General features: G+C 39.0%; 392 protein-coding genes, 26 tRNA genes, 6 rRNA genes, 1 other RNA gene, 2 riboswitches and 4 other annotated features (1 of these 431 running past the window's edge). Of the genes, 358 read left to right on the top strand and 67 right to left on the bottom strand.

Translation table 11 applies throughout. From position 1 onward, the window contains the following. The 11 genes from IGJ14_RS13900 to IGJ14_RS13850 form a co-directional block, all read left to right on the top strand. Positions 1-506, top strand: the final stretch of a protein-coding gene (locus tag IGJ14_RS13900) for a helix-turn-helix domain-containing protein (RefSeq protein WP_019723389.1). Its footprint begins 916 nt before the window's first position; only the last 506 of its 1,422 coding nucleotides appear in the window; its start codon lies off the left edge, out of view; the stop codon is at positions 504-506. 154 nt (positions 507-660) lie between these two features. Further along, positions 661-1,002 (top strand): hypothetical protein, encoded by a 342-nt coding sequence (locus IGJ14_RS13895; RefSeq protein WP_019723390.1) that lies wholly within the window; start codon positions 661-663, stop codon positions 1,000-1,002. Between the two features lie 33 nt (positions 1,003-1,035). After that, positions 1,036-3,852, top strand: a complete 2,817-nt coding sequence (locus IGJ14_RS13890; RefSeq protein ID WP_410300749.1) for a hypothetical protein — start codon at positions 1,036-1,038, stop codon at positions 3,850-3,852. Between the two features lie 53 nt (positions 3,853-3,905). Further along, positions 3,906-5,603: a VirD4-like conjugal transfer protein, CD1115 family gene (locus tag IGJ14_RS13885; protein ID WP_019722810.1), complete on the top strand. Its 1,698-nt coding sequence runs from the start codon at positions 3,906-3,908 to the stop codon at positions 5,601-5,603. A 414-nt stretch (positions 5,604-6,017) separates the two neighbouring features. Next, positions 6,018-6,245, top strand: a complete 228-nt coding sequence (locus IGJ14_RS13880; protein WP_019722809.1) for a hypothetical protein — start codon at positions 6,018-6,020, stop codon at positions 6,243-6,245. A 34-nt stretch (positions 6,246-6,279) separates the two neighbouring features. Then, positions 6,280-7,104, top strand: coding sequence for a hypothetical protein (locus tag IGJ14_RS13875; RefSeq protein WP_019722808.1), 825 nt, complete (start codon positions 6,280-6,282; stop codon positions 7,102-7,104). A gap of 9 nt (positions 7,105-7,113) precedes the next feature. Then, positions 7,114-7,464: a PrgI family protein gene (locus tag IGJ14_RS13870; RefSeq protein ID WP_019722807.1), complete on the top strand. Its 351-nt coding sequence runs from the start codon at positions 7,114-7,116 to the stop codon at positions 7,462-7,464. After that, positions 7,461-9,803 carry a VirB4-like conjugal transfer ATPase, CD1110 family gene (locus IGJ14_RS13865; RefSeq protein ID WP_019722806.1) on the top strand — a complete coding sequence of 781 codons (2,343 nt, stop codon included), beginning with the start codon at positions 7,461-7,463 and terminating at the stop codon, positions 9,801-9,803. Before IGJ14_RS13870 ends, IGJ14_RS13865 begins: the two co-directional genes overlap by 4 nt. A gap of 174 nt (positions 9,804-9,977) precedes the next feature. Continuing rightward, positions 9,978-12,920: a lysozyme family protein gene (locus IGJ14_RS13860; protein WP_229049033.1), complete on the top strand. Its 2,943-nt coding sequence runs from the start codon at positions 9,978-9,980 to the stop codon at positions 12,918-12,920. Between the two features lie 59 nt (positions 12,921-12,979). Continuing rightward, positions 12,980-13,915 (top strand): hypothetical protein, encoded by a 936-nt coding sequence (locus IGJ14_RS13855; RefSeq protein ID WP_019722804.1) that lies wholly within the window; start codon positions 12,980-12,982, stop codon positions 13,913-13,915. Then, positions 13,916-14,524 carry a hypothetical protein gene (locus IGJ14_RS13850; protein WP_019722803.1) on the top strand — a complete coding sequence of 203 codons (609 nt, stop codon included), beginning with the start codon at positions 13,916-13,918 and terminating at the stop codon, positions 14,522-14,524. Positions 14,525-14,710: 186 nt separating this feature from the next. On the opposite strand, the gene menA is transcribed toward IGJ14_RS13850, so the two are convergent. From menA to pplA, 3 genes are all read right to left on the bottom strand, one after another. Beyond that, positions 14,711-15,664, bottom strand: a complete 954-nt coding sequence (gene menA, locus IGJ14_RS13845) for a 1,4-dihydroxy-2-naphthoate polyprenyltransferase (RefSeq protein WP_019722802.1) — start codon at positions 15,662-15,664, stop codon at positions 14,711-14,713. A gap of 12 nt (positions 15,665-15,676) precedes the next feature. Continuing rightward, a complete protein-coding gene (locus IGJ14_RS13840; protein WP_019722801.1) occupies positions 15,677-16,774 on the bottom strand; it encodes an FAD:protein FMN transferase in 1,098 nt (365 codons plus the stop codon). A gap of 229 nt (positions 16,775-17,003) precedes the next feature. Beyond that, the gene (pplA, locus tag IGJ14_RS13835) at positions 17,004-17,942 is read right to left on the bottom strand and encodes an extracellular electron transfer flavoprotein PplA (RefSeq protein WP_010733915.1); all 939 of its coding nucleotides are present in this window, start codon (positions 17,940-17,942) and stop codon (positions 17,004-17,006) included. 305 nt (positions 17,943-18,247) lie between these two features. Here pplA and IGJ14_RS13830 point away from each other — a divergent pair, with 305 nt between their 5' ends. From IGJ14_RS13830 to IGJ14_RS13815, 4 genes are all read left to right on the top strand, one after another. After that, the gene (locus IGJ14_RS13830) at positions 18,248-20,179 is read left to right on the top strand and encodes an NAD(P)/FAD-dependent oxidoreductase (protein WP_019722800.1); all 1,932 of its coding nucleotides are present in this window, start codon (positions 18,248-18,250) and stop codon (positions 20,177-20,179) included. 242 nt (positions 20,180-20,421) lie between these two features. Beyond that, positions 20,422-20,832 (top strand): NusG domain II-containing protein, encoded by a 411-nt coding sequence (locus IGJ14_RS13825; protein WP_010733917.1) that lies wholly within the window; start codon positions 20,422-20,424, stop codon positions 20,830-20,832. A 12-nt stretch (positions 20,833-20,844) separates the two neighbouring features. Further along, positions 20,845-21,411, top strand: coding sequence for a Gx transporter family protein (locus IGJ14_RS13820; RefSeq protein WP_010733918.1), 567 nt, complete (start codon positions 20,845-20,847; stop codon positions 21,409-21,411). Between the two features lie 22 nt (positions 21,412-21,433). Further along, positions 21,434-22,423: a polyprenyl synthetase family protein gene (locus IGJ14_RS13815; protein WP_019722799.1), complete on the top strand. Its 990-nt coding sequence runs from the start codon at positions 21,434-21,436 to the stop codon at positions 22,421-22,423. A 627-nt stretch (positions 22,424-23,050) separates the two neighbouring features. On the opposite strand, the gene IGJ14_RS13810 is transcribed toward IGJ14_RS13815, so the two are convergent. The 3 genes from IGJ14_RS13810 to IGJ14_RS13800 form a co-directional block, all read right to left on the bottom strand. Further along, positions 23,051-23,818 (bottom strand): hypothetical protein, encoded by a 768-nt coding sequence (locus tag IGJ14_RS13810; protein WP_019722527.1) that lies wholly within the window; start codon positions 23,816-23,818, stop codon positions 23,051-23,053. Between the two features lie 235 nt (positions 23,819-24,053). Continuing rightward, a complete protein-coding gene (locus tag IGJ14_RS13805; protein WP_019722526.1) occupies positions 24,054-24,920 on the bottom strand; it encodes a hypothetical protein in 867 nt (288 codons plus the stop codon). Positions 24,921-25,206: 286 nt separating this feature from the next. Beyond that, complete coding sequence (locus IGJ14_RS13800) at positions 25,207-26,580, bottom strand: hypothetical protein (RefSeq protein WP_019722525.1); 1,374 nt, start codon at positions 26,578-26,580, stop codon at positions 25,207-25,209. A 302-nt stretch (positions 26,581-26,882) separates the two neighbouring features. Here IGJ14_RS13800 and IGJ14_RS13795 point away from each other — a divergent pair, with 302 nt between their 5' ends. After that, the gene (locus tag IGJ14_RS13795) at positions 26,883-27,116 is read left to right on the top strand and encodes a hypothetical protein (RefSeq protein ID WP_019722524.1); all 234 of its coding nucleotides are present in this window, start codon (positions 26,883-26,885) and stop codon (positions 27,114-27,116) included. Positions 27,117-27,873: 757 nt separating this feature from the next. On the opposite strand, the gene IGJ14_RS13790 is transcribed toward IGJ14_RS13795, so the two are convergent. Beyond that, positions 27,874-28,857, bottom strand: coding sequence for a biotin--[acetyl-CoA-carboxylase] ligase (locus IGJ14_RS13790; RefSeq protein ID WP_019722523.1), 984 nt, complete (start codon positions 28,855-28,857; stop codon positions 27,874-27,876). A gap of 478 nt (positions 28,858-29,335) precedes the next feature. Here IGJ14_RS13790 and rpoB point away from each other — a divergent pair, with 478 nt between their 5' ends. The 3 genes from rpoB (at position 29,336) to msrA (ending at position 37,498) form a co-directional block, all read left to right on the top strand. After that, the gene (rpoB, locus tag IGJ14_RS13785) at positions 29,336-32,953 is read left to right on the top strand and encodes a DNA-directed RNA polymerase subunit beta (protein ID WP_019722522.1); all 3,618 of its coding nucleotides are present in this window, start codon (positions 29,336-29,338) and stop codon (positions 32,951-32,953) included. An 80-nt stretch (positions 32,954-33,033) separates the two neighbouring features. Next, entirely contained in the window at positions 33,034-36,687 is a 3,654-nt protein-coding gene (gene rpoC, locus IGJ14_RS13780; RefSeq protein WP_019722521.1) for a DNA-directed RNA polymerase subunit beta', read from the top strand. 286 nt (positions 36,688-36,973) lie between these two features. Continuing rightward, positions 36,974-37,498, top strand: coding sequence for a peptide-methionine (S)-S-oxide reductase MsrA (msrA, locus tag IGJ14_RS13775; protein WP_010733927.1), 525 nt, complete (start codon positions 36,974-36,976; stop codon positions 37,496-37,498). Between the two features lie 89 nt (positions 37,499-37,587). Here the strand turns inward: msrA and IGJ14_RS13770 are convergent, their stop codons facing one another. After that, positions 37,588-38,262: a prepilin peptidase gene (locus IGJ14_RS13770; RefSeq protein WP_019722520.1), complete on the bottom strand. Its 675-nt coding sequence runs from the start codon at positions 38,260-38,262 to the stop codon at positions 37,588-37,590. Between the two features lie 56 nt (positions 38,263-38,318). Between IGJ14_RS13770 and IGJ14_RS13765 the strand changes: the two genes are divergently transcribed. The 3 genes from IGJ14_RS13765 (at position 38,319) to IGJ14_RS13755 (ending at position 40,959) form a co-directional block, all read left to right on the top strand. Continuing rightward, complete coding sequence (locus tag IGJ14_RS13765; protein ID WP_029593945.1) at positions 38,319-39,872, top strand: gluconokinase; 1,554 nt, start codon at positions 38,319-38,321, stop codon at positions 39,870-39,872. Positions 39,873-40,038: 166 nt separating this feature from the next. Continuing rightward, complete coding sequence (locus IGJ14_RS13760) at positions 40,039-40,506, top strand: Dps family protein (protein ID WP_019722518.1); 468 nt, start codon at positions 40,039-40,041, stop codon at positions 40,504-40,506. Positions 40,507-40,716: 210 nt separating this feature from the next. Beyond that, positions 40,717-40,959 carry a hypothetical protein gene (locus IGJ14_RS13755; RefSeq protein WP_019722517.1) on the top strand — a complete coding sequence of 81 codons (243 nt, stop codon included), beginning with the start codon at positions 40,717-40,719 and terminating at the stop codon, positions 40,957-40,959. Between the two features lie 29 nt (positions 40,960-40,988). Here the strand turns inward: IGJ14_RS13755 and IGJ14_RS13750 are convergent, their stop codons facing one another. From IGJ14_RS13750 to IGJ14_RS13740, 3 genes are all read right to left on the bottom strand, one after another. Further along, the gene (locus tag IGJ14_RS13750) at positions 40,989-41,972 is read right to left on the bottom strand and encodes a hypothetical protein (RefSeq protein WP_019722516.1); all 984 of its coding nucleotides are present in this window, start codon (positions 41,970-41,972) and stop codon (positions 40,989-40,991) included. Between the two features lie 156 nt (positions 41,973-42,128). Next, positions 42,129-43,514, bottom strand: coding sequence for an argininosuccinate lyase (argH, locus tag IGJ14_RS13745; protein ID WP_019722515.1), 1,386 nt, complete (start codon positions 43,512-43,514; stop codon positions 42,129-42,131). Between the two features lie 101 nt (positions 43,515-43,615). Next, entirely contained in the window at positions 43,616-44,827 is a 1,212-nt protein-coding gene (locus tag IGJ14_RS13740) for an argininosuccinate synthase (RefSeq protein ID WP_019722514.1), read from the bottom strand. A gap of 377 nt (positions 44,828-45,204) precedes the next feature. Here IGJ14_RS13740 and rplM point away from each other — a divergent pair, with 377 nt between their 5' ends. From rplM to IGJ14_RS13725, 3 genes are all read left to right on the top strand, one after another. Continuing rightward, on the top strand, positions 45,205-45,633 hold the full coding sequence (rplM, locus tag IGJ14_RS13735) for a 50S ribosomal protein L13 (RefSeq protein ID WP_153830627.1): 429 nt from the start codon (positions 45,205-45,207) through the stop codon (positions 45,631-45,633). A 15-nt stretch (positions 45,634-45,648) separates the two neighbouring features. After that, positions 45,649-46,041 carry a 30S ribosomal protein S9 gene (gene rpsI / locus IGJ14_RS13730; RefSeq protein ID WP_010733940.1) on the top strand — a complete coding sequence of 131 codons (393 nt, stop codon included), beginning with the start codon at positions 45,649-45,651 and terminating at the stop codon, positions 46,039-46,041. 253 nt (positions 46,042-46,294) lie between these two features. Next, positions 46,295-47,359: a Fic family protein gene (locus IGJ14_RS13725; RefSeq protein WP_019723639.1), complete on the top strand. Its 1,065-nt coding sequence runs from the start codon at positions 46,295-46,297 to the stop codon at positions 47,357-47,359. Positions 47,360-47,476: 117 nt separating this feature from the next. On the opposite strand, the gene IGJ14_RS13720 is transcribed toward IGJ14_RS13725, so the two are convergent. Continuing rightward, on the bottom strand, positions 47,477-47,944 hold the full coding sequence (locus IGJ14_RS13720) for a hypothetical protein (RefSeq protein WP_019723638.1): 468 nt from the start codon (positions 47,942-47,944) through the stop codon (positions 47,477-47,479). A 740-nt stretch (positions 47,945-48,684) separates the two neighbouring features. Here IGJ14_RS13720 and IGJ14_RS13715 point away from each other — a divergent pair. The 9 genes from IGJ14_RS13715 (at position 48,685) to IGJ14_RS13675 (ending at position 55,777) form a co-directional block, all read left to right on the top strand. Further along, complete coding sequence (locus IGJ14_RS13715) at positions 48,685-49,011, top strand: hypothetical protein (RefSeq protein ID WP_019723637.1); 327 nt, start codon at positions 48,685-48,687, stop codon at positions 49,009-49,011. 30 nt (positions 49,012-49,041) lie between these two features. Next, entirely contained in the window at positions 49,042-49,863 is an 822-nt protein-coding gene (locus IGJ14_RS13710) for a WxL domain-containing protein (protein WP_019722945.1), read from the top strand. Positions 49,864-49,898: 35 nt separating this feature from the next. Continuing rightward, the gene (locus IGJ14_RS13705; RefSeq protein WP_019722944.1) at positions 49,899-50,675 is read left to right on the top strand and encodes a WxL domain-containing protein; all 777 of its coding nucleotides are present in this window, start codon (positions 49,899-49,901) and stop codon (positions 50,673-50,675) included. A gap of 31 nt (positions 50,676-50,706) precedes the next feature. After that, the gene (locus tag IGJ14_RS13700; RefSeq protein ID WP_019722943.1) at positions 50,707-51,459 is read left to right on the top strand and encodes a WxL domain-containing protein; all 753 of its coding nucleotides are present in this window, start codon (positions 50,707-50,709) and stop codon (positions 51,457-51,459) included. A 230-nt stretch (positions 51,460-51,689) separates the two neighbouring features. After that, positions 51,690-52,835 (top strand): DUF916 and DUF3324 domain-containing protein, encoded by a 1,146-nt coding sequence (locus tag IGJ14_RS13695; RefSeq protein WP_019722942.1) that lies wholly within the window; start codon positions 51,690-51,692, stop codon positions 52,833-52,835. A gap of 148 nt (positions 52,836-52,983) precedes the next feature. Continuing rightward, positions 52,984-54,348: a helix-turn-helix domain-containing protein gene (locus IGJ14_RS13690; protein WP_157999839.1), complete on the top strand. Its 1,365-nt coding sequence runs from the start codon at positions 52,984-52,986 to the stop codon at positions 54,346-54,348. Next, entirely contained in the window at positions 54,317-54,802 is a 486-nt protein-coding gene (locus IGJ14_RS13685; protein ID WP_019722940.1) for a hypothetical protein, read from the top strand. Before IGJ14_RS13690 ends, IGJ14_RS13685 begins: the two co-directional genes overlap by 32 nt. Positions 54,803-54,837: 35 nt before the next feature. Next, positions 54,838-54,999, top strand: a complete 162-nt coding sequence (locus tag IGJ14_RS13680) for a hypothetical protein (protein WP_019722939.1) — start codon at positions 54,838-54,840, stop codon at positions 54,997-54,999. Further along, positions 54,992-55,777 (top strand): class A sortase, encoded by a 786-nt coding sequence (locus IGJ14_RS13675; protein WP_080570491.1) that lies wholly within the window; start codon positions 54,992-54,994, stop codon positions 55,775-55,777. The genes IGJ14_RS13680 and IGJ14_RS13675 overlap by 8 nt, the downstream gene beginning before the upstream one ends. A gap of 179 nt (positions 55,778-55,956) precedes the next feature. Here the strand turns inward: IGJ14_RS13675 and IGJ14_RS13670 are convergent, their stop codons facing one another. Further along, positions 55,957-57,453 carry a helix-turn-helix domain-containing protein gene (locus IGJ14_RS13670; RefSeq protein ID WP_019722937.1) on the bottom strand — a complete coding sequence of 499 codons (1,497 nt, stop codon included), beginning with the start codon at positions 57,451-57,453 and terminating at the stop codon, positions 55,957-55,959. Positions 57,454-57,807: 354 nt separating this feature from the next. Here IGJ14_RS13670 and IGJ14_RS13665 point away from each other — a divergent pair, with 354 nt between their 5' ends. The 10 genes from IGJ14_RS13665 to tkt all read left to right on the top strand — a co-directional run bounded on the left by IGJ14_RS13665 (position 57,808) and on the right by tkt (position 69,441). Further along, the gene (locus IGJ14_RS13665; RefSeq protein ID WP_019722936.1) at positions 57,808-60,129 is read left to right on the top strand and encodes a WxL domain-containing protein; all 2,322 of its coding nucleotides are present in this window, start codon (positions 57,808-57,810) and stop codon (positions 60,127-60,129) included. A 1,281-nt stretch (positions 60,130-61,410) separates the two neighbouring features. Next, positions 61,411-62,895, top strand: a complete 1,485-nt coding sequence (locus IGJ14_RS13660; protein WP_195339569.1) for a BglG family transcription antiterminator — start codon at positions 61,411-61,413, stop codon at positions 62,893-62,895. Beyond that, a complete protein-coding gene (locus tag IGJ14_RS13655) occupies positions 62,885-63,295 on the top strand; it encodes a PTS sugar transporter subunit IIA (RefSeq protein WP_019722934.1) in 411 nt (136 codons plus the stop codon). Before IGJ14_RS13660 ends, IGJ14_RS13655 begins: the two co-directional genes overlap by 11 nt. Before the next feature lie 30 nt (positions 63,296-63,325). Further along, the gene (locus IGJ14_RS13650; protein WP_019722933.1) at positions 63,326-63,637 is read left to right on the top strand and encodes a PTS fructose transporter subunit IIB; all 312 of its coding nucleotides are present in this window, start codon (positions 63,326-63,328) and stop codon (positions 63,635-63,637) included. 15 nt (positions 63,638-63,652) lie between these two features. Further along, positions 63,653-64,102 (top strand): fructose PTS transporter subunit IIA, encoded by a 450-nt coding sequence (locus IGJ14_RS13645; RefSeq protein WP_010734013.1) that lies wholly within the window; start codon positions 63,653-63,655, stop codon positions 64,100-64,102. Between the two features lie 20 nt (positions 64,103-64,122). Then, positions 64,123-64,437 (top strand): PTS fructose transporter subunit IIB, encoded by a 315-nt coding sequence (locus tag IGJ14_RS13640; RefSeq protein WP_010734014.1) that lies wholly within the window; start codon positions 64,123-64,125, stop codon positions 64,435-64,437. A gap of 25 nt (positions 64,438-64,462) precedes the next feature. Then, positions 64,463-65,563 (top strand): PTS fructose transporter subunit IIC, encoded by a 1,101-nt coding sequence (locus IGJ14_RS13635; RefSeq protein WP_010734015.1) that lies wholly within the window; start codon positions 64,463-64,465, stop codon positions 65,561-65,563. 31 nt (positions 65,564-65,594) lie between these two features. Continuing rightward, a complete protein-coding gene (fsa, locus tag IGJ14_RS13630; protein WP_019722932.1) occupies positions 65,595-66,248 on the top strand; it encodes a fructose-6-phosphate aldolase in 654 nt (217 codons plus the stop codon). After that, entirely contained in the window at positions 66,249-66,938 is a 690-nt protein-coding gene (gene alsE, locus IGJ14_RS13625) for a D-allulose 6-phosphate 3-epimerase (protein ID WP_019722931.1), read from the top strand. A gap of 508 nt (positions 66,939-67,446) precedes the next feature. After that, complete coding sequence (gene tkt / locus IGJ14_RS13620; protein WP_430608080.1) at positions 67,447-69,441, top strand: transketolase; 1,995 nt, start codon at positions 67,447-67,449, stop codon at positions 69,439-69,441. A gap of 126 nt (positions 69,442-69,567) precedes the next feature. On the opposite strand, the gene IGJ14_RS13615 is transcribed toward tkt, so the two are convergent. After that, complete coding sequence (locus tag IGJ14_RS13615; RefSeq protein WP_019722727.1) at positions 69,568-70,719, bottom strand: ROK family transcriptional regulator; 1,152 nt, start codon at positions 70,717-70,719, stop codon at positions 69,568-69,570. Between the two features lie 257 nt (positions 70,720-70,976). Between IGJ14_RS13615 and xylA the strand changes: the two genes are divergently transcribed. The 27 genes from xylA (at position 70,977) to IGJ14_RS13480 (ending at position 104,326) form a co-directional block, all read left to right on the top strand. Next, entirely contained in the window at positions 70,977-72,284 is a 1,308-nt protein-coding gene (gene xylA / locus IGJ14_RS13610; RefSeq protein ID WP_019722726.1) for a xylose isomerase, read from the top strand. A gap of 103 nt (positions 72,285-72,387) precedes the next feature. Beyond that, positions 72,388-74,004, top strand: coding sequence for a glycoside hydrolase family 43 protein (locus IGJ14_RS13605; RefSeq protein WP_019722725.1), 1,617 nt, complete (start codon positions 72,388-72,390; stop codon positions 74,002-74,004). 40 nt (positions 74,005-74,044) lie between these two features. Then, on the top strand, positions 74,045-75,556 hold the full coding sequence (locus IGJ14_RS13600) for a sugar ABC transporter ATP-binding protein (protein ID WP_019722724.1): 1,512 nt from the start codon (positions 74,045-74,047) through the stop codon (positions 75,554-75,556). Positions 75,557-75,597: 41 nt separating this feature from the next. Continuing rightward, positions 75,598-76,563 (top strand): ABC transporter permease, encoded by a 966-nt coding sequence (locus IGJ14_RS13595; protein WP_019722723.1) that lies wholly within the window; start codon positions 75,598-75,600, stop codon positions 76,561-76,563. Positions 76,564-76,588: 25 nt separating this feature from the next. Further along, on the top strand, positions 76,589-77,638 hold the full coding sequence (locus tag IGJ14_RS13590) for a sugar ABC transporter substrate-binding protein (protein WP_010734026.1): 1,050 nt from the start codon (positions 76,589-76,591) through the stop codon (positions 77,636-77,638). A gap of 92 nt (positions 77,639-77,730) precedes the next feature. Further along, positions 77,731-79,215, top strand: coding sequence for a xylulokinase (xylB, locus tag IGJ14_RS13585; RefSeq protein WP_430608490.1), 1,485 nt, complete (start codon positions 77,731-77,733; stop codon positions 79,213-79,215). Between the two features lie 44 nt (positions 79,216-79,259). Further along, positions 79,260-79,874 (top strand): ThuA domain-containing protein, encoded by a 615-nt coding sequence (locus IGJ14_RS13580; RefSeq protein ID WP_229048972.1) that lies wholly within the window; start codon positions 79,260-79,262, stop codon positions 79,872-79,874. Positions 79,875-79,967: 93 nt separating this feature from the next. Next, the gene (locus tag IGJ14_RS13575) at positions 79,968-81,617 is read left to right on the top strand and encodes a MutS-related protein (RefSeq protein ID WP_019722720.1); all 1,650 of its coding nucleotides are present in this window, start codon (positions 79,968-79,970) and stop codon (positions 81,615-81,617) included. A gap of 434 nt (positions 81,618-82,051) precedes the next feature. Continuing rightward, positions 82,052-82,993, top strand: coding sequence for an ABC transporter ATP-binding protein (locus IGJ14_RS13570; RefSeq protein ID WP_010734030.1), 942 nt, complete (start codon positions 82,052-82,054; stop codon positions 82,991-82,993). Then, the gene (locus tag IGJ14_RS13565; RefSeq protein WP_010734031.1) at positions 82,986-83,756 is read left to right on the top strand and encodes an ABC transporter permease; all 771 of its coding nucleotides are present in this window, start codon (positions 82,986-82,988) and stop codon (positions 83,754-83,756) included. Before IGJ14_RS13570 ends, IGJ14_RS13565 begins: the two co-directional genes overlap by 8 nt. A gap of 435 nt (positions 83,757-84,191) precedes the next feature. Beyond that, complete coding sequence (locus IGJ14_RS13560) at positions 84,192-85,157, top strand: tRNA dihydrouridine synthase (protein WP_019722719.1); 966 nt, start codon at positions 84,192-84,194, stop codon at positions 85,155-85,157. 341 nt (positions 85,158-85,498) lie between these two features. After that, a complete protein-coding gene (locus IGJ14_RS13555) occupies positions 85,499-86,989 on the top strand; it encodes a phytoene desaturase family protein (RefSeq protein ID WP_019722718.1) in 1,491 nt (496 codons plus the stop codon). After that, positions 86,976-87,872 carry a phytoene/squalene synthase family protein gene (locus IGJ14_RS13550; protein ID WP_195339450.1) on the top strand — a complete coding sequence of 299 codons (897 nt, stop codon included), beginning with the start codon at positions 86,976-86,978 and terminating at the stop codon, positions 87,870-87,872. Before IGJ14_RS13555 ends, IGJ14_RS13550 begins: the two co-directional genes overlap by 14 nt. Positions 87,873-88,236: 364 nt before the next feature. Further along, positions 88,237-89,127, top strand: coding sequence for an Rgg/GadR/MutR family transcriptional regulator (locus IGJ14_RS13545; protein WP_019722717.1), 891 nt, complete (start codon positions 88,237-88,239; stop codon positions 89,125-89,127). A 141-nt stretch (positions 89,128-89,268) separates the two neighbouring features. Continuing rightward, positions 89,269-89,562, top strand: coding sequence for a WXG100 family type VII secretion target (locus tag IGJ14_RS13540; protein WP_019722716.1), 294 nt, complete (start codon positions 89,269-89,271; stop codon positions 89,560-89,562). A gap of 252 nt (positions 89,563-89,814) precedes the next feature. Then, positions 89,815-93,201 (top strand): type VII secretion protein EsaA, encoded by a 3,387-nt coding sequence (gene esaA / locus IGJ14_RS13535; RefSeq protein WP_195339452.1) that lies wholly within the window; start codon positions 89,815-89,817, stop codon positions 93,199-93,201. A 13-nt stretch (positions 93,202-93,214) separates the two neighbouring features. Further along, positions 93,215-93,700, top strand: a complete 486-nt coding sequence (locus IGJ14_RS13530) for a hypothetical protein (RefSeq protein WP_019724357.1) — start codon at positions 93,215-93,217, stop codon at positions 93,698-93,700. A gap of 13 nt (positions 93,701-93,713) precedes the next feature. After that, a complete protein-coding gene (locus IGJ14_RS13525; RefSeq protein ID WP_010734040.1) occupies positions 93,714-93,989 on the top strand; it encodes a hypothetical protein in 276 nt (91 codons plus the stop codon). Then, positions 93,986-95,158, top strand: a complete 1,173-nt coding sequence (essB, locus tag IGJ14_RS13520; RefSeq protein WP_195339453.1) for a type VII secretion protein EssB — start codon at positions 93,986-93,988, stop codon at positions 95,156-95,158. The genes IGJ14_RS13525 and essB overlap by 4 nt, the downstream gene beginning before the upstream one ends. Next, complete coding sequence (gene essC / locus IGJ14_RS13515; RefSeq protein ID WP_195339454.1) at positions 95,145-99,557, top strand: type VII secretion protein EssC; 4,413 nt, start codon at positions 95,145-95,147, stop codon at positions 99,555-99,557. The genes essB and essC overlap by 14 nt, the downstream gene beginning before the upstream one ends. Continuing rightward, complete coding sequence (locus IGJ14_RS13510; RefSeq protein ID WP_019723818.1) at positions 99,554-99,955, top strand: DUF4176 domain-containing protein; 402 nt, start codon at positions 99,554-99,556, stop codon at positions 99,953-99,955. Before essC ends, IGJ14_RS13510 begins: the two co-directional genes overlap by 4 nt. Before the next feature lie 11 nt (positions 99,956-99,966). Continuing rightward, positions 99,967-100,221: a hypothetical protein gene (locus IGJ14_RS13505; RefSeq protein ID WP_010734044.1), complete on the top strand. Its 255-nt coding sequence runs from the start codon at positions 99,967-99,969 to the stop codon at positions 100,219-100,221. Positions 100,222-100,230: 9 nt separating this feature from the next. After that, positions 100,231-100,581 (top strand): hypothetical protein, encoded by a 351-nt coding sequence (locus IGJ14_RS13500; RefSeq protein ID WP_019723819.1) that lies wholly within the window; start codon positions 100,231-100,233, stop codon positions 100,579-100,581. After that, positions 100,572-102,164, top strand: a complete 1,593-nt coding sequence (locus tag IGJ14_RS13495) for a hypothetical protein (protein ID WP_019723820.1) — start codon at positions 100,572-100,574, stop codon at positions 102,162-102,164. The genes IGJ14_RS13500 and IGJ14_RS13495 overlap by 10 nt, the downstream gene beginning before the upstream one ends. A gap of 5 nt (positions 102,165-102,169) precedes the next feature. Further along, positions 102,170-103,081 (top strand): hypothetical protein, encoded by a 912-nt coding sequence (locus IGJ14_RS13490; protein WP_195339455.1) that lies wholly within the window; start codon positions 102,170-102,172, stop codon positions 103,079-103,081. Between the two features lie 35 nt (positions 103,082-103,116). Next, a complete protein-coding gene (locus IGJ14_RS13485; protein WP_039730073.1) occupies positions 103,117-104,001 on the top strand; it encodes a hypothetical protein in 885 nt (294 codons plus the stop codon). Beyond that, complete coding sequence (locus IGJ14_RS13480; RefSeq protein ID WP_019723025.1) at positions 103,994-104,326, top strand: DUF4176 domain-containing protein; 333 nt, start codon at positions 103,994-103,996, stop codon at positions 104,324-104,326. Before IGJ14_RS13485 ends, IGJ14_RS13480 begins: the two co-directional genes overlap by 8 nt. 171 nt (positions 104,327-104,497) lie before the next feature. Here the strand turns inward: IGJ14_RS13480 and IGJ14_RS13475 are convergent, their stop codons facing one another. Together IGJ14_RS13475 and IGJ14_RS13470 are read right to left on the bottom strand one after the other, a co-directional pair. Then, positions 104,498-106,105, bottom strand: coding sequence for an SWIM zinc finger family protein (locus IGJ14_RS13475; RefSeq protein WP_430608067.1), 1,608 nt, complete (start codon positions 106,103-106,105; stop codon positions 104,498-104,500). 171 nt (positions 106,106-106,276) lie between these two features. Continuing rightward, on the bottom strand, positions 106,277-106,744 hold the full coding sequence (locus IGJ14_RS13470) for an Rrf2 family transcriptional regulator (protein ID WP_019723027.1): 468 nt from the start codon (positions 106,742-106,744) through the stop codon (positions 106,277-106,279). A gap of 121 nt (positions 106,745-106,865) precedes the next feature. On the opposite strand from IGJ14_RS13470, the gene IGJ14_RS13465 reads away from it, so the two are divergent. From IGJ14_RS13465 to IGJ14_RS13450, 4 genes are all read left to right on the top strand, one after another. Beyond that, complete coding sequence (locus tag IGJ14_RS13465) at positions 106,866-107,711, top strand: SDR family oxidoreductase (protein WP_019723028.1); 846 nt, start codon at positions 106,866-106,868, stop codon at positions 107,709-107,711. 448 nt (positions 107,712-108,159) lie between these two features. Then, positions 108,160-109,344, top strand: a complete 1,185-nt coding sequence (locus IGJ14_RS13460; protein ID WP_019723029.1) for a glycoside hydrolase family 73 protein — start codon at positions 108,160-108,162, stop codon at positions 109,342-109,344. Positions 109,345-109,539: 195 nt separating this feature from the next. Further along, positions 109,540-109,980: a DUF2798 domain-containing protein gene (locus IGJ14_RS13455; RefSeq protein ID WP_019723030.1), complete on the top strand. Its 441-nt coding sequence runs from the start codon at positions 109,540-109,542 to the stop codon at positions 109,978-109,980. 84 nt (positions 109,981-110,064) lie between these two features. After that, a complete protein-coding gene (locus tag IGJ14_RS13450) occupies positions 110,065-110,373 on the top strand; it encodes a hypothetical protein (protein ID WP_029594010.1) in 309 nt (102 codons plus the stop codon). Positions 110,374-110,554: 181 nt separating this feature from the next. Here the strand turns inward: IGJ14_RS13450 and IGJ14_RS13445 are convergent, their stop codons facing one another. Beyond that, a complete protein-coding gene (locus tag IGJ14_RS13445; protein ID WP_019723032.1) occupies positions 110,555-111,802 on the bottom strand; it encodes a glutamate-5-semialdehyde dehydrogenase in 1,248 nt (415 codons plus the stop codon). After that, positions 111,802-112,605 carry a glutamate 5-kinase gene (proB, locus tag IGJ14_RS13440; RefSeq protein ID WP_019723033.1) on the bottom strand — a complete coding sequence of 268 codons (804 nt, stop codon included), beginning with the start codon at positions 112,603-112,605 and terminating at the stop codon, positions 111,802-111,804. The genes IGJ14_RS13445 and proB overlap by 1 nt, the downstream gene beginning before the upstream one ends. 214 nt (positions 112,606-112,819) lie before the next feature. Between proB and IGJ14_RS13435 the strand changes: the two genes are divergently transcribed. The 12 genes from IGJ14_RS13435 (at position 112,820) to IGJ14_RS13380 (ending at position 123,329) form a co-directional block, all read left to right on the top strand. Continuing rightward, positions 112,820-113,347 carry a dUTP diphosphatase gene (locus tag IGJ14_RS13435; protein WP_010734058.1) on the top strand — a complete coding sequence of 176 codons (528 nt, stop codon included), beginning with the start codon at positions 112,820-112,822 and terminating at the stop codon, positions 113,345-113,347. Positions 113,348-113,412: 65 nt separating this feature from the next. Continuing rightward, positions 113,413-114,783, top strand: a complete 1,371-nt coding sequence (gene radA / locus IGJ14_RS13430; protein ID WP_019723034.1) for a DNA repair protein RadA — start codon at positions 113,413-113,415, stop codon at positions 114,781-114,783. Between the two features lie 26 nt (positions 114,784-114,809). Continuing rightward, positions 114,810-115,958 (top strand): PIN/TRAM domain-containing protein, encoded by a 1,149-nt coding sequence (locus IGJ14_RS13425; RefSeq protein WP_019723035.1) that lies wholly within the window; start codon positions 114,810-114,812, stop codon positions 115,956-115,958. A 325-nt stretch (positions 115,959-116,283) separates the two neighbouring features. Beyond that, positions 116,284-117,744 (top strand): glutamate--tRNA ligase, encoded by a 1,461-nt coding sequence (gene gltX / locus IGJ14_RS13420; RefSeq protein ID WP_019723036.1) that lies wholly within the window; start codon positions 116,284-116,286, stop codon positions 117,742-117,744. Further along, positions 117,741-117,973, top strand: a binding site (T-box leader). It overlaps the preceding gene by 4 nt. Positions 117,974-118,056: 83 nt before the next feature. Then, positions 118,057-118,605 carry a serine O-acetyltransferase EpsC gene (gene epsC / locus IGJ14_RS13415; protein ID WP_010734062.1) on the top strand — a complete coding sequence of 183 codons (549 nt, stop codon included), beginning with the start codon at positions 118,057-118,059 and terminating at the stop codon, positions 118,603-118,605. Beyond that, positions 118,589-120,001 carry a cysteine--tRNA ligase gene (gene cysS, locus IGJ14_RS13410; protein ID WP_195339457.1) on the top strand — a complete coding sequence of 471 codons (1,413 nt, stop codon included), beginning with the start codon at positions 118,589-118,591 and terminating at the stop codon, positions 119,999-120,001. Before epsC ends, cysS begins: the two co-directional genes overlap by 17 nt. Then, a complete protein-coding gene (locus tag IGJ14_RS13405; RefSeq protein ID WP_010734064.1) occupies positions 119,998-120,402 on the top strand; it encodes a Mini-ribonuclease 3 in 405 nt (134 codons plus the stop codon). The genes cysS and IGJ14_RS13405 overlap by 4 nt, the downstream gene beginning before the upstream one ends. Further along, complete coding sequence (gene rlmB / locus IGJ14_RS13400; protein ID WP_066025867.1) at positions 120,386-121,249, top strand: 23S rRNA (guanosine(2251)-2'-O)-methyltransferase RlmB; 864 nt, start codon at positions 120,386-120,388, stop codon at positions 121,247-121,249. Before IGJ14_RS13405 ends, rlmB begins: the two co-directional genes overlap by 17 nt. Before the next feature lie 3 nt (positions 121,250-121,252). After that, positions 121,253-121,783: an NYN domain-containing protein gene (locus IGJ14_RS13395; RefSeq protein ID WP_019724412.1), complete on the top strand. Its 531-nt coding sequence runs from the start codon at positions 121,253-121,255 to the stop codon at positions 121,781-121,783. Positions 121,784-121,860: 77 nt separating this feature from the next. Further along, positions 121,861-122,436 (top strand): sigma-70 family RNA polymerase sigma factor, encoded by a 576-nt coding sequence (locus tag IGJ14_RS13390; protein ID WP_019724411.1) that lies wholly within the window; start codon positions 121,861-121,863, stop codon positions 122,434-122,436. A 116-nt stretch (positions 122,437-122,552) separates the two neighbouring features. Beyond that, the gene (locus IGJ14_RS13385; RefSeq protein WP_010734068.1) at positions 122,553-122,798 is read left to right on the top strand and encodes a Veg family protein; all 246 of its coding nucleotides are present in this window, start codon (positions 122,553-122,555) and stop codon (positions 122,796-122,798) included. A 93-nt stretch (positions 122,799-122,891) separates the two neighbouring features. Continuing rightward, entirely contained in the window at positions 122,892-123,329 is a 438-nt protein-coding gene (locus IGJ14_RS13380; protein WP_023520523.1) for a GNAT family N-acetyltransferase, read from the top strand. Between the two features lie 35 nt (positions 123,330-123,364). On the opposite strand, the gene mscL is transcribed toward IGJ14_RS13380, so the two are convergent. Further along, positions 123,365-123,829, bottom strand: a complete 465-nt coding sequence (gene mscL / locus IGJ14_RS13375; RefSeq protein WP_019723892.1) for a large conductance mechanosensitive channel protein MscL — start codon at positions 123,827-123,829, stop codon at positions 123,365-123,367. 222 nt (positions 123,830-124,051) lie between these two features. On the opposite strand from mscL, the gene yfmF reads away from it, so the two are divergent. The 9 genes from yfmF (at position 124,052) to IGJ14_RS13330 (ending at position 141,664) form a co-directional block, all read left to right on the top strand. After that, a complete protein-coding gene (gene yfmF, locus IGJ14_RS13370) occupies positions 124,052-125,320 on the top strand; it encodes an EF-P 5-aminopentanol modification-associated protein YfmF (protein ID WP_019723893.1) in 1,269 nt (422 codons plus the stop codon). Further along, positions 125,313-126,602, top strand: coding sequence for an EF-P 5-aminopentanol modification-associated protein YfmH (gene yfmH, locus IGJ14_RS13365; protein WP_019723894.1), 1,290 nt, complete (start codon positions 125,313-125,315; stop codon positions 126,600-126,602). The genes yfmF and yfmH overlap by 8 nt, the downstream gene beginning before the upstream one ends. Positions 126,603-126,897: 295 nt before the next feature. Then, complete coding sequence (locus IGJ14_RS13360; RefSeq protein WP_019723895.1) at positions 126,898-127,788, top strand: helix-turn-helix domain-containing protein; 891 nt, start codon at positions 126,898-126,900, stop codon at positions 127,786-127,788. Between the two features lie 171 nt (positions 127,789-127,959). Continuing rightward, on the top strand, positions 127,960-128,538 hold the full coding sequence (gene pgsA, locus IGJ14_RS13355) for a CDP-diacylglycerol--glycerol-3-phosphate 3-phosphatidyltransferase (RefSeq protein WP_019723896.1): 579 nt from the start codon (positions 127,960-127,962) through the stop codon (positions 128,536-128,538). A 224-nt stretch (positions 128,539-128,762) separates the two neighbouring features. Continuing rightward, positions 128,763-130,007, top strand: a complete 1,245-nt coding sequence (locus IGJ14_RS13350) for a competence/damage-inducible protein A (protein ID WP_019723897.1) — start codon at positions 128,763-128,765, stop codon at positions 130,005-130,007. 105 nt (positions 130,008-130,112) lie between these two features. Further along, a complete protein-coding gene (gene recA / locus IGJ14_RS13345) occupies positions 130,113-131,153 on the top strand; it encodes a recombinase RecA (protein ID WP_019723454.1) in 1,041 nt (346 codons plus the stop codon). A 288-nt stretch (positions 131,154-131,441) separates the two neighbouring features. After that, positions 131,442-132,998 carry a ribonuclease Y gene (rny, locus tag IGJ14_RS13340; protein WP_010734077.1) on the top strand — a complete coding sequence of 519 codons (1,557 nt, stop codon included), beginning with the start codon at positions 131,442-131,444 and terminating at the stop codon, positions 132,996-132,998. Between the two features lie 192 nt (positions 132,999-133,190). After that, the gene (locus IGJ14_RS13335; protein ID WP_029594071.1) at positions 133,191-133,394 is read left to right on the top strand and encodes a hypothetical protein; all 204 of its coding nucleotides are present in this window, start codon (positions 133,191-133,193) and stop codon (positions 133,392-133,394) included. Positions 133,395-133,759: 365 nt separating this feature from the next. Continuing rightward, a complete protein-coding gene (locus tag IGJ14_RS13330) occupies positions 133,760-141,664 on the top strand; it encodes a QWxxN domain (protein ID WP_195475980.1) in 7,905 nt (2,634 codons plus the stop codon). Between the two features lie 308 nt (positions 141,665-141,972). On the opposite strand, the gene proC is transcribed toward IGJ14_RS13330, so the two are convergent. Beyond that, a complete protein-coding gene (gene proC / locus IGJ14_RS13325) occupies positions 141,973-142,767 on the bottom strand; it encodes a pyrroline-5-carboxylate reductase (RefSeq protein WP_019722362.1) in 795 nt (264 codons plus the stop codon). Positions 142,768-143,116: 349 nt separating this feature from the next. Here proC and mprF point away from each other — a divergent pair, with 349 nt between their 5' ends. The 9 genes from mprF to thiT all read left to right on the top strand — a co-directional run bounded on the left by mprF (position 143,117) and on the right by thiT (position 153,990). Continuing rightward, positions 143,117-145,687: a bifunctional lysylphosphatidylglycerol flippase/synthetase MprF gene (gene mprF, locus IGJ14_RS13320; RefSeq protein ID WP_019722361.1), complete on the top strand. Its 2,571-nt coding sequence runs from the start codon at positions 143,117-143,119 to the stop codon at positions 145,685-145,687. Between the two features lie 112 nt (positions 145,688-145,799). Then, positions 145,800-146,648: a 4-(cytidine 5'-diphospho)-2-C-methyl-D-erythritol kinase gene (gene ispE, locus IGJ14_RS13315; protein ID WP_019722360.1), complete on the top strand. Its 849-nt coding sequence runs from the start codon at positions 145,800-145,802 to the stop codon at positions 146,646-146,648. Between the two features lie 534 nt (positions 146,649-147,182). Further along, positions 147,183-148,121 (top strand): metal ABC transporter substrate-binding protein, encoded by a 939-nt coding sequence (locus IGJ14_RS13310; RefSeq protein WP_019722359.1) that lies wholly within the window; start codon positions 147,183-147,185, stop codon positions 148,119-148,121. Positions 148,122-148,140: 19 nt separating this feature from the next. Then, positions 148,141-148,821: a metal ABC transporter ATP-binding protein gene (locus IGJ14_RS13305; RefSeq protein ID WP_010734086.1), complete on the top strand. Its 681-nt coding sequence runs from the start codon at positions 148,141-148,143 to the stop codon at positions 148,819-148,821. Then, the gene (locus IGJ14_RS13300) at positions 148,794-149,615 is read left to right on the top strand and encodes a metal ABC transporter permease (protein ID WP_019722358.1); all 822 of its coding nucleotides are present in this window, start codon (positions 148,794-148,796) and stop codon (positions 149,613-149,615) included. The genes IGJ14_RS13305 and IGJ14_RS13300 overlap by 28 nt, the downstream gene beginning before the upstream one ends. Positions 149,616-149,790: 175 nt before the next feature. Continuing rightward, on the top strand, positions 149,791-150,609 hold the full coding sequence (purR, locus tag IGJ14_RS13295) for a pur operon repressor (protein WP_010734088.1): 819 nt from the start codon (positions 149,791-149,793) through the stop codon (positions 150,607-150,609). Positions 150,610-150,764: 155 nt separating this feature from the next. After that, entirely contained in the window at positions 150,765-152,138 is a 1,374-nt protein-coding gene (gene glmU / locus IGJ14_RS13290; protein ID WP_019722357.1) for a bifunctional UDP-N-acetylglucosamine diphosphorylase/glucosamine-1-phosphate N-acetyltransferase GlmU, read from the top strand. Positions 152,139-152,227: 89 nt separating this feature from the next. Further along, positions 152,228-153,196: a ribose-phosphate diphosphokinase gene (locus IGJ14_RS13285; protein WP_019722356.1), complete on the top strand. Its 969-nt coding sequence runs from the start codon at positions 152,228-152,230 to the stop codon at positions 153,194-153,196. A 23-nt stretch (positions 153,197-153,219) separates the two neighbouring features. Next, positions 153,220-153,322, top strand: a riboswitch (TPP riboswitch). Between the two features lie 83 nt (positions 153,323-153,405). Further along, complete coding sequence (thiT, locus tag IGJ14_RS13280; protein WP_019722355.1) at positions 153,406-153,990, top strand: energy-coupled thiamine transporter ThiT; 585 nt, start codon at positions 153,406-153,408, stop codon at positions 153,988-153,990. 54 nt (positions 153,991-154,044) lie between these two features. Here the strand turns inward: thiT and IGJ14_RS13275 are convergent, their stop codons facing one another. Then, positions 154,045-154,821 (bottom strand): hypothetical protein, encoded by a 777-nt coding sequence (locus IGJ14_RS13275; protein WP_010734092.1) that lies wholly within the window; start codon positions 154,819-154,821, stop codon positions 154,045-154,047. Positions 154,822-155,053: 232 nt separating this feature from the next. Between IGJ14_RS13275 and IGJ14_RS13270 the strand changes: the two genes are divergently transcribed. From IGJ14_RS13270 to IGJ14_RS13190, 17 genes are all read left to right on the top strand, one after another. Then, positions 155,054-156,745, top strand: coding sequence for a patatin-like phospholipase family protein (locus tag IGJ14_RS13270; RefSeq protein ID WP_029593935.1), 1,692 nt, complete (start codon positions 155,054-155,056; stop codon positions 156,743-156,745). Further along, a complete protein-coding gene (locus IGJ14_RS13265) occupies positions 156,715-156,933 on the top strand; it encodes a YdbC family protein (protein ID WP_019722353.1) in 219 nt (72 codons plus the stop codon). The genes IGJ14_RS13270 and IGJ14_RS13265 overlap by 31 nt, the downstream gene beginning before the upstream one ends. 18 nt (positions 156,934-156,951) lie before the next feature. Then, positions 156,952-157,842 (top strand): YicC/YloC family endoribonuclease, encoded by an 891-nt coding sequence (locus IGJ14_RS13260; protein WP_019722352.1) that lies wholly within the window; start codon positions 156,952-156,954, stop codon positions 157,840-157,842. A 257-nt stretch (positions 157,843-158,099) separates the two neighbouring features. Further along, the gene (gmk, locus tag IGJ14_RS13255) at positions 158,100-158,714 is read left to right on the top strand and encodes a guanylate kinase (protein WP_010734096.1); all 615 of its coding nucleotides are present in this window, start codon (positions 158,100-158,102) and stop codon (positions 158,712-158,714) included. Positions 158,715-158,718: 4 nt separating this feature from the next. Next, the gene (rpoZ, locus tag IGJ14_RS13250) at positions 158,719-159,024 is read left to right on the top strand and encodes a DNA-directed RNA polymerase subunit omega (protein ID WP_010734097.1); all 306 of its coding nucleotides are present in this window, start codon (positions 158,719-158,721) and stop codon (positions 159,022-159,024) included. A 190-nt stretch (positions 159,025-159,214) separates the two neighbouring features. Further along, positions 159,215-161,623: a primosomal protein N' gene (gene priA / locus IGJ14_RS13245; RefSeq protein ID WP_019722351.1), complete on the top strand. Its 2,409-nt coding sequence runs from the start codon at positions 159,215-159,217 to the stop codon at positions 161,621-161,623. A 13-nt stretch (positions 161,624-161,636) separates the two neighbouring features. After that, complete coding sequence (gene def, locus IGJ14_RS13240) at positions 161,637-162,128, top strand: peptide deformylase (RefSeq protein ID WP_019722350.1); 492 nt, start codon at positions 161,637-161,639, stop codon at positions 162,126-162,128. Further along, positions 162,121-163,065: a methionyl-tRNA formyltransferase gene (gene fmt, locus IGJ14_RS13235; RefSeq protein ID WP_019722349.1), complete on the top strand. Its 945-nt coding sequence runs from the start codon at positions 162,121-162,123 to the stop codon at positions 163,063-163,065. Before def ends, fmt begins: the two co-directional genes overlap by 8 nt. Then, positions 163,065-164,423 carry a 16S rRNA (cytosine(967)-C(5))-methyltransferase RsmB gene (gene rsmB, locus IGJ14_RS13230; protein WP_019722348.1) on the top strand — a complete coding sequence of 453 codons (1,359 nt, stop codon included), beginning with the start codon at positions 163,065-163,067 and terminating at the stop codon, positions 164,421-164,423. The genes fmt and rsmB overlap by 1 nt, the downstream gene beginning before the upstream one ends. Before the next feature lie 12 nt (positions 164,424-164,435). Next, positions 164,436-165,176, top strand: coding sequence for a Stp1/IreP family PP2C-type Ser/Thr phosphatase (locus IGJ14_RS13225; protein WP_010734102.1), 741 nt, complete (start codon positions 164,436-164,438; stop codon positions 165,174-165,176). Continuing rightward, complete coding sequence (pknB, locus tag IGJ14_RS13220; protein ID WP_019722346.1) at positions 165,173-167,221, top strand: Stk1 family PASTA domain-containing Ser/Thr kinase; 2,049 nt, start codon at positions 165,173-165,175, stop codon at positions 167,219-167,221. The genes IGJ14_RS13225 and pknB overlap by 4 nt, the downstream gene beginning before the upstream one ends. A gap of 151 nt (positions 167,222-167,372) precedes the next feature. After that, positions 167,373-168,272 (top strand): ribosome small subunit-dependent GTPase A, encoded by a 900-nt coding sequence (rsgA, locus tag IGJ14_RS13215; RefSeq protein WP_029593934.1) that lies wholly within the window; start codon positions 167,373-167,375, stop codon positions 168,270-168,272. 12 nt (positions 168,273-168,284) lie between these two features. Further along, entirely contained in the window at positions 168,285-168,935 is a 651-nt protein-coding gene (gene rpe, locus IGJ14_RS13210; RefSeq protein ID WP_019722345.1) for a ribulose-phosphate 3-epimerase, read from the top strand. Then, on the top strand, positions 168,935-169,573 hold the full coding sequence (locus IGJ14_RS13205; RefSeq protein ID WP_019722344.1) for a thiamine diphosphokinase: 639 nt from the start codon (positions 168,935-168,937) through the stop codon (positions 169,571-169,573). The genes rpe and IGJ14_RS13205 overlap by 1 nt, the downstream gene beginning before the upstream one ends. Positions 169,574-169,732: 159 nt before the next feature. Next, entirely contained in the window at positions 169,733-170,587 is an 855-nt protein-coding gene (gene mreC, locus IGJ14_RS13200) for a rod shape-determining protein MreC (protein WP_010734107.1), read from the top strand. A 3-nt stretch (positions 170,588-170,590) separates the two neighbouring features. After that, on the top strand, positions 170,591-171,115 hold the full coding sequence (gene mreD, locus IGJ14_RS13195) for a rod shape-determining protein MreD (protein ID WP_019722343.1): 525 nt from the start codon (positions 170,591-170,593) through the stop codon (positions 171,113-171,115). Positions 171,116-171,477: 362 nt separating this feature from the next. Next, positions 171,478-172,971: a PcsB-like coiled-coil domain-containing protein gene (locus IGJ14_RS13190; protein WP_019722342.1), complete on the top strand. Its 1,494-nt coding sequence runs from the start codon at positions 171,478-171,480 to the stop codon at positions 172,969-172,971. 124 nt (positions 172,972-173,095) lie between these two features. On the opposite strand, the gene IGJ14_RS13185 is transcribed toward IGJ14_RS13190, so the two are convergent. Beyond that, entirely contained in the window at positions 173,096-174,895 is a 1,800-nt protein-coding gene (locus IGJ14_RS13185; RefSeq protein WP_019722341.1) for a M3 family oligoendopeptidase, read from the bottom strand. A 122-nt stretch (positions 174,896-175,017) separates the two neighbouring features. Here IGJ14_RS13185 and IGJ14_RS13180 point away from each other — a divergent pair, with 122 nt between their 5' ends. After that, positions 175,018-175,524, top strand: a complete 507-nt coding sequence (locus IGJ14_RS13180) for a VanZ family protein (RefSeq protein ID WP_019722340.1) — start codon at positions 175,018-175,020, stop codon at positions 175,522-175,524. 48 nt (positions 175,525-175,572) lie between these two features. Here the strand turns inward: IGJ14_RS13180 and IGJ14_RS13175 are convergent, their stop codons facing one another. Both IGJ14_RS13175 and IGJ14_RS13170 read right to left on the bottom strand, forming a co-directional pair. Then, positions 175,573-176,973, bottom strand: coding sequence for a L,D-transpeptidase family protein (locus tag IGJ14_RS13175; protein WP_019722339.1), 1,401 nt, complete (start codon positions 176,971-176,973; stop codon positions 175,573-175,575). A 297-nt stretch (positions 176,974-177,270) separates the two neighbouring features. Then, positions 177,271-178,245: an L-lactate dehydrogenase gene (locus IGJ14_RS13170; RefSeq protein WP_019722338.1), complete on the bottom strand. Its 975-nt coding sequence runs from the start codon at positions 178,243-178,245 to the stop codon at positions 177,271-177,273. 345 nt (positions 178,246-178,590) lie between these two features. Between IGJ14_RS13170 and pth the strand changes: the two genes are divergently transcribed. The 50 genes from pth (at position 178,591) to IGJ14_RS12920 (ending at position 220,415) form a co-directional block, all read left to right on the top strand. Beyond that, positions 178,591-179,151: an aminoacyl-tRNA hydrolase gene (gene pth / locus IGJ14_RS13165; protein ID WP_010734115.1), complete on the top strand. Its 561-nt coding sequence runs from the start codon at positions 178,591-178,593 to the stop codon at positions 179,149-179,151. A gap of 17 nt (positions 179,152-179,168) precedes the next feature. Next, the gene (gene mfd / locus IGJ14_RS13160; protein ID WP_019722337.1) at positions 179,169-182,690 is read left to right on the top strand and encodes a transcription-repair coupling factor; all 3,522 of its coding nucleotides are present in this window, start codon (positions 179,169-179,171) and stop codon (positions 182,688-182,690) included. A gap of 15 nt (positions 182,691-182,705) precedes the next feature. Further along, positions 182,706-184,304, top strand: coding sequence for a putative polysaccharide biosynthesis protein (locus IGJ14_RS13155; protein ID WP_430608042.1), 1,599 nt, complete (start codon positions 182,706-182,708; stop codon positions 184,302-184,304). A 9-nt stretch (positions 184,305-184,313) separates the two neighbouring features. Further along, positions 184,314-184,589 carry an RNA-binding S4 domain-containing protein gene (locus IGJ14_RS13150; RefSeq protein WP_019722335.1) on the top strand — a complete coding sequence of 92 codons (276 nt, stop codon included), beginning with the start codon at positions 184,314-184,316 and terminating at the stop codon, positions 184,587-184,589. A gap of 63 nt (positions 184,590-184,652) precedes the next feature. After that, positions 184,653-185,078 (top strand): FtsB family cell division protein, encoded by a 426-nt coding sequence (locus IGJ14_RS13145; RefSeq protein ID WP_010734119.1) that lies wholly within the window; start codon positions 184,653-184,655, stop codon positions 185,076-185,078. Positions 185,079-185,124: 46 nt separating this feature from the next. Then, positions 185,125-185,595 carry a S1 domain-containing RNA-binding protein gene (locus tag IGJ14_RS13140; protein WP_010734120.1) on the top strand — a complete coding sequence of 157 codons (471 nt, stop codon included), beginning with the start codon at positions 185,125-185,127 and terminating at the stop codon, positions 185,593-185,595. 78 nt (positions 185,596-185,673) lie between these two features. Beyond that, positions 185,674-187,104 carry a tRNA lysidine(34) synthetase TilS gene (tilS, locus tag IGJ14_RS13135; protein WP_019722334.1) on the top strand — a complete coding sequence of 477 codons (1,431 nt, stop codon included), beginning with the start codon at positions 185,674-185,676 and terminating at the stop codon, positions 187,102-187,104. Next, on the top strand, positions 187,104-187,649 hold the full coding sequence (gene hpt, locus IGJ14_RS13130) for a hypoxanthine phosphoribosyltransferase (protein ID WP_010734122.1): 546 nt from the start codon (positions 187,104-187,106) through the stop codon (positions 187,647-187,649). Before tilS ends, hpt begins: the two co-directional genes overlap by 1 nt. A gap of 90 nt (positions 187,650-187,739) precedes the next feature. Further along, on the top strand, positions 187,740-189,836 hold the full coding sequence (ftsH, locus tag IGJ14_RS13125) for an ATP-dependent zinc metalloprotease FtsH (protein WP_019722333.1): 2,097 nt from the start codon (positions 187,740-187,742) through the stop codon (positions 189,834-189,836). A 153-nt stretch (positions 189,837-189,989) separates the two neighbouring features. Continuing rightward, complete coding sequence (gene hslO, locus IGJ14_RS13120) at positions 189,990-190,877, top strand: Hsp33 family molecular chaperone HslO (protein WP_019722332.1); 888 nt, start codon at positions 189,990-189,992, stop codon at positions 190,875-190,877. After that, on the top strand, positions 190,878-191,876 hold the full coding sequence (gene dusB / locus IGJ14_RS13115) for a tRNA dihydrouridine synthase DusB (RefSeq protein WP_010734125.1): 999 nt from the start codon (positions 190,878-190,880) through the stop codon (positions 191,874-191,876). Between the two features lie 115 nt (positions 191,877-191,991). After that, complete coding sequence (lysS, locus tag IGJ14_RS13110) at positions 191,992-193,488, top strand: lysine--tRNA ligase (protein WP_010734126.1); 1,497 nt, start codon at positions 191,992-191,994, stop codon at positions 193,486-193,488. Positions 193,489-194,402: 914 nt separating this feature from the next. Then, positions 194,403-195,963: ribosomal RNA gene (locus IGJ14_RS13105) — 16S ribosomal RNA — on the top strand. A 344-nt stretch (positions 195,964-196,307) separates the two neighbouring features. Next, positions 196,308-199,222 (top strand): 23S ribosomal RNA (locus tag IGJ14_RS13100). 89 nt (positions 199,223-199,311) lie between these two features. After that, a 5S ribosomal RNA gene (gene rrf / locus IGJ14_RS13095) occupies positions 199,312-199,427 on the top strand. The 16S, 23S and 5S rRNA genes sit together here with 25 tRNA genes alongside, the layout of an rRNA operon. A gap of 12 nt (positions 199,428-199,439) precedes the next feature. After that, a tRNA-Val gene (locus tag IGJ14_RS13090) sits at positions 199,440-199,512 on the top strand. Positions 199,513-199,515: 3 nt separating this feature from the next. Further along, positions 199,516-199,588 (top strand) — tRNA-Lys (locus IGJ14_RS13085). 7 nt (positions 199,589-199,595) lie between these two features. Further along, positions 199,596-199,677 (top strand) — tRNA-Leu (locus IGJ14_RS13080). Between the two features lie 26 nt (positions 199,678-199,703). Next, positions 199,704-199,776 (top strand) — tRNA-Thr (locus IGJ14_RS13075). Between the two features lie 10 nt (positions 199,777-199,786). After that, positions 199,787-199,858, top strand: a tRNA-Gly gene (locus IGJ14_RS13070). A 17-nt stretch (positions 199,859-199,875) separates the two neighbouring features. Next, positions 199,876-199,961 (top strand) — tRNA-Leu (locus tag IGJ14_RS13065). Positions 199,962-199,971: 10 nt separating this feature from the next. Further along, positions 199,972-200,045: transfer RNA gene (locus tag IGJ14_RS13060), tRNA-Arg, on the top strand. Positions 200,046-200,054: 9 nt separating this feature from the next. After that, a tRNA-Pro gene (locus IGJ14_RS13055) sits at positions 200,055-200,128 on the top strand. A gap of 17 nt (positions 200,129-200,145) precedes the next feature. Beyond that, a tRNA-Ala gene (locus IGJ14_RS13050) sits at positions 200,146-200,218 on the top strand. 28 nt (positions 200,219-200,246) lie between these two features. Beyond that, positions 200,247-200,320: transfer RNA gene (locus IGJ14_RS13045), tRNA-Met, on the top strand. Between the two features lie 14 nt (positions 200,321-200,334). Next, positions 200,335-200,408, top strand: a tRNA-Ile gene (locus IGJ14_RS13040). Positions 200,409-200,430: 22 nt separating this feature from the next. Next, positions 200,431-200,520, top strand: a tRNA-Ser gene (locus tag IGJ14_RS13035). A gap of 11 nt (positions 200,521-200,531) precedes the next feature. Then, a tRNA-Met gene (locus IGJ14_RS13030) sits at positions 200,532-200,605 on the top strand. Between the two features lie 18 nt (positions 200,606-200,623). After that, positions 200,624-200,699 (top strand) — tRNA-Asp (locus tag IGJ14_RS13025). Between the two features lies 1 nt (position 200,700). Continuing rightward, positions 200,701-200,771 (top strand) — tRNA-Gly (locus IGJ14_RS13020). A 12-nt stretch (positions 200,772-200,783) separates the two neighbouring features. Next, positions 200,784-200,857, top strand: a tRNA-Ile gene (locus IGJ14_RS13015). Between the two features lie 24 nt (positions 200,858-200,881). Then, positions 200,882-200,969, top strand: a tRNA-Ser gene (locus IGJ14_RS13010). A gap of 14 nt (positions 200,970-200,983) precedes the next feature. Next, positions 200,984-201,055: transfer RNA gene (locus IGJ14_RS13005), tRNA-Glu, on the top strand. 13 nt (positions 201,056-201,068) lie between these two features. Further along, positions 201,069-201,158 (top strand) — tRNA-Ser (locus IGJ14_RS13000). Positions 201,159-201,169: 11 nt separating this feature from the next. Then, positions 201,170-201,243 (top strand) — tRNA-Met (locus IGJ14_RS12995). Between the two features lie 18 nt (positions 201,244-201,261). Next, positions 201,262-201,334, top strand: a tRNA-Asp gene (locus tag IGJ14_RS12990). Between the two features lie 3 nt (positions 201,335-201,337). Continuing rightward, positions 201,338-201,410 (top strand) — tRNA-Phe (locus IGJ14_RS12985). Between the two features lie 4 nt (positions 201,411-201,414). Continuing rightward, positions 201,415-201,485: transfer RNA gene (locus IGJ14_RS12980), tRNA-Gly, on the top strand. A gap of 11 nt (positions 201,486-201,496) precedes the next feature. Next, positions 201,497-201,570, top strand: a tRNA-Ile gene (locus IGJ14_RS12975). Positions 201,571-201,590: 20 nt separating this feature from the next. Then, positions 201,591-201,662: transfer RNA gene (locus tag IGJ14_RS12970), tRNA-Glu, on the top strand. Positions 201,663-202,430: 768 nt separating this feature from the next. Continuing rightward, complete coding sequence (locus IGJ14_RS12965) at positions 202,431-202,628, top strand: hypothetical protein (protein WP_019723238.1); 198 nt, start codon at positions 202,431-202,433, stop codon at positions 202,626-202,628. Positions 202,629-203,118: 490 nt separating this feature from the next. Then, on the top strand, positions 203,119-205,920 hold the full coding sequence (locus IGJ14_RS12960) for a hypothetical protein (RefSeq protein ID WP_019723237.1): 2,802 nt from the start codon (positions 203,119-203,121) through the stop codon (positions 205,918-205,920). 314 nt (positions 205,921-206,234) lie between these two features. Then, entirely contained in the window at positions 206,235-208,937 is a 2,703-nt protein-coding gene (locus IGJ14_RS12955; protein WP_207463666.1) for a hypothetical protein, read from the top strand. Positions 208,938-209,325: 388 nt separating this feature from the next. Then, a complete protein-coding gene (locus tag IGJ14_RS12950; protein ID WP_430608036.1) occupies positions 209,326-212,076 on the top strand; it encodes a hypothetical protein in 2,751 nt (916 codons plus the stop codon). Between the two features lie 172 nt (positions 212,077-212,248). After that, a riboswitch (SMK box riboswitch) is annotated at positions 212,249-212,329 on the top strand. Then, positions 212,327-213,520: a methionine adenosyltransferase gene (gene metK / locus IGJ14_RS12945; RefSeq protein ID WP_010734128.1), complete on the top strand. Its 1,194-nt coding sequence runs from the start codon at positions 212,327-212,329 to the stop codon at positions 213,518-213,520. (Overlaps the previous riboswitch by 3 nt.) A gap of 185 nt (positions 213,521-213,705) precedes the next feature. Next, positions 213,706-215,184: an MDR family MFS transporter gene (locus IGJ14_RS12940; RefSeq protein ID WP_195476091.1), complete on the top strand. Its 1,479-nt coding sequence runs from the start codon at positions 213,706-213,708 to the stop codon at positions 215,182-215,184. A 57-nt stretch (positions 215,185-215,241) separates the two neighbouring features. Then, positions 215,242-216,033, top strand: a complete 792-nt coding sequence (locus tag IGJ14_RS12935; RefSeq protein ID WP_019724019.1) for an alpha/beta hydrolase — start codon at positions 215,242-215,244, stop codon at positions 216,031-216,033. Between the two features lie 6 nt (positions 216,034-216,039). Then, positions 216,040-216,582 (top strand): acyl-CoA thioesterase, encoded by a 543-nt coding sequence (locus IGJ14_RS12930; RefSeq protein ID WP_019724018.1) that lies wholly within the window; start codon positions 216,040-216,042, stop codon positions 216,580-216,582. A 348-nt stretch (positions 216,583-216,930) separates the two neighbouring features. Further along, a complete protein-coding gene (locus tag IGJ14_RS12925) occupies positions 216,931-218,643 on the top strand; it encodes an ABC transporter ATP-binding protein (protein WP_019724017.1) in 1,713 nt (570 codons plus the stop codon). 2 nt (positions 218,644-218,645) lie between these two features. Further along, positions 218,646-220,415, top strand: a complete 1,770-nt coding sequence (locus tag IGJ14_RS12920; RefSeq protein ID WP_019724016.1) for an ABC transporter ATP-binding protein — start codon at positions 218,646-218,648, stop codon at positions 220,413-220,415. Between the two features lie 727 nt (positions 220,416-221,142). On the opposite strand, the gene IGJ14_RS12915 is transcribed toward IGJ14_RS12920, so the two are convergent. Genes IGJ14_RS12915 through IGJ14_RS12905 form a run of 3 tightly spaced genes read right to left on the bottom strand, consistent with a single transcriptional unit; the run spans position 221,143 to position 223,330 of the window. Continuing rightward, positions 221,143-221,718, bottom strand: a complete 576-nt coding sequence (locus IGJ14_RS12915; RefSeq protein WP_019722573.1) for a class I SAM-dependent methyltransferase — start codon at positions 221,716-221,718, stop codon at positions 221,143-221,145. After that, positions 221,712-222,674: a TIGR01212 family radical SAM protein gene (locus tag IGJ14_RS12910; RefSeq protein ID WP_019722572.1), complete on the bottom strand. Its 963-nt coding sequence runs from the start codon at positions 222,672-222,674 to the stop codon at positions 221,712-221,714. Before IGJ14_RS12910 ends, IGJ14_RS12915 begins: the two co-directional genes overlap by 7 nt. Further along, positions 222,674-223,330, bottom strand: a complete 657-nt coding sequence (locus IGJ14_RS12905; protein ID WP_071867920.1) for a phosphatase PAP2 family protein — start codon at positions 223,328-223,330, stop codon at positions 222,674-222,676. Before IGJ14_RS12905 ends, IGJ14_RS12910 begins: the two co-directional genes overlap by 1 nt. A 365-nt stretch (positions 223,331-223,695) precedes the next feature. Here IGJ14_RS12905 and IGJ14_RS12900 point away from each other — a divergent pair, with 365 nt between their 5' ends. From IGJ14_RS12900 to IGJ14_RS12830, 15 genes are all read left to right on the top strand, one after another. After that, positions 223,696-225,714 carry a LysM peptidoglycan-binding domain-containing protein gene (locus IGJ14_RS12900; RefSeq protein WP_019722571.1) on the top strand — a complete coding sequence of 673 codons (2,019 nt, stop codon included), beginning with the start codon at positions 223,696-223,698 and terminating at the stop codon, positions 225,712-225,714. A 70-nt stretch (positions 225,715-225,784) separates the two neighbouring features. After that, positions 225,785-225,997: a binding site (T-box leader), on the top strand. A gap of 90 nt (positions 225,998-226,087) precedes the next feature. Next, on the top strand, positions 226,088-228,502 hold the full coding sequence (leuS, locus tag IGJ14_RS12895) for a leucine--tRNA ligase (protein ID WP_430608028.1): 2,415 nt from the start codon (positions 226,088-226,090) through the stop codon (positions 228,500-228,502). 584 nt (positions 228,503-229,086) lie between these two features. Then, on the top strand, positions 229,087-233,127 hold the full coding sequence (locus tag IGJ14_RS12890; RefSeq protein WP_019722569.1) for a hypothetical protein: 4,041 nt from the start codon (positions 229,087-229,089) through the stop codon (positions 233,125-233,127). 670 nt (positions 233,128-233,797) lie between these two features. Then, positions 233,798-237,871, top strand: coding sequence for a hypothetical protein (locus IGJ14_RS12885; RefSeq protein ID WP_019722568.1), 4,074 nt, complete (start codon positions 233,798-233,800; stop codon positions 237,869-237,871). A 159-nt stretch (positions 237,872-238,030) separates the two neighbouring features. Then, on the top strand, positions 238,031-238,345 hold the full coding sequence (locus tag IGJ14_RS12880; RefSeq protein WP_010734143.1) for a PTS cellobiose transporter subunit IIB: 315 nt from the start codon (positions 238,031-238,033) through the stop codon (positions 238,343-238,345). Between the two features lie 20 nt (positions 238,346-238,365). Continuing rightward, positions 238,366-240,345, top strand: coding sequence for a BglG family transcription antiterminator (locus IGJ14_RS12875; RefSeq protein WP_019722567.1), 1,980 nt, complete (start codon positions 238,366-238,368; stop codon positions 240,343-240,345). 12 nt (positions 240,346-240,357) lie between these two features. Further along, positions 240,358-240,678 carry a PTS cellobiose transporter subunit IIA gene (locus IGJ14_RS12870; protein WP_019722566.1) on the top strand — a complete coding sequence of 107 codons (321 nt, stop codon included), beginning with the start codon at positions 240,358-240,360 and terminating at the stop codon, positions 240,676-240,678. A gap of 20 nt (positions 240,679-240,698) precedes the next feature. Beyond that, a complete protein-coding gene (locus IGJ14_RS12865) occupies positions 240,699-241,217 on the top strand; it encodes a hypothetical protein (protein ID WP_019722565.1) in 519 nt (172 codons plus the stop codon). Continuing rightward, positions 241,218-242,573 (top strand): PTS cellobiose transporter subunit IIC, encoded by a 1,356-nt coding sequence (gene celB / locus IGJ14_RS12860; protein WP_019722564.1) that lies wholly within the window; start codon positions 241,218-241,220, stop codon positions 242,571-242,573. Positions 242,574-243,059: 486 nt separating this feature from the next. Then, the gene (locus IGJ14_RS12855) at positions 243,060-243,839 is read left to right on the top strand and encodes a cyclase family protein (RefSeq protein WP_019722562.1); all 780 of its coding nucleotides are present in this window, start codon (positions 243,060-243,062) and stop codon (positions 243,837-243,839) included. 147 nt (positions 243,840-243,986) lie between these two features. Next, positions 243,987-244,880 (top strand): hypothetical protein, encoded by an 894-nt coding sequence (locus IGJ14_RS12850; RefSeq protein WP_066025661.1) that lies wholly within the window; start codon positions 243,987-243,989, stop codon positions 244,878-244,880. 106 nt (positions 244,881-244,986) lie between these two features. Further along, the gene (locus tag IGJ14_RS12845; protein WP_019722559.1) at positions 244,987-245,295 is read left to right on the top strand and encodes a hypothetical protein; all 309 of its coding nucleotides are present in this window, start codon (positions 244,987-244,989) and stop codon (positions 245,293-245,295) included. A gap of 4 nt (positions 245,296-245,299) precedes the next feature. After that, positions 245,300-245,629: a hypothetical protein gene (locus tag IGJ14_RS12840; RefSeq protein WP_019722558.1), complete on the top strand. Its 330-nt coding sequence runs from the start codon at positions 245,300-245,302 to the stop codon at positions 245,627-245,629. Positions 245,630-245,667: 38 nt separating this feature from the next. After that, entirely contained in the window at positions 245,668-246,210 is a 543-nt protein-coding gene (locus IGJ14_RS12835; protein ID WP_019722557.1) for a hypothetical protein, read from the top strand. 125 nt (positions 246,211-246,335) lie between these two features. Further along, positions 246,336-247,289 carry a hypothetical protein gene (locus IGJ14_RS12830; RefSeq protein WP_019722556.1) on the top strand — a complete coding sequence of 318 codons (954 nt, stop codon included), beginning with the start codon at positions 246,336-246,338 and terminating at the stop codon, positions 247,287-247,289. A 181-nt stretch (positions 247,290-247,470) separates the two neighbouring features. Here IGJ14_RS12830 and IGJ14_RS12825 read toward each other — a convergent pair whose 3' ends face one another. Then, positions 247,471-248,973, bottom strand: a complete 1,503-nt coding sequence (locus IGJ14_RS12825) for a UDP-N-acetylmuramoyl-L-alanyl-D-glutamate--L-lysine ligase (protein ID WP_019722555.1) — start codon at positions 248,971-248,973, stop codon at positions 247,471-247,473. A gap of 103 nt (positions 248,974-249,076) precedes the next feature. On the opposite strand from IGJ14_RS12825, the gene IGJ14_RS12820 reads away from it, so the two are divergent. From IGJ14_RS12820 to IGJ14_RS12750, 15 genes are all read left to right on the top strand, one after another. Further along, positions 249,077-250,237 (top strand): hypothetical protein, encoded by a 1,161-nt coding sequence (locus tag IGJ14_RS12820; protein ID WP_019722554.1) that lies wholly within the window; start codon positions 249,077-249,079, stop codon positions 250,235-250,237. Positions 250,238-250,302: 65 nt separating this feature from the next. Further along, the gene (locus IGJ14_RS12815) at positions 250,303-251,013 is read left to right on the top strand and encodes a hypothetical protein (RefSeq protein ID WP_207463664.1); all 711 of its coding nucleotides are present in this window, start codon (positions 250,303-250,305) and stop codon (positions 251,011-251,013) included. 121 nt (positions 251,014-251,134) lie between these two features. Then, complete coding sequence (locus IGJ14_RS12810; RefSeq protein WP_430608021.1) at positions 251,135-251,728, top strand: hypothetical protein; 594 nt, start codon at positions 251,135-251,137, stop codon at positions 251,726-251,728. A gap of 125 nt (positions 251,729-251,853) precedes the next feature. Then, complete coding sequence (locus tag IGJ14_RS12805; protein ID WP_195476086.1) at positions 251,854-252,522, top strand: hypothetical protein; 669 nt, start codon at positions 251,854-251,856, stop codon at positions 252,520-252,522. A gap of 151 nt (positions 252,523-252,673) precedes the next feature. Further along, positions 252,674-254,323 (top strand): putative polysaccharide biosynthesis protein, encoded by a 1,650-nt coding sequence (locus tag IGJ14_RS12800; RefSeq protein WP_019723331.1) that lies wholly within the window; start codon positions 252,674-252,676, stop codon positions 254,321-254,323. A gap of 31 nt (positions 254,324-254,354) precedes the next feature. Beyond that, complete coding sequence (locus tag IGJ14_RS12795; protein ID WP_019723330.1) at positions 254,355-255,074, top strand: pseudouridine synthase; 720 nt, start codon at positions 254,355-254,357, stop codon at positions 255,072-255,074. Positions 255,075-255,326: 252 nt separating this feature from the next. Next, positions 255,327-256,274, top strand: coding sequence for an ABC transporter permease (locus IGJ14_RS12790; protein ID WP_019723329.1), 948 nt, complete (start codon positions 255,327-255,329; stop codon positions 256,272-256,274). Between the two features lie 11 nt (positions 256,275-256,285). After that, positions 256,286-257,206: a carbohydrate ABC transporter permease gene (locus IGJ14_RS12785; RefSeq protein WP_019723328.1), complete on the top strand. Its 921-nt coding sequence runs from the start codon at positions 256,286-256,288 to the stop codon at positions 257,204-257,206. 25 nt (positions 257,207-257,231) lie between these two features. Then, positions 257,232-258,692 carry an ABC transporter substrate-binding protein gene (locus tag IGJ14_RS12780; RefSeq protein WP_019723327.1) on the top strand — a complete coding sequence of 487 codons (1,461 nt, stop codon included), beginning with the start codon at positions 257,232-257,234 and terminating at the stop codon, positions 258,690-258,692. A gap of 236 nt (positions 258,693-258,928) precedes the next feature. Continuing rightward, positions 258,929-259,543 (top strand): YesL family protein, encoded by a 615-nt coding sequence (locus IGJ14_RS12775; RefSeq protein WP_019723326.1) that lies wholly within the window; start codon positions 258,929-258,931, stop codon positions 259,541-259,543. Then, entirely contained in the window at positions 259,536-261,281 is a 1,746-nt protein-coding gene (locus IGJ14_RS12770; protein WP_019723325.1) for a sensor histidine kinase, read from the top strand. Before IGJ14_RS12775 ends, IGJ14_RS12770 begins: the two co-directional genes overlap by 8 nt. Continuing rightward, entirely contained in the window at positions 261,271-262,725 is a 1,455-nt protein-coding gene (locus IGJ14_RS12765; RefSeq protein WP_195476084.1) for a response regulator transcription factor, read from the top strand. The genes IGJ14_RS12770 and IGJ14_RS12765 overlap by 11 nt, the downstream gene beginning before the upstream one ends. Positions 262,726-262,932: 207 nt before the next feature. Next, positions 262,933-263,037: a putative holin-like toxin gene (locus IGJ14_RS12760; RefSeq protein ID WP_308726865.1), complete on the top strand. Its 105-nt coding sequence runs from the start codon at positions 262,933-262,935 to the stop codon at positions 263,035-263,037. A gap of 378 nt (positions 263,038-263,415) precedes the next feature. Next, on the top strand, positions 263,416-263,520 hold the full coding sequence (locus IGJ14_RS12755) for a putative holin-like toxin (protein WP_317742953.1): 105 nt from the start codon (positions 263,416-263,418) through the stop codon (positions 263,518-263,520). A gap of 379 nt (positions 263,521-263,899) precedes the next feature. Next, on the top strand, positions 263,900-264,004 hold the full coding sequence (locus IGJ14_RS12750; protein ID WP_308726865.1) for a putative holin-like toxin: 105 nt from the start codon (positions 263,900-263,902) through the stop codon (positions 264,002-264,004). 298 nt (positions 264,005-264,302) lie between these two features. Here IGJ14_RS12750 and IGJ14_RS12745 read toward each other — a convergent pair whose 3' ends face one another. Both IGJ14_RS12745 and IGJ14_RS12740 read right to left on the bottom strand, forming a co-directional pair. Next, the gene (locus IGJ14_RS12745; protein ID WP_195476082.1) at positions 264,303-266,456 is read right to left on the bottom strand and encodes a GH92 family glycosyl hydrolase; all 2,154 of its coding nucleotides are present in this window, start codon (positions 266,454-266,456) and stop codon (positions 264,303-264,305) included. Further along, complete coding sequence (locus IGJ14_RS12740) at positions 266,437-267,504, bottom strand: GntR family transcriptional regulator (RefSeq protein WP_019724457.1); 1,068 nt, start codon at positions 267,502-267,504, stop codon at positions 266,437-266,439. Before IGJ14_RS12740 ends, IGJ14_RS12745 begins: the two co-directional genes overlap by 20 nt. Before the next feature lie 150 nt (positions 267,505-267,654). Between IGJ14_RS12740 and IGJ14_RS12735 the strand changes: the two genes are divergently transcribed. The 5 genes from IGJ14_RS12735 to IGJ14_RS12715 all read left to right on the top strand — a co-directional run bounded on the left by IGJ14_RS12735 (position 267,655) and on the right by IGJ14_RS12715 (position 273,194). Beyond that, on the top strand, positions 267,655-268,944 hold the full coding sequence (locus IGJ14_RS12735; protein WP_066025650.1) for a glycoside hydrolase family 125 protein: 1,290 nt from the start codon (positions 267,655-267,657) through the stop codon (positions 268,942-268,944). 14 nt (positions 268,945-268,958) lie between these two features. Then, positions 268,959-271,640 (top strand): alpha-mannosidase, encoded by a 2,682-nt coding sequence (locus IGJ14_RS12730; RefSeq protein WP_019723045.1) that lies wholly within the window; start codon positions 268,959-268,961, stop codon positions 271,638-271,640. Between the two features lie 3 nt (positions 271,641-271,643). Then, on the top strand, positions 271,644-272,516 hold the full coding sequence (locus IGJ14_RS12725) for an ROK family protein (RefSeq protein ID WP_019723046.1): 873 nt from the start codon (positions 271,644-271,646) through the stop codon (positions 272,514-272,516). 185 nt (positions 272,517-272,701) lie between these two features. Further along, on the top strand, positions 272,702-272,935 hold the full coding sequence (relB, locus tag IGJ14_RS12720; protein WP_019723047.1) for a type II toxin-antitoxin system RelB family antitoxin: 234 nt from the start codon (positions 272,702-272,704) through the stop codon (positions 272,933-272,935). Beyond that, positions 272,925-273,194, top strand: a complete 270-nt coding sequence (locus tag IGJ14_RS12715) for a type II toxin-antitoxin system RelE family toxin (RefSeq protein WP_019723048.1) — start codon at positions 272,925-272,927, stop codon at positions 273,192-273,194. The genes relB (IGJ14_RS12720) and IGJ14_RS12715 overlap by 11 nt, the downstream gene beginning before the upstream one ends. Positions 273,195-273,236: 42 nt before the next feature. Here IGJ14_RS12715 and IGJ14_RS12710 read toward each other — a convergent pair whose 3' ends face one another. Both IGJ14_RS12710 and IGJ14_RS12705 read right to left on the bottom strand, forming a co-directional pair. Then, the gene (locus IGJ14_RS12710) at positions 273,237-273,698 is read right to left on the bottom strand and encodes a GyrI-like domain-containing protein (protein ID WP_019723049.1); all 462 of its coding nucleotides are present in this window, start codon (positions 273,696-273,698) and stop codon (positions 273,237-273,239) included. A 165-nt stretch (positions 273,699-273,863) separates the two neighbouring features. Continuing rightward, entirely contained in the window at positions 273,864-274,718 is an 855-nt protein-coding gene (locus IGJ14_RS12705; protein ID WP_019723050.1) for an RluA family pseudouridine synthase, read from the bottom strand. A 209-nt stretch (positions 274,719-274,927) separates the two neighbouring features. Here IGJ14_RS12705 and IGJ14_RS12700 point away from each other — a divergent pair, with 209 nt between their 5' ends. The 3 genes from IGJ14_RS12700 to IGJ14_RS12690 all read left to right on the top strand — a co-directional run bounded on the left by IGJ14_RS12700 (position 274,928) and on the right by IGJ14_RS12690 (position 278,213). Then, positions 274,928-277,102: a PBP1A family penicillin-binding protein gene (locus tag IGJ14_RS12700; protein WP_019723051.1), complete on the top strand. Its 2,175-nt coding sequence runs from the start codon at positions 274,928-274,930 to the stop codon at positions 277,100-277,102. 67 nt (positions 277,103-277,169) lie between these two features. Continuing rightward, a complete protein-coding gene (locus IGJ14_RS12695; RefSeq protein ID WP_019723052.1) occupies positions 277,170-277,511 on the top strand; it encodes a YlbF family regulator in 342 nt (113 codons plus the stop codon). 171 nt (positions 277,512-277,682) lie between these two features. Continuing rightward, positions 277,683-278,213, top strand: a complete 531-nt coding sequence (locus tag IGJ14_RS12690) for a hypothetical protein (protein ID WP_019723053.1) — start codon at positions 277,683-277,685, stop codon at positions 278,211-278,213. Positions 278,214-278,455: 242 nt separating this feature from the next. Here IGJ14_RS12690 and IGJ14_RS12685 read toward each other — a convergent pair whose 3' ends face one another. The 4 genes from IGJ14_RS12685 to IGJ14_RS12670 are packed head-to-tail and all read right to left on the bottom strand — an operon-like array spanning position 278,456 to position 283,517. Next, the gene (locus IGJ14_RS12685) at positions 278,456-279,142 is read right to left on the bottom strand and encodes a rhamnogalacturonan acetylesterase (RefSeq protein ID WP_029594013.1); all 687 of its coding nucleotides are present in this window, start codon (positions 279,140-279,142) and stop codon (positions 278,456-278,458) included. Between the two features lie 2 nt (positions 279,143-279,144). Beyond that, positions 279,145-280,548 (bottom strand): glucuronate isomerase, encoded by a 1,404-nt coding sequence (gene uxaC / locus IGJ14_RS12680; RefSeq protein ID WP_019723055.1) that lies wholly within the window; start codon positions 280,546-280,548, stop codon positions 279,145-279,147. Between the two features lie 45 nt (positions 280,549-280,593). After that, positions 280,594-282,099: a UxaA family hydrolase gene (locus IGJ14_RS12675; protein ID WP_019723056.1), complete on the bottom strand. Its 1,506-nt coding sequence runs from the start codon at positions 282,097-282,099 to the stop codon at positions 280,594-280,596. A gap of 5 nt (positions 282,100-282,104) precedes the next feature. After that, positions 282,105-283,517, bottom strand: coding sequence for a tagaturonate reductase (locus tag IGJ14_RS12670; protein WP_019723057.1), 1,413 nt, complete (start codon positions 283,515-283,517; stop codon positions 282,105-282,107). Between the two features lie 369 nt (positions 283,518-283,886). Here IGJ14_RS12670 and IGJ14_RS12665 point away from each other — a divergent pair, with 369 nt between their 5' ends. Continuing rightward, positions 283,887-286,076, top strand: a complete 2,190-nt coding sequence (locus IGJ14_RS12665) for a helix-turn-helix domain-containing protein (RefSeq protein WP_195476081.1) — start codon at positions 283,887-283,889, stop codon at positions 286,074-286,076. 165 nt (positions 286,077-286,241) lie between these two features. On the opposite strand, the gene IGJ14_RS12660 is transcribed toward IGJ14_RS12665, so the two are convergent. Beyond that, positions 286,242-287,114 (bottom strand): carbohydrate ABC transporter permease, encoded by an 873-nt coding sequence (locus tag IGJ14_RS12660; RefSeq protein ID WP_023520460.1) that lies wholly within the window; start codon positions 287,112-287,114, stop codon positions 286,242-286,244. 285 nt (positions 287,115-287,399) lie between these two features. Here IGJ14_RS12660 and IGJ14_RS12655 point away from each other — a divergent pair, with 285 nt between their 5' ends. The 24 genes from IGJ14_RS12655 (at position 287,400) to IGJ14_RS12540 (ending at position 316,784) form a co-directional block, all read left to right on the top strand. Beyond that, positions 287,400-288,371 (top strand): ABC transporter permease, encoded by a 972-nt coding sequence (locus IGJ14_RS12655; protein WP_019723544.1) that lies wholly within the window; start codon positions 287,400-287,402, stop codon positions 288,369-288,371. Positions 288,372-288,386: 15 nt separating this feature from the next. Then, a complete protein-coding gene (locus IGJ14_RS12650) occupies positions 288,387-289,028 on the top strand; it encodes a YesL family protein (RefSeq protein ID WP_019723545.1) in 642 nt (213 codons plus the stop codon). Next, positions 289,025-290,533 (top strand): extracellular solute-binding protein, encoded by a 1,509-nt coding sequence (locus IGJ14_RS12645; protein ID WP_066025642.1) that lies wholly within the window; start codon positions 289,025-289,027, stop codon positions 290,531-290,533. The genes IGJ14_RS12650 and IGJ14_RS12645 overlap by 4 nt, the downstream gene beginning before the upstream one ends. Before the next feature lie 78 nt (positions 290,534-290,611). After that, positions 290,612-291,715, top strand: coding sequence for a glycoside hydrolase family 88/105 protein (locus tag IGJ14_RS12640; protein ID WP_019723547.1), 1,104 nt, complete (start codon positions 290,612-290,614; stop codon positions 291,713-291,715). Further along, on the top strand, positions 291,712-293,031 hold the full coding sequence (locus IGJ14_RS12635; protein WP_019723548.1) for a glycoside hydrolase family 28 protein: 1,320 nt from the start codon (positions 291,712-291,714) through the stop codon (positions 293,029-293,031). The genes IGJ14_RS12640 and IGJ14_RS12635 overlap by 4 nt, the downstream gene beginning before the upstream one ends. A gap of 5 nt (positions 293,032-293,036) precedes the next feature. Beyond that, positions 293,037-293,918 carry an alpha/beta hydrolase family protein gene (locus tag IGJ14_RS12630; RefSeq protein WP_019723549.1) on the top strand — a complete coding sequence of 294 codons (882 nt, stop codon included), beginning with the start codon at positions 293,037-293,039 and terminating at the stop codon, positions 293,916-293,918. Continuing rightward, a complete protein-coding gene (locus tag IGJ14_RS12625; RefSeq protein WP_019723550.1) occupies positions 293,918-294,823 on the top strand; it encodes a pectinesterase family protein in 906 nt (301 codons plus the stop codon). Before IGJ14_RS12630 ends, IGJ14_RS12625 begins: the two co-directional genes overlap by 1 nt. Next, positions 294,824-295,249, top strand: a complete 426-nt coding sequence (locus IGJ14_RS12620; RefSeq protein WP_019723551.1) for a DUF4064 domain-containing protein — start codon at positions 294,824-294,826, stop codon at positions 295,247-295,249. It begins immediately after the preceding gene. Next, a complete protein-coding gene (locus tag IGJ14_RS12615) occupies positions 295,236-296,798 on the top strand; it encodes a glycoside hydrolase family 43 protein (protein WP_195476078.1) in 1,563 nt (520 codons plus the stop codon). The genes IGJ14_RS12620 and IGJ14_RS12615 overlap by 14 nt, the downstream gene beginning before the upstream one ends. A 541-nt stretch (positions 296,799-297,339) precedes the next feature. Beyond that, positions 297,340-298,900, top strand: a 16S ribosomal RNA gene (locus tag IGJ14_RS12610). 344 nt (positions 298,901-299,244) lie between these two features. Beyond that, a 23S ribosomal RNA gene (locus IGJ14_RS12605) occupies positions 299,245-302,159 on the top strand. A gap of 89 nt (positions 302,160-302,248) precedes the next feature. Continuing rightward, positions 302,249-302,364: ribosomal RNA gene (gene rrf, locus IGJ14_RS12600) — 5S ribosomal RNA — on the top strand. A 205-nt stretch (positions 302,365-302,569) separates the two neighbouring features. Further along, on the top strand, positions 302,570-303,784 hold the full coding sequence (locus IGJ14_RS12595) for a metallophosphoesterase family protein (protein ID WP_019722609.1): 1,215 nt from the start codon (positions 302,570-302,572) through the stop codon (positions 303,782-303,784). After that, on the top strand, positions 303,781-306,504 hold the full coding sequence (locus IGJ14_RS12590) for an ATP-binding protein (RefSeq protein ID WP_019722610.1): 2,724 nt from the start codon (positions 303,781-303,783) through the stop codon (positions 306,502-306,504). Before IGJ14_RS12595 ends, IGJ14_RS12590 begins: the two co-directional genes overlap by 4 nt. Beyond that, complete coding sequence (locus IGJ14_RS12585; RefSeq protein ID WP_010734187.1) at positions 306,488-307,432, top strand: 3'-5' exoribonuclease YhaM family protein; 945 nt, start codon at positions 306,488-306,490, stop codon at positions 307,430-307,432. Before IGJ14_RS12590 ends, IGJ14_RS12585 begins: the two co-directional genes overlap by 17 nt. 706 nt (positions 307,433-308,138) lie before the next feature. Beyond that, positions 308,139-308,465: an LPXTG cell wall anchor domain-containing protein gene (locus IGJ14_RS12580; protein ID WP_019722611.1), complete on the top strand. Its 327-nt coding sequence runs from the start codon at positions 308,139-308,141 to the stop codon at positions 308,463-308,465. Positions 308,466-308,469: 4 nt separating this feature from the next. After that, positions 308,470-309,195, top strand: coding sequence for a WxL domain-containing protein (locus tag IGJ14_RS12575; protein ID WP_066025814.1), 726 nt, complete (start codon positions 308,470-308,472; stop codon positions 309,193-309,195). A gap of 24 nt (positions 309,196-309,219) precedes the next feature. Continuing rightward, entirely contained in the window at positions 309,220-309,999 is a 780-nt protein-coding gene (locus IGJ14_RS12570; protein ID WP_019722613.1) for a WxL domain-containing protein, read from the top strand. 19 nt (positions 310,000-310,018) lie between these two features. Beyond that, the gene (locus IGJ14_RS12565) at positions 310,019-312,067 is read left to right on the top strand and encodes a lectin-like domain-containing protein (protein ID WP_019722614.1); all 2,049 of its coding nucleotides are present in this window, start codon (positions 310,019-310,021) and stop codon (positions 312,065-312,067) included. A gap of 34 nt (positions 312,068-312,101) precedes the next feature. Further along, positions 312,102-312,854 carry a WxL domain-containing protein gene (locus IGJ14_RS12560; RefSeq protein WP_019722615.1) on the top strand — a complete coding sequence of 251 codons (753 nt, stop codon included), beginning with the start codon at positions 312,102-312,104 and terminating at the stop codon, positions 312,852-312,854. A gap of 236 nt (positions 312,855-313,090) precedes the next feature. Next, on the top strand, positions 313,091-314,143 hold the full coding sequence (locus IGJ14_RS12555) for a DUF916 and DUF3324 domain-containing protein (protein WP_192807056.1): 1,053 nt from the start codon (positions 313,091-313,093) through the stop codon (positions 314,141-314,143). Next, the gene (locus IGJ14_RS12550; RefSeq protein WP_019722617.1) at positions 314,124-314,873 is read left to right on the top strand and encodes a class A sortase; all 750 of its coding nucleotides are present in this window, start codon (positions 314,124-314,126) and stop codon (positions 314,871-314,873) included. Before IGJ14_RS12555 ends, IGJ14_RS12550 begins: the two co-directional genes overlap by 20 nt. A gap of 6 nt (positions 314,874-314,879) precedes the next feature. Beyond that, positions 314,880-315,350 (top strand): hypothetical protein, encoded by a 471-nt coding sequence (locus IGJ14_RS12545; protein ID WP_141566827.1) that lies wholly within the window; start codon positions 314,880-314,882, stop codon positions 315,348-315,350. A gap of 6 nt (positions 315,351-315,356) precedes the next feature. Beyond that, complete coding sequence (locus IGJ14_RS12540) at positions 315,357-316,784, top strand: helix-turn-helix domain-containing protein (RefSeq protein ID WP_019722619.1); 1,428 nt, start codon at positions 315,357-315,359, stop codon at positions 316,782-316,784. 233 nt (positions 316,785-317,017) lie between these two features. Here the strand turns inward: IGJ14_RS12540 and IGJ14_RS12535 are convergent, their stop codons facing one another. The 3 genes from IGJ14_RS12535 to IGJ14_RS12525 all read right to left on the bottom strand — a co-directional run bounded on the left by IGJ14_RS12535 (position 317,018) and on the right by IGJ14_RS12525 (position 319,002). Next, positions 317,018-318,046, bottom strand: coding sequence for a peptidylprolyl isomerase (locus IGJ14_RS12535; protein WP_010734188.1), 1,029 nt, complete (start codon positions 318,044-318,046; stop codon positions 317,018-317,020). 181 nt (positions 318,047-318,227) lie between these two features. Next, positions 318,228-318,575, bottom strand: a complete 348-nt coding sequence (locus tag IGJ14_RS12530; RefSeq protein ID WP_019722620.1) for a YtxH domain-containing protein — start codon at positions 318,573-318,575, stop codon at positions 318,228-318,230. Then, complete coding sequence (locus tag IGJ14_RS12525; RefSeq protein ID WP_010734190.1) at positions 318,568-319,002, bottom strand: HIT family protein; 435 nt, start codon at positions 319,000-319,002, stop codon at positions 318,568-318,570. The genes IGJ14_RS12530 and IGJ14_RS12525 overlap by 8 nt, the downstream gene beginning before the upstream one ends. A gap of 135 nt (positions 319,003-319,137) precedes the next feature. Between IGJ14_RS12525 and IGJ14_RS12520 the strand changes: the two genes are divergently transcribed. The 4 genes from IGJ14_RS12520 to trmB all read left to right on the top strand — a co-directional run bounded on the left by IGJ14_RS12520 (position 319,138) and on the right by trmB (position 322,926). Next, positions 319,138-319,875: an ABC transporter ATP-binding protein gene (locus IGJ14_RS12520; RefSeq protein ID WP_019722621.1), complete on the top strand. Its 738-nt coding sequence runs from the start codon at positions 319,138-319,140 to the stop codon at positions 319,873-319,875. Then, positions 319,868-321,079 carry an ABC transporter permease gene (locus IGJ14_RS12515; RefSeq protein WP_019722622.1) on the top strand — a complete coding sequence of 404 codons (1,212 nt, stop codon included), beginning with the start codon at positions 319,868-319,870 and terminating at the stop codon, positions 321,077-321,079. Before IGJ14_RS12520 ends, IGJ14_RS12515 begins: the two co-directional genes overlap by 8 nt. A 301-nt stretch (positions 321,080-321,380) precedes the next feature. Beyond that, on the top strand, positions 321,381-322,160 hold the full coding sequence (locus tag IGJ14_RS12510) for a phosphotransferase family protein (protein ID WP_019722623.1): 780 nt from the start codon (positions 321,381-321,383) through the stop codon (positions 322,158-322,160). Between the two features lie 115 nt (positions 322,161-322,275). Next, a complete protein-coding gene (trmB, locus tag IGJ14_RS12505) occupies positions 322,276-322,926 on the top strand; it encodes a tRNA (guanosine(46)-N7)-methyltransferase TrmB (RefSeq protein WP_019722624.1) in 651 nt (216 codons plus the stop codon). 53 nt (positions 322,927-322,979) lie between these two features. Here trmB and ade read toward each other — a convergent pair whose 3' ends face one another. Beyond that, on the bottom strand, positions 322,980-324,719 hold the full coding sequence (ade, locus tag IGJ14_RS12500; RefSeq protein ID WP_019722625.1) for an adenine deaminase: 1,740 nt from the start codon (positions 324,717-324,719) through the stop codon (positions 322,980-322,982). A gap of 130 nt (positions 324,720-324,849) precedes the next feature. On the opposite strand from ade, the gene comGA reads away from it, so the two are divergent. From comGA to IGJ14_RS12455, 9 genes are all read left to right on the top strand, one after another. Further along, positions 324,850-325,776 carry a competence type IV pilus ATPase ComGA gene (comGA, locus tag IGJ14_RS12495; RefSeq protein ID WP_019722626.1) on the top strand — a complete coding sequence of 309 codons (927 nt, stop codon included), beginning with the start codon at positions 324,850-324,852 and terminating at the stop codon, positions 325,774-325,776. Then, positions 325,733-326,782: a competence type IV pilus assembly protein ComGB gene (comGB, locus tag IGJ14_RS12490; RefSeq protein WP_029593953.1), complete on the top strand. Its 1,050-nt coding sequence runs from the start codon at positions 325,733-325,735 to the stop codon at positions 326,780-326,782. The genes comGA and comGB overlap by 44 nt, the downstream gene beginning before the upstream one ends. Next, positions 326,779-327,060 carry a competence type IV pilus major pilin ComGC gene (gene comGC / locus IGJ14_RS12485; protein WP_010734198.1) on the top strand — a complete coding sequence of 94 codons (282 nt, stop codon included), beginning with the start codon at positions 326,779-326,781 and terminating at the stop codon, positions 327,058-327,060. The genes comGB and comGC overlap by 4 nt, the downstream gene beginning before the upstream one ends. After that, positions 327,041-327,508 carry a competence type IV pilus minor pilin ComGD gene (comGD, locus tag IGJ14_RS12480; RefSeq protein ID WP_108145980.1) on the top strand — a complete coding sequence of 156 codons (468 nt, stop codon included), beginning with the start codon at positions 327,041-327,043 and terminating at the stop codon, positions 327,506-327,508. The genes comGC and comGD overlap by 20 nt, the downstream gene beginning before the upstream one ends. A gap of 58 nt (positions 327,509-327,566) precedes the next feature. Beyond that, the gene (locus IGJ14_RS12475) at positions 327,567-327,800 is read left to right on the top strand and encodes a hypothetical protein (RefSeq protein WP_019722630.1); all 234 of its coding nucleotides are present in this window, start codon (positions 327,567-327,569) and stop codon (positions 327,798-327,800) included. Then, positions 327,784-328,209: a competence type IV pilus minor pilin ComGF gene (comGF, locus tag IGJ14_RS12470; RefSeq protein WP_019722631.1), complete on the top strand. Its 426-nt coding sequence runs from the start codon at positions 327,784-327,786 to the stop codon at positions 328,207-328,209. Before IGJ14_RS12475 ends, comGF begins: the two co-directional genes overlap by 17 nt. Continuing rightward, positions 328,181-328,534: a competence type IV pilus minor pilin ComGG gene (comGG, locus tag IGJ14_RS12465; RefSeq protein WP_019722632.1), complete on the top strand. Its 354-nt coding sequence runs from the start codon at positions 328,181-328,183 to the stop codon at positions 328,532-328,534. Before comGF ends, comGG begins: the two co-directional genes overlap by 29 nt. A gap of 171 nt (positions 328,535-328,705) precedes the next feature. Then, positions 328,706-329,713: a class I SAM-dependent methyltransferase gene (locus IGJ14_RS12460; protein ID WP_019724571.1), complete on the top strand. Its 1,008-nt coding sequence runs from the start codon at positions 328,706-328,708 to the stop codon at positions 329,711-329,713. Positions 329,714-329,737: 24 nt separating this feature from the next. Continuing rightward, complete coding sequence (locus tag IGJ14_RS12455; RefSeq protein WP_062806107.1) at positions 329,738-330,919, top strand: acetate/propionate family kinase; 1,182 nt, start codon at positions 329,738-329,740, stop codon at positions 330,917-330,919. A gap of 192 nt (positions 330,920-331,111) precedes the next feature. On the opposite strand, the gene IGJ14_RS12450 is transcribed toward IGJ14_RS12455, so the two are convergent. After that, entirely contained in the window at positions 331,112-332,095 is a 984-nt protein-coding gene (locus IGJ14_RS12450; protein WP_019724192.1) for a LacI family DNA-binding transcriptional regulator, read from the bottom strand. Between the two features lie 12 nt (positions 332,096-332,107). Beyond that, positions 332,108-333,586: a sucrose-6-phosphate hydrolase gene (locus IGJ14_RS12445; protein ID WP_019724193.1), complete on the bottom strand. Its 1,479-nt coding sequence runs from the start codon at positions 333,584-333,586 to the stop codon at positions 332,108-332,110. 230 nt (positions 333,587-333,816) lie between these two features. Between IGJ14_RS12445 and IGJ14_RS12440 the strand changes: the two genes are divergently transcribed. Continuing rightward, positions 333,817-335,769 carry a sucrose-specific PTS transporter subunit IIBC gene (locus IGJ14_RS12440; protein WP_104776317.1) on the top strand — a complete coding sequence of 651 codons (1,953 nt, stop codon included), beginning with the start codon at positions 333,817-333,819 and terminating at the stop codon, positions 335,767-335,769. 48 nt (positions 335,770-335,817) lie between these two features. Here IGJ14_RS12440 and IGJ14_RS12435 read toward each other — a convergent pair whose 3' ends face one another. The 4 genes from IGJ14_RS12435 to IGJ14_RS12420 all read right to left on the bottom strand — a co-directional run bounded on the left by IGJ14_RS12435 (position 335,818) and on the right by IGJ14_RS12420 (position 338,294). Beyond that, positions 335,818-336,291 (bottom strand): universal stress protein, encoded by a 474-nt coding sequence (locus IGJ14_RS12435; RefSeq protein WP_010734215.1) that lies wholly within the window; start codon positions 336,289-336,291, stop codon positions 335,818-335,820. A 71-nt stretch (positions 336,292-336,362) separates the two neighbouring features. Next, complete coding sequence (locus tag IGJ14_RS12430; RefSeq protein ID WP_019723445.1) at positions 336,363-336,650, bottom strand: hypothetical protein; 288 nt, start codon at positions 336,648-336,650, stop codon at positions 336,363-336,365. A 91-nt stretch (positions 336,651-336,741) separates the two neighbouring features. Then, positions 336,742-336,936, bottom strand: a non-coding RNA gene (gene ssrS / locus IGJ14_RS12425) — 6S RNA. Positions 336,937-337,013: 77 nt separating this feature from the next. Then, positions 337,014-338,294 carry a replication-associated recombination protein A gene (locus IGJ14_RS12420; protein WP_010734217.1) on the bottom strand — a complete coding sequence of 427 codons (1,281 nt, stop codon included), beginning with the start codon at positions 338,292-338,294 and terminating at the stop codon, positions 337,014-337,016. Positions 338,295-338,500: 206 nt separating this feature from the next. Between IGJ14_RS12420 and IGJ14_RS12415 the strand changes: the two genes are divergently transcribed. The 9 genes from IGJ14_RS12415 to relB (IGJ14_RS12375) all read left to right on the top strand — a co-directional run bounded on the left by IGJ14_RS12415 (position 338,501) and on the right by relB (IGJ14_RS12375) (position 346,985). Then, a complete protein-coding gene (locus IGJ14_RS12415) occupies positions 338,501-339,169 on the top strand; it encodes a DNA-3-methyladenine glycosylase (protein ID WP_019723446.1) in 669 nt (222 codons plus the stop codon). After that, entirely contained in the window at positions 339,138-339,626 is a 489-nt protein-coding gene (locus tag IGJ14_RS12410) for a DUF3013 family protein (protein WP_019723447.1), read from the top strand. Before IGJ14_RS12415 ends, IGJ14_RS12410 begins: the two co-directional genes overlap by 32 nt. Before the next feature lie 12 nt (positions 339,627-339,638). Then, positions 339,639-340,586, top strand: coding sequence for a 50S ribosomal protein L11 methyltransferase (gene prmA / locus IGJ14_RS12405; protein ID WP_019723448.1), 948 nt, complete (start codon positions 339,639-339,641; stop codon positions 340,584-340,586). Next, positions 340,587-341,348, top strand: coding sequence for a 16S rRNA (uracil(1498)-N(3))-methyltransferase (locus IGJ14_RS12400; RefSeq protein ID WP_019723449.1), 762 nt, complete (start codon positions 340,587-340,589; stop codon positions 341,346-341,348). Between the two features lie 231 nt (positions 341,349-341,579). Beyond that, positions 341,580-343,793, top strand: coding sequence for a RelA/SpoT family protein (locus IGJ14_RS12395; protein ID WP_010734222.1), 2,214 nt, complete (start codon positions 341,580-341,582; stop codon positions 343,791-343,793). Positions 343,794-343,804: 11 nt separating this feature from the next. After that, positions 343,805-344,251 (top strand): D-aminoacyl-tRNA deacylase, encoded by a 447-nt coding sequence (gene dtd, locus IGJ14_RS12390; RefSeq protein WP_019723450.1) that lies wholly within the window; start codon positions 343,805-343,807, stop codon positions 344,249-344,251. A gap of 153 nt (positions 344,252-344,404) precedes the next feature. Continuing rightward, positions 344,405-345,235, top strand: a complete 831-nt coding sequence (locus tag IGJ14_RS12385) for a hypothetical protein (protein WP_019723451.1) — start codon at positions 344,405-344,407, stop codon at positions 345,233-345,235. 139 nt (positions 345,236-345,374) lie between these two features. Beyond that, complete coding sequence (locus tag IGJ14_RS12380; protein ID WP_019723452.1) at positions 345,375-346,634, top strand: cytochrome P450; 1,260 nt, start codon at positions 345,375-345,377, stop codon at positions 346,632-346,634. Positions 346,635-346,760: 126 nt separating this feature from the next. Continuing rightward, complete coding sequence (gene relB / locus IGJ14_RS12375; protein WP_430607987.1) at positions 346,761-346,985, top strand: type II toxin-antitoxin system RelB family antitoxin; 225 nt, start codon at positions 346,761-346,763, stop codon at positions 346,983-346,985. A gap of 63 nt (positions 346,986-347,048) precedes the next feature. On the opposite strand, the gene IGJ14_RS12370 is transcribed toward relB (IGJ14_RS12375), so the two are convergent. Beyond that, positions 347,049-347,999 carry an aldo/keto reductase gene (locus tag IGJ14_RS12370; RefSeq protein WP_019723875.1) on the bottom strand — a complete coding sequence of 317 codons (951 nt, stop codon included), beginning with the start codon at positions 347,997-347,999 and terminating at the stop codon, positions 347,049-347,051. A 130-nt stretch (positions 348,000-348,129) separates the two neighbouring features. Next, positions 348,130-348,341, top strand: a binding site (T-box leader). 65 nt (positions 348,342-348,406) lie between these two features. On the opposite strand from IGJ14_RS12370, the gene hisS reads away from it, so the two are divergent. The 5 genes from hisS (at position 348,407) to IGJ14_RS12345 (ending at position 355,176) form a co-directional block, all read left to right on the top strand. After that, positions 348,407-349,714, top strand: a complete 1,308-nt coding sequence (hisS, locus tag IGJ14_RS12365; protein WP_019723874.1) for a histidine--tRNA ligase — start codon at positions 348,407-348,409, stop codon at positions 349,712-349,714. Further along, on the top strand, positions 349,714-351,480 hold the full coding sequence (aspS, locus tag IGJ14_RS12360) for an aspartate--tRNA ligase (RefSeq protein WP_019723873.1): 1,767 nt from the start codon (positions 349,714-349,716) through the stop codon (positions 351,478-351,480). Before hisS ends, aspS begins: the two co-directional genes overlap by 1 nt. Positions 351,481-351,687: 207 nt before the next feature. Further along, entirely contained in the window at positions 351,688-352,563 is an 876-nt protein-coding gene (locus tag IGJ14_RS12355) for a YitT family protein (protein ID WP_019723872.1), read from the top strand. Positions 352,564-352,747: 184 nt separating this feature from the next. Beyond that, complete coding sequence (locus IGJ14_RS12350) at positions 352,748-352,930, top strand: hypothetical protein (protein ID WP_019723871.1); 183 nt, start codon at positions 352,748-352,750, stop codon at positions 352,928-352,930. 314 nt (positions 352,931-353,244) lie between these two features. Next, the gene (locus IGJ14_RS12345; protein WP_195475558.1) at positions 353,245-355,176 is read left to right on the top strand and encodes an acyltransferase family protein; all 1,932 of its coding nucleotides are present in this window, start codon (positions 353,245-353,247) and stop codon (positions 355,174-355,176) included. A 121-nt stretch (positions 355,177-355,297) separates the two neighbouring features. On the opposite strand, the gene IGJ14_RS12340 is transcribed toward IGJ14_RS12345, so the two are convergent. After that, on the bottom strand, positions 355,298-355,585 hold the full coding sequence (locus tag IGJ14_RS12340; RefSeq protein WP_019723021.1) for a GIY-YIG nuclease family protein: 288 nt from the start codon (positions 355,583-355,585) through the stop codon (positions 355,298-355,300). Continuing rightward, a complete protein-coding gene (locus IGJ14_RS12335; RefSeq protein ID WP_019723020.1) occupies positions 355,575-356,309 on the bottom strand; it encodes a tRNA1(Val) (adenine(37)-N6)-methyltransferase in 735 nt (244 codons plus the stop codon). Before IGJ14_RS12335 ends, IGJ14_RS12340 begins: the two co-directional genes overlap by 11 nt. Positions 356,310-356,440: 131 nt before the next feature. Here IGJ14_RS12335 and IGJ14_RS12330 point away from each other — a divergent pair, with 131 nt between their 5' ends. From IGJ14_RS12330 to IGJ14_RS12315, 4 genes are all read left to right on the top strand, one after another. After that, positions 356,441-357,076, top strand: coding sequence for a lysophospholipid acyltransferase family protein (locus IGJ14_RS12330; protein WP_010734236.1), 636 nt, complete (start codon positions 356,441-356,443; stop codon positions 357,074-357,076). A gap of 163 nt (positions 357,077-357,239) precedes the next feature. Continuing rightward, positions 357,240-358,358, top strand: coding sequence for an exonuclease SbcCD subunit D (locus IGJ14_RS12325; protein WP_019723019.1), 1,119 nt, complete (start codon positions 357,240-357,242; stop codon positions 358,356-358,358). A gap of 6 nt (positions 358,359-358,364) precedes the next feature. Further along, positions 358,365-361,496, top strand: a complete 3,132-nt coding sequence (locus IGJ14_RS12320; protein ID WP_019723018.1) for an AAA family ATPase — start codon at positions 358,365-358,367, stop codon at positions 361,494-361,496. 18 nt (positions 361,497-361,514) lie between these two features. After that, positions 361,515-364,709: a DEAD/DEAH box helicase gene (locus IGJ14_RS12315; RefSeq protein ID WP_019723017.1), complete on the top strand. Its 3,195-nt coding sequence runs from the start codon at positions 361,515-361,517 to the stop codon at positions 364,707-364,709. A gap of 136 nt (positions 364,710-364,845) precedes the next feature. Here IGJ14_RS12315 and IGJ14_RS12310 read toward each other — a convergent pair whose 3' ends face one another. Next, positions 364,846-365,568: an HAD family hydrolase gene (locus IGJ14_RS12310; protein ID WP_010734240.1), complete on the bottom strand. Its 723-nt coding sequence runs from the start codon at positions 365,566-365,568 to the stop codon at positions 364,846-364,848. 753 nt (positions 365,569-366,321) lie between these two features. Between IGJ14_RS12310 and spxA the strand changes: the two genes are divergently transcribed. From spxA to IGJ14_RS12240, 14 genes are all read left to right on the top strand, one after another. Beyond that, positions 366,322-366,720, top strand: coding sequence for a transcriptional regulator SpxA (gene spxA / locus IGJ14_RS12305; protein ID WP_019723016.1), 399 nt, complete (start codon positions 366,322-366,324; stop codon positions 366,718-366,720). 162 nt (positions 366,721-366,882) lie between these two features. After that, positions 366,883-367,533 carry an adaptor protein MecA gene (locus IGJ14_RS12300; protein WP_010734242.1) on the top strand — a complete coding sequence of 217 codons (651 nt, stop codon included), beginning with the start codon at positions 366,883-366,885 and terminating at the stop codon, positions 367,531-367,533. A gap of 121 nt (positions 367,534-367,654) precedes the next feature. Next, a complete protein-coding gene (locus IGJ14_RS12295; RefSeq protein WP_019723015.1) occupies positions 367,655-368,650 on the top strand; it encodes a competence protein CoiA in 996 nt (331 codons plus the stop codon). A 130-nt stretch (positions 368,651-368,780) separates the two neighbouring features. Beyond that, positions 368,781-370,592, top strand: coding sequence for an oligoendopeptidase F (gene pepF / locus IGJ14_RS12290; protein WP_019723014.1), 1,812 nt, complete (start codon positions 368,781-368,783; stop codon positions 370,590-370,592). A gap of 1,039 nt (positions 370,593-371,631) precedes the next feature. Further along, positions 371,632-372,660, top strand: coding sequence for a zinc-binding dehydrogenase (locus IGJ14_RS12285; protein WP_195273341.1), 1,029 nt, complete (start codon positions 371,632-371,634; stop codon positions 372,658-372,660). Between the two features lie 375 nt (positions 372,661-373,035). Further along, complete coding sequence (abc-f, locus tag IGJ14_RS12280) at positions 373,036-374,508, top strand: ribosomal protection-like ABC-F family protein (RefSeq protein ID WP_195273340.1); 1,473 nt, start codon at positions 373,036-373,038, stop codon at positions 374,506-374,508. Positions 374,509-374,803: 295 nt separating this feature from the next. Continuing rightward, on the top strand, positions 374,804-376,843 hold the full coding sequence (locus IGJ14_RS12275; protein WP_104775741.1) for a BglG family transcription antiterminator: 2,040 nt from the start codon (positions 374,804-374,806) through the stop codon (positions 376,841-376,843). Beyond that, a complete protein-coding gene (locus IGJ14_RS12270) occupies positions 376,840-377,121 on the top strand; it encodes a PTS sugar transporter subunit IIB (protein ID WP_010734248.1) in 282 nt (93 codons plus the stop codon). The genes IGJ14_RS12275 and IGJ14_RS12270 overlap by 4 nt, the downstream gene beginning before the upstream one ends. Before the next feature lie 27 nt (positions 377,122-377,148). After that, positions 377,149-378,513 carry a PTS ascorbate transporter subunit IIC gene (locus IGJ14_RS12265; protein WP_104775740.1) on the top strand — a complete coding sequence of 455 codons (1,365 nt, stop codon included), beginning with the start codon at positions 377,149-377,151 and terminating at the stop codon, positions 378,511-378,513. A gap of 12 nt (positions 378,514-378,525) precedes the next feature. Then, entirely contained in the window at positions 378,526-379,383 is an 858-nt protein-coding gene (locus tag IGJ14_RS12260) for a transketolase (RefSeq protein ID WP_195273339.1), read from the top strand. A gap of 3 nt (positions 379,384-379,386) precedes the next feature. Continuing rightward, positions 379,387-380,334, top strand: a complete 948-nt coding sequence (locus IGJ14_RS12255; protein WP_195273338.1) for a transketolase family protein — start codon at positions 379,387-379,389, stop codon at positions 380,332-380,334. 368 nt (positions 380,335-380,702) lie between these two features. Next, on the top strand, positions 380,703-380,969 hold the full coding sequence (locus IGJ14_RS12250; RefSeq protein ID WP_195273337.1) for a hypothetical protein: 267 nt from the start codon (positions 380,703-380,705) through the stop codon (positions 380,967-380,969). A gap of 360 nt (positions 380,970-381,329) precedes the next feature. Further along, positions 381,330-381,923, top strand: coding sequence for an RICIN domain-containing protein (locus IGJ14_RS12245; RefSeq protein WP_065096655.1), 594 nt, complete (start codon positions 381,330-381,332; stop codon positions 381,921-381,923). Positions 381,924-381,997: 74 nt separating this feature from the next. After that, the gene (locus IGJ14_RS12240; RefSeq protein ID WP_195273336.1) at positions 381,998-382,597 is read left to right on the top strand and encodes an RICIN domain-containing protein; all 600 of its coding nucleotides are present in this window, start codon (positions 381,998-382,000) and stop codon (positions 382,595-382,597) included. A 100-nt stretch (positions 382,598-382,697) separates the two neighbouring features. On the opposite strand, the gene IGJ14_RS12235 is transcribed toward IGJ14_RS12240, so the two are convergent. Next, positions 382,698-383,366: a DsbA family protein gene (locus tag IGJ14_RS12235; RefSeq protein ID WP_023520411.1), complete on the bottom strand. Its 669-nt coding sequence runs from the start codon at positions 383,364-383,366 to the stop codon at positions 382,698-382,700. Positions 383,367-383,480: 114 nt separating this feature from the next. Further along, the gene (locus IGJ14_RS12230; RefSeq protein ID WP_065096658.1) at positions 383,481-384,056 is read right to left on the bottom strand and encodes a CYTH domain-containing protein; all 576 of its coding nucleotides are present in this window, start codon (positions 384,054-384,056) and stop codon (positions 383,481-383,483) included. Between the two features lie 130 nt (positions 384,057-384,186). Between IGJ14_RS12230 and IGJ14_RS12225 the strand changes: the two genes are divergently transcribed. The 4 genes from IGJ14_RS12225 to mgtE are packed head-to-tail and all read left to right on the top strand — an operon-like array spanning position 384,187 to position 387,947. Continuing rightward, positions 384,187-384,891 (top strand): GTP pyrophosphokinase, encoded by a 705-nt coding sequence (locus tag IGJ14_RS12225; RefSeq protein ID WP_019722324.1) that lies wholly within the window; start codon positions 384,187-384,189, stop codon positions 384,889-384,891. After that, positions 384,869-385,666 (top strand): NAD kinase, encoded by a 798-nt coding sequence (locus IGJ14_RS12220; RefSeq protein WP_010734258.1) that lies wholly within the window; start codon positions 384,869-384,871, stop codon positions 385,664-385,666. The genes IGJ14_RS12225 and IGJ14_RS12220 overlap by 23 nt, the downstream gene beginning before the upstream one ends. 2 nt (positions 385,667-385,668) lie before the next feature. Further along, entirely contained in the window at positions 385,669-386,568 is a 900-nt protein-coding gene (locus IGJ14_RS12215) for an RluA family pseudouridine synthase (RefSeq protein ID WP_065096659.1), read from the top strand. Positions 386,569-386,585: 17 nt separating this feature from the next. Then, entirely contained in the window at positions 386,586-387,947 is a 1,362-nt protein-coding gene (gene mgtE, locus IGJ14_RS12210; RefSeq protein ID WP_071866467.1) for a magnesium transporter, read from the top strand. Between the two features lie 63 nt (positions 387,948-388,010). On the opposite strand, the gene IGJ14_RS12205 is transcribed toward mgtE, so the two are convergent. Further along, entirely contained in the window at positions 388,011-388,652 is a 642-nt protein-coding gene (locus IGJ14_RS12205; RefSeq protein ID WP_023520410.1) for a copper homeostasis protein CutC, read from the bottom strand. A gap of 193 nt (positions 388,653-388,845) precedes the next feature. On the opposite strand from IGJ14_RS12205, the gene IGJ14_RS12200 reads away from it, so the two are divergent. The 4 genes from IGJ14_RS12200 to recD2 all read left to right on the top strand — a co-directional run bounded on the left by IGJ14_RS12200 (position 388,846) and on the right by recD2 (position 393,980). Further along, positions 388,846-389,703 (top strand): methyltransferase domain-containing protein, encoded by an 858-nt coding sequence (locus IGJ14_RS12200; protein WP_195273335.1) that lies wholly within the window; start codon positions 388,846-388,848, stop codon positions 389,701-389,703. 229 nt (positions 389,704-389,932) lie between these two features. Then, positions 389,933-390,436, top strand: coding sequence for a tRNA (cytidine(34)-2'-O)-methyltransferase (locus IGJ14_RS12195; protein ID WP_010734263.1), 504 nt, complete (start codon positions 389,933-389,935; stop codon positions 390,434-390,436). A 325-nt stretch (positions 390,437-390,761) separates the two neighbouring features. Continuing rightward, a complete protein-coding gene (locus IGJ14_RS12190; protein ID WP_195273334.1) occupies positions 390,762-391,415 on the top strand; it encodes a histidine phosphatase family protein in 654 nt (217 codons plus the stop codon). Between the two features lie 18 nt (positions 391,416-391,433). Continuing rightward, positions 391,434-393,980, top strand: coding sequence for an SF1B family DNA helicase RecD2 (gene recD2, locus IGJ14_RS12185; RefSeq protein WP_195273333.1), 2,547 nt, complete (start codon positions 391,434-391,436; stop codon positions 393,978-393,980). 118 nt (positions 393,981-394,098) lie between these two features. Here the strand turns inward: recD2 and IGJ14_RS12180 are convergent, their stop codons facing one another. Beyond that, positions 394,099-395,103, bottom strand: a complete 1,005-nt coding sequence (locus IGJ14_RS12180; protein WP_195273332.1) for a diacylglycerol/lipid kinase family protein — start codon at positions 395,101-395,103, stop codon at positions 394,099-394,101. Positions 395,104-395,802: 699 nt separating this feature from the next. Between IGJ14_RS12180 and IGJ14_RS12175 the strand changes: the two genes are divergently transcribed. Next, positions 395,803-396,306 (top strand): QueT transporter family protein, encoded by a 504-nt coding sequence (locus IGJ14_RS12175; protein ID WP_065096665.1) that lies wholly within the window; start codon positions 395,803-395,805, stop codon positions 396,304-396,306. 124 nt (positions 396,307-396,430) lie between these two features. Here IGJ14_RS12175 and cbpA read toward each other — a convergent pair whose 3' ends face one another. Next, entirely contained in the window at positions 396,431-397,075 is a 645-nt protein-coding gene (gene cbpA / locus IGJ14_RS12170) for a cyclic di-AMP binding protein CbpA (RefSeq protein ID WP_010734268.1), read from the bottom strand. 158 nt (positions 397,076-397,233) lie between these two features. Here cbpA and rpmG point away from each other — a divergent pair, with 158 nt between their 5' ends. From rpmG to IGJ14_RS12155, 3 genes are all read left to right on the top strand, one after another. Continuing rightward, the gene (gene rpmG / locus IGJ14_RS12165; RefSeq protein WP_005878997.1) at positions 397,234-397,386 is read left to right on the top strand and encodes a 50S ribosomal protein L33; all 153 of its coding nucleotides are present in this window, start codon (positions 397,234-397,236) and stop codon (positions 397,384-397,386) included. A gap of 17 nt (positions 397,387-397,403) precedes the next feature. Further along, entirely contained in the window at positions 397,404-397,574 is a 171-nt protein-coding gene (gene secE, locus IGJ14_RS12160; RefSeq protein ID WP_019722316.1) for a preprotein translocase subunit SecE, read from the top strand. 157 nt (positions 397,575-397,731) lie between these two features. Continuing rightward, a complete protein-coding gene (locus IGJ14_RS12155) occupies positions 397,732-398,625 on the top strand; it encodes a helix-turn-helix domain-containing protein (RefSeq protein WP_019722315.1) in 894 nt (297 codons plus the stop codon). Positions 398,626-398,722: 97 nt separating this feature from the next. Here IGJ14_RS12155 and IGJ14_RS12150 read toward each other — a convergent pair whose 3' ends face one another. Further along, positions 398,723-398,884 (bottom strand): hypothetical protein, encoded by a 162-nt coding sequence (locus IGJ14_RS12150; protein ID WP_019722314.1) that lies wholly within the window; start codon positions 398,882-398,884, stop codon positions 398,723-398,725. Between the two features lie 371 nt (positions 398,885-399,255). On the opposite strand from IGJ14_RS12150, the gene nusG reads away from it, so the two are divergent. Together nusG and IGJ14_RS12140 are read left to right on the top strand one after the other, a co-directional pair. Continuing rightward, the gene (gene nusG, locus IGJ14_RS12145) at positions 399,256-399,801 is read left to right on the top strand and encodes a transcription termination/antitermination protein NusG (protein ID WP_010734272.1); all 546 of its coding nucleotides are present in this window, start codon (positions 399,256-399,258) and stop codon (positions 399,799-399,801) included. Positions 399,802-399,926: 125 nt separating this feature from the next. Beyond that, complete coding sequence (locus IGJ14_RS12140; RefSeq protein WP_019722313.1) at positions 399,927-400,775, top strand: alpha/beta fold hydrolase; 849 nt, start codon at positions 399,927-399,929, stop codon at positions 400,773-400,775. 87 nt (positions 400,776-400,862) lie between these two features. Here IGJ14_RS12140 and IGJ14_RS12135 read toward each other — a convergent pair whose 3' ends face one another. Both IGJ14_RS12135 and IGJ14_RS12130 read right to left on the bottom strand, forming a co-directional pair. Further along, entirely contained in the window at positions 400,863-401,498 is a 636-nt protein-coding gene (locus tag IGJ14_RS12135) for an ATP-binding cassette domain-containing protein (protein ID WP_019722312.1), read from the bottom strand. Between the two features lie 1,334 nt (positions 401,499-402,832). Next, the gene (locus tag IGJ14_RS12130; protein WP_141566824.1) at positions 402,833-403,684 is read right to left on the bottom strand and encodes a hypothetical protein; all 852 of its coding nucleotides are present in this window, start codon (positions 403,682-403,684) and stop codon (positions 402,833-402,835) included. A 1,228-nt stretch (positions 403,685-404,912) separates the two neighbouring features. On the opposite strand from IGJ14_RS12130, the gene IGJ14_RS12125 reads away from it, so the two are divergent. From IGJ14_RS12125 to IGJ14_RS12100, 6 genes are all read left to right on the top strand, one after another. Beyond that, positions 404,913-405,749 (top strand): ABC transporter permease, encoded by an 837-nt coding sequence (locus IGJ14_RS12125; RefSeq protein WP_430607963.1) that lies wholly within the window; start codon positions 404,913-404,915, stop codon positions 405,747-405,749. Then, on the top strand, positions 405,742-406,521 hold the full coding sequence (locus IGJ14_RS12120) for an ABC transporter permease (RefSeq protein ID WP_010734275.1): 780 nt from the start codon (positions 405,742-405,744) through the stop codon (positions 406,519-406,521). The genes IGJ14_RS12125 and IGJ14_RS12120 overlap by 8 nt, the downstream gene beginning before the upstream one ends. Positions 406,522-406,582: 61 nt before the next feature. Next, on the top strand, positions 406,583-407,623 hold the full coding sequence (locus tag IGJ14_RS12115; protein WP_195273328.1) for an ABC transporter ATP-binding protein: 1,041 nt from the start codon (positions 406,583-406,585) through the stop codon (positions 407,621-407,623). Between the two features lie 22 nt (positions 407,624-407,645). After that, the gene (locus IGJ14_RS12110) at positions 407,646-408,707 is read left to right on the top strand and encodes an ABC transporter substrate-binding protein (RefSeq protein WP_023520403.1); all 1,062 of its coding nucleotides are present in this window, start codon (positions 407,646-407,648) and stop codon (positions 408,705-408,707) included. Positions 408,708-408,816: 109 nt separating this feature from the next. After that, positions 408,817-410,541 (top strand): adenine deaminase C-terminal domain-containing protein, encoded by a 1,725-nt coding sequence (locus IGJ14_RS12105; protein WP_430607956.1) that lies wholly within the window; start codon positions 408,817-408,819, stop codon positions 410,539-410,541. Continuing rightward, the gene (locus IGJ14_RS12100) at positions 410,538-411,848 is read left to right on the top strand and encodes an amidohydrolase (RefSeq protein WP_195273326.1); all 1,311 of its coding nucleotides are present in this window, start codon (positions 410,538-410,540) and stop codon (positions 411,846-411,848) included. Before IGJ14_RS12105 ends, IGJ14_RS12100 begins: the two co-directional genes overlap by 4 nt. A 114-nt stretch (positions 411,849-411,962) precedes the next feature. On the opposite strand, the gene sdaAA is transcribed toward IGJ14_RS12100, so the two are convergent. Further along, positions 411,963-412,835 (bottom strand): L-serine ammonia-lyase, iron-sulfur-dependent, subunit alpha, encoded by an 873-nt coding sequence (gene sdaAA / locus IGJ14_RS12095; protein ID WP_195273325.1) that lies wholly within the window; start codon positions 412,833-412,835, stop codon positions 411,963-411,965. Positions 412,836-412,850: 15 nt separating this feature from the next. Continuing rightward, positions 412,851-413,519, bottom strand: coding sequence for an L-serine ammonia-lyase, iron-sulfur-dependent subunit beta (gene sdaAB / locus IGJ14_RS12090; protein ID WP_010734281.1), 669 nt, complete (start codon positions 413,517-413,519; stop codon positions 412,851-412,853). A 320-nt stretch (positions 413,520-413,839) separates the two neighbouring features. Here sdaAB and rplK point away from each other — a divergent pair, with 320 nt between their 5' ends. The 4 genes from rplK to rplL all read left to right on the top strand — a co-directional run bounded on the left by rplK (position 413,840) and on the right by rplL (position 416,359). Further along, on the top strand, positions 413,840-414,262 hold the full coding sequence (gene rplK / locus IGJ14_RS12085) for a 50S ribosomal protein L11 (protein WP_010734282.1): 423 nt from the start codon (positions 413,840-413,842) through the stop codon (positions 414,260-414,262). 101 nt (positions 414,263-414,363) lie between these two features. After that, a complete protein-coding gene (gene rplA, locus IGJ14_RS12080; protein ID WP_010734283.1) occupies positions 414,364-415,053 on the top strand; it encodes a 50S ribosomal protein L1 in 690 nt (229 codons plus the stop codon). A 79-nt stretch (positions 415,054-415,132) separates the two neighbouring features. Next, positions 415,133-415,258 (top strand) — a sequence feature (ribosomal protein L10 leader region). Between the two features lie 170 nt (positions 415,259-415,428). After that, a complete protein-coding gene (gene rplJ / locus IGJ14_RS12075; protein ID WP_010734284.1) occupies positions 415,429-415,932 on the top strand; it encodes a 50S ribosomal protein L10 in 504 nt (167 codons plus the stop codon). A gap of 58 nt (positions 415,933-415,990) precedes the next feature. Continuing rightward, positions 415,991-416,359 (top strand): 50S ribosomal protein L7/L12, encoded by a 369-nt coding sequence (gene rplL / locus IGJ14_RS12070; protein ID WP_010734285.1) that lies wholly within the window; start codon positions 415,991-415,993, stop codon positions 416,357-416,359. Positions 416,360-416,438: 79 nt separating this feature from the next. Here rplL and IGJ14_RS12065 read toward each other — a convergent pair whose 3' ends face one another. The 3 genes from IGJ14_RS12065 to IGJ14_RS12055 are packed head-to-tail and all read right to left on the bottom strand — an operon-like array spanning position 416,439 to position 418,426. Then, positions 416,439-417,578, bottom strand: coding sequence for a tyrosine-type recombinase/integrase (locus tag IGJ14_RS12065; RefSeq protein ID WP_430607953.1), 1,140 nt, complete (start codon positions 417,576-417,578; stop codon positions 416,439-416,441). A 57-nt stretch (positions 417,579-417,635) separates the two neighbouring features. Continuing rightward, entirely contained in the window at positions 417,636-418,061 is a 426-nt protein-coding gene (locus IGJ14_RS12060; RefSeq protein ID WP_430607950.1) for an ImmA/IrrE family metallo-endopeptidase, read from the bottom strand. 14 nt (positions 418,062-418,075) lie between these two features. Next, complete coding sequence (locus IGJ14_RS12055; protein ID WP_430607947.1) at positions 418,076-418,426, bottom strand: helix-turn-helix domain-containing protein; 351 nt, start codon at positions 418,424-418,426, stop codon at positions 418,076-418,078. A gap of 301 nt (positions 418,427-418,727) precedes the next feature. Here IGJ14_RS12055 and IGJ14_RS12050 point away from each other — a divergent pair, with 301 nt between their 5' ends. Next, positions 418,728-418,934, top strand: a complete 207-nt coding sequence (locus IGJ14_RS12050) for a hypothetical protein (RefSeq protein WP_430607945.1) — start codon at positions 418,728-418,730, stop codon at positions 418,932-418,934. On the opposite strand, the gene IGJ14_RS12045 is transcribed toward IGJ14_RS12050, so the two are convergent. Further along, positions 418,931-419,134: a hypothetical protein gene (locus tag IGJ14_RS12045; protein ID WP_430607942.1), complete on the bottom strand. Its 204-nt coding sequence runs from the start codon at positions 419,132-419,134 to the stop codon at positions 418,931-418,933. The genes IGJ14_RS12050 and IGJ14_RS12045 overlap by 4 nt on opposite strands. Positions 419,135-419,237: 103 nt before the next feature. Here IGJ14_RS12045 and IGJ14_RS12040 point away from each other — a divergent pair, with 103 nt between their 5' ends. The 10 genes from IGJ14_RS12040 (at position 419,238) to IGJ14_RS11995 (ending at position 425,285) form a co-directional block, all read left to right on the top strand. Further along, positions 419,238-419,429, top strand: a complete 192-nt coding sequence (locus IGJ14_RS12040) for a helix-turn-helix transcriptional regulator (protein ID WP_271524997.1) — start codon at positions 419,238-419,240, stop codon at positions 419,427-419,429. After that, complete coding sequence (locus IGJ14_RS12035; protein ID WP_430607939.1) at positions 419,429-419,713, top strand: hypothetical protein; 285 nt, start codon at positions 419,429-419,431, stop codon at positions 419,711-419,713. Before IGJ14_RS12040 ends, IGJ14_RS12035 begins: the two co-directional genes overlap by 1 nt. A 105-nt stretch (positions 419,714-419,818) precedes the next feature. After that, entirely contained in the window at positions 419,819-419,986 is a 168-nt protein-coding gene (locus IGJ14_RS12030; RefSeq protein ID WP_430607937.1) for a hypothetical protein, read from the top strand. 18 nt (positions 419,987-420,004) lie between these two features. Further along, positions 420,005-420,811 carry a helix-turn-helix domain containing protein gene (locus IGJ14_RS12025; protein ID WP_430607935.1) on the top strand — a complete coding sequence of 269 codons (807 nt, stop codon included), beginning with the start codon at positions 420,005-420,007 and terminating at the stop codon, positions 420,809-420,811. A 30-nt stretch (positions 420,812-420,841) separates the two neighbouring features. Continuing rightward, positions 420,842-422,179: an AAA family ATPase gene (locus IGJ14_RS12020; RefSeq protein ID WP_430607932.1), complete on the top strand. Its 1,338-nt coding sequence runs from the start codon at positions 420,842-420,844 to the stop codon at positions 422,177-422,179. Further along, the gene (locus IGJ14_RS12015; RefSeq protein ID WP_430607930.1) at positions 422,179-423,255 is read left to right on the top strand and encodes an ATP-binding protein; all 1,077 of its coding nucleotides are present in this window, start codon (positions 422,179-422,181) and stop codon (positions 423,253-423,255) included. Before IGJ14_RS12020 ends, IGJ14_RS12015 begins: the two co-directional genes overlap by 1 nt. A 12-nt stretch (positions 423,256-423,267) precedes the next feature. Continuing rightward, positions 423,268-423,882, top strand: a complete 615-nt coding sequence (locus IGJ14_RS12010) for a hypothetical protein (RefSeq protein WP_430607928.1) — start codon at positions 423,268-423,270, stop codon at positions 423,880-423,882. 12 nt (positions 423,883-423,894) lie between these two features. Further along, positions 423,895-424,323 (top strand): replication terminator protein, encoded by a 429-nt coding sequence (locus IGJ14_RS12005; RefSeq protein WP_430607925.1) that lies wholly within the window; start codon positions 423,895-423,897, stop codon positions 424,321-424,323. A 4-nt stretch (positions 424,324-424,327) separates the two neighbouring features. Beyond that, positions 424,328-425,074, top strand: a complete 747-nt coding sequence (locus tag IGJ14_RS12000) for a hypothetical protein (RefSeq protein WP_430607923.1) — start codon at positions 424,328-424,330, stop codon at positions 425,072-425,074. Positions 425,075-425,084: 10 nt separating this feature from the next. After that, positions 425,085-425,285 (top strand): hypothetical protein, encoded by a 201-nt coding sequence (locus IGJ14_RS11995; RefSeq protein WP_430607922.1) that lies wholly within the window; start codon positions 425,085-425,087, stop codon positions 425,283-425,285. Here IGJ14_RS11995 and IGJ14_RS11990 read toward each other — a convergent pair. Continuing rightward, positions 425,248-426,045 carry a hypothetical protein gene (locus IGJ14_RS11990; protein WP_430607919.1) on the bottom strand — a complete coding sequence of 266 codons (798 nt, stop codon included), beginning with the start codon at positions 426,043-426,045 and terminating at the stop codon, positions 425,248-425,250. The two genes, IGJ14_RS11995 and IGJ14_RS11990, sit on opposite strands and share 38 nt — an antisense overlap. A 51-nt stretch (positions 426,046-426,096) precedes the next feature. Between IGJ14_RS11990 and IGJ14_RS11985 the strand changes: the two genes are divergently transcribed. From IGJ14_RS11985 to IGJ14_RS11795, 39 genes are all read left to right on the top strand, one after another. Then, positions 426,097-427,695, top strand: a complete 1,599-nt coding sequence (locus IGJ14_RS11985; protein ID WP_430607917.1) for a DEAD/DEAH box helicase — start codon at positions 426,097-426,099, stop codon at positions 427,693-427,695. A gap of 24 nt (positions 427,696-427,719) precedes the next feature. Beyond that, positions 427,720-427,965, top strand: coding sequence for a hypothetical protein (locus IGJ14_RS11980; protein WP_430607915.1), 246 nt, complete (start codon positions 427,720-427,722; stop codon positions 427,963-427,965). Next, positions 427,965-428,189: a hypothetical protein gene (locus IGJ14_RS11975; protein WP_430607912.1), complete on the top strand. Its 225-nt coding sequence runs from the start codon at positions 427,965-427,967 to the stop codon at positions 428,187-428,189. Before IGJ14_RS11980 ends, IGJ14_RS11975 begins: the two co-directional genes overlap by 1 nt. 22 nt (positions 428,190-428,211) lie before the next feature. Further along, positions 428,212-430,449: an AAA family ATPase gene (locus IGJ14_RS11970; RefSeq protein ID WP_430607909.1), complete on the top strand. Its 2,238-nt coding sequence runs from the start codon at positions 428,212-428,214 to the stop codon at positions 430,447-430,449. Between the two features lie 228 nt (positions 430,450-430,677). Beyond that, entirely contained in the window at positions 430,678-430,857 is a 180-nt protein-coding gene (locus IGJ14_RS11965; protein WP_430607907.1) for a DUF3797 domain-containing protein, read from the top strand. After that, positions 430,850-431,242 carry a RusA family crossover junction endodeoxyribonuclease gene (locus IGJ14_RS11960; protein ID WP_430607905.1) on the top strand — a complete coding sequence of 131 codons (393 nt, stop codon included), beginning with the start codon at positions 430,850-430,852 and terminating at the stop codon, positions 431,240-431,242. The genes IGJ14_RS11965 and IGJ14_RS11960 overlap by 8 nt, the downstream gene beginning before the upstream one ends. After that, positions 431,243-431,461, top strand: coding sequence for a hypothetical protein (locus IGJ14_RS11955; protein ID WP_430607902.1), 219 nt, complete (start codon positions 431,243-431,245; stop codon positions 431,459-431,461). 37 nt (positions 431,462-431,498) lie between these two features. After that, entirely contained in the window at positions 431,499-431,882 is a 384-nt protein-coding gene (locus IGJ14_RS11950; protein ID WP_430607901.1) for a sigma-70 family RNA polymerase sigma factor, read from the top strand. Between the two features lie 404 nt (positions 431,883-432,286). Continuing rightward, on the top strand, positions 432,287-432,997 hold the full coding sequence (terS, locus tag IGJ14_RS11945; protein ID WP_430607898.1) for a phage terminase small subunit: 711 nt from the start codon (positions 432,287-432,289) through the stop codon (positions 432,995-432,997). After that, entirely contained in the window at positions 432,994-434,301 is a 1,308-nt protein-coding gene (locus tag IGJ14_RS11940) for a PBSX family phage terminase large subunit (RefSeq protein WP_430607896.1), read from the top strand. Before terS ends, IGJ14_RS11940 begins: the two co-directional genes overlap by 4 nt. A gap of 68 nt (positions 434,302-434,369) precedes the next feature. Then, positions 434,370-435,914 (top strand): phage portal protein, encoded by a 1,545-nt coding sequence (locus tag IGJ14_RS11935; protein ID WP_430607893.1) that lies wholly within the window; start codon positions 434,370-434,372, stop codon positions 435,912-435,914. A 4-nt stretch (positions 435,915-435,918) separates the two neighbouring features. Beyond that, on the top strand, positions 435,919-437,067 hold the full coding sequence (locus tag IGJ14_RS11930; RefSeq protein WP_430607891.1) for a phage minor capsid protein: 1,149 nt from the start codon (positions 435,919-435,921) through the stop codon (positions 437,065-437,067). A 197-nt stretch (positions 437,068-437,264) separates the two neighbouring features. After that, positions 437,265-437,855, top strand: coding sequence for a phage scaffolding protein (locus tag IGJ14_RS11925; RefSeq protein WP_430607889.1), 591 nt, complete (start codon positions 437,265-437,267; stop codon positions 437,853-437,855). A gap of 13 nt (positions 437,856-437,868) precedes the next feature. Continuing rightward, positions 437,869-438,756, top strand: coding sequence for a capsid protein (locus tag IGJ14_RS11920; RefSeq protein ID WP_206855069.1), 888 nt, complete (start codon positions 437,869-437,871; stop codon positions 438,754-438,756). Continuing rightward, positions 438,753-438,917, top strand: coding sequence for a HeH/LEM domain-containing protein (locus IGJ14_RS11915; protein WP_430607886.1), 165 nt, complete (start codon positions 438,753-438,755; stop codon positions 438,915-438,917). Before IGJ14_RS11920 ends, IGJ14_RS11915 begins: the two co-directional genes overlap by 4 nt. Before the next feature lie 29 nt (positions 438,918-438,946). After that, complete coding sequence (locus IGJ14_RS11910; RefSeq protein WP_206855064.1) at positions 438,947-439,402, top strand: hypothetical protein; 456 nt, start codon at positions 438,947-438,949, stop codon at positions 439,400-439,402. Beyond that, complete coding sequence (locus IGJ14_RS11905; RefSeq protein ID WP_206855061.1) at positions 439,399-439,734, top strand: putative minor capsid protein; 336 nt, start codon at positions 439,399-439,401, stop codon at positions 439,732-439,734. Before IGJ14_RS11910 ends, IGJ14_RS11905 begins: the two co-directional genes overlap by 4 nt. Continuing rightward, the gene (locus IGJ14_RS11900; RefSeq protein WP_206855059.1) at positions 439,734-440,099 is read left to right on the top strand and encodes a minor capsid protein; all 366 of its coding nucleotides are present in this window, start codon (positions 439,734-439,736) and stop codon (positions 440,097-440,099) included. The genes IGJ14_RS11905 and IGJ14_RS11900 overlap by 1 nt, the downstream gene beginning before the upstream one ends. Further along, positions 440,099-440,497, top strand: a complete 399-nt coding sequence (locus tag IGJ14_RS11895) for a phage tail terminator protein (RefSeq protein ID WP_430607883.1) — start codon at positions 440,099-440,101, stop codon at positions 440,495-440,497. Before IGJ14_RS11900 ends, IGJ14_RS11895 begins: the two co-directional genes overlap by 1 nt. Then, positions 440,498-441,016 (top strand): phage tail tube protein, encoded by a 519-nt coding sequence (locus IGJ14_RS11890; RefSeq protein WP_023520360.1) that lies wholly within the window; start codon positions 440,498-440,500, stop codon positions 441,014-441,016. Between the two features lie 54 nt (positions 441,017-441,070). Further along, positions 441,071-441,451, top strand: coding sequence for a hypothetical protein (locus IGJ14_RS11885; protein WP_242543245.1), 381 nt, complete (start codon positions 441,071-441,073; stop codon positions 441,449-441,451). Between the two features lie 4 nt (positions 441,452-441,455). Next, entirely contained in the window at positions 441,456-442,037 is a 582-nt protein-coding gene (locus IGJ14_RS11880; protein ID WP_430607881.1) for a Gp15 family bacteriophage protein, read from the top strand. Next, a complete protein-coding gene (locus IGJ14_RS11875; protein WP_430607878.1) occupies positions 442,024-446,940 on the top strand; it encodes a tape measure protein in 4,917 nt (1,638 codons plus the stop codon). The genes IGJ14_RS11880 and IGJ14_RS11875 overlap by 14 nt, the downstream gene beginning before the upstream one ends. Further along, a complete protein-coding gene (locus IGJ14_RS11870) occupies positions 446,937-447,695 on the top strand; it encodes a phage tail protein (protein WP_430607876.1) in 759 nt (252 codons plus the stop codon). Before IGJ14_RS11875 ends, IGJ14_RS11870 begins: the two co-directional genes overlap by 4 nt. Further along, positions 447,692-450,877 carry a phage tail spike protein gene (locus tag IGJ14_RS11865; RefSeq protein ID WP_430607874.1) on the top strand — a complete coding sequence of 1,062 codons (3,186 nt, stop codon included), beginning with the start codon at positions 447,692-447,694 and terminating at the stop codon, positions 450,875-450,877. Before IGJ14_RS11870 ends, IGJ14_RS11865 begins: the two co-directional genes overlap by 4 nt. Further along, positions 450,874-451,314 (top strand): DUF1617 family protein, encoded by a 441-nt coding sequence (locus IGJ14_RS11860; RefSeq protein WP_325837553.1) that lies wholly within the window; start codon positions 450,874-450,876, stop codon positions 451,312-451,314. The genes IGJ14_RS11865 and IGJ14_RS11860 overlap by 4 nt, the downstream gene beginning before the upstream one ends. Beyond that, complete coding sequence (locus IGJ14_RS11855) at positions 451,301-451,522, top strand: hypothetical protein (protein WP_430607872.1); 222 nt, start codon at positions 451,301-451,303, stop codon at positions 451,520-451,522. Before IGJ14_RS11860 ends, IGJ14_RS11855 begins: the two co-directional genes overlap by 14 nt. A 13-nt stretch (positions 451,523-451,535) precedes the next feature. Beyond that, on the top strand, positions 451,536-452,957 hold the full coding sequence (locus tag IGJ14_RS11850) for a hypothetical protein (protein ID WP_430607869.1): 1,422 nt from the start codon (positions 451,536-451,538) through the stop codon (positions 452,955-452,957). A 5-nt stretch (positions 452,958-452,962) separates the two neighbouring features. Further along, entirely contained in the window at positions 452,963-453,277 is a 315-nt protein-coding gene (locus tag IGJ14_RS11845) for a hypothetical protein (RefSeq protein ID WP_430607867.1), read from the top strand. Next, on the top strand, positions 453,270-453,401 hold the full coding sequence (locus IGJ14_RS11840; RefSeq protein WP_430607864.1) for an XkdX family protein: 132 nt from the start codon (positions 453,270-453,272) through the stop codon (positions 453,399-453,401). Before IGJ14_RS11845 ends, IGJ14_RS11840 begins: the two co-directional genes overlap by 8 nt. Before the next feature lie 11 nt (positions 453,402-453,412). Further along, positions 453,413-453,646 (top strand): hypothetical protein, encoded by a 234-nt coding sequence (locus IGJ14_RS11835; RefSeq protein WP_301357385.1) that lies wholly within the window; start codon positions 453,413-453,415, stop codon positions 453,644-453,646. 1 nt (position 453,647) lies between these two features. Further along, positions 453,648-453,905 (top strand): holin, encoded by a 258-nt coding sequence (locus IGJ14_RS11830; protein ID WP_430607861.1) that lies wholly within the window; start codon positions 453,648-453,650, stop codon positions 453,903-453,905. Positions 453,906-453,970: 65 nt separating this feature from the next. Further along, the gene (locus IGJ14_RS11825) at positions 453,971-454,864 is read left to right on the top strand and encodes a peptidoglycan recognition protein family protein (protein ID WP_430607858.1); all 894 of its coding nucleotides are present in this window, start codon (positions 453,971-453,973) and stop codon (positions 454,862-454,864) included. Between the two features lie 149 nt (positions 454,865-455,013). After that, the gene (locus tag IGJ14_RS11820) at positions 455,014-455,448 is read left to right on the top strand and encodes a hypothetical protein (RefSeq protein ID WP_430607856.1); all 435 of its coding nucleotides are present in this window, start codon (positions 455,014-455,016) and stop codon (positions 455,446-455,448) included. Positions 455,449-455,451: 3 nt separating this feature from the next. Next, positions 455,452-456,000 carry a hypothetical protein gene (locus IGJ14_RS11815; protein WP_430607854.1) on the top strand — a complete coding sequence of 183 codons (549 nt, stop codon included), beginning with the start codon at positions 455,452-455,454 and terminating at the stop codon, positions 455,998-456,000. Further along, a complete protein-coding gene (locus tag IGJ14_RS11810) occupies positions 455,993-456,271 on the top strand; it encodes a hypothetical protein (RefSeq protein WP_430607852.1) in 279 nt (92 codons plus the stop codon). The genes IGJ14_RS11815 and IGJ14_RS11810 overlap by 8 nt, the downstream gene beginning before the upstream one ends. A gap of 1,004 nt (positions 456,272-457,275) precedes the next feature. Continuing rightward, positions 457,276-457,353 (top strand) — tRNA-OTHER (locus IGJ14_RS11805). Positions 457,354-457,379: 26 nt separating this feature from the next. Continuing rightward, positions 457,380-458,006, top strand: coding sequence for a L,D-transpeptidase (locus IGJ14_RS11800; protein WP_010734008.1), 627 nt, complete (start codon positions 457,380-457,382; stop codon positions 458,004-458,006). A gap of 416 nt (positions 458,007-458,422) precedes the next feature. After that, positions 458,423-458,746, top strand: a complete 324-nt coding sequence (locus IGJ14_RS11795) for a hypothetical protein (RefSeq protein WP_430607850.1) — start codon at positions 458,423-458,425, stop codon at positions 458,744-458,746. Between the two features lie 868 nt (positions 458,747-459,614). Here the strand turns inward: IGJ14_RS11795 and IGJ14_RS11790 are convergent. After that, positions 459,615-459,872 carry a hypothetical protein gene (locus tag IGJ14_RS11790; RefSeq protein ID WP_010734286.1) on the bottom strand — a complete coding sequence of 86 codons (258 nt, stop codon included), beginning with the start codon at positions 459,870-459,872 and terminating at the stop codon, positions 459,615-459,617. Between the two features lie 569 nt (positions 459,873-460,441). Here IGJ14_RS11790 and IGJ14_RS11785 point away from each other — a divergent pair. Continuing rightward, a complete protein-coding gene (locus tag IGJ14_RS11785) occupies positions 460,442-460,636 on the top strand; it encodes a hypothetical protein (RefSeq protein ID WP_065096026.1) in 195 nt (64 codons plus the stop codon). A gap of 34 nt (positions 460,637-460,670) precedes the next feature. Continuing rightward, positions 460,671-461,021: a hypothetical protein gene (locus IGJ14_RS11780; protein ID WP_065096027.1), complete on the top strand. Its 351-nt coding sequence runs from the start codon at positions 460,671-460,673 to the stop codon at positions 461,019-461,021. Positions 461,022-461,373 lie beyond the last annotated feature (352 nt).

Below are 461,373 nucleotides of genomic sequence, written 5' to 3'. Positions count from 1 at the left end.
TTGATTTTATCAATTTTTATAAAGAATTAGCCATCTTCAAAGTAAGCTATGCAGATATATTTTATAAAAAAATGATGGAGAACAATCCTAAGATCTGGCAAGCCTATCAAAAATCTTTGCAGATTGCGCAATTAAATTTTGTCGAACAAAGCGAATTATTACATAAAGAATTATTACTCGAATTAATCATTTCTTCCAATGATTTGTTACGAATGATTGAACCAAAAATACAAGAGAAGTCGATTTTATTATTAAGTTCTCAAGAAGTTGGCTTATCTCTTTTATATAAAAATTTGATTTTACATAAGCATCCATTTTTAAAAAATATTGATATCTATGAAAAGGACGTTTTTTCTATTGATTATCAATTAATCAATCAATACGATTTGATTTTGACTGATCTATCCTTAAATTTTGATCGGATCACGTCCGAAATTTTGAAAATCTCTAAAGTTCCTACTTCGATTTTTTGGAATAATTTTGAGCAGTGTCTCTATTCTTCTTAATAGAAATCGTTATGTTGGACGTTTTTTTCATCTTTTTATCAATTTTGAAAAAATAGATAGTAGAGGCAGTCGAAACTCAGGTACGCTTAAAGCACCCGCTAGTTGGTGTTAGATAGGATAGACATTTTATGAGAAAGTGAGCTGGAAAAATTAGTTGAATAAGTTAGCAATATTTTTACTGTTTGGGGTATATAGTATAGCATTCAAGGCGTTATCTTTGATATTTAAAATGCTTTGGGTAGTCACGAAAGCACTTGGGAAGTTCATTGGAAAAATGGTTAAAAAGGGATGGGAAAAAAGGGCGCAAAAAAAGGCGCTTGCACGCTCACGTGAAGTAGCTTCACAGCAAAAGGGAAATACCTTAGATCTTACGTCTATCCATTCAAGCATATTGCAAGAGAGTCGATTGAATACGCGAGTATCACAAGCCCAACAACAAAAGAATCGGCTGCACACCTATTCTGGCCAATCTCTAACGACAGGACACTCGAGATAATGCAAAGGAAAATGAGAGAGGAGTGAGTGATGGATGTCTATAGAAGATATATCTAAAGAAAAGATGCTTAGAGAAGACAAGCTTAAAGAAAGTAATAAAAGTAATATCAATGAATCATTTCTGTCTATATTTTCATATAAAAATGAAGCGATCATCAACAAGATCATCGGATCTCCAATTGATGAAAAAATCAGAAATGAAAGCAAAGATATAAATTTTGATACGACGCATAATGAGTTGATCCGTGATAAGAAAGAAAATATCGTTAAAGAGCTAAAAATTCTTGATTACCAACTAGAGATTATTCGTCTAAAACGGGACATAGCGACCATCAAGGGGATTGGAACCATCAGCTCTTCTGAGCAACAGGCTATCGATAATAAGTATGCAAAAAAACATGCGAAATTAAAAAAAGATCAAACGACCTTGGAAAGCCATCAAAAAGAATTAGACAAATATGGGAATGGTCAAAGTGTTTTAAAAGCAAATGCAAAAGACCAGCAAGTTGATTCAGCAATCGTTCTCGCATTGATCAAAAAAGACGAATTTAAAAAAGAATTGACCGCTCATAGGATAGGACTAGTAGCCAAAGAAGATGAGGTCAATAAGTTAAGGGCTGAGATTGGCAAAATCAAGAAAAGTAAAAAGACAGATCTTGAACAAAAGGTTCAATTAGCCGAAGAGAAGGTTAAAAAAATTGAGATCGTCCAAAAAGAATTAAAGGATAAGATCGATAAAGTTGAGGTAGATAAAGATCAACCAGAACCTAAGCAACGTTCCAATTCTTTTTCTGAATTTACGGCCAATAAAAATGATTCAGACGAAGTGTTAGTGTCAAAACTTCAAGCAATTAGTGCAATAAAAGAAGGATTTCAAAATGAAATTGCTGAAACAAAAGGGCTGCTTGATTATACCGAAAAGGTTGAAATAGAAGTCGTTCGTTCGGTAGAAGTGAAAGCGGAGCAAGCAAAGGAAGCAGTTGTCCTAAGTAAAGCTGATCGCGAGGCGACTGTTGTTACACCTACGATTGAACGCGAACCAACTCCAGTGATTGCGGAAGAACCAAAAAAAGATCAAGTCGATCGTGCGACTGTTGAAAAAAATCCACCGCCGATCGATGCCAATGTGATCGTGAATGAGGCACCAGAAAAAACGAAGCTACAGAAACCAATAGTGGAAGAACCTAAAAAAGAACCTGTTGTAAGCGAAAATCTTGAAAGTAAAAAAGCAGAGCTTATCAAAGCGTATGTCGAAAACCTCCAAGCAAAAGTAGAGTTGATCGAAGCTAAAAACAAGAATACTGATGTCTTATTGAAGCGGATCAAACAGAGCAATACGACCGAGGATGTGCAGTTTTTAAAGGAACTGAAGGCGGTTTTAGCTGATCCTGAAAAACTGCAAAAAATGACCAAAGATTTATCTGCTGAAAGCATCAAACAGATGGATAAAGATATCAAAGGTTTACAAGAAGAAACTCGTGGAATAAAAGAACAAACGAAGAAGTTGAGTGAATTAGATCATTCAAAATTAAAACAATCATTTTTCAGAAATTCCCGAAAAATCCGTGCAGCTAGATGGTTGCTGAATCTATGGCCGATTGCCATGATACCACTTGGTATGTCTTGGGTAGGTTCCATTTTACCATCTACAGCTATGGCTATTTTTGGGCAACAGTTTGTGAACGCTGCGATTGGTTTTGTCGCTGCCAGTTTTTTTGGTTCAAAAGCAATTATTTATGCGAAAAAGAAAATTCCTCAAGTGTTCAATAAGCTAGTACAGAAATTCCCAAGAGTATTTGGTCCAATTGCTCGTGGGTTGGCGAAAGCGCGGGAAAAAATGCCGTTTAGGAAACAAAAACAGCCAGCAGAACAAATGAAAGAAGCAACTCCAGTAAATGAAAAACTGACAGAAGGAATCGAGAAATCTGAAGTAACAAAAGAAGGGTTAACTTCTAAGGATCTCAAAGGCAAAGACAAAGTTGTAGCGATGGAAGCACCAACCAAAGAAGGTGCAAACACAGCTGAAATAGAAGAAAAACAATCAAGAGCCAAACGTGCGTGGGAAACAGTCCGTCATGCGCCGAAGCGGATGTTTGATTATGTGATGAAAAATAAATTATCCTTATTTATCATGTTGGCTGTACCATTGGCTCTAGGGATAGGTGGAATGTTTGCCCTATCTGCGCTAGTACCGATGCTTGCAACCTCTATGGCTGCGCCATTCTTGATGCAGTTAGGTGCCGTGGCTTTGATTGGTGTCAGTATTGGAATCGGTATCCAATTATTAGACAAATTTGTGTTCAAACGATTTGAAAGCCGTGTGGCCAAAAGAGAGGATCTGGCATTTGAAAACAAAGTAAAAGAAAAAGTTTTAGAAGGCCAAGAGCTAGGAAAGTGTCAATCTTTAGATTCAAAAGAATTTAGAGAGAAAGTATCTGCCATCGCAGGTCTTGATGAAAAAGCGAAAGCACCTGAGCAAGTCCTGACCAATGAGCAACAAAAAACGACAGAAAGATCTGAACGAACCTCTGAGACGGCGAAAGAATCGAAAGTCATTGAGATGAAACCAAGGGAAAGTACACAACCTCAGCCAAGTACATCGCAGACGAAGGTAGAACCAACACCCTCTGGCTCAAAAGAACCAGTCGCATTGACAAACAGAGGCAATCAGCCAATCGAACGTCGTGCAAGTTTTCCCGGTACGAGTCCAGATATCGGGCGACAAGCAAGCTTTGAGTCATTAAGAAGAAACTCATTGCAATTATCAAATGAGCGAAATAATCGAGCGCGTAGTCAGCAAACGCAGGCTCAAATTCAAAATAATAAGAAAAGTAAAACGACACAATTATAAAAATAACTTTGACTGAAAGGAAATAAAAAAATTTGAAAAATTCCCGGCAGCTTATGGTAGTGCATGTGTTAGTAATTGGTATTCTGCTTTATGTGGGTAATCGTATTGGTTATTTATTTTTAGCAGAGAATACTGGGAATTTATCATTTGCAGATAATTTACTAACAGCATTCAACCGAACATTTGAAGAACTCTCCAAATTTTCACCTCAATTTAGCTATGTAATGAGGTCATTAGGGATAGGAGCCGTGGCTGCGATTTCCTATGTACTTTTTGTCTTATATAAGACGTTTGACGAAAAGAATACACGTCCCAATGAAGAATATGGAAGTGCACGATGGGGGAAGTACAGCGACATCCGTGCATTTCTTGATAAGAAAAAAGACTTCAATATCTTGTTGACGAAGAGCGAAAGCTTATCATTATCAGGACGTATGAAGATTACACGAAACGATAATTTCAACCGAAATAAAAATGTCGTTGTGGTGGGAGGAGCCGGTAGTGGTAAGACGCGATTTTATGTAAAACCTAACTTGATGCAAATGCATTCCTCTTATGTCGTCAGTGATTCTAAAGGCTTATTATTAGCTGAAACAGGCAAAATGTTTGAAGAAGCGGGTTATCAAATCAAGATTTTTGACTTGATCAACCGAAGAGATACGCATCAGTACAACCCGTTTCAATATATCCAAACAGAGGATGATATCTTGAAAATCGTGAACAATCTTATCAAAAATACGACGAACCCAGATAAAAAAGGCGGAGACGATTTTTGGGAAAAAGCTGAAACAGCCCTATTGATGGCTATTTTTAGCTATTTGATCCAAGAAGTAACCGCAGAAGATCGGACGTTAGGAAACGTGATTGAATTAGTCCGTTTAGCAGATATTGAAGAAGATGTGCCTGGCTATGTCAGCCCACTAGATATTTTATTCAATGAGTTAGAACAAAAAGATCCGACAAACTTTGCGGTATCACAGTACAAGATTTTTAAACTTTCTGGTGATAAAACGACGAAAAGTATCCTAGTCAGTCTAGGCGTGCGGTTGTCACCATTTGATATCCCAAGTATCAAGGAACTCGTTTCACAAGATACACTTGAGCTGGATACAGTTGGTGATGTCAAAACGATCCTCTATATCTTATTGCCTGATACAGATACCAGTTTCAACTTTTTAGCGAGTATGATGTATCAGCAATTATTTGACATGTTAGTTTATAAAGCCGATAACGTTTATAAGGGACGATTACCTTGTCATGTCCGTTGTATCCTAGATGAGTTTGCCAATATTGGACAAATTCCTGATTTTGAAAAAGTGATTTCGGTTATTCGAAGCCGTGAAATCTCCACAAATGTCATTTTACAAAATATCAGTCAGCTAAAAACTTTGTATAAAGATACGTGGGAAACGATTATTGGGACCAGTGATGTCTTTTTATATTTAGGCGGAATGGAACAAAGTACGCACGAATATATCTCAAAATTGTTAGGGAAACAAACGATTGAACAAAGAAATACAAGCGTCACCAAAGGGAACAATGGTTCCTTTAGTGAGAACTTCCAGAAATTAGGAAGGAACTTGATGGACCCTGATGAAGTGGCAAGTCTCAAAGGACAAGAATGTATTTTGAAAATCCGCGGAGTCCATCCGTTTTTATCAAAGAAATATGATATTGTGAAACATAAAAACTATAAGAAGTTAGGCGACGTAACAGATTCCTATATGTATGAACGAAATCTATCTGCTTAGCTAGTTTGATCAATGAATCACTCATAATAAATAGAAAGCACCTTCATTCGAATGCTAGACTGAGAATGTGGTGCTTTTTATTAGCTACAAAAGGCTGGTTCACTGAAAAAAACAGTGAAATTTGGCCATTTCATTCATCGTAGGTGGAAGAAATATAGAAATAGCCAGTAAGAATAACATGTAGGCGGTTTATTATCGAAGGTTAATTGTAAAGGATGGTTCTAGTCCTTAAAACAAAATTCATTTGCTAATAGGCGGTTATCCAGTTTATCTACTAAAGGAACGGGCCGTATTCATTCTAAAATTTCTAATGGAAGAAATAACTGATACAAGTAAACAGAGAATTTCGCATATACTAAATTTATGAAATAAAATAAAAAAATATTTTTACAAAAAAAGGAGATTAGCAAAATTATGAATGCACAATTATTAGAACAAGTATTTGGATTAGTTTCACAGTTTACATTAATTGGTGGTGGATTATGGTTGATTTGGGGAACAATTATCCTTGCTGGTGCGTTAAAAGATAAAAATGGCCCTCAATTACAACAAGGGATTTGGCAGATTGTTGGTGGTGGATTGATTCTAGTCGCTGCAGGTTGGTTTGCTACTTCATTCAACATTGGATCGTTTTTACCATAATCGTTACGCAAAAAGAAGAGTAGGAGTATAGCATATGGAATCTGCAATTATGACTATCTTTGATCAAATCATGACATTTCTTAATGGGGACGATTTAAAAAATGTTTTAGGAATGGATTTACGAAGTTACATATATGATGCCTACAGTTTAGTGGAACGACTACAGCAACACGTAGTTGGGCCACTTGCTTTATCCATTCTAGCAATTTTTATCCTATTAGAGTTTCAAAAAATCTCAACGAAAGTTGAAGGTGCAGGTGGAGCTCCCATGTTAGGATTTGAGATGATTATCAAAGCATTGATCAAATTCGTCATTTGTTACATAGTTATTTTAAGAATTCAAGATATTTTAGATGGTATGGTTATCATTGCCGGCAATCTAACCACTAGGATTTTAACAATTGGAAATGCTTCAGCTGTAAGAGATACAGCAGATGCAGTGAGACAAGCGGTCTCTCAACTAAGTTGGTGGTCACAATTAGTCGTATTACTCGTGATGTGTATCCTGTTTTTAGCATCACTTGTTGTGCGCGTACTGGTTCAAGTCACCATTTATCTTCGTTTTTTGGAGATGTATATATTTTGTGCAATGGCACCAATTCCGATGAGTGCTTTACCAAGCCAAGAGTTTTCAGTGATGAGCAAGGGATTCTTCAAAAATTTCGCTGCACTCGGTCTACAGGGAACATTCATCGCGTTAGTATTGGTCATTTATCCGACGATTTTCCATCGTATCATGGAAGAAGTTGGTTCAGGAATTTTTGGGATTATTTTAGGTTTGACAGTTTACATGATTGCTTTATTGCTTTCTGTAAATAAAACTAAGGGATGGGCAAAAACATTGATGTCAGCATCGTAAGGAGGAACTATGGCAGTTGAGGTAAAGATACCAAAGGATATTAAAGAATATAAAGAAAAGGTAATTGCAGGAATGAATTTAAAGCAGCTGCTTTGTTTAGCTATTGCAGCTGGAGTAAATGTCTTAATCAGTTTGATTTTCATTGCAGGATTAAAGATTCCTATGGAAATCACAAGTTGGTTTATGATTCTTTCATCCATTCCAATCGTTTCATTTGGCTGGTTTAAAAGAAATGGCTTGACATTTGATATCTATCTTAAACAATTTTTCAAATACCACGTGGCACCAGGGACACGAAAAAAGAAGCCTAAGGAAGAAATGAATAAAGAAATTGAAGATGTAGGCGGGCAAGAAACATGATGAAGTTAAAAGCGCTCAAAGCGTTAAAACCAACTAAAAAACCAAAAGATGAGGAAAAAGAATTTATTAGTAAACCTAAATCGAAGAAGAAAGAGGATATTGATCCTTTTAGAGATACGTTTAGGTTTGAAGAGATTTATGAAAGTGGTATTTGTAAAATCGATGAATTTACCTATTCATTGACGCTTGAGTTACAAGATATCAATTATCAATTATCTTCTGACGATCATCAAATTGAAATTTTCTCTCAATACTGCGACTTTTTAAATTCATTGAGTAGTAAGACAAAGTTGCAACTCACTGTTTATAAAAAGAAACGACCGCTTGCTGATTTGCAATCGGTTCTTTATTACAAGGCAAAAAATGATTTCCTCGATTCATATCGTGAGGAAATGAATCAAGTCATTTCAAGGAAATTAGATGAAGAAAAAAATGGTTTCAAAAAAACGATCTTATTTACTTTTGTGCAGAAACATCCTACGTTGGAGATCGCGCAAAAAGAATTAGAGATGGTAGCAGATCGTTTTGAAATGTTTGCTAGTCGCTTAGGCAGTCAAGCAAAAAAGGTAGAAAAAACAAAATTATTACATATGATTTCCGAAATTTTATTAACGAATGACAAGACGGTTAAGACAGAAGTCGATGAGGTACTACCTGAAGTCATGGAATTTAAGGAAAACAAAAACCACGTAAAAATAGATGATCACTATGCAAAAACATTATATTTACAAGAATACCCTTCTGAATTATCAGATACGTTTCTTTTTGAAATGTTAGAAATCCCTCGTGAAATTGTTGTATCTTTACATATTGAACCAATGGATCAAGATGAAGCCTTTGATTTAGTGAAGACGAAATTGGCTTTTATGGAACAACAAAAAGTGGATGAGCAGAAGAAGGCGTTACAAAGTGGGTATGACTTTGAGATGCTCTCTTATGAACTTTCTTACTCACTAACAGAAGCCAAAGGTCTGGTGGATGATCTCCAAAACAGGGGACAAAAATTATATGCGATAACAGGATCTGTCTATTTCCATTCACCAACGAAAGAAAAATTGGCTGAAGTCCATGATGAAATAAACTCAGTGTCTCGTCGCTTTGGATTTAAACTTATTGAATTGGAATTCATGCAAGAAAATGGCTTGAATGCGACATTACCGTTGGGAATCAATGCAATCCCATTAGATCGAACACTTTCAACAGCCAGTACCGCCATTTTTATCCCATTCACGATTTCGGATTTGATTCAAGAAAATGGGAAGTATTATGGTGTCAATGCAATTTCAAAAAATATTCTTTCACTCGATCGAAAATTATTAAAAGCACCGAATGGATTTGTTCTAGGAACACCAGGTTCTGGTAAAAGTTTCTCAGTCAAGCGTGAAATCGTCAATGTACTACTACGCGATGCAGATGATGAAGTCATCATTATTGATCCTGAGCGAGAATATTCTGTCATTGGTCAAAATTTCAACGGTGAGATCATCAAAATCTCGAGTGATTCACCGACAACGATCAATCCCATGGATATCAATGAGAACTATGGAGATGATACTGATCCAGTCGTGCTAAAATCAGAGTTTTTGATTTCGTTATTTGACCTGATCATTGGTGGTGCCTTGGGGCTAAGTTCGGCACAAAAAACGTTGATTGACCGTGTTTGTCGTCGAACGTATGAAGTGTTGAATGATCGTACACCAACATTCATTGACTTTTATAATATTTTAAAAGAACAAGAAGAAGAAGAAGCCAAGCAATTAGTCATGGATCTAGAAATCTATATTGAAGGAAGTTTGTCAGTCTTTTCTGCAGAGACAAATGTCGACATTACCAAGCGTTTAGTGATTTATGATATCAAGGATCTAGGAAAGCAATTGAAAACGATGGGGATGCTGATTGTATTAGACCAAGTATGGAATCGAATCACGACCAACCGTGAACGTGGTGTTCGTACGTGGTTATATATTGATGAAATGCAGCTTTTGTTTACGAATGAATATTCTGAGAACTACTTCTTTGAACTATGGAGTCGTGCACGAAAGTGGGGAGCGATCCCGACTGGTATTACCCAGAACGTCGAAACTTTACTATTGTCCGATTTAGCTCGACGGATGTTGTCAAATAGCGATTTTATCATGATGTTGAATCAAGCAAAATCAGACCGCACACAGCTAGTTAGACTGTTTGATATTTCAGAAGAACAAGAAAAATACGTAGTGAACTCTCCAGAAGGGTATGGTCTTATGGTGTTTGGGGATACAACGTTACCCTTTTATGATCATTTCCCTAAAGATACACAGCTCTATAAGATGATGTCAACGAAACCTGGAGAAACTTGATAGGCATACGGGAAAGGAAACAGGAAAGTGGCTGATTCAAAAATTTTAGACAAGAACAGGGCAGGTAAGAATGCTACAACTACCAGTAAAAATAATAAAAAAATGGTAGTAAGAGGTAGCAAACTATCTTTTAAAAAAGATAATTCTATTAGTACTTCTCGAAGAAAAAAGCTGATGAAGTTATTGAAGGGGAACAATCCTCATATCAAAAGAAAATCACAGCAAACGATTTTTCAGAAGAACAAAAGTAAAAATGATAAAAACAATGTGAATCAGAAACCTTTAGATAGAACTGCTAAAGGCAAACGAGTCAACACCCAGAGCATCCATCGACGACAAAGAATTCGTGATAGTCGAAGGGATGAGCTAAAGCAACAGCAACATGATTCAATGATGCGCCCTAATAAAGTCGATACACCCATCGCTCCTGCTCCTGTTGCTAATAACAACACAGATCAAAAAAAAGAAAAAGCGAACACTCAAGCAATTTTTAATCAAAAGAACCGCCATCAACAGATTCGTGAACAACAAAAGAAAAATACTACCTACAAAGGATACACCAGTAAAGCAAAATTAGAAAAGCAACAAGGACAACAAGAAAAAATTAGTTCTAACACAACAAATATACGTCATAAAAATCAAAAAAGAGCCTTACATCTTTCTAAAAATGAACAGCTTGAAAAAAAGAAAAGAAACAATAAGCGAAAAGAAGGAAAAAAGAAGGTTGCAGCTAAAAGGAATATGCGGGCCAAATTAGATAATATGTTGAAAGATCAAATTTCGCCTAAAAATCCTTTTAAAAATAAAATCAAAGACTTGATTATTGATAAGGTTGGGCGAGATGAAGAGGGTAATTTGAATTTGGTTGGTATGCTTATCACCATACTTATTATTCTAAAGTTACCTATCTTATTGAAATTGATCGTAGTCATCTTGATTGTTGCAGTGATCATTGCGATCATTGCAATCTTCGTTTCTTTTTGGACAACGATTTTAAGTTTATTTGTCGTAAAAACAGAGTCGATGATGATTACCGAAGCATACAACTATGTCACGTGGTTAGATACTTATAAAAACAAAGAGGTATATGATACGTACAATCGACTAGTTGATGATCCGGAGCATGATGAGGTTTATTTTGAAGTAAACGGGATTGAATCTGATCCAGAGCAATTTATGTATGTATCCAATGGAGATAACTATATCTACTACTTAAATGCAAAATTTGAAGATTATGATATCGATAATATTGCCATTGCTACCTATCGAAAAAGAGTGGCTGAAAAAACAGGTGTCTGGATTCCATGGTCATGGAGGGATAACACATATGCTGTTTTTCAGGACGCACCACACCCATTATCACCTGAACCTATCAAAGTATTCACTGTAAAAGATGAAATCCATGCATTACATGACATGGTCTACAACTACACGACCGTCATTGAAAAAGACAAAGAAGTTGAAACCGTTGTGATCACGGTGGATAAAGAAACAGGTGAAGAGCATACTGAAGTAAAACGTGAGAAAAAAGATGTTGCGACCGTCAAAATCAATGTCCAAACAATTGGTGAAATGTTTGACTCGGATCCTGAAGTAGAAGTCTATGTGGCTAGGCGTTATTCAAGAGATGACGATTACTATGGACGAGTCATTGCTTTTGATGAAGATGAAGTAGATAAATATTACCCAATCATGGAGAAAGATCGCTTTGAAGATAAAATTTTCATGGCTAATCCATTTGGTAAGATGAACTACGCAAACGTGGTGGATAATTTTGGCTATCGTCGACGTGATCCCAATACGCAACATTACCAAATCGCTTTGGAAGCAGAACCTGGAACACCTGTTTATGCCACCACCTTTGAGACAGTGGAAAGTATCAACTATAGTTATCAGGCTGGTCATACAGATGGTTCAGCGCCTGTAACAACAGCAATAGAAACGGATACAGGTCTATATTATGCGTATTATGTCAATATTGATCCAGTAGTGAGGCCAGGAAGAACCTTAGAAGCAGGTGATTTGATTGGCTATACAAGAAATCAGTTTGATGGGAATTTATTAGTTGCGATGAAAGAATATCGCTTTTGGCATAAAGATCCTGATGTTTATCCAGCGATCTACATCAATAATTTAGTCTTTAGTACGGATACCAACTTAGCCTATATGCGTAATGGTGGTGGGTTACATGGGAATCTGATCAATCCCCCATTAGCAGTTACTAAATGGCAAAACAGAGTTGCGGAACAAACGAGCAAACATGGCATTGAAGCATTTACTAATGCCATTTTATCCATGATATGGGTAGAATCTGGTGGAAATGAAGCCATTCAGCCAGATATCATGAATGCGCAACTGGCACTATCATCTCCAGACCGAATCACTACGCCAGAGGAATCGATTGAAAAAGGCGTCGAATATTTTGCTTATCTGCTCAAAAAAGCACAAAGCAATAATCTGAATGGTCTGGCAGCGGTTCAAGCCTATAATTATGGCGAAGCGTATCTTGATGATCTGATCAAACGAAATGCGCCTTATTCCTTTGAAGATGCGCGCTTGTATGCGCAAATGAAAAGTAATAATCAAACCATTCCGTTCAATCATATCGTCGCGCAAGGATTGGGCTATAACTGGCGATACATCTTTGGCAATATGTTTTATACCGCCATGGTTACAAGAAATATCATGGCAGATACAGGCAGATTAGCTGAGCTTGCTAGAAGAGAACTTGGTAATCCGAATGGTGAGAAGTATTGGCGATGGGCTGGATTCAACAATCGAATGGAGTGGTCAGCTGTATTTGTTTCGTGGATAGCGAATGAAGCGGGATACTTGGAACAAGGACGAGTATTGAATACAGCAAATGTTCTTGATATGAAAGAATGGTTTGAGGCGAATGATAAGTTCAAAACACATGATGAAAACTATGTTCCTCAATCTGGTGATCTTGTATTTTTTGACTGGACTGGTGGAAGAACAGGAAAAGATCATGTAGGAATCGTTGAATATTCTGGCGGAAATATTATTCAGGTCATCGAGGGTAACTCTGACAATCTAGTAAGAAGAAGAACTTACGCCATTGGAAGTAATGTTATTTCAGGATATGGCCTGCCATAAGAAGATAACACTGAAACTAATTGACAGATGGTTTAGAGGATATCTTGAAAGGAGGAAATATGTTAAAAAATTTTTTAGAAACAGAGTCAGGTAAAAAAATAATTATCGGACTTGGATTGTTTGTTGCTGTGGTTGCTGGACTCGTAGGGTATTCATTAATGAATACTGCACAAGAAAATACAGGTAAATCAACAGACTCAACGACAGAAGAACAAGCAACAACAGAGTCAAGAGATCGTTTTAACGCAACGATCTACAGTGGCACCTGGTACTCTAATCTACCAGATGATACAGAAATCGTATTAGCAACTGATGGAACCTATAAAGTCTCCAGTGATTGGTTTGAATCAGGGACCTATTATTTAAATACAAGTGGTCAGGTAGTTTTAGAAAACGATAATAAGCAAACCAAAGAATTTGCCCTACAAACTAAGATGGGAAATACGATCTTATATCGAGAAGATGATGGGGAAGATGTGTATCTTTATCCTACAGAAGAAGTAAAAGCGCAGTTAGAAGCAGAAATTTCTGAGCAGATTGAAGCCGCGCAACGAGCAGTTTCACAAATGTGGATGGATATCTTGATGCAAGGAACATGGGAAAATACGAACAATAGTCGTTCCTTTACATTAGAGTTTGGAGAAGACACATTTACTCAGAAAAAAATTGAAGAAGGGAGATCAGATGAAGAAGTAACGTTTGAGTATCGAATTGTTTCATTTGATACCGATCATGAGGGTGCCAACTTTGTCGTCAATCGAACAGACAGTGGGAATCTACAAAAAACAATCACTTTTAGAATCACTGAAGAAGCGAATCAATACAGGCTGCTTGGAAATGAAGGAAGCTTCCAATGGAACACACTATTTGAAAAGCCGTATGAGTCTGTACAAATGACACAAGATGGGACGAGTCGTTCAGACTCCTCAAGAACACAAGAAACCACAGATGAAGAGGGCAATACAGTCACTATAACAGAAAGAGATGTGACCTAAATGCATAATAATACAGACAAAGATCCAGAAATCGATAAGCTCGAGAATATTTTTAAAAGAATGTTTCAAAAAGGGCCAATTTGGCTCTATAGATTCGTAAAAACAGCTTTCCGATTAGGAATGAAAGTATATCGAAAAGTCCAAGTATTTCGACAAAAACGTAAAGAAGCACGAGAAAATCCAAAAAGTAAAGAGCCAAAAGAAAAAGGCATTCTAGGCAGAGCTTGGCATTTCTTAAGGCAAAAATACAGAACGTATCAGCAAAATCGTGCAGATGGAAGAGAAAAGTTAATAGACAAAGAGTCAAAAGACAAGGGAACTTTGTCTAAAGCCTGGAACTCTATTAAGCGGAAACTTGTTATTAGTAGAGACCATCTGACCAGAGAACAGGGGACTGCCTCAATGTCCCATGGACGAAGTTCAGCTGAAAAGCCCTTACTGTCTAGAAGTAATTCAGCTGAAAAAGGCGGCACTCCAGATGGAAAGCCAAGACTATCCGCAATGACGAATAGAGCGAATAGACAAGCAAAACTACACAATGATGCATTAAGAACTCAGGGATTGACAAGAAATCCACTAGCAAAAGGTACACCATTACCAACGAGATAGTCTGTAGATCTAGAGAAAGAGGTCGGGAAAGAAGTGTTCAGCATCGAGAAATAAGGCGCCATCCACGAAAATTGTTTTTCAAATTTTTGTGGATGGCGCCTTATTTCCGATGAGGTTACTTCTGTTCCCGCCGTTTATTCGGTTTTAGGTGGTACAAGAGGACTAATGTCCCAGACACTTTTATGTCTATAGTTGATTGAGAAGAATCGTTGCGAATAAACCAAGTGCATAACTACTGTTGAACAAAATCATATTTTTGATTGAATAGCTAAAACTGATAGGCTGCGGCAGACTCTCTTTGAATAGCTGAAGATTAAGATATATTTTTGGTAAAGTCAAGAAAGCCAGAAGGATCGGCCATTGATAAATACCACTGATCAGACCTATTAAAAGAATCAGATAGCACGCATACATCAAAAGTTGAAATAGCATGATACCGATTGGACGACCAATGTAGAAAACTAACGTGTACCGATGATTTTCAATATCTCGCTCCAAATCGCGTAAATTATTCGCTAACATAATATTGGCTATCGTAAAAACAAGTGGGAGTGCTGCAAGAAAGATGGCGGCTACTGCCCAGATATTGCCAGATAAATTGAAGGTGCCAGTTGCTAAAGACAGGGTTAAATCAAATAGATCGCTACGATGAGTGTTGATATAGATGACCATCGTAAAGATCCCTAAACCCATGGTAAAACCGCTGAAAATCTCTCCTAATGGCATACGTGATAAAGGGATAGGACCAAAAGTATAAAAAATCCCAATAAAACAACAAATCATACCCATCAGCAACAATAACCAACCGGTCCGCAATGTCAGTAATATACCAATGACTAAGACAAAAGCAATCATCCCTAAAATCATGTTTCGTACGAGTTTTGGTGAAATACCAGTCCGTCCAATGACGTTCTCTTCATATTTATAAATTTCCGAATGTGCTTTTTCATAATCCATATAGTTATTGATTGCGGTAGTGGCTAAGTCAAAGACAAGCATACCAATAAAAAACAGTAAAGTGTTCAGCCACTGTATTTCGTGAAAAAAAGCGATAGAGAATAAAACCCCTATCGCAAAAGGAAATACACTAGCGACCTTCGTACGTAGTTCAACTACTTCTAAAAAGATTTTTAGTGTCATATCAGTTACTCCTTAGTTTAATTCAGAACGATCGCCCATAGTATATTTTGAATCTTCAGCGAGTTTGAAAGTGTCTTTGATTGGATCTGTCACATAGACCTTATCATCTTTTGTCACAAAAATCGCCTCAGTTCCATCATTCAGTTTATCCTCGATATAAGCCAAGCCATCTTTGACACCCATGGCGAAGACCGCAGTAGATAGTCCGTCTCCATCAATGGATTGATCGGTGATGATCGTGACACCAGCGATGTCGTTGTCAAAAGGATAGCCAGTTTTAGGGTCGAACAAGTGATGATATTTCATGCCATCAACTTCCAAGTAGCGCTCATAGATTCCAGATGTGACCAATGTTTTATTTCGTTCTTTGATCGAGCCGAGGATCGTTCCACGGGCAAGATTCGGATCTTGGATACCAACTGTCCAATCTTGATCTTCTCCTCTAGGACTGTGTCCAAGAACATAGACATTCCCACCTAGATCGACGATCGCCGTCGTTACATCATGTTCTTTCAAGACTTTGACGACTTCATCAGTGATGAATCCTTTCGCAATGGCACCTAGGTCAAGGATCATGCCTTTTTCTTGCAAGTAAACCGTCTTTTCTTCATCATTGAATTGGACTTTATGATAATCCACTAACTTCAATGCTTCATCGATTTCTGCTTGTGATGGTTTACGTGCATCGTCAAAGCCGATACGCCATAGTTGTGTGATTGGACCGATTGCCATATCAAAGCCTCCATGAGAGTCCTCGCTGTACTCATACGCACGTTTTAATAAACGGTACACATCGTCAGATACTTTGACTGGTTGGATTCCTGCTTGTTGATTGATTTCATCAACTTCGGAGCCGCTTTGATTGATCGTGATTTTATCGCCTAACTCTTTGACTCGGTCAAAAGCAGGTTTTAATACGTCTTCTTTCCCTTCATCGTAGATACGGATACGAACGTAAGTACCAAGCAAAAATTGTTCGTCTGTGTAAGGGTCAGAAAGCAGTGAAGTGTTGTTCTCTTGTTTTCCTTCAGTTGTTTGATCTGTGCTGCAACCCGCAATGGTCAGTAGGCACAAGAGCAAGACAAAAGGAAGTAATCGTTTCTTCAACATCTATTCCTCATTTCTTTTTATCTATTTCATGTTCCGCATAAAGAGAAATCTCTAAGCGAAATCAAAAGTAAGTTCATGCTTTGTATTCTAATATAATCTGGCAGGAATGAACATCTTTTTTTCGGGGGATGTGGCGTTTGTAGGGATAGCACAGAAAAAGAGATGTGACAGTTGCCACATCTCCAAAAGGATTATCGTAAAGGCAGATGAGCCTTCTGTTAGACAAAGTTTATTTTGTCACAATGTTATCGACTTCAATTGTTTGTGTATCGCCTTTTTCAGCAGCATTGACTAATTGTTGTGCATACATGATGAATGAATGTGCACTGTGAGTTGCGCCAGTTACTACTTCTACATCTGCTGGAGAACCATCTTCTTCGCCCATTGCTGAAACAAGTTCATCGTTTAATTCTGGGATGTAAGTTTGAGGGTCAGTACCAGATTTTTCTTTCATCTTTTCGTTGTACTCTGTATCATCTTGTTTTGATTTGCCATCTGCATCGATGTAATCAAAGTTTGATTCAGTGACTTTGCCATCTGCAACTGTCAATTCAAATTGCACACGATAGCCATTTGAATAGTTTTTCTCTTCTAACTTGTATGTGCCGTCTTTAAGTTCTGCACCATTATCGATTTCAATCGTTTCAGTGTTACCCGCTTGAGCCGCTTGGATCAATTGTTGTGCGTAGTTTTGGAAACTTTCTGATGAATGTGTCGCACCAGTCACAACTTCTACACCACTTGCGCTTTGTGCGCTTAGCAACTGTTCATTTAATTCAGGAATGAATGTTTCTGGATTTGTACCAGCTTTTGCTTTCATGTTTTCGTTGTATTCAGCATCATCCATTTTAGATTTGCCATCTTCGTTCACATTGTCATAATTAGACTCAGTGATCTTGCCGTCTTTTACGACCATTTCAAAGACTGAACGGTAACCATTAGAGTAGTTTTTTTCTTCTAACTTGTATGTACCGTCTTGTAATTCTCCACCAGCAACGATTTCTTTAGTTGATTCTGTTGTACTAGTTTCTGTCGTAGAAGATTGTGCAGTAGAAGTAGAAGAAGATGTACTACTTGAACTATCATTGTTATCTGATCCACAAGCTCCTAGCATCAATGTTGAGAATGCTAATACCGCAAACCCCGTAACAAACCGATTTTTCTTCATTTTTTAACCCCGCCATTTCATTTTTTGTCCACAAATTCCTTGTGATTCATTATACATTCTAATGGATATCATCAATAAGTCAACCGTTTTACAAAAATAACGACAGTGATTTAATTGAGCGTTTTCTTTCTGGAAATTTCGTGAAAAACAGGCGTTTTTATTGTAATAAAAAAAACATAAAAAGGTGTTAGACAAATATACAAAACATCTATATAATGTATAAAGATTGTGTAATCATTATCAAATTGAAAAAACGATCAACTATTAATAATTTATATAGATGAAAAATAAGGAGCGGATATTCAATGACAAAGCAAAATATTGTCGTTGTGGGTGCTGGTTATGCGGGTGTTTCAGCTACAAAACACTTAGCGAAGAAACTGAAAAAAGAAGACGTAACAATCACATTGATTGATCGTCATTCGTACCACACGATGATGACAGAACTTCACGAAGTTGCAGGCGGACGTGTGGAACCAGAGGCGATCCAGTACGATTTACAACGATTATTTGCAAGACAAAAAAATGTAGATTTAGTGACTGATACAGTAATTGGCATCGACAAAGAGAAAAAAATCGTCAAAACCAAATTAGGCGCTTATCCATTCGATCAATTGATTTTAGGTATGGGTGGTGAACCAAATGATTTTGGTACACCAGGTGTTAAAGAAAATGGCTTTACTCTTTGGTCATTTGAAGATTCCGTTAAGATCCGTAAGCACATTGAGAAAACAGTCGAAAAAGCAGCATTAGAACCAGACGAAAAATTGCGTAAGGCAATGTTAACGTTTGTTGTATGTGGTTCTGGGTTTACTGGGATTGAAATGATCGGTGAGTTAGTGGATTGGAAAGATCGTTTAGCCAAAGACTACAAACTAGATGCAAATGAGATTACACTAATGGTTGTTGAAGCAATGCCAACGATTTTGAATATGTTGGATCGTAATGATGCAGCCAAAGCAGAACGTTATTTAAATAAAAAGAATGTTGAGCTATTGTTGAATGCGCCAATCGTTGAAGTCGCTCCTGACCATATCAAATTAAAAGACGGTCGTGAAGTGCCTACGCATACCTTGATTTGGACAGCAGGTGTTAAAGGAACAACCGATGCGGCTGATTTCGGATTAGAGACTGCACGTGGCCAACGTTTAGTAGCAAACGAATATATGCAAGCAAAAGGCTATGAAGAACAAAATATCTACATCATTGGTGATTTAGTGTATTACGAAGAATTCCCTAATACACCAACACCACAGATCGTTCAAGCCGCAGAACAAACCGGTCATACAGCTGCAGCGAATATCGTGGCTTCGATCAAAGGTGGCGAGAAACATAAATTTAAAGGGAACTACCAAGGATTTATGGTTTCTGTCGGCGCCAAATGGGGTGTAGCGAACTTATTTGACAAGATCCATTTAAGTGGCTTTTTAGCAATTATCATGAAGCATATCGTCAACTTGAAATATTTCTTTGATATCCGTTCAGGTTATTATATGTTCCAATATATGATGCACGAATTCTTCCATATCAAAGATGATCGCAATGTGACTCGTGGACATTCTTCTCGTTACGGCAATGTTTTATGGAGCGTCCCATTACGAATCTTCTACGGTCTCGTTTGGTTAGTTGAAGCTTCTAAGAAAATGATTGGTAACGGTGAAGTATTAAAACCAAGTACTTGGTTTGGTGAAGGTTCATGGTTTACTGGTAACAGTGTGTTCCCTTGGACTTGGGAATACAATGTAGCAGATGTAGCAAGTGGTGCTTCAGCAGCAGGTGATGCAACAACAGCTGCGAGCGGTGCAGGTGCAACAACTGGAGAAGCAGCAACACAAGCGGCACATTTTGGCTTGAGCTACGCATATGGTGAAGAACCAATGGCAGTGATCGATAAATCACCAGACTGGTTCAACAGCATCATGCAAGTCATCATGCCAAATAACGATGTAGCGATGTTCTTCCAAAAATTCATGGTCTTCTTTGAAATTGCGTTAGCGTTAGCATTGATTGCCGGTTTATTCACTTGGTTATGTAGTGCAACAACGATTGTTTTAGTTATTACATTCTGTATTTCTGGTATGTTCTACTGGGTAAACATCTGGTTCATCTTTGTGGCGTTTGCCTTGATGAATGGTTCAGGTCGTGCGATCGGTTTGGATCGTTGGGTGATTCCTTGGTTACAGAAAACACTCGGTAATTGGTGGTACGGGAAACCAAAGGCACGTTACGGCGAATAGAGAAAGTTAACAATTCAAATAATCCAAATGATTTTAGCAACTAAAATCATGATATGAGAAGAAATAAGGAGGAGCTTGGGGTGTGCAAACATTCCAAGCTCGTCTTTTTCTTAAATAGGTTCGTATAAAGATGATGAATCGCTCAAATCCTTGAATTAGCTGTGTTGTGCCTCTCATTCACAACCTTCGTTATTCATGGTAAAATTGGAGCAATCAAACGAGGAGAAAAAGGGAGTGAGTACTTGAAAGAATTTATTCAAAAAAGTTTATTAAAACCTTGGGATATCATCATTATTCTTTTGTTAGTCATGCTCTCATTCTTGCCGGTTGTCATCTTTAGTTATCAACAAGTGGATGCAACACCAAATAAAGAAGCGGTGCTACGAGTCGATGGAACAGAAATCAAAACGTTTCCGTTGGTAACTGAAACCAAAGCTTATACCTATTTATACGAAGATGATCATGGCGACAAAAACGTGATCGAGATCGATGGGGAACGAATTCGGATCAAAGAAGCAGACTGCGACGACCAGATTTGTGTTCGCCGAGGATGGGCAACGAATAATGGTGAAACAATCGTTTGTTTGCCTCACAAATTAGTGATCGAAGTGCGATCAACAGACGGGAGTGGGGAAGACAGTCTGATTTATTAGACGGTTCACGTCATGAGTAAATTACAAAAAATGATCTATATATCTTTATTAGTTGCCCAAGGTGTGATCATCGGTTTATTGGAAAATATGATTCCTTATCCTTTCGCTTTTGCGCCAGGTGCAAAACTAGGATTGGCTAATTTGATTACGATTGTGGCAATTTTTACAATGAAAAAACGAGATAGCTTCTTATTACTTTGGTTGCGTTTATTTTTGACCACGTTATTAGGCGGCACGATTTCGACGTTTCTTTATAGTATGAGTGGTGCGTTGTTGAGTTATGTAGGGATGTTGATAGTCAAACAACTGGGTCCTAAAAGAGTTAGCATTATTGGCATCAGCGCGACAGGTGGATTTATGCATAATGTCGGTCAGTTATTGACCGCGTCATTTATCGCACAATCATGGACAGTCATGCTCTACTTACCGATTTTGTCATTCCTAGGTATTCTATCAGGATTGGCCATAGGGATAGCTGCTAATTATCTGCTGAAACATGTGAGAACACTTCAGCGTTTCCAAGCAGACTATGATCGACAGACCAATAGTCAATGGCAATCGGTATTTCTGAAAAAATAAGCGTTATACAAGGAGTTTTTTTATGAAGTTACATCAAATGTGGGTGGACTATCCAACGATCCAAGTGGAATTGAACCAAACACTAAAAAAAATGGAAAGTGTTGTTCGGCTGAAAAACAAACCAGTAGAAGAAGCGATAAAAGAAACGATTCATGCAGGTGGAAAGTTACTGCGTCCGGCGTATCAACTATTATTTGCTCAATTTGGCCCGGAGCAAGATCGCGATAAAGCCATTTCGTTGGCAGCATCTATTGAGATGCTACACATTGCGACGTTGATCCATGATGATATCGTTGATGAAGCTGACTTACGCAGAGGACAGCCAAACTTACGTAGCCGTTTTGGCAATAGTGTCGCTGTTTATGCCGGAGATTATTTATTTGTTTGTTGTTTCAAACTCTTGTCCGAATATACCTCCTCCTTAAAGAGTATGCAATTAAATGCACGAAGTATGGAAAAAGTATTGAATGGCGAGCTCGGGCAAATGGATGATAGATACAATACCCAGTTGACGGTTGAAGAATACTTACAGAATATTTCTGGTAAAACCGCTGAACTTTTTCAACTTAGTTGTTTTGTAGGTGCATACGAAAGTGGCACAAGCGAACGTTTTGCAAAAAAAGCCGGGGATATCGGGTTAGCGATCGGCATGGCGTTTCAAATCATTGATGACATTTTAGATTATACAAAACAGAGCGAAGACATCGGCAAGCCTGTATTGGAAGACATTCGTCAAGGGGTGTATTCGTTACCTTTGATCTATGCGTTACAAACAGACAAAAAAGCAGAATTACTTGAATATTTGTCCAAAGAAAAACAAATGACACAAGCAGAAGCTGAGAAGATTCAACAATTAGTTATTGAGGCACAAGGGGTCGAAAGCGCCCAGAAGTTGGCAGAATCCTATACGAAACAAGCACTAAAAGAAATCAAAAAATTACCAAATACCTCAGTACAAACAAAAGAAACATTAGAGACTTTGACGTCATTGATCCTAAGACGGGCAGACTAAGTTATATAAAAATGTGGTTGTGACAGAAGTGTTCAGCTCCGAGAAATAAGCGTGAAACCCTGAAAATTGTTCTTCAAATTTTTGGGGTTTCACGCTTATGTCTGAAGGAGTTGCTTCTGGAACACCGTTTATTCGGTTCTAGGAGATGCAAGGTGAATCATGTCCCAGGCTCATTTTTTTCTTTGCACAGAAAAAGTGGTTTTGCACCTTCTGAAAGAAAGAGGTATGCTAAATAATAGGTATCGCATGGTGACTGATTTCCATTTAGTAGTTCCATACGTATCAGTAGTTTGTTGCTCTTAAAAACATGAACCATCAATAGAATGGACATGGGTCGTTTATCGAACAGGGGCTTACATCGTTTTATTTATGGACGTAAGTACATAAAGTGACGGAGGAAGAATAAAGGAGGGAAATCAAAGCACATAAGAAATAATACATAATATTGAGTGAACCATGGACAAAACAAGTAGTTAAAACATTCATTTTTTTGTTTATTCTGACAATCAGTATCGTTAACATTTTGGGGGAAATGTCGCTGAATGACAAGAATAGATGAGTCAATAAAAACCAGTGAAAGCCTTATGCAGTCCTGACTGATAAGGAAATCACTGGTTTTTTTATTTTTTATCTTCCAAGGCTCGGGCTAGTTTGTGGTCGATTGTTTCGCGAGTGGCTATCTTGTGTTAGATGATTGTTTTCTGTTTGGCGATGTGCATGATTGATCCTATCTTTCAATGTAAATTTCTGAGTCGCAGGTGAAATCTTTTTTTGTAATGATTGGGTCTGCACCTTATGATTAGCCTTCCCAACTTCTTTGTCAGTGTGATCGCGTTTTTGGGAAGGCTCCTCTTTATCCATTCCATTTACCAATGTTTTTGCATCAAACTTTATTTTTGGCTGTCGATTTGCATAAGGTTCTTTAGAGATACTTTTATGTGTTTCGTTGAACTTACGATTCGCTTCTGCAACAGCATTTACCACTTCTTTTTTTGTTCGGTCACGTATTTCAGGGAGTGGCGCATCTTTTTCATTCCTTTTAGTATCACTAGGAATTGTTTCGTAGATCGGTTCAGCAGAGTCTGTGTATCGTTCGACAAGTTTATCTACTTGTTTTGGCGACAACTTGTCGATTTTATCAAGTAATTCTTGCGCTCTTTGTTCATTATTTTTGATGCCAGCTGTTAGTTCCCTATATTTTTTTGAAGATGTGGAACGATCACTAAGCTGTTCTCTTTTTTCCTTTAGCTCTTGGATTCTAGCTACTGTATTCATCAGGCTTTTTGTCAGTTGCTTGATTTCTGTAGCAGGACTTTTTGGTAGATGCTTACTCAATTCCCTTGAACGCTGTCTCATCTTTTCTACTGACATAATATTTTCTTTACGATTATCCATAATTAGTTCCTCATCTCTTGTCTTAGTTACATAAACAAAAATAGCATTTTAATCTTCGTGATTTATACCGATAATTTCTAAGTAGAGAAAATTAGTGTAAGCATTTCTTGCTCTTGAAACATAAGCGAGAAAACAAAGAGGAGGAAAGTATGCTTGATAGCAGAAAACAGGAGATCGACCATTATTTTTGATCAATCTCCTGAATTATTTTGTTTAGTATGAAGCTGTTTTATTTTTAAATTGTATGGCTAGTTTTTGGTCGATTGTTCAGTGTAGGATTTGCCTTTTCTTGGGCGTTCGCTTTGACCTTTTCCTGTGCGTTAGCTAACTTCTCAGTCAATGGCGGTTTCAGAATACCTTTTATAGGCTCTCCTTTTAAAGTTTTAATCTGATCAATCAATAATTTTTTTTGGTTCATTAATTCTTCTTTATTTTTTCTACCAAATAAATTCATGATTTTGCCAGTTAACGTCTTATTTCTTTGTTTAATAGTAGCTAGTTTTTTTTCCGTTTGCTCTAACTTTTTATTGGCTTTATCTAACGAAAGATTTTGACTCATATTATCCTTGATTGGTTTTTTTTTGATTTCGATCGTTTTCTCTCTTTTATCAATAGACTTTGAATCTATATCTTTATGGATTTCATTGAATTTATCATTAGCAGATTTAACAGCCGACTGAATTTCTTCTTTTGATCGAGCCCTTTTTAATGTGATTGGGACATCGATCTCTTCCTTCCTTTTTTTTCTATCTCCAGGAATGGTTTCATAGATAGGTTCATTCATGATTTTCTCATTGCTCTTCGTGACGCTTTTGTCTTGAGTGAAATGGTTATCTATGTATTTTTCCAATCTATCCGCATGTGCGGGTGAAATTTTTTCGATTTTTTCATATAACACATGAACTCTTTTTCTATGAGTTCTGATAGCGTCTGTTAATTCCTGATGTTTTTCTGAAGATTTAGATGTATCCCCAAGCTCCGCTAGCTTTCCTTTTAACTCTTCAATCTTATTCTCAGAGTTGATAATTTGATTCGATAGTTGAGTGATTGCTGTTTTCTCTCCCTGTGTGATTGGTTGCTTATCTTGCTCATTCTTAGCCATATCTATCTCCTTCTCTTATTCGTTATACATAAACAAACATAACATTTTTTTATTGGTAAACAGGACCGATAATTTCTATTAAAGAAAATTTTCGATATGAATCTTGTGATAATAAAACGTTGTAAAATTAACATTGAAAAGGCGTATTAATTGAATAATAGAATGTGTTCATTGGAATACCGTGTATCTTTTTGTAATGGAATAAATCATATAAAATAACTATTTATAAATATATGGATTACTTGAACAACTTTAGCTAGAAAATCTTTATCGGTGTGGGCGATGCTCATGATCTGCTAAAGCTAGGTGATTGTGTTCGATCTCCACGTGGTTTTTGATTTTTCATTTGTTGTTCTTGTTTATTATGAGCGTCAGTTACTTGTTCTTTAAATGTTGGTTTTAGGATACCTTTTTGTGGTTTTTTTTGCGGTTGCTCGAGTTTGTTTATCAAATCAGTTTTCTTTTCCTTTAAACCTTGGATTTTTTTTCTTTGAAAGGCATTCGCAATCAGACCGATGATACTTTTTTTCCGTTTTTGATACTTTTGCAATTTGCTCTCAATTTTCTGCAAATTACGTTTAGTTTCTTGGATAAACTTCTTCTGTTCGGCGGCTTTCTCTTTCTCTGAGAGGGTTTTTCCCGTGTCTATTCTTAGCTTTTTGTTCATTTTAGGTTCAGGAGATGAATTGCGGTAAGCTTGATTGAACTTTTCATTAGCCTTTTCTACTTTGATTGTAGAGATTTCTTTAGGTGTTAATGGACACGCGACTTTGCCATAAGGGGAATCAGCAAATTTTGTTTCTAACTTCGTTGCAGTCTTTGAATCAATCGTCTCCAGTTGACGGTAAAGATTGTCTGCTTGTTTTCGATGAAGTTGGATGCCTTCAGTATATATAGCGAATTCTTCTTTTACGTTAGGGTTGCTAACGAGACCATCTCTTTCTTTTGCAAGCGCCTGTATTGTTTTCTCTGTATTTATGATCTTTTCTGTTAGGTTATCGATTTTTTCTGTTCGTTTTTCCTGTTGCTGTGCGACTGATTGCCGAGGCGTAGAAAGCTTTTGTGCGACAGACTGACGAGGTTCAGATGTTACTTGAGAAACGGATTGTCGTCTCGGCGACTGACCGACAGATTCTCGGCGAACACTTTTCGTTTGCTGGCGTTCTTGTTCTTTTAGGACAAGCTTCATTGCGCGATGACTGTAGATGTTATTTCGATTATTACTTAGTTCTTTATTTGCGTTATTGAGTTTGGTTGTTGCCTTGTTATATTCATCCGGATTGGCTGTTCTGCTAGAAAGTTTTTTTACTTCACTTTTAATTTCCCTGATTTGTTCATTTAACTCTCTGTCTTTTTCGGTTAAACGCTCAATTTTCTGGTCAATTTGTTTAGCAGACAACTGGATATTTTCAGCTGTGATCGATGCTGTTTGTTGTGAGAATTTTTTTACAACGTCTAATTGTCTACTGATTCTCTGAAAGACGTTGTCAGAAAGATTCGGCGCTTTTAAATTTATAGTTAACGATTGTTCTTTGATCAATATGTGTAATCTCAAGCGAGACAAACTTTCTTGACCGATTGCTTGTGGATTTAAAACACCATCTCTGATGGCTGTATTTAAAAATCTTGTCACCTCTATATTTTTTTTAGTTTTATCCATTGTTTCTCCTTAATTATCTTTATTAATATATAAAAAAAATATCATTTTTCAACTCGTGGTATGTACCGATTATTTCTATAATATGTAAATTTTTAGTATTGATTTTTTCTAAAAGGTGTTATTTGGATTGATTGGCAGAGCAGAGGTGACTTTCGTTCATGTTATGGATTAAATCACTCAAATGGATTGTTTTGTTTATTTAAAACAATCTTTTTTTGTTTTTGGAAAAAAATTGTTCCCAGCAAGAAAAATTCCATGCTATATTCTGGATTAAAGAACGCTATGAATAAAGGAGAGCAGCTGTGAGAAAACAATATACATCAGAATTAACGCAATTAACGGTGATTGAGATCGTAACAAAACTAAGTGAGAAGAAAAGAAATTTTTCATTTCGTGATATTGAAGAAGAGTATCAGCAACCTTTGTCTGCGGCAGATAAATTTTTGATCCGCTGTTTGATTGTAAAAAAATTCAACTTGAAGATCGAATATTTTTCTTCTTCTAAAGCGAATCAATTACAATTTTGCAAAATTTGAGAATAGTCCATTGAGGCTGGGATGACCCAGTAAGAGATCGCTGAATCTAATGTGGAAATAAAAAATGTTGTAATTCAATACAAAAGAATTCATTCATTTTTTTATGCGTTATGATACAAACAGAACGACAGCAAAACAAAAAAGGGGGCGTTAAATGGAAGAGGGTTCTGTATAGGAAGAAGTGGAGAAAGCAATCGTTGGTCTTCAATAGATAAGCTTATAAATGACTTAGAAGTAGTAAATAGAGGAAACAACACACATAGAACACCACTTGATTGCCGAAAACTATTTCGGGGAAAAATAGTTGCTCGGTCTCACTTGCTTGACGACGTGCATCACAGATTGCGACAGCGCATCTAGATAAAATCGTAGGCAAATGTTATCAGGTGTCCATTAGTATTGACAGGCAGTAGTTTGATTGTTCTACTGCTACTGACAATAGCACATAGTACTATCCGATTTAAAAAGGATATCGAACATAGAACTAAAACATAGAACTAAAACATAGAACTAAAACATAGAACTAAAACATAGAGTTAAAACATAGAACAAACATAGAACAAACATAGAAATTAGATGTAGACTCAAAAGTAAAATAAAACACATAATGTAGTACCTCAAACATAGAATCAAGCACATAGTAGAAAAATATAGTACATCGTAAAGAAGCTTGCATGTTTTCTCGTGACATCAAGCTTATGAAAATAAAGCGAGCATGACAAACCCACCATTGATAAAAAAGAGGCTAGGAAACGAACTAGCCTCTTTTTGCTGATGGTAGCCCATCGATTTCTGTTAAGCTGACTTCACCAGAGAGTAGTTGGAAGCGCTGGTTTGGCGTATCTACGATCAGTTCTCCTTTTGGACCGATTGCCTGGGCAATTCCTTGATAAGATTTTCCTTGTCGGGTAAAGCTGACAGACTTACCTAGGACAAATGACCGTTCTGTGTAAAGATCAAAATAGGTGTGCGAAGGGTCGGCTAAATACCTAAAGAAATGTTTCCAAATCGCGCAGATCAATTGATTTCTAGTCATCGATGCTTCACCATCAGGAAACAAGGAAGTCGCTTTTTGCTGGATCTCATCAGGAAATTGCGTGTGAGGGATCGAAAAATTCAAGCCCACACCAATAATCACTGAACGAATTTCACCACTTTCCATATCGCTTACCGCTTCAGATAAAATTCCACAAACCTTTTTCCCTTCAAGGTAGATATCATTGACCCATTTGATCATGGCATGTTTTCCTGACGTTTCTTGAATCGCTTTGACACATGCACTGGCAGCAATCAACGTATATTGTGGCAATTCCTCAAAATGCTTTTGTGGATGCAATAATAGGCTCATGTAGATTCCTTGACCTGGTTGAGCGAAAAAGGAACGTCCAAAACGTCCATGGGCTTGTTCTTGTGTATCCGCGATAAATAAACTAGGTTTCGTAGTATCCATATTAGATGCCGATTTAGCATCTTTCATGGTGGATTCAGATTGTGATAATACCTTCACTTGAACATCAAAAGAGGATAATGCTTGGGAAATCTCTACAGGATCTAATACATCGGAGGGGAGATAACGATACCCTTTCGCTTGATGGTCAAAGCGAAAACCTTCTTTTTCTAATTCTTTGATGGCTTTCCAAATACTCGTTCGGGAGACATTCAGTTGTTGGGCGATTTTTTCACCGGATAGAAATGTCGGAGTATTTTTTAAAAGGTGTAGTACCTTGGCTTTTGTCGTCATCGATCAAGCTCCTTTCTACTATTTATATATTAGCAGATTTACGATCGAATGAGGACAGCGCGTCATACTTTTTGTTTGAGTCGCTATAAAGACGAAAAGATTTTGTGAGGAAGAGTCACTCAATTAGGAATGGACGAAATTGGAACAAAAAAGAAAGATTAAGAAACAATTACGAAAATTTACAGGAAACGCCAGGAAGTGTTGACTTTTACGTTTAAACAGTGTATTATATGAAGTTGCAAAAACTATCTGATGAAGCGAAGGCAGAAACGAAATATTGTCCGTTTCGGCTTTAATATAAGGAAACAAAAGTAGAAGCTCACGTAGGCAAGTACTCAAGAGAACGTTCTATTTTTGGTTTTTTTTTGCCTAAAAGCCGCAAAAAATGTCTGTTGTTACCTAAATATAATATTTTTAATATTATTGTAACAATTGATCGGGTAGTCTTTTTGAATGACATTTTAGAGGGGTGAAGAGCTTGGCTGGACACGTAGTAAAATACGGAAAACATCGCGAACGTAGAAGTTTCGCACGAATCAGTGAAGTGTTGGAATTACCAAATTTGATCGAAATTCAAACAGACTCGTACCAATGGTTCTTAGATGAAGGACTAAGAGAAATGTTTGAAGATATTTTGCCAATCGATGACTTCAATGGCAATCTTTCTTTGGAATTTGTAGATTATGAATTGAAAGAACCAAAGTACACAGTAGCAGAAGCACGCGCACATGACGCAAATTACTCTGCACCATTACATGTGACTTTACGTTTAACAAACCGTGAAACAGGCGAAATCAAAGCCCAAGAAGTATTCTTCGGTGATTTCCCATTGATGACAGAGCAAGGTACATTCATCATCAACGGTGCGGAACGTGTTATCGTTTCCCAATTAGTCCGTTCACCAGGTGTTTACTTCCATGGGAAAGTAGACAAAAACGGTAAAGAAGGATTCGGTTCCACTGTGATCCCTAACCGTGGTGCATGGTTAGAAATGGAAACTGATGCAAAAGACATCTCTTATGTACGTATCGACCGCACACGTAAGATTCCATTGACTGTGTTAGTTCGTGCATTAGGTTTCGGTTCAGATGACACGATTTTTGAAATCTTTGGGGATAGTGAAACATTACGTAACACGATCGAAAAAGATTTACACAAAAATGCAAGTGATTCTAGAACAGAAGAAGGATTAAAAGACATCTACGAGCGTCTTCGCCCAGGCGAACCAAAAACAGCAGATAGTTCACGTAACTTGCTGAATGCCCGCTTCTTTGATCCAAAACGTTACGACTTAGCAAATGTTGGTCGTTACAAAGTAAACAAAAAATTAGACTTGAAAACACGTCTATTGAACTTAACGTTAGCTGAAACGTTGGTTGATCCTGAAACAGGCGAGATCATTGTTGAAAAAGGAACAGCTTTGACCCATCAAGTGATGGAAACATTAGCACCGTTCATCGACAATGGTTTGAACTCAGTGACTTACTACCCAACAGAAGATGGCGTAGTCACTGATCCAATGACTGTCCAAGTGATCAAAGTCTTTTCACCAAAAGACCCAGAACGTGAAGTTAACGTGATCGGTAACGGCTACCCAGACACAACAGTGAAAACTGTTCGTCCAGCGGATATCGTTGCTTCAATGAGCTATTTCTTGAACTTGATGGAAGGCATCGGCAACGTGGACGATATCGACCACTTAGGAAATCGTCGTATCCGTTCTGTCGGAGAACTTTTACAAAATCAATTCCGTATTGGTTTAGCACGTATGGAACGTGTCGTACGTGAAAGAATGTCAATCCAAGATACAGAAACATTGACACCACAACAATTGATCAACATCCGTCCAGTTGTCGCAAGTATCAAAGAATTCTTTGGTTCTTCACAATTGTCTCAGTTCATGGACCAAACCAATCCATTGGGCGAATTGACACACAAACGTCGTCTTTCTGCCTTAGGACCTGGTGGTTTGACTCGTGACCGTGCCGGCTATGAAGTACGTGACGTTCACTACTCCCACTATGGCCGTATGTGTCCGATCGAAACGCCTGAGGGACCAAATATCGGGTTGATCAATAGTTTATCTAGTTACGCGAAAGTAAACAAATTTGGTTTTATCGAAACGCCGTATCGTCGTGTTGATCGTGAAACTGGCCGTGTGACAGAACAAATCGATTACTTGACAGCAGACATCGAGGACCATTATATCGTTGCCCAAGCAAACAGTAAGTTGAATGATGACGGTACATTTGCTGAAGAAATCGTCATGGCTCGTGCCCAAAGTGAAAACTTAGAAGTATCGATCGATAAAGTCGATTATATGGACGTTTCACCAAAACAAGTAGTTGCGGTAGCGACAGCATGTATTCCTTTCTTGGAAAACGATGACTCCAACCGTGCCTTGATGGGTGCCAACATGCAGCGTCAAGCAGTGCCATTGATCAATCCACAAGCACCTTGGGTTGGTACTGGTATGGAATATAAATCAGCTCATGACTCAGGAGCTGCGTTACTATGTAAACACGATGGTGTAGTTGAATTTGTTGATGCTGCTGAGATCCGCGTACGTCGCGACAATGGCGCATTAGACAAATACTCAGTAACAAAATTCCGTCGTTCAAACTCTGGAACAAGTTACAACCAACGCCCAATCGTTCATTTAGGTGAGAAAGTCGAAAAAGGGGATACCTTGGCAGACGGCCCATCAATGGAACAAGGTGAAATGGCTCTAGGACAAAACGTCTTAGTCGGTTTCATGACTTGGGAAGGATACAACTACGAAGATGCGATCATCATGAGTCGTCGTCTTGTCAAAGATGATGTGTACACATCGATTCATATTGAAGAATATGAATCAGAAGCTCGTGATACAAAATTAGGACCTGAAGAAATCACTCGCGAAATCCCGAACGTCGGTGAAGACGCATTGAAAGACTTAGACGAAATGGGGATCATTCGTATTGGGGCGGAAGTCCAAGACGGTGACCTATTAGTCGGTAAAGTAACACCAAAAGGGGTAACTGAACTTTCAGCAGAAGAACGCTTATTGCATGCGATCTTCGGTGAAAAAGCACGTGAAGTACGTGATACTTCTCTACGTGTACCGCATGGTGGAGGCGGGATCGTTCACGATGTGAAGATCTTTACTCGTGAAGCTGGCGATGAATTATCACCAGGTGTCAACATGTTAGTTCGTGTGTATATCGTTCAAAAACGTAAAATCCATGAAGGGGATAAAATGGCCGGACGTCACGGTAATAAAGGGGTTGTTTCCCGTATTATGCCGGAAGAAGATATGCCATTCTTACCTGATGGAACACCGATCGACATCATGTTGAACCCACTAGGGGTACCATCACGTATGAACATCGGACAAGTATTGGAATTGCATTTAGGGATGGCTGCCCGTCAATTAGGCATCCACGTAGCAACACCAGTATTTGATGGTGCAAGTGATGAAGACGTATGGGAAACAGTTCGTGAAGCTGGTATGGCTAGCGATGCGAAAACTGTTCTTTATGACGGACGTACAGGTGAACCATTTGACGGACGCGTGTCTGTCGGTGTGATGTACATGATCAAACTTGCTCACATGGTTGACGACAAGTTACATGCACGTTCAATTGGACCTTACTCACTAGTTACGCAACAACCATTAGGTGGTAAAGCGCAATTTGGTGGACAACGTTTTGGGGAAATGGAAGTTTGGGCACTGGAAGCATACGGTGCGGCTTATACCTTACAAGAAATCTTGACATACAAATCAGATGACGTAGTCGGACGTGTGAAAACATACGAAGCAATCGTCAAAGGTGAACCAATTCCAAAACCAGGTGTACCTGAATCCTTCCGCGTATTAGTCAAAGAATTACAATCACTAGGATTAGACATGCGTGTCCTAGACATCCAAGACAGCGAGATCGAACTTCGCGACATGGATGACGAAGACGATGATTTGATCACAGTGGATGCTTTGACAAAATTCGCTGAACAACAAACAGCAAAAGAACTAGAAAAACAAGCTGCTGAACAAGTCGAAGATGAAAGACAAGATATCATCCAAAACTTTGAAACCGCAGAAGATAATTTAGACTAATCCGGTCTGAGATACTGTGAGGCGGTCGAAGATCAGCCGCCTTACGGTTTTGCCATTAAACGAAATGGAGGGAACCCCTTTTGATCGATGTAAATAAATTCGAAAGTATGCAAATAGGTTTGGCTTCTCCCGAAAAAATCAGAAGCTGGTCTTACGGTGAAGTAAAAAAACCTGAGACGATTAACTATCGTACCTTAAAACCTGAGCGCGAAGGGTTGTTCTGTGAGCGGATTTTTGGTCCTACAAAAGACTGGGAATGTGCCTGCGGAAAATACAAACGTATCCGTTATAAAGGAATCGTTTGTGATCGCTGTGGTGTGGAAGTGACTCGTTCAAAAGTTCGTCGTGAACGTATGGGTCATATCGAATTAGCAGCACCTGTTTCACATATCTGGTATTTCAAAGGTATTCCTTCTCGTATGGGTCTTGTATTAGACATGAGCCCACGCGCATTAGAAGAAATCATTTACTTTGCCTCATATGTTGTTATTGAACCAGGAAACACAAGCTTAGAGAAAAAACAATTGTTGACTGAACGCGAATACCGCGAAAAACGTGAACAATATGGCCAAGAATTCCAAGCAGCAATGGGCGCGGAAGCAATCAAACAATTACTTGATAACGTTGATTTGGATGGCGAAGCGGCTGAATTGAAAGAAGAGTTGAAATCTGCACAAGGACAAAAACGTACACGCGCGATCCGTCGTTTGGACATTTTAGAAGCATTCCGTGCTTCTGGCAATGAACCAAGCTGGATGGTCATGGACGTTATCCCTGTCATCCCACCAGATCTACGACCAATGGTCCAATTAGAAGGTGGACGTTTTGCAACAAGTGATTTGAACGATCTATATCGTCGTGTGATCAACCGTAACAATCGTTTGAAACGTTTGTTAGACTTGAATGCACCAGGAATCATCGTTCAAAATGAAAAACGGATGTTACAAGAAGCGGTAGATGCGTTGATCGATAACGGTCGTCGTGGCCGTCCTGTTACAGGACCAGGTAACCGCCCATTGAAATCTCTTTCTCATATGTTGAAAGGGAAACAAGGTCGTTTCCGTCAAAACTTACTTGGTAAACGTGTCGACTACTCTGGTCGTTCAGTTATCGTCGTAGGTCCTTTCTTGAAAATGTACCAATGTGGATTACCAAAAGAAATGGCGATCGAATTGTTCAAACCATTCGTGATGCGCGAATTAGTTCAACGTGAACTTGCTTCAAACATCAAAAATGCGAAACGCAAAATCGAACGTCAAGAAGATGAAGTTTGGGATGTCTTAGAAGACGTCATCAAAGAACATCCAGTTCTATTGAACCGGGCACCTACGCTTCACAGATTAGGTATCCAAGCATTTGAACCAGTTCTTGTCCAAGGTCGTGCGATCCGTTTGCATCCATTGGTATGTGAAGCTTACAATGCCGATTTTGATGGAGACCAAATGGCCGTTCACGTACCGTTGAACGAAGAAGCACAAGCAGAAGCACGTATGCTGATGTTAGCTGCTCAAAACATCTTGAATCCAAAAGATGGTAAACCAGTTGTTACACCTTCTCAGGATATGGTTTTAGGAAACTACTACCTAACAATGGAAGAAGAAGGTCGTGAAGGCGAAGGAATGGTCTTTAGAGACCAAAACGAAGCAGTCATCGCATGGCGTAATGGCTACGTTCATTTACATTCACGTATTGGTGTGAACCCAACGACATTAGGGGACAAACCATTTACAGAATGGCAAAAAGAACGCACAATGATCACGACTGTTGGTAAGATCATCTTTAACGAGATCATGCCACCAGAATTCCCTTACTTGAATGAGCCAACTGACTTCAACTTGACTGTCCAAACACCGGACAAATACTTTGTTGAAGCTGGAACAGATATTCCTGCTCACATCAAAGAACAAGAACTAGTTTTACCATTCAAGAAGAAAAACTTAGGAAACATCATCGCCGAAGTCTTCAAACGTTTCAAAGTAACTGAAACATCTAAGATGCTTGACCGTATGAAAGACTTAGGATACAAACATTCAACACATGCAGGTATCACTGTAGGGATCGCCGACATCAGTGTCTTGAATGAAAAACAAGTGATCATTGACGAAGCACATAAACAAGTAGAGTCGATCACGAAGCAATTCCGTCGTGGATTGATCACTGACGACGAGCGTTATGAACGAGTAATCGCTGTTTGGAACTCTGCGAAAGACAGCATCCAACAAAAACTGATGGAAGGTTTGGAAGCGAAAAACCCAATCTTCATGATGTCAGATTCTGGTGCCCGTGGTAACATCTCCAACTTTACTCAGCTTGCTGGTATGCGTGGATTGATGGCCGCACCGAATGGACGTATCATGGAATTGCCGATCATTTCGAACTTCCGCGAAGGACTTTCTGTCTTGGAAATGTTTATCTCAACTCACGGGGCTCGTAAAGGAATGACCGATACAGCCTTGAAGACAGCCGATTCTGGTTACTTGACACGTCGTTTAGTTGACGTTGCCCAAGATGTCATCATTCGTGAAGAAGATTGTGGCACTGACCGCGGTCTTGAGATCCAAGCAATCCGTGAAGGAAATGAAATCATCGAATCTCTTGAAGATCGTTTGATTGGACGTTACACACGTAAAGAAGTTCGTCATCCTGAAACCAACGAAATGATCATTGCCGGAAATCAATTGATCTCTGAAGATGTTGCAAAACAAATCGTTGATGCAGGTGTTGAAACTGTAACGATCCGTTCTGTCTTCACATGTAATACAAAACATGGTGTCTGCAAACATTGTTACGGACGTAACTTGGCAACTGGTTCTGACGTTGAAGTCGGAGAAGCAGTTGGTACCATCGCCGCTCAATCAATCGGTGAACCAGGTACTCAGTTAACAATGCGTACGTTCCATACGGGTGGGGTTGCCGGAGATGATATCACTCAAGGTCTTCCTCGTGTCCAAGAAATCTTTGAAGCACGTAATCCGAAAGGGCAAGCAGTGATCACTGAAGTAACAGGGGATGTTATCGATATCTCTGAAGATCCTGCAACACGTACTAAAGAAGTAACGATCAAAGGGAAAACAGATACACGTACGTATACAGTGCCTTACACTGCACGTATGAAAGTCGCTGAAGGCGATATGATCCATCGTGGTGCACCATTGACAGAAGGATCAATCGATCCAAAACAATTGTTGCAAGTACGTGACGTTCTATCTGTTGAAAACTATCTATTACGTGAAGTACAACGTGTTTACCGTATGCAAGGGGTAGAAATCGGCGACAAACATATCGAAGTAATGGTTCGCCAAATGCTTCGTAAAGTGCGCGTCATGGACCCAGGCGATACAGAAATCTTGCCAGGGACACTGTTAGATATCGCAGACTTCAAAGACCAAAACTACAATACGTTAGTTGCTGGTGGCGTTCCTGCGACATCTCGTCCAGTCTTGCTAGGTATCACAAAAGCATCATTAGAAACAAACAGCTTCTTATCAGCTGCATCCTTCCAAGAAACAACTCGTGTCTTGACTGATGCTGCGATCCGAGGCAAAAAAGATCCACTTCTTGGTTTGAAAGAAAATGTTATCATCGGTAAGATCATTCCAGCTGGTACTGGTATGCCACGTTACCGCAACATGGAACCAAAAGAAGTTGGCGTTGCAAGTGAAAACGTGTATAGCATTTCTGACATCGAAGCACAAATGGCTGCCGAAGATGCAATGAATGAACAAACACGATAAACCATGATTCATAGAAAGAAGGTCAAGTTCCTGTTTGAGGGACTTGACCTTTTTTTTGTGGATAAACTAGAATCAAGGAAGTAAAAGGTAACTGTGGATAAAAGAAATGGCAATAGATATCCACAGGGGATAATTATTATGTGTACCAAAATTTATCCACAAGTTTTCAAATAATAAAAGAAAAACAATAAAAATAGGCTAAAAATACCGGTAGGGGGTAAAATAAGCATATTACTATTTATTTCAATGAAAACGAGTATGATAAAACCAAAGGAGCTGATAAGAAATGGCAGTGAAAAAAGCTGTATTTGCAGGTGGCTGTTTTTGGTGTATGGTCAAACCGTTTGAAACACAACCAGGTATCCTCTCCGTTACTTCCGGTTATACTGGAGGACATGTACCAAATCCAACCTACGAACAAGTGACGACTGGAACAACAGGTCATACGGAAGCGGTAGAAATCGAATATGATCCTGAAATCATCACCTATGCACAATTGGTCGAGATTTATTGGCAACAGACCGATCCGACAGATGCTTTAGGGCAGTTTGCTGATCGTGGGGACTCTTATCGTCCGGTCATTTATTATAGTGATGAAGCAGAACGTGAAGCCGCAGAGAACTCAAAACAACAGTTACAAGCAAGTGGCCGTTTCGATCAACCGATCGTCACAAAGATCGAACCTCGTACGACCTTTTATCCCGCAGAGGAGTATCATCAAGATTACTACAAGAAAAACAAGATCCATTATCAGTTGTATCGTGAAGGCTCTGGTCGGGCGGGATTCCTTAGAAAAAACTGGAAAGACTAGCAGTATAAGTTACTAGAAAATATGAATTTTAAGTAATAAGAAAAGAGGAAGGTCGGACATTTTGTTCTAGATGCTTCTTCTTTTTTGTGCTATCGGAAATAGAGGACCAACCATAAGGCAATACTCAGAAAAGGAACGAAAGGGAGATGCTTTCTTTTCTTATGGAATAAAGCAGTGATACAAAAATAACTTAAACCAAGACAACTTGCGATAAACATAAGCATGAGAAAATGTGTGGAGGCTAACCCACCACTCCAACTAAGTAAGAGTAACGTATCGCCTGCGCCTAAATAAGCTTGCCCATAACGCAGCAAACCGTAACTGATCAAGCCGAACGCTAAGCTGGTTTCTAAGTGAAACTGCTCAGTCAGCACCCAGTAGGCCCATAAGAAAGTCCATGAGAAATAGAGGATGCGAGTGTCGATCGCAAGGTAAAAAATATCCATCAACGAAAATAAAAAAGCAGTGAATAGCCAAATCAAATGAACTGTATCTGGCGAATAGCATCCTGCATACATAAATAGCGTACCGCTGATCAACTCTGCCAGTGGATACATGGGTGAAAGTTTGGTCTGACAAGAGCGGCAACGAAATCGTTGCATGACAATCGAAAGTAATGGAATCAACTCATACCAATGCAATGTTTGGTGACAGTTGACACAATGTGAACGAGGGGAAATAATAGAAAGGTCTTGAGGAACGCGTTGTGCGACTAAGCACAAAAAAGAACCAAAGCAACAACCAATGATAAAATAAAGAAACATCAGACCAACCTCCTTTTGATTAAGATACGCAAAAAAGGAGAAGAGAGGTGGAAAAAATAATGATTGCAGTCGGGGTCGATATCGGTACTACGCAAACGAAAGCAGTTGCATTCAATGAACAAGCAGGAGAAGTAGCTACAGCCTACTTTCATTACCCGCTGATCCAAGAAATTCAAGGCATGGCTGAACAAGATCAGGAATTGATTGTCCATGCAGTGTATACGGTCATCAATGAAGTGATCCAACAATTGCCAGCACAGACAATCCAATTCATTTCATTTTCAACAGCCATGCACAGCTTGATTTTATTAGATAAAAATAAAAAACCTTTAACTCGTATGTTTACTTGGGCAGACACTCGTGCCGTCAATGAAGCAGAAAAATTAAAAGCAACTGAAAAAGGTCGAGTGATCTATGAACGGACGGGTACGCCGATCCATCCAATGACACCATTGATCAAAATCAATTGGTTGAAAAACGAGTTTCCTGATTTATTTGAGCAAGCGGCTTATTTTGTAGGGATCAAAGACTATCTTTTTTATGAGCTGTTTGCTGAATTAGTCAGTGATTATAGTACTGCTTCTGGCACAGGGTACTTCGATATCCACCGTTTCCAATGGTCAGAGCCTATTCTTGAAGAGTTAGGGATACAAGAAGAGCAATTACCGAGAGTAGCACCTGCGACTACCCAGTTCACGAAATTAACAGAACAAGCCCGTACGAGGTTTCATTTTGATCAAGAGATTCCATTTATTTTAGGTGGAGCCGATGGGCCATTATCCAATTTAGGCTTAGGTGCATTTGGTGAGACGACGGCAGCGCTGACTGTCGGTACCAGTGGCGCATTACGATTTATTTCGAATCGCCCAAAGCTCCATCCAACAATGGAAACCTTCTGTTATGTTTTGGATCAAACACACTGGGTCATCGGAGGAGCAACTAGTAATGGCGCAGGGATCTTTGATTGGGCGGTCCATACATTGATGCAAGATGTCGTTCAACGAGCTAAGGAACAAGGAGAAGATCCGTATCAAGCAGTCCTTTCGGAAATCGCTTTTGTCCCGCCTGGCGCCAATGGGCTGATTTTTCAACCGTATTTATTGGGTGAACGAGCACCTTTGTGGGATGCGGAGGCATTTGGAAGTTTTATTGGTCTACAACGATGGCATACGGAAAAAGACATGATGCGAGCGGTCCTGGAAGGGGTTTGTTTTAATCTCAAACGAATTTTGCGAGGTATCTGTCCACCCGATCAAGTGATTGAGTTACGTGCAACTGGTGGCTTTGCTCAATCAGTGTTATTTCGGCAGATCATGGCAGATGTATTGGGACAACCTATCCGTTTTCCAAAAGTTAAAGAAGCCTCAGCGTTAGGGGCAGTCATATTAGGTTGGCAGAGCCAAGGCAGAATCGAAACATTAGGTGAAGCTTCCGCATATATTGAATTAGCACAACAAGTGGCTGTTCAGAAAAAGGCCAGCCGCATGTACAACAAAATATATCCTTTGTTTGTTTCAACACAACAAGAATTAAGCCGCTATTCTCAGTTATTTGCGGAACTACGAGAGGATCTCTCAATAGAGAGGATAGATGAAGAAGGCGAATCGTAAATGATGACATTAGTTATATTTTCTATTTAGTTGGCAGATTTTTTGCTATTTAAAAAAAGCATTACTCTGGGGATGAAAATCGTTCTCATCTAAAGGATTTTAGTGTACTTTTCCCTCAAAGTTTACTATGATTTTAATATAGGCAAATGCGAGGAGGCAGAATTACATGAAATTTCAACAAACCAAAGAAGTATTGAATCAATTAGTAGCAGATTTAAGCCAAATGTCGGTGATCGTCCACCAAACACATTGGTATATGAGAGGTCCTGGATTCTTGACATTGCATCCAATGATGGACAGCTTCATGGACGACTTGAATGAACAATTAGATGAAATCTCAGAGCGTTTGATCACATTAGATGGTTCACCTTATTCAACATTACGTGAATTTGCAGACAACACAAAAATCCCTGATGAGATTGGTCGTTGGGATCGCACGATGGAAGAACGTTTAGAAACATTAGTCGCAGGTTATCGCTATTTAGCAGATCTTTTCCAAAAAGGAATCGAAGCTGCTGGTGAAGAAGGCGACGATCCAACACAAGATATCTTCATTGATTTTAAAGCAGCAACAGAAAAACGCATCTGGATGATACAAGCACATCTAGGTAAAGCACCAGGAATTGACGCATAAACAAGCGAATCACAACTATAAAAGACACCCTGTTGACATACATCCATTGAGACGTGTGTCGACAGGGTGTTATTTTTTCTATTAATTAAGCAGAAATTTATTTTCTGCTAATGGAAAAAGACGTTCTTTAAAAATCACTACTTTTTATTAAGCGCTTACTTTTCTTGCGATATACTCTCGGTGTAAATAAAAAAGAAAAGGAGTGGAAAAATGAAAAAGAAATGGTTCTCGTTGTTGATGGTTGTAATGTTGTTGTCGTCAGTTTTCCAACCGACACTCTTAGCCTTTGCGAGTGATCGATCCTTCAAAGAAGCGATCTCGCGTCCGGCTGTTGAGATTGATTTAAGCGGCACTTCGCAAGCGAAAGATGAAAAAACATGGAACGAATGGGCAACACTCCGAGGATTTACGGATACCCTTACAAGAGTCTTTCTGTCATTTTTTTGTAATTGACTGAGCATTGAGTACACCCTTTTGAATATTCAGGAGTGGATTTGTCGTAGCCCGCGTTCTTTGGAATCAAGGGCTTCAGATTGGAATTTTTCAGTGGAATAATGATCACGCCAATAATATAGATTATCTAACTGATATTGATGAATAATAGCTAAAGTAGGGTTATTCAATCGCTCTCTTAAATCAAGATAATCAATATTCAACATCCATTTACTGTAAAAATCGCCATGTATACCAAAGCTTATGTTATAGGGAGAACAACCAAATAGAGGAATATCTTCATAGCAAATCTCATATTCTTCCTCCGATAGACCACGTCTATCGTCGTCTAGGTCGTCTTCCTCTGGATCATAAGGACACTCAGCAAGAAAATGTCCATCACTTGGACCAAAATCAATAAATGAATCATCATGGGTCACAGTTAGTCGAGAATCTAATTGATTTAACTGAGTTTCTAGAAATTCCGTATTCTTTTCTACAGCGGCCAAAGGTCGATGCTTAGGGTCAGTGAAGGTGATTAGTCGACTACTTTTTCTACCTTCACCGATCATCTGTGAAGTTCTTTGATAATGAGATGCGATTGTTTGTTGGAATTGTTCTTCTGGAAATAAATCCTTCCAGTAAGATAATTTTTTTGCTTGATAAGTGTGAATAACAGTTAATATCAAATCGTCAATTGCTTGTAGCGTTTTTCGATCCGAATGATTTACTTTTCCGTAATGTTCATCAATTTGTTCGCCATAAGGTGTAAAACAATAGAGCGTATAAAATTGATATTTCAATCGATACTCCGAATACACAAAATGTTCCATCGGATGATTTGGCACACGAGGATCCCAGTAAATCGACGAAAGTTGTGGAAAGACCTCTGGACCATAATCAATAAAGTTATCATTATGTATCAAAGTCAAATCTGGATCGATTGCATGAAATTTTTGTGTGAGTTCTTCTGTCATTTTTCGAATCTTGGCTTGTGGTCGACGGTTGGGATCGACAAAGGGGAAGAAATGCATAATAGTTTTTCCTTTCTGTATGAAAAAGTTTTTTAAACTAAAGTATGACATGTTTATTCTTGAAAGATTGAACTTTTTTTACATATTTTTGAAAAATGTAAACTAAAAAAGAACATCTTGAGACAACGTGTGGAAACATTGTCTCAAGATGTTCTTTTAGTTCTTGTCTATTTTCAACTGATGTAGTGCTTGTTCAATTTGCCTTTCTACTTGGTCAAAACCTGTACCACCTAATGAATTGCGACGTTTTACGGCAGTTTCCGGAAGTAAGGTGTCGTAAATATCGGCTTTGATCAGCGGGCTGATTGCTTGGAATTCTGTTAGTGGGATGTCTTGTAATGAACAACCTTGTTGTGTACATTGTAAGACGAGTTTACCGACGATCTCATGTGCTTGACGGAAAGGGAAGTCCTTCGCAGCTAAGTAATCGGCTAACTCAGTCGCATTGGAGAAATCTTTTTGCGTGGCCGCATACATTCGGGCTTTGTTCACTTCCATGGTTTTGACCATGCCTTCCATGATCGAGAGACTAGCTAAAATCGTTTCACTCGTATCGAACATGCCTTCTTTATCCTCTTGAAAATCTTTGTTATAAGCTAAAGGCAAACCTTTCATCAACGTGAGCAAACCAAATAAATTCCCATATACTCGACCAGTTTTTCCACGAATCAATTCTGCCATATCTGGGTTTTTCTTTTGGGGCATGATCGAACTGCCTGTTGAAAAAGTATCCGAAAGTTCAATATATTGGCATTCATAACTACACCAAAAAATGATTTCTTCGCAAAAACGAGACAAGTGCATCATCAATAATGAAGCATTGCTTAAAAATTCCAGAATAAAATCACGGTCACTAACGGCGTCTAAACTGTTTGCATAAACATCAGAAAAGCCTAATTCAGTCGCGGTGAATAAACGATCGATAGGGAATGTCGTGCCTGCTAATGCCGCACTGCCTAATGGGGAAATATCGATTCGTTTCAGGCTTTCTGTGAAGCGTTCATGGTCACGAGTAAACATCTGATAGTACGCTAAGAGATGATGGCCAAAGGAAATCGGTTGGGCGTGTTGCAGATGAGTATATCCTGGCATGATCGTAGCCGTATGCTCTGCTGCTTTTTCCACGAACGTTTGGCGCAACGAATGAAGCTTTTCAATCAGTTCAAGTACCGTTTCTTTTAGGTACAAGTGCATGTCTGTTGCGACTTGGTCATTGCGGCTACGAGCAGTATGTAGTTTCCCAGCAACAGGTCCGATTTCCTCATGCAGGCATTTTTCAATATTCAAGTGGATGTCTTCATTTTCCACCGAAAAATGCAAAGTGCCATTCGTTAAGCGTGTTTGCAGTTTTTCCAAACCAGCGATGATCTGTTGCGCTTCTTCCTCGGACAAAATCCCAGTATGGGCCAACATTTTCACATGGGCGAGACTACCTAAAATATCTTGTGCAGCTAATTTTTGATCAAAGGAGATCGAAGCGCCGAATGCATCGATCCATTGTTCACTTTTTCCTTGAAACCGTCCACCCCAAAGTTTATCCATGTGATTCCTCCTATGTTTTTAATGAAAGAAAAGAAGGTAAAAGGTCCTGTTTGAGTTCGCACTCAGCTTTTACCTTACTTTTCTTTTGATTGCTTTACTCGCTACTCTGATCCTATGGCTGTTTGTTGCTTTGTTTGAACTTCCGCATAGACTTTCGATGGTAGACCCCAAAGCTTGATAAAACCGACAGCAGCTTGTTGATCGAAGGTATCCGCTGAAGTATACGTTGCTAGTTCTTCGTTATACAGACTATTGGCTGATTTACGTCCTTCAACGATGACGTTTCCTTTGAATAGTTTGACACGGACAGTCCCATTGACCGCAGTCTGTGTTGCTTTCAAGAAAGAGATCAACGCATCGGTCAATGGATTGAACCAGAGACCATCATAAATCATTTGGCTCAACTGTTGCTCGATCATTGGTTTGAAATGTGCTAATTCACGAACGAAGGTCAAATCTTCCAGCTCTTTGTGTGCCTGCATCAAAGTGATCGCTCCAGGGCATTCATACACTTCCCGCGATTTGATCCCTACCAGACGATTCTCCACATGATCGATCCGTCCGATTCCATGCTTGCCAGCTAATTGATTCAAAGACAAGATCAATTCAGACAAAGATAAACTTTCTTGATTCAAAGCAACTGGAACGCCTTGTTCAAAACTGAGTTCAATGATATCCGGCTGATCAGGTGTATACTCCAAGGCTGTCGTAATATCATAAGCACCTGCTGGCGGAGTCGCCCAAGGGTCCTCTAATACACCACACTCACAAGCACGTCCCCACAAGTTTTGGTCGATAGAATATGGATTCTCCAAATTTGCTGGGATCGGCACATCATTTTCTTTTGCATAGGCGATTTCTTCTTCCCGAGACCATTGCCATTGACGAACCGGTGCAATGATTTTCATTTCAGGTGCCAAGGCATTGATTGCTACTTCAAAACGAACTTGGTCATTGCCTTTTCCTGTACAGCCGTGAGCAATCGTCGTTGCACCAGTTTTTCGAGCTAATTCCACTAATTTTTTTGCGATCAAGGGGCGAGAAAGCGCAGAAACCAGTGGGTAAGACTGCTCGTAAAACGTATGACCTTGTAGCGCGATCAATGCAAATTCTTGAGCAAATTCCTCTTTGGCATCGATGGCATAAGACGCAATTGCGCCAACTTGAAGTGCTTTTTCTTTAATAAAAGCGGTATCTTTGCCTTCACCGATATCTAGGCAACAAGCAATCACCTCATAATCTTTTGCCAACCATTTGATTGCCACAGAGGTATCTAAACCACCTGAGTAAGCCAATATAATTTTTTCTTTCATAAAATCGCCCCTTTATTTTTAAGTGTTTTCAAAATAGTTGTTTCAAATGATAACATCATAAAAATAAAAAAGCAATCAATAAATTAAATAATTATACACAAAAATAAATAAAATGAAAATAATATTCAAAAATAATGTAAATACACAACTTTTTATACAAAACGGATTTCTTAGTCTAAAAGAAACTAAAACGATGAAAAGATAAAAATGAAAAGGAAATTTAATTTTTCAAAAGTATAGAAAAACGTTGACATTATCGGTATTTGCAGGTAATATGTTAAATGGTATTGTTTGCCCCACAAAGAGCCCCGGAAACTCGAAGTGTATGTCAAACATCAGAACTTAAATTGGAGGAAACTAACGTGCGTACAACATATATGGCCAAACCAGGCGAAGTAGAACGTAAATGGTATGTAGTAGACGCAACTGATGTTCCATTGGGACGTCTTTCAACAGTTGTTGCATCTGTACTACGTGGAAAAAATAAACCAACTTTCACCCCTCATTTGGATACTGGCGATTTCGTCATTGTTATCAATGCAGATAAAGTGAAATTAACAGGTAAAAAAGCGACTGATAAAATTTATTACCGTCACAGCAACTACCCAGGAGGATTGAAATCAATCTCAGCTGGTGAATTGCGTGCTAAAAATTCTCGTCGTTTGATCGAAACTTCTGTAAAAGGCATGCTACCTAAAAATACTTTAGGCCGCAAACAATTTACAAAATTGAATGTATACGGTGGAGCAGAACATCCACATGCAGCACAACAACCAGAAGTTTTAGACATCACAAACTTAATCTAATAGGAGGGAATTTCATTGGCACAAGTTCAATATATCGGCACAGGCCGTCGTAAAAATGCAGTTGCTCGCGTACGCTTAGTACCAGGAACTGGTAAAATTACTATCAACAAAAAAGATGTTGAAGAATATATTCCACATGCTGACTTGCGTGAAGTTATCAATCAACCTTTCGGCGTTACTGAAACAAAAGGCGCATATGACGTATTTGTTAACGTAAACGGTGGAGGATACGCTGGACAATCAGGAGCTATCCGTCACGGGATCGCTCGTGCATTGCTAGAAGTTGATCCTGACTTCCGTTTAGCTCTTAAACGCGCTGGGTTACTTACACGTGACGCACGTATGGTTGAACGTAAAAAACCAGGTCTTAAGAAAGCTCGTAAAGCTTCTCAATTCTCAAAACGTTAATATATTTTATATATATCGACATTTCAGGCGTTTCGCAATTCAGTTTGCGAAGCGTCTTTTTTTGGTTTTTAAATAGGTAAAGTTGGTGAGTTCAAATTGAGAGAATTTCATCGAGAATCAATCGAAGCAGAAAGAAGCGACTGCAAAAAAAGATCTAGTCAATTTAAAGAAACTAAGATATATTTAGTCGTTTACTCCGCCATCAGTTGTTTTTCTCCGCCAAATGATATAAAATGGCGGAGAAAAGAGGTGGATGGCGGTGAAAGAATTTGATTATCGTGAGTTGCATAAGCTTACTCTCAGTCATGACTTGTTGAATATGCTGACCAAGATTCATGAATATAAAGGAAAACAAGAACTCTATATTGCAACAAAACCAGAGATTTTAAGTAAGCTGACGGACTTAGCATTGATTCAAAGTACAGAGGCTTCCAATAGAATTGAGGGGATCGCGACAACTGACGGTCGCTTAAAGCAAATTGTGGCGGAAAAAATTAAGCCTCGTAATCGAGATGAAGAAGAAATTGCCGGTTATCGAGATGTTTTGAAACTAATTCATGATAGTTATGAGCATATCCGAGTAGTGCCGAATGATATTTTGACGTTACACAAGAATCTTTATAATTACTCAGCTAAAAGTTATAAAGGAAAGTTCAAAAGTGGAGATAATGTTATTACGGAAAAAGATCAGGATGGTAACGAACGTGTTCGATTCGTACCGGCACCAGCTTATTTGACACCAGATTTAATTGAAGAGCTATGTTACCAATACAATCAAGCTATTCAGAAGGCTGAGATAGACCCGTTACTATTGATCCCTTGCTTTGTTTTAGACTTTCTCTCGATTCATCCATTTAGTGATGGAAATGGGCGGATGTCGCGCTTATTGACATTATTGTTGCTGTATAAGTCAGGGTATTTAGTTGGCAAGTACATCAGTATTGAGATGCTGATTGAGGAATCAAAACAAACTTACTATGAATCGTTACAGGCAAGTTCTGTTGGTTGGTCGGAAAATGAACAAGATTATACGCCGTTTGTTCGCTATCTTGTTGGCATCATTTTGCGAGCATATGAAAATTTCTCGGAACGCTTTGAGATCATTATCAATCGTGAGCTAACACCAGTAGAGCGGGTAATAGAAGAACTGGAAAAGTCTTTTGAACCTTTGAGAAGAACTGACCTAGAGAACTTATTGCCGGATATTAGCCAGCGGACGATTGAACGGGCTCTGGCTGAGCTACAAACAGAGAATAAGATTCAAAAAATCGGAAGAGGTCGTTCGACTAAGTATCAACTATCAAATGATGTTAAATAGTAAAATATGAATTACTACCTATTACTGGAAGAAGAACAAAAATCCACCGTACTTCTTCCATCACTCCCCAGAGCATACTCAGCTTGCTAGGTATGATCTGGTTTTTTATTCTTTAAATCATTCAAAGAGCGAGCGATTCTCAAAGTTTGAAACATAGTCTAAAAAATAAATATTTCTATTATCTAAGTGCTCTTGTTCGATTCCTTGTTGTATTCTAAAGTCGATAGCTAATAAATTGCAATTTGTTTCCATAATCCCGAGTGACTCTTCGAAGATAATATAAATTGTTTCTTTCTTTAATCCAGGGAGTGTGATTGGATTTTTTGCATAAGACTGATAATAGATATTGCTTTTTGAATTTTCTTCTACATAAAATAGCTGAAAGTCGATCGTTTTTTCTTTTCGATCATAGATCGAGTGAAGAACATTGATTTTTAACATTTCAAGATGTTCTTTATAAATAGTGGAAATAGGGGCCTCTTTTACATCCACTAGTTCTTTCAATGTGGTTAAAGGTTTGTGTCTCGTTTGCACGCAATGTATTTTTTCTTGATATTTTTCAAAAAGAAAATCTGAATCTAACAATATTTTGTTCCTCCTAAACATCATATTTGCACTTCTCCGTTTATCGGAAAGCGATTCCATTTATAGATTACAGAAATAAAATGAAATACTGATGTGCTAATACTATTTTTATAGTTAATATAACTAACGATATTATTAATGGGTTAAATAGTGGGATACATTATAATGAAAATAAAGTTTGAGGACGATTGAAGAGGAAATATTTGCTCTTGTTAGAGAATGACAATCAACAAATACCGTACCTATGTTTCTATTTTTCACGACTCATAAACAAAAATCACTCATTCACAAATCCCCGCCATTCCCCACAAAAAACATCATTTAATGGAAGAATTTTTTTCTATCAACAGTTATCTATACAGTTGATAAAAATTAATTTTTCCATTCTTTTTTTCATTACTTTAATTATTTTTTCTAATCTATACTCACTGCTTTTTTAATAATGTGAAATTGGACAATACCAATTAAGCTTTGTTTATAAGTGTTTTAAAATTATTTAATTTATAAAAAAACTATAGTTATTAACTTGATTATACAACTAAAATGGTTATTTTATATTTTTTTTCAAATTTTATATAAGAATGGATCGATAAAATGTTGTATATTTTTCCAAGGATTTTTACGTGTGCGTTTTGTTGTTTAATTTTTTTTCAGGAACTGAAATAAAAATAAGATGAAGTGAAAAATAGAGGAAGGTATGATAAACGCAGTTCTAAAAAAGGAGGTAGAAGAAGCTGTTTATGGGGAGACGAAAAAGAGTCGCTTCTTTGGTTTTGATTCTGCTATTACTGACTAGTAACGTAACCATTGGTCGAGCAGATAGTCAACATTATGGAAGTTATGGAGAGACAGGTTTTTATGGTAAGTATGAAAAGAAGACTTTCCCTGATTCGAATGATTTAACAGAAGATGAGAAACAAATTCTTTCGACATCTCCTGATGAACAAACGAAAATACCGGCTGCTGGTGATGCTTCTAACGAGGGGATGTATCTTTTATCTTTGATCACGATAGTAGCAAGCATCATTTTATACCTGAAATTGAGACTAAATAAAAATATTAATTAACCAAAAAAGAAAGGAATATAAAAATCAAAAATGAAAAATATTAAAAAATATTCTTTAGCAATTATTGTTGGCGTTGGGATCATTTCTACATATGGCACAACGCTGGTCGGTGCAGCTACTGCTGGACAGTATGATTCAAAATCTTCAGTCGAATTCAAACAAGGAACGACCGTTACACCTCCGGTTGATCCGGAAGATCCAGATACAAGCATTCCGGTAGTACCGATTGATCCAACTGATCCGACAAATCCTCCGGGACCTGGTACAGGTGGCCCATTATCAATTGACTTTGCTTCGTCTTTAGCTTTTGGTAAACAATCCATTTCATCAAAAGAAGAGACTTATTATGCACATCCTCAAGCATTTGCTAGTGGAAAGACTGCTGAGAACTATGTACAGGTGACTGATACACGTGGGAATTTTGCGGGATGGACATTGTCAGTTGCGACAGATTCACAGTTCCATTTAGATACTGTCGATCCAACGGTGACCGATGAAGGTAGCGCTGAAGTGGGGGATTACTTGACAGGAGCACAACTAGCCTTTAGTGGTGGTCATGTGAACACAGAAAAAGGAACGGATTCATCGATTTATCCTGAAGAAGTAAATACAGGTATGTACAATGTTTCTACTGCGGCTACAGTGATTGTATCTGCGGATAAAAATCAAGGGATGGGTACTTGGATCTATGGTCTAGGTAAACCAACTGATTATGATTCAACAGCGACAACTGGAGATGCTATAGCAACAAAATCACCAATTACGTTATGTGTACCAGGTGCAACAGTGAAAAAAGCGGGGACTTATACGACCAATCTTAATTGGACATTATCCGACACTCCAGCAAACTAAATACATTCAGATATTTCCTAAGGAAGGAGGATTAGATGAAGAAGTTTTTATTAGCAAGCGTACTTTCGACATTGTTTATTGCTCTCTCCTGTCAAATGGTTTATGCAGAGCAGCAAGATGATATAGGAGGGTATGATGCGGTAAAATTCCGATCATCAAAAGAACCGACACTTCCTGTAGATCCTACCAATCCAGAGATTCCAGTTGATCCGATGAATCCTGATGGCTCTAGACCTGAGCCTGGGACCGGAGGCGCGTTATCGATTGATTTTGCTAGTAGTTTGGATTTTGGGATAAATAAGATTTCCAATAAAGACGAGTATTATGCTGCGCAAGCGCAAAGGTACTTCAATGATCCTAGCTTGATCACGCCGAACTTTGTTCAAGTGACAGATAATCGTGGAACATTGGCTGGCTGGACGCTAAAGGTAAAAGAAACCCACCAGTTCCGTGCAGAAGAGGCTACACAATACAAAGAACTAACAGGGGCAACCTTGTTTTTCCTGAAACCCAAGCTGGTAAGTAACAGCAACTCCCCGCAACCTACTGCTTATGAAGTACTAGGAATGGTTCCGAATCAAGAAAGTATGATCACTAGCGCTGAGATTGATCAAGGCGCTGGAACATGGGTTACACGCTGGGGAGATATGACAGATTTATTCGAAAAAAAGGAAATAATTGAAGGAGAGGAAGTAAATACAACCTTTACTTCTGCCATTCAATTGTTTGTTCCTGGAGCGACACCTAAAGATCCAGTGAGCTATCAAACAAATTTGGTCTGGATTCTTTCAGATCTGCCAACAAACAAATAACAATATCGTCAACTTAAAGGAGAAAATTCACATGAAAAAAATCACATTATATACTACAGCTTTACTAGCAACAATGATCGCAACTGGCGTGGCTACAACAGTATCAGCAGACGAAGTAGCATCATATGGTGCATATGGTTCAATCAAATATACTCCATCAGCTAGTGTAACTGACCCAATTGATCCATTGAACCCAACTCAGCCAGTTATTCCTGAAAATCCTGATCCAACTATCCCAGTTGTTCCAGGTACGCCAGGACCATTATCGATTGACTTTGCTTCATCATTTGATTTTGGTACACAAGAGATCACATCTGTAGACAAAGTGTACAATGCAGCCGCTCAAAAATACAAAGATGCAGCTGGAAATGCCAAAACTGGACCAAACTACGTTCAAGTAACCGATAATCGTGGTTCATTAGCTGGATGGGGTTTAACAGTCAAAGTAAGTGATTTTGCTTCAACAGATGCGGCTACTGCTGGTAAAGCAGGTGAGATTTTAGAGGGCGCGAAAGTTTATTTGACTAATGCATCGATTGTTTCAGCATCTAAAACACCTGCTGATAAAGTAAAAGCAATTACAACGTTAGATCCAAATGTACAATCAGACGTAGTCATGGGAGCAACTGATGGAAATGGTGCTGGAACAAGCTTAGTAGACTTTGGTTCAGATACAACAAAAGATTCATCTGTAAAATTAGAAGTACCAGGTGCGTCAACAAAGTTAGCAAGTGACTATAAAGCAACAATGACTTGGTCATTAAGTGATACACCAGCTAACTAAGATATTTTAAAAAACACATGTAAACCCAGAAATGCTCAGATTTGGAACATGAATGAGGAATTCGAAAATCCCCCCACCTTTTTTCGTTAGCCTCTATCATTTTTGAATAAGATATTATTGGGAAAATTCAGCTTCAAAAAGAAGAGAATGTGTCAAAGGCTTATCCGAATGTTGGGCAAGCTTTTGACACAGCTTTTCTATTTATAGAAATTAAGGAGAGAACAGCAATAGTGAAAAGGGCAAAATTTTATTTAATGACGTTCGTAATGGTAATGACGATGGTGATAGGTAGTAAAGTCGTCAAGGCAAATGAGTTTCAATTCTCAATGACACCCGTCTTACCGGAAAACCAAGCAGAAGAGGTCTCTTATTTTGATTTATTGATGACACCTGGACAGAAACAGACAATCCATGTATTACTGGACAATTCAACAGATAAAGTAGTGACGGTCGAAGCAAATGTAGCAAGTGCAACGACCAATATCAATGGTGTAGTGGAATACAGTCCAAGTGAAAACAAAATAGATAAAACGTTAAAGTTTGATTTAGCGGATCATGTGAAGATGCCGAAGGAAGTAGTCTTACAGCCGAAATCTCAAACAGACGTAGCCATCGAGGTAACGATGCCATCTGAAACATTTGATGGTGTAATCGCGGGTGGCTTGACGTTCAAGCAAAAATCTTCTGAAACGGACTCTTCTTCAAAAGATAAAAAAGGGGTTTCTCTAAAAAACGAATTTAGTTACGTAGAAGCACTATTACTGCAACAAACAAAAACAAAAGTTGCGCCCTCATTAACTTTGAATCATGTGACTCCTTCTCAAGTCAATGCTCGGAATGTTATCAATACGAATCTTCAAAATTCAGAAATGGGTTATTTGAATCAAATGAAAGTGGACGCAACAGTAACCAACATCGATGATCCAAGTATGACGTTCACTTCAGTCAAAGAAATGATGCAAATGGCACCAAATACAAATTTTGATTATCCTATTGCAATCAGTAATCAAGGGATGTTGGATAGTGGTAATCCATCCAAACCGATGAAGGCGGGAACGTACCATTTAGCCATGGATGTGTATGGGCAAAAAGATCCTAGTGGAGAGTATGTCCAAACAGAAAAAAATCAAGAGGGCAAAGAAACGGACGTTCATTATCTCTACAAATGGCATTTTGAAAAAGATTTTACGATTACTGCTGAAAAAGCGAAAGAATTAAATGCAAAAGATGTGACGATCGAAAAAGATAATACTTGGATTTACTTCTTGATTGGGGGCATCCTTCTAGCATTGCTTGCCTTCATCTTATTCTTTATTTTATGGAAACGACGCAAAAAGAAGGAAGAAGACGAAGAAGATAAAATCTCATTGCCGTAAATCAATGCTGTCAATTAGAAAATGGTGATACAAAATGATGTTGGAATTTCTAGATAAAAAATCAATAGGCAGACTGAAATTACTCTTTTATTTAGATGCCAATGCTTCTATTCCTCTGTTACAAGCGACTGTGATGGAGGAACTGAAGATGAATAGATATGAGCTTGAAAGTTGTATAAAAGATGTCCAAGAGGATTTGAAAGAGTTTGATTTGACGGAGCAGTTCCTCATAGAAACCGGAGTAAAACCGAAGACTGTGAAATATACGCGAAAAACATTTGCGAATATCTCTTGTTTGATCAGTTGTTATGCGAGTCGAAGTACCTTGACTCCCTTGATAAAGGCTGTACTTATGGAACAAGTGGAAAATACCTTTGATTTAGAAGACGTATTATATGCTTCCAGAGCAACGGTTTATAAAATCATGTCAAAAGTAAATGAGCTGTTGAAGATTTTTGCAATAGAGATTTCTAGCGGTTGTCAGTTTATCGGTAAAGAAAGAGATATTCAATCGTTTTTATATGGCTATTATTACACGCTATACGGAGTAAATGCCTATCCTTTTACTGAAAGCATGAAAGAAGAATTAAATGAAATCATCAACCAGCTTCGCCAAATCACGCACTTTCTTGAAGAGGATCTTTCAAATTCACAACAGGTAAAGCTATTATATCGCTTATTTGTTTTGAAGGTGCGCAACTATTTTGGCCATCAAGGAGAAACAACTGTATCTACTGTGCAGAATGAAGGACTGGTACAAAAGATCATGACGGTTTTAAGTCCGTATTTTCAACATTTGCAAAAAGCAGAGATTTACGAACTTTTGTATTTTATCGGCAGTGAGAATTTGTCGTCGTCTTGTAGACTGATAGAAACAGAAGTGATTACCTCTCTCAATGAAAAAGTGATCAGCAGTGTCATTGCAGAATTTCAAGACGTTGTTTCATGGGGTGAAACGCGTGAGGTAATCGATGAGCTTTCGCTGATCCATAACAAGCTGATTTTTCAGAAGCGTACAAACTTTGAAAATTCAACGATTCAACATTTTTCGTTTATCAAAGAAAACTATCAGTTAGCTGAAGCGCTCGCTTATCGAATTGTGCAAGAATTATTGGAGTTGGAATGGTGTGCAGAGACAGTTCGAGCAAATTACCATGAGTTAGCAAAAGAATATATTTTTCTTTTTTTGGCAACTTTACCGATTGAACTTCTTTCACCAAAAGTGAGGATCGCCATTGATTTTTCTTTTGGCGAAAGTTACAGCCGCTACATTCAAGAACAAGTGGCTGCTTTTGGTAAGTTGAATATTGAATCTTTCGTAGGAGAAGCAGAGGAAACAGCGGATATTTGTATTTCAGACATGTTGAAGTTGCAAAGTAAACGACATCAAGTGATTTGGTTATCTCCTCCTACAGCTTCTGATTGGGAAAAATTAGGTGATTTGATCGTAAGTGTAAAAATACAGAAGTGTGGGAAGAATCATGAGAAAAATTCAGAAAATATCTCTTCGTAGATTTAGTAAAAGCTATCTTTATGCCAGTTTATTTTTTGCTCTTATTATTCATGGAGATCGTACGATTGCTGCAACGGAGGAAGAGATACTCAATCCAATCAATCCTGCAGAATCTGTCTCTCCTAAAAATCCGGAACGTGTGTCGTTTCAAGAAGAAACAACTCCTTCTTCTAAAGAAGAAAAACCAGAGAAAAAAGCGCCACGATCTCAAGGAGAATCTCCAAAGAAACGTGAGAGTAAGACAAAAGCAGTGAAAAAAGAGGATTTCTTTCATCCGACGGAACATTTGGTACTAAATAAGAGAAGCAAAGCGACTGCTGGGATGGGTGAAGACGCAAGAGTGGGAAAAACGAATACAGGGATAATGCTAGCAGCCTTGTCTGGAAAAATGCTCTTTGGTATGGGACGGTTAGACGGGGAAAGCTACGTCACTAAAGAGATCAGACACTACTAGTAAAAAATGAATCATAAAAATAGGGATGATGTTTGATGATAAAAGTTTGTTTTAAAGCAGGTGGATTTAAAGAAGTGGGCGCCCTACACTGGCTGATAAACGCTGATTTAGACGATCAATTACAAAGTGTACACGGGACACAGGAACGTTTTGAATGGGTCAAATATTCGATGGATCAAAGTAGCTATAATGGCTAACTGGAAGAAGAGGAGAGGTCGTTCAAATAGTCAACGAAGATTGAAAATACTGATCAGTATCTTGGTTCTACTTGCCGTGAGTCTGATGGCTGTTCCTTTCTCCAAGTATTTTCTGATAGCGACTCATTCACAATTGGCGCGTACAGCGATCCGCTACCAAGTGCCAAAAAATATTCCACCAACAGAAGATGTGAAAGCATTGAATATCCAAGATGTCATTGGGGTGACACAAAAAACAAACGATGATGCTATCGGTCAAGTCGTTATTCCTAAAGTAGAGATTTCGCAACCGATCTTTCTTGGTTTGACAACAGACCATCTGATTGATGGAGTGGTTAGTTTGTTCCCTCAACGTGAAACAGATTTGGGATCACTAACACTGATTGGTCATCACGCAGGCTCGTACCAACTACTTTTTGCTCGAATCGAAGAATTGAAAAAAGGGGATTCGATTTATATTCAGTATCTAAATGATTACTCTCAATATGAGGTGGAAAAAACATTGGTGATCAAAGAAACAGAAGTGGATCAATTGGCTGATAAAGGCGCAGAGTTTCTTTTTCTAGTTACTTGTAGACAAGAAGATAAAACCCCTTACCGTACATTCGTGGAAGCTAAAAAAGTGCATGAGGAAAAAGCACTGATCGAACCATTTAAACAAGAGGCAGAAATCGTCAAACAAGCAAAAGATAAACAATATCTTGTTGAATTTATCCTGCCGCTTTTGCTTATAATTCTTGTCGCTATGTTATTCTTGATTTTCGTCTGGCGTACGTAACTGAGTACTCTCCAAAAAATGATCAACGTTACTGCCCTTTCGTTTGATAAGCGGTTTACTAAGCGTCATTGAAAATCAAGATTTTAGCTAGAGTAGGAGGTTGTGACAGAAGTGCCCAGCTCTGAGGAATAAGTAGCAAAAGCCGAAAATAGCTTCTCATATTTTTTGCTTTTTACTGCTTATTCCTTCATTAAATGGCCAAATTGCTTTTTCGTACGGAAAGAATCAACGAAATTCACTATTTCAAGCCACTGGAGCGGAGTTGGTTTGACACCGATAAAATAAATTTCTGCTTTTGGATTGATTTCCTGTCCTTCTTTTAGCGGGAAATCACAAAAGATGATTTCGGGATATTCATCGTATTCCACCACTTCAATCGGTCTAGGATTCAGCTTTGTTAAGTAGCGGACAAGTTCGGTTTTATGGAGTTTTCCGTATTTAGTCAATATAGCTACTTTCACTGAGTCTAGCTGTTCTTCAAGGACCCACGATACTAGTTGAAACAACGAAAAACGAAAGGACTGACTATTGAAGATCCGTTGCCATTTTTCTTCTTTTAATGGAATTTGAGAAATGATTTTGTCTACGATTTTAAAATAATGATCCTTCGTTGGATCGCTATAATAAAAGTATTCCAAGTCAGAGTATGGCGGCACGTAGTTGTCACTTCCGTAACTGAGAAAATAGGTCACTCGATAAATCATGTTGAGAGAGAGAAAACTTTCCTGTGGGCCTGTCAATCGTCGTTTCGTTTGTTGAAACAGCTGATCAAAAATCGATCGTTCAAGCTCTTGATACTCTTCTGTATAAAAGTCGCGAAAAGATGGCAACTCGTTTTTTTCATGATAAGTATAGGTCGGCACGACAGTAAACACATAGTAAAGGTAATTGAGCTCTGTTTCATTCAAGGTTTTTTTAAAAAAACGACCGGTTATTTCTTTCGATTGTATTTGTTGTTTGAAAACGTCATAAGTGATTAAAGGACTTCTAACTTCTGTTATCGTGATAGGTAAGCTAGTGATCGTATGTCCATGATTCATTCGGTGTTGTGTGATTTTCATAAATAAGTAGAGTTTACGGATATCTTCGCGCGAATGCATCGGCAGATATTCGTGGATCATCGTCGCAAGTGCTTGGAAACTCTCAGGATATTCAGGGATGATTGGTTCCCTCTCATCATGTAAATGCCAGAAGAGTTCAAAGAAAAAATGACGGATACGGTATTCCTCACCACTGATTTTTTTCTTGAATAACAAATACTCAAGGGAGTGTTCCCCAAGCAGCACTCGTACAGGTTTCAGCTTAGGTAACACACTTTGTTGGTGCATATGGACAGACTCAGAAAAAGAGGATAAGTTTTGAAATTCTTCTTTATAAATAGAAAGGACGAATTTAAATCCAACAGTTTCTTTAAACAGCAGAATATAGACTTTAAGTAATAAAAATTCTTTTGAAAAACGGATAGATAAGCCATGTTTATCATAGTTGAAGTCAAAAGTTGGATATTGTGTTTTTATTTCTTCCACTCTGTGACCGATGGCTTTGTAACGATATTCTGAAATATTTAGTGCTTCTTGGATACTTTTTTTTGGATAATAGTCTTTTTTATTTATATAACAGTATTGGAAGAACTGGATAATTTCATTTTCTTTATAATTAAAAAAATACTCTCTCATGACTTCACCTCCACTGTGTTTGGATCAAATTAATGAAATGTTTCTTATTCAATATTATATCTATATATTACGAGAAAACCTACTAAATAAATTAAATGACAAAAAACGTAGACAGCTGTAAAACGTTCGTATGATTTTAATTAATTGTAAAATACTTATGAGAATAACCATGAATTTTTTGTTTTTTTTGCAAAACAATAATAACAATAGTTGTTGCTTTTTTTGTTACTATAAGTCGAGAAAAAATACTTATTACGTATAGACCCTAAAAATAGAAGAGCTGTCTTCGGCAAGATACTATGTACTTTTTTCTTATAAGTACGCAACCACCTCAAAAGAAAGAAGAGAAAATGAATGAATAAAAAGAAAACAATCCTGTCAAAAATTATTATCGGGTTCAGCATCATTGCTCTATCGCCCTTTTTGAGTAACTATTTTGGAGATCGAGTTGAAGCGGCTACAGCTATTTCCAGTACATTAGTACCTGGTAAAAATTCAGATACTGGAAATCATACTTTGGATAGCACCTTTCAACAAAATCCGAATAACTGGATGATGTTAGCAGGAGATAGTAAGTGGTGGAAATGGGATCCTTCGGGAAATAATTATTTATGGTTAGCGAACTCAGTTAAAAATTCATGGGTATATCAATCAACCAGAGCAACACTTGATTTTTCTAAACCATTAACAATCAAAACGCCCTATTGGTATGATAAAGCCGATGTCTGGAAAATGGGGGATGCATCGGGCTTCTTTTTGACTCCGGCAAATAACGACATGATCAAACAAAATGCACCCAATGCAACAGGACAGAAGCTAGGAATTGCCGGTTTAAAAGATAGTTTTTTTGTTGGTCGTGATATTTGGTACAACAGTGCATTTGATGGGCCAACTGCTACCAATAAAGGTCAGGATAAAATCGAGATTCGAAAAACAGATGCAAATGGCGTCATCGAACAATCAAGTTCCACTACGATCCCATGGGTAGAAGCGTCTGCACCGTTACAATTCCAAGGGTCTGGAACGACTCGTTGGAGTTCTGAAACGCAAACATTGACTTGGTCGGATATTGTAGATAATAAAAATGGCACTTACACTGGCAAGCTGTCGCTTACTTCTACGCCGGATATTGGCTATAACAATAATGGTGCATATGGAGCAAAAACTATTTCAAGAACAATCACCATTAGAAAAAACATTTCATTTGGTAGCCTGGCGATTACAGGAAACAATACTGGAGTGATCCAAGGCGGGAATGCTTCCAAAAACGCTTCATTTATGGCAACTCGCGGGACAGTCACATTCCCAGTGAATTTTATTGATGCGACGACGAATGCACCGATCAAAAAGGTAGAGGCAGCTACCATCACTGCGAATGTGGGTGACAAGATCGGTGTAACAAATGGTTCAGCAAATGCCTCGGACCATTTCACTTATCAGGCGCCAACCCTTACTGGATATAGTTTTTTGAGTGGGGGTTCAATCACGGTTGCTAATTATGACGAATATGTCAAAGCCAACCCGAATGGCATCAATGTTTATTATACGCCTATTGACGAGAAAGTTGATTTCAGAACCTATTATCTAAAAGATACACCAGGAACTGGGATCGTAACGGACCCGATCACAGGATTACTTGGTGGTCATCCTGCCTCCACCCTTTCGTTTACAGCAGGCTCTGCGGTAGAGTTACCTTTAGCTAGTCCGCCAACGTTTACCGATAAGTATGGTGCGACATTCCCAACGGTACCTAAATTGAGCGTACCAGCAGGGTATAAATTGGATCACGTTGTGGCTCCTGACGGTCAAGGCGGAAAAACATATCCAGATATTGCTTCAGCGGTTGCCGCAAATTCAACATTTGATGATATAGCCAACAATCCTTGGGCAAATTATTTTACTATCTATTTAGCTAGCGATGCCGCTTCAGCTAGTTTTTCCTATAAATATGTAGATGGTACGAGACCGAATGTTCCTGATCTACCTGTGATTCCGGCTGAAACAGGTGTAACCGGTGGAGTCATCAAAGATCCTAGCGAGCAGTTACCTGAACTTCCTGCAGGTGTCACAATCAAAGATGTGACAGCACCTGATGGAAACACGTATGGAAGTCTGAGTGAGGCTTTAGCCGTTGACGCAAATAAGTACTACCAAGCAGGCACGATAGCTTTTACTCTAAATGTCACAGCGCCGCCAGCTATGCCAACACTTGATGAAGTACCAACTGTTGAGTTTGGCACACAGACACTGAAATCGGGAACTCACTCATACGGTAGTGAGACACAGACGGGTTTAAAAGTCACTGATGAATCATATACAAATAAAGGTTGGCACGTTACAGCATCGATGTCGCAACAATTTACGAGTGATACAATGGCTGATTTGGAGACTGCACCGTTCGGTACATTCTTAAAAGGTGCAAGTATCAGTTTTCATGCAGGCACGCTAAACACAACGACAGGAAATACTGCAAAAGCACCTCAAGCGCTTGACTTTACATTACAAGAAGATGGTGCTGCGGTTTCTGTCATGAATGCCGCCACTGGAACTGGTCAAGGTGCTTGGGAGTTAAGTTATGAAGATGTCCAGTTGCAGGTCGATGGCAATAAAATAGCGGTAGGAAAACCTTACCAAGCGACCATCAATTGGTCATTAAGTGATGTACCAGCAAATTGATGATAAATACTGTTATTCATTACTGTTAAAAGCGGTGATTCTCCAAAAATCAATATTTAACAATCGAAAAATTGAGGTGGGACGGCAGTTGTTAATCTCAATAAATAAGGTGATATCCATAAAAATCATTGGAATTTTTATGGATGTCGCCTTATTTGCATGGAAGCTGTCTCCACAACAGTTTGTTTACCCGTTAGTAAAAACATTACGTGATTTGTGTGTCCACTTGATTAACTTATTTGTAAATCATGAGCTTGGTAAGAAAGTTATCTTATTTCATATAGATAGTTATTTTAAGGTTGCGCGGTGGTTCAAGTGATTTAAGTTGGAAACATGAGTAAAACAAGCCAACTGAGGAAATAAAATCTCTTATCAAAAATATTTCAAAAGGATATTTATGATGTTCGCTTTAAAATTGATGTCCAAAATGTTATGTTTTCATATAGTTATCTTTAGTTTCAAAAAATGTAACTATTTGGTTGTTAAAAAAGCTGACCTTCAACAGTAAGCTGAAAAATCAAAAAATATGTAAAGCTATTTTCTAATTTTCCACCTTACTGCTCAGGTCAAAACGCTTTTCTCACAACCTAGATAAACGGTGTTCAAGAATCAACACTTCAATAATAAGCCAAAAAAATCAAAAATGAAAAAGCCATTTTCGATTTTTCTGTCTTATTACTCAGTGCTGACCGCTTCTTTCACAACCTAGATAAACGGTGTTCGAAAGCTAACTCCTACGATATTAAGCCAAAAATTGAAAAAATATGAGAAGCTATTTTCTCAATTTCTGTCTTAATACTTGGAGTTGCCCAGCTTTCTCACAACCTATGATAAACGGTGTTCGAAAAACTGACCTTCAACATTAAGCTGAAAAATCAAAAAATATGGAAAGCTATTTTCGATTTTTCTGTCTTATTACTCAGTGCTGAACGCTTCTTTCACAACCTAGATAAACGGTGTTCAAGGAGCAACACTTCGGTCATAAGTCAGAAACATCAAAAATGAAAGAGCCATTTTCGATGTTCCTGACTTATGCCTTAGTGCTGACCGCTTCTTTCACAACCTAGATAAACGGTGTTCAAGGAGCAACACTTCGGTCATAAGTCAGAAACATCAAAAATGAAAGAGCCATTTTCGATGTTCCTGACTTATGCCTTAGTGCTGACCGCTTCTTTCACAACCTTGTGTAACCGAATACATTTTGTCCGCTGCAAGGGACATTATGTAGTGAAGCAGAATAAAAAAAATCGCTTATGATAAAGATACAGGGGGGATAGAGCTATGACTAGTCAAATGGATCGAGGGAATAAATTAACGCTTCTTTTATCAAAGCAAAGAGATTATGTTACTGCTGAAGTGTTGGCAGAGTTAATGAGTACCTCTACCAAGACGGTCTACCGCTTGGTTAAAAAAATGAATGACGAGTTTCCAAATGGGCCACTGATTTTGTCTGAAAAGGGTCGGGGGTACAAACTGGATTATGAAAAATATATTGCACAGACGAATCAAACAATTGTGTCTTCTGTGGAAGTCCTACCGTCAGAGCGGCAAAATAATGTGATGGAAGAATTATTATTATCCTCGCCTAAAGCACTAAAAGTCATTGATTTGTATCAAACCTATTATGTTGGTGATTCAGCGATCGCGAATGATGAAAAAATCATTGCGGAACGGATTTCAGCGTATGATCTGCAATTGGTCCGCAAAAATCGGACATTAGCCATCAAAGGCAAGGAAGAGAATATCCGTCGAGCGATCACTGAGTTGATTCAACGATTGAATATTTTCGATATTGATGAAATCGCTTTATCGGACGAATTTTCGTTTAATCGTTACGATGCGAATTTTGTCATCGAACAGATCAAGCTGATTGAAAAAAAACTCAATGGCACGATTCCTTACCCATACAATATCAATATTTTCTCCCATCTATACATTGCGGTACGTCGCGCAAGAAAAACGAATTATCAAGCCACTGGAGAAAAATTAACGATGGAACAATTACAAGTTTTAGATAATGAATCCTTGATTCGTGATATTGCCATCGAAGTGATCCGCCAAGTGGAAGTATATTTGAAAACGAAATTACCAGTAAGTGAGATCTACTATCTTTATCAATATTTACTTTCTTCTAGAACGGATAATAGTCAAATGAAGACCCAAACGTTCACAGAAGAAGTGATTGAGATTACTTCTTATTACTTGCATCAAGTTGGTGAGAAGCTAAATCTCAATGTAGCAAGCGAGATGATTTTTACAGATCTTGCTAATCATATCAAACCTTTGGTCAATCGGTTGCGCCATCAAATCAGAGTGAAAAATAGTTTGTTGGATCAAATCCAATTAACGTATGAAACGATTTTTAATACGGTTGCTGAAGTATCAAAACAGGTGAGTCAAACGTTTCAGCTTCCAACGATCACGCCTGATGAGATTGGGTTTATCACCTTGTATTTTGCACGAATCATTGAGACGCACCAATTTCCGATCCAAACACTGATCATGTGTACAACTGGCGTGGGAACTTCTGAATTATTGAAGGTGAAGTTAGCCAAAAAATTCCCAGAATTAGAAATCGTAGATATGATCAGTACTAAAAATTATCAATCAGTGTTAGAGAAGACACCAGGAATCGAGTTGATTTTAACAACAGTTGGCCTGAAAGAAGCATTTCCTGTTCAATCTTTGATCGTTAGCGCGATGTTGACCGCTGATGACCAGTCAAGAATCCAACAGAAAATCGAGGATATTTATCATGATAGATAATTTTGTGGAAATAGTTGATCAGATTGCATTAACGTCAAAGGCAGAAACTTATGAATGGATCAGTCAACAAGTCTTCCCTACCTCGAAAGAAAAGGCACAAGCGATCCAACAGGCATTGTTTGAGCGAGAAGAGGCAGGAGATATCCAAATTGAGGAAGGCGTGATTTTGCCTCATCTTGAACATCCAGCACTAGCCAAAACACAGGTCTGGGTGATTCGTCCCCAACAGCCAATTACTGAATGGTCGGAACGAATGGCAAAAGTGGAATTGCTCATCGTTGTCTTACTAGCAGAAAATGAAACACTGGCAGTCAAACGACAGCTTGCTGATTTTATGCGACAACTGGCTGATTCGGACTATCTAGATGAATTGAAAACTGGTAATTTCACAGAACGATAAAAATACTATCAAAAATTGGAGGAACCAATAATGAAAATCGTTGGAGTAGCAGCATGTACAGTGGGAATCGCCCATACGTATATTGCACAAGAAAAATTAGAGAATGCAGCGAAAAAAGCGGGTCATGAGATCCATGTCGAAACTCAAGGAACGATCGGGATTGAAAATGAATTGCCACAAGAGGCAATCGATCAAGCGGATATCGTGATTCTAGCAGTGGATGTCAAGATCAGTGGACGGGAACGTTTCGAAGGAAAGAAAATCATCCAAGTACCAACAGAGATCGCGGTAAAATCACCAAACAAATTAATCGAAAAAGCAATGGAAGTTGTCAGTAACTAATGAGGAGTGAGGAAAATGGAGATCAAAGAAATCATTGATCCAACAATCATCAAAACGAACTTAAACGGAAAAACGAAAGATGCGGTCTTATATGAATTAGCCAATCGCTTATATGAACAAGAATACATTACGGATGTCGAAGCATTTGTGAAAGATATTTATTTGCGAGAAGCGCAAGGTCAAACAGGGATCGGTAATTATATCGCTATTCCACATGGAAAAAGTGCGTATGTGAAGAAGGTCGGTGTGGCGATCGGGGTGACTGAAAATGAAATTCCTTGGGAGACATTAGACGGTAAGGGTGTGAAAGGTATCATCTTGTTTGCAGTCGGAGACGATACGGAAGGTGCGCAAAAACATTTGAAATTGTTGTCCTTATTTGCCCGTAAGTTAGGAAATGATGAAGTGGTGGAACGTTTGATTGCTGCAAGAGAAATCGATGAAGTAGTCGCTGCATTTGGCTAAAGAGTGAGGAGGAAGAAAAAATGAAAATCGTTGGAGTAGCAGCATGTACGGTGGGGATCGCTCATACGTACATTGCGCAAGAAAAGTTGGAGAATGCCGCAAAAAAGGCCGGGCATGAGATCCATGTGGAAACACAAGGAACGATCGGGATCGAAAATGAATTGACGGCAGAGCAAATCAGTCAAGCAGATGTCGTGATTTTAGCTGTAGATGTCAAAATCAGTGGTCGTGAACGTTTTGAAGGAAAACGAATCGTCCAAGTACCGACAGAAGTTGCTGTAAAATCACCGAGTAAGTTGATTGAAAAAGTAGAAGAAGTAGTCGTGCAACAATAATTACCAGAATGGGGGAGACAAAAAAATGGAGGCAATTAAAAAGTTAAATTTAAAAGGACATTTATTGACAGCGATTTCATATTTGATTCCAATCGTATGTGGTGCCGGATTTCTGATTGCAATCGGCATGGCCTTTGGCGGAACAAGTCAAGGAACACTTGTACAAGGTGAGTTTTCGATTTGGGATGCGTTAGCAACGATGGGTGGCGCTGGTTTAGGATTATTACCAGTTGTGATCGCTACTGGGATTTCTTATTCCATTGCAGCTAAACCAGGGATCGCACCAGGTTTCATTATTGGGTTAACAGCAAATGCAATTGGTGCTGGTTTTATCGGGGGGATTTTAGGTGGTTACTTAGCAGGGTATCTGGTTTTAGGTATTTTAAAACATGTCAAAGTACCAAAATGGGCAAAAGGATTGATGCCAACATTGATTATTCCATTTATTGCTTCAATTGTTGGTGGCTTAGTCATGGTGTATATCATTGGCGCGCCAATCGCAGCATTAACGCTATTATTAACGAATTTCTTAGATGGATTAGGCAATTCTTCCTTATTGATTTTTGGTGGTGTGATCGGCTTATTAAGTGGGATCGACTACGGTGGTCCAATCAACAAAACCGTATTTGCCTTTGTGTTGACGATGCAAGCGGAAGGGTTGAATGGCCCGATTACCGCACTGCAATTAGTCAATACAGCCACACCGATCGGCTTTGGTTTAGCTTATTTTATCGCCAAAATGTTCCGCAAGAATATCTATACAAAAGTGGAAGTAGAGACATTGAAATCAGCCGTACCAATGGGTGTCATCAATATTGTTGAAGGTGTGATTCCTTTAGTTATGAATGATATCGTACGTGGTGTAGTCGCAACAGCAATCGGAGGATTTGCTGGTGGTGCAACAACGATGATCTTAGGTGCGGATGCAACGGTTCCTTTCGGTGGTGTCTTGATGATTCCAACGATGTCTCGACCATGGGCAGGTGTGATCGCAATCTTAGTGAACGTTTTAGTTACAGCCGTCGTTTTAGCTGTGATCAAAAAGAACGTGCCGGAAGAAGAAATGGACTTAGTAGTAGAAAAAGAGGAAGAAGATATCAGTTTAGATGATATTCAGATTTTTTAAAATAAGTGCGTAAAAAAGAGGGGCAAAATCGATGAAATTTTTTCTAGATACAGCAGATGTAATAGCAATCAAAACAATCAATGCGCTAGGTTTAGTCGATGGGGTGACAACCAATCCGACGATCATTGCCAAAGAAGGACGCGTGTTTGAAGAAGTCATCAAAGAAATCTGTTCGATCGTTGACGGACCTGTCTCAGCAGAAGTGACTAGTTTGGAAGCAGACGGCATGGTCGCAGAAGCGAAAGAGATCGTCCAATGGGCGGAAAACATCGTGATCAAGATCCCTATGACAGAAGAAGGATTGAAAGCGACGAACGAATTATCTAAATTGGGGATCAAGACCAATGTCACATTGATTTTCTCTGTGGCGCAAGGGTTACTAGCAGCAAAAGCAGGTGCGACATTTATTTCACCATTTTTAGGTCGATTAGATGATACCGGAACGAGCGGGATCGAGCTTGTCGCAAAACTACGTGAAGTACTAGATACTTACGGGTTTTCTACAGAAATCATTGCAGCAAGTGTCCGTAATTCGGAACATGTGGAAAAAGCGAGTTTAGTTGGCGCACACATTGCCACTGTACCGCCATCATTGTACCAAACGTTGTGGAGCCATCCATTGACCGATAAAGGGATTGCTCAATTCATGGCGGACTGGGAAAGCTTTCAAGGAGGGAACAAATAAATGGGAAAAGTGGAATTTTCACCTTCATTGATGACGATGGACTTAGATAAGTTCAAAGAACAAATCGAATTTTTAAATGATCATGTCGATTCTTACCACATCGATATCATGGATGGTCATTATGTACCAAATATCACATTATCTCCATGGTTCATTGATGAGGTACGTAAAATCAGTAATCTACCGATGTCTGCGCACTTAATGGTTAAAGACCAAAGTTTTTGGGTGAATCAATTAATCGAGCAAAAGTGTGAATGGATCTGTATGCACGCCGAATTATTAGATGGTTTAGCTTTTCGCTTGATCGATCAAATCCATGATACAGGGTTAAAAGCTGGCGTCGTTTTAAACCCAGAAACACCGATCGAAGCCATCTTCCCATACATCGAATTGGTCGATAAAATCACGATCATGACGATCGATCCAGGATTTGCTGGACAACGGTTTATTGAAAGTACACTGGATAAGATCGTTGCTTTACGCGAACTACGCGAAGAAAAAGGGTATCACTATTTGATTGAAATGGACGGCTCTTCTAACCGTAAATCCTTCAAACGAATCGATGCAGCAGGACCAGATATTTACATTGTCGGTCGCAGTGGCTTGTTTGGTTTAGATGAAAAAATCGAAAAGTCATGGGAAATCATGAAAACCGATTATGAAGAAATGACTGGGAAAACGATCGGGTAAGAGAAGGCCGTGAGAAAGCCGGTCAGCTCCGAATAGTAAGGCGGAACGTGGGAAAATAGCTTCACATATTTTTTCACGTTTCGACTTACTATTGAAGGAGTTGGCTTTCGAACGCCGTTTGTCTAGGTTGTGAAAGGAGCGTTCAGCACTAAGGCATAAGTCAGGAACATCGAAAATGGCTTTTTCATTTTTGATGTTTCTGACTTATGACCGAAGTGTTGCTCCTTGAACACCGTTTATCATAGGTTGTGAGAAAAGCGTTTTGACCTGAGCAGTAAGATAGAAAATTGTAAAATAGCTTTCCATATTTTTTCACGTTTCGACTTACTATTGAAGGAGTTGGCTTTCGAACACCGTTTATCTAGGTCGTGAGAAAGTCGGTCACCATCGAGTAATAAGACAGGAAAATCGAGAATGCCTCATTCATTTTTGATTCTTCTGTCTTATTTTCAAAGTGAAAATTAAAGAATGGGCATTATTTTATAGGAACGAATAAGGAGGAATTATATTGTTTGATAAAGTAGATCAGCTTGGTGTGAATACGATCCGTACATTGAGTGTCGATGCAGTACAAAAAGCAAATTCAGGACATCCGGGGTTACCAATGGGTGCCGCGCCAATGGCTTATGCCCTTTGGACGAAACACTTGAAAGTGAATCCGAAAACTTCTAAAAACTGGGCAGACCGTGACCGTTTTGTCTTATCTGCGGGACATGGTTCAGCGATGTTGTACAGCTTGTTACACTTAGCAGGGTACCAAGTGACGATCGATGACTTGAAACAATTCCGTCAATGGGAGTCAAAAACACCAGGACACCCTGAGGTCAACCATACCGACGGCGTCGAAGCAACGACTGGTCCTTTAGGTCAAGGGATCGCGATGGCTGTGGGGATGGCAATGGCAGAAGCGCATCTAGCAGCGACCTACAACAAAGACCAATTCAACGTCGTTGATCATTATACCTATGCGTTATGTGGCGATGGCGACCTGATGGAAGGTGTGTCTCAAGAAGCAAGTTCGATGGCTGGTCATATGAAATTAGGGAAATTAATCGTTTTATACGATTCAAACGATATTTCTTTAGATGGACCAACCTCAAAAGCCTTCACTGAAAATGTTGGCGCACGCTATGAAGCTTACGGTTGGCAACATATCTTGGTCAAAGACGGCAATGATTTGGAAGCTATCTCAAAAGCAATTGAAGAAGCGAAAGCCGAAACCGACAAACCGACATTGATCGAAGTGAAAACGGTCATCGGATTTGGTGCACCAAACCAAGGAACTTCTGCGGTCCACGGCGCACCACTTGGCTTAGAAGGCATTCAAAAAGCCAAAGAGATCTATGGTTGGGAATACCCTGACTTTACCGTACCAGAAGAAGTGGCGGAACGTTTCCGTCAAACGATGGTTGAAGAAGGCGAAAAAGCTGAAAATGCTTGGCGTGAGCTGTTCGCAGCATACAAAGCAGCATATCCAGAATTAGCCCAACAATTCGAAGATGCCTTTGCTGGGAAATTAACAGAGAATTGGGATGCCGAACTTCCAACGTACGACGAAGGTGAAAGCCAAGCGAGTCGTGTCTCAAGTAAAGAAGTTATCCAAGCATTATCAAAAGCGATCCCAAGCTTCTGGGGTGGTTCTGCCGATCTATCTGGATCAAACAATACGATGGTGACAGCAGACAAAGATTTCACGCCTGAACACTATGAAGGCCGCAATATTTGGTTTGGTGTTCGTGAGTTTGCGATGGCATCAGCGATGAACGGGATCCAATTGCATGGCGGTACCCGGATCTATGGGGGAACATTCTTTGTCTTTGTCGATTACTTGCGACCAGCTGTGCGTTTAGCAGCGATCCAAAACACGCCAGTTATTTTCGTCTTGACCCATGACTCTGTAGCAGTTGGTGAAGATGGTCCGACACATGAGCCAGTGGAACAATTGGCTTCGGTTAGAAGTATGCCAGGTGTCCATGTCTTACGTCCGGCGGACGGGAACGAAACTCGTGCGGCGTGGAAAGTTGCGATGGAATCGACAGATACACCAACGATCTTAGTCTTGAGTCGTCAAAATCTACCAGTTCTTCCAACAACAAAAGAAGTGGCAGATGATATGGTTAAAAAAGGTGCCTATGTCTTGTCTCCAGCTAAAGGGGAACAACCAGAAGGAATCTTGATCGCGACAGGTTCAGAAGTGGATCTAGCGGTCAAAGCGCAAAAAGTATTGGCGGAACAAGGGAAAGATGTCTCAGTGGTTTCTATGCCAAGTTTTGATTTGTTTGAACAACAATCCGCGGAATATCAAGAAAGTGTCTTGCCAAAAGCAGTGACGAAACGTGTTTCTATCGAAATGGCTGCTTCATTTGGCTGGGAGCGCTATACGGGAACAGCAGGGGCAATCATTGCGATTGATCGTTTCGGCGCGAGCGCACCTGGGGAAACGATCATCCAAAATTATCAGTTTACAGTGGAACATGTTGTTGAAGTGTTTGATCAATTGTAGAAGGTATTTTTGTTCTTTTACTATTTAAAATTTCAAGTTAAAGATACACGTACTTTATTTAGATAAAATCTGCCAAACTGGAATTCAATGTTTTCCGGTTTGGCAGATTTTTTTATTGATTCATGATTATTTTAATTTCAGGTGTTTGATTTCTAAAAAGTTTTGGAGATTTAAGACCAATCCTCCTAGAAGTGTCGCTTTTTCGTTCAAGGAGCTGTTGCGGACGACTAATTGATTCGAAAAATGATTGTGCAGATTCCCTTTTAATTGTTCGATCATATCAGGTATTTCGCGATAAAGTGAGCTATTCAAAATAATGATCGATGGGTCATAATGGGCGATCAAGTTGTTGATACCGATCGTCAAGTAGTTGATATTTTCTTCTACGACTTGTCGCGCATCACGATCTTGGTTTTGGTAGTATTCTCTAAGGATGATGGCATTGACATAGTCTAGGTTTTTTTTCTGAGCAAACCGATCGTAGCAAACTTTGTTGGCAGCATACATCTCCAAACAACCTCGGTTGCCACAGCGACATTCCTTGCCGTCCATCACGATGATCTGATGACCGATTTCACCAGCAAAACCATGGGCACCAACCTCTAAATTCCCATTTTTGACGATTCCTGCACCAATGCCGCTGTGCATATTGATACTGACAAGATTTTCCGAATCTGAGGTAAAGCTATACTCACCTAAAGCTGCCAGATTTGCTTCATTTTCCAAATAGACAGGATAGTCTCTCAGTTTTTCAGCTATTTTGCGAAAAGGAATGTGATCGAAATTGTAATGTGGGCCAAAAATCGGCTCACCATGGTAGACAGGGCCATGAACGGCTATTGCTACACCAATAATGCCATACTCTGTCGTCGGAAGATGTTGTTCAAATAACGTGAAGATTTCTGAAAGATACAGATGGATGGCTTCCTCATCTAATGTGATTGGCTTTTTTTGGATATGTTGGATCTCTTCCCCATCTAGATAAGTAAGGAGAGCATGGATGTAATTATAGCCGATGTCAATAGAAATAGAGAGGCCAGCTTTTCCATTATATTGAAGAATGATTGGTTTACGTCCACCGACATTACTAGATTCTCCAATGCCAGTCTCGATGACCAGTTGATCATCGATCAATTTTTTCACAATGGAGGACACAGTTGCTTTGGTTAGTCCAGTTATGGCTGAAAGCTCTGCACGAGAAAGAGCGGGTTGATTCATAATCAATTCTAAACAGAGAGACTCATTTGGGCTCCGTCGAGTATACGTTGGATTTTTCAAAGTAAATCACTTCCTATTCATTATGTAATGAGGATACGTTCTAAAGTATACTGGTAATCTCATTATTTTTCTAGTTATTTATCTATAGCTATTTCGTTTTGTAAAGTAAATAAATTAACTTCATTCGAATATAAATGCTTTGATAATAATAAAAAATAACTTGACTATAATTATGAAAGCGTATACTATATGCTTGTTAAGTTAGTTTGTTAGATAAACTAACTAATATAGAATGAATAAATTAGGAGGAATATGTTATGAGCTATTTTCCACAAATAGAAAAAATCCAATATGAAGGTACAACGACAACCAATCCCTTTGCTTTTCGCCATTTTAATCCAGAAGAGGTAGTTGCCGGTCAAACGATGAAGGAGCATTTACGATTTGCTGTTGCTTACTGGCATACCATGACACAAGATGGCAGTGATCCATTCGGCTCACCAGTCAATCAAAGAACGTGGCTAGGTGCGACTGAAATGGAAACCGCAAAAAATCGAGTAGCGGCCTTTTTTGAGATTTTAGAAAAATTAGGTGTCGAATATTTTTGTTTCCATGATGTCGATATCGCGCCTGAAGGGGATAGTTTAGAAGAATTCTATGCAAATTTAGATGAAATCACCGATTTGATCAAGGAACAGATGGAGCGTACGGGAATCAAACTACTTTGGAATACTGCAAATATGTTCAGCCACCCACGCTACGTGAATGGTGCAGCTTCAACGAATCATGCGGATGTCTTTGCCTATGCTGCTGCTCAAGTCAAAAAAGGCTTAGACATCTCAAAAAAACTCAACGGTCAAAATTATGTCTTCTGGGGTGGTCGTGAAGGGTATGAAACGTTGTTGAATACGGATATGGCGTTTGAACAAGATAATATTGCACGTTTGTTCAAAATGGCGATCGCGTATAGTGAAAAAATCGATCATACGCCACAATTCTTGATTGAACCAAAACCAATGGAGCCAAGTAAACATCAATATGATTTTGATGCTGCAACGGCTTTACAATTTATTCAAAAATATAGTTTACAAGAGAAATTCAAGCTGAATCTAGAGGCTAATCATGCTACGTTAGCTGGGCATACGTTTGAACATGAGATCGAAGTAGCACGGATCAATAACGCGTTAGGTTCCCTAGATGCGAATCAAGGGGATGTGTTGCTTGGTTGGGATACTGATGAGTTCCCAACGAACGTCTATGATGTCACATTGGCCATGTATGGTGTCTTAGAAAATGGCGGTATCGCACCAGGAGGAATCAATTTTGATTCGAAAGTCCGTCGTTCCAGTTTTGCCATGGAAGATCTATTCTTAGCACATATCGCAGGGATGGATACCTTTGCTAGAGGGCTGAAGGCAGCTGCGAAATTAAAAGAGGATCGCTTCTTCGATACCTTAAAAGAGAAACGCTATGCTACGTTCCAAGAAGGCATTGGGGAATCCATTGTCAACGACAAGGAAGATTTGGAAAGTTTGACTGACTATGCATTGAAGTTGAAAGACATCGAACTGGAATCAAGCCATATCGAATATGTCAAATCTTGTTTGAATGATTATTTAGTTTAATCCAACTTATGGAGAGTTTCATTCAGTTAGCTAAGGATAGATGTCACTGACTCCTTTGGATGGTTGAAAGGGATTCTCCTAAAAAAATAGAGTGAGGTGTACGATGAAAATTAAAAATCCAGTATTAACAGGTTTTCATGCTGATCCGTCTATTGTGCGTGTGGGAGAAACCTATTACATTGCCAACTCAACGTTTGAATGGTTTCCAGGCGTTCAGATCTATGAGTCGCAGGACTTGATGAATTGGCGTTTAGTGGCACGTCCATTGGCTTCTGTCGAGATGTTGGATATGAAGGGCAATGAAGATTCAGGAGGGATTTGGGCGCCCGATCTCTCTTATGCGGATGGGAAATTTTGGTTAGTTTATACCGATGTCAAAGTGGTCAATGGTGCGTTCAAAGATTGTACAAATTATTTGACTACTGCAGAAGAGATCACTGGTCCATGGTGTCAACCGATCCGGTTGAACGGTGTCGGCTTCGATGCTTCTCTTTTCCATGATGACGATGGCCGCAAATACCTGGTTCAAATGGAATGGGATCATCGCGAATACCATCATCCATTTAACGGGATCAAATGCACCGAATATTCAGTAGAAGAGCAACGTCTACTTCCGGAAACAGGTAAGATCATTTGGAAAGGAACTGACGTGAAATTAGTGGAAGGCCCACATCTTTATAAGTTATTTGGTTATTATTATTTGTTTTGTGCAGAAGGTGGTACCGTCTATACGCACCAAGAAGTGGTGGCACGGGCTAAAACTTTAGAAGGAGCTTTTGAAAGCCAAGCAGAGACCTTTTTAACTGCCTATGACTCTCCAGAAAATCCGTTGCAAAAATGCGGGCATGGTGCATTAGTCGATACACCAGAAGGCGAATGGTATTTTGCCCATTTGACTGGTCGACCGTGGCATCACAAAAATGAATCCATCCATGATCCTCGTGGCTGGTGTACATTAGGCAGAGAAACAGCGATCCAAAAGGTGACATGGTCTAAAGAATTGTGGCCAGAAATCGTTGGTGGAAAGCAAGGGAGCATGGAGGTGGAAGCACCTAAAGGAGTGACACCTCACCCTTATGAAAAACTGCCAGAAAGGACTAACTTCGAACAAAGCGAACTGCCACCACAATTTCAAACAGTACGTGTCCCTTTTACGAAGGACATCGGCATCTTGAAAGAGGGAAAGCTGACATTACGAGGTGCCGGAAGTTTAGCCAATACACATGGAAACTCCCTAGTTGCTAGACGTTGGCAAGCATTTGAGTTTGAAGCAGAAACTGCATTGAGCTATTCGCCAACGACCTTCCAGCAAATGGCAGGGCTGACGAATTATTACAATTCGCAACATTGGTCGATGATCCAAGTGACTTGGCAGGAAGAAAAAGGGCGGGTCATTGAACTCACTGAGAATAATCAAGGCGTATTCAAAAGTTATTTGCAGGAACAGGTCATTCCAATTCCAGAGGATGTAACAGTTGTTTATTTCAAAACGATCGTCAGAAGAGAAACTTACACATATGCTTATTCGTTTGACGGAAAAACATGGATCGAATTAGCGATCCAGTTAGACGCAAAAGTACTATCCGATGAATATGTCAACCAAACCCATGGTGGATTTTTTACGGGTGCGTTTGTGGGAATGGTCAACATCGATTACTCAGGATATGATTTGCCAGCTGTTTTTGATTATTTTGATTATCGGGAAAAGCAAAGTGAATAGGACAGTGTGGTCGCTTCAGGAGTAAGAGGGGAGATCTTTCATGGAAAAAGAACGTTTATTTTCAATGTCTAATATTGAAAAAAGTTTTGGCCCTGTCCACGTCTTGAAAAAAGCAAGACTTGAGATAAATAAAGGCGAGATCCATGCTTTTATGGGAGAAAACGGAGCCGGTAAGTCTACTTTAATGAACATTCTTGCTGGATTGATCGATAAGGACGAAGGAGAAATCATATTTGAAGGGAAAGAAATCCCTAAAATGACTCCTGACTTCGCACAAGAATTAGGGATTGCCTTTGTTCATCAAGAGTTGAATCTAGCAGAAGATTTGTCTGTGGCAGAAAATATTTTTATTGGTCGTTTGCCCTATAAAAATAAGGCGTTAGGAATTGTTGACTTCAAAAAATTATATGAAGACACGCAACAATGGCTGAATCTAGTAGGATCTGCGATTTCTCCTACTACACTGGTTGCTTCGTTGTCTACTGCCAATAAACAATTAGTTGAAATTGCCAGAGCGCTTAGTTTGAACGCCAAAGTGATCATTTTTGATGAGCCAACGACTTCTTTGTCTGAAAAAGATGTCGAAGTTTTGTTTATTATCATTCGCAGATTGAAGGAAAAAGGTGTATCCAGTATTTACATCTCCCATCGGATGAAAGAGATCTTTGAATTAGGTGAACGAATCACGATCATGCGCGACGGGGAATATATCTTGACAGATGAAGTGAAAAACTTGTCTGAAGAAGCGATCATCGCTCGCTTAGTTGGGCGAGAAATCAACGATCTGTATCCGAAACAACCTACCCAATTAGGAGAAACTTACTTACAAGTTTTGAATCTTTCTGATTCTTTTGGGCGGGTGAAAAATATTAGCTTCCAGGCAAGACGAGGGGAAGTATTGGGCTTTGCGGGGTTAGTAGGAAGTGGTCGAACCGAAACGATGCGATTGATTTTCGGTGCAGATCGAGCAAAATCTGGTGAAATCAAATTGGCGAACCAGCCGGTAGTGATCAAGTCACCGGTGGATGCGATTCGTCAAGGAATTGGACTACTAACGGAAGACCGTAAACATCAAGGCTTGTTTCTTGGTCTCTCGATCCAGGACAATATCACGATAACGAATCTAGGTGGATTTGTATTAAAACATGAATCACTTAATCAAACGGCTCATCAGTTTGTACAAGACGTGAAGATCAAGATCAGCGATATTGCGCGTCCAGTTGCCAGTCTCTCTGGTGGGAATCAGCAAAAAGTCGTTTTAGCAAAATGGTTGAATACCACAAATCAAGTATATATTTTTGATGAACCGACAAAAGGTATTGATGTGGGGGCAAAATCAGAAATCTATACGATCATCAATGAGTTGGCACGCCAAGGGAAAACGATTTTGATCGTCTCTTCGGAAATCCCTGAATTATTAGGGATCTGCGATCGAATCCATGTTTTTCGGGAAGGTGAGATTACAGGAGAAGTCGTCGTCGCTGAGTATCAGGACAGAAAAGATGAGGCGCAAGAATTGATTATGACCTATGCTACGCTTAATGAGCATTAACGATTCTTCAGTTAGAGGATATGTAAACAAAGGAGAGAACGATGGAAAAACGAAACAAGTTAACGATCAAGTCACTTTTTATGAACTACTCTGTTTATTTAGTGTTAATTGCTTTAGTCCTATATTTTTCAATTGCAAATGCGAATTTTTTGAGTACATTCAATATTGAAAATTTCTTCCAACAAATTCCACCGGTAGGTATTTTAACTGTTGCTTATGCGATGATTTTGATTTGCGGCTATGTGGATCTATCAATTGGTTATGTCGGAATGGCATCAGGAATGCTCGGTTTATATGCGGCAAATCAAGGAATGCCTGCGCCAGTCGTTGTGCTTCTGGCATTATTGACAGGGGCAATGTTAGGCGCGGTGAACGCTTTGTTGATCAAGAAATTTGATTTGCCTTCGTTTATTTTAACGTTAGGAACAAGTTATGTCATCAAAGGGATGCTCGGCTTTTTCACGGACGAACAATTTATCGGTTCCGAAAACGAATGGTTCAATCGCTTAGCGAAAACGCCGATCGGTACGGATATGTTCAAAAGCAATGCCTTGATTTTTTTAATTATCATCATTGTATTTGCTTTTATAATGAAAAATACTCGTCTAGGAATATATACCTATGTGGTAGGGTCAAATCAAGAAGCAGCCAGACTATCCGGTATCGATACGGATAAACATATCATCAAGATGTTTATGATTGAAGGAATGTTAGCAGCCATCGCTGGTTTGTTGATTGTTTCGAATTTAAATGGTGGCGCTTCCAAAGATGCGAATGGCTTAGACTTGTTCGCAATGGCGGCAGCTATCATGGGTGGTACATCATTTAGCGGTGGAATCGGCACGATTGGCGGAGCGGTAGCAGGTATCTTAACCTTACAAGTATTTAAAAATGGCTTGACATTGATGGGGGTAAATTCATTTTTACAAGATACAGTGACCGGTCTAGTCATTATTTTAGCAATCATCATTGATTATTTGAAACGTCGAGCAAGTCGTCAGTCATAATTATAATCTAAGGAGTGAAAAGACCATGTTAAAAAAATCATTTTGGGTCATCAGTATGTTCGTTGCGTTATTATTAGTTGGTACAGGATGTAGTACGAGTGATTCTGCAGATGCAGATAGCGAAAAGACCTTGTATTTCATTCCAATCGTAGACACCGGAGCTTATTGGAACCCCATGAAAAAAGGAGCAGAGGATGCGGCACAAGAATTGGGCTATACATTGGTCACGAAAACATCTCCTTCTGCTGAACCAAGTAAGAAAGAGAAACATATCGGCTTTATCAGAGAAGCAGTTGCCAAAAACGTAGCAGGAATCGCCATTGCACCGATTGAGAAAAAAGCGTTCGTTGATCCAATCAAAGCAGCCATGGATAAAAATATTCCAGTCATCACCTTTGATGCCGATTTAGAAAATCCTGAAGATCGGACAGCTTACGTCGGTACAGACAATGTCTCAGCTGGAAAAGAATTAGGGTTACGTGCGGCTGAAGAAATGAAGGCAAAAGGCATTACCGGTGGTTCGATCGCCATTGTTTGTGTGGACGTCGCACAACCAACTATGATCGATCGTGAAAAAGGACTGAAAGAAGGTTTTGCAGAAATCTATGGAAAAGATGCTGAGAACTTTAAGTTTTTAGCGACAATTCAAGACAATGATCAACCATCAGAATCTAAAAAACAATTAGAAGGCTACATTGCGGCGAACAGAGACTTAGTCACTGTCTTTTCATTAGGTTCAGAAGGGCCGAATGTCGGTGTGATGAGTGCATTAGAATCTCAAGGAAAAGCAGGACAGGTGCTTCATTATGGATTTGATTATACGGACACTTGGTTAAGCGGAGTAGCGGACGAACGAATCACAGCGATCGTTGACCAAGATGCGTACCAAATCGGCTATCAAGTGATCGAGAATTTAGTGAAAGCAATCGACGGTGAAACAATTGACGCAACAATTCCGATCGATGTCAACTATGTGTTAGCGGAAGAGTTAGAAGAGTACGGAAAAGAAAAAAGTAAAGTGAAAACAGACTCAGTAGAAGATTCTTCAGTAGAAAGTACAGAAGAAACAGAATAAAAAGCGTATGTAATCAGTGGAAAGGAACAGGCGGTGTCTTGATGGAACGGACTGTTTCTTTCGCTTGTTTTTGTCGGAAAGGGGAACGATTCATGTATGTATTAGGTTTAGATCTAGGAACAAGTGCCTTGAAGGGCCTAGTGTTTGATCGAAAAGGAAAGTTAGTGGCAGAAGCAGTTGCTTCTTACCCTATGAGCAATCCACAGATGGGGTATAGCGAGCAACAACCGGCGGATTGGCTCAAAGCAGCAGATCAAATATTGAAAGAATTATTAGGGAAAGTGACTGATCTTAAAGATGAATTGGCAGGCATTAGTTTTTCTGGACAGATGCACAGCTTAGTTCTTTTGGATGAAGCCGATCAAGTTGTAAGACCAGCTATTTTATGGAATGATGTTCGTACGACACCACAATGTCAACAAATCACTGAAATAATGGGCGATAAGTTGTTACAGCACACGAAAAACAAAGCGTTAGAAGGATTTACACTACCGAAAATCTTATGGGTCCAAGAACACGAACCAGCGAGTTGGGAAAAGGTCAAACACATTCAATTACCGAAAGATTATTTACGATTCTGGTTGACTGGTTCGTATCATATGGACGAGTCAGATGCGGCTGGCACACTACTGCTGAATCAAGAAACGAAGCAGTGGGATGAAGAAATCTTAGAAGAATTTGGGATCGATCCAGCCATCTTACCTCCTTTAGTGGCTTCTACTGAAGTGGTGGGGACATTGAAAGAGGAATTAAAAGAAAGATACGGCTTTACCAAGCCAGTCAAAGTGATTGCAGGCGGTGCCGACAATGCCTGTGGCGCTGTTGGCGCTGGTATTTTAGAAGAAGGTCTGGGATTATGTTCCATCGGCACAAGTGGAGTATTCCTTCGTTACGAAAAAAATGTGGATAGAGACTATCAAGGAAAGCTCCATCTCTTCCAACATGCCTCAGGTGCCGCGTATTCCATGGGTGTGACCTTAGCAGCTGGCGACAGCTTGAGTTGGTTCAAACAGCACTTTGCTCCTGATCGTTCCTTCAGCGAGTTGCTATCAGAAATCGGAAGTGTTGATGCAGGCAGTAATGGCTTATTGTTCACGCCTTATATCGTAGGGGAACGAACGCCTTACAGTGATAGTCAAATCAGAGGAAGCTTTATTGGGATAGATACGCAACACGAATTGAAACATTTTACCCGCAGCGTGCTAGAAGGGATTACCTTCTCTCTAAAGGACTCCCAAGCGATCATGGAAGAGATGACCCAACAAAAAATCGAAACAATCGTATCAGTCGGTGGCGGCGCAAAAAATCAGACGTGGCTACAAATGCAAGCGGACATTTTCAATCGACCGATCGTTACTTTAACCACCGAACAAGGACCTGGGCTTGGCGCAGCTATGTTAGCAGCAGTAGGCTGTGACTGGTTTACCGATTTGAACGAATGTGCAAGTGTTTTTGTTTCCTACCAATCCCCTGTGCAACCGAACCCGCAACAAGTGGAAGTTTACCAAAAAGTGTATGCGCGTTATCGTAAAGTATACGAATGTACAAAGGAAATTTGTCACATGTACGAAAAATAATAACCGAGTACCTAAGTGAAAGGAGTGTGTTCCTAGTGAAAAAAATGATCACGTTGTTAGGCGATTTTTACCATCCACATGATCCGTTAGTCAACTATTTTCAGGGGATCGCTAAGCACTTCCCACAAGAACTAAAGATGACTGATCTGACGATCGAGCAACTAACCAAAGCATTACATGAGCAACCTGATTTATTCCTCCTTTCAAAGGAAAATCGGTTAGCACCCGAAACAAATGACGCTTTTTGGTTAAATGAAACATACGATCAGTTGATTACAGACTATGTGGCGGGTGGCGGCAGCCTGATTGCGTATCATTCAGGACTTTCTAGCTACCCGATCCACTCTGCGTTTAGTGAGATGTTGCGGGGGCGCTTCCTTCAACATCCCAAACCTACAGAAGTAACCTATCGAGAACCAAATGGTAAGTCTTACAAAATATGGGACGAACACTATTTCACTGAGGTAGCTATAGGAGAAACGGAAGTTCTGATGCACAGCTATTCTCACTATGGTGAATCGATTGCCGCTTGGCGACATCTGTATGGCAAAGGAAAAGTTTTTTGTATGACTCCTGCACATTTTTCAGAAGGATTGCAACATGAAGAAAATCAAAAGGTACTTTTCGATGGAATTAGTTGGTGTCTAGAATCAACATGAATATGGTGAAAAAGAAGGATAGTTTTTTTATAACTCCATTTATGTTTCCAATCAGTGCTATACTTAAAGTATTCAATAGATTGGAGAAAATTTATGAGTCAAACAGAATTTATCATGCTCCTGATCGTCGGCATCATTGGAATCTTAATTGTCTTAGAAATCAATTCGCGAAAAAAATTAAGAGCAGATGTCCGTTACAAATGGGGGAAGCTTCCATATCAAGTACGATTTGATAAGGAGGAGAGCTTAAAAGAAGCTTGGCAGACAGAAAAAAAGTTTCGCACGTGGGACAGTGAAGTCGATGACTTGACTTGGTATGACCTAGATATGTTTGAAGTATTCGAAACGCTCAATCATACGTATTCAAGTGTGGGTTCAGAAGCGCTTTATCAGCGACTGCGTAATTTTGATTTTGGACAAGATCAGCGTCTAGAAAAGTTGATTACTTTCTACCAAGAAAATCCTAAGTTGAGAGAAGAAATCCAATATCAATTTGCACGAATTGGAAAAAAAGACCGGAATTTTGCCAAACAATACTTAGCAGATGGCAAAAGCAAAAGAATTGGTCATATTGGGCTATTTGCCTTTTTAGGCATGTTACCACTCATTGGTTTAGGCTTGTTTTTACTTGGACAAGTGATCGGCATTTATCTCGCGATCATTAGTGTGTTATTCAATACGGTTTATTACTTGATAAAAAAGCAAACACTCGAAACTGAACTTAATAGTATGAGCTATCTTGTTTCTACGATTTCTGCGGCGAAAAAAATAGCTACGTTTGCCACACCGTTACAAGCAGAGTTACAAAAAAATGTTCAGCCTTTAAAAGAAATCCCTAAGTTTGGTTTTTCATTTCGAGTGAAAAATGGCTCAGAAGCGGAGTTGTTTTTTGACTACTTGAATATGATGTTCATGTTGCCATTTATTTCGTATCATTTTGTCATCAGCCGATTGGAAAAGAAAACGGAACAAGCGATCGAATTATGGCAATTACTCGGAGAGTTAGAAGTAGCTGCGGCAGTGTTGAATTATCGCACCTACATGCCCTATTCTTGTCAACCTGTCTTTGCAGAAGGCGGGATCATGGCAGAGGATACGTATCACCCTCTGATTGCAGAGGCAGTCGTCAATCCCATCGATTGGCAACAGAATACATTGGTCACAGGCTCGAATGCTTCAGGAAAATCGACGTACGTCAAAAGCATTGCCATCAACTGTATCTTAGCGCAAACGATCCAAACTGCCTTAGCCGAATCTTTCACGATCCAACCCGGTCATGTCTTGACCTCGATGGCGATCGAAGATAATTTGTTTGAAGGCGATAGTTACTTTGTTTCAGAAATCAAATCGATCAAGCGTTTATTACAGCAAGTGGAAACAAAAGAACGTTGCTATTGCTTTGTCGATGAGATCTTGAAAGGGACAAATACGATTGAACGGATCGCGTCTTCAGCAGCTATCGTGAATTGGTTAAGCGACTTCCCTTCTTTAGCCTTTGTCGCAACACATGATATCGAACTGACAGAGATCTTGAAAAAAGATTGTGCCAATGTCCATTTTGAAGAGCAAGTGACGCCTGAGAAAGGGATCAGCTTTGACTTTAAATTAAAACAAGGACCTGCTAAGACAAGAAATGCTATCGCGTTATTAGATGTGCTGAAGTATCCTACAGCAATCGTGAAAGAGGCACAAGCAGAAGCCGCCTATTTTGATCAACATCGCCAATGGCGGGTAGTGGAGTAAGAAATAAGCCCAAGCTGAAAGTATTTAGTCAATAACCATCATTGATAATGAAAACCACAGAGACGACAGAATTATTTTCTGGAAGGACTTGTGGTTTTTTCATTTTCATCTTATTACATGGAGCTTAACGGCTTTCTCACAATCTAGATAAACGGTGTTCAAGGAGCAACACTTCGGTCATAAGCCAAAAAAATCAAAAATGAAAAAGCCATTTTCAATTTTCCTGTTTTATGCCTTAGTGCTGAACGCTCCTTTTACAACCTAGATAAACGGTGTTCGAAAGCCAACTCCTTCAATAGTAAGTCGAAAATTGAAAAAATATGAGAAACTATTTTCTCAATTTCCGCCTTACTATTCGGAGCTTAACGGCTTTCTCACAACCTCTTTACATGCTAAAATAGTAAATCAGACAAAATAAGGAGAGTTAGTAAAAAATGACATATGCTCTTGAGATAAATGAGTTAAGAAAAATATATGGGACAGGTGTGGAAGCACTCCGAGGCATTGATCTGACGGTTGAAGAAGGAGATTTTTATGCATTATTGGGACCAAATGGTGCAGGTAAATCAACAACGATCGGGATCATCACTTCATTAGTGAATAAGACATCGGGAAAAGTGAAAGTCTTTGGCTATGACTTGGATACAGATTTAGTACGAGCAAAACAACAAATCGGTTTAGTGCCCCAAGAATTCAACTTCAATCCGTTTGAAACAGTGCAACAAATCGTTGTCAATCAAGCGGGTTATTATGGTGTTTCTCGTAATGAAGCATTGAAACGTAGTGAAAAATACCTTAAACAATCTAATTTGTGGGAGAAACGCAATGTTCGTGCGCGGATGCTTTCAGGTGGGATGAAACGACGATTGATGATTGCCCGTGCATTGATGCATGAACCCAAATTATTGATTCTAGATGAACCCACCGCGGGTGTCGATATTGAATTAAGACGAGAAATGTGGGAATTTCTACGTGAATTGAATCACGCAGGAACAACGATCATTTTGACGACTCATTATTTGGAAGAAGCAGAAATGCTTTGTCGAAATATTGGAATCATCCAATCGGGTGAACTGATTGAGAATACCTCTATGAAAGCCTTGCTTTCCAAATTACAATTTGAAACGTTTATCTTTGACTTAGCACCTTATGATAAAAAGCCAGAGATCATTGGCTATACAAGTATCTTAGAAGATGAACGCACACTTGCGGTTGAAGTGGAGCGTGATCAAGGAGTGAATGGGATCTTTGAACAGTTAAGTGCGCAAGGGATCAAAGTCTTGTCTATGCGCAATAAATCCAATCGCTTAGAAGAACTTTTCTTGAAAATTACGGAAGAAACTTATCATATGGAGGCAACGAAGAAAAATGTTTAATCTTTATTTTACTGCATTAAAAAGTTTAGCAATCAAAGAAACCAATCGCTATATGCGTATCTGGGTACAAACGCTAGTACCACCAGTGATTACTACGTCTTTGTATTTTATCATTTTTGGGAAAATGATCGGGGGACGAATCGGTGATATGGGTGGTTTCTCCTACATGGAATTTATTGTTCCCGGATTGATCATGATGTCCGCCATCACAAGCTCTTATTCAAATGTTTCTTCTTCGTTCTTTTCACAAAAATTCCAAAAGAATATCGAAGAGATTTTAGTTGCCCCTGTACCAACACATGTCATCATCTGGGGATTTGTGATCGGTGGGTTGGGACGGAGTGTCTTGGTCGGTGCATTAGTCACAATGATTTCTCTATTTTTTGTGCCATTACATGTCTATTCATGGACGATCGTTGTATTAACACTATTGATGACCGCTATCTTATTCTCGCTTGCTGGGTTGATCAATGGGATTTTCGCCCAATCTTATGATGATGTGTCCATTGTACCAACGTTTGTGTTACAACCTTTGACTTATCTTGGCGGGGTGTTTTATTCGATTTCGATGTTGCCACCGATTTGGCAAGCCATCTCAAAAGTAAATCCAATTGTTTATATGATCTCAAGTTTCCGTTATGGTTTCTTAGGCACCACAGATGTGCCAATCTTCATTTCGATTGCGATCCTTGTACTGTTCATTGTAGTGCTTTATTCAACGTGTTGGTACTTGATCAATAAAGGTAGAGGGTTAAGAAGTTAAACGAACGAGGCGAGCTAACTCCTTCAATAGTGAGTCGAAAATTGAAAAAATATGAGAAGCTATTTTCCCAATTTCCGCCTTAATATTCGGAGCTGACCGGCTTTCTCACAACCTAGATAAACGGTGTTCAAAAAGCTGACCTTCAACATTAAGCTAAAAAATTGCAAAATATGAAAAGCTATTTTACAATTTTCTATCGTACTGCTCAGGTCAAAACGCTTTTCTCACAACCTATGATAAACGGTGTTCAAGGAGCAACACTTCGGACATAAGCCAGAAAAATCAAAAATGAAACAGCCATTTTCGATTTTCCTGTCTTATGCCTTAGTGCTGATCGCTCCTTTCACAACCTCTTTGCTTCTTTTTCTTTTTCCTTGTATAATGGCAACAATGTTTTTGATGGAACTTTTTATATAGCGAAATGGAGTGTACTTGATGAAGAATAATTTTTGGGCTGAACTACCTACGCCCTTTTTTGTATTAGCACCGATGGAAGATGTAACAGATGTGGTTTTTCGCCATGTTGTCCAAAAGGCCGGTGCGCCGGATGTGTATTTCACCGAATTTACTAATTCAGATAGTTTTTGTCATCCCGATGGCAAAGAAAGTGTCAAAGGACGTTTGACATTTACTGAAGATGAACAACCGATGGTGGCACATATCTGGGGAGATAAACCGGAATTTTTCAGAGAGATGAGTATTCAACTTGCCGAGATGGGTTTTAAAGGAATAGACCTCAATATGGGTTGTCCGGTACCGAATGTGGCAGAACGTGGAAAAGGTAGTGGCTTGATCCTACGTCCTGAGGTTGCGGCAGAATTGATCGAAGCTGCAAAAGCTGGAGGGTTACCGGTAAGTGTAAAAACACGTATTGGCTACACAGAGCAAGCTGAAATGGTTGATTGGATCAGTCATTTACTAAAGCAAGATATCGCGAATCTTTCTGTTCATTTACGTACACGCAAAGAAATGAGTAAAGTGGCGGCACATTGGGAACTAATTCCTGAAGTCGTTGCCTTGCGTGACCAAATTGCCCCACAAACGAAGTTGACGATCAATGGTGACATCCCTGACCGTCAAACAGGGCTTGAATTAGCGGAAAAATATGGTGTAGATGGCATCATGATCGGCCGAGGTATTTTTAAAAATCCATTTGCCTTTGAAAAAGAACCGAGAGAGCATTCAGCAGAAGAACTTATTGATTTACTGCGCTTGCAACTAGATTTACAAGACCACTATGCAAAAGAGATCCCACGTTCGATCACAGGCTTACATCGTTTCTTCAAAATCTACGTCAAAGGATTTCCAGGAGCCAACGATTTGCGTGTGCAATTGATGAACACGAAATCTACTGATGAAGTTCGGGCACGATTAGATGAATTTCAACATAAAACTGAATAAACAGTTGAGGTTGTGACAAAAGTCATCAACCAAAAAAGCTGTGACATCTAAAAAATATGAAAATATTTTCGGATGTCATGGCTTTTTTTGACTGAATTGGCTTTTGAAGGCTGTTTATTCAGTTTTAGCTAACAATGGCTATCTAGATTGTATATTTCACGCGTAAATAATACTGAGTGAAAAATGATAAAAAATGAATTAAAAACAAAGAAAAATGAAGAAAATTTAATGTAACGTATGTTATTTGAGCGTTTTATTTTATGACATAACAAATTTAATGATATCCTAAAATTTATCAGATGATAAAAATTTATAGAACAAGAATTGAGTAGGTGGATGTCATGAAAAAAGTCATTGTAACAGGTGCAGGAGTTGCGGGATTAAGTGCAGCTGTACGCTTGCAAAAATTAGGCTATGAAGTAACATTGTACGAAAAAGAAAGTGGCCCTGGCGGCAAGATGAATCAAATCAAAAAAGATGGGTTCACGTTTGATGTGGGGCCAACGATCGTGATGATGCCTGAAATCTATCGCGAAGTATTTGAATTTTGTGGGAAAGATCCGGATGACTACATTCCGATGGAAAAAGTCGATCCTATGTTGAAACTCTATTTCAATAAAGAAGAACCAATCGAATTTTCAAATGATCTCATTGAATTGACCAAAACGCTCGAAGCGATTTCCCAAGAAGATGCGCAAGGCTATTATGCGTTTCTAGCGGATATCTACAAGCGTTATCACATAGCCAAAGAAGCATTTATTACTAAATCCTTTCGTGGTTTTTGGGATTTCTATAATCCTAAATCACTATGGGCAGGGATTCGTCTAAGAACATTTAGTGATGCGTATTCATCGATTGCTAAATTTGTTAAAGATGAACGTTTGCGAAAATCATTGGCGTTCCAAACCTTATACATCGGTGTTTCCCCATACCAAGGTCCATCGTTATATACGATTATCCCGATGATCGAACTTTTATATGGCGTTCATTTTATCAAAGGAGGTATGTATACTTTAGCAACCTCACTAGCTAACTTATTAGAAGAATTAGGTGGAACGATCCATTATAATACACCCGTTGATGAATTGATCATTGAAGATAAAGTGGCAAAAGGTGTTCGAATCGGACAAGAACGAATAGAAGCAGATGCGGTCGTTTGTGGTGCCGATTTCCCTTATGCAATGAAAGAGTTGATTCCTGATGAAAAGAATCGTGGGAAATATACGGATAAGAAAATCGATAAGATGGAATACTCTTGTTCTTGTTTCTTACTATACTTAGGTCTAGATAAAAAATATCCCGGGGACTATCTCCACAGCATCTATTTCGCAGATGACTTCAAACGAAATGTGGATGATTTATTTGAAGATGGTCGTTTACCGGAAGATCCATCCTTTTATCTATACCGTCCTACGATCATGGATGAATCATTAGCCCCTGAAAACCATGAAGGATTATATGTATTAGTACCAGTTCCAGAACTTTCAAAATACGAAGATTGGTCAGAAGCGAAAGTCCAAGAATATCGTCAAAAAGTATTGACATTATTAAAAGAAAAGACGGACTTTACTGATATTGAAGAGCATATCGTTTCAGAAAGTTTTTATACACCAAAAGACTTTGAACAACATTTCAATGCCTATAATGGTGCAACATTTGGGTTGAAACCAACCTTAAAACAAAGTAACTATTATCGACCTCATAATAAATTTGCTTCTGCTGAGAATCTTTATTTCTGTGGTAGCAGTACACATCCCGGAGCTGGTGTACCAATCGTGATGCAAAGTGCTAAGCTTGCGGTAGAGGAGTTGGTTAAAGATGACAAAAACTAATCAGGAACTGTTTGAAAAACACGCAGACGATTTTGCCTATTGTGAAATTGTGATAAAAAAATATTCAAAATCGTTTTACGCTGCGTTTTCTCAACTTCCTGAAGAAAAAGCAAAAAGTGTCTATGCCATTTATGCTTTTTGTCGCTTGGCAGATGATACAGTTGACTTAGCGCATAGTGAGGAAGAATTGTTGGCACTAAAACACCAACTAGATGCTTTCTCCATGGGTAAAATTCCTGATGAACCAATTTGGCGTGCCTTGTCGGTTGTTTTTTCCGTTTATCCCATGACCTTGTCTCCGTTCTACGACATGATCGCAGGTCAAAAGCAAGATTTAGTCTTTACACAGCCAGAAACATTGGCTGACTTAGAAGACTATTGTTACTATGTCGCAGGTAGTGTCGGCTTGATGTTGTTACCTTTATTATCTGACCAAGCAGAAAAAATCCAGTCACAGGCAAAAAGACTGGGTGAAGCAATGCAACTCACAAACATTTTACGAGATATCGGTGAAGATAATAAAATGGGACGAATTTATTTACCAAAGGAAATGATGCGTGCCCATGGTGTGACTGAAACCATGTTACAAGCAGATAAACCTGCGAAGCCATTGATTGATCTATGGGAAGCGGTAGCTAATGAAGCAGAGAAAAAATATGAAACTTCTTTTACGATGCTGCCGTTTATTGACCGTAATTGTCAACTCGCATTAACTGCTGCTGCAATGATCTATAGAGAGCAATTAAGCGTAATCAGAGAAAATAACTATTTCATGTTAGATCGTAAAAACTATGTCAGTCAGATAAGAAAAATCCAACTGCTGAGAAAAGCAAAAAAATATGTAGAAACCCTAATAAATAGTCCACAACAATCAACATTATAATTGGTATGATAGCATTGATAATCTGATGTATCAGAAAACGGAATGAGCACTCGCGGAAAGTACCGTTGCGAGTGCTCATTCTTTGTTTATCATGACATTTTGAACAAAAAATACATTGTTTATTCCATTATTATCGCTCTTATAAATAACATCAATGTTTTTCTGTTCTGTTTTTTTGTATTTATAAGTAAAGTCTTTATATTTAAAAACGATGGTTATTATAAATAAATGTAATATTCAAACGAGAATGATGGTAAGATTATAATAAACGGGGATTTTTAGCTTTATCAAATTTCAATCATAGAAGCTCTTTCTATAAAATCTTTGAGTTCAAGATTCAGTGAAAGAGGTCAGGAGTGAAAAAATGGAAGTATGGGAGATCGTTGAATTTGTCAGAAAGCAAAAAGGAATAACGATTGCAGAACTTTGTGGAGAGGAAGCTAGTCGTTCTGTTTATAAACGTTTTATTCAAAATAAAGCAGATACGACAGTCAGTAAGTTGACTTATTTTTTGAAAAAATTAAATTTGGACTATGATGAATTGCAGTTATTTAATTTTCCCAATGATTTATCTGAGGTCAATCGATTGATGCAAGAAGCGGTAGTCGCTTTTGAAAAGAAAGATAGTTTAGAATTACATAGTATTATCATGTTGTATGAAACAGAAGAACCTGATTCTCAAAGAGAACGTCATCTAATCAGTCTTTGTCGCTTGATGATCGCTCAATTAAAAGAGGAAAAAATCGATGTGCTATCTTCAGAGGTTTATCAGTATTTAATGAAGGCACAAACATGGACTCGCTACGAAATTTTTTTGTTTACTAATTGTATGTATGCGTTCCATCCTAAATTTATCGATTTGATTTTAGAAAAGTCGTTTCTTAGTTTGGCGGTCTACGAAGAAAACCGCAGCGGGCAAAGTGAGACATTTCGCATGTTGGCAAATGGCCTCATTCTATTTATTAAAAATCAGGATCTCCGCCTGGTTTGGAAATATGGGGCGAAGTTAGAAGAGTATTTCCTTGAAGAAGAACTATACTATGAGCGTAACTTGCAACTATTTTTACAAGGCGTCTGGTATGTGATCAAAGGTAATAAGAAAGGGAAGTATCACGTAAAAAACGCTTTAGCAGTCAGTTGCTACTTGGATTCAAAGCAACAATATCAAAAAAAATACGAACTGTTACGCTTCGTGGAGCAGGCGTACCATGTTGATTTTGAACTCAAGAATGAGTTTCCCCCCGCTAGTAATTGAATGCTATCTTAAAATAACTAATCTTATACGAAAAGAATTGTGCGTATACGACGAAGATCAACCTTATTCGGCGTATTTTATTTTGACCAGTTGAAAATCAAGTATGATGAACTAGTCAAAAAAATTTTAGGAGGTACAAAAATGGCAGGAGTAATTGCAGTCACACCCGAACAACTGAAGTCACAAGCACAGGTTTATTCACAGGCAGCCTCTCAGATCCAAGAGGCGATCCGTAAAGTAAATTCAATGAACCAACAAATCAGTCAACAGTGGAAAGGACAAGCATTTCAAGCTTATTTGGAACAATACAACCAGTTAGAAGGTAATGTTCGTCAAATGGAAGAACTTCTTGAGAGCATCAATCAGCAGTTGAACAAGTATGCTGATACGGTTGCAGAACGCGATCGTCAAGATGCAGGTTCGTTTGGATTTTAACTTGATGTTCAAACAGAAGTCACTTTGCTAGTTTTTCTTAAACGAATCACATGTGCAACAATACACAATGTGCAGCAGAGCATCTCAGCTATAGCCTAAAAAGAGGATATGACAGAAGTGCACATCGCCATGATATAAGCGTCAAAATCCGAAATCAGCTAGCTATTTTTGGATTTTGACGCTTATTTTGAAAGGTAGAAATACAGACAAGTCACTTCTGACCCCATGCTCTTTTAGAAGGAGGAGAACAACTTGAAAAACCATCTGAAGCAAAAGCAGCCATTTATCCTTGCGATCATCGCAAGTTTATCTTTGCTTCTTTTCTTTGCTTATATTGGCTTTAAAGAAAAGAGTATCATCACGAGCACCGCCAGCCCGACGACAAAAATGCAATATGTTTTGGTAAATGAGGATCGAGGAGCAGATTTTGAAGGTCAGCAGTACTTGTTAGGAACCGATTTTGTGACACTGATCAATAAAGATACTGCCAATCGTTGGGAAACGACTACGCGTAATATTGCAACAGCAGGACTAGAGAACGGCCAATTCGATGCAAAAATCATTATTCCCCAAGATTTTTCGGAAAAACTATTATCTTTACAAAGTATCAATCCAGAAAAAGCGATCATCGAATACCAAGTTCGAGATGGTCAAAATGAGATAACTAACCAAATGATCGAAGAACAAGTGAATCAGATTTTAACAAACTTCAATCAGCGTGTTGTGCAGATGTATTTCTCTAGTATTGTAGGAAATCTCTCTGAAGCGCAGCAAAACGTGAATAAAATGACGAATACACATAGCAATTATCAGCAAAATCTAGAAAATAGTATCTATCAGCCATTCCAAAATATTCCAGACAACTATGCGAGTGTATTAGACTCAACTAGTATGTTAGATACAACAAATAGTGCATTCAAGGCACAACAACAGGCCTTTGTTGATTCGGTACAATCTCTTTTGGAGCGCAATAATACAAGTTTAGAAGAGACTCACAAAGAGACAGAAAATGTTCAGGAGACAATTGTTGATTATACAAAAGAAGCGAATGAAAAAATCACTGGAGCGATCGATCAATTCAATCAACAAGTCATCTTACAAAAAAATCAATTAACCACTCAGTGGGAGAACGCAACAACTGATTATAGAAATCAATACGACTTGTTCAATGATGCGATTTTAGCTCAATTTAGTAACTTTTATACACCAAATGAACAAAATAGTTTCGGTATTTATTGGGATTTCTTGGCTCAGGCAACGGCGTTTCAAACCAATCAACAAACCCGCATCGAAGAGATCCAACAACAAATTACTGAGTTGGAGAGTCAAGTAGAACAGCTAGAACGCTTAAAAGGTCAAATTGCCAATGCGTATTATAATGATCCGACAAGTACACCCGCAACTGCGACAGAAGTTCAAGTGAAAAATGCGATTATCAAATTGATGACAAATCAAAGCAATGAACCCAAATTAGATGGGGCGTACCAATCAGTTATCGAGGAGACATTGCCCCGGATCTCGGTGGATAGTTTAGCTCTATTATTAGCTGAATTACAAAATCAAGCAGTGATCAGTCAGGATCAGGCCGCCATTTTCAATGATGAGCTAGCGATTGTTACACGCTATGCCCATGATTTTGACCGACCAATCGGAAGTGAAGCCTCTTTTGCTTATCTTGAACCGAAAGCACAACATGATGCAATGATTTCTTTACCCACCACCAATCAACAGATGTCAATTGAGTTAAATCAAGATACGTTCCTCTCGATACAAGCAGAAGAAGAGCAGCAAGGAATCCTCTTTTTTGATCCAACATATGATTTTACAGAAATGGAAACTCAATTGAATCAGTTACTAGCCCCCTACAACTATGAAACAGCAATCCGAGTAGATACAAATCATTCATTCACAATCGTACAACCTTGGACGATTGAACCGAAGGAGGAAACGGAAGAGACATACCAGCGTATAGAATATCCTTCGCTACCAGATAAATTGAACTTTGAAGTAAGCATTCCTTTAAAGTGGCAGTTGACTCCAGAACAACAAACTACTTCATACAATCAGGTGTTTTACACATGGATGATCAATGAACGCGAACAACCAATGAGTGAATTCTCGGTATATCTTCCAATGGATCAGCCATTGATTGATGATGTGCCACACATCTTGGAACAGTTTCAACTATTAAGTACGACTGCGCAACAAATCGTCACGCTATTTGGTGCACCGCACCATTCTATAACGATTCCCGCATATCGACAGATGATCGATCAACCAGAAAATACGGGGAGCTCCCTTATTGAATTAGCTGATTCTCGTTCGATCTACTGGCTATATAACAATCTTCAGGAAAGCGATAAACCTTCGATGATCAGTGAACAACTATATCAGGAATACAAAAAAACAGGGGATCAGTTGTATAGCGATACCGAGAATCAAATCATTGCATTACAAGCAGTCATTGGTTCTCCTGGGACTAAAGAACCTGAAGAACTAAAACCAACCTTGTACGGTACCTTGCAACTAATGACATTACCACAAACATTTATGGAAGAAGCGGACAAATTAAACCACTGGTTCGCCTCTGCGAATCAACAAATCCATGCAGTATACGACAGTTGGCAGCAAACGGCACAAACAGAAGCGGAATCTGTCATCTCGGAAGAAAATCCACATCCTAAAGAAAATGAATACGCTCTGATTGAAGCTCAAACAGCCAGTCTGATCGAAACGATGCAAGGCTTGATGGCAAGTTCAAAAGCAGCAGCTGAAGTTACCGGTCAATCTGCGGCAGAAGTAGCTGATATCACACCTACGATCGATCAGCTAAAAGAATCGACCATCGAAGTACAAGAGAATGCCACCACTATTTTAAGTAATCTAAGTACCTCTCTTGATGAATCAGCACAGACTGTCTCTGAAAATCAAACATATGCCGAATCATTTAGTGAAGTCCTTTCGAATACAAAGAATGGAGGAGCAGACAATCCACATGTCTTTAATTTTTTAGCAAGTCCAATTTTAGGACAAGGAAGCTTTGGCCAAACAAGACAAAGCTCATTGACTCCTTACTATGTGACATTGATCGGTGGCTTTATGATTCTGTTAGTATCCTTTCAATTGTCTAGCGTGATGAAAAAACGTGTAGTGACTTCTGTCGATTTGTTAGTCACACCGAACCGTATATGGAAAAACGTGCCTAATATGGTGGCGGTACTCAGTGTAACGTTAGTTCTGTCACTTATTTACAGCGTTTTAACGACCACAGTATCAGGAGTCGCGCATTCTTTTGTTTGGTTCGTTTATGCATTTTTAGTCTTTGCTAGTGGTCAATTGATTCTTTTAGGGTTCATGCGCCAATTCAAAAAAATCACGTTGTATTTATGTGGTGGGATTTTTGGCTTGTTCTTCATGTTGACTCCTTTGTTGGGCGTAGCAATCAAAAATGGCTCGTTGACAGAATGGCTCTATCGTCTGTCACCTTTACAGAATATTCAAAACGGGTTTAATGTGCTGATGAATGAGGGTGCCATCGGTTGGGGAAGTTATCTCATGCTCGTTCTATTCCTGATATTTGGAGTGATACTGAATTTTATTGTCCGACCAGAAGAGAAAAAAGAACGGTCAAATGAATAAACGGAGGTATAAAATGGTTCAGAAAAAAATAGGGGGACTTTTCTGTTTGTTGGTAGTTTTACTATTTTTAAGTCACCCGAATGTCGCAGTCTCTGCAAGCACACTCACTATCAATAACCATGTGATCTACCAAGAAAGGGAAGGCATCGAAGATCATAAAACAACATTTATAGTGCATGATTTATTTTTAGAAGATAAAACAAAATTAGACCAAGAACGTGTCCAACAACAAAGACAACAGATTTCTACTGCTCACAACCTCGTCTTTGTGTCGGAAGCAACTCCACAGCCACAGGTCTTTGAGCAAACAATTACACCCCAATTATTCAAAGAAGGGCAAATGTCTGTAGGACATCAGGCGTCAGCTAACCCAAATCACACAGCTATCCAGGGAAGAATTGTTTTGTGGATCTTACTTCTACTAGGAAGTATTTTACTGACTATTGGAGGCAATTATCTTGGTAAAAAGTTTTCACAGCAGAAATACAAAAATGATTAAAGGACTGTTGTAGTTGGATAGAAATCAAGCAATTGGGATAAGTTTACAAGTCAAAGAAGAAATCATTGACTTACAGATCCCGACCCAAGTAACGATTACACGATTAAAAGAATTACTAAAGGAATCTTTCATACAAAATGGTTCGTCCTTGCCAGAGGTGTTCGACTTAGTGGTATTGAATAAACCGATCCGCTTAAAGGAAGAGGCATATGTGGCAGACTATCCATTAAGTGAAGGCGATCATTTACTGATCCATGAATCTCAACAAAAATCGGAGGAACGAACGTGACCCACATAAAAGATATTTCTGAAACGATCATGATTGAGACAACAACTGATGCTGTCAAAGTGACACTGAATGCTAAGCAATACCAACTCGATCGTTTAGAACAGTATCAACTATTCTTAACACAGAAAAAACACTTGCTCTCTGGACAGATCGTAGAATCTTCAGAGGAAAAACTCGTCATTCAATACCAGAAAAGTAAACAAATCTATTCTTTGCAAGAGTACCTTAAACGAACAGAACTTTTTCAACGATTATTACTTGCACAAAAAATCAATTTCTTATCCGAATTTTTGAGTAGCCCGATCCAGCCGTTCATCCATCCAGCCAATCTATTTCTATTTGGAGAAGAAATCATCGTAGCACATAGAGGTTTTGCGCATTCAATTATTCCTTATGAAATAACCGAAGAAGAATTTTTGAAGCAATATCGTGCCTTGATCCTGACAATTTTACATCCTAAGTTCGATTATGAGCAACTGATTGAAGGAAATGGCACATTGAAGGACGAGTTTTCTAAACGAATCCAAAGAGCAAACAGTGTCGCAGAAATCGACCGCATGATTGGCGAACAAGTCGTACAGCAGAAAACGAAACGTGCATCAGAAATTCAAATGGTGAACAAAAGAAGCTACTTTATGTTTAAGTGGGGCACGCTTTTATTAAGTATTTCAACAATAGGTTTAGCGCTTACAACAGGTATCTATGCGTTTGATAAACTTCCCGCACAAGAACGGATCAGTTCTGCTGAAACGCAATATATTGCTAATAATTATGCTGGTGTTTTGACCACATTAAAAGATGATAAACCCGAAGATCTCCCTTCTGGTGCCCAATATGTCGCTGCAGTCAGCGCGGTACAGCTGGATAATTTGTCGAATGAGCAAAAGACAGCTATCTTAAATAACATTTCCCAAAAATCAAATGAGAATACTTTGCTTTACTGGATCTATATTGGACGGGGGGATTTTGAACGATCATTAGATATCGCACAAAACCTCGGCGATCATCAATACATTTTACATGCCTACACCAAACTATACGACGCGACGCGAGCAAACAACAAGATGAGTGGACAGAAGAAGCAAGAGTTATTAACAAGTTATGAGGAAGAAATCAATAAGTACTTAGAAATCTTAGAAAGCGAGACGGATAGTAATGAAGCAAACTAAGCCAATTTCAATAACTGATCAAATCCAACATTCCGTTTCAGTTCTTTATGATCTTTTTTACTTTGGTTCGACGTTTATTCATAAACAAATAACAGAAAAAAACAATCAAGTAATACTGGACGATCGAACACTCTCCTGTGAAGACGGACAGCTTTTTTGTGGAGAAGAATTAGTCAAGGATGAAAAGTTTCTCCTCGTTCATCATGAAAATTTGAAAACGGTAATCGTCAATAAGCCAAGGGAAAGCGTCTATCTATCAAATACACAAGACTCGGCGATCCGTATTGATTCGAATGCGTTGATTTTTATTCATCGTAATAGTACTGATGACTATCAAATAAAAATCTATCCTAGTAAGGCCAAGATTTATTACAATCACCAACGTGTAGAAAAAGGTGTATTTCCATTTTCTGTAGGCGATCAATTGATCATTGATTATCTCATGATTGAGATGCGTGAGAAACAATTAAAGATCTCAGATTTAAAAAATCAGCTACAGTTGGACCCTTGGCAGTTGCTCGAAGAACCCTACATTCCCGAGTATCCAGAAAATTTTCCAGCATTTAGGCGTAGTCCAAGAATCCATTTAAAAGAGCCAAAAGAAAAAATAGAGATCCAAGCGCCTAAGCAGAAATCTAATGAAGGAAAGAATGAGTGGTTGAAAACTATCGTTCCACCGTTAGGTATGGTTGTTTTAAGCGGTGCGACAAGCTTTTTGAGCGGGGGCAATCCAGTTATGTTGATCAGTATGGGAGGTGCTAGTTTACTTACAACAGGTTTTTCTGTGTCGAGTTATTTTACAAACAAAAAAGAAATCAACAGAAAAAATCATATGAGAGAAGAGCATTTCCGTCAGTATATGATCAAAAAAAAGTCAGAGCTTAATGTCTTACAGCAAACACAAAAAACAGCATTAGAATATATGAATCCTTCACTGGATGAATTAGCATTGATGGCTAAAGATTATCATGCGAGGATTTATGAACGTATGACAGTGAACGAAGATTTTTTGACTGTCCGCCTAGGAATCGGCGAAATCAATGCTAGTTTTCAAACAAACTTTCAGCCGGTAGAAGAGGATGAACTGAGTAATGAAGCGTTTGAGCATCTTAATAGTCCCTATAAACAACTTGGAGATGCCCCGATCATCGTTTCACTTTTGGAACAGACGGTTGGCTTAGCAGGAACACCAAGTATTTTACGAACAGCATTACAACTCCTATTATTTCAGTTATGTGTGTTGCATTCTTATCGAGACGTCGAATTCATTACACTGATCCCGTCGGAAGAGTACGAACAACATTGGCGAGAATGGCGTTGGTTACCTCATAATAAAATCCGTTCTTTAAATCTAAGAGGAATGGTGCATACCCCCCAAAGTCGAGACATGATTTTGAATTCTTTTTATCAAATAGTGGCAAAAAGAAAACAACAAGTCCGTGAAGCGGGAAATGAAAAGGTACATTTTCAGCCACAGTATGTTTTTTCGATTTTGGATGAAAGTTGGTTGGCAGGTCATGGATTGAACGAGTTTTTAGCCGAAAACTTAGGAGACTATGGAATCACGGTCATTTGGGGAAAAGAAACGTTGAATATGTTGCCAGAAACAACGACTACTTTAATTGAATATCAAAGCAATGAAGCAGCAACGTTGATTAATCAGGACAATGAATATGTGAACCAGCGTTTTATTCCCAATCATTTGCCGACAACCTATCCAATCGAAAAAGCCATTCGGCGTTTGGCGAATCTTCATCATGTGGAAGTAGAGAAAAATGCCGTACCTGACAGCTTGAGTCTATTGGATCAATATGAGGTCAAGACAGTTGAAGAACTAGCGATTTCAAATCGCTGGGCTACTGCGGAACCTAATAAATCGATTCGTTCATTAATTGGTTGGCGTGGAAAAAAAGATTTAGTTTACTGGGATCTACATGAACGAGTCCATGGACCACACGCCTTAGTCGGCGGTACAACTGGTTCAGGGAAATCTGAATTTTTAACGACTTATTTGATCGGCTTAGCAATCAATTTTTCACCAGAAGATATTGGTATGTTGATTATTGACTGGAAAGGTGGCGGAATAGCCAACACCTTAGATCATTTGCCCCACTTTATGGGCGCAATCACTAATTTGGATGGCGCTGGAACTACGCGAGCCTTAGCAAGTATCAAAGCGGAGCTAGCGAAACGCCAAAGAGAGTTTGCCAAATATGGCGTAAACAATATCAACGGGTACATGACTTTGTATAAACAAAGAAAGACCCCAAAACCAGAGGTTATTTATCCACAAAAACCTTTGCCCCATTTGATTTTAGTTTCGGATGAATTTGCGGAGCTTAAAGCCAATGTTCCAGAATTCTTAGATGAGCTCACTTCTGTTGCCCGAATCGGCCGTTCATTGGGTGTCCATTTGATTTTAGCTACCCAAAAACCTTCTGGCGTAGTCAATGATCAGATCGAAGCCAATAGTACGAGTAAAATTGCCTTGAAAATGGCGAGTGTCCAAGACTCGAATGAGCTACTCAAAACACCAGATGCCGCACAAATCACGAATCCCGGAAGAGGTTACTTGAAAGTTGGCGAAAATGAAGTGTATGAATTATTTCAAAGTGGCTATGCTGGTGTTCCTTATGATCCGGAACAATTGATCGAAGAAGTGATCGATGAGCGGGTCTTTAAAATCAATGAATTGGGCCAATTGGAATTGCTCTATGATCCAGATATCGAAATCATTCAAGGAAAAGATACACGAGATTTGCCGACACAATTAGAAGCTGTGATTGATAAGATCAAGACAATCTTTGCCGATTCTACCTACAAATTGCCGGATAAGCCATGGCTACCGAACTTAGATAAGCAGATTATGGCGCCAAAAATAAAACAGTCAGAAGTTCGTAATCTAGCTATCCCATTTGGTTGTTTAGATATTCCTTCTGAACAAAAACAAATGAATTATACCTTCAATCTCGAAGAAGCGAGTCACACATTGATCGTAGCTAGTCCAGGCTATGGGAAGTCGACAGTGTTACAAACTCTTGTAATGAACCTTGCCCGTCAAAACACCCCTGCAACGATCCAGTTTCATTTAATTGATTTTGGGAATAATGGTTTATTAGTACTCAAGGAATTACCCCATATTGCGGATATAGCGACTTTGGAAGAAGATGAAAAACTGCAAAAAATGCTTGATCGCATCGAAAAATTATTGGCAGCACGCAAAAATTTGTTCAAGCAAGCTGGTGTCGCGAATCTAACGCAATACGAAACAAGAACAAGAGAAAAATTACCGATCTTAGGAATCATTCTTGATAGTTATGATGGCCTGAGCTTGGAAGATAAGCGCAAAGATAGAATCGACGAAGTGCTTCTTCAACTACTAAGAGATGGTGCCAGTTTGGGTATCTTTCTTGTGATGACCGCGAATCGTGTAGGAAGTATTCGGACTAACATGATGAGCAATATTGCCACTAAGATAACGCTATATTTAAATGATGAAAATGAAATAAATATGATCATGGGCAGAAATGCTTTGTCACCTGAAGCAATCAATGGTCGCGGACAAGTCTTACTGGCTGCGCCAACTACCATTCAGTTTTATCTTCCAACGAATGGGAAAAATGATGCTGAGTTACTTCAAAATCTGGAAGAAGAAATAATAGAAATCAATCAAGCTTGGACAGGCGAACGTCCTGAGAAAATTCCAATGGTGCCAGAAAATCTAACACAGAAAAGTTTCGCTTCTTATTTTGTACAAGATGACGAAAACAAACTGTATTTAGGATTGAACAAAGGTACTTCATTAGTAGAATCGTTCGACTTGTTCCAGCGCATGAGATTAGGGATCTTTTTCAAATCCAATAAGCAACTTCGTGCGATGATGCCTTGGCTGCTTCAACAAATTTGTCAAGAAAGACAAGAAGAAGTGGTGTTGATCGATGCAAATGGAACACTCGAACCAGCAAAGCCGAAAGTTTCACTATATTTGGACCGTTCATGTCTTAGTGAAAAAGCAACAGCCCTAAAAGGGGCTTTAGAAGCTCTCTTAACAAATGAAACTGGCAAGAGAATCATCATTATCAATGGTATCGCAGACTTGGTCGATAAATTAACATTGAACCCTGAGGAAGTTACCGCTCTGCTAAGTGGAGGAAACGAGCATTTACAGTTTGTTTTTCTCGATCATATGACGAAAGTGGGTAATACCTTTGGCGGAATCACTATGTTCGTAAAAGAAAACATCGATCATATTTTATTTGGTGGAAGCTTACAAAATCAATTATTTATTGAAAATCTTTCTTATCAAGAAAAAAACGCAATAGTTGCTAAAAACGTCCTACACAGTTTGAAGGATGAACACTTGGAAGCTTTGGTGTTTCCTACGGAGGAAGAAGCATGAGAGAAGAAATGATCACACCGTTTTTGCCACTAGGTAGTATCTTAAGACTAGTTGGGACAGAGGATGACCAACTGCTCTATTTTGTCGTTGCTCGTGCCATCGCTAAAAATGAAGAAGAAAAAGTGATATCGAGATATCGAGTAGCCCCCCATCCGTTTGGCGATGTGCCAAGCCAAGAAGTTTTTTCTATCCATGCCGATCAAATCACAGAAGTGCTGTTTGAAGGCTTTCAAAACCAAGACGATGAAGAATTTTTAGATGATTTGCTGAAGCAACTTAGGGATGCGCCCACTAGACCACAACTCGTGCAAGAGGAGCAACCTGTACCGATTGTAGAAACCATAAAAATCAATGAAGAAGAGAGATTAAAAGAAGACCCATTCTATCAATTCAGATAAGGAGAAAAAAGATGCCGAAAATCGCTTCTCAGGAATCCACTGCAACAGCAGCCGTATCAGGAATAAAAAATGTATCTGTTAGTAGTAGTAAAACAAGTTCTTTAAGCAAGAGCACGATCAGCAGTATGAAAACAGGAGTAGAGGTCAGTAACAACCTACTCACCGATATTTCAAATCTAGTTACTTGTGTCAATGAACAGGCAAACAAATTCCCTCAGCTTGCTCAAGCAATCGCAGTCAGAGACAGTCAAACAAGATTCAAGTAAGGAGTCAGTATGGAAAAGGAAGAGTTGCTCGCTGAATATGAGCGTAAAATCAGCAACAATGAACAACGATTGGAGCATCTGAGCAAAGAAAAACAGCAGTTAAAACAATGTATGCATCATTTAGAGATGGATATGCGAAAAAGCTTTCGAGAAATCCAACAATTCACAGAAGAATTAGTATCTCAAGGAAATCAAGTTGCTCGTTGGGAGAAGAATGAGAATGAAGGAAAAACAACTTACTTCACACAGTTGGTAGAAAACCAACAGCACCAACTAGATCAAGAATACTTAAAAGGTGTGATCAAACTTGAAGAAGAACGTACGGAACTTCAGAAAGAAAGGAATAAACGATGGGACTAATTTATTCAGCCACAGAGTCTTCTAATTTAATGAGCAATCTGACCACTAATTTATCGCTTGCTCGTACAACGATCACCCAACTACGAACAGGTAGTCAACAAGTTGTTCAAGCGGTTGATGGCAAAAAACTCTCAGGAGCTGCTTATCAAGCTGGGAAAGGGCTGTTTTCTGATTTGATCATTCCTACAATCAATCGGGTAAACACTGCGGTGCAAGGGATTCAGTCAGTCTTGAATCTTTACTCTTCCGCACACCAAATGATTGCCAGTGAAGGATACTTGGACGAAGATAATTTAAGCGGACAGATTCGTGCCAAAACATTCGCTAAACAATCGATCGATAACCACGCGCAGACGATTAGGCAGATCGCCAATACAAGCATATTACCCGGCATTACAGAAATGCTCAGTGATTTTCATCGAAACTTGATGCGAATGGCGGACAGCCTGCAAGAAGATATCTACAACTTGCAACGCAAACAACAAAAACTTCATGCCTTTAACTCCCAAACCAGTGGACTGTTCAATAACAGTCTGCTGGAATTGAAACTCGCCATGCAAAGCGTATTAGTCTTGAACCAAACAATCGTCAAGGCAGACGGTAGTTATGTATTGCCGAAAGGAGTGGATGGTAGTTGGTTTGAGAAGTACAAACCAAACGGACAAGCTTTGTTGGAAGAATCTTCAAACAATGCCTACTTAGAAATGTATGCGGAGATCGAAAAATTGGTCCAACCCCTGAAAGATGGGAAAACCGACACAATCAGACGACTTGAAATGTTGCTCAGCAATTATCCTGATGCATTGGTAAATAAGTTGGCATCCAACGATGAATTTTTGATGCTTGCTAATCATCTACCATCAGGTATGAAAAATAAATTATTTAGCGGTCTTGCAAAATACGAAATGTTCGGTAAAGCCGTTGCCCAAGGGAAATGGATTCCTAAAATCGATACGATAGGCAAAGCCTATCAAAATTTCACTAAATTTACCTCTCCCGTAAAAACCTATGTCAGAGAAGCCTTGAAGAAATCTCAATTTGTGCAAGGAGCTAAAAATTGGGGTGTTGCCAAAGGATTAGGAACGGCAGGCCAAGTAGCTACCTATGCGCAATTAGGCATCACTTTCGCCGCCAATGCTGTGAATGAATATGGAAAAACAGGAAGTATTGGCAAAGGAATAATAGGTGGTGGAATAGAGATGGTGAAGAGTATTGGTCCTTTAGAGGGAATGACGATTGGGAGTGCTATCGGAGGAGCTATTGGTACCGCAATCCCTATTCCGTTGTTGGGAACAGTATCGGGAGCTGTAGGAGGTTCACTAATTGGTGGAGCTATAGGAGGTATAAATAAGCTAGTGCAACTTGTTAAACCGGATATCTATGATCGTGCAAAAGATGGGGCTTATAGTTTACATGATAAGGCGTCTGAAGCTATAAATGATGTCACAAAAAAGATAGGGAAATCAGTGACACAAAATATACGGACCGTAAAACGTGCTTACAGCAACATTCAGGTAGTAGGTAAATCAATAGGAAAGGTGCTATCTTCAGTAAAAATATTAGGGGTTAGCGTTAGTGGATAAAAATCATGAAACAGCTATTCAATGCAACATTCGGAGAAAGTTTAAACTTAAGTAATGATACATTTGTTACTTTTATGAATAAAGACGTTAATCAATTACCCGATCCGACAGGTGGTAAAAAGGTAGTTGCTAGAGTTGTCGGAGTACTATTACTAGCCTTTTTAATAGGAATCAATTATTTGATCGCCGTTATATCCACAAAAATTAGTGCAGGAGAACTAGGACCTAGTCCACTTCCTACACCAGATATCAATTTTTTACCAATGTGGTTGTTTTATTTATTATTTTGTATCTGGCTAATTTTAGTTTTCATTTTTAGGGATAAAGGGGAGTATTACCTTACAAGAATAAGAGGTCAATTCAACTTAAACTTATATATCATTTGGTTAGTGATAGAGATGAATCTTTTATTCATAACTGTATTTTTTAAACCTCTTACCATTTTAGGTATGTTGTTCGTGCTAGGCTCAATCGGGCTAGTAGGCTATGTCGTGTTTAGGAGTAAAAAACGTACGATTGAATATGTGTTATATGAAGTTGAGAGAAAAAAAGACAGGGTAGATATACTGGTAGATAACGTAATGAAATTAGCAATAAAATATGGCTGGATGGTTGTGATTATCGTCATGATATGGAAATTCGTATTTCCAAATAGTGATGAAGTACGAACAGATTTTGTTGGATTCATAGGTATGTTAGGTATGTGGATAGCTATGGATATTGCAATAATTTTTGCAGAAGCCTATCTATATTTTCCCTATCTATTACAGGGGTATTATAAGAAAAAATACACAGAACAATACCGCAATTGGGAAAGGAAGAGTCAGCTAGAATGGTACGGAGAGAAGCATTTTAATAAGCATATCAAAGGAACTGATAGAGAAGAAACAACAAAAACACAAGGAGTAGATATTTAAAAATTAGAAGAGATTAACTCTAATTGGTGAAGAATATGAAAAAATTATTCAATGCGACGTTTGAACAAAGTTTAAATTTATTAGATGATCCATTAGTTGATTATATGATAAAAGATACATCTAAACGTTCGCTATATAACGGAGAAAGAAAAATTTTACCATTGATTCTATTTCTAATGCTAGTTCTTTTTTCTTACGGTATAGCTATTCTCTCAAGAAACTCCATTTTATATCCAAATCCTAGTAGTTTTCTTCCAGTTCCGAGCATTAATTTCTTGCCTCTAACCTTATTTTGGATATTGAATATTATCTATTTATGCTTTTTTATTTTTTTTCAAACGAAAAGTAGATTTAGTAACAAATTATTTATTAAGTTAAATAATTTGAATAACTACATCATACTGCTGGTTATACTAATGAACCTCTATTTTTTAACAATTTTTTTCAAGCCACTAACATTTTTTGGCACTCTATTTCTGTATCTATGTGTTATTTCAGTTGGATATGTATTGGTGATCAGTAAATTCAATAAACTAAAACGTCTTTTATTTAACCAGACTTCAGAAATGAACAGCTTTGACTCGAAAATAGAAAAATTAATGTATTTGATTTTAAAATGTGGTGGGGGTTTGATTGTTGTCGTGGGTATTTGGAAATTTATATTTCCAGATACTGGAGAAGTTCGTAACGATATTATTGGATTTACTAGCATCGTATTCATGTGGCAGGTGATGAATATTGTAATCATAGCTGCAGAAGCATACATGTTTTTTCCATACCTATTACATGGTTATTATAAAAATAAATTCTCAGAAGAGTATCGTCGTTTGGAAGGGAAAACACAATTAGAATGGTATGGAGAGAAATATTTTAACAAACATATCAAAGGAACTGACAAGGAGGAAATATATAATGAATGAGGGGAAAAAGTTATTACCATTAGGAAGTGTCGTGTTGCTTGAGGAAGGGTTACAAAAATTAGTCATCGTTGGAAGAGGTGCTGTATATACAGATCAACAGTCGAAAAAAGATACGTTTGCAGACTATATGGCAGTACTTTATCCCTCAGGATTAAATCCTGAGACCACGATTTTTTTTGATCATAAAAATATCGATAAAGTTGTTTTTGAAGGATATAGTGATGAAGAAGAAGTGAGATTTTTAGAGATCTATAGCAAGTGGGAGACTGACGTGAAGCAAGCAACCAGTAAACCACCCCAATCAATTCCGATTGGATTTGATTGACAGATGAGATACCATGTTATTTTAAAGTGTTTGAAATGCTTTTTCTATTTTAGGAAAATATAGGAAACAGACAAATTTGTAATCGTCTATTCAAAAAAGCCGAATCAACGGCGTTGCTTGTTGATTCGGCTTTTTGAAGTACGGACTGTGAATAGGGTCGCTATTGCTACATTATTTATACGTTTTTTCTAATTTTCTCAATTCTTCTAGCATCGCTTTTCTGCGTGGGTATTTTTCTTTTAGTTCTTTGATCAGTAATTGAACAGAGATGGTGCTACTTGGAAGGGTGGCCATTTCGGCGATCAACAAAGCCATTTTATGATACCGTAAACGTGTAGTCGTCTCAGCAGCCATCCGCCGTAATTCGTATTCATATTTTTGAAGAAGTGCTTCTGGAAATTGCTCTCTCAAGAAAGAAAAATAGCGACTTGCTTCTTCCAGTCCTGGTGACTTGAGGACATAATCCAACAATAAATCATAACGTCTTTCTTTTGAATAAAACAATCCAACGTCTGTACGATATTTTAATTTTTCAAATAAGTTTTCACGTACCTCTTCCCACTGATCAATCGAATATGTTTTTTTCAATTGATGGATCAAATTCATATCGACGGTCTCTCCCTCTAATAGAAGATGCAAGACTTGTTCCGCATATAGCTCTTTTTCCCCTAGTTTATGATAAAGATTTTTTAATGCATAGCGATGCAAGGTGACCATATCAGAAGAGTGTTGATCTAATACAATACTTTCATTCAAAACAGTGATTGCTTCTTCATATGCTTTCTTTTGCATCAGATAGTCAATATATTGTGAACGAATAGTTGGAGATTGCCAGCTTTCGCGTGCACGTTGATGAATTTGATTGTCTGTATAATTCAAATTTTCCATTTGGCGAATGGATAGCAGTCGTTTGTTTTTATAGTTTAAGTGTCCGTTATTTTCAGATGTTTGATCAAGTTTTTGCTGATCCTGATCAGAGTACTGTTCAGGGAATTCTTCATGTAAAATTTGTTGGATATAAAAACTAGATTGGCTTGCGTTATTTATTTTAGCCGAAAGTTTAGAATATATACGTTGTTTTTCTTGCTCAGACGCATGTCTAAGTAATTTTTTCCATAGAGAGTAACATTGATGCATGATAAGGCTGATATCATTTTCTACATTATGTACCTTTGCTAAATCAAAGTGTTCAACTATTCTGTTCATTAATTCAAATGCATGAAGGATCTGTTTTTTTGCGATGGATGTATCAATAAGACTGTTTAAAAATTCAGACAGTTCTTTATTGATGTTTTGAAGTGTACGATCATGAATATTGCTTCCAGAATAATGGGTATGTTTTTCTAAAATAACAATCATTTTATCGTAATCGTCCATATTTTTGATTGCAGTATGTTCTTGGAATCGTTGAGCTAGTTCTTGGTTCTCTTTTAAAATAATTAATAGAAAGTCTTGAATATCTTGCTCATTTGCATATGAAATCAACTTGACCAGTTCATTTGCTTTTCTCTGCTCTTTTTCTTGTTCATATTTGAACAAGGTAGCCACGACATGAGGACAATGGCCTGTGTCTTCGTGGGAGCAACTGCAAGACAGACCATAGAATTGGTTGTCATCTGTTAATTGGATAAGTATGTCATACTCCTTCTTGTTTTCTTCTGTGACTTTTGCGATGATTTTTTCTTGTGTAAACAAACATCCATGAACGCGTTTTTCAATAAACATTTCATAGCCATGATCTAAATCAGATTCCCAAAAATCGTTTTTCCAATCTTTCATAAAATTTCCTCCTTTAGTTATCTTCATAGTTTAATTTTACCGAATAAATCAAAAGAAAACAGCAATTTTTTTCCAGTACGAAGATTATTTAATCTATTATAAAAGTAATAATAATATAAAACCGTTATTTTAATTTTTAGATAACTAAAAGTGACTCTGATTTACATCAAACTAAAGAAATTTTTCCACGAGCGGCTGGTTTTCTGGACGTTTCTCTTTTTCTGATAATGCAATCTGTTTAATGAGTCCATCTAAAGTGATTACTGCCATTTCTTCTTCCACTTTTTTTTGTAATCGAGAATAAGTTGCAGCCAAGACTTCTTGGATATTAGCGCCTACCACGCAATTCGGATTTGTTTTTGGATCTACTTGGATCAAATTTGTGTTGCCTTCAATACTTCGATAAATTTCCAATAAATTGATATTTTCGGGAGCTTTCGCAAGTACGGGTGTTGGTTTCCCGCTTGTTGTATGGATAAGATCTGCTTTTTTTAATTGACTCATGATTTTTCGAACATTTGTTGGATTCGTTTCAATGCTACTTGCAATCATGTCGCTTGAAAGTAAATCAGTTCCTTGAAATATGTGGATATAAGCTAAGATGTGGATCGCATCGCTTAATTGTAGAGAATATTTCATTAAAATCCATCCTTTCAACTTGATTTCTTGACTTATCTTAGCATACTCTTTATGATAATGGTGTATTTTAAAAATGTACAGCTGTATGAACAAAAATAATCAATCAATAGGGAGTGGGAATATGACTTATTTAGTAACAGGAGCAACTGGAGGATTTGGACACTATGCTTTAGAAGAATTAAAGAAACTGGTTCCTTTGGAGGAAATCTATGTCCTTGCTCGTAATGAAGAAAAGGCACAGAAATTAATTGAAGCAGGTCTTCAAGTTCGCATCGGCGATTATGCTGATCGTGAGACGATGGTACAGGCGCTACAAGGCATCGATCGTCTATTATTTGTATCAGGTGTACCGGGAAACCGACAAGCTGAACATCAACATGTTGTAGAAGCAGCAAAAGAAACAGGGGTTTCTTTTATTGCCTATACTAGTTTTGCGGATGCAGATCATTCGACTAGTATCCTGGCTCCAGACCATCAATTTACAGAAAAAATCATCAAAGAATCGGGTATTAAACATACCTTTTTACGAAATAACTGGTACTTAGAAAATGAGATGCCATTGATTGGAGTAGCATTGAAAACTGGTCAGTTTGTTTATGCAGCTGGCGAAGGGAAAACCGGTTGGGCGTTAAAGAGAGAGTATGCAGAAGTAGCTGCAAAAGTATTAGCAGGAATGGATTATCCTGAGGTCTTAGAATTATCTGGAAAACCAATCACCTATCAAGCCTTGGCAGAACAAGTGGCTAAAGTAAGTGGGAAATCTTTAGACATCCTTTCATTGGCTCCGGATGAATTTACAAACAAACTAACAGCGTCGGGATTTTCTCAAGGTGGTGCAGAAATGACGACCGCAATCCAAAATGATATTCGCAATAATCAGTTAGATGTAACTTCTGATGATTTTGAAAAAGTATTAGGACGCGAATTGACTTCGATAGAAGATGGGTTAAGGGAGTTAGGTATCTAGCTAATTTACGTAAGAAGTAGAGTTTGTAGAAAACAACTTCTTACTCATTACTTGTGTTGTTTTTCTTTTGAAATTCAAATTAAACGTAAGTCGAGTAGCTAAGAGTCAGTTGTTGATTTTTAGTTTCTCGACTTATTTTTGATGGTGTTGTTTAGTTAGGTTTCTAGTTTAAAGGAATTTCATTCTTGCCTTATCTCAGCTATTTATTGTTTTGTTTTAATTTGTTTTATAAGGTTTAACATAAACGTTTTCCTGATTTAAATATTTCTATCACTTGTAAATCTTAATAATTTTGTGGCTGAAAAGAGGTATATAGTTGTGTATAATTAAAAATGTGTGGTTTTTATGGAGTAATAAAATTAATTTTTTAAAGATTTGATGATACATATATCTGATCTCTCATAATTGCACATGCTGTTATAAAATCATTGAGAAAAAGGAGAATGAAATGAAAGTAAAAAATATTTTATTTAGTGCAATCGTTCTAAGCAGTTTAGTCTCTACGAACCTTGTAGTACTTGCAGAAGAATCAATGTCATCGAGTTCTACTGAAACAACAGTTTCAACCCAAATCGAGGGAGTAACGGCAACGACTGAATCAGACGTATCAGAACAGACTAGCGAACCTGTAGAAAAAACAGAAGTAATTACGAATCCTCTAACTAATGGGGATGAATTAACGCATACGCATCAAGCAGACTTATCACAGTTTGAAAGCCCAGAGGTATCAGCTTTTTCTGCACGTTCTTCTGTTAATGCACAACAAGCATTTATAGATAGTATTGCAGCAAGTGCGCAAACATTGGCTAACGCAAATGATCTATATGCTTCAGTTATGATTGCACAAGCGATTGTTGAAAGTGGTTGGGGCAGAAGTACGCTATCTGCTGCTCCAAATTATAATTTGTTTGGTATCAAAGGTAGCTATAATGGACAATCTGTTACGATGCCAACTTCAGAGTTTATCAATGGGCAATGGATTACTGTAAATGCAGCTTTTCGTAAATATCCATCTTATGCAGAGTCATTACAAGATAATGTGACGGTATTGAAGACTACTTCTTTCCAACCAGGAGTCTTCTTCTATTCAGGTGCATGGAGAAGTAATACTTCTTCTTATCGAGATGCCACAGCATGGTTGACGGGCCGCTATGCTACAGCTCCTAATTATGGTTCTATTCTAAACAACGTGATTGAAACATACAATCTTACTCAGTATGACACACCTAATGTCGATACTTCACCAATGTATCGTTTGTATAATCGTAGTACTGGACAGCATTTGTATACACTAAATGTAGGTGAGAGAAACCACCTATCTACAGTTGGTTGGATCTATGAAGGAATTGCGTGGCAAGCACCAAATAGTGGGCAACCGGTGTATCGTCTATACAATCCAAATAACGGGGATCATCATTACACGATGGCTCAGTCAGAAATCAACTTTTTGACACCTCTTGGTTGGAGATATGAAGGGTTAAGTTTCTTTTCAGGTGGATCCAAACCAATTTATCGTTTGTTTAATCCAAATGAAACAATAGGAACGCACCATTATACGTTAAGTTCAGCGGAACGAGACTCATTGACACCATTGGGTTGGAGATATGAAGGTATCGGGTTCTATGCGTATTAAAACAAGATGCTACAGTTTTATAGTTGATTCCAATTAAGAAAAATTGATTGAGATGATAAATATTGCTCCTAGGTTTGTTCTTAAACCGGGAGCGATATTTTTTTTGAATAAAAAAACTTAACGCAAGTTATGAAAAAAACTTACGAAAAATTTTCATTTATGCTATGCTGTTTTTCATGAAAAGGAGTGATTGAAGTGCCAACAAATAAAAAAGAAGGAATTATTTTTACAACGATGATGTGTTTTCTGATGGTTTTAGGGATGAGTATCTATAATCTATGGTTACATAATGCGTTGCATGTATCAAACTTATTCGTAGGCCTTATACCAGGATTTATCGTGGCATTTATCTTAGATGTTTTTATCGTAGGAGTAGTCGCGAAAAAGATTGCTTTCAAATTACCTATAAATAAACAAAATAAAATGCAAATGATCCTTACGATTTCATGTCTCATGGTTTTAGGTATGGTGACATGTATGTCATTATTCGGTATTGTTATTGAACAAGGGATTCCAGAACAATTTCTTTCTGCCTATCTTACAGCTTGGAAAATGAATGTGATCATGGCGTTGCCGTTACAGTTATTATTTGTCGGTCCAGTTTCACGTGCAGTTTTGGCGACGATCCAAAAATAAATAAAGAAGTCTCTATGTTGTCGCTAGCAACTTTCAGTTAGATAGGCTAAAATGCAAGCAAGACATAAATGTGAGGCTTAGATGATGATCGAAGAATATTTTAAAGAGGTAGGTTTGACGATGGTCGAACTACCTGTTGAATGGGTAGATGAACAGTTGATTTATCGGGGGTTGATCAAGGAGCTTCCGACGATCAATGCGGAGGCTAATTCAAGGGCAAAAATGCAACAACAATTAGCAGAGACCTACCGAATCTATCGTGAACAACTTCTTCTTGAATCAGAAGAGGAAAAAGAAACTACCACAAATCTGACGAGTGAACAATTATTGCGCTATTACGATGGAGAAACATTTGATGGCTTTTCTTTATTTGATCAATTAACGGAAGAATAGTCTATCAAGGGAGAATGTACTAATAGTGTTCACTCTTTAGAAACAAGACGACATCCACGAAATTTATTTTAAAATTTTGTGGATGTCGTCTTATTTTTTTTCTTTTAATAAAGAATAATCTGATTTTTACGTAACTTTATTATGAAAGACAACTCGCACATAAAATGTTTCCCGTGAAACATTATTTACGAATTTGTCCATCTCCATAGATGATGTATTTCGTCGTTGTTAACTCATTTAGCCCCATTGGACCTCTAGCATGAAGTTTTTGTGTAGAAATACCGATTTCTGCACCAAAGCCAAAAACCGAACCATCGGTAAAGCGAGTGGACGCATTGACGTAAACAGCAGCTGCATCAACTTCATTTAAAAAGCGTTGGCTTGCTGTGTAACTGTCCGTCACGATAGCTTCGGAATGTTGTGTATTGTGACGGTTGATATGTTCGATTGCTTCGTCCAAAGAATCAACGATCTTAACCGCTAAAATATAATCCAAATATTCTGTATCCCAATCGGTTTCGTCTGCTAAGGTTGCGGTCTCTAAATAATCTAACGCGCGAGCATCTGCATGTAGAGAGACACCATGTTCAACCAGTGCTTGCTCAATAGATGGCAAGAAGAAAGGCGCGATCTCTGAATGAATCAGCAAAGTCTCGGCAGCGTTACAGACAGAAGGGCGAGATGTTTTGGCGTTCACAATGATATCCACTGCCATGGCTAATTGTGCTTCTTTATCGATATAGATATGGTTGTTGCCGGTACCCGTTTCAATGATTGGTACAGTGGCTTGCTCTTTCACACGTTTGATCAACGAAGCACCACCTCGAGGAATCAATACGTCTAAATAATCCGTTAATCGCATCAATTCCGCAGCCGTCTCATGAGAGGTATCATCCACGAATTGGATCGCGTAAGGCGAAACTTCAGCATTTTCCAATGTTTCTTGAAGTAATTCAACCAACAGTTGATTGGAATGGAAGGCTTCTTTTCCACCACGTAAAATCACTGCATTTCCTGATTTAAATGCGAGACTTGCCGCATCAGTTGTCACATTCGGACGTGATTCGTAGATCATGCCGATGACACCTAGAGGGACACGTTTCTTGCCAATCAATAAACCATCTTCGTTTTGCCACATGTGATCGACTTTTCCGATTGGGTCGTCTAGTTGCGCCACTTTAATGATTTCTTCCGCCATTGTATGGATGCGTTCTGGTGTTAGCCGTAAACGATCTTGCATTGTTTCGCTAATATTATTTTCTGTCGCTTGATCTAAGTCTTTTTGATTGGCTTCAAGAATGGCTAGTTGATTTCTCTTGATTGTTTGTGCCATTTGCAACAATAAGTCATTTTTTTGTTTAGTCGGCATCAAAGCAAGTTCTCGCGCGCCTTTTTTTGCTTGTATCCCAAGTTGGTTAAGATCAGTCATTATAAAACCTCCTTAAATAATGTGCCGATTTCTTCTCCAGCTAAAATATCAAAAATGATTGCTGGATTTTTTCCGTTTGCTAAGATCATCGGACGATTTGCTTCAAAGATCCTTAAAGCTGCTTTTAGTTTGCTTGCCATCCCACCAGTTCCGTAGGCACTACCAGCACCACCTGCTTGGGCCATCAGTTCATCGTCGATCGCGGTAACTGTTTGATACATTTCAGCGTCAGGATTGATGGTTGGATTATCCGAATAAAAACCGTCGATATCTGAAAGAATGATGAGTAGATCAGCGGCAATCAGTTTGGTAACGATCGCAGATAACTGATCATTGTCGCCAAATTTTGTGGAGTGATCTAATTCATCCACTGCGACGGTGTCATTTTCATTAACGATTGGAATGGTTCCCATTGCTAGTAGCTGTTCTAACGTATTGACAACATTTTTTCGGCTTTCAGGGTAATCGATAACATCTCGCGTCACTAAGATTTGGGCCGTTTGTTGACCATACGCACTGAACCGTTGATTATAGATATTCATCAATTCAGCTTGTCCAATTGCTGCAATCGCTTGTTGTGCGGGAATCGTATTAGGACGCTTTGCTAGATTCATCTTGTGCATCCCAACACCTACTGCACCGGAAGAGACTAAGACGATTTCTTTGCCTTGATTACGAAGGTCAGAGAGAACAAAAGCGAGTTGATCGATCGCACCCAAATTGATGTTGCCATTTGGATAGATCAACGTACTTGTTCCTACTTTGATAATGATTCGTTTTGCTTCTATTATTTCTTTTCGCATGGTGCACCTCAACTAATCTTTTTTACACAGAAATGATTTTGCTCTATTCTACTTGTTTTCAATCATAAAGTCATGTTTTAATAAACTTTTTTTCAAAAAATCAATAAATTTGTTTCTTAAATAGAGAAAGGAATTTCATGAAGAATTCGTTAACTTTGGGTATTCAGTCGCTTGGTATGTTAAAATAGAACTAGTTTACTCTGGGAGGGATTCGGTGAATAAAAGAGGTTTTGAAGTAATTACACGTTATCAGGATCAACAGATCCAATTGCCGCAAAGAGCGACTCATCACGCTGCCGGTTATGATTTTGAAGCAGCAGAAGATGTGGTGATTCCAAGTGTTTGGAAAGCCGGGTTCAAACAAGGACTAACAGCTGTATCAGATGCGCTGATCTCTGAAATGTCAGCAGAGGAAAAGAAAATCAAACCCGTTTTAGTGCCTACAGGAATCAAAGCGTATATGGGTGAGGATGAATTCTTACAATTAGCCAATCGTTCGAGCAATCCATTAAAACGTTTTTTGATTTTGACGAATGGTGTCGGCGTGATCGACAGTGACTATTATAATAACGAAGCAAATGAAGGGCATATCATGTTCCAATTCACGAATTTTGGTTTCAAAGATGTAGTGATCAAAAAAGGGGAAAGAATTGGGCAAGGAATCTTCCTACCGTTCTTAAAAGCGGACCAAGATCAAACCGCTAATGCTCGTCAAGGTGGATTTGGTTCATCCAACCAATAAGCAAAGTAGATTTAAGTTATCTTTAACTCAAGAAAAGTAAAATGAAAGACAGGTGGTACACCGAAATGGCCAAAAAAGCAAAAGTTCAATTTGTTTGTCAAAATTGTGGCTATGTGTCGCCTAAATTTTTAGGACGTTGCCCAAATTGTGGCAAATGGAATACCATGGTTGAAGAAATCGAACAAGATACAACGGACCGCAGAGTACGAACGAGTTTGACCGGAGAAAAAGCCAAGCCAACAAAAATTGCTGAGGTGGTTCCTAAGAAAGAACCACGAGTAAAGACGAAGCTAGAAGAATTGAACCGTGTTTTAGGCGGTGGTGTGGTCCCTGGCTCGATGGTTTTGATCGGTGGCGACCCTGGTATCGGAAAATCCACCTTACTCTTGCAAGTATCACAGCAACTGGCTGCTATTGGTGGAAAAGTCCTTTACGTATCGGGAGAAGAGAGTGCGGACCAAATCAAGTTGCGTGCAGAACGATTAGGTTCGATCGACACAGAGTTTTACTTGTATGCAGAGACAGATATGAATGAAATCAGTCGAGCCATCGAACAAATTTCACCTGATTATGTCATCATCGATTCGATCCAAACAATGACTCAACCTGATATTACGAGTGTCGCTGGTAGTGTTAGTCAAGTGCGAGAAACCACAGCTGAACTATTGAAAATCGCAAAAACAAACGGTATTGCTATCTTTATAGTAGGTCATGTCACGAAAGAAGGCTCGATTGCAGGTCCACGTATGTTAGAGCACATGGTTGATACGGTCTTGTATTTTGAAGGTGAGCAACATCATAGTTTTCGTATTTTGCGTGCCGTCAAAAATCGTTTTGGTTCCACCAATGAGATCGGCATTTTTGAGATGCACGCTCATGGGTTAGAAGAAGTAGCCAACCCTTCACAGATTTTCTTAGAAGAACGATTGGACGGGGCAACAGGTTCAGCAATCGTTGTCGCCATGGAAGGTACACGCCCGATCTTGGTTGAGATCCAAGCTTTAGTCACACCCACGATGTTCGGAAATGCTAAACGAACAACGACTGGTTTAGACTTTAATCGGGTGTCATTGATCATGGCAGTCTTAGAAAAACGGGCAGGATTATTGTTGCAAAATCAAGATGCTTACTTAAAAGCAGCTGGTGGGGTAAAATTAAATGAACCTGCAATCGACTTAGCGATTGCAGTCAGTATTGCGTCTAGTTACAAAGAAAAAGGAACGCAACCAACGGAGTGTTTTATTGGAGAAATCGGTCTGACTGGTGAAATCAGAAGAGTCAACCAAATTGAACAACGAGTCAAAGAAGTACAAAAATTAGGTTTTACAAAAGTATATTTACCTAAAAATAATTTAGGTGGTTGGAATATTCCAGAGGGTATCGAAGTCGTAGGTGTTGCTACACTTGATGAAACTCTTAGACGAGTATTTCGCTAAAATTAAAATGAAATGGAGGAAACAGGATGCAAAAACGTGTCATCACCTTACTGATGATCATCGTTGGTGCCAGCTTAGGGATTTCTTTTTTACCTACAGCTTGGCAGGCGATCGGTCAACAGACGAATGGATGGCTGAATAACACCTTTACCAATAGCTTGTTAGGTGCACTTATTTTCTTTCTATTATCTTTGCTATTGGCAAAACATATAACAGCAGTCATCAAGCAAATTGAAGAAAAATTAAGTGAGGTCAGCTTGACGTATCTCTTATTTGGCGCAATCGGTGCAATTATTGGCCTAACGTTGGGGGTTGTGATCTCAACGCCGCTTTACAATATTGAAATACCTTTTGTGAACAGTGTTTTACCCATCTTATTGATGGTGATCCTTGGCTATTTGGGCTTGCGAATGGGAACGACCCGCATCGAAGAATGGAAGAAAATATTTGGACCTAGAAGCAAAAAGGTGGAGCAAGAAACACCTAGTCAGGTGGAAAGTCAGTTATTAGAACGCAAATTAGATGATCATTTTCATAAATATAAAATTTTAGACACAAGCGTCATTATTGATGGACGTATTTACGATATTACAAAAACAGGATTTCTAGAAGGAACCTTGATGATCCCAAATTTCGTCCTGTATGAATTACAATATATCGCTGATTCTGGCGATAGCCTGAAGCGGGTACGTGGACGTCGCGGACTAGATATTTTGAACGCGTTACAAAAAGAAGAAGGTATTTCAGTTGAGATGTATGATGGTGATTTTGAAGACATCAGTGAAGTAGATAGTAAGCTGATCAAATTGGCAAAACTATTAGATGGTGTCATCGTGACCAATGATTATAATCTTAACAAAGTCTCTGAATTTCAAAATGTACCTGTTCTCAACATCAATGCACTTGCTAACGCAGTGAAGCCAGTCGTTATCCCTGGTGAGAATATGAATGTACTAGTGGTCAAAGCAGGTACAGAACGTCAACAAGGAGTGGCTTATCTAGATGACGGTACAATGGTGGTTGTAGAAGACGGACAACACTACATGAATGAACGGATCGAAGTCGTGGTAACGAGTGCACTACAAACAGCTGCCGGACGCATGATCTTTGCAAAACCTGCTCATGCGGGTCGAGGAATCGACAATAAGCGTGAAAATGAGAAAAAAGCGAAATAAAAACGCAATATGGTAAATATGAGGCAGTTAGACATCGTCAGATTTTTTAGAGAGATGGTTTTTGCTTCCTCAGTTTAGGTGGAGTAGGCGAGGATTGAAAAGTAGGCCAAACTATTTTTTCGATTCCCGCCTTCTTACGTAGATTTGAATGACTTTTTCATAATCTCTTTACTATTTAACGTATAAAAGGTAAAATTTGTGCTGAGTAGCTTTAAATTTCAACATTTATCGCTAAAGGAGATCCAACCCAAAACAATCTGATAAGATATTGTATTGTCAGTTGTTTTTGGCGTCTCAAAGTCTAGTTTGAAAGAAGAGGAAGAAAATGACGAAAGTACGCGTACGTTATGCACCAAGTCCAACAGGGCATTTGCATATTGGGAATGCACGAACTGCATTATTCAATTATTTATTTGCCCGTCACAATGATGGAGATTTCATTATCCGCATTGAGGACACTGACCAAAAACGAAATATTGAAGATGGCGAAAAAAGCCAATTAGAGAATCTTGCATGGTTAGGGATGGAATGGGATGAATCACCTGAAAATCCAGGTGAATACGGTCCTTACCGTCAATCTGAAAGAAAAGAAATCTACCAACCATGGATCGATCAGTTATTAGCAAGCAATCGTGCTTACAAATGCTATTGTTCAGAAGAAGAATTAGAAGCAGAACGTGAAGCGCAACGTGCGCGTGGCGAAATGCCTCACTACGCTGGGACTTGTGCGAACTTGTCACCTGAAGAACAAGCGAAAAAAGAAGCAGAAGGCATTGTACCAGTGATTCGTTTCCGTGTGCCACGCAATACAGAATATGCGTTTACCGACATGGTCAAAGGAGATATCACCTTTGAATCAGACAATATCGGTGGGGATTATGTCATCCAAAAACGCGATGGTATGCCAACCTATAACTTTGCGGTAGCTGTTGACGATCACTTAATGAAGATCACTCACGTATTACGTGGGGATGATCATATTGCGAATACACCAAAACAATTAATGATCTATGAAGCATTTGGTTGGACTGCGCCAACATTTGGGCATATGACCTTGATCATCAATTCTGAAACGGGCAAAAAATTAAGTAAACGTGATGAATCGATTTTACAATTTATCGAACAATACCGTGAATTAGGCTACTTACCAGAAGCGATGTTCAATTTTATTGCTTTACTAGGCTGGTCTCCTGTCGGTGAAGATGAATTGTTCAGTCAAGAAGAATTGATCAAAATGTTTGATCCACAGCGCTTGAGCAAATCACCAGCAGCATTTGACGCGAAAAAATTACAATGGGTGAACAACCATTACATCAAAGAAATGGATCTAGATGCATTGACAGAAATGTGTTTACCTTATTTGATCGCTGATGGTCGTGTGCAAGAAAATCCAGATGCACAAACAATCGAATGGGTGAAAAAAATTGTTCGTCTGTACCAACCACAAATGAGTTATGCAGCCGAAATCGTTGAAGTATCAACATTATTCTTTAACGAACATCCTGTATTAGATGAAGCAGCCAAAGAAGTATTAGCGGGTGAAACGGTTCCGACTGTGTTGAAAGCTTTCAAAGAACAACTTACTCAAATGGAAGCGGTAGATGCACCAACAGTCAAAGCAGCAATCAAAGCAGTACAAAAAGAAACAGGGGTAAAAGGAAAGAACCTGTTTATGCCGATTCGTGTCGCTGTTTCAGGACAAATGCATGGACCTGAATTACCAGAAACAATCGAATTGTTAGGAAAAGAAAAATCTTTAGCACATTTAAACCAAGTATTGAACTAAACACGATGAACAGAAAGAAGTAAAAAAAGAATGGTTTCAAGAGAGTCAACGGGTGGTGTAAGTTGTCAATTGTTCTTTTTTGAAATGCCTCTGGGAGTGGTCTTTGCGAAGAGGGGTTGATCAATCTCAATCCTTGAAAGTAGCGAAGAACGAATAGCAGACGTTACCTGTTAGAGATAATCATTTGATTATGAAAAAAAGTGGAACCACGCCTCATAGCGTCTTTTAATAAGGAAACTTATTAAAAGACGTTTTTTTAGTTGTCTTTCGTTGTTCTTACATACAGTCAAAAAAGGAAAGGAGAGGAAGTCGATGGAATGGTTCAAACGAGCTGTCATTGCCGTAAAGAAAAATGATCCAGCAGCGCGTACCACAGCAGAGGTCATTTTGACCTATCCTGGGCTACATGCATTATTTTGGCATCGTTTCTCCCATTATTTATATCGCCATCGTCTCTATTTGATTGCCAAAATGAATGCCCAATTTTGGCGATTCATTACGGGAATAGAGATACATCCAGGAGCGACGATCGGAACGGGTGTATTTATCGATCACGGTATGGGAATCGTTATTGGAGAAACAGCAGAAATCGAAGATGATGTCGTCTTGTTTCATGGTGTCACTTTAGGGGGGACTGGAAAAGAAACGGGGAAAAGACATCCAACCGTCAAAAAAGGCGCAATGTTGTCAGCCAATGCCCAAATCTTAGGTCCGATCACCATAGGAAAAGATGCGAAAATCGGTGCAGGCGCAGTCGTCTTAAAAGATATACCTGATGGGGCAACAGCAGTAGGGATACCAGCAAAAGTTGTCCGAATCAATGGAGAGAAAGTAGGGGATGAGAATGATAAAAATCTATAATACACTATCAAGAGAAAAAGAGACTTTTGTTCCTTTAAAAGAAGGACAAGTTTCAATGTATGTTTGCGGACCAACTGTTTATAATTATATCCACATTGGAAATGCCCGAAGTACGATTGCGTTTGACACGATTCGACGTTATTTGGAATACCGTGGATATCAAGTGAACTACGTATCGAATTTTACAGATGTGGATGATAAAATCATCAAGGCTGCCAATGAGCTTGGGATTACGGCACCTGAAGTTGCTGATCGTTTTATCAAAGCTTTTGAAGAAGATACGAAAGCATTGAATGTGCAGCCAGCAACGAGCCATCCAAGAGTAATGGATCACATGGAAGATATTCGTGTGTTCATCCAAACATTGATCGCCAAAGGTTTTGCTTATGAATCGAATGGCGATGTTTATTATCGTACACGTAAATTTACTGATTATGGTCAATTGAGTGATCAATCGATAGACGAGTTAGAGATTGGTGCAAGTCAACGTACTGGCGCAGAACAGCAACAAAAAGAAGATCCTTTAGACTTTGCCTTGTGGAAAAAAGCAAAACCAGGCGAAATTTCATGGGAATCGCCATGGGGCGAAGGACGTCCAGGGTGGCATATCGAATGTTCCGTGATGGCAACGAAACATTTAGGTGAGACAATCGATATCCATGGTGGTGGACAAGACTTGGAGTTCCCTCATCATGAGAACGAAATTGCCCAAAGTGAAGCGAAAACAGGTAAAAAATTTGCGAACTATTGGATGCACAATGGCTATGTGACGATTGGTGAAGACGATCAAAAAATGAGTAAGTCTTTAGGGAACTTTATCACTGTCCACGAAATGATCCAAGAGGTAGACCCACAAGTGTTACGCTTCTTTATGGCAACCACACAATATCGTCGACCGATCCGCTATAGTGAAGCAACGATGAAAGAAGCAGCGACAAACTTACAACGATTGAAAAATACGTTTGATAATCTACACTTCCGTTTTGAAAATGCGGTAGAAGCCCAGTCGGAAGATGAGAGACAGGTAACAGAACTGGAACAATTAGAAACACGATTCATCAAAGAGATGGACGATGATTTCAATGCGGCTAACGGCATCACAGTTGTCTATGAATTAGCAAAATGGATCAATACGTATTTGGAACAACCGACTGTCTCCAAAACGATCCTATCCAAAAGTGAGGCACTATTTACCCAATGGTTGTCGATCTTTGGTATCTTATTTACGACAGCAGAAATGTTGGATGAAGAAATCGAGCAACTGATCGAAGAACGAACACAAGCCAGAAAAAACCGAGATTTCGCTCGTAGTGATGAAATTCGGGACCAATTAAAAGAAAAAGGTATCTTGTTAGATGACACTCCACAAGGTACTCGTTGGAGAAGAGAAGCATGAGAGATCATACACAACTAAATGGTTTAGCACTTGCTTATGTTGGAGATGCTATCTACGAAATCTATATTCGAGATTACTTGATTGAAAAAGGTGAAACAAAGCCGAATAAACTGCACCGAGCAGCGACACACTATGTTTCGGCAAAGGCACAAGCTTTTTTGATCCAACAAATGTTGCAAGAAAACCTGTTAACAGAAAATGAAGAACTTTACTATCGCAGGGGTAGAAATGCCAAAAGCCATACGAGTGCAAAAAATGCGGATATTACCACTTATCGCGTTGCAACAGGGTTTGAAGCCTTGATGGGCTACTTACATCTAACAAAACAAACCGAACGTATGGAAGAATTGATCAATTGGTGTATTGAGAAAGTAGGTGAAACCCATGAGGAAAGAAAATAAAGAACGTAATTATCAAAAACGAAACAAAAAAGATTCTCAACGTTTTACAAAAGGCAATGAGAAACGTAGTGCCAAGAAGGAAACAGTTTATGTTGGTCAAGAGGACACAACGAGTGAAGACAATTTTGTATTTGGTCATCATGCGACAGTCGAAGCTTTGCAACAAGGTCGTGGAAATAAATTGTTCCTCCAAGAAGATTCACGGGGCGACAAGGTTGAAGAGTTGAAAAATATTGCTCGAGAACAATCGGTGCCGGTCAAGTGGGTCCCTAAGCAGAAATTAGACCTACTGAGTGATCGTGGTGTTCATCAAGGGGTGGTATTGGCCATCACGCCTTATGAATATCTGACGTTGGATCAACTATTGGAACAGGCGAAGAGCAAAACGGAAACACCCTTTTTCTTGATCTTGGACAGTATCGAAGATCCTCACAATTTTGGTTCGATTTTACGAACGGCAGATGCCAGTGGGGTGGATGGTGTCATCATTCCTAAACATCGCGCAGTCGGAATCACGCCAATCGTGACGAAAACATCGACAGGCGCCGTTGAACACGTGCCAGTGGCTCGTGTGACAAACTTAGTTCAAACTGTCCAGCAGCTAAAAGAGCAACAATTTTGGGTATTCGGAACGGATATGGAAGGAACGAATTTCCAATCATGGAATGCAAAAGGATCGATAGCGTTAGTGATCGGTAACGAAGGTCGTGGCATGAGTGCAGGCTTGAAGAAAGAAATGGATGAGCTATTGACGATCCCTATGGTCGGTCATGTTCAAAGCTTGAACGCGAGTGTTGCGGCTGGACTACTGATGTATCAGGCTTTTTCTCAGCGTCAGGGGGGATAAGGCATGAAGAAGCAGCTGTTGATCGTCGATGGCTATAATATGATCGGTTCTTGGCCGGAATTAGTGGCACTGAAAAAGCAAGATAAAATGGCGGATGCCAGAGAAGCCTTGTTGCATCGTTTATCGAATTATGCAAAATATGAAGGTATTGAAGTAATCGTCGTCTTTGATGCACAATTAGTTCCAGGTATCCAACAAAATTATCGAAAATACCAATTAGAAGTCGTGTTCACAAAAGAGGATGAAACGGCAGATACGTATATCGAGCGGATCGCTGGAGAGTTGAATACTCGTTTGACGCAAGTGACTGTCGCAACGAGTGACTTAGCAGAACAATGGGTGATTTTTTCACAAGGTGCCTTACGAACTTCCGCGTACGAATTATATAAAACAATCAAAAAAACAGAAAAAAATATTACCCAAGATAATATAAATATGCGTTTTATTGATTTTCGACGAAATTCTCCGTGGAATGAAGAACAATTAGAAAAATTGTCCCAAAAATTGGACGATTTAATGAGAAAAGAAAAATAACAGCCAGATACGATTAGTTATTCAATGAATTGATGGTAAGATTCCTCCATAATCGAAAGTTATGGAGGAATTATTTTATGTCCGAGGAGTTATTGTGCGCCGCCCGTAATGGAGATGAAGAAGCATTTTCTATGCTGTATCAAAAATATTTCCCGTTATTATTACGGTTGAAAAATATTTATTATCTAAGGAATTATGTAAGTGAAGATTGGGAACAAGAAGCAAGGATTGCTCTATATCAAGCACTTAAAACGTACGAAAATAATAAAGGTGTCAGTTTTGGGAGTTATTACAAAAGTATTATCAGTAACCAAATCTACTCTTTATTGCGTAAGCAAAACGCGCTAAAACGTCGAGACCAAAAAAATGAAATTTCTATTGAACAAAAAATAGCGACAGAAGGACCAGATTTTTTAGCCGAGATCACCATCCAAGAACCTGTTGCGATGCAACAATTACTATTAAAAGAAGCTTTCGAGGACTGCGATATCAAATTCTCATCAAAAGAGGCAAAAATCTTTCAACATTACATGCAAGGCAATGATTTTAGCGAGATGGAGAGAGAATTATCAATGGATCTGAAGCAAATAAAAAGCGCTTACGGTCGAGTGAAATATAAGATAAAAAAACATCTGAAAGATTATAATGAGTGATTTTTTATAGCATTACTAATGTTTTTCTTACTTATTTCTATTGCATTTCTTTTTTTGATATGGTAAACTTGAAAAATTTTACTATATATGGTATGATAGTAATTGAGGTGAATTGTATGCCACTAACTTTAGCTACAATCAAAAAAGATTTAGAAGGTCGTATCGGCAGCCAAATCATGTTGGTTGCACAGACCGGAAGAAAGCGTCAAACGGAACGCCGAGGCGTTTTAACAGAAACCTATCCTTCAGTCTTTGTCGTAGACTTGGATCCTGAAGAAAATTCATTTGAACGAGTATCTTACAGTTATTCGGATGTACTTACTCGAACAGTTGAGATCGAATTTTTAACTGAAGCAGTTTAAAAAGCAAGCGGACCTAGATTATACATGAGGTTCGTTTGCTTTTTTGTATCTAACTCGTTATGCTATTAGCAAGAAAGAACGGAGGTCCTGATGATGAAGCATTATGTAAAAAAATTTGCAGAACTAACAACAGCAGAATTTTATGCAATCGTGAAAGAGCGAATCGCCGTATTTGTTGTTGAACAAAATTGTCCTTACCAAGAAGTCGATGAGATCGATGAAATCGCATGGCATACTTATTTTAAAGATGAAGATGGTACGATTTTGGCATATACACGTATTTATGCAGAAGAAGACACAGTTCATTTTGGACGAGTCTTGGTCAATCAGGCGCATCGCAAGTCAGGTTTAGGACAAAAAATCGTGGCACAAACATTAGCGGCGATCGAAGCCAATGCACCTGGACGTCCGATCGTGATCGGGGCACAAGAATATCTACAATCATTTTATGAATCCTTTGGTTTTCAGGCAATCTCAGAAGTATATTTAGAAGATGGAATCCCCCACTTAGACATGAGAAAACAAGCATAAAAAAAACAGAAGAATTTCCTTCTGTTTTTTTTATCTCACGCTTTAGGATCCGTGCTCTCAGAAGTTGCTTGGGCAGTTGGGCGTGCATTATTTTCAGCTGTTTGTTGTGCCAATAGATCGCGAATATCACTAAGATAATCTTCCGCAGTGGGTTTGTCTTCCACCACTTCTTCTTCTTTTGGTCGTAATTTTTTCGCATGATTGGCTGCTTTGACCACTAGGAATAGAACAAAACCAGTAATGACAAATGTAATAATTGCACTAATAACATTCCCAAAAGAAAAGGTGACCCCTTTCGCAGGTGACCAATCAAGAACAGACAATGCACCATCCAAATCAGAGGTACCTGTGATCATTGCAACGACCCAACCAATTAAGGGAGTAATCAGACCTTGAACGATTTGATTCACAATGCCCGTAAAAGCACTACCGATCACTACACCGACAGCTAGATCTAGCACATCGCCTCGCATGATAAATTCTTTAAATTCTTTGATCATTGTTTTTCTCCTTTCTTGTTAATCCTAGTATATCGAAGAATAAAAAAATGTAAAAACAACACGCTTAATAATATCCCCACACGTTCGTTCAATCACTTGTATGCTATACTAGAAAGTGACTTTTAAAAAAATTGGACAAAAAAAGAGAACTTTTATGTCGTTGAAACAACAACGATCATCGCTAAGAGATCCAAGGATCATGACAAAAAGGAGTAGTTATTTATGGCCTATCAATTGACAGAAGGTGTCAACCTTCATGTGCTACCAACCAAACAATTTAAAACGATCCGTATTTTTGTACGGTTCACCACAGCCTTAGAAAAAGACATCGTCACCAAACGTTCATTACTGAGTAGTTTATTAGAGACGAATAGCTTGAACTATCCGGATCAGACACAATTAAGTGCAAAATTAGCTGATTTGTATGGAGCTGGTTTCGGTTTTTCTGTCCGGAAAAAAGGCAATCTACATTGGATGAATGCCGGAATCAGTTTCGTCAATGGTGCGTATGTCAATGACAGCACGATTTTGACAAATGCCGTTTCCTTTTTAAAAGAGGTATTATTCTTCCCTAACATCAAAAATCAAACATTTGATCAAGCCACATTTGATTTAGAGAAAAATAACTTAAAGCAATATTTGGAAAGCTTAAATGAAGATAAGCAAACAATGGCTTCATTAGCATTACAAGAATTATATTTTGAACAGTCAGATGCACAAAAAATCCCAAGTATGGGGTCCGTTGAAGAACTCGAAAATATCACATCAAGTGCCTTAGCAGAATATTATGCACGTATGATCAAAGAAGACCAAGTGGATATTTTTGTAGTGGGTGATATCGAAGAAACAATGGCAATCGAAGCGTTAAAAGAGCTTCCTTTCACTGAGCGAAAAGTGGTACGACCAGAAATCTTTTATCAACAAACACAAAACAACGTGATCAAGGAACGACAAATCCAAGAACCAGTGGTGCAAGCCAAACTGAACCTAGCCTATCAAACCAATGTTTATTACGATCAACCAGAACGTTTTTCATTGATGGTCTTCAATGGCTTATTCGGAGGCTTCCCTCACTCCAAACTTTTCATGAATGTACGTGAAAAAGAAAGCTTAGCTTATTATGCGTCTAGCAACGTTGATACTTTTCGTGGGTTATTGACTGTACAAACAGGCATTGAGACCAAAAATCGTAATCAAGTCTTGCACTTGATCCATCAACAACTGGCAAGTTTACAAAATGGCGAAGTCACTGAATTGGAGCTTGAACAAACCAAGGCAATGTTACGTAATCACTATTTGTTGTCTTTGGATTCGCCACAAGCTGCAATCGAATCCGCTTATTTAGCACACTGGCTTCCTGATACTGAACTATCGGACGAGGAATGGTTGGCTCGCATGGAACGTGTAACGATCGAAGATATTCAAGAAGTAGCAAACCAAATCGAATTACAAGCAATCTTCTTTTTAGCTGGAGGTGAAGAGAATGCATAAAGCAGAGTATAGCCAAATCAATGAAACACTGTATCACGAAGTCTTACCGAATGGTTTGACGGTTTACTTGTTACCAAAAAACGATTATCACAAAACTTATGGTTTATTCAGTACGAATTATGGATCGATCGACAATGAATTTATTCCTTATGGTGCAACGGAAAAAGTGAAAGTTCCTGATGGGATCGCGCATTTCTTGGAACATAAGTTATTTGAAAAAGAAGAAGGCGATGTGTTCCAATTGTTTGGTCAACAAGGAGCATCAGCGAATGCGTTCACGAGCTTCACAAAAACCAGCTATTTATTTTCAACGACAGATCAAGTAGAAAAAAATCTTTTGACCCTACTTGATTTTGTTCAAGCGCCTTATTTTACTGAAGAAACAGTCAATAAAGAAAAAGGGATCATTGGTCAAGAAATCCAGATGTATGAAGACGATCCGAATTGGCGGTTATTCTTTGGTATCTTAAACAATCTATACCCCAATCATCCATTACACATTGATATTGCAGGAACGGTGGAAAGTATTGCTGACATCACAGCAGAGGATCTATATACTTGCTATCGCACCTTTTATCAACCAAGCAATATGGTGTTATTTGTAGTTGGTAATTTGGAACCAGAACAGTTGATGGAGCAAATTCGCCACAATCAAGCTGCCAAAGAATTTCCACCCGCTCAAAAAATCGAACGATTCTTTCCCGAAAATCAAGCAGATGTTCTGCCGATAAGTACCTTAGAAGCAGCGATCACACGAGAAAAATTTGTGTTAGGGATCAAAGGAATCGATGTGTTACCTGAAAATGGGAGAGAATTGCTCAGATATAAAACAGCGATTCGTTTGTTACTACAATTACTTTTAGGCCCAACTGCACAAAACTATTTAGCCCTTTACAACGAAGGAATTATTGATGATAGTTTTGGCTTTGAGTTTAGTTTAGATCGTGAATTTCATTTTGCTGACTTCAGTGGCGATTCGGACCAACCAAAACTAGCAGTAAAAAAAATAAAAGAGATTCTATTGAACTTTGAACATGACGAAGGAATCACAGAAGAAAACTTGATCTTATTGAAAAAGAAAATGTTAGGGCAGTATTTCCAATCATTGAACTCCATCGAATACATCGCCAATCAATTTACACAAAGTCTATTTGGTGACCAAACATTGTTTGATCTGCCAGAAATCATTGAATCAATCCAGATGACGGATCTTCTTCAAGTAGGACGCTCTTTTATCAATGCTGACGTGTTTAGTGAATTTTATATGCAGCCAAAAAAGTGAAACAGTAAAAAAACTCTGAATTTATTGGACATACTCGCTGTTTCGTCATGCTTTTTGTAAGAATAAAAGAAAGTTTTAAATTTCACTTTAAAACAGATGAAATGTTATCCAAAGTAAGTTCGCTTTGTGGTATTCTTAAGTAGATTGAGTGCAAGATTGATCAATATAGAGGGAACACTATACATTGAGCATGAATAAAGCAAAAATTCAATGAGAAGCAGTCAGAAAAAATGGTCGATCCTCAGTAGAGAAAGCACCTTCTGACTAGAATACACAGACTGGAGAAGATGAACGAGTGGCTTTTGAAACCATCGGGGAAAAATTACGGCAAGCCCGTTTAAACAAAAAAATATCATTAGATGAATTACAACAAATGACGAAGATCCAAAAACGTTACTTGGAATCGATCGATCAAAATGAATTTGATCAATTGCCAGGTAAATTTTATGTTCGTGCATTTATTCGTCAATATGCAGAAGCTGTTGGTGAAGATGGTGATTATTTAGTGGATGTTTTTGATGGGAAAAAATCTTTCGCAGATGAGACCATCAAAAAACGACCAGAACCAGAAACAGTGAGTGGTTCAAGAAAAGCCATGCACGAAGAAGAAAAGAATCTAACAAAATTCTGGACAAGTCTGCCAGTGATTTTATTAGGATTAGTCGCTGTAGCAATCATCACAGTAGTGGCATATATGTCATGGCAAGACCGTCAATCGGAGCCGATCATTGGTGGAACAGCTTCAACGGTATCTGTCGATGGTTCGATCACGGAAGAAGAACCGGAGTCAAGTGAATCAACGGTTGAATCGACCGTGGAATCGACAACAAAATCAACAGAAGAAGAGAAAAAAATGACCATCACACCGGGACAAGACACAGGAAGTGCGCTTTCAATCGAGGTAAAAGATGCGAAAAAACCGATCACATTGGAATTTACAGCAAGTGAACGTGTCTGGATTGGTGTCCAATTGAACAATACGTTTGATTATCACTATCAAGAAACCTTGGTTGCCAATGATACAAAAACAACAGAACTTCCAGAAAATACGACAAATGCAATGATCACACTTGGAGCAGCGAGTAATGCAACGGTCAAATTAAATGGTGAAGAACTGCCTATCAACGCAGGTCCAAATAATACGAGCCTGAAGAATATTTCGCTTTCCTTGCAGTATGCAGAATAACTAGTTTAAACATCAACCGTGTAAAAGAGAGCCGGAATCTTGTGTTGGGCTCTCTTTTCTTGTTTAGATAGTAGGTTATAATTTAGTGAAAGATTTGTTTAGCAATTGAGAGACTATTGGTGGAAACTTTTGCTGGACTGACGTAAAATAGGAAAGAAAGGAGTCGTTCTTGTGAATTTACCAAATCAATTAACTGTACTTAGAATCTGTATGATTCCAGTGTTTATTTTAGTCGTCGGCCTTCCGTTAGATTGGGGGCAATTAACGGTAGGAACAACGTCATTAGCGATCACTCAGCTAGTAGGTGCCATCATTTTTGCTTTAGCAAGTGTGACGGATTGGCTAGATGGGAAAATTGCTCGCTCCAGAGGATTAGTGACGAACTTCGGAAAATTTGCTGATCCATTAGCAGACAAAATGTTAGTTATGACAGCTTTTATCATGTTGGTAGGTCAAGGAAAAGCGCCAGCATGGGTGATTGCGATCATCGTTTGTCGTGAGTTGGCTGTAACAGGGTTACGATTATTGCTTGTCGAGGATGGGGAAGTCATGGCAGCTGCTTGGCCTGGAAAAGTAAAAACAGCTACTCAAATGATTGCGATCATTTTATTATTCATCAATAATATCCCATTCAACTTGATCAATGTACCCCTTGATCAAATCATGTTATACGCTTGTCTGATTTTTACCATCTATTCAGGTGTCGATTACTTTATCAAGAATCGTGGCGTATTCAAAGGATCCATGTAACATCATCGAATCACTTAGTTCTTATCAGAAACAGATCGGTTGTTCCCGGTCTGTTTTTTTTTGGAAAAAAGACGCACCAGCAAGAATAAAATGAGCAAGGAAAAACGAATCTACCATCAAATAGCGTATACTATTAGGTAGAGCCAATTAGTCAAACAAAGACTAATTTACAGATAACTAAGGGGATTCTATAACTATTCCCCAACTAAAGGAAGCGATCAAATATGAAATCTGAAATCATAGCAGTAGGAACAGAATTATTACTTGGACAAGTCGTGAATACGAATGCGACATTTTTATCAGAACAGTTAGCAGATCTAGGAATCGATGTCTATTATCACACAGTTGTCGGGGATAATCCGACTCGTTTGGAGGAGTTACTCCAGTTAGCTGAATCAAGAAGTGAACTAATCATTTTATGTGGTGGATTAGGACCAACAGAAGATGATTTAACAAAAGAAGTTGTTGCAAAACACCTTGATAGAAAACTGATCCAAAATACAGAAGGTTACAAGAAACTGTTGGCATTTTTCGAAACGACAAAAAGAAAAATGACGGATAACAATTTACAACAGTCCCAAATCATTGAAGGTGGCACACCATTACCTAATCGAACTGGCTTAGCGTTAGGCACGTTTTATCAAACGAAAAGCAATGCCTATCTTTTACTTCCTGGGCCACCGAGTGAGTTGAAGCCGATGTTTGTAGAACAAGTACGCCCCTTGTTAGAACAACAATTCCCTTCAGAAGAAAAACTGATCTCAAAAGTGTTGCGCTTCTATGGCATTGGTGAATCACAATTAGTAACCGATCTAAAAGACTTGATTGCTACACAAATCAATCCCACGATTGCTCCTTATGCCAAACCAAATGAAGTCACACTGAGATTGACCGTCAAAACGTCAGATATTCATGCAGGGAATCAAGCGTTGCACGCACTGGAAGAAAAGATCCAAGCCCGTGTCGGTGAATATTTTTATGGATATGGGGATGACTATTCGTTGCCACAAGCTGTCGTGGATCTACTGAAAGAACAGGGGAAGACAGTCACAGCAGCTGAAAGTTTGACAGCCGGAGGCTTTCAATCCGCACTAGGAGCGATTCCTGGCGTCTCTCAAGTCTTTTCTGGTGGTTTTGTGACTTATTCAGCAGAGACCAAAGCAAAGCTCTTAGGCATCGATCCAGACCTGTTAGAGCAGTTTGGCACAGTCAGTAAAGAATGTGCCGAACAAATGGCGATCCGCGCGCGTCAGCTCGTCGGTACAGATTATGCCGTAGCATTTACCGGCGTGGCAGGACCCGACACATTAGAAGGACATCCTGCAGGAACAGTTTGGCTGGCCGTTGCATCTAAAGAAGGCGTAGAGACAAAAGAGTGTCACTTCACGAGAGACCGTGCTGCAATCAGAAATAGTGCGATTATGCAAGGATTTGATCTGCTGAGAAAGCAACTATTAAGAAAAAAATAAATGCGAATATTTGTTCGGTTTTTGCTTGCTTTTTATAAATAAAAAAGATATTATAAACGTAATGAAATGTTACTTTGAGTCGTAAAAATAAGGAGGATTATCGTATTGGCAGATGATCGTAAAGCAGCCTTAGATGCTGCATTGAAAAAAATTGAAAAGAACTATGGGAAAGGTTCGATCATGAAACTGGGCGAAAAAATCGACCAACAAATCTCGACAATTCCAAGTGGTTCTCTTGCACTAGATGTTGCTTTAGGGATAGGTGGCTATCCTCGTGGACGGATCATTGAAGTCTACGGTCCAGAAAGTTCAGGTAAAACAACGGTTGCACTTCATGCAATCGCAGAAGTCCAAAAAAATGGTGGGACTGCCGCCTTTATCGATGCGGAGCATGCCTTAGACCCGCAGTATGCCCAAAAATTAGGGGTAAATATCGATGAATTACTCCTTTCTCAACCAGATACAGGAGAACAAGGATTAGAGATCGCTGATGCTTTAGTATCAAGTGGTGCAGTAGATATCGTCGTTGTCGACTCAGTAGCAGCTTTAGTACCACGTGCAGAGATCGACGGTGAGATGGGTGACTCACACGTAGGGTTACAAGCTCGTTTGATGTCTCAAGCCTTACGTAAACTGTCAGGATCGATCAACAAAACAAAAACGATCGCGATTTTCATCAACCAAATTCGTGAAAAAGTTGGCGTGATGTTCGGTAATCCAGAAATCACACCAGGAGGACGTGCGCTGAAATTCTATGCAACGATCCGTTTGGAAGTACGTCGTGCTGAACAATTGAAACAAGGAACGGACATTGTCGGTAACCGTACAAAGATCAAAGTCGTAAAAAATAAAGTAGCGCCACCATTCAAAATCGCTGAAGTCGATGTCATGTATGGCTTAGGTATCTCTCAAGAAGGCGAGCTATTGGATATGGCAGTTGAAAAAGATATCGTTGACAAGAGTGGTGCATGGTATTCTTACAAAGAAGATCGCATCGGTCAAGGTCGTGAAAACGCGAAGATCTATATGTCAAATCATCCAGAGATGATGGCTGAAGTATCTACATTAGTGCGTGCAGCTTATGGCATCGGTGAACCAGTTGATGTACCAGAAGAAGCACAAGAAGAATTACCACTAGATGAATAAAGAAATAAGCGGGTATCCGGTAGTCTAATAACTACCGGATGTTTTTTTATTTTTCTCTAGAATAAGCACAAAAAAATCAATCATCACTCGATCAAAACCTCCCTTTTTTGAAAAACAAGGAAGCCGTTTCTTTTCGTATTTAAAGTTGACACTACTGGAAACAAACATTAGAATAAACTTGTGCAGGTTTTTATGCACATATGCAACAGCATATTTATAGTTTAGAATAATTTATCATAGAAATTGGTAGATGATAAAAATGGAAAAGATAGTATGGAGGTGGATTTAATGGGACTCAACATTCTCCTCGCTATCATCGGTTTAATTGTCGGTCTTGGTTTAGGGTTTATGGTTGCGAAGTCACGTCATGAGAAAGAAATTGCTGGTGCAAAAACATCAGCTGCAAGTATTCTTGAAGGTGCAAAAAAAGAAGCAGAAACTCTAAAAAAAGAAGCATTGTTGGAAGCTAAGGAAGAAAATCAGAAATATCGTTCTGAAGTTGAAAGTGAGCTGAGAGAAAGTAAATTAGAGCTAAAATCTCAAGAAAATCGATTGATCCAACGCGAACAAACGTTAGATCGTAAAGATGACTCGTTAGAAAAACGAGAAAACTCACTTGAAAGTAAAGAAGAGGCACTTAGTTCAAAACAGCAATTAATTGAAGAGCGAGAAAAAGACGTTGAAAGATTGATTGAAGATCAACAAAAAGAATTAGAAAAAATTGCTGGTTTATCGAAAGAAGATGCAAGAGAAGTAATCATGAAATCAACCGAAGAAGAGTTGAATCATGAACTGACCTTGATGGTAAAAGAATCAGAACAACGTGCAAAAGAAGAAGCAGATCGCAAAGCGAAGAACTTGCTTTCATTGGCTATCCAACGTTGTGCAGCAGATCAAGTTTCTGAAACGACAGTGTCTGTCGTGACATTGCCAAATGACGAAATGAAAGGTCGTATCATCGGACGTGAAGGACGAAATATTCGGACTCTTGAGACCCTTACAGGGATCGATTTGATCATTGATGATACACCAGAAGCAGTCGTTCTTTCAGGATTTGATCCAATTCGTCGAGAAATCGCACGAATGACATTAGAAAAACTGATTCAAGATGGACGGATCCATCCAGCACGTATTGAAGAAATGGTTGAAAAATCACGCAAAGAAATGGACGAACGGATTCGTGAATATGGAGAAGAAGCAGCCTTTGAAGTCGGCGCACATACGCTTCATCCAGATTTGATCAAGATCATGGGTCGTCTCCATTTCCGAACAAGTTATGGCCAAAACGTGTTGAAACACTCGGTCGAAGTAGCGAAATTATCAGGAATCTTAGCAGCGGAGTTAGGCGAAGATATCCAATTGGCGAAACGTGCGGGATTGTTGCATGATATCGGAAAAGCATTAGACCATGAAATTGAAGGCTCACATGTTGAGATCGGTGCAGAACTAGCAGCGAAATACAAAGAGAATCCGGTTGTGATCAACGCGATCGCCTCTCACCATGGCGATGTCGAAGCAACTTCTGTTATTTCCGTCCTAGTTGCCGCTGCAGACGCATTATCAGCAGCTCGCCCAGGTGCAAGAAGCGAATCATTGGAAAACTATATCCGTCGTTTGAGAAGCCTAGAAACGATCTCAAACAGCTTTGCCGGTGTTGAATCAAGTTTTGCTGTCCAAGCCGGACGTGAAGTACGCGTCATGGTTAAACCAGAAGAAATCTCTGATTTAGATGCGGTACGCTTAGTACGCGATATCCGTAAACGCATCGAAGATGATCTGGATTACCCAGGACACATCAAAGTAATCGTGATCCGAGAGACTCGTGCAACCGATTATGCGAAATAAAAAATAGTTAAAATATAGGATGACCCAACAGATTAGATTAGTCTGTTGGGTCATTTTTTTTATTCTAGGGCAGAACAGATCGTGACAACGCTTATGACTTTAAAATGATCTTTTATGACAGATAAGATATCCATAGTTTTTTAACGGTATAGTAATACTTGAAATAACTATAGTATAAGGAGGCGAAGCATATTGCGGATGAAAATAATGAAATTTGCTGACGAACATCCCTATCTAATCGTCATTTATTCTGGATTGGTTGGGAGTGCTTTTGGGATCACGATTGAATATATCGTGAATCGTGATTTCCTGCCGAGAGGCATTTATAGTCTGATGTTTTACTATGTCATAGAATTGTCGATCGTTAAACTCAAATCAAAAAAAAGAGGAAATTAAAACAAGACAATAAGAAAAGATATGTTTACATACATTCATAAAAAACGGCTGAAATGACAGGAAGTGTTCATTTCAGTCGTTTTAGGTGTAAAAAAACACTTAAATGAATTCCTTTTTACCTAGCCAAAAAATGCACACCTTCTTGAGTAATAAGTTGAAAATCAGCCATTTCATCTTGGAACGTTCAATCTAATTTATTTGACCATTTTTTTCTAAATTACTTGAATAAAAGGCACATAAATTTTTACCACCCTTGTATGATGAAAGTGATGGGGAGAAGAGATTTGTAGAAAAGCAAATAAAACTAGTGATTTTTATCACCTTATTCAGTTGATTTGCATCTTTTAATGAAGGAGTGAGAAGAAATGCCAGGAGAAGATTTTAATCGAAAAATTGGTGAGTTCCACAACGAATTTAATAAGAAAGATGATCTAAAAGAGCGAGACAATATAGTCCATGACATTGTAAGTAAGTCAGGTCAGACCCCGAGAGACCTCCTAACCCCTACAGGATTCCTCTTTATGTGGAGCGTTCTAGCTGGTCTACGGATGCCAGAGGAACGCCCTGATCAGCAACGAGCGGTTCAAGATTCAGGTGCGGTTTTAGAAGTAGATACGCATGTTGAAATTCAACAGATCGGAAATCAAGTGCGGATGCCTGCGCTCAAGTCTAGCTCGACGTTTAACCCCAAAAGAATGACCCTGCCTTTACCAACGAACACCACCCAAATCAAACAATCCAAACCAGAAGTTGTCTCGCCACTTTCGGATTTAGCAGACGCTGCTCATCAATTTAGTATAGATGTGCACAAATTTGCTCATGGTATTTCAGATCTTATTGACTGTTCGACGACCGAACAAGCCTTTCACAAGAAAGACTACGGTTTGTGGGAAAATAAAAATCATACTCAAATCCATTTTAAGACAGTATGCCAAAATGCTATCGCTGAATCACATACATTGAATGAAGCACGAAGTCATACAACCCATTCCTTACAGCAATTTTCATTCAAGAAAAGCACGAATGCAAATGATCCACAGCAATTTAATGCAAGTAATGCGGCTGAAAAGTTGAAAAATTTTTTTCAACAGACTTTTGAGGAAAAGTATCAGAAGAATGAAACGACCACAGACGTTCCAATACCAGAAAATGTGACTCTTAGTGTTCATTCTTTTTGGGATGGTCTAAATAAAGTATTCAGCTCCTTCTTTCATCAGCAAGAACAAACCCTTGATTCGAGGAATCACACAGATGGAAAATACAATATTTTAGGACATTTTACAGAGTTATTAATCGAAACTTTCTCTAGCGATCCTGGAACACAAGAGAAATCTTCTGATTCGTTAGGCAAAGACAATAGGAAATATGATCAGCAACCTATTTTAAGTCAGCAGCTCCGGACAGATGATTCGAAAAGACGAGCATCTCATGAAACAGACGTGAGCATTTCCGCAAAACTTGTGGCTTTAGCCGGAGATTTTTCAGAAATGATTGACCGTTTTGTTAAGCGGTATGATTTCTTAAAAACAAGGATTGTCGCGGAAGCAGCAACCCTTCCTACGCAATCGATGGATGAGCCACCTGTAATGGAACCACCGACAAACCCAACGCTTGTTGGTCTGAAATCGTCAGAAGCACTTTCTGAGGAAACACTTGAGAAAATCAACAAAGTCATGTTAGCTTATCTGGAAAATAAACTGTCACCCGTGCCCGTCGATGAACCATTTACTCCGTTCTGGTATGATCAAGAAGTCTTTGGTCAGCGTAATGAAACAGACAAAGCAAATGAAAAAATCAGACAGGCTGTTTGTGAACAGCATAGTGAATTATGTGACATGAAAGAGAAGCCATTCCATGATTTTTTCCTTGCTCTTCAAAGCTGGGCAAACAGAGGTGCATCAAATCATGAGCTTCTTGAGAAGCGACAACAGCTTGCTAAGATTATTCTTAGTGCTTATGGTCTTTCAGTTGGGCAGTTAACTGCTATTAGAGCAATCAATATCTTCTTTCAATGGGAAACAAATAACGTGTTTAAACCATATACTTTTACTGAAATTAAGAATATTGAGATCAATCCGATACAAAAACATAATGAAACAGTCACAGAAAATGATCTAACCAATAATTTATTCATTCCTGTTAGTGCTTCTGACTATAGTAAGGTCCTTCAAATCACCGAAGCCATCTCTCAAGATATACAACCCTTTGATCAGTCAGAATTATTACCAGTTTTTCATTTTGATGAACAGCTTTTTCAGCAGAAAAATCAGACAACTGATGTGAATCATCTGCTTAAATCTTTTTTCATCGGTACAGGAGTTGTGAGCCAGATAGATACCGACTTGGAGTTGATCAAGGTTGTTCAAAATTGGGCAGGTAGGAATTGGAAAAATGACCAAACCTTACAGTCGGAGCGGGCACAGTATTTAGCTTATCTCATCCACAAAGGGTACGGGATTGAAAATAGTAGACTAGGAGATTTCTTATCCGATATACAATTACAAGCAATTTATAAACAATGGAAAACGAACACGTTGCTAGTGGGGTATCGTTATAAAGAGAAGACGAAACAAACTATTCAATATGATTTATCACCAGCGGAGTCCGTCTCGATTCTTCAAGTTAAAAAACATTTAAAAGAAAATAATCAAATCTATGATGATTTCATCCATGGTCGACCAGATAGTATTCCAAAGCAAACACTAATCGTGCCAATTTATTATCATAAAAAGCTTTTTGATATGAGAAAGCATACCCAAGAGGCGAATGGAGTAGTCGGAAAGTTCCTATATAAAGAACAAATGTATTTCACAACGGCAACACCACGCCAACTGGTTTTGTTATTGCGAAAATGGATCTTTGAAGGCTTACAGTATGAAGAAATCAGCAAAAGGCAGAACATAGCAGCGAATATGATTTTGAGGGCTCATGGTGAGGAAGGTATCCCCTTAACGGATACTGAGGCACGAGCGATTATCTTGCAGTGGGAAAACAATAACGCACAGATGGGCTATACGTATAAGAAGGGGCAAGACGATCGTTTGGGTATCGATATTGAAGAAATCAAAAAGAATCAAGAACAGGAGCATGAAGAGGAAGTTAAGAAAAAAATTGAACGTTTTTTTTCAGAAAATGATTTTAAGCCTACGACACAAACGAATAGTCAGCCAAAAGAAGTGTTACATATTACCATAGATCGTATAAAGTTAGAAAAAGAAAAACAAAGAGTAGCTAAATTCCTAACTGAAAAAGGCGTGGATTGTGAAACTACGGATGACAATGCTTTTGCGAAAATAGTCTCAAATTGGGTATTGCTAGAAGGCGCAAATCAAGAGGTTATAGACATGGTTAAAATGAAGCAAATTGCTCAAGTCATCCTTGGTGAGGAAGTAGATGGCGTCATTTCAAATAAAGGCGCTGAAATCACGTTCACGAATTGGTTATGGGACATGATCGAAAGCAATCATTTAGTTTTGCCTACCACCACTCCCTCTGCGACTGTAGATGAAAAAGCAGGATCTACACCAGCAGTAACAATCAATAAATGGTTGGATAAGAAAATCATGACACAAATTGAGACATTTTTTCGTCAAAAAGGCACGCTGTCAGCTACCCAAGTAAGCAAAGAAGATATTTTGTCTGCTATAGGGGAATGGTTTGGACAAACAGGGATGGATGGCAGAGTCTCATCTGAGAAAGTCCAAGCGATAGCAAAAGTCATTCTGAAAGAGTTAAAACTATATGGTGGACAGCCAGGAGAAGTGATCTCAGATAGAGACGCTGAATTGACCGTAATGAAATGGACAGTTGAAAATGTCCTGGGTACCACCATTGAAGGGTATGCAGCAAAACAGATCATTGATTCATCTGACCCATCTACATTTACGATCGGCCAGCTTAGGAAGTCATTTTCAGTAGAAGAATTGATAAAAGCAGATCTAATCAACATCCCACCGAAATCAGTCACTCCACAAGTAGATCAAAAAAAAGGCTTACAAAATAACATCACTAAACTATGGATTATGTTCATGAATCGAGCACTCCCTAATTACTTTCTTAAATCAAGTGAAGTTGGTGACGATGTATTGATCGCTGATTATGATTCTTTAATGCAGATGACAGGTTCTAGAATATTAAAGGATCTAGGTTACCTTGAGAAATTCAATCAGACAGAAATCAAATCAGTAGGCGAGCTTTTCTTTGATAGTTTTAGAGATAAAGGGATTGATACTGTCGAAGAAATTTCTCATCTCCTAGTTCCAGCGACACTGGCTACCGCTCAGTTGGACCCAAATATCCTAAGAGGTCCATTAGCAAAAGGGAACTATCAACAAGTCGCGTTAAGCACCTTTGTCACTTATTTGCAACGTGGCTATTTTGAACTAATAAAAAAGCAAGAAATGGTCAATGACCTTGTCTTATCTTATCAAACAGCAGTAATCAACTGGCGCCAACAATCAGTGCTTGTGGATGAAGTACTGGAAGAGTGCAATAGACTCGGTATCAAAGTTAGTCTTGCGGGCAGACAAGTTTATCTCTCTGGCGGAAATCCCTGTCCGGGTCCATGGATCCCACCAGATATCAATGAATGGTATACGCGGTTAACGAAAGCTGTATCCGAATCATTTTATTCGTTGGATCAGTTTCTGATACGACTTGAGATGGATTCATTCCACAAAGATGATTTGTATTTTATATTTTCACCGGAAAGTCGTATATATGAGGCACAGGCAGTATTGAGTCATAAAGCAAGTCATCCAGCAAGCGGACCAGGAAAGTCAGGTTTTCCACCAGTCTTTTTGGCAAAAGAAGTGGAAGTAGAGACGCTCCTTACATTGGATGAGACAGATTTATTTGTAGTTACTCGTGGAGGAGAAGAAAGATGTTATGCGTTGAAAAGGCTGGAAAAAGATGGAGGATACAAGCTTTATCGCGTGGATAAAGATCCTATGTTATATCTCCGCTATGGGCTTTTTAATCGACCCGATCTTTGGAAAAATGAATTTCGAAAATATGACGATAAAGTTCTGATCAGAGATAAGCCGTACATTCTTAAACTGGATTCGAATCAGAACAAACTCGTATTACAAGGTAATGCACAGGAGACATTTATCAACCATATTAGCGGTAAACACCGGGATAAAGTCTATCGCCAACTATATGATTCAGGAAGAGAGACAACAACGGCTGAAAAAGTTTGGGATGTTTTCAAACATCTCATTCCTTTTTACGATTGTGTGGTCGGTAGTATCAATAAAGATATTGGTGAGGCGGTCCCCAGTTGCATGCTTGATGCAGTTTCCTTGATTCCTGTATTGGGTCAAGTCACTGCATTTAATACGAGATTTGTATTTGGTATGGCAAGAACGATCATGAAACATGGCGCAGCAGGTATAGTACGCCATAGCACACGTTTTCTCCCCAAACCATCAGAGCTTCGATCAATTGTTGTGAGTGCTATACTTTACGCTGATCCAGGAATAGGATTTTTGTATGATAGTTCAAAAGCCTTATCTAAGGGATTGATACGGTTAAAAAACCAGGTATTTATTAGAAAGGAACTCAAGGAAGTAGCGGCAAAACTAGAAAAATTTGGTGTAGAAACCCACGATTGGGCTAAAAGTTATACGCAAGCTACTTTACCAAATAATGGCCCAGAAATCCGTGTGAAACGAGTGCAAGATCATTTATATGTTCCAGTTTCAGATTTAAAAAAAGGGGATGTTTATGGGAACCGGTTTACCTTACGTGGGACAAAACTAAGACTGTTTGAGGGACAGGCAGTTTTTTTTCGCAGACACAAATATTTGATTAAGCGAGTTTCAATGAAGATTCCTAACAGAGACTTAGCTGTAGAAGAACTAAATTTAAATCCTAAAGCTTATGGGGAGGCAACTACTTTAACGGTTACTGGGGAAGGAGATTTTCGCCATACCCTCATTGAAATGAATAAGAAACTAGTGCCTGTTAGAATCAGTACAATTGAGAACCATGGTGTCCGTTATGATGTATATGATCGAGGAGCGATACATCCGGTAAACTTTAATGGGGTAGAGTGGTATTTTGAAGCAGAAACTAGTCCAAGTGTTTCGCTAGCAGTACGTGAAAAGGTAGGAAAGGAACTAGATCAGTATGAGTCATTACTGACTCCGACTACGCTATCGCCACCGGATGAGAATGGTTTGATGTGGAATTCTGCTGGGCGATCTTATATCAGAATCAAAGAACAATACCTTCCATTAGTTCTGTTGGACAAAGAAACGAATCGTTACCATTTGGTGAAAAAAAATTTCCTTTCACCAATGACCGTGTTACGTTTGGACACAAATAATGGTGTTTTTCGTTTTGAAACGTCTTTAGAGAAATCCCATGAAAAATATCCAGGGACTGTCCAACATCATGGACCTAATTCTCCACAAGCAAGCACATCTAAAAAAGCAGATGTAGGCTCAGTTTCTGGAGGAGCAGTTATGCAGAGGCGTGAGAATTCATTGTATCCGCCGTATAATACCCTTCCAGTATCCCCCAATCGATGGTGGGGTTGGTATAGCATGCTGAATGCAATCGAGTATTCGCCGTTACATGGGATTTCAAGGTTAGAAGATGAATCAGTTCCGATTAAACCGTTGGATAATTTTGTCTCAGAACCACAAAGAATTGTCTTTATTGACGAGGAGAAAGCACAAAAATCGATTGCTGATGCTATCACCAAAGTATTGTCTTTGAAACCAGGGGATCAGTTTCGCGTTTTTTCCGGTTTAGATATAAGTAAAGTGCCGGAATCACTTAGACCGTTTATAGAGAAACTTCCACAAGAATTCGAGAACGCCATGGAAAATTTCAGAATCGTCAAAGATGTGTGTTTAGAATTATTAAAAGTAGATAAAATAGCAGAAACAGCCGAAGGTCAATACTTAATAAAATTCCTTGATATACCACCTTCTTTTCAACAAGAGAAGATTTTAAAGGAATCAGTAGAGAGGCTCCTTTCGATCGCAACAAAAGGCGAACAATTTTTGCGTCAAACAGCAGACTGGGGATTTGAAAATATTTGGATCGTTTCGACTGATTTTGTTCTAGATGAGAAGACACATGCCTATTATTCCATTAGTAATGATGATCCGAAAGCCTATGCCTTTGTATTGAAAGAAGATGCCGAGTGTCGCATCATTATTGTAGCGGATGCTTTCCATAAAAGACCAGAGATTTTACCAGGAATCCAAATGGCAGCACCCCCAGAGATAACGATTACGCATGAAACCACACACATTGTTTCAGGAACATATGATGTTGTTAAATATGGGCTAACGCCTATTGGATTTTTGCCGAGTGGTCAAAATGTGAAAGATGATTTTCTTGCACGATACGCAGAATATTTTGAACATCCTAATTTTGATCAATTTGTTACAGCGGTAGCAAAACATCAAAATGCCCCTCGATTATCTAAAAAAACTGTCATCAAAGCATTTCAAAAAGACCCTTTATTATTTACTAACTTCAAATTGACGGATGCTCAATTGCTTGCAACGATTATAAGAGATTTTGCCAATCAAAATGGGTTCTATAACCAACCGCGTGTCAAAAGAGAAACAAAGGAAGAGGGACTGGGAGATGGCAAGCTATTCACTGTGTTAGCAATGATGGAAACAGGTAATTTCTTTGTTTTAGAACAAACTAAAGATTTAGAAAAAAAGCAAGAATTGTCTGAAATGACGCCGACAGGAGCTACTCAAACAAGGGATGAAGTAGCGGATTTTGCAAAGATTATAAGTCAAGGCAAAAAGATTAATAAAGCGACCAATGCGACAGCAACTTACCAGAATTCCAACGATGATTTTTCAATTGTACCACCAGATAAAAATTTAGAAAGGAAACAAGCAGTACCAAAAATGCCGGCAGAAGCATCTACTCAAAAAAGAGATGAAGCGGCAGATTTTGCAAGGATCATGAGAGGGGTTGAGCATAAAAATCAGTCCCACGATCAGCCCCGCGTCAAAAGAGAGATAAAAGAAGAAGGATTGGGAGATGGTAAACTGTTTAGTAGTGCAACGACGATGAAAACAGGTGGTTTTTTAGTGATTGAACAAGATAAACCTTTAGAAAAGAAACAAGCAATACCAAAAACGTCGACAGAAGCACCTGCTCAAACAAGAGATGGGGCGGTAGATTTTGCAAAGGTCATAAGTCATGGCAAAAAGGTTAGTAAAGAGACCAATGCGACAATCACTTACCAGCAGTCTATCGTGAAGGGAAAACAGGTTAGTCTGTAAAACGAACAGTAAAGGGCACTAGCCAAAAAAAGATAGCACAGAGATAAAGTATAATTTTACTACTGTAAGTATCAGCTAAAATATGAAGAATAACCTCTTCGATCACTAAGACAGTAAGCATAAAAATGTGCAGTCTTATTTTCGAAGAGGTTATTTCTGTTCTAAATGTTTATTGGGAGTAAGAGTGTATTTCTCTTGCTTTAGATACTAAGAAAAGTAGATGATAAAGAAGAATCGTTTAACTGTTATAGTGACATTCGTCACCCAACTATAGAAGAGGGACAATGAATGTCAATAGTTTGAAAATTCTACAACATCTCTAAATCTTTTTCGATCGTTTTGGTGATCCCTGTGATGATCGCGGGGATAAACCCAGCTTCTTCTAATGCGACGACACCAGCAACTGTCGTTCCGCCTGGAGAAGATACTTGATCAACTAATTCCCAAGGGTTTTCATCGCTTGCTAGAAACTTTTGACAGGAACCTAAAATCGCTTTGGCTGCAATTTCTGTTGCTGTTTTTTTAGGTAGTCCATGTAAAACACCTGCACGGCCCATTGCATCGATCAACATATAAATAAAAGCAGGGGAGCTTCCAGCTAATCCGATAAATGTACTGAAATCATCTTCTGCTAAAGGATAAACACTACCAATCGCTTCAAAGATTTGTGTCGCTTGTGTCAACTGTTCATTTGTTGCTGCTTGGTTTTTGCAGATTGCAGAAACACCCGCGCCAACACTTACGTTGACATTGGGCATCACACGAATGATAGCAGCTTCTGGATCAAGTGCTTGTTCTAGTGTTGCAAGCGATTTTCCTGAAGCAATTGAGATAAACAACTGTTGTTTACGATGGTCGCGTAATTCATTTAACACCTGTTCGATGATTTTTGGTTTCACTGCCAAAACAACGATTTCTGCTTTTTCAGCAATCTCTTGATTGGTTTGACAAGCATTGACCCCAACTTTACCAGCAAAGCGTTGGGCATTTTCATAATGACCGCTTGAAACAAAAATATCTTCTTTAGCCACTAGATTATTTGCTAAGATACCGTGAATAATTGCTTGTGCCATATTTCCTGTACCGATAAATCCGATTTTCATATAATCCTCTCCTTTGATTTTTAGCATAGCTTTCTTTCTCATAATCTGCAAGTCGAGAGACGAACTGATTTTGAAGAACTCAAGGAGAGTATACATAAGGCGAGGACAGTGAGTGTGAAGCTAGTGAATGGCGGATTTTTCTGGGGGAATAAAAGCGATTAAAAAGCCAGCTCCTTCAATAGTAAGTCAAAACGTGAAAAAATATGAGAAGCTATTTTCCCACGTTCTGTCTTACTACTTGGAGCTTAACGGCTTTTTCACAACCTAATGCCCAAAGTGGAAAAATCAATGTAAATAAGATAACATGAGTGTATATGTTTAGAAAGTCTACAGGTGAGGAAGGGTGCCGGTGAAAAATAAATTACAGATCATGATCCAGTGGGTGAAAGCACATCAGTTGATTTTGAAGCTGATTTTCTTTGGATCGATCCTTGTTTTTGTGGCGAATCAAGTCGCAAACATTGCCCATGGGATGAGTTGGCAAGATGTCTGGCACACGATGGAACAACAAAGTCATGTCACGTTAGCATGGATGATTTTAGCAGGTTTGATTGGTGTGATGCCGATGTTACTTTATGATTGGGTAACGATTCGAGTATTGGAAAAACAAGGCAAGCCCAAAATGAGTCGTAAAGACTTTTTGTTATCTGCATGGATCACGAATACGATCAATAACTTGGCAGGATTCGGAGGGATTGTCGGAGCAAGCTTGCGCGCCAGTTTTTATGGCAAGCACACGAATCGGAAAATGGTGTTGGCAACAGTCTCTAAGGTTGCTTTGTTTCTATTGACGGGTCTTTCTATTTGGTCATTAGTGACATTCATCAATGTCTTCTTTCTTCAAACAGATAGTGTATTTCGCAGTTATTGGATTTGGTTATTCGGTGGTAGCTTTTTGGCACCGCTTATCTTTTTGTTTGCATACTTGAAACGTAAAACGCTATTTGTAGAATTTTATCCTAAAGGCTTACTGGGCTTGTTGCTGGCTTCCTTTGGACAATGGACCGGTGCCTTAGTAGTTTTCTTGTTGATTGGGCGCTTGATGGCTGTAGATATTTCTGTATGGTCCTTGTACCCTATGTTTATCATTGCCACATTGATTGGGATGTTGACGATGGTGCCAGGTGGTGTAGGCACATTTGATGTGCTGATGATCTTAGGAATGAGTCAACTTGGCGTGCGGCAAGATGTTGCACTTGTTTGGTTACTTTATTATCGTTTGTTCTATTATGTTCTACCATTTCTTTCAGGGATCGTTTTATTTTTGACACACACAGGTGTCAAAATCAATCGATTTTTAGATAATATTCCCCGACTATTTTTTCAAAAAATTGCTCATTTGGTGTTAGTGTGTGCCGTTTATTTTGCGGGAATCATGATGGTCTTACTTTCAACGATCACGAATCTTTCGACTGTCAGTCGCTTGTTTCAAATACTCTTACCCTTTTCGTTTGATTTTTTAGATCAGTCATTGAATCTGCTGGTTGGGTTCTTATTGTTAGGACTAGCTAGAGCTTTAGCGATGAAAGTCAAAAAAGCATTTATTCCTACGATTGCTTTACTCGCTTTTGGCATCATCAATACTGTGATGCGCACCTTATCATGGGAATTGATTGTTGTATACCTTTTGATTTTATTAGCGGTGTGGTTATCCCGAAAAGAGTTTTATCGTGAAAAGTTCGTCTATTCTTGGGGAGCAATCATATTTGATGCGTGTTTGTTTGGCTTTTTATTTATTGTTTATGCAATCGCAGGCTATCACCGTGGAAGTTTTTGGGTAGGTGATTTAACTGCGAATCGCTTTATTCTCTTTCCATCTGAGGATGTTTGGTTTTCAGGACTGATTGGTTTAGGGATCTCATTACTTGCGTTAGTTGCATTGTACCAATATTTAGCTTCAGAGACAGGGTTTGGTGAACCTCTGGATCAAATGCGTTTAAATCGCCTTTTGGCTGCCTATGGTGGAACGGCAGCTAGTCATTATCTGCACTTACCTGGATATACTTATTTTTATTATCAGGAAAATGATCAAGATAAAGTAGTGTTTGGTTACCAAATCAAAGGGAATAAATGTTTTGTTCTTGGTGATCCGATTGGTGATCCAACGAAGATACGTACAGCTACGCATGAGTTTTTGAAAAAAGCCGATTGTTTTGGCTATGAGTTAGCTTTTTATAAAGTATCCGAAAGTTATGTCGTCATGCTTCACGAAGCGGGCTTTCACTTTGCAAAAGTTGGCGAAGCAGCGATCACTGATCTTTCTTCAGATGGGCTACACTGGCGCACAAAGCAGATCGAATTGCAACGTTTGACGAATGAGGGCTACCATTTTACCTGGTATGACCAATTACCTGAAGAGTTGCTCGAACCGATCCAAGAAGTTTCTCAAAAATGGTTGGATGGTTCTCGTGAGAAGCATTTCTCTGTTGGTTATTTTGAGAAAGAGTATCTCTTGATGAGTGGTATTGGTATTGTTCGGAAAGAGCAGAAAATCGTTGGGTTTATTACATCTCAACCAATCAATGACCGCCAAGCGGGGTATGATTTATTGCGGTATCTACCGAACCAGCCGAATAGTCTAGGTGATTACTTACTTGCAAATCTACTGGATGTCTATCGCAAAAATGGGTATGCAGAAGCAAATCTGGGACTGGCTCCACTTGCAAATGTCGGAGAAACTGATTTCTCGTTCTTACAAGAAAAAGTGATGAGGATCATCTTTAATTACGGGAATTTCTTTTACTCATTCCAATTAGCTTACGAAGAAAAACAACGGTATGTTACTCATTGGGAGGGCCGTTATTTTGCGTATATGAAAGGAAGTAGTTTTACTTTAGCCACATGGCAGCTTTTCTTATTGATTGGCAAAGGGAAAGAAAAAGGAACAAGTCTAGCAGAAGAAGTTCTGACAGAATTGTAAAAATGATTGTAAAGCTGTGAGGAAAGTGTTTACGCATGTTGGTGGAAGCTATACTTTTATTTTCCCCTATGATAGAATACTTTCGACTTAGACTTTTCGAATGGGTGAGAGGATGGAATTGATTGAAAAAGCACCAGCGAAGATAAACTTAGGGTTGGATGTGTTATATAAAAGACCAGATGGGTATCATGAGTTGGAAATGGTGATGTCAAGTGTAGATTTAGCTGATCACTTGTTCTTTGAAGAGCTATCGGAAGATCGGATCATTGTTGAAACGAATAAAGCATTTTTGCCGGTAGATCAGCGTAACAATGTGTATCAAGCAGCTTTGTTGTTGAAAAAGAAATATCAAATCAAAAAAGGCGTAAAAATCGTTGTGAAAAAAAATATTCCTGTCGCTGCTGGCCTAGGTGGTGGAAGTACAGATTGTGCTGCCGCGTTGCGTGGAATCAATCGGTTATGGGAGTTAGGCTGTAGCTTAGAAGAACTAGCAGAGATCGGCTTGGAAGTGGGGACAGATGTTCCTTACTGTGTTTATGGCCAAACAGCTTACGTAGGCGGAAAGGGAGAAATCGTCCAATTGTTGCCAGCGATGCCCTCTTGCTGGATCATTTTGGTAAAACCTAAAATGAGTGTTTCGACACGAACTGTTTTTCGAGAAATCGATACGCAAAAAATCCAACATCAAGATATTCCTGGGTTGGCTGATGCGCTTCGACAACAAGATTATCAAAAAATGTTGACGAAAATGGGGAATAGTCTTGAAGATGTGACAGGAAAACGCCATCCGGTCATTTATCAAATCAAAGAGCGAATGATCAAATATGGTGCAGACGCGGCCCTGATGAGTGGTAGTGGACCAACTGTTTTTGCCCTTTGTCAACACTATTCCAGAGCCCAACGCGTCTACAATGGATTAAAAGGTTTTTGTGAGGAAGTTTATCTTGTCCGAACGCTATAAATGCATGAAAGAGACATGATGTCATGACGGAAGCAGTCAGCTTCGAAAAATAAGCGGTAAAAGAGGTCGGAATAGAATTGTTTAGCCTCGAGAAATAAGGCGCCATCCACGAAAATTGTTTTTCAAATTTTTGTGGATGGCGCCTTATTTTCGAAGAGGTTACTTCTGTTTCTGCCGTTTATTCAGTTTTAGGAGATGTGAGTGGACTAATATTCCAGACATCTTTCCCGCTGATTTCGTTTTAGAAGATGAAGGATCGTTACCTTCTTTTTTGTTATCAATCTCAACCAATCGTTCATTGTTCTCGGGACATAAAATAATAGTGTGGAACAGCCACTTTTTGACCAAAGTTGAAAGAAAACGATTACGTTCGTTGTTGATATGACGGGCAATTCATTTGTTTTCCGATTTACATGGTAAGTTTGCATTTAAATCAGAAAATCAGGTTAAACTATTGACTGTTTTTTTTTAATTTGGTACATTAATCCTCGTTGATAAATCGTAATATTACGATTTGTTTTGAAAGGAGCATATATGAAGAAATATTTATTAGCCGCATCTTTAGCAATAGGAGCTTTCCTATTTACAGCGTGTGGACAGACAACCCAAGAATCGGCACAAGATGAGTTGAACGTTGTCGCAACGTTTTACCCGATGTATGAATTTACGAAAGAAGTCGTTGGTGATACTGGGAAGGTCGAATTATTGATCCCCGCAGGAACGGAACCCCATGATTTTGAGCCAAGTGCCAAACAAAGTGCAACCATTGCGGATGCAGATGTTTTTGTTTATAACAGTTCAGATATGGAATTTTTTGTTGACTCATTGAAAGATACGGTCGATACCGATCGAACGTTGATGATCGAAGCCGCTAAGGGAATTGAACGTCTCGAGTCACAAGAAGAGCATGAAGAAGAGCACGAAGAATCAGAAGGCCATCAGCATGACCATGCCTATGACCCTCATGTTTGGTTAGATCCAACATTAGCAATCCAAGAAGTACAGACGATTGCTACAGAGCTCGGCAAGAAATATCCAGATAAGAAAGATACATTTGACCAAAATGCCGCAGCTTATATCAAAAAATTAGAAGCATTGGATCAGAACTATACAGAAGCATTAAAAGGTGCAACCAATCGAACATTTGTGACGCAACATGCTGCCTTTGCTTATTTAGCAAATCGCTACGACCTAAAACAAGTAGCCATCTCAGGAGTTTCACCGGATCAAGAGCCTACGCCTAGTCGATTGGCTGAATTGAAAGATTTTGTCGATCAAAATAAAATCGAAGTCATCTATTTTGAAGAAAATGCGTCATCTAAAGTAGCTGAAACATTATCAAAAGAAACAGGCGTAAAACTGGAAGTACTCAACCCCCTTGAGAGTTTGACGAATGAACAAATCGAAGCGGGTGAAACTTACATTTCTACCATGGAGAAAAACCTAGAGGCATTAAAAGAGAGCATAAAGTAAAACGAAGGGAGTCCTCTATGTGCGTTATATCGAAATAGCTGATCTCACTTTCTATTATGATGAAGAACCTGTGTTAGAAGGTGTTTCTTATCATGTAGATGCCGGTGAATTTGTGATTTTGACTGGTGAAAACGGGGCGGCAAAATCTACATTGATCAAAGCTTCTTTGGGGTTATTGAAACCCTCTAAAGGGACCATCAAAATTGCAGGAAAAAATCAGGACGGAGACAAATTAAGTATCGGGTACATTCCACAACAAGTTTCTTCCTTTAATGCGGGTTTTCCTAGTACAGTCTTAGAATTAGTACGTTCTGGCAGATATCCGAGAGGTCGTTGGTTCAAACGGTTAAGCGAAAAAGACCATGAGCATGTCAAGCGTGCGTTAGAATCTGTTGGTATGTGGGATATGCGTCATCGTCGGATTGGTGAGCTGTCTGGTGGTCAAAAGCAACGAATCAGTTTAGCACGTATTTTTGCGACTGATCCAGATTTATTTGTACTTGATGAACCAACTACTGGAATGGATGAAGAATCACGAAATGAATTTTATCGTTTATTGCGCCATAGCGCACACGACCATGGGAAAGCTGTATTGATGATCACTCATGATCACGAAGACATCAAACAATATGCGGATCGACAAATCCGTTTAGTGAGAAAGGAGGATTCTCAATGGCGTTGCTTTCATATGAATTCATGAGGCGGGCATTTCTTGCTGCGATCTTTATTGCAGGAATCGCACCGATGTTAGGAGTATTCTTAGTGATACGTCGGCAATCGTTGATGGCAGATACACTGTCTCATGTTTCTTTAGCAGGGGTAGCCTTAGGATTTTTCCTCAATCTCAATCCAACGATGACCACAATGGTGGTAGTCGTTATCGCTGCAATCATTTTAGAATACCTACGTTCGATGTATCGTACGTATTCAGAGATTTCCATTGCGATCTTAATGGCAGGAGGACTTGCGCTTGCATTAGTTTTGATGAATTTGAGTGGGGGTAATTCTGCCACGAGCATCCAATCTTATTTATTTGGATCAATTGTGACGATCACTTGGCCACAAGTTCTATTCCTAGGTATTTTGTTTGCAGTGATCGGTCTTTTGTTTTTCTTATTCAAACGTCCGATGTACGTGTTGACCTTTGATGAAGACACCGCTCATGTCGATGGACTGCCGGTTCGTTGGATGTCAATGATGTTCAATATTATTACTGGGGTAGCAATCGCTGTCATGATTCCGATAGCAGGCGCGTTGCTGATTTCTGCTATTATGGTTTTACCAGCAGCAATCGGGATGCGTTTAGGGAAAAGCTTCAATATTGTTATATTGATCAGTATCATCGTTGGTTTTATTGGTATGCTTTCTGGGTTAACTAGTTCGTTCTACTTGGATACACCGCCAGGGGCAACTATCACATTAGTATTTATCTTTTTATTCTTATTAGTCAACTTGAGTAAACGTATTTTATTAGGAATTAGAAGAAAAAAATAGACCACTATTTTTTAAACAGGTAGTTATTTGAGACAAACAAATGTCTTAAATAGTTACCTGTTTTTTTATAAATACCGAACTATTTTCTTAATTTTGGATAAAATGCTCGAATTTTCCCGAAAAAACTTATATAATGAAACACGATAAAATTTGTTGGAAAAAGGAGCTGGAATTTTTGAAAGTACGTCGCAGTGAGCGTCTTGTCGATATGACACAGTATTTATTAGATCATCCGCATGAATTGATTTCATTAACAAGCTTTGCCGAACGTTATGAATCTGCTAAATCTTCGATCAGTGAAGATTTGGGGATCATCAAAAAAACATTTAAAGAAAGAGGTTACGGAACGCTTGAAACAATCCCTGGTGCAGCCGGAGGTGTTCTATTCATTCCGGAGATTTCCTACGAAGAAGCAAAGAAATATGTTGAATCGCTAGCTGAGCGCTTGTCTGAACAAGACCGTTTACTCCCTGGAGGCTATGTTTACTTATCTGATCTATTAGGAGAACCTGAGCTATTACGTCAAGTAGGGAAAATCATTGCCTCAAAATATTTAGGAGAAAAAATCGATGCTGTAATGACTGTAGCCACAAAAGGGGTGCCAATCGCTCAAGCCGTTTCCTATTACTTGAACGCACCGTTTGTCATCGTTCGTCGTGACTCTAAGATTACAGAAGGTTCTACAGTGAGTGTGAACTATGTTTCAGGTTCATCTGAACGGATCGAAAAAATGGAACTATCAAAAAGAAGTTTGAAACGTGGTTCTCGCGTGCTTGTCGTCGATGACTTTATGAAAGGCGGCGGAACAGTGAACGGAATGAAGAGCTTGATTGAAGAATTTGAATCTGAGCTTGTCGGTATCACTGTGTTTGCGGAGTCAAAATTCAACGGACATCGCGCAATCAATGACTACACGTCGCTACTTTACGTCAAAGATGTGGATACAAAAACGAAAAATATCACTGTAGTACCAGGCAACTATTTCGAAGAATAAAACAACGAACATAGCGGTGCTATGGAAAAAGAAGAGGCGATGGATGATGTCTCTTCTTTTTTTGCGTCCTGGTTGCTAAAATGAACGTTTAGTTGAAAAAAAAGAGCGACTGGGCTAAACTAAAAATAATAAATCGTAATTTAGGAGTGACACATTTGGATGCACGTTATGCAATCATATTAGCCGCGGGTAAAGGTACTCGCATGAAATCAAAACTATACAAGGTCCTACACCCTGTTTCTGGGAAACCGATGGTCGAACACATCATCAACCGTGTAAGTGAGACAAATCCTGATCAAATCGTGACGATCGTTGGTCACGGTGCAGAGAAAGTCAAAGCTCAGCTAGGCGAACGTAGCGAGTATGCGTTACAAGCGGAACAACTTGGGACGGGTCATGCGGTACTACAAGCAGCCTCATTTTTAGCAGGTAAGGAAGGCACGACGTTAGTCATCAGTGGTGACACCCCTTTATTGACAACTGAGACGTTGAACAACTTGTTTGAATACCATCAAGGGAAAAATGCAAGTGCTACGATTTTGACTGCACAAGCAGAAGATCCGACAGGTTATGGCAGAATCATTCGTGACCATGTAGGAATCGTTGAAAAAATCGTTGAGCAAAAAGACGCTTCGCCAGAAGAAGCGTTAGTTCAAGAAATCAATACAGGAACTTACTGTTTCGATAACAAAGCGTTATTTGAAGCATTGAATAAAGTAGGAACAGACAATGCACAAGGCGAGTATTATTTAACAGACATCGTTGAGATCCTGAAAGATGCTGGAAATCCAGTTGCTGCGTATCAGACGGAAGATTTCGATGAGTGTATGGGTGTCAATGATCGTATGGCACTAGCAAAAGCAAACGAGTTGATGCGCCAAAGAATCAACAAAAAACATATGGTCAATGGCGTTAGCTTTGTTGATCCTGCAACTACGTATATTGATGCAGATGTTGTGATTGGTTCAGATACAGTGATCGAAGCGGGCGTTCAGATCCAAGGAGAAACAGAAATTGGTGAAGATTGTTTTATTGGTGCACATTCACGTATTGTTGACAGCAAGATCGGTGACCAAGTAGTCATCGAAAACTCAGTGATCGAACACAGTGTGGTCAAAAGTAAAGCAGATGTAGGACCGTATGCCCATTTACGTCCAAAAGCAGAAATTGAAGAAGGCGTCCATATCGGCAACTTTGTAGAAGTGAAAAATGCAAAAATAGGCAAAAACACAAAAGTTGGTCACTTGACGTATGTTGGGGATGCAACACTAGGTGAAGAAATCAATGTGGGGTGTGGTGTCGTCTTTGTCAATTATGACGGAAAAGCAAAACATCATACAACAGTCGGTGACCATAGTTTTATTGGGTCAAATGCGAATCTTGTGGCGCCAGTAGACGTGGCAGAGAATACATGTATCGCTGCTGGTTCGACAATCACTAACGATGTTCCTGAACATGCGATGGCAATCGCACGCGCTAGACAAGTCAATAAAGAAGGATACGCGAAGAAACTCCCATATTCAAATTGATACTTTTTGCAAAATCACTTGATTTATTCGGCAAATATGACTAGTATTTATTAGGTAGTAGAGTTGTGAAAAAGAAAGCGGAGGTCCTCATGTCCAAACATTACTTTGATCCAAGATTAAAAATATTTGCATTAAACTCAAATCGTCCATTGGCAGAAAAAATTGCTGCAGCTGTTGGGGTTGAATTAGGAAAATCATCGGTCACTCAATTTAGTGATGGTGAGATCCAAGTCAATATCGAAGAAAGTATCCGTGGTTCACACGTATACGTTATTCAATCAACAAGTAGTCCGGTAAATGATAACCTGATGGAACTGTTGATCATGATCGATGCATTGAAGCGTGCAAGTGCCAAAACGATCAACGTGGTAATGCCGTATTACGGCTACGCACGTCAAGACCGCAAAGCGCGCGCGCGTGAACCAATCACTGCAAAATTAGTGGCAAATATGATCCAAAAAGCTGGAGCAACAAGAATGTTGACACTTGACTTGCACGCAGTCCAAATCCAAGGTTTCTTTGATATTCCGGTCGACCATTTGATGGGCGCACCACTGATTGCGAATTACTTCTTAGAAAAAGGGATTCAAGGCGATGATGTTGTCGTTGTTTCACCTGACCATGGTGGTGTTACTCGTGCACGTAAATTGGCTGAATTTTTAAAAGCACCAATTGCAATCATCGATAAACGCCGTCCAAAAGCAAACGTGGCAGAAGTGATGAATATCATTGGTCAAGTAGAAGGCAAAACGTGTGTCTTGATCGATGACATGATCGATACAGCTGGAACGATCACATTGGCTGCTAATGCGTTGAAAGAAGCTGGGGCAGTGAGCGTTTATGCTTCATGTACACATCCTGTGTTGTCAGGACCTGCTTTACAAAGAATCGAAGACTCTGCAATCGAGCGCTTAGTTGTAACGGATTCAATCTATTTGCCAGAAGATCGCAAAATTGATAAGATTGACGAAGTAAGCGTTGGTGGCTTGATGGGTGACGCAATCAAACGTATCCATGAAAACAAACCAGTTAGTCCTTTGTTTGAAACAAAAAGATAAAGGAAAATAAAAACAAAATAATTACAATCACAAAGGGGAGTCCATTTTGGGCTGAGACTGAATATATTCTAAACCCTTCGTACCTGTTTCGGTTATGCGAGCGTAGGAATTGTGAATGAATAGCTAGTGTGAAAGCACGAAGCTGTTTGTAAAAAAACAAACTTGCTTCCTCCTTTGTGATGTCCAATTATAAAGGAGGAAGCTTTTTTATGAATAAGAATCATCGTGTCTGGATCGAGGGAACGATCGTCGCAGCATTATCTTTAGTGTTGTCGATGATTCCTCTACAAATAGGTAGTAGTTTTGAAATCTCACTCGGGCAAATCCCTTTAACTTTATTTGCCTTGAGAAGGGGTTGGAAAGCTGGTATGGGATCGGCTTTTCTATGGGGAATCCTTCATTTTCCCATGGGGACTGTCTATTACTTGAGTGTCATCCAAGTGTTGATCGAGTATCCGATCGCGTTTACGTTTGCTGGCGTTGCAGGAATTTTTTCGCAAAGAATGCAACAGAGTTATCTGCAAGGCAATCGTAAGAAAATGGCCTCAACGATCATTTTAGCGACATTCGTTGGTGTGACTGCCAGATATTTCTGGCATTTTGTCGCTGGGGTTGCTTTTTGGGGAAGTTTCGCACTATGGGGGATGAATCCATGGTTGTTCTCTTTAGTCATGAATGGCGCTAGTGGGTTAGCTACCGGTATTGTAACAACGGTTGTCCTATTAGGTATTGAACAGACCGTTCCTTCTTTATTTGTAGGCGAAGGGTTGCAGGTACGTAAAAGTAAAAATTAAAAAAAAGCGTAAAGGCAGCTGACCTTTACGCTTTTTTAGTGGAGTTGACTGTCATTATACAAATGTGTTGTAGACAAAATCAGAAACGTTGCCGTCTAGTTGCCAACGTTGTTGAGTGGCATGATAGACGAGAACAGCTACCGGTTTTTCTTCCAAGTAACGTGTTCCTTTTAATTTCCAAACGTAATCTTCAATGACATAAATCGGGATCTCATACTTGTCATCGACCAAACCTGCTTGATCAAACGAAAAAATGATTCCTTCTTGCATCAAATTACGCATCTTTTTCAGTATCTCTACACTGATTTTTTCAACAGGGATCTCTTTTCGAAAGAATGATTTTTTTTCGTTGATTTTTCCCGCCAAGATCGTGCTTAACTTGTTGGCAAAAATCCGATAAAATTCATCTAAATAACGATAATAGGTTCTACCTAGATGATCGCTCAAATCAAAATAAACAAAGTTATTTTGTAATTTATAGAAAAAAGGTGAATGGAGATGTGTTTTCATATGACCAAAATAAAGCAACTCTGAGATTTCTAAAGGGCTTAATTCTTTTAACATCGTCAAATCCGTAAAATCGATCCATTTAAGATCCGTACTATTGTTACGGCTGCGAACGGTTTGGAAAAATCTTTGGATATTCTCAGTTCCACGAATGACCTTCAAGCCTGTGTGTGATTCATATTCTCCAGCAGATGCGGAAGGGTCCAACAAAAGTAGATTTTGAGGAAAATGCACGATGCTATTTGAAAAATCATTGATCGTCAGCCCTTTGGTCAAAACGGCGTTACTAGTTGTATCGATATGTACATATACTGAATCACTCATCATGCTCCTCCTCCCCTGTATCTCATCCCTTTCATTTTACAACATTTACTGAAAAAAAGCTTGTTTCTTTTATTTTAAAATTCGATTACAAAGCAACTTTTTTTTATGAATAAACGATGAACATAGAGTAAAAATTTATATATATATAACACTGCTATCAGATGACTATTCACCCCCACCCTTTTTTTCTGATTACTGATATAATAAAAGAAAAAGAGAATCCGAGGTGTCTATGAAAGTTCAAAAAGTCTATTGGTCGGAACGTTATCAGCAGAATCGAGTGCAGCAAGCAAAACAACTTTTTAGTTTTTTTACTACACATCAAGAAAGCCGGCAACATTTTTGGCAACAGGCAAAAAAACAACAGGCATGGAAGATCGTATCGAAAAGACTGAACATTTACTTTACTGCAGAAATAACGAATGAAAAATTGATCTATACCAACGTGTTGATTGAAGAAGAATATTGGCAGTGGTCCGATATTTTCCTATTGCTAGAAAGTACGGTTCGTTATTTTTTCAAAAAATACGGACTCGTCCGCTTTGATCATTCAATCTCACCGAACATGATCGACCTTTTCCACCGAAGTGGTTATTTGGGAACGCAATCGTTTGAGAAGGAAATATCCTATCATATCGCTCTTGTCTTAGGTGGAGGAGGGGCGCATGGTGCTTATCAAATAGGTGTTTGGAAAGCACTGAAAGAAGAAAATCTAGAGATTTCACTCGTTACTGGTACTTCTGTAGGTGCGCTAAATGGGGCTTTGGTCGTTCAGGATCAACTAACACAAGCCATTGACTTGTGGCAGGAACTGTCAACCAATCAAGTATTGGCTTTACCAGAGGTTGCCTTATCAGAAGATTTGAGGCAACGTTATATCCAAGAAGCCAGCTTGATGACACGTCGTGCAGTAGTCGAAGGAGGAACCTCGATTGCACCGTTGGAAGCATTACTAGAGCAGTACCTAGATGCGGAAAAAATCAAATGTACAGAAAAACCGCAACTCTATACAATCGCAACTAAAATCCCAGAATTTCAAGAAACAGTTACAAGGATCCAAGCATTAGCACCAAAAGAAATCACCGATTGGGTCCTCGCCTCTGCTTCTTTTTATCCTGCCATGGCTTATCGTCAGATCGACGGATCAAAATATGTTGATGGGGGCTATCGAAATAACGTGCCAGTAGATGTTGCTATCCAACAAGGTGCAACCGAAGTCTTGATTGTCGATGTCCAAGGACCTGGGGTGACAAAAAAATACAAGGAACCTGATGCTTTGGTGACCTGGAAATGTTGTTCAAACTGGTCTTTAGGTGGTTTCTTAGTTTTTGAGCGACAAAGAAACCAATTGAATATCCAATTAGGTTATTTAGAGGCTAAAAAATGTTTAGGGATCTATCAAGGAAACTGGTATACGTTTGAAACAGCAAAGCCAGCTGAACGTTATTGGCGACGTTTCTTACGTTTCTTAGTCGAAACACTTGATTTAGACGTATCCTTTTTTTACAAAGAAAAATTCTGGCGGGACTTGCGTAATGTATATAAAGACAGGGTCACAAGTGAAACATGCGGATTGGCGATGCTTGAGCTACTAGCGAAACAAAAATTGATCTTACCGAATAAAGTGTATACCGTCGAAGAGATCTTGCCGCTCATTTGCCAAGAAAGTAAAATCGATGAAGCATTTTTAAAAAAGGTTGGTCAATTAAATGCCAGTGAATGGTTGAAGTTTCGAAAACTGGAACGAAATGCTAAAATACACGTAATGAAGGAACACGCGATCTACCAATACGTGAAAGAAAAAAAGAATGATCGCTTACAACGACAACTCAATGCAGATACAGTAGAAACTTTGATGTATCTCTATCTTTATCATCTAAAGGAGGAACAAAAATGGCACAAGAATTCTCATATGAGATCGTAGAAGAAATTGCAGTTTTATCTGAAAACAATAAGGGATGGCGCAAAGAATTGAACTTAGTGAGTTGGAATGGCAGACCACCAAAATTTGACTTGCGGGATTGGGCACCGGACCATGAAAAAATGGGTAAGGGACTAACATTAACGAACGAAGAGTTTGAAGAGTTACAAAAAGCAATTAAAAATATGTAAAAGAAAGGACTCTGTCGCATGAAGAGCATGACTGGCTTTGGCAATGCCATCCGCGAAAAAAAGAACTATCAACTTGAAATCGAGATCAAAAGCGTCAATCAACGGTTTTTAGATATCCAGATACGTAGCCCTAAAGTATTAGGCTTTGTTGAGAATGAATTGAGACAATTGATCAAAACGAAGTTAAGTCGAGGACGTGTCGATGTCTTTATTAATTTAACATACTTGGGTGAACAAGATAAAAAAGTGACGATCAATTGGCAACTGATCGATACGCTCTATACACAGATGACTACCGGTATTAAAGAAAGGTATGGCGAAGCGAATGCATTGTCGATCGGTAAACTGATCGAACGTTTTGCACTAAACGAAGAGTTTGTGACAATTGCTGAAGCAACGGAAGAGGATCAAGACTTACTTGCACAATTAGCGAAAGAAACGATGCAAACAGCACTTCGTTCAATCGAAGAAAGTCGGAGTATAGAAGGCCAAGCCTTGGCGAACGTATTACTTCAACAAACCGCAGAATTAAAACAAAATATTGCTGGATTAGCTAACTTTGTCGAGATTTATGAGCAAGAATTTCAGACGAGATACCAAGAAAAATTAGAAGCTTTTCTTGGTGCAGAAGTTGAGCGAGATCGTTTATTGACCGAAATAGCGATTCTTTTAGAGCGTGGCGATATCCATGAAGAAATCGACCGTTTAATCATCCATACGCAGAAATTGGAAGAGCTACTTGAAGCAGATTACCCCATCGGTAGAGAACTAGATTTCCTTTTACAAGAGATGAATCGCGAAATCAATACGATCGGCTCAAAATCAAGCGCGATCGAAATCAAAAACCATGTCGTTCAGTCCAAAACGATTTTAGAAAAAATCCGTGAGCAAATCCAAAATATTGAATAAGTGTCCAGCCTGTCTAATTGATGACCTGTCCGTTAGGCAGGCTTATTTCCGAAGAGGTTACTCCTGTTCCCGCCGTTTATTCGTTTTTTAGGTATCCAACAAAAGTTATTTTTACTTTTGTCTCGGACTCTTTAGTGGGAAGTAGACTAGCTTTTTCTAGGTTTTCTAGCTATAATAAAAAAATAGCCTTGAAAGTTGCAAGAAAAAAGTGCAAAATAAGCAATAGTATAAAAAAGACTAGTTGAAAGGACGTCGTCATGTCAGAGCGTGGATTATTAATCGTGTTGTCTGGTCCATCCGGTGTGGGAAAAGGCACAGTGCGAAAAGCAATTTTTGAGAGTGAGGATAATGATTTCCAATATTCGATTTCGATGACGACACGCAAGATGCGTGAAGGAGAAGTTGAAGGAGTCGACTACTATTTCCGAAGCCGCGAAGAATTTGAACAAATGATCGCTAAAGGCGAAATGTTGGAATATGCAGAATATGTCGGGAATTATTATGGTACACCACTATCGTATGTCAACAAAACCTTAGACGAAGGAAAAGACGTTTTTCTTGAAATTGAAGTCCAAGGTGCACAACAAGTAAAAGAAAAAGTACCTGACGGCGTATTTATTTTCCTGACGCCCCCAGATTTAGCAGAATTGAAATCACGAATCGTTGGGCGTGGGACAGATGCAGATGAAGTAATCGAAGAACGAATGAAAGTCGCTAAGGAAGAAATCGAGATGATGGCACTGTATGACTATGCTGTTGTCAATGATGAAGTTCCATTAGCGGTCAACCGAATCAAAGATATTATTGCAAGTGAACATTTCCGTGTCGATCGTGTCATCGGAAAATATATCAAAATGTTAAAGGAGATGTAGTCTTATGATGTTAAAACCTTCAATCGACTCATTATTAGATCGCGTGAATTCAAAATATTCTCTAGTGATCTTAGCAAGTAAACGCGCACATGAATTAGACGCAAAAGCACAACCAACAATGGATTCATTTGATTCTGTCAAAAGTGTTGGACAAGCTTTAGAAGAAATCGAAGCAGGAAATGTGATCAGTGATCCACATCCTGAATTAAAACGTGAACGTCTACGTATGGAAGACGAAGAACGTCGTGCGCAAAAAGACCGTGCACAACAAGAATTAGAGTCTCGTATCCGTGACGAGCAAAAACTATAAAATCAACTCACTATTCAGCTTATGGATAGCAAAAGATTTGAGCTTGGGAAATGTTCCTAGGCTCTTTTTTTTCCTGCGTTAATTTTTTGTTAGGATTTGGCAGAAAGTAAGACAAAACAAGGAATCTCTAGTAAAATAGGCAAGAGCCATTTTGTGTTTAAAACCAAGATGAAGAAAGGAGAAGGAGTCCATGACTGTTATTGCGGATGTGATTGTCGATGTACCAACTATGCAAACCGACCAAGCATTCACCTACTTGGTTCCTTCTGAAATGGAAGCGGCTATCCAAGTCGGTATGCGTGTAGCGATACCATTTGGAAACGGCAATCGCCAAGTCCAAGGCTTTGTGATGGCGTTGACAGCCAACGAGCAACCTCTAAAAAAAGAATTAAAGCCAATCCTTCAATTACTTGACCTGGCACCTGTTGTCAATCAAGAGTTGATGAGGTTAGCAGACTATATGAAAACCATTACGTATGCTTTTAAAATCACCTGTTTACAAACGATGCTACCAAGTGTCATGAAAGCAGAATACGATAAGCTCATTTACCCAGTGACCGATGAACCAGAAGTCGTTGCATTTTTCGCAGGTAGACAAGAGATTTCTTGGAAGGAAGCGGAAGAAACTGGGATCTTACCGCAATTGATCCGTTGGCGTAAAAACAAGCTAGTTGATATCCGTTACGAAGTCCATACAAAAAACAAAGTGAAAACGATCCGTGTCGTGCACTCTCTTTTGTCAAAAGGACAACTCGATGAAGCTTGGGGCACCTTGAGGCAAAATGCGAAAAAACAAAAAGAATTACTTCTTTATTTGTCAGAAATGGAAAAACCAATGCCTATTGCTTATTTCAAAGAAAAAGGAGTCAGTTCTGCCGTATTGAATCAAGGTAGAGATAAAGGTTGGTTGCGTATCGAAGAAGTCGAAAGTTATCGTGACCCTTATAAAGACCGGGTATTTGAACGAACGACTGCCTTACAATTGAATGAAGAACAACAATCGGCGGTTCAGCAGATCATTGAAGCCTGTCATCAGGAAAAGAATGAAACCTTTTTACTTGAAGGAATTACTGGTAGTGGGAAAACGGAAGTCTATCTTCAAGCCATTGCTGATGTCTTGGCAGAGAAGAAGACAGCAATCATGTTGGTTCCTGAAATCGCATTGACCCCTCAGATGGTCGAACGTTTTAAAGGGCGCTTTGGAGAATCCGTCGCAGTTTTACATAGTGGCTTATCTCAAGGTGAGAAATATGATGAATGGCGTAAAATCGAGCGCAATGAAGCGCAGGTCGTCGTCGGTGCACGTTCAGCGATCTTTGCCCCACTAGAGAACATTGGGTTGATCATCATTGATGAAGAGCATGAATCGAGCTATAAACAAGATGAAACCCCGCGTTACCATGCCAGAGATTTAGCTATATGGCGTGGGAATTACCATCATTGTCCGATCGTTTTGGGGAGCGCGACACCTTCCCTCGAATCAAGAGCCCGTGCACAAAAAGGGGTCTATCGCATGTTGCATTTGAGTCAGCGTGCGAAAATGAGTGCGCAATTACCTGAGATCGAAGTCGTCGATATGCGTGAAGAATTCGAAAAGAATCAGACATCGACGTTCTCTCAATTATTACAAGAAAAAATCCAAGATCGATTAGAAAAAAAAGAACAGACAGTTCTTCTATTGAATCGACGAGGGTATTCTTCCTTTGTGATGTGCCGAGATTGTGGCTTTGTCTTGCCTTGCCCAAATTGCGATATCTCATTGACTCTCCATATGGATTCTCGCTCGATGCGTTGCCATTATTGTGGACATGAAGAAGCGATCCCGCATCGTTGTCCAAATTGTGGGGAAAACAAGATCCGGTATTATGGAACGGGAACACAAAAAGTGGAAGAAGAGTTAAAAGCACTGTATCCTCAAGCAAGAATCTTGCGGATGGATGTGGATACCACCAGAAAAAAAGGCGCGCATGAACGAATCTTACAAAAATTTGGGGACAAACAAGCGGATATTCTACTAGGAACGCAGATGATCGCAAAAGGGTTAGATTTTCCTGATGTGACCTTAGTCGGCGTTCTAAATGCAGACACTTCGTTGAATCTGCCAGATTTTCGTTCTAGTGAACATACCTTCCAATTATTGACACAAGTCTCCGGAAGGGCAGGAAGAGCCGAAAAAGCTGGGGAAGTCGTGATCCAAACATTTAATCCGAATCACTATGCGGTAACTTTAGCAAAGGAACAAAATTATGAACGCTTTTATCAACAAGAAATGAATGTACGCCATCGTGGAGGCTATCCGCCTTATTACTTCACTGTGAAAATCACGACGAGCCATCCAGAAGAACAAGTCGCAGCCAAAAAAATCTTTCAGATCGCCAGTCAATTAAAACAAGTATTAGGAACGAACAGCCTTCTGTTAGGTCCGGTACCTAGCACCGTTTTACGTGTGAAAAATCGCTATTACTATCAGCTGATCATCAAATATAAACATGAACCAGAACTGCCTAACGTTCTGAAAGAAATTTTGGATCAAAGTCAAAAAGAACAGCGACAAAATCTATTTGTTGCGATCGACAACGAGCCGCTACATTTTATTTAAGAAAGGAAACACTATGCGTTATCCAATAATGATCCACCCAAATAAAAAATTGAATCGAAAAGCCCAACCAATCGATATGATCACTGATGAGACCATCGTCTTGTTAGATAACTTGTATGAAACAATGGTGGCAAATGACGGCGTCGGCATCGCCGCGCCGCAAGTCGGCAAAAATCAACGGATCGCTATTGTTGAAGTCGATGAAGGGGATAAGTTTGAACTCATCAATCCTGAGATCATCGAGGCAAAAGGAGAAAGCATCGATGTGGAAGGTTGCTTAAGTATTCCGCATGTCTACGGTACAGTCAAACGTGCAGATGAAGTAACAGTTCGATATTATGATCGTGACGGAGAGGAAATCGAAGTTACCGCGTTTGGCTATCTTGCACGTGCCTTTCAACATGAGATCGATCACTTAGATGGGATTTTATTTATCGATAAAATGATCGAACAAATCCCCGAAGAAAAACTCGAAGAATACATGGAGGAACATTTAGATGACTAAAATCGTATTTATGGGAACCCCAGCATTTTCAGTTCCTGTACTAGAAGGGCTGATCGACCAAGGGTATGAGATCGTCGCTGTCGTGACACAACCTGATCGACCAGTGGGAAGAAAAAAAATCATTACCCCAACACCTGTGAAAGTAGCGGCGTTGAAGTACGATCTTCTTGTGCTACAGCCAGAAAAAATCACGGGTTCTCCAGAAATGCAAACAATCATTGATTTGCAACCAGATGTGCTGGTAACAGCAGCGTTTGGTCAATTCTTACCGGAGAAACTATTGCAAGTTCCAACACATGGAGCAATCAATGTTCATGCCTCTTTACTACCAAAATATCGTGGCGGTGCGCCAGTCCATTATTCCATTATCAACGGGGAAAAAGAGACAGGTGTAACGATCATGGAGATGATCAAGAAAATGGATGCGGGCGGTATTTTCTCACAAGCAAGCCTACCAATCACTAAACAAGATGATGTCGGTACGATGTTTGAAAAACTTAGTCTATTAGGCAAAGAGTTATTGCTAGAAACACTACCAAAGATCATTTCTGGCGAATTGACGCCTACGCCTCAAAATGAGGATCAAGCAACGTTTTCACCGAATATCACACGTGAACAAGAAGCAATCAATTGGGAAAAAACAGCAGAAGAAATCGACTGCCAAGTTCGTGGCATGCGTCCATGGCCCATTGCTTTTACAACCTATGAAGGAACACGCTGGAAGCTTTGGGCAGTAGATGTGTTGGCAGATGAGACGACATCTGAAACACCAGGGACTATCATCCATAAAGATAAAAAACAATTATGGGTAGCTTGTGGGGAACAGACGGTATTATCGATCAAAGAACTACAACCTGCCGGTAAAGCAAAACAACTAATACAAGAATTCCTAAATGGCAGTGGACAACAAGTCGCTGTAGGACAGCAGGTGAAATAATGGCGAAAATACCAAAAAAAATGAAACGTTCGGTTCGCTTTATGGCGTTGATGACATTAGAGCGTGTCAACAAAGGTGGAGCATACTCCAATCTATTGTTGAATGAGATGATCAACCAAGGCGATCTTAACCAAAAAGATATCGGTCTGTTTACAGAACTAGTGTATGGAACGATCAGTCGCCATCGTTTGATTGCATTTTATGTTGCGCCATTGATTGCAAATGCAAAAAAAGTGGATGACTGGGTCAAAACTTTGCTGTATTTGTCTGTCTATCAACTCGAATTTTTAGATAAAGTACCTGATCATGCAATTTTGAATGAAGCAGTAGAAATTGCAAAAATCAAAGGTAACCCCGGCGCAGGGAAATTTGTGAACGGCGTATTAAGAAATTATTTACGTCAAGGAAAACCTGATCTGGAAACTATCACAGATGAAGTCGAACGTTTAGCCGTTAAATTAAGTCTGCCGAATTGGCTGACACAGCGCTTAATTGACCAAATCGGCTACGAGGAAACAGAAAAGTTAGGTCTTTCATTGTATCAACCAAGTCATGTGAGTGGCCGTATTGATACCCGTAAACTTTCGCGTGAACAAGCACTGGATCAATTGAAAGAAGAAGGACTAGATGTAAAAGCAAGTCCAATAAGCCCATATGGTGTGATTGCTGAAAAGGGCAGACTTGCCTCTACGACACTTTTTCACGATGGCTTGATGACGATCCAAGATGAAAGCTCGATGCTTGTTGCACCAGCGATGCAGATTGAGCCAGAACATCATGTACTAGATGCCTGCGCTGCCCCTGGTGGCAAAACGACCCATATCGCCACGTTCCTTGATCCAACTTGTGGAGGAGAAGTCGTGGCTCTAGATGTCCATGACCACAAAGTAAAACTAGTGGAAGAGAACGCTCGCCGTTTAGGAGTTGCCAACGCAGTGTTCGCACAAAAAATGGATGCACGTGAAGTCAAAGAACAGTTTGAAGCAGAACAATTTGACCGTATTTTAGTAGATGCTCCATGTTCCGGTTTTGGCTTGTTACGCCGAAAACCAGATATTCGTTATAAAAATAATGAAAAAGAATTAGCCAATTTACCGGCTATCCAACTAGCTATTTTGGAAAGTGTGGCTACGGCTCTTAAACCTTCAGGAATATTGACCTACAGTACTTGTACGATTTTGAAAGAAGAGAATCAAGAAGTTGTTTCAGCGTTTTTACAACGACATCCTGATTTTGAGAAGATTGATGTTTTAGTTGATCCTGTGCTACAATCATCAATCAAGGATAAGATGTTGACGTTGTATCCACATCAATCTTATACAGATGGCTTTTTCATTTGCTGTTTGCGCAAAAAGTAATGAGGTGAAAGTATGCAGATTGAATATCAATCAGATGTAGGAAGAAGACGTAATACGAATCAAGATTATGTCAGTGTATTTGAAAACCAAGTCGGTCTCACGCTGGCGGTTTTAGCAGATGGCATGGGTGGGCACCGCGCAGGCGATATTGCTAGTCAAATGGCCGTCACAAATTTAGGGAAAGCCTGGGAAGAGCAAGCGTTACTTGATGACGAAAAAATCGCGCAGTGGTTTATCCAAGCAATCCAAGAAGAAAACCGCGCGATTCATCAATTAGGACAAGAACAGCTTGAATATAACGGAATGGGAACAACGATCGTAGCAGCTGCCCTATCAGAGGAACGTTTCACGATTGCCAATGTTGGCGATAGTCGTGCGTATTTGCTTCGCGATAATCGGATCATTCGCTTGACGGAAGACCATTCTTTAGTAAATGAATTAGTCAAATCTGGTGAAATCAGCGAAGAAATGGCCGTCAATCATCCACGTAAGAATATCTTGACTCGATCTGTCGGCATGCCAGGATCATTAGAAGTCGATGTTGCAACGTATCTTTGGCAACTCCAAGATCGTTTGCTTCTATGTTCGGATGGTTTGACGAATATGCTGTCAGAAGAAACGATCGGTACGATCATCAATCAAGAAGGATCATTATCAGAAAAAGTAACGCAATTAGTGGATCAAGCAAATGAAGCTGGCGGAGCAGATAATATCAGCGTTCTTCTTATTGAATACAAGGAGGATGTTGCATGATTGAGCCAGGAAGAAAATTAAATGGTCGTTACCAAATTACCGGTAACATCGGTAGTGGCGGTATGGCAAATGTCTTTTTAGCCCATGACTTGATTTTAGATCGAGATGTTGCAATCAAAGTCCTACGCTTTGATTTCCAAAATGACCAAACGGCGATCCGTCGTTTTCAACGAGAAGCATTAGCGGCAACCGAATTAGTTCATCCAAATATCGTCAGTGTTTATGATGTCGGTGAAGAAGATAACATGCAGTACTTAGTTATGGAATATGTAAAGGGAATGGATTTAAAACGTTATATCCAAACGCACTATCCGATTCCTTATGAAACAGCAGTAAACATCATGCAACAAATCTTGTCTGCGATTTCTTTAGCACATAGCCATCAAATCATCCACCGAGATTTAAAACCACAAAATGTCTTGATCGATAATGAAGGTGTTGTGAAAATCACCGATTTTGGTATTGCGATTGCTTTATCTGAAACATCGATCACCCAAACGAATACGATGCTTGGTTCGGTTCACTACCTTTCACCAGAACAAGCAAGAGGTAGTATGGCGACAAAACAATCAGATATCTATGCGTTAGGGATCATTTTATATGAAATGCTGACAGGAAGCGTTCCTTTTGATGGGGAATCAGCTGTCACCATTGCACTGAAACATTTTCAGGATGACTTGCCTTCAATCAAAGAGTTAGATCCAGGGGCACCTCAGTCATTGGAGAATGTTGTCTTGAAAGCAACAGCCAAAGAACCTGTCGACCGGTATAAAACGGCAGAAGAAATGGCAGATGACCTAGCAACGGTGTTGTCGTTAGAACGAGCAAACGAAGAAAAATGGCAACCCCAGGCGATGGACAACGAAACAAGAGTATTGACACCACTGACGGCAGAAACACCGATGCCAGATTCCTTTAAGTCAATGCCTCTTCCCGAAGAGAAACCAGCGGAAGAATTACCAGATCCCGAAGAAACAATGCCAGATGTAAAGACTAAAAAAAGAAAAAAATGGTGGATCATTTTGCTGGTCTTGCTTGCTTTGTTAGGAATTGGGACAGCGATTTTATTTGCTTCAGGTGGACGAGGAGAAGTAACGGTTCCCGATGTTTCGGGTCAATCCGAAGCTTCAGCAAGAGAAGCTTTGACACAAGCAAAATTAAAGGTAGCAACGAACACTGAAGAAATTGCTGACGATACGATTGAGAAAGGAAATGTGGTCAAAACAGATCCAGCCTCAGGAACAACAGTGAAACAAAATCGTGAAGTCACGCTTTATATCAGTACAGGTAAGAAGAAAATCCAACTCGATGATTTTACGGGTATGTCTTACGATGAAGCGCGCAAGCAGCTACTGGATTTAGGTTTCTCTTCAAGTAGAATCAAAAAAGAAGAAGAATTTAGTGATGAGGTCACTAGTGGAAATATCATCTCACAATCAGAAGATGAAGGAACAGAAGTCGACCCCACATCAGATACGATTACTTTTACCGTTAGTAAAGGAAGTCAGCCGACGATGAGCGATTACACCGGACAAAACTATGAAACAGTTCTTAGTATTTTGAGAACGAATGGCTATACGAATATCAGTGCAACGAATGATTATAGTGATACGGTCCCAGCCGGTGCAATCATCAGTCAGTCACCAAGTTTTGGGGAACCATTGACGGATGCGACATTTATTAGTTTCGTGGTGAGTAAAGGACCAGATGCGAAGACACTGAATGACATTTCTGGTTATACGAAAAGTGATGCGCAAAGTTACTTATCTGGTATCGGTGCCGACTACATTGGTCATGAAACGTATGAGTTTTCAGATACAGTAGAAAAAGACAAAGTGATCCGTACAGATCCAGGAGTAGGTGCATCAATCACATCAGGAACGATCGTCAGTGTGATCTACTCAAAAGGACCAGACCCAGCGAAAGCATCATCAAGTTCTGAAAAAGATTCTTCCAGCAGTTCTTCTAGCAGTTCAAGCAGTAGTTCAAGTTCCGAAACAACTAGTAGTAGTACCACTACAACGTCCTCGACGGATAGTGACTAGTAGACAGAATTAAACGAACTAAAACGACAATGATAAAAAATAGATCTGAGAATTCAAAATGTCGGCGGCATTTGAGGAAATTCTTAGGTCTATTTTTTGGTGATTTCTCCTAACTTCTGTTGTCCTATGGTAAAATATACTAAAAATGGAGGTGGGTTTCATTAAAGGGCAAATCAGAAAAGCAATAAGTGGATTTTATTACGTATATAAAGATGGAGAGACCTATCAGACACGAGGTCGAGGGAATTTTCGTAATCGAAAGATCACGCCCCTTGTTGGCGATCAAGTCATATTTGAAAGTGAAAACAAGACCGATGGCTATCTACTAGAAGTTTTACCACGTAAAAATCAATTAGTACGACCACCAGTAGCAAATGTTGATTTAGGAGTTGTTGTGACGAGTCTGATTGAACCAACATTCTCTTATAATCTACTCGACCGTTTTTTAGTCATGTTGGAATATGAATCGATCGAGCCAGTGATCTATTTGACGAAAACGGATTTAGCTGTCGATTCTACACAAATAAAAGAAATTAAAGAGACTTACGAAAAAATCGGCTATCCAGTGATCGTCCCTCGCACACAGGGTGACACGGATGAATTAGTTCGCTATTTTCCAGAAAGACTGACTGTTTTCATGGGACAGTCAGGTGCAGGTAAATCGACGTTGCTCAACCAAATCTCACCAGAACTTGAGTTAGAAACAGGTGAAATATCTGATTCTTTGGGACGGGGACGTCACACGACAAGACATGTCGAGTTATTACCACTTTATGATGGATTGGTTGCCGATACACCAGGTTTCAGTTCTATTGATTTCTTAGTCATCGAACCTGTCGAGTTATCCAAACAATTCCCTGAATTTGTCGATGCTTCTGTAGACTGTCGCTTTAGAGAGTGTATGCACGTAAAAGAGCCAGATTGTGAAGTCAAACGAAGAGTAGCGGCAAAAGAAATTGCACAGACTCGCTATGACAATTACTTGCAATTTTTGCAAGAAGTTGAAAACCGTAAACCGATGTACAACAAAAAAGAAACTAGAAGAAAGTAGGAGGGTATTTTTATGAAAATAGCACCATCGATTTTAAGCGCAGATTTCGCCAATCTCCAAACAGACATTGAACGAGTAGAAAAAGGTGGAGCAGACTATATCCATGTGGACGTAATGGACGGCCAATTCGTTCCCAACATTACATTCGGATCGAATGTAGTGCAAGCAATTCGTCCGGTCACAAAACTACCGTTAGACGTTCATTTGATGATCATCAATCCTGAAAATTATATTGCTGATTTTGCAAAAGCAGGTTCAGATATCATTACGGTCCATGTGGAATCGACACCACATATCCATCGTGCGATCCAGATGATCAAAGATTTAGATGTCAAAGCAGGGGTCGTTATCAATCCTGGTACACCGATCGAAATGATCAAGCATGTTTTGCCTTTAGTTGATCAAGTGTTAGTGATGACAGTCAATCCAGGCTTTGGCGGACAAAGCTTTATTACAGAAACAGTGGATAAAATCGCAGAGTTAGCGGAATTACGCAAGGTGAACGATTGGACCTATCAAATCGAAGTGGATGGTGGAATCGTTCCAGAAACTGCAAAAATTTGTCATGAAGCAGGTGCAGACGTATTTGTGGCAGGCTCCTATGTCTATAGTGCAGAAGATCCAGCAGCTCAAATCGATCAATTGAAAAAGGCATTAGGCTAATGGAAGTATTACTTGTTGCAGGCGGATCACCAGAAAATTGGCCAGACTTGTCACAGCAATCATTTGATCGATACGTGGGCATCGACCGTGGGGCACTCTATTTGCTTGAAAAAGGCTATTCGTTAGATCTAGCAATCGGTGATTTTGATTCATTGTCTTCCTCAGAATATCAACGAGTATCCGATAAAGCTGTCGAAGTACACCAAGCGCCAGCGGAGAAAGACGATACGGACACTCAGCTAGGTTTAGCAAAGACATTCGAACACTTTCCAGAAGCAATCGTGACACTGATCGGTGCAACTGGTGGAAGATTAGATCATTTATTAGCTAATCTATGGTTAGCATTAGAACCACGGTTTCAACCTTTTATACGACAGATCCAAATACAAGACAAACAAAACGTAATCACTTACTATCTACCAGGAGCTTACGAGATAAAAAAAATTCCTGAAATGAAGTATTTAGCTTACTGTTGTTTGACACCTGTTAGTCAATTGACATTATCTGACAGCAAATATCAACTATCAAACGAGGAAGTATCTCGTCCAACTTCTTATGCAAGCAATGAATTTGTCACTGACAAAGCATCCTTCAGCTTCTCTGAAGGAATCATTTCAGTCATCCAAAGTAAAGATTGATTGATCGGTTCAGGACAAAGTAGCAAAAGAAATGAAGCGGAAAAATGACAGTTTAAATTATTTGCTAAAAAAAGCTTAAAAGAAGGGTCGAGCCTTTTGTTTCCCCTTATTTAATGATAAAATTACAGGTAAGAGTCTAATTTAATTCGAGGTGTCTTTGTGAAGAAGTTCAATCCTAATAAAAATATCATTATTACCTTAGTCATCGTTATTATTGTAGTAACGGTCCTAAGTGTGACAGCTGCCCAGCGAGCGAATGAAGGAAAGCCCAATTTCTTCCAATCTATTGTGAACGACAGTGTCTCTTTTGTCGATCGGACGATTTCTGCTCCGGTCAAATGGGTCCAAAATGGCGTGGATTCAGTACATCATCTTTTCACCACCTATTCAGAAAATGAACGGTTAAAAGAAAAAATCGACAGCTATGATGAGATAGCTCAAAAAAACAAGAACATGCAAAAAGAAATCGATGCACTAAAAAGCGAACTCGATTTAAGCCAAACGTTGACGAGTTATGAAAGAGTCACAGCAAATGTGATCACTCGTTCACCTGACTCATGGCAAGATCTATTAGTCGTCGATAAAGGATCAAATGATGGAATCGAAGTCAATATGGCAGTCATGGCGCAAAAAGGTTTAGTCGGACGTGTCATTGAAGTCAATGCCACTTCTTCTAAAGTAGAATTGCTGACTTCATCAAATGTAAGTTCCAACCATTTCCCTGTCCGCGTATCTTCTGGAAACGGAGAATCTTTCGGTTTACTCAAGAATTATGACGAAAAGTTACAAGCGCTAGTTGTGACACAGCTAACAGGTGACAGTGAAATCAAAGAGGGCGACGTAGTACAAACATCAGGTCTTGGAGGCAACTCGCCAGCAGATCTACAAATCGGTACAGTCATCAAAACAAAACCAGATAGTTATGGGCTAGATCGCGAAGTCTATGTCAAACCTTATGCGGATATGTATGATCTCCCAGTAGTAACGATCATCAAACGTCTTGTGGAGGAATAGTCCATGCTGAAAAAAGAGAAAATGACCATTTATTTGCCGATCCTCCTGTTCTTACTCATGTTGATCGATGGGCACTTTACCCGAATGATGTTCAGGTGGTCGAGCGGTGACTACATGGCAAGTGCGCATCTTTTGATATTGGTTTTACTATTTTGCAGTTTGAGTTTTTCCAAACGCTACTTATTGATCACGACATTAGTTTTAGGTATTATCTTTGATTCTTACTATATTGGTGTGATCGGTATTTACGCAGTTGCTTTACCTTTATTAGTATTTATCATGTATGGGATGAAATCGGTCATCCATGTAAATATTTTTACTGAGTTTTTTAGCCTCATCATTTTCATCACAGGCTATGAGTTGTTTACATTGATCGTACAAATGGTATTCAAACTTGCGAGTGTAGATAGTACGTACTTTATCACTAAATATTTAGGCCCAACATTATTATTGAATATGGTATTGTTCGCTCTACTTGTATTCCCATTAAAGAAGCTATTCAAAGAAGGTCGGGACAGAAGTGTTTAGTCTCGAGAAATAAGGCGCCATCCACGAAAATTGTTTTTCAAATTTTTGTGGATGGCGCCTTATTGCCGAAGAAGTTACTTCTGTGCCTGCCATTTAATCTGTTTTAGGTGACGCGAGAGGCCCAATGTCTCAGGCTTTTTTTATTTAATTTAAAACGGGTATTATTTAATTATTGAAAAATGTATTATGAAAATAACCATGTCATCTTACATTTCTGTCATTATAATCAGTTGTTTTGAAATGTTTTTGTAACATAACTATTATCTCATTGACATACAGCTATGGTACAATTTTGTTATCGTTAAGAAAGACTTAAATATTTTTAGATATTTATTAAATTAAGCCAGTCGGAGGAATGAAGAGTGAAAAAGAGTTTAATATCAGCAGTAATGGTAAGTTCAATGGCCTTGACTGCCGTAGCATCACCGATCGCAGCCGCGGCGGAAGATTTTGATTCTCAAATACAACAACAAGATCAAAAAATTGCGGAATTACAAAACCAACAAGCAAGTGCCCAATCTCAAATCGAGGCATTAGAAGGTCAAGTCGCTGACATCAATACAAAAGCTGAAACTTTATTAGCTAATCAAGCAACACTACGTCAAGAGTCTTCTCAATTGACACAAGAAATTGCTGATCTACAAGAACGTATCGAAAAACGCGAAGCAACGATCCAAGAGCAAGCACGTGAAACACAAGTTAAAGGTACAAGCTCTAACTACATCGATGCAGTATTGAATGCTGAGTCATTCTCAGATGCTATTGGACGCGTTCAAGCAATGTCATCAATTGTACGTGCGAACCAAGACTTAGTGAAACAACAAAAAGAAGACAAACAGGCAGTTGAAGATAAAAAAGCTGAAAATGAAGCGAAGCTACAAGAGTTAGCAGAAAACCAAGCGGCTTTAGAATCACAAAAAGGCGACTTACTATCAAAACAAGCTGATTTAAATGTCCTAAAAACTACTTTAGCGGCTGAACAAGCAACAGCAGAAGATAAAAAAGAAGACTTGAACCGCCAAAAAGCAGAAGCAGAAGCTGAGCAAGCACGTATTCGTGAACAAGCTCGTTTAGCAGAGCAAGCGCGTCAACAAGCAGCACAAGAACAAGCTGAAAGAGAAGCACGTGAACAAGCAGCAGCAGTTGCCGCTGCAGCAGCACAAGAGCAAGAACAAGCTTCTTCTTCATCAGTACAAGAATCAACAGAAGTTTCTGAATCAGCTACTTCAGAATCATCATCAAGTGCTGAATCTTCAACAGAACAATCTTCAGTTCCTGAATCATCTACATCAACAGAAGATTCAACAACTGAAAGCAGTGTACCAGAATCTTCAACAGAAGAATCTACTACTACACCATCAGTTCCAGAAACAACAACACCATCAACGCCGGAGCCAACAACTCCATCAACACCGGAGCCATCAACACCTGCAACACCAGCTCCATCAACGCCGGAGCCATCAACACCGGCACCATCAATTCCAGCGCCAACGGCTCCATCTACTAATGGAGCAGCGATTGTAGCTGAAGCGATGAAATACATTGGGACTCCTTATGTATGGGGTGGAAAAGATCCAAGTGGATTTGACTGTTCTGGATTTACACGCTATGTGTACCTACAAGTAACTGGTCGTGACATCGGTGGTTGGACTGTACCTCAAGAATCAGCAGGAGCTAGAATCTCAGTTTCTCAAGCAAAAGCTGGAGACTTATTATTCTGGGGAGCAGCTGGTGGCACTTACCACGTAGCAATTTCTTTAGGTGGCGGACAATACATCCATGCACCACAACCGGGCGAAAGTGTTAAAATTGGCTCAGTTCAATGGTATGCACCTGACTTTGCTGTAAGTATGTAATTTATGAAGAACTAACTCTAAAGTGAGTTAGTTCTTTTTTTTACGAAACTGAAAAGGATCGAACAAACAGTTTTTGGTAACTGTCTGTTCGATCCTTTAAAATTTTCTTGCTTAGAAAGCATGATCAAATAAATTCTTCCGTCAATTCCATGAAGTTTTGGATATCTTCTAAGACCATGTTGATACCTGCTTGCCAAAAATCTGGTTTCGTTAAGTCTACACCTAAGTGTTTTTGAGCCAATTCTTCCGTTGTCATCGAAGCAGTATCGCGTAGTAAGTCGATATACTCTTGTTCAAAACTTGAACCTTGCTCGTTAGCATAGGCGTAAATACCTAAACTGAACAGGTAACCAAAGGTATAAGGGAAATTATAAAACGGTACATCATCAATAAAGAAATGTAGTTTTGCTGCCCAGAAATAAGGATGATAAGTAGATAATGCATTTGCATATCCTTCTTTTTGCGCTTCGATCATCATATCAGTGATCTCTTGTTCTGCCACTAGTCCTTTTTGTCGAGCAGTATAGAATTGATTTTCAAAGATAAAACGAGAATGGATATTCATGAACATAGCCAGAGCATTTTGTAGTTTCGTATCCAACAAATTGATTTTTTCTTCTTTTGTTGTTGCCGCTTTAAGTGTTGCATCAGCTACGATCAATTCTGCAAAGGTACTTGCTGTTTCAGCAACATTCATCGCGTATTCACGATTCAACGCTGGAAGATCCCACATCGTACTACTATGGAAAGCGTGACCTAACTCATGGGCTAAAGTAGCGACTTCGTTGACTGAATTACTATAAGTCATGAAGATTCTAGATTCTTGTGTTTCAGGCAATTCGGTACAGTAACCACCAGGTCGTTTGCCAGGACGATCTTCTGCTTCAATCCAACTTTTGTTAAAAGCGTCTTGAGCAAATTCAGCCATTTTAGGACTGAATTTATTGAAATTCTCAATGATAAATGCTGCCGCTTCATCAAAGGTAAAGGTTTTTTCTTTCATATCACCTAGAATGATCGGTGCATCTTGGTCTTGCCATTCCATTTTTTCTTTACCGAAAAGATTGGCTTTTCTTGTTAAGTAATCGACAAGGGGTTGTTTATTTTTTTGGATCGTCTCCCACATTACATCTAATGTTTCTTTTTTCAAGCGATTATATTCTAAAGGCTTTTGTAAGAAATCTGTTGTACCGTGTAGTTTATAGGTGGATAGACGGAACCCATCTAAATGATTCAAAGTGTCTGTAAATAAAGGTGCTTTTTCTTGCCAAGCAGTTTCCCAAGCTGTAAATAATTGTTTGCGGACTTCTGGATCAGGATCACCCATCATTTTATTGAATGCTTGACCAGCAGATAATTCAATGATTTCTCCCTCTTGTTCAAATGGTACAGTCACGCTAGCGACAATCGTATCATAATGACTACTCCAGGCATTCAAACCATCCAAAGATAATGTATTGATAATGTGCTCCTCGTTTTCAGATAACAAGCGTGCGCCATCGCGACGAATTTCGTTCATGCGAAAAGCAATCGGAGCTAATTGATCTTGAGCACTCAAGTGTGTCCATTCATTGTCAGATATTTCTGCAAATTTTTTCGATAAGATCGTATCTGCTGCTTGCCAACGTGGTAATGAAGCATAGAGTTTACCAGACAAAATCTTTGCATCGGAATCTTTTACATTAGCAGATAATAAAGCAGTAATATAACTATTACATTGGCTGAAGCCGTTGGTTACTTTTTCTTGAAGTGCCAAAATCGTCACAAGAGAATCGATATCTTCGGATGAAAATGACCATTGATTGATTTGTTCGTAATATGTTTCTATTTGTCGTTCTAATTGAGCCAAACGTTCATTTAATTCAGTTGAAGCACTTCCTCCAGGAAAGATAGAATCTAAATCCCAGTTAAGCGAATAAGTCATCAAAAAACCCCTCTCATATTTATGGTACTATCTCTAGTATAGCATTTAAAGAAGGAATAAGTCTTGGAGAAATTATTGTTGTTTTATGAAAAAAAAGCTATCATAGAAAGAAGAGGTGACTTATGGAGTTTTTAAAAAAACAAAGAAAAAATGGAAATTTTTATTTAGTGTTTGCATTAATGATCATGGCTATTTTATTTTATAGCTCCTCGCAAACCTATGGACAACAATCGCAACTTTCAAGAATTGATGCGTGGTTCCCAAACCAACCCTTTAAAGAAGCATTATCAGGTATCCAGTTTACTTATGGAGAAAGTGTTATCAGTATCGACCATTCTGGATACAGCAAATTCATTGAATTCTTTTTAAGAAAAGGCGCCCATTTTGGTACCTATTTTCTATTAGGAGGTAGTCTGTATCTAGGCGTATTCCCGAAAATGAAAATCTGGTGGTTAACGGGGGTTCTTGCTTGGTTATCTGCGACAGGATACGCCGGTCTAGATGAGTTCCATCAAATGTTGACAGGCGACCGTTCACCAATGTTCGAAGATGTCATGCTTGATTCGATGGGGGCATTGACTGCAGTTGTTATATGTATTTTATTTACTTTTATAAAGAAGAGGAAGTAAAAAAGAGAGCACAGTTGCGTGTCTGCAACTGTGCTCTAGTAGTTACGATTAAAAAATCAAAACAGGCGTACCTTTTTCAACCATTCCAAATAATTCTTTCATGACACCTGGTGGCGTATTGACACAACCATGAGAACCGCGAGTTCGCCATAAGTCGCCGCCATATTCTGGTTGCCAATCCGAATCGTGGATACCGATACCTGTCCAATCGACTGGCATCCAATAGTTCACTGGACTTTCATATGGTGTACCATCATCGTTCGTTCCTCTTAATACAGCATTTTCTTCTTTATTCCAGACATAAAAGACACCAGGAGGAGTAGGGGTAGAAGGTTTTCCTGAAACGATATCTGTTTCAAGTGCTACTTTCCCATCTTTGTAGAACCACATATGTTGATTCTCTAAATCGACTTCGATATACGTATCCTCAATCAATGGGTGGTCGGCAGTTGTACTACCTTGAACAATTGGTGAACGGGTGAAATCTTGTCCAGCTAAAATCGCTTCTGTTAAAGCTGTTACTTCGCTATCTGTTTGGATCGTCCAACTGAACGTGCCAGCAGGAACAGTTACTTCGCCACGTTTGGTACTTTTGAATTTAGTATCATTCGTACTTGTATTGTATTTTTCGCCAAGTTCACTAACATACTGACGAACTTTTTCTGAATCAAGCGCAGGTTTTCCATCTTCATAGGTGAGCCATTCAACGATGAGTGAAGAAGAGATCGTCACTGTTTCCCCATTGATACTGTAAGTTCCTTTTACTTTAGCGATATTATTCATTGTCGTTAACTGCTCAGTCAACTTTTTATCTGTAGATGTGACCGCTGGTTCTTTTTGGAACTCAGTCAGATCAATTGTATCTTTTCCATCATTGACAACAGTTGTCAATTCCTTCGTAACGGCTTCGACATCGACCGTGTTCCCTTTCACTTCAGGCTTGATTTTAAATGAGTCACCAGACTTTTCAATCGTTGCATCGGCAGTAGGCGTACGGTCTTTATTCAATTCAGTCAATTCCGTAGACAATGTCTCGATCGTTTGATCCAGTTGTTCCCGTTCCGCACTTAATGGATCGATTTCTTGTTTTTCGGCCGCAGCTACATAGTTCATTCCCCAAGTCCAAGCATTTTGGTTTTTCAAGATGGAAGCTAGATCAGTTGAAAAATCCTTTTTATAACCAAGATCGGACTTTGCAATCTCTTTCCAAACCGTTCCGTTTTCTTTAATTGAAATCGTCTTATTGGAATAAGCTTCTTTTAGCTTGTCATTTGCTTGGTCGATCGTCAGGTTACTTACATTGATCGAATTGACTTCCGTTTTAGGAAGAAAACGATTCGTGTAATATGTACTACGGTAGGTGTAAAAGCCGATTAATACTAGAATCACACCGAGAACAGAAAGCAAACCAATACGCATTGATTTTTTTCGATGAGAAGATCTTGTCATATCTGCAACTCCTTAATAATAATAGTTATAGGGTGTAACGACTCTATCATAGCATAATTTACAGTAAAAGACGAAATGATGTCCCTCTTTATATAAAAATTAACATACTGCTTAGAAAAATAACGATAGTTAGGCAAGGATTTTATATACGGAAGTGTATAAAAAAACAGGAAATCCTAGAAAATGGAAGGTCGATTTTCAGGATTCCCTGTGAAGATGAGGTTGTTTTCGAAGACATTACTTCTGGAACAACGTGTATTCTTTTTTAGTGAGAACGATAGCGTCTCAAGTAATTAATTATTCAGCATCCAATTTAGCAAAAGCTTCATCTAAGATATCTTTTAATTGTTTTGCTGAAGCGGCCATACGATCTTGTTCGCTGTCGCTTAATGGAATTTCAATGACTTTTTGGATACCTTGACGGTTGATGACAGCAGGTGCACCGATATAGATATCGTTTAGTCCATATTCACCATTCATATAAACAGATAATGGAAGAACTGCATTTTCATCGTCTAAGATCGCGCGAGTGATACGTGCTAAAGCTACAGCGATACCGTAGAATGTTGCGCCTTTTTTCTCGATGATCGTATAAGCAGCGTCACGTACACCGAAGAATAAGTTGACCATTGCTTCTTCATCCACGTCTGGATTATTTTTCACCCATTCATAGATTTGTAAACCAGCAACATTGGCATGTGACCAAACTGGGAACTCAGAATCTCCATGTTCACCTAAAATATACGCATGGACGTTACGTGCATCAACGTCAACTAATTCAGCAAGTGCTTGACGGAAACGAGCAGAGTCAAGTGAAGTTCCTGAACCGATTACGCGCTCTTTAGGGAAACCTGAGAATTTCCAAGTAGAGTAAGTTAAAATATCAACTGGGTTAGCAGCAACTAAGAAAATACCATTGAAACCTGAGTCAACGATTTGTGTAACAACTTCGCGGTTGATTTTTAAGTTTTTATTTACTAGATCTAAACGTGTTTCACCTGGTTTTTGTGGTGCACCAGCTGTGATAACGACTAAGTCTGCATCATGTGCATCTGCATAAGAAGCTGAATAGATTTTTTTAGGTGAAGTAAATGCTAGAGCGTGTGATAAGTCGATCGCATCTCCTTCAGTTTTTGCTGTATTGATATCGATGATACCAACTTCTTGAGCGATATTTTGTGTAACTAAAGCGAAGGCATAGCTAGAACCTACAGCACCGTCTCCAACAAGTATTACTTTTTGATGATCTTTTTTTTCTGCGTTTGCAGTCATTTATATCAATCCTTCCATTGATTTGTTTTTTCCATGCCTATGCTAACATGGAAAAAGCCTGCTGTCACGCTATTTGGTTACAAAATATAACAGATAACAAGGTTGTACCATATGTAAAAGCTTACATGTGCGTTATTTCACTATTTAGCAAAACCAATGATTTCATTAGTTTTGAATTATAATTTTAATCATTTTTTCATTTATTAAGTTTCTCTTTTTAGCTGTAACAAAGGATTGTGTGTTATACTAATAGGAGCTAAAATAATAAAAAATCGAGTCAAAGACTGGACCGCCTATGAGCAGTCCAGCCTTTTGTGCTGTTTATAAGATTGGATGAGCGCAGAAATGAAAATGATCGTAGGGCTTGGAAACCCAGGAACGAAATATGAACATACAAAGCATAACGTTGGATTTATGGTGGTGGATCGTTTGGCTGAAAAACACCAAGCGACCTTTAAGAAAAACACATTTGAAGCAGAAGTAGCTGAATTTTTCCACAAAGGTGAGAAAATTTTATTAGTCAAACCCCAAACATTTATGAATGAATCTGGCCGAGCGGTTGGTCCATTGATGACTTACTTTGGGATTTATCCAGAAGAGTTGGTGGTTGTTTATGATGACCTAGATTTAGCAATCGGTAAAATCCGTTTACGACAAAAAGGAAGTGCAGGCGGACATAATGGGATCAAGAGTATTATCTCTCATTTGGATAGTACGATCTTTGATCGAATAAAAGTTGGTATTGGTCGACCAGAAGGTAAAAAAACAGTCGTCCAACATGTTCTCAGTCCCTTTAGTAAAGAGACGCAACCCTTGATCGAACAAAGCATCGATCAATCTGTCGCTGCTGTTGAATTTCTATTGGATGGCCATTCCTTTATAGATACAATGAATCAATTTAATTAAGAAAGGAGAATGAAACGATGGATATGATCCAATTGATTGGCAAAGATGCTCAAGTAGCTGAATGGTCCATGAATCTTGAACAACGGATGTCTAGACAGTTGATTACAGGTTTAGCTGGATCTGCTAAGACGTTGTTGTTTGCACATGCGTTTAAAAAACTGGATAAAAATCTGATTATCCTGATGCCGAATTTATATTACGTCAACCAATTGGCAGAGGATCTGCAACACGTTCTGCCGGCTGAAAGTATCCACTTATTTCCAGTAGATGAAGTGCTTTCCGCAGAAATGGCTTTTTCTTCTCCTGAAGCTCGGGCGGAACGTGTAGCGACGTTGAATCATTTGCAACAAGATGAGCCAGGAATCTATCTTCTTCCAGTGGCAGCACTACACAAACGTCTTCCTGATAAAGAAACATGGAGCAATGCCCAATTACATTGGCAGATTGGCGACGAGATCGCCGTGGACTCATTACCGCAACAACTCGTCTTGATGGGGTATGAGCGGACAGAGATGGTCGCAAAACCTGGGGAATTTAGTATGCGAGGGAGTATTGTCGATATCTATCCTTTGACATTTGAATACCCTGTTCGTGTGGAATTATTTGATGTCGAAATTGATTCCATGAGATACTTCGAAGCTGATACGCAACGATCGATTGAAAAGATCGAAGAAGTGTGGTTGCCACCAACAAGTGAACAAATTTATTCTCAAGAGAATCTACTTGACGGTATCAACAAAATAGAAAACCTCTTAGAAAAGAAATTAGCAACGACCGCAGAACCTACTGAACGACAATTTTTGCATGACTATTTCGGTCAGTTGATCTCGGAGTGGCAACGTAATATCCCGACAGACCAAGCGAAGTTCTATGCGGATCTTTTATATCCTGAACATTTATCGATTTTGGATTATTTCCCCCAAGATAGCTTGCTGATCGTGGACGATTACCAACGAATCATGGAAACGAATCGCGAAATGGAGAGAGAAGCAGCGGAATGGCATACACAAAAAATTAGTGAGTTACGCGTATTCTCTGAACAACAATTTGTGGCAGATGTACATGGGATCATCCAAAAAGAAAAATTTGCGACCACTTTTTTCTCTTTATTCCAAAAAGGAATGGGAAATCTCAGGTTCCAAGCACTTTACCAGTTCCAGTATCGCACGATGCAACAGTTCTTTGGACAAATGCCATTGCTGAAAACGGAAATGGATCGTTGGCGCAAACAAGAGCAGACAGTCGTCATCTTCATTCCAACGAAAGAACGTATCCGTAAGGCGGAACAAATGTTGCGTGACGAAGACATATTAGTGGTAGAAACAGAAGCAGACCAACTGATCAAAGGACAAGTCCAATTAGTCGAAGGCGCATTGATGACAGGTTTTGAGTTGCCGCAAGAAAAAATCGTAACGATCACGGAAAAAGAGATTTTTCAAAAGACAACAAAAAAACAGACACGTCGTCAAACGGTAACGAATGCAGAACGACTAAAAAGCTACAACGAACTAAAAGCTGGAGATTACGTTGTCCATGCGAATCATGGAATCGGGAAATATATCGGTATGGAAACCTTAGAAGTCGACGGTGTCCACCAAGATTATATGACGATCATTTATCAAAATGATGATAAGCTATTTATTCCTGTCACGCAGTTGAACTTGATCCAAAAATATGTAGCTTCGGAATCGAAAACACCACGAATCAACAAACTCGGTGGTAGTGAATGGACGAAAACGAAACGTAAGATCTCCTCAAAAATCGAAGATATTGCGGATGACTTGATCCAATTGTATGCGGTCAGAGAAGCAGAAAAAGGATACGCATTTGGTCCGGATGACTCTTATCAAAAAGAATTTGAGAATGCTTTTCCATATTCGGAAACAGATGACCAACTCCGAAGTGCGGCGGAAATCAAACGAGATATGGAAAAAGAAAAACCAATGGATCGTTTACTTGTGGGGGACGTCGGCTATGGGAAAACAGAAGTTGCGCTACGTGCCGCTTTTAAAGCAGTCAAAGAAAGTAAACAAGTGGCATTTCTTGTGCCGACAACAATCTTGGCGCAACAACATTACGAAACGATGTTGGAACGTTTTGAGGGATTCCCAGTGAATGTTGGTTTGCTGAGTCGTTTCCGAACAAAGAAACAACAAAAAGAAACGATCGAAGAATTACGCACAGGACAACTAGATATTGTTGTGGGTACTCATCGTGTATTGTCAAAAGATATTGAATTTAGTGATTTAGGACTATTAATCGTTGATGAAGAACAACGTTTCGGTGTAAAACACAAAGAACGTTTGAAACAATTGCGTGCGCAAGTGGATGTGCTGACTTTGACAGCGACACCTATTCCGCGAACGCTGCATATGTCGATGCTAGGCGTACGGGATCTATCGGTGATTGAAACGCCACCGGCGAATCGGTATCCGATCCAAACATATGTGATGGAAAAAAATCCAGGTGCGATCCGAGAAGCGATTCAGCGAGAGATGGGACGTGGGGGACAAGTTTTCTACTTATATAATCGTGTAGAAACGATTGAACGTAAAGTAGAAGAAATCCAAGCATTAGTTCCCGAAGCGAGAATCGCCTATGCGCATGGACAGATGACGGAAGTCCAACTGGAAAACACATTATTCGACTTTATCGAGGGACAGTATGATGTCTTAGTGACGACGACGATCATCGAAACTGGTGTGGATATTCCAAATGCAAACACACTCTTCGTAGAAAATGCCGATTATATGGGACTCTCTACGCTTTACCAATTACGAGGACGTGTCGGACGAAGCAATCGTGTCGCTTATGCTTATTTTATGTACGAACAGCAAAAAATCCTTAATGAAGTCAGCGAAAAGCGTCTTCAAGCAATCAAAGACTTTACGGAATTGGGTTCAGGATTTAAAATCGCGATGCGAGATTTATCGATCCGTGGTGCTGGTAACTTGCTAGGGGCACAACAACATGGATTTATCGATGCTGTTGGTTTTGATATGTACTCTCAAATGTTGAGTGAGGCAGTCGCTCGTAAACAAGGTAAAAATCAGCAAACAGAAAAAACTTCTGTGGAGATCGATCTAGGCGTCGATGCCTATCTACCAGAAAGTTATGTGTCAGATCAACGCCAAAAAATCGAAATCTATAAACGGATTCGCGAATTGGATTCACAAGAGATGTTGGAAGAATTAGAAGCAGATCTACTGGATCGTTTTGGTGAATATCCTGAAGAAGTCGCGCATTTGTTGACGATTGGACAAATCAAAATGGATGGCGATCGTGCATTGCTAGAGATGATTCGTAAGCAACAACAAACCATCGTGTTCAAGTTGAGCAAAGTGGGAACAAAGCGCTACACGGTTGAACAATTATTTGAAGCGCTGACTGCCACAAAATTAAAAGCAGGACTTGGTGTGGAAAAAGAACAAATGATGATTCGTTTGACCTTGCCACCTCAAACAACGACTGCTGTTTGGTTGCAAGAAATCCAACAATTTGTCAAAGCATTGCGCGAACAGAAATATGCGACTGCATAGGAAGGGGCTGAACCTTTGGATCATAAAGAAATGCGTCAAGTGATGCATGGTGCCTTTGTGTTGACGCTTGCCTCCTTTATAGCAAAAGTCCTCAGCGCACTCTATCGGATTCCATTGCAAAACTTAGTGGGCGATGAAGGTTTTTATGTTTATCAACAAGTTTATCCTATTTATGGTATTGCGATGACACTCGCTTTGTCGGGGCTACCCCAGTTTATCTCTAAATATGTAGCAGAAAAAAAAGACCCTTTCGAACAAAGACAAGCATTGAAAAATCTTTATCCCCTTGTTTTTTGGTCAGGCTTTTTACTCTGGCTCTTCGTATTTTCATTTAGTCACTGGATCGCTCTTATGATGGGGGATCAACAACTGATGCCGTTGATTCGGATCGTCTCCTTCACGTTTTTGTTGATGCCAGGACTATCTTATTATCGTGGGAATTTTCAAGGTCGATTTTTAATGGAGCCCACAGCGGTTTCGCAAGTCGTGGAACAAATTGTTCGTGTAGCAATCATTGTTTTTAGCGCAATTGCCTTTAAGCGATTAGGCTGGACAGTCTATCAAACAGGCACAGCGGCAATGAGTGGCGCAGTATTTGGTGGCGTATGTGCATATGGTGTACTGTACTATTATGAACAAAAAATCCATGGTGGTGCATTGAGCTTCCGCCACTTTCCGATTTTAAGAAGGCCAGCGAAATCACTCATGCGCCGTTTCTTGATTGAAGGGGGATTAGTCTCCATTTATAGTGGTCTATTGATCTTCTTCCAATTGATTGATTCTTTTTTTGTTAAGAATGCGTTACAAATCTATGGTTTATCCGAGCAAGCATCTAAAATAGCTAAAGGAGTATATGATCGTGGACAACCGTTAGTTCAATTAGGATTAGTTATTGCTACAGCTTTAAGTGCTACGTTCTTACCTGCATTGACACGCTACCTAACGAGTGCAGTCAAAGGACAATTTTATTCCACAGCCAAAATTTACTTGCGTCTGACGACTGCATTAGCATTGGCAGCTTCAGTAGGATTAGCTGTATTGTTGCCTTATATCAATTACGCATTGTTTAAAGATTATGCTGGGAATATGACACTAGTTCTATTTGTTTTTTCCATTGGACTAACTGCAATTATTCAAGCGTACCAAAGCATTGCTCAAAGTAAAAACTCTTTCCGCCCCTCACTAAAGGGTGCTGGTTGGGGTTTGCTTGCTAAAGCTTTAGCTACACCGCTTCTCACGAGTTATTTAGGAACAGTCGGTGCTAGTTTATCGACATTACTTGGACTATCAGTGACTTTATGGTATTTTGTCCGTACTGAAACTCCAGCAATCAATAGTTTTTGGCACAAACGAAAATTTGGTAAGAAATTGATCCAATGTTTAGGTTGGATGGTCTTAGCGTTGTTTGTGTATTATGGCTTCTTAAACTTATTGTTTGGTCCAGTGAGCCATCGCTCGACTGCTCTTTTTGCCAGCCTAGGCGGTGTCATTATAGGCGTAGTCACATTTGTATATGCAGTGATCTGGACAAAATTATTTACGATCCGTGAATGGCTGTTACTGCCTTTTGGTAAGAAAATCTTACGTTTGAAAAAAATAAAAAAAGAAAAGTGAGGACATGAGATGCGACTAGATAAATTTTTAAAAATCTCGCGAATCATCAAGCGCCGATCTGTCGCTAAGGAAGTGGCGGATAAAGGACGAATCAAAATCAATGGCAAACTAGCGAAATCTTCCAGTGACGTCAAGGTTGGAGACCAGTTGGACATCCAATTTGGCAACAAGACGATGGAAATCAAGGTAGCAGAGTTGCATGAGTCAACAAAAAAAGAAGATGCACAAAAAATGTATGAAGTCTTGTCAGAAACACGAGTACAAAACACGAGCGAAATAGATTAGACAAGCATTCAGGATGTTGGTATAATAAAGAATGACAATCAAAAAAGATTGGAGCGAATACAGGTGGCAAACAAAAGCAATAAAATCGCTGCACTAGACACAGAGTATGCAAAGAAAAAATATGTCGAATTTCAACAACAACAACGCCAATTGATTTTTCGTAGACGCAGGTTAGCAGCCATCTTTTTAGGTGCTTTGGTCATTTTCGCTGTAATAGGTTTCCAAATTTTTAATGATATGCAACGAATGAATCATTTAAATGAATTAAAAGTCGAAGCAGATACAGAGTTACAACAAATCAATAAAGATGTAGACCAACTCACAGAAGACGTGAAATTGCTTAAAGATGAAGATTACGTAGCAAAACTTGCTAGAAGCAAATTTTTCTATTCAAAAGAAGGGGAGCAAGTCTACCCGATACTTGAATCTACGACAGATAATTCAGCAGACACCGATGAACAAACAACGAGTTCAACAACTGCCCAATAAGCAGTAATATAAAAAAAGGGAAATAATTAGGAGGAACATTTTTTTTATGTCAATCGAGGTAGGAGCAAAACTGCAAGGAAAAGTTTCAGGAATCACAAATTTTGGCGCGTTTATTGATTTAGGAGCTGGCAAAACAGGGTTAGTTCATATCAGTGAAGTATCAAACGGTTATATCAAGGATATTCATGATGTATTGAGCGTTGGTGATGAGGTAACAGTCAAAGTCATTACAGTCAATGATGATGGGAAAATCGGTTTATCTATCCGCAAAGCACAAGAGCAACCAGTAGAAACTAATGATGAAAATCGTCAAAAGAGATATCCACAAAAAGAAACTCGAGATAATCGAGGACGCGCACCGCAGAAAAAATCTTTTTCTCGCAGCCAACCTTCCAATACAAAAGAAGACTTCGATTCATTGATGAGCTCATTTTTAAAAGATAGCGATGATCGATTGACTTCCTTAAAACGCAACACAGAAGGAAAACGCGGAGGCCGTGGCGGTCGCCGTAGCTAAGCTAAGCGAAATTGAAGGGCAGGCAATTGTCACAGACTTTTGTCCGCTCTTTTTATTTTGTAAAAGGATGTGACACCAATGGATAGAAGAGCAAGTCAGTTTAAACAAGCATTTATAAAAAGAGGCTTACGCCGTGGCTATCTGTCTGAACATGCGAAAATACTAGTTGCTGTTTCCGGTGGTGTAGACTCGATGGTTTTACTCGATTGCTTAATGACTGCCCAAAAACAAATTGGCTTTCGGTTAGGGGTTGTCCATATCGATCATCGCTTACGGAGCGTTTCTGCGGATGAAGCAGCCTATCTTGCTGACTTTTGCGATAAAAACAATCTTACTTTCCACTTAAAAGTATGGGAGAATCCCGCGGAACAAGGAATTGAAACGGCTGCTCGAGCTTTTCGGTATGAGAAATTTGATGAGATCGTACGAGATTATCATTATGATACATTGATGACAGCGCATCATGGGGATGATCAAATGGAAACGATTTTGATGAAAATCATTCGTGGTGGGCAGCTAGGTACCTATGCGGGAATCAAGGAAACGCAACCTTTTGCTGGTGGGCGACTTATTCGACCGTTGTTGTCATTTAGTAAAGAACAATTGTATGCGTATGCGGAAGCAGAAGATTTACCTTTTTTTGAGGACCATACCAATCAGGAACTAACTGTCCAACGTAATCGACTTCGTCATTTAGTCGTACCACAATTGAAAAAAGAAAATACCCAAGCGATGGCTCATTTCCAAAAATTCTCGCAACAGATCCAATGGGCAGAACAATTCATCCGAAAAAATACTCATCAGATGATCACGGAACATCTTACGTATGGAGAAGAGCGCTTATCTATTCCGTGGAAGGTGATCGGACGTTTGGAATCATTTGAACGTTACTTCTTCTTTTACACGTTCTTTGATTACGTTTTTCCAGTTACGAAAGTGACGATCAAAGAAAAACAGATTGACACGTTGTTACAACAATGTGAACAAGCCGCAGGACAATGGCAGATTGATCTGGGCAAACGCTGGGTGATCGAACGTTCCTATGAAGTACTTTATCTTTATGAAAGAAAAAAGGAACGATCAACCAACCACCAAAATACTCCGTTAAAAATCATACCGAATCAAGCCATTCAGTTAGGAGAGTCGGAATGGTTAGGGATCTACACACCCGACCAACTTCCAGATTGGAAATTGGATGAAACAGGTGAAATCTTCACTCATGATCTATGGTTATCCGCCGAACAATCGCTTTGGGTCGATCGGCGAAAACCGGGAGATCGTATCCAATTGACGGAGACGTTGAACAAAAGAGTGTCAAGATATTTTATCGATAAAAAAATATCTGTTGCACAACGAAAAAATTCATGGGTTATTATAGATGAAGGGAGAAATCTATGGAGTCTAGTCCCTTTTGTCCATTCTTATTTGAGTATTGGTGTAGAAACTGATAAAATACACTACATACTTCTTTACAAATATCAAAAAGAAGCAATTGGAAGGAGAACCTGATGTTAGAAAAAGATATCGAGAGAGTATTGATCACGCAAGAAGAGATACAAGTTCGTTGTAAAGAACTAGGAAAAGAGTTAACTGAAAATTATCAAGATAAAAATCCGTTGGTTGTTGGTGTATTGAAAGGTGCTGTCCCATTCATGGCAGACATTATCCGTTCGATCGATGCTTACCTAGAATTGGATTTTATGGATGTTTCAAGTTACGGTAACGCAACTGTTTCATCAGGTGAAGTAAAAATCGTAAAAGACTTGGATACGAATGTGGAAGGCCGTGATTTATTGATCGTCGAAGACATCATTGATAGCGGAAGAACACTTGCTTATTTAGTCGATCTATTCAAATACCGTAAAGCAAACTCAGTCAAAATCGTGACACTCCTTGATAAGCCCGAAGGCAGAGTCGTAGATATCGAAGCGGATTACATTGGTTTCAATGTGCCAAACGAGTTTGTGGTAGGTTATGGATTAGATTATGCAGAAGCCTATCGAAATCTTCCATACATCGGTGTACTAAAACCGAGCGTTTATCAATCAAATTAATCATCTATCTCTCATAAATTATGTTACAATAGTATGGTCAGGATTGATAAAAGATTTATCAAGTAAAAATAACGCATAGGGAGGACAACTATGAACAAAAAAAACAATGGCATGATGAAAAATGCCTTGTATTATGTCCTCGTAATCTTAGCGATGGTAATGGTCGTCTACTTTATTTTTGGTAACAATGGCCAACGGTCGTCAGATATCGAGTACTCAAAATTCACTGAACAATTACAAGAAGGCAAAATCAAAAACTTTGAGGTGCAACCTGCTAATGGTGTGTATAAGATCTCAGGTGAATACAAAGAACAACAGACAGTTGCAAATAGTGGGGGTCTATCGATTCTAGGTACTACTGAGACATCAACTACGCACTTCACTACGATTATTTTGCCAAACGATACAACATTGAGCCAAGTCACAGAGTTGGCAAAAGACAACAACGTAGCAACTACGATCAGAGAAGAATCAAGTAGCGGCGTATGGGTATCACTCCTATTAAGCTTCTTGCCAATCGTGATCATCGTCTTCTTCTTCTATATGATGATGGGACAACAAGGTGGCGGCGGAGGCGGCGGAGGCCGTGTGATGAACTTTGGGAAATCCAAAGCAAAAGAAGCCGACAAAAAAGCAAATCGCGTTCGTTTCTCTGATGTAGCGGGTGCGGAAGAAGAAAAACAAGAACTTGTCGAAGTCGTTGAGTTCCTAAAAGATCCAAGACGCTTCATTGAATTAGGCGCACGTATTCCAGCCGGAGTTCTCTTAGAAGGACCTCCAGGGACTGGTAAAACATTGCTTGCCAAAGCAGTTGCTGGTGAAGCTGGCGTACCATTCTACTCTATTTCGGGTTCAGACTTTGTTGAAATGTTTGTTGGGGTCGGTGCAAGCCGAGTTCGTGACTTATTTGAAACTGCGAAAAAGAATGCTCCAGCAATCATCTTTATTGATGAAATCGATGCTGTCGGTCGTCAACGTGGCGCTGGTATGGGTGGCGGACACGATGAACGTGAACAAACACTGAACCAATTGCTTGTTGAAATGGATGGATTCGATGGAAATGAAGGCGTGATCGTGATTGCAGCGACCAACCGTTCAGACGTATTAGATCCAGCCTTGCTTCGTCCAGGACGTTTTGACCGTCAAATTTTAGTTGGTCGTCCAGATGTCAAAGGCCGTGAAGCGATTTTACGAGTTCACGCAAGAAACAAACCAATTGCTGACGATGTTGATTTGAAAGTCGTAGCACAACAAACACCAGGTTTTGCTGGTGCGGATTTAGAAAACGTCTTAAACGAAGCAGCATTAGTAGCTGCTCGTCGAAACAAGAAAAAAATCGATGCTTCTGATATCGATGAAGCAGAAGACCGCGTGATTGCTGGACCAGCCAAGAAAGACCGTGTCATCAGCAAACGCGAACGCGAAATGGTCGCTTACCATGAAGCAGGTCATACGATCGTTGGACTTGTCTTGAGTCGTGCCCGTGTCGTTCACAAAGTAACGATCATCCCGCGTGGACGTGCTGGTGGATATATGATCGCTTTACCAAAAGAAGATCAATTCTTAATGACAAAAGAAGATATGTTTGAACAAATCGTTGGATTACTAGGTGGACGTACCGCAGAAGAAATCATCTTCAACGTTCAATCTACTGGTGCATCAAATGACTTTGAACAAGCAACAGCACTAGCAAGAAGTATGGTTACAGAGTATGGGATGAGTGATCGCTTAGGTCCTGTCCAATATGAAGGAAACCACCAAGTATTCGTAGGCCGTGACTATGGTCAAACGAAAGCATACTCAGAACAAGTTGCTTTTGAAATCGACCAAGAAGTACGCAAGATCTTGATGGAAGCACATCAAAAAGCACATGAAATCATCGAAGCACACCGTGCGCAACACAAACTGATCGCAGAAAAACTGCTTGAATTTGAAACATTGGATGCCAAAGCAATCAAATCTCTCTTTGAAAAAGGTGTAATGCCTGAAGGAGCAGAATCGGCAGACTTCCCTAGTGAAAAAGAAGCGCAAACGTTTGAAGAAGCTAAACGTGCACTAGAAGAAAAAGATGCGGAAAAACAAGCAGAAGAAAAACATGAGTTTGATGAAGCGAAAAAAGAGTTGAATGATGACAATCAATCGACTTCAACGGATGAACAAAATCATTCAGATGATCAAAATAGATAAAGAAAGCAGCTGTGACGAAAGTCGCAGCTCTTTTTTTTGTGTCTGACAATTAAAAAAGAAACGTAGAATTTACAAATTCAAAAGTTGAAAAATTTGGGAGTTACTAGTATGATTCACTATGAGTTTTAAAATCGGGAAATGAGGTACATACAAATGGAAGATTATTTAGTGAAGGCATTAGCCAATGACGGGTTTGTTCGAGCGTATGCTGTTCGTGCAACCAATACTGTTGCAGAAGCGCAGCAACGCCATGATACTTGGCATACATCATCCGCAGCATTAGGCCGTGCATTAGTTGGCAGTCTGCTGCTAGGTGCGACAGTTAAAGGAGAAGATAAATTAACAGTACGCATCCAAGGAGATGGCCCTGCAGGTGGGATCGTTGTTGATGCGAATGGTAAAGGTGATGTCAAAGGGTACATCAAAAATCCACACCTGAGTTTACCGCTGAACGCAGAAGGAAAAATCGATGTACGTGGAGCAGTAGGGACACAAGGGATGTTTAGTGTGACAAAAGATCTAGGGTTAAAAGAACCTTTTTCAGGACAAACACCAATTGTATCTGGTGAACTAGCTGAAGATTTCACGTACTATTTAGCGATTTCAGAACAAATCCCTTCAGCTGTAGGGCTAAGCGTCTTAGTCAATACGGATGATACCATCAAAACAGCGGGTGGTTTTATGATCCAGATCATGCCAGGGGCAGACGAAGAAACGATTGCGAAAATCGAAGAGCAACTGAAAACAACACCACGTATTTCTACACTCTTAGATGAAGGATTGACACCTGAAGAAATCTTGCAAGGATTGTTAGGAACAGACGAATTGCAAGTACTAGAAAAAATGCCTGTACAGTTTAAATGTGATTGTTCGAAAGAAAAGTTTGGCGAAGCAATCATTGCTTTAGGCGCAGCAGAAATCCAAGCAATGATCGATGAAGACCATGGCGCAGAAGCAGTTTGCTCATTTTGCAATAGTAAGTATACCTACACAGAAGATGACCTAGCAGCATTGAAGACAGAAGCCTTGGGAGGATTATAAGTGGATCACACATGGAAAATCGGGAACGTTGAAATACCGAATCGCGTTGTTGTAGCACCAATGGCAGGGATCACGAACGCTGCATTTCGTGTAACTGTCAAAGAATTTGGTGCAGGAATGGTCGTTTGCGAGATGATCAGTGACCAAGGTATTCATTTCCGCAACAAAAAAACATTGGAAATGCTGCATATCGACGAAACGGAGCATCCATTAAGCTTGCAAATATTTGGTGGGAACAAAGACACATTAGTAGAAGCAGCACAGTTTGTTGAGAAACATACTACAGCAGATATCATTGATATCAATATGGGATGCCCAGTCAATAAAATCATCAAAGCTGAAGCAGGTGCAAAATGGTTATTAGATCCTGATAAAGTCTATGAAATGGTTCATGCAGTTGCATCGGCAGTTGATGTGCCAGTTACTGTGAAAATGCGTATTGGTTGGGACGAAGAACATGTTTTTGCTGTCGAAAACGCATTAGCCGCTCAAGCAGCTGGAGCCGGTGCAGTAGCCATGCACGGACGAACACGTGTGCAAATGTATGAAGGAAAAGCCAATTGGGAAGTGTTAAAGGAAGTCAAAAAACATCTAACGATCCCTTTTATGGGGAACGGGGACGTCAAAACGCCAGAAGATGCAAAACGCATGTTGGAATACGTGGGTGCCGATGGCGTCATGATCGGCCGCGCTGCTTTAGGGAATCCTTGGATGATCCATCGGACACAACATTATTTAGAAACTGGAGAGCTGATTCCGGAACCAACCGCACGCGAAAAAATCGCTACTGCAAAATTACATCTAGAACGTTTAGTTGATTTAAAAGGAGAAACCATCGCCTGTCGTGAGTTTCGGACACACGCTTCCTACTATCTAAAAGGTATCTCACGTGCAGCCAAGATCAAATTAGCGATCAATAAGACTGAGAAACAGCATGAAATCAATGAACTGCTTGACCAATTGGTTGAAAAAAGTGAAAAATTATCACTTCAATCTTAGGAAGTTATTCTAAGTTTTTTGCGAAATTCAAGCCGAAACACTAAGTTCGGCTTGCTTTTTTTGCGTTTCATTGGCATTATAAGGAAGAGAATAAGATGAGAATGGAGGAACTTTTGTGACTGAGGAACAACAAAATCAATTAGAAGATTTAAACGATCAAATGATTGTTCGTCGTGAAAAAATGGAGCAATTGAGAGAAAATGGGATTGATCCATTTGGTAAGCGATTTGAGCGTACACATAATTCCCAAGAATTGCACGAATTATTTGATCCACGTACAAAAGAAGAATTGGCGGAGATGGCATTGACAGCGAGTGTTGCTGGCCGTATGATGACACGCCGTGGAAAAGGTAAAGCTGGATTTGCCCATCTGCAAGACAGAGAGGGCCAAATCCAAATCTACGTACGCAAAGACCGAGTAGGTGAAGAAGCTTATGAAGTATTCAAACATGCTGACTTAGGAGATTTCTTTGGCGTAACTGGAGAAATCATGAAAACTGATACAGGTGAGGTATCGATCAAAGCCTCTGAAATCGTCATCTTATCAAAAGCACTTCGTCCATTACCAGATAAATATCATGGATTAACGAACATCGAACAACGATACAGACAGCGTTACCTTGATTTAGTAAGTAATAGAGATAGTTTTGACCGCTTCATGAAACGCAGTCAAATCATTAGTGAGATCCGTCGCTATTTAGATGGGAACGGCTATATCGAAGTTGAAACACCAGTCTTGCATAATGAAGCCGGTGGAGCAGCAGCACGTCCTTTCATCACACATCACAATGCGTTAGATATGGATCTATATCTACGTATTGCGTTAGAACTTCATTTGAAACGTCTGATCGTTGGTGGTATGGAAAAAGTTTATGAGATCGGCCGTGTATTCCGTAATGAAGGAATCGATACGACCCACAACCCTGAGTTCACGATGCTTGAAGCATACACTGCATACACTGATTTCCAAGATGTGATGAACTTGACAGAAGGTATCATCCGTAATGCAGCTGAAAAAGTATTAGGAACAGCTAAAATCACTTATGCAGGTCAAGCAGTTGACTTAGAGAGTGATTTCAAACGTGTGCATATGGTCGATGCAATCAAAGAGCATACAGGTGTTGATTTCTGGAAAGAAATGACCTTAGAAGAAGCATTAGCGATTGCAAAAGAACACCAAGTTGAAGTGACAGAAGCAATGGGTGTTGGTCACGTCATCAATGAATTCTTTGAAGCATTCGTGGAAGAAACCTTAGTACAACCAACATTTGTCTATGGACATCCAGTAGAAGTTTCTCCATTGGCGAAGAAAAATCCTGAAGACCCACGTTTTACTGACCGTTTCGAATTGTTCATCACAGGTAAAGAATTTGCGAATGCCTTTACTGAGCTGAATGATCCAATCGATCAAAGAGAACGTTTTGAAGCGCAAGAAAAAGAACGCGAGCTTGGAAACGATGAAGCACATGGTTTAGACGAAGACTTCTTAGAAGCACTAGAATATGGTATGCCACCAACTGGCGGACTAGGTATCGGAATCGACCGTCTAGTCATGCTATTGACCGATGCTCAATCGATCCGTGACGTATTACTATTCCCAACCATGCGTTAAATCTGAGACATAAACAGAAACAACCTGTTCAGGGAACCAAACCGACAATAGCCAGAAATGATTTTTATTTCTAGCTGCTGTCGGTTTATTTTTTAGAGTAAAAATGAGATAACTTTGCTTGAAATGTGGTTCTATATTTAAGACTTTATTGAAACTAATTTTTAAGTAAATGCGTATCAATGAACCAATTCAGAGAAAGTTATGGCAAGGGATAAGTTAGATATAAAAAAAGAAAACGGAACCATTAGAAATGGGTCTGCTTTATAGAAGTTTCAGCACAGTTGCAATAGCGAATGATTTATATAGATAAAGGTTTTCAATCTCTTTATACCATGTAAAAAGCGAACGTTTATATCTCTTTTTATTATATTAATCGTATAACTAAAAAACTTGAAAAAACACAAAAAAATTCGTTGACCAATAAGATTTTAGTTGGTATATTATTATTTGTTCAAAAGTTAAGTTTCATAACTTCTGAATGATCATAAAAAAGTTCTTGACGTGTGGGACAACACATGATAAGATAACCAAGTCGCTTGTGAACGACAATAGATAAACGTTGATTTCGCAAAGAAAAAAACAAAATTAACTGTTGACAAATAACAAACGATGAGTTATGATAAGTGAGTTGCTAAAACGACCTCGTGAAAAACGAGTTCAAAAAACTTTTAAAAAATAGTTGACAATCATTCGAGAGTTTGCTAAGATATAAAAGTTGCTACGGCAATCACAAACGATAAGTTGAGGCAGTTGTGTTTCAATTATCACGTAGACCTTTGAAAACTGAACAAAGTAAGACAAACCAAATGTGTAGGGCGTCTTGATTCAATTCAAGACAACAAACATTTTTAACAAGCAAGCAATATGCTAGCAAACAAATTGAGCTTAACAATCGCAAGATTGTTCTAACTTTTATTTATGAGAGTTTGATCCTGGCTCAGGACGAACGCTGGCGGCGTGCCTAATACATGCAAGTCGAACGCTTCTTTTCCCACCGGAGCTTGCTCCACCGGGAAAAGAGGAGTGGCGAACGGGTGAGTAACACGTGGGTAACCTGCCCATCAGAAGGGGATAACACTTGGAAACAGGTGCTAATACCGTATAACAATCGAAACCGCATGGTTTCGTTTTGAAAGGCGCTTTACGGTGCCGCTGATGGATGGACCCGCGGTGCATTAGCTAGTTGGTGAGGTAACGGCTCACCAAGGCCACGATGCATAGCCGACCTGAGAGGGTGATCGGCCACATTGGGACTGAGACACGGCCCAAACTCCTACGGGAGGCAGCAGTAGGGAATCTTCGGCAATGGACGAAAGTCTGACCGAGCAACGCCGCGTGAGTGAAGAAGGTTTTCGGATCGTAAAACTCTGTTGTTAGAGAAGAACAAGGGTGAGAGTAACTGTTCACCCCTTGACGGTATCTAACCAGAAAGCCACGGCTAACTACGTGCCAGCAGCCGCGGTAATACGTAGGTGGCAAGCGTTGTCCGGATTTATTGGGCGTAAAGCGAGCGCAGGCGGTTTCTTAAGTCTGATGTGAAAGCCCCCGGCTCAACCGGGGAGGGTCATTGGAAACTGGGAGACTTGAGTGCAGAAGAGGAGAGTGGAATTCCATGTGTAGCGGTGAAATGCGTAGATATATGGAGGAACACCAGTGGCGAAGGCGGCTCTCTGGTCTGTAACTGACGCTGAGGCTCGAAAGCGTGGGGAGCAAACAGGATTAGATACCCTGGTAGTCCACGCCGTAAACGATGAGTGCTAAGTGTTGGAGGGTTTCCGCCCTTCAGTGCTGCAGCTAACGCATTAAGCACTCCGCCTGGGGAGTACGACCGCAAGGTTGAAACTCAAAGGAATTGACGGGGGCCCGCACAAGCGGTGGAGCATGTGGTTTAATTCGAAGCAACGCGAAGAACCTTACCAGGTCTTGACATCCTTTGACCACTCTAGAGATAGAGCTTCCCCTTCGGGGGCAAAGTGACAGGTGGTGCATGGTTGTCGTCAGCTCGTGTCGTGAGATGTTGGGTTAAGTCCCGCAACGAGCGCAACCCTTATTGTTAGTTGCCATCATTTAGTTGGGCACTCTAGCAAGACTGCCGGTGACAAACCGGAGGAAGGTGGGGATGACGTCAAATCATCATGCCCCTTATGACCTGGGCTACACACGTGCTACAATGGGAAGTACAACGAGTCGCAAAGTCGCGAGGCTAAGCTAATCTCTTAAAGCTTCTCTCAGTTCGGATTGTAGGCTGCAACTCGCCTACATGAAGCCGGAATCGCTAGTAATCGCGGATCAGCACGCCGCGGTGAATACGTTCCCGGGCCTTGTACACACCGCCCGTCACACCACGAGAGTTTGTAACACCCGAAGTCGGTGAGGTAACCTTTTTGGAGCCAGCCGCCTAAGGTGGGATAGATGATTGGGGTGAAGTCGTAACAAGGTAGCCGTATCGGAAGGTGCGGCTGGATCACCTCCTTTCTAAGGAATATTACGGAGACTACACACGTTTGTCGATACTTTGTTCAGTTTTGAGAGGTCTACTCTCAAAATTTTGTTCATTGAAAACTGGATATTGAAGTAAAAATGTAAGTAATACAAACCGAGAACACCGCGTTGAATTTGAAAGCTAAACAAATCGTTTAGCCTTAAGCAAAATAGGCGGCCAGAAGTGAAAGCTTGCTTTCACGGATTGGACGATCTTTTTGTCGAAGAGGCTGATTTGTGTGCTGGATAGAGTTTTTTAATAAGTTCAATTGCTTATTTTTCTTGATTGGACTTCTATCGCTAGAAGAAAGATCAAAACCCAACCGTAAGGTTGATAAGGTTAAGTGAATAAGGGCGCACGGTGGATGCCTTGGCACTAGGAGCCGATGAAGGACGGGACTAACACCGATATGCTTTGGGGAGCTGTACGTAAGCTATGATCCAGAGATTTCCGAATGGGGGAACCCAGCATCTTTTATAGGATGTTACGTATACGTGAATACATAGCGTATACGAGGTAGACGCAGAGAACTGAAACATCTAAGTACCTGCAGGAAGAGAAAGAAAATTCGATTCCCTGAGTAGCGGCGAGCGAAACGGGAAAAGCCCAAACCAATGAGCTTGCTCATTGGGGTTGTAGGACTCCGATATGGTAGTTCTTTCAGATAGTCGAATGACTTGGAAAAGTCAGTCAGAGAGGGTGAAAGCCCCGTAGATGAAATTTGGAAGGCACCTAGGAGGATCCTGAGTACGGCGGAACACGAGGAATTCCGTCGGAATCCGGGAGGACCATCTCCCAAGGCTAAATACTCCCTAGTGACCGATAGTGAACCAGTACCGTGAGGGAAAGGTGAAAAGCACCCCGGAAGGGGAGTGAAATAGAACCTGAAACCGTGTGCCTACAACAAGTCAAAGCCCGTTAATGGGTGATGGCGTGCCTTTTGTAGAATGAACCGGCGAGTTACGATTGCATGCGAGGTTAAGTTGAAGAGACGGAGCCGCAGCGAAAGCGAGTCTGAATAGGGCGTTTGAGTATGTAGTCGTAGACCCGAAACCATGTGATCTACCCATGTCCAGGTTGAAGGTGCGGTAAAACGCACTGGAGGACCGAACCCACGTACGTTGAAAAGTGCGGGGATGAGGTGTGGGTAGCGGAGAAATTCCAAACGAACTTGGAGATAGCTGGTTCTCTCCGAAATAGCTTTAGGGCTAGCCTCGGAATTGAGAATGATGGAGGTAGAGCACTGTTTGGACTAGGGGCCCATCTCGGGTTACCGAATTCAGATAAACTCCGAATGCCATTCATTCATATCCGGGAGTCAGACTGTGAGTGATAAGATCCATAGTCGAAAGGGAAACAGCCCAGACCACCAGCTAAGGTCCCAAAATATATGTTAAGTGGAAAAGGATGTGGGGTTGCACAGACAACTAGGATGTTGGCTTAGAAGCAGCCACCATTTAAAGAGTGCGTAATAGCTCACTAGTCGAGTGACCCTGCGCCGAAAATGTACCGGGGCTAAACATATTACCGAAGCTGTGGAGTACACCTTTAGGTGTATTGGTAGGAGAGCGTTCTAAGGGCGTTGAAGGTAGATCGTGAGGACTGCTGGAGCGCTTAGAAGTGAGAATGCCGGTATGAGTAGCGAAAGACAGGTGAGAATCCTGTCCACCGAATGACTAAGGTTTCCTGGGGAAGGCTCGTCCGCCCAGGGTTAGTCGGGACCTAAGCCGAGGCCGACAGGCGTAGGCGATGGACAACAGGTTGATATTCCTGTACTCGTTGTTTTTGTTTGAGCAATGGAGGGACGCAGGAGGCTAAGGAATGCAGACGATCGGAAATGTCTGTCCAAGCAGTAAGTCTTGATAGGAGTCAAATGCTTCTAACTTTAAGGACAAGCTGTGATGGGGAGGGAAATAATAGTACCGAAGTTCCTGACGTCACACTGCCGAGAAAAGCTTCTAGTGAGAAAACAACGACCCGTACCGCAAACCGACACAGGTAGTCGAGGAGAGAATCCTAAGGTGAGCGAGAGAACTCTCGTTAAGGAACTCGGCAAAATGACCCCGTAACTTCGGGAGAAGGGGTGCTGATCGTCAGATCAGCCGCAGTGAATAGGCCCAAGCGACTGTTTATCAAAAACACAGGTCTCTGCAAAATCGTAAGATGAAGTATAGGGGCTGACGCCTGCCCGGTGCTGGAAGGTTAAGAGGAGTGCTTAGCGTAAGCGAAGGTACGAATTGAAGCCCCAGTAAACGGCGGCCGTAACTATAACGGTCCTAAGGTAGCGAAATTCCTTGTCGGGTAAGTTCCGACCCGCACGAAAGGCGTAACGATTTGGGCACTGTCTCAACGAGAGACTCGGTGAAATTTTAGTACCTGTGAAGATGCAGGTTACCCGCGACAGGACGGAAAGACCCCATGGAGCTTTACTGTAGTTTGATATTGAGTGTCTGTACCGCATGTACAGGATAGGTAGGAGCCGTAGAAATCGGAACGCTAGTTTCGATGGAGGCGCTGGTGGGATACTACCCCTGCGTTATGGCCACTCTAACCCGCACCACTTATCGTGGTGGGAGACAGTGTCAGATGGGCAGTTTGACTGGGGCGGTCGCCTCCTAAAGAGTAACGGAGGCGCCCAAAGGTTCCCTCAGAATGGTTGGAAATCATTCGAAGAGTGTAAAGGCAGAAGGGAGCTTGACTGCGAGACCTACAAGTCGAGCAGGGACGAAAGTCGGGCTTAGTGATCCGGTGGTTCCGCATGGAAGGGCCATCGCTCAACGGATAAAAGCTACCCTGGGGATAACAGGCTTATCTCCCCCAAGAGTCCACATCGACGGGGAGGTTTGGCACCTCGATGTCGGCTCGTCGCATCCTGGGGCTGTAGTCGGTCCCAAGGGTTGGGCTGTTCGCCCATTAAAGCGGCACGCGAGCTGGGTTCAGAACGTCGTGAGACAGTTCGGTCCCTATCCGTCGCGGGCGTTGGAAATTTGAGAGGAGCTGTCCTTAGTACGAGAGGACCGGGATGGACTTACCGCTGGTGTACCAGTTGTTCTGCCAAGGGCATTGCTGGGTAGCTATGTAGGGAAGGGATAAACGCTGAAAGCATCTAAGTGTGAAGCCCACCTCAAGATGAGATTTCCCATTTCTTTAAGAAAGTAAGATCCCTGAGAGATGATCAGGTAGATAGGTCAGGAGTGGAAGTACAGTGATGTATGGAGCGGACTGATACTAATCGATCGAGGACTTAACCAAAATAAAATGAAAAACTCGGAGAGTTTCTTACTAATACTTCAAATCCAGTTTTGAGTGAACAAGATTTACTCAATATAGATAACACCAAGTGTGGTGGCGATGGCGAGAAGGATACACCTGTAACCATGCCGAACACAGAAGTTAAGCTTCTTAGCGCCGATTGTAGTGAGGGGTTGCCCCTTGTGAGAGTAGGACGCCGCCACGCTTTGTTATCTTTGGAGGTTTAGCTCAGCTGGGAGAGCATCTGCCTTACAAGCAGAGGGTCAGCGGTTCGATCCCGTTAACCTCCATATGAGCCGTTAGCTCAGTTGGTAGAGCATCTGACTTTTAATCAGAGGGTCACAGGTTCGAGCCCTGTACGGCTCATATTTTTGCGGGTGTGGCGGAATTGGCAGACGCACTAGATTTAGGATCTAGCGCCTTACGGCGTGGGGGTTCAAGTCCCTTCACCCGCATCATATGATTGTTTCTATTTTTTTACGCCGGCTTAGCTCAGTTGGTAGAGCATCTGATTTGTAATCAGAGGGTCGAGGGTTCAAGTCCTTTAGCCGGCATCGTAAATACGCGGAAATAGCTCAGTGGTAGAGCACCACCTTGCCAAGGTGGGGGTCGCGGGTTCGAACCCCGTTTTCCGCTTTGCCAATGTACTACGCGCCGGGGTGGCGGAACTGGCAGACGCACAGGACTTAAAATCCTGCGGTGAGTGATCACCGTACCGGTTCGATTCCGGTCCTCGGCATTACAAATATGCGCCCATAGCTCAATTGGATAGAGTGTTTGACTACGGATCAAAAGGTTAGGGGTTCGACTCCTCTTGGGCGCGTTAGTTTTACGGGAAGTAGCTCAGCTTGGTAGAGCACTTGGTTTGGGACCAAGGGGTCGCAGGTTCGAATCCTGTCTTCCCGATTAGTAAATAGTTTCAAGGGGCCTTAGCTCAGCTGGGAGAGCGCCTGCTTTGCACGCAGGAGGTCAGCGGTTCGATCCCGCTAGGCTCCATTTCATTTAAATAATGAATACTTTTTTTCGCGGTGTAGCTCAGCTGGCTAGAGCGTCCGGTTCATACCCGGGAGGTCGGGGGTTCGATCCCCTCCGCCGCGATTATTTAAGAGCCTGGACCTTTAGCTCAGTTGGTTAGAGCAGACGGCTCATAACCGTCCGGTCGTAGGTTCGAGTCCTACAAGGTCCATAGCGACGTTGTATTTCATATTGGAGGATTACCCAAGTCCGGCTGAAGGGAACGGTCTTGAAAACCGTCAGGCGGGTAAAACCGTGCAAGGGTTCGAATCCCTTATCCTCCTTTTTATATTATCGCGGGATGGAGCAGTCTGGTAGCTCGTCGGGCTCATAACCCGAAGGTCGTAGGTTCAAATCCTGCTCCCGCAATTAAAAACTAAAAACATTGGTTCCGTGGTGTAGGGGTTAACATGCCTGCCTGTCACGCAGGAGATCGCGGGTTCGATTCCCGTCGGGACCGCCACGCGGGTGTAGTTTAGTGGTAAAACCACAGCCTTCCAAGCTGTTGTCGCGAGTTCGATTCTCGTCACCCGCTTTTAGTTTTTATGGGCCTATAGCTCAGCTGGTTAGAGCGCACGCCTGATAAGCGTGAGGTCGATGGTTCGAGTCCATTTAGGCCCATTTATTCAAAATCTTAATGGTTTTGGGGAAGTACTCAAGTGGCTGAAGAGGCGCCCCTGCTAAGGGTGTAGGTCGGGAAACCGGCGCGAGGGTTCAAATCCCTCCTTCTCCGTTTCATTTTTATCTGGCCCGTTGGTCAAGCGGTTAAGACACCGCCCTTTCACGGCGGTAACACGGGTTCGAATCCCGTACGGGTCATTAGCTTTATATTGGAGGATTACCCAAGTCCGGCTGAAGGGAACGGTCTTGAAAACCGTCAGGCGGGTAAAACCGTGCAAGGGTTCGAATCCCTTATCCTCCTTTTTATATTATCGCGGGATGGAGCAGTCTGGTAGCTCGTCGGGCTCATAACCCGAAGGTCGTAGGTTCAAATCCTGCTCCCGCAATTAAAAACTAAAAACATTGGTTCCGTGGTGTAGGGGTTAACATGCCTGCCTGTCACGCAGGAGATCGCGGGTTCGATTCCCGTCGGAACCGTTTGGCTCGGTAGCTCAGTTGGTAGAGCAATGGATTGAAGCTCCATGTGTCGGCAGTTCGATTCTGTCCCGCGCCATACTGCGGGTGTAGTTTAGTGGTAAAACCACAGCCTTCCAAGCTGTTGTCGCGAGTTCGATTCTCGTCACCCGCTTTAGTTTTTATGGGCCTATAGCTCAGCTGGTTAGAGCGCACGCCTGATAAGCGTGAGGTCGATGGTTCGAGTCCATTTAGGCCCATTATTTTCATATTTTTACCTGGCCCGTTGGTCAAGCGGTTAAGACACCGCCCTTTCACGGCGGTAACACGGGTTCGAATCCCGTACGGGTCATCGAAGATACTTCAAGCAAGTATCTTTTTTTTTGCTCTTTGACAAGTAGTGTTGGCGAGTTCAAATTGATAGAATTTCATCGAGAATCAATCGAAGTAGAAATACGCTTCGATTGATTCTTTTTGTTTTGGATCGATCTAAGATAATCTAGCCTTAGATCAAGTAAATACGGTCACTAAAATGGCAGGAATGACGGTATCTATGAATCATGTGTTTGTTGATCTTAACATTATTGTCTGTTCCTTCCAATGTCTCGTAACTATAAGATGTTTGGAAGGCGTTTATGATTCCATTTCTATATTTAGTCACTTTCATTTTACATGTCATACAATCAACTGTTGGTTGATTATCTAACCCTACATGAATCATGGTGGAGAGGGTCTACCTTCTTTCTTTTCTTAAAGCCAATTCCTTGGAAATGATTTTTTTGTTTGTTACATTAAGTAATTTTTTGTAAGTTCATCCATGGAGAAATTCTTTCCTGTACAGCTTTGTTTTTATCAGTTTTCTTCATTATAGGGCCTTTATCATCTTTTGGATGGAGAGCTGCGGGAATGATTACGCTCATCCTATAAATCTACTATTTTTTTTAAACTTATCGATTTGCTGATGTTATGGGAGAGTACTTTTTTCGTGATTTTAAAATAAATGGGTAATTTTTATAGGAGCAGTCACTATACTATAATTAGTTAGAATGTACCAAATATGAGGTTATAAACCTATAAATTTTCTAACTAGATAATAGAAAAATCTAGTTAGAAGGATTATATGGAAGGAGAAGAAGCAACAGACAACCATAGAAATGTTGCTGGTTTTAAAGAAGGAATAAATAGGCTGCCTTGTAGTTCAGATGATTTTTTCATTACTTACAAATGGATCGGTACAAAATTATCAAGCAAAAGAAGTACTGTACTTAAAAGTCAGTGCTCAAGTAAGAAAGTAAATAGAAGTAAAAAAATACGATGAGTAGGGAGGAAACCTGTTAGTCAAAACAAGTAATATCTATAAATTAGAAAAGAAGATTCGACAGATACATTGAAAACAAACCAATTTTCGTCCGCACTATCCCTCAATGAACCGTCAACTGAAATGGAGATTGAAGATAATGGCAATTGAATCCATAGAAGTGGAAACGACTCTATCCTAGCTTCCAATCATGCCCCGAATGTTTTAAACCTGTTGCACCTATCATTTTGACAAAGCTTGACATACAGCGAATAGAGATGAGATGACAAGCTTCATCTGAATTTAGTTGTAGTGCCGATTTTACGAGCATCCATCAAACGAAAAAGTAGGTGTATCGAAGTTGTTTGATCTGAATTGACGTCTCGTATTGAACCAAATGAGCGTAGTCAGCGAGCGGCAAAATCGGAAATGTAAAAACAGGAAATCAACATTGATCTGACAGCTTCTAAAATTGGTTAGAACTATTTATAGAATTTTGGCAAAGGAAAATATGAATACCGAAGAAATGATGAAAGAAAACAATAAAAATGAATTTCTCCAAAAACTACAAATATTAACGTTAGCACTTTCGTTAAAGGAAAATAATCAAAGAGTTGCTTCACCAGGTTTTTATAATTCACTGTATGCAACATACATAAACATGCTAGAAAATGATGATGATCAATCCTTTATTGATATAGAAAACCAGTCAAAAGTGATTGATTCACTGAAAAGATCTATGGATTTTTATAGCAGTGGTCATCCAAATTTTCTACAGAAAATCATTGAAAAAATGACCAATAATGACCCAACAGACTTCATGCTTTTCCAAAATTGGAATAATCTAGATAAAGATGGAAATAATTTACAACATGATTGTGGCTGGATCGTATATAAAAGGGAAAATGATTTGTTTGTTGTTCAAGTAGATAGAAAAGAGCAATTTGGTGTAGGACAGGTGTCATATGCTAGGATTCCAATAACAAAAGCAGCTTGTTTAAGTGAACTATTTTTTTTGAAGTTGAACTTGCAAAATTCAGATGAGTTCTCTTTATTCCATGGGATCAAGTCAATTTCAGCTGGATTTCAGGAAATTCCTGTTTTAAATAATATAGTAAAAAAAGGAATGGACAATCCGGTCAGTACCTTAGAAGATATCTTTAAAATACTAGTGTTCCACTATATAGTAGACATTTTTTCGTTAAATACGACTGATAGGATAAAGTCACTCTGGCAGGGGGCAAATATTCAACTGACCATACAAATACGTGAAAGTCTTCTTGCAGCAATAAAAAAGGACAATCACATCTGGAATGAACAATTTGACTACATTTTTGATTATTATTTGTATCAAACTGGAAATATTGGAATCAATGCAATTTTACCTAGTAATAAACAAAATGAGTGGCGGGACAGTATCAAAAAAAGTTTTAATAGTGATCCTTATATCCTTGCATTGATGAGTAGCGATGGAAAGATTTTAGATATAGATGAGGAGCTATTGCAAAAAAATCTTGTCTTAACCGTCAAACCATTAAATGTACTGTATGATAGAGAGCTCCCATTAGTCAGTTCGATTGAATTGATGAATACACTCTATCATGATGGAATAATGATCACTATCTATGAAGATCGGTTGACTATGATCAAGAACCCTATAGCAAAAGAAATGAATCAACGTTTCCTTTCAAGACTACAAGAGCGATACCAAGAAATAAATAAAGAAATGAAACGACGTATCATAAAGAATCAACCAGAAGAACTAACTCTGGAAAGTAATAGTTATAGTTTAGTTCAGCTAGGAACAAACATAGTATCAACAAATGACAGTAGTTTAGTTCAAACAGAAATAATGAAACAACAGAAAAAACAGGTTTTTTCACGAAACATAGATATGTTGGCTTTAACGTTATCGTTAAAATCCAATGATGATATCAATTGTTTCCCAGGAATTTATGATCTATTATTTTCGACCTACATTAAAATGATCAAAAATGACCAAGAAGATTTTTTTATTGATAAGCAACGGCAACCAAATATTATCCAGTCCTTACAACGAACGATAGAGATTTATAAACGAACAAACATAGAAGACTTACATAATATTTTTTTGAATTTAAGAAATAATGATCCAACGGACTTTGTACTGTGTCCAGCTTATTTTCATATGTTAGATCCAAAAGAAGGCGGGCATATTTGTGGATTGACCATATATAAAAGAGACAATGAATTGATTATTATGCAAGTAGATAAAGAGTCTTTTTTTGAATCAGGTGCAGTATCTTATGTTAAAGTACCGTTAAAAAATATTCAGGAGTTAAGTCAAATTATCTTCTCTGCACGAGAATTTTTTGATTTTAAGCCATATGGAATCCTAAGAAAAATCGAAGCTATTTCTCATAAATTCAAAACGATCCCATCGATAAAATTAGCGCATCAAACCACTGGTAATTGTGGAATCATTGAAATCGAAGCTACTTTGAGATTGATTTTATTCCACTGTAAAAAGGATATCTTTGATTTACAAACGTGTGATCGAATCACTCCAAAATGGGGAGGAGATAGTCAAGATTCAGCAACCATAGAGATGAAGGTACGATTTGTTGAGGCAATGAAAGGAACAGATCAGGAATGGAATGAAAATTTTGATTATGTATTGGGTTATTATCTTTATCGAAAAAAACAATCGATAAAATGGGGAGAAGCACAATTATCTATACATAAAGATTACTGGTATACAAGCATACGTCATTTATATTCTAATGATCTTTACATTGTAGAAATACTGAATAGCGGGGGAATGATCCCAGCTGATTTTGATGTGCCTTTAAAAGAGAAAATGATAGAACTCGTAGGAAAAGCAGGTATATTGTTGAACAGAGAAATCAAAGCAGTCGGGTTATCTGAACTATACAAAGAAATACAAGAGAATACCTATGAACTAGAATTATTAAAAGGGAGACTCTCCTTTCTCAAAATCCCTGTGGCAAAAGAAATGTTAGACTACTATATTGCTCGCATAATGATAAAGAATATAGAAATAAAGAAGGAAATCAGTCGACGTATCGGCATTGAACCAAAAGAATCTACCTGTCAATTGATGGAACGGCTACCAATAGTATCCCCTACTGTTAGCGTTCAAATCCCTCAACTATCATCACCTACTTCTCAAAGAACAACAGGGACTATGATCCCTGTGTCGAATCGCTTTACTTCGATGATTGATCAAGTGAAACAAGTGTCAGAAGCTAAAAATCAACGTTTAGTCAGTAAACAGGTCAAATGTAACGTGCAGAATACATTGACAAAGTAACTGATGGATCTTGAAAAATATATATGTGATTTTAGTAAGTTAATCAATAGGGTTCTGTGGTTGGGAACTTATTTAATAGATACGAAGGACAAAAACAACAGGTTTGTACTAAGGGGAGTCATAAATAACTAGATTAGATAGGAGGAAAGAATGATATGGACACGGAAGATGAATTTATTAAAAGACTAGATATGCTGTCTTTGGCACTCTCACTGGATACAATGTGGGAAAACTTTCGTTCATCATTAGGAATGTATGAATTGGTTTTTTCAACTTATATCAGCATGATCAAGAACGATCCTGATGAGTTTTTCATGGAAAAAGAGCAACAGGTGAGTGTACTCGAATCCTTACAACGATCAAAAGAATTCTGTAGCATAGAAAATAGCCAGAACTTGAAAAAATTGTTGGAAAATATGAGGAATAATGATCCAACAGATTTTATGATATTTCCTATTCCTATTAAGAATCCGATTAGTGAATATATGCAGCCACAGTTGAACACTTTAACAATCTATAAAAAAGAAGATTATTTTGTTGTGACGCAGGTAGAGAATGGACAACAGGATGAACCAAGGCAACTGGAATATTTTTGGATACCCTTAATGGATGTAGCTAGTTTATGTGAAGTTATCTCTTTTAGTCGTAACACGATCGAATCAATTGATTCAGTAGTACCCAATATAGTGGATGAAATCAGAGAAATTTCAGACCAATACGAAGTTACGCCTACGCCCATTGATAAAAAAGAAACTATAGCGTTCAATGATCATTGGATCGGTAAAGTAGAGAGTGCTTTGAGGATCATTTTGTCCAATTGTCGCACAAATGAATTTTATATCAGCTCGACTATTCAACCGTTACCACCATGGAACATGAAACATCCTGATCCAAATATTGAAATGAAAAAAAGATTTCTTGAAGCGGTCAAAGGCCAAAAGCAAGAATGGAACGATCAGTTTGACTATGTTTTTGATTATTTTTTATATAAGAAAAATCGATTGATTGAAAATTCTGTCGTAGCAACAGAGAGCTTTTATACACCGTGGCCGAACATCGTTGAATTTCTATTTGTAGAAGATCCCTATATAGTAGCACTACGTAAAAGCAACGGTGATATTTCAAGAGCTGTTAGCAGGGAACTATCTTATCTAAGAAACAGAATGGAAATGTCCGTAGTAGATGTATTAGATGCATTAGATCAATTAGGAGGAGGAGAAGTCATCGATTTGCCGTTTAGTGAGTTAGAAAATGGGTTTCATAAGAATGGTGAAATAATCAGCGTTTATAAAGAACGATTACCTCTAATCAGACTTCCGATAGCTAAGGAGATGACCCAACTTTGTCTTTCAAAAATGGAAGTTCGCTCTCAAGAAATAGAGGGTGAATTAAAGCGTCGTAGGACAATAAGAAGAAAGCTGGATGAAAGCAGTAGAATCACGCAGTTCGTCTCAAAAGTAGTACCAACTAGTCTCATGGATTATATCACTCCGAATCAAGAGGCAATGGAGCAAAGACAAGAATTTGCAAAACGAGTGGACATGTTAGCTATGTCATTATCGTTGAAACCGAATGATCAATCATTTGTTTCACCGGAAAGTTACGAATTGCTATTTTCAATCTATGCGAAGATGATCAGAACGGATTATAATAATTTTTTTGTTGATCGAATACAAACAATGAATATTGTCCATTCGTTAAAGAGAACAATACAGTTGTATCGCATGGATGGCGCAGAAAGTCTCCAAACTATTTTCGAAAAACTGAAAAATTATGACCCCACCGATTTTATGCTTATTCCGGTAGCTTTTTCCACTGATCATACACAGAAGTATTTTGGGCATGTTTGCGGTCTGACAATTTACAAAAGAGAAAACAATTTTGTTGTGCTGAAAGTGGACAAAGAACAGTCCTATCGTACAGGATCGGTATCCTATGTGAAAGTTCCTTTTGAAAAGGCAAGAGCATTGAGTCAATTGCTTTTTTCAGAACGCCATTTTTCAAATGAAAAACCATACGATATACTAAAAAAAATTGAAGGGTTATCACATGAATTTCGCCAGATTCCAGCAATACAACTCAAAGAGCAAACCATTGATAATTCCGTCATTAGTGAAATAGAAGCATCGTTGAGAACTATCCTGTTTAATTGTAAAAAAGATATATTTCATTTGAATGACCAGGAAAGGGTGACCCCTAAATGGGGAAAGCTGGATGAGCCTATGTTAGCAAGACCTCAGAGACGCCAAAATTGGTGGATGGAAGATCTTGGAACTACTGTAACAATGAAAGAGAGATTTCTTTTGGCAGTTAAAGGAATGAATGGGAATTGGAATAAAAATTTACAATATATCTACGATTATTATTTTTATTTTAAAAACATATGTAAAAAAATGGAACATTCAGGAATTGATCAAAAACAAGCCCTTCTTAAGAATATCCGGTATCTTTTTCAGCATGATCCTTATATTCAAGAAATGGTAAACAGAAGGGGGGAGATTCCGACGATCTTTGATGAACAACTAAGAAAAAAAGTGAAGGAAATGGTTGAATCAATGGGATCGTTACCTGATAGTGTCTTGAGAATAATGGAAACATCTAAGATCCAGCAAGAGATTCAAATTAACGCATATGTGCAAGGTTTTATAAAACAACGCCTCCCATTTATCAAAATTCCCGTAGCCAAAGAAATGTCCGAACACATGATTTATTATACCGAAATGAAGAATGACAGATTGCAAAGAGAGTATCAGAGACGGGTAGATCTCGCACAAAAGAAACAAAAGGAAGAACCAATCTATCGCTCCACCACTATGCCAATTACGGAAACATCAAGTCCAGTTGCCCACAGCTCTCGTGCCTCACTTAATTTGGTAACGAGAAGTACAAATTTGGGTGATACTCTAAAAGGGCGCTTTTCAGAACTATGTGATCGAGCAAAAAATTTATCTGGTTCTGTCAGCAATAATCTAGTGAGAGAAGCAACAAACAAGACGAATCATAGACAAGAGAAGTGATTTTTCGTTAATTATTTTAATGGAAAGTGAAGGGATTGTCGAAAACAATAACTATGGAAATGAATGGATAAAAAATCAGCTAAGTTCGCTTTAAGCTTGGCTTTAAAAGAAGATAAATAGTTTTGATTCATTCGAAGAGCATAGCTTGCTGATTACAACTTACCTATAACGAGTGCATATGAAGAAATACATGAGAGAAAGGATAGATTTAAATACCTACCATAATATGCAAGGTATTTGTCCGTCCATTCTCTCTTTTTAAAAGCCCAAAATGGGCGATAAATGTGTCATATTTTGTTAGCAATACGATGAATGTTGTAACAAAACCTAAAATGATTTATTTTGGAGGTAACTATGAATAATGAAGAAACAATCGAAAAAAGAACGAATGGAAATAAATGATTTTAAGAAAAGAATTGATATACTTGCCATGAATCTGTCTTTGAAAGAAAATGATCGCTTTTATGACGGACTAGAAATGATTTTTGCACTGTATGAAAAAATGATCCGAAATGATCAAGATGCCTTTTTCATTGATAAGGAACGAAAGGCACACATTATTGAATCATTAAAATACTCGAAACAGATTTTCGAGATCAAGAAACCCATGAAGATACGAGAATTATTACTAAACTTGAGGAGTGATGACCCCACAGACTTTCTAATTTTCCCGGCTACTTTTTCTGTGTTTGAGCATAAGCTATCTGCTCATCTATGTGGCTTGATCTTCTATCGAAAAAACAATCATTTACTGGCGATCCAAGTAGATAAACAAAGATACTTTAAACAGACCGTTGTTTCCTATACCCAGATACCGCTAACGAAGATCGAGCAATTAAGTAAAATACTCTTTGTTAATCGAGATCATTACGGGCATAAACCTTTTGATATATTTAAAGATATCGAAGCAATTTCAGCAGCATTTCAATCTATTCCAACAATACAAATGAAAGAACAGATGACAGGGAATTGTGTGATTCTGGAATTAGAGGCTACGTTAAAATTAGCTTTGTATCACTGCCAAAGAGATATATTCTCGATTGATATAAATGAGAGAGTAACACCGATATGGAACTTAGTTCATCCGAATCCAACAGTAGAAATGCGCGAAAGGTTTCTTAAAGTAGTCAAAGGAAAAAACAAAAAATGGAATGCTCTGTTTGATTATATCTTTGGTTATTATTTATACCGAAAAGGGTATGATATAGAAACTACGATCCTCCATCACCACAGACAAGAAAAAATTTGGTATAAGCTTCTTGAAACGGTTTTTAAATTGGATCCTTATATCCTCGCTATACAAAATGGTAATGGAGATCTTCCAATTCTAAATGAAGCGAAATTAATCAAAAGACTTGATCGAGCAGTAAAATCATTAAGTGAACTTTATGAAGAGGATATTAAGGAAGTTGCTGATGATAAATTAGTGCTAATGCTCAAATTTGATGGATGTTTACGATCCATCATCAAAGAACGATTAGCATTCATAAAAATTCCAGTAGCTAAAAAAATGAATGAACATCTACTTTTAAGGATTGACGAGCGTTTTCAAGAAAACTACGCAGAAATAAAGAGACGAACAGAATTAAGAAAAAAAGAATGGGGATTGCTAAGTGATAAAGGGTGGTTGGTTCAGTTTGTAGAGAAGTGGATACCAAGGACTAGCGCCTATTTTTTATCATCAGAGATTGGAGAAACAAAACAGTTATATGAATTTGCAAGAAGAATGGATATGTTAGCATTAACTTTGTCGCTAAAAAGTAATAAGGATTATTTTGTCAGACCGGAAAATTACATATTATTATTTTCAACTTACATAAAAATGATCAAAAATGACAAAGATGGCTTTTTTATTGATAAAAAAAGGCAACTATCTATCATTCAGTCATTGGAACGAACGATTGCGTTGTATCGCTTTGACCAAATGGAGAAGTTAAAAATTGTTTTAGAGAATTTGAGAAATAATGATCCGACAGATTTTATGCTTTTTCCGACGAGTTATTCCACGTTAGCTTCTGACCAAGCTGGACATGTCTGTGGGCTAACTGTCTACAAAAAGGATGACCAGTTTCTGGTGATGCAAGTAGATAAGAAAAAAGAGATTGGTGCGGGGGCTGTATCTTATGTGATAGTATCAGCCGCTAAAGCTGAAGAATTGAGTAATATTTTATTTTCTGCACGGGATCTATTAAATTTCCATCCATATGGAACATTAATAAAAATTGAAGCTCTTTCTCACCAATTCAAAAAGATTCCTGCTATAAAATTGGAACCGCCAACGACTAACAATTATGGAGTAAGTGGCATCGAAACATCTTTAAGATTGATTTTGTTCAATTGTAATGATTGCCTATTTGAATTAGATGATTGCTCTAAAATAACACCAACGTGGAATAGTAAGCATAAGAACGCAACTTTTGAGATGCAGAAAAGATTTCTTCATGCAATGAAGGAACACAATCGGGAATGGAATAAAAACTTTGATTATGTTTTTGGTTATGGTCGATTTAGAAATTCGATATATGCGAATGCGCAACAATCGGGTAGTAGTCTTAGCAAAGAGAAATGGTATCGAAATATCCGTTCATTATACAGAGAAGATCCTTATATAAAGGTAATCTTGAATAGAGGTGGCAGTATTCCACCAGCAGTCGACGAAAAAATAATAGAAAAAATCTTAAAAGTAGCAGAGGCGCCGGGGACATTATATCAACGTGAGATCAGTGAAGTTGATTTGTCGGACTTGCATCGCGCACTTCTAAGTATTAGACATGAAATAAGTTTCATAACAGATCGAAACACCTATACCCAGATACCAATAGCAAAAGAAATAATCGATTCTTCGATTGATTTTCTTCAGGAAAAAACAATAGAAATTCAGAAAGAAATCAATCACCGCAACAGAATTGAAAAATTTAATCACTTCAATCAAATAAGTAAACAATGGATTCCCTTACCTTGGCATAATACCAGCAGGCAAGCTGTTCACACACTGGCAACTGCTTCGGAAGAAGTTACTATTTGTTCCTCACGAGAAAATCGATTCTCTTCTATGCTTTCTCAAGTCAAACATCAGGCAAAAGTAACAAGTAAAGATCTAGCCAGAAAGCCAGCAATAAATGAACTAAAAAGGCAATAGAAAAAGAGCCAATTAAATACGTTCAATAACTGATTTTACGAACTAAAACACACGAACTCCTTCTAGAGTATTTATTCTAAAAAAGTCGTTTCCTTATCATTTTTACAACTTTCTCTTTTTTCTAAAAAGTAACAAAAAAACGAGCGTAAAATCTGTTTATCTGCTATACTTGACTCGTTGCAAGTTCCCGAGAGGATCCGTACGAACGGAGATGCCTTGTAACCGAATTTAACTAGGGGGAATCATAATTATGGTAGAAAGACATTTATTTACATCAGAATCTGTTTCAGAAGGACATCCGGATAAGGTCGCTGATCAAATCAGTGATGCGATTTTAGATGCGATCCTAGAACAAGATCCAAATGCAAGAGTAGCTTGTGAGACGTCTGTAACGACAGGGCTAGTTTTAGTATTTGGCGAAATCTCTACGACAGCATATGTGGATATCCAAAAAGTGGTACGTGAGACAGTCAAAGAAATTGGTTATACTCGTGCAAAATTCGGCTTTGATGGTGATACTGTAGCAGTATTGGCAGCAATTGACGAGCAGTCACCAGATATCGCTCAAGGGGTGGATGAAGCACTTGAGATCCGTGACGAAAAAGAAAGAGATTTATTAGATGAAATCGGCGCTGGCGACCAAGGCTTGATGTTTGGTTTTGCAGTGGACGAAACACCAGAATTGATGCCATTACCAATTGCCTTAAGTCATCGCTTAGTACGACGTTTAGCTGAATTGCGTAAATCAAAAGAATTAACATATTTGCGCCCAGATGCAAAATCACAAGTCACTGTAGAATATAATGACCAAGGACAACCAGAAAGAGTTGATACGATCGTTATTTCGACACAACATGATGATGCAGTTGATAATGCAACGATTCGTCAAGATGTCATTGAAAAAGTGATCAAAGAAGTTATTCCAGCAGAACTACTGGACGAACAAACAAAATACTATATTAACCCTACTGGACGTTTTGTGATCGGCGGACCTCAAGGAGATGCTGGATTGACAGGACGAAAAATCATTGTTGATACGTATGGTGGGTATGCCCGTCATGGCGGCGGTGCTTTCTCTGGGAAGGATGCAACGAAAGTTGACCGTTCAGCAAGTTATGCGGCACGTTACATTGCGAAAAATATCGTAGCAGCAGGACTTGCTCGTAAAGTAGAAGTCCAATTGGCTTATGCAATCGGTGTGGCTCAACCAGTTTCGATCTCAATCAATACCTTTGGAACGGCAGAAGTGCCAGAAGAAGCGTTGATTGCTGCGGTAAGAGAAAACTTTGACTTACGTCCTGCGGGAATCATCGAAATGCTTGATTTGCGTCGTCCAATCTATAAACAAACAGCTGCATATGGTCATTTTGGACGTACAGATGTTGACTTGCCATGGGAAAAAACAGATAAAGTAGATGCATTAAAAGCTAGTTTAGCTAAATAATTTATGTTTGAATTGAATGTGTTCGCTGCGTGTGACGCACATCAAATGTAGACCAGTAAGCCGGGATATTCGAAAGTAGCTTATGCTACTTTTAGAGTATTTTGGCTTTTTTAGCAGAGTCGAAGTTTATTAGGCAGATGATGCCATTTAAATAACGGAAGTTACGATAAGGAGTGAGCTTGAGAATGGAAAGAAAAACAAACGTGAAAGTCGTAACGATCTGCGTGTTCATCGCTACATTTATGACGGCGATTGAGGGGACAATCGTTACGACTGCAATGCCAACGATCGTTGGTTCACTGCACGGCATGGAAATGATGAACTGGGTGTTTTCGATTTATTTATTGACGAATGCCATGTTGACACCCATCTATGGGAAACTTGCAGATAAAGTTGGAAGAAAACCGATTTTTATTTTCGGTACGCTATTATTTATTATCGGTTCACTTTTTTGTGGGCTTTCTCAATCTATGCTTGGCTTGATTATTTCGCGGGCAATTCAAGGGATGGGTGCAGGAGCAATGATGCCAGTCGCATTGACGATCATCGGCGATTTGTACACGATTGAAAAACGAGCAAAAGTGTTAGGGTTGAATAGTTCAGCTTGGGGAATCGCTAGTGTGTTTGGTCCATTAGCTGGTGGGTTTATTGTGGAAGCATTGAGTTGGCACTGGATTTTCTTCATCAATGTGCCAATCGGGTTATTACTGATGGTGCTGATTTGGCTCTATCTCAATGAACCAAAAACAACTCGTGAAGCGAAACCGATGGATCTTAAAGGTAGTTTTAGTTTGATGTTTACGTTGGTTTTGCTGTTACTAGGTTTTCAATTACTAGGTGATCAAGGGCTGACACCATTTGTGTTGGGATTATTAATAGGTAGTGTTTTATTCTTTTTCTTATTCCTGTTCGTCGAAAAACGAGCAGAAGATCCTGTCATCATGCTTCACCTATTTAAAAACCCGCTTTTTGTCGTTGTGAATGCAGCAGCAGCTTTAGCAAGTGGTTTTTTAATGGGGATCGATGTCTATATCCCAATGTGGATGCAAGGAGTATTGGGACTTAATGCGGCAATTGGTGGATTAGTTTTGGCACCACTTTCTCTTGTTTGGATGGTTGGTTCGTTCTTAGCAAGTAAGTGGATGACCCAGATGACTACCTATCGAGTGTTACGTATCGGGTTGTTCATTACCATTATCGGTGGTGCAGGACTTTGGTTGATGCCATTTCAAAGTGATTTTTTATGGTTCTTCCTGATTTCAACGATCATCGGTGTCGGCTTAGGGATCACAATGACAACATCGACTGTCAGCGCACAAAACAGTGTGCCTTCAGAACAAATGGGTGTTGCCACTTCGTTTAATACGTTAGTCCGCACCATTGGGCAAACAGTGATGGTCGCAGTTTTTGGATTATTGATCAACCGGGTCACGCAAGCCGAACTTGCTGCCAAACAATTGACAGACGATCCGGACATCATGAACAAATTAGTCAATCCACAAACAGCAAAAATGATTGACGCAGAAATATTAACACCATTACGAGAAATTTTGTATCATGGGTTACACCAAGTCTATCTAGTAGGCTTATTATTAGTCATCATCGCGCTGGGGCTAACATTTTTAATTCGTCAAAAAAATGCTACAATAAAAGAATACAAGTAAATTTACAGATTGTTGTCAGAAAAACGATCTGAATAAAGTAAAGAAGGCGACAAACATATGGCATTTATCCAAGCAAATGTTTATTCAAACGTATTAGAAATGGAAGTCAATCTAAATGTGATCTTACCTCAGACAACCAAAAAAGTGATTGGGACAAGTACGTCGGCAAATATGACGGATGTTCCAGTGCTTTACCTGTTACATGGTATGGGTGGGAATCATAGTGTTTGGCAACGACGGACTTCCATTGAAAGATATGCGGCGGATTACGGGTTAGCCGTCATCATGCCATCAACGGATTTAGGTTGGTACACAGACACAACGTATGATATGAAGTACTGGACGTTTATCTCAGAAGAATTACCAGAAATCTGTCACGAATTGTTCCCACAACTGACAACGAAACGAGAAAAAACGTATGCAGCCGGTCTTTCAATGGGCGGATATGGTGCGTTGAAATTAGGTTTAGCAAGGCCCGAACGTTTTTCAGCTATTATTTCTCTCTCAGGTGCGGTGTCGGTTGGCAACCGAATGGAAGACTTATTGATGATCCGTCAAGCCAAGTTCTGGGAAGGGATTTTTGGTCCACTAGACAGCATCCAAGGTTCAGTCAATGATCCGGCTTACCTTGTCGAAGCGTTGGCTAACAGTGGCAAAGAAGCCCCACGCATGTATCTTGCTTGTGGAGAATCCGATTTTCTCTATCAAGCCAACCAAGAAATGGCAGAAATTTTAAAAGAAAACAACATCGATGTGACATTCGAACATGGTCCTGGTGAACATGATTGGATCTTTTGGGACCAATGGATCCAACGAGCCCTCGCTTGGTTGTTCAACAAAAGGAGCTGACAACGGATGGAAGAAACAAAGTATTGCAAAGACTCGATGGTTATCCAAACACATCGGATCTTTCCCTTTGATTTGAATCCATTTGGGTATCTTTTTGGAGGGAAACTAATGGCAATGATCGATGATGCAGCATCGATTTCGGTCACCCGTCATTGTCGCAGAGGGGCAGTCACTGCTTCTTTAGATAGTTTGAATTTTTTGAAGCCTTTGCATGAAAATCATTCCGTTTGTGTGGAATCTTATGTGTCAGGTGCCCATAAGAAATCAATGGAGGTTTTTGTGAAGATCATCGGTGAAAACTTAACGACAGGTGAACGCTATTTGGCTGCTACTTGCTTTACGACATTCGTTGCGGTTCCTTCACATATGAACCTTGAAAAAGAATTTACCGTGCCACATGTCATTCCTGAAACCGAGGAAGAGCAATTAGTTTGCAGTGGGTACGAGGAACGCCGTGCTACAAGACAGAAGGAAAGAACAGCCTATAAAGAATTTGCCGCTAGTTTATCTTTGGATCTCCCTTGGACAAGAGAACGAGAAGGCGAATAAGCCTATTTATGAATGGTAGAAGAAATGTAGAAGTGATCCTATAAAAAGATCGCTTCTTTTTTTATCGATCCGAGCAATATAGGTGCTAAACGGATTGGAAATAAGCATAATAAAGAAGAATTCTATAACGTACCTTTTATAGTGAGAGGAAGATAAACTCAAGAAGAAAGAAGGTGTATTTAAAAACAGATACTTTAAAGTTTCTTTCTATTATAAAAGTAGTTCCAGCGTTAAAAAATTACAGGTTGATTTCTTTTTTCAAACATGGTAAATTGTTAGTCGGTCTATTTTTACGAATTATAAAATAGGACGATTTATTATAAAAAAAGAGAGGTGTAAGTCACAAATATGAAGCTTATTTTAAAACATGCAAAAAACTATCGATTAGCTGTTTTTGTTTCTTTGCTTTCTGTCGCACTTATGGTGACAGCTACGCTTTGGCAACCTAAGTTGTTGCAACAAGTATTAGAAGCAATCATTACGGAAGACAGCGATGAAATGCGTACGATTGGCATTTCTTTGATTAGTTTAGCACTCCTAGGTTTAGCAGCTGGAGTCACGAACACGATATTTTCTGCTAAAGTCGCACAGGGTGTCAGTGCAGATATCCGGGAGGAAGCGTTTCGCAAGATCCAGACCTTCTCATTTGGTAATATTGAACAGTTTTCTGCTGGAAATTTAGTGGTGCGCTTAACGAACGATATTACGCAGATCCAAAACTTAGTTATGATTTCTTTGCAATCTTTGTTCCGTATCCCGTTTCTGTTTATTGGTGCATTTATTCTTGCGATGGCAACAATGCCTCAGTTGTGGTGGATCATCGTTCTTTTGATCGTTACTGTATTCTTGATCACAGCGCTGTCCTTTACACGTATGGGTAAGCATTTTACGATCATCCAAAAACTGATCGATAAAGTTAATAGTATCGCGAAAGAAAATCTAATGGGGATTCGAGTAGTCAAATCGTTTGTCCAAGAAGAAAATCAGTTGGATGAGTTTAGTAAAGTTAGTGAAGATTTAACGAAGCACAATATCATTGTTGGAACATTATTTTCAGTTATGATTCCCTCATTTATGTTAGCTGCGAACTTAGCTGTGGTGGGAGCAATCTTCTTCGTCAGTGATCTTGCAAAAGATGATCCAACCCTGATTGGTGGTATTGCTTCATTTATGAACTATTTGATGCAGATCATGATGGCGATCATCATCGGCGGTATGATGATGATGATGACCTCAAGAGCCGCTGTTTCTTTGAAACGGATCAAAGAGATCTTAGATACTGAACCAGATTTAACTTATCTAGATGTACCTGAACAAGAATTGACTGGTTCTGTTCGTTTTGAAAACGTGTCTTTCCGTTATCCTGGTGATGATGCAGATACACTCAAAAATATCACTTTTTCGATCGAGCCTGGTGAAATGGTTGGTATTGTTGGGGCAACTGGAGCAGGAAAGTCAACTTTAGCACAATTGATTCCACGCTTGTTCGATCCAACGGAAGGGAAAGTAGAAGTTGGTGGTGTTGATCTACGACAAGTGAATGAACAAAGTTTAAGAAAAACCGTCTCGTTTGTTTTACAAAAAGCGATTCTTTTTTCAGGCACGATTGCCCAGAATCTACGTCAAGGGAACAAGAATGCAACAGAAAAGGATATGGAAAATGCTTCTTCTATCGCTCAAGCCAAAGAATTTATCGAGAAATTAGCTGATCGTTATGAAGCACCAGTCGAAGAACGTAGTAGTAACTTTTCTGGTGGACAAAAGCAACGTTTATCTATCACACGTGGTGTGATCGGTCAGCCAAAAATCCTGATTCTAGATGACAGTACCAGTGCATTAGATGCCCGTTCAGAAAAACTGGTTCGCGAAGCCCTTGATCGTGAGTTAAAAGACACGACAACGATCGTTATCGCTCAAAAGATTGCTTCTGTTGTCAAAGCAGACCGCATCTTGGTACTAGATGAAGGAAAACTAGTGGGTGAAGGAACGCATGAAGAACTCGTTGCAAACAATCAGGTATATCAAGAGATTTTTGAAACTCAAAAAGGAACGGAGGAGTAGCCATGACTGATTTGATTAAAGCAAGTAAGTTTTTCTATCATTATTTAAAGCGGTACAAGGTTTCCTTCTTCTTTATCTTTATTACTGTGATTGCAGCAACTTACTTACAAGTAAAAGCCCCTCAATATATTGGGGAAGCTTTCCAAGAATTAGCAAATTACATCGGTGCTTTGATGCAAGGTGTCGATGATAAAAGCAATTTCCTTTCGATTATTTGGAAGCTTTTGATGTTTTATGTCTTAGCCAGTGCGGCGAATTTTATTTACAGTATTTTATTTACACAAGTGGTTGGGAAATCAACGAACCGGATGCGTATTGGACTATTCAATAAATTAGAAAAATTAACGATCCGCTTTTTTGATTCCCACCAAGACGGAGAGATTCTTAGTCGCTTCACTAGCGATTTGGATAATATCCAAAATAGTTTGAACCAAGCACTTCTTCAAGTGATCACGAATGCAGTTCTATTAGTTGGTATCTTGATCATGATGTTCCGCCAAAATGTCCAACTCGCTTGGGCAACGGTTGCTTCTACACCGGTCGCGATTTTGATTGCGGTACTGGTCATTCAAAAAGCCCGCAAATATGTCGACATCCAACAAGATGAAGTCGGTAAATTGAATGGTTATATGGATGAGAAGATCAGTGGACAACGCGTGATCATCACGAATGGTCTGCAAGAAGAAACGATCGAAGGCTTCTTAGCTCATAATCAAACTGTTCGTGAAGCAACATTTAAAGGACAAGCATACTCAGGGTTACTTTTCCCAATGATGCAAGGTATGTCTTTAGTCAACACAGCAATCGTGATCTTCTTTGGTGGATGGTTAGCGTTGAATGGTGATTTGGAACGTTCAGTAGCGCTAGGATTAGTAGTTACTTTCGTCCAATATTCTCAACAATATTATCAACCATTGATGCAAATTTCTTCTGGCTACAGTATGATCCAGTTAGCGATCACTGGAGCACGAAGATTGAATGAAATGTTTGCTGAAAAAGATGAAGTGAAACCACAAAACGGCAAACCGTTTGCAGGGATCGAAAAGGGCTTATCATTGACGAATGTTGATTTTGGCTATAGTCCAGAGAAATTAGTCTTAAATGACGTTTCCATTGATGTGAATAAAGGCGAGATGGTTGCTTTAGTAGGCCCAACTGGTTCAGGTAAGACAACGATCATGAACTTGTTGAATCGCTTCTATGATGTGAACGGTGGCTCTGTGAGCATTGACGGAACAGATATCCGCGAGTATGATTTAGACGATTTGCGTCGACATGTCGGCATCGTTCTACAAGAATCCGTTCTATTTTCTGGCACGATCCGAGACAATATTGTCTTTGGTAAACCAGATGCAACGGATGAAGAAGTAGTTAGCGCAGCGAAACAAGCAAATATCCATGACTTTATCCAGACGCTCGAACATGGCTATGATACCCACGTCTCTGAGGAAAATAATTTGTTCAGTACGGGGCAAAAGCAATTGATCAGTATCGCGCGAACAATCATCACGAATCCAGACCTATTGATTTTAGATGAAGCAACAAGTAACGTGGATACAGTAACTGAAGCAAGAATCCAAAAAGCAATGGATGAAGCGATCAAAGGACGGACAAGTTTCGTGATCGCCCATCGCTTGAAGACGATCCTGAACGCTGATCGCATCGTTGTTTTACGTGATGGCAAAGTGATCGAAGAAGGAAACCATCATCAATTATTAGCAGAAGATGGCTTCTATGCAGAGTTGTATCATAATCAGTTTGTGTTTGAATAGGCACCCATAAACAAAATTGATTGACCATTGTGTAACGAACGTTCAAATGGAAGTCGAAAAACACCAAATCAAGAAGTCCTTGGTTTGGTGTTTTTCATGTAAGGTAGTCTGATTGGCGTATTTGGATGAATCCAAACATGAACCTTGAAAAATTAGCAAGGCTCGCGTACTTATGTAACAAAAGTTATGGCAAATAGTTTTCAGTTATTAGAAAGTGAATCTGTGATTTCTTATTAAGTCAGGTCAATGATTTTAGAAACCATCACTATGCAAAATAAAAAGAACTTAGTCAAGTATTCCTCATGAGAATCGTTTGATCGATAGAAGTGACGATGAATTTCTATTCTAAATATACAGACACACTGGAATATTAATTGTATTATAGTATAATGCATTCAACAAAGAACAGGTTCATGTTACGACCAAAAACTACTAGCTGGCGGGCTAGTGGTTTTTGTCTAAGCGTGTTACATAGAACATAGTCAGGAGAACATCATGGGTATTTTAGGAATCCTAATAGCCATCATCAGTTTTATTTTGGCAGTAGGCGTAACAATATTGATCATTCGTGTGCTAAAACAGTATTTCACCAAATCATAGGTCAAATGTGATCAAGTGAGGGGCATTAAGAAGATGAGATTCTAATTGGTCGTTAGGTTCTGCTAAAAAAATCAAAAACCTCTTTATCTTCTCAGTTTTATCACACTAGAAGATAAGGAGGTTTTTATTAGTTGTGGTTTTTCTTTCTTTCGATACAATACAAGATCGGAGGATTATTTTTTTGATTGATAAATTGATAATTCAAAACATTGAATCGTTCTTGAGGCAACGCTTGGCAAAAGCTTTGTACCATATCTAGTTCTGCTTCGCCACCTTGATGGCCATAATAAACGACGATGATCATGCGACCTTGTGGAACTAAACGTTTCAAGATTTCTTCCATCGCTGTTTTTGTCGTTTCAGGTAGCGTGATGACGGATTTATCACTTTTGGGTAAATAGCCTAAGTTGAAGATGCCGGCTTTGATCGCTTGTTGTTCAGCAATGACTTCACCAATGGTCTCATGTCCTTGTAAAAACAGGGTCGTCCGATCCAATAAGCCATTTTCTGACAATTTCTGTTGCGTGGCTTCCAGTGCTTGTTTTTGGATATCAAAGCTGTACACTTGGCCAGTTCGTCCGACTTTATCTGCAAGAAATACAGTATCATGTCCATTCCCCATCGTGGCATCAATCACATGATCTCCTGGTTGGATGATTTCCTCCAATAGCGTATGACTATAATGAAGTGCCGTTTTCAACATCCGCTTTTGACTCCTTCTCGAATATTGTACTTTCCTTGATAACTATTGCGATGAATCATTTCTTCATCAATCGCATTTAAGACTTCCCATTTTTTCAAACTCCACATTGGCCCGACCAACGAGTCCCAAGGCGCATCACCAGTTAAACGATGAATGATGATCTCTTGAGGAATCATTTCCAATTGGTCACAAATGACAGATACATAATCGGCTCGACTCATCAATTGCAGTCTGCCCTCATGATAGTCACGTAACATCTTTGTTTTACGCATCAAGTGCATCAAATGTAGTTTGATTCCTTGGATATCAGAATCTAAGATCGTGCGACGAACATTTTCCCGCATCATTTCCAATGATTCTCCTGGTAATCCGTTGATCAGATGCGTACATACACGTATGTTGTGCTTCCGTAATTTCGTAACACCGTCTAGGTATGTTTGATAATCATGTGCTCGATTGATCAAGACGGAGGTTTCTTCATAAGTCGTTTGTAAGCCCAATTCTACCCATAAGTATAAACGTTGATTCAATTCAGCTAAGTAATCCACGACTTCATCGGGTAAGCAATCTGGTCTGGTACCAATTGATAAACCAACGACACCTGGTAGGTTGATGACCTGTTCAAATCGTTCACGAATAACTTCGACTGGCGCATGGGTATTCGTGAAATTTTGAAAGTAAACGATGTATTGATTCACTTGTGGCCATTTTTTGTGCATCATATCGATTTCTTTTTGAAACTGGATCGGTAGTGGCTCTTCTGGAGCAACGATCATATCACCAGAGCCAGAAACACTACAAAAGGTACAACCACCGTGGGCAACTGTTCCGTCACGATTGGGACAATCAAAGCCACCATCGATCGGTACTTTAAAAATTTTTCCACCAAATTCATGGCGTAACGCATAATTCCAAGAATGGTAACGTTTATTTCCTTCAGCATAAGGAAATTCCATTAAAATCCCTTCTTCCTATTTGATTGTGTAAATGGCAAGCGTTGTTGGACATACCAAGGATAAGTCAAGCATAACCAAAATAGGCTCAAGCTATAACCACCGAGGATATCACTAGGATAATGGACACCCAGATAGACACGACTAGCGCCAATACTCAGAATCAGTAAACCTAACAATACTTGGATCATCCATGCCCATTCTCTCGTCTTGATCAAAGATGGCATCAAAAAAATCAGTGTGCCATACAAGATCATACTCGTTGCGGCATGTCCGCTGGGAAAACTATACGTCGTTTCGACAACTAAATGTTGAAGACTTGGACGGTCACGCATCACTAAAAGCTTGATTAGTGGATTTAATATCCCAGCAACTAGCACAAAGTTGAAGATGAACCAATACAGTTCTTTTCTTTTTTTCTTGTGCCATAACCAAAGAGCAACTAATCCAAATACTAAAATGACAGTTATTGCATTTCCAAATGTCGTGATCAACCGCTGAAATGGATTCCAATCAGGATAAGGAATACGAATCCAATGGGTCAGCGTTTGGTCAAAACTAGACAATAGATCCACGCGAAATAAGACAAGTAGACTCAACGCTAGAAAAAGCAAGAAGCAACTTGCGGCTGAGATTTGGAAGATTCTTTTATTTTTCATTTAACTCCTCCTTCATGCCCAATCATTATAGCATTTATTATAAGAACGAAAAACAAGAGTTTTCTATTCCTGTTCACTTGGATCAATGAATAAAAATATATTGTTATGCAAGTTGTAATGTAATAGCAACCCTCAAGTAATATAACCGACATATTTAATTGAAAAAATAGGTGGTCATATATAATTTAATAACTCGGAATCGTTTGATTAAAGGGTTAACAAAAGCGTCAAATCAAAAAATTACGAAAGATTACATAAAGATTACAAAACAACGTAATAGTCTTAAATAACTTTTAATAAATATTAAGAGAAGTTATAATTATTGATAAGGCTAGATAAAAGTAATTAAATATGGGGGATAGTATATGCAAAAGGAATTAGTAGGACGAAAAGAACGCAGACGTCTGGAACAAGCAAAGCGTTACCGTAAAGTAAAGCGAAGTGCGGCAATCGTCGGAACCGCAATGGTGGGCTGTTCAGCTGTAGCACCAGTATTACAATCAGTCGCTGTCAATGCGGATGAAACACCGATCCAAATGAACTCTCGGATCAATACCGCTGCATTTATCACAGAAATTGCAACATTTGCACAACCGATCGCAAACGCGAATGATTTGTATGCTTCAGTAATGATCGCTCAAGCAGTCGTCGAAAGTGGTTGGGGTGGCAGTACATTATCACGTGCACCGTATCATAACTTATTTGGAATCAAAGGAAGCTACCAAGGACAAACTGTTTATATGGACACGCTTGAATTCTTGAACAACCAATGGGTGACGAAAAAAGAACCTTTCCGTCAATATCCTTCTTTCGCAGAGTCTTTTAGTGACAATGCCTATGTACTTAGAAATACTTCATTTGGTAATGGCTACTACTATGCAGGTGCTTGGAAGAGTAATACTCGTTCTTATACGGATGCTACTGCCCATTTGACAGGACGCTATGCGACAGACCCAAGTTATGCGACAAAATTAAACAATCTTATCATGACGTATGGCTTGACCAAATATGACACACCAGCAACTGGAAATGCAGGCGGTGGTGCGACTACTGGCGGCGGCAATACGATCAATACAGGTAACACAGGAAGTACAAATACAGGAAGCACGAATACAGGAAATACTGGTGGAAGTACGACTACGGGTTCAACGACGTACACAGTAAAATCTGGTGATTCTGTTTGGGGTATTTCAAATGCTCATGGCATCTCAATGGCACAATTGATTGAATGGAATAATATTAAAAATAATTTTGTTTATCCAGGACAAAAATTGACGATCAAAGGTGGTACAGCTGGCGGATCTTCAACAACAAATTCAGGAAACAATACAGCTTCTGCAGGCAGCAGTTCTGCTGGAACAACAACAAACAATTCGTCCGGTACGCGTTATACAGTCAAAGCAGGTGACTCTGTTTGGGGTATCTCGAATGCCCACGGCATCTCAATGGCACAATTGATCCAATGGAATAATATCAAGAATAATTTTGTTTATCCAGGACAAAGCTTGATCGTTTCTAATGGTGGGTCTGCTTCTGTAAATACACCATCGACACCAAGCACAACACCATCAACACCAAGTACAGGTGCTTCAGTTTCTGGTGCAAAATATACGGTCAAAGCAGGCGATTCTGTCTGGGGTGTGTCTCATGCCCATGGCATCTCAATGGCACAGTTGATCCAATGGAACAACATCAAGAACAACTTTATTTACCCAGGACAACAGTTGGTTGTTTCAAATGGTGGCGCAACAAGCACTGCATCAACGAATCCAGCACCTTCAACACCGACGAATAATCCAACGACTTCAAACACAGCAAGCCAAGGCTCAGGCACCTACACGGTCAAAGCAGGGGAATCGGTGTGGAGCGTCGCAAATAAAAATGGGATCTCGATGAACCAATTGATTGAATGGAACAATATCAAAAATAACTTCATCTATCCAGGTCAAAAACTGATCGTAAAAGGTGGTAGTACAGCAGCACCAACATCTACACCGACAACAACGCCGGCAGCTGCGCCAAGCACACCGAATACGTCAGCAGCAACGAACACATCAACATCTGGTGATACGATCTATACGGTCAAAGCAGGTGAATCCGTTTGGGGGGTAGCTGATAAACACGGCATCACGATGGATCAACTGATCGAATGGAACAATATCAAAAATAATTTCATTTATCCAGGCCAAAAAGTGGTCGTGAAAAAAGGAAATACAACAGCAGCACCTACGTCTAATGATGGCAAACGTTACACAGTCAAAGCAGGTGAATCCGTTTGGGGTGTAGCTGATAGCCATGGCATCTCAATGGCGCAATTGATCGAGTGGAACAACATCAAAAATAACTTTATCTACCCAGGACAAAGTTTGATCGTTGCAAAATAATCGATCTGACTGAAATAATAGTTGATTGATTCAATAATATTTGTTACTATGAAGCTACTAAAAATTTAGTTGATCAACGTTTGAAAAGGAAGTAGTAAAAAGTCGAAAGTTTTAGAGAGCACATGGTTGGTGAAAATGTGTACGGACGCTTTTGAACTCGCCTTTGAGTTGCACCTGCTGAACAGTTCTCCCAGTAAGCAGAGGCGGTGACGACCGTTACAACGTTCAAGGCCTTGTTTAGTAAGGCAAAATTAGGTGGTACCACGTAGATTACGTCCTATAAAAAGAGCAATCTTTTTATAGGATTTTTTTGTTTTTCAAGGCCAGATGCTAAAAGAAAAACAGATCATTACATCAAAATAGGGGGTTCAAGATGAGCTATAATCACAAAGAAATTGAAAAAAAATGGCAAAAATATTGGGCAAAAAATAACATCTTCAATACGCATGATGAACCAGGTAAACCAAAATTCTATGCGTTGGATATGTTTCCATATCCATCAGGACAAGGTCTACATGTTGGGCATCCAGAAGGCTATACTGCAACAGATATCCTAGCTCGTTTCAAACGTAGTCAAGGTTTCAACGTGTTACATCCAATGGGGTGGGATGCATTTGGACTACCAGCAGAACAATACGCATTGGATACAGGGAATGACCCTGCAGAATTTACGCAAAAAAATATTGAAACCTTCCGTCGCCAAATCAATTCACTTGGTTTTAGTTACGATTGGAATCGTGAAGTCAACACAACAGACCCTGAGTACTACAAATGGACACAATGGATCTTTACTAAATTATACGAAAAAGGTTTAGCCTATGAAGCAGAAGTAGCTGTGAACTGGGTACCTGAACTAGGTACAGTGATCTCAAACGAAGAAGTGATCGACGGCAAAAGTGAACGTGGTGGCTATGATGTTATCCGCAAACCAATGCGTCAATGGATGCTGAAAATCACCGCTTATGCAGATCGTTTGATTGATGACCTAGAGCTTGTGGATTGGCCCGAAAGCATCAAAGAAATGCAACGCAACTGGATCGGTCGTTCAGTCGGAGCAAATGTCACGTTTAAAGTGGCTGGCACAGACAAAGAATATACGGTCTTTACCACACGTCCAGATACGTTATTTGGGGCAACCTACTCCGTGCTAGCACCAGAGCTAGACTTAGTTCGTGAGATCACAACTCCAGAACAAAAAGAAGCAGTCGAAGCGTATATCGCAGAAACAGCGAAAAAATCAGATCTTAAACGAACAGATCTTGCTAAAGAAAAAACCGGCGTATTTACAGGGGCGTATGCGATCAACCCAGTAAATGGCAAGGAAATCCCTATCTGGATCGCTGATTATGTGTTAGCTTCTTATGGAACAGGTGCGATCATGGCAGTACCGGCACATGATGAACGTGATTACGAGTTTGCACAAACGTTTGATCTAGAAATCTTACCAGTCATCGAAGGTGGCGATACTTCAACAGCTGCCTACACAGAAGATGGTGCGCATATCAATTCTGATTTCTTGAACGGATTGAATAAAGAAGAAGCCATCGATGCGATGAATCAATGGTTGGAAGAACATGGCGTTGGGAAAAAAGAAGTCAGCTATCGCTTGCGTGATTGGTTATTTTCTCGTCAACGTTATTGGGGAGAACCAATCCCGATCATCCATTGGGAAGACGGCACAGTGACAACAGTAGCAGAAGAAGAATTACCACTACGTTTACCAAAAACAAGCAATATCCAACCAAGTGGAACAGGGGAGTCACCATTAGCAAACATTGACGAGTGGGTCAATGTCGTTGATCCTGAAACAGGTAAAAAAGGTCGTCGTGAGACGAATACGATGCCACAATGGGCAGGAAGCTCATGGTATTACCTACGCTATATCGATCCACATAATAAAAAAGAATTAGCTAACTATGAAAAACTAGAACGATGGTTACCAGTAGATATTTATATTGGTGGGGCAGAACATGCGGTACTTCACCTATTGTATGCTCGCTTCTGGCATAAATTCCTTTACGATATTGGCGTGGTACCAACAAAAGAGCCTTTTGAAAAATTGTTCAATCAAGGAATGATCCTTGGAGAAAACAACGAAAAAATGTCTAAATCTCGTGGCAATGTCGTCAATCCTGACGATGTCGTAGAAGCATATGGTGCGGATACGTTACGTCTCTACGAAATGTTCATGGGCCCATTAGACGCATCGATTGCTTGGAGTGAAAATGGCTTAGAAGGTAGCCGTAAATTCTTAGATCGCGTTTGGCGCTTGATCGTGGACGAAAACAATAAAATGCGTGATCGTATCACGACACTGAATGACGGTAAACTTGACAAAGTATATCACCAAACAGTTAAAAAAGTCACAGAAGATTACGAAAATCTACATTTCAATACAGCGATTTCTCAATTGATGGTCTTTGTCAATGAAGCATATAAAGTCGATGCCTTACCTTATGAATATATCGAAGGATTCGTACAATTACTTGCACCGATCGCGCCACATATCGGTGAAGAGCTATGGGCGATCCTAGGCAATGAACAAGATCTTTCTTATGCACCATGGCCAACTTATGATGAAGCTGCTTTGATTGAAGATGAAGTAGAAGTCGTCTTCCAAATCAATGGAAAAGTTCGTGCCAAAGCCAGTGTTGCACGTGACTTATCAAAAGAAGAACTAGAAAAAACAGCGATGGACGATGACAGTATCAAAGAACAATTAGAAGGAAAAACAATCAGAAAAGTGATCGTGGTTCCAAATAAATTAGTCAACATCGTCGCAAATTAATAAGTAAGCACCAATAGAAAAAAAGTAAAAACGAGATGCCACATTCTCATGAAAATCATTTGGATTTCATGAGAATGTGGTTTTTTTTATAAATTTCCATCTGAGGGAAATTTTATTATCAGTGATGATTTCATATTTTTACTCTATATAATAGTTATCCCTTTTTGTTCAAGGAATAGTAACTAATCTAGTGTAGACAAGTAAAAGGTAAAGTCGAAAAAAATAGTGAGCAACTGGCGTTCACGTCTTGGATGTTTTTTTACCTTGCTAACGGTAAAAAAAGATTTTATTAGTATTTTGAAATTATGGATAATATTTGTATGGCATTTGCATTATTGTTTTTTGAGTTTTTTTTCATTTTTTAGCAGGTTTACACCATTGATTCCACATAAAAATCCTGCATAAACTCGCAATGATTTTTGCGAAGGTGCCTGAACTAATTACATACCTTTTATTTATAGCTGAACTTTGCAGAAAACTTACGATCGAGTAGCTCGTTTTAACGATTACTTATCTCAATCAGCTTATCCAAAAAGATAGATGATTACATGCATTGTCAAAAAATAAGAGAGGGGAGAGAATTTTTGAAAGCAAAAAAAATACGGATTATCGCTACCTCATTCCTATTGTTTCAACAGGCATTGCTACCTTCTGTGGTAATGGCAATAGAAAACGAGTCGATAGCTAATACAGAGATCATGGAAGAACAGCCAGAAAGTCACTTATCTGAAGAAGCAACAGACGTGGTCGAAGAACAAGCACCAATTACTCACGAAGAGCCTGAAGTAGTAGTGGAAACTCCTGAAGCTCCACCAGAAGTGGCAGAAGAAGTGCCGACGATGGAAGCACCTCCAGAAGCACCAGCGACGGAGGAGACTATAGAGACGGTGGAAACGCAAGAAGAAGTGCCACCACTTGATGAAAGTCCGCTATCTATCCATTTGGGACGGCTGAATTTAACTGCACAGAACGTAGCAGAACTAACCAATCATGGGAGAAGCTCCTATATTCAAGCTGTCTTGCAAAATGCCATCAATCGAACTATCACTTTAGGCAATGCGGCAAATTCGACAGCCACTTTCTCCGTGACTGTACCGACACATTCCATGGTACAGCGGCAAGGTACTAGTAATGGCTGGATTTCTTCAATTGTTACGGACAGTTCTGTCGGAATGCCCGATGAATTATACACACAGATGTATTATGGGAATCATTCGACTCACCGAAATACATACACACTAACGAATATTTCGTCAAGTAATGCAGCGGTGAGTGTCTCTGCTACTGTAACAATCAATTCCAATTTTACATCAACGATCAATTTTACAGTCACAAGAGTACAGGCGGCAAGCACGACCGTAGCGTTAGATATCCGTGGAAATGTCGGTTTAGGTACGACTGGTGTTGCGACACAGTTCACACACATTGCCACCCCAAGACATGTGATGAATCTTAGTTATACGGGGGAAACAATTGGACAATTGACAGTGAATGCGGAAGATGAGGAAGAAGTCCCAACAGTCGGTGTGCATGCGAATGTGACGGTTCAGGCCACGAGAAGCCAATCGTTGTCTCAAGAAGTGATTCAAAGTTGGTTCCATACATTACCAGGTCCAGGAAATTGGAGTTTCTCCACCTCAAATCTTGGAACTGGTTGGTTCCCTGGTTATACTAATCAGTTGCCAGTTTATCTTATCAATAATTCCACTGGTGGAATCACACAATTTTGGACAACTGTGACGGTCGTAGACACTGAAGCGCCTACAGGTATGGAAAAAACAGAATGGACAGATATTCAAGCAAATCGTCACCGAGATTTTAACCAGGAAGAATTACGTTCGGTTATAAATAATCTTCAAGATAATTGGTCTACGTTGAGTAATATTAGAATGGCAGCTACAAGAAGCTTGACGGAATTAGTACCTAACTCCACTAATTTAATTAATCTAAATGCAACAGATGAAAGTGGAAATACACAAAATTTTTACGAAACAAGAATGCGTATTATAGACACATTAGCCCCTACAGGAACAGTGAAATCAGAAATAATCGATCTTTCTAATGTTGAAACAAGCATTCCCTCTCGTTCAGAAATCATGCAATTTTTGAATAATGATTTGGAGGACAATTGGACATTAAGAGATGAAATTATCGTTCAACTGTTAGACAGTAATGGGGAAGTTATCAATTTGCAAAATCTAGAACCATCAAATAGCGTTCATACAGGTTATATTCGTCTAGAAGATGAATTTGGGAATCAATCGGCGCTACAGGAAGTGAAATTTAATCTGAGAGATATCGAAGGACCAACAGCAAATGTCACGACTACGCCAGTAGATTTTGAAGCCACAAGAGTGAATGATTTGACGAAAGAAGATATTATGAAATTCTTTATCGATGATCCAGTGGATAATAGTACACCGACGGATCAAATCGATATTTCATTAATCGATAGTTCTGAGAATACAGTAAGTATCAGAAATGTTGCTCCGTCAATCACAAATGTCTATGATGCAGCAATCCGTTTAACTGATGAATTTGGTAATTTTCGTGATTTACCAGTTACTTATCGTGTAATAGATACAAAATCTCCAGATGTTATGACAAATACAACTACTAGAGATTTACAAGCACGACGAATTGGAGGACTTGAGCGCTCAGAGTTATTACCGTTTGTTGATTCGATGTCGGATAACTGGACCTTGAATGATGATATTAAGTTATCATTGCTTGACTCGCTGGGTACGTCTACTTCGATTGCTGGAGTAGCACCTAACTTACTCCAAACGTATACGGGATTTTTAAATGTAGAAGATGAAGCAGGTAATGCGAATAGAAATCAAATGATCAATTATCGCGTGATCGATACACAAGCACCAACAGGAAGTGCCAAAGGAACCTGGACTGTTTTTGAAGCGAATCGTCATCGAGATTTTACCCAAGATGAATTACGATTACTATTTCATAGCATTTCGGATAATTGGACCTTATCAGAAAATATTCGCTTAGAAAGTCATCGTCGCCTATATGTTTTATCTCCAAATGAACCAAGTGCATACCATCCAATGGATATCACGGCAATCGATGAAGCTGGAAATGAACATATTTTTAGAGGAACTATGCCAAGGATAGTGGATACTACGGCGCCAACTGCTAACTTTAAAAACGAGGTGATCGACTTTTCTACTCTTACATCGAATACGTTCTCTCGAACAGATCTGTTAAGATTTTTCAATGGCACACCGGAAGATAATTGGACGTTACCAGAAAATATCCGCATTGAATTGGTCGATAGTCAGGGAAATGAATTTGCATTGGATGACTTGGAGTTCCAAGAATATACAGGCTATATTCGTTTAGAAGACCAACACGGAAATCGTACAGATTTGCAAGAAGTCAAATTTCTTGCGGGAGACAATGAAGGGCCGACAGGAAATGTCGTTACTCAACCTGTGGATTTTCAAGCACGTCGAGTAAACGAATTGTCGAGAGCAGATTTATTGCGGTTCTTTACTGAGGACCCATTAGATAATACGACGGCAACCGATCAAATTGACCTTTCTTTACGAAATAATAATGGAGAAGTTGTGAGTATCGTCAATGTTGCTCCTTCAACGACCGTCTATGACGCAAACGTCCGTTTACAAGATATCCGAGGAAATCAGACGGAGTATCCAGTTAACTATCGCGTGATCGATACGCAAGCACCGACAGGTTCGATTAATCAGACAACGACTGTGTTTGAAGCAACGCGCACGCGTGATTTTACACAGGAAGAATTGCGTTCGTTACTCATTGATTTAGAAGATAATTGGACAGAAAGAGAAGCAATTAAGTTAACAAATAATGTTCCGTTAAACACCATGCCTCCACATAGTCCTGGTGAATGGTATTATGAGCTCCAGGTGGATGCTACGGATGAAGCAGGAAATACGACCACATTTGAGAAAACCAAAGTTCGAATTGAAGACACCACAGCACCTGACGGAACATTAAAAGATCCATTAGTGTTTACGAAGGGGCAAACAGCTCCAAGCGGACGAGATTTTCTAGATGGTGATCCGACCGACAACTGGTCATTGTCACCAGATATTCAAGTGGCAGTTACATATGAAAACAATGTCGCGTTTGCAGATTTAGAAGTGGGAACGTATGGTGTGACAGTTACTTTGACGGATCAACAGAGAAATTCGCGGACAATGAACAGTCAAGTTACGATCCTAGAAGATACGTCCGAGTATATCGACGTGACGATCCCAATGAATGTGTCCTTTGCTCAAAGTAAAGAAAGCAATGGTATCGTCTCACCAACCTATCAGATCCAAAACAATGCGGAACGTGCGGTTCAAGTGTCAGTGAGTTCTGTCGTTAGTCAATCCAATACGGAACAATTGACAGAGATTGATCTTGGTGTGAAGAACAATCTGAATGACAATCAAGTGATGTTGATCTCATCAGGTCAAAACCTCAATAACCGCAGAGAACTAGGAACAATCGAAGGTCGTAATACATCGTTCTCCTTCTCGTTATTTGGAACAGTTGGAGAGAACTTTGATTTTGAAAGTTTGAATGATCCATTGAGCCCGGTGTATAGTATGCGGTTGAACTTCAATGTAAAGGAATAAAAATGGTTTTTGGTAAATGATATACATGAAAAGAAATCTTAGAATAATTTTTGGAACAACAAGAAAGAATCTACTTTCTTGTTGTTCTTTTTTTATGCAGTTAAAAAATATTTTTTATGAGAGGCATCTTTGCAATTTCTCATAGTAAAAACCACTAATTTTTACTTATAGAAATTATGATTTTGGATAAAGTACGATAGCAAAAAAATGTGATGAGTAATCAGCGATATATAGTAGATGTTGAGAAAACGTATCAAGCAATTTGGTAATAATAAGATTAAAATTTGCTGTTCGTTCCTCTAATTTAGATTAAAAAATGATTTTTTTACCTTTCTAACGGTAGAAAAAGATTTTGTTCCTATAATAGAATTATGGATAATTTTAATGTGAATGTGTGTTATTTTTTTAACAATTAAAAAGGGAGAAGAAGGTCATTCAGTGAAACAATTACATAAAGCAATTATTCGATCGTGAAAAGGCGATTCTGCGAACTGTTTGTACTGAATGGAACAGACATATCTTCTATCTGTATGAGTCATCAAGCAGAATTTTTGGGATCAAGCACATAGTTTTTGAATGCTTACATATAGTTATCAGTTGATCTCAAAGATCCGTATAATCAGTACTTTGAATAGGCACATTCTAAGAAAGAGAAAGGGGGACAGAATTTTTGAAAGCGAAAAAAATTCGGATGATCGCTACTTCATTCCTGTTATTCCAACACGCATTGTTGCCATCGGCAGTATTTGCAATAGAAAATGAACCGATTGCTAGTACGGAAATCACGGAAGAACAGCCAGAAAGCCACTTATCTGAAGAAACACCAGAAGTTACTATAGAAGAACCAACAGTAGAAGAACCAATAGTAGAAGAACCAATAGTAGAAGAAGAGCCGGAACAGGAAATACCAGCTGAATCAACAGTTATTGAAACACCAGAAGTTGTGGAGGAAGTACCGAAGATAGAGGAAGAAGCCCCGGTTGGAAGTGGTGAAGTAGCAACTGAGGAATCCTTGGTGCCAGAAGTACCGCCAATTGATGAAGCACCTGTACCGAATTACTTGAGAGCTTGGAATGAAACACCTGAAAATCTCGCACAACTGACGAATCACGGTAGAATTTCTTATTTAGAGGGAGTATTGCAAAAGGCTATCAATCGAAAGATCATTCTAGGTTCAGCGATCAATTCGACTCAAACTTTTTCCGTAACTGTACCAACGTATTCAATGGTGGAACGTGTCAATGGGAATAACGGGTGGATTTCATCGATCGTGACGGATAGTGGTGTCGGAATGCCGGATGAAATGTACACACAGATGTATTATGGGAACCATCCGAAGTACAACAATACTTATTTGTTATTGAATATTACTTCTAACCGCTCAGACATTACAGTTTCAGGCAATGCCATGCTTTATTCTAATTTTACCGCCGAGATCAATTTTACCGTAAAAAGAGTACAGATAAGTAATTCGACAGAACCGGTTGAGATCCGAGGGAATGTTTTGTTAGGTGCTACAGGAGTTGCGACACAATATACAGACATTGCGACGCCAAGAAAATTAACTAATCGTAATTATACTAATGAGAAGATCGGAAGTCTAGAAATTGATGATGGTCGTTCATCAGCTGTTATTGGGAATAATATTATCATTCAAGCGCAACGTGCACCAGTTACTATGACTGAGGCAGAGATCCGTTCATGGTTTGCTCAATTGCCTGATAATCCTAATAACTATGAGTATTCTGTTGCTTCTCCAGCTGAAGGATGGCGACCAGAAGCTCGTGGAGATATGGTGGTCACTTTGAAAAATAAAACAACAGGAGTGACAGAGACACATACGACGAATTATGTTGTAGTAGATACACAAGCACCAACTGGGACTGTTAAATCTGGATTCATTGGTATTTTTAATGAGCAAATAAACGTGCCGACACGTTCAGATCTCTTACAATTTCTGAATAATGATTTGAAGGATAACTGGACATTACCAGATGACATCAAAATTCAATTAGTGGATAAATCTGGTCGACTGATCTATTTATCTGATTTAGATACATCAATGAGTACCCATACAGGGTATATTCGCTTAGAAGATGAAATTGGTATGCAGTCAAACTTACAAGAAGTGACTTTTCAGTTGGAAGATAGCCAAGGGCCGACAGCTAACGTTGTCACTACACCAGTCGATTTTGAAGCTACTAGAGTGAATGATTTGACGAAAGAGGATATTATGAAGTTCTTTGTCGATCCTCCAGTAGATAATCAAACGCCAACGGATAAAATTGATATTGCATTACTAGACAGTGCTGGAAATACGGTAAGTATCAAAAATGTTGCGCCATCAACGACAATTCGTGAGGCAAAGATACGTTTACGGGATGAAGCGAATAATCAAACGGACTATCCTGTGAAATATCGAGTAGTCGATACCCAAGCACCAACGGCTACATTTAAAGGAGAAGTCATTGATTTTTCGACTCATACATCAAATACCTTCTCACGAACAGATTTATTGCGATTTTTAAATGGTGATCCTGTGGACAATTGGACGTTGTCGCCAAATATCAATATTCAATTAGTCGATGAGCAGGGCAATGAATTTAATCTAAACAATATGGAATTTAAAGAACATACCGGTTACATTCGCTTAGAAGACGAACAAGGGAATCAGTCCACTTTACAAGAAGTCAAATTCCTCGGTGGTGATACGGAAGGTCCAACAGGAAATGTCACAACCTCTCCCGTAGATTTCCAAGCGCGAAGAAAGGATGAGTTGACGAGAGATGATCTTTTACGCTTCTTTACAGAAGATCCTCTAGATAACGTGACACCAACCGATCAGATTGATCTTTCCTTACGTAACAATGCTGGCGATGTTGTGAGTATTGTCAATGTCGCACCGTCGACGACTGTTTATGATGCGAAAGTTCGTTTACAAGACCAAGCGAACAACAAGACAGAATATCCAGTCAATTACCGGGTGGTCGATACGCAAGCACCGACAGGAAATATTAAAGGAACTTGGACTGTTTTTGAAGCGAATCGTCATCGGGATTTTACCCAAGAAGAATTACGACTACTAATAAATGATTTAGCGGACAACTGGTCAGAGTTAGAAAATATCCAGTTAAAAAATCATCGTCACTTATATGATTTGTATCCGAATAGTGGAAGCACTTACCATAAACTGGATCTCACGGCATCCGATGAATTTGGGAATGAACACATTTTTGACAATACCATGGCACGAGTAGTGGACACTACAGCACCAACTGCTAATTTCAAGGATGAAGTCATTGATTTTTCCACGCTTACATCGAACACGTTTTCTCGAACGGACTTGTTGCAGTTTTTCAACGGTGACCCTGACGATAACTGGAGCTTACCAGAAAACATCACCATTGAATTAGTCGATAGTGAAGGGAACGAATTTGAGTTAGACGACTTAGAATACAAAGAATATACTGGCTTTATTCGTTTGGAAGATGAGCAAGGAAATCAATCGGAGTTACAAGAAGTCAAATTTCTTGCGGGAGACAACGAAGGTCCAACAGGAAATGTCGTCACCCAACCTGTCGATTTCCAAGCACGAAGAAAAGAAGAATTGACGAAAGATGAGCTATTACAGTTCTTTACCGAGGACCCATTGGACAATACGACACCAACCGATCAAATTGATCTTTCCTTGTGTAATGATAACGGAGATATCGTAAGTATTGTCAATGTTGCCCCATCGACAACCATCTATGATGCCAATGTTCGTCTAGAGGATATCCGCGGTAATTATACGGACTATGATGTGAAGTATCGCGTGGTCGATACACAAGCACCAACCGGTATAGTTAAAAACCATTGGACAGAGTTTGAAGCAACGCGCCATCGAGATTTTACCCAGGAAGAATTAAGGGGACTAATCAGCGATTTAGCGGACAATTGGTCAGAGTTAGAAAATATCCAGTTGGTAAATCATCGTCACTTATATGACTTATCTCCGAATGGATTCAATGCCTACCATCCAATGAATATTACAGCAACCGATGAAGCTGGAAATGAATATATTTTTAATAATGCCATGCCGCGGATAGTTGATACCACGCCACCTGACGGAACATTAAAAGATCCATTAGTGTTCACGAAAGGCCAAACAGCACCAGCACCTCGTGAATTTTTAGATGGTGATCCGACCGACAACTGGTCATTGTCACCAGGTATTCAAGTCGAAGTTGCATATGAAAACAATGTGCAATTTGCCGATTTAGCGGTAGGCGATCATGGTGTAACGATCACCTTAACAGACCAAGCTGGCAACGCTCGGACGTTGAACAGTCAAGTCACGATTCTAGAAGATACGTCTGAGTACATTGATGTGACGATTCCTGTGAACGTGTCCTTTGCAGAAAGTAAAGAAAGCAATGGTATCGTCTCACCAACTTATCAGATCCAAAACAATGCGGAACGTGCGGTCCAAGTGTCAGTAAGTTCGGTCGTTAGTCAATCAGATACCGAAAAACTAACAGAAATCGATCTAGGGGTGAAAAACAATCTGAATGACAATCAAGTCATGTTGATCTCGTCAGGTCAAAACCTCAATAACCGCAGAGAACTAGGAACGATCGAAGGACACAGTACTTCTTTCTCTTTCTCATTATTTGGTACAGTTGGTGAAAACTTTGATTTTGAAAGCTTGGATGATCCATTGAATCCAATCTACAGTATGCGTTTGAATTTTCATGCGCAGTAATTGATAAGAAGAAGTTGCACAGCCGTGTGACTTCTTTTTTTGTGCGTAATCTTATAACTATTTTCCTAAGCGATAAGGAAAAATCCATTTTGAAAAGAAAGCGATTTCATTTTATAGTGAATGTAAGAAATCCAATTAAAAATTAGAGGAGTGATCGTAATGAAAAAAGCATTGATTATTTGTGCCGCAGGAATGTCTTCTTCGATGATGGCATCAAAAACAACAGAATATTTTAAAGGAAAAGGGGAAGAAGTATTTGTTGACGCGGTTTCTGCAACTGAAGGGGACAACCAAATCAAGACAAGTGATTTCGATTTGTTCTTGATCAGTCCTCAAACCACAATGTACTTGGATAAATTTGTTAAACTAGGAAAAACAGTAGGGAAACCGGTCGTAAGTATACCATTCCAAGCGTATGTTCCTATCCCTACAGGTATCCAAAAATTAGCGGAGCTGATTGAGGAAAATATATAGACGAATAGGGGAAGATAATAATGAAACAAACAGAAAAAGAGTTATTGCGGCAATTGATTGATCATCAAGGAGAATACCTCACGAGCCAGTACCTCGCTTCTGAATTATTATTATCTGACCGTACGATTCGAAACTATTTAAAAACATTGAATGAAGTGATCGAAAACAATGGCGGAAGACTCATCGCCAAGCAAGGGCAAGGGTATCAACTAGAGGTGGTTAACAAGCTTGCTTTTGCTCTGTTTTTAAAGCAACGAGAAGTAACTGTCGAATATGGTGATCAGGTGACTGAGTTTTATGGTTCAGAAGATCGCAAAAAGTATATTTTAAACAAACTACTTTTGGAAGATCGCGCAATCGTGATCGATGATTTGGCAGAAGAGTTATATATCAGCCGTTCGAGTTTAGTGAATGATATCCAAGAAATCAAAGAGAAGTTAGCCGAATATTCGTTGAAAATTGTGTCGAAACATAAACAGGGAATGTGGATCGAGGGTCAAGAACAGGACAAGCGACATGTGATCATGGATACCTTTTTTGGAAATAAGTATACCAATTCTTTAAAAGAATATCTCGGTAACAGTCAATTCTTCAAGGAAATCAATTTTGAAGAATTAGTGATCGTCATCTTGGACGAGATTCGTGAATCCAAATTAAAGGTGTCCGATTTTGTGATCCAAAATTTAGCGTTACATTTAGCATTGGCAATCAAGCGAATGCGAGCTGGTTTTGAGATACAAGTGCCTGAAATCACTGGAGAAGAAATCCATGAGACCGAATATCAAGCAGCCAAGAATATAACCAGACGGATCGAGTCTATCATGAATGTTCGTTTCCCAAAAGATGAAATTGCTTATTTAGCCTTACATTTGATGGCTAAATCGAATCAAAACCATAAAAGGGAGAATCAGGAGTTAGTGACAGAGCTAATGTCAGTTCTTAAAGAGTTAGCTCAAGTTCTTGGTCAGTCCATTGTCGAAGATTATCAATTCAGGAATGGCTTACTCAATCATCTAGAACCGATGCTGGTTCGCTTAGAGCGAGGAATCGCTCTGGAAAACCCCTTAACAAAAGAAATCAAAAAAGAAGATCCGAGAGCATTTGAATTGACCAAATACTATTTTGGTCAAATGCCTTCGCTGAAAGATTATAAAATCAATGAGGATGAATGGGCGTATTTAGCGCTTCATTTAATGGCAGCAATTGAAAAAAACAAGGTGGATTGTAAACTACAGGCGTTGATCATTTGTGCGACTGGCTATGGAAGTGCGCAATTGCTAAAAAATCGAGTGTTGAGTGAATTTGGAAAAAACATTGCAGTGAATCAAGTGAAAGGCTATTACGAAATCGATGAACAGGCGTTAGAAAATGTTGATTTGATCATTTCTTCCATTGATTTGTCAACGATGTTTTTCAAAGTCCCTGTTCTTCATGTCAGTGTTTTCTTGAATGATCAAGATGTTCAGAAAATCCGCAAAGTGATCGAAGAACATCGCCCAAGTTGTTTAGTGAAGCCCCAAGAATCTGTCTCACTCATGAAAGAAAAGAGGGCATTTTACGAAGAGCAGATTTCAAAAAAATGGTTTAAAGTCTATGCTTCAGCACCAACAAAAGATCAAGTGATCGCTGAATTGTTGGCACTTTTACAAGAAGATGAAACGGAGAATTATACGTCTGAGATGTCTCACCAAATCGAACGTCGTGAGAAAATGGGGCAAATCATTTTCAGTGAACAAGTCGTTGTCCCGCATCCAGCGATCCCAGTTGGAGCCACTGCTAAAATTGCAGTGGGGATCATTCCTGATGGGATGGAATGGGATGAACAAGGGGCGATCCATTTTGTCTTTCTAGTCTCTCCTTCTTGCATCGAGAATGAAGGAATCACTGTTGTAACGAAGGCAATCGTGAAATTTATTGATCGATTGGATCTACAGCAGCTGATTTTAACTGAACCAACGTTTGAAAATTTTAATCAACAATTTATGAAAATGATTTACTAAGGAGGCGTCTTGATGACGGAGAAAATGACGAGTGAAGAGCTCCAAGTGACCGCATTTGATATTATTTTTCACAGTGGCAATGCACGAACATTGATCCACGAGGCATTTGCTTTGTTACGAGCAGAAAGCTTCACAGAAGCTGAAGGAAAGCTAGACGAAGCGAATCAGGAGATTTTGGAAGCCCATAGATCACAAACGCATTTATTGAAAGAATATGCAAGTGGCCAAAAGATCGAAATGGAAATCATCATGGTCCATGCGCAAGATCATCTGATGACGACGATGACTTTGTTGGAAGTGGCAAAAGAGATGAGTTACTTATATCAAAAATAAATAAGAACGGAGGTGGGAAAATGAGTGAAGCTGAGAAAAAACAACGGGAGTTAGAGAAAAAAGCATTTAGTTTGAAAGTCTTATATTTTAATCGCTATTTGATCATTCGCTATTTGACAGCTGGTTTCTTTTTTACCAATCTTTACTGGCTGGTTTCCTTACTCCTTGCGAGTAGCAAGATGTTTTGGGTACCATTAGGGCTATTATTCTTTCTTTTACCAGTCGTCGCAGAACAAGTGGCACTCTATCGTACACATAAAAATAATGCAACGGTTACTCGAAATTATTTCCGATTGCAAGCGGTAACCAATGTATTTCTCCTATTAGCAGTATTTTCACCAGGATATTCTCAATTGTTTCCTTTTATGGCGGATGGTTCAAATGGACAAGCATTGATTCTGTTTGTGATTGCTAGTGGGCTACTGATCTGTCTGTTTTGTCAGCGACGCTTGAATAAAATCCATGCAAATACGGATCGTCACTATCAACGAATCAAAGAATATGAACGTGTAGTACATTTTGGAAAGGGGAGTAAATAGATGTTTGATTTTCTACAGAAATATTTGATGGGACCGATGGGGAAAGTGGCACAATTCAAGATCGTACGCGCAGTAATGGCTGCTGGGATGGCGTCGATTCCCTTTACGATCGTAGGCTCGATGTTCTTAGTTTTGAATATTTTACCGTTACCATTTCCGTTTTTAGAAGGATTTTTCAATGCAACTTTCTTTAAAGTCAGCGACTTGTATATGATCGTCAACACGATGACGATGGGGATATTATCTGTTTATTTTGCTATTGTATTTGCTTATGAATTAACGTCGATCGAAAGAGATGAACAAGCACTGAACGTCAATCCTTTAACTGGCGCGCTATTATCTGTTTTTGCTTTCTTCATGTGTATTCCAGAGTTGATCATTTCAGACGGAAAAATCAGCTTGATCTCTAGTATGACCGATGCAGAAACTGTGGTTAGTGGGGTACGTATGGGCGCATTTGTCGAACGTCTGGGTACGTCAGGCATTTTTACCGCCATCATCATGTCTTACATTGCAGTTGAGTTGTATTGTATGTGTGTGAAACGTAACTGGGTCATCAAGATGCCAGATGTTGTACCACCTGGGGTTTCACGTTCCTTTACCGCATTGATCCCAACGTTTGTGATTGCTTTTGTGGTGATGATTGTCAACGGCACATTAGTTGCGCTAGGAACAGATATTTTCAAAATGATCGCTATTCCATTTGGTTTTGTAACAGAATTGACGAATACGTGGATAGGGATCATGATCATTTATTTCTTGATCCACGCATTATGGATCGTAGGGATTCATGGGGCGAACATTATTACCTCATTCTTGACACCAATCGTTTTAGCGAACATGGCAGCAAATGCGCAAGGTGCAAATTATCCTTTAGCCGGCGAATTTAATAACTCTTATGTAACAGTTGGTGGTTCTGGAGCGACACTAGGATTGATTATCTTTATTGCATTCATGGCAAAATCCGATCAGTTAAAAGTATTAGGAAAAGCTTCATTAGTACCAGGGATTTTCAATATCAATGAACCAATCATTTTCGGGATGCCGATCGTTTATAACCCTTACTTGGCAGTACCGTTTTTCTTAGCACCAATGGCATCCGCATCATTAGCATACTTTGCCATCAAATTAGAAATCGTTCGACCAATGTTAGCCCAAATGCCGTGGCCTTCACCAGTAGGGATCGGCGCCTTTGTTGGTAGTGGAGGTGACTGGAAAGCCGCTGTCTTAGCCGTCTTATGTGCGATTCTCGGCTTTATCATCTGGTTGCCATTCATCAAGTTTTATGACAATAAATTATTGACTGAAGAACAAGAAAAAGCCGCAGAATTAGCAAGAGAAGGTTCAGTGGCTTAGTGATTTAAAAGAAAACTCAGTTGCCATTCGTTAGAGATGGTAACTGAGTTTTTTAGTGAGTTGTTATGAAAAAAGGAAAGCCTATATATGTTGAATATTGAGAAAATTGGGGAAGCTTGTAAAAATAACCTTGTATACAAAAAAATAGATATCTATTGGTCAATAGAACCTACGAAGTTATTTCTAGAGGGAGAACACTATCAAAGTAAGGCATGAAATAGTAGAAAACAGTTGCTCTCCCTCTTAAAGCAAGCCGCGACATTTCAATTGCCAGGAGAGTCAAAAGCGCAACATGATAAAAATAAGGAGAATAGTCTGGTTCATATATGGACAGTCATAAAAGGATGTAAACATGGTCGATAGCAACTCAAGGATGCTTGATATTTATATCAAATAACAGAAAAAAAAGGACAAATATGTGGGAAATCCTCCGTATACTAGACACAAGTATGAAATAAAGAGGTTTAGAAAAAGGAGGACAAGTAAATGAAATTGATTGATTTAAGTATCACGATTGAAAATGAAGTGCCAAGTGATCCGCAAGAAATGATTCCGGTGATCAACTATTTAGACCATGAGAAAAGCGTGCCGGATATGTTACGCTTTTTTGAAACGGCAAAAAAGGAAGACTTGCCTAATGGCTTAGCTTGGGCGATGGAAAGTGTCCAGCTCACTACGCATACAGGTACTCATATGGATGCACCTTACCATTATCATCCGACAATGGATAATGGACAGCCAGCTTGGACCATTGAAGAGGTGCCTCTTGACTGGTGTTATGGAGAAGGTGTCATGCTTGATTTTTCAGATAAACCAAATGGCTATCAGTTGACGGTCACTGACTTTCAACACGCCTTGAAAAATATCAACTATACACTCAAAGAAAAAGATATCGTGCTGATCCAGACAGGTGCTGCGCCGTTTTGGGGGACGCCAAACTATTTGATCAGTGGATGTGGTGTCGGACGAGAAGCAACCCTTTGGCTATTAGAACAAGGAATCTGTTTAGTTGGTACGGATGCTTGGTCGTGGGATCGACCATTACCGTTTATTGCGGAAGAATTTAAACAGACTCGCGATCCCTCGATTATTTGGGAAGGTCATTTTGCTGGAATCGAAAAGAAATACTGTCATATTGAAAAATTGACGAACTTAGATCAACTGCCATCCACTGGTTTCAAGCTAAGCTGTTTCCCAACAAAAATCAAAAAAGCAAGTGCAGGTTGGACACGAGTGGTCGCGATCATGGAAGAAAATCAATGTTGATTTGAAAAAGAATGAAGGGATTTAGACATCTAGCGTCTGCCTATAGTGGGGGCGCTGAATGTTCAGATCTGTAAATGGAAGAACTGCGGACAAGAACAAGTAGGGCAAGCTGAGACAAACCCAGTTAGTTCATGGAGGGATAGATCAATGGATTCAGAAAAAGATATCTTGCTTTATGGCTTATATAAGAAACGTGAAACTTTTTTTGCCGATGTAAAGAATAATAAAGTTGATCTACAAGGCTATCCAACCTTATCTGGTGAATCAGAACATGCACATATCATTGATTATTATAATAACAGGCTACATATGGCGATAGTTGAACGAAAAAGATCAGGAAGGTTACGCACTTTTGAACAATGGCGTCTATTTATAGATCAATTACTTTTTGTGTTATTCCGATTTTTGAATGAATATCCGCTTTGGAAACAATACTTGCAGTGTATGAACTGGAATCCTAAGAACTGTTTGTGGGCAACGTTCAATTATCCGATCTTTCATGAGAATCTTCGACTAGAAGGCATCGTGTTATATTTTCAAAATGAAGCAGGCGAGACAATCAGTTGTAATGACCACATTACTAGAGGCTGTAAAAATGGCATCGATATGGCCATGTACTATCCCAACATTCTCATTTATTTCGTGTTGGATGGCATAAAAATGAAAGAAGTCATGCAAAAAAATCGCCAAAAAAAATATAAAAGTGAGTATACCTGTAAAGAATTACGCTATATTTTCCGACATTGGTATCAATTAAAGGAGAAAGTTGTATTTTTCTTAAATCGAAAAATTGTAAAAGCGCCTTGGATTGAAGGAAATCACATTCGCCAATGGCAAAAGTATCGTGAGCATCGAAAGAAAAAGGGAAAAAGAGAAATCGCTAAATCTGTGGACGATTTAACACATGATGCTTTACCAAAAGAGAAGAAGAAAAATGAATTAAAATCTTTCAAAGCACTACTTTTAGAAGTAAATGAGAAAGGAAAAATCCAGAAAAAAATGGAAAAATCGATCGGTAGACAGCGAGCGTTCACCTTGTGATGTATTTAGATGATCGGTGCATATATTGGCTGTTACGGAAAAATATTTGGTCAGTGAAGGTGATCCGTAGAGTGATTAGGTGTCACTGGGGACAGGAGAGAAATGAATGATAACAAATGAATTAAAAATTATATTTTTGGGGAAGAACAGCGAGTATCAACGGCTATTTGAGTCCAATGAATCGGAACGATTCCAACCGGGTAAAGACTATCAAGTACAAATGTTTGACGCGTGCAATAATGAAATAGAGAAGTTGATCATTCAGTTTGTTAAGGAAAATAAACTACTAACATTACAAGACTGGGAGGATTTTTCTGATAATTTGCCTTTGTTACTATTTCCGCAAAATGAAAAAAAATTAGTTTATTTTTCTGAATATTATGAGTCCATGATTAAGTGTAAGAAAGTGGGATAGCGGAATGGATACAGACAAAATGTATATTTTATTATTTGGGATGGATGATCAACGAAAGCTATTTTACCAAGATGTCATTTCGAGAAAAGTGCAACTGAAAAGATTTGCTAGTCTGACAGAATCAAGTTCATCAGCATATGTCATTGATCGCTATAATAAAGGGTTACATGAATTGATCGTTAGTAAAGTGTCGGAAAAAAAGCTAGAGACCGTAGAAGAACTGCAAGAATTTGAGAAAGAGTGGCCTAGCTTATTATCAGAAGAGTATAAGCATCTACCCATTGGAAAAGATACTGGCTGTCTATGCAATGGAACCCTAAGAATCGCTTGTTGAATATATTTAAAAAAGTAGTAACTGAAAGAAGATTATTCGTGGAAAAGGGGGCACTCTACTATCGCAACAAGTATAAAGATAAAAAAAGTTTTAATAAGCATATTGAAAGATGGTGTAAAAACGGTATCGATATAGCCATCCACTGTCCTAATGTTAGGATATATTTTGTACTGGATAAACTGAATATGCACAATATCTCTAAAAAAAATTGTTACGGACATTACGAAAGTGATTATACATGTAAAGAACTGCGTTATATTTTTCGGCACTGGGATGAGTTAAAAGAAAAAGTCGTTTTTTTTGAAAATAAAAAAATCGTGAAAGCACCTTGGATCAGAGGAAAGTATGTCAAGGAGTGGCAGAAATATAGTGAAATACGAAAGCGGCGTTTCACATGGAATCTCAACAAGCAAGCGTGCAAGTCTATGGAAAATATCCAATCAAGTACATTCCTTACAAGAGAGAGGGCACAAGAACATAAAAACTTGCAATCGTTACTTAAAGAAGCAATAGGAAAGCAAAATAATGTCTCAGAGCAAAAGAGACCATCTGCACGTAGGCAAAGGGCCTTGACGGTATAGTTTTTGAAATACTATATTTTTTAGATACATAAGAAAGAGGAAATATCAATTCGAATATTCTTTCAATCAAAAAAGTCAGTGCTGAGTGGACACGAGATCGCTATTTTAAAAGAGGAGGAATGGTCATGCCATTAGATGGAAATAAAGTATTATTGATTGGTTTGGATGTTTCATGTGAACGACTATTTAAGGAGTTAAATGAAGGAAAACATAGATTTGAAGGAGAATTAAAAGAAAAGGATCATCGAGCTTACATGATTGATACTTATAATAATGAAGTGAGAAGAGTCATTTATGATAAAGTCAGAAAGAGCGAACTGGTAACGAGGCAACAATGGGAACAATTTGCTGATGGCGGCATAAATGACTATGTAAGATCAGACAAATTGCCATTTTGGAAAGAATTCATGGTTGCAACTAAAGAAAACCCCAAGAATCAGTGGCCAAATATTTTTTCCGACGCAATTCAAGCGGGTAACATAGAGATCGAAGGAATACAACGGGACAAAAGTGGCGATAGGATTGGGATAGAAGGGTTAGGGCTATACTATATAGACGAGGAGAACGAACACATACTCATCAGAGAAATAGATGAAAACGGAGGGAAAATCGGAATAGACATGTTAAAATGCTACCCCAATATAAAAGCGTATATCACCTTGGATGGTGTACAGATGCAACATATAGCAGATAGAAGTTATGTTATGGGGTATTCTATGGACCAGCTTCGCAGAATGTTGCGTTACACTTATCGATCATGGCCGATAATAAAAAATCAGGTAACTTTTGTGTCAAACAGCCGGATGATATCACCACCTTGGCATGAAGGTAAATTTGTCAAAGATTGGCAAATTTATATCGAAACTATGGAAAATAAAGTGTCTAAGAAGATGGAGATATCTTCTTTTCTAGAAGGCATACATGCCCCGGAAAAAAAGAAAATATGTACAAATGGCACGCAAGTACTTCGTAAAATGACGATAGGACTTGCTAAACGAGCAGAGGAATTAAATGAGCAGAAGAAACGAGAGTCATCTCGAATAAAGATGCAGCGAGCTTCAACTGAATCGGAAAGATAAAGCGTATATTGGATATTGCCAGAGATTTTTAGAAGATTATCTATGAGTTGATGTGGCAAGATAAAAAATCATTTCAAAGATATTGGAATAAACAACTAAAAAAGCCAACTCATAAGGAGTTGTCTTTTTTAGCTAGAGTTATCTGTCTAAGTTAAAGCGTTCTGTTCTTCTTTAGAAAGCTTCATTGTTCGATCAAGCGTTTTGCTATGTCATAGTCACCTTCATAAGGTTCATCGACACCACCAACTTTTTGATACGCATCGACACCTTTACCAGCAATCACAACAGAGTCTTCTGGATGGCTTTCTGCTAATGCTAGTTGGATCGCAGTCGGACGGTCCATTTCGTAATGGACAGCAAGCTCTTTATTTGTGATTGCTTCATGGATTTCTTCTGCAATTTTTTGCGGATCTTCAAAAGCAGGGTCATCTGCGGTCAAGAAAACGACATCGGCTGTTTCTGACAAGACTTCTCCAAAGTCTTTTCTGCGGGAGATCGCTTTGTTTCCTGGACTTCCTAGAACGACGATCACACGGCCATTAGGATGTTCATTCTTAGCAAATGCTAATAATGTTTTTAAACTTAAATAGTTATGGGCATAGTCAACATATACATGGGCACCGTTCTTATGAGTCAACTGATCCATTCGACCAGGTACTCGAGCTTCGCTTAGTCCTTGTTGGGCATCTGAAATCGAAGCGCCCACTAATGTCGCTGCAATGATTGCGCTAGCTGCATTTTCTTGATTAAAGCCACCAGCTAATTTGATCTCATATTCTGCTTCAACAGGCAATTCAGAACCATGTGTGATCAATTCGAACGCTTGCGTTTGATTTTCTAAACTTTTCACTTGAACGTCTGTTGTATCTGCTCGTCCGTAAGTGATGGCAGGAATACCATGGACTTGCCCCGTCTCCACTAATAGATCGAAGTAATCACTCTCACGGTTTAAAATCACTTTTTTTGAATTTAAGATCAACTGACGTTTGCAATAAAAGTAATCATCAAACGTCGGGTGTTCGATCGGGCTGATATGATCGGGTGAAATATTTAAGAAAATCCCGACATCTAAAGTGAGTCCATAAACACGTTGCGTTTTGTAGGCTTGAGAAGAAACCTCCATGACAAGATGTGTCATCCCGTTTTCTACTGCTTCAGCCATCATGCGATACAAGTCGAGTGATTCCGGTGTTGTCAGATTAGATTTGAAAAAAGACTTGCCGTCTAATGTGGTATTCATTGTTGAAAACAGGGCAGTTTTATAGTTAGTCGTATGGTCTAGAATGGCCTTGGTAAAGTATGCAGCGGTGGTTTTACCTTTAGTCCCAGTAAATCCGATGACTAGCATCTTGTTTTGTGGATAATCATAAAAAGCCATAGAAAGAATTGCCATTGCTTTGCGAATATCGGTCACGATTATACCACAAGCTTCGTTCTCATAAGGTTCTTCAGCCACGTAGTAATTAAGTCCTTGAGCAATTGCGGCAGTTAAATACTCTTCTTTAAAATTTAATCCTTTACAAAAAAATAATGTCTCAGCATCGACCTGACGTGAGTCATAACTTAATTTCTTGAATACTCTATTTTCTGGAGCATACAGATGCCACCCCTGTGGTGATACAAATTCTTTTAACAGATTTTCTTTTAACAATAAGTTGCGGATATCTTCTAAGGAGAAGCTCATTGAATCATCCCTCACTTTGTATTTATTTGGTTTATTATAGCATATTTTTTGTTACGTATTTTCGTGAACAGACGATTTAAGTAAAAATGAAAGAAGGTAGGATATGGAAAGTGGACAGAAACAAATGATTTTATTTTTTGGATTGTCGACAACAAGAGCTGACTATTTTGAACGAATGATCGCAGGGAAACTCTACTTGAAAAATATGACAGTTGCAGAAGATGAAACTTTGCTACAGTATTCATTTGATCGCTATATCAGTTATTTACGGGATATGTTAAGGACAAAAGGATCAAAATTAACAACACCAGAACAATGGGAGAAGTTTTCCTATGAATGGCCTGAATATATCAAGCCTGAATATAGAGATTGGCCATTATGGAAAGATTATTACTATCACACACAACAAAACTATAAAAATTGGTTTGCTCGTCTTTATAAAGGAACAGTTGCTCAGCGTTATTTTTTTGTAAAAGCCTATTCTAAAAATTATCGACCAAATGAGTTTAGTGTATTGAAAATCCCTGACAACAAAGAATTAGGGAGATATATCTACAGTGAATTAGCTAAAGATCCTAACGTAGATTTAGGTGAACATCGATATGCATATGTCAAAAAAGGTAAAATGTATTCACCAGTATTCCACACTGTCAGGGGATCAAAAATTGGCATCGATATTGCAAAAACAAATCCAAATGTCACTATCTATTTTTTATTAGACGGACTTGATATGAAACGAGTATTGACTAAACCTCGAATAAAAATGCCGACTATCAACGTAACTAATCATGAACTTCGTTATATCTATCGCAATTGGTCACAGTTGGAAGGGAAAATTATTTTCTTTAACGATGGAAAAGAAGTTGATCCACCATGGCACACATTAGAGTACAAGAAGATGTGGCAAGCGTATAAACCTAAAAGTTTTCAAAATAATAATTGGTTACGAAAAAAATGGGCCATTTTTCGCCATAAAAAAGTGGGTACCCAACAGAAAGTAGTGAACAATAAATATAACGAATATAGCCACGTGCAGGGACGTTTTTTCGTTGATATCCAACAACAGCTAAAGCAAGATAAGACAAAATTCTCCGAAGATAGAGATAAGAAAAAACGTCCATTACAGGAAACAAGACAACCCGATAATCGGATGTTCGTTGAAAAAACAATCCGTAGAGTAGAAAAAATAGCGTATTGGAGAAATGAGTCAGTAGCAAGCAAGGTTAATCGGCAAAGAGAAAAAAAAGAATTTTTACGTAGTTAATGACAAATCAGGGCAACTTTACGAAAGAATCACTGATGTTAATAAAAAGAGAGAAGGTCTAAAAAATGAATCCTGAAGAGACAAGCGGATTTAAAGAGCAGTTATCAAAGAAAAATAGTCTATCTAAAGAGAAACCAGAGCAAGCTGAACGGACAAGCATTACTGCATCTCTACATGGCAAACATCATCTAGAGGATAGTTCAATGTATAGTATAGAATCTGACTCAATCTATTATAGTCTAGAAGATAGCTCAATACATAGTTCACAAGATTATTTGATAGGTAAGGGGCAAGCTAAACAAGCGACCCAGGACAGTAGGAAAGAACTTAGCAGGATGACCAAGGTATGGAGAAATCTACTGGGTGCTAAATTATTAGATAGCGTAGCTTTAAATAAGGCGAAGGAAGGGTTTGGTGGAGGCAGAATCGCGCAACATTCAGAAAAACGACCAAAAAAAACGACCAACGATGTTCCATCTGTAAGGGCACACCCTTCACGACCTAAATCAAAACGCCGAAGTATTTTGTCATACATATTTAAAAAAATCCAAAAAATAGACAGGAGGATAAAGAGGAAAGAACCTAGAACAGCTGAAGATCATTCGTTACCGAAGCCAAAAACGATTCAAAAAAATGAGAAGCAGTCCACTAAGAGATTAAATGATCTTCCAACATACTTCACACGTAAAATCCGTTCGGCAAATGAAGCTGCAAAAACGGCAAATAACTTATTTTCAAAAAAAGAAAAGGCGATGGTTGCTAAAGAACGAGGGTGAATCGTTTGATCTCAGCTTGAATGTTTTAGTAAAAAAAACGTTAAAGGACAGAAACAAACGAGGTCTGTCTAACAGTATCTGAAAACGAGTCTTAAATAAAAAAAGAAAGAAGGAATAGAAAATGATTGATGAAGAAATACGTGAATTAGGAGAAAAGTTATTTAACAAAAAGGATCTATCGAAAGAGGAGAAGCTTACAGCCTTTAAATATATAGTTTCACATTATAATATACCAGAAGATGATGTAATAGCCAGACTAGAAAACAACTTTGTACGCAAAGAAGACTCATTTAATGAGGCGATCGATCAACCTCATCGTAAACAAAGATTCAGACCCATAAAGCTAATCGGTCGAGCGATTCAGTCACTGTGGAGAAGAACATGGGGAATGATAACAGGCGGTCGACAGCCCGATGGAACCGCTTTAAATAAAAGACAGATCGGCACTACAAACAACAATGAACAACGATCAAAAGAAGAAATCAGCCGAAGCGACTCGACTACAAGTAGGACAAAACACGCTAACACATTTAATGATGTAAAGGTAGGTGATTCGTTACATAGCCCACAAAGGACCAAAAAGTCTATTTTGACTGCGAAAGAGAGCCCGATATACTTCACACGTAAAATTCGTTCGGCGAATGAAGTGGCACAGGCAGTAAATACCTCATTAACTAAAAAGGTAGATCATCCGGTTTCAAAAGAACGAAGATAAACGTTTTGTCGTAGCGTGAAAGTCTCAGTAAAACAAAACATTAAAAGGAGGGTAAGGAAAACAATTTAACTTGTTTCAATTTAAAACTTGTTATTTAAATAAAAAATGGAAGAAGGAATAGGACAATGAATCCAGAAATCACTATGAATTCGATCACCCCACATATCAATAAGTATAGGCGACAACGTGCAAAATATGATGTATATGAATTAATTAAATTAATACAAGAAGTAGAAACTAACCCTAAACTGCAAGAATTGTTAGCTAAAGAAGGAGGTCCGACTAAAGGGGAAGCAGCGTTAGACTATGTGTTAAATAAGATGGATCGTGAATCTTTAGAAAAATCCCCTTCTAGCCGTCCAGCTATCACAAAGTATCTGCGACAAGCAGGAGAAAAAAATCCATCTGTATTCGCTGATTTGATCCAACATGTAGAAACTAACCCGGAGATGCAAGCATCGTTAGCTAAAGAGGGAGAACCGACTAAAGGAGCAGCAGCGTTAGAGCATGTGTTAAATAAGATAGATCGTAAATTTGCAGAAGAACTAATTCCTAGCAAGCGTTCATCTCAAAAGACTGTACCTACAAGCAAAATGTTTCCTATAAAATCAACGAATGATGGAAAGACAAGAGACGCTATAGTTATCTCTGATCAAAATAGTCGAAAATTATATCCTAAATTCGAAACAGAAGGTTTTAATAGAAAATGTGATTATGCAAAAAAATATGCAACTGTTGTAAATAGCAACTTAGAAAAAAATGAAAAAGCGATGATTTCGAAAGAACGAAGATAGAGAACCAGATCATCCTGTGATTGAAATAAAACAGTGATTACGTAAAAACTACAACCGCTACAAAATAAAAAAAGCCGATAAAAAGATTGCTACTTTGTGGATTTACACTTAAAATATGAGTAATGTTTTGAAGAAAGTTGGAATCTGATCAATGACTAATCAAAGAAAACCAGCAGTAGAAAATTTGACAGTTCAAGAGAAAATGGCTAGAGGTTCTGCTTGGATGACTGCAAGTAATATGATCTCTCGATTACTGGGCGCAGTCTATATTATTCCTTGGTATGCTTGGATGGGCGAAAATGCAAAGGCTGCCAATGGATTATTCAATATGGGGTACAATATTTATGCGTTATTCTTAATGATTTCAACTGCGGGGATTCCAGCTGCCATTGCGAAACAAACCGCACGTTACAATTCATTGAATGAATACGGGACGTCTCACCGGTTGTTTCTACGAGCAATGCAAATGATGGCTGTTTTGGGGGTGTTTTTTGCAGGATTTATGTATTTTGCTTCGCCTTGGTTAGCTCGTGCCTCTGGTGGTGGGGAAGAATTGATTCCAATCATGCGCTCATTAAGTGCAGCACTATTAGTATTTCCTTGTATGAGTGTTATTCGAGGATACTTCCAAGGGAATCAGGAAATGATGCCTTATGCACTTTCGCAAATCGTTGAGCAGATTGCGCGCGTATTTTATCTGTTGCTTTCTACATTCATCATCATGAAAGTCCTGTCAGGGGACTACGTAACTGCGGTGACCCAATCGACTTTTGCAGCATTTATTGGGATGATCGTCAGCTTGGCTGTCTTATTATATTTTTTGAAGAAACATCAAGCGTATACAGCAGCTCGTGTGCAGTACAGTGAGAACCAAGTGACCATTGCCACGAAAGAATTATTGTTGGATACGATCAAAGAAGCGATTCCTTTTATCATCGTAGGATCAGGGATCACGATTTTTAAATTAGTCGATCAATTTACATTTATTAAAATCATGTCGGATACCACTGAGTATTCCAATGCCCAATTATTGGATCTTTTTTCAATTTTCAGTGCGAATCCTGACAAGTTGACAATGGTCGTCATTGCTTTAGCGACGTCGATTGCTGCGACAGGCTTACCTTTGATCACGGAAGCGGTAACGATCAAGGATCGTCGTGGACTAGCAAAATTAACAAGCAGTAATTTACAGTTGTTTTCCTTTATTATGTTTCCTGCAACGTGTGGTGTGATGCTCTTGGCATACCCTTTGAATACTTTATTTTATACACCAGATCAACTAGGAAGCCAAGTGTTGATCCAAGCAAGTTTTGTCGGTCTTTTTCTAGGACTTTATATGCTTGTATCGAATATGCTCCAAGGGATGTTTGAAAATAAAGCGGCGATCCAATACTTACTGGTTGGGTTTCTCGTAAAATTAGTCTTACAGTATCCAGCAATCCGTATCTTTGAAGTATATGGACCGTTACTCGCAACGATGATTGGTTTTATTGTTTCTTGTTCACTGATACTAAAGAAAATCCATCAGGTGGCTCGATTCAATCGGAAATTTGTATGGCGTCGCACCTTGTTGATTTTTATTCTCACTCTGTTGATGCTTTTTGCAGCTGGACTGACGAAAATGGTTTTCGGGATGTTTTTGAACCAAGACAGTAAGTTCCAATCACTAATATTAATTGTTTTAGTTGCCGGAGTAGGTGGTTTAGTTTATACGTATCTGGCACTGAAGCTTCGTCTCGCAGATAAGTTATTAGGACGTCAAGGAATGATTCGTTTACGCCGACGGTTGCGTATCAAATAAGACAGGCATTGCTTGAAAAGGGGACAATCACATGCGTTTAGATAAATTTTTAGCTGACATCGGTCTTGGCAGCCGCAAAGAAGTCAAAGGGCTGATCAAAAAAGGCTTGATCACAGTCAATGGAAACTGTATTAAAAGTGATAAATATCAAGTGAAAGAAACCGAAGACACGGTGATGTATCTGGATGAATCCTTACATTATCAAAAATATTTTTATTATATCTTGAATAAACCAGCTGGCGTAGTTTCAGCAACTCAAGATAATCATGATCAAACCGTCATCGACTTACTTTCTGATGAAGATTTTCGGGAAGATCTATTTCCAGTCGGTCGGTTAGATAAAGATACAGAAGGATTGTTGATCCTGACCAATGATGGACAGTTTTCACATCAATTACTCTCTCCTAAAAAACACGTAGAAAAAGAATACTTGGCAGAGGTCAAAGGTGTGATGACGAAAGCAGATGTGTCAGCATTTGCAGCTGGACTACTCATTGATGGAGATGAACAGACACTGCCTGCAAAACTGTTCATTGACTCAGTCGATGAAGAAACAAACACTTCTCGTATCCGCTTGATCTTACATGAAGGGAAATTCCATCAAGTCAAACGGATGGTAAAAGCCGTTGGCAAAGAAGTCACTTACTTGAAACGGATACGTATGGGGAATTTTCTTCTGCCAGAAGATTTAGCTTTAGGAGAGTATCGCCAAATGACACCAGATGAATTGGCACAAGTAAGAAGTAAATAGAGCCTAAAAACACAGCTTATAGGATTGGGGTATACTACTCAATCCTATAAGTTTTTTGTTTATTTATTGAAATCATGATAGATGGCAACCTAAAACAGCTATTTTTCGTTTTTCTGTCTCACACCTCAGATCAAAATGATTCTTTTACAATCTTCTCTATAATTTGTTTCATTTTCTCTATGATTTGTTCATTTATTATATCTTTTGAAAGCGCTATAATGACAGTGCGAATGAGGTGAAAGGAGTTTTTATATGAGAAAAAGGAAGGGGTTAAAAGGTTTTTTTGGGAATTTATGGCGCTATAAGGCGCTTGTTTTAATGGCAATCCCTGGGATGATCTGGATGATTTTTTTCTTTTACATCCCGGTATTAGCGAATGTCGTTGCGTTTAAAAATTTCCATATTTCTGCGGATGGTTTTCTTGCCAGTTTAAGGGAGAGCCCATGGGTTGGATTGGAGAATTTCAAGTTTTTATTTTCTTCTGATCAAGCGTTTCTGATTACCAAAAATACGATTTTATATAATGTGACATTTATTTTACTGAATCTTTTGATATCTGTCGTGTTTGCAATCATTATGAGTGAATTGCGAAATAAACGATTGGTAAAAGTATACCAGACCATGTCATTGCTTCCCTATTTCCTTTCTTGGGTCATCATTAGTTACTTTGTCTATGCGTTTTTAAGTCCAGATAAAGGGATCTTTAATCAATGGCTGGCAGCAAGTGGGAGAGAAACAATCAATTGGTATAATGATCCTAAATATTGGCCATTTATTCTAGTCTTTATTGGAACATGGAAAGGGATCGGCTATAACAGTATCATTTATTTTGCCTCAGTTATGGGAATCGATCCGACATATTACGAGGCAGCGATGGTGGATGGCGCAAGCAAGTGGCAACAAATCAAACATGTGACGATTCCACAATTGGTCCCTCTGATGACGATCTTGACGATATTAGCAGTTGGAAATATTTTCCGAGCGGACTTTGGTTTGTTCTATAATATTCCAAAAAATTCCGGAGCGCTTTATGAAGTGACACAAGTTTTAGATACTTATATCTATAATGGGCTGACATCCACTGGCGACTTTGGTATGACGGCCGCAGCTGGGCTTTATCAATCAGTCGTCGGCTTTGTTTTATTAATGATCACCAATACGATTGCTCGTCGTTTTGACAGCGAATCGGCATTGTTCTAAGGAGGAGAAAAATGAATAAAAAGAAAGTTCAACGAGTAGAGATTCGCTCGTTTAGTCAAACCACCAACTTTTTCTCCAATATTTTGATTGCACTTTTTGCTTTTTCTTGTGTATTACCATTTATTTTTGTCATTGCGATCTCTTTTACAGATGAATCCATTTTGTCCACGCAAGGGTATAGTTTCTGGCCTAAAACACTTAGTACATTTGGATATACTTTTTTGTTTGACCAGATGCAAAACAAAATTTTTCAGGCTCTTTTCGTCACTGTTCTTGTGACAGTAGTAGGAACGTTGATCAATAGTACAGCAACTTCTTTATATGCTTATGCTATTTCTCGATCCAACTTTCCATTTCGTCGTTTCTTTACAGTCTTTTGTTTGATCACGATGTTGTTCTCACCAGGGATGGTTGCGAACTACTTAGTGATGACGAATTTATTACAACTGAAAGATACGATTTGGGCATTGATTTTACCGATGGCGGTCAGTCCGTTCAATATTATCGTGATGCGAACATTCTTTAAACGTTCGGTGTCTGATTCGATCATTGAATCTGCTAGGATAGATGGGGCGAGTGAACTTCGGATTTTTGTACAAATCGTCTTACCTTTAGCGATTCCAGGAATTGCGACAATCAGTTTATTTGCAGCTTTAGGTTATTGGAATGACTGGTTCAATGCGTTACTGTATATTCAAAACGATAATCTCGTTCCATTGCAATATTTATTGATGAAGATTCAAAGTAATATCCAATATCTTACTCAAAATGCTGGAGCAGGTAGTCAGTTAGCCGGCGGTCTTGCTTCTGTTCCTGGAGAGTCTGCTCGTATGGCAATCGTTGTTATCTCAACATTACCGATTGCGATCAGCTATCCATTTTTCCAAAAACATTTTGTTAAAGGGTTAACGATTGGCGGCGTCAAAGAATAAAGCACTAAAATAGGAGGGAAAAGATATGAAGTTATGGAAAAAATTAGCTTTTACAGGATTCTCAGCACTAACAGCAATCAGTTTAGCAGCTTGTGGGGGCGGTTCAGGTGACAAGGACGATGCAGCAGCCAGTGATACGACGACATTACAAATGTACCAGATCGGTGACAAACCAGATAACCTTGACCAGCTGCTGGAAGTCGCGAATAAACGTATTGAAGAAAAAATTGGTGTAAAAGTCAATATCAATTACATTGGTTGGGGTGACTATGAGAAGAAGATGAACGTTATCATCTCATCTGGTGAAAATTACGATATTGCTTTTGCCAACAACTACGTATCAAATGCACAAAAAGGCGCATTTGCAGATTTGACTGAATTAGCTCCTGAGTATGGAAAAGAAGCGTATGATTCTTTGGATGAAGCATATATCAAAGGCAATCTGGTCAATGGGAAATTATATGCCTTCCCTGTAAACGGCAATGTCTTTGCGCAACAAGTGTTGACTTTCAATAAGCCATTATTAGACAAATACAATTTATCGATTGATGGTATTGAAACGTATGCAGATGCAGAAAAAGTTTTACAAGAATTCCATAAAAAAGAACCGAATACAGCGGCTTTTGCCATTGGCCAAGGATTTAAAGTACAAGGGGATTTTGATTATCCATTAGGAAATACTTTGCCATTTGCGGTTGATTTGAATGGCGACAAAACAAAAATCATTAATCAATATGACAATGAAAATTACATCGAACTGTTACGGACGATGCATAGTTGGTATGATCAAGGATTGATCCCTAGTGATGCAGCGACTAGCAACAAAGATTATCCGTTAGAAGGTAATACATGGTTGATGCGTGGAGAAACACAAGGACCATACGATTACGGCGATACGATTTTAACAAATGCTGCAAATCAAGAATTAGTATCGAAACCAATTACTGTTCCTTTGAAATCAACAGGACAAGCGCAAATGGCAAATTTTGTTGTCTCTAATACATCAAAAAACAAAGAGAAATCAGTAGAGTTCTTAGCGTTATTGAATAGCGATCCTGAATTGCTTAACGGCTTGGTTTGGGGAATCGAAGGAGAGGCATGGGAAAAAGTTGGCGATGACAAAGTAAAATTATTAGACGGCTACCAGCCAAAAACACACATGTCTGCTTGGAATACTGGAAACAATAAGATTCTTTATACACAAGATACGATTACCGATGAAATGATCGCTAAAAGAGATCAATCGATTGCAGAAGCTGAAACTTCTCCAATCTTAGGCTTCAGCTTTAATACAGACAGCGTAAAAACTGAATTGAGTAATATCTCAAATGTCATGAATCAATACCTTGATGGATTGAACACTGGAACTGTCGATCCAGATGAAACCTTACCAAAACTAATGGACGCCTTAGATAAAGCTGGATACGACAAAGTACTGACAGAAATGCAAAAACAATATGATACATTCCGACAAGAAAACAACTAATCAAAGCTAAGGTTGTGACGGAAGTGTCTAGCTCCGATAAATAAGGCGGAATCCACGGAAATTGCTCTTGAATTTTTGTGGATTTCGTCTTATTTCCGAAGGAGTTACTTCTAGCTGATGACCGAAGATGTGCTTCTTGAACACCATTTATTTGGTTTTAGATATTCCAATATGCTCAAGGTTACAGTATGTTTTTGTATAATAGGATATGATGAAGAATAAAGGGGGAAAGTCCTGTGTTAGGTAGAGCATTGGAAACAGTATTCATACGCGTATGGGTCATCATGAAATTGACATTGTATTTTTGGGGCTTAGCTGTGTGTGGCGGCGTCGTTTTAGGAATCGGGCCAGCTTGGAAAGTTGTCAATGAACAGTTTTATCTCCATGGTTTCGAATATAAAGACATCACGATCAGCGAAAGTTGGCAGATGTTCAAACAGTCTTTCGTGCGAGGAAATCAATTGTTTGGTCTTTTTTCGGCTTGTCTTTTTTTGCTTAGTTATAACTTGTATTTATCTGTACAGATTCAAGGGATTCTTTTCTTAGTAATTGATTTTATTATACTGTTTAGCATGTTGTACGCTTATGCGACGTATCAATATAGTATGATCTTAGATAGTGGCTATCAAATGACTTTTAGAAATCTGCTGAAGTTGAGTTTGATTTCCAGTTTCGCAAGTTTTTCAACTTTCTTAAAAATCATCCTTGGCAGTGGTCTGATTCTTTGGGTGACGTGGAATTATAAAGGGTTGATTTTATTTGGTTTGCTTGGGTTACTTACAGTTTGGAACGGAACGATCACCAAACAATGGCGGGAAAATCTGGACGTGCAGTTGGAAACATATGAATAGGTTAGATTTCATCTTTTCAAAAGGAACGTTGTTAAACCGTTTATTGCGTAAATATGCGATCATGATGATTGCTTTGACGATGATTGCAACGATCATCATCAGCGTGCATACATTCATCCAAAGACAAATCCAGGCACAACAAGTAGTGAATGAAGCAGTTCAAAGTACGTTGCGAACGCTTAGTGATAAAACAACGTTAAGTAAAGTGATCAAAGATCAATTTGTAGGGGATTCAGATAAAATCGAGAATACCACCACTTATTTAACGAAACCGATCGATCAATATTTGATGTATGCGTACGACCGACAACGACAATCTGCTGATTTTCTTTCATTCCCTAACGTAGTTCGTGATATGTATGTCAATTATGAAGAGGTAAGTAGTGTGTACCTTGTGTTCAACCAATTACCAGAATATTTTGAGTCCACTAGAGAGAACAAAGGCGGGATAGTCAAGCAGGGAACGCCACAATTAAAACAGGCTTTTTATATCAAAATGACGATTACACAAGGTGGCGCAGAAATTGGCAGTATGTTTGTAGGGTTTGATAAAGATGAACTTGATGCAGCGCTGACGAATTTAAATACGTTTAATGGATTATCTCTTTACATGATTTCCGGAACGAGTAATCGGTTGTATACATTTCATGATCGAGCACTGGGCAAAGAACGAATCTTTAAGCAGGAAAAGTTGATCAATCAGACCCTACAAGCGGATTCTACATTACCAGTGGAGAAATTAGAAAAATCGAATTTTATCCAATCGCAAGAGGTGTCCGACGATTATCGTATTTTAGCCACATTAGATAAGCGTACGGTTCGCCAAGTAACAGAAAAAAGCTTAGCACCGTTAATTATTGGCGTCATTTTATTGGATGGTTTATTGCTTTTATTTTTATACAAGACGTTCAAACGTTACTCTCAACAAATCGATCGTGTCATGGAAGCCATGGATGAAGTGGCTAGAGGGAATTTAGATACTCGTGTGGATACTAGTATCACTGAATACGAGCTAAAAGACCTATCAGTCGGAATCAATGAGATGCTAGGCAGTATCAATCAATATGTGGAAGATATCTACAAACTAGAAATCAAACAACAAGATGCGCACATGCGCGCATTACAAGCACAAATCAATCCGCATTTTCTATACAATACTTTAGAATATATTCGAATGTATGCCATCAGTGAAGGTAGTGAAGAACTAGCAGATGTTGTCTATGCTTTCTCTGCATTATTACGTAATAACACCAATCAGGAAAAGACGATTCATTTAAAAGAAGAATTGGATTTTTGTGAGAAGTATGTGTACCTCTATCAAATGCGTTATCCTAGCCGAATCGCCTATCATTTCACGATCGAATCATCATTGGAAGAGATTGAAGTACCGAAATTTATCATCCAACCATTAGTAGAAAATTATTTTAAACATGGCATTGATTTCACTCGTTTTGATAACGCATTGAGTGTAAAAGTATTTGAAGAAAATGGACTTGTTCATCTTTTGATTCGTGATAATGGCAAAGGAATCACAGAAGAGCGATTAGCTGAAATCAGCGCACAGTTGGCGCAAAGCAAAGTAGAACTCAGTGGATCGATCGGCTTACAAAATGTCAATGAACGGTTGCGTGCTAGTTTTGGACCGAGTTATCAGATGACCCTAGCTAGAAATGCAACTGGTGGATTAACGATCCATATTACTTTTAAAATAAAAAGGGGAGCTGCTGATGTCTTATAACGTACTATTAGTTGATGATGAATATATGATCTTAGCTGGCTTACAAAAAATCATCGATTGGCAAAATTTAGGATTTAACGTTGTTGCTACTGCAGAAAATGCTATGCAGGGACTATCGATTTTAGAGACGCAGCCAATTGATCTAGTTGTCACAGATGTAACGATGCCTGAGATGAATGGATTAGAATTTATTGAAGCTGCTCAAAAAGAACATCTTTTTGAATTTATGATCTTATCGGGCTATCAAGAATTTGATTATCTAAAAAGCGGGATGCAGTTAGGCGCTGTTAATTATTTGATGAAACCAGTCAATAAAGCAGAACTGATTACTAGTCTTGAAACCGTCAAGAAACGCTTGGATCATCGAAGACAACAAAAAAATCAACAAGAAGTGTACCAAGAAATTCTATTTAGCCAATGGTTGAATGATGAATTGGATGAACCTAGTGAAGAAGAACTTTTAGAAAAACTAGGCAAGCGTCAGCGACGTGTCTTACTTGCACAAGTACCTAGGCAGGCTGAAACGACAATCAGTCAGTGGCTGACAAAAAGAAAAGAACCTTTTTATTACCAACGAAATTATGGAGAACTTGTTTTATTTGTTTTGTTGCTTCAGGAGGAGGCAGTAGAACTGTTTAGCCATTTTATTGAACAGTCGCTGATGTGTGAGAATTGGCTGATCAGTATTGGAGATGAATCTTGTGATCCGGAAACGATACCGCAAAGCTTCCAGCATGCTAAAGATAATTTACAATTACATCAATTCTATGGGGAACAAAATCAACGTATTTTCTATGCCGAACAAGCAGAAATTAAACAATCAATTGATTTTGTATCATTTAGTCGTGTGTTGAAAAGTGGTCAGTTAGCGCTCGCACAACAAATGATCTCTGACTTTTTCGAACAATTCCAACAGGCGGTCATGTCGCCTGAAGATATCCGTCATTTCAGTTTTTTATTATTTATGGATATCTATCGTGAGCTGATCCGTTTAGAAGATGATGAATACTTAACAGGCATCCAAAAAATCAATCAAGCAAAATCTGTCCAAGAGTTGCATCAACTCCTACTATCTTTATTGGAAAATCAGCATAATCAAAAATATAGTCAAAATGTCGAAAAAGTTCTTCAAATCTTACATGAGAGATATAAAGAACCGTTAACCTTGAGAGAAGTCGCAGAACATTTGCATCTGAATGTCATGTATCTAGGACAACTGTTTAAAAAAGAAACTAAAAAAAGCTTCTCTGCGTACTTGAATCACTTAAGAATGGAACAAGCAAAATGGTTGCTGATCCATAGTAATCAAAATATCAATGAGATCTCTAATGAAATCGGCTATAATAATACGACCTATTTTTCAAAATTATTCAAAAAAATCGTCGGACAGTCGCCTTCAGAATACCGAGAAAATCAAAGTCAAACAGAAGGAAGTTTCATCTGAATAAAAAACAGAGATCGTGAGATTTGATATCTCGTTATCTCTGTTTTTATATGATTGAATAAGTAAAAATAATCATATAAAAAAACAAAAAATATAAAATGCGTGATGGGTTCTATGTTAAAATGGACGATGTAGATTGTTTATGATGGTAGCTACTCAGGGGGTGATGCGTATGAGCATTTTCCTACTTCAACGAAGGGAGTAGCCATTTTGTCTGTTGCGGAAGCACTGGCATTGATGATCCAGTTTGGATCATTGATGCTTGCGCTTGTTGGCATTATGCTGACAATCAGCAAAAACGATAAAAAATAAACCCGTCATAAACTTTTAGCAGAAGTTGACGGGTTTACTACGTAAAATTTTGCTACCACAAAACGGCTACATTGGAGCGATGTTCACGCATCGCTTCTTTTCTTTAGTATAGCATCTCAACTAGGTATCTGTAAATAAAGAGTCATGAATAAAAAATCATTTGAGTGAAAAATAAAAAAACAGAGGATATGCGAACGTAGTTCTCTTATATTCTTTTTTTATATGATTGAATAAGTAAAAACAATCATATAAAAAAACAAAAAATAAAAATATGTGAAAGGCAATATGGTAAAATAAACCATGTAGATTGTTTATGATGGTAGCTACTCAGGGGGTGATGCGTATGAGCATTTTCCTACTTCAAAGAAGGGAGTAGCCATTTTGTCTGTTGCGGAAGCACTGGCATTGATGATCCAGTTCGGATCATTGATGCTTGCGCTTGTTGGCATTATGCTGACAATCAGCAAAAAAGATAAAAAATAACCCCGTCATAAACCTTAGCGAGATTTAACGGGGAATTTCCAAATAATTTTGCTACCGTCATGCGGCTACATTGAAGTGATGTTGACGCATCACTTCTTTTTTTTAGTATAGCATCTTAACGAGTCATCTGTAAATAATGAGTCATGAATAAAAAATCATTTGAGAAAGAAAATAAAAAAACAGAGGGTATGCGAACGTAGTTCTCTTATGTTCTTTTTTTATATGATTGAATAAGTAAAAACAATCATATAAAAAAACAAAAAACATAAAATACGTGATGGGTTCTATGTTAAAATGGACGATGTAGATTGTTTATGATGGTAGCTACTCAGGGGGTGATGCCTATGAGCATTTTCCTACTTCAACGAAGGGAGTAGCCATTTTGTCTGTTGCGGAAGCACTGGCATTGATGATCCAGTTCGGATCATTGATGCTTGCGCTTGTTGGCATTATGCTGACAATCAGCAAAAACGATAAAAAATAAACCCGTCATAAACTTTTAGCGAAGTTGACGGGTTTATTTTAGCTCAAAACATGCTACCACAAAACGGCTACATTGGAGCGATGTTAGCGCATCGCTTCTTTTCTTTAGTATAGCATCTCAACGAGTCATCTGTAAACAACGAGTCATGAGTAAAATCAATCATTCAATAAAGTCCTAATGGAGTCGCACATTCTCTAAAATTAGTGCTGAAGCGGATGGCAAATGGAATTAACTAAAGAGTAAGCACTGGGGTAGAAGCTTCCTTAACCATGCTTCTTTTCTAGCTGAACCACTGATATTATTCTTGGCGACTTAAAGAATAAGGCAAACTATCCTCTGAATAAGTTTTAGTATGAGGAACAATACCTAAATGGTAGTTGATCGTGCCACCGTTTAGTAAATCTTTATGAGTAAAATATAGCTTTTCATAAGTGTAGCCATCTCGACTTACATGGTGAATAAACTGTTGTTGGGGCTGATTAGGCGTAGCATGGATAGTCAATTGATTGCCGTTTGAAAGTGTTAAGATCACTTGATCAAACAGTGGGATACCAATGACATACTCACCGGTTCCAGGTGTAACCGGATAAAAACCTAAACTGTTAAAGATATACCAAGCAGCCATACTACCATTGTCCTCATCACCAGGATAGCCAGTGGATGATGCATCGAAAAGTTGCGTAAGTAATTGTTTGATCAAAGGTTGTGCCATTTCGGGTTTCCCAAGGTAATGGAAAAGATAAGGGTAGTGAAAACTTGGTTGATTGGATATAGCTAATTGCCCAAATTCAATCGCAGCCATTTCGCTCATCTCATGGATCTCAAAACTATAACCACCGACTTCAAACTTAGGCGGTTGATTACATAATTCAACTAATTTGTTCTCAAAAGCTTGTTTTCCACCATGCGCTTCGATCAGTCCTGCAAAGTCATGGAAAACAGCAAAACTACTTTGCCATGCGCTTCCTTCTGCATAATCTGTGCCCCAAGAAGTAGGGGAGAAATCAGGACGGAATTGTCCAGACAGGTCTTTTGAACGCATAAAACCAGTTTCTGTATCAAAAACATTGCGATAGTTCATGGATTGTTGCTGATAGTGACGAGTTGTTTCAACATCAGCTAGTGTTTGAGCAACTTGACTGATACAAAAATCACTGTAGGCATAATCAAGTGTGTGATTGATCGATTCATGGTAATGGTTTGGCACGTAGCCATACTTTAAATAATCGATTGTCCCTTGGCGACCATAATTTTGTTGATCACTTTGAACTGTCGCTCCTTTTTTCATGGCTTCTAAAAATTCCGGCATATTCTGACTGCCGATACCTTTGATGGCAGCATCAGCGATCACTGCATCGATCAATGTTCCAGGCATGAGACCTCGTTCATCTGGAGAAAGCCATTTAGGTAAGAAGCCAGTTTCTCGATAACTGTTTAAAAAACCTTCCAACATCTCTTCATATTTTTCGACCGCAATCAATGAAAAGAGTGGGTAAACCGTTTTGTACGTATCCCAAAACCCATTATTTGTATAAAGAATCCCATTTTTTACTGTACAACTAGTGGTATCATAATGGATTTTTTTTCCTTCTGGATCAATTTCGTAAAAGGTTTGTGGGAATAGGAATGTCCGATATAAATTGTGATAGAACGTTTGCGTTTGTTTTTGATCATGATGGTTGATTTTGATTCGATCAAAGTAGTTTTGCCATTGCTCCCGACTGTCTAAAAGATAGTCTTTTTCTTGTTTTTCTTGCTCTTGTTTCAAATTGTGGTGAGCTTGCTCATTACTGATGAATGACGTCCCTAGCCGAATCGTCTGTTGCTTGATATGACCAAAATTAAGAGTTACAGTGTCTGCTTTTTCGCTAGAATACTCGAGTTCACTAGTTGTCAGAGGCTGTTCGAAGCCCAAAACAAAATAAAAAGTGAAATTCGGATCTTCTGCGCCCGCAAAATGAGTGACTTGGCCTTCTAGTGTGTAGGCATCTTTTGCAGTAAGACGGAAACGGCCAGGAAATGCTAGTAATAAACCGCTATCATTTTGTTGGTAAGTGATGGAAAGGATGCCGCCATACATACTAGGGATCAATGTCGATTGAATACCGTAACGCAATTGGTCAATGGAAAGGTGGGTGGGACAAAAAGTACATTCTTCTGGGCGATACGAACTTTGGGCATGGAACACCGTGGGTTCTTGTAATACTCCACTGAACGGAGTCATCAAAAAGTGGCTGAAATCCCCCATCCAAGGACTAGGTTGATGAGTCAAACGATAGCCTTGGAAAATCCGGTCATCGGGGTGAAACCACCAACTACCTCTTTGTTCATTTGTCTGTGGGGCAAAATAGTTCATACCAAAAGGAACGCCTGTATAAGGCAGGCAATTCCCATTAGAAAAGTTGGCTTGATTCGCAGTGCCATGACGTGTATCAATTTGTTGAATGTCCATGTGTATACTCCTTTGTCGATAGTCGTTGGATCAAAGTAACAGGATGTTTGATGTCAGCCGGTTTTTCTTTTGTTTGTAACCACTGGATCATCGCTTTGCCCGCCAATTCGCCTAATTGGAGAAAATCTTGGGCAATCGTTGTTAAAGGCGGATCAACCAAAGCAGCAGCTTGGATATCATCGAACCCAATGACGGAAAAATCATTGGGAATGGTGTAACCCAATTGTTTTAACGTAGTCATTGCTTGAATTGCAACTAAGTCATTCTCGCAAACAAATGCTGTAACGTTATGTGTATGAATATAGTTAGCTAATTCATTAGTGGTCGCCATTGGATCATTTAATGCAGTATGGAACGATAATTCTGCTTTATTCAGTGCTTCAAGATAACCGAGATAGCGTTGTCTCACGGATTGTGGATGGGATAAATCACCAAAAAGATAAGCGATTTTTTTGTGACCTTGTTCAATCAGTTGATTGGTTGCTAAAGAACCACCTTGAAAGTTATCCGATAAGACAGTTGGAAAAGGTAACTCATATATTTTTTTATCTAGCATGAGTACTGGAAAGTCTTTTAAGGAAAGCTCAAAAAGCAAGTCAAGATGTTGATCTGTTTCAAAAGCATAATAAATCAAGCCATCAAATTCTTGCATCAAATCATTGGCTGTCTTTGTTTCTAAAAAATCTAAAGTCGTCATCATGACCTCGAATTGATGTTCTTGCATGATTGGATTCAAGCCCTGAGTAAAGTCACCCACGGATAAATCAGACAAGTAAGGCAAAAGAAATAAGATTCTTTTATGAGTAGAGAGACTACGTGAAGGAACACCTTTTTTGGGAGCTTTAACAAAACTTCCTTTTCCGCGTACACGATAAATCAATCCTAGTTGTTCTAATTCTGTCAATGCCCGTTTGGACGTGATCCGACTAACATTGTATTGTTGGGATAGTTCTTTTTCAGTGGGAACTTGACTGTCGACAGGTAAAGTTCCATCATGTATTGCTTTTTCTAGCGCTAAAAATATTGTTTTATATAATGGTTGATCCATAATTACACCTCTTAATGATATATCATAATTAAATCATAGCATAATACTTGAAAAAGTAAATAGAAAAAAGTTTATTGAAAGCGTAGACATTTATAGCGTGAGCAGGTATAATCCATAATGACATATCAAATAAAAGGGAGTTTATATAATATGGCTTATAAAGATATACCTAATTCAGTGAAGCGATTTATGGATGACATCATACAAAAATGTGGAGAAGAGCATGCAGATTGGGCTAAGAATTTTTCTTCGGCCTTTGCGAATACGTTGTTGACCACAGTCAAACGGCAAGAGGATGGGACAACTTTTCTACTCACAGGAGATATCCCTGCAATGTGGTTACGTGATTCCACCGCGCAGGTTCGTCCTTATTTAGTGATTGCGAAAGAGGATGAAGATTTAGCTGACATGATCAGTGGGTTAGTCAAAAAGCAATTTTACTATATCACGATCGATCCATATGCAAATGCGTTCAATGAACAAGCAAATGGCGCAGGGCATCAAACCGATCACACTCAAATGAACGATTGGATCTGGGAAAGAAAATATGAAGTCGATTCTTTATGCTACCCTGTTCAACTAGCTTATTTACTTTACAAGAATACCGGACGTACAGATCAATTTGACCACTCATTTATTGAGGGGATTCAAAAAATCTTAGAAGTTTTTCAAGTAGAACAAGACCATCGACAATCGCCTTACACCTTTACAAGAGACACCACAAGAAAAGAAGATACGTTAGTCAACGAGGGACGTGGATCGGCGATTGCGCCCACGGGTATGACTTGGTCAGGATTTCGTCCGAGCGATGATGCCTGTCAATATGGCTATCTTGTCCCATCCAATATGTTTGCTGTAGTTATTCTAGGATATGTGGAAGAGATTTTCACCTCAATTCTTGAAGACCAAGAAATCGTTACAAAAGCAAACGACTTAAAAACAGCCATCCAAGAGGGGATTGCCACCTATGGAAAAATCGAAAATCAACAAGGTGAAACGATTTATGCGTATGAAGTAGACGGCTTAGGGAATGCCTCATTAATGGACGATAGCAATGTGCCTAATTTGATTTCAGCACCTTATTTGGGTTATTGCTCCAGTACAGATGAACACTATATAAATACGCGAAACACTTTGTTAAGTAAAGAGAACCCTTACTTTTATGAAGGGAAGTATGCAAAAGGAATTGGTTCTTCGCATACGCCCGAGAATTATATTTGGCCAATCGCCCTAGCGATGGAAGGAATGACGACAGAAGACAAACAAGAAAAAGAACGAATCCTTGATTTACTAGTAGCGACCGATGCAGGGACACACTTGATGCATGAAGGTTTTGATGTGAACAATCCGCAAAACTACACAAGAGAATGGTTTTCTTGGGCAAACATGATGTTTTGTGAATTAGTCATGGATTACTTTGATATCCGAGTGGAAAAATAAGGAGGAGAATAGATATGAAGAAAAAAGTGTATATCATTTCTCATAGCCATTGGGATCGTGAGTGGTACATGGCATATGAGCAACATCACATGCGATTAGTGGAGTTAATGGATGATTTGTTGGAGCTGTTTGAAACTGATCCAGACTTCAACAGCTTTCATTTAGATGGACAGACCATTATTTTAGATGACTATCTACAAGTACGACCTGAAAAAAGAGAAGCAATCCAACAAGCCATCGATGCAGGAAAATTACGGATTGGACCATTTTATATTTTACAGGATGATTTTTTAATTAGCTCAGAGTCAAATGTTCGGAATATGTTGATCGGTATGGAAGAAAGTCGCAAATGGGGAACGCCGGTCATGCTAGGTTATTTCCCTGATACTTTTGGCAATATGGGACAAACGCCACAAATGATGAAGCAAGTAGGACTTGAAGCTGCTGCGTTTGGTCGTGGGGTGAAACCGATAGGCTTTGATAATCAAGTACTAGAAGCTGAGAACTATTCGTCACAATATTCTGAGATGTGGTGGAAAGGCCCTGATCAAACGGAGATCTTTGGGTTATTGTTTGCCAACTGGTACAGTAACGGAAATGAGATTCCAGCTGAGAAAGAAGCTGCGATTCGTTTTTGGGATCAGAAGTTAGCAGATGCCGAGCAATATGCGTCAACCAACCATTTATTGATGATGAATGGAGTGGATCATCAACCTGTACAAAAAGATATATCAAAGGCAATTCAATTAGCCAATGAATTGTATCCTGACTATGAATTTATTCATTCCAATTTTACGGATTATCTAGAAACGGTACAACAGGATCTTCCTCAGGATCTTGGCGCAGTTGAAGGAGAATTGACGAGTCAAGAAACCGATGGCTGGTATACGTTAGCCAATACAGCTTCTGCGAGAGTTTACCTCAAACAGTGGAACACAAAAGTACAACGTCAACTTGAAAATGTCACAGAACCTTTAGCAACGATGGCTTATGAAGTGACAGGAAAGTATCCGCACGATCAATTAGATTACGCTTGGAAAACACTGATGCAAAATCATCCTCATGATAGCATTTGCGGATGCTCAGTTGACTCCGTTCATCGAGAAATGATTCCGCGTTTTGAAAAAGCCAATGAAGTGGGGAGATTTTTAGCACAAGAAGCATTGGATCAACTGGCAACAGCTATTGATACCAATGGATTTTCGAAGCAAAGCTATCCTTTTGTTATTTTCAATACAGCAGGAATGCCCAAAACAGGGTCAGCCGTAATCACTTTAGAGTTGGAACGAAAACGATTTGCAGAAGGGATTCCAGAGGAGCTATATCAAGAATTGGCGGAACAACCTAAGAAATACTACCATGTTGAAACGTCTGAAAAAAAACAGATCCCAGCTTTGGTTTCTGAAGAAGTTGTATCATTTGGCTATGATTTACCGAAAGATCGCTTTAGAGTGCCATATATGGCAAGATATGTCACGATTGAGCTACCAATTGATGAAATGCCTGCATTTTCATGGGAAACATTCGCTTTAGTTGAAGGAGCAACGGATGAAAAACAAGAGTCGATGATTACTCAAGCAGGACGCTGTATTGAAAATCAATTTGTGCATGTATCCATTGAGAAAAATGGGACATTGACCTTATTGGATAAAACGACCGGGCAAGAATTTGAAGAGTTATTGACATTTGAAGACGTCGGTGACATCGGTAACGAATATATCTTCAAGCAACCAGAGAATGAACAAGCGATTCTTTCAAAAGACCAACCGAGAAGTACTGTTGAGATCATCCAGGATACATCTGAAATCGCTCAAATCAAACTAACTCAAACCATTGACATCCCTATTTCTGCAGATGATCGGTTAGAAAAAGAGCAACAAATGGTACGAGAGTTCCGCTTTAGACAAGCCCAACGCTCAAAAGAAACAAAGCCACTGACAATCACAACACTGATTACGTTGCGTGCAGAGAGCAAAAAGATCGATTTTACAACAACCATCGACAATCAGATGAAAGATCATCGCTTACGTGTCTTATTCCCAACGAAGTTACATGTGGAACAACACGAAGCAGATAGTATTTTTGAAGTCGTAGCTCGTCCAAATCAAGTCTCTGCAAGTTGGGAGAACCCGACCAATCCCCAGCATCAACATGCCTTTGTCCAATTAGGCGATGCAACCCAAGGAATAACGATTGGTAATTTTGGTTTGAATGAATATGAAATCTTGGATGGAAAAACCATTGCGGTGACATTACTGCGTTGCGTCGGTGAGATGGGCGACTGGGGTTATTTCCCGACACCGGAGGCACAGTGTTTAGGTGTTCACCAATTCGATTACAGTTTAGAGGTTCACTCCGGAAAAGATAAATTTGCCACATACAAACATGCTTATGCAGCTCAAATTCCATTTTCGACAAAGCAATTGTCCATTCAAGTAGGCAAACTATCACCGAAAAACCAATATTTATCAATCGAAGGGGAAACGTTTGCAATTACTGCTTTGAAACGAAGCAAACTTAATGATAAACTAGTAGCGAGAGGATTCAATATGTCTAGTCATTTAGAATCGTTGCATTTGACGAAAAATGGCAAAAAAGGCAAACCGTTGAATCTCCTTGAAGAAGAATGTCAAGAGACGATTGACGAAATGCTCCAGCCTTATGAGATTCGGACAGTCGGCTTTGAGGAGGAATAATTGATGTATGGTGGAATAGAAGCAGGTGGAACAAAATTTATTTGTGCAGTATCAGATCAGGGAGAAATCATTGAAAAAATCAGTGTACCGACAACTTTACCAGAGGAAACATTGGCGTTAGTGTTTGATTTCTTTGATCGCTTTGAATTAGAAGCAATTGGAATCGGTTCCTTTGGTCCAATCGGTATTGATCCAACGAATGATCGCTATGGCTATGTCTTAGCTACGCCTAAACAAGGATGGCGAGATTTTGATTTCTTAGGAAGCATCAAACAACGATACGACGTTCCTTTGGCATGGACAACTGACGTCAATGCTGCGGCATATGGTGAATTGTTGAAAGGAGCGGCGCAAGGGAAAAACAGTTGCATCTACTTGACTGTCGGCACAGGCATTGGTGGCGGAGTTGTGTTGAATAGCGATATTCTTTCTGGGAGTGCGCATCCGGAAATGGGACACATCATGGTCAAACGTCATCCAGAAGACGACTACGAAGGAACTTGTCCTTTCCATAAAGACTGTTTAGAAGGATTAGCGGCTGGACCATCGATCGAAGCACGTACAGGAATCAAGGGACAAAATTTACCTGAGGATCATCCTGTCTGGGATATCCAAGCATATTATCTTGCCCAAGCATTAGTCAATTATACGTTGACACTAGCACCAGAAAAAATCATTTTAGGCGGTGGTGTCATGAACCAAGCACACTTACTGCAAAAAGTGAGAGAACAATTTACGACATTGATGGCTAGTTACATGGAAACACCTCCAGTCGAGGAGTATATTGTTCAATGGGGAATGCCAAATGAGAGTGGGATTATCGGAAGCTTACTTTTAGCGGAAAAAGCACATCGAGAAGGAAACGAATTTGCATAAATCTAAGAAGAAAATAGCGACTTTTAATTTTTAGATGGAAACTTGAATAAAAATAGGTATAGAGAACGACTGTCATTATTGGTAGCCGTTCTTTTTTATTCTCTATATCACGTACTAACGTTGTATTGACAAAAAGATGTATTTTTAGTACGATGTTGTTACAAATTAGAGCGGAGGGATAGATTATGGGACAATCCACAATTACATTTAGAATTCCAGATGATGAAAAAGAACTAGTAGCAGAATATGCTAAAGCACATAACTCATCATTGACGGAACTTTACAGGACGTCAGTTCTTGATAAAATCGAAGATGAGATTGATTTAAAATTATTAAAAGATGCAATGGCACTTTCTAAAAAGAAAAAAGAGAAGGGGATTTCTCAGTCTGACATGGAGAAGTTGCTAGATGAAGTATAAAGTTATCTATATGCCTCAAGCGCAGAAGCAGTTAAGAAAGATGGATCGAAATCAGGCAAGAATAATCGTTGCTTGGATTAGAAAAAATTTGGAAGGAACCAGCACCCCTCGTCAACACGGTAAAGGATTGACGGGAAATCGAGGTGGTGAGTGGCGGTACCGCATTGGGAATTATCGCATACTAGCAAATATAATTGACTCTGAAATTATAATTGAAATATTTGCTATTGGTCATAGAAGCATTATTTACAAGAAATAATCGTTGCAAATGAGACTAGTTTGGAGCAACATGAATCCGAACTTAATTGATTGGAAAAACAACTTGTGTCAATAATTGGTCTTCCGGTGTGTCAAGCGGATTACTTAGATAGTAATCATAATAAATGCCCGTACTTTCCAAATGATTTTCTTGGAGATAAACCAGCATTGCCTCGTATGTTGCCTCAAGTGTGGCGTAAGAACCTTGATGTGTGGCGATTACGGCTTTTCCACCGTATGTTTGACTCATATACACCTCATCATTTGCAGAAATCTCCGTATTGATCGGAATCCCTAATTCGATATCAAAGACGGTAAAGTCTTCATTGCTATTCAGGTAAGCGCAGTAGGGGGCGCCAATCAGTTGGGCACCTTGTTCAGCAACAGCGTGCATCAATTTTTCATAGCCAGTATCTATTGTAGCGGTCATGTTCTCCATAGTAACAGCAGTCGCTTTGGTTGCTACAGCAATTTGGGACGAAAGGTTAGTTATTTCAATATTCATATGAATGATCTCCTTGATATTTTTTATATACATACTAATGTAAGTCTGGTATGTATGCGCTTACTGTCAATTCATATTTTTGATAGAAACAGGAAAAAACTGAGAATCGGGATCGTGTTAAGTTCCCAAATCTCAGTTATTTTGTTTATGACTATTTTCAAGTGTTTACCATAATCCCGGCAATGCTCGTGCAATGATTTTTTCTTGTGTAAATGGATGGGGCATATGGAGTTCTAACGCATGGAGCATCAAACGTTTCGCTGACTTCGTTTGATAGAGCGGGTCACCAACAATGGGGTGTCCTTGATTTGCTAAATGTACACGGATTTGGTGGGTTCGTCCTGTATCCAAGACACAATAGACCTTTGTTTTATCTGCCGAAACTTCGGCGACTTGAACATGTGTGATGGCTGGTTGTCCATTTCTTGGATCAACCACTCGTTTGCGACGATCATGACGATCTCTGCCGATTTTGTCTGTGATCGTTACATCTTGAGAAAGTTTACCCCAAACAACAGCTTGATAACGGCGGTAGATTTTTTTCTGTTCCAACATTCTACCTAAAATAGGTAAAATAAAAGGATTTTTAGCAAATAGAACAGCTCCACTCGTTTCCTTGTCTAATCGATGAACGACATATGGACGTTGCTTTTTTTGATCTAAGTAAGCAGCCAGATGATTCAATAACGTATTCGTTTCTGTCGGTTCATTCGGATGCGTTTTGATACCGACTGGTTTGTTGACGATGATCAAGTGCTCATCCTCATACAACACGCTGACTTTTGTTGCTTCCCCCAATTGGATCTCTTGGTAACTATAGTCAGTTTCCTCGAAGTGCAAAGTGATTTGATCTCCAGCTTTTGCTTCGCGATGGAATAAAACAGGTTCGCGATTCAATAAGACGTTTTTACGTATACGTAAAAAGTGTCGGACTTTTCTTGGTACAAGCCACTCATTTTCTAATAATTCTCGAATCGTCATGGTTGGATGAGATTCAGGTAACGTGATTGTGATGTCCACATGCTCACACCTTTCATTAAAATTCAGATTCATTGTAACATTTTTAACAGATATTTAAGAAAAAAATGGAAAAATTCCTTCACTTCATATGCTAAACTATCCACATTGTGAATAAACAAAGCGTACACCTACATCTCAAGCAGGACGTCACGCATAATTAGTTATGTTAAAATGAGAAGAATGAGATCAATAGACAGGAGAAGAAGTGAATGGATTTTCAGAGCATGTTAAGAAGAATAAAAACTGCGCTCATCAGTTTTTGGCGATGGATTAAGCCTTACCTCGGACAATTCCATCGATGGCGTAAGCGCATTTGGAAAAAATATCATATCAACAAGTTGATTTTACTGATCGGACTGATCTTCGTATTGATCACGAGTATTTATCTATTTGTATTAGCAAAACAAGCGAATGTTGAAACACTGAAATCTGGTTTGAGTCAGTCGACCGTGATTTATGATAAAAACAACGAAGAGGCGGGGACGTTGTATGCACAAAAAGGGTCTTATGTGGAGTTAGATGCGATTTCTCCACTGATCCAAGATGCCGTTATCTCGACCGAAGACCGGAATTTTTATCAACATCCTGGTTTTGATATCAAAGGGATTGCCAGAGCAGCAGTAAGGATGATCACATCTGGTGGTACAGGCGGGGGTGGCGGAAGTACCATTACCCAACAGTTAGCCAAAAATGCGTATCTTACACTAGATCAAACGTTTGACAGAAAAGCGAAAGAACTTTTTCTAGCGATTGAGATCGAGAAGAAGTACAGCAAAGAAGAAATTTTAACGATGTATCTGAACAATGCCTATTTTGGTAATGGGGTTTGGGGTGTACAAGATGCATCGAGACGCTATTTTGGAGTGGATGCTAACAATGTCACGCTGTCTGAAGCTGCTACGTTAGCGGGGATGTTGAAGGGTCCTGGTATCTACAACCCAATCGATCATCCAGAAAATGCCAATAATCGGAAAAATACGGTGTTAAGCGTGATGGCAGACAATGGTAAAATCAGTGAAGAACAAGCAACTGCTGAGTCTCAGACGGACATCACACACTATTTGAATGATACGTATACTGGTTCGGAGTCTGGTTATCGTTATCCTTATTATTTTGATGCAGTGATTGATGAAGCTGTTAGTGAATATGGCTTAGATGAAGCAGATGTCATGAACAAAGGCTATAAAATCTATACGTCATTGAATCAGAATTATCAGCAACAACTAGAAGCGACTTATCAAAATGATGCGTTATTCCCTCCAAATGCGACAGATGGTGCCATGGTCCAATCAGGTTCAGTTGCACTAGATCCGAAAACAGGAGGGGTTGCAGCGCTCGTTGGTCGACGTGGGGAACATGTCTTTAGAGGATTCAATTTTGCAACGCAGATGAAACGTTCGCCTGGTTCATCAATCAAACCACTCAGTGTGTTTGCACCTGCGTTAGAAGCTGGCTATACACCGTCAAGTATTCTTGAAGATAAACCACAATCTTATTATGATGCACACAACTTTGATGGGACCTATCAAGGGGAAGTACCGATGTATCAAGCAGTTGCTCAAAGCTTGAATTTACCAGCTGTGTGGTTACTTCATGAGATCGGTCTTCAAAAAGGCTTTGATAAGACAAAAGAATTTGGTTTACCTTTAGCTGATTCAGACAAGTATTATGGGTTAGCGTTAGGTGGTTTGAAAAATGGGGTATCTCCTATGACTATGGCGGGGGCTTATGGTTCATTTGCCAATAATGGGAAGATGTATACACCGCATTTGATCACCAAGATTGTTGACTCTACTGGAGCAGTCATCGTTGATAATACCAACAGTAAACCAAAGCAGGTCATTTCCGAAGAAACGGCGAACCAAATGACTAGCATGTTACTAGGTACGTTTTCTAATGGAACGGGTGTTGCAGCGAATCCATATGGTTATACGGTGGCAGGGAAAACAGGAACGACAGAAACGAATTTTGATGCAACAAAAGCGAATGACCAATGGATCGTTGGATATACACCAGACGTAGTCATATCTACTTGGTTGGGATTTGAAGAAACGAGTGAACTTCACTATTTAGAAGGTACAAGTGGCAATGTGGTGGGGAAAGTCTTCAAATCAGCAGCAGAAGGCATCTTGCCTTACACCGATCAAACAAGATTCAATGTGGCAGATGCTTATGCTACCGGTGGTCAAGTCGTCCCAGCAGATCAAGTGCCAGATAATTCACAAACCAATGAAGAGAATCAGGGGAACTGGCAAGACAATTTAGATCGTTATGGCGAACAAGCAAAAGATGGCCTAAGGAATTTTGGCGATATGCTGAGAGAAGGCGTACAAGGTATCGGTGATGCAACACGAGATCTATGGCGTCGATTCCAAGGAGAGTAGGCACTTTGAAAACGAATCACCTCATGTTACAATAGAGTTTATTAAATAGAAGAAAAGAGGCCGTCGTATGTCAAATATTTATGATAGTGCAAATCAAATCGAACGTGAGATTCGTGAACTAAAAGAATTCAAAGAGCTAGAAGAAGCTTATGCAAAAGTAAAAGCGAATGAAGAAGCACATCAACTATTCAAAGATTTCCAAGCAATGCAAATCGAATTACAAGAAAAACAAATGAGCGGACAAGAATTCAGCGATGAAGATGCTGCCAAAGCACAAGAAATGGCAATGAAAATCCAAACGGAAGAAGTCATCAATGACTTGATGCAAAAAGAACAAGGATTCAGCACGATCATCAATGATTTGAACCGTATCATCATGACACCAGTACGCGACTTGTACAGCGAATAGTCATCAGTAAAATAAATCTCTGGCATGAAACCTCTAAAGGATTTCATGCCAGTTTTTTATGTAAAACAACTTTTTCTTTGATAAGAAAAAGTGATGGGAAGGTGAGGATCATCCTTTGTTATCATTAAGTTGCAGAAAGACACCAATAAACAAACGAGAGGATGTGAACCTATGCGAAAAAAAATGACGATCGAAATTACCGCACCTATTAAAGGTTTGAATGTTACGAAACCTTTTGATTTAGCTCTTTTCAATCAATTTATTCTACATAAGCGAACAAAAGAGTTATTACATACACTAAAAAAAATGAAACATCAGCTTGTCGAAGAGTCATGGGCCTATGATAAAAACTTTCGTTGGGTATCAACAAAAACGCATTTCGAGCATTATCAAAACAGTTTGATCTGGGCAGAAAAACTGGATCGAGTCATATATCAGCGGTTAACAGAAAAACAAAAGAATCACACGCCTTTTGCTCTTCTTTCATTTATGGTAACTCATCGCTATATTCACGAATATGCACGTTATACAGTGAAAGACCAACGAATGATCTTCCAAGAAATCCGCCAAAGTCCACAAGTAGAAAACAAAGATCTTTTTATGTTTGAAAAATTAAAAGAGGGCGTCAGTTTGGCAATTACGGCTAGAAGACCTTCATTAGCGGAAAAACAAAAGAATAATGATCGAACACAAAGCCTTTGATCGTATCATTGAGTCCTAATTTAATAGACAAAGCAAAAGAGGTCGAGACAGAAGTGTTCAGCCTCGAGAAATAAGGCGCCATCCACGAAAATTGTTCTTCAAATTTTTGTGGATGGCGCCTTATTTCCGAAGAGGTTACTTCTGTTCTCGCCGTTTATTCGGTTTTAGGTGGTGGGAGATAACTAATGTCCCACTCTCTTTTGCTTTGTCTGGGTAAAATTGTAAATCCTTTGAATCAAGTTTTAGATATGAGGAGTATCAAGATAATTTACTAATGGAAGATCAGTTTCTTTTAGTAGTTCAACGACGAGTTGAGCGACTAAAGCAGCGCCTTCTGGACTAAAATGGGTGTTGTCACAAAGTCCTGAGGGATAATTTTCATAAGTATCAACTGGTAAATGCAAGTAGAACTTTTTTGTTTCTTCTTGCGTATACTGTTGAAGAGTTGCTTGTGAACGAGTGAAAACATCCAAAATGGGGTAGTTATTTTTTTCTGCGAATTGCCTCATTGCTTTTGGATATTCTCCTAAGCAGTCCGGATCTAATTGTCCATTTTTCAAGTAAAGGCGTCGTGTGACGGGGGTCAAGAAAATTGGCTGTACATTTGAGGATAAGGCTGTTTGTGCATAGATAGCAAGTGCATCTATATACCCACCATATGGTTCTGTTCCTTTTGCTTCAGTGATTTTTTGGTCGTTGTGGCCAAACTGGATCAGCAAAAAGTCCCCCGCTTGAAATTCTTCTTTCAAGCGAGTGAATCGTCCTTCTTCAATGAATGATTTTGAACTACGGCCATTTTTTGCTTGATTGTTTATCCGAATCTTAGGCTGGAAGTATTTACCAAGAACTTCTCCCCAGCCGGTTTCTGGTCGAGCAGTCATGTTTTTGATCGAAGCAGTGGAGTCGCCTGCGATATGGATCGTTTGCATAGTCATTCTTCTTCCTCAAAAAAACCGAAATAGTTTCGCGCATTTGTATAACAGATATCTTCCACTAAGGTTCCTAAAAGATGGATGTCTTCGGGCGCTTCACCTCGTTCCACGATTTCACCGATCAGCTCACAGAGAACACGTCGGAAATACTCGTGTCGTGTATAAGAGAGAAAGCTGCGAGAATCCGTCAACATACCGACGAAATTTCCTAAAACACCGCCATCAGCAAGTTGTGTCATCTGTTCACGCATGCCTGCTCGGGTATCGTTATACCACCAACCAGAACCGAGTTGAAGTTTTCCGGCGGTTTCCTTTTGAAAGCAACCCATCAGAGCAAGAAGTAAGGGATAATCATTCGGATTGAGTGAATAAAGGATCGTCTTTGGTAATTGATTGGTTTGATCGGCATGATCGAGTAACTTTTGCAGGTGGCTGGTTAGTGGTTGATCGTTGATCCCGTCATAACCAGTATCTGGCCCTAAGCGTGTGAATGCTTGGGTATTGCAGTTACGATAAGCATGGAGATGCAACTGCATCGTCCAACCATGCGCATGATACAAAGTGATCAGCCGGTTAAGTGTTTCCGTTCGATAAGCATCAATTTCTGTTTGTGTCAGTGTTTCTTTCGTCAATGCTTTCTGGAAAATCTGTTCAAGCTCATTTTCCGAAGCTGTATGATAGGACAAGCGATCTAATCCATGATCCGATAGGCGACAGCCATGCTGATGGAAATAGTCGATCCTTTGACTCAATGCGGTGATCAAAGAAGTATAATCAGCGATTGGTTTGCCAATTACGTGAGACAATTTTGACAACCATTCAGAAAATCCCTCATGGGTGAGATTTAACGCAGCATCGGGACGGAATGCTGGTAATACTTTGAGATCAGGTTCTTCTTTTGCCAATAATTCGTGATAAACTAATTCGTCGATGGGGTCATCTGTTGTGCAAATGACAGTCACCTTCGCATTTTTCGCCATCTCTCGTCGCCGAAACGCTGGTTCAGCTAAACGTTTATTTGCTTGTTCCCAAATGTTAAGGGCGTTTTCTTCATTGATCAGTAAATCGATTTGGAAGAAACGTTTCAATTCAAGATGTGTCCAGGTATACAAAGGATTGCCTATGATTTTCGGCACCGTTTGACACCAAGCATAAAATTTTTCGTAATCTGAGGCGTGACCAGTGATTTTTTCTTCAGGAACCCCGCAAGCTCGCATCAAACGCCATTTATAATGATCGCCACTCAACCAGGCTTCTGTCAAATTAGTGAAAGGTTTGTTCTCATAAATTTCTTTTGGTGATAGATGACAGTGATAGTCGATGATCGGCATTTTTTCAGCAGATGAATGGTACAGTTTTTTTGACCATTGATTGGTTAATAAAAAATCATCAGATAAAAACATTTACTCCACTTCTTTCAATTTCAGATTAGGTAGTGATAAGAAAAATCAAAGTGTGACACCATTTTTAAAAATAGCTAGTTCTCTTACGTCGTTGGCTTCATTTTTTGTCTCTTCTCCGCTCGCAACACGGATGATCTTATCGATAAATAAAGGTAAGACCTCTGCCATGGATTGAGTCAATAATTCACCAGCATCAAAGTCCATCCAATGTTGTTTTCGTTCGAATAAAGGTGTGTTGGTTGATACTTTCAGCGTGGGAACGTAAGAACCAAAAGGTGTTCCTCTGCCTGTGGTGAACAAGACGAGTTGACAATCAGCAGAAGCTAACGCAGATGCGGCAACAAGGTCATTACCGGGTGCCTCCAGTAAACTCAGCCCAGTTTTACGTACTTTCTCACCATAGGCTAACACATCGACTACCGTTGAATTTCCTGCTTTTTGGGTGCAACCAAGTGACTTGTCTTCTAAGGTAGAGATACCGCCTGCTTTGTTTCCAGGAGAAGGATTTTCATAGACTGGTTCATTATAAGAGAGAAAATATTGTTTGAAATCATTGATCAAACGAACGATCGATTCAAAGACTTCTTGATTTTCTGCTCGTGCCATCAGTACTTGTTCGGCACCAAACATTTCAGGCACTTCCGTCAAGATCGTGCTACCTCCTTGTGAAATCAAATAGTCAGAAAAGGCACCTAGCAATGGATTAGCAGTAATCCCTGACAATCCATCCGAACCACCACATTTCAAACCGATCGTTAGTTTATCCAGAGGAACAGGAACACGGAAATCTCTTCGTGCGATTTCTGCTAATTCTTCAAGTAATGATACGCCATGTGCTATTTCATCAGTGACATCTTGGGCAGTTAAAAATTTTACTCGTTGTTTGTTATATTTATTTAAACTAGCCTTTAATTCTTGTATCGTATTATTCTCACAACCTAATCCAAATACAAGCACACCGCCAGCATTCGGATGATGGATGGCATCAGCTAAGATCTTTTTCGTATTCTCATGGTCCTGACCTAGTTGAGAACAACCATAAGGATGTTTTAAAATCGTGAGATGATCGAAAGGATTGTCATCTGCATGTCGTTTTTTAAACTCTTGGATGATCAATTCAGCAATTCCATTGACACAGCCAACGGTTGGAACGATAAAGAGATCATTGCGAATCCCAGCTTGTCCGTCTTCACGAAGATAGCCTTGAAAGGTGCGATTTTCTTGTGGATAGACGATGGGGCGTGATTTTGGTTGGTATTGGTAGCTTTCCTCACCAGAAAGATTTGTTTTGATATTATGCGTATGTATCCATTGCCCCGCTTTGACATCCGTCAAGAGATGACCAATCGGATAGCCATACTTGATGACATCAGCCCCTGCGCTCAAATCAGACAAAGCAATTTTATGGCCTAAGGGGATTTCTTCAAAGGTAGTCAACGTAACATCATCGAAGCGAAGTGTTGTATTCGTTGGAATCGTGGTAGTAGCTACGACAACGCTGTCCTGTGGGTGTAATTGGATGATTCGAGTGGAGAAATCTGGATCAGTCATTTTTTTCATCCTTTCAATTCATGTAATACGTTACGAATGCCTTTTTGATCGATCTCTGTCACGTAATGTGAAACTGTTTCTGTTAAATCAGGAAGTACGGATAGATCTTCGCCCCAAAGCGTTGGATTTTTCAATAGTTGAAGGACAGCAGTCTCTGGCTCAGCCCAAGCTTCAGCGAAACTAGCGAGTACCATAGGGTCATCGTTTACCAGGATTTTCGAATGATCGGAACGATAAAGCAAGATCAAGGCAGCAAATGAGACAGTCAGATAGGAAGGGAGCGCTTCCCTTTTTTCAATGTATTTTTTTAGAATAGGTAGTAATCGTGTTTGAAATTTGGCTACACTGTTCAAAGCAATCGCATGTAATTGATGATGTGCAAAAGGATTTAAGAACCGTTCGTTGATTTGTCTAGCGTACGCCAGCAATTCTTCTTCGGGTAAGCGTAACATTGGGATCAATTCACTAGTCACTAATGTGTTGATGTAATCGGAGAGCAGAGGATCTTTCATGACTTCTTCGACTGTTGAGACGTTTGACAGTAGACCAATCGGCACCATTGCAGTATGAGGACCGTTGAGTAGATGGACTTTCCGCTCACGATAAGGCGTCAAATCATCAGTCAAGACAACATTCAGACCTGCTTTTTTCAATGGTAAGCGTTCATTCAATTCCTCTGGTGCTTCGATCACCCACAACATAAATGGTTCAGCTTTGACCAACAGTTGATCGTCATATCCCAATCGTTGGTGCAATTCATCGATTTCATCTCTCGGGAATCCAGGAACGATCCGATCCACTAAACTGCAATAAAAATGATTTTCTTGGTGTAGCCAATCGACAAATTCTGTTTCAAGCTGCCAATTTTTTGCATACTTTAAAACGAATTTTTTTAAAAGCTCTGCATTGCGATCAATCAATTCGCATGGGATGATCGTAAGTCCGTTTTTATTCATTTTGAATCGATGATACAAAAAGGCAGTCAATTTTGCGGGGAAGCTTGTTGGAGGGATATCATTTCGAGTATCGGCTTCATGATAACTAATACCAGCTTCTGTCGTATTAGAAAAAACAAAGGCTAATTCATCGATTTCTGCCAATGCGAGGAATTCTTGCCATTGCTCGTAAGGGTTGAGCGTACGGTCGATCACAGTGATCGGCTCTGTCGTATCAATGACTTTGCCATCAATTAACCCTTGAAGTAGAACCGTATAGAGCTGATCTTGTTCAGCCAGCTTGTCACTTAAGCCGTGAGCTAGTGGCTGGACGATTGCAACATTTCCTTGATAGAGTCCTTGATTGTTTAACTGCTGAAGTTGCCAATCAACGAATCCTCTCATAAAATTTCCTTCACCAAACTGTAGACAAGTAATTGCAGCTTGGTTTTTAGGGTATTGCTTTTTAGTTAATCTTTCCATCGAATGATTTCCTTTCTGTAAGACAAAAATTTTATGATAAAAATCTCTGGAACGAAACGAGAATTATCAATATTTGTTATTTTTATGACGGTTTCATGCTTCTTTTTGACAGATTTGATGTTTTTTTTATAGATAAATCTATTTTTGATTTTCATGCTAGGTTCATTTTTTGGTAGCGCATTCATCGTAATATGAATGAAAGGTTTAGTCAATATAGCTTGCTATCGTTAGGTTTTGCTCTTTCAAAAAAACTTATGTTTTTAAATAGTAGTATGTTAATCTGAAAGAGTGAAGATACTCATTGCTTTAGAAGATAATCAATTTTACATAAAATGTAAGCCTTTTAATTCTGGAGGGGGAGAAAGCTAAATGAGGAACAAAATGTTGTTTTATCAAATGTTTATGCCGCTTTTTATTATCGGTGTGGTACTGGTCGTTGGCTTTAGTTTGTTTATCTATACCAACACCTATGAATCGATTGAAGAGAACTACTTATTAGATAAACAAAATCTATTGAAACAAATCAAAACAAATGTAGAATGGAAGTTTCGGACGATTGAATACTCTTTCGCTACATACGGCTCCACTAAAAACTTCTCCGAAATATTTCAATCTCCTTTGAATCATACCGACTACACTATTTATTCCGAAGTACGAAAAGAACTTAATTTTATTGAAACGATCGCAATGGAGGAAAATGCGTTCAAGTTAGTCAGCCTAAAAGGCGGTTGGGGTGTCGTGAATGGGTCGCTGAATCAACTATCACCACAAGAAGTGACTGATTTAAAAGCCCAGTACGTCCATCAGGATCAACAAGTTTTTTGGACGAAACAACCAGATGGAATTGAAATGGTTGTTGCATTACCTAAAGCAGTCAGTGAAAAGTATGCGCTAGGTTTTGCTTCGATCGACCATCAGGCACTGAAACGAATCATTGAACGAAGCAATGAAGACCGCTTAACAATCTATTATGGAGCAGAGATACTTTTTACTGATGCTGAATCATCAAGAGAAGGGGTGATACCAGTCCAAAATATCGAAGCGAATGTACCAACAGTGGTTCAAAGAAATGGTCGGAATTTCATCTTGCTCCAATCTGATTACAATCAATGGCAGTATCAATTAGAGATCGATCCTGCAACTATAGGTACGACTGTCCGAAACTTGCAAATCGGATTAGCTACTGTATCCTTTACTTTGATCATTTTAGTAGGGGGCTTGTCCTATATCTTTTCTGAACGATATGTTCGTCCTATCAGCCAGATTCAAGACCGACTGAATCTTCATTCGGAAGGCTTATCTGGAAAGAAACTAGAGAACGTTGTCCAGTCAGTGAGCCAAGTAATTGGTGAAAATGAACTATTGAGTGCAAATTTGATTACTCAAAAACCACAACTAGAAACATTATTTGTCTTGAGTCTCTTTAGAAATCGTGTGGAAAAACGGGAGTTGGATCAACGGTTACGGCAGTTCAACTACGACTCGCAAAATGAATGTTACTATACAGCAATCGTGCAGATCGATCTTTTAGAAGACAGTCATGGAGGAGAACGAGATTTACTGCTATTGGCTATCAACCAAATGATTGCTGAGATCGTTCCTAAAGAAGAACGAATGATTCCTATCGTGCTAAACGAAGAAATGCAAGCAACGATTTATCGAATTACTAAAGAAGAAGCATTCGCGAATAAAAAAGTAATGGATCACTGTCGTCAGATCCAAAAAATGATTCAAGAATATCTCAAATTGACTGTTAGCATTGGGATCAGTGAATGTTTTACTACGCTCAATGACAGTAAGCAATCTGTCGACCAAGCGAAAGAAGCCTTATACCATCGGGTAAATACTGGACCAAATTCAATTGTGTTCTACCATGAAATCATCTCAGAGCAGCAGGAGAAGACATTGATCAAATATCCGATGGAACAACAAAATCGTTTATTTGAAGCCATCCGTTCAGGAGACGAACACGTCAGTCACCTTCTTCACGAATTGATCATTGAGATGTTCACTCAAAATAAAAATCGATTGAATCGTGAAGTTGTCGCTATTCGGTTAGTCAATGAATTTGTTCAGTTGGGACAACTATTGGGTGTGAATATTACGCAGTTTGAAGAATTGAAGCAAATATATGTTAAGGTGTTACATACTTATCATTCTCAAGAACTTGAACAATTGCTGTTAGAACAATTTGTTCAACCAATCACAAAAAGCGCTCAAGAAATCACGGAGCAAGAGTTTAAATCGTTATCAGAAAAAATGATCCATATCATCTATAGCGAATACGATCGTGATCTATCACTAGACATGGTGGCAGACCGCCTGCACTATAATCCTAACTATTTGAGTAACGTGTTCAAAAAAGAAACCGGTGAAAACTTTGGAGATTTCATTCAGAACTATCGCTTAGAGATCGCTAAGAAATGGTTGACAGAAACGACGTTATCCGTGAAAGAAATTGCAGAAAGACTCAAATATCGTAACTCACAAAACTTTATTCGCTTTTTCAAAAAGAAAGAATCCGTCACTCCTGGTGAGTACCGTAAGAAAAACCGTTGAGGACAACTTAGTGAACGCCGATCATTAAAGTCCTACATAAGTTACTTAGGAAAAATAGTTGTTTCGATTGCGAGAAATAGCACGATCTTTGAAAAATGAATTTTTCTTAGATCGTGCTATTTAAATGAATAATTATTTTTACGCGTATCTTTAAGTGTGAAAGGGTCAACCTTTGACAGAGCCGACCAATGCCCCTTTCACAAAGTACTTTTGAACAAACGGATAAGCAACCAACATTGGCACTGTAGCAATTACAATGACGGCCATTTTGATCGTCTGTGCCGGCGGGATGATATCGACAGCACTACTTTCTGCTTGCATCCCACTTGACACGATCACGATTTGACGTAACAAGATTTGGATCGGCCATTTTGAGGAATCGTTAATGTATAAAATCGCCGTCATATAAGTATTCCAATAGGTCACAGCATAAAAAAGTGAAATCGTCGCGATAGAAGGTAAAGCAAGAGGCAACATAATTTTGAAAAAGACCCCAAAATCAGTACAGCCATCCATTTTGGCAGATTCTTCTAAACTATTAGGTAAAGCTTGAAAAAAGTTACGCATGATGATCATGTTCATGGCGTTGACAGTTACAGGTAGGATCATCGACCAGTACGAATTGATCAACCCCAAAGAGCGCACCACTAAGAATGTCGGGATCATTCCACCACTAAAGAGCATGGAGAAGACAACCATAAAGTTAAAAAAGCCTCGCCCAAAAAGATATTTACGTGATAATCCATAGGCCATCAATGAAGTCACGCACATGCTGACGACTGTCCCAAGCCCAGTAACACCAATAGAAACAGCTAAAGCTCGAAAAATCGTTGGTGTAGATAAGATGTAACGATAGGCATCTAAAGAAAACGTAGTCGGGAAAAGGATGAATTTTTTTGCTACGACTTCTTGTGTAGAAGCAAATGAAGTGGCGATGATATTTAAAAACGGTACGATACAGATCAAAGCTAATAATAGTAGAAAAATGGAATTAAAAATCGTAAAGCTTTTTTCTCCAAGCGAAACCTTTTTTTTCATTTAGAGAGAACCCTCCTTTAAACCATAAGTATTTTTGTACCTCCAATCTATCATCTGCTTGAAATTACGTACATAATCATTTTTTAGGGAGGGGAAATCAGGAGGTTTCATATAGATGGAACGGGCATTTCCTAAAAAATCAAACAGATGAAGCAGAAAAGTGATTAATCAAGTGATGATCGACAGTTACCTACGTCAGTGAAAATGATTATATACGGAATCACTTTTCTTCCTTTATGCTGTGGATAGCGATTAAAGTCACACAATGTTTAACAAGGAGGGCTTATGGAGAGTGTAAAAAGAGAGCTAGGTTCAATTACTTTATCAAAAAAGGAAGAACGAACAAAAAGAAGAAGGAAGACGATTGCTGGAATCAAAACGAATAAATTTTTGTACTTGATGATTCTTCCAGGAATCCTTTATTTCATTATTTTCAGATATTTACCTATGGGTGGCTTAGTGATTGCGTTCCAAGACTATCAACCCTATCTGGGGATTCTGGGGAGTCCTTGGGTTGGTTTCAAGCACTTTATTCGTTTATTTACTGAGCCAACATTTTTTATGTTGTTGAGGAATACGCTGATTTTGTTTGGACTGAACATTTTTGTCTTTTTCCCAATGCCGATCATCCTGTCGCTTCTATTGAATGAAGTAACCAGCAAGCGATTCAAGAATAGTATCCAAACAATCATTTACATTCCACATTTCATGTCTTGGGTCATCATCGTCTCGATCACCTATGTTTTTTTAAATGTGGATGGTGGAGTCATCAATGAATTTTTGGCCAGTATTGGGTTAGATAAAATAAGTTTTTTGACATCACCTGACTGGACACGAACAGTCTACATTGGACAGGTGATTTGGAAAGAACTCGGTTGGTCAACAATCATTTACCTTTCTGCGATTACCGCAGTAGATACGCAATTATATGAAGCAGCCGAAATGGATGGCGCAGGACGTTTACGTAAGACATGGCATGTGACATTACCTGCGATCCGTCCAGTGATCATTACCTTGTTGATTTTGAAAATTGGTCAAACACTTGACCTAGGATTTGAGCATATGTACTTACTACTCAATTCATTGAATCGCAGTGTGGCAGAGATTTTTGATACATATATCTATACTGCTGGATTGAAAAATGGACAATTAAGTTTTAGTACTTCAATGGGCTTGTTCAAAGGTGTAGTAGGTTTGTTTATGGTCATACTTGCGAACAAGGTAGCAAAAAAACTGGGTGAAGACGGTGTGTACTAGCAAAGGAGCAAACAGATGTTGCAAAAGTTAGAGAGTACAAATAAAAAATTAATCAGATTCCTGCAACTCATTTACTTAAATTTTTTGTGGGGAATATTAGTTGTTTTGGGTCTCGGACTATTCACTTTTGGTCCAGCGTCTTACGCAATGGTCTCAGTAATCCGGAAGTGGTTACGCTCATCTGAGGATTTTCCACTGACACAGACGTACTTTCACTATTTTAAAGAAAACTACAAAGAAACGTTGTTGATCAGTTGGTTGTATTTTTCAGTTGCTTTCGTCTTATACGTAGATCTTGCCTATATCCAAAATTGGTATTTACGCGTTGTGATTTTGGTCATTAGCTTTTTTTACGTGTTATCTGCACTATATATTTTCCCAATTATGGCCCATTACCAATGGCAAGGGATGTTTTATAAAATCAAAATGGCTTTTTTATTCGGTTTTTCTCAGTTACATTATTCACTCGTTTTACTGTTGATCATTATTGGCAGTTACGCGATAATTATTCGCTTGATACCGGGTATGTTGACGTTCATGGGGAGTAGCTTCTTCTTTTTTGCCATCACTTGGACAGCGGTGCAACTATTTGATCGTCTTAAAAAGAAAGAAGTAGCAATAGATAAAAATACATTCAGTGAAGGAGAACAATTATGAAGAAAAAAACGTTAGTAACAGCAGGGATCGGTTTGCTCAGCATACTTGCTTTGTCAGCTTGTGGCAATGATTCAAGTGACACATCCGCAGATACAGAGGATGGGAAAACGCGAATCACGTGGTTGAACATTTTACATACAGCTTCACCACCTAATGATACGATCGTTGATAAAATCGAGGAGAAAACCAATACAGAATTGACGTTTAACTGGATTCCTGATGCGTCAAAAGAGGAACGGTTGACCACTGCATTAGCTTCAAATGAGCTGGGAGATATCGTGACACTACAAATTGCTATGCTAAAAAATTCCTCTGTACGAAATGCATTGAAGTCCGGTGTTTTCTGGGATGTGTCTGATTATTTAGCTGACTATAAAAATTTAAGTAAAATATCAGAGGATCGAATCGAAGCGGCAAGTATCGATGGTGCATTGTATGGCGTACCTATGCAAAAAGACTATGCTCGTGCAGGTTTAGTTATCCGGAAAGATTGGTTAGATAATCTAGGCTTAGAAGTACCAGATACATTGGATGAACTTTATGAAGTAGCAAAACAATTCACAGAAAATGATCCAGACGGCAATGGTGTCGATGATACGGTTGGTTTTGGCGATCGCGCGCCAAGTGATATCCGTTATACAAGCTTCAAATTATTCACTTCGTATTACGGCGCACCAAATGGTTGGAAAGTAGAGAGCAACGGGAAATTTACTCCCGAATTTGATACAGATGAATATAAGAAAGCGATGGATTTTTCTAGAGATTTATTTGAAAACGGTTACTTAGCGCAAGACTTTGCAGTGACTCAAAAGACAGACCAACAGGAACAATTTGCACAAGGTAAGACAGGGATCTATACCGGGATGATCGATATCAAAAACCTAAAAAATATGGGGAAAGATATTCAACCAGAGATGGAGCTTGTGCCAGTAAATAAAATATCAGATGGTGAAGATGGGGATTATCATGTGTGGTCAGAAGGAAATGGCGTAGGGGGATTATTGGCATTTCCTAAATCCTCGGTCAAAGATGAAGCACAATTGAAGAAATTACTTCAGTTTGTCGATGATTTATTAGAAGAAGATATGTATAAATTGATGACAGGTGGTATTGAAGGAACACATTACCAATTGCAAGACGATGGCGCAATCGAATATATCGACATGGACCTTTGGCAACAGGAAGTGCAACCATTGTCTAGTTCAAGACCAAGTGAAGTCACATTTTCGTTTAAAGATGCTGATCCAGAGAAAGAATTATCCAATCAATTAGTCAAGGAAAATGAACAGTTTGTAGTGTTAGATCCAACGGTTCCATTAGATTCAGAGAAAAACAATGAAGTCGGTTCAGAAATCGAAAAAATCATGATCGATGCAACTGTCCAATACATTATGGGACAAATAGATGAAGATGGATTCAAACAAGCAATCAGCAATTGGCGTGCCCAAGGTGGCGATCAAATTGCTGAAGAATACGAAGAGGCTTATAAAGCTGCACAGCAATAGTAGATATATCAAGAAAGGGCTGTAACCATTCCAACCGCAGCCCTTTCTCTCTTAAAATGATTGATTGGAGGAAGAAGATTGAATTGGTCAGAGAAATTAGCAGATAGTATTATGGCGCGTACACCCTATTTGTATCTAGATAAAGGATATAAACAAAAATGGTCTTATGATTATGGCGTTGTTTTGAAAGGATTTCAGTTGTTATGGCTGAAAACAAAGGAGAAGAAGTACTTAGACTTCATCCAAACAAACATTGATTACTTCGTACAAGAAGATGGATCGATCAAAGGCTATGAATTAGAAGAATACAATATCGACCATATCAATACCGGAAAACTGTTCTTTATACTCTATAAAGAAACAGGAGATGAGAAATATCGCAAAGCAGCAGAAACTTGCGCCAAACAATTGTTGAATCACCCACGAACATCTGAAGGTGTATTTTGGCATAAGGCAATCTATCCTTGGCAAATATGGTTAGATGGATTGTACATGGGAGCGCCTTTTTATGCGGAATATATCCAAACCTTTATGTCGAAAAAAGACTATCAAGACGTTTTACGTCAATTCGAGATCAGTTATCAGCGATTGTTCGACTCAAAAACGAATTTATTGTTCCATGCGTGGGATGAAAAAAAGGTCCAACCTTGGGCGGATACAGAAACGGGATTATCTCATCATTTTTGGAGCCGCTCAATTGGTTGGTATTTGATGGCGTGTGTTGATACTTACGAGTTGTTGCATAAAGAAGTGGATTGTCGATTATTGGGGCGGATTCTGACATCCACATTAGAAGCATTGTTACCTTATCAATCAGAAACTGGCACCTGGTACCAAGTAACAACCGAAACGAACCGTAAAGGGAATTATCTAGAAGCTTCAGGAAGCAGCATGTTCGTTTATGCGATGGCAAAGGGGATTCGCATAGGAATATTGGAGAAGGAAGTGTGGTTTCCTCAGTTGAAAAAATCTTATCAAGGCTTATTTGATGAATTTGTTTTGGAAACAAAAGAAGGCTGGTTGAATCTGAATAAAAATTGCCAAGTTGCAGGTTTAGGCGGGGCGGACCAAAGAGATGGTTCTTATGCCTACTATATTAGTGAGCCAATCGTATGTAATGATCAAAAAGGTGTTGGGGCTTTTTTGCAAGCCTTAGTAGAAGTGGAAGGTGTATCTAGGTGATAAATATTTTAAGCTTAGGTGCCTCAGTCGATATACTCAACACGACGGTGATCCAACAAGCCATTGATCAAGTAGCAGAAGCAGGTGGGGGAAGAGTAACCATTCCAAGTGGGCAGTTTTTAACGGGGCCATTGTGCTTGAAAAGTAATGTGGAGTTGTATCTTTCTCCTGGAGCAGTATTGAAATTTACAGATGACCCAGCCCAGTATTCAGCCATTTTATCCAGCTGGGAGGGGGTACCTAAAAAGGTCTATGCTTCATGTATCTATGCGCAACATGCAGAAAATATTGCTGTCACTGGTTTAGGGAAATTAGATGGTAGTGGTCCTAACTGGTGGCGCATTTTTCGAGAGGAGCATGAAACACTTGAGTACCCGCGACCAAAATTGCTTGGTTTTGATCATTGTCGACGAGTAACGATTCGTGATATCCAGTTGGTCGACTCACCAAGTTGGACGATCCATCCGAATCATTGCCAAGATGTGACTATCGATCACGTAGTCATTTGTAATCCTGCTGATTCGCCGAACACAGACGGTATTGATCCAGAGTCTTGTCATAATGTGCATATCAGTAATTGCCATATTGATGTGGGCGATGACTGTATTGCGATCAAAGCAGGGACAGAGGATGCCGTTAATAAAGTGCCTTGTCAAAATATCACGATCACTAATTGTACGATGGTACACGGTCATGGTGGCGTAGTTTTGGGCAGTGAAATGAGTGGCGGGATTCGGAATGTAACGATTTCGAACTGCGTATTCCAACAAACCGATCGTGGAATTCGATTAAAGACACGCCGAGGTCGAGGTGGGATGATCGAAGATGTCCGAGTAACTAATTTGATCATGGACCAAGTACTGTGTCCGTTTGTCATCAATCTTTATTATTTTTGCGGGCCTCGTGGCAAAGATCCCTATGTCTGGGACAAGGAAGTGTATCCAATCGATGAGCGAACGCCACAAGTTCGACGTGTTCATTTTTCATCGATCACTGCTCGAAATGTTCATGCTTCCGCGGGCTTTATTTATGGTCTAGCAGAACAAGCGGTTCAAGACATTTCTTTCGATCATGTCGATATATCAATGGCAAAAGATGCAAAAGCGGGCGTGCCAGCTATGATGACAGGTTTAGAACCCATGCGCCAACAAGGATTTTATGTGCGGTTTGGTAAGCATATTTCTTTCCAGCAGATCACGATCGATCATCATGAAGGGCCAGCAATCATGATTGAAGATTCGGAAGATATCGAAATTAAACGTATGCGATCGACAGAGTTGGATAAAAAGAATGTATCTATTATAGAAGGAACTTAAATAAAATGGAGTTGATCGAGTACTTAGGGAAAGACGCACGTTGCTTGAGACCGAGTGGTAGCTGTTTATCACAAAAAATCAACGATGATCAAGTAATTGAGTATTATCAATTGATATTAAATGATCTTGAACCTGTTTCTGCCATTTATGTTTATCCAGTAAAAAAGAAGGAACCTTTGCCTGCTGTGATCTATCTGCATTCACATGGGGGTGATTTTTCACTAGGAAAAAGTGAGTTGCTAGCAGGTGCATCCTATTTTGTAGAACCTTCATTTGCAAAGGCCTTGACGAGTATGGGGTATGGTGTATGGGCGATTGATGCTTGGGGATTTGAAGAACGCGGCGGAATTGCTGAAAGTGAACTTTTTAAGCGATTCTTATTAACAGGACGAACACTTTGGGGAATGCGGATCTTTGATGTGCTAAGCTTGATCGACTACTTGGAAACACGAGAAGATATTGACACACAACGTATCGCCACGATCGGGTTATCTATGGGTGGACTATTAAGTTGGTGGACAAGTGCATTGGATGAACGTGTGAAAGTATGTATTGACCTAGCTAGCCAAGTAGAGGTTGAAACGCTCTTGAAACATCAAATGTTAGACTACCACGGTTACTATTATTATGTTCCTGATTTATTGACGGAGTATACGACCCTAGCTATTCAGCAAAAAATTGCTCCTCGTAAACGCCTCACTATAGTAGGGAAAAACGATCGAATGTGTCCAACAGAAGGCGTCTGTCGCTTGAATAAACAGCTAGATTTGCATTATCAACAATTGGGAGTACCAACGAATTTTCAAGGATACTCTTTAAATGGTGGACACTTTGAAACACGTGATATGCGAATGAAGTGGCAAGCATTTTTAAAGGAGCACCTATAATGAAAACAGAAATCGTGATCGACCCGATTCCAAGAAAAGCAGACTATCAGACCATTCAAGCAGGAATTGCTCATCTTAGCTCATTGCCGAATTACGTAAAAAAGACCATGATCATTCGAGAAGGGGTCTATCATGAATATATCGAATGTCGGCTGTCAAATTTCCAAATGTTTGGACAAGGAGAAGTAAAAATTGTTGGATGCCGTTTTGCGAAACAAACACTTTCATCTGGTGAAGCAAGAGAAACATTTCGAACCGCGACACTATTTCTTGAAGGAGAAAATATTCGTCTCGAAAATATACAAATCATCAATAACGCTGGTGCAGGAGAACAAGTAGGTCAAGCAATCGCGCTATTCAATTATGCCCATCAAGTCCAGTTGATCAATTGTCGGTTGTGCGGGCAACAAGATACATTATGCACAGGACCGTTGCCTCCGATTCAAAAAGATGGTCGCCCATTTTTTACCCCAGTGTTAAAGGAGCGTAAGTATTGTCGGCAATCTTATGAACGATGTTGGATCGAAGGGACGGTGGACTTTATTTTCGGTGGGGCAGATGCGTTGTTTGACCACTGTTTCATCCACAGTTTGGTTAGTTCTTCTAATGGTTATATCACAGCCGCTTCAACGGTAAAAGAACAAGAACGAGGTTTTCTTTTTTTTAGGTGTGCAATCATCGCAGATTACGAGGCACCTTCTATCTATTTAGGTCGACCTTGGCGTCCGTATGCTCAGGTGACATTTGAAGAGTGTGATGTAGGAGCGCATGTCTATCAAAGTGGCTGGCATGACTGGGATGAGAAACAAAACAGACAAACAGCCCGCTTTTATGAAAAAAATAATAGGTATCAAAGAGGAATTTGTCGCGAATCATGGGTTACTGTGGAAACGGAGGTCGATTAGATGACGAAAAAATGGGAAATAACTTTTGGCTTGATCGGTGGGTCTACCGCTTTGTTGTTTTTTGGTGGGATTGCTGTGACCTTCAATCAAATGTCTCTTTCAAATTTCCGAGAAACATACCAAGCTCTCTCATTAGAGGGCTTTGGTAGTGTAAAAGAAACCTTTGAGTCACTACGGAGCATGACGGGGTTGTTTAGCGTTAGCCTATTCCTCTCATTGGTTGGGCTGTGTCTGGCTCTTTACCTATCGTTGAAGGGAAAAGCAAGTCCGATGGCGGCACTCATTTATTTGATTTCAGGAGTCCTGCTGTTGTTCGGTACACAATTCATTGCGTACCCTTTTGTCTTTTTCTATCTATTAGCAGCGGGTTCAAGTATGTATCGCCAAAAAATAGAGAAAAGGTGGAGATCGGATGTTTCAAAGTAAAGTAGTCAATCCAATCATTCGAGGATTTAATCCAGACCCGAATATTTTGAAAGTGGGTAGTTCTTATTATGTGATCGTTTCTTCTTTTGAGTGGTTACCAGGTATTCGTGTATATGAATCGACAGATCTGATTAATTGGGAACATAAAACAGATATTTTAACTGATCAAGTATCGTTAAAGGGTCATCCAATCAATGGAAGTATCTGGGCGCCACAAATCAGTTACTCAGCTGGGCGATTTTATCTTATTTATACAGAGGTTAAAAGCGTAACACGTCCTTTTAAAGACACCCACAATTACATGATGATCGCAGAGGATATCAATGGACCTTGGGAAAGTCCAATCTATCTAAATAGTAGTGGTTTTGATCCCTCGCTTTTTCATGATCCACGTACAGGTAGGAAATGGCTTTTGAATGAAATCTGGGATTTTCGACTAACTACACCGAATAAATCAGCAGGGATCGTCATTCAAGAATATGATGCAAAACAAAAACAACTAGTCGGGCCGATTCACACGATCTTTACAGGAACCGAACTCGCAAAGACCGAAGCACCTCATCTTTACTATGTCAATGATTACTATTATTTGCTGACTGCTGAAGGTGGTACTGGTAGTGGACATGCTGTTACCGTTTGTCGTAGTCGTGATTTGTTAGGACCATACGAAGTCGATCCCCAAAATCCAATGTTGACAGCAAATGGGTATCCAAGCTCAAGTTTACAATGTGCGGGACATGCAAGTTTAGTTCAAACAGAATTCGACAGATGGTATATAGTCCATCTTTGTACTCGCCCTATCGAAGGTGTTGCTATCTTAGGTAGAGAAACAGCTATTCAAGAAGTGTATTGGACAGAAGACTATTGGTTGCGGATAAAAGAAGGAGGAAATGAACCAAGAGAGATCGTCACCATTCCAACACAAGAGAAAGTGATCCAAAAGATCAATTCTTGTTTTTTTGATGATTTTGCAGGTGAAATGAGAAAAAATTGGAACGCTCGTCGTTGTTTAGCAGACACAACTTGGTGCGACTTGACTAGCCGATATGGCTATCTAAGAATGCTCGCAGGAGAATCACTGCAGTCAACGTTTGACCAACACTTATTAGCGATACGGCAAACAACGTTTTCATTTATTGCACAAACTAAGATGGAATATGAGCCAAAGCACTTCAACCAAATGGCTGGGCTGCTTCTTTTTCTAAATGAAGAAAATTATTATTATTGCTGTGTGACCTGGGATGAAAAGATAGGGAAGTGTCTCCGATTACTTAGTGCAGTTGACGGTCATGTTACGATTAGGCCTGAAATTTATCCGCTAAGAGGAAGAGAGACAGTGATTAAAGTAGTTGTTGAAAAGACTTTTGGACAATTTTATGTGAAATGTTCGCAAGACTGGAAAAAAATCGGTGCTGAAATTGATGTGCAGACACTATCAGGTGGTTTTACAGGAAACTTTGTTGGTATTGGTGTGCAGGATTTAAACGTAAGAGGAGGGAGCTATGCTGATTTTGATTATTTCAACTATCAGGAAATAGAAATGGAATGAAATAAAAAAAGATTAGGTGCAGTGAAAGTTAAATTTTACCTTGACCAATCTTTTTTTTAATGATAGTATAGTCAACGTTGCTGAAACATGAAAACAATCATGAAATTTGTTTAAAAGTTTTGTTGACAATCATAATTCCATGTGATAATATAACGAAGTTGGTTATGAGAGATGAGTTTTTAGATGTTGATTTTATTAAGAAATAAACAAAAAAACATGTTGACAAATAACAAACGATGAGTTATGATGAGTGAGTTGCTAAAACGACCTCGTGAAAAACGAGTTCAAAAAACTTTTAAAAAATAGTTGACAATCATTCGAGAGTTTGCTAAGATATAAAAGTTGCTACGGCAATCACAAACGATAAGTTGAGGCAGTTGTGTTTCAATTATCACGTAGACCTTTGAAAACTGAACAAAGTAAGACAAACCAAATGTGTAGGGCGTCTTGATTCAATTCAAGACAACAAACATTTTTAACAAGCAAGCAATATGCTAGCAAACAAATTGAGCTTAACAATCGCAAGATTGTTCTAACTTTTATTTATGAGAGTTTGATCCTGGCTCAGGACGAACGCTGGCGGCGTGCCTAATACATGCAAGTCGAACGCTTCTTTTCCCACCGGAGCTTGCTCCACCGGGAAAAGAGGAGTGGCGAACGGGTGAGTAACACGTGGGTAACCTGCCCATCAGAAGGGGATAACACTTGGAAACAGGTGCTAATACCGTATAACAATCGAAACCGCATGGTTTCGTTTTGAAAGGCGCTTTACGGTGCCGCTGATGGATGGACCCGCGGTGCATTAGCTAGTTGGTGAGGTAACGGCTCACCAAGGCCACGATGCATAGCCGACCTGAGAGGGTGATCGGCCACATTGGGACTGAGACACGGCCCAAACTCCTACGGGAGGCAGCAGTAGGGAATCTTCGGCAATGGACGAAAGTCTGACCGAGCAACGCCGCGTGAGTGAAGAAGGTTTTCGGATCGTAAAACTCTGTTGTTAGAGAAGAACAAGGGTGAGAGTAACTGTTCACCCCTTGACGGTATCTAACCAGAAAGCCACGGCTAACTACGTGCCAGCAGCCGCGGTAATACGTAGGTGGCAAGCGTTGTCCGGATTTATTGGGCGTAAAGCGAGCGCAGGCGGTTTCTTAAGTCTGATGTGAAAGCCCCCGGCTCAACCGGGGAGGGTCATTGGAAACTGGGAGACTTGAGTGCAGAAGAGGAGAGTGGAATTCCATGTGTAGCGGTGAAATGCGTAGATATATGGAGGAACACCAGTGGCGAAGGCGGCTCTCTGGTCTGTAACTGACGCTGAGGCTCGAAAGCGTGGGGAGCAAACAGGATTAGATACCCTGGTAGTCCACGCCGTAAACGATGAGTGCTAAGTGTTGGAGGGTTTCCGCCCTTCAGTGCTGCAGCTAACGCATTAAGCACTCCGCCTGGGGAGTACGACCGCAAGGTTGAAACTCAAAGGAATTGACGGGGGCCCGCACAAGCGGTGGAGCATGTGGTTTAATTCGAAGCAACGCGAAGAACCTTACCAGGTCTTGACATCCTTTGACCACTCTAGAGATAGAGCTTCCCCTTCGGGGGCAAAGTGACAGGTGGTGCATGGTTGTCGTCAGCTCGTGTCGTGAGATGTTGGGTTAAGTCCCGCAACGAGCGCAACCCTTATTGTTAGTTGCCATCATTTAGTTGGGCACTCTAGCAAGACTGCCGGTGACAAACCGGAGGAAGGTGGGGATGACGTCAAATCATCATGCCCCTTATGACCTGGGCTACACACGTGCTACAATGGGAAGTACAACGAGTCGCAAAGTCGCGAGGCTAAGCTAATCTCTTAAAGCTTCTCTCAGTTCGGATTGTAGGCTGCAACTCGCCTACATGAAGCCGGAATCGCTAGTAATCGCGGATCAGCACGCCGCGGTGAATACGTTCCCGGGCCTTGTACACACCGCCCGTCACACCACGAGAGTTTGTAACACCCGAAGTCGGTGAGGTAACCTTTTTGGAGCCAGCCGCCTAAGGTGGGATAGATGATTGGGGTGAAGTCGTAACAAGGTAGCCGTATCGGAAGGTGCGGCTGGATCACCTCCTTTCTAAGGAATATTACGGAGACTACACACGTTTGTCGATACTTTGTTCAGTTTTGAGAGGTCTACTCTCAAAATTTTGTTCATTGAAAACTGGATATTGAAGTAAAAATGTAAGTAATACAAACCGAGAACACCGCGTTGAATTTGAAAGCTAAACAAATCGTTTAGCCTTAAGCAAAATAGGCGGCCAGAAGTGAAAGCTTGCTTTCACGGATTGGACGATCTTTTTGTCGAAGAGGCTGATTTGTGTGCTGGATAGAGTTTTTTAATAAGTTCAATTGCTTATTTTTCTTGATTGGACTTCTATCGCTAGAAGAAAGATCAAAACCCAACCGTAAGGTTGATAAGGTTAAGTGAATAAGGGCGCACGGTGGATGCCTTGGCACTAGGAGCCGATGAAGGACGGGACTAACACCGATATGCTTTGGGGAGCTGTACGTAAGCTATGATCCAGAGATTTCCGAATGGGGGAACCCAGCATCTTTTATAGGATGTTACGTATACGTGAATACATAGCGTATACGAGGTAGACGCAGAGAACTGAAACATCTAAGTACCTGCAGGAAGAGAAAGAAAATTCGATTCCCTGAGTAGCGGCGAGCGAAACGGGAAAAGCCCAAACCAATGAGCTTGCTCATTGGGGTTGTAGGACTCCGATATGGTAGTTCTTTCAGATAGTCGAATGACTTGGAAAAGTCAGTCAGAGAGGGTGAAAGCCCCGTAGATGAAATTTGGAAGGCACCTAGGAGGATCCTGAGTACGGCGGAACACGAGGAATTCCGTCGGAATCCGGGAGGACCATCTCCCAAGGCTAAATACTCCCTAGTGACCGATAGTGAACCAGTACCGTGAGGGAAAGGTGAAAAGCACCCCGGAAGGGGAGTGAAATAGAACCTGAAACCGTGTGCCTACAACAAGTCAAAGCCCGTTAATGGGTGATGGCGTGCCTTTTGTAGAATGAACCGGCGAGTTACGATTGCATGCGAGGTTAAGTTGAAGAGACGGAGCCGCAGCGAAAGCGAGTCTGAATAGGGCGTTTGAGTATGTAGTCGTAGACCCGAAACCATGTGATCTACCCATGTCCAGGTTGAAGGTGCGGTAAAACGCACTGGAGGACCGAACCCACGTACGTTGAAAAGTGCGGGGATGAGGTGTGGGTAGCGGAGAAATTCCAAACGAACTTGGAGATAGCTGGTTCTCTCCGAAATAGCTTTAGGGCTAGCCTCGGAATTGAGAATGATGGAGGTAGAGCACTGTTTGGACTAGGGGCCCATCTCGGGTTACCGAATTCAGATAAACTCCGAATGCCATTCATTCATATCCGGGAGTCAGACTGTGAGTGATAAGATCCATAGTCGAAAGGGAAACAGCCCAGACCACCAGCTAAGGTCCCAAAATATATGTTAAGTGGAAAAGGATGTGGGGTTGCACAGACAACTAGGATGTTGGCTTAGAAGCAGCCACCATTTAAAGAGTGCGTAATAGCTCACTAGTCGAGTGACCCTGCGCCGAAAATGTACCGGGGCTAAACATATTACCGAAGCTGTGGAGTACACCTTTAGGTGTATTGGTAGGAGAGCGTTCTAAGGGCGTTGAAGGTAGATCGTGAGGACTGCTGGAGCGCTTAGAAGTGAGAATGCCGGTATGAGTAGCGAAAGACAGGTGAGAATCCTGTCCACCGAATGACTAAGGTTTCCTGGGGAAGGCTCGTCCGCCCAGGGTTAGTCGGGACCTAAGCCGAGGCCGACAGGCGTAGGCGATGGACAACAGGTTGATATTCCTGTACTCGTTGTTTTTGTTTGAGCAATGGAGGGACGCAGGAGGCTAAGGAATGCAGACGATCGGAAATGTCTGTCCAAGCAGTAAGTCTTGATAGGAGTCAAATGCTTCTAACTTTAAGGACAAGCTGTGATGGGGAGGGAAATAATAGTACCGAAGTTCCTGACGTCACACTGCCGAGAAAAGCTTCTAGTGAGAAAACAACGACCCGTACCGCAAACCGACACAGGTAGTCGAGGAGAGAATCCTAAGGTGAGCGAGAGAACTCTCGTTAAGGAACTCGGCAAAATGACCCCGTAACTTCGGGAGAAGGGGTGCTGATCGTCAGATCAGCCGCAGTGAATAGGCCCAAGCGACTGTTTATCAAAAACACAGGTCTCTGCAAAATCGTAAGATGAAGTATAGGGGCTGACGCCTGCCCGGTGCTGGAAGGTTAAGAGGAGTGCTTAGCGTAAGCGAAGGTACGAATTGAAGCCCCAGTAAACGGCGGCCGTAACTATAACGGTCCTAAGGTAGCGAAATTCCTTGTCGGGTAAGTTCCGACCCGCACGAAAGGCGTAACGATTTGGGCACTGTCTCAACGAGAGACTCGGTGAAATTTTAGTACCTGTGAAGATGCAGGTTACCCGCGACAGGACGGAAAGACCCCATGGAGCTTTACTGTAGTTTGATATTGAGTGTCTGTACCGCATGTACAGGATAGGTAGGAGCCGTAGAAGTCGGAACGCTAGTTTCGATGGAGGCGCTGGTGGGATACTACCCCTGCGTTATGGCCACTCTAACCCGCACCACTAATCGTGGTGGGAGACAGTGTCAGATGGGCAGTTTGACTGGGGCGGTCGCCTCCTAAAGAGTAACGGAGGCGCCCAAAGGTTCCCTCAGAATGGTTGGAAATCATTCGAAGAGTGTAAAGGCAGAAGGGAGCTTGACTGCGAGACCTACAAGTCGAGCAGGGACGAAAGTCGGGCTTAGTGATCCGGTGGTTCCGCATGGAAGGGCCATCGCTCAACGGATAAAAGCTACCCTGGGGATAACAGGCTTATCTCCCCCAAGAGTCCACATCGACGGGGAGGTTTGGCACCTCGATGTCGGCTCGTCGCATCCTGGGGCTGTAGTCGGTCCCAAGGGTTGGGCTGTTCGCCCATTAAAGCGGCACGCGAGCTGGGTTCAGAACGTCGTGAGACAGTTCGGTCCCTATCCGTCGCGGGCGTTGGAAATTTGAGAGGAGCTGTCCTTAGTACGAGAGGACCGGGATGGACTTACCGCTGGTGTACCAGTTGTTCTGCCAAGGGCATTGCTGGGTAGCTATGTAGGGAAGGGATAAACGCTGAAAGCATCTAAGTGTGAAGCCCACCTCAAGATGAGATTTCCCATTTCTTTAAGAAAGTAAGATCCCTGAGAGATGATCAGGTAGATAGGTCAGGAGTGGAAGTACAGTGATGTATGGAGCGGACTGATACTAATCGATCGAGGACTTAACCAAAATAAAATGAAAAACTCGGAGAGTTTCTTACTAATACTTCAAATCCAGTTTTGAGTGAACAAGATTTACTCAATATAGATAACACCAAGTGTGGTGGCGATGGCGAGAAGGATACACCTGTAACCATGCCGAACACAGAAGTTAAGCTTCTTAGCGCCGATTGTAGTGAGGGGTTGCCCCTTGTGAGAGTAGGACGCCGCCACGCAAAGGAAAACAGTTGAACGAAAGTTCAGCTGTTTTTTTTGCCTGGATGCGAACAAATTTTCGGTTTTTTGCTGAAAAAAAGCAATGGAAATGTTATGATAAACCATGTATAAACCAAAAAAGTCAACAGATATCGATCTGTTTTAGTAAAGCGATACAGACAAACTTGTATTTTATTATCTTATGTATAGGGAGGTAGTAGCTTAATGGTCAAATTTATTCATGCGGCAGATTTGCATATGGATCGTTCATTTGAAGGATTAGTAGGAATCGATGAAAAAGTTCAAAAGAAATTATTACGGGCTAATTTGACCGTACTTGAAAATATTGTGGAACAGGCAATCAAACATCAGGTTGATTTTGTTTTACTGGTAGGGGATAGCTTCCACCAGAATCGTCCTTCGCTAAAGATCCAAAAGCATTTTTCGGAACAAATCAAGCGCTTAGGAGAACACAATATCTCAGTTTTTTTAACATTTGGTAATCATGATTTTTATCAAAAAGAGAGATATTGGTTTGAATTTCCCGAGAATCTTTCTTTGTTTACTTCGGAAACTGTAGAGACACTGCAAATGACGACGGATGCTGGCGAAACGATTGCACTCAGTGGTTTTAGTTACACAAAACAATGGATCACTGAGGAAAAAGCACCTGATTTTCCCCAACGTTTTGCTGTCGACTACCATATTGGACTCTATCATGGTGAAACTGGGACAACTCATGGGAATTATGCACCATTTCAAGCAAATCAAATGGAAGCAAAAGGCTATGACTACTGGGCATTAGGCCATATCCATGTTCCCACTAAATTAAATGAAAAAGGAACCATTCTTTATCCTGGTGCACCACAAGGACATACAAAAAAAGAAGAGCCGGCGACTTCAATAGTTTTAGTTGAACTTCAAGGAGCGTCTTGTCGAACAACACCTATAAAAGTTGCAGAAGTTTATTGGAAACGTCAGCAAATTTCTCTCAGAGAAGTGAAACAAACGACGGATGTATTGAAGAAAATCCAACAAGAATTAGTTGAACCCAATAAGATGACTCTCATTGAATTTGAGATCATTGATTATGAACACTTAGATCAGGAAGTGTTGGATCGTATTTATTCTGGAGAATTATTAGATTATTTGAAGGAAGAAACAAACAGGAAATTTTCTAATTTAGTTATTTGGCGTATCTCTACTTTAGAAAGAGATAACAAGGTAAAAATTTCTTTGTCTGCTTCCACATTGATGTTTGAACAACTATTCGAAAATTACCAAACAAAAGAAGATTTTCAGCATATATTACAAGAAGCCTACACAAATCAAGAGGCAATCAAAGTGTTGGATCTGCTACCGGACTTTCAAGAATCTACGATACAAAAGGCCCAAGAAATCATTCGGCAAGACTTTTTGTTTGAGGGGGGTACTGAATGAATATTTTAAAAATCGAAATAGCAGCTTTTGGAAAGTGGCGTCAGCAAACCTTTTATTTTACCTCTGGCAATCAGTTGATTTACGGTGAAAATGAAGCGGGAAAGTCAACAATTTATCAATTTATTCAAGCAATCCTTTTTGGTTTTCCATCAAAAGGGAAGAAAAAGAAAGATTACACACCGAGAGACGGGTCTGCATATGGTGGAAAATTATTGCTGAATCATCCTGTACATGGAGAAATTTATGTTGAGAGATATAAACAACAAAATAGAGGTAAATCGAAGGTCACATGTAATGGCCAAAGTGGAAGTGATGAACTCTTAGAAAAACTACTTTCACCTTTGACGAAAGAGTTATTCCAGCAGGTTTTTACATTTCAACAAGAACAACTGAGTGAACTTGCTCATTTAACAGAAAAAGAATTACATGACGCGTTGATTTCATTAGGAATCACTGGAAGTTCTCATGTCTTTCAAAAAAGACAAGAATATTATCAATCAGCTGATAAGTTGTTTAAAAGAAAAGGTCAAAAATTAGTGATTAATCAGCGACTAAATGAATGGAAACAATTACAAGAAAAGATTCATCAAAAGCAAGAGCAAGAGGCGATCTATGGTGAATGGATCATGGAGGAACAACGACTAGCTGAACAACAACAGCTCTTATTGCATGATATCGAACAAATCAATCAAAAACTTACGCTGTATCATCAACAAGAATTGAATTTCTCTTTATATGAAGAGTGGCAATCACTGAAAAAAAATATGCTAGCTGAAGTACCGGATGAATCACTAATACAAGATTTAGAAGTATTTACCAAACGTTATCAACAAATGAACGAACGTCTGGAAGAACTTGAGGCTTCGTTAGAGCGACATAGTGGGATGGATCAGCAGTCTGCACGTTATTATTTTTATTTAGAACAAGAACAAGAGTTGAAAGCACTACAGCAAAAGCAATTTTCAACTGAGCAATTAATGGATGAGTGGCAAAGACTGCAAGTAGAGACAAGGGAAACAGCGTCAGAATTGAAAATCTTAGAACAACGTTGGCGCTGGGATCGATTGCAACGACCACAGGAATTTATTGATGATCCAGAGTGGCGTTCTTTGTATACGATGGCGCAACAATTGAATGATGAACACAGTCAGTTAGCGATTCGTTTTGATATTGTGAAGGAACAGCAACAAACACTAGAAGCAGAGATCAATGAATTAGAACTAGCCCATCCAACGCTGATCCAAACAAGACCGACCCAGGATGTTCCAGAAAAACAATCCTTTTTCAAATTTTACGTTAGTGCGTTAGTGTTAGCTGTGATTGGTTTAATCTTACCTATGCCCGGAAAAATATTGGGGCCATTGCTTGCTTTGGGAGTGGTTGGCTATACGTTTACTCGTAGAAAACCTAAGAACACTACAGACCAAAATTTGCCAGAAATCAAAGGGAAATGGCAAGAGAAACTAGGGCAACTGGATATTGTATTGGCACAATTAGAAGAGATTACTCAAACAATCAATGAGAATAAACGAAAGCAACAAAAAATGGAACAATCAGTGGCTGATTTTGCCTATCATCACTCATTAGGAATAATGAACACGCTTGAAACGATGAAAAATGAGGGCCAAGAAGTAACAGATTATCAAAAGCTTTATGCTGTTTTCCAAAAAAAGCAACAACGAGAACGTGAGATACAGGAACAACTCTTACAGATAGATGGGGAACTTGACCTAGCAAAAGAATGGCTACCACTCCAACATAAATCTCTCTCGGAAAAAATGGCGCTATTAACCACGTTCATCCAAGAGATGGAACAAATGAAATATGCTAGAAGTTATCAACAGAATACTTTATTGAAGCAAGAAATCAACGCATTGAAAAAGAAACAAAAAATGTGGTTGGAGGAATACAAAGAACAATTTACTAGAGCAGAACTTTCTTACCCATCAGAAGTATCGATTTTTTTACAAAAGGCGGAGCAAACGAAGCAACAACAAGCGCGTTTTGAAGAATTGACGCATATTCTTTCTCCAATTTTTAAAACTGTCATTACTTATAGCCAGTTGCAGACTCAGATTGCTCATGAATCCGAACGATTGCAAGAACTAAAGAGGGAAGAAAGTAGGAAGAGTGAGCAACGTCAACGTTTGCAGTTGCAAATTGAGGGATTACAACAAGACGGGACATTAGATGAATTATATCAACAGGAAAGTCTACAAAAAGCACAACTACAAGCTTTATTTGAAGAGTGGGGGGGCTTAGTGATTGCTGGGACATTTTTAGGTGATCTTTCGACAGAATTAAGTGAACGGCAATTACCACAGTTACTCAAATTAGCTGGAGACTATCTAAGTATCCTAACTGATCGACAGTACCAAGAAATACAATTGAAAAACGATACATTGACATTGACAAATGGTACAGATGAGTTTCCAATTTATGAGCTATCGACAGGAACAAAGGATCAGATGATTATGGCGATGCGTTTTGCATATCTTGCTTTGGAAGCGAAACGTTCGATCTGTCCAGTGATCATTGATGATGGCTGGCTACACTACGACCATAAGAGAAAATACCGTTTAGCTAAACTACTAGCTGAATTTAGCAAAACCTATCAAGTAATCTGCTTGTCTTCTGATCAAGAAATGGTAAGCTATTATCATGAGCTAGAACAATCTGTGAGAAAGTTAGAAGGTGCAAATAGTGAAAAAAATACGTGAATTAGTCGTTGATGAACAATTCGAACAATTCGTTTTGATCAAAAATGCAGATGTAAGAATCGCTAAGAACGGTAAGAAATTTATCGCTTTTACATTTCAAGATACATCAGGAACAATTGATGGCAAATATTGGGATGCATCAGAGGACGAGATCAAAAAATTTACACCGGGAACAGTTGTCTTTTTAAATGGTAAACGCGAGGTCTATCAAGGAAATCCTCAAGTTAAAATCTTGCATATGCGTTTAACAAAAGTTGATGAACCGAGTGATCCCAGTTTGTACATGGAAAGAGCACCATTGAGAAAAGAAGAAATGGAAGAAGAAATCAACCAATTGCTATTTGAGATCACAAATGCACATTGGAATCGAATCGTACGTTATTTGCTCAATAAATACCAAAAACAATTTTTTGAATATCCAGCAGCAAAACGAAATCATCACGCATTTGCTAGTGGATTGGCTTATCATACAGTATCGATGTTACACTTAGGTAAAGCGATTGCTGATGAATACCCTGAATTGAATCGCCCACTACTTTATGCGGGGATTATCTTACATGATTTAGGAAAAGTGATCGAGTTGTCCGGCTCAATGGCAACAGAATACACATTAGCGGGTAATTTAGTAGGGCATTTAGTTTTAATTGATGAAGAAATAACAAAAGCTTGTTTAGCATTGAAAATCAGTGAGGAAGAAGAAGATGTGCTGATCTTACGTCATATGGTTCTATCACATCATGGATTGTTAGAATATGGTTCGCCTGTTCGTCCTCGAATCATGGAAGCGGAAGTATTACACCAAATCGACACGATCGATGCTTCAATGCAAATGATGACTACTGCGATTCGTCAAACAGAGCCAGGGAAATATACAGATCGAATATTTGGTTTAGATAATCGTAGTTTTTATGTACCAAAACAGAAATAAGTAAGAACGGTAATGAACAATCTTCTCAGAGACTGTGACGATCGTTGTCTCACCCTTTCTAAAACTGAATAAAAGGTGTTCCAGAAGCAACTCCTTTGTTGCTGATTTTCGGAGTTGTATTCTGTTACACCCATAAAAAAAGATGTTGGTGAAGGGTGCTGACATCTTTTTTTGTGGTTTTATATAAAACGCTTGTTATTTTATCGATATGGAAAAGGAGCATTCATTTCTTCTGAAAAACAAATGAGTATATATACATAGTTGTTCTGTAATAAAAAACACTCCCTTATCTTACTTTAGAAAACAGCTTGCTTACCTAAAGGTATCGTTCAGTTGGGTTGAACGTAGAGAGATTCTCTTTTTTTTGTAGTCTTGCCCTTAGTTAATACTTTATTCTATAACCTGAATAAAAATCGCGCGGAGCCAATTTTTTTTCAGGAAAAGGCAAAAAGTTTGAACTTGAAAGTAAGCGGAAAATCTGGAAGTTTACCAGACGAAACTGTTATGATTTATTATGGAGTTTTAATTAGGTAGTTTCTTATATAAAAATCTTTATTAACTAAACACTTTCCCAGATTTTGGAATGCTAAATGTCCTGAATCTTTTTTTTTGAAATAAATCAAAATAATAAAAAATTAAAATAAAGAAAAATTTATTATAATTTAACTCGATAACGATTAATCAAATTATAAGAAAGGAGAGAGAAATGAAAAAGAGTTTATCAGTTATCGTGTCTTTATTTATCGTCATGCTTATAATGACTGCCGTAAAAACTGGAGCGGTTGAACAAAAGGAGTCGATTGGAAAGACTAGTTTTTATGGGAATTACGAGTATGCAGAAGAAGATGAACATCGGTCAGTTGACACAAATCCGAGTCATTCGCGTCATTCGGACAATCAACTAGTTACTGGTTTGAGTGTTTTACCAAGAACAGGTGAGAATCTTCAACCAATATATACGCAAATTGGTTTTATTCTATTGAGTGTACTAGCTATTTTGATGATTCATATAAAAAGAAAAACGGGGGATTAATAAGATGAAAAAAGAAATTTCAATGCTATCAACAATTGTTCTACTTGGAATTGTCGTAGGGAGTATGCAAGTTTCTGCGAATGAGGTATTTCCAAAAGAATATAACACAGATGGAACCATCACATTTGAAGCGGGCGGAACAGAAGTGACACCACCAGTTGATCCGGAAGATCCTGATCCAGAAAAACCAGTCACACCAGTCGATCCTCCAGGACCTGGAACAGGTGGCGCATTGTCAATCGACTATGGATCAAAATTTAAATTTGGTACACAAAAGATTTCTTCGACGACACAAACTTACTATGCAGCACCAGATGAGATGCAAGATGGTTCTAAGAAACCAACGTATGTTCAAGTGACTGACAAACGGGGAACGTTGACTGGGTGGAAGTTAAGTATTTCTCAACCAGAACAGTTTAAAACGATCAACGGAGATGAGCTTGTGGGGGCAGAGTTGGCTTTTACTAAAGGACAGGCAGATTCTGTGGTCGATTCACAATATATGCCTACAACAGTTAATAATAGGTTAACCTTGACTCCAGGATTAAGCGGAACATTGGCAATCAATGCGGAGGCTGGCACAGGAGTCGGAACTTGGGTCTATCGTTTTGGTGCCAATGAAGCAGATAACCAGGATGCAGTACAATTAACGATTCCAGGTAAATCAGTTAAATTGGCACAACAATATACAACTAAGTTAGTTTGGTCTCTAGAAGATACACCAAACTAATTTCCTTGAAGGGGAAATAAAACGATGAGAAAACTTTTGTTTAGTGTTTCGGTAGTTAGTTTACTAGGGATTTCAGGCTTATCAATCGAAGCCCACGCCGAAGAGAATAAACATTATGAATCAAATAGCCTAGTCGAGTTTGTTCCAAGCATGGATCCGACAGACCCTGTAAATCCAGAGAATCCAGATCCTGAAAAACCTGTTAAACCAGTCGATCCGACAAATCCAGATGGACCTAATCCAGGAACAAATGGCCCCTTATCCATTGACTATGCCTCCAGTTTGAAATTCGGGAGAAATCGTATTTCAAATAGAGATCAGGTATATTTTGCGAGGGCACAATCGTATCATGAGGATCAATTCAACACAGCTAATTTTGTCCAAGTTTCAGATCATCGGGGGACGAATAGCGGATGGTCGTTGAAAGTGAAACAACAAAAACAATTGACGGCAACGAGTGAAACATTGAATAACGTGTTGACAGGTGCACAAATCATGTTAGCACGACCTACAGTGAACAGTAACGCGTTGAATGTCGAAAAGCCTGAAGCGATGGATGAAGTCGTTCTAATACCTGGTGAAGAGTCTGTACTAGTGACAGCGAGGATAGGAGCTGGAGCTGGAACTTGGTCAACACATTGGGGTGAAGTGATGGAAATGGAAGAGCGGGATGAATATGGGGAGAGCCAATCTATAAATGTTACGAAAGATATTCAACTGTCAGTACCTGGTGCCACACCGAAAGATGCAGTCACATATCAAACAAGCCTAGTGTGGATGTTGACAGATGTTCCAGGAATGTAAGAAGTAGGAGGGAAAAGAGATGATACGAGGAAAACTATTCACACTTATCTTAAGCACGATAGTAACGGCGACTATCTCTCCTCTTATTACTGAGGAACAGCCACTCAGTGAGACCAGTTCGACTATTGAAGTGATGGAGGGAAATGACGAGTCATTATCAAGTGAGGAACAGTTAAAAACAGTAATTGAACAAATAACAAGCGATTCAACAAAGGAAGAAGCGAATACTTCTGAAGATTCTACAGACGAGAAAGAGGATCAACAAACGAGCAAACTTGAAATTGATAAAGAAGTTGCTCGTTCGAGTATATCCCCCTACGCCATAAGTTTGCCGAATGATCCAAATATTATTCCCATCGATCAGGTGTTTCAACCTCAGATTGGAACAAGCACAAGTTTATTAGAGGGCGGGAAGTTGTTGCAGTTGAATCCAGCGAGTCCTTCACAGATTGGGGCGATCTGGTCGAAAGAAACAGTAAGTTTGCTCTCAGATTTCACCTTCAAAAGTTATTTGTATTTAGGAGATCAACGAGGCAGTGCTGGAGACGGCATGACGTTTACACTAACCAATGATCCAAGAATGAGTACAGCGCCTCAACAGGTGATCGGTTCACCAGGGATGGGGCTAGGCGCTTATGCAACAGCAGCAAATCGCCCATTTGTTAGGAATGCGTTGTCGATTGAGTTTGATACGTATAAAAATACGGGTACTTCCAATCGAATGGACCGAGAGATTAGTGCAGATACTGGATTTGGTCACGTCGCATTCGTCACCCCAAAATCAAATAATAATCATTATTCAGGAGAGCATTCTGGCGTAACTTTAGCTCCTACCTTTTTATCGAATGGCACCTGGCGCATGTTGACAGTCCACTGGAATGCAGCACAAAGAAGATTGACATATGATTTAAGCGGTGTTGGAAGTAACTCTCATGTTGTGTCAAATCTAACTACCCAATTTGGTGGGACGGATGTTTACTGGGGCTTTACTTCTTCCACAGGAACATTCGTGCAGGAAAATGCGTTGGCAATGACGCAATTACCAACGAATGTCACATCAGAAGCAGATGTAAAAGTAAATGACGGAGAGTATGGGCGATCAGTCGAGGCATCAAAAAATGATCGGATCTTTATCAGGAAAATGCTAAATGTAGAAGGTTCTTCGCTAGAACAAAGAAATCCTAAAGCTAGTATTGTGCTTCCAGAGGAATTGGGGCCTGTCCCTCGTTCGATCACCCTTGATGGAAAGCCAGTAAATGATGCAGATGTTTCGATTGTTGATCATCGAGTCACTGTAGAGTTAGGAAATCATCTTGTTTCGAACCAACCATTAGTTTTAGAACTAGAAACAGTACTTGAGGATGACACTCCAGAAAAAGTGATCACAACCAATTTTGAGTATTTGGAGCAAACGGTGCTTCTTAAAAAGACAAATGAAGTAAATATCACCATTGCACAATCTCAAGAAAAAACAATTCAAGTTTATTATAAAGACATAGATACATTGCAAGAGATTGCGCAATCGAAAACTCTTACTGGTACCATCGGTGAAGCATATAAAGAAAACCCACTTGTAATTGATGGCTATATTTTTGTTTCAGACTCTGGGAATACAGAAGACGTTTTTTCAGAGACAACCGACGACATCTATTTTTATTATCGGATTGGACGACTCTATCTTTCTGAAGCACCTACGCGATTTGACTTTGGCAGTCACAAAATAGCATCAACTACATTAACTGTTTTTGGTCAACCGACTGGTCAGTTAAAAGTCATCGATGAACGGGCTACTAGCAGTTGGCGATTACAACTAAAACAACATAAACCGTTAATAAACAACGGATTTGAGATGCCAGGTGTGCTTTCGTTTATAACAACGAATGGAGCAATGGAGATAGGAGAATCTAGCATAATCATTAGCGCCAGTAGTCAAAAAGGCGAGAGTAACTTGTCAGATTTATTAGATAAGCAAAACCATAGAGGAATAAAAGCAACTATTCCTGTAGAGTTTCAAAGAATCGGAACGTTCGTAGGGACATTATCTTGGTCACTAGAAGATGTCCCCTAACTAAAATGAATCATGGAATGGAGAAAAATAAAAAATGAAAAAAACAACCAACTTAATTATGTCAACGATTGCATTGAGTACATTTGCCCTACCATCAACAGCCTTTGCAACAGATGGAGGAGTGTATACTTCAAATGGTGTCGTTCAATTTATACCTAATACAGATCCAACGACACCGGTCGATCCAACTAACCCAGTTGATCCGGTTGCCCCAGTTGATCCGACTAATCCTGGTGGCGATCCTGATCCCGGCACGAATGGGCCATTGTCGATCGATTACGCTTCAAGTCTAGATTTTGGCGTGCAAAAAATCACTTCTAAAGATGAAACTTATTTTGCTGCTTCACAAAAATATAGAGCGCTTGATGAGCATGGCAACCCAATGACTGATATTAAAGAAGGCCCTAATTACGTGCAGGTGACAGATAATCGTGGAACGGAAACTGGTTGGAGTCTAAAAGTAAATCAAGAAGGTCAGTTTACTTCTGCTTCTGGAAAAGTTTTGACCGGTGCGACAATCAGACTAAGAAATGGTAATGTGGTAACCGCTTCAACATCGGAAGAACCTGATGGAGAAGCGACAATTGTTTTAGATGCAGCTGGGGCACAATCAAATGTGATGGCTGCTAGTGCAGGTAAAGGTGCAGGAACTTACTTATTTGCTTGGGGAAATGTTGCCACAGCGAATGCAAGTATTGAATTGAACGTTCCTGGTTCAACGACAAAGTATGCTGAACAGTATGCAACTAAGCTGACTTGGACATTATCAGATACCCCTGGAAATTAATGAATGGATCAAGGATTTTGAGATGAGAGAAATTCTGTAAGTACTTTTCACGAAGATGAGAAGGATTTCACAGCGATTGTTTTCTAGATCGTTGTGAAATTCCTCTTGTTTTTGGAGGAAGTTCTTCTATTTCCTCTATTTTTATGGGACGAAACGATGACGATTTTCGATAATCTCAAAAACCTTACATACGTAAAGGAGCAAATACAGTGAAAAGAAAACTAAAATTATTTAGGATGCTATTATTTATTTTAAGTACTTTCTTGTTCAATGTGACAGTGACTGCAAGTGAGTTCAACTTTGCTGTCACCACGACACCACCAAACAGTCAAATCGATAAAAATATCACATACTTCGATATAAAACTTGATCCAGAACAGAGAGAAGAATTGTCAGTAGATTTAAGAAATGATACAGATAACGAAGTAAAAATCGGCATTTCTTTAAAAAGTGCAACCACCAATTCAAATGTAGTCGTTGAATATGGTGAAAATTTGATTGAAAAAGATGATAGTTTGACGATTGATCTGGAAGATCATGTGACGTATCCAGAGACAGTGACGCTCGCACCAAATAGTAATGAAACAATAGTTTTCCAAGTCACTATGCCAAAGACAGCATTCGATGGTGTTTTAGCAGGAGGGATCACATTCAAAGAAATAAGTGAGAATGAGCAGAACGAGAATAATGAACAAGGATTGTCCATAAAAAATGAATATTCCTATGTTGTAGCTTTATTGATGAGACAAACTGAAAATGAAGTAGCGCCTAATTTAGTACTCCATGAAGTTGAACCAGGGCAGATCAATGCAAGAAATGTTATTTTATCTACGCTGCAAAATGATCAAAAAACATATATCAATCAAGTGAATATCCAAACCAAAATCACAAAAAAAGGGAGCGATGCCGTTTTATATGAGGAAAATAAGGAAAGATTGCAGATTGCACCTAATACCCGTTTTGCTTTCCCGACATCATTGAATGGTGCTGCCTTAGAACCAGGTGACTATCGAATCATAGCAACTATTTTTGCGAATGAGGATGAAGAAGGCGAATTTATCAGAGAAACAGAGAATGAACCAATCAAATATAAAAATTATTGGGAACTTGAAAAAGAATTTACAATTGACCAGCAAGTTGCAAGAGAGTTAAATGCAAAAGACGTGACGATCCCAGAAGACCACACATGGATCTATCTTTTAATTGGAGTATTACTTTTAGTATTAGTTGTCTTGTTGATTCTTTGGTTGATTTGGAGAAAAAAGAAAAATGAGGAAAAAGAAGATTAAATTGGTGATCCATCTGCTCTTTGTAATAGGAATTAGTTTGGTTTCATTTCCTATAATAAAAAATACAGTGACATTGATGAAACTTCAACTGGCAAGAATAGAAATCTCTTCCGAATTAACCCTTCAAGAATCAGATGAAGTCATTCATTTACCTACATTAGAAAGCTATCTAGCTGCTAGCTCAGACAATATCGGTCCTGCAATCGGAGAAATAGTTATTCCTAGCCAAAAAATCCATGTTCCAATTTTTGCTGGATTGAACAATGAGCAGATGCTTTTTGGCGCAGGAATGATGTATCCAGAAAGAAAACCTAAAAGTGAAAATTTATTGTTATTTGGGCATCATTTAGGAATGGCAGAAGTTTTATTAGGAAATGTGAAAAATCTTGAAGTAAATGATCTTATTCATGTGAGGTATTTGTCAGAGTCCTTATATTATCAAGTCGTTGAAAATAAAATAGTGATGGAGACAGATCTGAGTGTATTAGAAAATACTGACCATCCCCAATTGACAGTAATTACTTGTGATCAACCGACACTTACAGATAAAAGAGTGGTTATCACCGCTAGATTACTTGAAGAGAAACAAGAAAAACGAGTAGAGTATGTCAATGAAACTCAGGATGTAAAAATAATAAGAAAGAGTATTGTGAAATATAGTGTAGTTCCTATTCTGATCATTCTGCTTTTCCTCATAATAGGGAACTATGCGCTTTGGCAATATGTGTGAATGACGATGAAGAGATATAAAAACATTTTGTTATGGAGTACATTGCTCTTATCACTTTTTCAAGTAAAGACGAGTGTCTATGCGGATGAAAATCAAAATCCAATTTATAATCCTGCTGATCCTAGTCAACAAATTGAACCTTTAGATAACGTGCATCTTATAGAAGATTCTAGTTTGATTGAAGAAGTGGAGATTTCTGAAGTGTCTGAAGAAAGTGTAGAGGCAATGGCTGAACCTGAAGAAACCAAAACGCAAGAGGTGGGAGAAGAGGAAGGAGCGTTAAGCAGAACCAGACAAGAAAGGAATCCTTTAAGGCGTGAAAGATTTTATTTGTCGGAAGATTTATTTGATGGCCAGGCGGTAGAAGCAATCATGAATGATGAACTAAGCGGGGGAGGAGGAAGACATACCGCTAATTTTTATTTAGATCTTGTCAGTGGATTAGTAGGTACAGCAATTTATGGAAGAAAGAGTTGATTACTAATGGATTATGGATTTTTACTAAGTAAAGAAGATAGAAGAAGCTATGATTTGCTAAAGTATCTGGAAAAGAGTGTCACTTTGTCTGAATCATTCACAAAGTTGCAAGAAGAATTGAATTTGTCTTCTTTTTTAGTAAAAAAGACAATCGACAATTTGAATAGTGACATTGACAACTGGGGTCTCACTGAGAGCTTCAAATTATCGATTGAAAATGTAGAAATTATTTTGGAAATCAACGGTGACTATACAAGTAATTATATTTTTTCGAAGTATATCCAACAATCTTTATCAACCACGTTGCTTATTTCAATTTTTAAAAGGGATTTTACTACTCTAGAAGATTTTATGGACGAGCACCATGTGAGCTATTCTGTTGCATACAAAACAATGAAAAGAGTACAACATGAATTGGCTATGTACAACATCATTATTGAAAAAGGTAAGATGAGTGGAGATAGAAAAAACAGTTTGTTTTTTTTATATCACTTATTTTTATTGATCAATCTAGATTTTATAGATATCTATGATAAAAAGTTGATAAACGAAGTCGAGCGATTGATTGATTTATTGCAACAAGATTTCGTGTTCTCTAACTATGAAAAGCAAAAACTTTTTCATTACTTAGCACTTGGAATGATTGAAAATAGGAGAGAAGAGTTGAATATAGCAGATGAAATCATTCATTTTTTCAATGAACAAAAAATAGTGATGTTCAAAGAAGCACTGTCTTTGGAATCGTTCAGTTATACGTATTATCTTTTATCTTGGTTGTATATTTATAATAAACTAGACGACAGTTATGTCAATCGCAATGAAGATAGTCAAATCCAAGTATTAAATCATACATTTATCAATAAAGTTGAAAAGAGATTCACTCGACTAACAAATGACATAAAAAATAAATTATCAGAAGGTCTTGCAAGAATCCATTTCACTAGTAAATATTACCCAATAGAAAAGTTTAATAAAATAGAAATCGATACGCATTTTTTTTATCAAACCTATCCAGAATTCTATCTTTTTTTACTCGAACATACAAAACATATCGCGCATGAGTTTAGTGCCTTCTCGAAAAATAAAAGCATTCTTTTTTTTAATTACTTGATGCTACTGATCCATGTGATTCCAGTGGAACACTTAAAAGTACCAATCAAAATTGCAATCGATTTTTCTTATGGAGAACTTTATAATGCGTTCATCAAAAAGAACCTAGCTATGTATGTTAATTTGAATGTGGTGATCATTGATCCCAATCTCTACCATCAGGCAGATATTGTGATCACTAATATGAATGATGTATATGATAGTCTTTCGACTAGTGTAGTAGTATGGCTAGACCCACCGAGAGTGATTGATTGGACCAACTTGACAAAAAAAATCCTTGAGTTACAAACAGGAGAGGAAGTTGAATTTACTGACTCTATATAATTTTTCAAATAAACATTATTAAACGACTCAGTTAAGACTTTTAATAAATATCATCAAGGGGAAATGAATTCAAAGTACCTGTATCTGAATGAATAGTATATCAGAAGTATTTTTATTGGAAATAAACAAAAAAGCCGAAAAAATGAAAGATCATTTTCGGCTTTTTTGCTCGTGCTTGTCTCACAACCTATTTGGCTATTATGCTCGTTTCATTGCTGAGAGCCGAGCGATGCTTATTCGTTTGTTGATTCAGTCGTGCTTTGCTCTGTTTCTGATGCTTCAGTAGAATCAGTTGATTTTGTTTCAGAACTCTTTGTTTCTGAGCTTTCTGTTGCTGAGTCTTCAGTTGAAGATGTACTTGTTGTAGCTGAAGTAAATGGTGTCAAGATGTTTTGGAATGCGTCATCTTTGATTTTTACATTCGCTTCTTTTAGTTCTTCACCGATTACTTTTGTTGTAAATTCGCTGTCATTCACTTTTGCTTGAGTCGCAATTTCTTCTAATTGATCTTTGAATTTATCCATGTCATTTCCTTTATCTTGGTTTTTCACCATTTTAACGACATAGTATTCTGTTGCATAAGTAGAAGGATTTGTTGCAGTGATCACATCTGAGATCTCACCGTCTTTAAGTTTGAAAGCAGCTTCTTTTACTTCAGATGGAACAGTTTGTGTTTCTGAATCAAACTTGATATTACCACCATCGTCTTTAGTTGTATCTGTTGATTTTTCTTTCGCTAGTTCTTCGAAATCTTTGCCGTCATCAGCTGATTTCTTAACTTCTTTTGCTTCGTCTTCACTGGCAACTTTAATGATTTGTGCTTCTACTTCTGGATGGAATGTTTCCCACGTTTTCTTCAAGTCTTCATCTGTCAATTTCACATGAGATTCGATCCCAGCTTTAAAGACAAGATTATTACGAAGGAATTCTTTGTAGCTTTCTTCTGTAAATCCTGCAGATTCTAATTGTGTCTCGAAGCTGTCACCATAAGTTTCTTTTGTTTTATTATATTCAGCATCTACTTCTTTATCTGAAACTTTATCATTGTATTTGCTATTGAATACATCATAGATCACCATTTGTTGAAGTAATTGTTGGTTAGCGGATTCAGATTTTGCTTTTTCATAAAAATCAGCAACGGTGATTGTGCCGCCTTTCATGGTTACGATATCCTTGTTTGTATCCCCGCCACCAGAACAAGCTGCTAGTGTTAGAATAGCTAACGCACTTGTCGCAGCTAAAATTATTTTTTTCTTTTTCATTTAAGTTTTGCACTCCTGTAATTTATTATTGGTTTTCACAAATATTACTATACCATATCTATGAGCGAATAAAAACGTTCTGACTGATAGTTTCAAACAAAATTCAAATTTTTGTCACATTCCATACATCTAGGTACATGAAAAAGACATATAGTTATCAAAAGTGCTTGATTTTTGATCATTATTGCACGTCTGTCAAGCTTTCAGGTAAATGTGCCGAAAGTTTTTCTACTTGTTCTTGTATTTGTGTAACTCGTGGTTCTGCTTGGAATTTGAAATTTTCAAGGTCTTTTTCGATTGATTCTTGAAAAGCTGGAATAACAGTTTCAGCTGTTTTTTTTGTTTCAGATAACGCGTGTTTAAAATGATTTAAACTGTTATTTAATTCGTTGGTTAATTCAGTTGCTTCATCTAATTCTGCAATCAATTTCTCTCTGGTCTCATTTCCACTACGTGGTGCAAATAATAATCCTGCTGCTGCACCAGTAACAGCACCGAATACTAATCCTTTTAGAAAATTTTTAACCATGAATCGTCACCTGCTCTTTGATTTTTTCTTGGATAGCAGTCATTTCTTCCGTTGTATAATCTGCTTGATGGTTTCCAAAGTGAATGGAGAAGTCATCTTGTTTACTATAACGCGGAATTAAATGGATATGGGAATGAAATACGGTTTGATAGGCTAGTTCTCGATTATTATTGATAATATTTAAACCTTCCATTTCCGGAAATGCTTTTTCGATGGAACGAGCGATTTTTGGGATACGGGCAAAGACATCACTGGCTAATTCCTCGTTGTAATCAAAGATATCAGTTACGTGTTCTTTAGGAATGATCAATGTGTGTCCTTTAGTTGATTGAGAGATATCTAAGAACGCATAGATTTTCTCGTCTTCATAGATTTTATAGCTAGGGATCTCTTGATTGATGATTTTACAAAAAATACAATTGTCCATATAAAAACACCTTTCTTCTATTCAAATTTCGTTACCTCAACTTTAACATAAGTTCATGAGAATGCACGTAAAAAATAATTGGACGTGATTTGCTTCGTGGTATAATGAAGACAATATAATAACGGAGGAAGAAATATGAGTTTAAAAATCGAACATGTTACAGGTGGCTATGGTCATTTACCTGTTTTGAAAGATATCAGTTTTAACGTTCAACCTGGAGAAATGGTTGGGTTGATTGGTTTGAATGGAGCAGGAAAAAGTACAACGATCAAACATATTATCGGTTTGCTTGAACCAACGAAAGGCAAAATCGAGATCAATCAATTATCCCTTAAAAAGGATGTAGAAAATTATCGTAAACAAATTGGTTATATTCCAGAAACACCTTCATTATATGAAGAACTTACGTTAAAAGAACACATTGAAGTAACGGCGATGGCTTATAACATTCCGATGGATATCGCGATGAAACGGGCAGAAAATTTGTTACACACGTTTCGTTTGTCCAATCGGTTAGAATGGTTTCCAGCGAATTTTTCAAAAGGGATGAAACAAAAAGTCATGATTTTGTGTGCTTTTTTGATTGAACCATCTTTGTATATCATTGACGAACCTTTTCTAGGGCTAGATCCGTTGGCAATCAATGCTTTGTTGGAATTAATGGTCGAGATGAAAAATGAAGGATCGGGTATTTTGATGTCTACGCATATTTTAGCCACTGCTGAAAAATATTGTGACCGTTTTGTTGTTCTTCATGAAGGAGAAATCAGAGCAGATGGCACGTTAGCAGAGTTGCAAACTGCTTTTCGAATGCCGGAAGCATCCCTAGATGAAATCTACATCGCATTGACGAAGGAGCAAGGTTATGAATGATTTTTTTCAAAAAAGACTAGCAAAACATCATAAAAAAATGATGAAATATTTACGCTATGTATTCAACGACCATTTTGTATTAGTCTGTTTATTTTTGATCGGGGGTCTAGGCCTTTATTATTCTAACTGGCTAAAAACACTTGAAGCTCCTTTTTCGATGGGAGGTATCATCGTCTCATTGATTTGGATGATTTGCTTGATCGTTGGGAAAATCGCGACTTTTGCGGAGCCGGCAGATTTAGTTTTTCTTTTACCCAAAGAAAAAGAAATGAAAGGCTATTTGCAACGAGCTTTTCGTTATTCTTGTATTTTTCCTATGGTTTTTCTAGGATTAGTGTGTGGATTTGCGATGCCGTTAGTTGTGGTTTCAACCCAACAACCATTTTCGCTGTTTTTTGTTTATCTACTTATACTATGGAGTTTGAAGTCTAGTCATTTACAAGTGAAGCGAGCAGATTTTTATCGTATGGAAGAAACACGTAAAAACCTGTTTAAATATGGTTGGTGGGTCTCGTCATTTGGTATCTTACTTCTTTCTTTTTATGGGAATATTTGGTTGGGCTTGATTCTTTCATCAGTTCAAGCGGGGGTCTATTATTGGTTCTTATGGAGAAATCTATCCGCTCATTTGGACTGGGAAAAAATGATCCAATTAGAAAAACAACGTTTGCACCAAATCTATCAGTTCATTAATTTGTTTACAGATGTGCCAGAAATCACTGCAAAAGTCAAAAGGCGCCGTTATCTTGATCCGGTGTTACAAAGAATCAAGAAAGAAACGAAAAACACGTATTTTTATTTATTTGTTCGACGTTTTGCTAGAGGATCAGACTTTATTGGCTTGTACGTACGTTTGACAGTGATTGGCTCGATCATTATCGCCGGAATCAACGATCTATACTTTACTTTAGGTATTGGCTCATTATTTCTATATTTGATCGGCTTTCAGTTATTACCTTTATATAGTCAGTTTCGCTATATGATCTTGGTCCAATTGTATCCTATCCCAGAGAGTCAAAAAAGTGAAGCACTCCAACGTCTTTTGACGTGGTTATTGACTTTTGTTGCTGTTTTATTTGGAGTGATTGCTGCTATTGTTCTTGATGGAAATGAGAGATGGCTACCTATCTTGGTCTATCTTGTTGTCAACGGACTCTTGATCAAATGGTACGTGCCATCGCGGATCAAGAAGATTGCGGAATAGCCTTGAGAAATCAAGCAGAAAAATTTTATTATTTTACGTGAATAGATCGCAAGAATTGTGGGGAAGTCCGAAATCACTTTATGTTTTTTCGAACTTTCCTATTCTTTTCCATGGACAAAAAAGGATGCACTAAACCTTATGAATAGGAAGAAATCACTAGGGACTTTTTTTATTTTGATAAAAGTTGGTTTTTTAGAAGGCAAAACATAGAAAAAGAACGTATATGTGCTTGACGTTCAAGACTTGGGCGACTAGAATAATAGATACTGCAAACATATAGTAGAGGACGGGAGAATGCGCGATGGAGTTTCAGTTAGACCAAGAGTGGCGGTTACGCCCCATCAAAGGTGACACAGGAAAAACATACATAGGCATGCGTGATAAAGACAAAGTTTTTATCAAGAGGAACACAACGCCAATGCTCGCTGCACTCTCTCGTGAAGGCATTACGCCTAAATTAGTGTGGACTAAGCGAACAGGAGATGGCGATACCTTGACCGCACAAGAATGGCTGGAAGGCCGCTTGTTGACGCCTAGTGAGATTGGCCAAAGAAATGATGTCATTGATGTACTATATCATCTACATCATTCGACATCTTTAAAAACGATGCTATCTCGAATCGGTGGTAGGGTAATGACCCCTCAAAAAATGCTCCAATATTATGAACAAGATTTACCCGATAGCTTAAAAAACAATCAATTTTTACAACTCGTTTATCGCTATTTGTGTCAACAAGTTCCTTCGGTAGACAAGGAAAAATTAGCGGTCGTGCATGGAGATGTCAATCATCGGAATTGGTTAGTCTGTAAAAATTATTTATATTTAGTTGATTGGGATTCAATCATGTTCGCTGATCCAGCGGTAGATATCGCGACTATTTTAGGAAATTACGTGCCATTGTCTAGTTGGAATCAGTGGTTGATCAGCTACGGTATCCGACCAACAGATGAAATTTTAGAAAAACTACATTGGTATGCGGTGATGAACCTATTACAAGAAATCACACGCTACTGCAAACGTGAAGATTATCGACGAATGAATGAAGAGATTTTACAACTCAAACGAATTTTTAGTGGTTAAGCTCGGATATTCAGTTGATTTTTTTATTTTTAGGGGTAATACCAATAGCGGTTTACAAATAAATTCAGTGAAATACAAGGAACAATCTTTTGTAGGAATAGAGAGGAAGAAAAAGATGCGTGTTCGCAACCGACCAAATGCAGCAGAAATGCTAGCCGCTCATCCAGAGATCGTCATCAGTGAGCCAACAAAATGGCGTGGAAAATGGAAAGAATTATTTGGCAATAATCAACCAATCCATATTGAGATCGGCATGGGAAAAGGACAGTTTATTACTGGGATGGCCAAAGCTCATCCAGAAATCAATTATATCGGGATCGAAATGCAAGTGAGTGTCGTATCCATTGCTTTAGATAAAGTATTGGAAGAACCACTGCCTAATTTAAGATTATTGCATGTAGATGGTTCCGCTTTGACTGAGTACTTTTCAGAGAGTGAGATCGATCAGATTTATTTGAATTTTTCAGACCCATGGCCTAAAAAGAGACATGAAAAACGGCGCTTGACGTATCGTACATTTTTAGCTGTTGACGAAGAGATCCTAAAACCAAATGGCGAAATTCATTTCAAAACAGATAATCAAGGATTGTTTGAATATTCGTTGGCTAGCTTTTCACAATACGGGATGCGGCTAAAAAAAGTCTGGCTTGATTTACATCAAAGTGATTTTGAAGACAATATCATGACAGAATATGAAGAGAAGTTTTCTTCTCGAGGACAACGGATCTATCGTGTGGAAGCACAGTTTGTGGGCAAAACCAAATAGAAAAAAGAAGAGAGTAGGAACTGTAAGTTCTTGTCTCTTCTTTTTTTATTTTTTTAGTCTTGTTGATCACAGACGGGAATCAAGTCAAATTTTGAAAAAGAGAAGAGCCCCATATCGGTGATTTTCAATTCAGGAATAACTGATAATGTTAGAAATGAAAGTGTCAAGAATGGATCGAATGCTTCACTTGCGCCTAACTGACGCGCTTGATCAGTCAAGTTCAGTAACTGTTGATTAACTGTTTCATAAGATTCGAGTGACATCAAACCGCCAATAGGTAATGGTAAACAAGCTAATTCAGTTTGTTGATCTACAACAATCATCCCGCCGCCTTTTTGGATTAATTGTTCAGCAGCGTAGCACATATCTTCATCATTTGTTCCTACAACGACGATATTATGTGAGTCGTGAGCCACCGTAGTAGCTAAGGCACCACTTTTTAGTTGGAATCCTTTAACAATTCCTAGACCAATATTTCCTGTAGCATGATGTCGTTCGATGACAGCGATCTTTAGTTGATCATCTGCCACTGAAGGAGTGAAAGAATCATGTTCGACTTGAACTTGCTCCAATAAATCGTTGGTCAACAAACTATTTGGAATAATCTCGATGACATGAGCGGTTGTTGAAGATAAAGCTAGTTCCAAAGAGTGTGGACCAAATGGTGCAACTGTCATTTTTGGTAATGCATCAATCGCTGGCTGAATTTTTAATTTTGTAACTTCAGGGACCAACTGTCCATCTATCACAACCGTTTCTCCTTGATGGAACACGGTATTGATCGGCAACTTTTTCAAGTCATCTGTTAAGAAAAAGTCTGCCTGATAGCCTGGAGCAACTGCCCCTAAATGTTGTAAACCAAAACATTCTGCCGCATTCAATGAAGCCATTTGGATGGCTTGTAGTGGGTCCATGCCCGCCAAGATGGCTTCACGGACGATATGATCGATAGAACCTTCTGTTACAAGATCATTGATCAATTTGTCATCAGTCACGAATAAACAGCGACGTGAATTGTCTGGTGTGATAGCAGGTAAGAGTGCCTGGAGATCTTTTGCTACGGTTCCTTCTCGAACCATCAAATACATTCCTAGCGCTAAACGCTCCTCCGCTTCTTGGGCGGTCGTTGCTTCGTGGTCTGTTCGAATGCCCGCAGTTAAATAAACGTTTAAGTCGTCTCCGTTGATTCCTGCAGCGTGGCCATCGATTTTTTTGTTCTTTTGATGCATCAGCTGTAATTTATCGATAATCGTTTGCTCATTTGAAGCGACTGCCTGATAGTTCATTACTTCAGCTAGACCAAGTACTTCAGGATACTCAAGAAAAGGAGCAAGTGCTTTTGCATCTAAGACAGCGCCACTTGTTTCAAATGGTGTGACAGGCACACATGAAGGTAGCATGATGAATATATTCATTGGTGTCTCTCTTGCATCTGCCAGCATAAATTCAAGGCCCAGATTTCCGGCGACATTACCGATTTCGTGAGGATCAGTTACTACTGTTGTCACACCATGTAATAGAGAGATTTTCGCAAACTCCTTAGGTGCTAACAGAGAACTTTCGATATGCACATGACCATCGATCAGACCAGGAACTAAATACTGTCCTTTTGCATCATAGATAGTCGTACCTTCGTATTCCCCAATACCTACGATTCTTCCGTCGCAGACAGCGACATCACCCTCCATGATTGTTTTCGTAAAGACGTTGACGATTTTTGCATGTTTGATAACTAAATCAGCGGGTTGTTTTTTTCCTGCAACTGCAATGTGTTTGTTTAAGTGCGAATCCACTCTGAAACCTCCCCAAATAAATTTTTACTAGTATAACATAAATTCGGATTTAACCTATGATTTTCATTAAATTTTGTAAAAATAAACGATTCATCTTAAAAAGACGTATATTTTCTTGGAGGGCAAAGAAATGAAGATAAAAGATTTAGCAAATGAGATCATTTATGGAGGAGCTAAAAATAAAGTGCAAGATATCTATATTTTGCCATATGTAGAAGATTTTAAGGTTTATTTTCGTACAGGTAAAAGACGAACATTCCAAAAATCGATCTCCCTTGAGATTGGACAACAATTGATCGCTAGTTTTAAGTACCTGGGACAAATGGATATCGGTGAAAGAAGAAAAGCACAACTAGGCTCACTGACTTATTTAGTGGATCAACGAATGATAAGGTTAAGACTCTCGTCCGTAGGTGATTATTTACAAAGAGAGAGCTTAGTCATCCGAATACTCTATGCGTTGAGTGAAAAAAGTTTTCGCTGTTTTGTCCCCAAAGACTTGCAAGTTATTGAGCGGAGTACGAACAACCGTGGATTGTTTTTGTTTAGTGGGCCGGTCGGTTCTGGTAAAACGTCCTTGATGTATCACCTTGCTCGTAGGAATGAGGAACAAGTAATCACGATCGAGGACCCAGTAGAAATTGAAGAGCCATTGTTTTTACAGTTACAAGTCAATGAAAAAATTGATCAGACTTATGATCAGCTATTAAAACTAGCCTTACGTCATCGTCCTGATTTATTGATTGTCGGTGAAATCAGAGATAAAAAGACAGCAGATGCAGCGATTCGGGCAGCGTTGACGGGCCATCGTGTATTTGCTACCGTCCATGCACGAGATCTCAAGGGGACTGTGGCAAGGATGAAAGAACTAACGAGAAACGATGGATTTGACGAATGTTTGTCCGGCGTTATCTATCAAGAGTTGCTGCCTGATTTTAATGGACAACTGACGGCATTGTGGTCTTATTGTTTTTCTGACAATGAAATCGAAAGAAAAGAATGGAGAGCTAGCTATGAAGAGGCACAAAAAAATGTTTGGCAATCCTATCCATTTTAAAAAGATGGATCACAAACAACAAACTCGTTTTATCCAAACGATCGGTGAGTTACTCTTGAATGGCTTTAGTTTACAGCAAGCAATTGATTTATTGGAATTACTGCAACTGATACCACAAGTTTATGTCCATTTCGCTAAAAGAAATCTTCAAGCTGGCGAATCTTTTCATTTTGTCCTTCAGCAATTGGGATTTAAGCAAGAGCAACTCGTACAGGTGGAACTGGCAGAAGTCCATGGAAATTTAGTCGAAACTTTAAAGGGCATCGCTGAACAATTTCAATTGATTGAACAATTTCGAAGAGAATTAAAAAAGGTCATCAGCTATCCACTGGTATTGTTGGTCTTTTTAGTCGGCATTTTAGTCAGTCTACGTGAGCTCGTCTTGCCACAATTGCTTCAGACCGACATGGTCACCACGACACATTGGGGGATTCGATTGCTTCAAACAAGTCATTGGCTATTCTTAGGTGCCGTTGGTAGTAGTATTTTTTGTGGTTCAATGATTTTTTTTCGCTTGAAAAAGTGGGAAGTTGTCAAGAGAAGTGAGTGGATCAGTAAGCAATGGATGATAGGAAAGATCTATCGTTCCTATCAATCAGCTTATCTAGCACTAGAAATAGGCAAACTATTTTATGAAGGCCTCGACTTGAAACAAATTATTCGCTGTTTGAAAGAAACTAAAGAAGGAAGTTTGGTTCAGTCTTTAGCGTATCAATTAATGGAAGGCCTCGAACTAGGTATTCCTTTGGCGCAACAATTTGAGCAATACGGTTTTTTGACGACCGAGTTTAGTCGAATCGTACTACAAGGAGAAGCCAAAGGAAGTTTAGGCAAAGAATTATTGTTTTACAGTGATTTGACACGTAAAGAATTTTTTCAAAAGATCCATCGTTGGTTGCACTGGGTCCAACCAGTCATTTTCTTAGGAATTGCTGTATTGATTTTGCTGATTTATGCGGCTATCTTGTTGCCAGTATATGGAAATATCGAGGAGGTTCTAAAATGAAGAATAGAAAAAGAATGGCTCGTCTAAAAGGTTTTACACTGATTGAAATGTTGATCGTCTTACTCGTCATTAGTGCGTTAGTTTTACTATTTATCCCCAATATTTCTCGTTATCGTGATCATGTCAATAAGGAAGGTCGTGAAGCAGTTATGCAACTGATTGATGCTCAAAGTGAACTTTACGCATTACAAAATGATGGAAAGATCCCAAGTATTGATGAGCTATTACGAGAAGGATACATCAAACAGGAACATGCCGATGCATATCGCAAGAACTAATAAATACCTCACCGAAGCTTACACTTTAGCAGAAACGATCATTGTCTTGATTGTCTCCCTTGCTTTCTTTATCTTTCCTGTCCTCTCATTCCATTCTTTAGAAAAAGAACAATCGATCCATCGTTTTTTTGATCAGCTAGAAAAAAGAATCGATCTCGTACAACAAAGTGCTATTATCCACCAACAAGCTACTCGTTTTTATTATGATCCAAAGCGCCATAGTCTTTTATTTGAGGTGCCTCCTTACTCATCAATGGAGTGGCAAGTGTTGCCGATCCCTAAAGCTTTGACCATCCAACGTCATGCACCGATTACTTATGCTGCGAAGACAGGGAACGAAAGCTCGTTGAAGGCATATGAATTTTATTGGCCAGAAAAGAAACAAAGAATCATTTACCAATTCCAACTAGGAGGTGGTCGCTATATCAAAAGAATCCAATCTAGCTAGCTTTGTACTGCTTGAATCATTAACCGCGCTAATGATCACAGCCATGAGTATTTATATTATGAGTTCTGGTAATTTGTTCTTGGTCCAACAAGAACAAACCAAAGACCGAGAAATTCTTCTATTGAGGACATTGTATGAAGACGTGAGAAACTATCGTAGGTATGGAGAGTTGCCGACAAGACCAACAGAGTGGGAGCAAGGAACTACAGTAATCGATACGCAAAGCCAGAGAATAAGAAAAGTTTCAATCAGTGATGGAAATGAAGTGATCGCCATTGAACGGAAGAAATAACGTATCTGCTTTTACAATGATTGAATGTCTGATTGCATTACTTATTCTAAATACGATTCTTTTATCATTTGGTCTCTTTATTCGACAAAGCGAAAAGTTGAATACATTTTTTCAAAAAGACGAACAAACAGAATGGTTGATTTTCTTAGCTCAATTCGAAAACGAACTTGCTTCAAGTCAACGTATTTCGATCATTGAGAATCGCTTATATTATGAAAACGAGAAAACGTTCATCATAGAAGGCTATCAGCAAATGATCAGAAAACGTGGAACTGCTGGTGGCCATCAGCCTATGCTGACAGGTGTTAAGCGTGTCCAATTCAAAGAAGAAGATCAAGTGATTTTACTGCATGTTGAATTTATGAATGGAGATAATAAGTATGGTATTTGGACAAAGCAAAAAACATAAGCGGTTAAAAGGAAATGTGTTGTTTTCGACCTTGGCTCTTTTTCTATTATGTATATTCTTCATGCAAGGATTACTTGAAAGTTATCGTCTAAAAATAGACAGTTATTTACGCATCAAAAAATATTACCAAGCAAAGATCATCAAGCAAATGTTTATGATGGAATCCAATCAGTTGGAAGAGCAAGGCAAAGGGGAGTATGATTACAATGTAGGCACGGTCCAGTATACAGTCAAACAGGACCTAGTGGAGCTAGTAATAACTGTTTCACCTTTCCGATTTGAATTTACAGAGCGAGTCATTGATACAGATAATACTACAGATTAAGAAGTTCCAAAGCAATAACCGTTCTTTTCTGTAATACAGCTGTTTTGAAGGTGTTGAATGTTCGCTATTTCACAAAGAAAAAGGATGAAAACGATTGAAATTTTAGCGATTGTTCGTTAGAATTAAACAGGTAAAATAATTGTTATAATATATCTAGAAATGAGGCGCACGATGTTACCAGAAAAAATGGAACAAGGGTTTGAGCAAAACCTGGAAGCTATTCAGCTTTTACAAAACGCATTGGGAACTTCTTTTTTAGAAGCTTATGTTGAAAATGCCGAAAATTTAAGAGACAACTATCAAGTACGTGTAGTAGATGGTGTACCAAATGAAAAGACAACCCAACAGATCTCAGAGCTTTATCAAAAACTGAGTGAATTATCATTTGAACCGGAAGAGTGGCGTCGTTTATCGCAGTTGCTTTTGTTAAAGGGAAGTCAAACGGAGCACTTACAAGCAAACCATCAATTGACACCAGATAGTATTGGTTTCTTGTTTGTTTTCTTGATCGAACAACTATTCCCTGATCATAAAGAGAAAATCGGTGTCTTGGATATTTCAGCAGGAATGGGCAATTTGTTATTAACAGTTCTTTTAAACCTAAACATTGCTGGATACCATACAGAAGGTTTTGGTGTGGATATCGATGATACACTACTGTCTGTCGCAGCTTCTACAAGTGAGTTGACGCAAGCGAGTGTTCAATACTTTCACCAAGATGGATTACAAGACTTATTGATCGAACCAGTCGATGTCGCTATCAGTGACTTGCCAATCGGCTTTTATCCGAATGATCAAAAAGCGCAAGACTTTTTGACAAGCGCGACAGAAGGTCACAGTTATGCTCATCATCTTTTATTGGAACAGGCAATGAAATACGTCAAGCCAGATGGTTTCGGTTTGTTCTTGATGCCAAGCAATTTCTTGGAGACAGAGCAAAGCGAGTACATTAAAAAATGGTTTAAAGAAGAAGGCTATCTTCAAGGTATGATCCAATTGCCGGATGAGTTGTTCCGAAATAAGCAATCACAAAAAAGTATTTTGATTTTACAGAAAAAAGGCAAACAAGCAAAACAAACCAAAGAAGTACTGCTTGTTAAACTTGATTCACTAAAAGAACCAGAGAAGGTGACGAAGTTTTTTAACGAATTTAAAAACTGGAAATCAGCTTCCTTATAACTATTTACCAAAAAGGAGAGTAACATGTCAAAAACAATTGCAATCAATGCTGGAAGTTCAAGTTTAAAATGGCAGTTATACCAAATGCCAGAAGAAACTGTAGTCGCTAAAGGAATCGTTGAAAGAATTGGATTAAATGATTCAATTTTTACAATCAAGTATGGTGAAGGCCAAAAATTTGAACAAATCTTAGATATTGATGATCATGAAGTTGCTGTAAAAATGTTATTAGATCAATTGATCGAATTAAATATTTTAGGCGCATATGATGAAATCACAGGTGTCGGACATCGTGTCGTTCACGGTGGAGAAACTTATGGTGACTCTGTAGTCATTGATGAAGAAGTAATGGCACGCATCCAAGAATTAGCAGAATTTGCGCCATTGCATAATCCCGCCAACTTAATGGGAATCAAAGCATTTAAGAAAATTTTGCCAGATATCCAAAGTGTAGCTGTCTTTGATACGTCTTTCCATGCGACTATGCCAAAACACAATTACTTGTACAGCTTACCAATCGCTTACTACGAAGATTTTAAAGTGAGAAAATATGGGTTCCACGGAACAAGTCACCGTTATGTTTCTGAACGTGCGGCAGACATGTTAGGTAAACCAATCGAAGACTTAAAAATTATTACTTGTCATTTAGGAAATGGTGCTTCAATTACTGCTGTTGATGGTGGTAAATCTGTTGATACATCAATGGGCTTCACGCCATTAGCAGGTGTAACCATGGGTACTCGTTCTGGTGATATCGATCCAGCGATCTTACCTTATCTAATGGAAAAATTATCGATCGATATCAATGAAATGGTTGATATCTTAAACAAAAAATCTGGTCTTTTAGGGTTAACAAATCTATCTAGTGATATGCGTGACCTTGAAAACAATTACGATAAAGAAGAAATCCGTTTGGCTTATGATGTGTTTGTTGACCGTATCCGTAAATATATTGGTGGCTATGTAACAACAATGAACGGCGTTGACGCAATCGTATTTACTGCGGGTATCGGAGAAAATGATGGTCATGTGCGTAACGAAGTGATCAAAGGTATGACATGGTTTGGTTGTGAAATCGATCCAGAATTGAACAAATTACGTGGTGAAGAGTTAGACATCTCAACAAAAGACTCAAAAGTCAAAGTATTAGTCATCCCAACAGATGAAGAATTAATGATTGCACGTGATGTAGAACGCTTGCGTTAATTTGGATGACGCTAAGAAATTAGTCAGATTAACATAAGGGTTCTAAAAAAAGAGTTGGACATTGTCCAGCTCTTTTTGGTTTTTTGCCTAATTTAAATCAGCTGAACGAAGCTAGAAGCAACGCCTAAGAAAAGTATATCTTCTAGTAATAGGAAAATAGAAGATATACTTTCGTTCAAATCGCTGGTCATCTTATGTCGTGCTTCCTTGGATCAATTTCACTGGTAGCACATAGTTGGATTCAAGTGGTTTCTCTGGATCTTGGATCCGTTGGAGCATTAGGTCGACTAAGATGTCAGCAATATCTGTAATTGGTTGTGCGATGGTCGAGAGCTGTGGGAAATAATTTTGAATCATTTTTGTTCCATCATACCCGATGATTTTTATTTCTTCAGGAATTTTAATATGCAACTCTTGACAGAGATTATAGGCTAAAATAGCAGTTAAATCGTCTGTACAAAATAAAGCATCAATTTTTTCCATTTCTAAAATCCGTTTGATCTCTAAATTTTTTAAAGCAGTTGAGCGGGCAGTAGAATGAAAATGAAACACGTGCGGCTCTAACTGGAATTCTTCCATAAATGCCAAATAGCCATTCAATCGTTGATTGGTCGGTGAATTTGATTCTTGGGAGCCAGTTAGGATGGCAATGTTTCTGGCACCTTTTAAATAAAGGTTTTCGGTAGCTAAGTATCCACCGCGTAAATTGTCACTACTGATAATTGGAATGCCTTCTGCTAAATAGCGGTCGAAGGAGACAATGGGTAGTTCAATATTTTCGTATTCTTGGATACCCAGATTATGCGCTCCAGCAAGTATACCATCTACTTTGTTTGCAGCTAACATGTTGAGGTAGTTTCGTTCTTTTTCTTTATTGTTTGCACTATCGCATAATATTGAACGGTATCCTAAATCAAATAGCTTACTTTCTAATTGTTCGACTAATTCACCAAAGAAAGGGTTGGCAACTGTAGGAAAAATCAAGCCAATCAATTGGGTGTTTTTTCCTTGAAGAGAACGAGCCAATGAATTGGGTTGATAATTCAATTCTTTCATTGCTTGATTTACTTTATCGATTGTTTTTTGGCTCAATGAGCCGTAGTTATTGATGACACGTGATACAGTGGTTGGTGAGACTCCAGCCTTTTTGGCTACATCGGTTAATTTAACAACCATTTAACTTACCCTCTATTCATTCATTTTACGTAACTTCCAAAGCGTTCCTGAGAAGGCATGGTCACATTCGATCAAGAGTGTGGTCTGTTCGCTTGAAGGGAAAATTCGGGCAGTAGCCGTTTGTTTACCGTCATTGATAAAGATTTCGACTACAGAGATATCAACAAAGATTTGTAAAGACAAAGGTTCTTGTGAAATTGTAAATTCTCTTGTGACACCATAATCTTCTGCAAATACTTCTCCTGATAAGCTACGATCTATTTTCATTTTACCATGCCTGCGATCGAAAGAGAGGATCAATCCGTTATTTCCCATGGGATCACTACATAAATGAATTTTTCCACTTTGATTTTCTTTAAACTCTAAGTCGATTTCGTAGCGATTTTGCTCGGTATTTATCTGTGAGACTGATTGATTCAAAGAACATGGCGGATCAATCCGTAATTGACTCATTTCTTTTACAGGACGTTGATGGAGTGTCCCATTTTCGATCGTCAACTCTTTGACGATACTTAAACAATGGGCCCAGCCAAATGGATCAGTCGGATAACTGATTTCAGGCAACCCGATCCAACTAACTGCTAAGGCACGACCATCAGGAGCGTTGAATGCTTGAGTAGCATAAAGATCAAAGCCTTCGTCAAGATTTTTAAGGGTTGAAGGTTGGGTAAGTTGATTCGTTTCGATGTCATAGGCTTCTCCGATGATGTAAGTATTCGGGTATATATTTTGATACTCCAAAATTGACTGTTCTAAGCCTTGTGGACAAAAGAGCAATAGCGCTTTTCCGTCAATGAATACTAAGTTAGGACACTCGATCATAAATCCCATCGATTGTTGCGTAAATTGTAAAGGACCTGCGTAAGACCAAGTGTCTAGATCGGGACTACGGTAAACTAAAATTTCCCCTTGTTTATTTTGATTTTGTGCACCCAACAATAACAAATATTCGTCTTTATAAAAAATCACTTGAGGATCTCGAAATTCTTGTGTATAGCCGTAAGGGGGCTTAGAAATCAGTGGGGTGGTTAATTTGGATAGTTCGCCATTAGGTTGCATCCATGCACCCAACTGAGACGAAGTGCGTGCCCAATTTTCATCACGGACATTGCCTGTATAGGCCAAAAATAATTTGTCATTAACCGGAAGTGCTGAACCGGAATAGACGCCATGACTATCATATGATGTGCTGGGTAGAAGTTTCAATCCTTCCTCTTGCCAATCGACTAAATTCTTCGAAGTCAAGTGGTACCAAGATTTTAGCCCATGAACAGTGCCCATCGGATAAGCTTGGTAAAATAAGTGCCATTTGCCGTTGAAAAAAGAAAAACCATTTGGGTCGTTCAACAAACCAGAAGGTGGTTGAATGTGGTAATCCAAACGCCAAGGAGAATGAGCTACTTGTTCCTTTAACAGTGTTTGATACTCTTGAGGCCACGCCTGATAAGCTTGATAACGTAGTTGACGTGTCCATTTAAAATTATTATTCATAAGTACGACTCCTTGTAAACGTATTCTATTATAGAATAGCTCGAACCAGCATCAATGTCAAACGTATATCATTATTGTTGTTTTTTTCATCATTCTCTCTAGTTATTTATTATAAAAGATAAGATTTATTTTTGATAAACGTTTGACAATTGTGAAGTGTCGTGGCATACTCAAGCTAGGATAACGGTTACAAAAAAATTGATGTTTAGATTATATAGGGGGGACAAAAAGTGGATTATAAAAAAGTGGCAAAAGAAATCAATGACGCACTAGGGGAAAATAATATCCAAGCTGCCGCACATTGTGCAACTCGTTTGCGTTTAGTATTAAAAGATCAAGCGAAAGTGAATCAAAAGGCACTAGATGCCATTGATGAAGTAAAAGGAACCTTTGAAGCAAACCATCAATTCCAAATCATTATAGGCGCAGGTGATGTGAATAACGTTTACGACGAACTTATCCAGCTGACCGGTACAAAAGAAGCGTCGACTGACGATTTGAAAGCGGTAGCACAATCAGGGAAGAAACAGAATCCTTTTATGTCCTTGATCAAAGTACTGTCTGATATCTTCGTACCAATTGTTCCTGCTTTAGTCGCAGGTGGGTTATTGATGGCAATCAATAATGTTTTGACCGCACAAGATCTATTCGGACCACAATCAGTGATTGAGATGTATCCTAATTTAAAAGATGTGACTAGCATTATTAATTTACTGGCTTCTGCTCCATTTGCATTTCTTCCGATCCTAGTAGGTTTTTCAGCAACGCGAAGATTTGGTGGCAATCCTTATCTAGGAGCAGCAATGGCAATGGCGATGGTGATGCCGGAGCTGGTCAATGGGTACAGCGTAGCAAATGCTGTGGCAGAAGGAACAATGCCTTATTGGAATATTTTTGGGTTAAACATTGCTCAAGCAGGTTACCAAGGATCGGTCTTACCAGTTTTAGCTGTTTCATGGATTTTGGCGAATTTAGAGAAATTTTTCCATAAACGTTTACTTAATGCATTTGATTATACATTTACACCGATGTTAGCAATTATCATTACAGGTTTTTTGACATTCGTTGTGGTTGGTCCAGTGATGCAAGCAGTCGGAGACAGCTTAACAGCAGGGTTGAGTTGGTTGTATCAAACAACTGGAGCAATCGGCTTAGGGATTTTTGGTTTGTTCTATTCACCAATCGTGATCACTGGTCTTCATCAAAGTTTTCCAGCAATTGAAACATCTTTATTGGCTGATGTGGCTCGAACGGGAGGAACATTTATTTTCCCAGTTGCTTCAATGGCAAACGTTGGACAGGGGGCAGCAACACTTGCCATCATGTTATTGACTAAAAATACAAAGCAAAAAAGTTTAGCAACTTCTGCTAGCATCTCTGCTTTACTAGGAATTACAGAGCCAGCAATTTTTGGTGTCAATCTAAAATTAAAGTTTCCATTTATTTGTGGAATGATTGCTGCCGGGATCTCCTCCATGTTCATCGGTTTTTTCCATGTACTTGCTATTGCTTTAGGTCCCGCCAGCGTCATCGGCTTTATTTCAATTACGCCTAATCAGATTCCTTTTTTCATGATAGGTATCCTGATCAGTTTACTCGTTGGTTTCACTACAACATATCTTTATGGAAAAAAACATGCATACCTACTTGCTAGTGAAGAACCGGAAACAGCAGATGTACCGAGTGTTGCAAAAGAAGAGGAGGAACGTGTGATAGAAGAAGTAATCGTTGCTCCTGTTTCTGGTGAACTGATATCACTGCAAGCAGTAAATGACCCTGTGTTTTCTCAAGAAATGATGGGGAAAGGAATAGCAATCAGACCAACGGAAGGACTTTTATTTGCTCCAGCCGATGGTGAACTGACTGTTGTTTATGAATCGAAACATGCCTATGGATTGAAAACGGATGCTGGTGGAGAAATTTTGATCCATATCGGTATTGATACAGTTGAATTAAATGGTCAAGGGTTTTCGACAGAATTTCAGGTAGGAGATAAGGTAAAGAAAGGCCAGTTGTTGGGAAGATTTGATCAGCAAAAGCTCAAGCAAGCCGGTTATGATGATACGGTAATGGTGATTATTACCAATTCTTTGTCGTATGAATCAATTACTCCTGTTACAGAAGGCACAGTAGATAGCAAAGAAAGATTGCTCATGCTACGTTCAAAGACAGAATCTAACTAATAAAAAGCATTGAGAAATTTTTATTTCTCAATGCTTTTTATGAAATAATTACTTATCTTCCTTTTTTGGTAATTGATTTTCTAAGTTTGTACGTACGACTAGAACATCACATGCTGCATTGCGAATAACGTATTCTGAAACAGAACCGATAAATAGACGTTCGACTGCGTTGAGTCCAGTTGCACCTAAAAGGATCAAGTCCACTTCATGGTCTTCAGGGATTTCTTTAGCAATGATATGCTTTGGAGAACCGTATTCTACCACAGTTGTCACTTGATGTAATCCAGCTTTTTTAGCTTTCATCTCATAATCGGCTAGTGTTTGCTTGGCCATTTCTGTTGCTTGTTCTGCCAACATGCCATCAAAGGATGAAACAGTTTGGAAAGATCGTGTGTCAATGACATGAGCTAATAAAAGCTCGCTGTTATTTCTTAAAGCAACGTTTACTGCTTTTTTAAACGCTAATTCGGCTTCTTCAGAACCGTCGACCGCAACCATGATTTTTCTATATTGTTGTAACATCAGCATTCACTCCTTCAAAAAAGATACTTGGCTTACAATTCTATTGTAAAGCAAATTCAAAGAAATGAGAATTATTTACTGTCAGGTTTCGTCATTTTTTTGGCAAAACTGATGCTGAAGACAGAGGCAACAGCAATTACGATGACTAAATAAAGTAATGCAAAAAAACGATGATTGATTGCTACGACAACGAGTCCTAGAAGTCCTAAAAACGCGTAGATCGAACCGAAAATACTTAGAAAATCTTGATTCTTTTTATTCTGTTCGATAAGAACGAAAAAAATCGTTTGTTTTTTAAATAAGTAATAACTGACAAATAATAGCAATAAGGCGGCAATCGCCATCAATAAACGAATCATTGTATCCACTCCTACTTTTTCTAAAACCAATCATACCATAAAAGAGGCAGTACCGATAAATCGGTACTGCCTCTTAATAGGTAAAAAAATGGTAATCTCCGTTAATGCCGTTGTTTGTCCTGTAGTATTGATCCCGCGAATTCAAGCAGGTGGGTCCCATGGTCGTCGCATCGAACTACCAAATGATAAGGCATGTTACCAGCTGTGACACAAGACAGGTCCCAAGATATCAATAAAAATGTTCGGTCAACACACAAAGAGGACAATTCGAACATCACAGATTTCCCACTTCTATAGTAGCACATGGATTTAAAAAGAGCAATGTGGGCGCTCAATAATTTTGAACGCTTTCAATGACGGTGGTTATTGTGTTTTTTTCTGCCATTCTTTAATGCGCTGATATTGCTGTCCTAAGGCTTGTTCGTACTTCCCAGTATTTTTAGGTTGATAATACTGTGTATGTTTCAGTTTATCAGGTAGATATTGTTGATCGACCCAAGCATTTTCGTAGCTATGAGGATATTGATAGTCTACACCTCGATTCAATGACTTGGCACCTTGATAATGGCTATCTTTTAAGTGATCAGGAACTTCACCTGCCTTTCCTGCTCTGATGTCTGCAATGGCTGTATCTAATGCGGTATAGGCAGAATTGGATTTTGGTGAAAGGCAAAGATCGACGACTGCATCAGCTAAAGGGATACGACCTTCTGGTAGACCTAAACGTTCGGCAGCTAGCACAGCGTTGACTGTTCGAGCCGCAGCAGCAGGGTTGCCTAAGCCAATATCTTCGTAGCCAATCACCATCAGGCGACGACAAATACTTGCTAAATCCCCAGCCTCGACTAAACGCGCCAAGTAATGTAATGCAGCATCCACGTCGCTCCCACGAATGGATTTTTGAAATGCGGAGATCACATCATAGTGAGCATCTCCATTTTTATCATGCGTCAATGCTTTTCGCTGGATACACTCTTCGATAATCGCGAGGGTGAGATGAATTGTACCGTCTTCTTGTTTTTTAGTGGAACGTACAGCAAGTTCCAAGCCATTAAGTGCGCTTCTCAAATCACCGTTAGTGGCACGAGATAGATGAAGCAAGGCATTTTCATCTATTTTAATCGATGATTCTCCTAAGCCATTTTCTTTATCGGACAATGCACGATGAATGGCTAATTGGATATCTTCTTCGTCTAACGGTTTTACCTCAAAGATCTGTGTCCGACTACGGATTGCTGGATTAATCGTGATATAAGGATTTTCAGTGGTTGCCCCAATCAAGATGATACGACCGTTTTCTAAATGCGGAAGTAAAAAATCTTGCTTTGTTTTATCTAATCGATGGACTTCGTCAAGTAAAAGAATCACAGTACCGCTCATTCTAGCTTCTTCGGCGACAACTTGTAGATCTTTTTTAGAATCAGTCGCGGCATTCAACATCCGAAAGGCAAAATTAGTTGAGCCAGCAATGGCACTAGCGATACTTGTCTTTCCTGTGCCGGGTGGTCCATATAAAATCATGGAAGATAACATTTCTGCATCAACCATACGGCGAATGATTTTACCTTCACCAACTAAATGGCGTTGGCCAACGACTTCATCGATATTTTTCGGACGCATCCGATAGGCTAATGGTTGTTGCATCAGTCTGCCTCCTTTAGATTATTCGTTCGTTTATTATAACATATCTCATAGGATAAAGGGTCGCAAAAGGCGGAGGAATAGTCAGAATAGGGCGAGAAGCTAGAAATAGGTTTCTCTAGTTCAGCAATGGCAATCGCCAACTCGTTGACCCGCTTTTTTCATAGCTTCTTTGCCTAATATTGTGTATGATAAAGGTGGTGAAGCAAATGACAAATCAAAAACAATTAGATGAACTTTTATTAAATAAAACAACGGCAGAAGTGGCAAAAGATTTACTAGGAATGTATCTGGAATATGAAACACCAAATGGGCGCTTAGGTGGCTATATCGTAGATGCAGAAGCTTACTTAGGTCCGGAAGATCTGGCTGCTCACAGTTATGGTATGCGGCGTACGCCTCGAGTGCGTGCAATGTATGAAGAACCAGGAACGATCTATCTCTACACGATGCACACCCACTTGATTTTAAATATCATCACACAACCTGAAGGAGTACCACAAGGAGTGATGATCCGTGCCATTGAGCCTGTGGAGGGGATTGAGCAAATGAGCCTGAATCGCAAAGGGAAGGCGGGTCCTGATATTAGTAATGGTCCAGGGAAATTAGTGGCAGCCTTAGGTCTATCACCAGATTTATATGGACAGTCGATTCGTGGTAGCTCGTTGCGTTTGGTTTTTGAGAAAAAACGGCTACCCAAAAAAATATTGGCGTTGCCTAGAATCGGTATACCGAATAAAGGAGAATGGACGGAAAAACCATTGCGTTTTGTCGTTGCTGGAAATCCGTATCTTTCATTACAAAAAAAGAACCAAGTCGATGAAGACTGGGGTTGGAGGAAACAAAATGAAGAAAACAACAATATTGGATTACCTTGATACAGCCATTGAAAAGAAGATCACAGACTATGATGTGGCGTTAGATTGGGACACAAAAAACCATACGATTGAGATCGTGGTACGTTTATTTGCAGAAAATCAGGCACATTTTGAATTAGATGATGCCCAAGGTGTTGTCTCGGAAGAAGAAATCATTGAATTTGAAGATGGTGTCTTATTATTCAACCCAGAAAAATCTACATTTGATGAGCAAGATTATCTGGCAGTGATTCCTTATGAAGGAAAGAAAGGGTTAGCGAGTTCTGTAGCCGATGCACTGATTGACTACTTGAATGATGTATTAGCACAAGGTCAAAGTGATCTTTTAGATTTTTTAGATGCAGAAGACGAAACAGCTGTCTTTGAATTGAAATGGGACAACCATGTGTTCACACGTTTAGTCGAAGAAAAACAACAAAATGAAAAAGATGTATATCTACCCTATCCCAGCTATTAAGGAGCAACGTATATGAAATGGAATGAAGTCAAAATCGAAACGGCGAGTGAAGCGGTTGAAGCAGTCGCAAATATTTTAATGGAAGCAGGAGCGAGTGGTGTCGCGATCGAAGATTCATTGGACGTCGAAAATTTTAAATCTGATCCTTATGGAGAAATCCTGACAAAAGAAGATTTTACAACGATTGAAGAGGGGGCCATCGTGATGGCTTATTTCCCTGAAACGATCTTTTTACCGGAAATTTTACCTTTTATCAAAGAAAGTGTGACAAAATTACCCGAATTTGGATTAGCGATCGGTAAGAACATTGTGACGGTGAGTGAAGTCGAAGAAAGCAATTGGGCAACGGCTTGGAAAAAATATTATCATCCGGTTCGAATCACACGTCTACTAACTGTCGTACCAAGTTGGGAAAGTTACCAAACGTCTGATCCATTAGAAAAAATCATTACATTAGATCCAGGGATGGCGTTTGGAACAGGTACGCATCCAACGACTTCTTTGACATTACAAGCACTGGAGTCGACCTTGCGAGGTGGAGAAACGCTTTTAGATGTCGGTACTGGTTCCGGAGTGTTGAGTATTGCGGCGAAGCATTTAGGGGCAAAAGAAGTCTATGCGTATGATCTCGATGAAGTGGCAGTGCGTTCAGCAAAAGAAAATATGGACCTAAATGAAGTAGCAAAAGATGTGCATGTGTCAGCCAATGACCTATTAGAAGGCATTGAGATCGAGAGCGATGTGATCGTAGCTAATATTTTGGCAGATATCATTTTGTTGATGATTCCTGATGCGTGGCGTTTACTAAAACAAACTGGGACGTTGATCGTTTCTGGAATCATTGAAGAGAAGAAAGAAATGGTTCTTACGGCGATGGAAGAACAAGGTTTTGTTGTCGATCAAGTGTTCCAACAAAAAGATTGGTATGCCATTATGCTAAAAAAGCCTGAGGTGGATTAAATGCAACGATATTTTCTAGATGAGCCTTATCGACCACAAGAGCGTTTTGTAATAGAGGGTGAAGCCTATCACCATATGGTAAGAGTCATGCGAATGGCAGTGAAAGATCAGGTCTATTTAGCATTTAACGACCAGATCGCGATCATTGCAGAAATCAGTGAAATGAAGGAGAATGAAGTCTTCTTAGTCGAAGTGGCGAAAGAAAGTGTTCAAAAAGAATTACCCTGCAAGATCACGATTGCTAGCGGATATCCTAAAGGGGATAAGTTGGATTGGATCGTACAAAAAGGGACAGAGCTAGGCGCTCACGGGTTTGTGGGATTTCCTGCTGCTGCTTCTGTCGTTAAATGGGATGCCAAAAAACGCAAAAAGCGACAAGAACGCTTGGTCAAGATTGCACAGGAAGCGGCGGAACAGTCGCATCGCCAAGTCGTACCGCAAGTATCTTTAATGGAGACAGAAAAGCAATTTTATGAGACGCTCAGTTCGTATGATGTCCTTCTGATTGCATATGAAGAATCAGCAAAACAAGGGGAAGCCGCTAATTTAGCCAAAATACTGCAATCTGTTTTACCAGGTACTCGTATCCTTGCAGTGTTTGGACCAGAAGGCGGATTATCACCTCAAGAAGTCGCTCATTTTGAATCACAAGGTGGCATTCTTTGTGGTCTTGGTCCAAGAATCCTACGAACAGAAACTGCGCCATTGTATTTGTTAAGTGCCGCAAGTTTTCAACTTGAATTACAAGCACTTAGCAAGTAATAGGCGAGTTAATCGTTAGGGATAACGATTTTCTACAAAACAAATGTATGAATTTTCCTATTTTCTTGATCCCTCAAAGTGAAAGTGGGATTTTGCCTTTTGTACGGAATTGAAAATCATTGACACAATCGGTATAATAAGAACAATTATTTAATCCTAAGCTATAAAAAAATGCTTTCTCACGACAAAAAATATCTGTTTTGATTATGAATAGAAAGGGGGATGTTTCCCATGCCAAAAGAAGAAATATTAACAGGGCCTGACGTCATTAAGATGGTTAGCCAATACATGGGACCTGAACATGTCGCTTTTGTGCAAAAAGCATGTGACTACGCGACCACTGCACATGAGGGACAATTTCGTAAATCAGGAGAACCTTATATCATCCATCCGATCCAAGTTGCAGGGATTCTTGCAGATCTACGAATGGACCCCCATACGGTTGCCACTGGTTTTTTACATGATGTGGTAGAAGATACAGAAGTAACCTTAGAAGATTTAAGAGAAGCCTTCGGGAACGACGTGGCAATGTTGGTGGACGGAGTGACGAAGTTAGGTAAAATCAAATATAAATCCCACGAAGAACAACTAGCGGAAAATCATCGCAAAATGTTATTAGCTATGGCTCAAGATTTACGTGTAATCATGGTGAAGTTAGCCGATCGTTTACATAACATGCGTACGTTAAAGCATTTGCGGGAAGATAAACAACGACGCATTGCGCAAGAAACATTGGAAATATACGCACCGCTTGCTCATCGTTTAGGGATCAGCCGGATCAAATGGGAATTAGAGGATACGGCGCTGCGTTATCTCAATCCGAAGCAATATTATCGAATCGTCCACTTGATGCAAACAAAACGAGAAGAACGTGAAAATTACGTCAGTGGTACAGTGGAGGATATCCGTTTAGCAACGGAAGAATTGGGGATTTTTGCAGAGATCTATGGTCGCCCGAAACACATCTATTCGATTTACCGTAAGATGAAAGACCAAAAGAAGCAGTTCAATGAAATCTACGATCTACTAGCAATCCGAGTGATCGTGGATTCGATCAAAGATTGTTATGCAGTACTAGGAGCGATCCATACGAAATGGAAACCGATGCCAGGTAGATTCAAAGATTATATCGCGATGCCTAAAGCGAATATGTATCAATCGTTGCATACGACTGTTATCGGACCAGCTGGCAACCCTGTCGAGATCCAGATCCGTACCCAAGAAATGCACGAAATCGCTGAGTTTGGGGTAGCTGCTCACTGGGCATATAAAGAAGGAAAAGGCGACAAAGTCGAACCAGATGGGATGACAAAACAGTTAAGTTGGTTCCATGAGATCATCGAATTGCAAGATGAAAGTTACGATGCTTCTGAATTCATGGAGGGTGTGAAAGGCGATATCTTTAGTGATAAAGTCTATGTGTTCACTCCTAAAGGCGATGTGACTGAACTTCCTAAAGGATCAGGACCGTTAGACTTTGCTTATAGCATCCATACAGATATCGGGAACAAAACGACTGGTGCCAAAATCAATGGGAAAATGGTCCAATTAGATTACAAATTGAAGAATGGTGATATCATCGAGATTCTGACTTCGCCAAATTCATTTGGACCAAGTCGTGATTGGCTGAAATTAGTAGCCACAAGTAAAGCAAGAAATAAAATCAAGCGTTTCTTCAAAGGGCAAGATCGAGACGAAAATGTGACGAAGGGCCATGAAGCTTTAGTGAAGTGTATTATGGATCTTGGTTTTGTACCAAAGGAGATTCTTTCAAAAAATAAATTACACGACGCATTAGAACGCTTGAATTTTCAAACAGAAGAAGATATGTATGCTGCGATTGGTTATGGCGAAGTAAGTCCATTGACGATGGCTAATCGCTTGACTGAAAAAGAGCGGAAAGAACAAAAAATCGAGCAACAAAAACAAGAAGCAGAAGAGTTGATGAATCAACCTAAAAAAGAGCCTGAAAAAATGAAGGTTCGTCATGAAGGTGGCGTCGTCATCCAAGGTGTTGAAAACTTGTTGATCCGGATCAGCCGTTGTTGTAATCCTGTACCAGGGGATGACATCGTGGGCTATATCACCAAAGGACGTGGTATCTCGATCCACCGTAAAGACTGTCCGAATGTCCAACCAGATAAGCCAAATGTGGAAGAACGTTTGATTGACGTGGAATGGGAAGACACTTCAAATACGAACAAAGAGTATGATGCTGATTTAGAGATCTATGGCTATAATCGTTCGGGCATGTTAAATGACGTCTTGCAAACAGTGAATGCGATGACTAAAAATCTAAACAGTGTCGAAGCACGAACGAATAAAGACAAAATGGCGACAATCCATTTGACAGTAGGGATACGTAACTTGTCTCACCTAAAAAGTATTGTCGATAAAATCAAGACCGTACCGGATGTATATAGCGTACGCCGGATGAATGGCTAGGAGGTAGTACCTTGCGCGCAGTGATCCAACGAGTGAGTCAAGCAGCTGTGTCGATCAACGAACGAGAAGTGGGGCGTATCGATCATGGTTTGTTGATTTTACTAGGTGTTCATGAAACAGATACGCAAACAGACGTCGATTATTTGATCAAAAAAATTGCCCAGATGCGTATCTTTGAAGATGAACAAGGAAAAATGAATCTAAGTATTGAAGATGTCAAAGGAGCGCTGTTGAGTATTTCTCAGTTCACGCTTTTTGCAGATACAAAAAAGGGCAATCGCCCAAGTTTTATCGCAGCGGCTCGCCCGGAAACAGCGATTCCTTTATACGAAGCCTTTAATGATGGGCTAAGACAACGAGGAATCACAGTGGAAACAGGCGAATTTGGCGCAGATATGGCTGTGTCTCTGGTCAATGATGGGCCAGTGACGATCATCATCGATTCTCAAAACAAATGATTTTTATAAAAAGAACAAGTCTGATTTTGATGGAATATTTCAAAATCAGGCTTATTTTTGTTTGCTATGTTTTCAATTTGAGAATGCGCTTTCTGTTTTTGTTCGTCAGGAGTATGTAGATAAGTTAAAATAGAGGATAGGAGGTGCTTGCCAATGGCTAATAAGAATCAAGCAACGATAGACGAAATCTTTTCTCATCGCTACGATAATGGCTTTGATTACTGGGCAACACCAGATAAAAAGTTGATCAAAGGCGCCCCTTTTACTACGTTAGAATGCCCGTTGTATCTTTTAGATGCCGGTGTTTTACCTGGAGAAAAGGTCATGCAAGAAACGGCGAATTTGATATTTGAAGCATGGCGGAAAGATGGACGATTCAAAGTTTCGCCAAAGGGTGCGATCTACCCCTGCCATACGGCTGCTGCACTTCGAACATTGTGTTATTTGGAACATGCAACAGACAAGAGACTCAAAAAGACATTCGATTATTTTCTAGCGACTCAAGAAGATGATGGCGGATGGAAGTGCAATAAGTATAGTTATTGCAAAGGTCCTGAAACTGAATTTTCTACACCTATGACGACCTTAACAGTTTTAGATGCTTTTCGTTTCTCCGAATGGATCAACATTGATGAGCGGTTGGACCAAGCAGTGGAATTTTTATTGACTCATTGGACGATAAAAAAACCGATTGGACCTTGTCATCATGGGATTGGGACACTATTCATGCAAGTAGAATACCCATTTAGAAGTTACAATTTATTTTATTATGTCTATGTTCTATCTTTTTACAAATACGCTAGAAAAGACGTGCGATTTAAAGAAGCACTACATGCGCTGGCTTCCCAATTAGACGAAGGAATGATTCGAGTGGAAAGAGTGGTGCCTAAGTTAAGGAAATTATCTTTTTGTGAAAAAGGACAAGTGAGTGACAGAGCTACAGAACGTTATAATGAAATCTTATTTAATGTGAATGAGTTATGAGGAAGCCGTTTATTTGGGATTAGGCAGCGCAAGAGGAATAAATGGTATAGTTCCGTCTCAAACACTTCTTTTGTCAGTTTTATTGTACAAGGAGTATCCTAATAATATCTAAAGTTATTTATTAGGAGGAGCAAAAAACATGCAAGAAATTCCCGTGGTCGATATCAAAATGACCGAAATCAAAAAATACTATAACGAGGGCTACAAAATGCTTGGAAAGCTAAGAGAAGAAGCCCAATCACCTGTTGTGAAAGCAAAGATATTCAATAAGGAAGCTGTGATCATCTACGGAGAAGAGGCAGCGAAGCGTTTTTATGATCCAAGAAATTTCAAACGAGAAGGTGCAATGCCTAAAATGGTCCAAAAAACATTGTTTGGAAAGGACGGTGTGCAGTCTTTAGATGGCGCGGAACATCATCACCGTAAAGCAATTTTTATGGATTTGATGACGCCAGAGCGAATGGAAGACTATCATCAAATATTGGATCGAGTATTGGCACATGAATTGGAACAACAACATGGTACTTTTGAGTTATTTGACCTGAGTAAAAAAGTACTTTTTACCGCTATATGTGAGTGGTCGGGAATCAACTTAGCGGATTATTCAGAAGAAGAGATCAACCAACTGGCAGATTATCAGATCTCTATGATCAGTGGGACAGTCACTTCGCCGATCGATCATTTTAAAGGAGTAGAGAATCGAAAAAAATCAGAAAAATGGGCGCAAGAGTTGTTAGAAGAAGCACGAGAAAATCCAGTAGCCGGAAAAGAAAATGTAGCGCTCTATGCTTTTGCGAATGCGACCGATCTTAAGGGAAATCTCTTACCATTGGATATTGCTGCGGTAGAACTGTTGAATATCATACGGCCGACTGTGGCATTGACCGTATGGGCGGCATTGATGGGGCATGCTCTTTTCAGCCGACCAGATCTCTATCAACAACTGAAAAATGATTTTACGGAGTTACAAGATCCTTTTATTCAGGAGATGCGTCGATACTATCCATTTTTCCCCATGTTACCGGCATTTGCTTTGCAAGATGTAGAAGTAGATGGTTACCGCATTCCTAAAGACAGCTGGGTGATTTTAGATTTGTATGGAACAAATCATGATGAACGGACAGTGGATTCACCAGAGGCATTTTTGATCAAACGGTATATTGGTAAAGCGAAAAAAATCTCTTATGAAGAAGAGTATGAGATGATTGCGCAAGGTGGCGGTGACTTCCGAAAAATGCACCGATGCGCAGGTGAATGGATCACGTTGCATAGTTTACGCGTCTTTTCCGATCAATTAGTGAATCGTTTTGCCTTTGCTGTGCCAGAACAAGATTGGACGATTCCATTCAATCAATTTCCGACTTATCCGAATAGCCGAGGATTATTGTATAAAGAATAACGTGGACTTTCAGCATGGGGTACGTATTTGAATCGATTAGGTAGAGGGAAGAGAAGTAGCCTCTTAGGTAGTGGACTCCTTCTCTCCCGACCTCGTTCTATAAAAATATACAGGAGGTATAAAAGAATGAGCGAAGTTACAATTCATGTATCAGAGAAAGAAAAAGCATTGATGTTGGCAATGGCTGATTTGAACGGACTGACGATATCGGAATTAGCCAGAACGATGATATTAGGTACGTTAGAAAGACAAATTGACTTGGCAATCTATAATGAAGCGATGAAGGATCATCAGAAATTTGATGAAAGCGTCTCGCATGACGAAATGAAAAAGGAGCTAGGATTATGCTGAAACATCTTGTACATAATAAAAAAAACAACCACCGCATTTTCACTCGATGGTTGTTTTTGAGTATTATTTAAACTCTCGGAATAGCTGATCGATTGTTTGAGCATCTTCTAAAGATAAGTGAATATCCAAAGCTTTGGCATTATCTGCGACTTGTTCGGGTTTCTTTGCGCCAGGAATGACAAATGAAATCCGCGGGTGCGCGATATACCAAGCTAAGACTAATTGAGCAGTAGTTGCTTGGTACTTTTCAGCAAGCGGTTTGAGTTGATCGACCGCTGTGATGATTTGTTCATATCGTTCACCTTGAAAGTTTGGTTTGTTCTTTCTAGGATCATCTTCAGAAAAATGTTTTGGACTTTCTAGATCATACTTGCCAGTCAATAAACCTGAAGCAAGTGGGAAATAAGGCACAAAACCAATCTCGTTAGCTTCGAGGTAAGGGAATAATTCTTTTTCCGCTGTGCGATGGATCAAACTGAATTGATCTTGTACGATATCGATATAGCCGTCTTGATTGGCTTCTTTCAATTGCTCTAAAGTGAAATTCGATACACCGATGGCACGGATTTTCCCCGCTTCTTTCAGTTCGTGTAAAGCGGCAACTGCCTCGTTTTTAGGTGTCTCTTCGTCTGGAAAATGGATATAAAAAATATCGATGTAATCTGTCTGCAAACGTTCTAAAGCTTCATCAACTGATTTTTTCAAAAATTCAGGAGAATTATCAAATTTTTTTGGTTGATCTGGGAGATGAGCTGCTTTGGTGGCAATGATGATGCGGGAACGCTCATAAGCCGGTTCTTGCAAGACTTCTCCAATCAATTGTTCCGAACGACCTTCGCCATAAATATAAGCAGTATCGATGAGGTTCAAGCCATTATCTAAGGCGGCTCTGACAACTTCTTTTCCGGTTTCATCCGCTAATCCAGAAAACAGATTATGTCCTCCGACTGCATTTGCACCTAAGCCGATTGCTTCGGCATATACTTGAGAATGACCAATTTTTACTTCTGACATTTTTCTACCTCCTTTTTTATTTAGTCTAAATCAAAAAGAACAAAAGCTGAATCAAAAAGACTTTGAAAAAGAAATCAACAAGAATATACTTGACTTTAAGCTGTGTTTTTAGTAGGTTATAATTAATATCTAAATATCGATGAAAGAGCGAGTAAGTAACTAAAGGCTTTATAAGAGAGGATCGTCGTGGCTGAGAGCGATCTAAAACAAGTAGTTTCTGAAAGACACTCTGGAGATGGACGCGTGCAAAGCCGTCCCGTAGACGAGCGTTAATCGTGAGAGGAAAGAGCAATCTTTCAAATATAGGTGGTACCGTGTATGAAATAATCATTCACCCTTGTTCATGGCGAACAAGGGTGTTTTTTGTTTGCATTGACTACATAGTGTGAAGAAAAGGAGAGAAAAAGATGAACTTCCAAAGACCAAAAGGAACAAATGATATTTTACCTGGAGAATCCGAAAAATGGCAATTTGTGGAAGAAACTGCCCGTTTATTATTCAAAGATTACCAATATAATGAGATCCGCACGCCGATTTTTGAGCATTATGAAGTGATCGCTCGTAGTGTAGGCGATACGACGGATATCGTTTCAAAAGAAATGTATGATTTTTATGACAAAGGCGAGCGTCATGTTACGCTTCGTCCAGAAGGAACTGCGCCAATCGTTCGTTCGTTTGTTGAAAACAAATTATTTGGACCAGAATACACAAAACCTTACAAAACATTTTATATGGGACCAATGTTTCGTTATGAGCGTCCTCAAAAAGGCCGCTTACGTCAATTTCACCAAATCGGTGTCGAAGCATTCGGCTCTGAAAATCCTGCGACAGATGTTGAAAGCATGGTGATGGCCTTAGACTTCTTCAAACAACTTGGGATCAGTCAAATCCGCTTAGTGATCAACTCTTTAGGGGATCAAGAAACACGTCAAGCCTATCGCCAAGCGTTGATCGATTATCTTGTCCCATTCGAAGCTGAATTAAGTGAAGATTCACAACGTCGCTTACACGAAAATCCTTTGCGTGTATTAGACAGCAAAGATAAACGTGATCAAAAATTTGTCGCAGAAGCGCCATCGATCTTAGATTATTTAAGTGAAAAAGCCAAAGCGCATTTTGAAACAGTGATTGCCATGTTGGATGCGTTAGATGTGCCTTACGAAATCGACAGCAACATGGTTCGTGGATTGGATTATTATACGCATACGATTTTTGAAGTGATGAGTGACGCGCCTAAAATGGGCGCACAAGCAACGATCTGTGCTGGAGGACGTTACGATAACTTAGTGGAAGAACTAGGCGGACCAGCGACACCAGGATTTGGTTTTGCGATGGGGATCGAACGTATTTTATTAACGATGGAGGCAGAAGAAGTAGCTGTTCCTGTAATGAATACATTAGATGCCTATGTGGTGGCACTAGGCGAAGAAACAAATATCGAAGCGTTGAAAATCGTTCAAGCAATCCGTGATTTTGGTTTTTCCGCAGATCGTGATTTTATGGGACGTAAAGCCAAAGCACAATTTAAGACAGCAGACAAAGCCGATGCGAAGTTGGTTTTAGTGATTGGTGCGGATGAACTAGCAAATCAAACGATCAACGTCAAATCAATGGCTAATCGTACAGAGAAAAGCTTTGCACTAGAAGATATTTATGACCACTTTGATAAAGTCTATGATGAAATGACATTATCTACTGAACAGGAGGAAAAATGATGGCACAACGAACAGTTTACTGTGGACTGGTTTCAGAAAAGCAGTTAGGACAAACAGTTACATTAAAAGGTTGGGTACAAAAAAGACGTGACTTAGGTGGCGTGATCTTTATCGATTTACGTGATCGTGAAGGGATTGTTCAACTTGTCTTTAATCCAGAAATCAATAAAGAAGCATGGGAAATCGCAGATAAATGCCGTAGTGAATATGTCATTGAAGTGACAGGTACAGTAAAAAATCGGGATGAATTGGCAATCAATCCTAAAATGGCAACGGGTGAATTTGAGATTATCGCGGATGAAATCATTATCTTGAATCAAGCCAAAACACCACCTTTCTTGATTGAGGATGAACAAACGATCAGTGATGAGATTCGTTTGAAGTATCGTTATCTTGATTTACGTCGTCCAAAAATGACGAAAAATATCAAATTGCGCAACGACACAACGAAAGCAATCCGTCATTACTTGGATGACCATGATTTCTTGGATATTGAAACACCTTATTTGGGCAAATCAACACCAGAAGGCGCGAGAGATTACTTAGTTCCTTCACGTATCCATGCAGGGCATTTCTACGCATTGCCACAATCACCACAACTATTCAAACAATTATTGATGAATGCTGGATTTGATCGTTACTATCAAATCGTTCGTTGCTTCCGTGATGAAGATTTACGTGGCGATCGTCAACCAGAATTTACGCAAGTCGATATCGAAACAACGTTCTTGACCGCTGAAGAAATCCAAACGTATACAGAAGGTTTGATTGCTAAAGTGATGAAAGACGTACGTGGCATCGAAGTCACTTTGCCATTCCCTCGTATGACGTATGATGAAGCAATGAGCCGTTATGGAAGTGACAAACCTGATACACGTTTTGACATGGAATTGATCGACTTGAGCACGGTTGTGAAAGACGTTGAATTTAAAGTCTTCCAAATGGCACTTGAAAATGGCGGAGTGGTCAAAGCGCTGAATGCGAAAAATGCAGCAAGCAAGTATTCACGTAAAGATTTAGATAATCTTGGACAATATGCCACTCAGTTTGGCGCAAAAGGACTAGCTTGGTTAAAAGTAGAAGAAGATGGTTTGAAAGGGCCTATTGCGAAATTTATGGGCGAGGCATCTGAAGCATTGATCCAAGCAACAAACGCTGAAGTTGGGGATATTTTATTGTTTGGTGCAGACAAAGAAGAAATCGTTGCAGCCACTCTTGGAGCGATTCGTTCTCGCTTAGGAAAAGAATTAGACTTGATCGACGAATCAAAATTCAATTTCTTATGGGTGACAGAATGGCCACAATTTGAATATTCAGCAGAAGAAGGCCGCTATGTTTCCGCGCATCATCCGTTTACGATGCCTAAAGCATCCGATGTCGAGTTATTGGCAACTGATCCGGCAAAAGTCTACGCAGAAGCGTATGACATCGTCTTGAACGGCTATGAATTAGGTGGTGGATCGTTACGTATCCATACGAGAGAATTGCAAGAGAAAGTATTGAAAACACTAGGATTCTCTGAAGAAGAAATGGAAGAACAATTCGGGTTCTTATTAAGTGCGTTAGACTATGGCTTCCCACCACACGGAGGAATTGCTTTAGGACTTGATCGCTTTGTGATGTTGCTTGCAGGTGAAGAAAACATCCGTGAAGTGATTGCTTTCCCTAAAAATGGTAAAGCAGCTGATGTCATGAGTGATGCGCCAAGTACTGTTTCTGATCTTCAATTATTTGAATTGAACATCGACGTTACAGAAGTTGAATAACAAATAAGAAAGAGAAGTTATTTTCATAGGAATACCGAGGTTGTGAAGGAGTCACTGATAAGTCGCGATTGATTCGTGCTAGTGACACTGGAGCAACCTTTTTTTCTCTTATATTGGAATTTCCAATCTTTTTTTCAAAGAAGTCTCTTGATTATATTCTAAAAGATCATATAATAAGGGCATACCAGATAAAGCGAGGCTTTTTTCATGAAAAAAACTTTCGAAAATTGGGCGTATCATGATTATACGACCAAACTTTCGGTGTCGATCGTCTATGCTCTGATTGCTTCAGTTGCATTGAACTTTTTTTATCAACCAGGAAACATCTATTCAAGTGGGATAACCGGTCTTGCACAAATCTTAACGACCCTTTCTAAATCAGTGATTGGTTTTGAAATTCCAGTCTCAACCACGTTGTATTTGCTGAATATCCCATTATTCTTTTTAGCATGGTTTAAACTTGGAAAGAAATTTACGATTTTTACATTTATCACTGTGACATTAACCTCGCTTAGTATCCATCTTTTGCCACAAACGATTCTTTCGACCGATCCGATCATTTGTGCGATATTCGGTGGTGCCGTCAATGGGGTTGGTATTGGTTTAGCATTAAAAAATGGGTTGTCTTCTGGCGGATTAGATATCGTGAGTATTACGATCCGTAAAAAAACAGGTCGATCCATCGGTTCGATTTCCATTTATTTCAATGCACTGATTGTTTTCGTAGCAGGCTTGCTCTTCGGCTGGCAGTATATGTTTTATAGTGCTTTGTCGATTTTTGTGAGTGGTAAGGTGACGGATGTCGTCTATACGAAACAAAAAAAGATGCAAGTCATGATCGTGACTAAACATCCTGAAGCAGTGATCGAAGCCATCCAAAAATGTATGCGTCGTGGGATCACGATCATCAATGAAGCAGAAGGTGCGTACAAGCACGATAAACAAACAGTCTTAATGACGATCGTTACTCGCTATGAGCTTCCTTTGTTACGTGAAGCAATGAAAACTTCTGACCCGCAAGCATTTGTCAGTATTGCGGAAAATGTTCAAATTCTCGGACGTTTTTATGAAGATGGGATTTAGATTTTAGTAAACTAGTTAGATAAAACACAGTGGATAACTTGAATGGTTATCGCTGTGTTTTTTTGATCTTCTTGTCGCTAGAATACCAGAAATGATTGTTGCGATTAAGGAATTGAAAATAATCATTTATGCTATCGATATTTCAACAGGCAATAGGCGTCTTCTTTTATAAGATTTATGAAGTATGATCAACCTGATCTTAGATAGCCACAATGCAATTCAAATTGGATTAGTAGAATTGGCTAGTGATGATGTAGGCCTAACGACGATTGGTAGTTTCCTTGACTATGTACCTGTTCAAGACTGGTTAGAAAAAATTCCTCCTAGCTTGGTTGCTAAACATATGCAAGAATATATCTTAAAGTGATCATAGAAAAGGAGTGACAGAGTGCTTGCAACTAAGTAGCATAGATGTTTATCCATGTTAAGAGTAGATATCTTTCAATTATTTCTCGCCCATCAACGAAAAATAATAGAAAATAATGAAACCCTATCCAAGCAACAATTAGCCAACTTGTTATATTTGAAATTTTGTTAAAGTTACTTAAAAATGTGTTCTTTTTTGATGAACTATGGGATTATAGTATAAAGTGGCAACTTTTATGAAGTTTTTGCTTGCTATTTTTTGGTAATGCACGTATATTACGAATGAAAAAAGTTTATGAAAAGTTGGAATATTGAATGGAAAAACAAAAAAGATTAAAAAATAGCCGGTATATCACGGGCTTCGATGGGATTCGTTCATTAGCGGTCATCGGGGTTATTTTATACCACTTGTTGCCAACAAGTATGAAGGGTGGTTACCTCGGAGTTCCGATATTTTTTGTCGTTTCAGGTTATCTTATTACCGATCTCTTACGACAAGAGTGGGAACAAAATGGAAAAATCAATATTTGGCAATTTTACGTTCGGCGAATGAAACGACTGTATCCTGGGCTCGTTTTCTTGCTTATTACTGCATCAGCATATATTACGCTATTCCAGCGAGGATTGTTGAATAATCTTCGGGGCGTTGTACTCAGCAGTTTATTCTATGTCAATAACTGGTGGCAGATCAATAATGGATTATCCTATTTTGATCGTTTTGCAAATGAGTCGCCATTTACCCATATTTGGTCCTTAGCAGTAGAGGCGCAGAACTATCTGATCTGGCCGATCATTTTTGTATTACTCATGGTATTTGTCCGTAAGAAAAAAAATATTTTTTATGTCATTATGGGCACAGCCATTGCTTCAGCGATTTTGATGATGGTGTTGTACTCGCCAAATGGCGATCCTACCCGTGTGTATTATGGGACAGATACTCGCTTGTTCTCGATTTGGATGGGGAGTGCATTGGCTTTTGTTTGGCCAAGTACGCGATTGAAGAAAAATATCCCTAAACAAGCAAAGAAAGTATTGAATTTAGCGGGTTTTAGTTCGTTGATCATTTTGGTCCTCTTTTTCTTTTTCTTAGATGACCATTTGAGCTTTATCTATTATGGCGGGTTCTTTTTAGTCAGTCTTTTATGTATGGTTCTTGTGGCAGTCACAGCGCATCCCGGTGCGAGCTTGAATCGCTGGTTGACGAATCCGGTCTTTAGTTGGATTGGTAAACGAAGTTATGGGATCTACTTGTACCAATTTCCGGTAATGATTTTTTACGAAGCGAAAGTATCAGGTATCGCTGATCATGTGTTGTTACACACGGTCATTGAAATCACATTGATTTTATTGATCAGTGAACTGTCGTACCGCTTTATCGAACGTCCATTGGCACGATTTGATTATAGCCAAACGTTTCGCGTCGTCAAAGGCTGGTTCACCAAACCTATTTTTAGTTGGAAAAAGCCATGGGTGGTCCCTGGAACCTTAGTCGTAGCGATTGCCTTAGTCGGGTTCGTCACTGCACCTAAAAATGCTGTGACAGCGGACCAAGAGCAATTACAAAAGAATATTGCTGAAAGTAAAAAACTAGCTGAAAAAAGTCAGAATAATCAAGGCAATAATGTAGCACCTATTGACCAAGCGATTTTGGATAAATATGATTTGACCAAAGCGCAAGGGGAAAAAGCCCAACAACTAGAGCTGACTGCATTTGGTGATTCAGTCATGTTAGATGCTGCGGCAGATTTAAAAGAACTATATCCGCAAGTAGTCGTAGATGGTGATGTCGGTCGTCAACTCTACACAAGCCTTCCTTATATCGAAGAATTGAAAAATAGGGATCTATTGAAAGATACGGTATTAATTGGGTTAGGAACAAATGGCTCTTTTTCTGAGGCGCAATTTGATAGCTTGATGAACGCGATCGGGGATCGTAAAGTTTACTGGGTCAATGTTCGCGTACCAACGAAGCGCTGGCAAAATGAAGTCAACGCCATGCTCACAGAAATGGAAAAGAAATATGACAACATGACAGTGATTGATTGGTACGGTTATAGTAACGGTCACAGTGAATGGTTCTATGACGATCAAGTCCATCCAAATCCAGATGGTATGTTGAATTATATCCATCTAGTCAGTGAAGCACTATTAGGTGGAACAAAAGAATCAGAGACAAGTAAAACGAGTGAGACTGCTTCGACTAGTACGAGCGACACTCTATCTGATAGTACTCAAGTAAGTGAATAAAAACTGGGGTTGTGACAGCAATGTTTTGACCTGAGCAGTAGGATAACTCTTATAAAAAAGTGCCTCAACGAAAATCGTTCTCCAATCTTTCGTTGAGGCATTCTTTTTCTCTAAAATTTTTTTACTCCGTTTGATCAGGTAAAGAAAGAGAAGGGTGTGTCTTCAAATAGGTTTCTTTTTGCCGACGTGTTTGTTTTTTGAACGCGGCTTCGGCTTTTGTGGCTTCACTTCTTGTAGCGTATCCTTCTGCATGGATCATTTTTACAGGACGTCTTTTTTGCAAACGTGTGTATTTCGCACCTGTGCCATTATTATGTTCTTGTAAACGACGAGCCAAATCAGTGGTATATCCTCCATAGAACGTATTATCTTGGCAGTGCACCACATAAAAGTAATGGTTATTCTCCATAAAGCATCTCACGGAGTTCAGGGGTATACTCACCTTGCGTATCATAGGTAAATAAAGGTGGAGACACTTTGAAACCATCGGCTTTTCCTTGCTTGATTCCTTCAATCAATAAAATATTTGCTTCTTTGCCTACTTTAGGATAAACAAACTGAACACGTTTCGGTGCAATCTGATAGGTTTGCATAAGGGCCAAAATCTCTAGGAAACGTTCTGGGCGATGTACAAGAGCTAAGCGACCATTTGTTTTTAATAACTTGCCGGAGATTTGGATCACTTCTTCCAACGTTGTATGGATCTCATGTCGGGCAATTGCTAGATGCTCATTTGGATTTTTTTTGTTTGTAGGTAAGCCTTTAAAGTAAGGGGGGTTACAGACGACTAAGTCACAAGAGTTGTGTCTGACAACCGATAAACTTTCTTTTAAGTCAATCGTATGCACGGTCATTTGTTGTTCTAAATGATTCAAGGAAATGCTCCGTCGAGCCATGTCAGCTAAGCGTGGCTGTAGTTCGATTGCATCGATCTTTGCCTGTGTTTGTTTGCTTAAAAATAGTCCGACAGCACCATTCCCCGAACAAAGGTCAACGATTTGACCGGTTTTTGGCGCACGAGCAAAATGAGCAAGCAATACGGCATCTAAAGAAAAGGAAAAAACTTGGGAACTTTGGATAATCTTAATATCTTGTGCATATAATTGGTCAATACGTTCATGTTCGTGAAGCATCTAATTCCCTCCAAATGAAAAAACTAATCGTATGTAGTATACTATTTTTGTTCAAAAGAACCAAGGGAACTTGTCAAATCAGTCTTTTTTAGGCATACTATAGGAACGAGAAGCAAAGAAAGGAAGAGAATATGTTTTATCGATTTATGCGCGGGCTCGTTAAAGTGATTTTAGCTGTTATCAATGGCAATGCCCGTTATGAAAATAAAGAAGTCTTACCAAAAGACGAGAATTACATACTTGTTGCACCACACCGCACTTGGTGGGACCCGTTGTATCTCGCTGTTGCTGCATCACCTAAATCGTTTAGTTTTATGGCGAAAGAAGAATTGTTCAAAAACCCTGTTTTACGATTCATTTTAACACGTTCGAATGCTTTTCCAGTCAAAAGAGACAATCCGGGACCAAGTGTGATCAAGACACCTGTCAAGATTCTAAAATCAACCGATCTAGGATTGATCATGTTTCCAAGTGGGACAAGACATGCGACTGAGTTGAAAGGTGGAATGGCGTTAATTGCCAAAATGGCCAAAGTAAAAATCGTTCCAGCTGTGTATCAAGGACCTCTCACGTTAGGTGATCTATTCAAACGCAAACGAGTGATTGTTCGCTTTGGTGAACCGATCGACTTGTCAGATATCAAAAAAACTGACAAGGAAGGAATGGCAGAAATCGAGCGACGCACACAAGCCGCATTTGATAAACTAGACAAGGAAGTAAATCCTGATTTTAAATATGAGATCATAAAAAAGAATGAAACAGAATAATTGTTCTTTATTCGATGAGCGATAAAAGAAACGGATTGTCTAAGACACCGCTTCTTTATCGCTTTTTTTGTTATAAAACTCCCTTTTTGTAAGTGATTCTAGCTGTCATGTCCTTGATGGAAGTGTTATAATAGTAAGAAGGATATTTTTTTGAGGTGATGAGATGCGTTTTTTACATACAGCTGATTGGCATATAGGGAAAAAATTGCAGGGCTACGATTTACTTAAAGAGCAAGAACATGTACTATCTGAGATTTTAACGATTGCGAAAAAGGAAAAAGTGGATGCGATCGTTATTGCAGGTGATCTCTATGATCGAAGTATTCCGGCCGTAGAAGCCGTAGAGATATTCAATCGATTGATGATTGACTGGAACCTGAACGAAAAATTCCCGATTTTCGCTATCTCAGGAAACCATGATAGCAGTGTTCGATTATCTGCTGGAACTGAATGGTTCAGCCAAACAAAATTCTTTTTACACACCCGATTTGCTGAAGCTTTCCAACCTATCGACTATCAAAATACTCAATTTTTCTTATTGCCTTATTTTGAACCAATCTCTGCTAGAAGTTATTTTGAAGATGATACGATCCGCACGGTCCAACAAGCAATGGAAAAAGTAGTTGACCAGATGCAACTCGCTTTTGATCCTGAAAAAAAACAGGTGCTGGTCAGCCACTTTTTTGTGACAGGGAGCAAGAAGTCAGATTCAGAAACAAAAATCGAAGTGGGCGGACTAGATGCGATTCCAGGTAGTTTATTGGAGCCATTTGATTATGTCGCTTTAGGCCATCTCCATAATCAAGCAGCCTTGCAACAAGAAAATGCTAGATACAGTGGTTCGCCACTTAAATTCTCACTTTCAGAGATCAATCAGAAAAAAGGTGTTTGGATCGTTGATCTAACTGACACCTTGGTGTTGGATTTTCAAGAAATCACACCTTTGTATGATATCGCTGAAGTAACTGCTAGTTTTAAAGAATTATTAGACCCAAGTTTTTACCATACGATCAACCGAGAAAATTATTTGCAGATTTATTTAAAAGATCGCGCAGTTATTCCTAACATGATGAACCAACTACGAGCAATCTATCCTCGAATACTTGGTGTCGAACGTGTCAATGGACGGCATCGTTCCACAAGCAAACGACAGACACTTGAAATCAAGCAACCAAAGAAACTCGCGGAAACATTCTTTACCGAAATGGTGGATGAACCGATGACAGAACAACAAATGAGCTGGTTAGAAGAAACGTTGCAAGAACTCACAGAAACGGAATGATCAAGTATGAAACCACAGACGTTACGATTGAAAAATTTTGGCCCTTTTATCGATGAAACGATTGATTTCTCAAAATTGACCCAAGCGGCCTTGTTTTTGATTACAGGAAAAACAGGGGCTGGCAAAACAACGATTTTTGATGGCATGACTTATGCGCTTTTTGGAGAAACATCTGGAAGGTTGCGGTCTGGCAAAGAGATGCGGTCATTATTTGCGACACCAGAAGACGAAACGAGTGTCTTTTTTTCGTTTGAACATCAACAGTTGCGTTATGAAGTCGAACGTAAGCCTGAACAATTGTTAGCTAAACGCAAGGGTGAGGGCATGAGAAAACAGGCGGCAAAAGTCAGTTTAACGATCTTTGATGAAAAAGGAAAAGAAATTCGACAATTAACAAAACGTAGTGAAGTCGATCAAGAAATCAAAGAACTATTGAATTTAGATGCGAAACAATTTTCACAGATCGTCTTACTGCCGCAAGGAGAATTTCGGAATTTCTTGATTTCCTCTAGTAGTGAAAAAGAAACAGTTTTACGTAACTTATTCGGCACACAATTCTTTCAACGATTCACCGAACAATTGAAAGAAAAAGCCAAGAACAAGCAAAAAGAACTGGATCATTTGGAGCAAGAATTAGTCTTATTGCAAAGGCAATTTAGTTCCTATGAGGAGAAGCAACTGGCTGGTCTACAATCTTTTGAGACAGTGATCAATGAGTGGAAAGAGTATCAAGATCAAGTTTCAACAAGGCTCGCCTCAGAGCAAGAAGTATTAGAGCAACTGAAAGAGGAACAAAAAATCAGCGAGACGGATTACTACCACGGGAAAAATCAAAAATCTGCTTATGAAGAAAAGCAACAATTATTAGCAGAACAACAAGTGCTCAATGAGCAACAACAAGTGATCGAGGAGCACCAAAGATGGATTTCTCATTATGAAGTTGCTCAGCAATTGCGCACCCCGCTTGAACGTAGCCAAGAATACCAAGAATCACTTACCACACAGGAAAGTGAGAAACAGCAACTAATTATTGCGTGCAATAAGGTGACAAGTGATTTACAGAAATGGCAAGAACAGGCGGACGTACGAGAAAATCTCGAACAAAAAATAGCAAAAATGAGTCAAATGCTCCAAGAAAAGCAACGATTGATCCCAGTGGCCGATACTTTCAGAGAAAAACAATCGGAACTTTCCGTAATGGAAAAAAAAGTCAGTGAGTTACAGCAAGAAATCCAACAACTGGCAGATCAGCAATTGATCCTTCAAGAAAGACAACAAACGAGTCAAACCGTTTTAGCAACCCAAGGGGAACTACAAGAAAAACAGTTGGTTTATGAACGTTTACGTTTAGAAGGGGAACGTTACTGTGAACAACAGCAACACCTTGATCACCTTGACAAAGAACTAGTAAAAAATCATCAGTACTTTGAACAATCAACAGAGCAATTGGCAGAAAAACAACGATTACTTGAACAACAAACGCACGAGTTCAATCAATGTAAAAGCGACTGGGCAAAGCAACAAATTACTTATTTACAAACCCTATTGATACCTGGTGAACCTTGCCCAGTATGTGGTGCAACGGAGCATCCATTGACACCGGATAATCGTGAATCAGTGCAGGAAAACTTAGCTGTGCTTGAAGAAAAAATGGTCCAAGCAGAACAATCGATCGAAAAAACGCATCAAGAAATTGGTCGAAAAGAAGCAGAAATCGAAGAAATCAACCAACAGCTTGCTCGCTTAAGCCAGCAACAAGTGGAAACGAGTCAACAGTTGGATCAACAAGCAATTTACTTGAACACAGAGTTAAAAGCCACCTTCCAAATAGATGTCCAAGAAGATATTGTTCAAGGGTTGGCGGAAATAGAGAAAACCCTCAATGCTCGTTTAAAGGAAATCAAAAAAGCAGAAGAAGCACAAGTAAGGGTCATGGAAGAACTAGCCAGCAACAAAGAACAAAGTGAACAGATCAAAGCTCAACAAATGCTCCATAATGAAAAAATCCAACGACTCCAAGGTGAGATGGCAGGATTGAGTCAACAATTAGGAGCAGAAGACCTTGATACTTTAGTAAAAGAAGCTGAACAATTAGCCGAACAGTCGAGCAAGAGCAAGCAAGAATTGGAAGAGCAAATGGCCCAAGGTGAGAAACTCCAGCAAGAATCAGCTGTTTTGACGACTAAAATCGAAGCGTTGACTGAACAAATCGAAAAGACAACTGCTCAATATGAAAAAGAACAACGGAAAATCTCTAGTTTCTTGGCGCAACACACTGATTTTTCTTCGCAAGAAGCAATAGCAGCGTTGTTAAAAGAAACAGTCACATACGAAAATAGAAAAACAACGATCAAGGAGTATCAAACGAAACAGTTGGTTCTTTCCACTCGCTTAGAACAATTGGAACATGTCACTTATGATGAAAAATCCCAAGATTTGACAGTGTTGAGTGAACGAATCGAAAAAATCAAACAACACATTGAAGAGCAGCAACAATTGATCTATCACTTACAACAAGAGTATAAAACCAATCAGAAAGTGATCATGGAATTTACTACAAGTTATCAAAATAGTCAGGAACAACTAGATGAATTGATCCAGTTGCAACAATTATCACAGACGATGAATGGCGAAAATCCTAAAAAAACAAGCATTGAACGTTATGTCTTGCAAGTTTATTTACAAGGAGTCTTGCAAGTCGCTAATGAACATCTGATACGATTGACCAAAAGCCGCTATCAGTTTGAATTAGATGAAGAAGTTGGTAGCTACCGCGGAAAGACTGGCCTGGAGATCAACGTGTACGATGATGAAGCAGGAACGACCAGAGGATCGCATACTTTATCCGGAGGCGAAAGCTTTATTGCTGCATTATCATTAGCTTTAGCCTTGGCAGAAGTGATTCAAGCGCAAGCTGGTGGAATCACGATCGAAGCATTGTTTATTGACGAAGGGTTTGGTTCACTGGATGAAGAAGCCTTGGAAATGGCAATGGAAGCATTAGAAACCGTTGAAAGTGAAGGCAGGATGATCGGGATCATCAGCCATGTACGTGAGTTGAAAGAACGTGTCTTGCAACAAATACGAATTGATACAAAAGGTAGTGGACAGAGTGAAATACGCTACCATTTTGGTTAAGAAGGGAGATTGATAACAATGAAATGGAGTATTCCGGAAAAAGTCATTGCAAGAGGGCGTCAATATTTGCAAGAAGACCGTGTGTTATCGGTTGTCCCAGATCAAGAAGACAATGTGTGGCATGCAGAGGTTTTAGGTAGTGAGCTGTATTTAGTTGATTTAGATGGTACAGCAAAAGAAAACGACTACTGTCAATGCCCATACTGGGAAGAACATCATTATTGCAAGCACACTGTTGCAGTAGAACTTTATTTACGATCGAAACAACTTTCTCGTATCATGCAGAAAGATCAAAAAATGATCGAACCAACGAAAAAGACCAGTGAAGGAGAGCTATTGACAAAAGGATTTGCCCGATTAAAAGGGAAGACTTCTACTAAATCCTTGCAACCCTTAGTGATCGACTATCATGTCGAACAGATCGAAACCAATCAATACCATCCAGAACTTTCTATTTTGGCGGTTTATCTACGTGTGGGCTTTCTAGAAACACCTAAGAAGACATACATCGTAAAAAATATTTATGAATTTCTACAGGCGTATACAGAAGAAGAAAACTATACGGTCAATAAACAGTATCAATTCCGTTTAGAGCACCGAGTTTTCCAACAAGAAGATCAACAACTAATGGAGCTATTCGCAGGTATTGCACAGACACAAACATTATTAGGCGCAAACGGTGTCTTGGTAAAAGGGAAATTAGACAAGCGTTACTTACTTTTGCCAATCGATCAATCGAAATCTTTGTTAGAGCGTATGAATCAATCGACACGTTTGAAACTACAGATCAATGATCAAACTTATCATGGCATCCAGTTTTCAGACGATACGAAACCGCTAAGTTTTCAAGTCAAGAAGAGAGAAATACAGTATCAATTGATTGCCGTAAGTGACTTTGATTTGTTCTTGTCTCACTATCAGTGGGGGATCAGACAAGGTACTATCTATCATTTGACTAAACAGCAACAGACGATCTATTTGACTTGGAAACAACTGATGAAACGTTTTGAAGAGCCAGAAGTTGCCTTTCATAAAAAAGAATTGTCTTCTTTATTTAAAGAAATTTTACCGCTTTTAGATCAGATAGGAACCGTTGCTATTGATGATGAAGTGACAGCAGAAGTCGCAGATATTCCAGTAGAGTTTGTCTTTGTTTTTAAAAAAATGAAAGGGCAAATTCAAGCAAGGATCGATTTTGTATATGGAGATGTTGTGTTCTCCACAGATGAACGACATGAAACGCTTGCTGAGCAAACTACCGAAATATTGAAAGATACGGCGCAAGAACAGCGGGTCCTTGATTTGTTTCGTATGTACCGTTACCGGAAAAATAAAACGGGCTACGAACGTCCATTACCTGAAGGTGAAGCATTGTATCAGTTTTTCCGGACAGAATTAGCTGTTTTTCGTCAATTTGGAGAAGTCCGTATAGGAAAAAAATTACGGGAATTATATCTAGATGCACAAAAACACCAACCACAGATCGAAGTAGAAGAAACAGGATCATGGCTAGATATCCGCTTTGATGTGACAGGAATCAACGAGCATGAAATCGACCATGTTTTGCAGAGTTTGTTAAGAAATGATTCATTTTATACCTTAGAAAGTGGACAGGTATTATCGTTTGATTCAGAAGAATTCCAACAAACAAGCAAAATCCTACAACAATTCAGAGATACGATCCGTTCAGACGATGGCGTTATCCAAGTGCCAAAAAATCAAGGATTGATGATCAAAGAACAATTTACAGGAAGTAATGCTAGTTTTGGCGATTCTTTCCAACAAATGACTCAAGACTTGATCGATCCTACGAATTACAAAGCCACTTTACCAAAGAATTTGCAAGCAGAGCTTAGAGACTATCAGAAGCAAGGCTTCCAATGGTTGAAAATGTTAGGTCATTATCAATTTGGTGGCATTTTAGCTGATGAAATGGGTCTAGGGAAAACGTTGCAGACTATTGCTTTTCTGCTTTCGGAGAAAGAAGAAAAAGGTGCATTGGACGCCTTGATCGTAGCACCGGCGAGTTTGATCTATAACTGGCAAGCCGAAGTGAAAAAGTTTGCACCCTCATTAAGTGTCCAAGTGATCAATGGCAATAAGAAAGAGCGAGAAACTTTGTTAGCTGAAAAAGTAGATATTCGTGTTACTTCTTATGCGAGCTTACGTCAGGATCTTTCAGAATATCAATCATCGACGATTAATTATTTAGTCTTAGATGAAGCGCAAATGGTGAAAAATAGCAGCACAAAGACTGCTCAAGCTTTACGAGAGTTGCATATTCCACAGCGCTTTGCTTTAAGTGGGACACCAATCGAAAATAGCCTTGAAGAACTATGGTCACTATTTGCTACGATCATGCCGGGATTCTTTCCTAATCGGACACGTTTTAGAGAGTTGACGACAGATGAAATCGCGCAAATGATCCGACCTTTTGTTTTAAGACGAGATAAGCAAACAGTTCTCAAAGATTTACCAGAAAAAACTGAAATGAATCTTTATTCTGCGTTGACGGAAGAACAAAAAACAGTGTACCTTGCTTATTTAAGACAAATGCGTGAAGAAGTATCAGCTATGGATTCAGAGTCGTTCAAAAAGAATCGGATCGGCATCTTGGCAGGACTGACACGTTTACGTCAAATTTGTTGTGATCCTCGCTTGTTTGTAGAAGACTACCAAGGTGGATCAGGTAAGTTAGAACAAGTAAAAGATTTATTACTAGCTGCAAAAGAAAATAACCGTCGTGTCTTGTTGTTCTCCCAATTTACGGGTATGCTGACGATCCTTCAAGAGGAATTAGCTGAATTAGGGCTAAGTACCTTTTATTTACGAGGAAGTACAAAGGCACAAGATCGTTTAACCATGGTCGATGCTTTCAACGCGGGTGAAAAAGATGTCTTTCTTATTTCACTTAAAGCAGGAGGGACTGGGTTAAATCTAACTGGCGCAGATACAGTCATCCTTTATGATTTATGGTGGAACCCAGCGATCGAAGAACAAGCTGCTGGAAGAGCCCATCGTATTGGACAAAAAAATGTTGTTGAAGTATGGCGAATGATTGCTGAAGGAACAATCGAAGAACGAATGGATTCCTTACAGCAAGAAAAACGAGAATTGTTCCAAAAAGTAATCCAAGGAAACGAAGAACAATTGACGAAACTAACAGAAGACGATATTCGTTTGATTCTAAGTATTGGTGAAAATGATGAGTAAAACGTAAAGATCATTTATTGAGTAATTACTCTCTTATACAGGAAACAGTAAATAAGCCAAGGAAGATAGCCACGCAAATCTGCGCAGTGATCTTCCTTGGTTTTTCTTGTTTATTTATTCGCAGATGCTTATTTGATCAGACAAGCTGAGCTTCTCCTACAGCAGTTTTTATAGCGGATAGCAGTTGATCGAACTCGTTGATCTCTACATCACACACCGGACGCTCGTTGATGGAACGTTTGCGGTGATTGAACCATAACGTCTGCCAATTGGCACTCTTAGCACCTAACACATCGTTTTCGTAATTATCGCCAACGTATAGTGTTTCATTAGGTGACATATTGAAAGTTTTCTCGGCTAATTGGAAGATTTCCTTTTCTGGTTTTTGAAAGCCAGTTGCTTGAGAAACTAGCATACAATCAGCAGGAATCCAATTTGTTAATTGAAGTTGATTTAATTTTTTTGTTTGATGATCAGTTGGTCCATTGGTGATGATCCCTAATGGAATATTTTTTTCTTTAAGAAAATCAAGTGTTTTTTTTACTTCAGGATGAAGAGAGATATTTGCTAGTTCCTCTTCGTAGACTTCTTGGAAAACTAAGCATTTTTCATCAGAGATAGGTGAATAACCTAGATCGATCAAGGACTGACTAATGCGGTGTGCACGCATATAATCAAGTGTCCATTCTCCAGCCATGACTTTTGGGAAATTCTCATCGCTGTGATGGCGGAAACGGATATATAATCCATGCATATCTTCTTCTGCTACTTGAGGTACCACGCTTTGAACTGAATTCTTAAATGGTTGTTGCTGATCATACATTGTATCGTCAACATCAAATACAACTGATTTAATCAAATTATTACACGCCTTTCAATATTCTATCTTTTCACAAATCCTCGCTTATTGTATCAAAAAAAAGGTGATAAAAACGTTGAGATTTAAAGGTTTTTATTACTATATTTCTTATTAGTTGACAGAATAAGGTTTGTGTATTTTAGTTTTTTTAACTAAAAATAATTAATTTTATTATAAAGAAATCAACAAATCTATTTTCCACTTTGTCAAATGGATTATAATAGTAAAAATAAATAAAACAAAAGATAACTTGTTTTTTTAATACAGAAAAAATAAAATTAGCAAAATATAAAATAACGTTAACTAGCAAGCTGGCTAGTAGGTTTTAACTTTTCCGTTGAACGCATCTGCTACTTCAATTTTATAGTGGCGTTAAAATCAACATTTTTTTAGTTTTTTTTATTTTCTGAGTTTTTAAAATTTTATGTTATTAAATAAATAAAAAACATTACACGTGAAAAAAACGCTATCATTTTTAAAGTTTTCAAAAAGACTAGTACAGATTTTTGTGCTGTGTTATGTGTTTTTTGTATTGTGAAAGTATTTGAAAACTCTAATTTTTTTACTCAGAATTAAGTAGAAACCTTGGTTTAACTGTATATCTATCTTAGATAACTTTCATTTTTTTAAAAAATAATTTAAAAAAAAGCTAGCTATTTAAATGTTGATTAGGTATAATAGAAACAGATGGAAGATATTCAGGATCTTCTGTTACAAAAATGTGGCTATAATCACAAAAAGGAGTGATGCACGTTGTTAACACTATATACTTCCCCAAGTTGTACTTCCTGCAGAAAGGCTCGTGCGTGGTTGCAAGAGCATCAGATTCCATTTGTAGAGCGAAATATTTTTTCAGAACCTCTTAATAGCTCTGAATTAAAAGCAATTTTACAAATGACGGAAGACGGAACAGAAGAAATTATTTCTACCCGTTCAAAAGTTTTCCAAAAATTAAACATGGATCTTGATGAGTTACCATTACAAGAACTTTTAGAGCTTGTACAAAACAATCCTGGTTTGTTACGTAGACCAATTATGATCGATAACAAACGTCTACAAGTCGGCTTTAATGAAGATGAAATTCGTCGTTTCTTACCACGAGATGTTCGTCAATTAGAATTACGTCAAGCCCAGCTAATGGCTGGTTTATAGAAAACACAGAATGAAACTTAGGAGGATGTGATGTCTTTCTAAGTTTTTTTTATTAAAAATAAATTGTGTTTTTTTAGGACTTAATGATTTTTTCTTTACATTTATTCTTATTTCGCTACAATTAATCTATATGGATAGTTGGGATAAAGTGAGGTGTAGCATATGGAAATGGAACATATCAATGAGAATACGATTCGTGTAATGATTGGTCATGATGACCTAGAAGAACGTGGGGTCTCATTTTTAGATTTATTAGGTAACCACAGAGAAATTGAAAACTTTTTTTATAGTATCTTAGAAGAAGTGGATATTGAAGAGGAGTTCCAAAGTAGCGAAGCTGTCACTTTCCAAGTTTTGCCAAAAGGGGATGGCCTAGAGCTGTTTATCAGTAAGAATATGCCAGACGAAGAGATCGGTCAAAACAATGAATCGACGTTGAATAGCGCAGATGTTAGTGAGTTTCTTCAAGGTCAAATGCTTGCAAATGAAGAGGAAAGCGACTTAACAGAATCAACTACTGCAAGTGAACAACGAGCAATCTTTGTATTCAATGACTTTGAGCAAGTGATCCAGCTTGCCAATGATGTTCAGTTAGAATCAGCTTGGACAGATCTATACCAATTAGAAGAACGTTATTATTTAGTTGTTCACTTTTGGATGGAAAATCTAAATCAAACCGATGTTGAAAATCAATATGCACGTATTTTAGAATTCGCTGAGAAAAGTACACGAACAGCTGAAGCATTGAATGAATATGGGCAGCAATTGATGGAACGTAATGCTCTGGAACGAGTAAAATTTTATTTTGAATAAAGCATAGGATAAGCTAACATAGCGATAGTTGACATTGCTAGGTATGCTTTGTCGAGGGTCTCAACATTTGTTGAGACCTTTTTTTCGTTGGCGTATTTATCTAATGAAAGGAAGTGAGTCGATGTTACTCGCCAAAGACAAAGAAGGGTCTATTTTTTTAGCAACTGATGCAACAAAAGAGTGCGACTACTATTGTCCAAACTGTGGGAATCAAGTGTTTTTAAAAAGAGGAATGAAGAGGATCGCCCATTTTTTCCATCATGATACTTCGGACTGCCAAGTATTTAGTGAGGCGGAATCTGAAGAGCATCTTAATCTAAAAAGACAATGTTTCCGATGGTTGAAAAAAAGCTATCCAAGAGTAGAAATGGAAGGGTATCTATCACAACTGATGCAACGTCCGGATATCTTGGTTGGTCATCATGCGTTTGAGATCCAATGTTCTCCATTGTCTTATGAGCGAATGATCGAAAGGACGATCAATTACAAAGCAAATGGGTATGTTGTTTGGTGGCTATTAGGAATGAAATTTTTCAAAAGGAACGATCGCTTAAGATTAGAAAAAAAGTTTTGCTACTACGACGATTTACGACAGCTCCACTTTTGGCAAATCGACTGGTCTACGCAAAAGGTTTACTTATATAGTCAGATCTTCACAGACTTATCGGGGAAAATCAGGTTTGAACAATCTTCTTGGTCCTTTTTTGAGAAAGAGCTATTAACAATATTAGAAGTCGAAAGTGGCTCATTGCGAAAAATACCAAGTTCTTCTTCCGTGAAAACAAAAGACTGGTTAGCAAAACAAATCATTCGAAAAAATAAAAAAGTATTAGGAGTACAAGAACAGTGCTATCTAAGAAAGAAGCATGTGCTTTATCTTGAATCGTGGATCTATGAAGGAAGTGATTTCTTTTGCTTTTTTTCTGAACAAGTATTCTTTTATCGGTTGCTGTTTTCACAGATGAAATGCAAAGAGAATGATAAGAAAACAAGTTCTTTCGATAAATGGTATCAGGAAATCAAGGAATATAAAAATGAGTGGTTATTTCCTTTGATTGATGAACAAAAAATTTATCGATTGTTTTATGAAGAGTGTAAACGTTTCGTACAAAAATAATAATCAGAGAAGAATTCCATATACAAAACATGAAAGAGTTATGATAAACTCAAAAGAGTAAGTAAAAAGTAACTATTATTTTTTATTCAGAAAAGCATAGTTGCAAAGATGAACAAAAGGAGTGGAACAGATGAGCGAAACAACGAAGTTACCAAATAGAGAAGATTTGCCTGAAAAATTGACATGGGACCTAACACCAATCTTTTCAAGCGATCAAGAATTTAATAAAAAGTACGAAGAATTGACTGAAGAATTAAAAAATTCTGAGCATTATAAAGGAACATTAGGTAATGGAGCAACAGCATTTTTGGAGGCGCTTGAATTTGTCTTAACAATGTATCGTAAAGTTGAGCTTATTTATGTCTATTCCCATTTAAAAAATGACCAAGATACGACAAATACGACATATCAAGCATTGTATGCTCGTGCTGGAAGTTTACTTTCAAAAGTGAGTGAAGCAATTGCTTGGTATGAGCCAGAAGTATTGCAACTTTCTGATGAGCAAATTTGGCAATATTTTGAAGAAGAACCAAAATTAGAAGTTTATCGTCATTATGTCAAACAAATGGTTGATAACCGCGCACACATCTTGTCAGCAGATCAAGAAGCATTACTTGCTGGAGCCGGAGAAATCTTTGGTGCTTCAAGTGGTACCTTTGCAGTATTGAATAATGCTGATTTAGAGTTCCCAACAATCACTGGCGAGAATGGTGAAAAGATCCAATTATCGCATGGTGTATATGGTCAATTATTAGAAAGTACCAATCGTGAAGTACGTGAAGCGGCGTTCAAAGGACTATACAGCGTATATGCACAATTTAGAAACACTTTTGCTTCCACACTTGGGACGCATATCAAAGGGCACAACTTCAAAGCCAAAGCACGTCGATACGCTTCTGCCAGAGAAGCTGCACTAAGCAATAACCATATTCCTGAAAGTGTGTATGATACTTTAGTTACTGTTGTGAACAAACATTTGCCATTATTGCATCGATATATGGAACTACGTAAACGCCTATTAAACGTAGATACATTGCATATGTATGATCTGTATACTCCGGTATTAGGAGAAGCACCAATCACATTCACGTATGAAGAAGCAGTAGAAAAAGCCATCGAATCACTTGCGCCAATGGGAGAAGAATATCTGGCTGTCGTAAAAGAAGCATTTTCAAACCGTTGGATCGATGTAGTCGAGAATAAAGGGAAACGCAGTGGCGCTTATTCTTCTGGTAGTTATGATACCAACCCTTACATTTTGATGAACTGGCATGATACGTTGGATCAACTGTTCACCTTGGTCCATGAAATGGGCCATAGTGTCCACAGCTATTTCACACGTTCGAACCAACCTTTCGTCTATGGTGATTATTCAATCTTTTTAGCCGAGATCGCGTCAACAACAAATGAAAATATTTTGACCGAACATTTATTAGCGACCGAAGAAGATCCTCGGGTTCGTGCCTATGTCTTGAATCATTATTTAGATGGTTTTAAAGGAACAATTTTCCGTCAAACACAATTTGCAGAGTTTGAACACTTCATGCATCAAGAAGATGCAAAAGGAACACCTTTGACGAGTGAGTACCTAAGTGAAAGCTATGGCGAATTAAATGCTAAGTATTATGGTCCAGCTGTTGAAAAAGATCCAGAAATCAAAGATGAATGGGCGCGTATCCCACATTTCTACTATAATTATTATGTCTATCAATACTCAACAGGATTTTCTGCTGCATCTGCTTTAGCGAAGAAAATCTGGGAGAAAGAACCAGGCGCATTAGATGCTTACCTAACGTATCTAAAAGCAGGAAACAGCGATTATCCAGTAGAAGTAATGAAGAAAGCTGGTGTGGACATGACCCAAGCAGCTTATATTGAAGATGCAATGGCCGTGTTTGAACAACGATTAAATGAATTAGAAGCATTAGTGGAAGAATTATAGAAATCATGTGTTGAGTGATCTATTGATTGGATCTTTCTAGGTCCGTTCTGATCCTGCCAAAAACCGGAAAAGTTTGTGAGTTTCTCACTCAACACTTTTCCGGTTTTTACTGTTAAAAATAACATGATAATTCAAAAATTAAGGTTTAGATTTTCAGTTTATAGTATACTGACAGGGATAGTAAAGTTGATGCGGTGGCTAGCCTTTAGAAAAGAGGTGATGCCTATGTTGATTTGTGGCTTTCTCCTAGAAAGGAATAAGCATGTCTGTGTTTGAGGCATTGATGTTTGCATTATCATTTGCAACATTGGTCTTGATCGTCAGCGACAAAGACAACAAAAAATAACCGCCATTTAAACTTTGGAAGGTTTAACGGTTATTTTTTGAATCAATATCAAACTAGCCATTGTTTTGAACGATGCTATCTGAAGGGGAGTTGTTGATGCAACTCCTCTTTTCAAAGTCATGATACCATAGTTGCTACATAAAAGCGAGTTCACTTTCTTTTGTTATGGTAGAAGAACAAAAAGAGGTAGAAATCGCAATACCAAAAATAACGAAAAAATCTAAAAATTAAGGTTTAAATTTTCGGTTTATAGTATACTGACAATGATAGTAAAGTTGATGCGGTGGCTAGCCTTAAGAAAAGAGGTGATGCCTATGTTGATCTGTGGCTTTCTCCTAGAAAGGAATAAGCATGTCTGTGTTTGAGGCATTGATGTTTGCATTATCGTTTGCAACATTGGTCTTGATCGTCAGCGACAAAGACAACAAAAAATAACCGCCACTTAAACTTTGGACAGTTTAACGGTTATTTTTTGTAACTGAAATAAACTAGCCACCAGTAAAACGGTGCTATCTAAAGCGGAGTTGTTGACGCAATTCCGCTTTTCAACGCTATGATACCATAGCGAGTACATAAAAGCGAGTTCATTTTCTTCCGGCTTATTGGAAAAAGACTGGCTATAATTGTTTTTATTTGACTTGGAGTTGACTCAAGGGGATATACTAGAAGCAATTAATCTAAGGAGTGGAAGCGATGAAAGCAACAGTATTTTTAGAACCAGGGAAAATGGCTATCAAAGAAATGCCTAAGCCAGAATTGAATCAAGAGAACGAAGCAATCATTCGTGTGGTACGTGCAAGTGTATGTGGTTCTGATTTATGGTGGTATCGTGGCATCTCTAAAAAAGAAGCAGGATCTGCTGCGGGACATGAAGCGATCGGTATCGTAGAAGAGGTAGCAGAAGGTGTTACAAACGTTGAACCGGGTGATTTTGTTATTGTGCCTTTTACCCATGGTTGCGGGGAATGTGAGGCTTGTTTAGCTGGGTTTGATGGTGATTGTTTATCAGATACTTCAGGTTCAACAGGCTATCAGGCAGAGTATATTCGCTATCGCAATGCGAATTGGGGGTTAGTAAAAATCCCTGGTAAACCAGAAGATTATTCCGATGATATGTTAAATTCCTTTGTTACGTTGGCGGATGTTATGGCAACGGGCTATCATGCAGCAGTGAGTGCTGAGGTGAAAGAAGGAGATACAGTCGTTGTGATCGGAGACGGTGCTGTAGGTTTATGCGGAGTTATTGGAGCAAAATTGTTAGGCGCATCAAAAATCATTGCGATGAGTCGACATGAAGACCGTCAACAGCTAGCTTTGACATTTGGAGCAACGGATATCATTGCGACTCGTGGAGAAGAAGCAATCGCTGAGGTCATGAAATTAACAGGTGCCGGCGCGGATGCAGTGTTAGAGTGTGTAGGGACGCAACAAGCGGTTGAAACGGCAGTGAAAGTTGGTCGACCAGGTGCAGTTGTTGGACGTGTGGGGGTTCCTCACGTAGATGAGTTGGATACGAACGCTTTGTTTTATCGTAATATCGGCTTACGTGGAGGGATTGCGGCTGTGACGACTCACGACCGAGCTTCACTATTAGAAGCAGTCTTATCAAATAAAATCGAACCAGGTAAAGTCTTTACGCAACAATTCGAGTTAGATCAAGTTCAAGCTGCTTATGAGGCAATGGATGAACGAAAAGCAATCAAATCATTATTAGTTATGTGATGGTTCCCCCGTTCGTCTAGTGAGAGGAAATCATTCTTTTCTCCATCCTTCAAGAATTGAAGGATGGTTTTTCAGAAATTTGATGTCTGTCACGCTTTTAAAATCGTTTGTCAAACGGTTTCAATCATGATAAAATAAATGTAATTAGAGAAAAGGAGCGATGTGACATGTGGTTGTTTTATTTGGATCAAGTATTTTTAAACAATTAATTGAATCGTTTAAAAACAACTTGTAAATGACAATTCACGGGAACTTTGCTTTTTTCTATGCTTTTTTAGTATGGACAAAATTCTTGAAGAAGCAGTCTTTCACAGGCTGCTTCTTTTTTGTGTTTCCGTTAGAAGGATGTTCATTTGCACAAAAGGAGTGCAAACAATGGAAGCATTAGCAATGCTATTAAAAGAGATTGAGATTACGTATAACGGAAAAGAAGTATTAACAATCAATGAGCAAGCGATTTATGAGAATGCGCGGATCGGTATCGTCGGAGATAATGGTAGCGGGAAATCGACGTTACTTAAATTATTAGCTGGAGAAATCCTACCAGAAAAAGGAAGAGTAGATCGAAGGATTGATTTTAAATATTTTGCACAGATCGATACCGTTAGTCAGCATCTAGTCGAAGAAATCGATTTGGAGTTACTCAGCCGTTTCCGAGTTCCCAATCAAATGGCTCACTTTAGTGGTGGTGAAGAAACGAAATATCGTTTGACACAAGTATTATCTACGTACACGACAGGTTTGTTGTTAGATGAACCAACCACTCATTTAGATCAACGAAGCGTGCAAATGTTGATTGAAGAACTTCGGTATTATTATGGAACCTTAGTTTTTGTTAGCCATGATCGCTTATTTCTCAATGAATTAGCTGACAAAATATGGGAAGTATCGGGACATACGATCAAAGAATATACAGGGAATTATGATGATTATGTAAAGCAAAAAGAACAAGAAGTAATTGCTCAAGAAAGAGCGTATGATGACTATTTGAGAGAACGTAAAAAATTAGAAAACAGCATGATCAAAAAAGAGCAACAAGCCAAAAAAATGGCACAATCTTCCAATCAAAAAAGCAGAAGTAATAAAAACAGTCGGAAACCTGATCGTTTGTCAGGAACAAAACAAAAAGAAAGTGGTCAAAAAGGGATAATGAAAGCGGCGAAGTCAATGGAGAAACGTTTAGAAAAATTAACGGAAGTCGCAAGAGTACAAAAAAAGCATCCGATTGATTTCCCGCAGTCAGAAACAACTGTTTTACACAATAAGTTCCCAGTCGTAGGTGAATCAGTGACGATCCATTATGATGAAAAAATCCTGCTTGATGAAGTTAACTTTGCCTTCGCACTAGGGAAAAATATCGCGATTATTGGATCGAATGGCAGTGGGAAATCTAGTTTATTACGACACATCTTACAGCATAAAAATGGAGTGAAGCTTAGTCCCAAAGTTACTTTTGCTGTCTATGAGCAAAGGGATTATCACTATGTTGAGGATCTGACCGTTCTACAGTATTTGATGCGTCAGACCGAATATCCAGAAAGTTTGATCCGAAGTATGCTACACCATTTAAGCTTTTCACCGGAGACTATCCAACAATCAGTTTGTTCGTTAAGTGGAGGAGAAGCTACACGGCTGTCACTAGCAACCTTGTTTGCTAAGCCTTCCAACATATTGATTCTAGATGAACCGACTAATTTTATTGATCTGCGGACAATGAATGCGCTAGAGTATTTTTTGAAACAATATCATGGAACTGTTTTGTTTACCTCGCATGACCCTTATTTTGTTCAACAAGTGGCAGATCAAGTCTATGAAATAAAGGATCGAAAACTGATTCAACGAGATTGAATCAGCGTAAAACGAGCTTGCTATTGTTGCTAAGTGAGAGTTAAAGGGAGTACCAAAATAGGCAACTGAAATAAGCAGTGAAATCCGGAAATCGTTTTTCCTATTTTGGGATTTCGCTGTTTCTTTTTGCAAGATTTTTTTCTGGTGACTTACTTTTTTTATTTTAATTTTAATACACGGCTGCGTCGTTGACTCTGTTCGGTCCATCAAAATGGAAAAAGCACGAGTCAAATTGGGTTGAAGTGTGATAGCGTTTCCAGTAAAAAGTCATTATAGTTGAAATGGGGGGACGGGGATGATCAATTACCGCTTGAGTTATCTGTTTGAGGAAACGAACAGACAAAAATTGATAAAACTGACGAACTTGGAGGAAGAGACTCTAAAAATAGAATTAACAAAAATCAATCATTTTTGTGACAAAAAGCTAGGGCAAAAAATAAATATCTCTGGAGAGGAGGTACTGGTTCCAGAGGTGATTCGACGACGATGGTCTGAAGTCCTCTTCGAAGTGTCAAAACAGGAACTATATTTTTCTGAAGAGGAAAGACAAGCCATGATCTATCTTCTTGCCTTTTCGATGGTTGATGACTTATCTGTTTATTATTTTCAAGAATTATTCAATGTAAGTAAGAATACAGTTTTAAAAGATGTCAGAAATTTAAGAATGAAACTCCAAGAGGAAGACATTCGCCTGATTTATTCGAGAAAAAAAGGCTTCTACATAGATGGCGCTGAACTTGATGTTCGCCGCGTAGCTTATTCAACTGTGGGAGTACTAACAGACACCAAGAACGGCCACTGGTTACTTTTTGAAGGGATCTATGGCATTTCTAGAACGAATTATGTTGTGGTGAGAGACCGCCTGCTTCGTATTTTAGAGGAATTTGATTTAATCATCGTTCCTAGTCGTTTTGAGGAAATGTTGTATTTTATTAGTTTTTTATTGTCACGGATCACAAAAAAAGCAGTTTTTCTAACTGAAAAAGACAAAGAGATGCTGACCTCTTTGAATGTCTATCAAGCAAGCAAAAAATTTTTAACAGATTTTGGTCAAATCAAAAATCAAGTAGAAGAAGAGTGCTATTTGACTGTGCTGTTAAAGACTGTTTTACAAGGCGATATCGAGGATCACTCTGTAGAATTTTTATTGGAATGTGCAAGAGAGGTTATCCATGAGATGGAACGTTTATCCGCTGTCCGGTTTGTTGACTATCGGAAATTATTGATGAATTTCTTTTATCATCTTGTTCCCGCTTATTTTCGTATCCGCTATCGATTCACATTGAATAATGTGTTGATCGATGAAATCAAAACCCAATATCGAGAATTATTTGAATTGACTCGTTTAGCGCTTTATCCACTCAAACAATTAGTTGGCGAGATTCCGGATACAGAAATTGGTTATTTTACGATTTTATTTGGTGGAGAGATCAGAAAACAAAAGGAGCGACATCATTACCAACGATTAAAGGCGATGATCGTCTGCCCGAGTGGCATCAGCTCTGGCTTGATCATGGAATCGGAATTACAAGAGCTATTTCCACAAATCGAATTTTTGCCGGCACGATCAACAGAAGAATATCAGATGCTTCGTTTTTCGGAAGACATTGATATGGTGTTTTCCAGTGTCCCACTAAAAACACCGGTGACCAGTTATGTTGTGAAACCCATCATGACTCCTTTAGAAAAAAATGAATTAGTTAAAAAGGTCCAACAAGCATTTTATGTTTCAGAAAGAGGTGTGCATTCGATCGAAGAAATTTTGGAAGTGATTTTTCCATATATTGATTTGAAAGAGGGAATGACAAAGAGGAAACTGCGACAGATCGTCGAGAGAAAAATAAACAAAGAATTGAACAGAAGGGAAGATCAACGGCCGATGTTATCAGAATTATTAACAAAAGAAACCATACAATTTACGGACAAACAACTGACATGGCAAGAAGCCATCACCGAGGCAGCTCAGCCTTTGTTAACGACCAATAAAATCGAAGAAAAGTATGTGGGGGCGATGATCGAAAAGGTCATTGAACATGGGCCCTTTATCCATATTGGAAAAGGAATTGCTTTGCCTCATGCACGACCAGAAGATGGAGTAAAAGAAATTGGGATGTCATTACTGAAGGTAACTGATCCAGTCTTATTGAGCGACGATGAAAAACATCCCATCCAATTATTTATCTGTTTAGCAGCAGTGGACAACGAGATGCACTTGAAAGCTTTAGCTAGCTTGACGAAAATTTTGTCGAATAAAGAACGTTTAGCGTCATTACTCGAAGCGAAAGATGTAGAAGAAATCATTCATGTGATCAAAGAAGGGGAAGATGAAAAATGAAATTTGCAGCAGTATGTGGTTCAGGATTAGGATCAAGTTTTATGGTGGAGATGAATATCAATTCAGTATTAAATGATCTAGGGGTAAGTGGAGTGGAAGTTGCTCATTACGATCTAGGAAGTGCAGCACCAGAATTAGCAGATGTCTTTTTTATCGGTAGAGATTTAGCAGATAGCGCACAACATTTAGGTGAAATCGTCGTGTTGGAGAGTATCATCGATCTAGATGAATTGAAAGAAAAAGTAGCGGAGACATGTAGACAAAAAGGATTACTATAAAAAATTTTTTTGGGGGAGGAAAAATAAATGAATAGTATTTTAGATCTATTGATTGATATTGCGAGTACACCAGCAATCTTAGTGGCATTGATTGCTGTATTGGGGAATATGTTGCAGAAAAAAGATGTGGCAACGACTGTTAAAGGCGGAATCAAGACCTTTGTAGGATTTCTGGTTGTGACAGCTGGCGCAGGGGTCATAGAAAGTTCGTTGGCGCCATTTGGAGAAATGTTTCAAGTCGCATTCAATATGCAAGGAGTTGTTCCTAATAACGAAGCGATCGTAGCGTTAGCTCTAACTACCTATGGAACATATACAGCACTTATTATGTTAGCGGGGATGGCATTCAATATTTTGATTGCGAGAATCACTCGGTACAAGTACATTTATTTGACAGGGCATGCAACGTTATACATGGCATGTATGATTGCAGTCATTTTAAGTGTAACAGGAATGAGTACGTTTAGTCTGGTTTTATTCGGTGGGTTAGCACTAGGCATCTGTAATACGATTTTTCCAGCAATCGCACAACCGTTTACACGTCAAATCACAAAAAATGACTCTGTAGCTTTAGGTCATACAGGGAACTTTGGCTACGCTTTGAGTGGCTTGATCGGTAAATATGTTGGAAATAAAGAAAAATCAACAGAAGACATCAATTTTCCTAAAGGGTTAGCTTTTTTACGTGACTCAACAGTAAGTATCACGATTACGATGGCAATCGTCTATGTGATCGTTGCGTTGTTTGCCGGAAGTGACTATATTACTACCACATTGAGCGATGGCACGAATTACATTATTTATGCTTTACAACAAGCGGGTTCATTTGCCGCAGGTGTTTTTGTGATCTTAGCCGGTGTACGTTTGATTTTAGCTGAAATCGTTCCTGCATTTAAAGGAATTTCTGAAAAATTAGTACCGAATTCGATTCCAGCGTTGGATTGTCCAATCGTGTTTCCTTATGCACCAAATGCCGTATTGATTGGCTTTTTAACAAGTTTTGTTGGTGGATTAGTTAGTTTAGTGATCATGGTCTTTACCGGGACAACAGTGATCATTCCTGGCGTAGTTCCTCATTTCTTCTGTGGCGCGACAGCCGGTGTTTATGGAAATGCCACTGGGGGCGTACGTGGCGCGGTCATCGGTTCCTTTATCCACGGGATCATCATTAGCTTCATGCCGATCTTGTTGATGCCAGTAATGGGCGATCTTGGGTTCCAAGGTTCGACTTTCTCAGATACAGATTATGGTGTTTCAGGAATCTTTTTAGGAAACTTAGCAAATATGGGCGGACAAATTGCAGTTATTTCTGGTGTGGTCGCTGTACTTGCTGTTTTGATCGGTTTGACACTTTTAAAGAAAAGTAAAAAATCAGATACAGTCGCAGAGTAAGGGGGTATCATTTTGACCATCAAGGAAGAGCAGCTAAAAGAACTGGAATTATTAGCAACTAAAATACGATTAGATACATTGATCAGTATCAAACATATGGGGCAAGGGCATTTAGGTGGTTCATTTTCGATCGTTGAGTTGTTAGCCGTCTTATACGGTAAGCAGATGAAGGTCGATCCTAAAAATCCACAATGGGAAGAACGCGATCGGTTGGTCTTATCTAAAGGACACGCAGGAGCTGGGTTATACAGTGCTTTAGCAAATGTTGGTTATTTTGACAAAGAATGGTTACTGACGATCAATGAAGGTGGAACAAGACTGCCTTCTCATCCGGATCGCCAAAAAACACCTGGTGTTGATGCAACTACAGGTTCTTTAGGTCAAGGGACTTCAATGGCTGCGGGGATCGCTACAGGATTTAAACACGCTAAAAAAGATAACTATGTGTACTTGATCGTGGGAGATGGAGAGTTGAATGAAGGCCAATGTTGGGAAGCATTCCAATATATCGCTCATTTTAAATTAAACCATTGCATCGTGATCATCGATGATAATAAGAAGCAATTAGATGGAGAAACAAAGGACATCCTTGACCCGTTCGATTTACAGAAAAAAATGGAAGCATTCGGTTTCTATACCTTAAAAGTAAAAGGTTCCGATATACAAGCCATTGATGCTGCAATCAACGAATGTAAAGAAGTGACGGATCAAGCAGTTTGTATTGTACTTGATAGCGTGAAGGGACAAGGGGTTCCATATTTTGAAACTTTAGACGCGAATCATTCCGTGAAATTCAATACGGAACAAGTCAATCAAGCAGCAGATCAAGCAATCCAAACATTAGAAGAAAAAATCGAGAGGATGCGATAAGGGATGTTCCATTTAACTAAATCGACAGCGATCGAAAAAGAATTACGAACTTGTGTCGTGGAAACCATCAATGAATTGATGAGAAAAGACGAGAAAGTCATTGCGTTAGATGCTGATCTAGGTTCTGCAAGTGGTTGGACAGCAATTGGAAAGGAACACCCTGACCGCTTTATCAATATGGGGATCGCCGAAGCAAATATGGTTGGTGTCGCAGCAGGATTAAGTTTGTCGGGGTACACGCCATTTATCCATACTTTCGGTCCATTTGCGACACGTCGGGTATTTGATCAACTATTTATTTCAGGTGGCTACGGCGGGAATACCATCAATATTTATGGTTCAGATCCGGGATTTGCTGCAGGGCACAATGGGGGAACTCATACGACTTGGGAGGACGTGGCCTTAATGAAAGCCATCCCTCATTCCGTAGTATGTGATGCGGCAGATGACGTACAAATGGCATGGATCATCAAAGAATTTCATCAAATGTCAGGCATCCATTATGTACGAGGAAATCGTAAAGGCGTCACGCCTGTTTATGAGAAAGGTTCAACGTTTGTATTAGGCAAAGGAAATGTCTTGCGTAAAGGAACGGATTATCTGCTGATTGCGGCAGGGCAACTCGTTTCTGAAACATTGCAAGTAGCCGAACAATTGATGGAAGAAGGAATCAGCTGTGAAGTGATCGATATGTTTACCATCAAACCGATTGATCGAGAGTTGATCCTCAGTGAAGCAATTGGTAAGAAAAAAATCGTAACCATTGAGAATCACTCGATTACTGGCGGCTTAGGTAGTTCAGTCGCTGAAGTTCTTGCAGAAGAAGGGATTGGCGTTCCTCTGAAACGAATCGGTGTCAATGAACGTTTTGGTCAAGTTGGCACACCAGATTTCTTACAACAAGAATTTGGGTTGGATGTTGCGGGGATTAAAAAGCAAATGATGGAATAAGTCAGCGTATTGACTACGATTATTTGCAATCGAAAAGGAGTAACGAAGGGGCAACCCTTTTTTACTCCTTTTTTGAGTTGACGATCCATTAGTAGTACAATGGATTTGTATAGGATAAACATGTTGTCTTATGTTATAAATGTGAGGAGATGAAGGGGTGTTGATTAACAATAAAGGACGAGGATAAGGAGATGATTCATTACCAACTATAGGTTTTCTAATTAGAACGAAACATGTACATATATTTTTTGATTTTGTTATTTAGAGGTAAAATGGATTTCTGGTTAGAGCATAAAAAAATTTTATTGACCGATTATGGAAACAAAAAGAGAAACCCGATCAATAAATATTAGATGGAGGAACAGAAATTGTCGAAATCAACAAAAAATATCCTTATAGTAGGATTAGGTGTTGCTATGTATTTATTTACTGCGTATGTTTATAAGCATGTGAGCGTGTTTGCAGAGCCATTGGATCAATTGTATCAATCGGATTCTGCCGTCGTTCAAGGGTTTGCCAATTTGATGATCTTCCTATTATTTACTCCTGCACTGAGAATCATTAGTCTTCTTATCTGCTTGCTTTTACTCGTTGTTGTGAATAAAAAAAGAAAGTCGAGTCATTCTGCTGTTTAAGGAAGTTAGTCCGGCAGTGTGTATTATTTATAACTTAATAGAAGTAATTAGAGAATTGTAGGTGTTTCAAATAGCCGACGATTCTCTTTTTTATACAGTTGGCAAACAATATATTTTTATGTTTAATAATAAAAATAAAAAAACATAAAAAGATTCATAGTAAATTTACTTTTTATTGTGCGTGAAAAAGCAAAAATAGCCTATAAAACAAGCGCTTTTTATTATAATTAACGCACTTATTAAATAAAAAATAAATAGTGTTGTATTACCACTCAAAATAAATTTACTAAATAAAAACATGGCATACTGTGTTCAACAAATCGATTTGTATCAAACAAAAAACAAAAAGGAGAACAAAAAATGAAAGTGTTCACAAAATTAATGGTAGGAGCATTTGTAGCAACGGCATTAGGAGTAGTCGGAGGAAGTCAAACAGTCTCGGCAGATTTGGATCAAACCATACCAGGTTCTAATGTTGCGGACGCCTTTAAAAATAAAGTGGTGAGAATTGAAAGTGCAATGGATTTGGACAGGGCGTTGGATTGGGATCAATCTAATCTTGACCAAGTAATCATGTACAATAATACTGGCTCATGGAATCAAAAATGGAATATGTTTTATGATTCTAGTGCTGATACATATACTATCTCAACTGATCCTCACCAGATCAATGGCTATATCAGATCAGCAGAATTGGCTGTATCTGACAAAGTTTTTGACAGTAAAGGAAATCCAAAGATTGCTACGACTGGATTAAAAGTAAATTGGAAACTTTACAGAGTAGGCGATGCTGTGGGTGCGGGTGTTTATGTTTTAAAAAATGCTGAATCAGGTAAAGTATTAGATCTGGAAAATGGTAGCCCGTACGACACGAAAGGCCTAGTGGCACGTGAAGGACAAGGTACTGGAACTGCTAGTCAACGATTTGTTCTTAGAGTAGTGGGCAACCTTTGATCCTTAGCTAGCTTTATTTCATTTAAATTGAAGAAAAACAAAAAAAAGACAAAAAACAAAAAGGGGAATAAAAAATGAAAGTGTTCACAAAATTAATGGTAGGAGCGTTTGTAATAACGACATTAGGAGTAATCGGAGGAAGTCAGACTGTCTCGGCAGGCATAGAAGAAAATATACCAGGATCTAATGTTGCTAACTACTTTAACAACAAAGTTGTAACGATTCAAAGTGAAATGAATAGAGGGAGGGTATTGGATTGGGATCAAAGTAATTTAGACCAAGTGATTATGTACAGTAATGCTACCTCATGGAATCAAAAATGGAATATGTTTTATAATTTTGCTACTGAGACGTACACTCTCTCAACTGATGCTCATCAGTTCAACGGATTTATCAAATCAGCATCCTTATCTGTATCTGAAAAATCTTTTGATAGCAAAGGAAATCCAAGAATTGCAACGACAGGTCTAAATTCAAATTGGCGATTGTATAAAGTAGGTGTAGATGATCTTTTAGGTGATGGACTTTTTGTATTACAAAATATTGAAACAGGTAAAGTACTGGATATTGAAAATGGCACTCCTTCACAAGGTCAGAAATTAGTTGCTACCGAAGGAGAGGGACGTGGTACATCAAGTCAAAGGTTCCGTATTCATGTTGTAGGAAATGTTTAACCATAAACATATATTTGATTTAAAAAAATAGTAAAAAAGACATAAAACAGTTTACCTTGTTTTGTGTCTTTTTATTTTGTGTGATACACACATCTATGATTTAATTTGAAAGCAAAGATAAATGGCTATTTCCGGAATGAAGTTGTGGATTCGTTGCTTGCAATGGATGGCTTTCAAACAGCTGATAGCTGTCTTCTTTTCCTTGACAGATCGCCATAATTTGGCGAACACTGTTCATGCCTTCAACTAATACTCCAAAATTTTGTTCACGATTATAATTATAAACAACAGCAGATGGATGTTTCTTTATTCCCATTTCACGGGCCATTTTTTGGTCTGAGAAAAATGCTTCTTTGACAAATTCAGATTGTCGATCTTCTTTGAACATATTTAGATCTCCAATTTCTGAAAAAATCGATTCAGAAAGCTGTTGAGAATATGGAATTTTTTTACAACTGACTGCTTCTTGTAATCGGCTAAGAAATTGTCTTCCTTTTTTCTTTCCTTGAAAATGCGCAGCTTTGCAATCTAATGCGGCTGAATAAGTAATGGAAAATAGTTTGTTGCGCTCTTCAAGATTAGTTTGAGAAATCCCGTTAGTCTGCATGACATCCCCGATTGTCTGCAAGTTAACTAGTGGTAGAAAACGAAACTGTACTTTGTCTTTCGGCTTCTTTCCATATTCCTCATCAATAAATTGAACGAGCTGTTGCTCTAAATGAAAGCAGTTTTTCCCCAATGGATTAACAAAAAAATAGATTTCGATCATACGAATCTCCCCCAAATTAGATTCTATGCAAATCATGAATAATATTCACAACGTATAACTTACCAGAAAATCCCGAAAAAATGAACTCATGAGCCTTATGAAAATGATAGAGTTCTAATTTTTGGCCTCAAACATTCGTTGGATTTTATTTTTTGAAGGATGATAAGGAATCCCTTGACGTTGAAGGAAGTGCTCAAATGCTACTTTTCCACTGGCAGCATCAGTGACTTCTAATTCTAATTCATAATCGTGAAGCTGCTCCCCCCAACTTTCGTCAATGGCTAACAAGCCTTCATCAATAGTAAATTCAACACGCTTTGTCGTCAGTTCGCCAATTTTGAATAATTGCTTGGAATCAATTGATAGCTCATGAAGTTTTTGAAAAACAGCACCCGTTCGTGGCAGTATCTGTTCCTCGATCATTTTAGTGGCTTCTTGGAGCGTATAGGTGTCTGTTGTTTCCAATTTTCCTTCTGTAGTTGGTGTTTTTAATGTGTACTCCGCATAGGTATCTAATAAGCGGATACGTAACCCACAACCACGCTGTTTTAATTGGAAATCAGGCGTATCATAATAAATATTGGTTTGGATATGGAAGGATTCCGTTGTAAGTTGATAGTGCGAAAGCAAACGCGTGTAATCTTCCTTAGTTAGCAATGTTTTAAATTCGATCTCTAACATTTCAGTCATTGGCTTCGCCCCTTTTCTTTTATTTTGCCTAATTTTTTGATTTTGGTCAACTTCAAAGACAGAAGGTGCAAAAAAACTATGTTTATATGTTAGAATATCTATGAATGTTAACAAAGTAGAGGTATAGATTATGGAACGAGACTGGGAAGAGTTTTTAGCACCTTACGAACAAACAGTATCAGAATTAAAAGTAAAACTAAGAGGAATACGTAAACAATTTAGAGAACAAAATCGCCATGTCCCAATCGAGTTTGTGACGGGGCGGGTCAAACCGGTAGAAAGCATCGTTACCAAGTCTCAATTGCGTCATATCCCAATGGCGCGTTTAGAGGAAGAAATGTCAGATATTGCTGGGTTAAGAATCATGTGTCAATTTGTAGAAGATATCCATCAAGTGGTTGAGATCATCCGTAACCGAAAAGATATGAAAGTATTACAGGAACGGGATTATATCACCAATAAAAAAGCGAGTGGGTATCGCTCGTATCATTTAGTGATCGAATATCCAGTCCAATTGATCAGTGGTGAAAAGAAGATCTTAGCAGAAATTCAAATTCGAACGTTAGCGATGAACTTTTGGGCAACGATCGAACATTCGTTGAATTATAAATACCAAGGTGTATTTCCGGAAGAAATGAGTGAACGATTACAACGTGCAGCAGAAGCCGCGTATCAACTCGACGAAGAAATGTCGAATATCCGTGAAGAGATCCAAGAAGCACAACGGTTATTCTCACATGGCAGAGGCAAATCTGAAGATGCCTATTATCGCTCATTGATCAATCAAGAGAATAAACATGAGGAGGCAAAAGATGAAGGTAGCGATCGTTCATAACAAGGAACCAAAAACATTAGCAGTCACCGAACGATTGAAAAATCTTTTGGCTCAAGCAAATATCAAGATCGATGATCAACAACCAGAGTTAGTGATTTCAGTTGGCGGGGATGGGACGCTTTTAGCCGCGTTCCATCAATTTAGCCATGCTTTGAACGATGTGCGCTTTTTAGGCGTCCATACAGGTCATTTAGGCTTTTATACGGACTGGCGAGACTATGAATTAGAAGAACTAGTCGATAGCCTGAAAACCAATCGTGAACAAAGTGTCAGCTACCCATTGTTAGATGTTCGAATCAGCTATTTAGATGATAAACCTGATCAACATTTTTTTGCTTTGAATGAGTCAACGATCAAGCGTTCTAACCGAACGATGGTAGCAGATGTATATATCAAGAACGAACTATTTGAAAGCTTCCGTGGTGATGGTTTGGCGTTGTCTACGCCTACAGGATCGACTGCGTATAATAAGAGTGTTGGTGGGGCTGTGATCCATCCAAGTATCAATGCGTTTCAATTAGCAGAGATAGCTTCATTGAATAACCGCGTTTTTCGTACGCTAGGTGCGCCGATGGTCATTGCTCAAGATGAATGGGTGGAGATCCGTTTAGAGAATACCGCAGATTATTTGGTGACGATCGATCAATTGGACGTTTCAAAAAATAATATACGAGCCATTTATTATCGCATCGCAGAAGAAAGAATCCACTTTGCTTCTTATCGACATATGCATTTTTGGCACCGTGTCAAAGATGCCTTTATTGGTGAGGTTTAGCAATGGAGTTCACATGGATCTATGAAAAAGAGCAAGCGCAACAAGTGAAATATTTTTTGAAAGAAAAAGGAATCTCCAAGGGACTACTAGCGAAAGTCAAGTTTCAAGGCGGCACGATCATGGTCAATGATCAGGTTGAGAACGTCTTGTTTTCTTTGACTCAAAATGATAAGGTAACCATTGTGATCCCAGCAGAAGGCGAGCACGAAACGGTTCTGTTAGACGAAACGCCGATCGTGATCGTTTATGAGGACGATCATATCTTAGTCGTCAATAAACCAGCTGGAATATCCTCGATACCGGCACAGTACCATCCTAACGGTACGATGGCGAATCGAGTAAAAGCTTATTATAAACAACAAGGCTATGAAAATCAGGTGATCCATGTAGTGACTAGACTGGATCGTGATACTTCAGGATTGATGCTTTTTGCAAAGCATGGCTTTGCTCATGCAAAATTGGACGTACAGCTTCGTGAAAAGAAGTTCGTCAAAAAATATCAAGCTTTAGTCAGCGGTGATGTGGATAAGTTGAACGTGCATGGGCAGATCGATTTACCAATTGCTCGTGATATGACATCATTATTAAAACGTAAAGTTTCTTCTACGGGGAAAAGTGCGCAGACGGAATACTGGTTGGAGAACAGGTCAGCAGAGATTGCACTCGTTGATATCCAATTGCATACGGGACGCACACATCAGATCAGAGTGCATTTTTCTGCGATCGGGTGTCCTCTTTTAGGCGATGACATGTATGGGGGAAGAATGGATCTAGGCATAGCTAGACAGGCCTTGCATTGTTATGACTTACGGTTTTATCATCCATTTACAGAAAAATTATTAGAATTCAAACAGCCTTTAGCAAAAGATATGGCAACAATAGTGAAACGATTTGAAGATTAAGGTGAGGTGAGATTGGTTTGGACGAAAATCAAGAATTAGAGGAAAGATTTGCCCAGTTAGCTCAAGATCTAAGAGAAAACAATATTCAGGATTTTAGAAATAACTTCTTGGAGATGCATATCTACGAACAGGGGCAATTCTATCAATCCCTTAAGGAAGCAGATCGTCAACAGATTTATACCTATCTTTCGCCAAAGGAATTGGCGGATATGTTCGATGTCATTGAAGAAGATAACGAATATATGAAGGAATATTTAGCAGAAATGCGTCCTAGTTATGCCGCGGAAATGCTCTCAGAGATGTATACCGATAACGCGGTCGATTTGTTGAATACTTTAGATAAGAAACAAGTGGCGAAATATCTTAGTTTGATGACAGCAGAAGATGCGAGTGAGATCAAAGACCTCTTGCATTATGAAGATGAAACGGCTGGGGCGATCATGACGACCGAATTTATTTCGATCGTTGCGAATCAAACTGTTCGTTCGGCGATGTATGTCTTGAAAAATGAAGCAGATGTGGCAGAAACGATCTATTACATTTATGTAGTCAATCAGGACAATCAACTTGTTGGGGTTATCTCGTTGCGTGATTTGATCGTCAATGATGATGATGCGATGATCTCTGATTTGATGAGTGAACGGGTATTATCTGTTCACGTAGGCGATGACCAAGAAGATGTGGCACAAACTTTCCGTGACTACGACTTTCTTGCGTTGCCTGTCACGGATTATGATGATCATTTATTAGGGATTGTGACTGTCGATGATATCATCGACGTTATCGATGATGAAGCCGCGAGTGACTATTCTGGACTAGCGGGGGTCAACGTCGAAGAAATCAATGAGAATCCAGTGAAATCAGCTTCTCGCCGCTTACCTTGGTTGATCACTTTATTATTTTTAGGTATGTCAACTGCCTCTTTGATCAGTCATTATGAAGAATTGGTCAGTGAAGCAAGTATTTTAGCTGTCTTTATTTCTTTGATCACAGGAACGGCTGGAAATGCCGGTACACAATCGTTAGCGGTCGCTGTACGTCGCCTAGCGATTTCAGATGAAAAAGATCAGGGCTTTGTTCGGTTGATCGTGGCGGAAGTATTGACGGGTTTAGTGACCGGCGCTGTGACTGGCCTAACGATCTTCTTGATCGTAGGATTTTGGAAGCAGAACTTTATTCTAGGCTTTGTTATCGGTATTGCGATGCTATTTGCGATCACAGTGGCAAATCTTGCGGGAAGTTTGATCCCGATGTTGATGGATCGTTTAGGCTTTGACCCTGCCGTTGCCAGTGGGCCATTTATTACGACCTTGAGTGACTTGACCAGTGTATTGATCTATTTCAATATCGCTTCGTTGTTTATGGGGTATTTTATGTAAGTTAATAGAGTAAAATAAGCGAAACGATTCTTATCTCAGACAAGAGTCGTTTCGCTTATTTTTTTATTCAGATAAAGGAACGATTTTGGTACCGTGGACTTCGTGGACTCCTAAAGCATCAGCAACTACTTGTGCATTTTCTGAAGTGATACCACCACCAGGTAAAATGATGATTCGACCGTCTGCATGAGCGATCAACTGTTTTAAGTGTGCAAAATTATCTTCGATGTTTGTACCGGCAACACCGCCATGTGTCAAGATACGATGAACGCCATGTTCAACCAACCAATCGATGGCTTCGTATTGACGTTCTTGAGGAATCGCATCAAACGCCATGTGGAAGGTGATCTGTAGGCCTTCTGCGGAGTCGATCAAGACTTCCAGTGCTTCTTCATCTAACCAACCAGAAGGAGTCAAGCAACCGATCACTACACCATCAGTTCCTAGTTTTTTGGCTTCAATCAAGTCAGTGTGCATGATTTTCAATTCGATATCATTATAAACAAAATCGCCACCACGTGGTCGGATGATCGTCATGACAGGTACACTTTTTTCATTAGCGTAGCTCAAGACTTCTTCAATGACACCAGTACTTGGTGTAGTGCCACCTACTGCTAGGTTGTCACATAATTCGATCCGATTGGCTCCATTTGCGATGGCTAACGGGATCGATGTATAATTCTCCGCACAAAATTCTTTGATCATATTCTTGCTCCTTTATTATGTCTACTTTTGTTGAAATTATACCATAGTTTTTACAGTTGCTAAAGCGCTCTTCAAACGGTAAGATGAAGGGGATAGCATGATAGGCAACATCGGATAACGAATGTTTTTAAAGAAAGTTTTTTATCTTTATATGACTATCTCACTACGTATTTTAAAGGAATGAATAATCACTATGTTAAAGAAAATAGACCAGAGTCGACTATTTTTATCAGAGAATGCCCAAATGTTCCGTTGCCCGTTATGTCAAGCATCCTTTTTATCGACCACGAATGGGCTTATTTGCCAAAAGAATCATCGTTTTGATTTATCTAAAAAGGGAACGTTGTATTTTTTATCTCACGCAATCAAAACCGAATATGATCAAGGTATGTTTGCTCCAAGAAGACGAATGATCCAATCAGGTATGTATCAACCATTGATCGAACAGTTAGCTCAGCATCTACCAAGTGATGCGACTGTCCTAGATGTCGGTTGTGGAGAAGGGAGCTTTTTGGCGGCCATCGATCAATTACAACCATTAAAACAAGCAATTGGCTTTGATATCGCGAAAGAAGGTGTCTATGCAGCCACTGAACAGCCGATGCAAGCATTTTGGTGTGTCGCGGATTTAACGAATTTGCCTTTTGCGGATCAACAATTTTCGACGATATTGAATATTTTCTCGCCTTCTCACTATCAAGAGTTTCAGCGAGTACTTGCAGATGACGGCATGGTATTAAAAGTCGTTCCACAATCAGGCTATTTAAAAGAATTACGCCAAGCTTTTTATCCAGATCAGCCAGAAAAACATCATTATTCTAACGAACGTGTTGTTGACAAATTCATGGAATCAATGGCGTCAGTGGAACGTCAACGTGTGACGTATGAATTTACGATTCCTGAAGAAAATCGCCGTGATCTCTTGGCAATGTCGCCATTAGAATGGCAAGTAGCAAAAGAAATAAAAGAGGCTCTGATGGAAGAACCCCTTAGAAAAATTACAATTGACGTAGAATTGTTAAAAGGAAATAAGAGAAAACGATTCCAATAAGAATATTATAGAGTTAAGGTTGCAAAAAGCGTTTAATGGTGATATAGTAGCAACAAGTTGTTTTTTCATTGGTTTTTATCAGGTTCCTGTTCTGATAAAAGATAGTGAAAAGAGCTTCACTAACGTAACGACTCGCAGTGACTGACACCGAGTTGATACGTTTTTTTTTATGCAAAAATCAAGATTTAGTCTAAAATGGATTTCACATATACATGAGAGGATGAATAGTATGAACCACATCGTTTTATTTGAACCTTTGATTCCAGCAAACACAGGAAACATTGCACGAACATGTGCAGCGACCAACACACCGTTACACTTGATCGAACCACTAGGATTTTCAACAGATGATAAACAGCTGAAACGAGCGGGGCTTGATTATTGGCATGATGTGGATATCACGTATCATGCAGATCTACCAGCATTTATGGCTTACTTAGGCGATAGAAAGTTACATTTGATCTCCAAATTTGCGAATAAAGTATACAGCGATGAAAACTTTGCAGATGGCGAAGAGCATTTCTTTTTGTTTGGGAAAGAAACAACTGGATTACCGGAACCCTTTATGCGCGAGCATGAAGAAAAATGCTTACGTATCCCTATGAATGACACACACGTCCGTTCATTGAATCTATCGAATACAGCGGCAATGATCGTGTATGAGGCATTGCGTCAACAAGGTTTCCCAAATTTAGAGTTAACACATCATTACGAAAATGATAAGCTAGACTAAAGGTTGTAAAGAGAGGTTTCGCTCCTATTAAGAAGACGAAGTTGAGAAAATAGTTTCTCTTGCTGCTCAACCTTCGTTTTGATGGAGTAGGAGCTTCCTTTTGCATCCCCTTGATCGAGGGTGTGGATGAAGTATATTTCGTGAACATCGCTGATCGAAAACAAGACTACATAAAGGATAGCACAGTTTTTTTACAGTCGATTTTAGCGATATTCAATTGGCGAAAGCCTCTATTTTTTAGAAACAAGCTTTTCTACACGGTCCAACGGGAAAATCCTATATGATAGTATATATATACAAGTACGGAGTGAGGAGTCTAACATCTATGGAACTATACTTTACAAGACATGGTAAAACGGAATGGAATCTTGAAAGACGCTTTCAAGGAAGCCAAGGAGACTCACCGTTGTTACCTCAAAGCTATGAGGAGATCAAGACATTCGGCCAACTGGTCAAGTCTGTTCCTTTTGAAGCTATTTATTGCAGTACGGCAAAACGTGCAAGAGATACAGCAAAAGGGATCAATCAAGAATTGGACCATCCGACAGAAATCATTTATACAGATAAATTAAGAGAATTAGGTTTAGGAAAACTGGAAGGACAGTCGATCGAAGAGATGTACAAAAAATTTCCAGAGAACTTACCTAATTTACGAAATCATTTAGATAAATATGATCCAACACCTTTTGAAGGAGAGCCGATCACCGAAGCAATCACGCGGATCGAAGCCGTTGTTGCGGATGCAGTCTGTCAACATCAAGGGCCTATTCTATTTGTAGGGCATGGTGCCTCTTTAACTGCTGCGATCCAGTGGATGACTGGTAAAGAATTAAGTCAGTTACGAGAAATGGGCGGTTTATTCAATAGTAGCTTGACGATTTTAGAAACAGGAGAACCAAACAATCTGTTACCATATGACCTTAAAGTATGGAATCAGGTGGATTTTTTAGGTAATGGACAGCCAGAGCCTTTACTATAAATAAAGGAGGCGGCCTCGATGGAGCCAGAAGAAATGCCTTATTTTGTCGGCACAGTTGCCGCTATCTTTTTTCAAAATCCTAGTAATTTTTATAAAGTATTGCTCATTCAAGTCAGTGAAACAAGTGTTGATTATCGGGAAAAAGAAATTGTCGCAACTGGTAGTTTTGGCGATATCCAAGAGAACGAAGTGTATCGTTTTTATGGTGAGCTAGTTGATCATCCCAAATATGGCAGACAGTTGAAAGTAGAGCGTTACGAACAGGAAAAGCCGACGACAGCCAACGGGATCGTCAACTACCTATCAAGTGACAAGTTTCCCGGTATCGGAAAAAAAACCGCAGAGAAAATCGTGGAACTGCTTGGTGAAGATGCGATTGAAAAAATCATCGAAGATCCTGCGCAATTGCAACAGATTTCAGGTTTAACGAAGCCAAAAAGAGAAATGATTGCTGAAACGATCCGTTTGAATCATGGAATGGATCAAGTGATCATGGGGTTGAACCGTTACGGATTTGGGAGTCAATTAGCCTTTAGTATCTATCAAGCTTACAAAAATGAAGCGTTGGATATCATTCAAGAAAATCCTTACCAATTAGTCGAAGAGATTGAAGGAATCGGCTTTAAACGTGCAGATAACTTAGCTGAACAAATCGGCATTGCTGCTGACTCGCCACGACGCATCAGAGCAGCGATCTTGCACCAGATTTTCCAACAGGCGATCCAAACCGGTGATACCTATGTGCCTGCTGAATCTTTATTGCAGCAGACGATCAAAATCTTGGAATCAAGTCGTCCAATCGAAATCGAACCGGATCAAGTAGCGACTGTCATTATTCAGTTAGTGGAAGAGGGAAAGATCCAACAAGAAGAAACGAATCTATATGAAAATAGTTTGTATTTTTCTGAATGGGGGATCGGTAATTCGATCCAACGCTTGCTGAGTCGAAAAAAGGAAATCAAGTACGAAACAAAGGAAATTAAAAAGAATATTCGACGAATTGAGAAAATGTTTGGTATCCAGTATGGGGATTCACAAGAAGAAGCGATTTCTGAAGCGATTCGCTCACCACTATTTATCTTGACTGGTGGTCCAGGAACTGGAAAAACTACAGTGATCAATGGCATCGTTCATCTGTTTGCAGAGTTAAACGGCTTAGATCTTGATCCGACGAAATATACCCAAGAGATTTTTCCGATCCTCTTAGCTGCACCTACAGGACGGGCTGCTAAACGGATGAATGAAACGACTGGCTTGCCAGCTAGTACGATCCACCGGCTTTTAGGTTTGAATGGTCGTGAGAAAACCCCTTCGATCAGTACGAAGGAATTAGACGGTGGCTTATTGATCGTCGATGAAATGTCGATGGTTGATACATGGTTGGCCAATACACTGTTCAAGGCGATCCCTACGAATATGCAAGTGATCTTAGTAGGGGACAAGGATCAGCTACCATCAGTAGGTCCTGGGCAAGTCTTGCATGATCTATTAGAAATCGATCAAATCCCTAAAATCGAATTGAATCAGATCTATCGTCAAGGCGATGGCTCAAGTATCATTCCTTTGGCTCATGAGATCAAAGAAGGAAGATTGCCAGCAGATTTTACGAAAAATCAAAAGGATCGCTCTTTCTTTGCAAGTGATGCGTACCAAATCGAACCATTGATTTCTAAAATCGTGGAAAAGGCGAAAAACAAAGGATTTACTGCACAAGATATTCAAGTGTTGGCACCGATGTATCGCGGTGCCGCTGGTATCGATGCCTTGAATAAAATGATGCAAAATATTTTCAATCCAGGCGGTGGGAATCGGAAAGAAGTTCACTGGAATGATACAGTTTATCGAATCGGAGATAAAGTACTCCATTTGGTCAATACGCCAGAATTGAATGTGTTCAATGGTGACATGGGAGTGATCACGGGGATCATCTTAGCGAAAGATTCGGAAGATAAAGTGGACGAACTTGTCATCCAATTTGATGCCAATGAAGTGAGTTACAAACGAAATGAATGGAATAAGATCACCCTGTCTTATTGTTGCTCGATCCATAAATCCCAAGGTAGCGAGTTTAAGATGGTGATTTTGCCGATGGTCCATCAATACCAGCGAATGCTTCAACGAAATCTATTGTATACAGCGGTTACTCGTAGTAAGGAATTATTGATTTTGTTAGGGGAAGAGCAAGCGTATTTGACATGTGCAAAAAACGAATCCGCTGTTCGATTGACGACACTGAAAAAGCGGATCGAAGACAATGAAATGACCCTTAATCTACGTACGAAATTAGCCGCCTATGAAGATTCCTTGACAGGTGATGATCCATTTGAAGAAGGAACGTATTCGGCAGCCATTGAACAAGTAACTGAGCCAACAAAACAAATAGAGGACCGTAAAGAGGCAACTGATCAAGCACAGGAAGTTTCGCTTTTTGCTGTTGAAGAAGAAAAAAATGAAGTGAAAGAAGCTGAAATGCCAAAATTACCTGAAAACTATATTCTCACAACCGAAGCTGTGGAACAGCAATGGATTGATCCGATGATTGGTATGGAAAACATCCGACCATAAATAGGAAACGTAAGTTGGAAGTATGAAGCATCAGCCAAAAAAAGCCACCCGAAACGCTATCTTTTCGGGTGGCTTTTCATTGGAATGGTAGACGATCCACCAGAAAAGCATACATGGATCAAGAGGTTGGCTGTTCTTCGCTCATTACTATTTTTTCACACCACAATAACTGTGTGTTATTTGTTAGTTGTAAATCAAACGATTGTTTTTCTAAATCTTCTCCATCTTCTTGACCATATTGGGGAATAGTAGAAACAATTCTAAGTTTGCTTGTTGTATAGTGATGGAAATACTTCGAGTGCATTTGCTTCTTCTGTAATAATAAAAGAAGCAACCAAGCGATTTTAAATAGATTTACTCGTTCGACAACCACGAAGTCGATAGTTGGCTTGGTTACATCTGCAGTAGGAACAATCGATACTCCTCCACCAAAATAAGGATGATTAGTTGCCGTACATAGAAAGGCTTTTTTAAAATTCACACGTTTCCCACCAATATCTACAAGAATCGGAAAGCCTTTTTGTGAGAAAAGAACATATAGTAAAGAAAAAATATAAGAAAGCGATCCTAAATTATACTTATTCAATCGTTTTTTTGCATTGGAATGATTCGTAGTATGAACGATTGCTGCATCTAAACCAATCCCAAAATTATTGAGTGCCAGCCCTTCGCGATCGTTTACTTTTTCTTCATAATGCAACACATTGATTTTTTGTGGTTCTTTGGTTGCTAAAATCGTTTCTAAAGCTTTTTCTGGATCTCTACTTAACCCAATCCCACGAGCAAAGTCATTGCCTGAGCCGGCTGGTATGAAACCGACAGGAAACGAGACGCATAAATGATGAAACGTATTTAGAACCTGATGTAGTGTACCATCTCCTCCAATGACGATGAGAAGCGGGTACCATCCGATAGTATCAGCATTTATATCCTCTCCCCATTCAATGAGGGTTTCTTTGGCTAAGCGTTCGGCTATAAGTGTATCGTGTCCTTTGTATTCACTATAGTGAACCGTATAGGAAAGTTTCTTTTTTTCAAAAATTGGTAAAATCTTATCTGCTGTTTTCTTTCCGTTTCCGCTACCAGCAGCTTGGTTGATTAATAGGTGATAATGAAAATTCATTTTTTCCTCCTGGAATGCACCAAAGTATCGAGTACTTGAGTTGAGAAAACAAGTCTTGTCGGGCTCCTTCATGAGTTCTCATTGGCATACGATAGCAAGGCGACATAGTCAAAAGGAGAGCAAGCAGTGTCAGATTTAATCAACAGCTGTGAATACTTGTGGTTTTAGTCATGTAAATAGATCAACGATGCTTCACTAAATCTTCTCACTATAAGCGTTTGGTTTTCTAATAGAGTCAACCAGTGAAGGTTCAACAAAGCACCTCGTCATTATTGTCAAAAGAATTACAATCTTGGTTATTATAGCAGAGGTTTGGGGAAATGAAAAAGAAGTTAAGTTAGAAAATACAATAAAGAACAAACGAAAAAACGTAGGTAAAAGATAGAAACGAAGAATTGTCTGGGAAGTGTTAGTCAACGCTGGCACCCATTTTTTTGATAAGAAGAGCGCGATTCCTTTATCTATCAAGCCCCAATCTCTCAACGATGCTGTTCAGTAAGGTCTTGCACTAACTAATCGAGGTGTCTTGCTTGTTTTTACTTCTTTTATTTTTTATAACAATCTTTTCAAGTTAAGGTAAAAATGCTGAAATGGGTGTATAGAGGGAAGGTTGTAATCTAGAATTGTTATGTTATAATACGCCTTGCGGTTCGTCGACCATCCCGCATTAACAAAACTAGGAGAAATGAGGAATAGAATATGGAGAGAACAAAGAGTAGGCAACGACTGATGGTAGTCGTTGTTAATGGGCTGATCATGGCCTTATATCTAGCGTTAACGATTTTGGTAGCACCTGTATCTTCAGGACCAATCCAATTTCGTATTTCAGAAAGTTTGAATCATTTAGTTGTATTCAATCGAAAATTATTATGGGGTGTCTTAGGTGGCGTGATCGTTTATAATGCCATTTATGGTTTTGGTGTCATGGATGTGATTTTCGGTGGTGGTCAAACACTACTTGCATTAGGACTAACGGCACTTATCCAAAATAAAGTGAAAAATGTCAAAGTGCGCTTAGCATTAAATACAGCGTTCTTTACAATCAGTATGTTTATGATTGCTTATATGTTAGTACCAACTGGCGGTCAAGCGTTTTGGACAACGTATGGTACACTTGCGTTAAGTGAATTTATCGTGATGGCTGTTTCTGCGCCATTGATGTATTATCTAGACCAAGCAGTGAAATTCAACGATCGTGTATGATTGTTTTTAATCGAGTAAAAAAGCCAGGAATTCCAAAAGTCGTAAATGATTTTGGGATTTCTGGCTTTTTTGAAATATGATTTTTCGAAAAATAGTTAGTAAATATCAACCACTAAACAGGTTTTTATTTATCAGTATCTTGTAAATTTTCAATTTCGATCACTTTGTAATTTTTCTTTTCTAAGTGATTGACGATCGAATCACAGACACTTTTTTCTGTATGAGCTGGTAGAGTGATCAAGGTACGACGGATGTATTCATCTTTTTCGATATCCAAAGTGATACAACTAGCAATGCTACTATATTTTGCGATGATTTTTGAAATCGCCGCTAAGTCACCTTGTTTACCTGTCGAAGCAATCGTCAAGACGTAGCTTCCTTGTTCTACGCTCCAAGACTGAGACAACATACCAAGTAAGGTACTGTGTGTCAAAATCCCATAGAAATGGTTTTGGCTATCAAGTACAGCAATGTATGGAAGCTCTTTGATCGTAAAGAATACTTTAAAGAAAGAAGTATCTAAATAAATGAATTTTGTTGCGTTTTTCAATAGATGAGTGACTGGCAAAGTCATATCGCCGCCATTTGCTTTGTGACGATAGATGTGCATTTTATAAATATTCCCACGGAAAATATTCCCGGAAGTATCAAGAATCGGTACACAACGGTAACCGGATGTTTCTAAAATTTCTAGTGCTTCTTCCAAGTTGCTTGTCTCAGAGACGGTAGTCAAATCTTTTTTCTTGTAAACAAGAGTTTTTAATAGCATAGTCATACCTCCAGATTGTTCATTTTTAAAATCCTTTAAGTAATCATATCATAACTAAAATAAAAACAGTAGAGCGTACGATCACTAATTGACATAAAATAATTTACATGATAATGTAGTATGGTATAAATTTGGTTTTCAGTGAGGAGGGGAAACGGATGGCAAAGAAAAAAGCGGCATTAGCATGTTCCGTTTGTGGTTCTCGAAACTATACTAAGTCGATTAGTGAAGGAAAAAGCGGCGAGCGTTTGGAAATCAACAAATTTTGTAAATATTGTAATCAATACACATTACATAAAGAGACAAAATAACAAGGAGGAGGCTTACGATGAAATTTCTTAAAAGTGTAAAAGATGAAATGAAACAAGTGACTTGGTCAAGTAAAAAACAATTACGTAAAGATACACTAGTCGTTATCGAAACATCGATCATCTTCGGACTAATGTTTTTCGTGATGGATACAACGATTCAAAGTCTGTTTGCATGGATCTTGAAATAATTCAATGAGTTTATCTAAATAAAAGGCGAGCTATCCATGATTATCAATCAATTGGAAGCTCTATTTTTTTTTGATAGTAACCGTGAAATTTCAATAAGTTTTTTGTGAATCATTGATCATTCTTTTGCTTTGCTAGTTGATAAGTAAGGAGGAACATATGGAAGTTCATGAATTGTTAAAAAAAATGCGTGTCGATAGAGGCCTTTCTCAAAAAAAACTAGCCCATGGAATTGTTTCGCGGGAAACGTTAGCTAAATATGAGAATGGGAAAAATCATTTACCATTATTAGTCTTTTTAGAATTATTAGAACGCTTGAATATGACGATCGATGAATTCATGTTTTATCTTGATGGAGATAAAGTATCTCAAAAAAATTTGAGTTTGAAGAAAATATTCCGGAATCTAGAAAAAAATAGTGGTGCAATCAATTATCAATTAAAAAAACTAGCCCAAGAAGTAGAATACTCAGATGATTTAGTCGTCATAAGAAATTATCTTGCTGTCAAAACTTATAAGTGGTATGAGGGAATCGATGGTGTAAAAAAATTAAATAAAAAAGATACTAACTATCTGAAAAAATTATCTGATTATTTAGAGAAAATCGATGAGTGGGGAAGATTTGAAATGACGACCTTTGCTACTCTCATCTATTTATTTGAAACAAATTACATTAAACAGCGATTGAAAGAAGTAGAAAAGAATGTGATGAAAAAAGGAGAGTTGGAGAGCTTCCATTCCATATTATCAGGTATTTATAATAATGTGTTTTTACTGATGATTGAAAGAGAAGAGCTAAAATTAGCTAAGTATTATTTGGAAAAACTATGTGAGACTCGACGTAGAATTATTTTTCAGCGAGAAACTGAAATATATCATCGGTTTTATCAACTTGTACTTGCGCACATCGAAGGAGAGGCTGTCAGTAATAAAATAAAGGATTTTATTATGGGATTAGAATTGATTGGAGCGAGCAAGTTGAAGAATGAATTTTTAGCTGATTTACATAGATTTGAAACGCAATACGAGATTGAACATATTTTTAATATATGAGGCTAAAAGAGATTTCTTGTTTGCATATTTAGGGAGAGTTTGAACTGATCGGACTATCTGAAAATGTAGATATGTATTGATTCATACAACATGACTCTTATTTTGAATGGTTTTCAAAAGTATCCTTTAGTATTTTTACTTCTTTTTCTAAAGATGAGACTTTTAAACTTAAAAAGAAAACAGTGAGACAGGAGAGAATCAAGGTGAGAGAATCTAACCAATCAAAAACCGTGGCAATGAGTTGTCTTATTGTTTCCATCGGGATACCTCCTCTCGTAAAGTTCTTTGAAGCTCAATAAGATGCCTTATGACTATAATTGTACATTGTAGGAATAAATAATATTGACATGGGTATGTATTTTCCTATGCCTTTTTGCTGAATAACAAAAAATAAAAAAATTTATTGATTCATCTTTATAAAATAAGCTTTTTTAGGAATTATTTTTTTAAAAAAAACAGTAGATAATATAATTTCTGCACCAAAATAAGAATAAATAACGCTTTTTAAATTACTAGAGAACAAAAAATAAGTCACTAGTAAAAACCATCAAACGGTGCTATAATCAAAGAGAGGAAAAGCTTCGGGGAACTGAGGTTTTTTTATTTTACAAATGAAATGAGGAGCCTTCAATGGAATCTTTTGAAAAAAATTGGTATGTATTGCATACATACTCTGGATACGAAAACAAAGTAAAAGCAAATATCGAGTCACGTGCGCAAAGTATGAAAATGGCTGATTTTATTTTCCGTGTCGTTGTTCCTGAAGAAACAGAAACTGAAGTAAAAAATGGGAAAGAAAAAGAAATCGTTCATAAAACATTCCCTGGATATGTCTTAGTAGAAATGATCATGTCAGATGCTTCATGGTATGTTGTCCGTAACACACCGGGCGTTACAGGTTTTGTTGGTTCTCACGGAGCAGGAAGTAAGCCTGCACCTTTATTACCGGAAGAAGTAAATCATATCTTACGTTCAATCGGTATGAGTTTACGTCAAAACGAACTGAAAGTAGAAGTTGGCGAAGTTGTTAAGATCATCGAAGGAGCTTTTGCTGGATTAGAAGGTCAAGTGACAGAAGTCGATGAAGAAAAAGAAAAACTAAAAGTAAACATTGACATGTTCGGTCGTGAAACAAGTACAGAGCTTGATTTTGATCAAGTAGATAAAATCGACTAAACAGTGATCAGAATAATGGAGGAGTTGGGATGCCTTGTCATCTCAGCTCTTTTTTGTCTTGAATGAAAGGAGTGAGAAAAGTGATAAAACAAAATAAAGTGAATTTTAATCGGGTGCTAAGTTGCATGGTGTTGCTGGTACTGCTAATCCTCTCTGGTTGTCAAACGCAAGAAAACAAGAGCCAAAAAGAAACTGCCTCTACTGAAACAACGAGGACAAGCCAAGTAGAATCCGTAGAAAAGGGGAGTGTGCCTACCTTATTTGTTCACGGATATAAAGGAACAGTGAATTCATTCAAAGGAATGATCGATCGGTTAGAAGGAGAAAGCAAAGGGCAACAAGAATTGACATTGACTGTAGATACTAACGGGAACGTTCAAGCGCAAGGGGAGTTATCAAAAGAAGCAACCAATCCAATGATCCAAGTGCTTTTCGAAGACAATGAAAATAATGAGTGGAATCAAGCAGAATGGATTCGTGCATGTCTGGTTTATTTGCAGACAACTGATCAAATCAACAAAGTGAACATTGTCGGACATTCGATGGGTGGAGTCAGCGGCCTCCGTTATCTAGTCACGTATGGCCAAGAAACAACTTTACCGCAAGTTGAAAAGTTTGTAGCACTAGGCGCACCTTTCAATGATTTTGTGGATGATAGCGGTCAGAATTTAGCTGATTTACTCGAAAATGGGCCAACAGTGGTGTCTTCAAGGTATCAAGATTATCAAACAATGATAGGGAATCTCCCTACCGACACACAATTTTTATTAGTTGCAGGGCAGTTGAGTGAAGTAGAGCTAAGTGATGGAACTGTTCCGCTGAATAGTGCATTGGCAGTTTATGCCTTATTGAAACAACATGGTAACCCTGTAATGGAAAAGGTCGAAGAAGGTGAAGGTGCTTCACATAGTATGCTTCATGAAAATGAAGAAGTGGATCGAGAAGTTAGCCGATTTCTTTGGGATATTGATTGAAGAAGAAAAAGCTGCATTCAGATGATCCACTAATAATATCAGATTTTTTTAAATCCAGTCGGGTGCATACTATATAAATTTATTTCTTCATTTTATTTGAAGTAGCGTTTGATTTTCAAGTTCGTAGATATGATCTGCAAAATCTTCCATCATATCGTTATGACTAGAAAAAATTAGAATTCTTTGAGCATTTTCACTAAGGTAATTATCTAACAAATTCAACACATTTTCTCGACTGTTTTTATCAAGAGCATCAAAAGGTTCGTCTAGAATTAAATAGGTAGGTTCATCCATAAGCGCTTGAATGATTCTTAATTTTTGTTTCATACCAAGTGAATAATGTTTATACTTTTTATTCAGATCTTTTTCTAGATTCAATTGACTTGCTAAAAAACGAATTTTTTTTTCATTAGCTACTTTGCGGATATTTGCTAAATACAACAAATTTTCTGCACCAGTCCAACTTTTAATAAAATCAGGTGCGTTAATGAAAACTCCGGCATCAGGTATAAAATCTTGATCTACGCCTATTATTTTTCCAGCAACTTTGACCATCCCCTTTGTTGGGGTAGAGTATCCTACAATGAGCTTCATAAGTACACTTTTTCCTGAACCATTTATTCCTTTAATAAAAGATTTTTTTCCTTCATTGAAGATAACATTCACATCTTGAAATAAAATTTTTTGCTTATACTGTTTTCCCAGATTAATTAATTCAATCAATAAAATTCATCTCTTTTCTTAAATCTAAGATTCAAAATCGTCATAGAAATACCTAGTATCGTTAAATCACAAAGCAAGTACAATAAATTTTCTATTATACTATCTGAGATACGAATCAATCCAAAATTTAAAAGTAAATCTACTATCAAAACTGATAATAATAAAAAGGTTGACACTGGAAGAATAAATATATTATATGATTTTAGCTTAAAGTAATCATAGTAAATTAGGAATATAAATAGTATAGTGAAATATTTAAAAAATAGGATAGTAAAAGTTACAATATTGATGCCTGAAGATAGGCCATATATATATCCCCAAAAAAATAAAGTACTAAAAAAGCTTATAAATTGAATTGCGCTATTTAATAAAAGTACAGAAAAAATATGTTTTATCCTTAGTAAAAAAAATCCTGATTTTTTATTTCTATATAGAATCATGGAATACATCGAAGCTGAAGATGTCAAATTATCTATAGTGAATAGTAAGGTAAATATATTCACTAAAAGATAAAAAACAATGAGTTTAGGATTTATTAATTCGATCAAGAACTTCTTATAGACAGATGAATTAAAAGTAATCATGCTGAATACTTCCTGTAAAGCGATATTGCTAGAAAAAATATAGATAATATAGATCACTTCTAATGAATAAACAATTGTATAACATACTATTTTTTTTGTCATAGATCGATCTTCCGAACTTTGATATGAAAAATAAGATATCAAAGTCCCCAAAAAAGTAAATTTGAGAATAGAAAACCAATTATTCCAAAATGACTAAAATAGGTAGGTTCAGTTCCATATCCTTGAAATTCGCTGAAACTTGTTATGTACGAAATAAAAGGGTTAAAGTAGGGGGATAAATTTATATTTACAAACGCATAAAAATAAAAACTATATATCATAATAATAGTAATGTACGGTGCCCATATATTTTTGAAGGAAAAGGATGTTACTAACATGAGATACCCTGATAAGGATAATAATAAGATCAACGCAAGAGAATAGATTGAAATTATTTTGAAGTCCGCATTGCCAACTTTAATGTAACTTAATGTTGTAAATGTGATAGAGAGTATCGCCGTGTAAATGACATTACGATTAAATAATACAGCCAACTTATACCGAAAAAAACGAAAAATACTCTCGCATTTCACCACTTCCATTTGAATAAAACTATGTTTTTCAAATAAATAAAAAAAGGATATCGTAAGTATTACTGACATTGATAGGAAATTAGAAAAAATCCATCCTGTAGTGATGATGGTTTTAGGCATAAAACTGACAAATAAAATTATGATTAAAGAAGAAATAGTCGGATAAATCAAAAACTTATAATTCAACATTCTGACTCCTTCCGTAAATCAATACTATACCAATAAATAATGGGATCGAGTTTGCAAGCAACAGAAGATATGTGTTGAATGTATAATAATCACCAGACGCCATAATCACTGTAGGATTAAAATACAACGAAATATCTTCAGAAAAAGCTGTCATCCCTGTACCGATAGCCGACATGCTATAGTAATATAAAGGTGCGGCTAATAAATATATTTTCGCCTCTGAAACGATCAATGAGATAGAAGTACCGAAGATAGTATATATAAATGGTATCCAGAAAAAACGAACAACTCCTTCTAGAAAAGACTGCAAAAACCTATGATTGACATAAAAATTGGATCCGAAAATATCTTCAAACATTGGACGTGTCACAGTATCGTTGATAGAATTATGTAATGCAATAAAGCAAAATAAGTAATAGACAAAGAAACCAAAAAATGTTGCCAATGCTATTTTTGTAGCCGTTGATAATATTTTCTTATAAACAAAATTTCTAAAATTTAAAACATGATAAATTTCAAATTTATAAATAGTTTGCCATTTTTGAGCAAATATTGCCGTTCCAATAGAAGCTACTAAGGGGATGAACATTTGAAATAAATTCGTTCCAAAAATCAAGCTATAATCAAAAAACCAAACAGACTCTGTTAAACTTCTCCAAAAGAAATCAAAAACATTAATAAAGGCTTGACCTTGATTCATTTCTTGTCTAAATCCTAAGTTTGTTACATAAAGAAAGGCATTTGAAATATATTCATTTAAAATAGAGAATACCATTATGAAAAATATGACTAAACTAAGTGAAATGTGGTATTTATTTAATCTCCAAAAATTATTCAAACATACATCTCCTTTTTTCAATCGGTATGTGACAAGAAGACGGTGTAGAAGTGTTCAGCCTCTATAAATAGGACGTAATCTCCAAAAATTTCTCTTTGAATATCTGAGATTACGCCTTATTTAAAGAAGGCATCTCTTTTCTCGCTATTTATTTGATCCTAAGAGAAAAAAATAGCGAAATTATTTTGGCACGGATTCTTGACCATCATCTTTAAGGGGGCCATGTTCCTGAAATGTAAGTTGTAGGGTCAATGATGTTTTCTCTTTGTGAAGCTAAATGGACAGTTGAACCTGCTGAACCATTCCCAGGAAATGCAGAGTTTGTAAGATAATTAAATAATCCTTGTCCTTTTCTTGATCCATTCTGATAAATAGCGAACCATTGTTTGTGAATTTTTTGTTGGAACTAGTCCAATTGATGTATGTAGTAGCACTTGATGAAGTTTTGGTTACATTTGCGGATACTGCTGTATACGTATATGCAGTTGTTCCTCCAAAAGTTTCAGCTTCAATTAATTTTGCATCACCTAAAAGCAAAATTCCTAAAATGCTTGTCATTGTGACTAGTAATAGTTGATTTTTCTTTGATAGAATTATGTGCTTGACCCCCAGTTAATTTTAGGATATATCCAAAAAAAATATATCATATCAATATAAAAACGTAAACCTTTACATTGTGTTTTTTTGTTTTTTTTAATCGTTATAACATGTGTTTATTATTGATATATTAGTTTTAATGGATCGCTATTGGTAAATCTGGTTGTTGTTTTATAAATGAATTTAAAATTCTGGAATAATGAATAGCTCAAATGATTAATGACATGCCTCACGAGATTGGGACAGAAGTGGATCGAGAAGTTAGTCATTTTTTATGGAATAGTTGAGTCGAATAAAAAGAGCAATTAACGAACGTTTTTAGATGAATGTTCGGTAATTGCTCTTTTTGGTTTTATGGAAAGTTGATTTTCTCTTTCAGTTGAGAGGTATTTCTCGACGCTTTTGATAGTTAATTCGCATTATTTGATAATAATCGTTCGTCTAATAAACATGAACTACTAAAAAACAAGTAAAGTGAGTGTGAATGTTTTTGAATAAAACGGATAAAGACAGGTTTTCCATGAGTTATTTCATATAACTTGAGTTTTTTTCTGAATATATTACAAAGTTTTCTTGAAAATGTTCGTATTTTTTCTTATAATGGGACAGAACACGAATGAGGGGGAGAACAATGAGGAAGAATGTTCCGTATTTGATCATTGCGCCAGGAACGATCTTATTACTATTTTTTATTATTTTGCCATTGGTCAATATTATATGGCCAACTATTTTTACTGAAACAGGTGCTAGTCTAAGTGCTTACACCAGTTTTTTGACAGATGATTTCAATTTGAAGATTTTTCTTCGAACAATTCGCGTTTCTGTCATTGTGACTTTGATTTCTGCCATTTTAGGTATTCCAACTGCTTATTTTATTGCAGGTGTGGGTAAAAAGTGGAAAAGTTTATTGATGGCAATGACGATGTTTCCATTATTGACCAATTCAGTCATCCGTAGTTTTGCCTGGATCAACATTTTAGGAAGGACAGGAGTAATCAATAATTTCTTGATTCGCATAGGACTGATCGAACAACCCATCGCCTTACTATATACGGAGTTTGCAATTATTATCGGGTCTGTCTATTTATTCTTACCTACCATGGTCATGACACTTGTTGGTGTGATGGAAAATATTGAGAAAGAAACACTGGAAGCTGCCGAAACGTTAGGTGCGAGTCCGTTTAAAACGTTCTATAAAATTGTCATGCCGCTTTGTATACCTGGAGTGATCGTTGGCAGTATTTTAGTATTTACAGGCACGTTGACGGCTTATACGACACCACAACTTTTAGGTGGGAACCAAAATATGATGATGGCGACTTTCTTATACCAGAAAGCATCGACTTTAGGTGATTGGACTTCAGCAAGTGTCATTGCATTGATCATGATCGTCACGACTCTGATCGTGAATAAAGGATTGAATATGATTGCTGCACGTTTAGATCGGAGGGAAATGAATCATGCGTAAGCAAAAAGGGATGACGATCATCGCAGTATTAGTTTTTGCATTTTTGTTTTTACCATTAGTGATTATTGTTGTAACGTCTTTTGGACAATCATCGACGATACAATTTCCGATTGATGGATTCTCATTAGAATGGTACAAGAAAGCACTAAGTTCTGAAACATTTATGAATAGCTTTAAATTGAGTTTAAGTATTGGCGTAGGGGCTACTCTGTTAGCTTTATTAGTAGGCGTGCCGACTTCTTATGCACTTTCTCGTTACCACATGAAGAGTAAACAGCTTTTTAAAAATTTCTTTTTGTCACCAACGATGATTCCGGGTATCGTTGTCGGCTATTCCTTGTTCCAATACATTGTGATCAAGTTTAACTTGCCGGTGATCCAAGCTTTATTGATTGGTCATTTTTTGATCAGCCTACCGTATATCATCCGCGTCGTAGGTTCAAGCATGGAGCAATTAGATTTTTCGATTGAAGAAGTTGCCTGGACGTTGGGTTGTACCAAAACCCGTGCTTTTATGCAAGTCGTCTTACCAAATGTTTCTTCTGGAATATTTGCGGCGTTTATGCTGGCTTTTGTCAACTCATTCAATAATGTACCAGTTTCAATGTTTTTATCTGGACCAGGAGTAACGATGTTGCCCACTTCATTGTTGAGCTACATTGAATATACGTATGACCCGACTGTGTCGGCGATTTCAGTAATGATCATGGTATTAACCGTTTTCTTGATGTTTATTATTGAGAAAACGTTAGGATTGGCTTCAATCGCTTAACTATTGACTGAAGAAATCGAACCGTACTTGAGAATGACTGGAAACTATGAGGGGGAGAACCGTGAGTTTTGTAAATTTGAACAATATCCGTGTGAGTTATGACGGAAAACAAAATATATTAGAAGATTTGTCTATTTCAATGGAAAAAGGAGAGCTAGTTTCTTTATTAGGCCCCAGTGGTTGCGGTAAAACAACGACGCTACGTGTGATTGCTGGATTGATTTCGCCGAATGAGGGCTCTTTTGTTCTGGAAGATCAAGAATTAGTGAAAGTTCCTGTGCATAAACGTAATTTTGGTATGGTATTTCAGAGCTATGCGTTGTTTCCTCATCTAACGATTGCTGAGAATGTTGCTTTCGGTTTGAAATTGCGTAAAGAAAATAAAGCGGATATCGCCAAGAAAGTAGCAGATATGTTAGCAATCTGTGGCTTGGAACAGTTGGGTGATCGTTACCCGAAACAACTATCAGGTGGGCAACGTCAACGAGTGGCATTGGCTCGAGCATTGGTTATTGAACCTAAGTTACTACTCTTAGACGAACCATTAAGTAATTTAGACGCGAAACTACGTGTCCAAATGCGGATCGAGATCAAACGTATCCAACAACAACTTGGTATCACAACAGTTTTTGTGACCCACGATCAAGAAGAATGCTTTTCGATCTCGGATAAAGTCGCGGTCATGAATAATGGCGTTATCGAGCAATATGATACACCGGAAACAATCTATCGACATCCCAAAACTCGTTTTGTTGCACATTTTATCGGTTTTGAAAATTTCTTTCCAGTTGAACCAATCGAAGGCATCCGCTATCAAGCAGCAGGGAATGTCATTGAGACACCTTATGAGCAACCGATAGCAGAGCGATTAGTAGCGACGATCCGTCCCGAAGATATCGAGATTGCCACTGATGCGACACATAACGTTGTAAAAGGTGAAGTGAAAGTCAGAACATTTTTAGGGAAAAGTTACCAGTATGAAGTGACAACGGCTTTAGGTAAGTTCTTAGTAAACGGTACGGATAAACAAATTTACCAAGCAGGGGATCAAATCAACCTGCATTTCCCAAAAGATAAAATCGTTCTTTTGGAAGATAAATAAGCAAAGAAAAGGGGAAAAATCAGTGAAAAAAGGCTTTCTAGTAAGTTCAGTAGTTTTAGCGAGTATGTTTGTATTGACAGCTTGCGGTGGAGGATCTGAAACTAATTCATCCGAAGCGAAAGAGTCAAAAGATCTAGTTGTATCAACATTTGGTTTAAGTGAAGATATCGTGAAAAGCGATGTAATGGATCCTTTTGAAAAAGAATTCGATGCGAAGATCACAATGGATCTAGGGAACAGTGGCGATCGCTTCAACAAATTAATCAGTAATCCTAGAGGAATCGACGTGATTGAGTTAGCGCAAGCGAACTCAGCGGATGGCGCTTCTCAAGAATTATTTGAAAAACTAGATGAATCAAAAATCCCGAATTTAGCGGATTTGACTGAAGGAGCGAAGGAAGTCTTTGATAGTGGTGCGGGTGTGCCGATTGCTGTAAACAGTGTAGGTATCGTTTACGACAGAGAAAAAGTTGGAAAAGAAATTACTAGCTGGTCAGATCTTTGGGATTCAGCATTAGAAGGAAAAATCTCGATCCCAGAAATTACTACGACTGCCGGTCCTTTGATGATGTATATTGCAAGTGATCATGCGGGTGTAGCGATTGAAGATGACAATGGCGAGGCAGCATTTGAAGCCTTAGAAGAATTGAAACCAAATATCGTTAAGACCTATGCAAGATCTTCTGACTTAGCAAACATGTTCCAAGCAGGAGAAATCGAAGCAGCGATCGTGATGGATTTTGCTTATGATATCGTCAAAGGAGATTCTGATACGATCGAGTATGTTGTACCAGAAAGTGGCACATATGCGAACTACAACACGATCAATATTCCAAAAGAAGCAGCGAATAAAGAATTGGCTTACTCATTCATCAACTATAGAATTAGCGAAGAATCACAAAAAACAAAGGCACTTTCATTAAATGAAGCACCGACGAATGATAAAGTGGAGTTGAGTGAAGAAGAAGCTGGTAATATGACGTATGGGGCAGTTGCTGATCGCGCTAAAAATATTGACTTTGATTTCGTGAATAGTCAAATGACTGACTGGATCGATCGTTGGAATCGTTTGATCAACCAATAAACATTTTCCTATCAACGGAAATCATTGAAAAAATAAACATTGGGGTGGTTGTGTCGGAAGTGCACAACCCCCTATTCGTGTCTAAGGACAATAAAAGTGAGGGAAAAATGTGAAGATTGACTTATTGATTAGAGATGCTCAAGTGTATAACACAGCCAAACAATGTTTTGAGAAGAAACATGTCACAGTCAGCGGTGAAAAATTTTATTACATCACAACAAAGGATCTGAGTCACTTGGAGATCCTTCAAGAAATTGATGGCCGAGGGAAATACATGATTCCTGGCTTGATTGACAGCCACATGCACATTGAGAGTTCAATGACTACGCCAAGTATTTTTTCAAAGGCCGTTTTACCATTTGGTGTGACTACAGTGATTGCGGATGCGCATGAGATGGCAAATGTTTTTGGGCTTGAAGGGTTGACTGAATTTATGGCTGCAGAAACGGAACTAGATATTTTCCATGCAATCCCATCGTCCGTTCCTTCCACCACACCTGAACTAGAAACGACTGGTGGAATCATTGGGTTAGCTGAAACAGAAAAGTTGTTAGACAATCCAAAAGTGATTTGTTTAGGCGAAGCAATGAATTTCCACGGCATTGCCCATGAACCAACTTCGCTGATTCGCCAAATCATTGATCTATGTAAAGAAAAACGCCCAACGATGCCGTTGGAAGGACATTGTCCTAAAATTTACGAAGAAGAATTGGCAGCATTTATGTATAGCGGGATTTCTTCTGATCATACGCATCAGTTTCCGGAATCCTTAGCAGAAAAAATTGAAAATGGCATGTTCATCCAATTCCAAAACAAGTCGATCACACCGGAAAATATGGCGGTAATCACGGAAAATGAGTATTATGACTATGCTTGTATCATCACAGACGATGTGATGGCAGATGATTTACTCACTGGGCATTTAAATGAAAATTTGAAAAAAGCAGTTGAGGCGGGGCTACCAGTCGAACAAGCAATCTATATGACGACTTATACACCAGCACGTAGAATGGGCTTGAATGATCGGGGATTGATTGGACCTGGAAGAATGGCTGATTTTATTTTGTTAGATGATTTATCCACATTCGCTATTTCTGCGGTCTTCAAATCGGGTAAAGAAGTCTACCGACACGGTGAGGCGATCACTTATCCAGAAAAAATCGAACAATTTCCTGCTTCATACAGTCAAACGGTCCATTGTAAAAAGCTTTCTTTAGACGATCTACGGTTGCCAGTCAAAACGGATTTACCAAGTGTTCGTTGTAATGTTATTCGTAAGCATGAGGTTGGAACGTTTACGGAACGGATCACGAAGGAAATTCCGGTGAAAGATGGGTACCTCGATTGGGAAAATTCGGATTGCGCCTTATTGCTTGTGATGGAACGCTATGGGAAGAACGGCAATGTGGCGTATGCTTTGATGGAAGAACCCATTTCAAAACCAGGAAGTATTGCGACGACTTGGGCGCATGATCATCATAACGTGATGGTGATGGGGAATAACTGCCAAGACATTCTGCTGGCTCAGCAAAAATTGTTGGAATTACAAGGTGGCTATGTGGTAGTTAACGAGGGCAAATTAACAGCAACTTGCCCGCTACCGATTGGCGGGATCGTTTCACAAGCGCCAATTGAAGAGTTAGGCCAAGATTTAAAAACTGTGCGTAGAGAAATGCAAAATCTAGGCTATAAAAACATGAATGAGATCATGTCATTTTCTACGTTGTCACTACCAGTTTCACCTGCAATCAAAATGACAGATAAAGGAATGATGAATACGAAAATGCAGGAATTTTATCCGCTGGTTTTTCCAAGTGATGGTGTTTTGTTATGAGTACATTGATAAAAAATGTCCACGTTCTAACGATGGATGATCAACTGACTGAATACAAAAACGGGTATGTACGGATTGAAGAAAATCGTATCATTGAGATAGGAGAATGGCAGGAAGGGATAGCTTCTGCGGAGGAAGTCATCGATGGAGCAGGCGGCATCTTGTTGCCAGGTTTTGTGAATACACATACCCATGCTGGGATGATTCCTTTTCGATCTTTAGGAGACGATGTACCAGATCGATTACGTCGGTTCTTATTTCCATTAGAAGCGTTCATGACCCCAGAGCTAGTGGCAGCGAGTACAGCCTATGCAATCAGTGAGATGTTGCTTAGTGGTGTGACTGGTTTTTGTGACATGTATTATTTTGAAGATCAAGTCGCGCAAGTATGTGATCAGTTTAAGATTCGTGCAATCCTTGGTGAAACGATCATTGATATGCCTGTGTGTGATAATGAAGAGCCTTCTGGCGGTTTGACTTATTGTGAGACATTCTTGCCAAAGTGGAAAGACCATTCATTGATTACGCCTGCGTTGGCTCCTCATGCGCCGAATACCAATACGTATGAAGGATTGAAGCGGACAGTTGAATTGAGTGAACGATTCGATGTGCCGATCACCTTACATGTGGCAGAAATGGACTATGAAATGCAGGAATTAGCGAAGCAGTATCAACAAACACCATTCGAGTTGTTGAAAGACTTAGGTTTTATGAACAGACCGTTGATCATGGCCCATTGTATCCATATGACAGAAGCGGATATTGCTTTAGTCGCTACAGCAAGAGAGCAAGTCGGAATTGCTCACTGCATCGGTGCGAACACAAAATCAGCGAAAGGTGTAGCACCAGTTAAAGCTATGCTTTCTGCAGGTTTAACTGTCGGGTTAGGTACAGACGGTCCAAGTAGTGGCAATACTTTGGATCTCTTTGCACAAATGAAGTTATTTGCCAATTTCCATAAAACTTTTGAAAAAGATCGTGCGCTTTTCCCAGCAAAGGAAATTGTCCGTTTAGCCACTAGAGGTGGGGCGGAGTTGTTAGATTTTAAAGAGACTGGTCAGCTTGTTGTAGGGAACAAGGCAGATTTTATTATCGTTGAGACGCAGTCTGTGAATATGTTTCCGATTTTTGATCCATACTCTGCTTTAGTTTATTCAGCGAATGCTTCCAATGTAGCACATGTATGGGTAGATGGCAGACAGCTTGTACGTGATCATCAGTTAGTCCATCATGACTTTGAACAAATCAAAGCTGACCTCTATGAACAAATGGGGCAATTTGTGTTTGAAGCAAAGCAGAGGATGTAAACAAATAAACCGAATAACTATGGCAACGAATTTGCTACCATGGTTATTCGGCATGTCTTTGGTGATAATGAATTTTGTGCATTTTCTGATTCAGCTTTTTTATATAAGAAATAACTATACTTGTTTTTCTAAGATTTCTTTTGTCAATCGTTTCGCGGTAGGTGTCACTGCAAGTCCGCCTTCTGCGGTTTCTTTGAAGATCGAAGGCATCTGTCTGCCAACTTGATACATGGCAGCGACCACTTCATCAGGTGGGATCACACTTTCGATGCCAGCTAAAGCCATATCAGCAGAGATGAATGCTTGTGACGAACCTAAAGCGTTTCTTTTGACGCAAGGGACTTCGACGAGGCCAGCGACAGGATCGCAGATCAAACCCATCATATTTTTAAGCGTGATTGCCACAGCTTGAGCGGCTTGATGAGCGGTGCCGTTTTTCGCGCAAACCAAGGCAGCGGAAGCCATCGCACTCGCCGATCCGACTTCTGCCTGACAACCACCTTCAGCCCCGCTGATCGATGCGTTGTTCGCAATGACCAAGCCAAAAGCGCCTGCTGTAAATAAGAAGTCGAGTTGTTGTTCATGGGATAATTGCAAACGATCACGTACGGCCATCAAGACACCAGGGACCACTCCTGCGCTGCCCGCAGTAGGCGTTGCACAGATCAATCCCATTTTGGCATTGACTTCGTTCACAGCAATGGCGTTGCGAACCGCGGTCAAGATTGTTTCGCCACTAAGAAAATCGGCGTGAGAAAGATAGTTGTCCATCTTTTTGGCATCGCCGCCAGTAATTCCTGTGACAGAAGTTACGCCGGCATTTCCTTCTGCGATCGATTGTTCCATCACGAGTAGATTCTTTTCCATGATCTTGATGATCTGCTCACGAGAACGACCGCTCATCTCCATCTCAACTGCGATCATTAATTCGGCAACGCTAGGGTAGTCTTGTGCTTGTTGGACTAATTCTTCAATTGATAAAAACATACCTCGTCTGCTCCTTTACTCGAAATAATTGACACTGTCAATATTTGGTAACTGTTTTAGTTTTTTTACGGTATCTTCTACTTGAGGATCGTCCACTTCCATGATCATAATGGCATTTTCGCCTTTTGACTCACGAGTAACTGTCATTGTACCGATATTGGTGTTGGTTTCTGAAAGAATATTGGTGACTTTAGCAATCATGCCAGGAACGTCTTGGTGGACGATGATCAAGGTCGGTGTTCCCATGCTTAATGAAATCTTGAAGCCGTTCAATTCAGAAATCTGGATGTTGCCCCCACCAATTGAGATGCCTGTAACCGAAAGCTTTCGACTGCCTTTTTTCAACAACATTTTGACGGAATTAGGATGATCGGCTTTTTCACTTTTAGGTACGAATAATACTTCCATACCTGCTTCATGAGCCAACCTTAACGAATCTGCTAAACGAGAATCATCAGGTTCCATGCCTAATAATCCTCCAACTAAGGCAATATCAGTACCATGTCCACGATAGGTTTTGGCAAAAGACTCATATAGGTAGATGTCAACAGAATCTGGTTGATCGCCAAAAATACTACGGACGATCTTTCCGATTCTTGCTGCTCCAGCAGTATGCGAACTGCTCGGTCCAATCATGACAGGACCAATAATATCAAATACACTTCTGTATTTTAGATCTTTCATTATTTCACCTCATTAGAATAGAAGAACTTATTTATTATACATAATATGTATTAGGTTCATACAGGCGTAAGTTTAGCATAAATAAGCGATTTATAAAGAGATTTCTTTACGTTTTAACCAGATATTTAGCTTTTTTTTGGATAAAGGTGAAAATAATCAGAAAAAATTGTTGAAAAAAGAGAAAAATTTGCTATACTGTATCAGTGTGCATTCGTTATGTACATGATATGTCAATTGATTTTAAGATCAACTGACAATACGTGGGAGGAGAAATATGCATCTCCAATTAACCACATCACGGACTTAAGGAGGTATGTCTCGTGGCAAAGAAAGTAGAAAAAATCGTTAAATTGCAAATTCCTGCAGGTAAAGCAACTCCAGCTCCCCCAGTAGGTCCTGCACTAGGTCAAGCGGGTATCAATATCATGGGATTCACAAAAGAATTCAATGCTCGTACAGCTGATCAAGCAGGTTTGATCATTCCAGTTGTGATTTCTGTATACGAAGACCGTTCATTCACATTCGTTACAAAAACACCACCAGCTGCAGTATTATTGAAAAAAGCAGCGAAAATCGAAAAAGGTTCAGGTGAACCAAACAAAAATAAAGTTGCTAAAGTTTCTAGCGATCAAGTAAAAGAAATCGCTGAATTAAAAATGGAAGACCTAAACGCAGCGAACGTTGAAGCAGCAATGCGCATGGTTGAAGGAACTGCACGAAGCATGGGGATCACTGTAGAATAATCTGCACCCTAAGAAAGTAGCTTCTCAGTTGGCCCTGTATTGAAAGGTATAGGACACGTGGGAGGTACAACCGTTATAACCACAATCAAGGAGGAACCAAAATGGCTAAAAAGAGCAAAAAAATGCAAGAAGCATTGAAAAAAGTGGATTCAAGTAAAGTTTATTCTGTCGCTGAAGCAGTAGCATTAGCGAAAGAAACAAACATTGCAAAATTTGATGCAACAGTTGAAGTTGCATACCGTCTAAACGTAGACCCTAAAAAAGCAGACCAACAAATTCGTGGAGCTGTTGTATTACCAAACGGAACTGGTAAAACACAAACTGTTTTAGTATTTGCTAAAGGAGACAAAGCAAAAGAAGCTGAAGCAGCTGGTGCAGACTTCGTTGGTGACGACGACATGGTTCAAAAAATCCAAAACGGATGGTTTGACTTTGACGTAGTTGTTGCAACACCTGACATGATGGCTACTGTTGGTCGTCTAGGACGTGTATTAGGACCTAAAGGCTTAATGCCAAACCCTAAAACTGGTACTGTAACAATGGACGTAACAAAAGCAATCAACGAAGTAAAAGCTGGTAAAGTAACTTACCGCGTTGACAAAGCTGGAAACATCCACGTACCAATCGGTAAAGTTTCTTTCGACAACGAAAAATTAGTTGAAAACTTTGCTGCAATCCATGATGTATTAGTGAAAGCTAAACCATCTGCAGCTAAAGGTCAATACATGAAAAACATTACTGTAACAACAACATTTGGACCTGGTATCCATGTAGACCAAGCTTCTTTCTAATCCAACGATTAGGACGTTGATTGATCCAACTGAAAAATAATTCTTGACTCAACTAGTTTAGCGTGCTAAGCTAGTTGAGGTTAATAATTAACTTGTACCGAAGACAGTAGGTGGCTTAGCCTTAATTTCCTACCGAGGACGTTTATTGAATATATTCAATAGTCCCTCTATGTCTACGGTGGCATAGAGTTTTTTGTTGTGAATCACTAAGAACGAAGAGATTAGATGATGAACAATACTCATTGAGTTGAGCGAAAGGAGTCTCCTTTCGAGCGCAAGCGAGTAGAATCACTAAGAACGAAGAGATTAGATGATGAACAAACGATTCAGTCGTAAAAAACTCTTCCATCAAAATTCAGGAGGTGAAACTCAAAAATGAGTGAAGCAATTATCGCAAAAAAAGCAGCAATCGTTGACGAAGTAAGTGCAAAATTTACTGAAGCAGCTTCTGTAGTCGTAGTTGACTACCGTGGATTAACTGTTGATGAAGTAACTCGCTTACGTAAACAACTTCGTGAAGCTAACGTTGAAATGAAAGTTATCAAAAACTCAATCCTTTCACGTGCAGCGAAAAAAGCCGGCCTAGAAGGCATGGACGAAGTTTTCACTGGCCCTACAGCCGTTGCATTCAGTAACGAAGATGTAGTAGCACCAGCGAAAATCATGGACGAATTTGCTAAAGAAGCAAAAGCATTAGAAATCAAAGGCGGTATCATCGAAGGTAAAGTATCTACATTGGAAGAAATCACAGCATTGGCAAAATTGCCAAACCGCGAAGGACTTCTATCTATGTTGCTATCTGTACTACAAGCGCCAGTCCGCAACGTGGCTTACGCTGTCAAAGCAGTCGCAGACAAAGAAGATGGAGATGCAGCTTAATCGCCGCATAGCATAAACAATAAATAAAAAAAGAACATTTAAAATGGAGGAAACAAAAATGGCATTGAACATTGAAAACATCGTTGCTGAGTTAAAAGAAGCAACTATCCTAGAACTTAACGACCTAGTTAAAGCTATTGAAGAAGAATTTGGCGTATCTGCTGCTGCTCCTGTAGCTGCAGTTGCTGCTGGTGGCGGTGCTGCTGCTGAAGAACAAACTGAATTCACTGTAGAATTAACTGCAGCTGGAGACCAAAAAGTTAAAGTTATCAAAGCAGTTCGTGAAGCAACTGGCTTAGGCTTGAAAGAAGCTAAAGCTGTAGTTGATGGCGCTCCTGCACCAGTTAAAGAAGGCGTTTCTAAAGAAGAAGCTGAAGAATTAAAAGCTAAACTTGAAGAAGTTGGCGCTTCTGTAACAGTTAAATAATTTTACGAGTGCTGAATCCTTTGATTTCAAAGGGTTTGGCGCTTTTTTTATTGTTTTGACCATACTTTTGACCATACTATTAAAAATTAAGGTATCTGGCGAATTTTTCCGCCGAGGTATCTTTTTGCTTTTTAGTGACATGGGCATAAATGTTCATTGTTGTTTGGATATCCGAATGACCGAGTCGATTCCTAACATCCTGTATAGATAAACCAGCTTCAAATAATAAGCTGCAGTGAGTGTGCCTAAAACCATGTATCGTGATATCCTTTATTCCACTTTCTTTGCAAAGCCTTTTATGAATATTATTTGGTCTAATTGGATCTAGGTGATTATTATTTTTTGAAGCAAAAATTATTTGATTAGGTCTTAGTGAGTTGTGGCCATAACTTAGCAAGTATTTCCTCTGATCTTGGCGCCATTTTTTCAATATATCAAGGGTGATATCATCTAAGGAAATTTCTCGAACTGAAGATTGAGTTTTTGGATGGTTGATGACAATTTCATTTTTTGTATTTCTTGCGATTGTTTTATTGATCGTTAGCAATTTTCTGTCGAAATCCACATCTTCCCAAGTTAGTGCTAAAGCTTCTCCTTTTCTGATACCAGTAAAAGCAAGTAATCTAAAGAATGGATAGGAGAGTGGAAATTTGTCTTTTTTAGCGACTTCTAAGAATTTTTTTAATTCGTCTGATTCATAGAATTTGACTCGTTTATCTTTTTTTCGAAACTTACCTTTTGGAATATATACTTCTTTCATCGGGTTTGTACTAATAACATTTATTCGCACGGCATAATCAAAAACAGCTGTAGTATACGTTTTTAAAGCTTTATAAGTTGCATATTCATCTTTCCATTTATTAACTGTTTTCTGGCAATAGGCCAGTGTAAAAGATGAAATTTTTTTGTTTCCAAAATATTGAAAAATGTTTTTATCAAAAAGAAATTTAACTCTTGATAGAGTGCTATCTCTAACAGTGCTTTTGTATTCTTCAAACCACATTTCTTGGATCTCTATAAAAGTATAATTTTTTTCAGGTGTGTATTTGTTATCTTGTGCCTGCAATTCAAGCCTAGATTTTGCAATCTTTGCTTCCTTCTGTGTTTTAAAACCACGCCTAGTTGTATAAAGCTTCTTTCCAGTGGCAGGATCGATCCCTAAATAAGCTTTAAACATCCAATATTTTTTCCCATCCTTCTTTTCATATTCCTTAATCATAAGATTCCTCCGTTACCATCTTTTATATTGTTTTAGCGAATATATGTTCTCTTTTTGTCAAAAAAATATATTGTTGGCATTGGCGCCAACGAGATATTCTGTCATAAATGCTTTAACTAAAGGTTCGTATCGTACTTCCATTTCATAACTTTCCAAGAAATTAATACAATCAAAAGAGTCTGGATTAAATTCTGGATCATTTAACGTAACCTCAAGCATTTTTTCAATCATAAATTCCTCCGCCTCGTTTTCCATTTTTGAATGCAAAGCGTAAGTTCTTCTGTATAACACATAATTTTCTTTATGCTGAGCAGCATGACCCAATTCATGTAAAAGTTTAAGTAATTTAATTCGATCAGGCAATCGGGAATCTATAACAATCGTGTTTATTATAGCAATATACTTAGCATCAGCATCGAGCTCGGGTACCTCAATAACAGCTACCCCAAGCTCGTCTATAATCTTGTCTACTTCATTATCCAAATCCAAAAAATCACCTACTCAGCATCAGAATTATTTTCAATATACGCTTCGATAATACCAGTGAGAACCTTCCTATCATGTTCAGTTAAAGGTTTCCCATCACTGCTCATAACGGAAGCAAGGGCTTCCTCAACGGTAAACTGTGGCTTCTCAGACGTTCCTGCAGTAGGATCATCGGTTCTTCCTAATAGGTAATCAGTAGAGACATGGAAATAGTCAGCTACTAGCTGAAGTTTATCTGCTGTAGGACTGCTAGTTTTCCACTTATAAAATAAATTTTCTCCTAACCCGAGTTCAAGTGCAACTTGCTTCGGGTTTTTTCCACGTTTCTTCGATAATTCTTTTATTCTATCAAACGTTGTCATAGCAATCTTCCTTACATCTTCGAGATGAATAATTGTAAAAAAAGATATTTTTCAGTTGACTTAAGTATCTTTTTCGATTATATTTATCTCGTAAGCTAATTTAATAAGCTAAAAAGCAACAAGAAAGAGACCTAGTAAAAATAAACAATTCGACGTCGCCAAACTAAGAATGTTGATTTAATAGGGATAATTCTAGGCTTATTTAACTATGTCTAAATGGTACCCTATTCGATACTTGTTGTCAACGGAAATTAGCTAATTTTATTAGCTTACAAATTTTAAAAGGAATGAGGTGAGCAGAATGGAGAAATCAGATGGGAAAGGAGTAGTCGATGTTCATATGAAAAACAAAGAGGAAGCTAGAAAGTATCAAAAGGCTATCCGAGAAACAGAATTAAATATTTTAGAATTCATTAACACGACTATCGAAATTAATGAGACTAAAAACAATCCTGAAATGGTGTCAGCATTAGCAGGATTGCTCAAGGTAGTTAAACAAACATTTTAGGATTTTACAATTTTTACATGTGTTACTTGATTTAGATTTACAACAGAGTCTTGATCATATCTAGATTGTCCAACATAAATCTGATCAGGGAATTGCTCCATACGATCTAGTAACTCATTCGCAGAATAACTTTTCTCGCTCGTGAAGTAGAATCTAACTATTTTACCAGAGGTTAATGCATCAATAATTATTTGCTTCATTTAATCACTCTCCTTTCAATTTATTTCAACAAATGAGTTGATAGGAGAATTATATCAAAATTATTAAACACGTTTAAGAAAAATAAGAAAGAAGGTGTTAAATGTGTCACAAGATTTCATTGTCAAAGTCAGAATTCAATTAGCGAAGTATGGGAAGTCTCAAAATTGGTTAGCTGATACTATCGGAATTTCTAGACCTTATATGTCTGACATTATGAACGGAAAACGCAGTCCTGAAAAGCAAATTAAACCAATCGAGGATGCGTTAGCTTTATTGAGGGAGGGGAATAGTTAATGGATTTGCATATACCAGATGAACAAATTCAAAAGCAAGTAGCATCAGGAATCGTTAGTTTGGCAGTAGCAGAGTTTGAGAAGCGCATCAAAATGATGACAAAGACTGCTGAGCTACCTCCTTATGCAAATAAAGAAACAATCAAGCAGGTGTTGGGCATTGGGGATGTAAAGCTTAATGGTTGGATTGATCAGGGATTGAAAATCCAAGTTTGGAGTAAGCAAGATATCCGGATTCGTCGAGAAGCTTTGCAGCAATTTTTAATAGAACATTACGAAGTGTGATATGACATATAACTTGATAGTTGGTGGAAACTATTTATTTTAAGCAAGTAAAACGAGAGAAAGTAAATTTCTCTGAAATTCTAAAAGATTAGGGGGAGCTGAATAATGCAAGTAAGAAAGTCATTTACAAAACGATCCAATGACAAAATACTCTTAGCCGCACTAACTGAAAAAAAGCATCCAGTCCATCGAGTACGTCAACTACAAGCGCTTTGCTATATCAGTTTATTTTTAAATGTCATTTTGTTGTCAGTTATTTTTGCCATTTTATAGAAGAGAGGTGATTGATTTTTGAAGCCTTGGACAACAAAAGAAATATCTTATATCAAAAGATATGCACTTTTAGCAGAAACTAATCAAGTACTGAATATTAAAGAAATGGCTAAAAAATTAGATCGTTCCCTAAAAGCTGTCGAAATGAAAATCTATAAAATGCAAAAGGCCGGTCAATTACCAGAGGTGGATCTTACTAAATCATTTGATTCAAGCGGTCGGAAATATTCTCTGGAAGAAGATAAGCGAATTATTGCTATGTACAAAAGTGGAGCGACATATAAAGCAATTGGTGAAAGTGTTGACCGTACTGAACATGCTATTGCTGGACGAATATTAAAACTAAAGAAACTCGGAAAAATAAAGAATAATGCTAAAAAGACATGGTCATCATCAGATGAACAGCTTTTGTTGAAAGCTATTAAGTTTGATAAGAATGGTTATGTGTCCAACTACGATGAACTGGTAAGAAAAACAAAGTTAAATGAAAAAAAGTTGATGCAGAAAGTGAGTCGTCTTAGAAAACAGGGGAAAATCACACAGCAAGCAGATCGGACAAAAGCTAGTGTCAAATCTAAAGAGGCTATGAACAAGTTTAATGATGCTCGGTTTGCCAAGTATACAAAGAAGGAGACACCGCAAATGGAAAAAACTTCTATTGCATCAATCCCAATGTCCTCTATTGATGTGGAATCAAAAGAAGTGATACTCATTCTGACAACAATAGTTTTAGATGGCCATAAAATTCAGCAATATTTTACAAAAGAAGGACAGCTAGTTGCGCAAAAAGAGCTTACCCCAGTTACCGCTGAAGTAAGCCAATGAAAAATAATCTACACAAAGGAAGTGTAACATATGTCTGTAAAAATTAACAAGCTTGAAATTGAAAATGTTAAACGTGTCAAAGCAGTAAAAATTGAACCAAATGCCAGCGGGTTAACTATCGTTGGTGGAAATAATAATCAAGGAAAAACCAGCGTTATTGATGCTATTGCATGGGGACTTGGTGGCAATAAGTACAAACCAAGCCAAGCACATCGGGAAGGATCGGTCACACCACCACACCTTCATATTGTCATGAACAACGGTCTGATCGTTGAGCGCAAGGGAAAGAATTCTGATTTGAAGGTCATTGATCCTAATGGAGAGAAAGCTGGCCAAAACTTGTTGAATAGCTTTGTCGAAGAGTTGGCTATTGATTTACCTAAATTTATGGATTCATCCAATAAAGAAAAAGCTAATATTCTCCTACAGATTATTGGCGTGGGAGATCAATTGTATGAGCTTGAACGAAAAGAACAAGAAGTCTATAACAAACGCCATGCGATTGGTCAGATTGCTGATCAAAAGAAAAAGTTTGCAGCTGAACAACCTTACTTTCCGGAGGCACCAAAGGAACTAATCTCTGTTTCTGATTTAGTAACCAAGCAACAAGAGATCCTTGCAAGAAACGGAGAGAATCAACAAAAGCGTAATCAAGTCAATCAAATTTCTTTTCAGCTGGAACAATCGAAATCAAATATCCAAGCTATTAATTTGAGAATTGAAGAGCTTCAAGCGCAATTGCAGAAAGAACAAATTGAATTCAATCGACTAGCAGAAGACTTGACCATTGCACAAAAGACTGCTGAAAGTCTCCAAGATGAATCGACACAAGAACTGCAACAAAACATTGCAGAAGTGGACGAGATCAATCGACGAGTCCGAGCAAACTTAGACAAGGACAAAGCCGAAGAGGATGCGAACGACTACAAGAATCAATACGATGTACTGACAAACGATATCAACTCTATTCGCAAAGAAAAGGTCTCTTTACTAACGAATGCGCAACTGCCGCTTCAAGGGCTTTCTGTAGCTGAGGGAGAGCTAACTTACAACGGTCAAAAATGGGATAACATGTCCGGATCTGACCAGTTGAAAGTCTCAACGGCAATCGTCCGTAAGTTAAAACCGGATTGTGGTTTCATTCTATTGGATAAGTTGGAACAGATGGATATGGTCACGCTGAACGAGTTTGGTCAGTGGCTGGAACAAGAAGGTCTACAGGCAATTGCGACACGTGTTTCAACAGGTGACGAGTGCGAGATCATTATTGAAGATGGCTATGTGACTGAAAATAAAATAGCACCATCTGAGGGCGAACCTACACCTCAGCAATCCCCACAACCTAAGTGGAAGGAAGGAGAATTTTAATGAACATTACGAAAGGTGTCATTGCAAGGGCACAAAAGGTCGTGATTTATGGACCTGAAGGGATCGGCAAATCTACACTGGCTGCCCAGTTTCCTAACCCATTATTTATTGATACAGAAGGCAGTACAGACAATATGGACGTTGCGCGTTTAGATAAACCTAGAAGCTGGTCGATGCTATTACAGCAAATCGATTTCGTAAAACAAACGATGCCATGTGCGACTTTGATCATTGATACTGCAGACTGGGCAGAGCGTTTATGCATCGAGCACATTTGTTCACAGTACGGCAAAAAGGGAATCGAAGATTTTGGCTATGGAAATGGGTATACGTATCTTGCTGAAGAGTTTGGTCGTCTATTGAATAAGCTATCTGATCTCAAAGATATTGGCGTAAATGTTGTACTAACAGCGCATGCTCAAATCCGTAAATTTGAACAGCCGGATGAAATGGGGGCATACGATCGGTGGGAATTGAAGCTGGGAAACAAAAAGACCTTAGCTACAACGGCACCTTTAACAAAAGAGTGGGCGGATATGGTTTTATTCTGCAACTATAAAACGATGTCTGTTGCCTCGGATGACAAAGGAAAAAAATTCAAAGCCCAAGGCGGAAAGCGTGTCATGCATACGACCCATCATCCGGCTTGGGACGCAAAAAACCGTTTTGGTTTGCCGGATGAATTGGATATGGGGTTTGCAGGAATTGCACACATTTTCGCGTCTCAGCAAGCGCCACAGGTAAAGGAACAGCCAATTGCAAATACACCAGCAGCGGTTGAAACGCCTGTAAACAAATCAGAAACTGTTCAAGAAACGCAACCAGTAACAACGGCACCAAATTTTGATCGAGAACCAGACGATTATGCAGAAATCCCACAACAGCTTGTTGACTTAATGAAAGCAAACAACGTAATTCCGGCAGAAATTATGGCTGCGACAGAATCAAAAGGGTACTATCCGACAGGCACACCGATCCAAAACTATGATCCGGGATACATTGATGGCGTATTAGTTGCTGCATGGCCACAAGTATTTACTATGATTCAAGAAATTCGAAAAAACCAAAAATTTTAGGAGGAACGATCAATGACACAACAATTTCAACAAGAACGAGAATTAGGCTGGGATGACACGATTGTCCAAGACAGTGAGTTTGTTTTATTAGAACCGGGCGAATACTGGTTTACAGTAGAAAAGTTTGAACGAGCACGTCATACACCAAATCCAAATTCCAGAAGTCAAAATCCACTACCACCGTGCAATAAAGCAATTTTGACACTAAAAATTGAGACTCGAACAGGAGAAACCAAAACTGTAAAACATAACTTGTTTTTACACTCACGAACTGAAGGAATGGTTTCAGCATTTTTTGGGGCTATCGGACAAAAGAAACATGGAGAACAGTTGCAAATGAATTGGCAATCAGTCGTTGGATCAACTGGTGTGACCTCTATTAAAAAAGAGATGGGTAGCAATGGCAATGAATATAATTCTACCGGTTACATGATTTATTCCGAAGATGTGGATCCAACAAAGCAATTAAATGATCGACCAGGATCAGCACAATCAGCTTATCAACAACCACAATCAAGCTACCAAGCACAGCCATCAGCGAATACTAACCAGCAACCAGCACAAAATTTTAATCAACCACCGGTAACGAACCAACCGCAACAGGGTTACCAACCAGGGGCATTTTAGGAGGAATAAAATATGTTAAAAGAAATCAATCTTCAACTTTCACTATTAGCAGAAGGCGCCATCCAAGAAAAATTGGATGGTGAACTTCAAAAGATTTTTAGTAACATCCATGATCCAAATACTTCTGCAACAGCCAAACGAGTAACAACTATCAAACTGGAATTTAAACCAGATGAGAACCGTCAAGTAGTTACTGTATCAAGCGACTTCACTACTAAACTAGCTCCGGTAGAAGGGGTATCTACTACAGTATTAACTGGTCGAGATATCAATACAGGAAAAGTAGAAGCAAAAGAATTAAAATCATCCGTTCCAGGTCAAACTTACATTGACCCAGAAGATGGCCAAGTAAAAACAGATACAGGTGAGCCAGTGGATGTCATCGAAAAAGAAGAAGCAAAACAACAACAAATTATCGATTTACAAAAGAAAAGAGGATAAATAAATGACAATGACAAAAGAAGCAATTCAATATTTGATGGAACAAGGAATTAAACCAGACGATCGATTAGTAAATTTTGCTGAGGATCGTTGGTTAGTTTTTAACAATGAAGGCGATGCACGAGAAATTTTACCTAAAGTTTTTAATGCAAAAGAAACAATGGTGATCAATACACTATCAGGTTTTGTTAACTACGTGAAATCTAATCTTGATCGAGAAAGAAACAAGCTAATCATCCATGTAAAAAATGAAGCGCAAGTGTTCTTGAAAGGTTTGTTAGAAGAGGATGGAAGTCGAGAAACCTTAGCTGAAGCAAGAGCGATTATTCCTAGTTTTAACTTTGATTGTTTCATGGGAATGGAAGAATTCAATATTGCACTTCAATCGAAGTTTGTGCCAAATGAGCATCGAGAAATTTTGTTACAAGTAGTTGGAAACGTATCTGAAGAAAATGTAAAAAATGTTGGTGATGACGGTATTAGCCAAGCAGTAACAATCAATCAGGGAGTTGCTACTAAAGTAGATGTAAAAGTTCCTAATCCAGTTGAGTTAGCCCCGTACCGCACATTCTTAGAAGTAGATCAACCAGAAAGCCAATTTATTTTCCGCATGAAAGATGGTCCACGTGGAGCAATTTTTGAAGCAGATGGTGGTGCTTGGAGAAATCAAGCAATCGTGAATATCCGAGAATATTTATATGAGCAGTTGGAAGAAGAAATCAACATGAAGCGCATCACGATTTTAGCTTAGGAGAAGAATATTGATACTCAAACAAGCTCACTTTACACAAGAATTTAGTGAACATATTGATTGGATTATTGAAGAATTAAAAAAAGATAGCACTAAAAATTGCTATCTGGAATTAGATTGGTTTGATGAACCAACAATAATTGATATAAAAATGGCAGAAAAAATTATAAATGCTATCCACCGAGGCCTTTACTCACAAAATGACCAATGAAAGCTGAAATTATATTGGTAATAATAAAAGCGATTGGCACAAAGTATGGCTTTTCTTTGGATCTGTACCAATATGCCCGTAGAGATGCTCCATACAAATCTTTTTCTGAAGTATTAGTCTTAAGAGTTTTATCTATAGCCATATTCACCATTTGTGTAAACATACGGACTTTACTAGATGTAGACATACTTAATTCGTAGTATTTTCCGTCTTCAAAAGCTTGAGCCTCAGCAGCACCAGTAAGGTATTGTTTGGGTTCTAACTTATTTTTAATCATAAGATGGTCCATTTTTTTATCTTCGATGTAATCTGGTCCATAAAGTTCTTTGAATAGAGAAGCAATATTGATTTGTTGATTGTCCGAAAGTAAGAAAGGATGCCCACCCAATACCTGATAACGGTGTTCTAGTGCTTTAAAACCAAAAATCGAATCTCTCATATTCCAATGCAACCAAGTCTTATTATGATTATTTCTTAAAAAGTCGAAGTATTCATCTAACATCTTTTTTTCAATTTCGTTGTATTGATTAACAATTTCGTCAAAAGGTATTCCCATTTCTTCAGCAGATTTATAAATTGCGAATAACTCTGTTTGACCAAATTCGAGATTTTCGACTGCAATTGATGTTATCCTTGGACTTTTTCCACCAAGTGCAAAAAAACTCTCGCTTGAATAATGAATAACCAAATATTTAGACTTTTCTTTGTCTATTTCTTTTAAAGTATCTAAACCTTTCAATCTATCAGTAATACGACTCATTATAATCCTCCATTTTTTATCTCATTATATATCTAAAGAAAGGGATGTGCTATGAAATTAAGACCTTACCAAAAAGAAGCTCGCAGTTCAATCCAGAAGGAATGGAAAGAAGGAAAGAAAAGAACCTTGTTAGTATTGCCTACTGGATGCGGAAAAACAATTGTATTCAGTAAGGTTATCGAAGATCGGGTGAGAATGGGCGAGCGTGTGCTCGTCCTTGCCCATCGGGGAGAATTACTGGATCAAGCTTCTGACAAATTAGAGAAGTCGACTGGGCTAAAAACAGCTGTTGAAAAAGCAGAAAAAACCAGCCTTGGAAGTTTCTTCCGGGTCGTGGTGGGATCCATTCAAAGTATGCAACGGGAGAAGCGACTAAGTCAGTTTCCACCTAATTACTTTGATACGATCATCATCGATGAAGCCCATCATTGTATTAGCGATGGCTATCAAAGAGTACTGAGCCATTTCGAGGATTCAAATGTATTAGGGGTTACAGCTACGCCGGATCGTGGCGATATGCGAAATCTCGGTGCATATTTCGAGTCCTTAGCTTATGAATACACATTACCAGCAGCAATCAAAGAAGGCTTTTTGTCACCAATCAAAGCACTAACTATTCCTCTTAAGTTAGATCTTACTGCAGTGAAACAACAAACCGGGGATTTTTCTTCAAGAGATTTAGGAACGGCATTGGATCCCTATCTTTATCAAATCGCTGATGAGATGGTCAAGCACTGTTCAAACAGAAAAACAGTGGTATTTCTACCATTAGTCAAAACAAGCAAAAAATTCCGAGATATCTTAAATGAGCGTGGGTTCCGTGCAGGAGAAGTTAACGGTGATTCAAAAGATCGTGTGGAAGTTTTGGAAGACTTTGAGAATGACAAATACAATGTCCTTTGTAATTCGATGTTGTTAACAGAAGGGTGGGATTGCCCATCGGTTGATTGTATTGTGGTTTTACGTCCGACAAAGGTTCGATCACTCTACAGCCAAATGGTGGGCCGAGGAACTCGCCTACACGAAGGCAAAGAAGAACTGTTGTTGCTAGACTTTCTTTGGCACACGGAACGGCATGAGCTTTGTCATCCAGCGCATTTGATCGCTTCAAGTGATGAAGTTGCTCAGAAGATGACTGAAAATATTGAAGATGCTGGCGAGCAAGGATTGGCTTTGGATCTGGAAGAAGCAGAAGTGCAAGCTGAAAAAGATGTCATTGCCGAACGAGAAGAGGCTCTGGCTAAACAGCTATCAGAAATGAGGCGGCGCAAACAGAAGCTTGTAGATCCACTACAGTTTGAGATGTCAATCCAAGCTGAGGATCTTACTAGCTATGTGCCATCCTTTGGGTGGGAAATGGGACCACCTTCCGATCAACAAATTAATGCGTTGGAAAAATTAGGTATTCTTCCGGAAGCAATCGAGAATGCCGGAAAAGCCAGTCTAATGCTCGATCGTTTACAAAAACGAAAAGAAGCAGGTTTGGCAACACCGAAACAAATCAGACAATTGGAACAACGTGGCTTTATGAATGTGGGTACGTGGTCTTTTGATGCCGCAAAAAGCATGATTGGTCGAATTGCTTCAAATGGTTGGCGTACGCCTAATACTGTCGATCCTAAAACATATACGCCTGAATTAGTCCAGTAAAGACAGACACAGGAGGGATAACTAGTGGAAAAAGCTTTTGGTTATAGTCAAATGAAATTCAACTACATTACTGATTATGTTAACAGTATTGCAGAAAGCGCAGTACAGATGGAAATGGCATGGCAAAACAGGAAAAATTTTAAAGAGGATATTGACATTGAGCAGTGGTTAATAAGACAGGCAGAGAGTATTGATCAAGCGATGAAGGAATTATCTGTTTATCTTGAGCCAGTAAGTTCCTTTTATGAGAGTGAACAGGAGGAAGTGTGATGGCTAGAAAATCAAAGAACAGATATAGATTAACCGTTGGAGGTCTAAAAGTTGAGCTTTCACTATGGACTGGTTTCACGGATACGGCAAGTGATCTAGAAATTGCAAAAGCTATCTTACATCACATGAGGTTTTATTCTGTTTATGAATCAGTTTCTAATGGTGCTGATTTTGATTTAAAAATGATTAGAGCTTCAAAATCTAAAACATTTATTCAGTCGTAAAAAATAATTTAAGGAGCAGCATATGGAAAGCAAACTAGATTTAACTGAGTTATTAGAATACGTTGACCCGACAATGCTGAGTTATCAAGAATGGGTCAACGTGGGAATGGCTCTCAAGCATGAAGGATATACAGCTCTTGATTGGGATCAATGGAGTCAAAAAGATTCTGAACGCTATCATTCCGGAGAATGTTTCAAGAAATGGGATAGTTTTGAGGGAACCAACCAACCAGTCACTGGTGCAACAATCACACAGTTGGCCAAAGATTACGGCTGGACGTCACGTTTTAGAAATGAAGATGGTGGCCATGAGTTGGACTGGAACGGTACGCTTCAAAAAGATGATTTGGTCATTATTGATCGAAACTGGATTGAGGGCAAGGAAATCAATGAGCCAGCGAAGTGGGAACCTGCAAAACAGATCATTCGATATTTAGAAACGTTATTTGAGCCATCAGAAACGGTCGCATACAATATGCAGTCTTGGCAGGATGAGGATGAAAAGTGGAAACCTTCAAACAAGGGGGCTTTCGACCGAACAGCAGGACAATTGATTGAATCATTGACCCATTGCGGCGATGATATCGGCTCAGTCCTTGGGGATTATAATCCGGAAGCTGGTGCGTGGATCCGTTTCAATCCCATGGATGGTAAAGGTGTAAAGAATGACAATGTCACAGAATTCCGCTATGCGTTAGTAGAATCTGACAATATGAGCCTTGAAAAACAAAATGCGATCATGCGAGAACTTGAACTGCCTATTGCAGCATTGTTATATAGTGGCAGTAAATCGATTCATGCCATCGTGCGAGTGGATGCTGATAATTATCCGGAATATCGGAAGAGGGTTGATTACCTTTACGATGTCTGCAAGAAAAACGGACTGACAAATGATAATCAAAACAGGAATCCTTCCAGACTAAGCCGGATGCCAGGTGTCACACGAGGAGAAAAAAAGCAGTTTATAATCGATACCAATATAGGGAAATCTTCATGGGATGAATGGAAAGAATGGATTGAAAGTGTCAATGACGATCTTCCGGATCCGGAAAGCTTATCAGATTTGTTCGACAAAGCAATTGAGCTGGCACCAGAACTAATTAAAGGAATGTTACGCCAAGGACATAAGATGTTGATATCTGGTCCTTCTAAAGCAGGGAAGTCATTTTCGCTTATACAGCTAGCAATTGCAATCGCAGAAGGTCGTAAATGGTTTGGATTTGACTGCGCGCAGGGGAAGGTGCTTTATGTCAATCTTGAATTAGATGATCGATCAGCAAAAGTACGCTTCGTTGATATCTATGAGAAACTTGGCCATGGTCATGCGAATGTTGGTAATATCGATATTTGGAACCTAAGAGGTAAGACTAGCCCAATGGATAAGCTGGCGCCAAAGCTGATCCGACGTGCACAAAAATCCAATTATATGGCCGTGATCATTGACCCGATTTATAAGGTACTGACTGGAGATGAAAACAGTGCACATGAGATGGCTAAGTTTACGAACCAATTTGACAAGATCGCGACAGAGCTGAATTGCGCTGTTATATACTGTCACCATCATTCGAAAGGGTCTCAAGGCGGGAAAAACTCAATTGACCGATCGAGTGGATCCGGAGTATTTGCACGAGATCCCGATGCCATTCTGGATTTGATTGAGTTGCCTGTCACGGAAGACAGATACATGGCCATGGAGAATGAAGCAATCTGCAATGTCTATTTACGAGCGATTCAACAGTATAACCCAACTTATGGTGAAATCAGTCAAGATGATCAATTCAGCGTGAAGCAAATGGGTCAGCACTTAATGAGTGCAATTCGATCACAGGGGATTTTGAAACAGGTAGAACTTGAAAGGCAGCAGGCTGTCCGTTTAGCAAGGCAAGCAACTGCATGGCGCATCGATGGGACGTTGCGAGAGTTTCCAAAGTTTGATCCAATCAATGCATGGTTCAAATATCCGCTTCATGTACTGGATCCGTCTCTTGCAGATATCAAGCTAGACGAGGATCCGAAAGATAAGTGGAAAAAAGGTACCAAGCAATCTAATCAATCACGTAGTGAAAAATCTAAGCAAGAATTAGAGACAGCATTCAATGCTTTGTCTATGGATGGTGAGGCTGTGAGTGTTGAAGACGTAGCTGAGTACCTAGATATCGATAAAAAATCAGTTTACAGGAAAGTAAAAAAACACGAAGGACTAAAAACCGAGGGAGGATATATCGAAAAAGTTGCAACCGAGAACAGTAACAATCCATAGTGTGTTACTAGCTTGTTACAAAACACCTAGTCCGGTAACAACCTATAAACAAGTTACTAGCTTGTTACAGTTGAGAAACGTTGTTAGACCGGTGTCTGCTAACCTCGTAACTATCTCCCCTTGGGGAGTAGATAGTTACGGAGGGTTACAGCCAAGACAAAATGGATAGTGAAAAATAAAATGTGAGTTTGATTAGAAAAATAAAATAACGTGAAATGAGGATAAATCATGTTACTAAGTAAAAGTATGGAGCTGATGGAAAAATATGGCAATTGCCCTGAATGTGGCAATCGTTTTATTGGAAACGGGCAAGGTGGATTAGTTGTTGAAGAATACACATTTGAGCGTTGGTGTAAATGTGGTTGGAAAGTAATTGTGGATGTGCGAAAGGATGAAGAGGATGATTGAGTTCTTCATGCCGATGATTCCGCCAGAAACAACTCACCAGCAAAAGAAGGTTTCAGTAGTAAATGGAAAACCGCATTTCTATGAGCCAAAGGAATTACAGGCTGCACGAGAAAAATTAACCGCACATCTGGCCAAGCACGTTCCGGAAGAAAAATACATGGGTCCAGTTCGGCTCATGGTAAAATGGTTATTTCCTATAATCAATGGCCATCAAAATGGAGAGTATAAATTCACAAAGCCAGACTTAGATAATAGCCAGAAGTTATTGCAGGACTGTATGACCGATCTCGGTTTCTGGCGTGATGATTGCTACGTGGCTAGTTTAGTAGCTGAAAAATTTTGGGCAGATCAACCAGGTATCTATATCAGAATTGAGGGGATATGATTGGATTGGAATGCAGTATTTTCGGATTTACATGAATGGATGAAAGAATCAAATCAAATGACCCAACATCATCCGATTACATCTGATCAGTATTGGGAATGGCTGATAAAGTCTATGGGAGAATTGGGGAATAAGTACAATAACCATCCATTAGTATTAGGGTTCTTGAACGCAATCATCACATTTCAAGATGAGAATGTTCAGAAATTAAAAATGTAAGAGGGTGATTCGAATATATGAATGGGTGACTACATTAATGGCCATCGATCAGGAACTGTATGAATTGCAGCTTGCCCTCGATTTGAATGAAACAGAATTGCATCGCTGGCAAAATTATTCTAATAACGATGGTGATTTAGCTAAACATCATACCTTTTTAACAGCTTTACAAAAGCAAGCAAGACTCAAGGAAGTGATTGAATCATTGGCAACCAGAGAAGAAGAACTGAAAAAGCAAAGGCAAGATATTATTGATACGATTGAAAAGTTTCAGGGGCTAGATCAGCGTATACTTAAAATGAAATATGTGGAAGGTATGACACTAGAATCAGTTGCTGAAGAGACTGGGTATACCTATCAATATATAAGAAGCAGACACGCGGACATCATGAAGATGATACGATTTAGCAAAAATGTATAATACGTTGTCAACACAGATTCAACAGACGTATTGATTTTTACGTGTTATTCTAATATTGTCGAAAAATATGAAAGACAGCACAACTTTTTGAAACGAGGTGAATCATCTCATTTCAGAATTCGCTCGTGCTGTCTTTTTGTTTTGGAGGAAATCAATGGAAAAGCTTTGTGAGTACGAAGTCAGATGGATGATCAGAAAATACAAGATAAAGACGCGCAAGCAATACAAGCGGCAATTGTTTTTACAACGTTTGATCAAATCGTATTTTCCGTTTAGAACTATATATACTAGCCCTTCCCTTCGAATGTACGAAATAAACTTGGACGTTACAGAGTCTTTTTATCGGTCTATGCGTAAGGCATAAACCCACAAAACAAACACGATAAGCGAGGTGGTGAGATGAGTTGATCGCATGGGACAAAATTAGAGAAGAATACGAGAACGAAGACATAAGTTTGAAGGCTTTGGCTGAAAAATATAAACTTAGTCCGTCTACTGTTCGAAGTCGAAAGAATCGTGAGGATTGGCAACGCAACGAAACAGGAAACGTTGCAACGCGTCGCAACGCAACGGACGCACCGGGAGGACAACGCAGTAACAAGAATGCTGCAAGTAATAGCGGAGGGGCACCTCCTAAGGGAAACAAAAATGCTTTCAAGCATGGACTGTTTGCCAAGGTCATACCTAAGGAATCCTTAGAGATTGCACAGGAGCTTGTAGACAGTGATCCGGCAGATATCCTTTGGAGCAACATCATGATCCAATATGCTGCTATCATACGCGCTCAGGAAATCATGTTTGTTACAGATCGTGATGACCTATCGAAAGAAGAGTCTGGTTGGACGTCTGGCGAAGGGGGTAGCAGTTCTACGATGCAGGTCCAATATGCATGGGACAAACAAGCGAATTTCTTGAAGTCCCAATCAAGGGCAATGATGACCTTGTCGAACCTTATTAAGCAGTTTGTCTCATTAGCTGACGAACAAGACGAGCGTCGTAGGAAACTAGAGCTTATGGATACGCAGATTGCTAAACTCAAAGCAACCACACCAGAATCAGGTGATTCTGACGATGAACCTATTATCATAGAAGACCCATGGAGTGATCGGCGATGAAGAAAAAATTCAAAGTGTTAAAGCAAATCAACCCACACTTTATGGAGGTTTGGAAAGCAGAAAAACCGTATAACATTCTGAAAGGCGGTCGGAATTCCTTCAAATCTTCGGTGATTGCCTTACTGCTGATCTCGTTATTGATCCCATACCTAATGCGTGGGAAAAAAGCAAATATCGTTGTTATTCGTAAGGTGAGCAACACGATCCGAGATTCTGTGTTCAATAAAATGCAATGGGCATTGAAGAAATTCTTCTTAAGAAAAAAATTCGATCATAATTATGCACCATTCAAACTCACACATAGAAAGACTGGCAGCACAATTTACTTCTATGGCCAAGATGACTTCCAAAAGCTTAAATCAAACGACATCGACGACATCATTGCCGTATGGTACGAGGAAGCAGCGGAGTTTAAAAGCGCGGAAGAGTTTGACCAGTCCAATACGACCTTTATGCGGCAGAAGCATGAAGATGCGGATTTCGTCCGGTTTTATTGGTCTTACAATCCGCCACGTAACCCTTATGAGTGGATCAATGAGTGGGTAGAGGAAAAAGAAACCGATCCGGATTACTTGGTCCATCATTCAAGCTATTTAGATGACACCTTGGGCTTTGTTACTGATCAGATGCTTAAGATGATCGATCGGATCAAAGAAAATGACTATGATTACTATCGTTATTTGTACCTTGGCGAACCAGTAGGCTTAGGCACTAATATTTATAATGCCGAGTTAATCAAACCGCTAAAGCAATTGCCTGAAAATGAGAGGTTGCGATACATTGCTTTTACGACTGATAGTGGGCACCAGGTATCTGCCACAACTATTTTATGTATTGGTTATACAGATAAAAAGAATGTAATACTGTTAGATACTTATTACTATTCACCTGCTGGCAAGACGAACAAGAAGGCGCCTAGCGAACTATCAGTTGATATGGACGCATTTGTTCGTAAGAATCAAAAGAAATGGAAAGTTCCGGTATATATGGAGCTTATTGACTCTGCTGAAGGGGCTTTACGTAATCAGTATCTGAGAGATTTTGATATTCGTCTGACTACTGTGAACAAAAAGAAAAAAGTGGACATGATCGATTATGTGCAGGATCTATTCGCCCAAGGGCGTTTTTTTTATCTGGATACAAAAGATAATGAAATTTTCTTTGATGAACACAAGAAGTACATGTGGGACGAGAGAACCATTGACGCTGATGATCCTAAAGTAGTTAAAAGTGATGACCACACCTGTGATGCATTTATGTATTTATGTATCACGATGGCCATAAGATGGAAACTGAAGGTATAAAGAAGGCGGTGGTATAAGTGAGTGTTTTCCAGTCGATTAAACGATTCTTTAGAAAGGGGGCAGCAGGTATGGGCGTAAAAAGAAGCTACCAAAGTATTTTGGATCACCCAAAGATTAAAATGGATCCTAAGGAGTATAGAAGGATTCAGGATAGTCTAGCAAGGTATAAGCAAGGGAGCGATTCAGAGCGATTTAAAAATAGTAACGGGAACTACCGAACACGAAACAAAAAACAATTGAACATGCTGAAGAAAGTATCGGCAGAATATGTCAAAGTCATGTTCAATGAACAAGTTGAAATTGTTGTCGGTGAATATAAAAAAGACAGCAATCAATTAGTTGACAAGACGAATAATGAATTTATCAAATCAATATTCAAACACAACGATTTCAAGAAAAATCTTGGGAAATATTTAGAACCTGCGATGGCTTTAGGTGGTTTGGTTGTTCGACCGTACTTTAATGATCGATCAGGACAAATTGAATTCTCCTGGGCGTTAGCTGATGCGTTCTTTCCTCTAGAAAGCAATACAAATAAAATTAGCGAATGCGCGATCCCCTTTCGAACAACAGTTGCCGAAAAGGATAAAATTCGATATTACACACTGCTAGAATTTCACGAATGGGTTTTAATCGAGGAAAAAGGAAAGCCGGATCGCTATGAGTACGCGGTTAAAAACGAACTCTATGAGAGCGAGAAAGTAAATGAATTAGGAATTCAAGTATCGCTTAACACATTGGATCAATATAAGGATTTAGATCCAGTTAATTGGGGAGAAAGCATAGAGCGACCACTATTCACGTACTTCAAACCAGCTGGATTTAATAATCTTGCGCCACAATCACCGTTGGGTTTAGGCATCTGCGACAACTGCAAAGACACGTTGGACGCCATCAATCTTGCGGAAAATGAATTTGACTTGGAGATACGCCGTGGACGTCGAAGAATAGCGGTCACTGATAGGTTTCTCAAGACCCGCTTTGATCAAGAAGATAGTGTACAATACTTTGATGAAGAAGAGGATCTCTATCAATTGCTCCCCGGTGAAGACGTCGAAAAGACGATGATCAAGGACTTGACTACGGATATTCGAACGAAACAGTACATTGAAACAATCAATCATCATTTACGGACGCTTGAGATGGAAACGGGTCTTTCGAATGGTACATTCACTTTCGATGGGGGGAGCATTCGATCTGGAAACAAAACAGCGACTGAGGTCGTTAGTGAGAACTCACAAACATATCAATCTAGAAATCTTCACATTAAAGAACTAGAGACCTTTATTAAAGATGTAATCATTTCGGTGTTTGAATTAGCAGCGACTTTAGACGATGAGAAGGGCGAACCTTTATTTTCCGGAGAGATTCCGACTCACGAGCAAATTGGTGTAAATTTTGATGATGGTGTCTTTATAAACAAAGAAGCAGAAGCCGTACATTATCGGGGGCTTTATAGTGAAGGGTTGATTCCTGGATGGATGGCTACACAAAAAATAATGGGTGTTCCAGAAGATAAGGCAAAGGAATTGTATATAGAAGCTCAGTTAGGTGTTGTCGATCGTACAACTAAGGACATGAGTGACACAGGTTTTGACGAATTCGAGGAGTGATTGAATGGCCATTACACCTAACCAGTTAGATATTGAGGCTTCTTACATTCAAGATGCTTATATGTCGATGGAAGATGAGATCATGAGGATGCTTGTCAAGCATTTGAAAATGCCAACTCGAATGCCTTTGAATGAGGACAATGCTTTTCATTGGAAAATTGAAAAGATGCATCAATTAAATTTATTGAATCAACAATCTTTGCAGCAATTGGTCAATGAAACAAGTCAGTATTCTTATGATCAGCTACGTAAAATCATCGTGGATATGGGGTTTGAAGTCATTTCAGATCTTGACAAAAACTTATCTCAACAAACTGGAAAAGAACCGCCATCACGAACTGAGATTGACAATGTGATGGAGTCGTATCTTAATCAGCAATGGCGAGATCTCGACAATCATGTCAATCAAACGCTGATCGACACCAATTACCCGAATAATCCACTGGCTAAGATGTATCAACAAGTTTTAAACGATACTGTAGCCAAAATCATTGGCGGTACTAAAACGTCACAACAGGCTCTCAGAGAATCGATCTATGCGATGGTAGAAAAAGGGGTGATGACGACCTTTGTCGACAAATCAGGACGTGAATGGAGCCTTGAGCGCTACGTTCGGATGGTTTTGAAAACCACAACGCATCGAGTCTATCAGGATCTACGACTTAAGCGAGGGCTAGAGCATGGAATTGTCACAGCGCTAATGAGTAGCCATATGGCTGCACGACCACACTGTGCCCATATCCAAGGCGGATGGGTATTGCTTGTCCGTAAAGAGGATGTGCCGGAAGGATTACGTCATATTTCATCGATCTATGATCATGGGTACGGTGAGCCTGACGGAACCCAAGGTATTAATTGTCGACATCGATTGTACATCCAAATCTATGATCCGGATCTTGATATTCACATGAAGCAGTATAATCCAAAACAAGCGATTGACAATGCGGACTTAGTTGCAAAACAGCGCCGCATGGAAGTCGCTATTCGTCGTGCTAAGCGGCAATTGAACGCAGCAACGACAATGGACAACAAAGAAGATGTTCTGCACTTCAAACAACTAGTCAGACGACGTCAAGCAGCACTGCGTACTTTTATCAATGAGCATGATCAATTGTTACGCCGGGATTATTCTAGAGAGCAAGTATATTCATAAAAGGAGGAAGCATGGTTGAAGGATTAAAGCAAATTGGTCTTGCTTTGAAGTTTGAGGATTTTGGTTTGTTTAGTCTAGCTTGCTAGGCTTTTATTTTGTCCTGAATATGACATTAAACTGTTTATCTACCGAGTGAGCGGTATAACTCACACTCTAAACTGGTACCAACCAGAATAAAAAGGAACGGAGAATGAATCATGGAATGGATCAAAGAAATTTTTTCAAAACACGTCGGAGAGGATGGGAAGTTTGATCTAGACGGAGCGACAAAAGAAATAAAATCAGAATTTCCGAAAAATGCTGTGCCTAAAGCTGATTTTAACGATAAGTCTCAAAAGCTAAAAACTGCAAACGAAGATTTAACCGCCGCAAATGCGCTTGTTGAGCAGTTGAAAGCATCAAACAGTGGAAATGAAGATCTGCAAAAACAAATTGATGACTATAAAAATCAGTTAGAAACCGTAACCGCTGAAAGACTAGCAGATCGTAAGAACGCTGCGATCGAATTAGCTTTAACACAAGCTGGAGCTAAGAACATTACAGCTGTGAAAGCTTTGTTGAAGGCAGATGAATTGGAAATGACTGACGAAGGGGTCAAGGGATTAGATGATAAAGTAGCCTCACTGAAAAAAGATGAAGGCTATTTGTTTCAATCAAGCGATCCTGCACCACAGCCAAAGAAAAAGCAGTTTGTGGCTGCTGGTAATACAGGTGGTGGTGAGCCACCTAAAGAAAAAAGCTGGAAAGATAATCTAGCAGAGAATATTGCAAGAACAAAAAATAATTAGGAGAGTGGTTTAAATGCCAGTAATTTTAGACAGTAAAGATTTAGCGAAAATCGACAAGGAATTTGCAGCTGAGTCGCAAGTATGGGAAGTATTGACCCAAGGGGCAAAAGATATCACGGAAGCTGATTTTGTGGGTACTCACGAAGTACGTGTAAATGAAATGCAAGGATTTACGGCTGCCGATTATAAGCGGAATAAAGAAAACGAACGGAACAATATCTCCGTTGAGAAATCAACTTTAAAATTGGAAAAGGAACGTTGGATGGGCTACGACATGGATCGCTTAGATCAATCGGAAAATGCAGCTTATCAAGTAGGTGCTGTCATTGAAGAGCACACTCGATTGGTTACGATTCCTGAGAAAGATCAAACCGCTGTTGCACGTTTACTTGAAGCCGGATTTGATACTTCTGATAATGTTTACAAAGGAAAAACGGTCAAAGAAACAATCACTAAATCTAATATTTTAGATAGCTTCGACGATGCTGAAGCGTACATGACTGACACAGAAGTCATTGGTCAGTTTGTGGCATTTATGTCTAGTGATGCCTACAAAGCATTGAAGAATGCAGATGGCGTTTCTAAAACTTTTACCACCAACACTGTTCAATTTAATGGTATCGATCGTCGTGTCGAGATGCTTGATGGCACGAACATCATCATCCAAAAGGTTGCTAAAAATCGGTTGCAGGTCGATGAAGACAAGCATATTAATTTCATTATGACACCTATCACCGTTGCTAAGCCAATCGAGAAGTACAATACGATTGATTTGGTCCCTGCTGACCAGGATCGTGGCGGTTACCGTGACACCATCAAAGGGTTGGATTATTACGATTGCTTGGTACTTAAGAAAGCACGTCCAGCAATCTATATCTCTTATGATGACCCAAAAGCATGACCCCGGAAGAACCGGGGAAGTCTGGGGTAGAAGGTAAATCATTTGTCATCGATGACATGAAAGTTGATGAGCTTAGAGCTGAGTTAAATCGTCTTGGCATTGAGTATCCATCAACTGCCAAGAAACCAGAATTAATTGAGCTGTTAAAAGAGAGTGAATAACCACTCTCTTTTTTCATGGAGGTGAAACCATGGAACGAATAAGACGTAAGCCGTTGAATGAAATCTTTGACGATCAGGAAAGCATCGAGCCATGTGGCTACTTGTCTCTTAAAGAGTATAAACGCTTGGTGGATAAAGAAACAGAACTGACTGAAAAAGATTTCCGAAAGTTTCTGAGAAAAGCTAGTGCATTGTTGGACATCCAAACGAGACGTTTTTATCAGAGGAATGATCTCGAGTCAGATATTCCGATGCGGCGCGATGCATTCAAGTTGGCTGTTGCTTATCAAATTGAGTACATGCATGAGGCTGAGGCCACTACAACGTTCGGCATGCAAGAGCCTGACAGCTGGTCCATTGGTCGGATGAGTGTTTCTAAAAGCAAAGGTGGTTCGTCATCGACAAACGAAGTATCCCTGCTTTCTGGGGACGCTATGCTGCAGTTATCTGGCACAGGCCTGTTATATCGTGGGGTGAGTCGATGAGAATGCCACCAAAACGTTTTTTCCCTCATGCAATGATCTATCGGAAGAAAATTGGTGTAACCCCAAGAGGTGAGCCTATTCTTGAGGATGAGCTTGTCATTGAGCATGTCCGCTTTGATGACACAGTCAAGTTTGAGCCGAGGGATGTCGATGGGAAAGTACAAACGCCCAATGCATTGATTTCTATGGTGAAGAAATACACTGGACCATTACCAGAATTTTCAGTTGCAGACCAAATTGAGATCTTTGGCAAACATTACACTATCGCAAAAGTTGTACCGCTGAATGCTGATTCACCTGATCCTTTCGGCTATGAAATTGAGGTGGTCTGATGAGTGGGATCAAGATTGACATTGATCTAGGTGGTGTCCGATCAAAGCTTAGTGAAGATAACTTGGGGCTTGGTCAGTTGAACATGGCCAACCGGATGCTACAAACCATGAACGAAAATGTGGTGCCATGGGACACGATGCATTTGCGTGACACTGGCCAAGTATCTGGTCGGGGAAGTCAGCTGATATTTGATGCGCCATATGCAGGTCCGCAGTATTATGGCGGCCGAAAGCATCCAGTAACTGGTGTATGGATCCCATTTGTCAATAAGCAGCCCGGAACCGGTCCATTTTGGGATGAAGCAGCGAAACCCTTATTCATGAGTGATTGGTTACAGGCATTTAAGATTGGAGCGAAACTATAATGGATTTTATAGATCGGCTACAGGAAGTAGCCAGTAAAATCGATGTGCCGGTGATTATCCAAGCCATCGATCAGGAGGAGTCAATTCGGTTGGTACCACTACCGGGAGGCCGAACAGTCAAATCGTACATGAATGGGGACAAGGTCAAGGAATTGCCGTTTGAATTTCGGTTCAAGACCCAAAACTTTTCTGGCGACCGTGTCATCTATCAGCTTTCTGAGATTTTAGAAAATGTGAAATCTATCCCATCTGAAGATGGTTCTTATCAATTCATGGCTTTGACAATTTCCAATGAACCCTTTTTGCTTGGTCAAGACGATAAAAAGTTCTTCTATTATCGATTAGTCGTCCAAGCAAAACTCTATTTTAAAAATAAATCACAGGAGAGTGAAGACTAAATGAAAAATGTAAACAGTGAACGTGGTCATTTTATTGCGCCATTTACGAATATCGCTACACCACCAACAGAAGCTGCGTGGGTAGAATTGGCAGATGGAATTGAAGACATTTCTGATGCGACAACGGAAACAACAGAGGAAAAAGCTTACTACAACGGCGTGAAAACAAACATGGTCAATAGTGTATCTGGAGCTTATAACGTATCTGGTGACTATGATTCTGAAGATAAAGCACAAAAAATTATTGCAGACATGAAGTATAAAACCGGCATTGGTCGTAAAGTTTGGCATCGTGTTGTCAGTGCTGACAAGACAAAACAATGGACTGGACATGCGACAGTGACGGACATTGTGGCTGGATCTGGTGCAGCGGATGCAACGGAAGATTTTTCTTGTACAATTACCTTCGATGCAACACCGACGGAAGGTGTTCCGGGATCCGGTGGTAATAACGCAGATGTGTCTTTGAATTCTGCACCAACAAACACTAAAGCAAACAAGAAAGAAGAGACTAAGTAAGAGGAGCGATTATCGCTTCTCTTTTTTACATACCAACGAATGGAGGAAACAAACATGGTAAAAATCCAAGTGAAAAAAACACAACTACCAATTGAGATTGGCGAACACACATTTTATATTGATACATCCGAAAAAGGAGCAGAAGCCTTTTGGAAATTAGTTTCAAATTATGCGACAAAGTCTGCAAAGATCACTGAAAAACTGGAAAAAGAGATGATCAAACCGGAAACAGCTGACAGGAAGGCGCATGAAGAATTAGAAAAAGTGATGGATCAGCTTTTAGGAGATGGCGCATTTAACAAGTTGTTTAAGCTTTCGCCTGACTACACATTGATCTCTGAGTACTACATGGAGATTTGTTCCGCAGTAGGAGAAGAGCTTGGCGGACGAAAAAAACAATTCTTCGATAAAATGCAGCGTTACTTAGAAGGATAGAGCAATGAAACTACAGTATCGATTAGAAGACACGGTGGAAATCGAAGGCGTTAGTTATCCGATCGATCTTTCTTTCGATACGGTGCTACGTCTTTTTGACTTGTTAAAGGATCCGATTTTGACGGAACCAGAAAAAATTGTTCTGGGTTTACAGCTTTTATTAGGTGTTTCGTTTTTGTATGACATTGAAACACAAAATACGATTTTTTTATCAATCTTGGAAACTTTTGATATTTGGGAAAAACCAAAGCCACGTTATGACAAGAAGGGCAACCAATTAAAACCAAAAATGAAAGAGATTGCGGACCAGCATTTTTCTTTTGATTATGATGCGCCAAATATTTACGCAGCATTTTATCAATCATACGGTATCGATCTATTTGAGGAACGAGGGAAGATGCGATGGGAGAAGTTTATTTCCTTGTTTGGAGGATTACCAGATGAAACTAGGTTTAGACAGATCGTGTCGATAAGGACGAGGAAAATGCCAACAGGAAAAGGAAATAAAGAAGCAAAAGATGAACTAAGAAAATTGAAGAAACTCTATGCACTACCGAAAGAAGGTGAAGAAGATGAGTCGAAGTGATGGTAAGGTAACGATCGACATAATCGTCAACGGCAAACAGGTCACGAAAGAAATTGACACGGTCGAACAAGGCTTTTCCAGACTGGGTAAAAATGCCGATGATGTCATGAAAAAAGTCGGGTCTGACATGGGTGCGAATACTGAATCAGGAGCAAAATCGGCAAATCAAGCAGTAGATTCTGTCGAAAAGACCGTATCAGGTTTAGGAAAGACGACCGAATCTGCAACAGCTAAAGCTGGTAAGTCAATCGGTGATAACTTTGATACAGGTGCCAAGGATGCCAATCAAGCGACTGATAGCGTGGCTAAAGGAGTGGCAGACCTAACCGCCACGACGAGCACTGAACTAGCTAAGTCAGGACGTATCATGGGTGAATCCTTTGATTCTGGCGCCAAAAATGCCAATCAGGCCAATGAAAGTGTCGTTAAATCAGTCACAAGCTTGGTTTCTTCTGTGGAATCTTCTGCACCAACAATGGGGCGTAGTATTAGTGAAACTTTTCTAAGTGCTGCTAAGGATTCTGAAACTTCTACAGATTCTATTACGAAATCTGTGAATCAAATGGTACCGCAAGTCGATTTATCAGCCACAAAAGCCGGGAAAAGCATTGCTGAAAATTTTGATTCCGGAGCGAAATCATCAATTGCAGCTCTTGATAGCGTTGGTAAATCAGGAAGTTCGTTACTAAATAGTGTGGAGAGTTTTTCTAATAAATCAGGTCGAGCAATTGCTGAATCGTTTGAATCTGGTGCTAAACAAGCCAATAATGCCACGGAAAGTATTGGGAAAACAGCTTCGAAAATGGTACCGCCTGTGGAACTGTCTGCTACCAAAGCCGGGAAAAGCATTTCAGAAAGTATTGAAGCCGGAGCCAAACATGGATCAAGTGCATTAGGATCTGCCGTTGATGCTATGAAGGGGCATTTATTGGCCCTACAAGAGTACGCAGATACCACTGGGAGTAAGTTAGGTGATTCTTTTGAGAAGCCTAATCCTGGTGCCAATCTGTTAACTGGTAGTGTTGGGAAATTAAGCGCAGCGATGTTGATCACAAAAGGAGCAACTACAGCACTAACGATGGCTAAAGGTTCATTAGATGGTGCATTTGGTCGTATTGATACTTTGAATAACTTTGAAAATACGATGACTCGATTAACTGGTAGCTCAGAAGAAGCCGCTGCAGGGATGGAAGGCGTTCGAGATGTCGTTGTTGGTACAAACTACATGCTTGATAGTGCGGCACAGACCGTTCAACGTTTAGTTATGCAAAATGGTTCATTAGAACAATCGACGAAAAGTTATCAAATCTGGGGTGATGCAGTTGCCATGTATGGTGATGGCGCTGCAGAAACAATGGATAATGTGATGGATGCCATGATCCAGATGCGAGCCACCGGTACCGTAAACATGGCTCAAATGGATCGGATGGTCCGTCGTGGTGTTGATCCTTGGAAAATCTATGAAGATGCAACTGGCATGAGTATGCAGAGTATTCGTGATGCGTTGCGTGATGGCGAAATTAGTGCCAATGAGTTTTTTGATACGGTTGAACAGGCGATGCGTGATGGTGGGAATGAATTCACCTCGGTTTCTGGGATGGCTCAACAAGCTGGGGATACTTGGGCAGGGTCGTTTGCCAATATGGCTACTGCAACAAGTCGAGGAACAGCAAACATTATCGCATCTATGGACGAAGCATTTGGCAAAACTCGCTTTGGCTCAATGAAAGAAAATATTCAAGGGTTTGGTAAAACTTTTGAAGGGGCGTTGAATAGTATCGCTGGTGTCATCCCTCCGGTTGTTTCGGCTATTGATATGATGGCTGGTGGGGTTATTGCTGTGAAAGACGCAGCTGTGACGGCAGCACCTGTAATTATCGGATTAGGAACTGCATTTGGTGGACTACTTATTGTACAGAAAGCAGCAGTTGCTACAGCATCTTATGTTCAGATGTTGAAATACCTGACCGGTGCAACTTCTGGTGCGACGATGGCTAAAAAAGTTGATGCAGTTGCTACAAAACTGGGAATCAGTCTCAACTTACAGAACGCCACCACCACTAAAGCGGTTGTCGCAGCAAACATTTCCAATGCAGCTTCACTAAAAGGGGCAGCAGCTGCCCAAAAAACCTATGCGATTGCTGTTGGTGCTTCTGCAGTAGCGAAGAAAGCATTAGCGGCTGCTAGTATTCTGTTAAATCCTGTGGTCGCAGGCACTGCGGTTGCACTTGGTTTAGCTGGAGTTGCGGCCGCCAAAATGGGCATAGATTTCTTTGCAGCTCGTAAAAAAGCCAAAGAATTAGCTAGTGAATTAGATGGATTAAAAGGCGATCTAGATAATGTCGGAAAGTCAACCCAGTCCAGTGCAAAAGAATTTGAATCACAAGCTAAAGTGATCGAGTCGAATACAGAAAGAAACAAGGATCTAGCAGCTGAATTACAAAGGCTTTCAGCAATTGAAGATAAATCGGCTGCGGATAAAAAATTGATGGCTGATACAGTTGATGAACTGAATAATTCAGTGACTGGTCTAAATCTCTCTTACGACGAAGAAACAGGCCTGCTTAATGCAACCACAGAAGAAATAAACAAACGAATTGAAGCTTCTAAAGGAATGGAAGAAGTCAATCGGCTAACCGAACGACAAAAGACGTTGAATCAAGAAGCTGCAGACATTGAATCCTCATTAACTGAAGTAGCCAAAGAACGTATGAGATTGGAGCAAGAAGCCTCAGAATCTGGCGTGGATGGAAAGAAAAAAGTCAAAGAATCGCTGGAAGGACTGTCTCAGAAGGAAGATGAACTTCAAAGTTTACTTGTTGAAAATCAATCTGAACGAAATCAATTGTACACGGAGGAGCAAGAGAAAAGACGAGCAGTCGCAGAGACAGTCTCAGAAGCTAATTCTCAGATGATTACTTCATGGAATGTTCTATCTGATGCACAACAAGCTGCCTTGGAATCTATGAATAGCATGTACAAAAAGCTGGTAGAAGAATCAGGGAATGCTTTTAAGCAGATTGAACAACAAGAAGCGATAAGCTTGGATCAAATGAAGGAAAATCTACAAAAAAATGCTGAAGCTATGAGAACGTGGTCGACCAATGTTGCCATTTTGGCGAAAGCCGGTGTAGATGATGGCATTATTATGCAACTTGAAAAATTAGGTCCAGCAGGTGCATTACAAACGCAACAGATGGTAGATGAGATGGGGTTAAATCTTAGTTCATTAGCGGAGTTAGGTGGAGAACATACAAAAACCCTGCTGGAACAAATGGGGCTTCATATGGAGGACCTACCAAAAATGTCAGCTGAACAATCGGCGTGGTTTGTTGAAAATTTAGATCTTGAATTAGGAAAATTACCAGAAACAGCACAACAGCACATTAGTGATTTAAATGGGACTGCGGATGCAACGATGAAGCAAGCGATGGCGAGTATGGGGAATATCGTTGGTGAAGAAACGGAAACTGTTGCTGAAAAATTTGGATTAATTCCAGAAAAAAGTGAGGCATCTTTACGGAGAGGAACAGAGGGGCGAGACTTTGCACAGTGGGGACGTCAACCTGTCGAAGAAATTGGGGATGGGATGGTAGAAGCAACCCCCAAAGTAGAGGAAGCAGCAAAGGAAGTTGCTCAAACGCCAGAGAGAGTGATGGGCCCTCAATTAGAACAAACTGACTATACCTCAATGGGTGCAGCACCACCAACAAAATTGGGGCAAGGAATTTTAGATAATATTACTTCGGTGGAAGAAGCTTCTAAAGAAGTAGCTAATGTTCCGGAACAAACGATTAGAGAAACCGTGGGGATCGATAAATATATTTCTCTGGGGCATCCTGTTGGTGAAGGAACAAGTCAAGGTGTACGTGAAGGAAAATCACAAGTAGAATCTGCAGCAAAAGAGATTGCGATGGTTCCAGAAAATATTTTAAACAACGAAATGACTGCTAGTAATTACAATAAAAATGGTCAAGATGTTGGTGCCGGATCTGCTAAAGGAATAAAGGATAGTCAAGGAGCTGTCCAAAAAGCAGCAAAAGAAATTGCACTAGTACCAGGAAATGAAATTTCCACACACATGAATCAACAAGAATACCAAAAGCATGGAGAAAAGGTAGGTAAAGGCACAAGCCAAGGTATCGCTGACACCGCCCTTCAGGCAGTTTCTGAAATCAATAAAATGACGGAAGAGATGGTCAGAGCGTCCAATGAGGGATCTAAAAAAATGCAGGAAGTTTTTGAAAAACTGACTAAGGAAATAGATAAAACGTTACAAAGTCTTCCTAAGATTGCCACAGCAGCCATGCGTGAATCAAATCAGGCCTATCGTGAGGGGATGCGGGGTGCAACTGACATTATCCGTGAGGGTGCACAACAAATGCCTAATCAAATGAATCATCTACCTGATCAGTTTTATCGCATTGGCCAAAACTCTATGATTGGCTTAAATAATGGTTTGATTGCCGGGCAAGCCCAAGTTCTTAGCACTGCAGCTTCCATCGCTAATCAAGTGGCACAAACGATGCAACGAGCCTTAGATATCAATTCACCATCCAAAGTGATGGAGATGGATGTGGGACGTTGGATTCCTGCTGGTATTGGCGAAGGGATTGAGCGATTCAAGCATTTAGCGTTAGATGCCATTGAGGATTTAGGTGCCCAGCTTGTCTTGCCGAATATCCAAGCCGAGTCGATTGCGATTGCAGGAAACGCTGGGTTTAGCGTATCGTTGCCAGCAGGTAGGAGTGAATCAATTACCACCAATCAAACCATTCATAATACGCCACATATCGATATTCATTTTGATGAGATCACAATCAATGACAAATTAGATATTGCTGAATTGTCGGAATTACTCGCAGAACACACGGCAGATGAAATGAGGAGGAGATTAGAGTGAAAGCTGTACAACCCTATTTTGAATTTAATGGCCATAAGTCGATCGACAAGAATCTCTACCTCCTTAATGAGATGGAGTTGACGATTCCTGAATCAGATTTGCGATTTGATGAGGTCGATGGTCGACAAGGGGCAATCATTTACGACAATGAACGAGAAAAAGATATCATCAAAACATTTCCGATGGAATTAAGGAAAGAAGCAGACAAGTCGCTTTTTCAGCAAGTCAGAGAAATTACGCACTGGCTGAAGGAACCAAAGCGATACAGTCGGCTTCTTTTTTCTGAGGATTCGGAATACTTCTACGAAGGCATCTTTCATTCGCAAGTTCGAATTCTCGATCGCTGGCGTGATCATTTTGACTTAGCGTTGCCTTTTCAGTGCAAGCCAGTAATGTATCGGTTGGATGGTCAAACAGCTGTTTCCCTTTTATCCGGACGTACACTAGACAATCCTGAATCGATTCCATCACTGCCGATAATCCAATTTCGATACAGTGGGACGGCAGATGCGTCCCTGACCATTAATGGTCGGCAGTTTCGAATTCTGAGAGCTGCCGGTGCTGGCATGATTACGATCGATAGTGAGTTAGGGACAGCGTATCGTGATGGCACAGTCAATATATCAAGTGCGATCTTGATGCAAAACGATGGGTACCATGTTCCGCAGCTGCGACCAGGAACTAATACCATTTCATTCACTACACAAATCACACAGGTAACAATTACACCAAGATGGAGGTCGATTGCGATATGAGTGTGCCAATTCTTTACAATGAATCGAATAACGATTACAGCACGCTCGGTCTAGGGTTATTGAATGAAGCAAGCAGCGTATTGGCTGTAAGACATAGAAATCAATTTCCATATCTAACCTTTAATTATCCAATCAACGGACAGTTATTTTCTCAGTTGAAAAAAGGGAAGAAAGTAGTAGTTGATGTTGGTCCGGGTACTCGATCGAAGCGACAACGATTTGAAATCACTAAGATTACTAAACCTCAACACGGCATTATTTCTATTAAATGTGATCATATTTCACTTTTAACCGAAAAAACAGCACTAAACAAAGGACAGAAGCACACCGCTATTTCGGCGCAAGAAGCGTTGAATCAGTGGCGCGCTCTTTTAGTTCCTCAGCGTGATTTTACCGTGTTTACCGATCTGACGACCGTTACTGCCATGGACTTTTCCGAAGTTGGCCACTTTGAAAGTGCTGCGGAAGCATTAGGTGGGAAGGAAGGTTCGATACTTCAAAATTACAATGGTGAATATATTTTTGATAATAACGAGATCCGCTTGATGCGAAACGGTGGAAGAGATACTGGTGTCGTCATTGCTTATGGCAAGAACTTAGTGGATCTCGTGCAAGAAGAATCAATCGAAAGTACCTACACATCAATACGACCTTATGCTCGAGCAAATGAAGAAGGTGCCAGTGAGTTAGTTCTTCCGGAAGTCATTCTAGATAGTTCTCATGTCGACAAGTTTCCGGAACGTCGGGTACAGACAGTGGATCTCAGTAGCCGCAACCCTCAAACGGTCGCAGAGTTACGCCAGTTCGCTCAGTACTATATTTCTAGCAATCAGGTCGGGTTGCCTCGTGTAAATCTGAAAGTGAAGTTTGCGGATCTGTACAGTGCGACTGGTGAGGAACAACATCGGCTGCTCGAGCAATTGGAGCTGTATGACACCGTCACCGTGGCTTTTAACAAGCTAGGTGTCAACGTCAATGCGAAGATCAATCAGACGGTTTGGAACGTGCTGTTAGATAAATACGAATCGATTGAGATTGGCGATTCAAGAGCGACATTGGGGTCCAACCAAAAAGAACAGGATCGCGATCGTGAGGAACAGATCAATCGACCGCCCATTATTGGCCCTGGAAACATAGCCAACGTTAGACCTGGCACAATTACAAATCTTGTTGCTTATGGTGGTTTTAGCCAAGTTCTTCTGCATTGGGATATGCAGGGACTGACCGTTCGAGAATATGAAATTTACGGCTCTCAAGAAAAAGGCTTTGTTCCGGGACCAAGTAACTTGCTAGGTACGACAAACGTCAATGCCTATACTCACGGTACAGAAACCAAATTGCAATGGTACTACCGTGTTCGGGCAGTTAATCACCACGGTGTCGCTGGTCCATTTAGCTACGAGGTGTTTGGCCAAACGGCAAATACGAAAGACCTCGATGAACTGGAAGGGATCTTGGATGATCTGAATGATCGGATTCTTCCGGAACTGGATGAACGTCTGACAGCGAACGATCAACTTCTTTATGATTTGAAGCAGAACATTTTGCCGGATCTTGAAGGCCGGTTAAAAGAGCTTGAAGTTGAAATGGACATACTCACCACCGTTAAGTTGCCGGGACTTGAGCAGAAATTGATCGATAACGAGCTTGCGTTGAATGAATTGAATACTGTCTCGCTACCTTTATTGGATGAGCGTTTGAAGTCAGCCGAACAAAATTTCCTAGATGCACAAAAACGAATCGATGATGCAATGGCGGACATTCGAGAGGTTGAGGATCTGCTTTCTGATTGGCAGTGGCAAGACACGGTTGAAATTGACGGCGGGAAAATTCGAGCTGACACCATTTTGGCAAGATCAATCCAAGCCGGAAGCATTACAACAACGCAGATTCAAGCTGGAAGCATTGTTGGGAATGATTTGGCTATTAACACCATTACAGCTAGAGAAATCAATGCGCAAACCATTACGGCTAATGAAATAGCCACAAATGCAATTATCACACGGCATATATCAACCAATGCTGTAACCGCGAATGAGATAGCCGCCAATACTATAGCTGCAGATAATATTTCCACTAATGCAATTATCGCTCGACATATTTCAACTAGCGCAATCACGGCAGAAAAGATCAATACGAACGCTGTAACGGCCATAAAAATTAACGCAGGTGCTGTCACTGCTGAGAAAATTGCGACGAGTGCTGTGACTACAGTCAAGTTGAACGCCGAGGCTGTAACGGCAGCAAAAATAGCTGCCAATACAATCACAGCAGCGCAGATTGCTACGAACACGATCACGGCGAATCAGATTGCGACAGAAACGATCACAGCGAATCGAATTGCAACAAACGGTATCATTGCGCGCAATATTACGGCAGGATCGGTCGTCGCAGACAAATTGGCAACTGGATCAGTGACAGCAGTCAAAATAGCTGCTGGAGCCGTCACCGCTGATAAGATCGTCGCGCGAGCTGTGACTGCGGATAAATTAGCGACAAATGCCATTCAAGTTGGCTTTAACAACATGGGGAATAGCTTGAGGTTGACGCCTACGACGTTGGCATTTTGGCAAAGCACCTCCGTGCGGTTTATGGAAATGACTGGTCTTCGACTTGAATTTTTCACTGGTCAAAGCACACGTATTGGTGGTTTTGAGCGAAGCAGTATGAGTGGGCGAACTTGCGTCGCGTACTTTGCAAGAAACTCTTATAGCTTAGTGTTGGGACGAATAGTCAACTCCGCAGGAACGAGTGAACAAAGAATACCTGTGATGGAAATTCAAGGAAATAACGCTGCAATCCAGATGCACGCCAACATCAACATGAATAGATGGAGCATAACCAATCAATCCGATATCCGCTTGAAAGAGAATATCCAAGAAACTTCTGTTTCAGGCATAAAAGAAACAAAGCGAATTCGCATGGTTGATTTTGATTGGAAACAAGACTATCGTCCAATTGACAAAGACACTCCGCCACCAACTACTCGTCAGTTTGGAATGATTGCCCAAGAGGTACCTTTCTTACAAGCAAACATTGATGGGGATAATCATTATTTGTCGATTGATATGAATAAACAAGTCAATCTAAATACGAAAACCAATCAAGAGTTGATCGCGATCGTTGAAAGCCAAGAACAGCGTATTCAAAAATTAGAACGAGAAATGGAGAAAATCGCATGAAGATTACACTAAAGAATTATGAATTAAGTACTGCGTTAGCTTTTGTTGCAAAAATGGACTTAAAGGCAGCAAGTGCTAGTCGACACCGATCGAAATTCAAAAAGGAGCTTTTAAAAGCAATTGAGGGACTGCAAGAGTCAGAAATGGAACTGTATGATCAGTATGGTGAAAAAGATGCAGATGGGAAGCTGGTCATCAACGAATCCCAAACAGGATATGAAGTAAAAGATTCCGAAAAGAATCAGTTTGCACAAGAACTACATGCCTTGTTAGATGAAGAAATCGTGCTCGAAAGTGGCTTATATGCCAAGAATTTTTCTTTGTTTGGGAAGGTGCTTGCTGATTACAACGGTATGATTTCAGGGAAAGAAGCAGACATTTACGATCGCTTGATGGACGAATTTGAAAAGGAGGAAAACCAAGATGTTAAAGACTAACAAAAGCACTAGTGTGAATAGACAGGTCATGATTGACGAAACGATGGTTGTTTATCTATCGGCTTCGATCGATGAAGATAAAGGGGTGTCAACGTCACCATCAATCAGTATCCAAGAGCCCGATTTATACCAAAAAAACAAAAAGACTTGCCGTGAAGGAATTCAAGAATTTTTGAAAGAACTGTGGGCGTTAGAAGATAAAGCTTGAAGGAGGACGGACGATGGAAAATCTCTACGTAACCAGTGAAATCACGTTAAATAAAACGGCGGAAAAACGTTCTTCTCCTATACCAACCAACACAGAGTTTTTCAGTTATGATCAACGCGTCGCAAAAAAGACGATCAACTTTCAGTTTAAGGGGGAGCCGTTGGATCTTTCGGAAGCCAATATCATTTTGGGCTTTGACTTCGTGACTGCAGGTCAGTCAGTCATTTTTGAAAGTGCTGATGGCTCAATCAAAATTGAGGATCCCACAGCCGGAAAAGTAAATGTGATGTTGCCAAATGACATTTACGCGTACTCCGGATCAGTGAACATTTATGTTTTTGTGGAGTTTCCTAATGGCCAATCTTTAGACTATCCGGCATTTAGTACCGAATTCCAAGAATCTTGGCTTGATCAAGATCTTGGAGAAATGGCGCAATTTTATGTGAAGCGGTTCGAGGATCTACGAAACTTGGTTCTGGAACAAGCCTCAGGAATTGATCAGGATTTGACCGAATTTGAAAATCGAATTGGACAAATTGAATCGGACCTTGCGGCCTTTGACATCGATGCCCTAGCGAAGGAAATTGAAGAAGAGATTCGCACAACGGTAGAAGGAAGGCTCAGTGACATCGAGCAACGACTTGATGATGCGGATTTTGTCACAGAAGAAAGTGTTGATCAAACACTAGAGAAGTTTATGTTTGGTGCACCGCTAGTTCGAGAACCATTGCTTGATTTAACTGGGAAAATTCGAGGAAGCTTTGTCGAAAATGTTCATAGAGCAGGTGGCGTCCTCTCGACCTCTTTGCCAAGCAATGCTGCTGCAGGGACAGAGATTACACAAGCGCAATACAATCGAATAGCTACGAATGATGGGCTTGATACTAGCATTAGCGCAACGTCTTCAAATGGTCGAATGCAAGTTGTTTTTACATGGGACATACTCGGTGATATGAAGCGACGGTTTCCTGAGTTATTCACTTTTTTTTCTCCACAAACAGTACAAGAGGAATTGGCTGTAATTCAACCTTTTGTTAAGAATATTCAGTTTACAGCCTATGCGCATATCAATTCCACCACCTCATATCCGATCATTGGGTATCGGAGAATGCCTGAAAACACCGGATTCAACTGGCAAGAAATGGCAAGCCACGAGAGCACTTTCCATGATAAACTCACTTTTCCACTTGAGTTAATAACCGGTACTACAGTACTGGGTCATGTTGGCAAAGCAGCCGCGGTCTTACGTGGTCCTGAACGACAAGCAACTAATCAAAATGCGATTCGGGTGGCATATGCAAAAGTAGAATATACAGTTGCGCTTAGTTTAACCAATTTATATATACCCAAAAGGATTGATCAGATAGCGAACCCAACCATTGACATGTTAAATCACTTAGCCCAGCGAATCAATGACTTAGAAAAGAGAGGATGACAAAAATGGAAGGACACAAAGCAATTTTTGACACAAGAGATTTACAAGATCTGAGGCCAATGTTTACTCCGGAAGATAGAAAAGTATTTCACCCTTACACAGAAGTCGCACCACCTATTGATCCACACGTGGTGATTATAGGATTTGATTTTAATCGTCAACGATGGAACGTGGTGAGTGCTGCCACACCAGAAGAAGTCGAAGAGCTGCAAGAAACAGCAGACACACTAGGGAAGTCGGTTGTGCAATTAACGTTACAAAATCTACAACTGTCACAACAAGTAAGAGAACTGACTCAAGGGGGGCAAGAGAATGCTTAATTTTGAGACAATTCAAGATTGGTATAATCGTGGATGGATGGCAGATGATGATGTTCATCAGTTTCTGGCACTTGGTGCGATCACAGAGGAACAGTCAAAGATAATTTTAGAGAATGAGGATTAGGTAGGTGACTTATGGAGGCGTTAACCATAGCTGAGTGGATCGCAATTGTTTCACTGGCTTTTACATTGATTTTTGGTATTGCAAAATTTTATGCGATGTTCACGAAAATGGATCACACACTGAGTGAATTGAATGAGACCATCAAGGAACTTAAAAAAAATCAGACAGAATCTAGCAATCGGCTTTCAATTATTGAAGAACAAATCAGATCTATTTTTAAGCAAATTGGAAAGGAGAGAAAATAAAATGACAGAAATCTTAGCTGCTTCAAGTATTATTACACCGCTAGTCGTCGGTGTCACAGGGTTGATTAAAACACAAATGAAGAATTACAAACTCTTACCCGTGATCAATGTGATTGCGGGTATTTTGTTAGGTGTGCTTTATGCAGTAACCTTAGCACCACAAGATTTAGCGATTTACGCATGGGCTGGAGCTGTTTCAGGATTAGCCGCTGGCGGATTATTTGATTTAGGAAACAGTGTCATTCAGTCGGAAGAATGACAAATTATCAAAGGAAAAACACAGCCAAAAGGCTGTTTTTTTATGAAAATTAGGAGGAATTGATCATGACAAAAATTATAGATTTAAGAGGCGATTCAAGAATTTTAGGACCAACCAATGCCAAAAGGAATGTTTCTCAAGTAACTAAAATTGCTCGTCACCATTCTGCAACAACTACTGGAGACGTTTGGGCGTTTCAGAACCATTGGAATGGCACATTAGGCTGGGGAACAGGTGGGTATCATGAAATCATTTTACGAGATGGTACCGTACAATGGTGCTACTTCGATAATGATGTGACAAATGGTGTGGGGGGACATAATACACCAACTTATCATATTTGTCTTGTTGGTAATGGTTCATTTACAGCTGAACAAGAAAAAGCATTTGAAGAACGAGCAAAAGCGGCCATGCAACGTTTTGGTTTATCCGTCAACGATGTATTAGGGCATAACGAATTCAGTGGTCATGCCTCGAATATCTGCCCAGGTATTAACATGAATACGGTTCGTGAACGATTACGAGCGGGGAATAACTTAACCCATGATCAAATTATTTTAGCGAGCCCACCCAAAACGAGTGGAAATTATGTAGGGAAGTTAGAAGTGTTTAATGAGCTACAATTGGGAATCTTCCGGATTGCTGGGTGGTTAGTGCCAATTAATGGTGCAGCTTATTTAAATCAAGGATACGTCTTCTGGATGGATGCCGACAATCCGGATGTTGAAATTGGTCGTTGTAAATCAGCCGGTATTATTAGAGATGATGTGAATGCAGCCTATGGATTACCTAGTGGCCTGCGATTTGGATTGGATGGCACACTAGATATCCGAAAATTTGCAGGGAAAAGAGTCTTTCCGATGTTACGACGAACAAACGATCCGAATGGAAATACGATCAATGGACAAACAGTCGACATTCGTTTTCCTGAGTATGTTTTGACGATTCCTAAGCGATGAAAAATTACTTCTCATTACGATAGGAGGTATTAAACAATTTATTATGTAGCTTTTATATTGTAAAACTCTATTTTAGATGATATATTTGTATTACAAGCAAGTTTATGATATGAAAATTTACTCTCTATAAAGTACTATAGAGAGTATTATTGAAAGAATGGATGGGCTATATGAATAAAATTGCGCAGATAATTATTTCAGATGAATTTCAAGCTCCAAATGAAAATGAAGGAAATCGTGGAGTCCTTATTAATCCGTCATTAGGAGTTGGTGTGCCTGGTGTCCCTACACTTTATAGCTTTACAATAACTATATTGCTAACTGGTTATAAAGGCGTAAAAATCAACAAATTAACTGTAAAAATTCTAGATAAATCAGAAAGTGATCCTCATAAAAGAATACTCTTTTATCAAGATATTACAACTGCTATTTCCGAAGAACAAATGATTAATTATAATACGAATCTCAATTTTGATATGAGGAATTTTAGATTTAGGCATGAGGGATTACACAATATTGAAGTGACACTAAACGATGAAGTAATTTCACAAGAATTTGCAGTTTATGTTCTAGAGGAAATGTGATCGATGAATACATTGACTAATATTACTAAGCTAGATTATGATGAAAAAAATTCTGAGATTATTAGTCCCAAAATTTCTGTTTTTGAAAACAGTAACGAAAAATCAATAAATTATAACAAAACAAAACATACAGAAATAAGTAAATATGTTGCAGTTGGACTAGTTGTTTTGAGCTTTAATTGTACTTCTAATAATAATCCTAAAGTAGTGTCGAATGATTATCAAAAAAAAATTATTTTAAACGAAAGTTACGGATCTACAAATGTAAGTCAAGTAACCAAGATAAATACTAAATCTTTAGCGAATCCGGGATATTTAAATTTCGTTGTTGATAATGTCAAAGAAAATAAGGATGTGAATTCTGAAATGATTACTGAAATAAAAAAAATTCAGCAAATTGAAAATAGTTTATTCTATGTTGGAATAGCTATGGGAGTATTGATACTAATCGCTCCCTTATTTTCAAATATTTCATTTCAGCTTTCTGTACCGGCTTCTTTTTTTGGGTTTTCTACTTTAGTGCCTAAGTTAAGAAGGTATGTAAATGGCTGAAGAAAAACAAATTAAAGAAGCAAAAGATACACTGGTTAGGCACGGGATAGAGCAAATCAAAAAATTTAAAAGCACTACTGTATTTGTTGTAGTTATTCTGATTTTAGGAGGAACTTTTCTTCGTCAGTTGTTAAACGATGTTGAGAATGGATTCTATAAAAACTTCTTAACAACTGTTATTGTTCTATTTGTATTATATGTCATGTATAAATCGATACAGTATGTTTTTAAAAGTGAAAAAGTTGTCATAGAAGAGGAAACAAAAAAATAATCCTCAGCCAGTTATCCTTAGACGAGGTCCTTTTTTGTTTTTCAATTGACTTTGCTAACTCCTCTAGATCATCAAGCGTAATCTTAGAATTGATAAAAGAATGAACATTTTTCTGAGGGCAAAAAAGCACATGACTTGAACAATAAATAAAATCATAGTACCCTTAAGTTATCCTCAGTACTAAGAATTCGTTTTTTAATACCGCCCACTCTCTGGAGTGGGTCTTTTTGTTTATTTAGAAAAGATTAAGAATTCTCAAACGGAAGTTAAGCGCTTGCTAAAATTTTAGGGGCAGGCTTAAACTACCTGTAGGCGCCATCATAAAAAGAGAGTATCGACAACTAAAAACTTCTGGGGGAAGTGTATAGCGTGTATATCGATACTCTCTTTAATAATTATAACATACGTAATTTAGACAGCAAAATGATTCTATCAGTTGAATAATAAATAAAAAGATAGTATTCTTATTGTATCATCCTAACAACATTGCTTTTTTTACATCCCGCTCATTGGAGCGGGGTACATAAAAGAACATATTATTTGAACACAGCTTGAAATCGTAGTGAGTTTTAGGCATCCACATTCAGAACATTCTTTATCCTAAGGTAGCCCGCTCTTATATGAGCGGGTGTTTTTTTGTCTAAGTGAATCTGATTCGATTTAAATAATCTAAAATGAATAAGCAACAGTTTATACTAAATCGATATCTCTAGAACTGATAAATAATCGTTTTTTTATTATATCTACATGAACTCCCGTTTGCTCCTTACTACTATTGGAATGTAATAAGAATGAAGAATGTGTAAGTGTTTGTAAATTTACATTAAGGAATACTCTGTAACATTGACAATAATAAAAATTATTCGATACAATTTGGCTATAACTATTTCATTATTTATATTTACGATGATATATATTTAAGTCATAGTGATAAGAAGATTGTTACCACCGTAAATAAACTATTTACCAGATAATAGTTTTGAGGACTCTTTTGATAATAATTGGTACCCTTAGCTCAGTTAGGCAGAGCAGATGGTGAGTTAATAATCGTCCGGTCGTAGGTTCGAGTCCTACAGGGTACATAAAAATAAAGCAAAGGATTATTTAGATGAAAAAAATAATTATATTGGTTGGCATTATTATTCTCGTCACTATTATTGCAATTTCAGTGGCTAATATAACTAGTAATAATGTTTTAGAGAATCAAAAAATAAATACTCAACAAAAAAGTAAAGATGATTTTTCTGAAAAGAAAGCTGAAAGTAAAGAGAAAATTGAAGATACTAAAGAAGCTGTTCACCCATGGAATAAACCCTCTGAACCTCAGTATCCAATAATAAAAGAGCCAAATCTGTTATCAGTAGAAGTTTCCATAAAAGAACAAAAAGTTTTTATAAAGGAGAATAGCAAAACTATATATACAATGATTTGTTCAACTGGAGATAGTAAAGCAGGAACACCAACACCAACTGGAGATTTCGTAATAGAACCAGAACGAGGAGATAAATTTTATTGGCAAGAAGATAATGATTGGGCATATAATTGGGTATCGTTTTCAGGACATGGTGTTTATCTTTTTCACAGTGTATTAATGTATAATGAAAAAGAAGTTGAGGAAAAAGAAGCTTTACGATTAGGGCAAGAAGCATCTCACGGATGTATTAGACTACCATTGCCAGATTCAAAATGGTTTTTTGACAATATACCTGTCGGTACACCAGTGAAGATATACTAGGTAGAATGATTGTGTCATCATATTAGACGATCTTCTATAAGTTTATGATATTCATTCTGGGCTACTCGAAAGAGTAGTTTTTTTTTTGAAAAGAAAAATACGATGTATTTCTTGGTGCGTCATGTTATTGTTACATAGATAATGAAATGAAAATGACCATACTATTTAGAAAAATTGTTTAAAATCAAAAAAAATTCATAAAAAGTTCATGTATTGTAAAAATATGAATTTTTTTAACTCTACAGCGTACTAAATTGAAATAATCTTAATCATTTAAACGTATCTATGGATGATTAAAAAATGTTGTGACAATACTGTAAGCGCTTCTTATTGATGGCTTAAGCAAATAGGCATAGTTAATTTCATTCTTTTTAATACACTCTAAGTGTACTAAAAAAATGATAGGAGTGGTCAATATGAAGAAATTTTTATTAGCATGTCTAGGAATTTTAGCAACAGTTAGTTTTGCAGCGTGTGGTCCTAAAGCGTCGGAAAAGCCAAAGAGTAATTCGCCGAAGCAATCACAGCAGATTCCTAGAAAAAAACAAAGTAGTGACACAAATGGCGCTAAGAAGAAAGAAGGCTCAACTCAACAGGGAAAAGAACAGCAGAATAAACAATCGAGTGATAGCAAAGAAAAGAAGAGCCAACAAACACAACCGAGAAAAAGAAACAATTCCAAAAATAAAACAGCACCCAATAAAGAAAAATCAAATGAAAGTAATTCAAGTAATAGGTAAGTACACTGGCCAACCAGACATAAGGTGAATAAATGAACAGGAAATATTTATAAAAAACACTCGCTTGTTAAAGGTGAGTGTTTTTAGTTCTAGAATTTAGTCTATCAAATTTTTAAAGTATTTCAAAATAATACAGGTGGTAGCAATAAATTAGGTAGTGCATGTATGAATACTCTATTACTTAACTATTAATATAGATTTGAGATACAAAGTAATTATTCTGTCTTATCCATATTGCTTTTTAATATACTAGGATATATGAAGAAACATATAATTTGAACATAACTTGAAAAGACAGTAAGATTAGAATAGCCTCACTAATGCGGATTGAATCCTTTAGTGGCCCGCTCTTTTCGAGCGGGTGTTTTTGTTGCAAGTTAATAAACTTCGAATTGAAAATGACCATACTTTGACCATACTTTTGGAAGGTCATTGATAATTATGAACAATGACCTTTTGCAAGTTTTCCTTTATTGTAAATAGATAAGGATTAATGGTGGATGTTGATGAGCTAGAAAAAAGTAACAGTTAAATAATTTTATTGATTTTTGATCGGCTAAAAACCTTATTGATTAAGGTTTTTAGCCTTTTTTTGTTTCTTGAAATGCTCTGTGTTTCTAGTATAACTCGTGGCAACACAAGTAAAAACGTAAAAATCATTTGATAATGAGTAGTAGCAGAAAAGAAAGATGTTCATCAAGTCTATTGCTAAAACTTATTCGTGATTAGATATAGATGGCAATAGATGATAGTAGCTAAAAGGAATTTGGGTACGTGTATAATTTCTCGTAACTCAACTATTATCCAGACTCGTTCTGGTAGTGTTTTTGTATAAAAAAAACGACTCAAAATGAGTCGTTTTAACAGATTATTGTAATAGATCATTAATTTCTTTAAATTCTTTATCAAGTTCTTTTTCATCATATTTTTCGTATTTATCAGCTTCATGAAGAATTTTTTTGATTTCATGAATCGCCTTACGTTCAACTAACCATTTTTTTAGGTTGTGTTTTTTTTCTGGATTTTCAGATAACGTATCAAGTTCATTTAATTCTTTATCCAGTTTATTGACTGTAGCAACAATTTTGTCTAAAGCTTTTTCTTCTTTGTGTTCTAAATCTGACATTTATCTTCACGTCCTTTTTATTTGATAATTTAAGTATAGGACGTTGCCATAAATTCTTCCAAATAAAACCCTTATATATGCTTATTTGCATAAAGGAGAAGAACTCAACAATTGATAGTTCATCCCCTCCATAGGATTATTTGATTGAAAAGATGGTTGGTTTTTGAGCTATACTTTGGTGGAGTAACTAAAAATGATAGTAATTTTCATTAAAGCACAGAAACTATCAGTAATTTTTTTAAATTGTTAAAAGCTTGATATTAAAGCGGTTTAAGTGAATAGAAGCCATTAGTAATTATAAAATTAAAATACAGGTAAAAGCATATGCGCTAACCACCTTCGGGTGGCATTTTTTATAGCAGATATAAATAAAACGAATAGAAAGCCTTGTTTTTATAGACTATAATTATGTTGTGGTACATGATCTTCTATCCAACTTGTAGGACAAAAGGCTTGTCGTTGCAACCTTCAATTAATCTCGCCAGATCCTCTGTGTTTTCTGCCACTTTTTTCTCAGCTGCTTGAAAGAGTAGCCTTTACATAAATAATTTAACAAAGAAGGTATAGTTATGTATTATGTAGAAGTTCAAACACGAGGAGTAAAAAATAAACAGTATGTTAAAACGGTACGCCATAATTATCCTTTATTAGGATCATGGGAAGAGGCTGAACCATTTTCAAAAGAATGTGCATGGCAAATAAAGTCAATATTAGAACAAGAATTAACTTGTGGAAAAGCAAATGTCACTATCATAGAAAAGTGAAAATGATTGGAAATTTAAGTAGGAAGGAATAGGTATGACATATGAGGTTGAGGTCAGTAAGGAAATTCTAAATGCATTTTCTGGGAATCAATCAAACAGATACCAAGAAATAATCATGTATAAAGTGAATGAGTATTTGACACATAACTTTTATCGAATCAAGCCTGTTGATACACCTGCAAAACAATCGATTTATGAAATGAAAATCCGTTTAGGAAAAGAAAACTTTCGAATTGCTTTTATAATAGAGGATAAGAAGGTACAAGTTTTTTATATTAGTCGAACGTTAAAAAAAGAATTATTTGATAAAGAAGTAAACAAATTTATTCATCGATTCAATAAAAATCACAGAATTACTAAGTCTATCAAGAAAGTAGAGGCATAGTAAAATGAACATGATTTGTAAAAAGCAATTAAAGCAATTTTTGAAAAGAAAATTTAAATCGAAGGATTGTTTTAAGTTAAAAATTCTTACGTTCAAAAAAGATCGCTATTTACTTATCAGTTATGATCAAGAACGATATACAATAGTTGAAGATGGATTCGAAAAGAGTAAGTATGAATTCGACTCTTCAGATGAAGCAATAAAAGCAGTGATGAAAATGGCAAATATTGAATTTAAACGTAGCTATAGACTTCATGTACAACAAATCCTCTAATAGTAAAGTCTGATGAATCGAAAAAATCCTCTTACGATGTAGAAAGAAATAGGAAATATTAATAAATGAAAAATTAGA

The sequence above is a fragment of the Enterococcus sp. DIV1304_2 genome, from assembly GCF_050555445.1.
In the GTDB taxonomy this organism is placed as follows: Bacteria; Bacillota; Bacilli; order Lactobacillales; family Enterococcaceae; genus Enterococcus_B; species Enterococcus_B pernyi.
This window is presented reverse-complemented; position numbering and strand designations above follow the sequence as displayed.

Coding starts and splice junctions, on each gene's coding strand:
- IGJ14_RS13890 (WP_410300749.1), top strand. CDS start 1,036: ATGTCTATAGAAGATATATCTAAAGAAAAGATGCTTAGAGAAGACAAG.
- IGJ14_RS13885 (WP_019722810.1), top strand. CDS start 3,906: ATGGTAGTGCATGTGTTAGTAATTGGTATTCTGCTTTATGTGGGTAAT.
- IGJ14_RS13880 (WP_019722809.1), top strand. CDS start 6,018: ATGAATGCACAATTATTAGAACAAGTATTTGGATTAGTTTCACAGTTT.
- IGJ14_RS13875 (WP_019722808.1), top strand. CDS start 6,280: ATGGAATCTGCAATTATGACTATCTTTGATCAAATCATGACATTTCTT.
- IGJ14_RS13870 (WP_019722807.1), top strand. CDS start 7,114: ATGGCAGTTGAGGTAAAGATACCAAAGGATATTAAAGAATATAAAGAA.
- IGJ14_RS13865 (WP_019722806.1), top strand. CDS start 7,461: ATGATGAAGTTAAAAGCGCTCAAAGCGTTAAAACCAACTAAAAAACCA.
- IGJ14_RS13860 (WP_229049033.1), top strand. CDS start 9,978: ATGAAGTTATTGAAGGGGAACAATCCTCATATCAAAAGAAAATCACAG.
- IGJ14_RS13855 (WP_019722804.1), top strand. CDS start 12,980: ATGTTAAAAAATTTTTTAGAAACAGAGTCAGGTAAAAAAATAATTATC.
- IGJ14_RS13850 (WP_019722803.1), top strand. CDS start 13,916: ATGCATAATAATACAGACAAAGATCCAGAAATCGATAAGCTCGAGAAT.
- menA (WP_019722802.1), bottom strand. CDS start 15,664: ATGACACTAAAAATCTTTTTAGAAGTAGTTGAACTACGTACGAAGGTC.
- IGJ14_RS13840 (WP_019722801.1), bottom strand. CDS start 16,774: ATGTTGAAGAAACGATTACTTCCTTTTGTCTTGCTCTTGTGCCTACTG.
- pplA (WP_010733915.1), bottom strand. CDS start 17,942: ATGAAGAAAAATCGGTTTGTTACGGGGTTTGCGGTATTAGCATTCTCA.
- IGJ14_RS13830 (WP_019722800.1), top strand. CDS start 18,248: ATGACAAAGCAAAATATTGTCGTTGTGGGTGCTGGTTATGCGGGTGTT.
- IGJ14_RS13820 (WP_010733918.1), top strand. CDS start 20,845: ATGAGTAAATTACAAAAAATGATCTATATATCTTTATTAGTTGCCCAA.
- IGJ14_RS13815 (WP_019722799.1), top strand. CDS start 21,434: ATGAAGTTACATCAAATGTGGGTGGACTATCCAACGATCCAAGTGGAA.
- IGJ14_RS13810 (WP_019722527.1), bottom strand. CDS start 23,818: ATGGATAATCGTAAAGAAAATATTATGTCAGTAGAAAAGATGAGACAG.
- IGJ14_RS13805 (WP_019722526.1), bottom strand. CDS start 24,920: ATGGCTAAGAATGAGCAAGATAAGCAACCAATCACACAGGGAGAGAAA.
- IGJ14_RS13800 (WP_019722525.1), bottom strand. CDS start 26,580: ATGGATAAAACTAAAAAAAATATAGAGGTGACAAGATTTTTAAATACA.
- IGJ14_RS13790 (WP_019722523.1), bottom strand. CDS start 28,857: ATGACGACAAAAGCCAAGGTACTACACCTTTTAAAAAATACTCCGACA.
- msrA (WP_010733927.1), top strand. CDS start 36,974: ATGGCAGTGAAAAAAGCTGTATTTGCAGGTGGCTGTTTTTGGTGTATG.
- IGJ14_RS13770 (WP_019722520.1), bottom strand. CDS start 38,262: ATGTTTCTTTATTTTATCATTGGTTGTTGCTTTGGTTCTTTTTTGTGC.
- IGJ14_RS13760 (WP_019722518.1), top strand. CDS start 40,039: ATGAAATTTCAACAAACCAAAGAAGTATTGAATCAATTAGTAGCAGAT.
- IGJ14_RS13755 (WP_019722517.1), top strand. CDS start 40,717: ATGAAAAAGAAATGGTTCTCGTTGTTGATGGTTGTAATGTTGTTGTCG.
- IGJ14_RS13750 (WP_019722516.1), bottom strand. CDS start 41,972: ATGCATTTCTTCCCCTTTGTCGATCCCAACCGTCGACCACAAGCCAAG.
- argH (WP_019722515.1), bottom strand. CDS start 43,514: ATGGATAAACTTTGGGGTGGACGGTTTCAAGGAAAAAGTGAACAATGG.
- IGJ14_RS13740 (WP_019722514.1), bottom strand. CDS start 44,827: ATGAAAGAAAAAATTATATTGGCTTACTCAGGTGGTTTAGATACCTCT.
- rplM (WP_153830627.1), top strand. CDS start 45,205: ATGGCCAAACCAGGCGAAGTAGAACGTAAATGGTATGTAGTAGACGCA.
- IGJ14_RS13725 (WP_019723639.1), top strand. CDS start 46,295: ATGGCGGTGAAAGAATTTGATTATCGTGAGTTGCATAAGCTTACTCTC.
- IGJ14_RS13715 (WP_019723637.1), top strand. CDS start 48,685: ATGGGGAGACGAAAAAGAGTCGCTTCTTTGGTTTTGATTCTGCTATTA.
- IGJ14_RS13710 (WP_019722945.1), top strand. CDS start 49,042: ATGAAAAATATTAAAAAATATTCTTTAGCAATTATTGTTGGCGTTGGG.
- IGJ14_RS13705 (WP_019722944.1), top strand. CDS start 49,899: ATGAAGAAGTTTTTATTAGCAAGCGTACTTTCGACATTGTTTATTGCT.
- IGJ14_RS13700 (WP_019722943.1), top strand. CDS start 50,707: ATGAAAAAAATCACATTATATACTACAGCTTTACTAGCAACAATGATC.
- IGJ14_RS13690 (WP_157999839.1), top strand. CDS start 52,984: ATGAATAGATATGAGCTTGAAAGTTGTATAAAAGATGTCCAAGAGGAT.
- IGJ14_RS13685 (WP_019722940.1), top strand. CDS start 54,317: ATGAGAAAAATTCAGAAAATATCTCTTCGTAGATTTAGTAAAAGCTAT.
- IGJ14_RS13680 (WP_019722939.1), top strand. CDS start 54,838: ATGATAAAAGTTTGTTTTAAAGCAGGTGGATTTAAAGAAGTGGGCGCC.
- IGJ14_RS13675 (WP_080570491.1), top strand. CDS start 54,992: ATGGCTAACTGGAAGAAGAGGAGAGGTCGTTCAAATAGTCAACGAAGA.
- IGJ14_RS13670 (WP_019722937.1), bottom strand. CDS start 57,453: ATGAGAGAGTATTTTTTTAATTATAAAGAAAATGAAATTATCCAGTTC.
- IGJ14_RS13665 (WP_019722936.1), top strand. CDS start 57,808: ATGAATAAAAAGAAAACAATCCTGTCAAAAATTATTATCGGGTTCAGC.
- IGJ14_RS13660 (WP_195339569.1), top strand. CDS start 61,411: ATGACTAGTCAAATGGATCGAGGGAATAAATTAACGCTTCTTTTATCA.
- IGJ14_RS13655 (WP_019722934.1), top strand. CDS start 62,885: ATGATAGATAATTTTGTGGAAATAGTTGATCAGATTGCATTAACGTCA.
- IGJ14_RS13650 (WP_019722933.1), top strand. CDS start 63,326: ATGAAAATCGTTGGAGTAGCAGCATGTACAGTGGGAATCGCCCATACG.
- IGJ14_RS13645 (WP_010734013.1), top strand. CDS start 63,653: ATGGAGATCAAAGAAATCATTGATCCAACAATCATCAAAACGAACTTA.
- IGJ14_RS13640 (WP_010734014.1), top strand. CDS start 64,123: ATGAAAATCGTTGGAGTAGCAGCATGTACGGTGGGGATCGCTCATACG.
- IGJ14_RS13635 (WP_010734015.1), top strand. CDS start 64,463: ATGGAGGCAATTAAAAAGTTAAATTTAAAAGGACATTTATTGACAGCG.
- fsa (WP_019722932.1), top strand. CDS start 65,595: ATGAAATTTTTTCTAGATACAGCAGATGTAATAGCAATCAAAACAATC.
- alsE (WP_019722931.1), top strand. CDS start 66,249: ATGGGAAAAGTGGAATTTTCACCTTCATTGATGACGATGGACTTAGAT.
- xylA (WP_019722726.1), top strand. CDS start 70,977: ATGAGCTATTTTCCACAAATAGAAAAAATCCAATATGAAGGTACAACG.
- IGJ14_RS13605 (WP_019722725.1), top strand. CDS start 72,388: ATGAAAATTAAAAATCCAGTATTAACAGGTTTTCATGCTGATCCGTCT.
- IGJ14_RS13600 (WP_019722724.1), top strand. CDS start 74,045: ATGGAAAAAGAACGTTTATTTTCAATGTCTAATATTGAAAAAAGTTTT.
- IGJ14_RS13595 (WP_019722723.1), top strand. CDS start 75,598: ATGGAAAAACGAAACAAGTTAACGATCAAGTCACTTTTTATGAACTAC.
- IGJ14_RS13590 (WP_010734026.1), top strand. CDS start 76,589: ATGTTAAAAAAATCATTTTGGGTCATCAGTATGTTCGTTGCGTTATTA.
- xylB (WP_430608490.1), top strand. CDS start 77,731: ATGTATGTATTAGGTTTAGATCTAGGAACAAGTGCCTTGAAGGGCCTA.
- IGJ14_RS13580 (WP_229048972.1), top strand. CDS start 79,260: ATGATCACGTTGTTAGGCGATTTTTACCATCCACATGATCCGTTAGTC.
- IGJ14_RS13575 (WP_019722720.1), top strand. CDS start 79,968: ATGAGTCAAACAGAATTTATCATGCTCCTGATCGTCGGCATCATTGGA.
- IGJ14_RS13570 (WP_010734030.1), top strand. CDS start 82,052: ATGACATATGCTCTTGAGATAAATGAGTTAAGAAAAATATATGGGACA.
- IGJ14_RS13565 (WP_010734031.1), top strand. CDS start 82,986: ATGTTTAATCTTTATTTTACTGCATTAAAAAGTTTAGCAATCAAAGAA.
- IGJ14_RS13560 (WP_019722719.1), top strand. CDS start 84,192: ATGAAGAATAATTTTTGGGCTGAACTACCTACGCCCTTTTTTGTATTA.
- IGJ14_RS13555 (WP_019722718.1), top strand. CDS start 85,499: ATGAAAAAAGTCATTGTAACAGGTGCAGGAGTTGCGGGATTAAGTGCA.
- IGJ14_RS13550 (WP_195339450.1), top strand. CDS start 86,976: ATGACAAAAACTAATCAGGAACTGTTTGAAAAACACGCAGACGATTTT.
- IGJ14_RS13545 (WP_019722717.1), top strand. CDS start 88,237: ATGGAAGTATGGGAGATCGTTGAATTTGTCAGAAAGCAAAAAGGAATA.
- IGJ14_RS13540 (WP_019722716.1), top strand. CDS start 89,269: ATGGCAGGAGTAATTGCAGTCACACCCGAACAACTGAAGTCACAAGCA.
- IGJ14_RS13530 (WP_019724357.1), top strand. CDS start 93,215: ATGGTTCAGAAAAAAATAGGGGGACTTTTCTGTTTGTTGGTAGTTTTA.
- essC (WP_195339454.1), top strand. CDS start 95,145: ATGAAGCAAACTAAGCCAATTTCAATAACTGATCAAATCCAACATTCC.
- IGJ14_RS13510 (WP_019723818.1), top strand. CDS start 99,554: ATGAGAGAAGAAATGATCACACCGTTTTTGCCACTAGGTAGTATCTTA.
- IGJ14_RS13505 (WP_010734044.1), top strand. CDS start 99,967: ATGCCGAAAATCGCTTCTCAGGAATCCACTGCAACAGCAGCCGTATCA.
- IGJ14_RS13500 (WP_019723819.1), top strand. CDS start 100,231: ATGGAAAAGGAAGAGTTGCTCGCTGAATATGAGCGTAAAATCAGCAAC.
- IGJ14_RS13495 (WP_019723820.1), top strand. CDS start 100,572: ATGGGACTAATTTATTCAGCCACAGAGTCTTCTAATTTAATGAGCAAT.
- IGJ14_RS13490 (WP_195339455.1), top strand. CDS start 102,170: ATGAAACAGCTATTCAATGCAACATTCGGAGAAAGTTTAAACTTAAGT.
- IGJ14_RS13485 (WP_039730073.1), top strand. CDS start 103,117: ATGAAAAAATTATTCAATGCGACGTTTGAACAAAGTTTAAATTTATTA.
- IGJ14_RS13480 (WP_019723025.1), top strand. CDS start 103,994: ATGAATGAGGGGAAAAAGTTATTACCATTAGGAAGTGTCGTGTTGCTT.
- IGJ14_RS13475 (WP_430608067.1), bottom strand. CDS start 106,105: ATGAAAGATTGGAAAAACGATTTTTGGGAATCTGATTTAGATCATGGC.
- IGJ14_RS13470 (WP_019723027.1), bottom strand. CDS start 106,744: ATGAAATATTCTCTACAATTAAGCGATGCGATCCACATCTTAGCTTAT.
- IGJ14_RS13465 (WP_019723028.1), top strand. CDS start 106,866: ATGACTTATTTAGTAACAGGAGCAACTGGAGGATTTGGACACTATGCT.
- IGJ14_RS13460 (WP_019723029.1), top strand. CDS start 108,160: ATGAAAGTAAAAAATATTTTATTTAGTGCAATCGTTCTAAGCAGTTTA.
- IGJ14_RS13450 (WP_029594010.1), top strand. CDS start 110,065: ATGATCGAAGAATATTTTAAAGAGGTAGGTTTGACGATGGTCGAACTA.
- IGJ14_RS13445 (WP_019723032.1), bottom strand. CDS start 111,802: ATGACTGATCTTAACCAACTTGGGATACAAGCAAAAAAAGGCGCGCGA.
- proB (WP_019723033.1), bottom strand. CDS start 112,605: ATGCGAAAAGAAATAATAGAAGCAAAACGAATCATTATCAAAGTAGGA.
- radA (WP_019723034.1), top strand. CDS start 113,413: ATGGCCAAAAAAGCAAAAGTTCAATTTGTTTGTCAAAATTGTGGCTAT.
- IGJ14_RS13425 (WP_019723035.1), top strand. CDS start 114,810: ATGCAAAAACGTGTCATCACCTTACTGATGATCATCGTTGGTGCCAGC.
- gltX (WP_019723036.1), top strand. CDS start 116,284: ATGACGAAAGTACGCGTACGTTATGCACCAAGTCCAACAGGGCATTTG.
- epsC (WP_010734062.1), top strand. CDS start 118,057: ATGGAATGGTTCAAACGAGCTGTCATTGCCGTAAAGAAAAATGATCCA.
- cysS (WP_195339457.1), top strand. CDS start 118,589: ATGATAAAAATCTATAATACACTATCAAGAGAAAAAGAGACTTTTGTT.
- IGJ14_RS13405 (WP_010734064.1), top strand. CDS start 119,998: ATGAGAGATCATACACAACTAAATGGTTTAGCACTTGCTTATGTTGGA.
- rlmB (WP_066025867.1), top strand. CDS start 120,386: ATGAGGAAAGAAAATAAAGAACGTAATTATCAAAAACGAAACAAAAAA.
- IGJ14_RS13395 (WP_019724412.1), top strand. CDS start 121,253: ATGAAGAAGCAGCTGTTGATCGTCGATGGCTATAATATGATCGGTTCT.
- IGJ14_RS13390 (WP_019724411.1), top strand. CDS start 121,861: ATGTCCGAGGAGTTATTGTGCGCCGCCCGTAATGGAGATGAAGAAGCA.
- IGJ14_RS13385 (WP_010734068.1), top strand. CDS start 122,553: ATGCCACTAACTTTAGCTACAATCAAAAAAGATTTAGAAGGTCGTATC.
- IGJ14_RS13380 (WP_023520523.1), top strand. CDS start 122,892: ATGAAGCATTATGTAAAAAAATTTGCAGAACTAACAACAGCAGAATTT.
- mscL (WP_019723892.1), bottom strand. CDS start 123,829: ATGATCAAAGAATTTAAAGAATTTATCATGCGAGGCGATGTGCTAGAT.
- yfmF (WP_019723893.1), top strand. CDS start 124,052: ATGGCCTATCAATTGACAGAAGGTGTCAACCTTCATGTGCTACCAACC.
- yfmH (WP_019723894.1), top strand. CDS start 125,313: ATGCATAAAGCAGAGTATAGCCAAATCAATGAAACACTGTATCACGAA.
- IGJ14_RS13350 (WP_019723897.1), top strand. CDS start 128,763: ATGAAATCTGAAATCATAGCAGTAGGAACAGAATTATTACTTGGACAA.
- rny (WP_010734077.1), top strand. CDS start 131,442: ATGGGACTCAACATTCTCCTCGCTATCATCGGTTTAATTGTCGGTCTT.
- IGJ14_RS13330 (WP_195475980.1), top strand. CDS start 133,760: ATGCCAGGAGAAGATTTTAATCGAAAAATTGGTGAGTTCCACAACGAA.
- proC (WP_019722362.1), bottom strand. CDS start 142,767: ATGAAAATCGGATTTATCGGTACAGGAAATATGGCACAAGCAATTATT.
- ispE (WP_019722360.1), top strand. CDS start 145,800: ATGGAATTGATTGAAAAAGCACCAGCGAAGATAAACTTAGGGTTGGAT.
- IGJ14_RS13310 (WP_019722359.1), top strand. CDS start 147,183: ATGAAGAAATATTTATTAGCCGCATCTTTAGCAATAGGAGCTTTCCTA.
- IGJ14_RS13300 (WP_019722358.1), top strand. CDS start 148,794: ATGGCGTTGCTTTCATATGAATTCATGAGGCGGGCATTTCTTGCTGCG.
- IGJ14_RS13285 (WP_019722356.1), top strand. CDS start 152,228: ATGTCCAAACATTACTTTGATCCAAGATTAAAAATATTTGCATTAAAC.
- thiT (WP_019722355.1), top strand. CDS start 153,406: ATGAATAAGAATCATCGTGTCTGGATCGAGGGAACGATCGTCGCAGCA.
- IGJ14_RS13275 (WP_010734092.1), bottom strand. CDS start 154,821: ATGAGTGATTCAGTATATGTACATATCGATACAACTAGTAACGCCGTT.
- IGJ14_RS13270 (WP_029593935.1), top strand. CDS start 155,054: ATGAAAGTTCAAAAAGTCTATTGGTCGGAACGTTATCAGCAGAATCGA.
- IGJ14_RS13265 (WP_019722353.1), top strand. CDS start 156,715: ATGGCACAAGAATTCTCATATGAGATCGTAGAAGAAATTGCAGTTTTA.
- IGJ14_RS13260 (WP_019722352.1), top strand. CDS start 156,952: ATGAAGAGCATGACTGGCTTTGGCAATGCCATCCGCGAAAAAAAGAAC.
- gmk (WP_010734096.1), top strand. CDS start 158,100: ATGTCAGAGCGTGGATTATTAATCGTGTTGTCTGGTCCATCCGGTGTG.
- rpoZ (WP_010734097.1), top strand. CDS start 158,719: ATGATGTTAAAACCTTCAATCGACTCATTATTAGATCGCGTGAATTCA.
- priA (WP_019722351.1), top strand. CDS start 159,215: ATGACTGTTATTGCGGATGTGATTGTCGATGTACCAACTATGCAAACC.
- def (WP_019722350.1), top strand. CDS start 161,637: ATGCGTTATCCAATAATGATCCACCCAAATAAAAAATTGAATCGAAAA.
- fmt (WP_019722349.1), top strand. CDS start 162,121: ATGACTAAAATCGTATTTATGGGAACCCCAGCATTTTCAGTTCCTGTA.
- rsmB (WP_019722348.1), top strand. CDS start 163,065: ATGGCGAAAATACCAAAAAAAATGAAACGTTCGGTTCGCTTTATGGCG.
- IGJ14_RS13225 (WP_010734102.1), top strand. CDS start 164,436: ATGCAGATTGAATATCAATCAGATGTAGGAAGAAGACGTAATACGAAT.
- pknB (WP_019722346.1), top strand. CDS start 165,173: ATGATTGAGCCAGGAAGAAAATTAAATGGTCGTTACCAAATTACCGGT.
- rpe (WP_019722345.1), top strand. CDS start 168,285: ATGAAAATAGCACCATCGATTTTAAGCGCAGATTTCGCCAATCTCCAA.
- IGJ14_RS13205 (WP_019722344.1), top strand. CDS start 168,935: ATGGAAGTATTACTTGTTGCAGGCGGATCACCAGAAAATTGGCCAGAC.
- mreD (WP_019722343.1), top strand. CDS start 170,591: ATGCTGAAAAAAGAGAAAATGACCATTTATTTGCCGATCCTCCTGTTC.
- IGJ14_RS13185 (WP_019722341.1), bottom strand. CDS start 174,895: ATGACTTATTCGCTTAACTGGGATTTAGATTCTATCTTTCCTGGAGGA.
- IGJ14_RS13180 (WP_019722340.1), top strand. CDS start 175,018: ATGGAGTTTTTAAAAAAACAAAGAAAAAATGGAAATTTTTATTTAGTG.
- IGJ14_RS13175 (WP_019722339.1), bottom strand. CDS start 176,973: ATGACAAGATCTTCTCATCGAAAAAAATCAATGCGTATTGGTTTGCTT.
- IGJ14_RS13170 (WP_019722338.1), bottom strand. CDS start 178,245: ATGACTGCAAACGCAGAAAAAAAAGATCATCAAAAAGTAATACTTGTT.
- pth (WP_010734115.1), top strand. CDS start 178,591: ATGAAAATGATCGTAGGGCTTGGAAACCCAGGAACGAAATATGAACAT.
- mfd (WP_019722337.1), top strand. CDS start 179,169: ATGGATATGATCCAATTGATTGGCAAAGATGCTCAAGTAGCTGAATGG.
- IGJ14_RS13150 (WP_019722335.1), top strand. CDS start 184,314: ATGCGACTAGATAAATTTTTAAAAATCTCGCGAATCATCAAGCGCCGA.
- IGJ14_RS13140 (WP_010734120.1), top strand. CDS start 185,125: ATGTCAATCGAGGTAGGAGCAAAACTGCAAGGAAAAGTTTCAGGAATC.
- tilS (WP_019722334.1), top strand. CDS start 185,674: ATGGATAGAAGAGCAAGTCAGTTTAAACAAGCATTTATAAAAAGAGGC.
- hpt (WP_010734122.1), top strand. CDS start 187,104: ATGTTAGAAAAAGATATCGAGAGAGTATTGATCACGCAAGAAGAGATA.
- ftsH (WP_019722333.1), top strand. CDS start 187,740: ATGAACAAAAAAAACAATGGCATGATGAAAAATGCCTTGTATTATGTC.
- hslO (WP_019722332.1), top strand. CDS start 189,990: ATGGAAGATTATTTAGTGAAGGCATTAGCCAATGACGGGTTTGTTCGA.
- IGJ14_RS12965 (WP_019723238.1), top strand. CDS start 202,431: ATGGAAGGAGAAGAAGCAACAGACAACCATAGAAATGTTGCTGGTTTT.
- IGJ14_RS12960 (WP_019723237.1), top strand. CDS start 203,119: ATGAATACCGAAGAAATGATGAAAGAAAACAATAAAAATGAATTTCTC.
- IGJ14_RS12955 (WP_207463666.1), top strand. CDS start 206,235: ATGGAAAAAGAGCAACAGGTGAGTGTACTCGAATCCTTACAACGATCA.
- IGJ14_RS12950 (WP_430608036.1), top strand. CDS start 209,326: ATGGAAATAAATGATTTTAAGAAAAGAATTGATATACTTGCCATGAAT.
- metK (WP_010734128.1), top strand. CDS start 212,327: ATGGTAGAAAGACATTTATTTACATCAGAATCTGTTTCAGAAGGACAT.
- IGJ14_RS12940 (WP_195476091.1), top strand. CDS start 213,706: ATGGAAAGAAAAACAAACGTGAAAGTCGTAACGATCTGCGTGTTCATC.
- IGJ14_RS12935 (WP_019724019.1), top strand. CDS start 215,242: ATGGCATTTATCCAAGCAAATGTTTATTCAAACGTATTAGAAATGGAA.
- IGJ14_RS12930 (WP_019724018.1), top strand. CDS start 216,040: ATGGAAGAAACAAAGTATTGCAAAGACTCGATGGTTATCCAAACACAT.
- IGJ14_RS12925 (WP_019724017.1), top strand. CDS start 216,931: ATGAAGCTTATTTTAAAACATGCAAAAAACTATCGATTAGCTGTTTTT.
- IGJ14_RS12920 (WP_019724016.1), top strand. CDS start 218,646: ATGACTGATTTGATTAAAGCAAGTAAGTTTTTCTATCATTATTTAAAG.
- IGJ14_RS12915 (WP_019722573.1), bottom strand. CDS start 221,718: ATGTTGAAAACGGCACTTCATTATAGTCATACGCTATTGGAGGAAATC.
- IGJ14_RS12910 (WP_019722572.1), bottom strand. CDS start 222,674: ATGGAATTTCCTTATGCTGAAGGAAATAAACGTTACCATTCTTGGAAT.
- IGJ14_RS12905 (WP_071867920.1), bottom strand. CDS start 223,330: ATGAAAAATAAAAGAATCTTCCAAATCTCAGCCGCAAGTTGCTTCTTG.
- IGJ14_RS12900 (WP_019722571.1), top strand. CDS start 223,696: ATGCAAAAGGAATTAGTAGGACGAAAAGAACGCAGACGTCTGGAACAA.
- leuS (WP_430608028.1), top strand. CDS start 226,088: ATGAGCTATAATCACAAAGAAATTGAAAAAAAATGGCAAAAATATTGG.
- IGJ14_RS12880 (WP_010734143.1), top strand. CDS start 238,031: ATGAAAAAAGCATTGATTATTTGTGCCGCAGGAATGTCTTCTTCGATG.
- IGJ14_RS12875 (WP_019722567.1), top strand. CDS start 238,366: ATGAAACAAACAGAAAAAGAGTTATTGCGGCAATTGATTGATCATCAA.
- IGJ14_RS12870 (WP_019722566.1), top strand. CDS start 240,358: ATGACGGAGAAAATGACGAGTGAAGAGCTCCAAGTGACCGCATTTGAT.
- IGJ14_RS12865 (WP_019722565.1), top strand. CDS start 240,699: ATGAGTGAAGCTGAGAAAAAACAACGGGAGTTAGAGAAAAAAGCATTT.
- celB (WP_019722564.1), top strand. CDS start 241,218: ATGTTTGATTTTCTACAGAAATATTTGATGGGACCGATGGGGAAAGTG.
- IGJ14_RS12855 (WP_019722562.1), top strand. CDS start 243,060: ATGAAATTGATTGATTTAAGTATCACGATTGAAAATGAAGTGCCAAGT.
- IGJ14_RS12850 (WP_066025661.1), top strand. CDS start 243,987: ATGGATTCAGAAAAAGATATCTTGCTTTATGGCTTATATAAGAAACGT.
- IGJ14_RS12845 (WP_019722559.1), top strand. CDS start 244,987: ATGATAACAAATGAATTAAAAATTATATTTTTGGGGAAGAACAGCGAG.
- IGJ14_RS12840 (WP_019722558.1), top strand. CDS start 245,300: ATGGATACAGACAAAATGTATATTTTATTATTTGGGATGGATGATCAA.
- IGJ14_RS12830 (WP_019722556.1), top strand. CDS start 246,336: ATGCCATTAGATGGAAATAAAGTATTATTGATTGGTTTGGATGTTTCA.
- IGJ14_RS12825 (WP_019722555.1), bottom strand. CDS start 248,973: ATGAGCTTCTCCTTAGAAGATATCCGCAACTTATTGTTAAAAGAAAAT.
- IGJ14_RS12820 (WP_019722554.1), top strand. CDS start 249,077: ATGGAAAGTGGACAGAAACAAATGATTTTATTTTTTGGATTGTCGACA.
- IGJ14_RS12815 (WP_207463664.1), top strand. CDS start 250,303: ATGAATCCTGAAGAGACAAGCGGATTTAAAGAGCAGTTATCAAAGAAA.
- IGJ14_RS12810 (WP_430608021.1), top strand. CDS start 251,135: ATGATTGATGAAGAAATACGTGAATTAGGAGAAAAGTTATTTAACAAA.
- IGJ14_RS12805 (WP_195476086.1), top strand. CDS start 251,854: ATGAATCCAGAAATCACTATGAATTCGATCACCCCACATATCAATAAG.
- IGJ14_RS12800 (WP_019723331.1), top strand. CDS start 252,674: ATGACTAATCAAAGAAAACCAGCAGTAGAAAATTTGACAGTTCAAGAG.
- IGJ14_RS12795 (WP_019723330.1), top strand. CDS start 254,355: ATGCGTTTAGATAAATTTTTAGCTGACATCGGTCTTGGCAGCCGCAAA.
- IGJ14_RS12790 (WP_019723329.1), top strand. CDS start 255,327: ATGAGAAAAAGGAAGGGGTTAAAAGGTTTTTTTGGGAATTTATGGCGC.
- IGJ14_RS12785 (WP_019723328.1), top strand. CDS start 256,286: ATGAATAAAAAGAAAGTTCAACGAGTAGAGATTCGCTCGTTTAGTCAA.
- IGJ14_RS12780 (WP_019723327.1), top strand. CDS start 257,232: ATGAAGTTATGGAAAAAATTAGCTTTTACAGGATTCTCAGCACTAACA.
- IGJ14_RS12770 (WP_019723325.1), top strand. CDS start 259,536: ATGAATAGGTTAGATTTCATCTTTTCAAAAGGAACGTTGTTAAACCGT.
- IGJ14_RS12765 (WP_195476084.1), top strand. CDS start 261,271: ATGTCTTATAACGTACTATTAGTTGATGATGAATATATGATCTTAGCT.
- IGJ14_RS12745 (WP_195476082.1), bottom strand. CDS start 266,456: ATGGACATTCAACAAATTGATACACGTCATGGCACTGCGAATCAAGCC.
- IGJ14_RS12740 (WP_019724457.1), bottom strand. CDS start 267,504: ATGGATCAACCATTATATAAAACAATATTTTTAGCGCTAGAAAAAGCA.
- IGJ14_RS12735 (WP_066025650.1), top strand. CDS start 267,655: ATGGCTTATAAAGATATACCTAATTCAGTGAAGCGATTTATGGATGAC.
- IGJ14_RS12730 (WP_019723045.1), top strand. CDS start 268,959: ATGAAGAAAAAAGTGTATATCATTTCTCATAGCCATTGGGATCGTGAG.
- IGJ14_RS12725 (WP_019723046.1), top strand. CDS start 271,644: ATGTATGGTGGAATAGAAGCAGGTGGAACAAAATTTATTTGTGCAGTA.
- relB (WP_019723047.1), top strand. CDS start 272,702: ATGGGACAATCCACAATTACATTTAGAATTCCAGATGATGAAAAAGAA.
- IGJ14_RS12715 (WP_019723048.1), top strand. CDS start 272,925: ATGAAGTATAAAGTTATCTATATGCCTCAAGCGCAGAAGCAGTTAAGA.
- IGJ14_RS12710 (WP_019723049.1), bottom strand. CDS start 273,698: ATGAATATTGAAATAACTAACCTTTCGTCCCAAATTGCTGTAGCAACC.
- IGJ14_RS12700 (WP_019723051.1), top strand. CDS start 274,928: ATGGATTTTCAGAGCATGTTAAGAAGAATAAAAACTGCGCTCATCAGT.
- IGJ14_RS12695 (WP_019723052.1), top strand. CDS start 277,170: ATGTCAAATATTTATGATAGTGCAAATCAAATCGAACGTGAGATTCGT.
- IGJ14_RS12690 (WP_019723053.1), top strand. CDS start 277,683: ATGCGAAAAAAAATGACGATCGAAATTACCGCACCTATTAAAGGTTTG.
- IGJ14_RS12685 (WP_029594013.1), bottom strand. CDS start 279,142: ATGCAAACGATCCATATCGCAGGCGACTCCACTGCTTCGATCAAAAAC.
- uxaC (WP_019723055.1), bottom strand. CDS start 280,548: ATGTTTTTATCTGATGATTTTTTATTAACCAATCAATGGTCAAAAAAA.
- IGJ14_RS12675 (WP_019723056.1), bottom strand. CDS start 282,099: ATGACTGATCCAGATTTCTCCACTCGAATCATCCAATTACACCCACAG.
- IGJ14_RS12670 (WP_019723057.1), bottom strand. CDS start 283,517: ATGGAAAGATTAACTAAAAAGCAATACCCTAAAAACCAAGCTGCAATT.
- IGJ14_RS12665 (WP_195476081.1), top strand. CDS start 283,887: ATGAGGAACAAAATGTTGTTTTATCAAATGTTTATGCCGCTTTTTATT.
- IGJ14_RS12660 (WP_023520460.1), bottom strand. CDS start 287,114: ATGAAAAAAAAGGTTTCGCTTGGAGAAAAAAGCTTTACGATTTTTAAT.
- IGJ14_RS12655 (WP_019723544.1), top strand. CDS start 287,400: ATGGAGAGTGTAAAAAGAGAGCTAGGTTCAATTACTTTATCAAAAAAG.
- IGJ14_RS12650 (WP_019723545.1), top strand. CDS start 288,387: ATGTTGCAAAAGTTAGAGAGTACAAATAAAAAATTAATCAGATTCCTG.
- IGJ14_RS12645 (WP_066025642.1), top strand. CDS start 289,025: ATGAAGAAAAAAACGTTAGTAACAGCAGGGATCGGTTTGCTCAGCATA.
- IGJ14_RS12630 (WP_019723549.1), top strand. CDS start 293,037: ATGGAGTTGATCGAGTACTTAGGGAAAGACGCACGTTGCTTGAGACCG.
- IGJ14_RS12625 (WP_019723550.1), top strand. CDS start 293,918: ATGAAAACAGAAATCGTGATCGACCCGATTCCAAGAAAAGCAGACTAT.
- IGJ14_RS12620 (WP_019723551.1), top strand. CDS start 294,824: ATGACGAAAAAATGGGAAATAACTTTTGGCTTGATCGGTGGGTCTACC.
- IGJ14_RS12615 (WP_195476078.1), top strand. CDS start 295,236: ATGTTTCAAAGTAAAGTAGTCAATCCAATCATTCGAGGATTTAATCCA.
- IGJ14_RS12595 (WP_019722609.1), top strand. CDS start 302,570: ATGGTCAAATTTATTCATGCGGCAGATTTGCATATGGATCGTTCATTT.
- IGJ14_RS12590 (WP_019722610.1), top strand. CDS start 303,781: ATGAATATTTTAAAAATCGAAATAGCAGCTTTTGGAAAGTGGCGTCAG.
- IGJ14_RS12580 (WP_019722611.1), top strand. CDS start 308,139: ATGAAAAAGAGTTTATCAGTTATCGTGTCTTTATTTATCGTCATGCTT.
- IGJ14_RS12575 (WP_066025814.1), top strand. CDS start 308,470: ATGAAAAAAGAAATTTCAATGCTATCAACAATTGTTCTACTTGGAATT.
- IGJ14_RS12570 (WP_019722613.1), top strand. CDS start 309,220: ATGAGAAAACTTTTGTTTAGTGTTTCGGTAGTTAGTTTACTAGGGATT.
- IGJ14_RS12565 (WP_019722614.1), top strand. CDS start 310,019: ATGATACGAGGAAAACTATTCACACTTATCTTAAGCACGATAGTAACG.
- IGJ14_RS12560 (WP_019722615.1), top strand. CDS start 312,102: ATGAAAAAAACAACCAACTTAATTATGTCAACGATTGCATTGAGTACA.
- IGJ14_RS12555 (WP_192807056.1), top strand. CDS start 313,091: ATGCTATTATTTATTTTAAGTACTTTCTTGTTCAATGTGACAGTGACT.
- IGJ14_RS12550 (WP_019722617.1), top strand. CDS start 314,124: ATGAGGAAAAAGAAGATTAAATTGGTGATCCATCTGCTCTTTGTAATA.
- IGJ14_RS12545 (WP_141566827.1), top strand. CDS start 314,880: ATGAAGAGATATAAAAACATTTTGTTATGGAGTACATTGCTCTTATCA.
- IGJ14_RS12540 (WP_019722619.1), top strand. CDS start 315,357: ATGGATTATGGATTTTTACTAAGTAAAGAAGATAGAAGAAGCTATGAT.
- IGJ14_RS12535 (WP_010734188.1), bottom strand. CDS start 318,046: ATGAAAAAGAAAAAAATAATTTTAGCTGCGACAAGTGCGTTAGCTATT.
- IGJ14_RS12530 (WP_019722620.1), bottom strand. CDS start 318,575: ATGGTTAAAAATTTTCTAAAAGGATTAGTATTCGGTGCTGTTACTGGT.
- IGJ14_RS12525 (WP_010734190.1), bottom strand. CDS start 319,002: ATGGACAATTGTATTTTTTGTAAAATCATCAATCAAGAGATCCCTAGC.
- IGJ14_RS12520 (WP_019722621.1), top strand. CDS start 319,138: ATGAGTTTAAAAATCGAACATGTTACAGGTGGCTATGGTCATTTACCT.
- IGJ14_RS12515 (WP_019722622.1), top strand. CDS start 319,868: ATGAATGATTTTTTTCAAAAAAGACTAGCAAAACATCATAAAAAAATG.
- IGJ14_RS12510 (WP_019722623.1), top strand. CDS start 321,381: ATGGAGTTTCAGTTAGACCAAGAGTGGCGGTTACGCCCCATCAAAGGT.
- trmB (WP_019722624.1), top strand. CDS start 322,276: ATGCGTGTTCGCAACCGACCAAATGCAGCAGAAATGCTAGCCGCTCAT.
- comGA (WP_019722626.1), top strand. CDS start 324,850: ATGAAGATAAAAGATTTAGCAAATGAGATCATTTATGGAGGAGCTAAA.
- comGB (WP_029593953.1), top strand. CDS start 325,733: ATGAAGAGGCACAAAAAAATGTTTGGCAATCCTATCCATTTTAAAAAG.
- comGC (WP_010734198.1), top strand. CDS start 326,779: ATGAAGAATAGAAAAAGAATGGCTCGTCTAAAAGGTTTTACACTGATT.
- comGD (WP_108145980.1), top strand. CDS start 327,041: ATGCATATCGCAAGAACTAATAAATACCTCACCGAAGCTTACACTTTA.
- IGJ14_RS12475 (WP_019722630.1), top strand. CDS start 327,567: ATGAGTTCTGGTAATTTGTTCTTGGTCCAACAAGAACAAACCAAAGAC.
- comGG (WP_019722632.1), top strand. CDS start 328,181: ATGGTATTTGGACAAAGCAAAAAACATAAGCGGTTAAAAGGAAATGTG.
- IGJ14_RS12460 (WP_019724571.1), top strand. CDS start 328,706: ATGTTACCAGAAAAAATGGAACAAGGGTTTGAGCAAAACCTGGAAGCT.
- IGJ14_RS12455 (WP_062806107.1), top strand. CDS start 329,738: ATGTCAAAAACAATTGCAATCAATGCTGGAAGTTCAAGTTTAAAATGG.
- IGJ14_RS12450 (WP_019724192.1), bottom strand. CDS start 332,095: ATGGTTGTTAAATTAACCGATGTAGCCAAAAAGGCTGGAGTCTCACCA.
- IGJ14_RS12445 (WP_019724193.1), bottom strand. CDS start 333,586: ATGAATAATAATTTTAAATGGACACGTCAACTACGTTATCAAGCTTAT.
- IGJ14_RS12435 (WP_010734215.1), bottom strand. CDS start 336,291: ATGTTACAACAATATAGAAAAATCATGGTTGCGGTCGACGGTTCTGAA.
- IGJ14_RS12430 (WP_019723445.1), bottom strand. CDS start 336,650: ATGATTCGTTTATTGATGGCGATTGCCGCCTTATTGCTATTATTTGTC.
- IGJ14_RS12420 (WP_010734217.1), bottom strand. CDS start 338,294: ATGCAACAACCATTAGCCTATCGGATGCGTCCGAAAAATATCGATGAA.
- IGJ14_RS12415 (WP_019723446.1), top strand. CDS start 338,501: ATGACAAATCAAAAACAATTAGATGAACTTTTATTAAATAAAACAACG.
- IGJ14_RS12410 (WP_019723447.1), top strand. CDS start 339,138: ATGAAGAAAACAACAATATTGGATTACCTTGATACAGCCATTGAAAAG.
- prmA (WP_019723448.1), top strand. CDS start 339,639: ATGAAATGGAATGAAGTCAAAATCGAAACGGCGAGTGAAGCGGTTGAA.
- IGJ14_RS12400 (WP_019723449.1), top strand. CDS start 340,587: ATGCAACGATATTTTCTAGATGAGCCTTATCGACCACAAGAGCGTTTT.
- IGJ14_RS12395 (WP_010734222.1), top strand. CDS start 341,580: ATGCCAAAAGAAGAAATATTAACAGGGCCTGACGTCATTAAGATGGTT.
- IGJ14_RS12385 (WP_019723451.1), top strand. CDS start 344,405: ATGGCTAATAAGAATCAAGCAACGATAGACGAAATCTTTTCTCATCGC.
- IGJ14_RS12380 (WP_019723452.1), top strand. CDS start 345,375: ATGCAAGAAATTCCCGTGGTCGATATCAAAATGACCGAAATCAAAAAA.
- relB (WP_430607987.1), top strand. CDS start 346,761: ATGAGCGAAGTTACAATTCATGTATCAGAGAAAGAAAAAGCATTGATG.
- IGJ14_RS12370 (WP_019723875.1), bottom strand. CDS start 347,999: ATGTCAGAAGTAAAAATTGGTCATTCTCAAGTATATGCCGAAGCAATC.
- hisS (WP_019723874.1), top strand. CDS start 348,407: ATGAACTTCCAAAGACCAAAAGGAACAAATGATATTTTACCTGGAGAA.
- aspS (WP_019723873.1), top strand. CDS start 349,714: ATGGCACAACGAACAGTTTACTGTGGACTGGTTTCAGAAAAGCAGTTA.
- IGJ14_RS12355 (WP_019723872.1), top strand. CDS start 351,688: ATGAAAAAAACTTTCGAAAATTGGGCGTATCATGATTATACGACCAAA.
- IGJ14_RS12350 (WP_019723871.1), top strand. CDS start 352,748: ATGATCAACCTGATCTTAGATAGCCACAATGCAATTCAAATTGGATTA.
- IGJ14_RS12345 (WP_195475558.1), top strand. CDS start 353,245: ATGGAAAAACAAAAAAGATTAAAAAATAGCCGGTATATCACGGGCTTC.
- IGJ14_RS12340 (WP_019723021.1), bottom strand. CDS start 355,585: ATGGAGAATAACCATTACTTTTATGTGGTGCACTGCCAAGATAATACG.
- IGJ14_RS12335 (WP_019723020.1), bottom strand. CDS start 356,309: ATGCTTCACGAACATGAACGTATTGACCAATTATATGCACAAGATATT.
- IGJ14_RS12330 (WP_010734236.1), top strand. CDS start 356,441: ATGTTTTATCGATTTATGCGCGGGCTCGTTAAAGTGATTTTAGCTGTT.
- IGJ14_RS12325 (WP_019723019.1), top strand. CDS start 357,240: ATGCGTTTTTTACATACAGCTGATTGGCATATAGGGAAAAAATTGCAG.
- IGJ14_RS12320 (WP_019723018.1), top strand. CDS start 358,365: ATGAAACCACAGACGTTACGATTGAAAAATTTTGGCCCTTTTATCGAT.
- IGJ14_RS12315 (WP_019723017.1), top strand. CDS start 361,515: ATGAAATGGAGTATTCCGGAAAAAGTCATTGCAAGAGGGCGTCAATAT.
- IGJ14_RS12300 (WP_010734242.1), top strand. CDS start 366,883: ATGGAAATGGAACATATCAATGAGAATACGATTCGTGTAATGATTGGT.
- IGJ14_RS12295 (WP_019723015.1), top strand. CDS start 367,655: ATGTTACTCGCCAAAGACAAAGAAGGGTCTATTTTTTTAGCAACTGAT.
- pepF (WP_019723014.1), top strand. CDS start 368,781: ATGAGCGAAACAACGAAGTTACCAAATAGAGAAGATTTGCCTGAAAAA.
- IGJ14_RS12285 (WP_195273341.1), top strand. CDS start 371,632: ATGAAAGCAACAGTATTTTTAGAACCAGGGAAAATGGCTATCAAAGAA.
- abc-f (WP_195273340.1), top strand. CDS start 373,036: ATGGAAGCATTAGCAATGCTATTAAAAGAGATTGAGATTACGTATAAC.
- IGJ14_RS12275 (WP_104775741.1), top strand. CDS start 374,804: ATGATCAATTACCGCTTGAGTTATCTGTTTGAGGAAACGAACAGACAA.
- IGJ14_RS12270 (WP_010734248.1), top strand. CDS start 376,840: ATGAAATTTGCAGCAGTATGTGGTTCAGGATTAGGATCAAGTTTTATG.
- IGJ14_RS12265 (WP_104775740.1), top strand. CDS start 377,149: ATGAATAGTATTTTAGATCTATTGATTGATATTGCGAGTACACCAGCA.
- IGJ14_RS12255 (WP_195273338.1), top strand. CDS start 379,387: ATGTTCCATTTAACTAAATCGACAGCGATCGAAAAAGAATTACGAACT.
- IGJ14_RS12245 (WP_065096655.1), top strand. CDS start 381,330: ATGAAAGTGTTCACAAAATTAATGGTAGGAGCATTTGTAGCAACGGCA.
- IGJ14_RS12240 (WP_195273336.1), top strand. CDS start 381,998: ATGAAAGTGTTCACAAAATTAATGGTAGGAGCGTTTGTAATAACGACA.
- IGJ14_RS12235 (WP_023520411.1), bottom strand. CDS start 383,366: ATGATCGAAATCTATTTTTTTGTTAATCCATTGGGGAAAAACTGCTTT.
- IGJ14_RS12230 (WP_065096658.1), bottom strand. CDS start 384,056: ATGACTGAAATGTTAGAGATCGAATTTAAAACATTGCTAACTAAGGAA.
- IGJ14_RS12225 (WP_019722324.1), top strand. CDS start 384,187: ATGGAACGAGACTGGGAAGAGTTTTTAGCACCTTACGAACAAACAGTA.
- IGJ14_RS12220 (WP_010734258.1), top strand. CDS start 384,869: ATGAAGGTAGCGATCGTTCATAACAAGGAACCAAAAACATTAGCAGTC.
- IGJ14_RS12215 (WP_065096659.1), top strand. CDS start 385,669: ATGGAGTTCACATGGATCTATGAAAAAGAGCAAGCGCAACAAGTGAAA.
- IGJ14_RS12205 (WP_023520410.1), bottom strand. CDS start 388,652: ATGATCAAAGAATTTTGTGCGGAGAATTATACATCGATCCCGTTAGCC.
- IGJ14_RS12200 (WP_195273335.1), top strand. CDS start 388,846: ATGTTAAAGAAAATAGACCAGAGTCGACTATTTTTATCAGAGAATGCC.
- IGJ14_RS12195 (WP_010734263.1), top strand. CDS start 389,933: ATGAACCACATCGTTTTATTTGAACCTTTGATTCCAGCAAACACAGGA.
- IGJ14_RS12190 (WP_195273334.1), top strand. CDS start 390,762: ATGGAACTATACTTTACAAGACATGGTAAAACGGAATGGAATCTTGAA.
- recD2 (WP_195273333.1), top strand. CDS start 391,434: ATGGAGCCAGAAGAAATGCCTTATTTTGTCGGCACAGTTGCCGCTATC.
- IGJ14_RS12180 (WP_195273332.1), bottom strand. CDS start 395,103: ATGAATTTTCATTATCACCTATTAATCAACCAAGCTGCTGGTAGCGGA.
- IGJ14_RS12175 (WP_065096665.1), top strand. CDS start 395,803: ATGGAGAGAACAAAGAGTAGGCAACGACTGATGGTAGTCGTTGTTAAT.
- cbpA (WP_010734268.1), bottom strand. CDS start 397,075: ATGCTATTAAAAACTCTTGTTTACAAGAAAAAAGATTTGACTACCGTC.
- rpmG (WP_005878997.1), top strand. CDS start 397,234: ATGGCAAAGAAAAAAGCGGCATTAGCATGTTCCGTTTGTGGTTCTCGA.
- secE (WP_019722316.1), top strand. CDS start 397,404: ATGAAATTTCTTAAAAGTGTAAAAGATGAAATGAAACAAGTGACTTGG.
- IGJ14_RS12155 (WP_019722315.1), top strand. CDS start 397,732: ATGGAAGTTCATGAATTGTTAAAAAAAATGCGTGTCGATAGAGGCCTT.
- IGJ14_RS12150 (WP_019722314.1), bottom strand. CDS start 398,884: ATGGAAACAATAAGACAACTCATTGCCACGGTTTTTGATTGGTTAGAT.
- nusG (WP_010734272.1), top strand. CDS start 399,256: ATGGAATCTTTTGAAAAAAATTGGTATGTATTGCATACATACTCTGGA.
- IGJ14_RS12140 (WP_019722313.1), top strand. CDS start 399,927: ATGGTGTTGCTGGTACTGCTAATCCTCTCTGGTTGTCAAACGCAAGAA.
- IGJ14_RS12125 (WP_430607963.1), top strand. CDS start 404,913: ATGAGGAAGAATGTTCCGTATTTGATCATTGCGCCAGGAACGATCTTA.
- IGJ14_RS12120 (WP_010734275.1), top strand. CDS start 405,742: ATGCGTAAGCAAAAAGGGATGACGATCATCGCAGTATTAGTTTTTGCA.
- IGJ14_RS12100 (WP_195273326.1), top strand. CDS start 410,538: ATGAGTACATTGATAAAAAATGTCCACGTTCTAACGATGGATGATCAA.
- sdaAA (WP_195273325.1), bottom strand. CDS start 412,835: ATGTTTTTATCAATTGAAGAATTAGTCCAACAAGCACAAGACTACCCT.
- sdaAB (WP_010734281.1), bottom strand. CDS start 413,519: ATGAAAGATCTAAAATACAGAAGTGTATTTGATATTATTGGTCCTGTC.
- rplA (WP_010734283.1), top strand. CDS start 414,364: ATGGCTAAAAAGAGCAAAAAAATGCAAGAAGCATTGAAAAAAGTGGAT.
- rplJ (WP_010734284.1), top strand. CDS start 415,429: ATGAGTGAAGCAATTATCGCAAAAAAAGCAGCAATCGTTGACGAAGTA.
- rplL (WP_010734285.1), top strand. CDS start 415,991: ATGGCATTGAACATTGAAAACATCGTTGCTGAGTTAAAAGAAGCAACT.
- IGJ14_RS12065 (WP_430607953.1), bottom strand. CDS start 417,578: ATGATTAAGGAATATGAAAAGAAGGATGGGAAAAAATATTGGATGTTT.
- IGJ14_RS12055 (WP_430607947.1), bottom strand. CDS start 418,426: ATGACAACGTTTGATAGAATAAAAGAATTATCGAAGAAACGTGGAAAA.
- IGJ14_RS12050 (WP_430607945.1), top strand. CDS start 418,728: ATGGAGAAATCAGATGGGAAAGGAGTAGTCGATGTTCATATGAAAAAC.
- IGJ14_RS12045 (WP_430607942.1), bottom strand. CDS start 419,134: ATGAAGCAAATAATTATTGATGCATTAACCTCTGGTAAAATAGTTAGA.
- IGJ14_RS12035 (WP_430607939.1), top strand. CDS start 419,429: ATGGATTTGCATATACCAGATGAACAAATTCAAAAGCAAGTAGCATCA.
- IGJ14_RS12030 (WP_430607937.1), top strand. CDS start 419,819: ATGCAAGTAAGAAAGTCATTTACAAAACGATCCAATGACAAAATACTC.
- IGJ14_RS12020 (WP_430607932.1), top strand. CDS start 420,842: ATGTCTGTAAAAATTAACAAGCTTGAAATTGAAAATGTTAAACGTGTC.
- IGJ14_RS12015 (WP_430607930.1), top strand. CDS start 422,179: ATGAACATTACGAAAGGTGTCATTGCAAGGGCACAAAAGGTCGTGATT.
- IGJ14_RS12010 (WP_430607928.1), top strand. CDS start 423,268: ATGACACAACAATTTCAACAAGAACGAGAATTAGGCTGGGATGACACG.
- IGJ14_RS12005 (WP_430607925.1), top strand. CDS start 423,895: ATGTTAAAAGAAATCAATCTTCAACTTTCACTATTAGCAGAAGGCGCC.
- IGJ14_RS12000 (WP_430607923.1), top strand. CDS start 424,328: ATGACAATGACAAAAGAAGCAATTCAATATTTGATGGAACAAGGAATT.
- IGJ14_RS11990 (WP_430607919.1), bottom strand. CDS start 426,045: ATGAGTCGTATTACTGATAGATTGAAAGGTTTAGATACTTTAAAAGAA.
- IGJ14_RS11985 (WP_430607917.1), top strand. CDS start 426,097: ATGAAATTAAGACCTTACCAAAAAGAAGCTCGCAGTTCAATCCAGAAG.
- IGJ14_RS11975 (WP_430607912.1), top strand. CDS start 427,965: ATGGCTAGAAAATCAAAGAACAGATATAGATTAACCGTTGGAGGTCTA.
- IGJ14_RS11970 (WP_430607909.1), top strand. CDS start 428,212: ATGGAAAGCAAACTAGATTTAACTGAGTTATTAGAATACGTTGACCCG.
- IGJ14_RS11965 (WP_430607907.1), top strand. CDS start 430,678: ATGTTACTAAGTAAAAGTATGGAGCTGATGGAAAAATATGGCAATTGC.
- IGJ14_RS11960 (WP_430607905.1), top strand. CDS start 430,850: ATGATTGAGTTCTTCATGCCGATGATTCCGCCAGAAACAACTCACCAG.
- IGJ14_RS11950 (WP_430607901.1), top strand. CDS start 431,499: ATGGCCATCGATCAGGAACTGTATGAATTGCAGCTTGCCCTCGATTTG.
- IGJ14_RS11940 (WP_430607896.1), top strand. CDS start 432,994: ATGAAGAAAAAATTCAAAGTGTTAAAGCAAATCAACCCACACTTTATG.
- IGJ14_RS11935 (WP_430607893.1), top strand. CDS start 434,370: ATGGGCGTAAAAAGAAGCTACCAAAGTATTTTGGATCACCCAAAGATT.
- IGJ14_RS11930 (WP_430607891.1), top strand. CDS start 435,919: ATGGCCATTACACCTAACCAGTTAGATATTGAGGCTTCTTACATTCAA.
- IGJ14_RS11925 (WP_430607889.1), top strand. CDS start 437,265: ATGGAATGGATCAAAGAAATTTTTTCAAAACACGTCGGAGAGGATGGG.
- IGJ14_RS11920 (WP_206855069.1), top strand. CDS start 437,869: ATGCCAGTAATTTTAGACAGTAAAGATTTAGCGAAAATCGACAAGGAA.
- IGJ14_RS11915 (WP_430607886.1), top strand. CDS start 438,753: ATGACCCCGGAAGAACCGGGGAAGTCTGGGGTAGAAGGTAAATCATTT.
- IGJ14_RS11910 (WP_206855064.1), top strand. CDS start 438,947: ATGGAACGAATAAGACGTAAGCCGTTGAATGAAATCTTTGACGATCAG.
- IGJ14_RS11905 (WP_206855061.1), top strand. CDS start 439,399: ATGAGAATGCCACCAAAACGTTTTTTCCCTCATGCAATGATCTATCGG.
- IGJ14_RS11900 (WP_206855059.1), top strand. CDS start 439,734: ATGAGTGGGATCAAGATTGACATTGATCTAGGTGGTGTCCGATCAAAG.
- IGJ14_RS11895 (WP_430607883.1), top strand. CDS start 440,099: ATGGATTTTATAGATCGGCTACAGGAAGTAGCCAGTAAAATCGATGTG.
- IGJ14_RS11890 (WP_023520360.1), top strand. CDS start 440,498: ATGAAAAATGTAAACAGTGAACGTGGTCATTTTATTGCGCCATTTACG.
- IGJ14_RS11885 (WP_242543245.1), top strand. CDS start 441,071: ATGGTAAAAATCCAAGTGAAAAAAACACAACTACCAATTGAGATTGGC.
- IGJ14_RS11880 (WP_430607881.1), top strand. CDS start 441,456: ATGAAACTACAGTATCGATTAGAAGACACGGTGGAAATCGAAGGCGTT.
- IGJ14_RS11875 (WP_430607878.1), top strand. CDS start 442,024: ATGAGTCGAAGTGATGGTAAGGTAACGATCGACATAATCGTCAACGGC.
- IGJ14_RS11865 (WP_430607874.1), top strand. CDS start 447,692: ATGAGTGTGCCAATTCTTTACAATGAATCGAATAACGATTACAGCACG.
- IGJ14_RS11860 (WP_325837553.1), top strand. CDS start 450,874: ATGAAGATTACACTAAAGAATTATGAATTAAGTACTGCGTTAGCTTTT.
- IGJ14_RS11855 (WP_430607872.1), top strand. CDS start 451,301: ATGTTAAAGACTAACAAAAGCACTAGTGTGAATAGACAGGTCATGATT.
- IGJ14_RS11850 (WP_430607869.1), top strand. CDS start 451,536: ATGGAAAATCTCTACGTAACCAGTGAAATCACGTTAAATAAAACGGCG.
- IGJ14_RS11845 (WP_430607867.1), top strand. CDS start 452,963: ATGGAAGGACACAAAGCAATTTTTGACACAAGAGATTTACAAGATCTG.
- IGJ14_RS11840 (WP_430607864.1), top strand. CDS start 453,270: ATGCTTAATTTTGAGACAATTCAAGATTGGTATAATCGTGGATGGATG.
- IGJ14_RS11835 (WP_301357385.1), top strand. CDS start 453,413: ATGGAGGCGTTAACCATAGCTGAGTGGATCGCAATTGTTTCACTGGCT.
- IGJ14_RS11830 (WP_430607861.1), top strand. CDS start 453,648: ATGACAGAAATCTTAGCTGCTTCAAGTATTATTACACCGCTAGTCGTC.
- IGJ14_RS11825 (WP_430607858.1), top strand. CDS start 453,971: ATGACAAAAATTATAGATTTAAGAGGCGATTCAAGAATTTTAGGACCA.
- IGJ14_RS11815 (WP_430607854.1), top strand. CDS start 455,452: ATGAATACATTGACTAATATTACTAAGCTAGATTATGATGAAAAAAAT.
- IGJ14_RS11810 (WP_430607852.1), top strand. CDS start 455,993: ATGGCTGAAGAAAAACAAATTAAAGAAGCAAAAGATACACTGGTTAGG.
- IGJ14_RS11800 (WP_010734008.1), top strand. CDS start 457,380: ATGAAAAAAATAATTATATTGGTTGGCATTATTATTCTCGTCACTATT.
- IGJ14_RS11795 (WP_430607850.1), top strand. CDS start 458,423: ATGAAGAAATTTTTATTAGCATGTCTAGGAATTTTAGCAACAGTTAGT.
- IGJ14_RS11790 (WP_010734286.1), bottom strand. CDS start 459,872: ATGTCAGATTTAGAACACAAAGAAGAAAAAGCTTTAGACAAAATTGTT.
- IGJ14_RS11785 (WP_065096026.1), top strand. CDS start 460,442: ATGTATTATGTAGAAGTTCAAACACGAGGAGTAAAAAATAAACAGTAT.
- IGJ14_RS11780 (WP_065096027.1), top strand. CDS start 460,671: ATGACATATGAGGTTGAGGTCAGTAAGGAAATTCTAAATGCATTTTCT.